General features: G+C 53.5%; 423 protein-coding genes, 3 tRNA genes, 4 rRNA genes and 2 pseudogenes (2 of these 432 only partly in view). 260 read left to right on the forward strand and 172 right to left on the reverse strand.

Annotated elements, in window-relative coordinates:
• Positions 1–517: the 5' portion of a hypothetical protein gene (locus LJN55_RS00495; protein ID WP_133844639.1), read on the reverse strand. It extends 95 nt beyond the left edge of the window; the window shows 517 of its 612 coding nt (coding positions 1–517); the start codon lies at positions 515–517; its stop codon lies off the left edge, out of view.
• 129 nt (positions 518–646) lie between these two features.
• Positions 647–1,231 (reverse strand): HD domain-containing protein, encoded by a 585-nt coding sequence (locus LJN55_RS00500; RefSeq protein ID WP_227535452.1) that lies wholly within the window; start codon positions 1,229–1,231, stop codon positions 647–649.
• A gap of 63 nt (positions 1,232–1,294) precedes the next feature.
• Between LJN55_RS00500 and LJN55_RS00505 the strand changes: the two genes are divergently transcribed.
• The 15 genes from LJN55_RS00505 to LJN55_RS00575 all read left to right on the forward strand — a co-directional run bounded on the left by LJN55_RS00505 (position 1,295) and on the right by LJN55_RS00575 (position 23,055).
• Positions 1,295–1,753 (forward strand): MarR family winged helix-turn-helix transcriptional regulator, encoded by a 459-nt coding sequence (locus tag LJN55_RS00505; RefSeq protein WP_133844634.1) that lies wholly within the window; start codon positions 1,295–1,297, stop codon positions 1,751–1,753.
• Between the two features lie 87 nt (positions 1,754–1,840).
• Positions 1,841–2,269, forward strand: coding sequence for an organic hydroperoxide resistance protein (locus LJN55_RS00510; RefSeq protein WP_227535453.1), 429 nt, complete (start codon positions 1,841–1,843; stop codon positions 2,267–2,269).
• 333 nt (positions 2,270–2,602) lie between these two features.
• Positions 2,603–4,270: a kdo(2)-lipid A phosphoethanolamine 7''-transferase gene (gene eptB / locus LJN55_RS00515; protein ID WP_227535455.1), complete on the forward strand. Its 1,668-nt coding sequence runs from the start codon at positions 2,603–2,605 to the stop codon at positions 4,268–4,270.
• A gap of 717 nt (positions 4,271–4,987) precedes the next feature.
• Positions 4,988–6,598, forward strand: coding sequence for a dipeptide ABC transporter periplasmic-binding protein DppA (gene dppA / locus LJN55_RS00520; RefSeq protein ID WP_133844628.1), 1,611 nt, complete (start codon positions 4,988–4,990; stop codon positions 6,596–6,598).
• A gap of 206 nt (positions 6,599–6,804) precedes the next feature.
• On the forward strand, positions 6,805–7,824 hold the full coding sequence (gene dppB / locus LJN55_RS00525) for a dipeptide ABC transporter permease DppB (protein WP_133844626.1): 1,020 nt from the start codon (positions 6,805–6,807) through the stop codon (positions 7,822–7,824).
• 9 nt (positions 7,825–7,833) lie between these two features.
• A complete protein-coding gene (dppC, locus tag LJN55_RS00530; protein WP_133844624.1) occupies positions 7,834–8,736 on the forward strand; it encodes a dipeptide ABC transporter permease DppC in 903 nt (300 codons plus the stop codon).
• Positions 8,737–8,744: 8 nt separating this feature from the next.
• Positions 8,745–9,731 carry a dipeptide ABC transporter ATP-binding protein gene (gene dppD, locus LJN55_RS00535; protein WP_133844622.1) on the forward strand — a complete coding sequence of 329 codons (987 nt, stop codon included), beginning with the start codon at positions 8,745–8,747 and terminating at the stop codon, positions 9,729–9,731.
• Entirely contained in the window at positions 9,721–10,722 is a 1,002-nt protein-coding gene (gene dppF / locus LJN55_RS00540; protein WP_159338348.1) for a dipeptide ABC transporter ATP-binding subunit DppF, read from the forward strand. The genes dppD and dppF overlap by 11 nt, the downstream gene beginning before the upstream one ends.
• 588 nt (positions 10,723–11,310) lie before the next feature.
• Positions 11,311–12,036, forward strand: a complete 726-nt coding sequence (gene bcsO / locus LJN55_RS00545; protein ID WP_227535456.1) for a cellulose biosynthesis protein BcsO — start codon at positions 11,311–11,313, stop codon at positions 12,034–12,036.
• A complete protein-coding gene (bcsQ, locus tag LJN55_RS00550) occupies positions 12,027–12,824 on the forward strand; it encodes a cellulose biosynthesis protein BcsQ (protein ID WP_133844616.1) in 798 nt (265 codons plus the stop codon). The genes bcsO and bcsQ (LJN55_RS00550) overlap by 10 nt, the downstream gene beginning before the upstream one ends.
• 95 nt (positions 12,825–12,919) lie before the next feature.
• Positions 12,920–15,019 carry a UDP-forming cellulose synthase catalytic subunit gene (gene bcsA, locus LJN55_RS00555; RefSeq protein ID WP_227535458.1) on the forward strand — a complete coding sequence of 700 codons (2,100 nt, stop codon included), beginning with the start codon at positions 12,920–12,922 and terminating at the stop codon, positions 15,017–15,019.
• Positions 15,016–17,511, forward strand: coding sequence for a cellulose biosynthesis cyclic di-GMP-binding regulatory protein BcsB (bcsB, locus tag LJN55_RS00560; protein ID WP_133844612.1), 2,496 nt, complete (start codon positions 15,016–15,018; stop codon positions 17,509–17,511). Before bcsA (LJN55_RS00555) ends, bcsB (LJN55_RS00560) begins: the two co-directional genes overlap by 4 nt.
• Positions 17,511–21,578, forward strand: coding sequence for a cellulose biosynthesis protein BcsC (locus LJN55_RS00565; protein WP_227536436.1), 4,068 nt, complete (start codon positions 17,511–17,513; stop codon positions 21,576–21,578). The genes bcsB (LJN55_RS00560) and LJN55_RS00565 overlap by 1 nt, the downstream gene beginning before the upstream one ends.
• Positions 21,579–21,580: 2 nt before the next feature.
• Positions 21,581–22,045: a cellulose biosynthesis protein BcsD gene (gene bcsD / locus LJN55_RS00570; protein WP_133844610.1), complete on the forward strand. Its 465-nt coding sequence runs from the start codon at positions 21,581–21,583 to the stop codon at positions 22,043–22,045.
• Positions 22,046–22,056: 11 nt separating this feature from the next.
• On the forward strand, positions 22,057–23,055 hold the full coding sequence (locus LJN55_RS00575) for a glycosyl hydrolase family 8 (RefSeq protein ID WP_227536437.1): 999 nt from the start codon (positions 22,057–22,059) through the stop codon (positions 23,053–23,055).
• A 417-nt stretch (positions 23,056–23,472) separates the two neighbouring features.
• Here the strand turns inward: LJN55_RS00575 and bcsG are convergent, their stop codons facing one another.
• Genes bcsG through bcsE form a run of 3 tightly spaced genes read right to left on the reverse strand, consistent with a single transcriptional unit; the run spans position 23,473 to position 26,860 of the window.
• Positions 23,473–25,128 (reverse strand): cellulose biosynthesis protein BcsG, encoded by a 1,656-nt coding sequence (gene bcsG / locus LJN55_RS00580; RefSeq protein WP_133844608.1) that lies wholly within the window; start codon positions 25,126–25,128, stop codon positions 23,473–23,475.
• A complete protein-coding gene (gene bcsF / locus LJN55_RS00585; protein WP_133844606.1) occupies positions 25,125–25,316 on the reverse strand; it encodes a cellulose biosynthesis protein BcsF in 192 nt (63 codons plus the stop codon). The genes bcsG and bcsF overlap by 4 nt, the downstream gene beginning before the upstream one ends.
• A complete protein-coding gene (bcsE, locus tag LJN55_RS00590; protein WP_133844604.1) occupies positions 25,313–26,860 on the reverse strand; it encodes a cellulose biosynthesis protein BcsE in 1,548 nt (515 codons plus the stop codon). Before bcsE ends, bcsF begins: the two co-directional genes overlap by 4 nt.
• Before the next feature lie 297 nt (positions 26,861–27,157).
• Here bcsE and bcsR point away from each other — a divergent pair, with 297 nt between their 5' ends.
• The 8 genes from bcsR (at position 27,158) to LJN55_RS00630 (ending at position 41,294) form a co-directional block, all read left to right on the forward strand.
• Complete coding sequence (bcsR, locus tag LJN55_RS00595) at positions 27,158–27,349, forward strand: cellulose biosynthesis protein BcsR (protein ID WP_133844602.1); 192 nt, start codon at positions 27,158–27,160, stop codon at positions 27,347–27,349.
• Positions 27,349–28,077 (forward strand): cellulose biosynthesis protein BcsQ, encoded by a 729-nt coding sequence (gene bcsQ / locus LJN55_RS00600; protein ID WP_227535460.1) that lies wholly within the window; start codon positions 27,349–27,351, stop codon positions 28,075–28,077. The genes bcsR and bcsQ (LJN55_RS00600) overlap by 1 nt, the downstream gene beginning before the upstream one ends.
• Positions 28,074–30,683, forward strand: coding sequence for a UDP-forming cellulose synthase catalytic subunit (gene bcsA / locus LJN55_RS00605; RefSeq protein WP_227535462.1), 2,610 nt, complete (start codon positions 28,074–28,076; stop codon positions 30,681–30,683). The genes bcsQ (LJN55_RS00600) and bcsA (LJN55_RS00605) overlap by 4 nt, the downstream gene beginning before the upstream one ends.
• A 10-nt stretch (positions 30,684–30,693) precedes the next feature.
• Complete coding sequence (bcsB, locus tag LJN55_RS00610) at positions 30,694–32,955, forward strand: cellulose biosynthesis cyclic di-GMP-binding regulatory protein BcsB (RefSeq protein ID WP_212814367.1); 2,262 nt, start codon at positions 30,694–30,696, stop codon at positions 32,953–32,955.
• Positions 32,955–35,933 carry a cellulose synthase subunit BcsC-related outer membrane protein gene (locus tag LJN55_RS00615; RefSeq protein ID WP_227536438.1) on the forward strand — a complete coding sequence of 993 codons (2,979 nt, stop codon included), beginning with the start codon at positions 32,955–32,957 and terminating at the stop codon, positions 35,931–35,933. Before bcsB (LJN55_RS00610) ends, LJN55_RS00615 begins: the two co-directional genes overlap by 1 nt.
• Positions 35,934–36,095: 162 nt before the next feature.
• The gene (gene hmsP, locus LJN55_RS00620; RefSeq protein ID WP_227535463.1) at positions 36,096–38,093 is read left to right on the forward strand and encodes a biofilm formation regulator HmsP; all 1,998 of its coding nucleotides are present in this window, start codon (positions 36,096–36,098) and stop codon (positions 38,091–38,093) included.
• 184 nt (positions 38,094–38,277) lie between these two features.
• On the forward strand, positions 38,278–39,552 hold the full coding sequence (locus LJN55_RS00625) for a dicarboxylate/amino acid:cation symporter (protein WP_133844594.1): 1,275 nt from the start codon (positions 38,278–38,280) through the stop codon (positions 39,550–39,552).
• A 260-nt stretch (positions 39,553–39,812) separates the two neighbouring features.
• Positions 39,813–41,294 (forward strand): M16 family metallopeptidase, encoded by a 1,482-nt coding sequence (locus tag LJN55_RS00630; protein ID WP_227535465.1) that lies wholly within the window; start codon positions 39,813–39,815, stop codon positions 41,292–41,294.
• Between the two features lie 47 nt (positions 41,295–41,341).
• On the opposite strand, the gene LJN55_RS00635 is transcribed toward LJN55_RS00630, so the two are convergent.
• The gene (locus tag LJN55_RS00635; protein ID WP_133844590.1) at positions 41,342–42,217 is read right to left on the reverse strand and encodes an alpha/beta hydrolase; all 876 of its coding nucleotides are present in this window, start codon (positions 42,215–42,217) and stop codon (positions 41,342–41,344) included.
• Positions 42,218–42,340: 123 nt separating this feature from the next.
• A complete protein-coding gene (locus tag LJN55_RS00640; RefSeq protein ID WP_159338354.1) occupies positions 42,341–42,499 on the reverse strand; it encodes a hypothetical protein in 159 nt (52 codons plus the stop codon).
• A gap of 127 nt (positions 42,500–42,626) precedes the next feature.
• Here LJN55_RS00640 and LJN55_RS00645 point away from each other — a divergent pair, with 127 nt between their 5' ends.
• Positions 42,627–43,907, forward strand: a complete 1,281-nt coding sequence (locus tag LJN55_RS00645) for an alginate lyase family protein (RefSeq protein ID WP_227535466.1) — start codon at positions 42,627–42,629, stop codon at positions 43,905–43,907.
• Here the strand turns inward: LJN55_RS00645 and kdgK are convergent.
• Complete coding sequence (kdgK, locus tag LJN55_RS00650; RefSeq protein WP_133844585.1) at positions 43,873–44,811, reverse strand: 2-dehydro-3-deoxygluconokinase; 939 nt, start codon at positions 44,809–44,811, stop codon at positions 43,873–43,875. The two genes, LJN55_RS00645 and kdgK, sit on opposite strands and share 35 nt — an antisense overlap.
• A 285-nt stretch (positions 44,812–45,096) precedes the next feature.
• On the opposite strand from kdgK, the gene pdeH reads away from it, so the two are divergent.
• On the forward strand, positions 45,097–45,870 hold the full coding sequence (gene pdeH / locus LJN55_RS00655; RefSeq protein ID WP_133844583.1) for a cyclic-guanylate-specific phosphodiesterase: 774 nt from the start codon (positions 45,097–45,099) through the stop codon (positions 45,868–45,870).
• A 63-nt stretch (positions 45,871–45,933) separates the two neighbouring features.
• Complete coding sequence (locus tag LJN55_RS00660) at positions 45,934–47,994, forward strand: AsmA family protein (RefSeq protein WP_227535467.1); 2,061 nt, start codon at positions 45,934–45,936, stop codon at positions 47,992–47,994.
• Between the two features lie 240 nt (positions 47,995–48,234).
• Here the strand turns inward: LJN55_RS00660 and LJN55_RS00665 are convergent, their stop codons facing one another.
• Positions 48,235–49,563 (reverse strand): MFS transporter, encoded by a 1,329-nt coding sequence (locus tag LJN55_RS00665; RefSeq protein ID WP_200642300.1) that lies wholly within the window; start codon positions 49,561–49,563, stop codon positions 48,235–48,237.
• A gap of 708 nt (positions 49,564–50,271) precedes the next feature.
• Here LJN55_RS00665 and LJN55_RS00670 point away from each other — a divergent pair.
• The 3 genes from LJN55_RS00670 (at position 50,272) to LJN55_RS00680 (ending at position 54,629) form a co-directional block, all read left to right on the forward strand.
• Positions 50,272–50,970 (forward strand): MgtC family protein, encoded by a 699-nt coding sequence (locus LJN55_RS00670; protein ID WP_133844575.1) that lies wholly within the window; start codon positions 50,272–50,274, stop codon positions 50,968–50,970.
• 197 nt (positions 50,971–51,167) lie between these two features.
• Positions 51,168–53,843 (forward strand): magnesium-translocating P-type ATPase, encoded by a 2,676-nt coding sequence (gene mgtA, locus LJN55_RS00675; RefSeq protein ID WP_265106045.1) that lies wholly within the window; start codon positions 51,168–51,170, stop codon positions 53,841–53,843.
• Positions 53,844–54,185: 342 nt separating this feature from the next.
• Positions 54,186–54,629 (forward strand): hypothetical protein, encoded by a 444-nt coding sequence (locus tag LJN55_RS00680; RefSeq protein ID WP_227535470.1) that lies wholly within the window; start codon positions 54,186–54,188, stop codon positions 54,627–54,629.
• A gap of 54 nt (positions 54,630–54,683) precedes the next feature.
• Here LJN55_RS00680 and LJN55_RS00685 read toward each other — a convergent pair whose 3' ends face one another.
• Both LJN55_RS00685 and LJN55_RS00690 read right to left on the reverse strand, forming a co-directional pair.
• Entirely contained in the window at positions 54,684–54,926 is a 243-nt protein-coding gene (locus LJN55_RS00685) for a DUF1158 family protein (protein ID WP_133844569.1), read from the reverse strand.
• Positions 54,927–54,979: 53 nt separating this feature from the next.
• Positions 54,980–55,873: a LysR family transcriptional regulator gene (locus tag LJN55_RS00690; RefSeq protein ID WP_227535471.1), complete on the reverse strand. Its 894-nt coding sequence runs from the start codon at positions 55,871–55,873 to the stop codon at positions 54,980–54,982.
• 104 nt (positions 55,874–55,977) lie between these two features.
• On the opposite strand from LJN55_RS00690, the gene LJN55_RS00695 reads away from it, so the two are divergent.
• The 3 genes from LJN55_RS00695 (at position 55,978) to LJN55_RS00705 (ending at position 58,381) form a co-directional block, all read left to right on the forward strand.
• The gene (locus tag LJN55_RS00695) at positions 55,978–56,574 is read left to right on the forward strand and encodes a short chain dehydrogenase (protein ID WP_167864199.1); all 597 of its coding nucleotides are present in this window, start codon (positions 55,978–55,980) and stop codon (positions 56,572–56,574) included.
• Positions 56,575–57,007: 433 nt separating this feature from the next.
• A complete protein-coding gene (gene mntP, locus LJN55_RS00700; RefSeq protein ID WP_133844564.1) occupies positions 57,008–57,574 on the forward strand; it encodes a manganese efflux pump MntP in 567 nt (188 codons plus the stop codon).
• A 36-nt stretch (positions 57,575–57,610) separates the two neighbouring features.
• A complete protein-coding gene (locus LJN55_RS00705) occupies positions 57,611–58,381 on the forward strand; it encodes a helix-turn-helix transcriptional regulator (protein WP_133844562.1) in 771 nt (256 codons plus the stop codon).
• Here the strand turns inward: LJN55_RS00705 and LJN55_RS00710 are convergent.
• Entirely contained in the window at positions 58,371–59,003 is a 633-nt protein-coding gene (locus tag LJN55_RS00710; RefSeq protein ID WP_133844922.1) for a LysE family translocator, read from the reverse strand. The two genes, LJN55_RS00705 and LJN55_RS00710, sit on opposite strands and share 11 nt — an antisense overlap.
• Before the next feature lie 624 nt (positions 59,004–59,627).
• Here LJN55_RS00710 and LJN55_RS00715 point away from each other — a divergent pair.
• A complete protein-coding gene (locus tag LJN55_RS00715) occupies positions 59,628–60,155 on the forward strand; it encodes a cysteine hydrolase family protein (RefSeq protein ID WP_133844559.1) in 528 nt (175 codons plus the stop codon).
• A 49-nt stretch (positions 60,156–60,204) separates the two neighbouring features.
• On the opposite strand, the gene pckA (LJN55_RS00720) is transcribed toward LJN55_RS00715, so the two are convergent.
• Entirely contained in the window at positions 60,205–61,821 is a 1,617-nt protein-coding gene (gene pckA, locus LJN55_RS00720; protein WP_227535472.1) for a phosphoenolpyruvate carboxykinase (ATP), read from the reverse strand.
• A 157-nt stretch (positions 61,822–61,978) separates the two neighbouring features.
• Here pckA (LJN55_RS00720) and LJN55_RS00725 point away from each other — a divergent pair, with 157 nt between their 5' ends.
• Both LJN55_RS00725 and LJN55_RS00730 read left to right on the forward strand, forming a co-directional pair.
• Positions 61,979–62,872 (forward strand): LysR substrate-binding domain-containing protein, encoded by an 894-nt coding sequence (locus LJN55_RS00725; RefSeq protein WP_133844556.1) that lies wholly within the window; start codon positions 61,979–61,981, stop codon positions 62,870–62,872.
• A gap of 51 nt (positions 62,873–62,923) precedes the next feature.
• A complete protein-coding gene (locus LJN55_RS00730) occupies positions 62,924–63,307 on the forward strand; it encodes a hypothetical protein (RefSeq protein ID WP_227535473.1) in 384 nt (127 codons plus the stop codon).
• 53 nt (positions 63,308–63,360) lie between these two features.
• Here LJN55_RS00730 and LJN55_RS00735 read toward each other — a convergent pair whose 3' ends face one another.
• The 4 genes from LJN55_RS00735 to LJN55_RS00750 form a co-directional block, all read right to left on the reverse strand.
• On the reverse strand, positions 63,361–64,533 hold the full coding sequence (locus tag LJN55_RS00735) for a Gfo/Idh/MocA family protein (protein ID WP_227535474.1): 1,173 nt from the start codon (positions 64,531–64,533) through the stop codon (positions 63,361–63,363).
• Positions 64,534–64,546: 13 nt separating this feature from the next.
• Positions 64,547–65,467 (reverse strand): TIM barrel protein, encoded by a 921-nt coding sequence (locus LJN55_RS00740; protein ID WP_227535475.1) that lies wholly within the window; start codon positions 65,465–65,467, stop codon positions 64,547–64,549.
• A 32-nt stretch (positions 65,468–65,499) separates the two neighbouring features.
• The gene (locus tag LJN55_RS00745; protein WP_227535478.1) at positions 65,500–66,930 is read right to left on the reverse strand and encodes a sugar porter family MFS transporter; all 1,431 of its coding nucleotides are present in this window, start codon (positions 66,928–66,930) and stop codon (positions 65,500–65,502) included.
• A 193-nt stretch (positions 66,931–67,123) separates the two neighbouring features.
• A complete protein-coding gene (locus LJN55_RS00750; protein ID WP_133844547.1) occupies positions 67,124–68,155 on the reverse strand; it encodes a LacI family DNA-binding transcriptional regulator in 1,032 nt (343 codons plus the stop codon).
• A gap of 246 nt (positions 68,156–68,401) precedes the next feature.
• Here LJN55_RS00750 and LJN55_RS00755 point away from each other — a divergent pair, with 246 nt between their 5' ends.
• Both LJN55_RS00755 and LJN55_RS00760 read left to right on the forward strand, forming a co-directional pair.
• Complete coding sequence (locus LJN55_RS00755) at positions 68,402–69,019, forward strand: TetR/AcrR family transcriptional regulator (RefSeq protein WP_171149464.1); 618 nt, start codon at positions 68,402–68,404, stop codon at positions 69,017–69,019.
• The gene (locus LJN55_RS00760; RefSeq protein ID WP_227535479.1) at positions 69,016–69,882 is read left to right on the forward strand and encodes a helix-turn-helix domain-containing protein; all 867 of its coding nucleotides are present in this window, start codon (positions 69,016–69,018) and stop codon (positions 69,880–69,882) included. The genes LJN55_RS00755 and LJN55_RS00760 overlap by 4 nt, the downstream gene beginning before the upstream one ends.
• A 71-nt stretch (positions 69,883–69,953) precedes the next feature.
• Here LJN55_RS00760 and LJN55_RS00765 read toward each other — a convergent pair whose 3' ends face one another.
• Entirely contained in the window at positions 69,954–70,166 is a 213-nt protein-coding gene (locus LJN55_RS00765) for a YdgH/BhsA/McbA-like domain containing protein (protein WP_227535481.1), read from the reverse strand.
• Between the two features lie 315 nt (positions 70,167–70,481).
• Here LJN55_RS00765 and LJN55_RS00770 point away from each other — a divergent pair, with 315 nt between their 5' ends.
• The 5 genes from LJN55_RS00770 (at position 70,482) to fhuB (ending at position 77,293) form a co-directional block, all read left to right on the forward strand.
• Entirely contained in the window at positions 70,482–70,982 is a 501-nt protein-coding gene (locus tag LJN55_RS00770; RefSeq protein ID WP_200642313.1) for an RNA polymerase sigma factor, read from the forward strand.
• Between the two features lie 4 nt (positions 70,983–70,986).
• Positions 70,987–72,039 (forward strand): FecR family protein, encoded by a 1,053-nt coding sequence (locus tag LJN55_RS00775; protein WP_227535482.1) that lies wholly within the window; start codon positions 70,987–70,989, stop codon positions 72,037–72,039.
• 90 nt (positions 72,040–72,129) lie between these two features.
• Complete coding sequence (locus LJN55_RS00780; protein ID WP_227535483.1) at positions 72,130–74,499, forward strand: TonB-dependent siderophore receptor; 2,370 nt, start codon at positions 72,130–72,132, stop codon at positions 74,497–74,499.
• Complete coding sequence (locus tag LJN55_RS00785; RefSeq protein ID WP_159338367.1) at positions 74,499–75,395, forward strand: ABC transporter substrate-binding protein; 897 nt, start codon at positions 74,499–74,501, stop codon at positions 75,393–75,395. Before LJN55_RS00780 ends, LJN55_RS00785 begins: the two co-directional genes overlap by 1 nt.
• Positions 75,395–77,293 carry a Fe(3+)-hydroxamate ABC transporter permease FhuB gene (fhuB, locus tag LJN55_RS00790; protein ID WP_227535484.1) on the forward strand — a complete coding sequence of 633 codons (1,899 nt, stop codon included), beginning with the start codon at positions 75,395–75,397 and terminating at the stop codon, positions 77,291–77,293. Before LJN55_RS00785 ends, fhuB begins: the two co-directional genes overlap by 1 nt.
• Positions 77,294–77,353: 60 nt before the next feature.
• On the opposite strand, the gene LJN55_RS00795 is transcribed toward fhuB, so the two are convergent.
• From LJN55_RS00795 to tssH, 20 genes and pseudogenes are all read right to left on the reverse strand, one after another.
• Entirely contained in the window at positions 77,354–77,749 is a 396-nt protein-coding gene (locus LJN55_RS00795; protein WP_227535485.1) for a polyketide cyclase, read from the reverse strand.
• A gap of 208 nt (positions 77,750–77,957) precedes the next feature.
• A complete protein-coding gene (locus tag LJN55_RS00800) occupies positions 77,958–78,449 on the reverse strand; it encodes a type VI secretion system baseplate subunit TssE (RefSeq protein ID WP_227535486.1) in 492 nt (163 codons plus the stop codon).
• A 10-nt stretch (positions 78,450–78,459) separates the two neighbouring features.
• Positions 78,460–79,257: a type VI secretion system accessory protein TagJ gene (locus LJN55_RS00805; protein WP_227535487.1), complete on the reverse strand. Its 798-nt coding sequence runs from the start codon at positions 79,255–79,257 to the stop codon at positions 78,460–78,462.
• Positions 79,258–79,281: 24 nt separating this feature from the next.
• A complete protein-coding gene (locus tag LJN55_RS00810) occupies positions 79,282–80,112 on the reverse strand; it encodes a TagK domain-containing protein (RefSeq protein WP_227535488.1) in 831 nt (276 codons plus the stop codon).
• A gap of 15 nt (positions 80,113–80,127) precedes the next feature.
• Entirely contained in the window at positions 80,128–80,391 is a 264-nt protein-coding gene (locus tag LJN55_RS00815) for a PAAR domain-containing protein (RefSeq protein WP_200642322.1), read from the reverse strand.
• Between the two features lie 107 nt (positions 80,392–80,498).
• Complete coding sequence (gene tssI / locus LJN55_RS00820; RefSeq protein ID WP_227535489.1) at positions 80,499–83,219, reverse strand: type VI secretion system tip protein TssI/VgrG; 2,721 nt, start codon at positions 83,217–83,219, stop codon at positions 80,499–80,501.
• 37 nt (positions 83,220–83,256) lie between these two features.
• Positions 83,257–83,940 carry a hypothetical protein gene (locus LJN55_RS00825; RefSeq protein WP_227535490.1) on the reverse strand — a complete coding sequence of 228 codons (684 nt, stop codon included), beginning with the start codon at positions 83,938–83,940 and terminating at the stop codon, positions 83,257–83,259.
• A 46-nt stretch (positions 83,941–83,986) separates the two neighbouring features.
• On the reverse strand, positions 83,987–85,156 hold the full coding sequence (locus LJN55_RS23890) for a type VI secretion IcmF C-terminal domain-containing protein (RefSeq protein WP_320443531.1): 1,170 nt from the start codon (positions 85,154–85,156) through the stop codon (positions 83,987–83,989).
• A pseudogene (gene tssM / locus LJN55_RS00835) lies at positions 85,157–87,864 on the reverse strand (type VI secretion system membrane subunit TssM); the annotation flags it as partial.
• Positions 87,864–89,228, reverse strand: a complete 1,365-nt coding sequence (tssL, locus tag LJN55_RS00840) for a type VI secretion system protein TssL, long form (RefSeq protein WP_227535491.1) — start codon at positions 89,226–89,228, stop codon at positions 87,864–87,866. The gene tssL and the pseudogene tssM, both read right to left, overlap by 1 nt.
• Entirely contained in the window at positions 89,228–90,574 is a 1,347-nt protein-coding gene (gene tssK, locus LJN55_RS00845; RefSeq protein ID WP_227535492.1) for a type VI secretion system baseplate subunit TssK, read from the reverse strand. Before tssK ends, tssL begins: the two co-directional genes overlap by 1 nt.
• On the reverse strand, positions 90,571–91,110 hold the full coding sequence (gene tssJ, locus LJN55_RS00850; protein ID WP_227535493.1) for a type VI secretion system lipoprotein TssJ: 540 nt from the start codon (positions 91,108–91,110) through the stop codon (positions 90,571–90,573). Before tssJ ends, tssK begins: the two co-directional genes overlap by 4 nt.
• Positions 91,111–91,320: 210 nt before the next feature.
• Positions 91,321–91,806, reverse strand: coding sequence for an Hcp family type VI secretion system effector (locus LJN55_RS00855; protein WP_227535494.1), 486 nt, complete (start codon positions 91,804–91,806; stop codon positions 91,321–91,323).
• Positions 91,807–91,942: 136 nt separating this feature from the next.
• On the reverse strand, positions 91,943–93,442 hold the full coding sequence (gene tssC / locus LJN55_RS00860) for a type VI secretion system contractile sheath large subunit (protein WP_227535495.1): 1,500 nt from the start codon (positions 93,440–93,442) through the stop codon (positions 91,943–91,945).
• Positions 93,443–93,459: 17 nt separating this feature from the next.
• A complete protein-coding gene (tssB, locus tag LJN55_RS00865; protein ID WP_133844503.1) occupies positions 93,460–93,993 on the reverse strand; it encodes a type VI secretion system contractile sheath small subunit in 534 nt (177 codons plus the stop codon).
• A 119-nt stretch (positions 93,994–94,112) separates the two neighbouring features.
• Complete coding sequence (locus tag LJN55_RS00870; protein ID WP_227535496.1) at positions 94,113–94,706, reverse strand: fimbrial protein; 594 nt, start codon at positions 94,704–94,706, stop codon at positions 94,113–94,115.
• On the reverse strand, positions 94,694–97,321 hold the full coding sequence (locus LJN55_RS00875) for a fimbria/pilus outer membrane usher protein (RefSeq protein WP_227535498.1): 2,628 nt from the start codon (positions 97,319–97,321) through the stop codon (positions 94,694–94,696). The genes LJN55_RS00870 and LJN55_RS00875 overlap by 13 nt, the downstream gene beginning before the upstream one ends.
• A 46-nt stretch (positions 97,322–97,367) precedes the next feature.
• Positions 97,368–98,117: a fimbria/pilus periplasmic chaperone gene (locus LJN55_RS00880; RefSeq protein WP_227535499.1), complete on the reverse strand. Its 750-nt coding sequence runs from the start codon at positions 98,115–98,117 to the stop codon at positions 97,368–97,370.
• A 149-nt stretch (positions 98,118–98,266) separates the two neighbouring features.
• Positions 98,267–98,827 carry a fimbrial protein gene (locus tag LJN55_RS00885; protein ID WP_133844499.1) on the reverse strand — a complete coding sequence of 187 codons (561 nt, stop codon included), beginning with the start codon at positions 98,825–98,827 and terminating at the stop codon, positions 98,267–98,269.
• 41 nt (positions 98,828–98,868) lie between these two features.
• Positions 98,869–101,574 (reverse strand): type VI secretion system ATPase TssH, encoded by a 2,706-nt coding sequence (gene tssH, locus LJN55_RS00890; protein ID WP_227536440.1) that lies wholly within the window; start codon positions 101,572–101,574, stop codon positions 98,869–98,871.
• 334 nt (positions 101,575–101,908) lie between these two features.
• On the opposite strand from tssH, the gene tssF reads away from it, so the two are divergent.
• The 6 genes from tssF to LJN55_RS00920 all read left to right on the forward strand — a co-directional run bounded on the left by tssF (position 101,909) and on the right by LJN55_RS00920 (position 108,901).
• Positions 101,909–103,798, forward strand: coding sequence for a type VI secretion system baseplate subunit TssF (gene tssF / locus LJN55_RS00895; RefSeq protein ID WP_227535500.1), 1,890 nt, complete (start codon positions 101,909–101,911; stop codon positions 103,796–103,798).
• 2 nt (positions 103,799–103,800) lie between these two features.
• Positions 103,801–104,826, forward strand: coding sequence for a type VI secretion system baseplate subunit TssG (gene tssG / locus LJN55_RS00900; RefSeq protein ID WP_227536441.1), 1,026 nt, complete (start codon positions 103,801–103,803; stop codon positions 104,824–104,826).
• A gap of 72 nt (positions 104,827–104,898) precedes the next feature.
• Complete coding sequence (locus tag LJN55_RS00905) at positions 104,899–105,966, forward strand: type VI secretion system protein TssA (protein ID WP_227535501.1); 1,068 nt, start codon at positions 104,899–104,901, stop codon at positions 105,964–105,966.
• Positions 105,967–106,968, forward strand: a complete 1,002-nt coding sequence (locus tag LJN55_RS00910; RefSeq protein ID WP_159337700.1) for a fimbrial protein — start codon at positions 105,967–105,969, stop codon at positions 106,966–106,968. It begins immediately after the preceding gene.
• Between the two features lie 32 nt (positions 106,969–107,000).
• Entirely contained in the window at positions 107,001–108,347 is a 1,347-nt protein-coding gene (locus LJN55_RS00915) for a GlcNAc-transferase family protein (protein ID WP_167864214.1), read from the forward strand.
• 77 nt (positions 108,348–108,424) lie between these two features.
• Complete coding sequence (locus LJN55_RS00920) at positions 108,425–108,901, forward strand: DcrB-related protein (RefSeq protein WP_159337704.1); 477 nt, start codon at positions 108,425–108,427, stop codon at positions 108,899–108,901.
• A 112-nt stretch (positions 108,902–109,013) separates the two neighbouring features.
• On the opposite strand, the gene LJN55_RS00925 is transcribed toward LJN55_RS00920, so the two are convergent.
• Positions 109,014–109,610, reverse strand: a complete 597-nt coding sequence (locus tag LJN55_RS00925; protein WP_159337706.1) for a LuxR C-terminal-related transcriptional regulator — start codon at positions 109,608–109,610, stop codon at positions 109,014–109,016.
• 321 nt (positions 109,611–109,931) lie between these two features.
• Here LJN55_RS00925 and LJN55_RS00930 point away from each other — a divergent pair, with 321 nt between their 5' ends.
• From LJN55_RS00930 to kdpD, 6 genes are all read left to right on the forward strand, one after another.
• Complete coding sequence (locus tag LJN55_RS00930) at positions 109,932–110,849, forward strand: DMT family transporter (RefSeq protein ID WP_227535502.1); 918 nt, start codon at positions 109,932–109,934, stop codon at positions 110,847–110,849.
• Between the two features lie 205 nt (positions 110,850–111,054).
• Complete coding sequence (gene kdpF, locus LJN55_RS24005; protein WP_133844480.1) at positions 111,055–111,144, forward strand: K(+)-transporting ATPase subunit F; 90 nt, start codon at positions 111,055–111,057, stop codon at positions 111,142–111,144.
• Positions 111,144–112,829 carry a potassium-transporting ATPase subunit KdpA gene (gene kdpA, locus LJN55_RS00940; RefSeq protein ID WP_227535504.1) on the forward strand — a complete coding sequence of 562 codons (1,686 nt, stop codon included), beginning with the start codon at positions 111,144–111,146 and terminating at the stop codon, positions 112,827–112,829. Before kdpF ends, kdpA begins: the two co-directional genes overlap by 1 nt.
• A gap of 16 nt (positions 112,830–112,845) precedes the next feature.
• Entirely contained in the window at positions 112,846–114,894 is a 2,049-nt protein-coding gene (gene kdpB, locus LJN55_RS00945) for a potassium-transporting ATPase subunit KdpB (protein WP_227535505.1), read from the forward strand.
• A gap of 10 nt (positions 114,895–114,904) precedes the next feature.
• Positions 114,905–115,477: a potassium-transporting ATPase subunit KdpC gene (gene kdpC, locus LJN55_RS00950; protein WP_227536442.1), complete on the forward strand. Its 573-nt coding sequence runs from the start codon at positions 114,905–114,907 to the stop codon at positions 115,475–115,477.
• A gap of 114 nt (positions 115,478–115,591) precedes the next feature.
• Positions 115,592–118,273, forward strand: a complete 2,682-nt coding sequence (kdpD, locus tag LJN55_RS00955; RefSeq protein ID WP_227535506.1) for a two-component system sensor histidine kinase KdpD — start codon at positions 115,592–115,594, stop codon at positions 118,271–118,273.
• 32 nt (positions 118,274–118,305) lie between these two features.
• Here the strand turns inward: kdpD and LJN55_RS00960 are convergent, their stop codons facing one another.
• The 5 genes from LJN55_RS00960 to LJN55_RS00980 all read right to left on the reverse strand — a co-directional run bounded on the left by LJN55_RS00960 (position 118,306) and on the right by LJN55_RS00980 (position 121,602).
• Positions 118,306–118,908, reverse strand: coding sequence for an alpha/beta hydrolase (locus LJN55_RS00960; protein WP_227535507.1), 603 nt, complete (start codon positions 118,906–118,908; stop codon positions 118,306–118,308).
• A 20-nt stretch (positions 118,909–118,928) separates the two neighbouring features.
• Positions 118,929–119,870 (reverse strand): glutathione S-transferase family protein, encoded by a 942-nt coding sequence (locus tag LJN55_RS00965; protein ID WP_227535508.1) that lies wholly within the window; start codon positions 119,868–119,870, stop codon positions 118,929–118,931.
• Between the two features lie 10 nt (positions 119,871–119,880).
• Entirely contained in the window at positions 119,881–120,297 is a 417-nt protein-coding gene (locus LJN55_RS00970) for a DoxX family protein (protein WP_133844464.1), read from the reverse strand.
• A 115-nt stretch (positions 120,298–120,412) separates the two neighbouring features.
• Positions 120,413–121,315: a LysR family transcriptional regulator gene (locus LJN55_RS00975; RefSeq protein WP_133844462.1), complete on the reverse strand. Its 903-nt coding sequence runs from the start codon at positions 121,313–121,315 to the stop codon at positions 120,413–120,415.
• A 95-nt stretch (positions 121,316–121,410) separates the two neighbouring features.
• The gene (locus LJN55_RS00980; RefSeq protein WP_227535509.1) at positions 121,411–121,602 is read right to left on the reverse strand and encodes a hypothetical protein; all 192 of its coding nucleotides are present in this window, start codon (positions 121,600–121,602) and stop codon (positions 121,411–121,413) included.
• Positions 121,603–121,684: 82 nt separating this feature from the next.
• On the opposite strand from LJN55_RS00980, the gene LJN55_RS00985 reads away from it, so the two are divergent.
• Positions 121,685–123,517 carry an ABC transporter ATP-binding protein gene (locus LJN55_RS00985; protein WP_320443512.1) on the forward strand — a complete coding sequence of 611 codons (1,833 nt, stop codon included), beginning with the start codon at positions 121,685–121,687 and terminating at the stop codon, positions 123,515–123,517.
• Between the two features lie 19 nt (positions 123,518–123,536).
• On the opposite strand, the gene LJN55_RS00990 is transcribed toward LJN55_RS00985, so the two are convergent.
• Positions 123,537–124,667 (reverse strand): GNAT family N-acetyltransferase, encoded by a 1,131-nt coding sequence (locus LJN55_RS00990; protein ID WP_159337723.1) that lies wholly within the window; start codon positions 124,665–124,667, stop codon positions 123,537–123,539.
• A gap of 192 nt (positions 124,668–124,859) precedes the next feature.
• On the opposite strand from LJN55_RS00990, the gene LJN55_RS00995 reads away from it, so the two are divergent.
• The gene (locus LJN55_RS00995) at positions 124,860–125,765 is read left to right on the forward strand and encodes a siderophore-interacting protein (protein ID WP_227535510.1); all 906 of its coding nucleotides are present in this window, start codon (positions 124,860–124,862) and stop codon (positions 125,763–125,765) included.
• A 7-nt stretch (positions 125,766–125,772) separates the two neighbouring features.
• Here the strand turns inward: LJN55_RS00995 and LJN55_RS01000 are convergent, their stop codons facing one another.
• Complete coding sequence (locus LJN55_RS01000; protein ID WP_133844438.1) at positions 125,773–126,684, reverse strand: LysR family transcriptional regulator; 912 nt, start codon at positions 126,682–126,684, stop codon at positions 125,773–125,775.
• Positions 126,685–126,888: 204 nt separating this feature from the next.
• Between LJN55_RS01000 and LJN55_RS01005 the strand changes: the two genes are divergently transcribed.
• The 5 genes from LJN55_RS01005 to LJN55_RS01025 all read left to right on the forward strand — a co-directional run bounded on the left by LJN55_RS01005 (position 126,889) and on the right by LJN55_RS01025 (position 128,724).
• Entirely contained in the window at positions 126,889–127,221 is a 333-nt protein-coding gene (locus LJN55_RS01005; protein WP_133844436.1) for a helix-turn-helix domain-containing protein, read from the forward strand.
• Between the two features lie 13 nt (positions 127,222–127,234).
• Positions 127,235–127,453 (forward strand): hypothetical protein, encoded by a 219-nt coding sequence (locus LJN55_RS01010; RefSeq protein WP_133844434.1) that lies wholly within the window; start codon positions 127,235–127,237, stop codon positions 127,451–127,453.
• Between the two features lie 93 nt (positions 127,454–127,546).
• On the forward strand, positions 127,547–127,813 hold the full coding sequence (locus tag LJN55_RS01015; protein WP_133844432.1) for a type II toxin-antitoxin system ParD family antitoxin: 267 nt from the start codon (positions 127,547–127,549) through the stop codon (positions 127,811–127,813).
• Complete coding sequence (locus LJN55_RS01020; RefSeq protein WP_227535511.1) at positions 127,791–128,096, forward strand: type II toxin-antitoxin system RelE/ParE family toxin; 306 nt, start codon at positions 127,791–127,793, stop codon at positions 128,094–128,096. The genes LJN55_RS01015 and LJN55_RS01020 overlap by 23 nt, the downstream gene beginning before the upstream one ends.
• A gap of 130 nt (positions 128,097–128,226) precedes the next feature.
• Positions 128,227–128,724 (forward strand): TIGR00645 family protein, encoded by a 498-nt coding sequence (locus tag LJN55_RS01025; protein WP_133844428.1) that lies wholly within the window; start codon positions 128,227–128,229, stop codon positions 128,722–128,724.
• Positions 128,725–128,816: 92 nt separating this feature from the next.
• Here the strand turns inward: LJN55_RS01025 and LJN55_RS01030 are convergent, their stop codons facing one another.
• Positions 128,817–129,488, reverse strand: a complete 672-nt coding sequence (locus LJN55_RS01030) for a TerC family protein (protein ID WP_407647769.1) — start codon at positions 129,486–129,488, stop codon at positions 128,817–128,819.
• Between the two features lie 42 nt (positions 129,489–129,530).
• On the reverse strand, positions 129,531–131,507 hold the full coding sequence (locus LJN55_RS01035; RefSeq protein WP_227535514.1) for a sigma-54-dependent Fis family transcriptional regulator: 1,977 nt from the start codon (positions 131,505–131,507) through the stop codon (positions 129,531–129,533).
• 193 nt (positions 131,508–131,700) lie between these two features.
• Between LJN55_RS01035 and LJN55_RS01040 the strand changes: the two genes are divergently transcribed.
• The 4 genes from LJN55_RS01040 to LJN55_RS01055 all read left to right on the forward strand — a co-directional run bounded on the left by LJN55_RS01040 (position 131,701) and on the right by LJN55_RS01055 (position 135,620).
• The gene (locus LJN55_RS01040) at positions 131,701–132,720 is read left to right on the forward strand and encodes a Gfo/Idh/MocA family oxidoreductase (RefSeq protein ID WP_227535516.1); all 1,020 of its coding nucleotides are present in this window, start codon (positions 131,701–131,703) and stop codon (positions 132,718–132,720) included.
• 5 nt (positions 132,721–132,725) lie between these two features.
• Positions 132,726–133,502 carry a TIM barrel protein gene (locus LJN55_RS01045; protein WP_159337732.1) on the forward strand — a complete coding sequence of 259 codons (777 nt, stop codon included), beginning with the start codon at positions 132,726–132,728 and terminating at the stop codon, positions 133,500–133,502.
• 109 nt (positions 133,503–133,611) lie between these two features.
• Entirely contained in the window at positions 133,612–134,535 is a 924-nt protein-coding gene (locus LJN55_RS01050) for a substrate-binding domain-containing protein (protein ID WP_159337734.1), read from the forward strand.
• A 230-nt stretch (positions 134,536–134,765) separates the two neighbouring features.
• A complete protein-coding gene (locus LJN55_RS01055; RefSeq protein WP_159337736.1) occupies positions 134,766–135,620 on the forward strand; it encodes an alpha/beta hydrolase in 855 nt (284 codons plus the stop codon).
• 288 nt (positions 135,621–135,908) lie between these two features.
• Here LJN55_RS01055 and LJN55_RS01060 read toward each other — a convergent pair whose 3' ends face one another.
• The gene (locus LJN55_RS01060; protein WP_133844415.1) at positions 135,909–136,727 is read right to left on the reverse strand and encodes an alpha/beta fold hydrolase; all 819 of its coding nucleotides are present in this window, start codon (positions 136,725–136,727) and stop codon (positions 135,909–135,911) included.
• 170 nt (positions 136,728–136,897) lie between these two features.
• Here LJN55_RS01060 and LJN55_RS23895 point away from each other — a divergent pair, with 170 nt between their 5' ends.
• The 4 genes from LJN55_RS23895 to LJN55_RS01075 all read left to right on the forward strand — a co-directional run bounded on the left by LJN55_RS23895 (position 136,898) and on the right by LJN55_RS01075 (position 139,396).
• On the forward strand, positions 136,898–137,023 hold the full coding sequence (locus LJN55_RS23895) for a hypothetical protein (RefSeq protein ID WP_259152251.1): 126 nt from the start codon (positions 136,898–136,900) through the stop codon (positions 137,021–137,023).
• A gap of 2 nt (positions 137,024–137,025) precedes the next feature.
• On the forward strand, positions 137,026–138,603 hold the full coding sequence (locus LJN55_RS01065; protein ID WP_227535518.1) for an MFS transporter: 1,578 nt from the start codon (positions 137,026–137,028) through the stop codon (positions 138,601–138,603).
• Positions 138,604–138,684: 81 nt separating this feature from the next.
• Positions 138,685–139,074, forward strand: a complete 390-nt coding sequence (locus LJN55_RS01070) for a type II toxin-antitoxin system RelE/ParE family toxin (RefSeq protein ID WP_227535519.1) — start codon at positions 138,685–138,687, stop codon at positions 139,072–139,074.
• Positions 139,067–139,396 carry a helix-turn-helix domain-containing protein gene (locus LJN55_RS01075; RefSeq protein WP_227535521.1) on the forward strand — a complete coding sequence of 110 codons (330 nt, stop codon included), beginning with the start codon at positions 139,067–139,069 and terminating at the stop codon, positions 139,394–139,396. Before LJN55_RS01070 ends, LJN55_RS01075 begins: the two co-directional genes overlap by 8 nt.
• Before the next feature lie 74 nt (positions 139,397–139,470).
• Here LJN55_RS01075 and LJN55_RS01080 read toward each other — a convergent pair whose 3' ends face one another.
• Positions 139,471–139,998 (reverse strand): MarR family winged helix-turn-helix transcriptional regulator, encoded by a 528-nt coding sequence (locus LJN55_RS01080; RefSeq protein WP_227535523.1) that lies wholly within the window; start codon positions 139,996–139,998, stop codon positions 139,471–139,473.
• A gap of 62 nt (positions 139,999–140,060) precedes the next feature.
• On the opposite strand from LJN55_RS01080, the gene LJN55_RS01085 reads away from it, so the two are divergent.
• A complete protein-coding gene (locus tag LJN55_RS01085; RefSeq protein WP_133844409.1) occupies positions 140,061–140,933 on the forward strand; it encodes an EamA family transporter in 873 nt (290 codons plus the stop codon).
• 42 nt (positions 140,934–140,975) lie between these two features.
• Here the strand turns inward: LJN55_RS01085 and LJN55_RS01090 are convergent, their stop codons facing one another.
• Positions 140,976–141,884: a LysR family transcriptional regulator gene (locus LJN55_RS01090; RefSeq protein WP_227535525.1), complete on the reverse strand. Its 909-nt coding sequence runs from the start codon at positions 141,882–141,884 to the stop codon at positions 140,976–140,978.
• Between the two features lie 130 nt (positions 141,885–142,014).
• Between LJN55_RS01090 and LJN55_RS01095 the strand changes: the two genes are divergently transcribed.
• Genes LJN55_RS01095 through LJN55_RS01105 form a run of 3 tightly spaced genes read left to right on the forward strand, consistent with a single transcriptional unit; the run spans position 142,015 to position 145,142 of the window.
• Entirely contained in the window at positions 142,015–142,656 is a 642-nt protein-coding gene (locus LJN55_RS01095) for a hydrolase (RefSeq protein WP_133844405.1), read from the forward strand.
• A 40-nt stretch (positions 142,657–142,696) separates the two neighbouring features.
• Positions 142,697–143,281, forward strand: a complete 585-nt coding sequence (locus LJN55_RS01100; protein WP_200642554.1) for an antibiotic biosynthesis monooxygenase — start codon at positions 142,697–142,699, stop codon at positions 143,279–143,281.
• Positions 143,271–145,142, forward strand: a complete 1,872-nt coding sequence (locus LJN55_RS01105) for an amidohydrolase (protein WP_208868843.1) — start codon at positions 143,271–143,273, stop codon at positions 145,140–145,142. Before LJN55_RS01100 ends, LJN55_RS01105 begins: the two co-directional genes overlap by 11 nt.
• Positions 145,143–145,207: 65 nt before the next feature.
• Here the strand turns inward: LJN55_RS01105 and LJN55_RS01110 are convergent, their stop codons facing one another.
• From LJN55_RS01110 to LJN55_RS01120, 3 genes are all read right to left on the reverse strand, one after another.
• Positions 145,208–146,068: a hypothetical protein gene (locus LJN55_RS01110; protein WP_227535526.1), complete on the reverse strand. Its 861-nt coding sequence runs from the start codon at positions 146,066–146,068 to the stop codon at positions 145,208–145,210.
• A 23-nt stretch (positions 146,069–146,091) separates the two neighbouring features.
• A complete protein-coding gene (locus tag LJN55_RS01115) occupies positions 146,092–147,069 on the reverse strand; it encodes a hypothetical protein (RefSeq protein ID WP_227535527.1) in 978 nt (325 codons plus the stop codon).
• A 179-nt stretch (positions 147,070–147,248) separates the two neighbouring features.
• Positions 147,249–149,621, reverse strand: a complete 2,373-nt coding sequence (locus tag LJN55_RS01120; RefSeq protein WP_227535528.1) for a membrane-bound PQQ-dependent dehydrogenase, glucose/quinate/shikimate family — start codon at positions 149,619–149,621, stop codon at positions 147,249–147,251.
• Positions 149,622–150,091: 470 nt separating this feature from the next.
• On the opposite strand from LJN55_RS01120, the gene LJN55_RS01125 reads away from it, so the two are divergent.
• Positions 150,092–151,156, forward strand: a complete 1,065-nt coding sequence (locus LJN55_RS01125; protein ID WP_227535529.1) for a LacI family DNA-binding transcriptional regulator — start codon at positions 150,092–150,094, stop codon at positions 151,154–151,156.
• Positions 151,157–151,179: 23 nt separating this feature from the next.
• Here LJN55_RS01125 and LJN55_RS01130 read toward each other — a convergent pair whose 3' ends face one another.
• The 9 genes and pseudogenes from LJN55_RS01130 to LJN55_RS01170 all read right to left on the reverse strand — a co-directional run bounded on the left by LJN55_RS01130 (position 151,180) and on the right by LJN55_RS01170 (position 163,154).
• Positions 151,180–151,560, reverse strand: a complete 381-nt coding sequence (locus tag LJN55_RS01130) for a hypothetical protein (protein ID WP_227535530.1) — start codon at positions 151,558–151,560, stop codon at positions 151,180–151,182.
• A 48-nt stretch (positions 151,561–151,608) separates the two neighbouring features.
• Positions 151,609–153,345 carry an AAA family ATPase gene (locus LJN55_RS01135; RefSeq protein ID WP_227535531.1) on the reverse strand — a complete coding sequence of 579 codons (1,737 nt, stop codon included), beginning with the start codon at positions 153,343–153,345 and terminating at the stop codon, positions 151,609–151,611.
• A 10-nt stretch (positions 153,346–153,355) separates the two neighbouring features.
• A complete protein-coding gene (locus LJN55_RS01140; protein WP_227535533.1) occupies positions 153,356–155,884 on the reverse strand; it encodes an Hsp70 family protein in 2,529 nt (842 codons plus the stop codon).
• A gap of 10 nt (positions 155,885–155,894) precedes the next feature.
• Positions 155,895–156,881, reverse strand: coding sequence for a hypothetical protein (locus tag LJN55_RS01145; protein WP_227535535.1), 987 nt, complete (start codon positions 156,879–156,881; stop codon positions 155,895–155,897).
• Between the two features lie 20 nt (positions 156,882–156,901).
• Positions 156,902–158,401, reverse strand: a complete 1,500-nt coding sequence (locus tag LJN55_RS01150) for a hypothetical protein (protein WP_227535537.1) — start codon at positions 158,399–158,401, stop codon at positions 156,902–156,904.
• Positions 158,402–158,648: 247 nt separating this feature from the next.
• Positions 158,649–160,001, reverse strand: coding sequence for a glutathione-disulfide reductase (gorA, locus tag LJN55_RS01155; RefSeq protein WP_133844393.1), 1,353 nt, complete (start codon positions 159,999–160,001; stop codon positions 158,649–158,651).
• Positions 160,002–160,402: 401 nt separating this feature from the next.
• Positions 160,403–161,326 carry an IS5-like element IS903B family transposase gene (locus tag LJN55_RS01160; protein ID WP_001118618.1) on the reverse strand — a complete coding sequence of 308 codons (924 nt, stop codon included), beginning with the start codon at positions 161,324–161,326 and terminating at the stop codon, positions 160,403–160,405.
• A 77-nt stretch (positions 161,327–161,403) separates the two neighbouring features.
• A pseudogene (locus LJN55_RS01165) lies at positions 161,404–161,514 on the reverse strand (TnsA endonuclease N-terminal domain-containing protein); the annotation flags it as partial.
• 455 nt (positions 161,515–161,969) lie between these two features.
• Positions 161,970–163,154 (reverse strand): BaiN/RdsA family NAD(P)/FAD-dependent oxidoreductase, encoded by a 1,185-nt coding sequence (locus LJN55_RS01170; protein WP_133844348.1) that lies wholly within the window; start codon positions 163,152–163,154, stop codon positions 161,970–161,972.
• Between the two features lie 242 nt (positions 163,155–163,396).
• Between LJN55_RS01170 and pitA the strand changes: the two genes are divergently transcribed.
• Complete coding sequence (pitA, locus tag LJN55_RS01175; RefSeq protein ID WP_133844350.1) at positions 163,397–164,896, forward strand: inorganic phosphate transporter PitA; 1,500 nt, start codon at positions 163,397–163,399, stop codon at positions 164,894–164,896.
• Positions 164,897–164,979: 83 nt separating this feature from the next.
• On the opposite strand, the gene uspB is transcribed toward pitA, so the two are convergent.
• Complete coding sequence (gene uspB / locus LJN55_RS01180) at positions 164,980–165,315, reverse strand: universal stress protein UspB (RefSeq protein ID WP_133844352.1); 336 nt, start codon at positions 165,313–165,315, stop codon at positions 164,980–164,982.
• 312 nt (positions 165,316–165,627) lie between these two features.
• Between uspB and uspA the strand changes: the two genes are divergently transcribed.
• Positions 165,628–166,065 carry a universal stress protein UspA gene (gene uspA, locus LJN55_RS01185; protein WP_133844354.1) on the forward strand — a complete coding sequence of 146 codons (438 nt, stop codon included), beginning with the start codon at positions 165,628–165,630 and terminating at the stop codon, positions 166,063–166,065.
• A 64-nt stretch (positions 166,066–166,129) separates the two neighbouring features.
• Here the strand turns inward: uspA and rsmJ are convergent, their stop codons facing one another.
• Both rsmJ and prlC read right to left on the reverse strand, forming a co-directional pair.
• Positions 166,130–166,918 carry a 16S rRNA (guanine(1516)-N(2))-methyltransferase RsmJ gene (gene rsmJ / locus LJN55_RS01190; RefSeq protein ID WP_212813584.1) on the reverse strand — a complete coding sequence of 263 codons (789 nt, stop codon included), beginning with the start codon at positions 166,916–166,918 and terminating at the stop codon, positions 166,130–166,132.
• 7 nt (positions 166,919–166,925) lie between these two features.
• Positions 166,926–168,968 carry an oligopeptidase A gene (gene prlC / locus LJN55_RS01195; RefSeq protein ID WP_133844358.1) on the reverse strand — a complete coding sequence of 681 codons (2,043 nt, stop codon included), beginning with the start codon at positions 168,966–168,968 and terminating at the stop codon, positions 166,926–166,928.
• A 226-nt stretch (positions 168,969–169,194) separates the two neighbouring features.
• Here prlC and LJN55_RS01200 point away from each other — a divergent pair, with 226 nt between their 5' ends.
• Both LJN55_RS01200 and LJN55_RS01205 read left to right on the forward strand, forming a co-directional pair.
• Positions 169,195–170,019, forward strand: coding sequence for a CPBP family intramembrane glutamic endopeptidase (locus LJN55_RS01200; protein WP_159337780.1), 825 nt, complete (start codon positions 169,195–169,197; stop codon positions 170,017–170,019).
• A gap of 94 nt (positions 170,020–170,113) precedes the next feature.
• Complete coding sequence (locus LJN55_RS01205) at positions 170,114–170,956, forward strand: 23S rRNA (adenine(2030)-N(6))-methyltransferase RlmJ (protein ID WP_133844363.1); 843 nt, start codon at positions 170,114–170,116, stop codon at positions 170,954–170,956.
• Between the two features lie 106 nt (positions 170,957–171,062).
• Here LJN55_RS01205 and rnz read toward each other — a convergent pair whose 3' ends face one another.
• Positions 171,063–171,977, reverse strand: coding sequence for a ribonuclease Z (gene rnz / locus LJN55_RS01210; protein ID WP_227535539.1), 915 nt, complete (start codon positions 171,975–171,977; stop codon positions 171,063–171,065).
• A 222-nt stretch (positions 171,978–172,199) separates the two neighbouring features.
• Between rnz and LJN55_RS01215 the strand changes: the two genes are divergently transcribed.
• The 4 genes from LJN55_RS01215 (at position 172,200) to LJN55_RS01230 (ending at position 174,745) form a co-directional block, all read left to right on the forward strand.
• Entirely contained in the window at positions 172,200–173,054 is an 855-nt protein-coding gene (locus LJN55_RS01215; protein WP_227535540.1) for a YPO3983 family protein, read from the forward strand.
• Complete coding sequence (locus tag LJN55_RS01220; RefSeq protein WP_227535541.1) at positions 173,038–173,517, forward strand: DUF943 family protein; 480 nt, start codon at positions 173,038–173,040, stop codon at positions 173,515–173,517. The genes LJN55_RS01215 and LJN55_RS01220 overlap by 17 nt, the downstream gene beginning before the upstream one ends.
• A 133-nt stretch (positions 173,518–173,650) precedes the next feature.
• Positions 173,651–174,130, forward strand: coding sequence for a DUF943 family protein (locus tag LJN55_RS01225; RefSeq protein ID WP_227535542.1), 480 nt, complete (start codon positions 173,651–173,653; stop codon positions 174,128–174,130).
• Between the two features lie 135 nt (positions 174,131–174,265).
• Positions 174,266–174,745, forward strand: coding sequence for a DUF943 family protein (locus LJN55_RS01230; RefSeq protein WP_227535543.1), 480 nt, complete (start codon positions 174,266–174,268; stop codon positions 174,743–174,745).
• Positions 174,746–174,840: 95 nt separating this feature from the next.
• Here the strand turns inward: LJN55_RS01230 and rtcR are convergent, their stop codons facing one another.
• Complete coding sequence (gene rtcR, locus LJN55_RS01235; RefSeq protein ID WP_227535544.1) at positions 174,841–176,424, reverse strand: RNA repair transcriptional activator RtcR; 1,584 nt, start codon at positions 176,422–176,424, stop codon at positions 174,841–174,843.
• A gap of 495 nt (positions 176,425–176,919) precedes the next feature.
• Here rtcR and LJN55_RS01240 point away from each other — a divergent pair, with 495 nt between their 5' ends.
• The 7 genes from LJN55_RS01240 to LJN55_RS01270 all read left to right on the forward strand — a co-directional run bounded on the left by LJN55_RS01240 (position 176,920) and on the right by LJN55_RS01270 (position 182,991).
• Entirely contained in the window at positions 176,920–178,053 is a 1,134-nt protein-coding gene (locus LJN55_RS01240) for a slipin family protein (protein WP_133844380.1), read from the forward strand.
• Between the two features lie 2 nt (positions 178,054–178,055).
• Positions 178,056–179,273, forward strand: coding sequence for an RtcB family protein (locus LJN55_RS01245; RefSeq protein WP_320443513.1), 1,218 nt, complete (start codon positions 178,056–178,058; stop codon positions 179,271–179,273).
• Between the two features lie 17 nt (positions 179,274–179,290).
• The gene (locus LJN55_RS01250) at positions 179,291–180,073 is read left to right on the forward strand and encodes a nucleotidyltransferase domain-containing protein (RefSeq protein WP_227536445.1); all 783 of its coding nucleotides are present in this window, start codon (positions 179,291–179,293) and stop codon (positions 180,071–180,073) included.
• A 174-nt stretch (positions 180,074–180,247) separates the two neighbouring features.
• Positions 180,248–181,096: a YPO3983 family protein gene (locus LJN55_RS01255; RefSeq protein WP_227535546.1), complete on the forward strand. Its 849-nt coding sequence runs from the start codon at positions 180,248–180,250 to the stop codon at positions 181,094–181,096.
• Positions 181,080–181,544 (forward strand): DUF943 family protein, encoded by a 465-nt coding sequence (locus LJN55_RS01260; RefSeq protein WP_227535547.1) that lies wholly within the window; start codon positions 181,080–181,082, stop codon positions 181,542–181,544. Before LJN55_RS01255 ends, LJN55_RS01260 begins: the two co-directional genes overlap by 17 nt.
• Before the next feature lie 153 nt (positions 181,545–181,697).
• Positions 181,698–182,549, forward strand: a complete 852-nt coding sequence (locus tag LJN55_RS01265; protein WP_227535548.1) for a YPO3983 family protein — start codon at positions 181,698–181,700, stop codon at positions 182,547–182,549.
• The gene (locus tag LJN55_RS01270) at positions 182,533–182,991 is read left to right on the forward strand and encodes a DUF943 family protein (RefSeq protein WP_227535549.1); all 459 of its coding nucleotides are present in this window, start codon (positions 182,533–182,535) and stop codon (positions 182,989–182,991) included. Before LJN55_RS01265 ends, LJN55_RS01270 begins: the two co-directional genes overlap by 17 nt.
• 201 nt (positions 182,992–183,192) lie before the next feature.
• Here LJN55_RS01270 and LJN55_RS01275 read toward each other — a convergent pair whose 3' ends face one another.
• A complete protein-coding gene (locus LJN55_RS01275) occupies positions 183,193–183,657 on the reverse strand; it encodes an OsmC family protein (RefSeq protein ID WP_227535550.1) in 465 nt (154 codons plus the stop codon).
• Positions 183,658–183,758: 101 nt separating this feature from the next.
• Here LJN55_RS01275 and LJN55_RS01280 point away from each other — a divergent pair, with 101 nt between their 5' ends.
• Positions 183,759–184,400 carry a GntR family transcriptional regulator gene (locus LJN55_RS01280; RefSeq protein WP_227535551.1) on the forward strand — a complete coding sequence of 214 codons (642 nt, stop codon included), beginning with the start codon at positions 183,759–183,761 and terminating at the stop codon, positions 184,398–184,400.
• Between the two features lie 61 nt (positions 184,401–184,461).
• On the opposite strand, the gene LJN55_RS01285 is transcribed toward LJN55_RS01280, so the two are convergent.
• A complete protein-coding gene (locus tag LJN55_RS01285) occupies positions 184,462–186,021 on the reverse strand; it encodes a BCCT family transporter (protein WP_227535552.1) in 1,560 nt (519 codons plus the stop codon).
• Positions 186,022–186,181: 160 nt separating this feature from the next.
• Between LJN55_RS01285 and betI the strand changes: the two genes are divergently transcribed.
• From betI to betA, 3 genes are read left to right on the forward strand one after another with little or no spacing between them, the layout of a single operon-like run.
• Positions 186,182–186,769, forward strand: coding sequence for a transcriptional regulator BetI (betI, locus tag LJN55_RS01290; RefSeq protein WP_227535553.1), 588 nt, complete (start codon positions 186,182–186,184; stop codon positions 186,767–186,769).
• A gap of 34 nt (positions 186,770–186,803) precedes the next feature.
• Positions 186,804–188,276, forward strand: coding sequence for a betaine-aldehyde dehydrogenase (gene betB / locus LJN55_RS01295; RefSeq protein WP_227536446.1), 1,473 nt, complete (start codon positions 186,804–186,806; stop codon positions 188,274–188,276).
• A gap of 20 nt (positions 188,277–188,296) precedes the next feature.
• Positions 188,297–189,976, forward strand: coding sequence for a choline dehydrogenase (gene betA, locus LJN55_RS01300; protein WP_227535554.1), 1,680 nt, complete (start codon positions 188,297–188,299; stop codon positions 189,974–189,976).
• Between the two features lie 96 nt (positions 189,977–190,072).
• Here betA and LJN55_RS01305 read toward each other — a convergent pair whose 3' ends face one another.
• Positions 190,073–191,467: an APC family permease gene (locus LJN55_RS01305; protein ID WP_200642579.1), complete on the reverse strand. Its 1,395-nt coding sequence runs from the start codon at positions 191,465–191,467 to the stop codon at positions 190,073–190,075.
• Positions 191,468–191,647: 180 nt separating this feature from the next.
• Positions 191,648–192,481 (reverse strand): AraC family transcriptional regulator, encoded by an 834-nt coding sequence (locus LJN55_RS01310; protein ID WP_227535556.1) that lies wholly within the window; start codon positions 192,479–192,481, stop codon positions 191,648–191,650.
• A 181-nt stretch (positions 192,482–192,662) separates the two neighbouring features.
• Between LJN55_RS01310 and LJN55_RS01315 the strand changes: the two genes are divergently transcribed.
• The 3 genes from LJN55_RS01315 to LJN55_RS01325 all read left to right on the forward strand — a co-directional run bounded on the left by LJN55_RS01315 (position 192,663) and on the right by LJN55_RS01325 (position 195,689).
• Positions 192,663–193,802, forward strand: a complete 1,140-nt coding sequence (locus LJN55_RS01315) for a tyramine oxidase subunit B (RefSeq protein WP_227535557.1) — start codon at positions 192,663–192,665, stop codon at positions 193,800–193,802.
• A gap of 151 nt (positions 193,803–193,953) precedes the next feature.
• A complete protein-coding gene (locus LJN55_RS01320; RefSeq protein WP_227535558.1) occupies positions 193,954–194,376 on the forward strand; it encodes a RidA family protein in 423 nt (140 codons plus the stop codon).
• 20 nt (positions 194,377–194,396) lie between these two features.
• The gene (locus LJN55_RS01325; RefSeq protein WP_227535559.1) at positions 194,397–195,689 is read left to right on the forward strand and encodes an NAD(P)/FAD-dependent oxidoreductase; all 1,293 of its coding nucleotides are present in this window, start codon (positions 194,397–194,399) and stop codon (positions 195,687–195,689) included.
• Here LJN55_RS01325 and LJN55_RS01330 read toward each other — a convergent pair.
• From LJN55_RS01330 to ahr, 4 genes are all read right to left on the reverse strand, one after another.
• Positions 195,668–196,750, reverse strand: coding sequence for a diguanylate cyclase (locus LJN55_RS01330; RefSeq protein ID WP_227535560.1), 1,083 nt, complete (start codon positions 196,748–196,750; stop codon positions 195,668–195,670). The two genes, LJN55_RS01325 and LJN55_RS01330, sit on opposite strands and share 22 nt — an antisense overlap.
• 135 nt (positions 196,751–196,885) lie before the next feature.
• A complete protein-coding gene (fhuE, locus tag LJN55_RS01335; RefSeq protein ID WP_320443532.1) occupies positions 196,886–198,910 on the reverse strand; it encodes a ferric-rhodotorulic acid/ferric-coprogen receptor FhuE in 2,025 nt (674 codons plus the stop codon).
• A complete protein-coding gene (locus LJN55_RS23965) occupies positions 198,907–199,059 on the reverse strand; it encodes a hypothetical protein (RefSeq protein WP_320443514.1) in 153 nt (50 codons plus the stop codon). Before LJN55_RS23965 ends, fhuE begins: the two co-directional genes overlap by 4 nt.
• A 527-nt stretch (positions 199,060–199,586) precedes the next feature.
• On the reverse strand, positions 199,587–200,603 hold the full coding sequence (gene ahr, locus LJN55_RS01340) for an NADPH-dependent aldehyde reductase Ahr (protein WP_133844318.1): 1,017 nt from the start codon (positions 200,601–200,603) through the stop codon (positions 199,587–199,589).
• Between the two features lie 464 nt (positions 200,604–201,067).
• Between ahr and LJN55_RS01345 the strand changes: the two genes are divergently transcribed.
• Complete coding sequence (locus LJN55_RS01345) at positions 201,068–204,091, forward strand: autotransporter family protein (protein ID WP_159337787.1); 3,024 nt, start codon at positions 201,068–201,070, stop codon at positions 204,089–204,091.
• Positions 204,092–204,162: 71 nt separating this feature from the next.
• Here the strand turns inward: LJN55_RS01345 and proP are convergent, their stop codons facing one another.
• Positions 204,163–205,668 (reverse strand): glycine betaine/L-proline transporter ProP, encoded by a 1,506-nt coding sequence (gene proP, locus LJN55_RS01350; protein WP_159337789.1) that lies wholly within the window; start codon positions 205,666–205,668, stop codon positions 204,163–204,165.
• Between the two features lie 429 nt (positions 205,669–206,097).
• Here proP and LJN55_RS01355 point away from each other — a divergent pair, with 429 nt between their 5' ends.
• A complete protein-coding gene (locus LJN55_RS01355; protein ID WP_133844312.1) occupies positions 206,098–206,622 on the forward strand; it encodes a hypothetical protein in 525 nt (174 codons plus the stop codon).
• A gap of 5 nt (positions 206,623–206,627) precedes the next feature.
• Here LJN55_RS01355 and LJN55_RS01360 read toward each other — a convergent pair whose 3' ends face one another.
• Positions 206,628–208,199 carry an EAL domain-containing protein gene (locus tag LJN55_RS01360; protein ID WP_133844310.1) on the reverse strand — a complete coding sequence of 524 codons (1,572 nt, stop codon included), beginning with the start codon at positions 208,197–208,199 and terminating at the stop codon, positions 206,628–206,630.
• A gap of 48 nt (positions 208,200–208,247) precedes the next feature.
• On the opposite strand from LJN55_RS01360, the gene LJN55_RS01365 reads away from it, so the two are divergent.
• Both LJN55_RS01365 and LJN55_RS01370 read left to right on the forward strand, forming a co-directional pair.
• The gene (locus tag LJN55_RS01365; protein WP_159337791.1) at positions 208,248–208,469 is read left to right on the forward strand and encodes a hypothetical protein; all 222 of its coding nucleotides are present in this window, start codon (positions 208,248–208,250) and stop codon (positions 208,467–208,469) included.
• 38 nt (positions 208,470–208,507) lie between these two features.
• On the forward strand, positions 208,508–208,837 hold the full coding sequence (locus LJN55_RS01370) for a DHCW motif cupin fold protein (protein ID WP_133844306.1): 330 nt from the start codon (positions 208,508–208,510) through the stop codon (positions 208,835–208,837).
• A gap of 52 nt (positions 208,838–208,889) precedes the next feature.
• On the opposite strand, the gene uxuA is transcribed toward LJN55_RS01370, so the two are convergent.
• Both uxuA and LJN55_RS01380 read right to left on the reverse strand, forming a co-directional pair.
• On the reverse strand, positions 208,890–210,077 hold the full coding sequence (gene uxuA, locus LJN55_RS01375; RefSeq protein ID WP_133844304.1) for a mannonate dehydratase: 1,188 nt from the start codon (positions 210,075–210,077) through the stop codon (positions 208,890–208,892).
• A 62-nt stretch (positions 210,078–210,139) separates the two neighbouring features.
• Complete coding sequence (locus tag LJN55_RS01380) at positions 210,140–211,429, reverse strand: MFS transporter (RefSeq protein ID WP_133844301.1); 1,290 nt, start codon at positions 211,427–211,429, stop codon at positions 210,140–210,142.
• A 261-nt stretch (positions 211,430–211,690) separates the two neighbouring features.
• Here LJN55_RS01380 and LJN55_RS01385 point away from each other — a divergent pair, with 261 nt between their 5' ends.
• Positions 211,691–212,377, forward strand: coding sequence for a FadR/GntR family transcriptional regulator (locus LJN55_RS01385; protein ID WP_212815782.1), 687 nt, complete (start codon positions 211,691–211,693; stop codon positions 212,375–212,377).
• A 63-nt stretch (positions 212,378–212,440) separates the two neighbouring features.
• On the opposite strand, the gene LJN55_RS01390 is transcribed toward LJN55_RS01385, so the two are convergent.
• The 4 genes from LJN55_RS01390 to LJN55_RS01405 all read right to left on the reverse strand — a co-directional run bounded on the left by LJN55_RS01390 (position 212,441) and on the right by LJN55_RS01405 (position 217,200).
• The gene (locus LJN55_RS01390) at positions 212,441–213,478 is read right to left on the reverse strand and encodes an AI-2E family transporter (RefSeq protein ID WP_133844297.1); all 1,038 of its coding nucleotides are present in this window, start codon (positions 213,476–213,478) and stop codon (positions 212,441–212,443) included.
• 346 nt (positions 213,479–213,824) lie between these two features.
• Complete coding sequence (locus LJN55_RS01395) at positions 213,825–215,480, reverse strand: ABC transporter permease (RefSeq protein WP_133844294.1); 1,656 nt, start codon at positions 215,478–215,480, stop codon at positions 213,825–213,827.
• Between the two features lie 44 nt (positions 215,481–215,524).
• Positions 215,525–216,499: an ABC transporter substrate-binding protein gene (locus LJN55_RS01400; protein WP_133844292.1), complete on the reverse strand. Its 975-nt coding sequence runs from the start codon at positions 216,497–216,499 to the stop codon at positions 215,525–215,527.
• Positions 216,496–217,200, reverse strand: coding sequence for an ABC transporter ATP-binding protein (locus LJN55_RS01405; RefSeq protein WP_227535561.1), 705 nt, complete (start codon positions 217,198–217,200; stop codon positions 216,496–216,498). Before LJN55_RS01405 ends, LJN55_RS01400 begins: the two co-directional genes overlap by 4 nt.
• 151 nt (positions 217,201–217,351) lie before the next feature.
• Between LJN55_RS01405 and LJN55_RS01410 the strand changes: the two genes are divergently transcribed.
• Positions 217,352–218,560: an MFS transporter gene (locus tag LJN55_RS01410; protein WP_227535562.1), complete on the forward strand. Its 1,209-nt coding sequence runs from the start codon at positions 217,352–217,354 to the stop codon at positions 218,558–218,560.
• Between the two features lie 119 nt (positions 218,561–218,679).
• Here LJN55_RS01410 and LJN55_RS01415 read toward each other — a convergent pair whose 3' ends face one another.
• Positions 218,680–219,495 (reverse strand): TIM barrel protein, encoded by an 816-nt coding sequence (locus tag LJN55_RS01415; protein WP_133844285.1) that lies wholly within the window; start codon positions 219,493–219,495, stop codon positions 218,680–218,682.
• Positions 219,496–220,068: 573 nt separating this feature from the next.
• On the opposite strand from LJN55_RS01415, the gene LJN55_RS01420 reads away from it, so the two are divergent.
• Together LJN55_RS01420 and iolB are read left to right on the forward strand one after the other, a co-directional pair.
• Positions 220,069–221,574 (forward strand): CoA-acylating methylmalonate-semialdehyde dehydrogenase, encoded by a 1,506-nt coding sequence (locus LJN55_RS01420; protein WP_133844282.1) that lies wholly within the window; start codon positions 220,069–220,071, stop codon positions 221,572–221,574.
• A gap of 47 nt (positions 221,575–221,621) precedes the next feature.
• Complete coding sequence (iolB, locus tag LJN55_RS01425) at positions 221,622–222,443, forward strand: 5-deoxy-glucuronate isomerase (protein ID WP_133844279.1); 822 nt, start codon at positions 221,622–221,624, stop codon at positions 222,441–222,443.
• 155 nt (positions 222,444–222,598) lie between these two features.
• On the opposite strand, the gene LJN55_RS01430 is transcribed toward iolB, so the two are convergent.
• A complete protein-coding gene (locus LJN55_RS01430; RefSeq protein ID WP_159337799.1) occupies positions 222,599–223,453 on the reverse strand; it encodes a MurR/RpiR family transcriptional regulator in 855 nt (284 codons plus the stop codon).
• Between the two features lie 243 nt (positions 223,454–223,696).
• On the reverse strand, positions 223,697–225,619 hold the full coding sequence (locus tag LJN55_RS01435) for a bifunctional 5-dehydro-2-deoxygluconokinase/5-dehydro-2-deoxyphosphogluconate aldolase (protein WP_227535563.1): 1,923 nt from the start codon (positions 225,617–225,619) through the stop codon (positions 223,697–223,699).
• 597 nt (positions 225,620–226,216) lie between these two features.
• Between LJN55_RS01435 and iolD the strand changes: the two genes are divergently transcribed.
• The 4 genes from iolD (at position 226,217) to iolE (ending at position 231,287) form a co-directional block, all read left to right on the forward strand.
• Positions 226,217–228,157, forward strand: coding sequence for a 3D-(3,5/4)-trihydroxycyclohexane-1,2-dione acylhydrolase (decyclizing) (gene iolD, locus LJN55_RS01440; protein WP_159337803.1), 1,941 nt, complete (start codon positions 226,217–226,219; stop codon positions 228,155–228,157).
• Positions 228,158–228,356: 199 nt separating this feature from the next.
• Entirely contained in the window at positions 228,357–229,370 is a 1,014-nt protein-coding gene (locus LJN55_RS01445; protein ID WP_167864248.1) for a Gfo/Idh/MocA family protein, read from the forward strand.
• Between the two features lie 91 nt (positions 229,371–229,461).
• On the forward strand, positions 229,462–230,346 hold the full coding sequence (locus tag LJN55_RS01450; protein WP_133844269.1) for a sugar phosphate isomerase/epimerase family protein: 885 nt from the start codon (positions 229,462–229,464) through the stop codon (positions 230,344–230,346).
• Positions 230,347–230,390: 44 nt separating this feature from the next.
• On the forward strand, positions 230,391–231,287 hold the full coding sequence (gene iolE, locus LJN55_RS01455; RefSeq protein ID WP_227535564.1) for a myo-inosose-2 dehydratase: 897 nt from the start codon (positions 230,391–230,393) through the stop codon (positions 231,285–231,287).
• A 58-nt stretch (positions 231,288–231,345) separates the two neighbouring features.
• On the opposite strand, the gene LJN55_RS01460 is transcribed toward iolE, so the two are convergent.
• Together LJN55_RS01460 and LJN55_RS01465 are read right to left on the reverse strand one after the other, a co-directional pair.
• Positions 231,346–231,906 carry a DcrB family lipoprotein gene (locus tag LJN55_RS01460; RefSeq protein ID WP_200642604.1) on the reverse strand — a complete coding sequence of 187 codons (561 nt, stop codon included), beginning with the start codon at positions 231,904–231,906 and terminating at the stop codon, positions 231,346–231,348.
• Between the two features lie 158 nt (positions 231,907–232,064).
• Positions 232,065–232,730, reverse strand: a complete 666-nt coding sequence (locus LJN55_RS01465) for a 7-cyano-7-deazaguanine/7-aminomethyl-7-deazaguanine transporter (RefSeq protein ID WP_133844263.1) — start codon at positions 232,728–232,730, stop codon at positions 232,065–232,067.
• A 205-nt stretch (positions 232,731–232,935) separates the two neighbouring features.
• Here LJN55_RS01465 and tusA point away from each other — a divergent pair, with 205 nt between their 5' ends.
• The gene (tusA, locus tag LJN55_RS01470) at positions 232,936–233,181 is read left to right on the forward strand and encodes a sulfurtransferase TusA (protein ID WP_133844261.1); all 246 of its coding nucleotides are present in this window, start codon (positions 232,936–232,938) and stop codon (positions 233,179–233,181) included.
• Between the two features lie 173 nt (positions 233,182–233,354).
• Here the strand turns inward: tusA and LJN55_RS01475 are convergent, their stop codons facing one another.
• Entirely contained in the window at positions 233,355–235,622 is a 2,268-nt protein-coding gene (locus LJN55_RS01475; protein WP_227535566.1) for a zinc/cadmium/mercury/lead-transporting ATPase, read from the reverse strand.
• 310 nt (positions 235,623–235,932) lie between these two features.
• A complete protein-coding gene (locus tag LJN55_RS01480; protein WP_133844257.1) occupies positions 235,933–236,559 on the reverse strand; it encodes a lysoplasmalogenase in 627 nt (208 codons plus the stop codon).
• A 152-nt stretch (positions 236,560–236,711) separates the two neighbouring features.
• Between LJN55_RS01480 and LJN55_RS01485 the strand changes: the two genes are divergently transcribed.
• The gene (locus tag LJN55_RS01485; protein WP_227535568.1) at positions 236,712–237,071 is read left to right on the forward strand and encodes a DUF2500 domain-containing protein; all 360 of its coding nucleotides are present in this window, start codon (positions 236,712–236,714) and stop codon (positions 237,069–237,071) included.
• A 64-nt stretch (positions 237,072–237,135) separates the two neighbouring features.
• On the opposite strand, the gene LJN55_RS01490 is transcribed toward LJN55_RS01485, so the two are convergent.
• Positions 237,136–237,405: a DUF1145 family protein gene (locus LJN55_RS01490; RefSeq protein ID WP_133844253.1), complete on the reverse strand. Its 270-nt coding sequence runs from the start codon at positions 237,403–237,405 to the stop codon at positions 237,136–237,138.
• Entirely contained in the window at positions 237,395–238,000 is a 606-nt protein-coding gene (rsmD, locus tag LJN55_RS01495; RefSeq protein WP_133844251.1) for a 16S rRNA (guanine(966)-N(2))-methyltransferase, read from the reverse strand. Before rsmD ends, LJN55_RS01490 begins: the two co-directional genes overlap by 11 nt.
• A 174-nt stretch (positions 238,001–238,174) precedes the next feature.
• Between rsmD and ftsY the strand changes: the two genes are divergently transcribed.
• The 4 genes from ftsY to rpoH all read left to right on the forward strand — a co-directional run bounded on the left by ftsY (position 238,175) and on the right by rpoH (position 242,436).
• Entirely contained in the window at positions 238,175–239,629 is a 1,455-nt protein-coding gene (gene ftsY / locus LJN55_RS01500) for a signal recognition particle-docking protein FtsY (RefSeq protein WP_227535570.1), read from the forward strand.
• 6 nt (positions 239,630–239,635) lie between these two features.
• Complete coding sequence (gene ftsE, locus LJN55_RS01505; protein ID WP_133846607.1) at positions 239,636–240,304, forward strand: cell division ATP-binding protein FtsE; 669 nt, start codon at positions 239,636–239,638, stop codon at positions 240,302–240,304.
• Positions 240,294–241,286 carry a permease-like cell division protein FtsX gene (ftsX, locus tag LJN55_RS01510; protein WP_133846608.1) on the forward strand — a complete coding sequence of 331 codons (993 nt, stop codon included), beginning with the start codon at positions 240,294–240,296 and terminating at the stop codon, positions 241,284–241,286. Before ftsE ends, ftsX begins: the two co-directional genes overlap by 11 nt.
• A 295-nt stretch (positions 241,287–241,581) precedes the next feature.
• A complete protein-coding gene (rpoH, locus tag LJN55_RS01515) occupies positions 241,582–242,436 on the forward strand; it encodes an RNA polymerase sigma factor RpoH (RefSeq protein WP_133846609.1) in 855 nt (284 codons plus the stop codon).
• A 73-nt stretch (positions 242,437–242,509) separates the two neighbouring features.
• Here rpoH and panM read toward each other — a convergent pair whose 3' ends face one another.
• Positions 242,510–242,896, reverse strand: a complete 387-nt coding sequence (gene panM / locus LJN55_RS01520) for an aspartate 1-decarboxylase autocleavage activator PanM (RefSeq protein WP_167864251.1) — start codon at positions 242,894–242,896, stop codon at positions 242,510–242,512.
• Between the two features lie 388 nt (positions 242,897–243,284).
• Between panM and LJN55_RS01525 the strand changes: the two genes are divergently transcribed.
• The 10 genes from LJN55_RS01525 to ugpQ all read left to right on the forward strand — a co-directional run bounded on the left by LJN55_RS01525 (position 243,285) and on the right by ugpQ (position 253,460).
• A complete protein-coding gene (locus LJN55_RS01525; RefSeq protein ID WP_133846614.1) occupies positions 243,285–244,400 on the forward strand; it encodes a branched-chain amino acid ABC transporter substrate-binding protein in 1,116 nt (371 codons plus the stop codon).
• A 194-nt stretch (positions 244,401–244,594) separates the two neighbouring features.
• Complete coding sequence (livH, locus tag LJN55_RS01530) at positions 244,595–245,521, forward strand: high-affinity branched-chain amino acid ABC transporter permease LivH (protein ID WP_133846615.1); 927 nt, start codon at positions 244,595–244,597, stop codon at positions 245,519–245,521.
• Complete coding sequence (locus tag LJN55_RS01535) at positions 245,518–246,792, forward strand: high-affinity branched-chain amino acid ABC transporter permease LivM (protein WP_133846616.1); 1,275 nt, start codon at positions 245,518–245,520, stop codon at positions 246,790–246,792. Before livH ends, LJN55_RS01535 begins: the two co-directional genes overlap by 4 nt.
• Positions 246,789–247,556 (forward strand): high-affinity branched-chain amino acid ABC transporter ATP-binding protein LivG, encoded by a 768-nt coding sequence (livG, locus tag LJN55_RS01540; protein ID WP_133846617.1) that lies wholly within the window; start codon positions 246,789–246,791, stop codon positions 247,554–247,556. The genes LJN55_RS01535 and livG overlap by 4 nt, the downstream gene beginning before the upstream one ends.
• A 1-nt stretch (position 247,557) precedes the next feature.
• Entirely contained in the window at positions 247,558–248,271 is a 714-nt protein-coding gene (livF, locus tag LJN55_RS01545; protein ID WP_062747708.1) for a high-affinity branched-chain amino acid ABC transporter ATP-binding protein LivF, read from the forward strand.
• 232 nt (positions 248,272–248,503) lie between these two features.
• On the forward strand, positions 248,504–249,820 hold the full coding sequence (gene ugpB / locus LJN55_RS01550; RefSeq protein WP_133846618.1) for a sn-glycerol-3-phosphate ABC transporter substrate-binding protein UgpB: 1,317 nt from the start codon (positions 248,504–248,506) through the stop codon (positions 249,818–249,820).
• A gap of 97 nt (positions 249,821–249,917) precedes the next feature.
• Positions 249,918–250,805: a sn-glycerol-3-phosphate ABC transporter permease UgpA gene (ugpA, locus tag LJN55_RS01555; RefSeq protein WP_227535572.1), complete on the forward strand. Its 888-nt coding sequence runs from the start codon at positions 249,918–249,920 to the stop codon at positions 250,803–250,805.
• Positions 250,802–251,647, forward strand: a complete 846-nt coding sequence (ugpE, locus tag LJN55_RS01560) for a sn-glycerol-3-phosphate ABC transporter permease UgpE (protein WP_133846620.1) — start codon at positions 250,802–250,804, stop codon at positions 251,645–251,647. Before ugpA ends, ugpE begins: the two co-directional genes overlap by 4 nt.
• 2 nt (positions 251,648–251,649) lie before the next feature.
• Positions 251,650–252,720, forward strand: a complete 1,071-nt coding sequence (locus LJN55_RS01565; RefSeq protein WP_171149714.1) for a sn-glycerol-3-phosphate import ATP-binding protein UgpC — start codon at positions 251,650–251,652, stop codon at positions 252,718–252,720.
• Positions 252,720–253,460 (forward strand): glycerophosphodiester phosphodiesterase, encoded by a 741-nt coding sequence (ugpQ, locus tag LJN55_RS01570; protein WP_212813606.1) that lies wholly within the window; start codon positions 252,720–252,722, stop codon positions 253,458–253,460. The genes LJN55_RS01565 and ugpQ overlap by 1 nt, the downstream gene beginning before the upstream one ends.
• A 363-nt stretch (positions 253,461–253,823) precedes the next feature.
• Here the strand turns inward: ugpQ and LJN55_RS01575 are convergent, their stop codons facing one another.
• A complete protein-coding gene (locus LJN55_RS01575; protein WP_133846623.1) occupies positions 253,824–254,111 on the reverse strand; it encodes a DUF2756 domain-containing protein in 288 nt (95 codons plus the stop codon).
• A 155-nt stretch (positions 254,112–254,266) separates the two neighbouring features.
• Between LJN55_RS01575 and ggt the strand changes: the two genes are divergently transcribed.
• Positions 254,267–256,015, forward strand: coding sequence for a gamma-glutamyltransferase (ggt, locus tag LJN55_RS01580; RefSeq protein WP_133846624.1), 1,749 nt, complete (start codon positions 254,267–254,269; stop codon positions 256,013–256,015).
• A gap of 45 nt (positions 256,016–256,060) precedes the next feature.
• Here the strand turns inward: ggt and LJN55_RS01585 are convergent, their stop codons facing one another.
• Both LJN55_RS01585 and LJN55_RS01590 read right to left on the reverse strand, forming a co-directional pair.
• Entirely contained in the window at positions 256,061–257,203 is a 1,143-nt protein-coding gene (locus tag LJN55_RS01585) for a phytanoyl-CoA dioxygenase family protein (RefSeq protein WP_227535573.1), read from the reverse strand.
• A gap of 13 nt (positions 257,204–257,216) precedes the next feature.
• Positions 257,217–258,047: an SDR family oxidoreductase gene (locus tag LJN55_RS01590; RefSeq protein WP_133846626.1), complete on the reverse strand. Its 831-nt coding sequence runs from the start codon at positions 258,045–258,047 to the stop codon at positions 257,217–257,219.
• A 308-nt stretch (positions 258,048–258,355) separates the two neighbouring features.
• Between LJN55_RS01590 and LJN55_RS01595 the strand changes: the two genes are divergently transcribed.
• Positions 258,356–259,537: an aspartyl protease family protein gene (locus tag LJN55_RS01595; protein ID WP_133846627.1), complete on the forward strand. Its 1,182-nt coding sequence runs from the start codon at positions 258,356–258,358 to the stop codon at positions 259,535–259,537.
• Positions 259,538–259,604: 67 nt separating this feature from the next.
• Here LJN55_RS01595 and LJN55_RS01600 read toward each other — a convergent pair whose 3' ends face one another.
• A complete protein-coding gene (locus LJN55_RS01600; RefSeq protein WP_133846628.1) occupies positions 259,605–260,099 on the reverse strand; it encodes a GNAT family N-acetyltransferase in 495 nt (164 codons plus the stop codon).
• 364 nt (positions 260,100–260,463) lie between these two features.
• Between LJN55_RS01600 and LJN55_RS01605 the strand changes: the two genes are divergently transcribed.
• The 4 genes from LJN55_RS01605 to gntU all read left to right on the forward strand — a co-directional run bounded on the left by LJN55_RS01605 (position 260,464) and on the right by gntU (position 264,353).
• A complete protein-coding gene (locus tag LJN55_RS01605; RefSeq protein WP_133846630.1) occupies positions 260,464–261,159 on the forward strand; it encodes a pirin family protein in 696 nt (231 codons plus the stop codon).
• A gap of 105 nt (positions 261,160–261,264) precedes the next feature.
• Positions 261,265–262,260: a gluconate operon transcriptional repressor GntR gene (gntR, locus tag LJN55_RS01610; protein WP_227535574.1), complete on the forward strand. Its 996-nt coding sequence runs from the start codon at positions 261,265–261,267 to the stop codon at positions 262,258–262,260.
• 206 nt (positions 262,261–262,466) lie between these two features.
• Positions 262,467–263,006 (forward strand): gluconokinase, encoded by a 540-nt coding sequence (gene gntK, locus LJN55_RS01615; protein WP_133846632.1) that lies wholly within the window; start codon positions 262,467–262,469, stop codon positions 263,004–263,006.
• Positions 263,007–263,012: 6 nt separating this feature from the next.
• Positions 263,013–264,353 carry a gluconate transporter gene (gene gntU, locus LJN55_RS01620; RefSeq protein WP_227535575.1) on the forward strand — a complete coding sequence of 447 codons (1,341 nt, stop codon included), beginning with the start codon at positions 263,013–263,015 and terminating at the stop codon, positions 264,351–264,353.
• Between the two features lie 134 nt (positions 264,354–264,487).
• Here gntU and LJN55_RS01625 read toward each other — a convergent pair whose 3' ends face one another.
• Complete coding sequence (locus tag LJN55_RS01625) at positions 264,488–265,081, reverse strand: YhgN family NAAT transporter (protein ID WP_133846634.1); 594 nt, start codon at positions 265,079–265,081, stop codon at positions 264,488–264,490.
• Positions 265,082–265,353: 272 nt separating this feature from the next.
• Between LJN55_RS01625 and asd the strand changes: the two genes are divergently transcribed.
• The 6 genes from asd to glgP all read left to right on the forward strand — a co-directional run bounded on the left by asd (position 265,354) and on the right by glgP (position 276,448).
• Positions 265,354–266,463, forward strand: a complete 1,110-nt coding sequence (gene asd / locus LJN55_RS01630) for an aspartate-semialdehyde dehydrogenase (RefSeq protein ID WP_227536447.1) — start codon at positions 265,354–265,356, stop codon at positions 266,461–266,463.
• A 468-nt stretch (positions 266,464–266,931) separates the two neighbouring features.
• Positions 266,932–269,118: a 1,4-alpha-glucan branching enzyme gene (glgB, locus tag LJN55_RS01635; protein ID WP_227535576.1), complete on the forward strand. Its 2,187-nt coding sequence runs from the start codon at positions 266,932–266,934 to the stop codon at positions 269,116–269,118.
• The gene (gene glgX, locus LJN55_RS01640; RefSeq protein ID WP_133846636.1) at positions 269,115–271,100 is read left to right on the forward strand and encodes a glycogen debranching protein GlgX; all 1,986 of its coding nucleotides are present in this window, start codon (positions 269,115–269,117) and stop codon (positions 271,098–271,100) included. Before glgB ends, glgX begins: the two co-directional genes overlap by 4 nt.
• A gap of 12 nt (positions 271,101–271,112) precedes the next feature.
• Positions 271,113–272,399, forward strand: a complete 1,287-nt coding sequence (gene glgC, locus LJN55_RS01645) for a glucose-1-phosphate adenylyltransferase (protein WP_133846637.1) — start codon at positions 271,113–271,115, stop codon at positions 272,397–272,399.
• Positions 272,400–272,545: 146 nt separating this feature from the next.
• Complete coding sequence (gene glgA, locus LJN55_RS01650; protein WP_133846638.1) at positions 272,546–273,979, forward strand: glycogen synthase GlgA; 1,434 nt, start codon at positions 272,546–272,548, stop codon at positions 273,977–273,979.
• Positions 273,980–274,000: 21 nt separating this feature from the next.
• Positions 274,001–276,448 carry a glycogen phosphorylase gene (gene glgP, locus LJN55_RS01655; RefSeq protein ID WP_133846639.1) on the forward strand — a complete coding sequence of 816 codons (2,448 nt, stop codon included), beginning with the start codon at positions 274,001–274,003 and terminating at the stop codon, positions 276,446–276,448.
• Between the two features lie 254 nt (positions 276,449–276,702).
• On the opposite strand, the gene glpD is transcribed toward glgP, so the two are convergent.
• Entirely contained in the window at positions 276,703–278,214 is a 1,512-nt protein-coding gene (glpD, locus tag LJN55_RS01660; protein ID WP_133846640.1) for a glycerol-3-phosphate dehydrogenase, read from the reverse strand.
• A 238-nt stretch (positions 278,215–278,452) separates the two neighbouring features.
• On the opposite strand from glpD, the gene glpE reads away from it, so the two are divergent.
• The 5 genes from glpE to malQ all read left to right on the forward strand — a co-directional run bounded on the left by glpE (position 278,453) and on the right by malQ (position 285,250).
• Positions 278,453–278,776 carry a thiosulfate sulfurtransferase GlpE gene (gene glpE / locus LJN55_RS01665; protein WP_227535577.1) on the forward strand — a complete coding sequence of 108 codons (324 nt, stop codon included), beginning with the start codon at positions 278,453–278,455 and terminating at the stop codon, positions 278,774–278,776.
• A 100-nt stretch (positions 278,777–278,876) separates the two neighbouring features.
• Positions 278,877–279,695: a rhomboid family intramembrane serine protease GlpG gene (glpG, locus tag LJN55_RS01670; protein WP_133846642.1), complete on the forward strand. Its 819-nt coding sequence runs from the start codon at positions 278,877–278,879 to the stop codon at positions 279,693–279,695.
• Between the two features lie 12 nt (positions 279,696–279,707).
• The gene (locus LJN55_RS01675; protein WP_133846643.1) at positions 279,708–280,466 is read left to right on the forward strand and encodes a DeoR/GlpR family transcriptional regulator; all 759 of its coding nucleotides are present in this window, start codon (positions 279,708–279,710) and stop codon (positions 280,464–280,466) included.
• 298 nt (positions 280,467–280,764) lie between these two features.
• Positions 280,765–283,197, forward strand: a complete 2,433-nt coding sequence (gene malP, locus LJN55_RS01680; RefSeq protein ID WP_133846644.1) for a maltodextrin phosphorylase — start codon at positions 280,765–280,767, stop codon at positions 283,195–283,197.
• Positions 283,178–285,250 carry a 4-alpha-glucanotransferase gene (malQ, locus tag LJN55_RS01685; RefSeq protein WP_133846645.1) on the forward strand — a complete coding sequence of 691 codons (2,073 nt, stop codon included), beginning with the start codon at positions 283,178–283,180 and terminating at the stop codon, positions 285,248–285,250. The genes malP and malQ overlap by 20 nt, the downstream gene beginning before the upstream one ends.
• 95 nt (positions 285,251–285,345) lie before the next feature.
• On the opposite strand, the gene fabF is transcribed toward malQ, so the two are convergent.
• From fabF to gntX, 3 genes are all read right to left on the reverse strand, one after another.
• Positions 285,346–286,629 carry a beta-ketoacyl-ACP synthase II gene (fabF, locus tag LJN55_RS01690; RefSeq protein ID WP_227535578.1) on the reverse strand — a complete coding sequence of 428 codons (1,284 nt, stop codon included), beginning with the start codon at positions 286,627–286,629 and terminating at the stop codon, positions 285,346–285,348.
• Between the two features lie 168 nt (positions 286,630–286,797).
• The gene (gene nfuA / locus LJN55_RS01695; RefSeq protein ID WP_133846647.1) at positions 286,798–287,373 is read right to left on the reverse strand and encodes a Fe-S biogenesis protein NfuA; all 576 of its coding nucleotides are present in this window, start codon (positions 287,371–287,373) and stop codon (positions 286,798–286,800) included.
• Positions 287,374–287,431: 58 nt separating this feature from the next.
• A complete protein-coding gene (gene gntX / locus LJN55_RS01700; RefSeq protein ID WP_227535579.1) occupies positions 287,432–288,115 on the reverse strand; it encodes a DNA utilization protein GntX in 684 nt (227 codons plus the stop codon).
• Positions 288,116–288,150: 35 nt separating this feature from the next.
• On the opposite strand from gntX, the gene bioH reads away from it, so the two are divergent.
• Both bioH and LJN55_RS01710 read left to right on the forward strand, forming a co-directional pair.
• Entirely contained in the window at positions 288,151–288,927 is a 777-nt protein-coding gene (gene bioH, locus LJN55_RS01705) for a pimeloyl-ACP methyl ester esterase BioH (RefSeq protein ID WP_227535581.1), read from the forward strand.
• A 161-nt stretch (positions 288,928–289,088) separates the two neighbouring features.
• Entirely contained in the window at positions 289,089–289,355 is a 267-nt protein-coding gene (locus tag LJN55_RS01710) for a YdgH/BhsA/McbA-like domain containing protein (protein ID WP_227535582.1), read from the forward strand.
• A 33-nt stretch (positions 289,356–289,388) separates the two neighbouring features.
• On the opposite strand, the gene LJN55_RS01715 is transcribed toward LJN55_RS01710, so the two are convergent.
• From LJN55_RS01715 to greB, 5 genes are all read right to left on the reverse strand, one after another.
• Complete coding sequence (locus tag LJN55_RS01715) at positions 289,389–291,077, reverse strand: alpha-amylase family glycosyl hydrolase (protein ID WP_200642639.1); 1,689 nt, start codon at positions 291,075–291,077, stop codon at positions 289,389–289,391.
• Positions 291,078–291,159: 82 nt separating this feature from the next.
• Positions 291,160–293,463: a Fe(2+) transporter permease subunit FeoB gene (feoB, locus tag LJN55_RS01720; protein ID WP_227535583.1), complete on the reverse strand. Its 2,304-nt coding sequence runs from the start codon at positions 293,461–293,463 to the stop codon at positions 291,160–291,162.
• Entirely contained in the window at positions 293,460–293,702 is a 243-nt protein-coding gene (gene feoA / locus LJN55_RS01725) for a ferrous iron transporter A (protein ID WP_200642641.1), read from the reverse strand. The genes feoB and feoA overlap by 4 nt, the downstream gene beginning before the upstream one ends.
• Before the next feature lie 137 nt (positions 293,703–293,839).
• On the reverse strand, positions 293,840–296,170 hold the full coding sequence (locus tag LJN55_RS01730; RefSeq protein ID WP_227535584.1) for a Tex family protein: 2,331 nt from the start codon (positions 296,168–296,170) through the stop codon (positions 293,840–293,842).
• A 100-nt stretch (positions 296,171–296,270) separates the two neighbouring features.
• Positions 296,271–296,750, reverse strand: coding sequence for a transcription elongation factor GreB (greB, locus tag LJN55_RS01735; protein ID WP_133846703.1), 480 nt, complete (start codon positions 296,748–296,750; stop codon positions 296,271–296,273).
• Between the two features lie 288 nt (positions 296,751–297,038).
• Between greB and ompR the strand changes: the two genes are divergently transcribed.
• A complete protein-coding gene (gene ompR / locus LJN55_RS01740) occupies positions 297,039–297,758 on the forward strand; it encodes an osmolarity response regulator transcription factor OmpR (protein ID WP_001157751.1) in 720 nt (239 codons plus the stop codon).
• Positions 297,755–299,104: a two-component system sensor histidine kinase EnvZ gene (envZ, locus tag LJN55_RS01745; protein ID WP_133846655.1), complete on the forward strand. Its 1,350-nt coding sequence runs from the start codon at positions 297,755–297,757 to the stop codon at positions 299,102–299,104. Before ompR ends, envZ begins: the two co-directional genes overlap by 4 nt.
• A gap of 60 nt (positions 299,105–299,164) precedes the next feature.
• Here envZ and pckA (LJN55_RS01750) read toward each other — a convergent pair whose 3' ends face one another.
• The 4 genes from pckA (LJN55_RS01750) to LJN55_RS01765 all read right to left on the reverse strand — a co-directional run bounded on the left by pckA (LJN55_RS01750) (position 299,165) and on the right by LJN55_RS01765 (position 304,752).
• Positions 299,165–300,784: a phosphoenolpyruvate carboxykinase (ATP) gene (pckA, locus tag LJN55_RS01750; RefSeq protein WP_227535585.1), complete on the reverse strand. Its 1,620-nt coding sequence runs from the start codon at positions 300,782–300,784 to the stop codon at positions 299,165–299,167.
• A gap of 396 nt (positions 300,785–301,180) precedes the next feature.
• Positions 301,181–302,059, reverse strand: coding sequence for an Hsp33 family molecular chaperone HslO (gene hslO / locus LJN55_RS01755; RefSeq protein WP_227535586.1), 879 nt, complete (start codon positions 302,057–302,059; stop codon positions 301,181–301,183).
• 22 nt (positions 302,060–302,081) lie between these two features.
• Positions 302,082–302,483 (reverse strand): ribosome-associated heat shock protein Hsp15, encoded by a 402-nt coding sequence (hslR, locus tag LJN55_RS01760; RefSeq protein WP_133846658.1) that lies wholly within the window; start codon positions 302,481–302,483, stop codon positions 302,082–302,084.
• A gap of 130 nt (positions 302,484–302,613) precedes the next feature.
• The gene (locus LJN55_RS01765) at positions 302,614–304,752 is read right to left on the reverse strand and encodes an intracellular growth attenuator family protein (protein WP_227535587.1); all 2,139 of its coding nucleotides are present in this window, start codon (positions 304,750–304,752) and stop codon (positions 302,614–302,616) included.
• A gap of 399 nt (positions 304,753–305,151) precedes the next feature.
• Here LJN55_RS01765 and nudE point away from each other — a divergent pair, with 399 nt between their 5' ends.
• Positions 305,152–305,718, forward strand: coding sequence for an ADP compounds hydrolase NudE (gene nudE, locus LJN55_RS01770; RefSeq protein WP_133846704.1), 567 nt, complete (start codon positions 305,152–305,154; stop codon positions 305,716–305,718).
• A gap of 78 nt (positions 305,719–305,796) precedes the next feature.
• Here the strand turns inward: nudE and mrcA are convergent, their stop codons facing one another.
• Positions 305,797–308,349 carry a peptidoglycan glycosyltransferase/peptidoglycan DD-transpeptidase MrcA gene (mrcA, locus tag LJN55_RS01775; protein ID WP_133846660.1) on the reverse strand — a complete coding sequence of 851 codons (2,553 nt, stop codon included), beginning with the start codon at positions 308,347–308,349 and terminating at the stop codon, positions 305,797–305,799.
• A gap of 115 nt (positions 308,350–308,464) precedes the next feature.
• Here mrcA and pilM point away from each other — a divergent pair, with 115 nt between their 5' ends.
• The 12 genes from pilM (at position 308,465) to trpS (ending at position 318,368) form a co-directional block, all read left to right on the forward strand.
• Entirely contained in the window at positions 308,465–309,292 is an 828-nt protein-coding gene (gene pilM, locus LJN55_RS01780; protein ID WP_133846661.1) for a pilus assembly protein PilM, read from the forward strand.
• On the forward strand, positions 309,292–309,837 hold the full coding sequence (locus tag LJN55_RS01785; protein WP_212813620.1) for a PilN domain-containing protein: 546 nt from the start codon (positions 309,292–309,294) through the stop codon (positions 309,835–309,837). Before pilM ends, LJN55_RS01785 begins: the two co-directional genes overlap by 1 nt.
• Complete coding sequence (locus LJN55_RS01790) at positions 309,834–310,331, forward strand: HofO family protein (protein ID WP_159337851.1); 498 nt, start codon at positions 309,834–309,836, stop codon at positions 310,329–310,331. The genes LJN55_RS01785 and LJN55_RS01790 overlap by 4 nt, the downstream gene beginning before the upstream one ends.
• Complete coding sequence (locus tag LJN55_RS01795) at positions 310,321–310,722, forward strand: HofP DNA utilization family protein (protein ID WP_159337853.1); 402 nt, start codon at positions 310,321–310,323, stop codon at positions 310,720–310,722. The genes LJN55_RS01790 and LJN55_RS01795 overlap by 11 nt, the downstream gene beginning before the upstream one ends.
• The gene (gene hofQ / locus LJN55_RS01800) at positions 310,643–311,887 is read left to right on the forward strand and encodes a DNA uptake porin HofQ (RefSeq protein ID WP_227535588.1); all 1,245 of its coding nucleotides are present in this window, start codon (positions 310,643–310,645) and stop codon (positions 311,885–311,887) included. Before LJN55_RS01795 ends, hofQ begins: the two co-directional genes overlap by 80 nt.
• 392 nt (positions 311,888–312,279) lie before the next feature.
• Entirely contained in the window at positions 312,280–312,801 is a 522-nt protein-coding gene (aroK, locus tag LJN55_RS01805) for a shikimate kinase AroK (protein ID WP_048917675.1), read from the forward strand.
• A 53-nt stretch (positions 312,802–312,854) separates the two neighbouring features.
• A complete protein-coding gene (gene aroB / locus LJN55_RS01810) occupies positions 312,855–313,943 on the forward strand; it encodes a 3-dehydroquinate synthase (protein WP_227535589.1) in 1,089 nt (362 codons plus the stop codon).
• A 92-nt stretch (positions 313,944–314,035) separates the two neighbouring features.
• Positions 314,036–315,016 (forward strand): SPOR domain-containing protein, encoded by a 981-nt coding sequence (locus LJN55_RS01815; protein WP_227535590.1) that lies wholly within the window; start codon positions 314,036–314,038, stop codon positions 315,014–315,016.
• A 126-nt stretch (positions 315,017–315,142) separates the two neighbouring features.
• Positions 315,143–315,961: an adenine-specific DNA-methyltransferase gene (gene dam, locus LJN55_RS01820; protein WP_133846668.1), complete on the forward strand. Its 819-nt coding sequence runs from the start codon at positions 315,143–315,145 to the stop codon at positions 315,959–315,961.
• A gap of 37 nt (positions 315,962–315,998) precedes the next feature.
• On the forward strand, positions 315,999–316,685 hold the full coding sequence (rpe, locus tag LJN55_RS01825) for a ribulose-phosphate 3-epimerase (protein WP_133846669.1): 687 nt from the start codon (positions 315,999–316,001) through the stop codon (positions 316,683–316,685).
• Positions 316,669–317,346 (forward strand): phosphoglycolate phosphatase, encoded by a 678-nt coding sequence (locus LJN55_RS01830; RefSeq protein WP_133846670.1) that lies wholly within the window; start codon positions 316,669–316,671, stop codon positions 317,344–317,346. Before rpe ends, LJN55_RS01830 begins: the two co-directional genes overlap by 17 nt.
• 17 nt (positions 317,347–317,363) lie before the next feature.
• A complete protein-coding gene (gene trpS, locus LJN55_RS01835; RefSeq protein ID WP_133846671.1) occupies positions 317,364–318,368 on the forward strand; it encodes a tryptophan--tRNA ligase in 1,005 nt (334 codons plus the stop codon).
• 55 nt (positions 318,369–318,423) lie between these two features.
• Here the strand turns inward: trpS and LJN55_RS01840 are convergent, their stop codons facing one another.
• Positions 318,424–318,867: a hypothetical protein gene (locus tag LJN55_RS01840; RefSeq protein WP_133846672.1), complete on the reverse strand. Its 444-nt coding sequence runs from the start codon at positions 318,865–318,867 to the stop codon at positions 318,424–318,426.
• 152 nt (positions 318,868–319,019) lie between these two features.
• Here LJN55_RS01840 and LJN55_RS01845 point away from each other — a divergent pair, with 152 nt between their 5' ends.
• Complete coding sequence (locus tag LJN55_RS01845) at positions 319,020–320,297, forward strand: cytosine deaminase (protein ID WP_227535591.1); 1,278 nt, start codon at positions 319,020–319,022, stop codon at positions 320,295–320,297.
• A 48-nt stretch (positions 320,298–320,345) separates the two neighbouring features.
• Here the strand turns inward: LJN55_RS01845 and tsgA are convergent, their stop codons facing one another.
• Complete coding sequence (gene tsgA / locus LJN55_RS01850; protein ID WP_200642660.1) at positions 320,346–321,530, reverse strand: MFS transporter TsgA; 1,185 nt, start codon at positions 321,528–321,530, stop codon at positions 320,346–320,348.
• 276 nt (positions 321,531–321,806) lie between these two features.
• Between tsgA and ppiA the strand changes: the two genes are divergently transcribed.
• From ppiA to argD, 3 genes are all read left to right on the forward strand, one after another.
• Positions 321,807–322,379, forward strand: coding sequence for a peptidylprolyl isomerase A (ppiA, locus tag LJN55_RS01855; protein WP_133846675.1), 573 nt, complete (start codon positions 321,807–321,809; stop codon positions 322,377–322,379).
• Between the two features lie 59 nt (positions 322,380–322,438).
• Positions 322,439–323,017 (forward strand): aminodeoxychorismate synthase component II, encoded by a 579-nt coding sequence (locus LJN55_RS01860; protein WP_227535592.1) that lies wholly within the window; start codon positions 322,439–322,441, stop codon positions 323,015–323,017.
• An 86-nt stretch (positions 323,018–323,103) separates the two neighbouring features.
• Positions 323,104–324,321: a bifunctional acetylornithine/succinyldiaminopimelate transaminase gene (gene argD, locus LJN55_RS01865; protein ID WP_133846677.1), complete on the forward strand. Its 1,218-nt coding sequence runs from the start codon at positions 323,104–323,106 to the stop codon at positions 324,319–324,321.
• A gap of 349 nt (positions 324,322–324,670) precedes the next feature.
• Here argD and LJN55_RS01870 read toward each other — a convergent pair whose 3' ends face one another.
• Both LJN55_RS01870 and crp read right to left on the reverse strand, forming a co-directional pair.
• Positions 324,671–326,746 carry a YccS/YhfK family putative transporter gene (locus LJN55_RS01870; RefSeq protein ID WP_133846678.1) on the reverse strand — a complete coding sequence of 692 codons (2,076 nt, stop codon included), beginning with the start codon at positions 326,744–326,746 and terminating at the stop codon, positions 324,671–324,673.
• A gap of 57 nt (positions 326,747–326,803) precedes the next feature.
• On the reverse strand, positions 326,804–327,436 hold the full coding sequence (crp, locus tag LJN55_RS01875) for a cAMP-activated global transcriptional regulator CRP (protein WP_000242758.1): 633 nt from the start codon (positions 327,434–327,436) through the stop codon (positions 326,804–326,806).
• Positions 327,437–327,805: 369 nt separating this feature from the next.
• Between crp and LJN55_RS01880 the strand changes: the two genes are divergently transcribed.
• Positions 327,806–328,213: an OsmC family protein gene (locus LJN55_RS01880; RefSeq protein ID WP_227535594.1), complete on the forward strand. Its 408-nt coding sequence runs from the start codon at positions 327,806–327,808 to the stop codon at positions 328,211–328,213.
• Positions 328,214–328,473: 260 nt separating this feature from the next.
• Positions 328,474–329,652: an amidohydrolase gene (locus LJN55_RS01885; RefSeq protein ID WP_159337863.1), complete on the forward strand. Its 1,179-nt coding sequence runs from the start codon at positions 328,474–328,476 to the stop codon at positions 329,650–329,652.
• 14 nt (positions 329,653–329,666) lie between these two features.
• Here the strand turns inward: LJN55_RS01885 and LJN55_RS01890 are convergent, their stop codons facing one another.
• The 3 genes from LJN55_RS01890 to LJN55_RS01900 form a co-directional block, all read right to left on the reverse strand.
• Positions 329,667–330,536, reverse strand: coding sequence for a phosphoribulokinase (locus LJN55_RS01890; RefSeq protein ID WP_133846681.1), 870 nt, complete (start codon positions 330,534–330,536; stop codon positions 329,667–329,669).
• A 100-nt stretch (positions 330,537–330,636) separates the two neighbouring features.
• Positions 330,637–330,855, reverse strand: coding sequence for a YheU family protein (locus LJN55_RS01895; protein WP_133846705.1), 219 nt, complete (start codon positions 330,853–330,855; stop codon positions 330,637–330,639).
• The gene (locus LJN55_RS01900; protein ID WP_167864264.1) at positions 330,855–331,871 is read right to left on the reverse strand and encodes a hydrolase; all 1,017 of its coding nucleotides are present in this window, start codon (positions 331,869–331,871) and stop codon (positions 330,855–330,857) included. The genes LJN55_RS01895 and LJN55_RS01900 overlap by 1 nt, the downstream gene beginning before the upstream one ends.
• A 60-nt stretch (positions 331,872–331,931) precedes the next feature.
• Here LJN55_RS01900 and LJN55_RS01905 point away from each other — a divergent pair, with 60 nt between their 5' ends.
• The gene (locus LJN55_RS01905; protein ID WP_133846683.1) at positions 331,932–332,534 is read left to right on the forward strand and encodes a LysE family translocator; all 603 of its coding nucleotides are present in this window, start codon (positions 331,932–331,934) and stop codon (positions 332,532–332,534) included.
• A gap of 291 nt (positions 332,535–332,825) precedes the next feature.
• On the opposite strand, the gene LJN55_RS01910 is transcribed toward LJN55_RS01905, so the two are convergent.
• Positions 332,826–333,083, reverse strand: a complete 258-nt coding sequence (locus tag LJN55_RS01910) for a hypothetical protein (protein WP_227535596.1) — start codon at positions 333,081–333,083, stop codon at positions 332,826–332,828.
• Between the two features lie 27 nt (positions 333,084–333,110).
• Here LJN55_RS01910 and tauA point away from each other — a divergent pair, with 27 nt between their 5' ends.
• From tauA to tauD, 4 genes are read left to right on the forward strand one after another with little or no spacing between them, the layout of a single operon-like run.
• Positions 333,111–334,088 carry a taurine ABC transporter substrate-binding protein gene (gene tauA / locus LJN55_RS01915; RefSeq protein ID WP_227535597.1) on the forward strand — a complete coding sequence of 326 codons (978 nt, stop codon included), beginning with the start codon at positions 333,111–333,113 and terminating at the stop codon, positions 334,086–334,088.
• A 14-nt stretch (positions 334,089–334,102) separates the two neighbouring features.
• Complete coding sequence (gene tauB / locus LJN55_RS01920) at positions 334,103–334,870, forward strand: taurine ABC transporter ATP-binding subunit (protein ID WP_227535598.1); 768 nt, start codon at positions 334,103–334,105, stop codon at positions 334,868–334,870.
• Entirely contained in the window at positions 334,867–335,694 is an 828-nt protein-coding gene (tauC, locus tag LJN55_RS01925) for a taurine ABC transporter permease TauC (protein WP_133846687.1), read from the forward strand. The genes tauB and tauC overlap by 4 nt, the downstream gene beginning before the upstream one ends.
• Positions 335,691–336,530, forward strand: coding sequence for a taurine dioxygenase (gene tauD, locus LJN55_RS01930; protein ID WP_227535599.1), 840 nt, complete (start codon positions 335,691–335,693; stop codon positions 336,528–336,530). Before tauC ends, tauD begins: the two co-directional genes overlap by 4 nt.
• A 76-nt stretch (positions 336,531–336,606) precedes the next feature.
• Here the strand turns inward: tauD and LJN55_RS01935 are convergent, their stop codons facing one another.
• Entirely contained in the window at positions 336,607–337,332 is a 726-nt protein-coding gene (locus tag LJN55_RS01935; RefSeq protein ID WP_159337889.1) for an NUDIX hydrolase, read from the reverse strand.
• 213 nt (positions 337,333–337,545) lie between these two features.
• Here LJN55_RS01935 and prs point away from each other — a divergent pair, with 213 nt between their 5' ends.
• Together prs and LJN55_RS01945 are read left to right on the forward strand one after the other, a co-directional pair.
• Positions 337,546–338,421 (forward strand): ribose-phosphate diphosphokinase, encoded by an 876-nt coding sequence (gene prs, locus LJN55_RS01940; protein WP_167864267.1) that lies wholly within the window; start codon positions 337,546–337,548, stop codon positions 338,419–338,421.
• Entirely contained in the window at positions 338,411–339,898 is a 1,488-nt protein-coding gene (locus LJN55_RS01945; protein ID WP_167864268.1) for a nicotinate phosphoribosyltransferase, read from the forward strand. Before prs ends, LJN55_RS01945 begins: the two co-directional genes overlap by 11 nt.
• A 415-nt stretch (positions 339,899–340,313) precedes the next feature.
• On the opposite strand, the gene LJN55_RS01950 is transcribed toward LJN55_RS01945, so the two are convergent.
• The gene (locus tag LJN55_RS01950) at positions 340,314–342,215 is read right to left on the reverse strand and encodes an ABC transporter ATP-binding protein (RefSeq protein ID WP_133846691.1); all 1,902 of its coding nucleotides are present in this window, start codon (positions 342,213–342,215) and stop codon (positions 340,314–340,316) included.
• A gap of 126 nt (positions 342,216–342,341) precedes the next feature.
• On the opposite strand from LJN55_RS01950, the gene kefG reads away from it, so the two are divergent.
• The 4 genes from kefG (at position 342,342) to slyD (ending at position 345,644) form a co-directional block, all read left to right on the forward strand.
• Positions 342,342–342,893 (forward strand): glutathione-regulated potassium-efflux system ancillary protein KefG, encoded by a 552-nt coding sequence (gene kefG, locus LJN55_RS01955; RefSeq protein ID WP_133846707.1) that lies wholly within the window; start codon positions 342,342–342,344, stop codon positions 342,891–342,893.
• Complete coding sequence (kefB, locus tag LJN55_RS01960; protein WP_133846692.1) at positions 342,894–344,699, forward strand: glutathione-regulated potassium-efflux system protein KefB; 1,806 nt, start codon at positions 342,894–342,896, stop codon at positions 344,697–344,699.
• A gap of 63 nt (positions 344,700–344,762) precedes the next feature.
• Positions 344,763–344,957, forward strand: a complete 195-nt coding sequence (locus LJN55_RS01965; RefSeq protein ID WP_133846693.1) for a YheV family putative zinc ribbon protein — start codon at positions 344,763–344,765, stop codon at positions 344,955–344,957.
• Between the two features lie 138 nt (positions 344,958–345,095).
• A complete protein-coding gene (slyD, locus tag LJN55_RS01970) occupies positions 345,096–345,644 on the forward strand; it encodes a peptidylprolyl isomerase (RefSeq protein ID WP_133846694.1) in 549 nt (182 codons plus the stop codon).
• A 237-nt stretch (positions 345,645–345,881) separates the two neighbouring features.
• Here slyD and LJN55_RS01975 read toward each other — a convergent pair whose 3' ends face one another.
• Positions 345,882–346,100 (reverse strand): SlyX family protein, encoded by a 219-nt coding sequence (locus LJN55_RS01975; RefSeq protein ID WP_133846695.1) that lies wholly within the window; start codon positions 346,098–346,100, stop codon positions 345,882–345,884.
• A 291-nt stretch (positions 346,101–346,391) separates the two neighbouring features.
• Here LJN55_RS01975 and fkpA point away from each other — a divergent pair, with 291 nt between their 5' ends.
• The 40 genes from fkpA to LJN55_RS02175 all read left to right on the forward strand — a co-directional run bounded on the left by fkpA (position 346,392) and on the right by LJN55_RS02175 (position 368,873).
• Positions 346,392–347,222 carry an FKBP-type peptidyl-prolyl cis-trans isomerase gene (gene fkpA / locus LJN55_RS01980; RefSeq protein WP_159337879.1) on the forward strand — a complete coding sequence of 277 codons (831 nt, stop codon included), beginning with the start codon at positions 346,392–346,394 and terminating at the stop codon, positions 347,220–347,222.
• Positions 347,223–347,423: 201 nt separating this feature from the next.
• Positions 347,424–348,146: a helix-turn-helix transcriptional regulator gene (locus LJN55_RS01985; RefSeq protein WP_133846697.1), complete on the forward strand. Its 723-nt coding sequence runs from the start codon at positions 347,424–347,426 to the stop codon at positions 348,144–348,146.
• On the forward strand, positions 348,146–348,532 hold the full coding sequence (gene tusD, locus LJN55_RS01990; RefSeq protein ID WP_133846698.1) for a sulfurtransferase complex subunit TusD: 387 nt from the start codon (positions 348,146–348,148) through the stop codon (positions 348,530–348,532). Before LJN55_RS01985 ends, tusD begins: the two co-directional genes overlap by 1 nt.
• Positions 348,532–348,891 carry a sulfurtransferase complex subunit TusC gene (tusC, locus tag LJN55_RS01995; RefSeq protein ID WP_227535600.1) on the forward strand — a complete coding sequence of 120 codons (360 nt, stop codon included), beginning with the start codon at positions 348,532–348,534 and terminating at the stop codon, positions 348,889–348,891. The genes tusD and tusC overlap by 1 nt, the downstream gene beginning before the upstream one ends.
• A gap of 8 nt (positions 348,892–348,899) precedes the next feature.
• The gene (gene tusB / locus LJN55_RS02000) at positions 348,900–349,187 is read left to right on the forward strand and encodes a sulfurtransferase complex subunit TusB (protein WP_227535601.1); all 288 of its coding nucleotides are present in this window, start codon (positions 348,900–348,902) and stop codon (positions 349,185–349,187) included.
• A 125-nt stretch (positions 349,188–349,312) separates the two neighbouring features.
• Positions 349,313–349,687, forward strand: coding sequence for a 30S ribosomal protein S12 (rpsL, locus tag LJN55_RS02005; protein WP_003852912.1), 375 nt, complete (start codon positions 349,313–349,315; stop codon positions 349,685–349,687).
• 96 nt (positions 349,688–349,783) lie between these two features.
• On the forward strand, positions 349,784–350,254 hold the full coding sequence (rpsG, locus tag LJN55_RS02010) for a 30S ribosomal protein S7 (protein ID WP_004160604.1): 471 nt from the start codon (positions 349,784–349,786) through the stop codon (positions 350,252–350,254).
• Between the two features lie 93 nt (positions 350,255–350,347).
• Positions 350,348–352,462 (forward strand): elongation factor G, encoded by a 2,115-nt coding sequence (gene fusA, locus LJN55_RS02015; protein ID WP_133846701.1) that lies wholly within the window; start codon positions 350,348–350,350, stop codon positions 352,460–352,462.
• 68 nt (positions 352,463–352,530) lie between these two features.
• On the forward strand, positions 352,531–353,715 hold the full coding sequence (tuf, locus tag LJN55_RS02020; RefSeq protein WP_118665375.1) for an elongation factor Tu: 1,185 nt from the start codon (positions 352,531–352,533) through the stop codon (positions 353,713–353,715).
• A gap of 312 nt (positions 353,716–354,027) precedes the next feature.
• Positions 354,028–354,339, forward strand: coding sequence for a 30S ribosomal protein S10 (rpsJ, locus tag LJN55_RS02025; protein ID WP_001181005.1), 312 nt, complete (start codon positions 354,028–354,030; stop codon positions 354,337–354,339).
• A gap of 32 nt (positions 354,340–354,371) precedes the next feature.
• A complete protein-coding gene (gene rplC / locus LJN55_RS02030) occupies positions 354,372–355,001 on the forward strand; it encodes a 50S ribosomal protein L3 (RefSeq protein WP_133847028.1) in 630 nt (209 codons plus the stop codon).
• Between the two features lie 10 nt (positions 355,002–355,011).
• The gene (rplD, locus tag LJN55_RS02035) at positions 355,012–355,617 is read left to right on the forward strand and encodes a 50S ribosomal protein L4 (RefSeq protein WP_133847027.1); all 606 of its coding nucleotides are present in this window, start codon (positions 355,012–355,014) and stop codon (positions 355,615–355,617) included.
• Positions 355,614–355,916 carry a 50S ribosomal protein L23 gene (gene rplW, locus LJN55_RS02040; protein WP_062749336.1) on the forward strand — a complete coding sequence of 101 codons (303 nt, stop codon included), beginning with the start codon at positions 355,614–355,616 and terminating at the stop codon, positions 355,914–355,916. The genes rplD and rplW overlap by 4 nt, the downstream gene beginning before the upstream one ends.
• Before the next feature lie 17 nt (positions 355,917–355,933).
• Complete coding sequence (gene rplB, locus LJN55_RS02045; RefSeq protein WP_133847026.1) at positions 355,934–356,755, forward strand: 50S ribosomal protein L2; 822 nt, start codon at positions 355,934–355,936, stop codon at positions 356,753–356,755.
• 16 nt (positions 356,756–356,771) lie between these two features.
• On the forward strand, positions 356,772–357,050 hold the full coding sequence (gene rpsS / locus LJN55_RS02050; RefSeq protein ID WP_004160590.1) for a 30S ribosomal protein S19: 279 nt from the start codon (positions 356,772–356,774) through the stop codon (positions 357,048–357,050).
• Positions 357,051–357,064: 14 nt separating this feature from the next.
• Positions 357,065–357,397 carry a 50S ribosomal protein L22 gene (gene rplV / locus LJN55_RS02055; protein ID WP_000447532.1) on the forward strand — a complete coding sequence of 111 codons (333 nt, stop codon included), beginning with the start codon at positions 357,065–357,067 and terminating at the stop codon, positions 357,395–357,397.
• A 17-nt stretch (positions 357,398–357,414) separates the two neighbouring features.
• Positions 357,415–358,113: a 30S ribosomal protein S3 gene (gene rpsC, locus LJN55_RS02060; RefSeq protein WP_002919766.1), complete on the forward strand. Its 699-nt coding sequence runs from the start codon at positions 357,415–357,417 to the stop codon at positions 358,111–358,113.
• A 12-nt stretch (positions 358,114–358,125) separates the two neighbouring features.
• Positions 358,126–358,536: a 50S ribosomal protein L16 gene (rplP, locus tag LJN55_RS02065; RefSeq protein WP_002438716.1), complete on the forward strand. Its 411-nt coding sequence runs from the start codon at positions 358,126–358,128 to the stop codon at positions 358,534–358,536.
• Positions 358,536–358,727 carry a 50S ribosomal protein L29 gene (rpmC, locus tag LJN55_RS02070; RefSeq protein WP_048917635.1) on the forward strand — a complete coding sequence of 64 codons (192 nt, stop codon included), beginning with the start codon at positions 358,536–358,538 and terminating at the stop codon, positions 358,725–358,727. The genes rplP and rpmC overlap by 1 nt, the downstream gene beginning before the upstream one ends.
• Positions 358,727–358,981 (forward strand): 30S ribosomal protein S17, encoded by a 255-nt coding sequence (gene rpsQ / locus LJN55_RS02075; RefSeq protein WP_133847025.1) that lies wholly within the window; start codon positions 358,727–358,729, stop codon positions 358,979–358,981. The genes rpmC and rpsQ overlap by 1 nt, the downstream gene beginning before the upstream one ends.
• 166 nt (positions 358,982–359,147) lie before the next feature.
• Positions 359,148–359,519, forward strand: a complete 372-nt coding sequence (rplN, locus tag LJN55_RS02080; RefSeq protein ID WP_015960712.1) for a 50S ribosomal protein L14 — start codon at positions 359,148–359,150, stop codon at positions 359,517–359,519.
• Positions 359,520–359,529: 10 nt separating this feature from the next.
• Entirely contained in the window at positions 359,530–359,844 is a 315-nt protein-coding gene (gene rplX, locus LJN55_RS02085; protein WP_048917632.1) for a 50S ribosomal protein L24, read from the forward strand.
• A 14-nt stretch (positions 359,845–359,858) separates the two neighbouring features.
• Entirely contained in the window at positions 359,859–360,398 is a 540-nt protein-coding gene (gene rplE / locus LJN55_RS02090) for a 50S ribosomal protein L5 (protein ID WP_013204126.1), read from the forward strand.
• 13 nt (positions 360,399–360,411) lie between these two features.
• Entirely contained in the window at positions 360,412–360,717 is a 306-nt protein-coding gene (gene rpsN / locus LJN55_RS02095) for a 30S ribosomal protein S14 (protein WP_133847024.1), read from the forward strand.
• A gap of 30 nt (positions 360,718–360,747) precedes the next feature.
• Complete coding sequence (gene rpsH / locus LJN55_RS02100; protein WP_133847023.1) at positions 360,748–361,140, forward strand: 30S ribosomal protein S8; 393 nt, start codon at positions 360,748–360,750, stop codon at positions 361,138–361,140.
• Between the two features lie 12 nt (positions 361,141–361,152).
• A complete protein-coding gene (gene rplF, locus LJN55_RS02105) occupies positions 361,153–361,686 on the forward strand; it encodes a 50S ribosomal protein L6 (RefSeq protein WP_133847022.1) in 534 nt (177 codons plus the stop codon).
• Between the two features lie 9 nt (positions 361,687–361,695).
• The gene (gene rplR, locus LJN55_RS02110; protein WP_004160572.1) at positions 361,696–362,049 is read left to right on the forward strand and encodes a 50S ribosomal protein L18; all 354 of its coding nucleotides are present in this window, start codon (positions 361,696–361,698) and stop codon (positions 362,047–362,049) included.
• Positions 362,050–362,063: 14 nt separating this feature from the next.
• Positions 362,064–362,564 carry a 30S ribosomal protein S5 gene (gene rpsE / locus LJN55_RS02115; protein ID WP_004160571.1) on the forward strand — a complete coding sequence of 167 codons (501 nt, stop codon included), beginning with the start codon at positions 362,064–362,066 and terminating at the stop codon, positions 362,562–362,564.
• A 5-nt stretch (positions 362,565–362,569) separates the two neighbouring features.
• Entirely contained in the window at positions 362,570–362,749 is a 180-nt protein-coding gene (gene rpmD, locus LJN55_RS02120) for a 50S ribosomal protein L30 (RefSeq protein ID WP_004160569.1), read from the forward strand.
• Between the two features lie 3 nt (positions 362,750–362,752).
• Positions 362,753–363,187 (forward strand): 50S ribosomal protein L15, encoded by a 435-nt coding sequence (gene rplO / locus LJN55_RS02125; RefSeq protein WP_133847021.1) that lies wholly within the window; start codon positions 362,753–362,755, stop codon positions 363,185–363,187.
• A 7-nt stretch (positions 363,188–363,194) separates the two neighbouring features.
• Entirely contained in the window at positions 363,195–364,526 is a 1,332-nt protein-coding gene (gene secY / locus LJN55_RS02130) for a preprotein translocase subunit SecY (RefSeq protein ID WP_004160567.1), read from the forward strand.
• Positions 364,527–364,558: 32 nt separating this feature from the next.
• Positions 364,559–364,675 (forward strand): 50S ribosomal protein L36, encoded by a 117-nt coding sequence (gene rpmJ / locus LJN55_RS02135; protein ID WP_004160566.1) that lies wholly within the window; start codon positions 364,559–364,561, stop codon positions 364,673–364,675.
• A gap of 146 nt (positions 364,676–364,821) precedes the next feature.
• Entirely contained in the window at positions 364,822–365,178 is a 357-nt protein-coding gene (gene rpsM, locus LJN55_RS02140) for a 30S ribosomal protein S13 (protein WP_048917626.1), read from the forward strand.
• A 16-nt stretch (positions 365,179–365,194) separates the two neighbouring features.
• Entirely contained in the window at positions 365,195–365,584 is a 390-nt protein-coding gene (rpsK, locus tag LJN55_RS02145; protein WP_004160563.1) for a 30S ribosomal protein S11, read from the forward strand.
• 33 nt (positions 365,585–365,617) lie between these two features.
• Positions 365,618–366,238: a 30S ribosomal protein S4 gene (gene rpsD / locus LJN55_RS02150; protein WP_133847020.1), complete on the forward strand. Its 621-nt coding sequence runs from the start codon at positions 365,618–365,620 to the stop codon at positions 366,236–366,238.
• 25 nt (positions 366,239–366,263) lie between these two features.
• Entirely contained in the window at positions 366,264–367,253 is a 990-nt protein-coding gene (locus LJN55_RS02155; protein WP_002919219.1) for a DNA-directed RNA polymerase subunit alpha, read from the forward strand.
• A gap of 40 nt (positions 367,254–367,293) precedes the next feature.
• Entirely contained in the window at positions 367,294–367,680 is a 387-nt protein-coding gene (gene rplQ, locus LJN55_RS02160; protein ID WP_003850180.1) for a 50S ribosomal protein L17, read from the forward strand.
• Positions 367,681–367,799: 119 nt separating this feature from the next.
• Positions 367,800–368,171, forward strand: a complete 372-nt coding sequence (locus LJN55_RS02165; RefSeq protein WP_133847019.1) for a DnaJ family domain-containing protein — start codon at positions 367,800–367,802, stop codon at positions 368,169–368,171.
• Positions 368,171–368,602 carry a Zn(2+)-responsive transcriptional regulator gene (zntR, locus tag LJN55_RS02170; protein ID WP_133847018.1) on the forward strand — a complete coding sequence of 144 codons (432 nt, stop codon included), beginning with the start codon at positions 368,171–368,173 and terminating at the stop codon, positions 368,600–368,602. The genes LJN55_RS02165 and zntR overlap by 1 nt, the downstream gene beginning before the upstream one ends.
• A 55-nt stretch (positions 368,603–368,657) precedes the next feature.
• Positions 368,658–368,873 (forward strand): alternative ribosome-rescue factor A, encoded by a 216-nt coding sequence (locus LJN55_RS02175; protein WP_133847017.1) that lies wholly within the window; start codon positions 368,658–368,660, stop codon positions 368,871–368,873.
• A 42-nt stretch (positions 368,874–368,915) separates the two neighbouring features.
• Here the strand turns inward: LJN55_RS02175 and mscL are convergent, their stop codons facing one another.
• The 5 genes from mscL to def form a co-directional block, all read right to left on the reverse strand.
• Complete coding sequence (gene mscL / locus LJN55_RS02180) at positions 368,916–369,329, reverse strand: large-conductance mechanosensitive channel protein MscL (RefSeq protein WP_062749324.1); 414 nt, start codon at positions 369,327–369,329, stop codon at positions 368,916–368,918.
• 121 nt (positions 369,330–369,450) lie between these two features.
• Positions 369,451–370,827 (reverse strand): Trk system potassium transporter TrkA, encoded by a 1,377-nt coding sequence (gene trkA / locus LJN55_RS02185; protein WP_133847016.1) that lies wholly within the window; start codon positions 370,825–370,827, stop codon positions 369,451–369,453.
• Positions 370,828–370,886: 59 nt separating this feature from the next.
• A complete protein-coding gene (gene rsmB, locus LJN55_RS02190; RefSeq protein WP_212813640.1) occupies positions 370,887–372,176 on the reverse strand; it encodes a 16S rRNA (cytosine(967)-C(5))-methyltransferase RsmB in 1,290 nt (429 codons plus the stop codon).
• 50 nt (positions 372,177–372,226) lie between these two features.
• Positions 372,227–373,174 carry a methionyl-tRNA formyltransferase gene (gene fmt, locus LJN55_RS02195; RefSeq protein ID WP_133847014.1) on the reverse strand — a complete coding sequence of 316 codons (948 nt, stop codon included), beginning with the start codon at positions 373,172–373,174 and terminating at the stop codon, positions 372,227–372,229.
• Between the two features lie 23 nt (positions 373,175–373,197).
• Entirely contained in the window at positions 373,198–373,707 is a 510-nt protein-coding gene (gene def, locus LJN55_RS02200; RefSeq protein ID WP_133847013.1) for a peptide deformylase, read from the reverse strand.
• Positions 373,708–373,833: 126 nt separating this feature from the next.
• On the opposite strand from def, the gene dprA reads away from it, so the two are divergent.
• From dprA to LJN55_RS02230, 6 genes are read left to right on the forward strand one after another with little or no spacing between them, the layout of a single operon-like run.
• Positions 373,834–374,958, forward strand: a complete 1,125-nt coding sequence (dprA, locus tag LJN55_RS02205) for a DNA-protecting protein DprA (RefSeq protein ID WP_133847012.1) — start codon at positions 373,834–373,836, stop codon at positions 374,956–374,958.
• Positions 374,930–375,403 carry a DUF494 family protein Smg gene (smg, locus tag LJN55_RS02210; protein ID WP_133847011.1) on the forward strand — a complete coding sequence of 158 codons (474 nt, stop codon included), beginning with the start codon at positions 374,930–374,932 and terminating at the stop codon, positions 375,401–375,403. The genes dprA and smg overlap by 29 nt, the downstream gene beginning before the upstream one ends.
• A gap of 25 nt (positions 375,404–375,428) precedes the next feature.
• A complete protein-coding gene (locus tag LJN55_RS02215) occupies positions 375,429–375,998 on the forward strand; it encodes a DNA topoisomerase family protein (RefSeq protein ID WP_227536448.1) in 570 nt (189 codons plus the stop codon).
• Positions 375,982–376,548: an L-threonylcarbamoyladenylate synthase type 1 TsaC gene (gene tsaC, locus LJN55_RS02220; RefSeq protein WP_227535602.1), complete on the forward strand. Its 567-nt coding sequence runs from the start codon at positions 375,982–375,984 to the stop codon at positions 376,546–376,548. Before LJN55_RS02215 ends, tsaC begins: the two co-directional genes overlap by 17 nt.
• An 11-nt stretch (positions 376,549–376,559) precedes the next feature.
• Entirely contained in the window at positions 376,560–377,378 is an 819-nt protein-coding gene (gene aroE / locus LJN55_RS02225; protein WP_227535603.1) for a shikimate dehydrogenase, read from the forward strand.
• Entirely contained in the window at positions 377,375–377,635 is a 261-nt protein-coding gene (locus LJN55_RS02230; protein ID WP_133847007.1) for a DUF1488 family protein, read from the forward strand. Before aroE ends, LJN55_RS02230 begins: the two co-directional genes overlap by 4 nt.
• Here LJN55_RS02230 and LJN55_RS02235 read toward each other — a convergent pair.
• Positions 377,602–378,156 (reverse strand): gamma carbonic anhydrase family protein, encoded by a 555-nt coding sequence (locus LJN55_RS02235; protein ID WP_133847006.1) that lies wholly within the window; start codon positions 378,154–378,156, stop codon positions 377,602–377,604. The two genes, LJN55_RS02230 and LJN55_RS02235, sit on opposite strands and share 34 nt — an antisense overlap.
• Positions 378,157–378,671: 515 nt before the next feature.
• Between LJN55_RS02235 and LJN55_RS02240 the strand changes: the two genes are divergently transcribed.
• The 7 genes from LJN55_RS02240 to rrf (LJN55_RS02270) all read left to right on the forward strand — a co-directional run bounded on the left by LJN55_RS02240 (position 378,672) and on the right by rrf (LJN55_RS02270) (position 384,284).
• Positions 378,672–380,214: ribosomal RNA gene (locus LJN55_RS02240) — 16S ribosomal RNA — on the forward strand.
• 73 nt (positions 380,215–380,287) lie between these two features.
• Positions 380,288–380,364: transfer RNA gene (locus LJN55_RS02245), tRNA-Ile, on the forward strand.
• A gap of 134 nt (positions 380,365–380,498) precedes the next feature.
• Positions 380,499–380,574 (forward strand) — tRNA-Ala (locus tag LJN55_RS02250).
• A 207-nt stretch (positions 380,575–380,781) separates the two neighbouring features.
• Positions 380,782–383,687, forward strand: a 23S ribosomal RNA gene (locus LJN55_RS02255).
• A gap of 206 nt (positions 383,688–383,893) precedes the next feature.
• Positions 383,894–384,009: ribosomal RNA gene (rrf, locus tag LJN55_RS02260) — 5S ribosomal RNA — on the forward strand.
• Positions 384,010–384,057: 48 nt separating this feature from the next.
• Positions 384,058–384,133, forward strand: a tRNA-Thr gene (locus LJN55_RS02265).
• Positions 384,134–384,168: 35 nt separating this feature from the next.
• Positions 384,169–384,284: ribosomal RNA gene (gene rrf / locus LJN55_RS02270) — 5S ribosomal RNA — on the forward strand.
• The 16S, 23S and 5S rRNA genes sit together here with 3 tRNA genes alongside, the layout of an rRNA operon.
• Positions 384,285–384,460: 176 nt before the next feature.
• Here rrf (LJN55_RS02270) and LJN55_RS02275 read toward each other — a convergent pair.
• The 16 genes from LJN55_RS02275 to acuI form a co-directional block, all read right to left on the reverse strand.
• Positions 384,461–385,222: an amino acid ABC transporter ATP-binding protein gene (locus LJN55_RS02275; protein WP_133844197.1), complete on the reverse strand. Its 762-nt coding sequence runs from the start codon at positions 385,220–385,222 to the stop codon at positions 384,461–384,463.
• An 8-nt stretch (positions 385,223–385,230) separates the two neighbouring features.
• Positions 385,231–386,334: an amino acid ABC transporter permease gene (locus tag LJN55_RS02280; protein ID WP_133844195.1), complete on the reverse strand. Its 1,104-nt coding sequence runs from the start codon at positions 386,332–386,334 to the stop codon at positions 385,231–385,233.
• A gap of 12 nt (positions 386,335–386,346) precedes the next feature.
• Positions 386,347–387,525, reverse strand: coding sequence for an amino acid ABC transporter permease (locus tag LJN55_RS02285; RefSeq protein WP_133844193.1), 1,179 nt, complete (start codon positions 387,523–387,525; stop codon positions 386,347–386,349).
• Positions 387,526–387,593: 68 nt separating this feature from the next.
• Positions 387,594–388,619, reverse strand: a complete 1,026-nt coding sequence (locus LJN55_RS02290) for an amino acid ABC transporter substrate-binding protein (protein WP_133844191.1) — start codon at positions 388,617–388,619, stop codon at positions 387,594–387,596.
• A 348-nt stretch (positions 388,620–388,967) separates the two neighbouring features.
• Positions 388,968–389,888 (reverse strand): kdo(2)-lipid IV(A) palmitoleoyltransferase, encoded by a 921-nt coding sequence (gene lpxP, locus LJN55_RS02295; RefSeq protein ID WP_133844189.1) that lies wholly within the window; start codon positions 389,886–389,888, stop codon positions 388,968–388,970.
• 395 nt (positions 389,889–390,283) lie between these two features.
• Positions 390,284–390,580: a DNA-binding transcriptional regulator Fis gene (fis, locus tag LJN55_RS02300; RefSeq protein WP_000462905.1), complete on the reverse strand. Its 297-nt coding sequence runs from the start codon at positions 390,578–390,580 to the stop codon at positions 390,284–390,286.
• Between the two features lie 25 nt (positions 390,581–390,605).
• Positions 390,606–391,571 carry a tRNA dihydrouridine synthase DusB gene (gene dusB, locus LJN55_RS02305; RefSeq protein WP_133844187.1) on the reverse strand — a complete coding sequence of 322 codons (966 nt, stop codon included), beginning with the start codon at positions 391,569–391,571 and terminating at the stop codon, positions 390,606–390,608.
• A 307-nt stretch (positions 391,572–391,878) separates the two neighbouring features.
• Complete coding sequence (gene prmA, locus LJN55_RS02310) at positions 391,879–392,760, reverse strand: 50S ribosomal protein L11 methyltransferase (RefSeq protein ID WP_133844185.1); 882 nt, start codon at positions 392,758–392,760, stop codon at positions 391,879–391,881.
• 10 nt (positions 392,761–392,770) lie between these two features.
• Entirely contained in the window at positions 392,771–394,225 is a 1,455-nt protein-coding gene (gene panF / locus LJN55_RS02315) for a sodium/pantothenate symporter (RefSeq protein WP_133844183.1), read from the reverse strand.
• Positions 394,215–394,457, reverse strand: a complete 243-nt coding sequence (locus LJN55_RS02320) for a YhdT family protein (RefSeq protein ID WP_227535604.1) — start codon at positions 394,455–394,457, stop codon at positions 394,215–394,217. The genes panF and LJN55_RS02320 overlap by 11 nt, the downstream gene beginning before the upstream one ends.
• A 197-nt stretch (positions 394,458–394,654) precedes the next feature.
• Positions 394,655–396,004, reverse strand: a complete 1,350-nt coding sequence (gene accC / locus LJN55_RS02325) for an acetyl-CoA carboxylase biotin carboxylase subunit (RefSeq protein WP_133844179.1) — start codon at positions 396,002–396,004, stop codon at positions 394,655–394,657.
• Between the two features lie 11 nt (positions 396,005–396,015).
• Entirely contained in the window at positions 396,016–396,486 is a 471-nt protein-coding gene (accB, locus tag LJN55_RS02330) for an acetyl-CoA carboxylase biotin carboxyl carrier protein (RefSeq protein WP_133844177.1), read from the reverse strand.
• Between the two features lie 20 nt (positions 396,487–396,506).
• The gene (gene aroQ / locus LJN55_RS02335) at positions 396,507–396,959 is read right to left on the reverse strand and encodes a type II 3-dehydroquinate dehydratase (RefSeq protein ID WP_133844175.1); all 453 of its coding nucleotides are present in this window, start codon (positions 396,957–396,959) and stop codon (positions 396,507–396,509) included.
• A gap of 228 nt (positions 396,960–397,187) precedes the next feature.
• Positions 397,188–397,796 carry a protein-methionine-sulfoxide reductase heme-binding subunit MsrQ gene (gene msrQ / locus LJN55_RS02340; protein ID WP_171148947.1) on the reverse strand — a complete coding sequence of 203 codons (609 nt, stop codon included), beginning with the start codon at positions 397,794–397,796 and terminating at the stop codon, positions 397,188–397,190.
• A 3-nt stretch (positions 397,797–397,799) separates the two neighbouring features.
• A complete protein-coding gene (gene msrP, locus LJN55_RS02345) occupies positions 397,800–398,804 on the reverse strand; it encodes a protein-methionine-sulfoxide reductase catalytic subunit MsrP (RefSeq protein ID WP_227535605.1) in 1,005 nt (334 codons plus the stop codon).
• Positions 398,805–398,938: 134 nt separating this feature from the next.
• A complete protein-coding gene (acuI, locus tag LJN55_RS02350) occupies positions 398,939–399,916 on the reverse strand; it encodes an acrylyl-CoA reductase (NADPH) (protein ID WP_227535606.1) in 978 nt (325 codons plus the stop codon).
• A gap of 226 nt (positions 399,917–400,142) precedes the next feature.
• On the opposite strand from acuI, the gene csrD reads away from it, so the two are divergent.
• The 8 genes from csrD to tldD all read left to right on the forward strand — a co-directional run bounded on the left by csrD (position 400,143) and on the right by tldD (position 412,628).
• Entirely contained in the window at positions 400,143–402,092 is a 1,950-nt protein-coding gene (gene csrD / locus LJN55_RS02355) for an RNase E specificity factor CsrD (RefSeq protein WP_227535607.1), read from the forward strand.
• Between the two features lie 313 nt (positions 402,093–402,405).
• Positions 402,406–403,449, forward strand: a complete 1,044-nt coding sequence (gene mreB / locus LJN55_RS02360; RefSeq protein ID WP_126485560.1) for a rod shape-determining protein MreB — start codon at positions 402,406–402,408, stop codon at positions 403,447–403,449.
• A gap of 69 nt (positions 403,450–403,518) precedes the next feature.
• Entirely contained in the window at positions 403,519–404,547 is a 1,029-nt protein-coding gene (gene mreC / locus LJN55_RS02365) for a rod shape-determining protein MreC (protein ID WP_133844165.1), read from the forward strand.
• Positions 404,544–405,032, forward strand: coding sequence for a rod shape-determining protein MreD (gene mreD / locus LJN55_RS02370; protein ID WP_133844163.1), 489 nt, complete (start codon positions 404,544–404,546; stop codon positions 405,030–405,032). Before mreC ends, mreD begins: the two co-directional genes overlap by 4 nt.
• 9 nt (positions 405,033–405,041) lie before the next feature.
• Entirely contained in the window at positions 405,042–405,635 is a 594-nt protein-coding gene (locus tag LJN55_RS02375) for a Maf family protein (protein WP_133844161.1), read from the forward strand.
• Positions 405,625–407,094 (forward strand): ribonuclease G, encoded by a 1,470-nt coding sequence (rng, locus tag LJN55_RS02380; protein ID WP_133844159.1) that lies wholly within the window; start codon positions 405,625–405,627, stop codon positions 407,092–407,094. The genes LJN55_RS02375 and rng overlap by 11 nt, the downstream gene beginning before the upstream one ends.
• Positions 407,095–407,251: 157 nt before the next feature.
• Positions 407,252–411,058: an AsmA2 domain-containing protein YhdP gene (gene yhdP, locus LJN55_RS02385; RefSeq protein WP_227535608.1), complete on the forward strand. Its 3,807-nt coding sequence runs from the start codon at positions 407,252–407,254 to the stop codon at positions 411,056–411,058.
• Positions 411,059–411,182: 124 nt separating this feature from the next.
• On the forward strand, positions 411,183–412,628 hold the full coding sequence (tldD, locus tag LJN55_RS02390) for a metalloprotease TldD (RefSeq protein ID WP_133844155.1): 1,446 nt from the start codon (positions 411,183–411,185) through the stop codon (positions 412,626–412,628).
• A gap of 61 nt (positions 412,629–412,689) precedes the next feature.
• Here tldD and aaeR read toward each other — a convergent pair whose 3' ends face one another.
• Complete coding sequence (aaeR, locus tag LJN55_RS02395) at positions 412,690–413,604, reverse strand: HTH-type transcriptional activator AaeR (protein WP_133844153.1); 915 nt, start codon at positions 413,602–413,604, stop codon at positions 412,690–412,692.
• 275 nt (positions 413,605–413,879) lie between these two features.
• On the opposite strand from aaeR, the gene aaeX reads away from it, so the two are divergent.
• The 5 genes from aaeX (at position 413,880) to LJN55_RS02420 (ending at position 418,895) form a co-directional block, all read left to right on the forward strand.
• Entirely contained in the window at positions 413,880–414,083 is a 204-nt protein-coding gene (gene aaeX / locus LJN55_RS02400) for a p-hydroxybenzoic acid efflux pump operon protein AaeX (RefSeq protein WP_133844248.1), read from the forward strand.
• Positions 414,084–414,090: 7 nt separating this feature from the next.
• On the forward strand, positions 414,091–415,023 hold the full coding sequence (gene aaeA, locus LJN55_RS02405; protein WP_133844151.1) for a p-hydroxybenzoic acid efflux pump subunit AaeA: 933 nt from the start codon (positions 414,091–414,093) through the stop codon (positions 415,021–415,023).
• A 13-nt stretch (positions 415,024–415,036) separates the two neighbouring features.
• Positions 415,037–416,995: a p-hydroxybenzoic acid efflux pump subunit AaeB gene (gene aaeB / locus LJN55_RS02410; protein ID WP_374760136.1), complete on the forward strand. Its 1,959-nt coding sequence runs from the start codon at positions 415,037–415,039 to the stop codon at positions 416,993–416,995.
• A gap of 138 nt (positions 416,996–417,133) precedes the next feature.
• Positions 417,134–418,588 carry an NAD-dependent succinate-semialdehyde dehydrogenase gene (locus tag LJN55_RS02415; RefSeq protein WP_227535610.1) on the forward strand — a complete coding sequence of 485 codons (1,455 nt, stop codon included), beginning with the start codon at positions 417,134–417,136 and terminating at the stop codon, positions 418,586–418,588.
• 37 nt (positions 418,589–418,625) lie between these two features.
• Positions 418,626–418,895 (forward strand): barstar family protein, encoded by a 270-nt coding sequence (locus LJN55_RS02420; protein ID WP_133844145.1) that lies wholly within the window; start codon positions 418,626–418,628, stop codon positions 418,893–418,895.
• Positions 418,896–418,977: 82 nt separating this feature from the next.
• On the opposite strand, the gene yhcN (LJN55_RS02425) is transcribed toward LJN55_RS02420, so the two are convergent.
• The 4 genes from yhcN (LJN55_RS02425) to argR all read right to left on the reverse strand — a co-directional run bounded on the left by yhcN (LJN55_RS02425) (position 418,978) and on the right by argR (position 420,890).
• Positions 418,978–419,241, reverse strand: a complete 264-nt coding sequence (gene yhcN / locus LJN55_RS02425) for a peroxide/acid stress response protein YhcN (protein ID WP_133844143.1) — start codon at positions 419,239–419,241, stop codon at positions 418,978–418,980.
• Between the two features lie 92 nt (positions 419,242–419,333).
• Positions 419,334–419,603: a peroxide/acid stress response protein YhcN gene (yhcN, locus tag LJN55_RS02430; RefSeq protein ID WP_133844141.1), complete on the reverse strand. Its 270-nt coding sequence runs from the start codon at positions 419,601–419,603 to the stop codon at positions 419,334–419,336.
• Between the two features lie 125 nt (positions 419,604–419,728).
• Complete coding sequence (yhcN, locus tag LJN55_RS02435) at positions 419,729–419,992, reverse strand: peroxide/acid stress response protein YhcN (RefSeq protein ID WP_133844139.1); 264 nt, start codon at positions 419,990–419,992, stop codon at positions 419,729–419,731.
• 427 nt (positions 419,993–420,419) lie between these two features.
• Positions 420,420–420,890: a transcriptional regulator ArgR gene (argR, locus tag LJN55_RS02440; protein WP_133844137.1), complete on the reverse strand. Its 471-nt coding sequence runs from the start codon at positions 420,888–420,890 to the stop codon at positions 420,420–420,422.
• A gap of 319 nt (positions 420,891–421,209) precedes the next feature.
• On the opposite strand from argR, the gene mdh reads away from it, so the two are divergent.
• Positions 421,210–422,145 carry a malate dehydrogenase gene (gene mdh / locus LJN55_RS02445; RefSeq protein ID WP_133844135.1) on the forward strand — a complete coding sequence of 312 codons (936 nt, stop codon included), beginning with the start codon at positions 421,210–421,212 and terminating at the stop codon, positions 422,143–422,145.
• Positions 422,146–422,218: 73 nt separating this feature from the next.
• Here the strand turns inward: mdh and degS are convergent, their stop codons facing one another.
• From degS to zapG, 3 genes are all read right to left on the reverse strand, one after another.
• Positions 422,219–423,289, reverse strand: coding sequence for an outer membrane-stress sensor serine endopeptidase DegS (gene degS / locus LJN55_RS02450; protein ID WP_133844133.1), 1,071 nt, complete (start codon positions 423,287–423,289; stop codon positions 422,219–422,221).
• Between the two features lie 82 nt (positions 423,290–423,371).
• Complete coding sequence (gene degQ / locus LJN55_RS02455) at positions 423,372–424,757, reverse strand: serine endoprotease DegQ (protein WP_227535612.1); 1,386 nt, start codon at positions 424,755–424,757, stop codon at positions 423,372–423,374.
• A gap of 123 nt (positions 424,758–424,880) precedes the next feature.
• Positions 424,881–425,279, reverse strand: coding sequence for a Z-ring associated protein ZapG (gene zapG, locus LJN55_RS02460; protein WP_133844129.1), 399 nt, complete (start codon positions 425,277–425,279; stop codon positions 424,881–424,883).
• A 176-nt stretch (positions 425,280–425,455) separates the two neighbouring features.
• Here zapG and zapE point away from each other — a divergent pair, with 176 nt between their 5' ends.
• From zapE to sspB, 5 genes are all read left to right on the forward strand, one after another.
• Complete coding sequence (gene zapE / locus LJN55_RS02465) at positions 425,456–426,583, forward strand: cell division protein ZapE (protein WP_133844127.1); 1,128 nt, start codon at positions 425,456–425,458, stop codon at positions 426,581–426,583.
• A gap of 244 nt (positions 426,584–426,827) precedes the next feature.
• Positions 426,828–427,256, forward strand: coding sequence for a 50S ribosomal protein L13 (rplM, locus tag LJN55_RS02470; RefSeq protein ID WP_056231094.1), 429 nt, complete (start codon positions 426,828–426,830; stop codon positions 427,254–427,256).
• A gap of 15 nt (positions 427,257–427,271) precedes the next feature.
• Positions 427,272–427,664: a 30S ribosomal protein S9 gene (rpsI, locus tag LJN55_RS02475; RefSeq protein ID WP_004168023.1), complete on the forward strand. Its 393-nt coding sequence runs from the start codon at positions 427,272–427,274 to the stop codon at positions 427,662–427,664.
• Between the two features lie 307 nt (positions 427,665–427,971).
• On the forward strand, positions 427,972–428,613 hold the full coding sequence (sspA, locus tag LJN55_RS02480; protein WP_133844125.1) for a stringent starvation protein SspA: 642 nt from the start codon (positions 427,972–427,974) through the stop codon (positions 428,611–428,613).
• Positions 428,614–428,618: 5 nt separating this feature from the next.
• The gene (sspB, locus tag LJN55_RS02485) at positions 428,619–429,116 is read left to right on the forward strand and encodes a ClpXP protease specificity-enhancing factor (protein WP_133844123.1); all 498 of its coding nucleotides are present in this window, start codon (positions 428,619–428,621) and stop codon (positions 429,114–429,116) included.
• A gap of 75 nt (positions 429,117–429,191) precedes the next feature.
• On the opposite strand, the gene LJN55_RS02490 is transcribed toward sspB, so the two are convergent.
• On the reverse strand, positions 429,192–430,949 hold the full coding sequence (locus LJN55_RS02490; RefSeq protein WP_133844121.1) for a sulfite reductase subunit alpha: 1,758 nt from the start codon (positions 430,947–430,949) through the stop codon (positions 429,192–429,194).
• A 67-nt stretch (positions 430,950–431,016) separates the two neighbouring features.
• A complete protein-coding gene (locus tag LJN55_RS02495; protein WP_159337315.1) occupies positions 431,017–436,548 on the reverse strand; it encodes a glutamate synthase-related protein in 5,532 nt (1,843 codons plus the stop codon).
• A gap of 1,015 nt (positions 436,549–437,563) precedes the next feature.
• Here LJN55_RS02495 and arcB point away from each other — a divergent pair.
• Positions 437,564–439,903 (forward strand): aerobic respiration two-component sensor histidine kinase ArcB, encoded by a 2,340-nt coding sequence (gene arcB, locus LJN55_RS02500; protein ID WP_227535613.1) that lies wholly within the window; start codon positions 437,564–437,566, stop codon positions 439,901–439,903.
• Between the two features lie 794 nt (positions 439,904–440,697).
• Positions 440,698–441,423, forward strand: coding sequence for a monofunctional biosynthetic peptidoglycan transglycosylase (gene mtgA / locus LJN55_RS02505; protein WP_227535614.1), 726 nt, complete (start codon positions 440,698–440,700; stop codon positions 441,421–441,423).
• Positions 441,424–441,480: 57 nt separating this feature from the next.
• On the opposite strand, the gene npr is transcribed toward mtgA, so the two are convergent.
• The 11 genes from npr to LJN55_RS02560 all read right to left on the reverse strand — a co-directional run bounded on the left by npr (position 441,481) and on the right by LJN55_RS02560 (position 449,559).
• Positions 441,481–441,753 (reverse strand): PTS phosphocarrier protein NPr, encoded by a 273-nt coding sequence (npr, locus tag LJN55_RS02510; protein ID WP_133844113.1) that lies wholly within the window; start codon positions 441,751–441,753, stop codon positions 441,481–441,483.
• Positions 441,750–442,604 carry an RNase adapter RapZ gene (gene rapZ / locus LJN55_RS02515; RefSeq protein WP_133844111.1) on the reverse strand — a complete coding sequence of 285 codons (855 nt, stop codon included), beginning with the start codon at positions 442,602–442,604 and terminating at the stop codon, positions 441,750–441,752. Before rapZ ends, npr begins: the two co-directional genes overlap by 4 nt.
• Before the next feature lie 111 nt (positions 442,605–442,715).
• Positions 442,716–443,198: a PTS IIA-like nitrogen regulatory protein PtsN gene (ptsN, locus tag LJN55_RS02520; protein ID WP_133844109.1), complete on the reverse strand. Its 483-nt coding sequence runs from the start codon at positions 443,196–443,198 to the stop codon at positions 442,716–442,718.
• A 178-nt stretch (positions 443,199–443,376) separates the two neighbouring features.
• Entirely contained in the window at positions 443,377–443,664 is a 288-nt protein-coding gene (gene hpf, locus LJN55_RS02525) for a ribosome hibernation promoting factor (protein ID WP_133844107.1), read from the reverse strand.
• A 22-nt stretch (positions 443,665–443,686) separates the two neighbouring features.
• The gene (rpoN, locus tag LJN55_RS02530) at positions 443,687–445,120 is read right to left on the reverse strand and encodes an RNA polymerase factor sigma-54 (RefSeq protein WP_133844105.1); all 1,434 of its coding nucleotides are present in this window, start codon (positions 445,118–445,120) and stop codon (positions 443,687–443,689) included.
• A 48-nt stretch (positions 445,121–445,168) separates the two neighbouring features.
• Positions 445,169–445,894, reverse strand: a complete 726-nt coding sequence (gene lptB, locus LJN55_RS02535; protein WP_133844102.1) for an LPS export ABC transporter ATP-binding protein — start codon at positions 445,892–445,894, stop codon at positions 445,169–445,171.
• 5 nt (positions 445,895–445,899) lie between these two features.
• Entirely contained in the window at positions 445,900–446,448 is a 549-nt protein-coding gene (gene lptA / locus LJN55_RS02540; RefSeq protein WP_133844100.1) for a lipopolysaccharide ABC transporter substrate-binding protein LptA, read from the reverse strand.
• Entirely contained in the window at positions 446,420–446,995 is a 576-nt protein-coding gene (gene lptC / locus LJN55_RS02545; protein WP_133844098.1) for an LPS export ABC transporter periplasmic protein LptC, read from the reverse strand. The genes lptA and lptC overlap by 29 nt, the downstream gene beginning before the upstream one ends.
• Positions 446,992–447,558, reverse strand: coding sequence for a 3-deoxy-manno-octulosonate-8-phosphatase KdsC (gene kdsC, locus LJN55_RS02550; protein WP_133844096.1), 567 nt, complete (start codon positions 447,556–447,558; stop codon positions 446,992–446,994). The genes lptC and kdsC overlap by 4 nt, the downstream gene beginning before the upstream one ends.
• Before the next feature lie 18 nt (positions 447,559–447,576).
• On the reverse strand, positions 447,577–448,563 hold the full coding sequence (gene kdsD, locus LJN55_RS02555) for an arabinose-5-phosphate isomerase KdsD (RefSeq protein WP_133844093.1): 987 nt from the start codon (positions 448,561–448,563) through the stop codon (positions 447,577–447,579).
• Between the two features lie 15 nt (positions 448,564–448,578).
• Entirely contained in the window at positions 448,579–449,559 is a 981-nt protein-coding gene (locus LJN55_RS02560) for a calcium/sodium antiporter (RefSeq protein WP_159337316.1), read from the reverse strand.
• A 228-nt stretch (positions 449,560–449,787) separates the two neighbouring features.
• Here LJN55_RS02560 and mlaF point away from each other — a divergent pair, with 228 nt between their 5' ends.
• The 7 genes from mlaF (at position 449,788) to murA (ending at position 454,709) form a co-directional block, all read left to right on the forward strand.
• Positions 449,788–450,609 carry a phospholipid ABC transporter ATP-binding protein MlaF gene (gene mlaF, locus LJN55_RS02565; RefSeq protein ID WP_133844089.1) on the forward strand — a complete coding sequence of 274 codons (822 nt, stop codon included), beginning with the start codon at positions 449,788–449,790 and terminating at the stop codon, positions 450,607–450,609.
• Complete coding sequence (mlaE, locus tag LJN55_RS02570; RefSeq protein ID WP_133844087.1) at positions 450,609–451,391, forward strand: lipid asymmetry maintenance ABC transporter permease subunit MlaE; 783 nt, start codon at positions 450,609–450,611, stop codon at positions 451,389–451,391. The genes mlaF and mlaE overlap by 1 nt, the downstream gene beginning before the upstream one ends.
• Before the next feature lie 4 nt (positions 451,392–451,395).
• On the forward strand, positions 451,396–451,956 hold the full coding sequence (mlaD, locus tag LJN55_RS02575) for an outer membrane lipid asymmetry maintenance protein MlaD (RefSeq protein WP_133844085.1): 561 nt from the start codon (positions 451,396–451,398) through the stop codon (positions 451,954–451,956).
• On the forward strand, positions 451,956–452,591 hold the full coding sequence (gene mlaC, locus LJN55_RS02580) for a phospholipid-binding protein MlaC (RefSeq protein WP_133844083.1): 636 nt from the start codon (positions 451,956–451,958) through the stop codon (positions 452,589–452,591). Before mlaD ends, mlaC begins: the two co-directional genes overlap by 1 nt.
• Positions 452,591–452,887 carry a lipid asymmetry maintenance protein MlaB gene (mlaB, locus tag LJN55_RS02585; RefSeq protein ID WP_133844081.1) on the forward strand — a complete coding sequence of 99 codons (297 nt, stop codon included), beginning with the start codon at positions 452,591–452,593 and terminating at the stop codon, positions 452,885–452,887. Before mlaC ends, mlaB begins: the two co-directional genes overlap by 1 nt.
• Before the next feature lie 225 nt (positions 452,888–453,112).
• The gene (gene ibaG, locus LJN55_RS02590) at positions 453,113–453,367 is read left to right on the forward strand and encodes a BolA family iron metabolism protein IbaG (RefSeq protein ID WP_133844079.1); all 255 of its coding nucleotides are present in this window, start codon (positions 453,113–453,115) and stop codon (positions 453,365–453,367) included.
• A gap of 79 nt (positions 453,368–453,446) precedes the next feature.
• Positions 453,447–454,709 carry a UDP-N-acetylglucosamine 1-carboxyvinyltransferase gene (gene murA, locus LJN55_RS02595; RefSeq protein ID WP_133844077.1) on the forward strand — a complete coding sequence of 421 codons (1,263 nt, stop codon included), beginning with the start codon at positions 453,447–453,449 and terminating at the stop codon, positions 454,707–454,709.
• A gap of 47 nt (positions 454,710–454,756) precedes the next feature.
• Here murA and LJN55_RS02600 read toward each other — a convergent pair whose 3' ends face one another.
• Together LJN55_RS02600 and ispB are read right to left on the reverse strand one after the other, a co-directional pair.
• Positions 454,757–455,017: a helix-turn-helix domain-containing protein gene (locus LJN55_RS02600; protein ID WP_133844075.1), complete on the reverse strand. Its 261-nt coding sequence runs from the start codon at positions 455,015–455,017 to the stop codon at positions 454,757–454,759.
• Positions 455,018–455,323: 306 nt separating this feature from the next.
• Complete coding sequence (gene ispB, locus LJN55_RS02605) at positions 455,324–456,298, reverse strand: octaprenyl diphosphate synthase (RefSeq protein ID WP_133844073.1); 975 nt, start codon at positions 456,296–456,298, stop codon at positions 455,324–455,326.
• Positions 456,299–456,552: 254 nt separating this feature from the next.
• On the opposite strand from ispB, the gene rplU reads away from it, so the two are divergent.
• The 4 genes from rplU to cgtA all read left to right on the forward strand — a co-directional run bounded on the left by rplU (position 456,553) and on the right by cgtA (position 459,415).
• Positions 456,553–456,864 (forward strand): 50S ribosomal protein L21, encoded by a 312-nt coding sequence (gene rplU, locus LJN55_RS02610; protein WP_133844071.1) that lies wholly within the window; start codon positions 456,553–456,555, stop codon positions 456,862–456,864.
• Positions 456,865–456,879: 15 nt separating this feature from the next.
• On the forward strand, positions 456,880–457,137 hold the full coding sequence (rpmA, locus tag LJN55_RS02615) for a 50S ribosomal protein L27 (RefSeq protein WP_013204035.1): 258 nt from the start codon (positions 456,880–456,882) through the stop codon (positions 457,135–457,137).
• 113 nt (positions 457,138–457,250) lie between these two features.
• Complete coding sequence (locus tag LJN55_RS02620) at positions 457,251–458,237, forward strand: DMT family transporter (RefSeq protein WP_133844246.1); 987 nt, start codon at positions 457,251–457,253, stop codon at positions 458,235–458,237.
• Complete coding sequence (gene cgtA / locus LJN55_RS02625) at positions 458,234–459,415, forward strand: Obg family GTPase CgtA (protein WP_133844069.1); 1,182 nt, start codon at positions 458,234–458,236, stop codon at positions 459,413–459,415. The genes LJN55_RS02620 and cgtA overlap by 4 nt, the downstream gene beginning before the upstream one ends.
• Positions 459,416–459,503: 88 nt before the next feature.
• Here the strand turns inward: cgtA and LJN55_RS02630 are convergent, their stop codons facing one another.
• The 3 genes in view from LJN55_RS02630 to LJN55_RS02640 are tightly spaced (at most 1 nt apart) and all read right to left on the reverse strand, a layout consistent with a single transcriptional unit that may run on beyond the window.
• Complete coding sequence (locus LJN55_RS02630; RefSeq protein ID WP_133844067.1) at positions 459,504–459,914, reverse strand: hotdog fold thioesterase; 411 nt, start codon at positions 459,912–459,914, stop codon at positions 459,504–459,506.
• A gap of 1 nt (position 459,915) precedes the next feature.
• A complete protein-coding gene (dhbA, locus tag LJN55_RS02635) occupies positions 459,916–460,674 on the reverse strand; it encodes a 2,3-dihydro-2,3-dihydroxybenzoate dehydrogenase (protein ID WP_133844065.1) in 759 nt (252 codons plus the stop codon).
• A protein-coding gene (locus tag LJN55_RS02640; RefSeq protein ID WP_133844063.1) for an isochorismatase family protein crosses the window boundary here: on the reverse strand, positions 460,674–461,373 show its 3' portion. Its footprint extends 155 nt past the window's final position; 700 of the gene's 855 nt are visible here — the last part of the coding sequence; its start codon lies beyond the right edge, outside the window; the stop codon is at positions 460,674–460,676. The genes dhbA and LJN55_RS02640 overlap by 1 nt, the downstream gene beginning before the upstream one ends.

The raw sequence follows: 461,373 nt of genomic DNA on the forward strand, positions 1-461,373 counted from the left end.
TCACCGTGCGGTTATAGCCATCCAGCATCAGATGTTCCCAGAGTTCGTGCATACCGAACAGGCGTGAGAAGACCAGGATCGTGAGCATCCCGGCAGACAACAGACCCCATGCCGGTTGGCTCACAAAGGCGGCAAGACCCGGGATGATGCTACGTGGGTTACGCAGCGCGACTGCCACGCAGGCCAGGGTCACCGCAAGGGCAAACCAGAGCCAACAGCCGTGTCTGATCGTATCAAACAAAAAATCCAGCTCACGAATGAGCATGCAACTGAAGAACCCGGCAACCAGAATCATCACCGGCCGCTGCGCCGGAGAACGCCAGGCGCGATGAAAAAACAGGCAGGCAATGACTGCCAGCATGATTTCCTGCGCCATTTCAGTCAATGAGGTTTCATGGACGGCATTATTCATCCAGACGACGTCAGCAAAGAGCAACCCCATCATCATGCCAAGAAACAAAGCAGCGCCTAAAAATGTGAATATCTTATTTTTTATAATCGATAAATCAGTCGACATGTTACCCCCCGGTCAATATTGGGGGGCAATGATAGGGATGTTCCATAACAGAACTGGTCATTTTATGCGGTTGTCTTATATAGAGCACATAATGACATGTAATTTGCATTTTTTTAATTCAACTAATTGTTATGGATGGTATTTTTTCTCCTGCTGTTCAAACCAGCTGGCGGGAACGTTATGGGGAGGTTGACCAAGCTGCGCAATCCCCTGTTCGATAACCTGATCGGCCATCTGGTGCAGGGTGGCATGCCCTGCGGTCAGCAGACGGATTTGCACCCGTTTTTCAATCAGATAGACGCGGGCAAAATGCGGATCAAAATGAATAATTGAGCGGGTATTATCGATAATATCCGCCAGCTTGATGGTCTGCGCGTCAGCCGAGGCCTGTTGAGTATGGCGAAAATGGGCCAGCTTACGTGCGGTGCGGTTTTGTCCGGCAACGGCACCCTGGTTGGTCAGCATTTCAACCAGCGATGTCACCCGCTCGCCGAAATGGGTGCGGATATCCTCCAGCGTACTGCTGGTGTCTTCAACGGTATCGTGCAGCCAGGCCGCAGCCAGTATCTCTTCATCGTCACTGACGCTACGCACCAGTTCGACCACTGCAGCGGGATGCACGATATAAGGCTCATCGGTGTATTTTCGGCGTTGATCTGCTGCGGCATGGGCTTTGCTGGCGTAGCGCTGCGCCCGTTCTTCCAGAGTTTGCATCGTTTTTCTCCCTGCCTGTAAAGTCGCTTGCAATTGTATAGTGCGCTATCTATATTATTTTTCATGACTACAGATAAAGATGACAAAAAAGCGGCGGATGCGCCACTGTTGCTCGACCGGCAGCTGTGCTTCGCGATCTACTCCGCTAACCTGGCGCTGCATAAGATCTACCGGCAGCTGCTGGCCCCGCTGGATATCACCTATCCCCAGTATCTGGTGATGATGGTGCTGTGGGAGCGGGATGACGTCACGGTGTCGGAGATCGGTGAGCGGCTGTTCCTTGACTCTGCAACCCTGACACCGCTGCTGAAACGTCTGGAAACTGCCGGGCTGCTGCACCGTCTGCGTTCGCGTAAAGATGAACGTCAGGTGGTGGTGACGTTGACGGATAAAGGACATGAACTACGCCAGCAGGCGCGGGCTATCCCTGAATCAGTGATCGGTGCTACGTCCTGTGAGATGGAAAAATTACAGTCGCTAAAAGGCGAACTGGAAATTCTGCGCAATAATCTGAACGGCTAATCTGCCCTTGTTCTTTGAGTCAAAAAGCTTTATTAATATAAATAGTGTGCGATTTAATCGCGTGAAAAATAAAAAAGGAAACACACCATGTCGTTAGAAAAAGTTGTATACCGTGCAAAAGCAAAAGCCACCGGTGGCCGTGAAGGCCGCGCTACTTCTTCCGATGGCGTGCTGGATATCCAGCTGGGCCTGCCGAAAGAGATGGGCGGCGCAGGTGGCAATGTCACTAACCCTGAGCAGCTGTTCGCGGCGGGTTACTCTGCCTGCTTCCTCGGAGCGATGAAGTTTGTGGCGGGGCGTGACAAGTTCGCTATACCAAAAGAGGCGTTTGTTGAAGGGGAAGTAGGTATTGGTCCATTGCCGACGGGCTTTGGCATTGAAGCGACCCTCAACATTCATCTGCCGGGCATGGACAGTGCTGAGGCGAAAAAGCTGGTCGATGCCGCCCATATCGTCTGCCCTTACTCCAATGCCACCCAGGGCAATATTGACGTGACGTTGAATATTATCAACTAAGCCGTCTGACCGGGGCTGTCGCCCCGGTTATCGTCATTCCTGCTGTATCTGATCCCACACTCTTGCATACCGTTCGCGGCACGATTCCGCACCTTCCTCTCAATGATACGTAAAATGCCGAAATTACATATCCTCACAGACTAACCCTGCTGAGTGTGTTTAACTACGCCCCCTGCGAAGGATTGTTACCCCTCATTTATCATCAGATTCCTCTGGTTATGGACGGCCTTAAGGTTTATCGGTATTGCGTCCGAACTCTGACGCCGTACCAGGGTCTGATTAGCGTTCAGATCGTGTTAGCAATTGTTTAGGTTACGCCAGGATTAAGGTCGAATGAATTCTATTAAATTGTTTACCCAGCAAAAGTTGTCGCTGTTGCTGGCTGTCTACATCGGGTTGTTTTTAAATCTTCCGGTATTTTATCGTCGATTTGATCCCTTCCTCGCTAAGTTTGAAATGATGCAATGGCTTTCAGCACTGGCAGAAGGGATGGCGGCGATCCTGCTGACCTTCTTCCTGTTACGTCTGCTATCGCTGGGTGGAAAAATGTTCTGGCGCGTTACCGCCAGCCTGCTGGTGCTGATCTCTGTCTCAGCCAGCTACTACATGGCTTTCTTTAATGTCGTTATTGGCTACGGCATTGTCGCTTCCGTGATGACCACCGATACCGACCTGTCTAAAGAAGTGGTGGGTTATCACTTTGTCCTGTGGATGGTACTGGTCAGTCTGATCCCGCTGGCGTTGATATGGTGGAGCAGCCTGCGCATGACGCTGCTGGAGCAGCTTAAAACGCCCGGCCAGCGCATCAAGCCATTACTGACGCTGCTGCTGGCGCTGCTGCTGACCTGGGGCCCTATTCGCTATTTCGATAAGGTGCAGAGTGCCAATGAGAAGCTGACCAACGTTGACCTGCCGAGCTATGGCGGGGTGGTGGCGCACTCTTACCTGCCGTCCAACTGGCTCACAGCGGTCGGGCTGTTTGCCTACACCAGCTATGACGAAAAAATGGACAGCGATGATCTGTTCGATCCGGCAAAAAACTTTACCTATAAGGCGCCTGAAGGGCTGGATGATACCTATGTCGTGTTCGTGATTGGTGAAACCACCCGCTGGGATCATATGGGGCTGCTGGGCTATGAGCGTGACAACACGCCAAAGCTGTCAAAAGAGAAGAACCTGGTGGCGTTCCGCGGTGAGTCCTGTGATACCTCCACGAAACTCTCCCTGCGCTGCATGTTTGTGCGTGAAGGGGGAACGATGGATAACCCGGGACGCACGCTGAAAGAGCAAAATGTCTTTTCGGTGTTGAAATCGCTGGGCTTCAGTTCGGATCTGTACGCCATGCAGAGTGAGGTGTGGTTCTACAACAACACCAATGCTGACAGCTATGCCTTCCGCGAACAGATTGGCTCAGAGAAGCGTAACCAGGGGAAATCCGTGGACGATATGCTGCTGATCCCGGAGCTGAAATCGTCGATTGACGACCACCCGAAAGGTAAGCACCTGGTGATCCTGCATACTAAAGGCTCTCACTATCTTTACTCTCAGCGCTATCCGCGTGAATTCGCTCGCTACCAGCCTGAGTGCATGGGCGTGGATGATACCTGCAGTAAAGCGATGCTGATTAACGCTTACGATAACTCCATTCTGTATGTTGATACGATGCTGGACAGCGTGTTTGACCAGCTGCGTGATAAGAAAGCGATTGTGTTTTACGCCGCCGATCATGGTGAGTCCATCAGCGAAAACATGCACCTGCACGGTACGCCACGCAATATGGCGCCGCCGGAGCAGTTCCGTGTGCCGATGATTGTCTGGGCGTCGGATAAATACCTGGCAGACCCGGCCAATAAGAGCGCGTTTGAGCGCCTGCAGGCTGAGCAGAAAGCGGGCAAGACGCACCGCCACGTGGAGCTGTTTGACACCATCATGGGATGCCTCGGCTATACTTCTCCCAATGGTGGAATAAATCCGGCCAACAACTGGTGTGCTAAACCATAAACAAACGTAGGGGTCAGGCATGCCTGACCCTGACCTGGGCGAGGCATGCCTCGCCCTACGTTTGCCATCATCCAACCGAATAATCTGCTGCCGCTCAACCTCTGAACAGCCCCCCTTTTTTGCAAATCAATTCCCATAAAACCGCATAAATCCTTATCCCGCCTGTATTGCCACTTAATTCGCAACGCGTTTTTCTTATGACTGAATGTGACTTGTTGCCTGTTTCTTATCTTAGCGTTGCAGCATTTTTATCTATAATTTAGCCATATAGCCCATTTTATCGGGTGAAAGTTGGTTGTTTGTGGATTATTTTGTGGGTTTTTTTTCGGCGCGATGTTCTGGAGCCCTGTCACTAACCCAGGGTTTAATGTGGCAGTCATCACACTTAATAACGGTTTATGCTGAAAATGTTATTAAATTGTTTTTTTTATATTTGCTTGCTGTTTCTCACACTCTGAGTAAATACCCTACGCTTGTATTGACGTTCCCTGAAACAATTGACAAATTGAAGCCTCAGTACAAAAGGTAAGGGGATTTTTCTGATAGTTTCTGCATCGTCAGAACGTCTCCACATCCCGTCAGATTGACTGATGCCGCAAGGCACCACGCACAGGCCACTCAAAAAAATTATCGGCCGGCGTAACTACTCCTCTTTCTGCCAAAAACAGTAAGTCGGGTATGCACACAACAACATCACATCACTATTGGAGCATAAGCATGAGTATTTCCCTGGCTAAATCCGGGATGCTGAAAGTCGGTCTCAGCGCGATCGCGTTGTTAATGGCTACAGGTGTTCAGGCGAAGACCCTGGTGTATTGTTCTGAAGGTTCGCCTGAAGGTTTTAACCCGCAGTTATTCACCTCTGGCACCACCTATGACGCCAGCTCGCGTCAGATCTATAACCGTTTGGTGGAATTCACCATTGGTACCACCGAATTACATCCTGCGCTGGCAGAAAAATGGGATGTGAGTGCTGACGGTAAAACCTACACCTTCCACCTGCGTAAAGGCGTGAAGTGGCAGACCACCAAAGACTTTAAACCGACGCGCGACTTTAATGCCGATGACGTGGTATTCACCTTTGAACGTCAGCTGGATAAAAATAACAAGTATCACGGCGTGTCTGGCGGCAGCTACGAATACTTCGAAGGCATGGACATGCCGAACCTGATCAGCAAAATCGTGAAAGTGGATGACTCTACTGTACGTTTCGAGCTGACCCGTCCTGAGTCGCCGTTCCTGGCCGACCTGGGCATGGATTTCGCCTCCATTCTGTCGGCTGAATACGCTGACAATATGATGAAAGCCGGTACGCCGGAAAAACTGGACCTTAACCCGGTCGGTACGGGCCCGTTCCAGTTACAGCAGTACCAGAAAGATTCGCGCATTCTGTACAAAGCCAACCCGGAATACTGGGGTACTAAACCGAAAATTGATCGCCTGGTGTTCTCCATCACTCCAGACGCTTCCGTACGTTACGCCAAAATGCAGAAAGGCGAATGTCAGGTGATGCCGTACCCGAACCCGGCTGATATTGCACGCATGAAGCAGGATAAAAACATCAACCTGCTGGAGCAGCCAGGTCTGAACGTCGGTTATCTGTCGTTTAACGTTGAGAAAAAGCCACTGGATAACCTGAAAGTTCGTCAGGCGCTGACCATGGCAGTGAACAAGAAAGCGATCATCGAAGCGGTCTACCAGGGGGCGGGCCAGGAAGCGAAAAACCTGATCCCACCGACCATGTGGGGCTACAACGATGCCGTTCAGGACTATCCGTACGATCCGGTCAAAGCTAAAGCCTTGCTGAAAGATGCCGGTATGGCAGACGGCTTCGCTATCGATCTGTGGGCGATGCCAGTACAGCGTCCGTACAACCCGAACGCACGTCGTATGGCTGAAATGATTCAGAGCGACTGGGCGAAAATTGGTGTGAAAGCCAAGATTGTCACCTACGAGTGGGGCGAGTATCTGAAGCGTGCTAAAGCCGGTGAACACCAGACCGTCATGATGGGCTGGACCGGCGACAATGGGGACCCGGATAACTTCTTCGCCACCCTGTTCAGCTGTGCAGCCGCGAAAGATGGCTCGAACTATTCACGCTGGTGCTACAAGCCGTTTGAAGATCAGATCCAGCCAGCACGTGCCACCGACGACCACAACAAACGTATCGAGCTGTACAAACAGGCTCAGGTTGTGATGCATGACCAGGCACCAGCGCTGATTGTCGCGCACTCTACGGTCTACGAGCCAGTGAGTAAGAAAGTGTCAGGCTATGTTGTTGATCCGTTAGGCGGGCATTACTTCGCTCAGGTTGATATCCAGGAATAGTGTTCAGGGACGGGACTGACCCGTCCCACATCATTATTTGTAGGGGTCAGGCATGCCTGACCCTTCTTGCCAGGAAGCAAAAAGGTCGTCAAGGCGCGGTTCGCTGCGTCGCGGGTGGATGTCCCCTGAGGATTTTCGCGCGCAAGATGTGAGCAATAATAATCCTGTTGGTTACGGCTGGCAGGAACTAATAGAGAATGCGGAATATGCTGCAGTTCATACTCCGACGCTTGGGGCTTGTCATCCCAACGTTTATCGGTATCACCCTGTTAACCTTCGCGTTTGTTCATATGATCCCCGGTGACCCGGTGATGATCATGGTGGGCGAGCGCGGTATCTCCCCTGAACGTCATGCACAGCTGATGGCCCAGCTCGGTCTGGATCAGCCACTCTGGCAGCAATATCTCTCCTATATCAAAGGCGTGATGCATGGTGACCTCGGCATCTCACTGAAAAGCCGTGTCCCGGTGTGGGAAGAGTTCGTCCCGCGCTTTAAGGCCACGCTTGAGCTGGGTATCTGCGCGATGCTGTTTGCCGTTGCCGTCGGTATCCCGGTGGGCGTGCTGGCTGCGGTTAAACGCGGTTCCATTTTTGACCACACGGCGGTGGGCATCTCCCTGACCGGTTACTCCATGCCGATCTTCTGGTGGGGCATGATGCTGATCATGCTGGTCTCGGTGCAGCTCAATCTGACCCCGGTGTCCGGGCGCATTGGCGATACGGTGTTTCTTGATGACACCATGCCGCTCACCGGCTTTATGCTGATTGATACCCTGATCTGGGGCGAACCCGGTGATTTCAAAGATGCTGTGATGCATATGATCCTGCCCGCCATTGTGCTGGGGACCATTCCGCTGGCCGTGATTGTGCGTATGACGCGCTCGGCGATGCTGGAAGTGCTCGGCGAAGACTATATCCGTACTGCACGTGCCAAAGGGCTGACGCCGATGCGGGTGATTGTGGTGCATGCGTTACGTAACGCCATGCTGCCGGTGGTCACGGTGATTGGTCTTCAGGTCGGTACGCTGCTTGCGGGTGCCATCCTGACGGAAACCATCTTCTCCTGGCCAGGCCTGGGGCGCTGGTTAATCGACGCACTTCAGCGCCGCGACTATCCGGTGGTTCAGGGTGGGGTGCTGATGGTGGCCACGCTGATTATCTTCGTCAACCTGCTGGTCGACGTGCTTTACGGTGTGGTTAACCCACGCATCCGTCACAAGAAATAAGGGGCCAACATGTCTGTTGTGGATCCAGGCAGCGTCAACGCTGCACCCAAGCCGATGACCCCGTTACAGGAATTCTGGCACTACTTTAAGCGTAATAAAGGTGCAGTGATTGGCCTGGTTTACGTGGTACTGATGATTATTATCGCGGTGTTTGCCAACGTGCTGGCGCCCCACGCGCCTGCTGAGCAGTTCCGCGATGCGTTACTGCGTCCGCCAGCCTGGCAAGAAGGGGGCAGCTGGCAGTATGTTTTCGGCACGGATGATGTTGGCCGTGACGTTCTGTCGCGCCTGATGTACGGCGCCCGTCTCTCGCTGCTGGTTGGCTGTCTGGTGGTGGTATTGTCCCTGATCTTCGGCGTCATTTTCGGCCTGATTGCTGGCTACGTTGGCGGTTCCGTGGATGCGGCGATTATGCGTCTGGTGGATATTATGCTAGCGCTGCCAAGCCTGCTGCTGGCGCTGGTGCTGGTGGCGATCTTTGGTCCATCGATTGTTAACGCCTCGATAGCGCTGACCTTCGTTGCTCTGCCGCACTATATCCGTCTGACCCGTGCGGCGGTGCTGGTGGAGGTGACGCGCGACTATGTGACCGCCTCCCGCGTGGCCGGGGCCGGAGCTGTACGTCAGATGTTCGTCAATATTTTACCAAACTGCCTGGCACCGCTGATCGTGCAGGCGTCTCTCGGTTTTTCCAACGCGATCCTCGATATGGCCGCGCTGGGTTTCCTGGGTATGGGTGCGCAGCCACCAACACCGGAGTGGGGCACCATGCTCTCCGACGTGTTGCAGTTTGCGCAAAGTGCCTGGTGGGTGGTCACCTTCCCGGGTGTTGCCATTCTGCTGACGGTACTGGCATTCAACCTGATGGGCGATGGTTTACGCGACGCTCTTGACCCGAAACTCAAACAGTAGGCAGCGAGATGGCACTTTTAACTGTAGATAAGCTTTCGGTGCATTTCGGTGACGAAAAAGCACCTTTCCGCGCCGTCGACCGCATCAGCTACCAGGTTGAGCAGGGGCAGGTAGTGGGTATTGTCGGTGAGTCCGGCTCCGGTAAGTCCGTCAGTTCGCTGGCGATCATGGGGCTGATTGATTACCCCGGCAAAGTCATGGCAGACAACCTGGTGTTTAACCAGCGCGACCTGAAACGCATTTCGGAAAAAGAGCGCCGTCAGCTGGTGGGCTCCGACGTTGCGATGATTTTCCAGGACCCGATGACCAGCCTCAATCCGTGCTACACCGTGGGTTTCCAGATTATGGAAGCCATCAAGGTGCATCAGGGCGGCAACAAACGTACCCGACGTCAGCGTGCTATCGACCTGCTCAACCAGGTTGGTATTCCTGACCCGTCGTCGCGCCTTGATGTGTATCCGCATCAGCTTTCGGGGGGGATGAGCCAGCGCGTGATGATCGCCATGGCGATTGCCTGCCGACCTAAGCTGCTGATTGCTGATGAGCCGACCACGGCGCTCGACGTGACCATTCAGGCGCAGATCATTGAGCTGCTGCTTGACCTGCAACGCCAGGAGAATATGGCGCTGATCCTGATTACACACGATCTGGCGCTGGTGGCGGAAGCCGCGCAGCACATTATCGTGATGTACGCAGGTCAGGTGGTGGAAACCGGCAAGGCGGTAGATATCTTTAAAGCCCCGCGCCATCCTTATACCCAGGCCTTGCTGCGTGCGCTGCCTGAGTTCGCGGCGGATAAAGCGCGCCTCGCCTCGTTACCGGGGGTGGTACCCGGCAAGTATGATCGCCCGAATGGCTGCCTGCTGAACCCGCGTTGCCCGTATGCCAAAGATCGCTGCCGCAGCGAGGAACCGCCACTGCGTGATATTGCCGGGCGTCAGTCCAAATGTCATTTCCCACTGGATGATGCCGGGAGGCCCACTTATGAAGCCTGAACACGATAAATCGACGCTGCTGATGCAGGCGATCGATCTGAAAAAGCACTATCCGGTTAAAAAAGGCTTGTTTGGTCAGGAGCGTCTGGTCAAAGCGCTGGATGGTGTCTCGTTCGATCTGGAACGGGGCAAAACGCTGGCCGTGGTGGGGGAGTCCGGTTGCGGAAAATCAACGCTCGGCCGTCTGCTGACCATGATTGAAACGCCAACGGAAGGTCAGCTGTTCTATCAGGGGCAGGATCTGCTGAAGCATGACCCGCAGGCGCAAAAGCTTCGTCGCCAGAAAATCCAGATCGTTTTCCAGAACCCGTACGGTTCTCTGAACCCGCGTAAGAAGGTCAGTCAGATCCTCGAAGAACCGTTATTGATTAATACGGACTTTACGCGCGCCGAGCGCCGGGAGAAAACCCTGGAGATGATGGCGAAGGTTGGCCTGAAAACCGAACATTATGATCGCTACCCACATATGTTCTCAGGCGGCCAGCGTCAGCGTATTGCTATCGCACGCGGGTTGATGCTGGACCCGGACGTGCTGATTGCCGATGAACCGGTATCAGCGCTCGACGTGTCGGTGCGTGCGCAGGTGCTGAACCTGATGATGGACCTGCAGCAGGACCTCGGCCTCTCTTACGTGTTTATCTCCCACGACCTGTCGGTGGTGGAACATATCGCGGATGAGGTGATGGTGATGTATCTGGGCCGCTGTGTGGAGAAGGGGAGTAAAGAAGAGATCTTCGCCAATCCGCGCCATCCTTACACTCAGGCGCTGCTGTCAGCGACGCCACGTCTCAACCCGGATGAGCGGCGTGAGCGTATTAAACTGACCGGTGAGCTGCCAAGCCCGCTGAATCCGCCGCCGGGATGTGCGTTTAACGCACGCTGCCGCCGCCAGTTTGGCACTTGCGTGCAGCTGCAACCGCAGTTGAAAACCTTCGGCGCACAACAGGTAGCCTGCTTTGCCGTGGAGCAGGACGAAAACAGTCAGGCCTGACCTATCTGGCTACCCTGAAAATGGCTCTTCTCCGGAAGGGCCATTTTGCATTTCCCGCCCGCTATCGACCGGGCGCCGCCGCCCCAACCAGTCTTTTCCCTTCTTATTTTTCAGATGCCTCTACTCATAAGCCGGATGAAATGCTTAAGAGAAATACGAGATTCATGAAGTACTGCTATGCTGTATGAAAAGCAGGCTAATGTATCGATTCTAAGTCCAGGTGCTCAGAAATGAGCAGAACACGCGCAACAGACGTATCTTTTCAGTAGGTTAGGTAGCCTGTACGCGAAAAGAGAAAAAACGATGTACTGGAAAGAATATTACAGAGGTAAATGAACCGCTATGAAAGAGTAAGAGTTAGCAGGGTATTTCATTTTCGCGAAATAGCTCACATCAAAATGTCATAAATAGACGATTAAGACAAATAATCACCCGGCTGATATATCACTTATGTAATTATATTTTTTTATTAAATTTCAGGTTATTAGCTCATTAAAAGTGTTTCTTCTATGATATGAGAATAGTCTGAACTATTTAAAAATGTATGTTATATTGCCGCGAAATCATCCACCTTGCGCGATCAGACATATGAACAGTTATGATGACCTGCAGCGTTTTAAGGAAAAAACGCAAACAAACCACATTGAATTCAAAGATATGTCTGAGCAAACGCTGAACTCGACAACCACCAATTGGGCCATCATCAAACAGTTGCTGAATGAGGGCGCAGGGTCGGTGCTGGATAACAGTCAGCGTATTGATCGGGCTGTTCCTCAACCGGTTGATTTTGCTGCTTTTACATCGTCATCGGTGGAAAACGCGCCGGCTATATCATCGCTGCCGGTTCAGTCCTTTGTGCCTGCCACGCCGGGCGCTTCAGATCGTGTTGGCGCCTCGCTGCTCGACAGTATTTCGGCCTCGTTGCAGCCTGCCGCTGCGCCTGCTGAAGCGGTTGAACCCACGACGGTTAAGGCACCGGCAGCCGAGCCTGCTCCGCTGCGCGCCATGCCGGTTGCACAGCAAACGGCGGTATCCGGTAGCTCACTATTAGCGCAGTTGGCCGTCAGTACCGCGCCTGCACCACAGCCAGCCGCTGTCGTTCCGGCACAGCCAGTGTTCCAGGCCGGCACTGCTCACGTACCGCAGGCTGTTGACGCTCAATCCGTTATGCCGGCACATTCGCCTGCTGTCGAAGCACCGGCGAATGTGAGCTACAAACAGTTGTTTAGCACGGCAGCCGCGCCGGGCTCCGCTGCACTTCCGAAAGATATGTTGTTACATCCCTTGCTGGAGAAAATTGCCTCATGCCGTTAGTTTGTGTTTGCTCCCCTAAAGGCGGTGTGGGTAAAACCACCATGGCAGCCAACCTTGCTCACGCCCTCGCTCGTGGCGGCAGTAAGGTGCTGGCGATCGATTTTGACGTGCAAAATGCGCTGCGCCTGCACTTTGGTGTTCCGCTGGCCGATAGCCGTGGTTTTGTGGCGAAGTCCGCCGAATCTTCTGACTGGAGTCAGTCCATTCTTACCACGGGTGGCAATATTTTTGTTCTGCCTTATGGCGAGGCGACAGAAGAGCAACGTGTTGAATTCGAAGAGAATTTAACCAAGGATTCTAACTTTCTTGCGCGTGGTCTGCATACGGTCCTGAACTATCCCGGGCTGGTGATCATCGCTGATTTCCCTCCGGGTCCGGGTCCGGCCCTTAAAGCTATGGCCGCACTGGCCGATATGCATTTAGTGGTTATGCTGGCAGACACGGCCTCACTGTCTCTGTTACCACAAATTGAAAATGAGAAAATGATTGGTGGCCCACTCAACCACCGTGATGGTCATTATTTCGTTCTTAATCAAAGCGATAGCCGCCGCAATATCAGCCGGGATGTTACCGCTTTCATGCAGCAACGCCTCGGCGACAAGCTGATGGGCGTCGTCAACCGCGATGAAAGCGTGGCGGAAGCCAATGCTTCCCAGCAGTCTATTTTTGATTTTAGCCCGGTCTCTGCCGCGGCATTTGACATTGAGCTGATCGGTAAACGCCTTGCCGCGTTGCTTGACATCAAAGTCGGTGACGGTGAAATGCACGCCCCGCTAAAGTCCCGCTAACCGCCGGAATATTGCCAGGCAGGGATGCCTGAAGACGCGCGGTCCGATTATTTGGGGCTGCCACGAACTATAACAATCCGTATTCAGGATGACTTATGAATAAAGTCATGTTTTATCTGCTGCTGCTGATATTCTCCCCCTTAGCCGCAGTGATCATCATCACGCCGATGGATAGTCAGAAACAATATATTTTCGGCTTAATCTCTATCGCGATCCTGTTCTTATTAGGGATCAGTAAGAGCAAAAAAATCTCGCTGGTGATGGTGATTCTCTCCGCAATGATGTCTACGCGTTATATTTACTGGCGCGCAACGGAAACGCTGCATTTTAATTCTGAAGTAGAAGCTATTCTCGGTATCGGGTTATTTATTGCCGAACTTTATGTCTGGCTGATATTAATCCTCGGTTATCTGCAAACCTCATGGCCGCTTAAACGTACTATTGAGTCAATGCCGGACGATGTCAGCCTGTGGCCAACCGTGGATGTTTACGTCCCCAGCTATAACGAAAGCCTGGATGTGGTGCGTGATACCGTGCTGGCCGCCCAGTGCATCGACTACCCGCGCGATAAGATTAAAATTTATCTGCTTGATGACGGTAAGCGCAGCGAGTTTGCCCGCTTTGCCGCCGATGTGGGCGTGGGTTACATCACCCGTGATGATAACCGCCATGCGAAAGCCGGTAACCTCAACCACGCGATGAAAATCACCAAAGGTGAACTGATCTGCGTGTTTGACTGTGACCACGTCGCGACCCGTACTTTCCTCCAGGCGACCGTGGGTGCCTTCCTGAAAGATGAAAAGCTGGCGCTGCTGCAAACGCCTCACTACTTCTATTCACCAGACCCGTTTGAACGCAACCTCAAAGCCGCGCGTGACATTCCTAACGAAGGCGCATTGTTCTACGGCCCGGTACAGCAGGGTAACGATAACTGGAACGCGACTTTCTTTTGCGGTTCCTGTGCGGTGATCCGCCGTTCAGCGCTGGAAGAGATTGGCGGCTTTGCGGTTGAAACCGTCACCGAAGATGCGCATACCGCGCTGAAAATGCAGCGTCTGGGCTGGGGCTCTGCCTTCCTGGCAATCCCGCTGGCGGCCGGTCTTGCGACCGAACGTCTGGGCCTGCATATTGTTCAGCGTACCCGCTGGGCGCGGGGCATGACGCAGATTTTCCGCGTCGATAACCCACTGCTGGGCCGGGGTCTGAAATGGCAGCAGCGTCTGTGCTATCTCAACGCCATGCTGCACTTCCAGTTTGGTCTGCCGCGCGTCATCTTCCTGACGGCACCGCTGGCCTACCTGCTGTTTAACCTGAACATTATTCACTCATCAGCCAGCCTGATCTTTGCTTATGTGCTGCCGCATCTGGTGATGTCGCTGTATGTTAACTCCCGAATGAATGGTCGCTTCCGTGCCACCTTCTGGGGGGAGATATACGAAACGGTGATGGCATTCCATCTGGTGATCCCGACCTTCCTGACCATGATTTCACCGAAGCACGGTAAGTTTAACGTGACGGATAAAGGCGGCCTGCTGGATGTCGGTTTCTTCGACTTTAACATCGTTCGTCCACATGTGATCTGCGCCCTGCTGCTGCTAGTGGGTGTGGTCAGCGGTATCATCCGCGCTACCGCCCATGATTACTTTGGCGTTGACCCTTACGTGATTGCGCTAAACGTCGGCTGGGCTTTCTTCAGCCTGATTATTCTGATGGCCGCCATCGCCGTTGCGCGTGAGACCAAGCAGGTGCGTAAAACCATCCGTATTGATGTCAGTCTGCCGGTCGTAGTGCATTACGCCAGCGGCATCTCTTCGCGGGCCACCACCATCAACCTGTCGATGGGGGGGGCGCAGATTCAGGCCCCGGACCAGCGTCATGAAAACGATGAGATTGAAGCGATTGATGTCATCCTGCAATCCGGTGTGATCTCCATCCCTGCGCAGTTTATCGGTGCTGAAGATGACGTCATCCGTCTGCAATTCCACGAAATGCCGCTGTCGCGCCGCCGTGAACTGGTGCGTGTGGTGCTGTCGCGTGCCGATGCATGGATTCAGCCGGAAGGACGTAAAGATAATCCGCTGCGTTCGTTGTTAACCATTATTCGTACGGTATTTGAACTGTTCTGGCTAACGTGGAAAGACCGTCGTGCCAAGAAAAAACGTCTGGCACAAGCGGAAGAGGATAGTGTGGCATGAAGCATTTATTACTGCGCGCACTGTGCCTGAGTACAGCGCTTACCCTGGGCAGTGTTCAGGCCGATCCGACCAGCGTGACCCAGGACAGCAGCGCGCTGTCTGATATTCCGCCGCCGGCCGATGTCGGTGCGGCGGCGGAACCTGTTGCACCGTCTGCTGAGTTACAAGAAAACGATCAGCCTGCCGCTGCTGCGGAAGGCGACTTACCTGCGGGCGAAGAAGCCGCACTGCCGCCGGGGACTAATGAGGGGCTGCCTGCGGGCCTGCCACCGTTACCGGCCCCGGTGATGGACGATGCGGCGCCAGCAGAAACGGTGATGCTCAACCAGCCGCTGACCAGTACGGTCAGCGTGGCGCAGATGGGCCAGACGCAGGGTATTACACTGACCGGCGGACAGTTGCAGTCAGGCATCGTCTTTACACTGCCGACGGATGAAGTCATCACCAATGCGCGTCTGAACCTGTCGCTGAAAGTGTCACAGGCACTGGCAGCGCGTAACACCTCGCTGCAACTGATGCTGAACGGTCAGCCACTGGGCACCTTGCCACTGAGTGCGTCCGACCGTGCCAGCGAAGATTATCAGCTGGATATTCCCGCTGCGATGGTGGTATCGAGCAATAACCTGAGCTTCAAAGTTAACGATGCAGACCAGTTAATCTGTGAGCGCGATAGCGATCAGCTGTATCAGGTGACAATCCTGCCGAAAACCACGCTGTCGCTGGAAGGCCAGCAGTTGAACATCGGCACCAGCCTGCGTAATTTCCCACGTCCGTTTATTGATCCCCTGCGGATGAGTCCGTCCAGCGTTGCCATGATCTTCGGCGAAAATGTGACGCCAGGTGAAGTCAGTGCAGCGGCGATCCTGTCATCCTGGATGGGGATTCAGGCAGACTATCGCGGCATCAACTTCCCGGTGATTCGTGGACAACTGCCCGAGAAAAACGGCGTGGTGTTTGGTCACCCCGGCGAGAAAATTGGCAGCCTGACGTTACCGGACAGCGAAGGTCCGTCACTGCAAATCGTGAATAACCCGGATAACCCGGTCTATAAACTGCTGCTGATTATCGGGAAAACCGACGACCAGCTGCGTCAGGCGACCTGGCGACTGATCCAACCCCTCAGCGTGGATGAGTCTACGCTGGCCGTGTCTCCGCAGAGTATGCCGCTTCGTCAGCCTTACGATGCGCCACGCTGGATTAATACCGACCGCCCGGTTCGCCTGAGCGAGTTGCTGCGTAAAGATCAGAACCTGACCACCACCGGCCTCTGGCACGATGCGCTGCGCGTTAACTTCCGCGCCGCGCCAGATCTGTTCCTGTGGGACGGTGACAGCATTCCGGTGCAGCTGAACTATCGCTTCCCGTCAGAAAGCTGGATTGATGAAGATCGTTCCCTGCTCAACGTCACGCTAAACGGCACCTTCCTGCGTAACCTGACGGTGAACAAAGTGGGCCTGCTGGAGAACATCTGGCATCGCCTTGGCGGCGATGCACGTCAGGAGAAATACAGTCTGAGACTGGACCCGTACCTGATTTACGGCGACAACCAGATGCAGCTCTATTTCAACATCAAACCCAAGGCCAGCGCCCCCTGTAGCGTGCTGACCAATAACAACATTAAGAGCCGGATTGAGGATGATTCGTTTATCGATCTGAGTCATACCCGTCACTTTACGCTGTTGCCGAACCTCTCTTACTTCGTGGGTGCCTCTTTCCCGTTCTCGCGTCTGGCTGACTATTCGCAGACGGTGCTGCTGCTGCCCTCAAACCCAACCGATGCTGAAATCAGCACGCTGCTGGATATGGCAGGGCGTTCGGGTAATGCAACGGGTGCGGCGCTGAGTCAGAACAGCGTGATGTTTGGTATTCCGACGACCGGCACACTGCGCGGTCGTCTGGAAAACAGCGATATTCTCTCGGTATCCACGCTGTCGCAGGCCAGCTTTAACCGCGAGATGCTGGAGAGTTCACCGTATGAGCTGAATAACCATACGCTGGGCGTTAAAGTCCCGAATATACTGGATAACCTGCGTGGCTGGCTGACGGGTGACTGGTATCGCCAGACGCTGGATGCTGACCGTTACTTCTCGTCAAATGAAGACTGGCGTGGCTTTATCAGCTATCGCTCACCGTGGAACAGCAGCCGCCTCGTGGTCATGACGGTGGCAACGGATGATAACCAACTGGCCCGTTTGCATACCGACATGACTTCATCGCGGATTAACGCCGGTATTCGTGGCGATACGGCGATCATTACGGATGAAAACGGTATTCGCAGCTTCCGCGTTGGCGCGCAGTTCCCGAGCGGGCAGATGCCGTGGTACATGATGGTCGTGTGGTATGCCAACCAGCATGCGGTATTGCTGTCGTTGCTGGCGCTGTTCTGTTCAACGGTGGTGGGCCTGAGTGTCTATGTCTTGCTGAAACGCCATGCACGGCGCCGTCTGCAACCGAATAATAATTCCAATAGCTCTGGCGAGACAAAAGAATGATGAAAACCAAACTCACTCCCTTAACCGCCAGAATTCGTCATTGCTGGATGATTGGCAGCGGGCTTGCGCTGTCGGTGATGGCATCCCCATTGTTTGCCGCAGAGAGTAACCCGGCGATTCAGGCGCTGTTTGACCAGGCGAACTACTGGCATCAGAAAGCCCATGATGAGCTGGCGCGTGATGCGTTAAACAAAGTGCTGATGGTGGACGGCAACAACACCCAGGCGCTGTATCTGATGGCGCTCTGGTCCCAGCAGAGCGGTGACGGGGCAGCGGCGGCTAAATGGCGTGCACGCCTGAGTCAGGTGTCTCCGCAGGATTCGCGTCTGTCTGAGCTGGATAACGCACGCCAGTTGCAAACGATTCCGGCGGCGCAGCTGTCGCTGGCACGTCAGCAGGCGCGCAGCGGCAACACCGCCGCCGCATTACAGACCTGGCGTAATACCTTTAAAGGCACCGAGCCTCCTGCCAGTGTGGCGGCGGAGTATTACCTGACAATGGCCGGTGACCGCGCCATGCTGCCGCAGGCGGTAGACAACCTGCGCCAGTTTGCAGCACAGCATCCACAGGATACGGGCGCGAAGCTGGCACTCGGTAAAGCGCTAACCTATCAGGAAGCGACCCGCCGTGAAGGTCTGCAAACGCTGGAAGGGCTGGCAGGCGGCAATGCCGATGCTGACCGCTCTCTGCGTCAGGCCCTGCTCTGGCTGGGTCCGCAAGCCGGGGATGCCCCGCTGTACCAAAATTACCAGCAACGTCATCCGCAGGATAAGACGGTGATGGACTACTTCCGTAAAAACGTGGGCGGCGCAGCGAAAGGCCAGGGCTTTAACGCACTGAACAGCGGCGACGTCACGGGTGCGCAAACCGCGTTCGACCAGGTCCTGCAAACCAACCCGGAAGATGCGGATGCGCTGGCCGGCCTCGGCTATGTGGCGCAGCGCAGCGGTAATTACGCCAAAGCGGCTGATTACCTGGATCGTGCCGCGAAGCTGGGTGGTACTAACAGCGAGCAGCGCCAGCAGCAGGCAACAGATGCCCGTTTCTACGGTCAGCTAGCCAGTGCGCAGCAGGCGATGAAATCCGGCGACAGCGCCCAGGCGCTGAGCCTGAGTGAACCGTTAACGCAGGCGGCGGGCGAGAAAGGCGTAGCGGCGAAGCTGTTCCGCGCTGACGTGCTGCGCCGTAATAATCAACTGGATCAGGCCGCACAGAGCTATCGTGATGTGCTGGCGAGTGATGCAGATAACCGCCCGGCGAAAGAAGGGCTGTTCTATGTGCTGCGTCAGCAGGGCAATACCGCCGAAGCCAACACGCTGCTGGCCTCGCTGCCTTCCAGCGTGCGCGAAGCGGTGACCCCACGTCCGGTGGCGACCAGCGAGCCGGTACGTCGTGAAGCGAAACAGGCGCTGGCTGCGGGTAATCCACAGCGCGCCATCAGCATCCTGCAACAGGGCATGCAGCGCTTCCCGGCTGACGGCTGGTTGCGCCTCGATCTGGCGCGTATTTATCAGCAGCAGGGCAATACCGCCGCCGCATCGGGTGTGATGCAGCCTGCCTTCCGTAACGGTGCCAGCAGCAATGAAGTGTATGCTGCTGCGCTGTTTGCCAGCGAAAGCGGTGCCTGGGCACAGGCGCAGAGCCTGCTGTCCCGCATTCCTGCTCGCAGCCAGAATGCTGATATGCGTGCGCTGGTGCAACGTGTGAACTTCAATCAACAGATGTCCGTCGCTCAACAGTATCTGGCGCAGGGCTCGAATGCGGCGGCAGCGAATACGCTGAAAGCGCTGGCGGCAAACCCGCCACAGAACCCGGCCGATGTGGGTAACTTGGCGAAAGGGCTGGCGCAGGCGGGCGATATGTCCACGGCGGTGGCTCTGGTGCGCGCGAATATGCAGCGCGGCGTGCAGGGTAATGCCGGTGACTACGCGGCACAGGTGGCGGTACTGAACCAGGCGGGCCTGGGCGCAGAAGGGCAGGCCTTCCTCAGTAACCCGGAATTGCAGTCACGCAGCACCAGCGAACAGCTGGCAGGTCTGCGTAACGGCGGGGTGATCAATGAAGTGGATAACCTGCGCGAACGCAAACAGTATGCTGCGGCCTACGACAAGCTGATTGGCGCCCTGCAGAAAGATCCACAGAACACCGATCTGATGTTCGCGATGGCGCGTCTGTACCAGTCCGGCAAAATGAACAAAGAAGCGGCGGTGGTTTACGACTACCTGATGACGCGCGACACCGAGACCCAGGACGCGCGCGAAGGGGCAATCAATACTGCCCTGGCGCTGAATGACGTGCCAAAAGCACGCGGTCTGGCCAGTGGCCTGCGCGGTGAACCTTCACCGGAACGTCTGCTGCTGCTGGCGCGAGTGTCCGAAGCGGAAGGCGACCACAATCAGGCGCTGAGCTACCTGCGCACGGCGAAAGGCAAGATGATTGGCCTGGATGGCAGCAGCGTGGGCAGCACGGCCGGTATTGGCGGGCTGACGTTATCTGATAACCCGTTTATCAACCGCACCACCATAACGGTACGCAAATCACCTTCGGTGTATGGCAATACCATGCCCTGGCAGCAGGCACCGGATGCACGTGACTACCGTGATATTGAGGGTGTTAGCGGCGGCCTGACGGTGGTTGGCGGTGGCTCAGAGGCCGCCCTCAAGCAGAACCAGACGCTGCACCAGATCGACACCATGATGGACGATCTGACGAAAGATACCGGAACCTGGATGCAGGGGGGGGTGCAGATCCGTGGACGTGACGGCGAAAACGGCTTAAGTAAGCTGACCGAAGCCAAAGCCCCGCTGGTGTGGTCAAGTTCTCCGCTGGGTGATGCGCGTTTTGAGTTTACCGTAACGCCAATGACGCTGAGTGCGGGTAGTGCTGATGGGGATGCTTATCGCCGTTCAGGAACAGGTGCGATCCAGCAGGGTATTTCTAACCTGCGTACCACAATTCTTGGCGAGCAGGGTGCCTTCGAAAAATTAACGGCGACTCAGTTGACAGAATTCCAGGCATCCAATCCTGAACTGTATGCGAATCGTGCTGAAATTATTAGCCGTCTTGAAGATGTTAAGTTTGATGATCTTAATCCGCTGACCTCAACCGGAGCAGATAATCTCGCTTATATTAATAATTTCTCACAGCTAAAAAAATATCTGGCAGCGTCTTCATATAAGCCTAATGTTGACAGCGACGGGAACGGTACGGGTGATTCGCAGACAGAAAGCGGTGTAGAACTGAACCTGGCGTTAACAGGGGATAGCTACAAGATCGATATCGGTAGTACGCCACTGGGCCAGGATCTCAGTACTTTGGTCGGTGGTGTGAAGTGGGCACCGAAGCTGACGGACTACCTGACACTGGTTCTGACCGGTGAACGCCGTGCCGTCACCGACAGCCTGCTCTCTTATGTGGGTGTGAAAGACAAGTTCACTGGTAAGAGCTGGGGTCGCGTGACCAAAAACGGCGGTAACGCGCTGTTAAGTTATGATGATGGCGATGCCGGATTCTATGTGGGCGCAGGCGGTTACAGCTATATCGGTGAAAACGTCGCCAGCAACACCTCGTTAGTGGGGAACGCCGGTGCCTATGTGCGTCCGTTCCACTTTAATGACCGCGAGCTGAAAACCGGTATTAGCTTGAGCTGGATGGACTTCTCTAAAAACCTCAGTTATTACAGCTACGGCCAGGGCGGCTACTTCAGCCCGCAGAACTATGTCAGCGTGTCGTTCCCGGTCGAGTTTACGCAGACCTATGATGACCTGAGCGTGAAGATCGGTGGCGCGGCGGGCTATCAGTCCTATACGCAGGATAAAAGCGATTATTTCCCGAATAACAGTGATTACCAGGCATTGCTGAAAGAGCTTGTTGACGACGGATATAGCAAAGAAGATCAATATTCCGGCGGCAGCAAAAGCGGCATCGGCTATAACCTGCATGCGGGTGCCGATTACAAGATCAACAAAGACGTTACCATTGGCGGTCAGTTGGGCTATGACACCTTTGGCGACTATAACGAAAGTACAGCGCAGCTCTACTTCCGCTACATGCTGGGAGGCAAATAAGCATGAGTCAGTTACAGGAACGCACCCTGCAATATTACCGTCAGCAGCAGTATCAGCCGGGCTGGTTTGATCTGCTGAGTGTGATGATTAACGGGATGCTGAATAACGCCGGTGAGCGCGAAAGTCAGGCTTTTTTACGTCAGATGGGCGATAACCTGGCCCACCGTTACCCGCTGGGCGCGATCGCTACCGTGGCGGATCTGGAAGCACAGATCAATCAGGTGCTGGCGCGCTTCAACTGGGGGTTTGTTGATCTTAAACCGTCGGAGACGGCGATTGTTATCGATCATCTGGCGCTGCCGCCGGGCGATGGGGTGATGCCAGACCGTCAGTGGCGTCTGGCGTTGGGTGCGGTTCTGCTGGGCCTGTATGCCCGCTGGCTGCGCGGTCAGGGAGGGAGCGATAACGTTGCCCTGACCTGTGAAGAAACCGGTGAAAGCTCACTACGTTTTCGTTACCAGGCGTGAGGAATATGATGATGGCAATGCTCAGGACAGGCATGATTCTGCTCGCACTGGTGCTGGGGATGTCCCAGGCCAGTGCCGCAGACGGTTGGAGCACGTTTAAAACGCGTTTTATGACATCCGAAGGACGTATCCAGGATACGGGCAATAAGAATGTCAGCCACACGGAAGGCCAGGGCTATGCGATGCTGATGGCGGTGTATTACAACGACCGCAGCAGTTTTGACAGCCTGTGGGGCTGGACGCAGAAGAACCTCAGCAATCCGAACAACGGTCTGTTCTACTGGAAGTACACCCCCGGTGCCAGCGACCCGGTCAGTGACCGCAACAACGCTTCTGATGGTGATGTGCTGATCGCCTGGGCCCTGCTGAAAGCGGGCAATAAGTGGAACGTACCGGCGTATTTACAAGCGTCCGATCGTCTGCAAAAAGCGATTATTGACCGCAATGTGATCACCTTTGCCGGGCGGACGATTATGTTGCCTGGCGCGCAGGGTTTTAACAAAACCAGCTATGTGATCCTCAACCCATCCTACTTTGTTTTCCCGGCATGGCGTGACTTTGCTGCCCGCAGCCATTTGAAGGTGTGGAACGCTCTGATTGACGATGGTACGCAGTTGCTGTCTGAGATGCGTTTTGGTGACAGTGGCCTGCCAATGGACTGGGTGGCAATGAACGCCGACGGTTCAATGGCTCCGGCTACCGCCTGGCCGCCGCGTTTCAGTTATGATGCAATCCGTGTTCCGCTTTATCTGCACTGGTATGATCCTGCCTCGCTGCAACTGGTGCCGTTCCAGCGTTTCTGGATGAACTTCCAGCGGCTGCAAACGCCGGCCTGGATTGATGTGCTGAGTAACGATAAAGCGCCGTACAATATGGCGGGCGGTCTGCTGGCGGTGCGTGATTTGACGCTGGATGATACCGGTTATATCAATGATGCGTTGAACAGCAGTGAGGATTATTATTCGGCCAGTCTGCGTCTGTTGACGTTCCTGGCGCTGAACAACCGCTAATGCCTGTGGGTCGGGCATGCCCGAACCTTACAACGGACAGGCTACCCACCCTCATTTTGCGTAGGGGCGAGGCACGCCTCGCCCTGAAACGGGTCGGGCATGCCCGACCCCTACAACGGACAGGTCACCTACCCTCATTTTGCATAGGGTCGGGCATGCCCGACCCCTACAACGGACAGGTCACCCACCCTCATTTTGCATAGGGCCGGGCACGCCCGACCCCTACAACGGACAGGTCACCCACCCTCATTTTACGTAGGGGCGAGGCACGCCCGATCCCTGCAACGGACAGGCTACTCACCCTCATTTGCGTAGGGGCGAGGCACGCCCGATCCCTGCAACGGACAGGCTACTCACCTTCATTTGCGTAGGGGCGAGGCACGCCTCGCCCTGATGCGGGTCGGGCATGCCCGACCCCTACTGTGGATACGCCACCCAATCCCCACCGTTCAGCCGAATCCACGGTTTACCCTGATACATCATCACCACCGCATTATCATTCTCGGAGATCACCGGGGTCTGGGGTAAATCAGCCGTCAATGTCGCCATATTCACATTGGCGGCATTAAACACCTGACCATCAACCACGCGGGAAACCAACTCGGAAATCGCCAGCAGGCTGGTCGGTGTACTGACATCCAGCGGCTGTGCCGCATGGGGTGCCTTCATACCAACAAACTTGATGCCCACCGGAACATGGGTAATCGACGGGCTGGGAATATCGCGCAGGCCGGACATCTGCATCCGGTCACCTTCCAGCGCCGCACCGTGCTCCGGCACCACCAGCACCATCACCCGGCGGCCGGACTTATCCAGATTGGTCAGGAAAGCATCCAGCTGATCGAACAGCTTTTGCGCCCGTGGCTCCCAGGGGGCGGTTTTGTTGCTGCCCAGTGCACGTGTGCCGTCGTGCAGCGGAATCAAGTTATAGAAAGTGGCGCTGCGGGCATCGCTGCTTTTCTGCCGGTCATCCAGCCAGCGCTGCATTACCTGGGCATCATCAAACACCGGTTCCCCGTCAAACGAGGTTAACTGAGGTTTCAGCCCGGCCTGTGACATCAGCGGGGCCTGTAAATTGCCGTCATCACGCAGCTCCTGCAAATAACCGCCAAATACGCCCGGATGGTCCAGCATCAGCTGCTGCTTAAAGCCGAGCTTCGCCAGGTTATCAAACAGATAGCAACGCTCATCAACCGGTTTGTACAGATCGCTGTGCGAACTCTGACCACAGCTGGCACGCAGCAGGCGGATCCCCGCCGGCCCGCTGTAGCCGGTCGCGGCATTGTAGTTATCCAGCACCACATCAAAGTGCTGCCACAGTGGGTGATTGCGCAGTTTCGCAAACTCGATGTCCGACCAGGCCAGCGAGCAAATATTGATCACCAGAATATCAAAGGGCGCGGAGTCCGCAGGCAGCGTCTCCGGGAACTGCGTAATACGCTGTTTTTCGCTGTTATAGAAGGCGTTGAGATGAGCCGTCAGGTTGGCGCTGGTGGGAGGAAGCGTCTCTTCCATACCGCTTGCCGCACTTTTTGTGGCCTCAGGTGCCGGGTTTGTTGCCACCGGCGGTGTGGCTTCCCCGGCTGGCAGCAGGGTAAATGCCGGTCCGGCGAGGTTCACCACGTTCACCCACACCAGCATCAGCGAAACCACTACCGTCACCCGTACCCATTGGGCAAGGAACAGGTACAGCACCAGAAGAATAAAGGCACCACCAACCATCTGCCAGTTAATGAAGCGGGTCGCTAAGTCCAGCAGATAGTCGGCGGAAAATCCGGCGAGCTGCCCGCCCTGGCTAAGCAGTGTTTGCAGGCCCGGTAGCCAGGTATCCTGCCAGAACAGGGCAATACCAATAGGAATGGAGACCCAGTGACGCAGCCGGTGCAGCTTCACCGATGGGATCGGCATCAGCAGCCACGCCAGGAAAATCAGATTGTTCAGCGCATGGAAATTAAGGTAGCCAAACCACAGCAACCCAAACTTGAGCAGAAAGTAAAAATTCCAGCCGCCCAGCCCGCGCCAGTAGCGCCAGACAGGGGGGGAAGAAGAAGTGACAGGTTGGCGATCGTTCATCGTTTCTTGGTTTCCGAATCAGGAGATTTTCGCCGCCAGGTCCCTTCATATTTCAGGGCGCGGGGGGGCAGAACACGGTGCAGGATCCCGCGCCATTTTTTGGGCAGCCAGCGGCTGTAAAAAGGCTTCAGTAATAACAGGATCAACAGCAGCAGAATGACGATCTGCACCCCATCCATCAGTGTCATTGCGGGCCCTCTTTATCTGAACGGGTGGCGAGCGTCACTTCTTCCGGCACCAGGCGGATCTCTGGCTGTTTGGTATCGGCCGCCAATTCGTGGGTCTCAGTCGGTGGGGCATCACGCCAGGCGCTGGGCAACATACTGGTTATCTGCCTGACTTCCGAGAGGATTTGTAAATCTTCAAACCACACCATCCGGTTGGTGAAAATCTCGTTGGGTGGCAGATGGAAAATGTACTGCAATGCCGTATCCAGGTCGTTGTAACGGCAGGAAGAGAGGAACAGATACACCCGGTCCTCTATACGCGTCACAAGGTCACCGTAGCGTCGCGGCTTGCACAGCGTCAGTGCCTGTTCCGGGCTGAGTTCCGGAACGGGACGCAGGGCCACCAGCAGACCTTTGCCATCCTCCGGCAGCATGGTGTTATCGATCAACCGTGCCACTGAGCGGCAAAAATGCTCCAGCGGCAGGTAGCCTTTCTCCTGCAGTGGCTGCATGGAGCGCAGTAAAACGCCAAGGTCAGCAGGCACATGGCGGTTATAGAACTGCCCCTGCAACCCTTCCAGAGTGGTCAGAAAACGCGACATAGTGGCATTGAAGGGCACGATGGCATTCACGCCGCAGGCCAGCAGCAGGCGTTCATCGCTGTAGCGCAGGGATGTTTGCATTTCACGCACCACAATTTTCAGGGCGCTGCCGCGCGTGCGGCGCAGGCCGTGAATATCACCCGCCAGAGTCGCGATCTGGTCGTTATGATGCAGATTAAAGATCACCGTGGCGGCACTGGCCTGCTGTGCCCGGCTGGCAAGCTGGCTGTTATCATCAAACAGCGTCCATGCGCTGGAAAGAGGGGGCGCACCTTCCAGTACCGTTTTTTCTGCCAGATAAAGATATTCATCATTTAATGTTAACGGTGTGTTTTGCTCTTCTTCATTAATTTGCTGGAAAGCATCCTGAATCAAAGTGAGGCGCAGCGCACGATCTGCCAGCATGCCACTTTTATTACACCACCAGTTAACCCGGTAATTCCAGCTGTCCTGTTGCCATTCAAGATGCGACAAACCATCCAGATGGCGATAGCGTGTCTGTAAATCATTGCGCAGAAGATTAACGCCGGGACCGGAGGTGATAATCAACAATGTTGATTTTCGCGCGGTTAACCATTTTTGAATCCCCTTCAGCCAGTTATTTAACTCAATGGACGATAACGTCTCCCACGTACTGAAGGCGGTATAAAAAATCAGGAATCGGGGTTTATTGGCTAATACCCGGGAAAAATCTTCCGCTAAATCCATCAGCGCTTCGGTCGTTTCAGGCAAAGAGAATAACGGGATCTTATTCGGGCCGCCTTGTGGGGCAGGTGTCAGCAGGCTGTGGGGAGGTTCAGTCGTGCTGATCAGGGTCAACGCTCGTTGAGCGGCTATCGTCTGGCGCACCAGCAGGCGTGCATCTTCCTGCCTGTTTACTGTGACCCAGTAGCAGCCTGGCGGTTGCATCAACACTAATTCATTTTGAACCTGTCCAAGCCCTAAGGTAAATGAAATCGTCATAAGATTTTTTTGCACCAGGAATAATCCAGCGTGATGGCAGCCTGGAAAAAATTTTTCATACCGCTTGTTATACTGTAAATATACATTACTACTTAACAGGTGCCAGTGAATCATTGATATCGCTTTCACATTTTTATGCATTAGATTGTCGGGATAGTCTGACCACTGACGGCGGTCAGTGTGGGGGCGTGCGCCATCGATGGCTTTTCTGGCATGGTAAAGCAATGAGCTTTAACTCATTAACGTGACAAATGTGTATTATTAAATCGACCTGTTCCTGCATAATGGCTGGCAAAGATGAATAAAAATCAGCGTCCTGCTTTACAAACCGAGAGTGAGCCACCTGATGATATTAGTGCATTGGGGGAGGCATTTTCACTCGGCGCATTTCGTTATATCGATATTGCCCGTCAGGAAAGACTGGCTGCCATTTATGCGCGATGGCCACTACTGACAGAATTGGGTGCACTTCAGAATAAGGAAAGTTAATGCCGATCGTTGCATTGTCGGGATTACGTGGCGGTGTGGGTACCACTTCTGTCACAGCAGGGCTGGCCTGGGCGCTGAACCGCCTCGGGGAAAGGACTATTGCCATTGATTTTTCACCACATAATCAGCTGAGTACTCATTTTAATTCTCCCGTAACACAGTCCCGTGGCTGGGCACACAGCATGCGACACCAGCAGCCGTGGCAGCAGAGCGCGATGCGTTATACCGCGCAACTCGACTTTATTCCCTTTGGGCAGCTTCCGCGTGAAGAAGGGCTGGATTATTTTCGTCAGCCTGAAGCGTTACTGACCCCGTGGTCCACGCGTCTTGAAGCCCTGCGTAGCGAGTATCGCTGGGTACTGCTGGATATCCCGGCGGAGTTATCCCATCTGAATCCTTCGCTGCTGCAGGCCGATCACCATTTACTGGTGCTCAACCCGGATGGCAACTGCCATCTGCGCCTGCATCAGGCGAGCTTTCCTGCCAACACCCTGTTCCTGATCAACCAGTTTACTTCCGTCAGCAAGGCGCAGCAGGATTTGCACCAGCTGTGGTTAAGCTCGCTCAGGGCGATGGTTCCGCTGGTGATCCATCGCGATGAGGCAGTGGCCGAAGCGCTGTTGAGCAAGCAACCGCTGGGCGAATATCGCCCCCTCAGCCTGGCGGCAGAGGAGATGGCGACACTGGCGACCTGGTGCCTGGTCAACCTTAAAGGTAAAGCGGCATGAACCCGCTGCGCTGGCTGTTGATTCCCCCGGTGTGGCAGGCATTACACCAGCGTTATCGCGACTATCGCCGTCATCGTACCCCGGTGCTGGCCGCCGCGCTCCAGTGCCTGCTGGTGATGTTGGGCTGGACGCTGCTGCGATTTGAATCCCCGGAGTGGCAGTCCGTGCGTGCCCGCCGTCGCCATCTTTACCCGCAGATTTCGCCGGAACGTCCACGCCCGGCGGATCTGTTGCGTTATCTGGTGCAGAGCCTGTGGCTGATGTTGTTTATGCCGCTTGATACCTCACCGCGCAGTGAGCGCGTGCGGCTGAATGCCTTCCGCCCGCTGGCACTCAGGCGCAAACTCTTTCATCGCTGGCTGCACCGCCTGTCGCAAAAAGCGCAACGCAGCAGGCTGGAGAGCCGGGGTGAGCGCTGGTTAAATCAGCTGCATCCGTGGCTGCGCAAAGCCTTGTTCAGCGTGGCGGTGCTGGTGGCTACGGCGCTGGCCCTGCTGTGCATCTCGCAGCCGTTTGATATCTGGACGCAGTTTATTTTTGTTATGGTGCTGTGGATGGTGGCGATGGTGGTGCGGCGCATTCCGGGCCGCCTGCCGGTCATGATGATGATTGTCCTGTCACTGACCATCTCCTGCCGTTATCTGTGGTGGCGCTATACCGTTACGCTGAACTGGGATGATCGGCTAAGCCTGTTTTTTGGTTTGCTGCTGATTGCCGCTGAAACTTACGCCTGGGTGGTGCTGGTGCTGGGGTATTTCCAGAGCCTGTGGCCACTGCACCGTCAGCCGGTGTCGATGCCGGAGGATATTCATAGCTGGCCGACGATTGATCTGCTGGTGCCAACCTACAATGAGCCGTTGAGCGTCGTTAAGCCTTCCATTTATGCGGCTCTGGGCCTCGACTGGCCGCGAGAGAAGCTGAAAATCTATCTGCTGGACGATGGGCAACGCCCGGAATTTCGTGAATTTGCCGATAGCGTTGGCATTCAGTATGTGGCGCGCGAGACCCACGAGCATGCGAAAGCCGGCAATATTAACCATGCCCTGCGCACGGTGTGCCGCAGTGAGTACGTCGCCATCTTTGACTGCGACCACGTACCGACGCGTTCGTTCCTGCAAATGACCCTGGGCTGGTTTATCAAAGACCCGAAGCTGGCTATGTTGCAGACGCCGCATCACTTCTTCTCGCCGGACCCCTTTGAGCGCAATCTCGGACGTTTCCGCCGCACACCCAACGAGGGCACGCTGTTCTACGGGCTGGTCCAGGATGGGAATGATGTCTGGGATGCCACTTTCTTTTGCGGTTCCTGCGCGGTGCTGCGCCGTAGCGCCCTGGAGGAAGTTGGCGGGATTGCCGTTGAGACCGTCACGGAGGATGCCCATACCTCGCTACGTCTGCACCGTAAAGGCTATACCTCGGCCTATATTCGCATTCCGCAGGCCGCCGGGCTGGCGACGGAGAGCCTGTCGGCGCATATCGGGCAGCGTATCCGCTGGGCGCGCGGTATGGTGCAGATTTTCCGCCTGGACAACCCTTTGCTCGGCAAAGGGCTGAAGCTGGTACAGCGCCTGTGCTACGCCAATGCCATGCTGCACTTCCTTTCGGGCATCCCCCGACTGATTTTCCTGCTGGCCCCGCTGGCCTTCCTGCTGTGCCACGCGTTTATTATCTTCGCCCCGGCGCTGGCGATCGCCATTTACGTGCTGCCACATATGCTGCATACCAGTCTGACCAACTCGCGTATCCAGGGACGCTGGCGGCACTCCTTCTGGAGTGAGGTCTATGAAACCGTGCTGGCCTGGTATATCGCGCGCCCGACCACCGTGGCGCTGCTGAATCCGCATAAGGGGAAATTCAACGTCACTGCGAAAGGTGGGCTGGTTGAAGAGGAGCATCTTGACTGGGTGATCACTCGCCCCTATATGTGCCTGGTGCTGATTAATATTGCCGGGGTTGTCGCCGCTGTCTGGCGACTCGCTTATGGCCCACCCAGTGAGATCCTGACCGTGCTGGTCAGCCTTATCTGGGTGTTTTATAACCTGATTATTTTGGGGGGCGCGGTGGCGGTGTCCGTTGAAGCCCGGCAGATCCGTGAAGCGCATCGCGTGGAGATTGCGATGCCTGCGGCGATTGCCCGCGCAGACGGACATCTGTTGCCCTGCACGCTGCGCGACTATTCAGACGGTGGCGTCGGCGTCGAGCTGCGAGAAGCCAATGCGCTGAACGACGATGAGGCGGTATTTTTACTGCTCAAACGGGGTCAGCAGGAGTTCAGCTTCCCGTGCATTGTGCAGCACACCTTTGGCCGCCGGGCGGGTATCCGGCTGGACAACCTGACCACTCAGCAGCACGTTGAATTTATTCAGTGCACCTTTGCCCGGGCCGATACCTGGGCACTCTGGCAGGACGGCTTCCCGGAAGATAAACCGGTACAAAGTCTGGTCGATATCGTGGTGCTGGGCTTTAAAGGCTATCTGCGTCTGGCGGAGTACGGGCCACCGCGCCTGCGCCAGTTATTTGTTGGTTTAACCGCGCTGGCAGCGTGGATAACCTCTTTCCTCCCTCATGGTGTGGGGCGCGTGCGCAGCCCCGTGACGCAACAGTGAAGATAAAATGATGATGATAAAAAAAAGCTGGTTTACTGCGCTGTTGATCGGGGTGATGCCACTGAGTCAGGCGGCCGATATCCCCACGCCACAGGCGCCTGTGATATCACCGCTGCCCGCTGCACCGCTGCGCGAGTCCGTGCTCAATTTTGCAAAAATCGCGCCGCCGCCCGGGGCTTTCTCCCTGCGCGGCACCCATCCCGAGGGGCAGATTGAATTTGGCGTGCGCAGCGATGAGGTGGCGACAAAGGCGCTGCTGATGCTGAGTTTCCGCCCGTCACCCGCGCTGCTCCCGACGCTGTCGCACCTGAAAATCTACCTGAATGACGAAATGGTCGGACTGGTGACGCTCACCGCCGAACAGCTGGGAAAAGAGAACCAGGTGGAAGTGCCGATTGACCCGCGTTTTATTGGTGATTTCAACCGCATTCGTTTTGAGCTGGTGGGACATTACACCAACGTCTGCGAAAATCCGGCGTACAGTTCGATCTGGCTGGATATCGGTAAAGAGAGCCGTCTGGAGTTGACGCTGCAAAAGCTGCCGCTGACCAACGATCTTTCACATTTCCCGGAACCGTTCTTCGACAGCCGCGATAACCGTCCGATGTCGCTGCCGGTGGTGTTTGCCTCAGCGCCGGACCTTGCCGAACAGCGTGCGGCGGGTATTCTGGCGTCCTGGTTTGGTACCAAAGCGCAGTGGCGCGGGCAGAACTTCCCGGTGATGTACAACCAGCTGCCGCAGGATCAGCATGCCGTGGTGTTTGCGACCAACGCTAAGCGCCCGGATTTCCTGAAGGATCTTCCGCCGGTGAATAAGCCGACCGTGTCGATCGTCAGCCAGCCAGACAATCCCTATCAGAAAATGCTGCTGGTCATGGGCCGTGACGATAACGATCTGATTATGGCGGTTCAGGGGATCGCGCAGGGGGAGTTGCTGTTACGCGGACAGACGTCCATCGTTGACTCACTGAAACCGCTGGCTGACCGTCAGCCTTACGATGCCCCCAACTGGGTGCGTACCGACCGCGCCACCACCTTCGCGGAATTGCAGCAGTATCAGGGGCAGTTGCAGTCTGATGGCCTGCAACCTTCGCCGCTCAATTTCACCCTCAATCTGCCGCCGGACCTGTTCCTGATCCGCGCGCGTGGGATTGATATGGATCTGCGCTATCGCTACACCTCGCCGATCCTGAACGACAGTTCACGACTGGCCGTTCACCTGAATAATCAGTTTGTTCAGGACTACCCGCTGGTGGTGAAGAAAGACCGCAGTCAGCAGCTGCTACACATTCCGCTGATCCAGGGACTGCAGGATGGCAGTACTAACCTGACGATCCCGGCACTGCGCCTGGATGTGGTCAATCAGCTGCGCTTCGATTTTGACTATGCCCTGACCTTTATTGGTGGAACCGCCGACGGGCGCTGTGAAACGGTGGTGCCGGTTAAAAATCACGTGGTGATCGACGGTAGCTCCACCGTCGACTTCTCGGGTTATCGCCACTTTATCGAAATGCCGTCCCTGCGTGCTTTTGCCTCCGCCGGGTTCCCGTTCAGCCGTCAGGCCGACCTGGCGAAGACCCTGGTACTGGTCAACGCGCAGCCGCAGCCTGAGCAGGTGACCGCAATGCTCGACGCACTGGCCACCATCAGCGCACAGAGCGGCTATCCGGCGATGAAGGTTCGCCTGACTGATAACTGGTCGCAGGCGAAAACAGAGGATGCTGACCTGCTGATGATTGGCAGCCTGCCCGCAGACTTAAAAGATGACAGCAAAATTAATCTGCTGGTGGATGCGGCAAAAAGCTGGGTTAACAAACCGCTGCGTCAGCCGGTACTCAGCAGCGTTGACGGCCCGGCGGTCGATCGGCAGCCGGAAAGCCAGACCACCATTGTTTCCGCCGGGCCGATGGCCGCCGTTGTGGGCTTCCAGTCGCCGTTCTTTGAGCAGCGTAGCGTGGTCGCTCTGCTGGCCGACAGTCCACAGGCCTGGCGACTGCTGGCCGATGCCATGAATGACAGCGGCAAACGAGACGCGATGTTTGGGTCGGTGTCGATTATTCGAGAGTCCGGCGTTAACAGTCTGCGTGTGGGTGAGACCTATTATGTCGGGCACCTGCCGTGGTGGGAGCGCCTGTGGAACCTGCTGGCGACGCACCCGCTGTGGCTGGCAACGCTGGCGGGTGTGGTGGTGATCCTGTTCGCGGTACTGGTCTGGCGCGTGATGCGCGGCATCAGCCGTCGTCGTCTGTACGACGAGGATGACGAAGAGTGATGCGCCCGCTGCATGGGCTGCTGCTGCCTGTTCTCCTGTTGCCGCTCAGTGCCGTTTTTGCGGCGGACAGTGTGGCGCCGGTAGCGTGGCTGTTACAACAGGTGCGTACCGGGGAGGCGACCAATAAGTACGACCTGGTCGCCCAGTCACTCTACCGACTGGACAAAATTGCCCCGGATAACCCGGATGTGCTGGCGGCAAAACTGCGTCTGGCGCTGCGCCAGGGCGATCAGGCCACCGCTGCCCGGCTGATGAGCCAGCTTAATCAGATTGCCCCGTCTTCGGCGGCAGCGCGGCAGGCAGCAGCCAGTATGCTGCTGATCACGCCGGAAGGGCGTCAGCAGTTCCAGCAGGCACGGCTACTGGCGGCGTCAGGTCGGCTGGAGGAAGCCCGGACCGCCTGGGACCAGCTGTTCCACGGCGCGTTTCCGTCAACTGATATTGCGCTGGAGTACTGGCGTCTGGTGGCGCGGCTGCCCGGCCAGCAGGCGCTGGCGCTGGCAGAAATGCAGGCACTGGACGGCCAGGCACCGGGCAATGCAGAGCTACAGCAGTCGATTACTCTGATAAAGCAGGATGTCGGCCGCACACAAGCGGATACCCGTGCCGCGGCGCTGGGCGCACGCGGCCAGGCGCTGACTCAGGCCGGTAACCGTGCGGCTGCCACGACCTGGTTTCGTCAGGCGATCGCTGCTGCCCCGGAGGGTGACGACGTGAGTAAATGGCAGAGCCTGCTGCGTTCGAATCAGTACTGGCTGGCCATTGAACAGGGCGATAAGGCGCTGGCGCAGGGGGATACTCGCGCGGCAGAGCGTTACTACCTGCAGGCACGGCCGCTTGACCCGCGTGACGGCTATGCGCGCATTGTCCTGGGTGATGTGGCGCTGGCCCGTAAGGACAATAGTCAGGCCGAACAGCATTACCGCGAAGCGCTGCGCGTTGAGCCGGGTAACACCACGGCGGTGCGTCGGCTGGCCGCTGTTTATCAGCAACAGTCCCCGCAGCGGGCGCTGGATTTCCTGAATACCCTGCCCGTTGCGCAGCAGCGTGCGCTGGGCGATACCCTTGCCAGTCTGCGTAGCAGTGCGCTCAGTGATGAGGCCGATCGGCTGGGGCAGCAGGGGAAATGGTCGCAGGCAGTAGCAAAATATCGCCAGGCGCAGCCGGATGCCCCGGATGATGTCTGGCTGAATTATCGCTACGCCGGAGCGCTGCGCGAAAACGGCCAGACGGCAGCGGCAGAGGCGGTGATGGCGGCGATGGCCCGGCGCCAGCCGCAGGACCCGGCACAGGTCTATACCTACGGGCTGTGGCTCTCCGGGCGTGATAACGATGATGCCGCGTTGAAGCAGCTAAATACTCTGCCAAAATCCCGGTGGACGCCCGATATTCAGGCGTTGTCAGACCGTCTGGAAAGCCAGCGTCTGCTCGACCAGATTGATGCTCAGATAGCGCAGCAGCAGCCTGCTGATGCGCAGCGTCTGTTACAGGCGTTGCCCCCTGTGGTCAGTGCAGCCAGCCTCAGCAACGGACGCCGGGTGGCGAATGCCTGGGCGAGCATCGGTGAAACCGATCGTGCGCGGACACAGTATGCCGGGCTGAAAGCGCAGGCAGAAAAAGAGAGCCCGTCGGAGCTGAGTGCGCTGGTCCTGCGTGATGCCGCCAGGCTGGAGGCCGCACAGGGCCAGTCCGCGGCCGCACTGAACGATTACCGGCAGGCGATGGTGTCCAGCGGTATTGCTGCACAGCCCCCGGTCGATAACGATACCTTTACCCGGCTGACGCGTAACGATGTGCGCGATGACTGGCTGAAACGGAGTATCCGCAGCGACAGTGCCGACCTGTATAAGCAGCAGGATACGGTGTTCACGCTCGAAGAAGATTACTCGCGTAATAAAGGCACCGGCGGTATTTCAGATTTCACCGCACGTACCACCATGTTGCAGGCGGAAACGCCCTGGGATGAGGGCCGTAGCTGGCTACGACTGGACAATGTCGATGTGTCGGCGGGGACCTTTTCACGCAATAGCAGCGGTAATATCACCGAAAATTTCGGCACCTGCGCCAATGGCGATGCGCAGTGCCGCCAGGACGTTAAACAGCACCAGAATGGCACCAGCATCGGCGCAGGATATCGCAGCGATCGCTGGTCAGCCGATCTCGGCACCACCCCACTCGGTTTCGAGGTCACGAACTGGGTAGGGGGCCTGACCTGGAATACCGATATTGATGAGGTGGGTGTTTCGCTGACCGCCTCACGGCGACCGATTTCCAGTTCGTTACTGGCTTTTGCCGGGGCGCGCGACCCGAACCCGGCCAGTGGAAAAACCTGGGGCGGGGTGGTGGCTACCGGGGGTGCCATTGGCCTGAGCTATGACCGGGGTGAGGCACATGGCATCTGGGCCGATATCAGCGCTCATCAGATCGGCGGCACTAACGTGGCGGATAACTCTCGCGAACGCCTGATGAGTGGCTACTACTATAAGTGGATTAACGAGGATAACCGCCGCGCAACGATTGGCCTGAATGGCATGCTGTGGCATTACGCGAAGGATCTCAGCGACTACTCTCTCGGCCAGGGCGGCTACTACAGTCCACAGCGTTATGCGTCAGTGTCAGTGCCTGTCACCTTCCGTCAGCGCACAGAAAACTGGTCATTTGACCTTGGCGGTTCGGTTTCGCTGTCCCACTCAAAAACGCGTGCTCAGCCGCGCTATCCTCTCAGTTTTGGCGACCTGACCCGCGATAATCCGCCGGGCAGTGACGGGGGCGGCAGCGGCGTTGGCTACACGTTACAGGCGCTGGTGGAACGGCGGTTATCGTCACACTGGACGCTGGGGCTCGGGGTGGATATTCAGCAGGCGAAGGATTACACCCCCAGCCACGGATTGATGTATCTGCGCTATTCGATGGCGGGCTGGCAGGGCGATCTGGATATGCCGCCGCAGCCGCTGATCCCCTATGCAGATTTTAAATAATGCGCAGGGAGCATGAAAAGGGGACAGGAAGACCAGGAAAACCCCTAAACGAACGATTGCGAGGCGTGATAGCTTAAAATACGCTTACCTTAGGATATACTCGGGACTGTTTTTTTGCCCTATATGCCCTGAATCAGAGATTCGGTGCTTCGGAGAACAGGCTTGCGCGTCAGTCGTTCGTTAACGATTAAGCAAATGGCGACGATTTCCAGCGTTGCAGTCGTGACCATTTGTATTTTTATCGTCATACAGCTTTTTCATTTTGTGCAGCAGCGCAGAATCGACTACGCCCAGCAAATGGAGAACGTGGCACATACCGTTCGCCAGCCGTTGTCACAGGCGGTACTCAAAGCGGATATTCCTCAGGCTGAATATATTCTTAACTCACTGCGTCCGGCCGGTATTCTGGCGCGCGCAGAAGTGGTGCTGCCCAATGGGCTCCAGGCGCTGCATACGGACTTTGAGCCCGAGAAACCGGTGCCACGTTTTATCATGGAGTTGTTTGAGCTGCCGGTGCAAATCACGGTCCCTCTCTATTCTGTCCAACCGGCCAACCCTAAGCCCCTGGCGATACTGGTGTTGCAGGCCGATTCCTGGCGCGTGTATCAGTTTATCCTTAGTGCTGTCTCGACGATGGTCACCGCCTATCTGCTGCTGGCGCTGATCCTCTCTGTCTCTATCAGCTGGTGTATTAATCGGTTGATGGTGCGCCCGCTGCGCAATATTGCCCACGAGCTGCGGGACCTGAGCCTGCAACAGGCGATCGGTCATCAGCTGTCGTTGCCGCGTCATCATCGTGATGATGAAATCGGCATGTTGATCCGCCACTACAACCGTAACCAGAAGATGCTGGCATCGTCCTTTGATGAGATGAGCCACATGAGCACCCATTTTTCTCTCACCGGCCTGCCTTATAAAACGCTGTTCCTGGCGCTGCTGGAGCAGCATCTGCGCGCTGTTGGCCCGGCGGGTATGTTTACTCTGATCGTGGTGCGTATTGAAACGCTGCTGGAGACCAACGGGCTGGTCACCGACGAACAACGTCATGCCATGCTGCTGACGCTGGTGGAGAAAATGCGCGAGTGTATTGATGAGCGTACGGTACTGGCGCAGCTGTCGATCTGCGATTTTGCCCTGCTGGTGAAACGCGCGAATAACCCGTTCCGTGGACTGCGGCTGGCGCGGACTCTGATGGTGCGCCTGAATCAGCCGATCGGTTTGCAGCATATGCAGCTGCGGCCGAATATCAGCGTGGGCATGGTACTGCGTGACGCCGACAGCCTGAGTGCCGCCGATCTGCTGGCCCGTGCGACCTCGGCCATGATGTCGGCACGCCATCAGGGGAAAAATCAGATCCTGTTCTTCGACCCGGCATTAACCGAGCGCGCGCAGAAACGTCTCACCCAGGAACATGATATTTTGCAGGGGCTGGAGCAGCAGCAGTTTGCGCTATGGTTGCAGCCACAAATTGATATGAACAACGGCAAGCTGGTGGGCGCTGAAGCGCTGCTGCGCCAGCGTCAGCCCGATGGCTCCTGGTGCCTGCCGGAAGATCTGATTACTAACGCGGAAGAGATTGGGGTGATTACCGCACTCGGCCGCTGGGTGTTTGAAGCCTCCTGTCGTCTCCTGGCCGACTGGCAGCAGCAGGGGATCGAATTGACGCTGAGTGTGAATCTCTCGGCAATCCAACTGCGCGAAGCCACAATGGTCAGTCATTTACAGGAGCTGATTCAGCGTTATGACATCCGTCCTGGTCGTCTGATGCTGGAGATCACTGAAACCGCCCAGATCGGTGAGCCAGAGCAGGCGCTGCACCTTTTGCAGGAATTACAGAAAACCGGCGTTTCCATCGCGCTGGACGATTTCGGTATGGGCTATGCCAATCTGAACTGGCTGAATCAGTTTAAAACGCTGCCGATTAGCAAACTAAAAATGGATCGCAGCTTTGTCGCCGCGTTGCCGAATAATGACAGTATGGTGAGAATTGTTTCTTTCATCGCTGAGATAATGCATCTGGACGTCGTGGCCGAGGGTGTGGAAACCGAAGAGCAGCGTGACTGGCTGCTGGCACGGGGTATCTCTATTGGTCAGGGTTATCTGTATTCAGAGGCGCTGCCGCTGCCGCAATTTGAGCAACGTTATCTGTCACAATCCTGAGACGCGGGTCTACCTTCTACTTTCTTTAGTTATACAACTTTCTGCTGACGTGATTCAGCTCTTATAAATGTCGATTAGGTGGCCCCACGCCGGGCCACCCCGTACCAATCCTGTTAACCGGATGTTACTTTCGCGCTGTCGTTGGACTAAAAAACAACAATTAACGCGGTTAACGGATACCTTTATGAAAACTTCCCTGTTCAAAAGTCTTTATTTCCAGGTACTGACAGCTATCGCCGTCGGTGTTCTGCTCGGGCATTTCTACCCGGAGCTGGGCGCGCAGATGAAGCCGCTGGGTGATGCCTTCGTCAAGCTGATCAAAATGATTATTGCCCCGGTGATCTTCTGTACCGTGGTGACCGGTATTGCCGGTATGGAAAGCATGAAAGCGGTCGGGCGCACCGGTGCCGTGGCGCTGCTCTATTTTGAAGTGGTCAGTACCATTGCGCTGATTATCGGCCTGGTGGTAGTGAACGTGTTGCAGCCTGGCGTGGGCATGAACGTTGACCCGGCTACGCTGGATGCTAAAGCGGTGGCGATGTACGCCCAGCAGGCTGAACAGCAGGGCGTGGTGGCATTCCTGCTGGATGTGATCCCGGGCAGCGTCATTGGTGCCTTTGCCAGCGGCAATATTTTGCAGGTGCTGTTGTTCGCGATCCTGTTTGGCTTTGCTCTGCACCGTATGGGCGATAAAGGCACGCTGGTGTTCAACTTTATCGACAGCTTCTCCAAGGTCATTTTCGGCATCATCAATATGATTATGCGCCTGGCACCGATCGGGGCTTTCGGTGCGATGGCCTTCACCATTGGCAAATACGGCGTGGGTTCACTGGTACAGCTCGGCCAACTGATCATCTGCTTCTACATCACCTGCCTGCTGTTTGTGGTGGTGGTGCTGGGGCTGATTGCTCGCGTGGTTGGTTTCAATATCTTCAAATTTATTGCCTATATCAAAGAGGAGCTGCTGATTGTCCTGGGGACGTCCTCTTCTGAGTCGGCGCTGCCACGTATGCTGGATAAAATGGAGAAGCTGGGGTGTAAGAAATCGGTCGTCGGCCTGGTGATACCCACCGGTTACTCCTTCAACCTCGACGGCACCTCGATTTACCTGACGATGGCGGCGGTCTTTATCGCTCAGGCCACCAATAGCCATATGGATATCTGGCATCAGATTACCCTGCTGGTGGTGTTGCTGCTCTCCTCGAAAGGTGCAGCAGGGGTGACCGGCAGTGGTTTTATCGTGCTGGCGGCAACGCTCTCGGCCGTTGGGCACCTGCCGGTGGCGGGCCTGGCACTGATTCTCGGCATTGACCGCTTTATGTCCGAAGCCCGCGCACTGACGAATCTCGTGGGTAACGGCGTGGCGACCGTGGTGGTGGCCAAATGGGTGGGTCAGCTGGACGAAAAGCAGTTAAAAGAGACGTTGAATGCGAGTAAAAAGCAGCAAAAAGTAGCCTGAAACATCGCGATAAGTACTTAATTCACAAAAAATCACCTCAAATGCCCGTCGTGACTTGCCCTCACGGCGGGCATTTGCATAATAACCCTCATATTATTTTATGATTTTTCATTCCGCTGTGTGACATCCTCGTCGATGCGTGGTCTAAGAGCTGTTCCTTTTAAAAACAGTGGCTTTCCGGAGCCATCTGTCACCGTGACAGAATCAGGCCGTAGACCGCCAGTGATAATTATTTGGTTTGTGATTGAGTAGGGGTTCACATGCAGGGCACCAGAATTCGTTTATTGATTGGTGGAATCTTACTGGCAGTGGCCAGTAGCACTGTACAGGCTGAAACACTCCAACCCGATCCTGCCTGGCAGCAGGGCAAACTGGAGAACGGTTTTAGCTGGCAGTTGCTCACCACCCCGCAGCGTCCAAGTGACCGCGTTGAAATTCGCCTGTTAGTTAACACGGGCTCGCTGGTAGAAAGCGCCCAGCAGGCTGGCTACAGTCATTTGTTACCCCGTCTGGCGCTGGTGCATAATGCCACGCTGGATCCGGCGCAGCAGCGCTCACTGTGGCAGCAAAGTATTGATCCGCAGCACCCCCAACCGCCAGCCATCACCTCATACGATTACACGCTTTACAATCTGAGCCTGCCGAATAACCGCCCGGAAATGCTGAAAGAAGCCCTGGCCTGGCTGGCGGCAACCGCAGGTAAAATGACGATTAACGATCAGGTGGTGAACACCGCCATCAATGCTGATGACCCGATTGCCACCTGGCCGGGTAATCCGCAGGATGTCTGGTGGCGTTACCGCCTGAAAGGCTCTTCGATGCTGGCGCATGACCCGGCCGCCGCGGTAAAAACCCCGGTCGATATGGCGCAGCTCTATGCATTCTATAAGCAGTGGTACACGCCCGATGCCATGACGCTGTTTGTGGTGGGTAACGTAGACAGCCGCAGTCTGGCCGAGCAAATCAATAAATTGTTCTCCCCGCTGGAGGGCAAGCGCGATCAGCCTTCCGCGATGCCAACGCTTTCGCCGTTGCCACAGCAGCCGGTGAATCTGGTGAACAACGGTATTAGCCAGGATCGTCTGTCGCTGGTGTGGGATACGCCGTGGCAGCCCATCCGCGAATCACAAAACCTGCTGCGCTACTGGCAGAGCGATCTGGCGCGTGAAGCGCTGTTCTGGCATGTGCAGAAAGTCCTGAGTGATAACAAAACCCAGGGAATGCAGGTTGGCTTCGATTGCCGGGTGCTGTATCAGCGCGCCCAGTGTGCCATCAATATGGATGCAGACAACGCGGCACTGAACAACAACCTGGAGCTGATCGCCAAAGAGATGGTCAACGTGCGTGATAAAGGGCTGACTCAGCAGGAGTTCGATGCGTTGATGACGCAGAAGAAAAGTGAACTGACCAAGCTGTTTGCCACCTATGCACGCACCGATACCGATGTTCTGATGAGCCAGCGCCTTCGCTCTCAACAGAACGCAGTGGTGGATATCGCTCCTGAGCAATATCAGAAACTGCGTCAGACTTTCCTGTCAGAGTTAACCCTCGACCAGCTCAACCAGGAGCTACGTCAGCAGTTAACCCAGGATATGACGATGGTGCTGATGCAGCCGCAGGGCGAACCTGAAACCAAGGTGAAGATGTTGCTCGAAAGCTGGCAGAAAATTATGACGCCGATAGCGCCAGTGGCTGCCCCAGCGGACGCGGCACAAACGGACGGCAGCGCACCGGCACAGTGACAGGTGTGATCACGGGGCGGACCCGCTGTTTTGGCCCGCCCGTGATATCACCATTTCCGCGCGCGTAGCCATTCGTTGACCAGCATCGGCCAGCTGGCGAGCGGCAGGTCGGCCACGTTGCGAATGCCAAAGCCGTGGCCGCCTTTTTCATAGAAGTGCAGCTCGCACGGCACCTGATGTTCACGCAAAGCGCTAAACATCACCATGCTGTTATTCACCGGCACTGACGCGTCATCAACGGCGTGGATCAGCAGCGTCTGCGGTGTGTTATCGCTCACGCGATTCTCCATTGAGTACGCGTCAATTTCCTTCTGGCCTGGGTTTTCACCCAGCAGTTGCAGACGCGACCCGCTATGAGCCAGCCCGTCACGCATACTGATGACCGGATAGATCAGTACCAGCGCATCGGGGCGCGGAGAGCGCGCATCAGCAGCATCCTGCACCGGATAGAGTTTTTCACCGAAACGCGTTCCCAGACTGGCGGCGACATGCCCTCCGGCTGAGAAACCCATCATGACAATTTTCTCACCATTGCGGCCACGCAGCGCACGTTCACGCAGCACTCTGACGGCGCGCTGGGCATCGGCCAGTGGCGCATCAGCACCTTCATGGTGACCATCTGCGGGCAGACGATAGGTCATGACCGCCAGCGTATAGCCCATAGAGGTAAAGAACATCGCCAGGGCGCTGCCCTCTTTATCGATCATGATGCGCTGGTAACCGCCGCCAGGGGCGACCAGCAGCGTGATGCCGTTCGACTGTTCCGGGTACCACACCGCCAGCTCCGGACAGCGGACGCCGCTGGCAGCACGGTCGAAGGGCTCATAAGGTTTGGCCAAATCAATAATCTGCGGCTGCGCCCGTGAATCGCTGGCGCCTGGCGCATCGCCGTGTGGCCAGAGGTTGAAAATTTCTGCGTTCATAGGCGCCTCAATATTATTGCTGCAACAATAATTAGAAATTATAGAAGCCGTAGAAAAAAGGAAGGTGATATTTATCACGGCGTATTGAACAGAAACTGTGCCGCTTTATTTTTCCGCCGTCTACTATTTCACCTCATCGGTAATCAATTTCGGAATATACTCAATTCTTTCTTTTTTCCGGCCTGATGCACTGTCATTGCTGCTCTGGGCAGCTTTTACATTAGATTTTTTTAAATATTGACCTAAACACAAACTATTTATGCGGCTGCTGTTTTTACTCATTAATAATGGTTCTTTGCTCAGGAACTTTCCCCGGTAATAATTTGACTTAATATTATTGATTCATCAGAACGGCATATTTTACTGTCAGAGACTATGCTGTCAGACGGAATCTGAACGGAGAGTGAAGATGAAACGCAGTGTGCGTTATATCCTGATTTTATGTCTGGGGATGTTCGTCAGTTTGCCCCTGTTTGCGCAGCAGTATGCGTTTCTCAACCAGGATGACCTGGTGCTGAATAAAACGCGGTTGCAGCAGCAGCAGGCACCCACGCTGACACTGAAAGCCTGGCATCAGCTACAGCACGAGGCCGATAAGGCGCTGGTTGCGCCACTGCTGAGCGTGACAGAGAAAGGGCTTACGCCTCCCAGCGGTTCAAAACACGATTACCTGAGCCTCAGTGCCTACTGGTGGCCAGATGACGCGTCTCCGGATGGGCTGCCGTGGGTACGCCGTGACGGTAAAATCAACCCTTCAACTAAGAACAATGACAGCGACGGTGTGCGGCTGGCGACGTTTACCGCCCGGGTACAGACCCTGACGCTGGCCTGGTATTTCTCCGGCGATGAACGCTATGCCGATCGCGCGATCGCCCTGATCCGCCACTGGTTTCTCGATCCTGCCACGCGGATGAACCCTAACCTGAACTGGGCCCAGAGCGTACCGGGCAAGGCGGAAGGGCGGCGCTCTGGCGTGCTCGATGGACGTTACTTTGCCACGCGGATTGTGGATTCCCTGCTGATGCTGCGCACCGCGCCTGGCTGGCGTGCGCAGGATGAACAGCAGATGCAGCAGTGGATGAGTGATTACCTGCACTGGCTACAGACCAGCAAACAGGGTAAGGGGGAAGCGCAGGCTGAGAATAATCACGGTAGCTGGTACAACGTGCAGGTGGCGGGTATTGCCTGGTATCTGCAACGGCCTGAGGTGATCCCACCCATGCTGGAGCAGGCAAAAAAACGCATGAGTCACCAGTTTGCTGCCGATGGCAGCCAGCCGAAGGAGCTGGCACGCACCCGATCTTTCCACTACAGCTGGTTTAATTTGCAGGCACTGACCGCGCTGGCCAAGGTGGCGCAGAACAGTCATACCGGTGATCTGTGGCATTACCGTACCCCGCAGCAGGCCAGCCTGCTGACAGCGCTGGATTTTATGGCACCGTACAGCGGCAACAACAAAACCTGGCCCTACCACAGCCTTGACCGTATTGGCGTGCGCCTGATCCCGTTGCTGTCGCAGGCCGATAATCAGCGTAATAGCGATCGCTATCAGGCGGCGATCCGTCAGGCTAACTGGGATCTGCCCAATGGCGGAGAAGGGCGCGGGGCAACGATCTCCGCGCTACGTGATACCTGGCTGCTGGCCGTGCCGCGCGTTAGCGAGGCGCAGGCATCCGCTCACGGGGAATAATCGCCCCGCGATGCTGGATCACCGTACTGGCGGTGAGGTGGCCGCGCTGTGCGGCTTCGGTTGCGCTCCCGCCAGTCAGACGTACGGCGAGGTAGCCAGCGCTGAAGGAGTCACCTGCTGCCGTGGTATCAACTATCGCTGATGCCGGCAGACGCACCGCGGGGATCTCCAGCAGCGGCTCGCTGCCATTCGCTACCAGGCAGGCATCGGCACCGCGTTTAATCACAATCTCACTGACGCCCGCCTGCTGCGTGCGTGCAATCACGTCTGCTACGCTGGCTTCGCCCCACAGCAGGGTTTCATCGTCCAGCGTCAGGAACGCGATATCGGTGCAGGCGAGGATTGCCTGATAGGCACTCTGCGCCTCTTGCGGGTTCTGCCACAGGCGTGGGCGGTAGTTATTATCGAAAATAATCTTGCCGCCGTTTTTGCGGCACGCGGCCAGCAGGGCGTAGAGGGTTTCCCGGCTCTCTGGGCTTAAGATCGCGAGGCTGATCCCGCTCAGATAGAGATAGTCATAATGGGCCAGCTGCTGACAGATCGCTTCTGCACGCTCGCCTTCCAGCCAGTAACGCGCGGCAGCATCGTTGCGCCAGTAGTAAAACGTACGTTCACCCTGCGGGTCGGTTTCAATCACATACAGGCCTGGCAGTTTGTTCTCCATGCGCTGGATCAGGCCGGTCTGTAGCGACTCGCTTTGCCAGGCGGCGATCATCTCACTGCTGAAGCTGTCCTGACCCAATGCGGTCACATAATCCACCCGCAGCGCCTGCTCTGGTACCTGGCGAGCTACGTACACCGCGGTATTCAGCGTATCGCCACCAAATCCCCGGCTCATATCGCGACCCTGCTGGGAGAGTTCAATCATACATTCGCCGATCACGGCCAGTTTCTGTTGCGTCATGGTCATTCGCTCAATGAAAAGTCTGCGTTCAGTCTCGCTGCGTGCGGGGCAACAGTCAATGATTTAAAACGATGTTTTAATTTTATTGTGACGTGGGTTTAGTCCGGGCCAACTGATGATAAAACGCCCTAAACAGCGCCTGTTTTAGCGATTGAAAGGGCAAAAGATGGGTAATCTTAGCAAGGCTAACGTGGCTGTATGTCGATAAAGTTCTCAGGGACAGTGCCGATACTTGCAACACGGGATGCCATACGAAGGCGGTCTCACAAATAAAGGATCATAATAATGGTGCTGAATAGCCTCAGTCACCGGTTACCGAACGCAATCGTCGAACAAGAGCAGCTTAAAGAACCTGTTTACTGGCAACAGTGTCAGCGTTCCTATAACTTCCAGCCGATTTACCGGGTAGACGGTAGCCTGATGGCAATTGAGTTGCTCACAGCGGTGTTTCACCCATCCGCGCCGAGCCAGAGAGTTTCGCCGGAGCTTTATTTTGCAACGCTTGAGATCCCTCAACGCCTGCATATTGTGGCCGAGCAGCTGACGCTGCTGGCTAAATGGGAAAGAAAATTTGCCAGTACTAACATCGTCGCCTCCGTCAATATCGACGGGCCAACGCTGTTGGAAATCCAGCATAACAGAACCGTTCGTCAGTTAATTGCACGCTGCCCGTGGGTGCGTTTTGAACTGGTCGAGCACCATGTGTTGCCACAGGAAGTGATTGTTGCGCAGATGCCTGAACTGGGGCCGCTGTGGCTGGATGACTTCGGCTCCGGCATGGCGAACTTCTCCGCGCTGACCGAACTGAAGTACGACTACATCAAGCTCGCACGCGAGCTGTTTATCCTGCTGCGTGAAAGCGAAGAGGGCCGAAATCTGTTTGGAATGCTGCTGGCCCTGATCAATCGCTACTGCAAAGGGGTGATTGTTGAAGGGGTAGAAACACCTGAAGAGTGGGAGCAGGTACGTAACTCTCCTGCCTATGCTGCACAGGGGTATTTCTTTGCCCGTCCTATGCCGTTTGAACAGCTTGAGGCATTGCCGCTGAACCTCGTCTGATCCCATGTGCTGTCGTCTCGACTATCTTTAACCAGAGACGGATAGCCATCAAGGAGACGACGAATGTCGCGTACGGGGAAAGTCATTAGCTGGATTGCCGGGATTTTTGTGCTGTTGGTGGGGGTGATGGTCATTGTGATCGCCACCTTCGACTGGAATCGCCTGAAGCCCACCATCAACCAGAAAGTTTCTGCCGAGATTAACCGCCCGTTTGCCATTCGTGGCGATCTGGGTGTGGCGTGGGAGCGCAACCGCAGCGAACCTGGCTGGCGTCGTTGGGTGCCCTGGCCGCACGTCCATGCCCAGGACATTATGCTGGGTAACCCTCCTGACATTCCTGATGTCACCATGCTGCATCTGGCGCGTATCGACGCCACTCTCTCACCCCTGGCGCTGCTGAGTAAGCAGGTGTATCTGCCGTGGATCAAACTGCAACAACCGACCGCAAAGCTGGTGCAAACGGCCGACCGCAAAAATAACTGGACGTTTAACCTCGCGGGCAGTGACTCAAAACAGGAAAATCAGCCGCCTTCCGCATGGTCGTTCCGTCTGGATAATATCGTTTTTGATCAGGGGAACATCGCTTATCGTGATGCGATCAATAAGGCGGATGTGCAGATCACCGTCGATCCGCTGGGTAAACCGGTGCCTTATGCCCAGTTGGCAGGAGGCAACGACCAGCAAAAAGGGGCGGCAGATTTTGTCTTCGGCTGGCGAGTCAGCGGGACGTACAACAACGAGAAACTGAACGGTGACGGCAAAATGGGCGGCATGCTGTCGTTACGCAGCCAGAATACGCCATTCCCGATTCAGGCTGATATCCGCAGTGGCACCACGCGCGTGCGGGTGGCGGGGACCGTGCAGGACCCGATGAACCTCGGCGGGGTAGATATTCGCCTGCGTTTCTCCGGTGATACCCTGGCCAACCTCTATGGGTTGACGGGCGTTCTGCTGCCGGATACGCCGCCGTATGAAACGGATGGCCATCTGACGGCGCGTTTCCAGCAGGCCGCCGGTGCGGTGTTTCGCTATCAGGGCTTTAACGGCCATATCGGCGACAGCGATATTCATGGTTCCCTGACCTACAGTCAGAGCAAACCCCGACCTAAGCTGGAAGGGACGCTGGAGTCGCGTCAGCTGCGTATGGCCGATCTCGGCCCGCTGATTGGCGTCAATTCCGGTAAAGGCAGTGAAAAGACCGAAAAGGCCAAGGCACAACGTGGAGAGGCCGCCACGCAGCCCGCCGATCGCGTGCTGCCGCATGATAAGTTCGACACGAAAAACTGGGATGTGATGGATGCGGATGTGACATTCAAAGGTCGGCGCATAGAGCACAGCAGCTCATTGCCGATCAGCGATCTTTCCACTCATCTGATCCTGAAAAACGGCGATCTGCGCCTCGACCCGCTGCGCTTCGGCATGGCGGGAGGAAACCTGAATGCCAGCGTCCGGCTGGAAGGCGACAAATCGCCAATGCAGGGACGCGTGGATCTCCATGCCCGCAATCTGAAGCTGCGGCAGCTGTTCCCGGGCGTGGAAGCGATGCAGAGTGCGCTTGGCCAGATGAACGGTGATGCGACGCTGAGCGGGCGCGGTAATTCAGTGGCCGATTTGCTGGCAACCAGCAACGGTGACCTGAAGCTGCTGATGAACGATGGCCTGATCAGCCGCAGTCTGATGGAAATTGTGGGTCTGAACGTGGGTAACTACGTGGTGGGTAAGCTGTTTGGTGATGATGAAGTGAAAATCAACTGCGCGGCCGCCAATCTTCAGGTGAACAATGGTCTGGCCTCGTCACGGTTGTTTGTCTTCGATACCGAAAACGCGATTATCAATATTACCGGCACCACCAATTTTGCTAACGAACGGCTGGATCTGTCGATTAACCCGGACAGCAAAGGCATCAGGATTATCACGCTGCGCTCGCCGCTGTACGTACGTGGCACCTTTAAAAATCCCGATGCCGGTGTGAAGCCCGGGCCATTGCTTGCTCGCGGTGCGGCAGCGGTGGCATTAGGTGCGGTGGTGGCCCCGGCAGCGGCGCTGCTGGCGCTGATCTCACCGAGTGACAACGACGATAATCAATGCAGCCGCGTATTGCAGCAGATGAAAAGCGGGAAATAACGTCGTGCGGGGCGGGTATTGATAAGGACGAGGCAGACCTCACCGCTACAATCATTGACACGGGCGAGGCATGCCTCGCCCCTACAGTCATCGATACGGGCGAGGCATGTGGTCGGTCTGTACCCATGCCTCGCCCCTACGGTCATCGATACGGGCGAGGAATGTGGTCGGTCTGTACCCATGCCTCGCCCCTGGATCCGCTGTAGGGGTCGGGCATGCCCGACCCGCCATCAGGCAATATCAATCAAACAACGATTCGTGACGGGTTTCTTTGCACAGGATCAGCGCAATCAGCGTCAGGCAGGCCATCGACGCCAGGTAAACGCCGACATAGAACAGCCCGTAAGTGTGCGCTAACCAGGTGGCGATATACGGCGCGATGGATGCCCCCAGAATCGACGACAGGTTATAGGAGAACGATGCTCCGGTATAACGGACTTCGGTCGGGAACAGCTCCGGTAACAGTGCGCCCATCGGTCCGAAAGTCAGCCCCATAATGCTCAGGCCACAGACCAGGAAAGCCATAATCAGCATCTGATTACCGGAACCCAGCATCGAGGGGAAGATCATCGAAAAGCCGATAATAATCAGGGTAATGACGATCATCGTCCTGCGGCGACCAAAGCGGTCGGCCAGCAGCCCGGCAATCGGCACCATGATGCCAAAACCAATCACCGCTAGCATCAGCATCCACAGGAAGGTATTACGTGGAATGCCCAGTCCGTTAGGCGCGGGCGTGGTGCCGTAGGTCATGGAGTAAACGGTCATGATATAGAACAGGGTGTAGGTCGCCAGCATGATGAATGTACCAATAATAGTGGTACCCAGATGCTTGCTGAACAGGGTGCCAATCGGCACTTTCACCTGTTTATTCTCTTTCTGTACTTTGGCGAAAACCGGCGACTCATGCAATGAGACACGGACATACAGGCCGATCAGCACTAATACCGCTGAGAGAATAAACGGCACGCGCCAGCCCCAGCTCATAAACTGTTCGTCAGTCAGCAGCCAGGAGAGCAGCAGGAAGGTGCCGTTGGCAAAGAAGAAGCCAATTGGCGCGCCAAGCTGCGGGAAGGATCCATACAGGGCGCGTTTTTTCGCCGGAGCGTTTTCCGTGGCCAGCAGTGCCGCACCACCCCATTCGCCGCCCAGTCCCAGACCCTGACCAAAACGTGCCAGCGCCAGCAGCAGGGGAGCGAACACGCCAATCGTTTCATAGCTCGGCAGCAGGCCGATCGCAACGGTTGAAATGCCCATGGTCAGCAGCGAGGCGACCAGCGTGACTTTACGTCCGACACGGTCACCAAAGTGGCCAAACACCGCTGAACCGATAGGGCGTGCGATAAAGGCAATGGCGAAGGTCGCCAGTGACTGTAGCGTGGCAACGGTGGCATCGCCCTGTGGGAAGAAGATATGCGGGAACACGATTACCGCGGCAGTAGCATAAATATAGAAATCGAAGAATTCGATAGCAGTGCCGACCAGTGAAGCAATAACGACTTTACCGCGAGAGTTGACGGGCGTGGCGTTGGGGTCGGTGTCGATGGATGGCGCGATGGAAGCTTGCATAAATTTTTCTTATTTGAATGTGAATGTAAACGGCGTAACAACGAATCTTACGCACAGGCAAAGCCGCATTCAATGGCGAAAAAGCACCGAACAGGCGGGTTAATCCAGCGAAAAGAGGATAATTTTCATTCCGCGATATTTGAGGGTGAATGGCAGGGCGAAATCGACGATTTCTGGCGTGAACCACTGCAAAACAGCCAAATTAAAGTTATGTCTCAGCAATAAATGCTGTCTTTTGGTTGAATTATCGCCACTTGTCCAGATTATCAACTGCTTTATGCCCGGTTGCCGTTGCACTACGGCTAAGGGGTTTCTTAATATCGTTGATAAAAGGTTTAGAAAGTAAACTATCAGCACGGTTTACAACCTGGTTTCGGCGGAATAGAATCTCGTCACTTTCTTCTCAGGAGCACACAATTGGACAGTCACCCTGTAACTCACGCGTTATAAAGGCAGGCCTACTCCGTTGTGCGCCTGCCGTTAATCGGCGGGCTATGTTTCCTCTCTTCTCAGAGCAGTAGCATCCCGTATAAAGAACTTTAAGATGTCCAGCCTGTGGCCGGACGGGGATTGCGTATGCGCTTTTTTGTTTTCACACCACAACGTCATCATCTTTTTCCTCCGGGCTGCCTGCGTTAATTCCTGTGCAACCGGTGCGCCTGTGCGCATCTCAATTCCCGTCGTGAGACGACAATGAGAACGACAAAGATGACATGGACTCCTTTTATCCTGCATTTGACCCTGGCGGTAGCGCTGGGGGCGATTATTGGTGCCGAGCGCCAGTGGCGACAGCGTATGGCTGGCCTGCGTACCAATGCGCTGGTAGCCACCGGTGCGGCTATTTTTATTCTCAGTTCGGTCAGCACCTCGCCGGACAGCCCTGGGCGTATCGCCGCACAGATTGTTTCCGGTATCGGTTTTTTAGGTGCCGGCGTCATTATGCGCCAGGGAATGAACATCTCCGGGCTGAACACGGCAGCAACGCTGTGGTGCTCTGCGGGAGTGGGCGTGCTGTGCGGGCTTGGGCAGTTTGCCAATGCCACCGCGGCAACCCTGGTGCTGCTATGCGCTAATATCCTGCTGCGTGAAGCGGCCCAGCGTATCAATACCCGGCCCAGCGCGACAGAGCATGAGCCGGAGCAGCGCTACCGCATTCAGATTGTGTGCGGCAGTGAAGATGAAATTTTGGTGCGCACGCTGATCCTGCAGGCGCTGAATGGAATGGCACTGCGCCTGCAGTCGCTGTACAGCGCGGATATCGCCCGCCCGGGTCATCTGGAAGTGAGCGCTGACGTGATGGCATTTCCCGCCGCGCAGCGGGAGATTGAAAGTATTGTCTGCCGCATCAGTCTGGAAAAAAGTGTCAGTGCGGTGCACTGGCGGATAGCGCCAGACCAGGCGATTTAACCCCACACAGGAGCACAATGATGAAAGAACCTCCGTCCCGGGAGAGGCAGTGGTGTGATAACAGGAGGCACATGCGGAAATAATTCCAGCCTGCTGTTCATCCTGCCCGTCGCCTCCCCCCTGAATCAATAAAAAAATCCTCGTGTGCAGGCGTGCTATGCCTGCGCGTGAAACACCTATGTTCAAGGAATGGCATGATGAAAATGCACCAGAGCAACCTGAAAATGGCACGTGACCTGGCGATCGCCAGCGCGGCTACTCAGAGCCAGGATCACACCCTCGCTCATCTTAATACCCAACGCCAGGGCCTCACCCGCGAAGAGGCGGCGGCACGGTTACAGCAGTACGGCGCCAACCAAATCGCCAGCGATACTGCCCCGGCGGCGCTGACCCAGCTGTTGCAGGCGTTTAATAATCCGTTTATCTGGATCCTGATGGTGCTGGCGGCCATCAGCGTGCTGACCGACTACATCCTCCCACTTCGCCGGGGAGAAGAGACCGATCTGACCGGTGCCATCATTATGCTGGTGATGATTAGTCTCAGTGGATTGCTGCGCTTCTGGCAGGAATATCGCACCAATAAAGCCACAGAAGCCCTTAAATCGCTGGTCAGCACCACTGCTACGGTGCAGCGCCGCAGCCATGCCGACAGTGAAGCGGTCAGCATTGAGGTGCCGCTTCAGGAGGTGGTTCCAGGCGACATCGTGCTGTTGTCGGCGGGCGATATGATCCCGGCAGACGTGCGGCTGCTCTCATCACGCGACCTGTTTGTCAGCCAGGCGGCGCTGAGCGGGGAAGCGCTGCCGATCGAGAAATACGACAGCCACAGTCACCTTCATCGCGCCAGCCCGCTGGCCGATGAGCAGGATTTGCTGAGCCAGCCCGGTATCTGCCTGATGGGTACCAATGTGGCCAGCGGCAGTGCGACGGCGGTAGTGGTCGCAACGGGCAATCAGACCTGGTTTGGTTCCCTGGCGAAGTCGCTGGTCGGTGAGCGCCCACAAACCTCCTTTGACCGTGGCGTCAACAGTGTCAGTTGGTTGCTTATCCGTTTTATGCTGGTGATGGTTCCGGTGGTCTTGCTGATTAATGGCTACACCAAAGGCGACTGGAGCGATGCGCTGCTGTTTGCGCTGGCCGTCGCCGTTGGCCTGACGCCGGAAATGCTGCCAATGATTGTCAGCTCTAATCTGGCGAAAGGGGCAATTGCCCTGTCGAAACGCAAAGTGGTCGTAAAACGTCTGAATGCTATCCAGAACCTGGGCGCGATGGATGTGTTATGCAGTGATAAAACCGGCACCTTAACCCAGGACAAAATCATTCTCGCCGGGCACCTCAATGTGCGGGGCAGCAGTGATGACCGCGTACTGCAACTGGCCTGGCTTAACAGCCGTCATCAGACCGGGGTAAAAAACCTGATGGACCGCGCAGTACTGGGGTTCAGCCAGGGTAACGCTGCCGTCAGTGGGCTGTGGCGCTTTCGTAAAATCGATGAACTGCCGTTTGATTTTGAACGCCGCCGCCTGTCGGTGCTGGTCGCAGACGATGGCCAGCAGACCCTGATTTGCAAAGGGGCGGTGGAGGAGATGCTGGCGGTCTCAGCCTGGTGGCAGGATGAAGGAGAAGTGCGTCCACTGGATGAAGCAACATGCCGTCAGATTCGGCAGTTAGCAGCGGACTATAACCAGCAGGGCTTCCGTGTGCTGGTGGTGGCAACTCGCCAGATAAGTGAGCACTCGCTAATCACTCAGCTCAGCGCCGCCGATGAACGTGAACTGGTCATCACTGGCCTGCTGACGTTCCTCGACCCGCCGAAAGAGAGTGCGGCTGCCGCGATAGCCGCACTGCATGAACAGGGTGTGACGGTCAAAGTGCTGACCGGGGATAACGCGGTGATCACCAGCAAAATCTGCCGGGATGTGGGGCTGGAGCCGGGGGAGCCGCTGTGCGGCAGTGAGCTTGCGCGCATCAGTGATGTTGAGCTGGCGCGCCTGGTGGAGCAGAGAACCCTGTTCTGCCGTCTCAGCCCGCAGCAGAAAACGCGCGTGTTGCAGGCGCTGCAAGGTAACGGGCACACCGTGGGTTTCCTCGGTGATGGGATTAACGATGCCCCGGCGCTGCGCGCGGCGGATGTCGGGATTTCCGTCGACAGTGCAACTGACATCGCCAAGGAGTCAGCAGACATCATTCTTCTGGAGAAAAGCCTGCTGGTGCTGGAACAGGGGGTGATCAAAGGCCGCGAGACGTTTGGCAACATCATCAAGTACCTGAATATGACCGCCAGCTCCAACTTCGGCAACGTGTTCTCCGTGCTGGTGGCCAGCGCCTTTATTCCGTTTCTGCCGATGATGGCGATTCATCTGCTCTTGCAGAACCTGATGTATGACCTGTCCCAGCTGGCGCTGCCGTGGGACAAGATGGACAAGGAGTTTCTGCGTAAACCGCGCCAGTGGGATGCGAAGAATATCGGTCGCTTTATGCTGTGGATGGGGCCCACTTCATCGATCTTCGATATCACCACCTTCTGGCTGATGTGGCATGTCTTTGCCGCGAACAGCGTTGAGGCGCAGGCGCTGTTCCAGTCTGGCTGGTTTGTTGAAGGGTTGCTGTCGCAGACGCTGGTGGTGCATATGCTGCGCACGCAGAAAATTCCGTTTATTCAGAGCCGCGCCGCGTTGCCGGTGATGCTGATGACCGGGCTGGTGATGGCGCTGGGTATTTTGATTCCCTTCTCACCGCTGGGCCATGCGGTGGGGCTGGTGCCATTGCCGTGGAATTACTTCCCGTGGCTGCTGGCGACACTGCTGGGCTACTGCCTGGTGACGCAGGGCATGAAACGTCTTTATATGCGCCGTTTCGGTCAGTGGTTCTGAGGAGGAGAGATCATGAAAAAGTCGAATGCCGTTACGGCTATCGTGCTGTTTTTCGTTGGATTGCTGATTTTTTCCAGCAGTATTGCGATGATATTTAGCGGATAAATAAAACGGGCGGACCGAAAGAGAAGGTCCGCCCCTACAGAATCCAGGTGGCCGCGAACCGATAGTTTGCACCCACCGTAATGAAGACCATTTTTCCGGTCGCCCCGTTCCGATGATTTGTACCGGCACCTCGGGTTTTATCCATTTTTCATTAATACAATGGACTGAACTTGACGACTGAATAAAAAGAAATCAACCTGAGTCCTCATATGGAAGATGAAAAACAAGAGGGATATAATGCCGATAAAATCATTTCGTTTTACTCACGGGTCAGGGAAAGTCATACCCTGGTGTACAGTAAAAAATAATGTTGTTCATAATAAATATATACTTGATACCAAAGGTAAATCATTTTCCCTCGGTTTAGATGAAATACTTATCGGTAGTTCGATTTTTATAATTCCATATAAGAAAAACCTCACGCGGACTAACTTACTCACTCAGTGTATGTTGCAGGAACGGCTAGAGAAAAGAGACGAGGGGTGCTATAAAAAAGTTATTGCTCTGTCTGAAGAAAACAATGCTATTGATTCAGACTATATCAGTGCCCTGTTTTTTATGGATGACAAAAGATTTGAAGCGTTAAGACACGAACTAATTAAAGAAAATAAGTTTAAAGAATCTGATTTCCTGGTCTTTACACTGGGAAAAGAGAAAATGTTACATGAGTTCTTTCCATAGTTCTTTTGTTGATTCCTTATGGGCCGACCGAAAAAGAAGATCGGCCCATTTTTTTTACGGGCGAATAAACCGCACGTAAATAAAGCGGATGATGTAAAACTCAATCACGCCCAGCAGCAGGAACCACAGGCAGAACACCAGCGTATACAGCTGGCCGATATCTGCCAGGTGGAACATCTCTACCAGCCTGCGTGCCAGCGTCAGACCGAATGAAGGCGCAGGCAGCAGCAGCGCCGAGAGAAAGCCGAGCAGCAGGGCGCTCATTGGCATCAGGAAAGTTTCAAACGGGTTTTTCATCACAATTCCGTGTTAGTCAGTTGCGGCTATTTTCTGTTAATCCCAGACCGTCTTCAATCATTAACCACCAGGGCTGCGGGCACTTGCTCACGCATCCAGCGCACAAAGCTGCTACGTTTTTCCGACGGGCTGAGGTCCTGGCGCCACAGCAGATTAATCGGGCGACTGGCCGGTTGCCACTGTTGCAGCAATGGCACCAGCCGACCCGCAGCAATATCCTGCGCCAGCAGAATACGCGGTTGCAGTATCAGCCCGGCACCGGCCAGCGCCGCCTGACGCAGCGCCTGACCATCGTTACAGGTAAGGCTGTTGTCGAAAGGCCAGGTGACATCGCCCCACTGCCAGGCGTTATTCTTATTCCATGCCATATTGGCGAGGCAGCGGTGCCGATGCAGATCCCCGGGCGTTTGTGGCGTGCCGTGTTGTGCCAGATAGTCCGGCGCTGCGCACACCACCATCTGATACTCTCCAAGAAACTGGGCAACCAGCGGTTCATTATGCTTCAGCCCCCCGATACGGATGGCAAAATCAAACCCTTCGGCAATCAGATCGACAAAGCGGTCGTTGAGATCCAGCGCGATCTTCACCTGTGGATAACGTAACTGATAGCCGGTGACGACGGTCGCGATAGCGCTGGCCCCCAGATTGAGCGGGGCGCTGATACGCAGCAAGCCGGACGGCGTCTGCTTCATATTTTCCACGCTTTCATCCGCTTCCCTGAGCAGGACCAGTGCCTGTTTGCACTGCTGGTAGTAACGTTCTCCGGCTTCTGTCAGATGCTGGCGTCGGGTGTTTCGCTGCAACAGGCGGGTATTCAGCGCGGTTTCCAACTGGCGAACATGTTTACCGACCATCACGGCGGTGATATCCAGCCGCCGCGCGGCTTCGCTGAAGTTGCCGCTCTCAACAGCGCAGATAAAGGCTTCAATGCTGCGTAATTTATCCATGATTGCAAACTCTGGGTTTGGAGTTCCCGAAAGTATCGCGCATTTATCCCGCAACTGCACTGCGTCACACTGACCGGACTCATTCATCAGGCAGGAGACACAACATGAAAATTTTAGTGATTGGCGCATCAGGTACGGTGGGTCAGGGCATTGTGCAGGAGTTGGGGCGCGACCATCAGGTCATTCGCGTGGGGAAAACCCGGGGCGATTTTCAAGTCGATCTTACACGTGAGGAGAGTGTCAAAGCGCTGTTTGCCCAAACGGGTAAGGTAGATGCGGTGATCTCAGCGGCAGGCGGTGTCCACTTTGGCCCGCTGGCTGACATGAGCAGTGAACAGTTTAACAGCGGGCTACAGGACAAGCTGATGGGGCAGGTGCGGCTGGTGCTGATCGGCCAGGCATTCGTCAATCCCGGCGGTTCCTTCACGCTGACAACGGGGATTCTGGCCCAGCAGCCGATCCGCACTGGGGTCAATGCCACCGCCGTCAATGCCGCGCTGGAAGGCTTTGTACTGGCGGCGGCCAATGAACTGAACGGGTTGCGCATTAACGCCGTCAGCCCAACGGTCTTAACCGAATCGCTGGAAAGCTACGGCCCGTTCTTCCCCGGTTTTGAAAGCGCAGCGGCAAGCCGTGTGGCACTGGCCTATCGCCGTAGTGTAGAGGGAATCGATACCGGACGTGTTTTCCGCGTCTGGTAATGTCCGTCATACTTGACGCTGGCTCTGCGTTGGTTGCATGCACTTACCCGAGTCACTGACTTAAGTCAGCTCATCGGGATGCATTTATTTACCGCCTTGATCCAGCGCCAATTATTCAGGACATATGAGGTGGGGATATTGATGCTGAAAAGTGGCGAAATATCCCCCAACCCCCGCAGGGATGTATATCCCTACACTTTTTGTAAGACGGTAATTCTTTTAGAGTTTTCGCCCACATTTTCCCCGCTAAAATAGCAATCGTTAAAAAGTATAGCCAAGGCTATACTCAAATCCCTGATTTTACTGTCTTTTTTTCTGGCGATTAGCGTGCTAGGATGCGCTTCACTTGAACGAGCTTGTGATTATTTTTCCAACATAAGCTGATGTTTTAACGAACTGGAACGCAACTGCGGTTTCAGACCGGATAAATACAATGAACCTATACGCCACTCTTATTCTGGCTTTTGCTATGTCGATGGATGCCTTTGCGGCCGCTATCGGCAAAGGGGCCAGTCTGCATCGCCCCAGCCTGAAAGAAGCACTGCGTACCGGTTTGATCTTCGGTGTGATTGAAGCACTGACACCGCTGATTGGTTGGGCGATTGGTCTGGCTGCCAGCCAGTACATCATGGCGTGGGACCACTGGGTGGCCTTCGGACTGCTGTTTATTCTTGGCAGCCGGATGATCGTTGAAGGTGTGCGTAAGAAAGAGTGCAAACCAGAAGAAGCGCCAACCAGCCACGGTTTCTGGCTGCTGGCCTGTACGGCTGTCGCCACCAGCCTGGATGCTATGGCAGTCGGCGTCGGCCTGGCCTTCTTGCAGGTGAATATCGTCACCACTGCGCTGGCGATTGGTTTTTCCACCATGGTCATGGCCTCTGCGGGTATTCTGCTGGGGCGCTTCCTTGGCCCGGTGATGGGAAAATGGGCAGAAATTTTCGGCGGCGTAGTGCTCATTGGTATCGGCTGTAGTATTTTGATTGAACATCTGGGCCGGTAAACAGAAATTCCGGCCTCTTTCTGGGGCGGAGTGGGTATGGCGTTATCGGTAGTCGACTGGAACAGCCGTAATCACATTGAATGTTCACATCTGACCGCCAGTCATGCGGCCTTCCCGCTGCACACCCACGAAGAATATGTCATCAGTGCGAATCTCAGCGGCATTGAAACCCTCAGCCTCCATCAGCAAACCCTGTCAGTTCATGCCGGGGATATCACCATTTATAACCCTGAAACGCTCCAGTCTTCGCAGTTTGGAGCCGAGCCGGTTGAGTTTTTTAGCATTCATTTACCGCAACAGGTTTTTGCCGATCTCACCGATCGATCACTGCCGATCCTGCGGGAAGGGGTGCTGCGCGATCCCGCATTGTTCGCGGCGATATGTGGTTATGTGTTGTCGCCGGATGAAGAGCAGGTTCAGCAGCAAAACCTGCTGTGGCTGACCAGCCAACTGCTGAAACACAGCCATGGGGAGGAGACCCCGCTGGCACCCGTCACCATCGGGCGGGCGCTGGAGTGCATGCGTGACAATCTGACGATGAAGATGACGCTGGATGAGTTGGCCGCCGCCGCCGGGCTGAGTAAATATCATTTTGTGCGTCAGTTTCGCCAGCAGATCGGCATTGCGCCGTTGCAATATCATATGCAGCTGCGCCTGCTGGCAGCGCGTAACCTGCTACGGCACCAGCACAGTGCGCTGGATGTGGCGCACCGGCTGGGTTTCTACGATCAGAGCCATTTTATTAACAGCTTTCGGAAGATGATGGGCATTACGCCGCATCACTATCTGCGTATCTTCAGCCGATAAATTCACGGTAACCGGAAAGGATAACGTAACCCGCGAAGTAGCAGAAAATCACCGCTGACGCGATGTACGACCAGCGTAGCATCTTTGCCCCCAGCATCCGTCCGCCCACGCTGCCCACCGTGCACAGCACGGCCGTCCAGACAACGCCTGCAAGGAAAAATCCGCTCAGGAACCAGCCTGAAGCCGCGGTGCCGTTGCTGCTCATCCGCGAAATCAACGCCCCGCCGACGGCGGCAAACCACAGGATTGCCGTGGGTGAGGACATGGCAAGGAAGATGCCACGGAAAAAATTCTGGCGCAGACTCAGTGCTTCACCGATATCCCCGGCGCTCAGTTCTGCGGTCGGGCGCAGGGCGCTTTGCACCATCTTCCAGGCAAACCACAGCAGGATCAGGGAGCCGCCGATCCACAATACCCAGCGTACCGGAGTGAACTGCAGCAGCACCGCCATTCCGGCCATCGCGAGGATCGCATAGATCAGATCGCCCACGCAGGTGCCGATCCCCAGCCAGAAGCCATGGAAAAAACCGCGCTGCATCGCCAGGGTGATCATCGCAATGTTGGCGATGCCGATATCCAGGCACAGGGAAAGACTGAGGAGAAAACCATTAGAGAAGGGCATTGGCGTCCGATCCAGGATGAGTGAGGCCGCCATTATCATCAGGCATCTTGCAGAAATATTGGAAAAAATTGCGCAGCAAGTCGGGATTTCATCCCGGGCCGGGTTTGCCGTTTAGCAACGGTTTACCTTTTTATCGGCATAATTAACTCAATTTTGTGATCTGGCTCATAAAATATTGCCTGAAAAACGCGCGGCATGTATAATTTTTTAGCGATTTTCAACAAAAGCTGCAAACAGGTCATCATGAAAAAATTCTTCAAATACGTGTTCCGGGTTTATGTCGACACCTTCAAACACGTACCGCCAGGCGCTGTTCTTTAAGCGCCGGCTGCACCGAACACCCTCGATAACGCGTCGGTCAGGGATTTGACCGATGGTTATCACCTCTTCTGATAATCACTTTATAAAAATATTGCATCATCGTGCGTCCTGCGCGAATCTGACTGCTATGCAAAATACTCAGCTGTTCCTCACCACCACGACCACCACTGCTTCTGGCGGAGAGTGGCGAGTTTGCGTGGCTGAGTAGTTAGCAAACCTTTCCCCTCCCGCCGGTTACCGACGGGGCTGCATTGTTCTCCGTTGTTGCCGGTTCAACTGAAGCCAGAATAAAGGAGAAATGCCATGTCTGACGCCTCCGCGTTGCTCGTGATCGATATGCAGGCAGGTTTACTGCACGGCCCGCAGGTGCCCCATAACAAAGCACAGTTGCTGGATCACGTTTCCTATTTGATCACATCGGCGCGCGCGCAGCAGATACCGCTGTTTTTTGCCCAGCACACCGGCGCGGCGGGTTCACCGATTGCCGCAGGCAGTGAACTCTGGCAAATCGCACCTGAACTGCCACTGCTGGATTCTGACCGCTGTTTTAACAAAACGCGTCCGAGCTGTTTTGCCGACACACCGTTACTGGCCTGGCTACAGAATGCCGGGATAAAACGGCTGGTGATCGTGGGGATGAAGACCGAATATTGCGTGGATACCACGTGTCGTGCGGCGGCAGATCGGGGATTTGAGGTGGTGCTGGTAAGCGATGCACACAGCACCACGGATAATGCGGTGTTAACGGCAGAGCAGATTATTGCCCATCATAATGCGACGTTGTCGGGGCCATTTGTGCAGCTGCTGACGACGCAAGAGATCCGTTTTTAGTCAGTTATCGGCATTGAGGCAGAAAAAGCCTCAATGCCGGCTTTGCCTGTTATGCGGTCGGGCCTGCCTGGGCGATGCGTGCACCCTCTTCCGTGCGGGTGTACTGCTCGAAATTCGCGACAAACAGCTGGGCTAATTTTTCGGCTGCCTGCTGCCACGCTTCTGCGCTTTCCCAGCCATTACGCGGGTCGAGCAGCGCATCGTCAACACCCGGCACCTGCGCCGGGATAGCCAGCCCGAAGATCGGCAACTGGCTATCATTTTGCTCAATGGTGCCGTTCAGGATCGCGTTGATGATAGTGCGCGTATCCCGCAGTGACAGGCGTTTGCCTGCGCCATTCCATCCGGTGTTAACCAGCCAGGCTTCCGCCTGAGTCTCATTCATTTTTTCTTCCAGCACGCTGGCATAGCACGTTGGCGGCAGCATTAAAAACGCCGCGCCATAGCAGGCCGAGAACGTCGGTGTCGGCTGGGTGATGCCGCGTTCTGTTCCGGCTAATTTTGAGGTAAACCCAGACAGGAAGTGATACTTCATCTGTTCGCGGGTCAGGCGTGAGACCGGAGGCAGTACGCCGAAGGCATCAGCGGCAAGGAAAATCACCTTCGACGGGTGACCTGCGGCGGACACCGGCCTGACAATATTCTCAATGTGCGAGATGGGGTAGGACACGCGGGTGTTCTCGGTTTTGCTGCCATCCGCGTAATCGACGGTTCCATCCTCTTTGAGCACCACGTTTTCCAACAACGCATCCTGACGAATAGCGCGGTAGATCTCCGGCTCTGCGGCTTCACTGAGGTTGATGGTTTTGGCATAGCAACCGCCTTCGAAGTTGAACACGCCCTCGGCATCCCAGCCGTGTTCATCATCACCAATCAACTCGCGCAGTGGATCGGTGGAAAGCGTGGTTTTCCCGGTGCCTGACAGGCCGAAGAACAGAGCGACATCACCCGCCGCGCCGCGGTTAGCAGAGCAGTGCATCGAGGCGATGCCACGCTGTGGCAGCAGGTAGTTCATCACCGAGAACAGACCTTTTTTCATTTCACCCGCGTACCAGGTGCCGCCGATAAGCTGGATTTTCTCGGTGAGATTGAAGGCCACAAAGTTTTCAGAGTTCATCCCCTGAGCCTGCCACTGGCTGTTGGTGCATTTGGAGCCGTTCATCACGGTGAAGTCAGGGGTAAAGTTCGCCAGCTCTTCTGCGGAAGGGACAATGAACATGTTTTTCACGAAATGTGCCTGCCAGGCGACCTCGGTCACCACCCTCACTGCCAGTCGCGAGTCTTTATTCGCACCACACCAGGCATCGACAACGTAGAGTTTTTTACCTGACAGCTGCGTGCAGACCAGTGCACGCAGCTCTGACCAGACGGCAGGTGAGAGAGGATGGTTATCGTTGCGGCCCTGACCGGCATCCGACCACCAGACGTTATCTTCGGTCAGTGCATCGCGCACGATGTATTTATCACGCGGTGAACGTCCGGTGAATTCCCCGGTATCCACGGCTACTGCACCGGAGGCGGTAATGGTTGCGCGTTCCCAGCCCACTAAGTCCGCCGCGGTTTCATGCGCCATCAGCAGTTCATAGCTGGGGTTGTAAATCACGTCCTGGAGGTCGGTGATTCCAAGGTCTGACAAGGCTGTGTTAAGGGATGCAGTGCTGGACATGAGATACCTGACTATTTAGGGGCTGAGGATGAGTTAATGGTTTGTTGCGAACTATTCCACGGATACTAGCATCGGATAACAGATGCTTTAATTGCATAATTTCTATTCTGGATGCAAAATTTGCATACTATTTTTGCGATGCGGGAGACGGACAGCGGTGATCGGTAACCTTGAAGTGAAATGGTTTTATGATGTGATTGCACTGGAAGAGAGCCGGAGCTTTACCCTGGCGGCGGAGAAAAGGAACATCTCACAGTCATCGTTTAGCCGACGCATACAGTCGCTGGAATCCGCGCTGGGTTTTATGATTTTTGATCGCAGCAAAAACCCGTTACAGCTGACGCAACAGGGTAAAAACTTCATCGGCTATGCGCGCAATATGCTGGACGATATGGATTTTCAGCTCAACCGCATCAAAGGGTTAGATAACCTCCGGCAGAGCATCAAGATCGATGCCGCGCCCTCTCTTTCCGTGCTGTGGCTGCCCGAAATGATTGCCGGATACAACGACAGTAATGAGCGCATCCACTATGTGGAATCGATTAATGTGAATGATGCGGTCTATAACCTGAAAGAGGGAAAATGTGATTTTATTCTGAGTTTTTATAACGAAGAGTTAATGAACTATCCCTTTGTTCATCACAAGATTTTTGATTCTCATCTCCATCTGGTCACCCCCTGCGATGATGGTGGTCAGCCGTTGTACTCCCTGAGCCACGATATTTTGCCGTTAATGAAATACGCTACCGACAGCTATATGGGACGGCAGGTTAACCAGGTGATCGACACATTGTCTGAGGACACTTTTACGCTGCGTTTTGTCTCGTCGATGAGTGAGCTGTTAAAGCGTATGATCGTTAACGGGCAGGGTGTGGGCTGGTTACCGCAGTACTCAATAAAAGAGGAACTCAGTCAGGGAAAACTGGCGATTATGGACCCTTCTGTTTCCCTCGGGATCAGCGCCTATGTTTACCGTTCCGGTTCCAGGCTGAACCTTTCCGCTGAACGGTTTTGGCAGTATATTCGCGCGCAACCGACACGGCGGGAATAAAATAATACTGTTAATCGATGATATTATAAAATTATTTTCAAGGAGGAAAACATGGCTGAAGCGACGGCTTTACTTTTTTTATGTATGGGTATTCTGGCGTTCACAAGGAAATTAAAACCTTTCAAAGTGTTATCAAGCATTGTGCTGTATTTTTCTTTTATAGCCGTAAAAGAAAATGTGCCTCTACAGTTTTTCTATGTTGTCATCATACTGATAGCGCTAATCACACTGATTTATATAAAGACCAGCAGGGAAAAGAAAGATGTTTTTTTCTTTTCCATTCCTTGCTGGCTTTATATTGTGTCAGTGTTGGAGAGCGTTAACGTCAAAACCCAGGTCAAAACCCAAATCAATCCGCAGAGAGCATCATGTTATGGCAGTTTTGACACTCACAGCGAGCACTATTGTACGGGGGATGGGGCCAGTTTGAGATAAGCCGGACGTCACGCGACAGGACGTCGCGTGCCGAGGCCCGCTCTACAGCGTCGTTATTCGAAATCGACCCAGGTCGCGCCGGCATCGGCCGACTCAACACAGCGTTCAACCCACTGCACACCGGCAACACCCGCATGAACATCCGGGTACCAGAAGTCTGCCAGCAGCGCTTTATCACCACGATCGGTGGCATCCATTGCTACGGCAAAGCGACGATAGAGGTTTGACCAGGCTTCGAACAACCCTTCCGGATGGCCGCCACCGATACGGTCTTCTTCCAGCGCACGCGGGGCCAGGTAGCCCATGCCGCGCTCCAGAATGCGTACCGGCTCGCCCTGAATTTCATAGCGTAACTGGTTCGGCTGCTCGTCCCACCACTCCAGGCTGGCTTTCGATCCGATCACGCGGATCTTCTGACCATGCATCGATCCGCAGTTCACCGCAGAGCACCACAGCGATCCCACGGCACCGTTGTCGTATTCCATCAGCACAAAGGCGTTATCTTCCAGCGGCGCACGGGTTTTCACAAAGCTCTGGCGGGAACACATCAGACGCGTGATTTTCAGGTCAGGCAGCATGGTTTCCGCGAGGAACAGCGGATGCGTGGCCAGATCGCCCAGTACGTAGCTTGGCCCGACAAATTTCGGGTCAACACGCCAGCGGGTGCTGGGGTTCGCCAGTTCCACCGCTTCATTGTGGAAGCCGTGGGAGAACGACATATTCACAATACGGATATCGCCCAGCAGGCCTTCCGCAATCATGCTGCGCGCCTGTTGGATCAGCTGATGGCCTGAATAACCGTAGGTGACACCGATGATTTTATTCTGTTTTTTGCTGAGTTCCGCCAGCTCTTTGGCTTCTGCGGTGGTGAAGCACAACGGTTTCTCACACACCACGTGCAGGCCCGATTCCAGCGCGGCTTTACAGATGGCGAAATGCGTGTTGTTCGGCGTGGCGATGGATACGGCTTCAATGCCTTCAGCGCGCCCAGCTTCCTGCTGGAATAACGTCTGATAATCGGGATAGCAGCGATCGCCCGTCACGCCCAGGCTTTCACCGAAGGCGCGGCCGCGTGCCGCATCAATATCAAATGCGCCCGCCACCAGGGTAAAGGTGTTGTCACGCAGTGCCGCTGAACGGTGGATATAGCCGATCTGGCTGGTGCCGCCGCCGCCAACCATGCCCCAGCGCAGGGAGCGATCGAGAGGTTTGATGCCGTTAATCATGGTAAGTCCTTAATCAGAATCCAACAGAGTTGAGGTAACGCAGGCTTTCGGTCACGTCGTGCAGGCTGCCATCGGCATTGCGCGGGTCACGTTCCTGTTCAATGGTGATCCAGCCCTGGTAGTGGCGTTCGGCCAGGAAGGCACGCACTGCCGGGTAGTCGATGGCCCCTTTGCCAATCGGGCACATCACCCCTTCGGCACAGGCGGTGAAGAAGTCCAGCTCACGGGCGATCACATCGCGGAATACCTTGTCGTTAACATCCTTAAAGTGCAGGTAGTCGATTCGGTCAAAGTACTGTGCGAGCGCAGGGATCGGGTCCATACCGGCGTAGTACAGATGCCCGGTATCCAGACACAGGCCAGCCACGCTGTGCGGGATGTCCTGCACCAGTTTTGCCAATTCATCGGCAAACTCAATGCTGCCGCCTGCATGCGGATGGATAACCGGGCGCACGCCGTACCCTTTGGCGATACGGCTGATCTCGGTGATGTGGCTCATCATGCGCTGCCAGTCGGTGTCGGACAGGCGCACGGCTTTATCGTACTGCCCGGCAAGACGTGCGCGTTCTGCATCGCCAAAGTCGATAATCACCAGGTAGGGCGCAGGAAGGTTGTCGCCGTGAGTCGGGGTTGCCGTCGGCACTTGCGAGACATTGCGGCACAGGTTATGCGTCAGCTCAATCATCGCCGGGAAGTTCGCTTCGCTCACCAGATCGTCAAAGAGGGTGCCCGCCACAATCGTCAGCCCGTACTGGTTCAGTTTTTCGGTCAGCAGTGCCGGGTCGGTTGGCAGATACGTCAAGGGACCCAGCTCTATGCTCTTGTAACCGGCCTGTGCGGCTTCTTTCAGCACTTTCTCATACGGCGGCAGGTGCGGGTTCTTTGGGTCATCGACGCCCCAGCTGCAGGGTGCGTTAGCAATATGAATAGTCATTTCGGTGTCCTTTCTTTATCAATAAATCGCACTCAGCGAGTGGCTGTTTTGCTTTCTTGTTGGGGGGTGTTGAAGCGTTCCAGAATCAGCGCTTCCATTTTTTCCAGTGAAACCCCTTTGGTTTCAGGCAGCAGAGCTTTCACAAACCACCAGGAAGCCAGTGAACACACCGCGAACAGCAGCAGTGGGAAGGCGCCGTGGAAGTTATCGTTGAGATAGGCGTTCTGGTTCATCATCGGGAAGGACTGGCTGACAAAGAAGTTACCGGCCCACATGGCGCAGATAGAGAAGCCCATGCCAGCACCGCGCAGGCGGGTGGGGAAGATTTCACCAATCACCGTCCACACCACCTGGCCCCAGGTGCCGCCGAACAGGAACATAAAGCCGAACAGGCCGATAACGGAGACCCAGCCGGTCATGCCGCTGTAGAAGGTATAGAAGGTGATCAGCAGGCAGACGGCAGAGCCGAGGGAACCGATCAGCAGCAGTGATTTGCGTCCCATTTTGTCGATCAGCATCATGCCGACCACCACGCCCACAAACTGCAGCACCGCCAGCCAGATGGTCATGTACATCGCTTCCTGCATGTTATGGGTCACGTTCATCAGCAAGGTCGGGCCAAAATACTGGATGACGTTGATGCCGGTGAGCTGGTTAAAGATGGCCAGGCCAACGCCAATCACCAGGAAGATCGAGGTCTTACGGTTGAAGCTGACGCGCTCGCGGTTCACCTGCTTATCGGCGTTATAACGCAGCGACTCCTGGATCTCGTTCATCACGCGTTGTGCATGCTCAGGAGTGGAGATGCGCGACAGGGTTTTCAGTGCCTGCTCGTTGCGGCCGACCATCGCGTTCCAGCGGGGTGACTCAGGAATAAAGCCGACAAACAGGAAGAACAGGATGCAGGGAACAAAGGCGGCACCCAGCATCCAGCGCCAGCCGTAGGCATTCAGCCACTCTGGATCGGCATTTTTGGCAATCAGGTAGTTGGTCAGCAGGACCAGCACCTGGCCGCCAACGCAGCAGATCATGTGCATGGTCATGGCCCGACCGCGATAATCTTTCGGCGCGACTTCGGCAATGTAGATAGGGGAGATCACCGAGGCAAGGCCGATGCCCAGTCCGCCGATAATGCGGAACACCACAAAGGTGGTGAAGTCCGGGGCCAGTGCAGTGCCGGCAACGGAGACCACAAACAGAATGGCGGTGACGATCAGCATTTTTTTACGGCCATAACGGTCAGCCAGTTTTCCTGCCACCAGACAGCCAATAACACAGCCGATGATGACGTTAGACACCGCCCAGCCCGTTTCGGCAGGTGAGAGTTGATAGTGGTGGCTGATAGGTTCGATAGCGCCGGAGATGACCGACGAATCATAGCCAAACAGCAGACCACCGAGGGCAGCAACGGCGCAAATCGCCATCACATAGGCCATGTTATGTTTTGGTGTTGATAGAGGCACGGAGGAGATCCTTCAATTATTATTTGAAGGGAGTATCAAACAAACATTCCATTACCTACAATGATGGAATGTTTGTTTTTTGATGGTGATCTCACTATTTTTGATAGCTTTGAATGATAATATTCTATCATTTCCGCTATTTCAGTGAGTTATTCGATAGTTCTGTCGGATTTCGCTGTTGACCCGCAGTGCGTCAGTAATTCTCTTTGGTTATCAATTCGAAACTGCTAGTCAGGGCGATAAAGCCACCACGTTCCTCGATGCTGGCTTGCTGCATCGCCTCAATGACGCGGGCGGCCAGCTCGTCCAGTCGATGGGCTATCATGATATCCAGCGTGCCGTCGATCAGTGCCAGCTGAGCATCCTGCAACGGGCCGTGGCAGATTAACGTAATGTCCTGCCGCCGGGCACTGTCACGCAGGGCATTGACGACACCTTCCACGCCGCCGCAGGGCGCATAGATCACGGACAATTCCGGGTGGCGATGAATCAGTTCGGCAGTGACCTGATAGCCCCGCTCAACGTTTTCAAAACTCTTAACCGGTTCCAGTACCGTATGGCCGGTGGCGTATTCCCGCAGGTACGAACGGAAGCTGATTTCGCACGTTTCCTGACATAAAAAGCGATTATCACCGACAATCACCCCGACTTTTCCCGGTGGGCCGCTCAGACGCTGAACAGCCCATGCGGCGGTTCGGCCCGCTTTTCGGTTATCCAGGCCGATATACCCGGCGTGGCCACAGGGCGAGAGATCGGAGAGAACGGTAAATACTTTTACGCCTTTTTGGGTGGCTTTCTCCACCGCCCGACGGATGAGCGCATTATCCAGCGCGATCAGTGCCAGCACGTTAACGTGATCGCTCAGTTCATCAATCGTTGCCGCCGTTTCTTCAATGGCATGGATATCATGAAAGGCGAATTCAATGCGGGTGCCCTCCTGTAAATACGGTGCGGCGTGCTGTTCCAGTGCCCGGGAAAACGTATCGTAGAACGAGTAGTCACGCGACAGCAGAATGACGCCAATCCGCAGCGAACCTGAACTCTGGCGTGGGGCGCTGACGTTAAGAAAATCAGGATCAAAACGATAGCCGAGCCGGGACGCGGCCTGAACCACGCGATGTTCGGTGTCCGGGCGAACGGGAGCTCGTCGGTTCAGTACCCTGTCGACCGTGGCAACACCCACGCCAGCTTCGCGGGCGATGTCCGTTAATGTGGTTTTTTTCATCCTGGATTCCCTGATATAAGCAATGACAAAAAACTATCACGTCTGCCCACAGGGCAACAGTACAGGCAGAGGACTAAATACTCAGGACATGACGCTCATCAGATTATTTTTTTTATTGTGCACAAAATAAGATTTAAAAATTTCATTTTTGGCCGGTGTCAGTAAAGGTAAAAAAAACCAGATATTTCCAAAATTATGCTATCTTTCTGCAAACATACCGCGTGGTATCTTTTAGCCGAAAACGTCATGATTAAACATCCCACATCATCTCATTCACTGCGCGAAGCGCTCTGCTGTGAACGGGGTTATAAGCGTAAAAAACAACCGGAACAGGTCAGGGCGGCGCTGATCCACTCCGCTGCCGAACTTGCCGCCCTCGAGGGGCTGACAGGCGTCACTGTTCAGGCCGTGTCTGCTGCTGCGGGCGTGACGAAAGGCGGGTTCTTTCATCATTTTCCCCATAAGCAGGCGCTGCTGGATGCGGTCTTCGAAAGTTTCCTCGCGGAGAATGAACAAGCTATTGACCGTGTCATGGCCGCTGATGAGCCATCATCCGGTTGCTTCACACGTGCGTATATTAGCGTGGCGTTTGATGACATTTTACAGGCGGAGAAAAGCCTGAGGATCCCGTTATCGCTGTCGATGATGGCATCACCCGAGCTGTGTGAACGCTGGTCGTTGTGGCTGGCGGGGCGACTGCAACGCCACCACGAGACGGACAGTCTTCCACAGCATGAGGTGGCACGACTGGCGGCCGATGGCGCATGGCTGGCCTATTCACTGGGTAATGCCCGCGGCATTCGTGACGCGTTATCCCTGAAAAACATTTTGCTGACACTCACCAGAGAGCGACCTTTATCGTGAAAACGACCTTCAAACAGGAAGTTGTTCATCAACTGCTGCACTGGCTGGAAGGGAATATCCATACGCCGCTGACCATTAACGACTTTGTTGAAAAGTCGGGCTATTCAAAATGGCATCTGCAACGTATTTTCAAAGAGGTGACCGGGCAGAAGCTGGCATCGTATTGTCGTCAGCGGCGGCTGACCTCCAGTGCGGTGATGCTGCGTCTGTTTGATAAACAGATCGACTCCGTTGGCAGTGAGCACGGTTTCTCCAGCCATAACGTCTACCACAAAACCTTCAAGCGCCATTTCAATGTGACGCCCGCACAGTATCGTGATGCGTTGCACTGGTCATGCAAAGGGTTGTGTCCGCCGATTAACCTCAGCGAAATGGCTGTTCCTGAAGGTCAACTGGTCGAGCTGGATGCGATGACCTTGCAGGGGCGCGTGACGGATTATGCTTTCACGCTGGATACCATTTGCCACTTTTGCTGGGATCAACGCGCCATTTTATGGCGGGAGCGACTGGCGTCAGCGGTGGCAAAACCCACCGCGCTGTACGGTCTGACCAATGTGATCAAAGGTGGCCCGCGTGCCGATGATTGCGCCACCCTGCAGTACCTGGCCTGCTTTGATCCTGATACGGCAAGTGGGGAAGAGCCTTTGGTGCAGGTGGATATCGAAAAGCAAACTTATCTGCATTTCACTTTCAGCGGCGATGTGCAGCAGTTCGCTGATTTCATCAAGCTGATTTATGAACATGCGCTGCCGACAGCGGGCGCGGTGCGCCGTGATGGCTACGACATTGAGCGCATCGATCCGCAGCGCATCAGAAGTTCCGGTACCGCTCGCATTGACTACTATGTGCCAGTGATTGTCTGATTGCAGGATCGGGTATGCCCGTTCCCTGTTATCCAGGGACCGGGCATATAACCGTAAACTGTCTGTCGGTGTTATTTCAGCAGTTCAGCTGTCATATGAACGCCGTTGTTGGTATTGGCTTCAGTAATTTTGTAAGACGATGCACCCGCCTGCTGTGCCTGAGCGGCGATGCTGGCTTCTGCGCTGTCCAGCGTTGAACCGGTTGCCGTCACGCTCTGTGCAAAGCTGGCGAAAGAGAGGGTAGAAAGTACGATAACTGCTGCAAAAGTTTTGATGGATTTCATGGGGTGATTCCTTTATTGAGTTTGTTTGATTAAGGCGTTTTGCCTCGTTGAAAGCAATACTACGCTTGCTAATGAAGTAGTGATAGCGGAGTGATTTGCTTATCTTTATCAAATAATTTGATTGAAAACTGACGGCGCTTTACATTGCTTGCACAACACTGACTGACAACGCTCTTTCACGCTGTAGATTGACGCTGCATGACATTCGCTGCCCGAAAATAGCCCTTCCTTTCGCGTAATAATAAAAATGATTATCATTCAACTTAATGCTACGCTCACGCGGCCGCTTTGCTCTGTCGCCAGTGAGAACCTATCGTGTCAGCGTTTGAACAGTATTATGTAGAAGTCCTGCGCTTTCTGACGCGTAAGCTGCGCGACCGCGACAGCGCCCAGGAGATGACGCAGGAAACGTTCAGCCGGGCGTTGACGTTGCCATCCGGTGGGCCGGTGCAATCACCGCGCGGCCTGCTCTATCACATCGCACGTAACCTGCTGGTCGACCGCTATCGCCATCAGCAGCGTCAATCCCATGAAAACCTTGATGACATCGATGAATCCTGTATTGTCGCACCCGGCGGCTGGCAGCCTGAGGCTCAGGCCGAAAGCCGGCAGTATGCGGCTCAACTGATGGCGACTATCGACAGTCTGCCACCGCGCTGCCGTCAGGCGTTCGTGCTGCACCGTTTTGACGGGCTCTCACAGAATGAGGTGGCGAAGCTGATGGGGATTTCCACCAATATGGTTGAAAAACATATTATTCGGGCGATGACGGCCTGCCGGGAATGCAGCGAACGCTGGCAGGACAGCAAGGGATAATGCGATGAATACTTCTGATTCCTCACGTACCAAACGGGCGGAGAAAGCCCAGCACTGGCTACTGCAACAGCAGGCGGGGTTAACGCCCCGGCAGCAGCGGGAGTTTGCGCGCTGGCAGGCTGATGACGACAATGCTGCTGAGTTTGCCCGGGCGCAGCGCCTGTGGCAGCAGCTGGGTGCGTTGCCTGCGGCTGATATTGCCCGCCTGCGCCAGCAAACCCGGCGCGAACTGTCCGCCCCGACACGGCGGACCCGACTGCTTTGGCCTGCACTGGCGATGCTGTTGCTGGCGGTGCTGGTCTGGCCTGCCTGGCAGAGCCTCGCCCCGGCTCAGTTCGAACAGAGCTACGCCACTGCACGCGGCGAACAGCGTCTGATTACCCTTCCTGACGGCAGTGAACTGAATCTGGATGCAGGCACCCGGCTGCGTGTTGCTTTTTATCCGCAGCGGCGCGAAGTGTGGCTGGAGCAGGGGCAGGCCTTTTTCCAGGTGGCGCATCAGGCAGAACGCCCTCTGACGGTGCGTAGTGGCCCGTCACGGGTGACGGTACTCGGCACCGCCTTCAGCGTTCGTTATATTCCGCACTCGATGAGTGGGGCAGGGGTGGATGTCGCAGTGCGTTCCGGTGCCGTGCGCGTTGGCCCGCTGTCAGGCTGGGAATACAGCTGGTGGCGACTGGTGAAAACCGTTGGACTGTCTCAGGCTGATGCTCATCTTCAGGTGCTGCGCGCCGGGCAACAGGGCCGCAGTGATGCCCGTGGTTTGCTGGTGGCAGAAAACGCCATTGCTCCGCAGGCGGTCGCCCCCTGGCAGCAGGCGCGAGTCAACTTTGATAACACCCCGCTACCGCTGGCGCTGGCCGAATTCGCCCGCTACGGTGCGGTGAACTATCAGGCAGATCCGCAGCTGGCGGATTTGCGCATCACAGGAAGTTTCGAATTGCAGCGGCTGGACAGTTTTGCCAGAGCGCTACCCGCCGTGCTGCCGGTGGTACTGAAGAAGCAGGGTGACAGCACACTGATCGTGCCGCGTAACAGCAAAGCAAAAAAGTCGTAAAAAAAATGGCGATGTGACGTCAGGGTTTTGTCGATCTATGCGTCTACTAAGGGAAATGATTCTTATTACATAACCTTTGGGAACTGACACATGGCTCTGTTTACCTTTGCTGCACTGCCGGGAAAATCTCTTAAATACAGCGCAGTATCGCTGGCTATCGCACTGAATACGCTGGCGCCTTATGCTGCTGCGGCAAGTACAACCGTGGCAGTTTCACTGCCGCAGCAGCCGTTGTCGTCGGCGCTGAACGCGCTGGCACAACAGGCTGGCGTTCAGCTTATCGTTGCGCCATCGGCGGTCGCCAATAAAACCGCCCCTGCCGTGAGCGGCACCATGACGCTGGAAAGCGCCCTCGACCGCCTGTTACAGGGCAGTGGCCTGCACTACAGTCGCCAGAACGATATGGTCACCGTCGAGCCGGGCGATACCCTGGATGGCAACACGCTGACAGTCACCGCCAACAGCGGCCAGCAGGGCGGCAGTGTTCCGCAGCAGACCAGCAGCGCCACCAAAACCAACAGCTCACTGCTGGACGTCCCGCAGTCAGTCTCCGTGATCAGTCGCCAGCAGATGGACCGCCAGAACGTACAAAGTGTGACGGAAGCACTGCGCTATGTGCCGGGGGTAAAAACCGAAACCTACGGCGTTGACCCAAAAGGCTATGACTGGATTTATATTCGTGGCTTCAATGCATTAACCACTAACGACTATCGTGACGGTCTGCGCCAGCTCAACAACAGCTACAGCTATTTCCGTACCGAGCCGTATGCACTGGAACGCATCGATGTGGTACGCGGCCCGTCATCCACCCTGTTTGGCCTGGGTGATGCCGGTGGCATTATCAACCGCGTCAGCAAACTGCCGACCGCCCAGGGCGTGCATGAAGTGGAAGTGCAGCTTGGCAACTTCGACCGCCGCCAGCTGCAGTTCGACCTTAGCGACAAGATTAATGATGACAGCCGTTATCTCTACCGTCTGGTGGGGGTAGCGCGCGACAGCAATACCCAGTTCCAGTACGCCAACGGCCCGAAAGTGAAAGATGATCGCGTGTATATCGCCCCCTCATTCACCTGGCTGCCGAATGCCGACACCAGCCTGACGCTGCGTGCCGACTACCTGCGCGACAGCTCCGGCGGCACCATCGCCGTATTGACGGAGCCTGATGGCAAAGTCACCGATACGCTGCTGGGCGATTACAGCTATAACCATTTCCGCAACGAGCAGTTCACCGTGGGTTATGAGTTTAGTCATCAACTGAATGATGCTATCCAGCTGCGCCAGAACCTGCGTTTTGGTCAGACCGATACCATCCTCAATAACCTGCTGCCGGGCGCGACGGATTACACCGCAGGCACCCAGGCACGTAATGCTGTGCGTTTTGATGAGCATATGCAGGCGTTCAACATCGACAACCAGTTACAGGCTGATTTTGCCACTGGTACGATCAATCACACTTTGCTGACCGGCATCGATTACAGCTGGTTGGACGGTAACGCAAAACGCTTTAACCAGGCTGCTCCGACGCTGAATATCTTCCAGCCACAGTACGGTGTGGATATTTCTGACCCGACCACGCTGGTGAATAATAACAATCAGACCACCTCCCAGCTTGGCGTCTATGCGCAGGACCAGATCTCCCTGACGCCGAACTGGCTGCTGACCGTGGGGGGGCGGCATGACGATATCAGTATGCGTACCCAGAACAACCTGACGGAGAACACCAGCTGGTTGGATAAAGATGCCTGGACCGGTCGCGCCGGGTTGACCTGGCTGGTGGGTAACGGCCTGGCGCCATATATCAGTTATGCTGAGTCCTTTACGCCGAACAGCGGGACAGACAGCAGCAATAATACGTTCACGCCGAGTAAGGCACACCAGGTTGAGGCCGGGATCAAATACCAGCCCGATGCTGACCTGTTGATGACGCTGGCAGCCTTTGAAATCACCAAAACCAATGTGCTGACCAACGAACTGGTCAATGGCCTGGCGACCGGTTACCAGACGGCCTCAGGCGAAGTGCGTTCACGCGGTATTGAGTGGGAAACCCAGGCGAAGCTGACGCAAAATCTGCATGCGCTGGCGTCTTACAGCTATACCGATACGGAAATCACCAAGAGCAATGACGGCGTGCAGGGCAATAAACAGGCTAACGTCCCGAAACATATGGCGTCAGTATGGTTGAGCTATGGCTTCACCCAAGGCGTGTTGAATGGCCTGACGCTGAACAGCGGCGCACGCTACGTCGGCAGCATGTATGGCGATAATGAAAATACGGTGGCGGTGAAGAACTTTGCTCTGGTTGATGCGGGCGCTGCGTATAAGGTTAACCAGCATCTGACCTTCGGGATGAATGTGCAGAATCTGCTGAACCATCAGTATGTTGGCACCTGTGACGGCACCACCAGCTGCTATCCGGGCCAGGAGCGTACGTTGATTGGTTCCGTGAAATATAACTTCTGATGTCACAGGGATTGTGGCGGCGGCGCGACTGCCTGAAAGCGCTGTTGCTGGCACCGCTGGCGTTCAGTCGCGATCTGTACGCGCAGCCGCTGGCGACAGATCGCATTGTGGCGATTAACTGGGCGGCAGCGGAGCTGATGCTGACGCTCGGGATCACGCCGCTGGCGATCTCCGACAGCGGCTATTTTCGCCGCCGCATCCCCGACCCGGTGCTGCCTGCCGTGGTCAGGGATATCGGCCCTTACTGGGAACCCAATCTGGAGTATCTTGCCCAACTGCGGCCATCACTGATCCTCAGTGATGCGCTGTCGCCGTCAATCCTGGCGGCGCTGGCGCGGATTGCTCCGGTGGAAGTGGTGAATATCTACCCGGCGGAGGGGGATGCCTGGCAGTCGCTGTGTGACTGGCTGCTGCCGCTGGCGGCCCGGCTTAATCGTTTGGCGCAGGCACAACAATTGCTGGATGCGGCCAGCCAGCATCTGGCTGATTTACGACAGCAACTGGCGACGCGTGCGCGTCCGAAAGTGTGTGTGGCGGTGCTCAATCAGGACGGTAAGCATGCCACGGTTTATGGCCAGCACAGTCTGGTGCAGTGCGTACTGGATCGGCTGGGGCTGGTAAATGCCTGGCAACAGCCGGGTAACCGCATTGGGTTGGCGAATGTCAGCATCGATCGTCTGGCGACTCTGGCTGATACCCGGCTATTTTATAGTGAATTGCCCACTACCGCTGACCGGCTGCGCAAGGCACGGCAGTCCAGCGCGTTGTGGCAGCATCTTCCTCTGGTGCAGCAGGGCGATGCCGTCCCGCTGCCCCCCTTTTTTCCGTTTGGTGGTGTACGCACCGCCCTGCGCCTTGCCGACAGCCTGGCGCTGCGGCTGCTGAGTGAACCCTGATGTCACGCTATGCGCCGCTGGCGCTGTTCTGCGGTTTGCTGCTGTTGGCGCTGACGCTGACGGCCCACCATCTGTTGCCGTTGTTGCACGACAAGGGCAACGGTCACCTGCTGCTGCACTACAGTTTTCTCCCCCGACTGACGATCAGCCTGCTGGCCGGAGGCGCCCTGGCGCTGGCCGGTCTGCTTTTCCAGCAGGTACTGCGTAATCCGCTGGCCGAACCTGCCACTCTTGGCGTAGCCGCTGGATCGAATCTGGCGATTGCGCTGGCGCTGGTGCTGGCACCCGGTCTGCTGGTGTGGGGGATGGCACCGGTGGCGCTAGTGGGCGCGGGCATCACCACTCTGTTACTGCTGTTGCTGGTGGCGAAGCAGCAGCTGGCGACGCTGAACATCCTCCTCGCGGGCATGGTACTGAGCCTGTATGCCAGCGCCATTTCTACGCTGCTGGTCATGTTTAACCACGACTATCTCAGCGATCTGTTCAGCTGGCAGGCGGGGGCGCTCAGTCAGAATGGCTGGGACAGTGTGCGTCTGCTGCTGTTGCCGTTGCTGCTGCTGAGTGGTGGAAGCCTGCTGCTGGCTCGACCGTTAACGCTGATCGGTCTGTCAGAGCAGAGTGCCGCCAGCCTCGGCGCTTCACCGTTGACCGTTCGCCTGCTGACGCTGTTGATCGCTGTGGCGCTCAGTGCGTTGGTCACCAGTCAGCTAGGCATTATCAGCTTTATTGGCCTGGCGGCTCCCGCACTGGTGCGGCTGCTGGGCGTACGTCGTTTCAGCCAGCAGTTACCCTGGACCCTGGCCTTTGGGGCAGTGCTGTTATGGCTGATTGACCAACTGGCACAGTCACTTTCTCCCGCGGCGGGCGATGTGCCAACGGGCGCGATTACCGCATTATTCAGTGCGCCGCTGATCCTGCTGCTGCTGTCCCGCCAGCGGACCATTCATTTTCCTCAGGCCGCAGCGGATGTACCTGCTTTTTCTCCACCATTGGGTGGGCGTAAGATCGCACTACTCCTTTGCCTGCTGTTGCTGACAATCGGCTTGTCGCTGGGATGGAATCGTCAGTTCAATGAAGGGATGCTGCTGGCGTGGCGCTGGCCGCGGCTGCTGGGATCGCTGGCTGCCGGAGCGATGCTGGCGGTGGCGGGTGTGTTAATTCAGCGCCTGACGCGCAACCCGCTGGCCAGCCCTGAGTTGCTGGGCATCAGCAGCGGTGCATCACTGGCGATACTGCTGCTGTTTATGCTGGCGGGACCGTTGTCGTGGATGTTTCCTGCCGCGCTGCTCGGCAGCCTGCTGGCGACCGGGGCGATGTTATGGCTGGGGGCCCGGCGGGGTTTTCAACCACAGCGTCTGGTGCTGGTGGGGTTATGCCTGACCAGTATCAGCGGAGCGCTGACCAGCCTGCTGATGCTAAGCGGTGACCCGCGTGCGTTGCAATTGCTGAACTGGAGAACGGGCTCGACCGCAGGTATCACGGCCAGCGTTGCGTTGTTCGGGGCAGGGCTGGCGGTCCTGTTGATCCCTCTGACGCTGCTGTTCCGGCGTGGTCTGCAACTGCTGGGATTGGGCACACAGCCCGCGCAGTCGTTGGGGCTGCATTTGCGTACCCATAGTCTGTTAATTCTGCTGCTGGCGGCGGCGCTAACGGCGGGTGGTACGTTGTTGATCGGGCCACTGAGTTTTGTTGGACTGATCGCTCCACAGCTTGCTCGCTACAGTGGTGCTCGCAGTGTGTCCGCTCAGATTGGGCTGGCAGCATTGCTAGGGGCAACGCTGATGGTGCTGGCCGACTGGCTCGGACGTAACATCGCCTGGCCGTGGCCTGTTTCGGCAGGGATCCTTTGCTCGCTGATCGGTGCGCCCTGGTTTTTATGGCAACTGCGTCGGCGCTGAATGAGTGCCGCCGCATCTGCCCGAGGCTAACATCTGCAAGTCCGTCTTTGCCCCCGGCTGTCAGGTAGTCAGCAACTTGTGTAGCGCCTGTAAATCACGTTTCACCCATTCCAGTTCCTGGGCGAATTTTTCATCCGACAGCAGTGGCTGGCGGAATACGGTGATCAACACCTGTGAACCCTCTTCGTTGGCGACAATACGCATAGGGACGAAGATTTCTTTGCTATAACCGCTGTCAATATAATGGTCCATAATGCAGAAAGGATTATGTTCGGTGAAGCGTACTTTGACCGGTCCCTGTGGGCCACGTCCTTTCCAGCCATTGCCATCCGGCTCAAGCGGCCCCTGACTTAGACCTGAAGCCCACTTAGGGAAAAACTCCGGTTTCCAGATCGTTTCATACAAATCTACCCAGTTACGATGGATAGCCAGGCTAAGAGTATGTGAGGACAGCATAATACCTCCGGTCAGTGGTCAATAACGGATTTAACCATCCCGGAAGGACGATGGGAAGGAGGAGCGTTCTATTGTGTTAACTGGGTAGCGAAGTGCGGCGGTATGTGGCGGTAGGCGAGGACTGAAACGACAAACGTTAACGTGGGTTGCCTGAATAAGGTTCCTCACCGTTAGCGCAGCTTTCCACTACGGTGAGGAATCTTGTTATTTACATGCTTTTTAATTCAGCATGCGAAGTCTCAACATCATAACGTCCGTGGAAACAGAGGTCGATTGGGTGAGGATGCCAGTCAATTAGCCCTCTTATTTCAAAAAGAATCATACCGTTTTTCGTAGGATGCTCTTCGCTCAGTAGCGAACGCACCATCAGTGATTCAGGAATAATTCTTGTTTCAAATCGCAGAATCGCTGTTCTGATATTTTTTTCAATCGAATGCCATCTATGCTGATGGGAAAAGCTGCCGACCAGGGCACTCACGCCATAGTTTACAACTGAGTCTGCCACCAGGTTGTGCTTGTATTCATCAAGACTGTCTTCGATGTTGGTATTATTCAGCATCGTAGCAATATCTTTCTGAACAATTGATCGCATCATTCTCGAATCAAAAAATAATTCATCAAAGCGTTCAATGCTTTTTTTCGGATCGTCATCTTGTAATCTTTCCAGTAATGTGGGCAAAAACTGCCTTTTCTTTTCCATCACTGAATCCTTATGTAAACGTTATTTTTCCGCTTTCCAGTAACGAGAAATCGCCTGCATCGGTAATGATGACCTTGCGTCCTGATCCTTTGGAACAGGTAGCAGAGACATCTTCCCATTCTGTTACTAAACCGAGCTTGGCATCCTTGCTGGCATTTTCTATTAGGGGGTAGCGTGAAGGGATGTATCCGTAATACATATCGCTACGGGTCTGAATATGGGCTTTAGACCAGATTAAGTCGATGAGTTCTTTCGGCTTTTCAATGCTTAACGACTGTATCTCGGAGAAGGGTACCCAACGATAACCACCGGCAGCGATAAATTCACAGGCAGGCCCAATACGCCCGTCACTGTCTGAAATCCATGAAAATGAACCGATTTGCGGACCTTTCCCAGCGCTTCCATTCACCAAAGAGAAAGCCTGGCTGCGCAGTTCGTCCTGTTCGTTCAGCGCTCCGTCAGACAGTAACTTGTTTGCCTGATTTAACAAGTTAATCCATTCGGGTAACTCAAGATTGAGCATGCCAGGTAAGCGTTCGCCACGCAGCACTTCTTCTCTGATTAATTCACTGAATATCAGGTTTTTTGCAATTTCCACTTCTTGTAATGAATCACTATTAATGACTTCGATGGTTTGCAGTTGCATCAATGCTTTTTGCCACGAACCTTCAATACAGTACAGTTTGTAGAGTGTTTCACGTAAGGAGATATCATCAGGTTTAGCCTTAACCTGAGACAAGCAATTCGCCAGAACCTCCTCAAGTGAGGCGGTCTTTAACGATCCATATAATGACTTTGTAGTATCCATCTACTCTTTCCTTCAGATTATATTTTAGTAATGGCTGTCCAGTCCAATCTTATAAAGATCCTGGAAAGCAAGTTCAGGTATAACTTTTTTCTCTTTTGCCGTGAATTTTTCCGGCGCCAGTAGCATTAATATTTCATATTTTTCTTCTTCATACAGAACATCATCTTGCAGGTTGGCAACTTCAAGTTCATCCCAGACTTTATCAATCAATGAAGGTGCATCCAGAATACATTCCATGATGGTTTTCGATTGCATCTCTGATCGGGTAGCATCAAAGAAACCGTCATCATTAATAACGTAATGAGATTTTTTTTCGTCCTTATTATAGAGGTTGTTGTTGATGTGTCCCCAAATCAGGAATTTCTTATATTCAGTTTCCAGCGGTTTAATTGCATCATTCTCAATGACTCTTTCCGAGATCATCTCATTTGAGTAATTGAGATCGGCAATATAATGTGCGCCGTTTGGTAAAATATCTTCTATTTCAGGAGTGTGAGTGTTACTTCTATCTGTTTCATAACCATTCAGTGTATAGAACATATCTTCAAGAGAAGTTGTGCTCTCACTGACCTCTGCCTGAATATTATAATGACCAATTTGTATTTCTGAACCTAAATTCAGGGTGCGAACTTCGTTCTTTTCAACAGGGATCCCATCAATAATACAGACATAATCGCTACAGGCATTGAAAACGGCTGCTCCCGCGAGTGTCCAGTAAAAATACACAATATTCTCTTCAGGCTGAGCAAGATGCTGGTCTGAAAACTCCCCCTTTATAACGTTGAAACCCACCCGCGCTTCTGATGTATGAGATTCATCAAGTTTGAAGCGATAGCGCTGATCAGGCCAAGTCATTGATAAGTACATTTTTTAGCCACCGATGTAAACATTACCAGAACCACTGGCTACTGCAGCACCGCATCCGCAGACGTCTCCCAGTCGGGCTGCGTTGCAACTATTGATAAACACAGATCCTGAACCGGACGCTACCGGGGCCGCACCATGAAAGGCACAGGTCGCAACGCTGCCGCCTGTGATAGCGGCGTTACAGCTGTTGATCGTTGTATCGCCGGAACCTGAAGCAATCACTCCACCGTGGCATACTGCATCGCTAACTCTGGCTGCATTTTGCATAAATCACCTCATGTTGATTAATTCATGATCAAGTAAAAAGGGCCCGAACTGTTTCGCCATGATTGGCTTGAGTCAGGTCCGGCCCTTTTAGTGTTTATCCCCGTTGCTTAGGGGCCCCACGTCGGGGTCACCGGCGGTTCGGTCACAGGCGGCTTGGTCACAGGCGGCTCGGTCACAGGCGGCTTGGTCACTGGCGGCTCGGTCACAGGCGGCTTGGTCACCGGCGGCTCGGTCACAGGCGGCTTGGTCACAGGCGGCTCGGTCACCGGCGGCTTGGTCACCGGCGGTTCGGTCACTGGCGGCTCGGTCACCGGCGGCTTGGTTACAGGCGGTTCGGTTACCGGCGGCTTGGTCACTGGCGGCTCGGTAACCGGCGGCCGGGTAACAGGCGGCTGAGTAACAGGCGGCTGAGTAACAGGCGGCCGGGTAACAGGCGGCTGAGTAACAGGCGGCTTAGTAATAACCGGTGGTCTAGTTACCGGCGGTTTAGTCACCGGCGGAATGATGATTGGTGGAACGACTAATGGTGGAAGTATTGGCAACGGTAATAATGGCAATGGGAGCGCTAAAGGAATGAATCCAAACGCTGCAAGCCCAGGCAAACCAGCTAACATCGCACCGCCACCGCCACCGCCACCGCCACCGCCGCCGCCGCCGCCACCACCACCGCCGCCGCCACCTTTACAATCGCAACAATCACCGGGATTAATATCGACCTCACCAGCTTGTATGACAATTTTTCCACCTGCGACAATTTTAATATTTGAAGCAGAGATGGTGAGCATGCCACCTGAACTGATTGCGAAAGCGCCCCCGGCAACGGCTGCAGCTGCACCACCCACCGCCAGTGAACTGGCACCGCCAACAGCTGTTGAAATGGCACCGCCAACAGCTGTTGACATGGCACCACCCACGTTAATAGCGTTCGCTCCCCCAACAGCGAGTGAGTTAGCTCCGCCCACGCAGGTTGACATTACGCCGCCTACGTTAATAGCGTTCGCTCCCCCAACAGCGAGTGAGTTAGCGGCGCCCACGGTGGTTGCCATAAGGCCACCTACGTTGACGAAGCTCGCTCCCCCCACAGTGTTTGACTGTACAGCGCCAACAACAGTGGTCATAGCGCCACCAACGAGCAGACTATTGAATCCCAAAATGTTTGCTGTCTGGAAACCACCGACAAATTTCGTTCTGGAAAGGCCAACCTTAAGATTTGAGTTCGCACCAATAACCTGTTTTTCGTTGGCTTTAGTCAGGCGGCTCATATCGCGCTCAGCTTGCTCCCAGTAGCGTTCAAGGCCAGGTTTATCTTCAAAACGTATGCCGTTGAAGTTGGTTCGTCCGCCACCGACAGTACGGCTGACCAGGCCACTTTGTGTGGCATTAGCCGGAAGATCCCAGGGAGGCATCGTAACGTTATTGTAAAGGCTACCTAAGATCAGAGGTCTGTCGGGATCGCCATTAAGAAAGTCGACAATGACTTCATGACCAATACGAGGAATGTTGATTCCACCAAAATTATTACCTGCCCAGGCCTGGCTCACACGTAGCCAGCATGAGTCTGATTCGATATTTTTCCCGTAGCGATCCCACAGAAAATGAACTTTGACTCTGCCATATTTATCGGTCCAGATTTCTTGCCCCCGAGGACCGACCACAATGGCTGTTTGTGGGCCACGTGTCTTAGGTTTTATCGCAGTACGTGGATGACGATAAATTTTGGTTGTCGGCTGTACGGTAAATTCGCATTGGTACTTAAAATTTTCCTGCCCCGAGACCTGACCAACTTCCTCAACGTCTAATTTGCTGGAAATGATGAGATACTCGCGATTAACTTTTTTAACCGGGAATCCTTTGAGATTAAAATTAGATCCACAGACAACGCCGCGCAGTTCACCAAATCCAGTTGCACGAGAACCCGTTGCACCTAACTCTTCAATACGCACTTTAGCTAATTGCTCACCAATGCCGGGTTGATCGTAATCGCCTGGCCAGTGATAAACTTCCATGTCATTAAAGCTGGTTTTACGTGGTTTGCTGTCCAATGCCATAATATCAGCACGTGACTTAGTGAAGTCGTAGTCGTTGGTCACCCAGGAACCCGTAGTGATACTTTCCTGATGATCGAATCGGGTAACATACTCTCCGCCTGCTTTTGGTAAGTCAGGTTCATATTTGAGAGTATGGTAAGCAGAACTTTTAAATTTTTTATGGGCGCCAACATGATCGACAATAACCATTTTATGCTTATGATCATGGTGCTCAAAAAACCAGTAAATTCCCCATTCTTCCATCAGACGCTGGATGAAGTTAAAGTCGGTTTCACCATATTGAACCTGGAAATCGAGCTGCGGGTAACTGCCACTGAGACGTTTATCTAATGGGAAATTATAGTCAGATAACACTTCATCAATAATATCTACCACATTTTTATTCTGGAAAATTTTATAATCTGCTGTGAGATCAGTCAGATAAAGCCAAGGTCTGATAACAAATTCATGCTTGGCCTGATTGGCATCACGGCCAAGAAATCGCGCCTGCTGCACCAGCCCTGATATTTCGCGTATCCCTTTCCCAACGCCAGTAACTGCATCAAGGCCGCTGCCATCCAGCTCTATCTCGATCGTCATTTCTTTTCCGATGAGATCTTTAATCTCAATGTTTGACGCAGATTGCCAGGGGATCAAGGGATTAGCGGCAGTTTTGGTCATGATGGTGTACGAGTACAGTGTTGATAATGACTCTTCACCTTTAAGCGTTGATGGGACCAAAGCTGGTTCGCCTAACAAGAGAGGCATTGCGGCGCTGTACAAGTTAATAGTTCGTGACATTAGAATCACCTTATACGAAATTGATTATCCATAACCACTAACGGCGCGCGTTAGTAATATCCATCGGTACTGGTATTTTCTTAGAGTCGATGATTCGACCATATCGACTTTGTCGCCAAAGCCAGACGAAATTTCCGGTCTGAATGCATTCAGGCCAGCTTTTCCATGGCATAAATTCTACTCCACCATTAATGGGAGTCTGATTGTCTAATGTGTGACAATTTGACAGTAATGGCTCGGATGTATTAATAAATCTAAATTTTTTACGAATTAAAACAGATTCTAAAAATGGCGAATAGTGTATCTGTAAAGCTTTAATCCACTCCAAAAAATGCGAGTGTTTTTTATTGGCATTCATTTCACCTTGTCGAGCTGCAAGGATTCTTGCCTGCCAAAAAGCGATATGAAATTTTTTTTTGAAATCCACTGATATTACATCATAGGGAAGTCGAGAAAAAATGACACAAAAACTATCTCTATTACAGTTATTTTTAGAAGTAGTCAATGCGCCGATATAATAGTGCTTTTGGTATAGTTCTTTCGCCGAAAAAACAAAGCACCATGGATAACTATCGGATATTTCATCATCCTGAGAGAGCGTTTTAATCTCAGGTTCAACGGTATCCTGTAAGAATTTAAGTATTCTCCGATGATGTTTTCTCCGCCAGTGATACCAACGATAGTGGCGACTATCATCAATAACAGATATCTGCAATGTCAAATTCACCTCCGCTAATAATCTTTATGAAAATTTAACAGACCAAAGATCACCCTGGACACCGGAAGTCCCGCAATAAACGCGTAATCAATCGATCATCATAGGTGATGCCTGACGCTTTAACATCCACACGCCGGTTACTCAATGAGAACACCAGAACAGGGTTAGCAGATGAAGAGTTTTCGATTTTTTTCACGTTGTCCATCCAGTGGAAAAGAGCCCAGGGGCCAGTGAAAACAAGCCCAGAGGATTTATCAGCCATTCTTGGTTGGGCGGTCATATTGACATTGGATCCCATTCGACTGCCCGGCCAGGTAAATGTTTCCGGAGCAACAGGTCCGTGCGAATAGTCCATCGCCGCTCCATCAAAATTCATACTAAGCTGCGTGATGGTGGGTGCCATGTAGGGCACAGAGATCGAGAAGTTAATCAACATTTGTTTACTTTCTCCGTTCTGGAAAAAGGTATTGCGGATGTCCTGGGCCTGTTCGAACGTCTTCAGTGTGGTGGAATCGTTTTCACCATTGTCACTGTTATAACGCCAGGGCTTAACGGACGTGTTCACTTTATCAGTCAGATTGTTTTTGAAGAACATCTCAGCTAATCCACCCGGTGCGAAGAAATGTTCAAAATCACGAACACGTACTTCTTCAGGACTCTTGGTAAAAGGATAGCGACCTTCAAGGGTGTTTCTACATACCTCACCCAGATCTGCTTCTATCTTTTTATTACTTTCAGAGATAACCAGATGGTTAACCTTTTTATAAGCACCATTCAGAAGTGGCTCAATAATATTCTTAAGTGGATCAGGCCAGGTTTGTGATTCTGCGCTGATCTTAAGGCCTGCATCTGAAAGCGTCGGCATACTGCCGTTTTTGAGTGCATTATCAGAAAGAACAAATATCGTGTACTGGTCGTGGAGAACCCCCATGATGTTCCTTAAACGGCTGCCAGTCATGGAGGTGCTACCTGCCTTTTCACTGGGACGTGTAGAACCTGTAACAAATTCTCGCAGGGTAGAGAAGTGGCTATCGACACCTTCCCATAAGCGCTTTTTTTGCAGTGATACCAGCAACTGATTTGCTTTGTTCACGTTTTGTAGCAGACGTGTACTTGAAGAGCGGCTATCGATCAACTCCTCGTTCTGTAAGGCCGAAAGAGTCGTTTCTTCAACAGCCCTCTGCGCAAGATTGACCAATGGTGAATCTGATGAAACCATGGTACGCAGCAAGTAAATATCAAAGGACAGCGCTAACTGTCCATTTCGGTTCTGTGAACGATTTGAGTTCAGGCTGATCTCACTGAGAAAGCGACTCCACCGTTGAGTGTATTCATCATAATAACGCTGCATAATCTTTTGCTTTATAGGATCGATGCGTTTAGCGTTTGCCAGCATTGCAGAGCCGAGCAACCCCAATTCTGCATGCATTCTGGTCGAGCTAAATTCTGCTAACGAGGTGTTATGTTTGCTTTCCATAACCCAACCATCTTCATCATTAAGTTTGGTCACAAGGGCGGTTATTTTTTTTTAAAAACCTGATGATAACCGACATAGGTAAACAACCCAGGAATGCTGGTTGCATGATGATCGGTTTCATCCAGGGTGAAAATTTGGTTGGCTTTGCCATCGGTCATTTTATCCAGTGTCAGATTTTCTGGGGCATCATCCTGCATAATCACCTTAATACGCTCATAAAGACGGTCACTGAGCGAAATACGGCCTAATACATCCCTTGCCTGTGCAACTAAATCAGCATCTAGCGGTTGTGAATAATGACGCCAATCCGGTAAATCAAACAGATTATCTAAATGAGCGATAAAAATTTCCTTATCAGCGTAGGGTATAATTTTACCAGAATCATCCCAAGCCTTGGTTATAGTATCAATAAGGAACTTCTTATCGAATTTTCCTTTCCCATTGAGCATCAGATACGCTTTTAACGCAGTATATATCTCACTATTATCATCACCGAGAACTGCATCCTGAAGCTTGTCTTGCGCTTCATGTAGCACATTTGGGAAGAGCAGTTTCTGTAAAAAATAGTGATATAATGAGGTTGAATCGGATGTTATATCCCAGCCCACATATTGACCAAACCTGAAGTTCAAAGGTGGGTGTTCAACGTCCAAATCACTATATTCAGGCATGTACTGAGCCATGGACAACAATGTAGGAATCAGTTCGGGGTTGTTTGCTTTCTCAAACTCTCCAATTTTCCCTTCTAGAGAAATTACTTTTTCACGAATAGTATTGAGATATCCATCATTATTATAATAACTATGATAGAAACCATTGATCAGCCATACAGTTAACAAAATACATGAGCAATGTATCACTATGTTCTGGAAGCGATATTTCGATTCAGCACTTAAGTTGTGGCGCACCAGATGGGCATCTTTAACGATGATCTCTGAAAATAGTGTTTTGAGAAAATAATGGCGACCATAAGCGTTGTCAGTGACTAAAAAATCACCTTCATTAATTTTTCTTGTGACGGAGTCAACCGCATTAACGGAACGTCTGTGCACAAAATTATCCCATTTATGCATTAACGTATTGTTATTTATGAGATAAACATCAGCCGGTTGGTGATTACTGACGAAATATAAGCCGCGTAAACTGGTGAAACCTTTGCTTTCATCATATCTTGATGTGAAAAATATGTTTTGCAGCATGTCAGATATTTCCTGTGACAAAACATGGAAATCCTGAGGGAAGCTATACATTCTTTTTCTATCGTTAAGATTCAGTTCTTCTTGCTGGCGTAATGTCATCTTCTCTTCAATACGATTTTCCAGCAATACCAGCTCGGTATCGACACGCTCACGCAGGTCTGAAGCTGGCATTTTCATTTCTTCGCCATAGGGGAATGTCACGCCCCAAATCTGTTCGCGTTCCTGTTCTGTCAGTATCCTGAAGTATTCAGAAAATCCAGAAAGTTGATCTATTTTTGACACCAGTACATAGACTGGGAAATGTATACCAAGAGTTTTGCGAGTATCATCGAGTCTTGCTCTGATTTTAGCAGAAAGATCGTACAATTCAGCCTTGCTGCGCCCCATAACATCTGAAACAGAAATATTGATAATCACGCCATTTATGGCTTTTATTGATCGGTATTTCCTGATGCCATTTAAAATATTTTTCCATTCGTTGTTATTTTCATCCGCCTGGCTAACATATTTACCAGCAGTATCTAAAAATAGAGCATCATTCGAAAACCAACATTCACAATTGGTTGTTGCCATTGTTTTTCTGGCAATTTTTTTTAATTGTTCTGGATCAGGAAAACTCTGCCCTGATGACAGTACTGATGATGTTTTCCCTGCATTTTCTGTCCCAATTACCATATACCATGGGAGATCGCTAAGAAACTTCTCTGGAAGGAAAAATTGCTTAAATTTCGAAGCGTTTTTGCTAAAATTTTTAATGTAATTGTTAGCATTACGAATTATTGCAAAAATTTCAGCCTGATTGTAATCCTCTTTAACTTCTTCATCTTTAATGAATCTATCTAGAAATTTAGGGTTTCTCTTTAATGCAATAATGAGCTTCCAGATACCATAAAAAAATGCAAGAGCGAGTATACAACCAATGGCGATAATTCTACGGTTTACGCTATTAAGAGGATAGGACTTGCCCATTAAAATGTACGGGCCCATTATCCAGACTGCACAGCTAAGTGCCAGTAACGCCATGATTAGCACTGGGAGTCTGAACCACAGTCCGATCGCACAGAACAGGGAAATAACGATCAAAATGATACGCGGTTCAACATCTTCTAATGGCCGCGTTTCTCCAAATCCAAAAAATGGCCCCAAATACCATATAAAGAGCACCAACAGAATGAAACATGCCACTGTTAGCATGATCTTTGTTACACGGATAGAAAATAATCTATTAATTAAAGACATTGCTAATCTCATCAATAAGTAACGAAGAATTCTACGCGCCTGTTCTGCGCACGACCTTCGGGGTTACTATTACTACTCACTGGCTGAGTATCGCCTACGCCTTGAGTATGTATTTTTTTCTCAGATAAACCAGTGTTAACAAAAAGTTTGGCCACGGCTTTAGCTCGTAATTCGGAAAGAATAGTGTTGTTTTCAATTCCAGGCTTGTGAATGGGCGTTGCATCGGTATGTCCAATAATAAGGACACTACCATTGACTCGTTGTACTTCTTTAGCGACACGATTCATAACATAATCCATCTCAGGCTTTACAGATGTTGCACCGCTTTCAAATATTGAATCACCTTTGAATATGACTTTACTTTGCTCTTTCGTCTCGTCAACACTGACCAGACCTTTCGCTATTTCATTTCTTAGTAAATATGCGAGCCTAAGTTTCTTTGCCTCAGGTTTTGTCACGTTCAGTTTTTGCATCGCAAGAATTTTATGCTCAATAACACTCTGGTTAACGGACAACCAGTACTTATACCAAAAAAAAGTTGAGGCAATTAAAATCCCGCATAACAATAATGTCACACGTACGGGAACGATTAACTTCTCACGCTTTGGCTTTCCGCGGCTAACCAGACCGTGTGGCGATAAAATCGTCGATGCTGTATCTTTTGTACTTTGAATAATGGTAAGTAATCGTTGTCTTATTTTCGTCAGTTGACGGTCACCATCTTCAATAATACTGTAACGACCTTCAAATCCAAGGCCAAGAATACGCAAGAGTACCTCAAGAACATCTGCATATTCATGGGGATTCATAGAGAGGCGGCCAACTAACAGGAAAAATTTGTTACCCCCGTCGTTATCGCCTTCGAAGTGGTTGAGCAGGTTGCTCTGTGACCAGCCAGCATTTTGCGCCCACGTTTTTTCATGCGCAGCTTCATCCAGTGCCGTACACAGACAGTAGCGAACAATGGCCATTTTCTTCCACGAGACATCTATCTCATCGCAAACAATAACGAAGAGATTAATTTCATTTTTTATACTTCTTTTGAGCACTTCGACATGTTCTGCCGAATCGACATGTTCAGGCATTTCACTTAACGCGCGAAGCAAATATTGGCTCGCTTCCAGTAGTGGGTTTTCAGCCTGCCTGATGTTGACCAGCCGCTGCTGGACACTCTCACTTCTTAACGATGTTTCGTTTAGATAGTTCTTCTCGCTTTGAAGAAATCGTTCAATTTCATCCTCCTCATTGCTTTGTTTAACACGATGATCAATGGAAATACTGTGCTCATCCGGCAGAAATCTGCCGAGCGCCTGAGGTGTAAGTTCTTCTGGCGGGACGTCTTCAGCCTCAAGACCACGGTCCTGTATTTCGCTCATTAGTTCCTGACTCCCCAAAGTTCCATTTTTATCCCAGGGAATTCACCGGCTACGTGTAGGGCTATTGCACCTGTAGCAGAGATTTTTTCCCAGAATGGTCCACTTTTGAGCAGATCGAAATAGACATAACCTGAACTGTAAGGAATCTGCCGTGGAGGAACCGGTAAGGCTTGCAGGACTAGCCCGGGTAAATGCGACCTGACCAGCTCATGCAATTGCTGCGGGGCGCTAATTTTTGTCTGTGAGGTAAATTGCTGCTGCAACACATCCATTGAGAGTTGTGCATGGACAGCAAGCACAAGGTTTGAGAATGAGTGTAATTCTGCAGGCAACATAGATGCAGACCAGACACCATTTCCTTTTGGTAGTAACGGGATCATTTGTCCTGCCCGTACCAATATCTGATTCAAAAGATAGTTCACTTCATCAACCAATGGCCGAATCGATTCATAAAGTCGAGCATGATCGTAACCTGGCGCAGCTATCGGGCGGCGTGTTGTTGTTCGTACAAAAGTGGATAATTCACCCGAAAACTTTGCTAGTTCTTGATATATGATGATCGGCGGCAGCTCAGGAATATGCCTGATATGATCAAGAAGTGGTTCATATTTATTGAAAATTTGTAGCAGCAAATAGTCAACAACCTCTGCACCGGCACTCGCTTTTCCATCACTGGCGGATAGACGAGTTGCTAGCATTTCTGCTCGCATTTTAACCAGGCCATTAAGGTGAGTTAACCATTCTGTCAGAAGTATATTGGCTGCGTAAGCGGTGACTGGTGGAATATGGTCCTCTGAGTGAAGTAATACACTACCATCCGGCTGCATTGCCTTAACTTTAGTTAATGGCAGACCGAGCCAGGATTCAGTCATTTCTGTTTCGGGTACCAGGCGCATACGTAGCCGACTTAATTGAACAGGTTTAGCGCCTTGTCTAATCGCGTTAGTATCGTTAAGACTCGTTTCATAGGCCAAAAATCGTGCGAGAGAACTCTGATTGTTGCTATCAAAGATCGTCTCATCACTGTTTTCCAGACGAAGTGGAACGGCAAGATAGATCATCTTTCCTAAATGGTCTGGGCTGATGGTCAGTGGCTCAGGAATTTCTGCATGCTCAGGGATATCGAATGGTGTTCCATCAGGTAGAACGCCGCCTCCTGATCTGAGAACCAGTTTCCCATATGCCAGCGCTTCTTTATCGATATCATATTGGGAAAAACCCCAAAAAAAAGGATTGAGGGTCGCTGTGCGCTTATGTACAAAATATTCTAAATAGCGTTCTTGTTGTTGGAATAGTTGGGGACGTAGAAACAGTCCTTCGCTCCAGACGACTTTATTCGTTCTCACATCTTAATCCATTTTATTGTTGAGATTGAAGTTTTACTAAAGTCAATACTCAGGGCTTTTGGTTCTTCTGAATGTATTAACTTCCACCAAGGAACAGGTTTAACATCTGGAAACATGATAGCTTTGTTCCAGTCCGCAATGTTTATATCCCGATATGCGGCGACGACGCCCAGAGCTACACTGGATTTTCCAGGTTTAATCTCAATGTTTCTTTTTTCACCTGGCATCAAAATAGCCTGATACAATTTGCTCGATTGTTGTGAAAATTCGATATTGGTGTTGTTTATTATTGAGTAATAATCACTGTTATCAAAGGTATCGGGTGTTTTTAACTCATAAATGTAAATGCCAAGAGGTGATGGCCTGTTATGAATGTTAAGATTTACATCACTCGATGCTAACAATGTAATTTTTATAACTTCCTGGTTTTTTTCTCCAGGAAACAAACTACATGATGTCAAAGCTGAGATGAAAAAAATTGCAAAAAATAGCAGTGTATAGCGTTCTGCGGACGTTTTTAACCATTTTGTCATCATAAAAATCTATTTTATAAAATGTAATAAAAGAAGACTACGCGGCATAAAACTTAAGCTGTACGATTGTTCTTAATGCTATAAATACCAACTGTGTTAATCAGTATGAAAATCGAATTTAGAATACCCAGGAAGCCAAGTGATTTCCTGGGCAATGTTTCTATTGGCAATGCTCACTATCACTAAGATCGTGAGTTATTTCCCAGATACATATTAACCGTGCTGGTTAGCTTTAACATCATAAGTCGCAGAAATAACACCAGACTTCTGACCTTCGGCGTTCTGCATAATGTAATCTTGTGTCATTTTCGAGAATGAGAATTTCACGGTTTCACGAGGGCGAGATTCATCTTCTACAGAACCTGTCATTTCAACTAAAGTGATAATGACATCTGTAAATTTAATCATCAAATACTCAAGAGGGTTACCACCCGCTTTACGTACGACGAATTGAATGTTTTTGATGTGCTTACCTGTCAGACAGTAATTCAACAGGTTAGGACTGGCTTTGTCAGTATAGTGCTCAAAGCAAAAATCATTAACGGATGATTTTCCTGAACCACCACCTGAACCACTGTGCATGTTCGAATGCTGACTCACGTCCCATTTCCACTTCAGAACCTGAATTTCGTTTTTATGAACAGCATCTGGAGATTCACCGTCGATACCATCAATTTTGATAAACATATCTTGTGACATGATAATTCCTTTTTTCTATGTGATAAAAGCCACAACAAGTGCGACAGCTGCATTTCCTACTTTAGGAAAATTTAATTTTTTTTATATTGTGGTTTATTTGATAAATCCGAATGCAATTTTATTATTTTAGGCTTTATCAGTTAGAGCCTTTAAGTGAAGGTAGTTTAGCAACCATACGTAAAGACACAGTCAGACCTTCAAGTTGGAAATGAGGGCGCAGGAAGAATTTTGCCTGATAAAACCCTGGATTTCCTTCAACATCTTCTACAACAACCTCAGCTGCTGCTAATGGACGACGCGCTTTGGTATCCATCGACGAGTTATTTGGATCGCCATCGACGTAGTTCATTATCCAGTCGTTCAACCAACTCTGCATATCATCACGTTCTTTAAATGTACCAATTTTGTCGCGGACAATACATTTGAGGTAATGCGCGAAGCGTGAACAGGCAAACATATAAGGAAGTCGTGCTGAAAGATTAGCGTTCGCGGTTGCATCTGGATCGTAATATTCAGCAGGTTTCTGCAGTGATTGGGCTCCAATGAAAGCCGCATAATCTGTATTTTTACGATGAATTAATGGAATGAAACCATTTTTAGCCAGTTCAGATTCCCTGCGATCGGAAATCGCAATCTCCGTAGGGCATTTCATGTCGATGCCGCCGTCATCTGTAGGGAAAGTATGACACGGAAGATCTTCCACTACACCGCCACTCTCAACGCCGCGAATCAAGGTGCACCATCCGTAGTGTTTAAATGAACGGTTAATATTGACTGCCATGGCGTAAGCTGCGTTCGACCACGTATATTTGCTATGATCAGCTCCGTCCGTTGTTTCCTCAAAGTCAAAAGCATCTACCGGATTTGTGCGAATTCCGTAAGGGAGACGTGACAGGAATCGAGGCATTGCGAGGCCGATGTAGCGTGAGTCTTCAGAATTACGTAGTGAATTCCATGCTGCGTATTCCAGGTTTTGCGTGAAAATTTTCGTCAAATCACGCGGGTTGGCGAGTTCTTGCCATGACTCCATTTGCAGCACCGATGGGGCAGCACCCGTGATGAATGGGGAGTGAGCTGAAGCAGAAATCTTAGCAATTGATGCCAGCAGATCAACATCGGGTGCCGTATGATCAAAATAGTAGTCCGCAACCAGACAACCATAAGGCTCACCACCCAGCTGACCGTATTCCTCTTCATAAACCTGTTTAAACAAAGGACTCTGATCCCAGGCAATTCCCTTATATCTTTTCAGGTTACGCCTCAGTTCGTTTTTAGATATATCCATAAAACGAAGTTTCAGCTTTTCATCTGTTTCAGTATTATTGACAAGATAATGCAGTCCACGCCACGCGCTTTCCAGCGACTGGAACTTTTCATGATGAAGAATCAGGTTGATCTGCTCTGAGAGCTTTCTGTCAATTTCAGCGATGTAGACAGCAATATTCTTATATGCGTCATCAGCAATTGTCAGAGAGTTCGCCAGCGCTTGTTCAGCCAATGTTTTGACTGCTGATGCAACAGCAGATTTCGCCTGTTCAGATTTAGGCTTAAATTCTTTTGTCAAAAGAGTATTGAAGTCGCTATAGGAGGTTGTCGCTACAGCCGGCTTTTCATTTTTTACAGTTTGAGTTGACATAGTTCCCTCTACAATAATCAGTCGTTCTCAGAAGCATTGGTATCTGGCGGGGTCGGTCTTGCTTCACTGGCCAGTGTATTGAGTAATGCTTTATCCTTCAGCACTTGAGTGACCAGGCTCTCAGCCCCTGCTTTACCATCCATGTAAGTTTGTAAGTTAGCCAGTTGTGTTCTTGCTTCAAGTAACTGAGATAAAGAATCAACTTTTGTTGCAATAGCATCGGGTGAAAAGTCGTGAATGCTTTCGAAGGTCATATCAATCATTAACATACCTTCTCCGGTTAACGTATTAGGTACAGCAAATGCAACCCGAGGCTTCATTGCTTTCATTCGTTCATCGAAGTTATCAATGTCAATACTAAGAAACTTTCGGTCAACAACCGCGGGAAGTGGTTCTAAAGGTGTTCCAGATAAATCAGCCAGCACGCCCATAACAAAAGGCAGCTCGATTTTTTTTTCACTTCCGTAAATTTCAACATCATATTCTATCTGGACTCTAGGTGCCCGGTTTCTGGCAATGAACTTCTGCGCACTGCTCTTATTGATCGCCATTACTACTCCTTTTTAATAAGTTCCATGAGCATATAGATTAATATCGAGAGTGATATTTATCTATAATTTATCTGGTTGTAAAGTTGTTTTTTGGACGCTGTTTGGTGTCATTAACGCTTTTATTTATAAAAAAGCTCTATTCCCGCCGTGGTTTTTACTAAACCGGGAGTTGCACCTGTTTTACCACTTGAGTAATAGTTTGCAATATAGTCATGCGTTACCATATCGCCTGATTCAGAAATATAGTAGTTCTGTGCGCTGACCTGGTCATCAATGCTAATTTGTGTTCCGTCTTCTTTTCGGAGTCTTATTTGTGTGTTTTTGCTATATCCATCACCTAATGTATTTAATAAATTTCCAGTTAATGGGTCTGCTTGTGATGTGTTACTGACAAATTTTAAAATTATATTTCTATTCGCCGGGCAGTTTTTTAGACCAATATCAAATGAGCCACTGCCGGCTTCACTTCCTGGTACTTTAAGGCTTTGAGTCGATATCACTGGTAATTCAACAATGTCTGTGTTTTCTTTGCCATTGATAACAATTTCGCATGTTTCATCATTGTATATTCCAGTAAATGAAACATCGACTGTGCAGTTCTTACAGTCTTGAGCAGCTACAATATTTTGGCTGACTGTTACTATAACCACTAACAGCATTCCTGAATATAGGATTTTACTCAAAAATGGGGGGCGGTTATTTAAATTATGCATTTTACCTCCATGGTAACTATCTGATTGTTACCTTTGTCGGATGGTGCAATCCATTTCTTGTTAGGAAGAATACGGCACACACTTCGGCCTTCATCCCATTTTGCATTAAGTGTATTTATCGTTGGATCCCAGCCGCGAATAAATGCCATTCCACTTTGACCAATAATTCCCTGGCTTACGCCATTCTCATTGAACAATTCGGTTCCTATTGGAAGGTAACTGTTATCAGAACGCTTCACTATAAGTATGTAAGGCGTGCCAACAATTGTCTTCATATTAACCAAAATGGCTGAGCCTGCTCTTGGTACAACCGTGCTTTCACTTTCTAGCACATCAACCGTAGCTGGAAGTCCTCTGGTATCTATAGAAACTGTGTTTTCCCGATATGCGGTTAATGAAGGCATGATGGCATATCCATTTGAGTCAACTTTAGAACCATAGCCGTTTAGTATTTTAGCCCCCCTTCCTCCTGGGGCGTTGATGATAGCAAAAGGAGAATCACCTATAGGCGGGCCAGCCGTAATGCCACCCTGATGACCGATCACACTACCGTTAGCAGAGAAAGAAACCTGATTGGTTGATTTATTATCAGCCGATGCTGTCAGGCCGAGGTTTCCTACAGGAGAACGATAGAAAGCATTACCAGAGACTGTTTCCTTAGTCCCTTCGTTATGATTTTTCGTCGTTGTTGTTCCAATCCCATAGTTCAGCTCATTCATTTCACCCTGGCTACCATTGGCATTGACCTGCAGAGAGGATCCTCCACCCTCATCATGCGTCAGAGTGGTATATATTGAGTTAAATACTGGCTGGCTGCTGATACTCTGGCCAAGTGGTATGTTGAAAGACAACATATACGTGTTCTCATTTCTACGGTTACTATTCATCGTTCTCATACCCGTAAGTGAGTAAGAAAAGTATCTTTCAGACTTATTATAGGTAAGAGAGTATTGTCTGGTTCCGGGCCTATTGTCCCAGTATTGATACATGCTGCCAGTGAAGTTTAGATAAGCATCATTCCATAAACGCTGGCCAATAGTCAGTGTCAGGCGTTGTTTAGCCCGATAATCTGATTCTTGGTTAGTGCTATGAGCGTAGCGCTCAAGGCTTGCTTCTCTAAACGTATAATATCCTGCCGTTGAGTACTTATAGGCAGCAAGGGTGAGATCTGTATTTGTTGTTTCTAAATATCGACTAAAACCCACTCTAAAACTATTACCAGTTTTATTTTTATTTTCAGATAATTGGCTTTTTGCGTGTGTGACATCCAGCGATAATCCACCAATCGGCGTGTTAAATGCGTTACCCAGAGCCATTGAATAGAAACGCTGCGCAAACTGTCCACCACCATAAAGTGTGTACATATTGCCCACACCGTACTGGTAGACACCCTGCATCACTTTCGGTTTCGTTCTTAATTTATCTTCTCTGAGCTCCCCTGCATTGACACTAAACAAAGATACACCCTGATGTAGTAGCATAGGTGGTGCCGAGAAGGGAATGCTTTGACTTCTGACCCGACCATCGGCTTCTGTTACCGTCATCTCGAGGTCGCCACCATATCCCATTGCCCCAACATCAGTAAGCTCAAACGGTCCAGGTGGAACGACAGTTTGATATACTGTCTGCCCACGCTGTGTAATGGTGACTTTAGCATTTGTTTCTGCCACGCCTCTCAATACAGGAACATAGTTTCTTAATCCTTCCGGCAACATACGTTCATCTGATTGTAAGATAATGCCTCGAATATTATAACTATCGAAGATATCTCCTCTGGTATTACTATCACCAATCGTGAGGCTGCTTTGTAACCTAATGATGTCCGTTTGAGCAAAACCAAATAAATTCTGTGTGTGCGAACTCCCACGACTGGACATACCCAAGTTCAGACGTTTTCTGAAGCGCCATCCTTTAGCATTAAATCCTGTCTGCATGCCAATATTACCCGTGTATACAATGTTATTACTCCTTGTTCCGTACTTTGAGCCAGTATAACTGCGATACATATTTGCATTGTAATCAAGGAAAATAGCAGGAACGCCAGCATCCCATGTACTGGGATCAATATAACCTCGTGGGCGATAAATAATATTTATCTGAGGTACGGTGATATTTAACTCATAATCTCCGGCATTATAATGCACCGAACTATCTTCAATGATACTTTTTAATGTGAAACTGGCATCTTGTTGTTTTTCATCAGTTTGTAGATGCAGCTTGTTTTCTGAGTTCAGTTTTATCCCAAGGTTTTTTAGATCCTGAAGTGTAAAGTACGGCTGAGAGTTGGGATTGTCTTTGGAATTTTTAAAGGTGACGTCATATTTTATACGATGAGTTTTGTTAACCACTATGAAAATACTATAAACACCAGGTTCAATTCTGTTACCTTCACTGAAACGTGAAACGTCCACCTCTGAACCGTGGATGAACATCGGGTTATAATCAACTTTTATTGGATCACTTTCGCCATTGGCTATTTTTGTCTCTCCGCCATCTTGTGCGACAGCAACTGAGCAAACCATGCCTGCGACTAGTTTACATGCACTGAAAATTCGAATGCTGATGTTGTTAATTTTTTTCTGTGCTATGCCTCTTTTCGATATTAAATTGCTCAATTGGTAAGCTCCTTTTTCCAATGAGAATCTTTAGATGAAATGCTTTCTACTTCATACTTTCGAGCGTTAATTCATCTCCTTTTGCCTTCAGTTTACCAATCACAGCTGCCCCGTAATCATTCAGTAAACTAAATTCGCCACCAGTAAGATTCGTAATTGCCGGTGAATTTTTTGAAAAAACAAACTCTGATGTTGAAAATGGCGCGACCATTTCTGCATTCACTTTCACTTTTTGTGCACCAGAAAAGAGCGTCATGGTGTCAAAAGAATAGTAATAAGGAGTAGGGTTGTTGACCTTCACCTTTTTTTCTTGTTTTACTACCGTCCACTTCAGGTCTTTCGCTCCCAGCTTACTCGTCGCTTTGTCCAAAGATTTAGGACGATAGAATATTTTTATTCTTGTTCTGAAAGCCAGTTCTAATCTGTCTTTCGCTGGACCTTTATAGACGGGGGGGATTTCCAGCATGTTTAACCAGAAAACAGATTCTCTGTCTGTTGGCAATACCATGTTGTTATAGATCAGTCGTAGGCTTTGTCCTTTACCTGGCTCTACGCGATACACCGGGGGAGTAATAATGAATGGTACCTTCATTGTGTTGACATCAGCATCAGAACGTCCATCATCAACCCAAACCTGAACTAAAGTAGGTTTATCTCCTTTATTCGTTGTTCTTACTGTGACTTCTTGTTCACTACCGGGGAAAATAACACGCGTCCCCGCGATGGTCATCGCTGCCATCGAGCTTGCTGACAATGTAATAGAAGTAACTGCCGCTATGAGTGTTTTATAGATCATTGCATTATCATCTTAATATGAAAAGGAGAGCATAAAGCAGCAGAGGAGCCAGATAACTGTTGCATTTCGTATTATCTGACTCACTCAATTCCTAATCCGTGATTAATGAATAATCACGGATTAATTACCCGCCCAAGTATTCAGGGGTTTTATGGGTAACTCAGGGTATACAGGGCTGTAGCGGTAACAAGACCTGGGGTTGTTGCAGCAGTCGCATAATAACCACCATAATAGCGCATTGTTGCTGTTCCTCCTTCCTGAACATCAAATGATGCACCCGTATCACCCAATAACAGCTGATTCTGCTCTGCATCAGAGTTATACAGACGGATTTGAACACCTGTTGCCGGTTTATCTTCGCCTACAGTCACTGCCTTATTTTCCAGGTTGCCTGTTTTTGAATCCACGCCAGTGCTGCCAATGGCTTCAAAGTGTGCTGCAACCTTTGTTATTTCAGTAGGGCAATCTTTCACCTTGATCTCAAAAACTTTACTACCTGCTGTGGCACCCGCAGTAGCGAGCGTTTTTATCGATAATGTTGGCAGGGGAACGATAATATCGTCCATGCCATCTACAAGCTGACAGGTTTCAGTAATCAGTTTTCCGTTGAATGTCACTTTACCTTGGCCGACCCCTAGATCTTCAGCATAAGAGTAAGAAGCTGTGAGGCTGAGTGCCAGAACGGTTGCATAAATCTTCATCTTTTCCATGATATATAATCTCTATAATCCTAGTGATAATGTTTTTGTACTTAAACTATTGTGCTGCTTGCCCTTTTGACTTTTCCTTTTTGTAAAATCTCCTTTTCTGGGAATAGTATGGTTATTTCCTTATCCGCATTTATGCTTAAGTTGATATTTTTCCCATCAACACCATTTTCACTGCTGAGTATTTTACGTGCCATCTCTGGCATGATGTTTTGCTCAATAAAACGAATTAACATACGTGCACCTGTTTCTGCGACAGGACACTGTTCTACAACGAACTTCACCAACTGATGATCATACTGAAGCGACGCATGATGTTGTTCATGTAAACGTTTTCCGATTCTATCCAAATGAACTCTTACAATATGCTCAAGTGTAGAATGTTGTAATGGTAAGTAGGGAACAACACTGACACGCCCTAAAAATGCCGCTGGGAATATTTTTAATAGCTCTGGTTGTAATAATTTTCTTAAGCCATTTATGTCTGGGGCCGTATCAATATCCGCATAGACACTGCTTATGACTTCACTACCCGCATTACTCGTTAACAGTAAAATAGTATTTTTGAAATTTATGTGGCGCCCTTCACCATCCTCCATCCAGCCTTTATCAAACACCTGGAAAAACAGCTCATGAACATCTGGATGCGCTTTCTCAATTTCATCCAGCAATATGACGCTGTAGGGTTTCCGGCGTACGGCTTCCGTTAAGACACCACCTTCACCGTATCCAACATAACCTGGGGGCGATCCCTTTAGCGAAGAAACGGTGTGGGCTTCTTGATATTCACTCATATTGATAGTGATGAGATTCTGCTCACCGCCATACAGTTGCTCAGCCAGTGCCAGTGCAGTTTCTGTCTTTCCTACACCAGATGGTCCCACAAGCATAAACACACCAATAGGTTTTCCGGGATCGGCTAAACCTGATCGGGAGGCCTGAATACTCTGACTTACCAAATCTAAAGCATGAGGCTGGCCTGTCACTCTTTCCTCAAGACGTGATGGCAACTCCAGTACAGTCCGAATATCATCCTTCATCATCTGGCCGACGGGTATACCTGTCCAGTTAGCAACAATACTGGCTATGACTTCGGCGTTAACCTCAGCCTGGACCAGCGGATGTTCCTGTCGGCTCTTTTTGAGCTTTGTTTCCAGTGCGCCAAGTTTCTTCTGGGCAAGGCTGATCTCTTCTGATGATGATTCTTGCTGGATCAGTGTATTGAGCTCTTCTCGGGTTGCGACGATGTCAGCAACCAGTGTTCTTTCCTGCTCCCAACGTGAAGAAAGAACCTGTGCCTGCTCTTCGTATTGCGTAATATCTTGCTGTAACTCATCAATGCGCTGACGTTGCTCTTTACCGAACGCAAGTGCTTTCTCTGCGAGTGATAGCTCAGTTTGGGCTGTTTCTGCCTGGAAGTTTCTGAGCAGAAGCTCAGCTGGCGGTGCATATTGCATGACTGCAACACGTGCGCACGCCGTATCCAGCAAACTGATCGCTTTATCAGGCAACTGACGGGCGGGAATGTAACGATGAGAAAGTCGCACTGCGGCCTGTAGTGCTTCGTCCATTATCCAGACTTTATGGTGCTTTTCGAGCATAGGAACCAGACCACGTAACATTGACGTAGCGGTATCTTCATCAGGCTCCTCGACTTGCAATACTTGAAAACGTCGCGTTAACGCAGGGTCTTTCTCAATGTGTCGTTTAAATTCACTCCAGGTGGTTGCACCAATCGTACGAAGCTGGCCACGGGCAAGAGCGGGCTTAAGCAAGTTAGCTGCATCGCCTGTTCCTGCATTGCCTCCTGCACCAATAAGCGTATGGACTTCATCAATAAAGAGAATAACGGGTTGGGGTGATCCAATGGCTTCATCTAGCACGGATTTCAGGCGTGCTTCAAACTCGCCTTTCATACTGGCACCCGCAGAGAGAGCAACGATATCCAGAGATAACAGGCGGACTTTAGAAAGTGAAGGTGGAACTTTACCAGCAACAATCGCCTGGGCTAATCCTTCCACTACTGCTGTCTTACCTACGCCAGCTTCACCGGTTAATAGCGGGTTATTTTGGCGTCTGCGCAGCAGTATATCGACCATGGTATTGATCTCATGGTCTCTACCCAGCACGGGATCAATTTTCCCCTCACGTGCTAATGCAGTAAGATCTGTAGAGTATTGCCTTAGAGACGCTGAGTTCTCATTTGTATTGATAGCATTGCTGGCTTGACCCGGCAGATCGCTATCATGTTGTACATCATCTTCTGACTCATTTGCTTCAGTAGATGAACGCGTAATGTAGTTAAAATCTTTAGTTAATACATCAAGTTGAACATTGTCGAATACTGGAGAGATCGCGGATAATACACGCCGCAATTCCATCGTCGTCAGCATCGCAATCAATAGGTGACCGCTTCTGATACGACTGGCGTAGCATTCCAGACTTGCATAAATCCATGCACGCTCAATGGCGAGCTCAATGTGATATGAAAAATCAGAAATAGTACTGGCACCTGTAGGTAATCTGATGATTGCTTCAGAAAGATTCCGCTCCAGGGTGGCAGCATCAAGTTCAAAATGCCTGAAAATACTTTTCAGATCACTGTCTTCTTGCTGCCATAACTGGTTGAGCCAATGGGTTATTTCGACATATGGATTGCCGCGAAGTTTACAATAAGTTGTCGCACTTTCAATGCTTTTAAACAACGAATTGTTAAGTTTTCCAAATAAGTTTTTTCTTGTGATAGCCACTAATTCATCCCTTAATCCTAATGAAGAAGAAGCTGATAAAATTAACTTCATCTGTTTCTCAAGAGTACTAAATTTCAATATGGCAACTGAAGATAAACTTCTTGTCTGAATTTGATTTAGGAATATGAATCGGTCAATATTCCTAAAGTCATTTTTTGGACAATTTTTGTAGTTTTGTTTTTCTTTTTTTATGTTATGTTCTTTCGTCTATATAGATGAATTAGAACCTTAAAAATATAAAAAGGGTCGATTTTCATCATTAGTGGAAAATAGCTAGCGAAAAATCATTATTCGCTAATAAGAGTGGCTGATACAAATCTAGTGAGAAATGTCAGTGGATCATAAATTTCTTGATTATTATAATCAGGAACTTACGTTTATGAAAGAAATGTCACGTGAGTTTGCTGAGAAACATCCTAAAATTGCTGGCCGCCTGGGAATGCATGGCATAGATGTTGCTGATCCTTATGTTGAAAGACTTATTGAGGCATTTTGTTTTCTTTCCGCCCGAACTCAAATAAAACTGGATGCTGAATTCCCTAAATTTACTCAAAGGTTATTGGATGTTGTCTATCCAAATTATAACTCTCCTACTCCTTCAATCGGTGTTGTGCAATTACAGCCTAATCTGAAGGAAGGTGATTTGATGCAGGGGTATTTAGTTCCCCAAAATAGCACTTTTCATACCAGGATTTTACCGGGCGAGGCTACCCGTTGTGAGTTTCGCAACGGACAGGATCTCACACTTTGGCCGGTTGAAATTATTGACGCACGCCTGACCTCTATTCCTCCTGATCTCCCCAATCTGGAGCGATATCGCATATCTAATTCCCGACTCAAAGGTGCGTTACGCATCAAGCTAAAATTACAGGGGGATATCGTATTCTCACAGCTAGAAGGTCTCGACCAGTTACCTTTTTATATTGATGGTGATGAAAGGATCGTCTCACATATTTTTGAACTATTACATACCAGCCATGTGGCTATGGTTGTGCGCGCAGGTGATGCATCAGGTGAGACTAAGGTAGAAGATGTCGTTGTCAGTGAAAAACCACTTACCTTCGAGGGGCTAAAACCGGAACAAAGCGTTTTGCCGCTTTCATGGAACATGTTCCACGGCCATAACCTCATCCAGGAGTATTTCTCCTGTCGTCAGCGATTTTATTTTTTCACGTTAAATCATCTGGCAAATAGTCTGAAAAAAAACAACTCCAATGAGGCTGAACTCATTATTTTACTTGACCGATTGCCACAAAATTTAATCGGCCATATTGACGCATCCCGGTTTCTTCTGCACTGCACCCCGGTTATCAATCTGTTTCCTAAGTTAGTTGATAGAATCGAAGTTAACAGGGCACTGAATAGTTTCCATGTTGTTCCTGACCGGAGCAGGCCTTTAGACTATGAAGTTTTCTCAGTAAATCGGCTATTGGGGCAGAAAGCTGAAAGCAGTGATGAGGTTGTTTTTAAACCCCTGTACCATACCCGACATTCTGATGATGGAAACTTTGGGCGCTATTTTTCTATTCGTAGAGAAGCCAGAGTCAAGGATAGAAATACCCGAAAATATGATACTCGGATCCCCTATGTGAGCACTGAAGTATTCGTTTCACTGGTCGATCAGAATGAGGCGCCTTTTAGCGATGATATCAGGTATCTGTCTATTGATGCGATGGTGACTAATCGGGATCTTCCTCGCCTTATCAAGGCAAGTGGTAGCTTCGATCTGACAATGCCAGGTTCAGTTCCTGTTCATGGTGCAACGTTTGTCTGCCAACCCAGTACTCCGCGTGCGGCATTTGCCTTGGGAGAAGCATCATGGCGGTTAATTCGTCAACTAAGTTTTAATTACCTTCCACTCTCGGATATGGACCATGGGTTAGGTGGGGAATCGCTGCGTAATATGCTTAGCCTCTTCCTCAATGGTGCGGATCAGGAGTCGATCGCTCAGGTTAACAGTCTTGTGGGATGCAAAAGTGAACCTGTCATTCGGCGTATTCCAGGAGATGGCCTGCTGGTTTACGGTCGGGGAGTTCGCTGTACCTTAACGGTAGATGAAGAGGGATTTTCGGGCATTAGTCCATACTTATTTGGCCTTATCATGGAAAACTATCTGGCTCGCCATGCTGCGATAAATATTTTTACTGAGACAGAATTACACTCAATGCAGAGAGGGCTTATTGCACGCTGGGGAGCGCGGCCTGGAAGGCGTGGAGCACTGTGAATATGAAAGACAATTCGCATATTCAACCAACAGCCTCCGAGCTAGACACGTGGTTCAAGCAGGATGAACCCTGGAATGCGGGCTACATTAGCTTAATGCGTGCAATAGCGGCAAAGACGACTGATATGCCACCGATTGGCAGGGCTAAACTTCCTGTGCAGGAGGCTTTCCGGGTCGGGCAGTGTGCTAATATGGCTTTTGCTCCGCGTGAAATATCGGCTATTTCAATGGAGAACGGCAAGGTTAACCTTGAGCTATTTGGTTTAGGAATATGGGGCCCTCAGGGGGCGATGCCGCTGCATTTTTCTGAGTTGGCCTATTCTCGATCAGAAGCTTACGATAATACGCTGATTGATTTTGTTAATATATTTCATCATCGCGCATTATCGTTGTTGTATCGTGCGTGGTTTTTATCGCAGGATACGGCCTCTCTTGACCGTAAATATGATGAGAGATTTTCATTTTATATCGGAAGCCTAATCGGTATTGATGCACAAGAACTTGAACATTCTCACTTACCGCCACACGCTCGATTAGCATCATCTTCTCACCTGATTCGTGAATCCCGTAATCCGGAAGGGATCATTGGCGCTTTACATTATTATTTTCAGGTACCTGTGCGAATGGAGGAGTTTGCAGAACAGTGGATACGTCTGGATAAGTGCGATCAAACTATTTTAGGCGATGATGCCTGTGCGATGCTGCTTGGCGACGGGGCTATTCTAGGCAATACCGTGAGAGATTGTCAGCACAAGTTCAAACTCATTTTAGGCCCTCTAACTCTTAAAGAATATATGCAGTTCAGTCCCTGGGGAGATGATCTTCCAGTCTTGCAGGAGTGGGTAAAAAACTTTGTTGGGTATGAGTATGCATGGGATATACAGCTGGTTTTGGCTGCAGAAGAGGTTCCTCATGCAACGCTAAATGGTACACATCAGCTTGGCTATGCGACCTGGCTCGAAAGACTGAATAACATAGAACCGGTTTCTGGCATGAGCTTTGAACCGGAAATTTATTGCCACAGCTAGATGGTCTGTGGTTTTTATCTCGTGTATGCCGGGGATGGGCATATATGCCAGAGGTTAATTAGGAGGGAGCCTGTGTCTGATACTATCATCACTGAACTAAGTCAATTTTATAGTGGATTTTTGCAGCCTGTTTCGGATGAATTTCCATGTGGCGATAGTCTTGAGTATGATTCAGCCTTTATTCTTCTGCTGTCTAAAATTCAACCGAAACAGGGTGCTGAATACGGTAATTTTGTTGAACAGGCAGAACCTGTAAATTGGTCAGAGGTTCAGCGCGAGTGTGCTGCCTTGATGCAGAAAAGCAAAGATGTACGTTTGTTTATTATTATGATCCGCTGTCGCTTAAGGCAAATCGGTTTACTGGCGGTAGAGGAAGGAATCACAGCCTTAAAAGCCCTCATCGAAATTTATCCTGAACAGTATTACCCCTTATTGCTTGATGAAGGTGACTTTGAGCCCGTCATGCGGGCCAATGCATTTTCAGAAATGGATGATGCTTCGGGGTTAATTACAGACTTAAGAAATCACAAATTGCCTAAAGCGGCGGGCCAGGTTATTTCCTTAAAGGATTTTGAGAAATCATTCGCCACTCCTCGTGAACCGGATGCGCTTCCCGAAGCGATGGTCTCTGCAATGTTAGAGGAGTGGCATCAACAGGCTGATAAAGAGATTATCTCTTTGAACTGTGCGATGAAATCTTTGCTGGCAATCCGGCACTCCTTGAGGGACAGCCTCGGTGAAGAGGCTCCCGAGTTGCCGGTTATCACCCATCTCCTCACTCTTTTTCCACAATCGTCATCTGTTGTTGAAGCGGATTTATCTGAACCTGAAAGCGATGAAACCCATCTTGAATCAGTGCAGGACGATGCCAGCACCACACCACGTGAAGTGCAAAAAGGTGCATTGCAGTCTGCAAAGTGCTCTGTTTCAACAGCGAAAATTAACCATAAGATAGAAAATCGCCAGGATGCTTTAGCACAGTTAATTGAGATTAGATCGTGGTTTACGCGTATGGAGCCAAGTAGTCCAGTGATCTTATTACTGGAACTAACAGAAAGCATGGTTGGAAAACGTTTCACTGAGCTAATGAAAATCCTTCCATCAGAACTCATTAATAAAATTGACAGCGAGAACACATAAATGAAATTTTTTGGAGTGAAAATTTTAATGGCATGTTGTGCGTTAGTCAGTACCGCTTTGCAGGCTGAATGTACCCTCGACACAACCGGGGAATCAGATAGGGGCCCCCCCGTTACGTTTATTCTCCCTGCGCAGGTTTTGAGTATCAGTGCCGATAAGCCCGTCGATACCGCCATGCCATTCGCTACGATCACTTCCCCCCTGGCGGGACACGCTGTGACCTATATCAACTGTACGCCTGGCATCTCTTATGGAGGAATGCCTTACGGTCTTCCTACTCCGGATGGAAATAATATGTACTCTACCAATATTCCTGGTGTGAGTATGAAAATTCGGTGGGATAATGGCACTGTTAAAAAAGACATCCCTTATGCCGGTAATCTCCCTATGCAGTTAAGTCGCATAGTCTATTTTGCTAATTCTTATTTCGTAGTTGAGTTTTTTAAAACGGCAGAAGTGATTCGTTTGATGCCTAATAAAGAAAATGTTGTCTTTGATGGCGGTGATTCCGCCTATAATTATGTTGGTGTCAATGCAATGTCGAATTATGCACAAAAACTTAATATAGGAAAAATTACACTCAATAGTACACCGGCCTGTACTTTTGAGAGCACAAAAAACATCGATTTTAATACTGTCACACCAGCCCTGGCGGATTCAGGGGTTGAACGTCCCCTCGACTTTGAAATGAACTGCAGGACTGACTATGGAAGCTATTCTGTCTTTGCTTCAATCATTGCGGACGCCCGTACCCCTGATGGTAAATATATTACTGTCACCGATGCCGGAGGATATACGGATCGTCTGAGAATTCAAATAAGAGATAATGAAGGAGCCAGTATTGCCGTGGATGGTTCAAGTTTGAGAAAAGTAACAAGCAACGATAAAGTCCCTGCGCAGTTTAAATGGACGGCGACATTAGCGTCACCTGGCAAGACAAGTAAAAGACCCACCGGTGGTAAATTTGATGCCAGAGCTGAGATTGTATTACAAGTAAATTAACACATATTTAATATTTAAGATGAGGGTATAAAATGGATAATGTACCTTGTGTTTTTGTTAGCATCGCGAGCTATCGCGATTCAGAACTTATTCCTACTTTAATGGATATGATTTCTCAGTCTGTCAGCCCACAGTCCCTACATATCAGTATTTGCTGGCAGTGTGATGAAGACATCTCTATTTTTCTCGATAAAGGAATGCAGCTTACCCAGCAGCGACTTCATCATGGCTTTCAACTCTATCTCTTCAGCTATCGAGGCGCGGTGATCCATGTGATAAGCGTTCATTATTACCAGAGCCAGGGTGCCTGTTGGGCCAGACATATTGCAGAAACACTTTATAATAAGGAAGAATACTTCCTGCAGATTGACTCCCACTGTCGTTTTATATCCGGCTGGGATAGCCAAATGGTTGAGGTATTGAATGATTTAACTGTTTTGAGTCCTAAACCCATTCTCACATGTTATCCACCGTCCTATCAACCGGATAATTTAGAGGATAGAAAAAACGATCTGACTCGATTAATGTTCAGAGGGTTTTCTCAGGAAAAAATTTTACAGCTGAGCCCTTATGTGATGACTGACGATGTTACGTACCCGGTCAGAGGAAGTTATCTTGCTGGAGGATTTATTTTTTCATTAGGGAGCTTCGTTACAGAAGTTCCTAATGATCCTCAGATATTTTTTGAGGGTGAAGAAATAGCCATGGCAGTCAGGGCATTTACTCATGGCTATGACATTTTTCATCCTCAAAAAGTATTGCTATGGCATTTTTACGGCAGAAAAGACCATGTGAAAATCTGGACAGATCATGGCAATGAGGCAAAAACTAAAGGCAGCATTGATCAAGCTTGGTGGGAAAGAGACGCTATATCTAAAAACAGAGTAAAAACCTTACTCGGCCATAAGACCACTGAGCAGTGTGATCATGGCATTTACTGTCTTGGTAAGCAACGTAGCCTGAGTGATTTCGAGAGAACGGCAGGAGTGGATTTTTCTCGCTGTCTGGTTCATCCGGATGTCATTGGAGATGAGCATAAAGCTTATTTCGCCAACGGGGAATTGATCGAAGGGCTTTGGCGTTCATTGCTTGTCGGTGTCAAAAAAAGAACGGTTAACTTTGACTCATCCAGAATAACCACGTTAGGAAGAGATGCTCTTTACTGGTATGTCGGTGTCTATACGGAAGATAACACGCTGCTCGAACAGCATACTCTCTATAACGCTGAAATAAATGAGAGAATTTCTAATTCGGAAGATGGCAGTTTTTCACTATCGCTTGATTTTACTTCGGAAGAAAGTTTAAACCCTCATTCTGTTCGTATTAGTCCATTCATCGACAGAGCAGGGTGGGGTGAAGTCATCGAGGAAAAATGGTAGCGGCTTTTTCTTTTTTAACAAAAAAAATCACAGCTTTATTAAGTTGTAATCTTTTCTATTTAACAAGCGAGTTATCAATGATTACTTATGAAGTGTTAGAGGGCGATTTCCTCACTGATATCCCTGTTGTCGATGTTACTGTTAATGTAATGCGTTTTCGCGATCCTGAAGATTACGAATATAATATCATTATTAACCGGGTTATGATGGCAGAAGGCCAAACGGTGGTGACTTTTTGCGAGAAGCAGATGAAAACAATGCAAAATACCCTTCCTGGCTTTAAGAGTGAAGGAAAACAACTCGAACATAAAATTGGGCCTGCAAAACTCCCCGTCGTTCAGGTCGCTCATCGTTATCTTGAAAATGGCAATTTTGTCCGTCAAGTCCAGTCTTATACGCAACTGCCTAAGCATCCAGACTACAATCCTGGAAATAATATGTTGATGATTTTTACTCTTGTCGCCGATCAGGATTTCACTGATTTTCAGCGTAAGCATTATGTTCAAATTATGAATTCATTTACACCTAAAACTAAACCACTAGGAAATAAATAATGTTTACCAAATGTTTTACTTCCATTTGAATCCTTGATTTTTCTTTACTGAGGAGGTCCGTGATAAAATCGACCTCCTCTTAATGATTCATTCGAATATTCAATGTTGTACGTTATATACATAACGTTTTTCTTTCATTTCGTCGACAGGTTACAATAAATTTTGCATAATTATAAAAGTCAGTTTTTTTATTGAATTTCATCTTCCTTGATGCGTTTCTAAAATGAACGTTAATCGTTCTCTCAGAACGATTTATCTGTCTTGATATATTCCTTATGTTATTCCCCCTGCCTAGTAATAGCATTATTTTAGTTTCGGTTAGAGACAGTTGCTCATGTTTTTTTAATCCTGTTATTCTGTAAAAATCATCATTTATGAAGTCATTGCTATCCATGCTTGCGATGAAAATTATTTTTTCAATTATCCTTTTTATATCAGTTATTTTTTTATTTTTACAAGCAAAAGGAATGTGCAAAGTTGATTTTTCTTTGCTGATGTGTGGTTCATCCAATTTTTTTGTGTTTTTGAATAAATTTATACTTATAGATGAATCTCTGAGTGTAATATTAGTTATCTCGCTCTTCTCTGTGCTATCATCATCAGTAATAAATCCAAAGTCGCTTAATGCACTTTCTAGTGCTGATTGTTGAAGCAACGACTCCAATCCTTTTTTATAGAAAAAATTTTCACTTTCAATTAAAATTTTCATAATATCTGACTGTCCATGTCATGAGTTGGTTATTTTCTTTATCATATCCTTAAAGATAAAATGCATTTTGTCATTCTATGTTAATTCCGTTTATTTGGAGTTTTCTTCTGTTTTTATTGTGTTGGCGATGTTTTTTATGGAAGCATACAATTTCCCTTTCTGATCTCTCTCTCTATTGAATCATGCTATGTCTTATCGGCCCTCGTGGGTTAATCATCAGTAGACAGGTTGCTTTTTTTTTCTGCTGCAGTCTATAAAGAGGATTAATCACAGTCGGCGTGTGACCAATTAGTGTCAATAATCAGTCTTCAGGAGCGTGTTGTGAAGCAAGGTGATATCGGTCGTTTAATGTTACTCGCGGCGATTTGGGGAGCCAGTTTTTTATTTATGCGCGTAGCCACTCCCTATTTTGGTTCGCTGAATACCGCGTTTTTACGCGTGGTGTTTGGCTGTGTTGGCTTGATAGCGCTGTTGCTGGTACTACGAACCCACATCGCCTTTCATGGTAAAGCGTTGCCGGCGATGTTACTGGGGGTGATCAACTCGGCTGTGCCTTTTGTTATGTATTGCCTGGCGGCAAAATGGCTGCCTGCGGGTTATTCGGCGATCCTGAATGCCACTACACCGCTGATGGGTGTGCTTATTGGGGGTCTTTGTTTCAGTGAAACCTTTACGCTGAGAAAAATCGTTGGGGTGGTACTGGGCCTGGTGGGAATTGTACTGCTGACCACTACTGGCAACCTGGCCCTGACACAGGAGGTGCTGCTGGGTATTGCCGCGTGTCTGGTGGCGACGGCTTGTTACGCCAGCGCCGGATTTCTGACTAAAAAGTGGATTGGCGATCGCGGTGGTCTGGATGCCCGGCTGGTCGCGCTGGGCAGCCAGGTTGGCGCCAGTATCTTTCTTCTTCCGGTGTTTATCGGTTCGCTGATCATCCAGCCTGTCGTGCAGTGGAACCATCCAGGCGTATGGCTTTGTGTGCTGGCGCTGGGGCTGATCTGTACTGCCTGGGCTTATATTTTGTTCTTTCGTCTGATTGCTGATATTGGCCCACTAAGAACGCTGACGGTGACTTTCCTCATCCCGCCGTTTGGCATTCTGTGGGGTTATCTGTTCCTTGGAGAAACCCTCTCAAAAGGATTTATCGCCGGAGGATGGGTGATCATCGTCGCGGTATGGCTGGTCGCGGGGGGTATCAAGCCAAAACCAAAGATTAAAGAGGTGGTGATAAAACCCTGACGGAGCATGACTTCAAAGATGAACAGCTACGTTATTTAGTCATTATCAGCGCGACAGGGCAATGCCCTGTCGCCACCATCATCGATTCCCCTGTTTTCACGCCCATTTTTATACTTTCTTTACACCCCCGCCCTGCATTTTTACATCAACTTTGCACGCCACTCGCAACAATAGCGTTACTGAAAAACGCCTTTGGAGGTGTGTTGTGAGCGTCGCTGTCACTACTGGCATTGTGCTGGTCTGTTTGCTGCTGGGCTACCTGGTGTATGCCCTAATCCATGCGGAGGAATTCTAATGGCCGCACCTGCTTTTTTACTGATTGCCAGTTACATGGTGTTGCTGATGCTGTTGGCCCGTCCGCTTGGGAAAGGGCTGGCACGTCTGGTGGATGACCGTCCGCTCCCCGGATTGGCTGGTGCGGAACGCATCCTGTGGCGTCTTAGTGGTGTGGCCTCGGAAGGCATGAGCTGGCAGCGTTACCTTTGGGCGATCCTGCTGTTCAACGCCTGCGGCTTACTGCTGCTGTTTGTCATGCTGGCGAACCAGGCCAGTCTGCCGTTGAACCCTCAGCAGCTACCGGACCTCAGCTGGCATCTGGCGCTCAACACCGCCGTTAGCTTTGTCACCAACACTAACTGGCAGGCGTATGCCGGGGAAAGCACCCTGAGCTATTTCAGCCAGATGGTCGGGCTGACTGTTCAGAACTTCCTCTCGGCTGCCACCGGGATCGCCGTGGCCTTCGCGCTGATGCGCGGATTTGCTCGGCGAGCATTGGGGGAGCTGGGTAATGCCTGGCGCGATATTACCCGCATTACGCTGTATGTCCTGCTGCCGCTGTCGCTATTGATGGCATTGTTCCTCGTCAGCCAGGGTGTGTTGCAAAATGTCGACAGCTATCTGAGCCTGACCACGCTGGAAGGTGTGAAGCAGACGCTGCCGATGGGGCCTGTCGCTTCGCAGGAAGCGATCAAAATGATTGGCACCAACGGCGGTGGTTTCTTCAACGCCAACTCTGCTCATCCGTTTGAAAACCCGACGGTATACAGCAATTTTGTCCAGATGCTGGCGATCTTCCTGATCCCGGCAGGGTTGTGCTTTGCCTTCGGTGAGGTGGTGCGCGATACCCGTCAGGGACATGTGCTGCTGTGGACGATGTCACTGATGTTTATCCTGGCGGTGGCGGTGGTGATGTGGGCCGAGCTCAATGGGAATCCACACTTCCTCACGCTCGGTGCTGACAGCGCTATCAATATGGAAGGCAAGGAGACGCGCTTTGGCATCCTCAATTCCAGCCTGTTTGCGGTGATTACCACCGCAGCTTCCTGCGGTGCCGTCAACGCCATGCACGATTCGTTTACCGCACTGGGCGGCATGGTGCCGATGTGGCTGATGCAAATCGGAGAAGTGGTCTTCGGCGGCGTGGGTGCCGGGCTGTACGGCATGCTGCTGTTTGTGATGCTGGCGGTCTTTATCGCCGGGCTGATGATCGGTCGTTCCCCGGAATATCTCGGCAAGAAAATTGACGTATGGGAAATGAAAATGACCGCACTGGCAATCCTGGTGACACCGAGCCTGGTGCTGCTGGGCACGGCGCTGGCAATGATGACTGAGGCCGGGCGCAGCGGCATGCTGAATCCCGGCATACATGGCTTCTCGGAAGTGCTGTATGCCGTCTCCTCGGCGGCCAATAACAACGGTAGCGCCTTTGCCGGGCTGAGTGCGAACACGCCGTTCTGGAACCTGCTGTTGGCGTTCTGCATGCTGGTGGGCCGCTTTGGCATCATTATTCCTGTACTGGCGATTGCCGGTTCTCTGGCGCTGAAAAATGTCCAGCCTGCTGGCCAGGGCACGCTGCCGACTCACGGGGCGCTGTTTATTGCCCTGCTGGCAGGCACCGTGCTGCTGGTCGGTGCGCTGACCTTTATCCCGGCACTGGCCTTAGGGCCAGTGGCGGAACATCTGCAAATGATCGGTCGTTAACGGGCGGAGAAGAGACATGAGTCGTAATCAACAGGCGCTGTTTGATGGGGCGCTGATGCGTGTCGCGCTGCTCGATGCGTTGAAAAAACTGGACCCGCGCATTCAGGTACGCAACCCGGTGATGTTTGTGGTGTGGTTGGGCAGCGTGCTGACCACGCTGCTGGCCATTGCAATGGCGGCCGGGAAAACCCCGGGTGAAACGGGCTTCACTGCCGCCATCGCCGTCTGGCTGTGGTTTACCGTGCTGTTTGCCAATATGGCGGAAGCGCTGGCAGAAGGGCGCAGTAAAGCACAGGCTAATAGCCTGAAGGGCATCGCCAAAACCAGTTTTGCCAAAAAGCTGGCCGCGCCGGAGTACACTGCCCGTCAGCAGTCTGTGTCCGCAGAATCCCTGCGCAAAGGCGACTGGGTACTGGTGGAAGCGGGCGATATGATCCCCTGCGACGGCGAAGTCTTGGTGGGTGGCGCATCGGTGGATGAAAGCGCCATCACCGGCGAATCGGCGCCCGTCATCCGCGAATCTGGCGGTGACTTCTCATCCGTCACCGGCGGTACACGGATTCTCTCCGACTGGCTGGTGGTGCAGTGCAGCGTCAACCCGGGGGAAACCTTCCTCGACCGGATGATCGCGATGGTGGAAGGGGCGAAACGGCGTAAAACGCCGAATGAGATCGCCCTGACTATTCTGCTGGTGGCGCTGACCATCGTGTTTGTGCTGGCCACCGCCACGCTCTGGCCGTTTACCGCCTGGGCAGGGACGCCAGTGAGCCTGACGGTGCTGGTGGCGCTGCTGGTATGTCTGATCCCCACCACAATCGGCGGTTTGCTGTCGGCGATTGGCGTGGCGGGCATGAGCCGTATGCTGGGGGCCAACGTGATCGCCACCAGCGGCCGTGCGGTAGAAGCGGCGGGGGATGTTGATGTATTGCTGCTGGATAAAACTGGCACCATTACGCTGGGTAATCGCCAGGCAACGCAATTCCTGCCAGCCGCGGGTATCAGTGAACAGCAGCTGGCCGATGCCGCACAGCTGGCCTCACTGGCCGATGAAACCCCGGAAGGGCGCAGTATTGTGGTGTTGGCGAAGCAGAAATTTAATCTGCGCGAACGCGACCTGAAAAGCCTGGATGCCACTTTTATTCCATTCTCGGCGCAGACGCGCATGAGCGGGGTGAACGTGCAGCAGCGCACGGTGCGTAAAGGTGCGGTTGATGCGGTGCGCCGCTATATCGACAGCAACGGCGGCCAGTTCCCGCCAGAGGTTAACGGCATGGTGGAACAGGTGGCGCGTGCGGGCGGCACACCGCTGGTCGTCTGTGATGGTGTAACGGTACTGGGCGTGGTGGAGCTGAAGGACATTGTGAAGGGCGGCATTAAAGAGCGCTTCGCCGAGTTGCGAAAAATGGGCATTAAAACAGTGATGATCACCGGGGATAACCCGCTGACCGCCGCCGCGATCGCCGCCGAGGCTGGCGTGGATGATTTCCTGTCAGAAGCGACCCCCGAAGCCAAGCTGGCACTCATCCGTCAGTATCAGGCCGAAGGACGGATGGTGGCGATGACCGGAGATGGCACCAACGATGCCCCGGCACTGGCGCAGGCTGATGTGGCGGTGGCCATGAACTCCGGTACCCAGGCGGCAAAAGAGGCGGGTAACATGGTCGATCTCGACTCCAACCCGACCAAACTGCTGGAAGTGGTGCATATCGGCAAACAGATGCTGATGACGCGCGGTTCCCTGACCACATTCAGTATCGCTAACGATGTGGCAAAGTATTTTGCCATTATCCCGGCCGCGTTTGCTGCCACGCTGCCGCAGCTCAATATGCTGAACGTGATGCAGTTGCACTCACCCAACTCCGCCATTCTGTCAGCGGTGATCTTCAACGCGCTGGTGATTGTGTTCCTGATCCCGCTGGCGTTGAAAGGGGTGAGCTATCGCCCGCTGAGTGCTGCCGCGCTACTGCGTCGTAATCTGTGGTTGTATGGTGTCGGCGGCCTGCTGGTGCCATTCGCTGGGATTAAACTGATTGATATGTTACTGACCCTTCTGGGCATGGCATAAGGAAAATATGATGAGCCAATTACGTCCTGCTCTGTTTTTACTGATATTACTGACGCTGGTCACCGGGCTGCTCTATCCTCTGTTAACCACCGGGCTGGCGCAGTGGTGGTTCCCGCAGCAGGCCAATGGTTCGCTGTTACGCCAGGAGGGTACCGTGCGCGGTTCGGCCCTGATCGGCCAGAATTTTACGCGTGCTGATTATTTCCAGGGGCGGCCATCGGCCACGGGTGATGCGGCGTATAATCCGCTGGCCTCTTCTGGCAGCAATCTGGCGGGCAGCAACCCTGCGCTGGACAAGGCGATTGTTGAACGCGTGGCGGCACGGCGTGCGGCGAACCCGCAGGCCAGCCATCAGGTGCCGGTGGATCTGGTCACTGCCAGCGGCAGCGGGCTGGACCCGCAGATTTCACCTGCGGCAGCGCACTGGCAGGCAGCACGCGTAGCGCAGGCACGCCAGCTTCCACTGGAAACGGTTGAACGGCTCATTGTCGATAATACGATGACGCCGCGCCCGGCGTTTATCGGGGAGCCGGGTGTGAATGTGCTGGCGCTGAACCTGGCACTGGATGCATTACAGCGTTAAACCCTGACGGGTCGGGTATGCCCACCACTACGGTGGTAAGGGCTCGCTCACCTGCGAAACTCGCGTAGGGGCGAGGCATGTCTCGCCCGTTGTTTTCCCTGTTTAAGGAATCGGATGAACGACGAACTCCAGCGCCCTGATCCGGATGCGCTGCTACGCCTGGCGGCAGAAAGCCATCGCGGTAAGCTGAAAATTTACTTTGGTGCCTGTGCTGGTGTGGGAAAAACGTGGGCGATGCTCCAGGAGGCCCGCCGTCTGCGTGCACAGGGGCTGGAGGTGCTGGTAGGCGTGGTGGAAACCCACAACCGCCCGGAAACGGCTGCGTTGCTGGCCGGGCTGACCCTGCTGCCGCGACGGGCCACCGGGCAGCATCGCCACCCCGAATTTGACCTTGATGCAGCGCTGGCCAGCCATCCGGCAGTGATTCTGATGGACGAACTGGCGCACAGTAACGCCCGTGGCTCACGTCACCCGAAACGCTGGCAGGACATTGAAGAGCTACTGGATGCCGGTATTGACGTGATCACCACGGTCAACGTTCAGCATCTGGAAAGCCTGAACGATGTGGTTGGCGGCGTGACCGGCATCCGCGTGCGCGAAACCGTGCCTGACCCGTTTTTCGATGCTGCTGACGATGTGGTGCTGGTGGACCTGCCGCCGGATGACCTGCGTCAGCGGTTGAAAGAGGGAAAAGTTTATATCGGTGAGGGCGCAGAACGCGCCATCGAAAACTTCTTCCGTAAAGGTAACTTGATCGCTCTGCGCGAGCTGGCGCTGCGGCGCACCGCCGATCGCGTCGATGACCAGATGCGTGCCTGGCGTGATACTCAGGGACGGGAAAAAGTCTGGCACACGCGTGATGCCATTCTGTTGTGCATTGGTGATAACAGTGGCAGTGAAAAGCTGGTGCGCAGTGCTGCCCGGTTAGCGGCCCGGCTCGACAGTGTCTGGCATGCTGTTTATGTCGAAACCCCACGTCTGCATCGCCTCTCTGAAGCGCGGCGGCGCGGCATTCTGCGGACGCTGCAACTGGCGCAGGAGCTCGGTGCGGAAACCGCCACGCTTTCAGACCCGAGCGAAGCCAGTGCGGTGCTGCGTTACGCTCGCGAGCACAACCTTGGCAAAATTATTATCGGCCGCCGTCCGACCCGCAGCTGGTGGCGCGAACGTTTTGCCGACCGTCTGGGTGAACTGGGGCCGGATCTCGATATTCTGATCGTCGCGCTGGATGACCCGCCGCCAGATGCCGTCAGTCCACTGGCTCCACGCGCAGGCGGAGGCGGCAATGAAGGAAAATGGCATGCACAACTGCGGGGTTGCGCCGCCGCGTTGTTACTCTGTGCGCTGGTGACCGTTGCCGGGCGCTGGCTGCTACCGGCGGTCGATTCGGTTAACCTGGTGATGGTTTACCTGCTGGCCGTGGTGATTGTCGCGCTGCGTTACGGGCGCTGGCCGTCGGTGGTGGCGACACTGCTGAACATTGTCGCCTTTGATTTAGTGTTTGTGGCACCCACTGGCACGATGGCGGTGTCGGACGTGCAGTACCTGGTCACCTTCGGCGTGATGCTGGCGGTCGGCGTGATCGTCGGTAATCTGACCGCCGGGGTGCGCTATCAGGCACGGGTGGCGCGCTATCGTGAACAGCGGGCGCACCATTTGTATGAAATGGCCAAAGCCCTTAGCCGGGCGCTCAGTCAGCGTGATATTGCCGCCACGCTCCAGCGCAGCGTAGAGAGCACCTTGCAGGCCCGCAGTGAGCTTTATCTGCCTGATGAACAGGGCGAGCTGGTCGCGGTGGGGGAAGCCCATCTCAGTGCCGTACCGGACCGGGCAATTGCCCGCTGGAGCTTTGATAAAGGCCAGCCCGCCGGGGCCGGAACCGATACGCTGCCCGGTGTTCCCTGGCAGATGCTGCCGCTGAAAAGCGGCAGTGAAACACTGGGCCTGTTGATCCTTGAACCTCTCAACCTGCGTCAGCTGATGATCCCCGAACAGCAGCGATTGGTCGAAACGTTCACCGTGCTGATCGCCAACGCCTTAGAACGTATGAATCTTAGCCAGCGTGAGGCGGTGTCCAGGCTGGCGGCCGAGCGCGAACAGCTGCGTAATGCGCTGTTATCTGCGCTCTCCCATGACCTGCGCACCCCGCTGACGGTGCTGTTTGGTCAGGCTGAAATTCTGACGCTCGACCTGGCTTCAGAGCACTCACCATATGCTCCGCAGGCCAGTGCCATGCGAGAGCAGACGTTGAACACCATCCGGCTGGTGAATAATCTGCTGGATATGGCGCGGTTGCAGTCCGGCGGCTTTCATCTGAAACGTGAGTGGATGGCACTGGATGAATTGGTCGGCAGCACGTTGCGCCAGCTCTCCGTACTGCTGGCCGGACGCAATATCGCGCTCGATCTGCCGCCGATGCTGCTGATGGATGTCGATGGTCCACTGATGGAGCGTGTGTTAAGCAATCTGCTGGAAAATGCACTGAAATATGCAGGTCCTGCGGCGAACATCGGCATACGTGCCACACAGTCGTCAGCGCAGCGGCTGATGCTCGAAGTGTGGGATGACGGCCCGGGCATTGCTGGTGGGCAGGAGCAGTTGATTTTCGAGAAGTTCTCCCGGGGCAACAAAGAGTCGGCCGTGCCGGGTGTCGGGCTGGGGCTGGCGATTTGTCAGGCGATAGTCACTTTGCATGATGGCACCATCCATGCGGAGAACCGGCCGCAGGGCGGTGCTCGTTTTATCATTACGCTGCCGCTTACTCCGCCGCCGGTGATTGAGGATTATGCGGAATAGATCGGGCCGGGCATGCCCGGCCCCTACGGAGATCACCCCAGGCGTGCGGCAATAAACTCAACGGCTCTTTGTGCGCCCTGGGCCGAAATGGTGTGCCCGATGCCCGGCTCAAACTGGCTGCTGACCTGCACACCCAGAGCGCGCAGACGCTGCTCTGCCGATTCGCTTTCCTGTACCGGGATCACCCCATCGGCCATGCCGTGCACCAGCAGTACCGGCGTATTCAGCGCCGGAGTGAACGGCTGTGGTGATGACAGTCGACCTGAGAATGCCACCATCCCGGCTACCGGCCAGCGGCCTGACACCAGCGTATCGAGCGCCATAATCGAGCCCTGCGAGAAGCCGACCAGCACCACCTTATCCAGATGCTCGCTCATCTGATGCCGATCGAGGATCGCCTGGAGAGTCTGGTCAAAGGCGGCACGCGCTTCTGCCACACGTGCAGGGCGGTTTTCCGGCGTAATACCCGCCAGGCTAAACCACTGCCAGCCTGCACCCTGTTCAAAGTGGTACGGTGCATTGGGGCTGGCAAAGCTTACGCCTGGCAGGGAGGGCGCCCAGTGGTCTCCCAGGCCTGCCAGATCATCGCCGCTGCTGCCAACGCCGTGCAGTAAAATAACTAATCCTTTCGACATTGTTCGCCTCGTAAATCAGATTAAAAACCGTAGCTGCTCATGTCTGGCCCGGCGGGCACAATCCCGTTAGGGTTCAGTGCCTTAATAGAGTAATAACCCTGCTTAATATGGTCGATGCTGACCGTTTCACGCACGCCGGGGATCGCCAGCAGACGTTGCAGGTAAGCATTCAGCGCCGGGAAGTCCCGTAACTGGCGCAGGTTGCACTTAAACAGACCGTGATAGGCAACGTCAAAGCGAATCAGCGTCACGAACAGGCGAATATCGGCTTCGGTCAGAACAGCATCAAACAGATAAGGACCACTGTTGCTCAGACGCGTTTCCAGCTCAGCCAGCATGCCGAACACATCATTAAAGGCTTCACGGTAGCTGATGGCGGTGGTGGCAAACCCGGCGCGATAAACACCGTTGTTCAGTCGGGGATAGATCTCCGCGTTCAGCGCGTCAATCTCTGCACGCAGGGATTCAGGGTACAGATCGACAGACTGTGTTGCCAGCGCACCAAAGCCACTGTTGAACATGCGTACGATATCCGCCGATTCATTACTGACGATGGTGCCGGTTTTTTTGTCCCACAACACCGGCACCGTTGCCCGCCCGGTGAAACTGTCGTCGGCGCGGGTATACAGCTGATGCAGATATTCCGCGTGGTTCAGGGTATCGCGGTCGGCACCCGGGAAGTCGCCAAAGTGCCAGCCTTCATCGGTCAGCTGTGGCTCAACGACGGAGACGCTGATGACCTCCTCCAGCCCTTTCAGCTTACGGGCGATTAATGTGCGTGACGCCCACGGGCAGATCAGCGCCACATACAAATGGTAGCGATCTGGCTCTGCGAGGAAGCCACTGCTGCCATCCGCCGTCACCCAATGACGGAAGCTTGAGGTCTGCCGGACAAAGCCGCCTTTTTCATCGGTGGCCTGTACCGGGTGCCACTCTGCCGTCCATTTACCGTTTACCAGCATCAGTCGTTCCTCAGTTCAGGCGTGAAGCAGGCAGGGAGGCTTTCAGCGCGTATTTTCCGTCACCGATCAACGCCAGTACCAGCAGGCTGATTGTCCAGAATACCGGGTATTCCCAGCCGCCGTTCGGGTTGGTGAACCAGAAACCCGCCGCACCGTGCACTGTAGCAATCGCACCCAGCAGTACCGGGATCAGCAGCAGCGCGGCAATGCGTGGGCGGTAGCCAACAATCAGTGCCACAGCGCCCAGCACTTCCCAGGCGATGGTGACGTAAGCCAGCCCACCGGGCAGGCCCAGTGACTCAAAGAATTTCGCGGTGCCAGCCGGGGTGAAAACAAAAAACTTCAGGCCAGCGTGCGCCAGGAACAGGATGCCAAGCGAAAGACGCAGGATCAGCGCGGCCCAGGGGGCGGTACGGGTATCAGTCATGATGAGATGCCTTATAACGTGTGAGTGTCAGGGTTGATAAAACACACTCTACACTCATTCCTCCGCACTGATTATCCTGCCATTCGCGCAATGATTACTTCCATATTGGAAGTAATCACCAGCCCTGATCCCACTCTGGCTTCCCGGCATAATGGCTGACAAGGAAGTCGATCAGCGCCCGTACCTTATGGGCCAGATGGCGTGCCGGGGGATAAACGGCGTACAGGCCGAGCGGAGGAATTTCACTCTCAATCAGCAGAGGCCGGATGGTTCCAGTTCGTAAGGCGGCACCGGCAATAAAGGTCGGCAGTCGGGCAATACCCAAGCCGCTCAGCGCCGCGGTCAGGCAGGCCTCGGCATTGGAAAAACGCAGACGGCCACTGACGGGCACAGTTTCGCCTTCATTGCCGAACGGCCAGTTATAAGGATCGCGGAAGTTGGTGTCGATAATGCAGTTATGATCGGCTAATTGCTGAGTATGCGTTGGCATACCGTGCCGCCGCAAATAGTCATCGCTGGCGGCGATCACCACGCGCATATCGCTGAGGCGGCGGGCAATCAGGCTGCTGTCGCTCAGTTTTCCGATGCGGATGGCAACGTCAAATCCCTCATCGACGATGTTCACGATACGGTCTGAGAAGCTGACATCCAGTTCAATTTCCGGAAACTCGCGGGCAAAGGCGATCAGCGCCGGGGCCAGTTGGCTGGCACCAAACGTGATGGGCGCGCTGAGTTTGATGCGTCCTGAGGGTTTCCCTGCAGCGTGGCGCACCGAGGCATCCAGCGCATCCCATTCATCCAGCAGATGTTTGACCTGAGAAAAATAGGCCTGCCCGACTTCGGTGGGGGACAGCGCACGCGTGCTGCGTTTCAGCAGTTGCACGCCCAGCTCTTTTTCCAGTTTTGATACCAGTTTAGAGGCCTGGCCACTGCTGGTACCCAGCCGGGCCGCCGCTGCGGCAAAGCTGCCCAGCTCGAGCACCGCCACAAACATTCGATCGCAATCCAGACGTTCCACGGTTTTCCCTTGTGTGCAGAAAAACGGGCCGGACCTGCCCGGCCCCTACGTGATCCCATCGTAGGTGCAAGGTATGCCTCGCCCTGATGACACCATTAAACCAGCCGCGCACCGCTTTGTGCATCAAACAGATGGATTTTTTCGGGATTGATATCCAGAGCAAGGGATTGCTGCGGTTCCAGCGCCACGCGCCCGGCGAGCTGAATATGCAGGGTTTTCCCCTGGCAGGTCAGGAAATGGTGGTGCTGATAGACAGCAGCAACATGGGCTATTGCGCTGATTATCATCGGGGAATCCCCGCCGCCGGTCGACCCTCACCCCGGTTATGCACTAAGCTGAACAATCCTGCCGTACACATGAGCCTGCTTTATGCTTTATCGCCGTTTTGAAAGGATGATCAACATCTTCAGGGATGCCCCGGCCGACACGCCACCCAACAACCTCTGGGCATTCTATCTGTTCTATCTGCGTCAGGTGTGGCCGTGCTTCGCGCTGTTACTGGTGATTGGACTGGTAGCCTCACTGATCGAAGTAGCGCTGTTCCGCTATCTCAGCCGTATCATCGACCTGGTGAATAGCAGCCCCACCGCCACCTTCTTTAGCGACCACGGCAGCGAACTGCTGTGGATGGTGGTGGTGGCGCTGATCTTCAGGCCACTGTTTATTGGCCTGCACGACCTGTTGGTGCACCAGACCATCAACCCCGGCATGACCAGCATGATCCGCTGGCAGCATCATAACTACGTGCTGCGTCAGAGCCTGAACTTCTTCCAGAATGATTTCGCCGGGCGTATCGCCCAGCGCATTATGCAGACGGGCAACGCGCTGCGCGACTCTGCGGTGCAGGCGGTCGATGCCCTGTGGCACGTGCTGATTTACGCCGTCACCACGCTGGTGCTCTTTGCCGAAGCAGACTGGCGGCTGACCATCCCGCTGTTGATCTGGATTGTCGGTTACGTGTTGTGCCTGCGCTACTTTGTGCCGCGCGTCAAAGCCCGTTCGGTGGCGTCGAGCGATTCCCGTTCCCGTCTGATGGGCTGCATTGTTGACGGTTACACCAATATCACCACCCTGAAGCTGTTTGCCCACAGCGATCTGGAGCGTCAGTACGCCCGCGAGGCGATTGGCGACCAGACGGTAAAAACCCGCAGCCAGGGACGTATGGTCACCGGCATGGATGTGGTGATCACTACGCTGAATGGTCTGCTGATTATCAGCACTACCGGGCTGGCGCTGTGGCTGTGGACGCAGTCACTGTTAAGCGTTGGGGCGATTGCGCTGGCTACCGGGCTGGTAATCCGCATCGTCAACATGTCCGGCTGGATTATGTGGGTGGTGAACGGCATCTTTGAAAATATCGGGATGGTGCAGGATGGCCTGCAAACCATTGCCCAGCCCGTCAAAGTCAGTGATAAAAACCAGGCTCCGGCGCTGCGGGTGCAGCAGGGCGAAATCCAGTTTGAGGCTATCCGCTTTAACTACGGCGGCGAACGCACGGTGATTAATGACCTGCAGCTGACCATCCGGCCCGGTGAAAAAATCGGCCTGATTGGCCCCTCCGGCGCGGGAAAATCCACGCTGGTGAATCTGCTGCTGCGGTTGTATGACCTGAACGGTGGCCGCATCCTGATAGATGGTCAGAACATTGCCGATGTCACTCAGGAGAGCCTGCGTGCACAGATTGGGATGATCACCCAGGATACCTCCCTGCTGCACCGTTCGATTCGCGAGAACCTGCTGTACGGTCGGCCGGATGCCAGCGAAGAGGCGTTAACGCGCGCTATTCATCAGGCGAGAGCCGATGAATTTATTCCCCTGCTGTCCGATCCGCAGGGCCGCACCGGGCTGGATGCCCAGGTGGGTGAACGCGGCGTGAAGTTGTCCGGTGGGCAGCGCCAGCGTATTGCGATTGCCCGCGTACTGCTGAAGGATGCGCCGATTCTGATTATGGACGAAGCCACTTCCGCGCTGGATTCCGAAGTGGAAGCGGCGATTCAGGAGAGCCTGGAGACGTTGATGGGAGAGAAAACCGTGATTGCGATTGCCCACCGGCTATCGACCATCGCCCGTATGGATAGGCTGGTGGTGCTGGAGCAGGGCCGGATTGCCGAAATTGGCAGCCACAGCGAACTGCTGGCAAAAGGCGGCCTGTATGCGCGCCTGTGGCGCCACCAGACCGGCGGATTTGTCGGCGAAGGATGATGGTCATGCCCGACGGGTATCACTGCCCGTCGGGCTGCCGCCACGGTAGCGAGGCTTTGGCTTCCTCTGCCCAGTTGCGCACGCCTTCACGCTCCTGATGCAGGAAATCGGCGACCGCATCGTGCAGCCCGGCGTGGCGCAGCAGGTGCCAGGATTCTGTCAGCACCGGTTCGAAACCACGAATCAGCTTATGTTCACCCTGAGCACCGGCATCAAAACGCTGCAGCCCGTGCTCAATGGCGTACTCCATCCCCTGATAGAAGCAGGTTTCAAAATGCAGGCGGTTGAACTCTTCCAGGCAACCCCAGTAGCGGCCGTAGAAGGTGTTGCCATCCACCAGACTGAACGCCATGGCCACCGGCTCTCCGTGCTGGCTGGCGATCACCACGCGAATCGCTTCCGGCATGCGCTCGGCCAACAGGCTGAAAAACAGGCGCGGCAGGTAAGGCTGACGGCCGCGCACGCGGTAGGTATTGGCGTAACAGGCGTAAACAAAATCCCACTGCGCCTCCGTCACCTCTGCGCCCTGATACCAGACAAACTCCACGCCCTGGCTGGCAACCAGCTCGCGCTCTTTGCGCAGCTGTTTGCGCTTGCGCGAGGTGAGGAGGTCGAGAAAATCCTGGAAATCGCGAAAACCCCGGTTGTGCCAGTGATACTGGCAGCCGAGGCGCGGCAGCCAGCGCGGATCCTGCTCCAGCCCCTGGTGAATACGCTCATCGCTGAAATTAATATGGCCGCTGAAGAGCTGCCGTTCGGCCAGAAACGCAGGTAAGGCCTGTAACAGCTGCGCGGCCTGGCGATCGCTCCCAAGCAGTCGTGCGCCGCTGACCGGACTGAATGGCACCGCCGACAGCCACTTCGGATAATAAGGAATCCCTGCCCGCTCGCTGGCCTCTGCCCAGGCGTGATCGAAAACGTATTCTCCCATCGAATGATTTTTCGCGTAGCCAGGCATGGCCGCACGCGGCGTTCCCTCTTCCATCCACAGCAAATGCTGCGGCAGCCAGCCCGAAGCGCGGCTGACCGCACCGCTCTCTTCCAGAGTGGAGAGAAAAGCATGACGTAAAAAAGGCTGAGAGTTGGGGGCCAGGGCATCCCACTGACTGGCCGGAATATCGGCCAGTTGCGTCAGGACAGTCAGGGACATCGGCGTGCTCCGCATTTACCACAGGGAAAGCGCTACGTTGACGGCTTTTTGCGCCGGGATCAATCCGTTATTCCACGAGGGTGATGTAAAGAAGCCTCGTTCTCATTCTCATTATCATCTGGCTTTGCTATTCTTGCCGACCTTATGTGCGTTATCACACGTGCGCGGCTTTCAGGTTTACAAGGCGGGTTTATGGCGAGTGTTCAGGGTTATCGCTTGTTTAATGTAGTGCTGGCGCGTAAGCAGGTACTTTCTCCTTCGATGCTGTGCTGCGTATTCAGCGGTGATGACGTGCGTCAGATGAAAATGGATGCACCGGATCAGCGGATAAAACTGCTGTTTCCTTCCCTCGACGGCACGCCCTCAACGTTGACCGATGAGGGTGATAAAACCTGGTGGGAAACAGCCCGCGCGATGCCGCAGGATATCCGTCCGATTGCCCGTACCTATACCCTTCGTCACGTCAATGCTGATGCCGGAGAAGTAGAAGTCGAGTTTGTGATGCACGGTACCGAAGGCCCGGCTTCGGCCTGGGCGCTGAATGCTGAGCCGGGTGCAGCGCTGCAAATGGTGGCACCAAATCGCGCCTGCCCGACCAGCAGCGGTGGCTACGAGTGGGACCCGCACCCTGACGTGGAGCGCGCGCTGGTCGTTGCAGATGAAACGGCACTCCCGGCGGCGAAAGCGATCCTTGAACAGCTGGCTGGCTGGAGCAACCCGCCGCAGTTACAGATGTTCCTGGAAATGCCGAAACGCGGCGACTGTGTTGATCTCAGCCACTATACTTTTGCCGACATCCACTGGCTGCCGCGTGAAGAAACCGGTGCCTCTCATGGTGAAGCGTTACTGCAGGCGGTGCAGCAGCGGGTGATGCTGCCGGAAAGTGCGTTGGTGCGCGGTGAGCTGCATGAAGAGAAGGATGGCGATATCCTCTGGGACCGTGCCGATAGCGGAGATAAACGCTTTCATGGCTGGGTTGCTGCCGAGTCCAGCGCCGTTAAACAACTGCGCCGCTATCTGATTGGTGAGCGCGGCCTGTCGCCGGAGTGCATCAGTTTTATGGCCTACTGGAGCCGTGGCCCGCGCCGCAACGACTAACCCTCTGTTACCGGCGGACCATCAGCAGTGGGCTGACGTTTTTCAGCAGGTTATAGAACCAGGTTTTGGCGGTGATATCCCCGATCTCGGTGTGCCCGTACAGGTACACCTCAAGATTCGGTAGCTCAAACGGCAGTTCGATGATGCGCCCGTTGCCTCGCGCGACATAGATTTTCGCCGCGCTGGAGGGCAGCGTCACCAGCAGTTCGCTGGAGGCAATCAGCTCGCCCAGCGCCGCAAAGTGCGGGACTTCCAGTGCAATGCGGCGCTCATAGCCATACTCTTTTATCCGCTCTTCCACCATATAATGCCCGCTGATGGTCGACACAATAATGTGTTGTTCCTCCAGGTAGGCATCCAGCGTCAGGGTGTCGCCAATGCGCGGGTGCTGGTCGTTCAACAGGCAGACATAACACTCGTCCATAATCCGGTCACGCTGCGCCAGCGAAATACTCTCGTTACGGCTACACAGCGCGGCATCGACCTTTCCGGTCAGCAACCATTCATCCAGTTTTCGCATCTCTACCGGGATCACCTCCAGCTGCACGTTAGGGGCAACGGCGCGCAGATGTTTCACCAGACCGGGTAGCAACAGCAGTTCGCCAAGGTCAGAGAGGGCGAGACGAAATTTGTGAAAGGATGTGTCCGGAGAGAAGCTGCGGGTGTCTGCCACCGCCTTCTCAATGCCACTGAGAGACTTTTTAAAAACCGTATAGAGCTGACTGGCGGTGGGAGTCGGTTGCATCCCTTTACGGCTGCGTTTAAACAGCTCGTTACCCGTCGCAACCCGCAGCCGGGCTAGGGCATAGCTGGCAGAGGGCTGAGTAATGAACAAACGTTCGGCAGCCCCGCTGACACTTTGGGTTTCATAAATGGCGATAAATACCCGCACCAGGTTGAGATCCATGTTAGCTGGCATATAGCCCTTATCTATTATCAAAGATTTATATTATCTATTTGAACTATTTTAAGCGGTCTAATACCATCCCTTCCACGTTTTTTTGATATGTTCTCCCTTTTTTTTCATATCGTAATTACTTCAATAAAATCAAAATAATAAATAACTTCCTTGTTCTTTTAAGGCAGGAGTGGGCGTCATGCGCCCGTCATCGCGGAGCTAAAAATGAAAAATGAAATCGTGGACGTTATCGTCGACTGGATCGACGATCACTTAGAAGAAGGCCTCAATATTGAAGCCGTGGCGGCAAAATCTGGCTATTCGAAGTGGCACCTGCAACGTGCGTTTAAAGAGCAAAGGGGCATCACCCTGGCGACGTTTATTCGCAGCCGCCGTCTTGATCAGGCTGCACGCTGCCTGGTCAGTTCGACCAAAAGCATTATGGCGATCTCGATGGACCTCGGTTTCTCTTCCCAGCAGTGCTTCCAGCGGGTGTTTAAAAAGCACTTCAATGTTACCCCGCGCGATTACCGCATTCAGTTCCGTCAATATCATTAAGTCCGGAGGACCCGTGCGCCAGTTGACTAAAATGGCCGCCGTGCTGGCGGTGCTGTCTCTTCATCCTTTCACCCAGGCCTTTGCGGCAAGTCAGCCACAGCTTACGATGCAGACCGACAGCGGTCAGGGCAGCCCGTTCGGCTATGAGCGCCAGATGAAAAAGATGATGCGCCCGATTAACGATTTGCTGCCACAGGGCAGTAATGAAGAGGCGCTGCCGGTCCGGGAATAATATAGGATCTGTGCGGATTTATCAGCACAGGGCTGGATGTCTGAAGAGTAGTCAGTTAGATTTGTAAGAACTAATCTTACAGAGCGGAATGCAATGGCCAGAACCATGACAGTGGATTTAGGTGACGAGCTGCGCGGGTATGTTGAATCTCTGATTGAATCGGGTGATTACAGAACGCAAAGTGAAGTGATTCGTGAGTCGTTACGATTGCTCAGAGAGCAACAGGCACAATCGAAACTTGCGCAATTAAGATTGCTCCTCGCCGAGGGATTAGAGAGTGGCGTTCCGCAGGAGTGGGATCGCAATGCCTTTATCAGGGAAGTGAAGGGAAAACGCCATGACTCAGGGAAAACGGATTAAGCTCACGCCCAAAGCGCGGGACGATCTCAAAGATATCTTTAGCTATGGCGTGAGTCACTATGGAGAGGTAGCCGCTGATGCTGATATTGATCGTATTTTCACTGCACTGGATATGCTAAAGCACCATGAAATTGGTCAGCGGCGTGCAGAAGTTGGCGAAAATATGTTCTCTTTAGTGGCGGCAGAACATCTTCTTTTTTTCAGACCAGAATACGAAGATATTCTGGTTGTCAGAGTGTTGCATCATTCACGGGATGTAAAGCGACAACAACATTGGTTCTGATTCTTGCCCCTTCATTGATGTTCTCAACGTAAAGTCGCTTAAATTCCGTTGTTTTAAGCGCACATGCCTTGAAAAAGTCTATCAGCCATCGGGTATACTGTTCGCCCTGTTGAATTGTGAACTGGATGCTATGGAACGTTTCGTCGAAAACCTGATTTACTCTGCGCGCTGGCTGCTGGCACCGATTTACCTCGGGCTGTCGCTGGGGTTAGTGGCGCTGGCCATTAAGTTTTTCCAGGAGCTGATCCATCTGCTGCCACACGTGCTTGAGATGTCGGAAAATGACATGGTGCTGGTGCTGCTTTCGATGATCGACATGACGCTGGTTGGTGGTCTGCTGGTGATGGTGATGCTCTCCGGCTACGAAAACTTTGTCTCTAAGCTGGATATTGATGAGAACAGAGAGAAGCTTAACTGGCTGGGCAAGATGGATTCGGGGTCGCTGAAAAATAAGGTTGCGGCATCGATTGTGGCCATCTCCTCTATCCATCTGCTGCGGGTGTTTATGGATGCGAAGAATATCCCGGATAACAAGCTACTGTGGTACGTGATTATTCATCTGACGTTTGTGCTGTCGGCGTTTGTGATGGGGTATCTGGATAGCATGTCGAAGAAAGAGAAGATTTAGCGTCAGGTTAAATGCCTCCGAAAACCATCGCATTTTTGTAGGGGTGAGGCATGCCTCACCCGGTATTGATGCGGGTCGGGCATGCCCGCCCCCTACGACGCCCGCCCGCGTCTTACCACACCGTACCCCACCACTAACAATGCCCCAATGGTCCCGGCAATCCAGTGCAGATGCGGGATCGCAGCGGTATAACGTAGCAGTGCCGGGTCAGTGACCAGCATACTGCCCGCAATCCAGCCAATCAGTGCTCCGCCGAGCGTGACGATAAACGGGAAGCGCGTCAGCAGCGTCAGTACCAGTTTGCTGCCCATGACAATAATCGGAATACTGATCAACACCCCGAACGACACCAGCCAGACGTTGCCTTTACCCGCTGCGGCCACGGCCAGCACGTTATCCAGCGACATCACCACATCGGCCAGCGTAATGGTCAGCACGGTTTTCCACAGACGGTTATCGCCATTGATGTTGGCTTCTTCCTCTTCACTGCCGACCAGCTTAAAGCCAATCCACAGCAACAGCAGGCCTCCGACGATCTTCAGCCACGGCAGCGCCAGCAGGTGAACGGCAATAATCAGCAGCACAACGCGGGCAACAATCGCCCCGAGCGTGCCGAGAATAATCGCTTTTTTCTGCATGTGCGGTGGCAGTTTACGGCAGGCGAGGGCGATAACGACGGCGTTATCGCCACCCAGTAACAGATCAATTAATACGATTTGTAGCAGGATAACGGCAAAATCAAGATGTTCGAACCACATAAGCACTCAGTCAACACAGCGAAAGGGTCACCGCAGTGACCGAAGCGATCAGCGGCGAAACTCGTCAGCACTGATCTGATATTTCTTCAGTTTATTATATAACCCGGCGCGTGACAGCCCCATTAACTGAGCTGCCTGGCGCAGATTGCCGTTCAGTGCATCCAGCGTGCTAATAATATGCGCGCGCTCATTCACATCAAGCCGAACGGCCTGCTGCGGCTCCGCGAGATGGGCCGCATGGGTGGAGGACGTGCGCCGGATGACTTCATCGGGCAGATCCGGCACATCAATAAACAGTCCGTCGTTCATATTGATCACCCGCTCAACAATGTTCTCCAGCTCACGGACGTTACCCGGCCAGTGGTAGTGGCTTAAAGCGTCCATTGCCCCGGCGGTAAACTGCACGTTGATCTTTTTCAGCTGGGTGCAGACTTTTTCGCGGAACCACTCGGTGAGCGCCGGAATATCGCTGCTGCGTTCGCGCAGGGCGGGAATGCGAATAGAAATCACGTTCAGGCGGTAGTAGAGGTCGCGGCGAAACGCGCCGGTTTCCACTGCCCGGATCAGATTGCAGTTGGTGGCAGCGATAATACGGACATTGACTTTCACCGGCTGCGACGCGCCAATGCGCACCACTTCACTCTCCTGCAATACGCGCAGCAGGCTGGTCTGCGCTTCCAGCGGCATATCGCCAATTTCATCAAGAAACAGCGTCCCGCCTTCTGCCAGTTCGAACTTACCTGCGGCACCGCCGCGCCGCGATCCGGTAAACGCACCGTCCATATAACCAAACAGCTCACTCTGTACCAGATCGCGCGGCAGCGCACCGCAGTTAACAGCAATAAAAGGCTCGCCGCAACGCAGGCTGCCGTTATGGATCGCCTGAGCAAACAGCTCCTTGCCGGTGCCGCTCTCTCCGGTGAGTAACACGGTGCTGTCGCTGCGACAGCAGCTACGGGCTTTATCCATCGCGACCTGCAAAGCCGGTGCGCTGCCGCATAGCATGTCAAAGGTATAGCTGGCGCTCGCCCCCATCACCCGGCGGGTAATGGCGCGGATACGCTGATTCTCTCGCAGGGCGATAATCTTACCGCCGCCTGGCGCGGGCATCACCGATACCAGGCAGCAGACGCGCTGATTCTCGGCAGGGCTGAAGACGATTTCTCGGTCGTTGCAGAAGGTCATGGTCGCCAGGCGCGTATGTTCCGGGTTCAGTACCGCATCCACTTGATGGCCGGCGCGTGCCAGTCCGTGGAAGATCTGTCGGGCATAGCGGTTGATGGTTTTGATCACCCCTGAGCGATCGAGCACGATCACCCCTTCGTTCAGCGTTTCGAGGATCGACTTCTGTTCCGCCAGCAACGCACGCAGGATCAGCTGCTGGCCGATCGCTTCGGCGGCCGCCTGCACGGTACCGAGAGTATGGTAGTGGAAATTGTCCTGGCTGGCGGTCAGCGTCAGTACGCCGATCATCCGTCCCTCAGCATCGCGGATGGGCGCGGCAGCACATTGCAGATGGCGCTCACGCAAGGCCGCTTTCCAGTTTTCACCGTTGAGCATATACACCAGCCGCTGCTGTTTCAGGCAGCGCGCGGTACAGTTGGTGCCCATCTCTGATTCGGTCAGGATGCTGCCTATCGGGGTCAGATCGCGACCGCAGCAGGAGAGCGTAACCCCCTGCGCATTGGTCAGATTAATGTGGCCGTCCGGGTTATAGGCCAGCAGATTTTCCATAATGCTGCCCGCCACCTCAATCAGCTCGGCATTGTCGGCCAGAATCTGTTTGACCCGTTCCTCGGGTGGGAAGGTGTAAGCAAAATACGCAGGATCGATCCCGGCAGCACGGCTGCTTTTCCATGAACTGAGGACATCCGGGCGGACAAACTCCGGCTCGCGCCCGGCATCAAAATCCCGCCTCGCCTGTTCCAGCAGGCTGTCCCAGCGGCTGGCTTCACTGCCCGCAGGCAGGCTTAGTTGTCCATCACACTCTGCGTTGATCGCACCGGCTAACGTCGGTTGATTCATTTTGCTTCCCTCCCACTAATGGAATGTCCATTTTATAGACATGTTAAGTTGACATGTTTTTTTTGTGTGCATTTTGTGATCGCGACAGGAAGAGAAAGGCACGCCCTGCAGTGTTCCGCACTCTGGCATAGGGTTTGCTTATGTCTGTTTAACGACAAAAAAACAGTCAGCCAGCCACCTGAAGGGGAACAAGATGTCAGTAACAAAACAGATCGTGCGTGTGGGGTTAATCGGAGCAGGGCGCATGGGGAGCTTCCATGCGACCTCGTTGGCGCAAAAGGTTCCGGGGGCGGTGCTGGCCGCGGTGGCCGATCCCGTGCCGGGAGCTGCACAGCGTCTGGCTGAGAAGCAGGGTGCGGGCAAATATTATAGCGAGCCCCAGTTGATGCTCGACGATCCTGACATTGATGCGGTGCTGATCGCGACACCCGCACGGACGCATGCGGAGCTGGTGGCCGCGGCTGCCCGGGCCGGGAAACATGTCTTCTGTGAAAAACCGATGGCCATCACGCTCGAAGAAGCTGACCACGCGATTGCTGCCGCGAAAACAGCGGGCGTGGTATTGCAGGTGGGCTTTAACCGCCGTTTTGCTAACGGCTTCGCCGCTGCGCTGGACGCCATCAAAAAGGGTGAGATCGGCACGCCGCAGCTGATCCGTTCCCTGACCCGCGACCCTTCTCCATTGCGCGATCCGAGCGGCATCCCGCCCTGGACTATCTATCTGGAAACGCTGATCCACGATTTTGACACGCTGCTGCACTGCAACCCCGGCGCGAAACCGGTGGAAGTGTATGCCATTGCTGACGCGCTGGTGCGCCCGGACTTCAAAGACAAAGGGCTGCTGGATACCTCGGTGGTGACCATTCGTTTCGATAACGGCGCGATTGCCGTCGCGGATGCCAGTTTTGAAGCTGTCTATGGTTATGACGTACGTGCGGAAGTCTTCGGCAGTAACGGCATGTTCCAGATGGGCAATATTAACGTCAATAACTGTGTGCGCTTCGGCGCTGCCGGAATTGCCATTGAGACCTCCCGTCAGGATACCGACCTGCTGGCCGATGCCTACATTGCCGAACTGACCGAGTTTGTCCGCTGTGCCGCCAGCGGTGAAATCCCACGCGCCACCGGCGAAGATGCGCGTAATGCGCTGGAAATCGCGCTGGCCTGTATTGCCTCTGTTCAGCAGGGCAAACCGATTCAATTACGAGGATAACAACTATGTCGGATTATCGTCTTTCGGTCTCAGCCGAAATGGTTTTTCTGGATTTACCCTTTATCGAACGTGTGAAGCGTATTCATCAACTGGGTTTTGGCGTTGAAATCTGGCATTGGAACAATAAAGACATCGATGCGCTGGTTGCAACGGGGGCGAGTTTTACCTCCATGACCGGCTACCTGACCGGCAATCTGACGGACGATGACGAGATCGCCAACCTGTTAAGCAGCGCCGAAGAGTCGCTGGCCGTGGCAGCACGTCTTAATTGCCCGAGCCTGAACCTGCACGGCACCGGCCTGGATAATCAGGGGCTGCCCGTCAAGCCCGTGGAGATTGTCACTGGCCCGATGTGGATAAAAGCCGTGCGTACGCTGGAAAAATTAGCCGCATTGGGTGAGAAAGCCGGGCGCGTATTTACTCTGGAAAATCTCAACCTTGCCGTTGACCATCCGGGCACGCCGTTTGCCAAAGCCGCCGATACGCTGGCGCTGGTGGAGGCGGTAAACAGTCCGTATCTGAAAATGAATCTTGACCTGTACCACGCGCAGATCGGCGAAGGCAATCTGATCGAACTGGTGCAGCGCAGTGGCGATGCGATTGGTGAAATCCAGGTCGCTGACGTACCGGGCCGCTGTGAGCCGGGGACAGGTGAGATTAACTACCGTGCAGTGGCGAAAGCCCTGCGGGCCATGAATTATCGGGGGGTCATTGCACTTGAAGGCTGGGCGTCAGGGGACAGCGAAGCGGCCCTGGCAAGCTTTAAAGCGCACTTTGATTAATTAAACATGATGCGGCCAGCCCTGGCCGCTTTTTTTCAGGAGGACCTGCACCGTTCATTCTTTTCACTACTCAAAATAATAACTTACCTACACCTACAGGAATCCATCCATGAACGTGAATAAAATCGCACTGTTGATTGGTGCTCTTGCACTGGCACCCGCTTCCCAGGCAAAAGATCTGCGTATCGGTGTTGCACTGGCGAACTTCGATCTTAACTTTGTCTCCATTCTGCGTACGCAGATGGCGAAAGAGATGGAAAAAGAGAAGATCCAGGGACAGTTTGAAGATGCTAAAGGTGATATCGCGGTACAGGTACAGCAGGTTGAGAACTTTATTAACCAGGGCGTGGACGCCATCATCCTCAATCCGGTGGATACCCAGGGAGTAAAACCGATGATGGAGGCGGCAAAACGCGCCAATATTCCGCTGATTTTTGTTAACCGTAAACCGGAAGTCGAACTGAGCGGAAAGATGGCTTATGTTGGCTCCGATTCGCTGCTGGGCGGGCGCATGGAGATGGAAGCGCTGGCGAAAAAAATGAACTACAAAGGGAATGTCGCCATTCTGATGGGCGCCCTGTCGGCAGAAGAAGCACGTCAGCGCACCAAAGCCACGGAAGATGTCATCGCCAAATATAAAGAGATGAAAGTGGTTGAGAAGCAGTCTGCCCAGTGGATGCGTAACGAAGCCGTGGATGTCACTTCCGGCTGGTTGCTGTCCGGCAATAAGATCGATGCGATTGCTGCCAACAACGATGAGATGGCGATTGGCGCGATTATGGCGCTGAATCAGAGCGGTAAGAAAGATATCCTGGTCGCCGGGATCGATGGCACCCCGGATGCGCTGCAATTTATTAAAAACGGCAAGCTGGCATTAACCGTTTTCCAGGATGCCGCAGGCCAGGGTAAAGGCGCGGTTACCATGGCAAAACAGGTCATTGACGGCAAAAATGGCGACAAGTTTATGTGGATCCCGTATCAGGTGATCACCAAAGATAACTACGAAGCCTTTGTCAGCAAAAACGTGAAATAATTCCCGCCGGGCCCTGGCCCCCAGGGCCCGCTAGACACCTTCCTGACTATTTTCCATTCCGTGATGAAAAAAGTGTGATCTCAGTGGCATTTTCTTTTCGATATGCATACTATTTCGCCACTGAGCCTATTCCTTAGTGGCTCAACAATACCTTCCCTGTTTTCTGCTGAGAATGTTGGACATGCATCTTGATTAGTCGCCGTCGGTTCATCCTGGGCACCGGCGCGTTTATGCTTGCCATGAGCACCGATAAGCTGTTCGCCCGTCAGGACTTTTTCCCGCTATGGCCGGACGAACCGCCAGGCGGCGGCGGCCCCACGGGAGCGCTGCGCATTTCTGCGAATGGATCGTGGTCAAACATTGTCAGCCCGGGTATTCAGCGCTTTGTGCCGGAGAATCCTAACGGTAAGGCGGTGCTGATCGCCGCTGGCGGTGGCTATCGCTGGATTGGCATGGGCCGGGAAGGGTGGCCGGTGGCACGCTGGCTGAACAGCAAAGGCTATACCGCCTATGTGCTCAGCTATCGTCTGCCGGGCGAACACTGGCAGGATGGCAACCGCGTGGCGTTTCAGGATGCACAGCGGGCGATCCGCCTGGTGCGTTCAATGGAAAACAATGTGCACCTGCTTGGCTTCTCGGCGGGCGGGCATATGCTGGGTCTGGCGGCTGCGCGCCCGGATTACGCATCCTATGCTCCGCAGGATGCGATTGACCAGATTGTCCCCAAAGCTGACAGCGTGGGGCTGATTTACCCGGTGATCACCCTCGAACCCCCTTACACGCACACCAATACACATCTGTCGCTGGTGGGCAATCATCCGTCCCCGGCGGAAGAGGCCAACTGGTCAGTACAGAACTATGTCACCCGTGCTTACCCGCCCTTGTTCCTCGCTCAGGCGGAAGATGACCGTACCTCAGACCCGGAAAACAGCGTGATCATGCACGATATCTGCCGCAAGGCCGGGGTTTCGGTGCAGATGATCCGTATTTCGCAGGGGGGGCATGGTTTTGGCCTTGGCAAGGCAGGAACGCCTGCCGCCATCTGGGATGAGGCCTATGCCGTGTGGCTGGCGGCGCGCAGCTGATGCGGGTCAGGCATGCCTGACCCCTACGTATTACCCTGCAAAGTAGGGGCGGGGCATGCTGACCCCTACGTATGACCCTGCAAAGTAGGGGCGGGGCATGCTGACCCCTACGTATTACCCTGCAAAGTAGGGGCGGGGCATGCTGACCCCTACGTATGACCCTGCAAAGTAGGGGCGGGGCATGCTGACCCCTACGTATGACCCTGCAAAGTAGGGGCGGGGCATGCCTGACCCCTACGTATTACCCTGCAAAGCGTAGGGGCGGGGCATGCCCCGCCTGCGATAATATCACCGCTGCAAAAACGCCAGCAGATCCTGATTTAACTGATCCTGATGGGTCACAGCAAAGCCGTGCGGCGCGTCGTCGTACACTTTCAGCTCCGATCCGGGGATCATCGCGGCAGCCAGTTTACCGGTGGCTTCAAACGGCACAATCTGGTCGTTACTGCCGTGGATCACCAGCGTTGGCACGGTCACTTTCGCGATATCGCCACGGAAATCAGTCTCTTCAAACGCCGTCACGCAGTCAATAGTGCCTTTCAGCGACGCCAGCAGCGCGATATTCAGCGTCTGGGCCAGCACGCCGTCGGAAATTGTTTGCCCGGCGTTAATGCCGTAGAACGGCGTGGCAAAGTCTTTGATAAACTGCGCACGATCCTTGCGTAATCCATCACGAATACCGTCAAATACCGCTTTTTCCACTCCTTCAGGATGGTCGTCCGTCTTACCGAAGATCGGCGTCACCGCCCCCAGCAGCACCAGCCCGCTGACGCGCTCACTGCCGTAGCGACCGATATAGCGCGACACATCGCCGCCGCCCATTGAAAAGCCCACCAGCGTAATGTCATGCAGATCAAGGTGCTGGATCAGGTCGTTGATGTCTGACGCAAAGGTATCGTAGTTGTACCCTTCCCACGGTTGGTCAGAGCGGCCAAAGCCACGGCGGTCAAAGGCGATAACGCGGTAGCCGCGTTCGGCAAGAAAATTCATCTGACTGTCCCACATATCGGCATCCAGCGGCCAGCCGTGGCTGAACAGGACCGGCTTACCCGTGCCCCAGTCTTTGAAATAAATTTGCGTGCCGTCCTGCGTAGTGAATGTGCTCATTTCTGTTTCCTCGAAGGTGGATGACGTGATGTTGTGACTAACAAAAAAATCTTAACGAGTTGCCCAGTTCTTTCCGCTATCAGCAAATTCTAGTCGCCATTAGTCTTGTTTCCAGCAGCGAAACACTCGCTCACTACATCGCTTACTGATAACGAAAAGAGGAATTGACCATGTCTACATTCGACCTACTGGACCCACAGAACACGTACGACGACGTGATGGATCGAGTGCGTGAGCACAGCGGTGCGTACGGCATGGGCGAACAGGCGGCTGCTGCACTTCGTCCTGGAGCCTGACCATGAAGACAACGTCATCCGGTGCTTTTGCGCCGCTTAAGCAAGGGCTGTTTGCGGTGATCTGGGCCGCGACCATCCTCGGCAATACCGGCAGTTTTATGCGCGATGTGGCCAGTTCATGGCTGGTGACCGGGCTGTCATCTAACCCGGCGGCTGTCGCACTGATGCAGACTGCCGCCACCTTACCGATTTTCCTGCTGGCAATCCCGGCCGGGGTGCTGTCCGATATTCTTGATCGCCGTCGCCTGCTGATTTTTGTCCAGCTGCTGCTGGCCAGCGTCAGCGGTACGCTGCTGATCCTCTCGCATAATAATCTGCTGACCGTCGAGTATCTGGTGGCACTGACCTTTATTGGCGGTATCGGCGCTGCGCTGATGGGCCCGGCCTGGCAGGCGATTGTGCCGGAGCTGGTGCCTCGTCCGCAGTTGAAGAATGCGGTGGCGCTTAACTCGCTGGGGATCAATATCGCCCGTGCAGTGGGCCCGGCAACCGGCGGTCTGCTGCTGGCAGCACTCGGTGCCTGGGCAGCCTACGGGGCGGATGTCCTGAGCTATGTGTTCGTTATCGCTGCGCTGATCTGGTGGAAGCGGCCGCATAAAGCGAAAAATGAGCTGTCTGAACATTTCTTCGGGGCGTTCCGTGCGGGCATTCGCTACGTCAAAGCCAGCCGTGAATTGCACCGGGTGCTGGTGCGCACCGCGATTTACTTCTTTTTTGCCAGCGCCATTTGGGCACTGCTGCCGTTGGTGGCGCGTCATTTGTTACAGGGCAGCGCCGGGTTTTACGGCACGCTGCTGGGCGCGGTTGGTATCGGGGCGATTACCGGGGCGCTGCTGCTGCCTGTCCTGCGTCAGCGGATGAACGTTGACGGGTTAATGCTGCTGTCGGCGGGGCTTTCCGCGCTGGTGATGGTGGTCATTGCCCTGCTGCCGATCAAAGCGCTGGCTCTGCCGCTAATGGTGCTGCTGGGCATCAGCTGGATTATTGCGCTGACCTCACTGAACGGTGTGGCGCAGGCGGTGCTGCCCGACTGGGTGCGGGGTCGCGGTCTGGCGGTCTATCTGATGATTTTCAACGGTGCTATGGCCGCAGGCAGCCTGTTCTGGGGGCTGGTGGCACAGGAAACCGGCCTGGTGGGAACCCTGCTGATTGCCGCTCTGGCGCTGACGCTTTCCGCGCTGTTGTGTCTGCGCCTTAAACTTCCGGCAGGCGAGGCTGACCTGCAACCGTCCGGTCACTGGGATCAGCCCGCGTTAGAAACACCCGTCACGGCAGATCGTGGCCCGGTGATGATTCAGATTGAGTACCAGGTCGCACCCGAAGATCGTCCGGCGTTTCTGGCAGAGATTAAAAACCTGTCGCTTACCCGCCGCCGTGATGGGGCTTACGCCTGGGGCATTGCCGAGCACAGCCACGATGCCACCACACTGATCGAGTGGTTCCTGGTGGAGTCCTGGCATGAGCATCTGCGTCAGCATCAGCGCGTCTCCCATGCCGATGCGGATTTACAAAGCAGCGTGACCCGTTTCCATCAGGGAGAGGAAAAACCTAAAGTGAATCACTTTATTTCTCTGCACTAACCCGCCGTCATCTTTCTGGTTGAGATAACCCGTAAGCAGGACTATAGTCCTGCTTACGGGTTTTTCATCGGGTAAAGGACTATGCCGACATATATGACTCCGGAGTTTGATCGAGACAGAAAGCGTTTTCGTATTAGTGACCAGAAACTCTGCAAGGCCGCAGATCTGGTCAGAAATGGTGCTCACGATGGGCATTTAGGCCGCAGCGTATATAAGAAACGTATTGGTGTTGCCGGTAGTGGCGCCAGTAATGGTGCTCGCTCCATCATCTTTTTTTCTCATGGTGATCACCTCTATTTTTTCGATATCTATGTGAAAAGTGAGCTATCTAAAAAGAAGGGAAAAGAGCTGGAAATGGACGAGATAGAGTCCTACTGCGATGTGGCTCAGGATTTTTTGAAAATGAACGATTATCTCAGGCAACAGCTGATTAAAGTGAAAGAACTCATTGAGGTAAATTGCGATGACTGAACGTTTGAAGCGCCTTCAGGGCATGGCCAATCGTTATAACAAACTGGGAGTGGTTTCTGATGAAACCGTCGCTCGAGTGGATGCACGAATTAAAGCGCGGCAGTTGCGGGAGCGATTGCCAAAAATTCGTTGTATGGATGGTATGCAAATCAAAAGCCTGCGCATCCGTTATGGGCTTTCTCAGGCAGACCTGGCGATGACCCTGGGCATGTCGATAGAAAGTGTGTCCAAATGGGAGCGTAATGAAAGTCAGCCCGGTAACGCCGCGCTACGTATTTTGAATACCATTGAAACTAAAGGGCCGGAAGTTTTTGCAGAATAGTCGCCCGATTTCATCTTGATAGGATGGGCTTTCTTTCCATATTACTCTCAGGGCCGTGAATGTGGCCCTGCTCGTTACGCTTTTCCCGCTTTTTCCTCTAATGCCTGCATCAGCTGAGAGAGAGACGCATCAAGACTCGCCAGCACCTCCGCGGGCAACACTGACAGCATCTGACGTTCGTTCTCAACATGCGGCCCCACGGCGCGTTCAATCAGTTTCAGCCCCTCGGGTGTGAGCTGCACCAGGGTGCTGCGTGCATCTTGCTGGCTGGCTGTGCGCAATATCAGCCCACGGGTTTCCAGCCGCTTCAGGCGATGAGTCATGGTGCCCGATGTCACCATCAATGTGGAGAATAGTGCGGTTGGGCTGAGGCAATAAGGTGCGCCAGAACGACGCAACGTGGCCAGCATATCGAACTCCCAGCTCACTAAATCAAAGCGGGCAAAACCCACTTCCAACTGCTGCTCAAGCAGGATGGCACAACGCTTTATCCGTCCGATCGGCCCCATCGGGCTGGCATCCAGATCGGGGCGTTCGCGCCGCCATTGTTCGAGAATGATATCGACCGCATCACGCGGCGTTGGAGGGGTCCGATTATTCATTTGTCTTGACTTCAAGATAGTTGATCAACAGAATCATAATATCTTGAATTGAAGGTAATGTCATGAACACTACACCCTCTTTGCGCTACTGGCGCGATGTCTTGCTGACCGCCCTGGCCCCTGCCATCTGGGGCTCCACCTATATTGTGACCTCTGAACTTCTGCCACCCGATCGGCCATTCACCGCGGCATTAATCCGCGTGTTGCCCGCAGGCCTGTTGCTGCTGCTTTTCACGCGACAGATGCCCGCCCGGCGTGACGTGTGGCGGTTGATCGTGCTCAGTGCCTTAAACATTGGTGTCTTCCAGGCTCTGCTGTTTGTCGCGGCCTATCGCCTGCCCGGTGGCCTGGCTGCGGTGCTGGGCGCTATCCAGCCGTTGCTGGTGATGGTGCTGGTCTGGGCGGTGGATCGCCGATCACCGGCACAAGCCACACTGTGGTCCGCGGTGGCGGGAGTGGTGGGAATGGCCGTGTTGCTGCTCTCGCCACAGACGGTGTTCGAACCCCTCGGCATGGCAGCGGCATTCCTGGGCGCCGCCTGCATGGCGACAGGTGTCTGGCTGACGCGCCGCTGGCGAGTGGATCTCCCCGTGCTGTCGCTCACCGGCTGGCAGTTAGTGATTGGTGGGTTGATGCTGGCGCCCGTGGCGTGGCAGGTCGATGCGCCACTGCCGGAACTGACTCTGACGCAGTGGGCCGCCTACAGCTATCTCAGCCTGGCCGGGGCACTGCTCGCCTATTCACTCTGGTTCCGCGGTGTGGCCCGTTTGCCGACGGTGGCCGTGGCTTCGTTAGGTTTACTTAGCCCGCTGGCTGCCGTGGTACTGGGCTGGGCGTTACTGGGGCAATCCATCACCGGTACGGCGTTACTGGGGCTGGTTGTCGTGCTGGCGAGCGTATTTGCCGTGCAGTGGACCACCACACGCGCCCGCTAAGAGCGGCAAAGGCTGATGCCCGGGTGACCCCGGGCGCAGTATTCACTCCGCGGCATACACGCTGCGAATACCCTCGAAGTTCTGGAGCCGCTCACGCCACCACATGGCCGCATTCCCGGTGGCGCTGTCGCTCCAGGCCAGAAATGCCTGGTCACGCCGGGTTTCACTGTCCAGCTGGCGTTCGACCAGCGCGCCGCTTTCCAGATGCGGGGCCGCCAGATAGCGCGGGAGATAGCCGCAGCCCAGCCCGTCCACCTGTGCCTGCAGTTTATCGCTGAAACTGTGCACGCTGAGAATCGGCTGCTCATCCAGTACGCGTAAATCGGTGCCTTCGGCATGGCGTGAGCTGTCGTGGACCACTACCGCGCGGTACTGGCGGATCTGCTCGCGCAATAATGGGGCAGGCAGCGCCGCCAGCGGGTGATGGGGCGCAATGGCGAAGGCATATTCCAGCCAGCCAACCGGCACACAGCTGACACCGCTGTGGCGCACCGGTTCCTGAACCGCGCCGAATACAATATCGGCCAGCCCATAACTCAGCGCCTCCCAGCAGCGCGCCAGCACATCCTGGCGGAACAGCAACTGAGTATGATGATGCTCCTGATAAAACGCATCAATCAGGCCAGAGAGCAGGGAAAACGGCACCGAAGCATCAAGGCTGATCGTGAGCTTACTTTCCCAGCCGCTTTCCACATACTGCGCCTGCTGCTCAAGCTCCCCCACGGCGCGCAAAAGAATGCGACCTTTTTCCAGCATTAAGCGCCCGGTGGGGGTAAATGTTGCACGATGACCGGAGCGATCCAGCAGCGTGATATTCAAATCGCTTTCCATCTTTTGCACCGTGTAACTCAGCGCAGAGGCGGTTTTAAACAGCCTGGCCGCCGCTGCGGCAAAGGTTCCGTGTCGGTCCAGTGCATCCAGAATCAGCAGCGCTTCAAGGTTTAATCGCATGGTTTTCCCCAAACCCAAAATTTGTTTAACAACAACCTCAATTCTTTCCGTTATCAACCCGGGCGGCCATTTCGTATTGTGTTAACACGCAAGACAAACCCGAAACCTGAAACGTAAAAGGAATAAAAAAATGTCTAAATTCGACCTGCTGGACCCACAGAACTCCACCCTGATTTTCATCGACCATCAGCCGCAGATGTCCTTCGGTGTTGCCAACATCGATCGTCAGCAGCTTAAAAATAACACCGTTGCTTTGGCAAAAGCAGGAAAGATTTTTAACGTGCCGACGATTTACACCTCGGTGGAAACCGAAAGCTTCAGCGGCTATATCTGGCCGGAGCTGCTGGCAGTGCACCCGGAGTCTACGCCGATTGAGCGTACCTCGATGAACTCCTGGGAAGATGAAGCATTCGTGAAGGCAGTGAAGGCCACCGGGCGTAAGAAGCTGATTATCTCGGCCCTGTGGACCGAAGTGTGCCTGACTTTCCCGGCGCTGATGGCGATGAAAGAGGGCTTCGAAGTTTACGTGGTGACCGATACGTCCGGCGGCACCAGCGTGGATGCGCACGAGCGCTCTATCGACCGTATGGTGCAGGCGGGCGCGATCCCGGTGACCTGGCAGCAGGTGTTGCTGGAGTACCAGCGCGACTGGTCACGTAAAGAGACGTACGACGACGTGATGGATCTGGTGCGCGAGCACAGCGGAGCGTACGGCATGGGCGTGGATTACGCCTACACGATGGTACACAACGCCCCGGCCCGCAAAGCCTGATGGCCTGGCCCCCCTGGCGGGGGGCATTAAGGAGAACGTCGTGGATTACCCCCATCAGCCTGAACACATTACCCTGGTGATTACGCATCGCCTGCTGCCCGCGAAGCAAGACGACTATCAACGCTGGCTGGAAACTATTTTACCGCAGGCGGCGCTGTTCCCCGGTCATCTTGGCGTGAATGTACTGCGCCCGGTACACGGTGAAATGACCTGGACGATACTGGTCAGATTCGACAACCTGGATAATCTTTATCAGTGGCTTAACTCGCCACAGCGGGCGGCGCGTGTGGGAGAACTGGCGGGGATGCTGGCGGGGCAGGAGCATATTGAGATGCGCCCCGGGGCGGCGTTCTGGTTTACCCCGGCCGAGCCGGGACGGGCAGCACCGAAACAGTGGAAACAGTTTCTGGTGACGCTGGCGGTGATTTTTCCCTCCACTAATCTGGTTCCCTGGTTTTGGGGGACGTTGCTGCCCGCCAGTAAAGGGACGCTGTGGGGACACTTTCTTAACGATGCCTGCGTGGTTGGCCTGGTGGTATATCTGTGGATGCCGGCGATAACGCGCTTATTAAACGACTGGTTGTCCCCGCGCGGGAAAACCAGCCTGGAGAGTAATGATGAATAATGCCTCATTGATTCTGACCAACGGTAAATTCCATACGGTTGACCGTGAAAACCCACTGGCGACGGCGGTAGCGATTAAAGACGGTAAGTTCCTGGCCGTAGGCAGCGAAGCAGAAGTGATGCAGTTTGCCGGGGATGACACAAAGCGGGTGGATTTGAAAGGCCACACCGGTATCCCGGGGCTGAACGACTCGCATCTGCATTTGATCCGCGGCGGGCTGAACTACAACCTTGAGCTGCGCTGGGAAGGCGTGCCGTCGCTGGCCGATGCTTTACGTATGCTGAAAGAGCAGGCGCTGCGTACGCCAAATCCACAGTGGGTGCGTGTGGTCGGTGGCTGGAACGAGTTCCAGTTTGCCGAGCGCCGTATGCCAACGCTGGATGAAATCAATGAAGCCGCACCGGACACGCCGGTCTTTATTCTGCACCTCTACGATCGTGCGCTGCTGAACCGTGCCGCCCTGCGTGTGGTGGGTTATACCAAAGATACGCCAAATCCACCGGGCGGCGAGATCCAGCGCGACGGTAACGGCAACCCGACCGGGATGCTGATTGCCCGTCCTAACGCGATGCTGCTGTACTCCACGCTGGCAAAAGGGCCGAAGCTGCCGCTGGAACAGCAGGTGAACTCCACCCGCCAGTTTATGCGCGAGCTGAACCGTCTGGGCCTGACCAGCGCCATTGATGCAGGCGGCGGTTTCCAGAACTACCCGGATGATTACGAGGTGATCAGCGAACTGCACGAGAAAAAGCAGCTGACGGTACGCATTGCCTACAACCTGTTTACTCAGCGACCGGGTCACGAGCTGGAAGATTTTGAACGCTGGACCGATATGCTGAAACCGGGGCAGGGCACAGACTTTTATCGCCATAACGGCGCGGGCGAGATGCTGGTGTTCTCGGCCGCTGACTTTGAAGACTTTCTGGAGCCGCGTCCGGACCTGGCACCCGGAATGGAAGATGAGCTGGAACGTGTGGTACGTCACCTGGTCGAACACCGCTGGCCGTTCCGTCTGCACGCCACCTATAACGAATCGATCAGCCGTATGCTGAATGTGTTCGAGAAGGTTAACCGGGAGATTCCGTTCAACGGTCTGCACTGGATTTTTGACCACGCAGAGACCATTACCGAAGCCAATATCGAGCGGGTTAAAGCGCTGGGCGGCGGGATTGCGGTCCAGCATCGCATGGCGTTCCAGGGCGAATATTTTGCCGAGCGCTACGGTCATGAAGCGGTGAAGCAAACGCCTCCTGTGGCGAAAATGCTGGAAGCGGGGGTACCGGTTGGTCTGGGCACGGATGCAACCCGGGTGGCCAGTTACAACCCGTGGACGGCGCTCTACTGGCTGGTGTCTGGCCGCACCGTGGGCGGTATGGCGATGTATGACGTCAATGCCCGTCTGGACCGTGAAACGGCGCTGATGCTGTGGACGCAGGGCAGCGCCTGGTTTTCCAGCGAGCAGGGGAAAAAAGGGCAGATCAAAGTGGGGCAACTGGCTGACCTGGCAATCCTGTCACAGGATTATTTCAGCGTGCACGAAGAGGCGATCAAAAGCATTGAGTCGGTGCTGACCGTGGTGAATGGCGACGTGGTGTATGCCGCAGGCAGTTTCAGCCCGTTGTCACCGCCGCTGATACCGGTCTTGCCGGAATGGTCTCCGGTCGTGACCACACCAGGCCATTACCGCAGTGCGCCACCGCTGGCGAATGGTCGCGTGGCCTTTGCCTCACAGCCGCACCAGTGCAGCGGACCTTGTGGTGTGCACAGTCATTCGCATGATGTCGCGCGCCGTTCCAGCGTGCCGGTATCCGATGACAATGCCTTCTGGGGGGCGCTGGGCTGTTCCTGCTTTGCGTTCTGATCGCAGGGGGTCAGGCATGCCTGACCCCTACATTGACCTGCTAATCACAGGTTCCTGTCACGGGCTTAGGGCACACTCAGTGCACGAATCACCGGGTCGCGATAGTTCTCATCAATCCTGATGCCTGCCGCGCGCAGTCGTGCTTCCTGCTGCGCACGCTGTGTGGCCATCTTTTTCAGTAATGCAGGCAGCAGGGTTTTCCAGTGGTGGCGATCCTCATACTTGAAGTAATCCTGGTACGTCTGTTCCTCACTACGGAACGCCAGGGTGAACAGATAAGTGCCGCGCTCGGCGGGCGCGGTTTTACTGTTCTCACGCTGTGCGCTGAGGGTCAGGTATTCGTTACCACGATAAAAATACCAGTCCGCTAAAAACGGCAGTGCCAGCCACTGGGCGTTATTGAGGTGGGATGACGGATCGTTAAACGGTGTCGAAAGGCTGGAAGCGGTCATCACCTGTTCAATCCGTATGGTATTAGCCACTTCAGACCCCGGAAGACGCGGTTCATTCTGGGTGATAAAACGCTGCCAACCGGCAGCCTGAAGGCGGCCGACCAGTTGATAGAACCACACCCTGCTATCCGCCAGCAGGCTGTCTTCCGGCAGGCTGAGAGGGTAAATATTGATTTCATCAAAACGATCGTGGTTCTCTTTGTAGACCGGGGCGGAAAAAGAGAACACACCATTGATGGTGAAAGAGCGATCGCCGCCGAGGATCAGATTGAGGGTATTGCCGCTTTTCGAGGGCTTGGTGAAATTATACCAGCACATCGTGTCATCGCAGTCGCGGGTGAGATCCTTGCCTAATGCCGCCTGCATCGGTTCGATACTGTCGCCCAGCCACACCTTTACGGTGCGGGTCACTGGCGTACTGGCGTTATCACACCCCGACAGTAGCACCAGCAGAAAAAGCAGTAACGATTTCACTGTCCAGCCTCCCTGTCTGATCATCAGCGCTGCTTTAGTTTCAGCAGTTTTAACAGCTCTTTGTCATTGAGATGAAACGCCAGTTTTTCAGGTAAGGGGCGTTCAAAGTCGCGTAGGTCACTCAATTCATAGAAAAAATTGTTGCTGTAGAATGCATTAATCGCGGCCAGCTCTGGCATGAGATCCAGCATCGGGGTGGCGGTGTTGTAGCCCGATCGCACCCGGGCCAGCGACTCGAGGGGAGAACTGCATGCGGCGCATCCCAGATTCACCCCTTTTGCCCACAGTCGGTAAGCGTCTAAACGATGTCCCTGCATCCATGCCAGCTTGCCAAGGCTGGCATACGCCGGGGCATAACCCTGTTTAACGGCACATTCCAGCATCGCTTTGCCGATCGGATGCAACTCTCTGGCCTGCGGAACAATGGTCCCACCGGCCAGGTCCATCGCCTGCGGGCTGCCGTGATCGACCGCCGCTGACAGCAGCGTATACATGGTGTTGTAATCACGGCCATAGAGTGAGGCGGCATAGTCAGACATGGCGATGGGGATACCCTGTTGAATCATCTTTTGCAGGGTGGCACTGGCCTGTGTTGCGGCTTCAGGACTGGCCGGATAACGCAGCGTCCAGAGAGTATCCAGGTAAATCGCCTTCCAGCTTCCGGTCTTCACCGCGGCTGCCAGCAGGTCTTCGCGTTTTTTACGATTCCCGGCATCCAGCCAGAAGTTATTCACCGGGTCGCCCTTTGCTGCATAGTCCACCAACTGGCGGAAGGCCGCGGCTGCCGCGGGGCTTTCCTTCGGCGTGGCGTCCTCCTCCGTGCGGCAGACAAATTTTTTATCTTTAAATTCTGCCAGCAAATGCGGTTCAGGGGAGAGTTGATCCGAACTGCCATAGACGGGGGGCAAGTGATTGAAGTCTTCTAATGATTTTGCCGATGCGCTGGCACAGAACGCAAACAGGCCGGAAAACACCAAAGCAGAAAGCGAAACGAGTTTCATTGAGTCCCTTTAAGCGGGCCTGGCGTATTGGCTGGCCCGTCAGAATTCGCGACACACCGCGCAAAATGGCAATAATCCATTAGAGCATTGTTCGACTCAGGGGGCTATCAGACCCATAAAAAAACAGGCCAGCATTCGCTGGCCTGTTTCGTTCTTACCGGGTTCAGAATGCGTCAGGCTTATGGCAGCGCGTAAGCAATCACATCATCACCACGGTTGTCGTTAGTGCCGGTGCGCGTAGCGCCGCCTGCGACTACGACCACGTACTGCTTACCGTCTTCCGCGATATAGGTCATCGGTGCGCCCTGTCCGCCAACGGGCAGACGGCCACGCCACAACTCTTTACCGGTGTTGTTATCCAGCGCACGAACGAAGTAGTCCAGCGAGCCGTGGAAGAAGGTCAGGCCACCTTTTGTCACCAGCGGGCCACCCATGGTTGGCATACCCAGTGGGATATCCAGACCCGGTGCCACGCCGTTGATTGGCGCATCTTTAATGCTGCCCATCGGCATCTGCCAGCGGGTTTTGCCGGTTGCCAGATCGATAGCGGTCATCGAACCAAACGGCGGTTTGAAGCAAGGAATACCCAGTGGCGACATAAACATCGAACGCTCCACGCCCCACGGTGTACCCAGCTGTTTGGAGTACTCGCCCTCGGTGCTGGCTTTCATCCCTTTCTTCTCGGCATCTTCACGTTTAATAAATTTGCCCCACTGCGCCATACGAATATCGTTGACGATCAGCGTACCGGTAGACGGGTCAATCGCCCCGCCGCCCCAGTTGAAGCCACCGTAGTAGCCCGGGTAAATCAGGGTGCGTTTTTTGTCAGAGAGCGGAGTGAACTCGCCTTCCCAACGCATCTCTTTAAACTGCACGCGGCAGTAAAGCTGGTCAAAGATGGAAGCGCCCCACATGTCAGATTCTTTCAACGCGGCGGTGCCCACGGAGATCGCCGAGTACGGCTGAGTTGCCGCCACTTTCATGCCCGGCATCGCGTCGGTAGAGACGTTACGTTCCTCAACCTGCACCACTGGCTTACCGGTACGACGGTCAAGCACGAAGATCTGGCCACGTTTGGTCAACTGGATCAGCACTGGCGTGGTGGTGCCATCTTTGCCCGGCATATCGTAGAGGATCGGCTGGGAAGAGACGTCATAGTCAAACTGGTCGTGATTGGCGGTACGGAAATGCCAGATCTCTTTACCGGTTTTCAGTTCAACGGCAACGATAGCGTCATTGTATTCATCAGAATAGTCATGACGGTTACCGGTCCAGAAGTCAGGCGTCTGGTTACCTGTAGGGAAGTAGGCAATGCCCAGCTTCGCATCATAGGCCGCCGTACCCCAGAAGTTCGGGGTTTCAATGGCGTAGGTCTGGCCTTCCGGCAGCGGAGAGCTGTCTTTCGCGCCACGGGATGCATCCCATGCCCAGAGGATTTTGCCGCTGCGGGCGTCAAAACCACGCACCACGCCGGAGGCTTCACCGGTGGTCAGGTTATCGTTCAGCTTACCGCCGACCATCACCACGCCATCAGCCACCAGCGGCGCAGACGTCAGATAGTAAGAGCCATGCGCCGTTGGGCCAAGGCCGTTCAGCAGGTTCACAAAGCCGTTGTCACCGAAGCGAGTGTCCAGCTTGCCGGTTTCGGCATCCAGCGAGAAGATGCGGCCATCAACGGTGGTGCTGATAATGCGTTTGTTACCGGCAATCGCAGGCGGAGTGCCATCCTGTTGTGCCGGGCTTAGCTCGGTATATGCCACGCCACGGCAGCGTTTCCACTGCTTGTTACCCTCGGTTTCTTCGATTTTTGGATCGAAGCGCCACTTCTCTTTCCCGGTGACCGGGTCAAGTGCAATGACTTTGTTCAGCGGGGTACACAGGTACATGGTGTTACCGACTTTCAGTGGCGTAACCTGATATTCGGAGCCGTTAATCGCCAGATCGCCCGTGTGATACGTCCAGGCAACCTTCAGATCTTTCACGTTAGTGGTATTGATCTGGTTGAACTGCGCGAAACGTTGACCACCGGTATTACGACCATAGGCCGCCCAGTCGTTGCCGCTGTCGTCAGCTGCTTTTTCATCCAGAACGGCGGCAGGCTCGCCGCTGGCTTCCACTTCCGGATGGATACGGAACATGTTGGCAAAAATCGCCACGATAGCGATAGCCAGTACCACGGAGAAACCGCCTGCCACTTTGCAGCCGATGACGCGGGTCTGGTCTTTTTTGCGCAACAGCGGGGCACACAGCGTGGCCAGCAATGCGACAACCAGGAAGGTGACGGTACGCGGCACTAACTGCCAGAAGTCAGTACCGACTTCACTGAATGCCCAGATCAGGCTGACAATCAGTAATGCCCAGGCGAGATACAGCGCCCAGCCATTTCTCCTGACCAGTCCCAGACCGGTGGCGGCCATCGCCAGGCCGGCAGGGAGGTAGAACCAGGACCCCTTCAGGGTGATCAGGTAGATACCGCCACCGGCAAGGGACAGGCCCAGAAGTACCAGGGCTATCCCGATGATAGTAACCAGAATATTGCGACTGTTTTTCATGATGAGATATTTTCCATACTGAACAATTCCTTTTCAGGACGATAGGTGAATCGACTCTTGCCCGACATCAATGAAGAAATATTTAAAGTTGTTATGCGCTTGCACCACTTTCCTTTTGCACCGCGTTGCACCTTTTTGCCACGCACTGATAACATTTTTTTCAAAAGGCGGTTTTTCGCCAAACATTAACCACAGCAAAAGATGGGGTAATGCGGTTTTTAGTCATTTAAAAACAGTGGGTTATGGCAATAGTGTGAGCGGGGTCGGATTTTACCTGACTTTGCTACCGTTGGCAAAGAATGTTGCCAACGGTAGCAATAATAAACATCGATGTAACATGTTGATGATAAAGGGGGACGTAAAGGCGGGGGAAATCACACATCCGCCACCCCATACTTTTGGGGGCGGCGAGATTACTCTATTCTGTTGGCAACAGGTTCAGCCACCGGAGTGCGGGCGTTTAACTCATCATGAAAAATACAGTGAAAGAAAAACAGACTCAGAAAGCGACGGCCAGTGATGTGGCAGAACTTGCCGGGGTTTCTAAATGGACCGTGCTGCGGGCGTTCAAAACGGATGCCTCAATCTCCCCGCTGGCACGGGAAGAAGTGCTGGCGGCGGCGAAAAAACTCGGCTTTCGGCCTAACCTGCTGGCACGCAGCCTGAAGCAGCGAAAAACCCATATTATTGGGGTGGTGGCCGATGAGTTTACCAATCCCCACACACTGAAAATGCTCAACGAGGTTACGCGTCAGTTGAATGAGCGCGGCTATATGGCGCTGCTGCTGAATGTGGATTCTGATGCAAACTATCAGTCAGTGCTGCAAATGGCCGGGCAGTTGCAGGTTGATGCATTGCTGTTCCTGGCCACCATCTTCAGCGATGAACTGATTGTTGCCGTGGACGAGTTGCACCAGATCCCCAGTATTCACGTGTGCCGCAGTACCGACAGTGCCGATGTGGAAGTGGTCAGTGTGGACGGGTATGCCGCCGGCGCTGAGATCGGGCGCCTGCTGCTGTCGCAGGGTTATCACCGTTTTGGCTATATGAAAGGCCAGGAGACATCGTCGACCCACCTGCTGCGTATGGAGGGCTACGCCGCCAGTCTGGATGCCGCGAATAAAACGCTGGATAAAGTGCTGGTGGCGGGTCACTACGATCGGGAAATGGCCTATCAGACGATGATGACCTACCTGAAAAACACCTGGGCCTCTGAGCGCGTGGATGCGCTGTTCTGCGAAAATGATGTGCTGGCCTTTGGTGCGATGCAGGCGATCCGCGACTTCGGTCAGGGTGCACATATCGGGGTGGTGGGTTTTGATGACGTAGGAGAAGCCCGCTCTTCCATGTGGAACCTGACCACCTGGGCGCAGCGCTGCGACTTGCAGATTACCGAAGCGCTGAACCGCCTGCTCGACAACCGCGCGGATGAAAAGGGGGCCTGGCGCAAAGGTGAACTGAAGATCCGTCATTCACACCTCAGCCGCGAAGTGCATGGCGAAATGGCCCAGTGCGGCTGCGCCTGCCGCAGCTGATTGCCAGGGTTCAGATAAATGTTTCACCTTCTTATAAAGTTAAACATTTTTTGCCGCCAGGAGAGTTTAGGTTTTGATTGTGCCGAGGGCGGATTAAGTAAATCGCCGGGCAATCGATATATGCGGTCTTCCTCATCCATGACGCTAGCATTGAGGATGACCGCGATATCAAGCATCTTGCAATAAAGGGCCTGCTCGGGTCTCTTTGCTGAGACTCTTCCCTCATTCAACTCCTGCCAGTGAGTCTCCTCCTGTTTCCAGAGTGCAAAATGATCACCATTGATGGGGTCAAATGAGAGTTCATCATCGTTGTTAACCAACTGAACCCACTCTTTATTGTCAATCGGATGATGTTGGCCATCCCACCAATGTTCTGCCCGAGTGATATGCAGTTCCCATCCCATAGTATGACCTCCCTCTTTGTTGTTCACGTATCACTGGTCTGGCAAGTATCAATCCCCGGCCTGCCGCGACTGGAAGCTCGCATAACGGTTAATCTGATCTTCTGAGACTGAAGGGCGAAAGCCCGCGCGTACGGTGGAAAAATGCCGGTCGGTAATGGGTTCACGTTTTTCCAGCGCCAGCTTGGCGGCTTCGTTAACCATAAAGCTGAGATCGCTGGTGACATAGCCCTCGGTCAGCATCGCCAGGCTATTGATATCCACCGCCTGCGTGGGGCGGTTTTTCAGTAGCAGGGTAAACAGCGCGTACCGGGCGGCAAAATCAGGCAGGCCGATATAGATTAATTTGTCCAACCGCCCGGTGCGTAATATCGCCGGGTCGATCATCTCCGGGCGATTGGTGGCGGCAACAATAAAGATGCCTCTTTCATTGCAGTTGGTCATCTGAGCAAGGAACTCATTCACTTCTGCTGCATAGCCATGATTACCCTGGTCTGATTCCCTGTCAGGCAGTACGGCGTCCACTTCATCAATGAAAATCAGTGTGGGCGCATTGGTTTTGGCCCGACGGAAAAGGTTGCCGATTTTTTCCTGCGTACCGTGAATATAGGTACTGGCAAGGTCGGAAGGTTTGATCTCCAGGTAGAAGAAGCCCAGCTCTTCAGCGAGTTTTTGCGCGATATAGGTTTTGCCGCAGCCGGGCGGGCCGTAAAACAGCATCCCGTTCAGCGGCTGGATGCCGTAGGTCTGATATAACGCCTTATCGTTTAACGGGGCGATAATATCTTTATCAAGCAGGGACTTTAGCGCATCCATTCCGGCAATCGAGGCAAAGCCCTGCGATGCAGCGATGCCGGACGGCACTCCAGGCGGCGGGCTTAACGCTTCCACCGGCGAGGGGACGGCCAAGGCGGGGAGCGTAAACATCTCATCGCGCAGGCTCAGGATGTCCCGTTTTAGCGCCTCTGCGTTCGGATAGCGCTGGTCAGGTGCCAGATTCAGCGCGCGCTGAACGATAGCCGTCAAATGTGCCGACGCATTTGGCAGGGCTCTCGGTAACCGGGCAGAGCGGGTCAGGGCGATAGTCTGCCTGATGTCGTCGGCCGGCATCTGCTGCCAGTCAATTGGATACTCCCAGGCGTGGTGACCGGTCAGGCAGCGATAAAGCACACAGATAATCGAGAACAGCGGGCTGCCGTGCGTGCTCCGCTCAAGCAGAGCTTCTGGAGCAAGACAGGCGAGGTCGATGGACGTTGCCGAGGCGGCATCGGTGCTTTTCAGATGTTCACTGACCCGGACCGGTAGCCAGAGCGCGCGCCTTAAATCGGCCGCATAGTCGATAAAAATATGGTTCGGTGTGACCGTAAAGGCGCCCGTTTCAGGCCGCTGGTCACCTGTTGATATCAGGGCGTCCAGCAGGTCCAGCGTCAGCTGATAGCTTTCATAAGACGCTAATTTTATCTCGCGGGAAAGCAGGGTGGATAAGCGCTCTCCCGAGACAAAATCCATCGTGAAGTAATGTATACCGCAGCGGGTCACACTCTGTTGCAGGGGGTAGCATTGAATGATGTTGTCCCCTTTGAGTGCACTTGCCCAGCGCAGTGACGCCGCCAGCGCAGGCAGATCGACCTCTTCTGCCCGCTCGGCGGAGATTAGTTTCAGAAACTTCACCTTTTGCTGTCGATCTTCCACACGGTACAGCTCGCAGAAATCGCTGGCACCCAGATAGGCCAGCACCTGAAACTGACCGTCAATTAACGTATTTTTGCGGAATGTACCCTGTTTCATTCAATGGCACCTAAGTACGCAGCAGGTTGGTATTAATTTTATTACCCAGATCGGCATAGCTGCTGTTCTGCATCAGCTGCAGTACCGCCTGTACCGCCGGGCGCAAACGATCAATATCCGGGTTCATCTCTAACAGCTGTTTCAACTGCTGTACACCCTGGCGGGCTGTTGCTTTATCCAGCCATGAGATCCTGTCAAAGTCCTCATCCAGGTAGTAGATAAAGCCCACCCAGAAGCGGATATCTTTCATTTTTAGCTGGAAGGCCGTGTCCTCGATTGCCTTTGTCAGCTTTTTGGCAGAGTTAACATCCTGGCCGTTGATGATGGTGCGGGCATCCTGCTGATGGCGGGCAATCTGCTCACTTTCTTCGCGTGACCCGGTCTGCTGTTGCAGTTCAAGCAATTCCTCTAGTGCCTCTTCCAGCCCTGCCTGCGCCTGCGGCCAGGCGTCCTGTTTGTTAAACTTGTCCAGGGTTAAAAAGGCGGTTTTGACCTGCTGCTGCACCTGTTCTTTGGTGTCGCGCTCCTGGCCACGGTGTTCCAGCTGCTGCTGCGCTTTTTCAAGAATGGTGAGCTGCGCTTCGGCATCGGCAATGCCTTCACTGGCCAGCGTGCGCGCTGACTGGCTGGCTTCCCGCAGCTGCTTGTGCAGATCCTCGCTGTCAATTTCCGGCTCAATACGGGATTCGATGGTGAAGTCGAAGCTTTCATCAAACGCAGGAATATAGACCGACACCAGGGTGCGGCGTGAGGCGTCAATGTGCAGCGTCAGTTGCACCTCGCTGCCCTCCGGTAACAGCGACGGGAAGTCGTCACCGGTTATGATCACTTTGCTGTGGAAGTTATTGAGGATGGCGCGGCTGACTTCCTTCTCAAACCCGCTGGATACCTCAAAAATCGGCAGTACAATCCGATCCTGGCGATTGCCGGGGCGGATGTTCTTCATGGTTTTTAATTTAGCGGTGCCCTTCGCTGGCAGGGAGGTGTTTTTCTCCAGCCCACTGATAGGGATCACGCCTTCTGAGGCGCTGTCAGTGTCATACAGCTCCAGGCCAATCGCATAAGGCAGGGTCGCGCTGGCGATTTTCAGCCCATTGATAATGGTAATGGAAGAGGGTTCGCAGGGGATGGGCGTGCCATCTGGCGCGCTGAGTTTTAGGGTAAATTGATTGGCCTTGCCTTCATTCAGCAACAGTTCGAGCAGTTCAGCATCGTCTTCAATCATCACTTTGCCTGATGACCAGGCGCTGTCACCACGAATGATCTCCAGCGCAAAGGTCTGTGGCAGGCTGGCGCTCGACTGGCTGCGATCAATACGGATGCCCAGATTAACGTACGGCTCCACGGTAGTGTCGCTGTATTTCAGGCTTAATTGTGCTTTGGTGCTATCGCGTTTCTGTAACACCAGCGGAATATCGCGGGTGGCGGCAAACAGGGCTGCGCCTTTTGCTACGGCGGTCATCGGGTCAATACTGCTGTCGATATTACCGCCGATTTGTTCTGCCAGCATACGACGCAGGGTCTGTGAGAAGGTCGGGCCGCCCACCAGAATCACGCTTTGCAGATCGCGCCCGGATAAGCCTTTGCGTACCAGCACGTTTTTAACAATGTCGATGGCTTTCTGAAAAATGGGTGCACAGGCGGATTCATACTGTGCCAGGGAGATAGTGATATCGGCCTGAATTTCTTCCCCGTCATCATCCTCCCCTATATCTTCAACAAAATACTCCCAACGTTCCTTTGAGGATAGGGTGATTTTGGCATCTTCGGCGTAGTTTTTGACGGCGGCTTGCAGCAACGTGACGTATTCCGGATTTGCGAGGAAATCGTCCAGTGCACACTGTTCTTTAAGTTGGGGAATAATCAGCTGGTCGATCAGGGCATTATCCAGGTCTTTCCCACCCAGGTGATTGTCCCCTTCGGTATCCACCACCTTCATAATGCCTTCTTCAACATGCATCAGCGCCGCATCGAAGGTGCCACCGCCGAAGTCAAACACCAGCCAGTAACCGCTGGCCTGCGCGGTTTTAATCCCGTAGGCAATCGATGCGGCAATTGGTTCTTGCAGCAGTTCACAGTAGCCAAAGCCCGCCAGTTCCGCCGCACGCTGAGTGGCATCCAGCTGACTCTGCTTAAACATTGCCGGTACGGTAATCACTGCCGCATTAATCACCTCGTCGCTGATGTAGCTTTTGAGTTTTTGTAATATTTCAGCGGAGAGATCTTCCGAGCTGTAAGCGTGCTCCATATTCGTGGAGCGATACTGATGATCGGTGCCCATGGTTCTTTTAAATTCCTGGTAACCATTAGGTGCCACTGTTTTTCGATTTTTTAGTGCGGATACCGCTTCGTTTTGAATGATATTTTTCGCTTTGCCACCCATGTAAACGGATTTTTTCTTATTATAGGCAACACAGGATGGCGTAGTGTCCATCTGGGTTTCATCGGATTTAATAATCACCGAATCGCCGGAATCCATGCGGGCAATCGCCGAGTTGGTGGTGCCCAGATCAATACCATAATCGATTTTCTGACGCATAAAATTTCCTTTATCCCACGCTGACTTCGACGTCGGCGATGCGGTTAATTAAGCCGTTGTGATTAATCTGTGGTGCCACCACCTTGGTGATCACACTCTTTCCGGGTTCCAGATCGTCTGAGGGAATGACTCTGGCATTGATGGTCATGCCTTCATCGAAATCCATCCCGGTATAATCAATAATCTCATAGCCCTGCTCATTAAGCTGATTTTCCAGCCGCTCAAGTGATTTCTTCAATGGGGTTAACCCCTTGGTTTCCGTTGGCAGCGAGGCCAGGCGCTTACGCATACGGAAAATTTCATCCGCTACTTTCAGCGGCAGCGTATGGTCAGGTTGTTCTACGGCGGCAGCCTTGCTGCTCTCCGCACCGGCCAGTAACGTCATCCGGCTCACTACTTCCGTCAGGCTGTCGGCCAACTGGTGGTCGGCTTTAACCATCTGTTGCTCGGCCAGACCAACGCGCTCAAGCGCCTGTTGCAGCCCGGCTGACGCCCCGTTCTGTACCGATTTCACTCTTCTAAGCAGCAGTAGATAGCCGCTGAGTGCTATCAGAATAAATGCGCCTAACACCAGTGTCAGGGTGAGGTTGCGCTGGCTGACTTCGCGGGCTAACAGCTGATGGCGGTTTTCCAGCGCGTCCAGCGTTGAGGTGGTATCACGGTTTGACTGCTGCTGTGCAGTGGCGACATTCTCCAGTTTTTTATCGATGTCGCTCAACGTGCGGTTTTGCTGCTGCGCGCTGGCGTCCTGCTGTTGTGCACGGCTTTCCAGCGTGGCATCCAGCTGCTTCACGCGCTGATTATTCTCCTGCTGCTGCCGCTTAAGCTGCGTATTCAGGCGATTGATTTCTGCACGTGAAGTACGAACCTGCTTTTTAAGCTGATTTAACTGGGACTGTTGCTGTGCCAGCGCCTCTTCAGGCAGGGTATTGTCCACTGCCTGTGCCACTGAAGCTGCACTGAGTAATGTGGCGATAAGAATATATTTTATTCTCATTATAATATCGTGGCCTTGTATTATGAAAATATGGCGAAAAGAATAAATAAAAGAATACTCCAGCCGATCAGACTGCGAATTTTGTCTTTTTTCTTATTTTCCTGCGCCGTTTTTACCGCTGTGTTAATTTCATTTAGCTGCTGATAAACATTGTTGACCGACTCCAGGTTTGTATTCAGGCGGTTCCTGGTGTGTTCATCCACCTTAAATTTACGCAACATTTGGGTTAAGGTGATGGTCTGGGACGTTAAATCAATAAGCTTATTTAACCGGGAAATATCACCATTAGCTGCTTTTTCGAACAGTGCCAGTTCCTGGTTAAACTGATCGACCAAATAATTAAGTACGTTATTGGCACAAATCGATGAAATCATCTGATGTGAACTGTTTTCAGTATCACATTTATCCAGTTCGCTGTTCAGCACATTGATGATGATTTTTGCATGTGCGAGCGATTTAATCGGCGTCTCTGAATACTGTATGGTGCTGGCAAACTGTTTATGTGCTTGCTTATCCGCCTGGATTTCGGCCAGCAACTGTTCGTTTTCAGCGATCCTGTCTGCGGTTTCATCCCATGATGGTAGCAGTAAAGCTTTATTGTTCAGCTCAATTGCCAGTTCCGTATCATCCAGCTCATTGTTAGCGTAGATCGAACAGTCCAGAACCTCGCAGGCGTAGTCATTGAGGACGCTTTTAACGCGATAGTTAGTACGATAAGGAAACAGAGCATCAACGCTGCCTTGATAGTGCAGTAACGCATTGCATTCGGCTATGTCGTCACTCTCTTTGTCTTGACGCTGCTTGCGGCTCCAGGCAATCGCTTCTTCAAGGATTTTGATATGTGGAGCCGTCATGCGGTTCAGCAGATATTGCTTTGTATCCTCCGGGAAGGTTGCAAACAAGGACTGAAGGTCGGAAGTGTTTTCTTTTTTTCTAGTGGCGGATTCAGCATGAATAAATTCAAGGATAATATCGGCTAACTTTCGACCAATGGTGTTCTTGTCGATATTAACAACGGTGCTCTGGAATATTTTATCAGCCAGCTCATCCAGTTTATGTGTGACCACGCTTCCCAGAATTTGTAACGCGCCATGCACATTTTTTTCAAATTCATTGCTCTGGTAGCATTGTAAAAAAAGAATAGTTGAATAATTAATCAGCCATGAAAAATGCGGCACATCGCTTTTCAGTATCTGCTTTCTCCAGATTTCACAGGCTTTTTCAAAACTGTGATTTTCCAGACACTCCAAGGCTAATTCATCAACGCTGTCATCTTTGATAAACCAGAAAAAGGCATGAAGTAATTTACGCTCGTCGTTATCGAGCTGTTTAGCCGCGTCATCGACCGTTTCAACGGTTCTGGTTAACGGAAACAGGCCGGGAAAATCCAGAGGATATTGGTTGGATTTACCAAATTCAATGCGCGTTTTTAAATCATCAACACGTTTAGTTAATTCTCTGCGTGTTGCGGTGGCTTGCAATCCTAACGTCCGCCAGGGATTGGTAATAACTGGACCCACTTGAGACTCCATCCTAAAACAAGAGTAATCTTAAAGACATCTTATCTTTTCAGGAATTTTTTTTCCAGAAATGCGTTCAGTAATAGCGCAAAATCAGACGGTTGAGCAGGTGGGGGCCGTTCTGTTAGGTCCAGTGTAAAATAGATATTAACAAACGTGGCTGTTGATTTCGGCAGGCGAAAGCAGAAAAAAAAGCCTCCACTGGAGGCTTCTGGTCTGAGTAGAGCGTGAATGTTGCACTGCGCCGTTAACGCATCGTCACAAACTCTTCCGAACCCGTTGGGTGGATCGCCACGGTATTGTCGAAGTCTTTCTTGGTCGCGCCCATTTTCAGTGCGACGGCAAAGCCCTGCAACATCTCGTCCATACCGTAACCGATGCCATGAATACCGACGATTTTCTCATCGGCGCCCACGCACACCAGCTTCATGCGGCACGGCTGGCGGTGCTGGGTCACAGCGGTGTACATGGCGGTGAATGATGATTTGTACACTTTCACCTGGTCATCACCAAACTTCTCGCGTGCTTCCGGCTCGCTCAGGCCGACTGTGCCGATTGGCGGGTGGCTGAACACCACGGTTGGCACATTGCTGTAGTCCAGATGCTCGTCCGGCTTGTTGTTAAACAGGCGCTCGGACAGGCGACGACCTGCGGCAACCGCGACCGGCGTCAGCTCAACCGCACCGGTGTTATCACCGACGGCGAAGATGCCCTTGACGTTGGTGTTCTGGTACTTATCAACGCTGATGTAACCTTTTTCATTCAGCTTCACGCCGGTCACTTCAAGGTTCAGGTTGTCGGTCATTGGCTCACGACCAATCGCCCACACCAGGCAGTCAACGGTCTGCTCTTTGCCGTTTTCCAGCTGTAAGGTCAGGCTACCGTCGGCGTTTTTCACTACCGCTTTAGGAACCGACTCGGTGTGCAGCGTCGGGCCTTCGGTGTTCATCACTTCCACCAGCGTGTCGACGATCAGCGGATCGAAGCTACGCAGCGGCGCATGTTTACGCACATACAGATGGGTTTCAGAACCCAGCGCGTTCAGCACACCAGCAATTTCGACGGCGATATAGCCTGCACCGACAACTGCAGTGCGTTTCGGCAGGGCCTGAAGCTCAAAGAATCCATCGGAGTTAATGCCGTATTCTGCGCCCGGGATGGTTGGCTGGCTTGGGCGGCCGCCGGTGGCGATCAGAATATGATCAGCAGTGATCTTCTCGCCGTTGACTTCCACTGTATGCGCATCAACGAAACGGGCATAACCTTTGATCACGTCAACGTTATTCTTGCCCAGCACGTTGTCGTAAGAGGTGTGAATACGGTCGATATAAGCGCTGCGATTTTTCAGCAGAACGTCCCAGTTGAACTGGTTAACGGTGGTATCGAAGCCGTAGTCTGGGCCGTAGTTATGGATAGCTTCGGCGATTTGTGCCGCATGCCACATCACTTTCTTTGGTACGCAGCCAACGTTCACGCAGGTGCCGCCGAGATCTTTCGCTTCGATTATCGCGCATTTCTGGCCATACATGGCCGCACGGTTGATGGAGGCGATACCGCCGCTGCCGCCGCCGATGGCAAGGTAGTCATAATGTCTGGTCATCGAGTCTTCCGGTTAAGTGAGAGTCTGTCCCACCAGGCTATTTTATTTGCCATTTTGAACCCGGGCAGTGCTCAGAATCCTCACGTACTCCGTGTACGCTCCGGTTCCTCCGCGCTGTCCGTGTCCAAACTGGCTGCAACAATGAGGCCTGGTGGGGCAGACTCTGAGTGAGTTAAATCAGCTGGCGTAGAGTGTAACGCCACAAGGGGAAAACCCCCAAAGATTGCGTCTATGATTGTGATAGGGAAGGCACAGAGCAAGCCCTGTGCCTGGGATGGCTTGGGGTAGCGCTGACTACATCAGCAGGTAGCTATTTTACGGGTGTTTTCTTTTTAATATTCATACGGCTTTGTTGAATAAATCAGATTTCGGGTAAGTCTCCCCCGTAGCGGGTTGTGTTTTCAGGCAATACGCACGCTTTCAGGTATACCTGCTTTCGTCATTTTGTTCAGCGCTCGTACCAGGGCCATAGCCTCCGCAACCTGACCATCGTAGTCACGCAGCGTCAGTGAACCCCCGAACAGCTGTTTTACCCGGTACATCGCCGTTTCCGCTATCGAGCGACGGTTGTAATCTGTTGTCCATTTCCACCGCGCATTACTCCCGGTCATTCGCTGATTAGCCACTGCACGGTTACGGTCTGCATATTCACCGGGCCAGTAACCCGCACCTTTTCGGGGAGGGATAAGCGCGCTGATTTTCTTACGCCGCAGTTCATCGTGACATAGCCGGGTATCGTAAGCGCCATCGGCGGCGGCTGACCTGATTTTCCGGTGGGTTTGCCGGATTAACCCGGGGAAGGCCTCTGAGTCCGTAACGTTGTTCAGCGACAGGTCAGCGCAGATGATTTCATGTGTTTTACTGTCAACGGCGAGATGCAGCTTACGCCAGATACGGCGGCGTTCCTGGCCATGCTTTTTGACTTTCCACTCGCCTTCACCGAAGACCTTCAGCCCGGTGGAATCAATTACCAGGTGTGCGATTTCACCCCGGGTGGGCGTTTTGAAACTGACATTAACCGACTTTGCCCGCCTGCTGACACAGCTGTAATCCGGGCAGCGTAGCGGAACGTTCATCAGAGAAAAAATGGAATCAATAAAGCCCTGCGCAGCCCGCAGGGTCAGCCTGAATACGCGTTTAATGACCAGCACAGTAGTGATGGCAAGGTCAGAATAGCGCTGAGGTCTGCCTCGTGAAGAAGGTGTTGCTGACTCATACCAGGCCTGAATAGCTTCATCATCCAGCCAGAAAGTTATGGAGCCACGGTTGATGAGGGCTTTATTGTAGGTGGGCCAGTTGGTGATTTTGAACTTTTGCTTTGCCACGGAACGGTCTGCGTTGTCGGGAAGATACGTGATCTGATCCTTCAACTCAGCAAAAGTTCGATTTATTCAACAAAGCCGTCCTGAGCTCTAAGCCAGGGCTGATAACTTTGGCCATAGCCCACTCCTATGCCGTCACCTAGCGCATTTTCATAATCCAAATAGGATTTGAGACGCCAACCCCTACCCATGATCGTACCCAAAAAACGACATTGATACGTACCTATATGTGCATTTTATAGTCTACAACCCTATAACCACACATTCAGTAATGTATACAACATTAGCGTCGTTTTTTGAGAATGGTTACAACTTTAGTGCTTTGTGTACAACTTTATTGTCCTCGGACAGTCGACTTCATTATACCATTTAAAAATATGTCTTTAATATCAAACAGATATGCAAATCACTTTGTGTCGACTTTATTTGTCCATTCAGTTGGTCCGGAATAACATAACGCATTGAATATAATTCATTTTTTATCACTAATAACTAAATTGAAACATTATCTAAGAAAATGACTAAAAAACCCATATGATAAGCTATTGTTTTGTAATGAAAAAATAAAATTATGTACAGAATGGTGAATTTACAGTTTGTGTCGACTAATTGTTTATTGTGTCGACTTTATTATTCCATTCCAACTTCACAGCGCCTGCGCACATGCCCAGGCGGAACTCCACGCCCACTGGAAGTTATAGCCTCCCAGCCAGCCGGTCACATCCACCACTTCACCGATAAAATAGAGCCCCGGTACATCACGCGCTTCCATCGTTTTCGATGACAGCTGAGTGGTATCGACGCCGCCCAGCGTGACTTCGGCGGTGCGGTAGCCTTCGGTGCCGTTAGGCTGCACGCGCCACTGGTGCAGCGCAGTCGCCAGATCGGCCTGCTGACGGCTGTTCAGCTGCTTCAGCGTGCACTCCGGTACGGTCCCCAGCAGTTGCAGGCACTCAACCAGACGTTTCGGCAGCAGTTTTGCCAGGGTGTTTTTCAGGCTCTGATTAGGATGACTGTTACGCTCATCATTAATAAACGCGTCAATATCCTGGCCTGGGGAAAGGTTAACGGTGACAAATTCACCCGGTAGCCAGTAGCTGGAGAGTTGCAGGACCGCCGGGCCAGACAGGCCACGATGGGTAAACAGCAGCGCTTCTTTAAATACCGTACCGTCTTCGGCGGTGAGTACCGATGGCACCGAGACGCCGGATAGTGTCTGAAGCTGTTCCAGCAGCGGTTTATGCAGGGTAAACGGCACCAGCCCGGCGCGGGTGGGAAACACCTTCAGGCCAAACTGTTCAGCCATTTTATAGCCGAACGGCGACGCACCCAGCCCCGGCATCGATAATCCACCGCTGGCGATCACCAGTTTCTCTGCCTGTACCTCTGTGCCGTTCAGTTGCAGCGTGTAGCCGCTGTCGTCACGCGTGACGGACACCACCTCACTGCGCAAGCGTAATGTGACCTGCCCGTTCTCACACTCTTTCAGCAGCAGGTCAACCACCTGCTGGGCAGAGTCGTCACAGAACAACTGCCCCAGGGTTTTCTCATGCCAGGCAATACCGTGACGGTTAATAAGATCGATAAAATCCCACTGGGTATAACGCGCCAGCGCAGATTTACAAAAATGCGGGTTATGCGACAGGTAAGCCGCAGGTTCGGTGTAAAGGTTGGTGAAATTACAGCGTCCGCCGCCCGACATCAGGATTTTACGCCCGGCTTTTTTGCCATTATCAATCAGCAGCACCCGCAGCCCTTTTTGCCCCGCCTGGGCTGCACAAAACAGACCCGCTGCGCCTGCGCCTACTACGATAACGTCAAACTTTTCCACCACACACTCCGCGCCGACTCTCAAAAACGCTGATTGTAGTGAGTTGGGGGCGGGGATACCAGCTTCAGGCCCCAATCGGGGTTGAAACATTTTGTAACTTTATGATTTTTTAGTCTTTTCACCCGTAACTGTCATCACATTGACACGTTACTGTCAAAAAAAGTCTATATTTCCCTTTCCCCGGGTGCGGTTTGTCGCTGATAATGCGCCGCGTTCATGTCCTCCAAAATGGCGTAACGCTTATGCTACATCTGTTTGCTGGTCTTGATTTTCATACCGGCCTGTTACTGGTACTCGCTCTGTTGTTTGTCTTGATCTACGAAGCAATCAATGGCTTCCATGACACGGCCAATGCAGTCGCTACCGTGATCTATACCCGTGCAATGCGCTCGCAGTTAGCGGTTGTCATGGCAGGGGTGTTCAACTTCTTTGGTGTACTGTTGGGCGGCTTAAGCGTGGCTTACGCTATCGTCCATCTGCTACCCACCGATCTGCTATTGAATGTGGGATCGGCTCACGGGCTGGCCATGGTCTTTTCCATGTTGCTTGCCGCTATTATATGGAATCTCGGCACCTGGTACTTCGGGTTACCGGCTTCCAGCTCTCATACTCTGATTGGTGCCATCATTGGTATCGGCCTGACCAACGCGTTGCTGACTGGCACCTCGGTGGTGGATGCGCTGAACATTCCCAAAATGATCGGTATCTTTATGTCGTTGATTATTTCACCGATTGTCGGCTTAGTGATTGCCGGTGGATTGGTGTTTATCCTGCGCCGCTTCTGGAGTGGGAATAAAAAACGTCAGCGGATTCATATGACTCCAGCCGAGCGTGAAAAGATCGATGGCAAGAAAAAGCCACCGTTCTGGACCCGTATCGCGTTGATTGTCTCGGCGATTGGCGTCAGCTATTCGCACGGCGCAAACGACGGCCAGAAAGGTATCGGCCTGATTATGCTGGTACTGATTGGCGTTGCACCGGCAGGCTTTGTGGTCAATATGAACTCCAGCGGTTATGACATCACTCGCACCCGCGATGCGGTCAACCATCTGGAACAGTATTACCAGCAGCATGCCACCTCGCTGAAGCATATCATCGAGATGTCACCGCCTGCGTTGCCAACGCCGGAAGAGGTGCCAACAGGTCCTCATGAGTTCCATTGTGATGCGGCGCGTGCTTTGCCTGCCATCCAGCGTGCTCAGGGTCTGCTGAACAACCTCTCCAGCTATGATGCGTTAAGCGTGGAACAGCGCGGCCAGCTGCGTCGCCTGCTGATGTGTATCTCAGACACCGCAGAGAAAGCCGCCAAGCTGCCGGAAACCAAGCCTGACGACAAACGCTTCCTCAACAAGCTGAAGGGCGACCTGCTCAACACCATTGAGTATGCTCCGGTGTGGATTATCCTGGCCGTCGCGTTGGCACTGTCACTGGGTACCATGGTTGGCTGGCGTCGTGTTGCCACCACTATCGGTGAGAAAATCGGTAAAAAAGGCATGACTTACGCACAGGGGATGTCTGCTCAGATGACGGCAGCCGTCTCAATCGGTGTGGCAAGTTATACCGGGATGCCGGTTTCAACCACCCACGTCCTCTCCTCTTCCGTTGCCGGTACGATGCTGGTTGACGGCGGCGGCGTGCAGGGGCGCACCATTAAGAACATCCTGCTGGCGTGGGTCTTCACCCTGCCGGTCTCGATTGTCCTTTCCGGTAGCCTGTACTGGCTGGCACTGAAGCTGATTTGATGTGCAGCGGGTGGACCGAAAAAGGTCCGCCCGAAGAATGCGCGATTCATCCAGAAGGCGCCCCCTTATCAGGGGCGCCTTTTTTAATGCCAGATGGCCAGCCCAATAAGACTGATAAACACCAACCCACAGAGTGAACTGGTTAATAAAAACTGCCCACGAACGCGCTCGCAGCGTCGGATAAATTCATCATCGTGATGATCAAGATAACGCTGTGCCCAGATATACCCGATCAGCCGCACCTGTTTACTCGGCTGCCCATGAGACGTAAAGAATCCAGCGCCATCTACATACTGATACAGCAACGGATCGCATCCACGCAGCACCACTAACAGCGCCCGCAGTGAAGAGAAATAGCGCGCCATATTCACCAAACAAACGACACAAAGAGCCCAGAAAAGCGCAATGGTGCTGATCATGATCCCCTCCCGGCCACTCATCACGGAAATGCATAACCCGGGCAAAGCCGGATACGCCCCACGATGGTTTCGCCAACCTTATTATTAAGATGATTGCTGCATGCCGATTGACGCCACATAACGCTTTTGCTGCCGTCAATTATCAGTGTAGGAGATATGTTTAAATTTTTTCCAGCGATGTTTACTGCGTCCACCAGCAAAGGGACAAAAATTCATGTTGATCGCCCTCGCAAACGCCGCCGCATGCCACAACACCCGGTAACATTTTTCGCTATACTCACTCTCAACACTTACGTGAAAAGGAGTATTCAAATGGCCTATAAACATATTCTGATTGCCGTCGATCTCTCGCCGGAAAGTAAACTGCTGGTCGACAAAGCCGTTTCGATGGCACGACCTTACGATGCGAAGGTGTCCCTGATCCACGTTGATGTGAACTATTCAGACCTCTACACCGGCCTGATTGACGTCAACCTTGGGGATATGCAAAAACGTATTTCTGAAGAGACGCACACTGCACTGACGGATTTGTCCAACAGCGCGGGCTATCCGATTGCGGAAACGTTAAGCGGTAGCGGTGACCTCGGCCAGGTGCTGGTCGATGCCATTAAGCAGTATCAGGTGGACTTAGTGGTTTGCGGGCACCACCAGGATTTCTGGAGCAAGCTGATGTCTTCCGCACGCCAGCTGATCAACACCGTGCATATCGATATGCTGATCGTACCGCTGCGCGACGAAGACGAAGATTAATGTGCCGGGCGGGCTGACCGAAAAAGAAGGTCAGCCGCTACGCCAAAAAAGAAGATCAGCCCCATTATGTCAGGGACGCCCCTTCTTCCCGGTCGTCCCGTGGGGCATTTACGGGTGAATAAATATCAAAACGGTGGCTCTTGGTGGTGACCGCATTCGGTGTGGCAACATCGGCGATGGGCGGCGCATAATCAGGCCGTTTCACCACAACGCGTTTTTTGGCCAGCTGGCGCGCGGGCAGCAGCAGCCCGTCGGCATCTTCATCCGGGCCCACCAGCGACTGGAAAACACGCATCTCTTTCTTCACCAGCGCGCTTTTTTGCTTATGCGGGTACATCGGATCGAGGTACACCACATCAGGCGGCGGGCTGATATCCGTCAGTGCATTGAGACTGGAAGCATGCAGCAGCGTCAGACGCTCACGCAGCCAGGAACCAATCTCCGTATCGGCATAGCCACGACGTAAACCGTCATCGAGCAGCGCGGCGACGACCGGGTTACGTTCCAGCATCCGCACCCGACAGCCAATCGATGCCAGTACAAAGGCATCCCGTCCCAGCCCGGCGGTCGCATCCACCACATCCGGCAGATAGCCACTTTTGATACCGACGGCTTTCGCCACAGCCTCACCGCGGCCACCGCCGAACTTACGCCGGTGCAGCATCGCCCCGGAGACGAAATCAACAAAGATGCCGCCCAGCTTCGGCTCATCGCGCTTACGCAGCTCCAGATGTTCCGGGGTCAGCACCAGCGCCATCAGCGCGTTTTCATCATGCACCAGCTGCCAGCGGGCAGCTAAAACAGATAAGGCGCCGTTTCCGGCGCCCGTTTCATCTAACAAACAGATGTTCACTAATGACTTACCCTTTGATACCGTAGTGTTTCAGCATCGCATCCAGCTGTGGCTCACGACCACGGAAGCGACGGAACAGCTCCATCGGCTCCTCCGATCCGCCCCGCGTCAGGATATTGTCGAGGAACGACTGCCCGGTTTCCCGGTTAAAAATCCCCTCTTCTTCAAAGCGGGAGTAGGCATCTGCCGCCAGCACATCGGCCCACAGGTAGCTGTAGTAACCTGCGGCATAGCCACCGGCAAAGATATGACTGAACGCATGCGGGAAGCGGCCCCACGATGGGCCAGGCACCACAGCGACCTGCGCTTTGATCTCTTTCAGAATATCAAGAATACGGGCACCTTTCGCCGGATCGAACTCGGCATGCAGGCGGAAATCGAACAGGCCGAACTCCAGCTGACGCAGGATAAACAGCGCTGCCTGATAGTTTTTGGCCGCCAGCATTTTCTCCAGCAGATCCTGAGGTAACGGTTCACCGGTTTCGAAATGACCGGAGATAAACGCCAGCGCTTCCGGCTCCCAGCACCAGTTTTCCATAAACTGGCTTGGCAGTTCGACGGCATCCCACGGCACACCGCTGATGCCGGACACGCCTGGGGTTTCAATGCGTGTCAGCATATGATGCAGGCCGTGACCGAACTCATGGAACAGCGTGGTGACTTCATTGTGGGTAAACAGTGCAGGTTTGCCGCTAACCGGACGATTGAAGTTACAGGTCAGATAGGCCACGGGTTTTTGCAGCGTGCCATCGGCTTTACGCATCTGTCCCACGCAGTCATCCATCCACGCCCCACCGCGTTTATGTTCACGCGCATACAGGTCAAGGTAGAAGCTGCCGCGCAGCTCACCGCTTTCATCGAACAGATCGAAGAAACGCACATCAGGGTGGTAAACATCCACATCGTGGCGTTCGCTGGCGGTGATGCCATAAATGCGTTTCACCACTTCAAACAGACCATCCAGCGCACGTTGGGCCGGGAAGTACGGACGCAGTTGCTCATCACTGATGGTGTACAGATGTTGTTTCTGCTTTTCGCCGTAGTACGTCAGATCCCAGGGCTCCAGATCCTCAACACCGTGCTCTTTCTTCGCGAAGGCACGCAGCTGAGCGACTTCCTGCTCAGCCTGCGGACGGGCGCGTGTTGCCAGCCCGTTCAGGAAATCAATTACCTGTGCCGGGTTTTCGGCCATTTTGGTCGCCAGCGACTTCTCAGCATAGGATGCAAAACCCAGCAGTTGAGCCAGTTCATGGCGCAGTGCCAGCTCTTCCGCCATCACATCGCTGTTGTCCCACTTCCCGGCATTTGGCCCCTGATCAGAGGCGCGAGTGGAGTAAGCACGGTAAATCTCTTCGCGCAGCGCCTGGTTGTCGCAGTAGGTCATGACGGGCAGATAACTTGGAATATCCAGCGTCAGCAACCAGCCGTCCTGCTCTTTGGCTTCCGCCTGTGCTTTCGCTGCGGCCAGGGCACTTTCCGGCATTCCGGAGAGCTCTTTTTCATCGGTAATCAGCTTGCTCCAGCCCATTGTGGCATCGAGCACGTTGTTGCTGTAGGTCGAACCCAGCTCTGACAGACGCGCGGCGATTTCACCGTAACGCTGCTGCTTCTCTTTCGACAGACCAATACCAGACAGCTCGAAATCACGCAGCGCGTTATCGATAGCTTTCTTCTGCGCAATATCCAGAGCCGCGAAGTTGTCGCCCTCTTTCAGGTCACGATAGGCCTGGTACAGACCTTCGTGCTGCCCCATCCAGGTGCTGTATTCTGACAACAGCGGCAGCGCCTGCTCATACGCCTGGCGCAGTTCAGGGCTGTTTTTTACCGAGTTCAGATGGCTGACCGGCGAGAACAGGCGGCTCAGGCGATCGCCCACTTCGGCCAGCGGCTGCTCAAGGTTATCCCAACTGTACGGCGCCCCCTGGGCCACCACGCGTTCTACCGCCGCACGGCAGTCATCCAGCGCCTGGGTCACAGCGGGGACCACATGTTCAGGTTTAATGGCGGAGAAAGGGGGAAGCGTAAAAGAAGAGAGTAACGGATTGGTCATAGCGCAGTCCTTTAATCGTTGTATGGGGCGCGTTTTCACGCACGATTTCTTTAACATGAGGGTAAGTGTAGTGAAAATCAATGGGTCAGCGTGTCGGCAACGGCTTTCCCCCCGTGCTACCCACCCTTTTCACCGCATTTTACGCATTGCCACACTCAGGTGAGCATTGCATACTCCCCCCGCTTTCATACATCGTATTACTCCGTTACAAACAGGGAGTTTATTTATGTGGTATACGCTGGCGGCCTCGTTACTTTTTTTACCCTTTTATCTGCGCAGTTCACTGATATTACTGACGATCGCCCTCGTCCTGGCTGTGCTGGATCAGACGCTGCTGCCGCCCGGCATTATCGCACTGACGGTGATGGGTGTTGTCGCGGTGTACTGCGCGGTTCAGAAACAACCTCACGCTTTCGCGCTACCCGGTGAAATTATCCTGGTTTTCAGCGCAGTGGCGCTGATGCTGCACATGATCCCTGGGGTGAATAATCTCATCATTGTTTCTGGTGAACAGGCCGGGCCACAGAGTGCGCCCTTTACCTTTTACTACAACCTTGATAAAGCGCTTATCCCGTTTCTGTTACTGGCCTGCCTGCCCACGCTGTTGAAGCGCCCGGCAAAGTCCCCGGCTAACGTGCTCTGGTGGCTGGTTCTGCTAATGTCGATGCCTTTGCTATTGCTGTTGGCGACCTTTGCTGGCGGCCTGAAGGTGGAACCCCATCTGCCTTCGTGGCTGGGATCGTTTATGCTGGCCAATCTGTTTTTTGTCTGTCTGGCAGAAGAAGCGCTATTTCGCGGCTATATCCAGCAGCGTTTAAGCCAGCTACTGGGTGACAAACGGGCGCTGCTGATTGCAGCACTGTTGTTTGGTCTGGCCCATTTTTCCGGCGGACTGCTGCTGGTGCTGTTTGCCACGATGGCCGGTGTGATCTACGGCCTTGCCTGGCTGTGGAGCGGACGTTTGTGGGTGGCGACACTGGTGCATTTCTCCTTTAATATGCTGCACCTGCTGCTGTTTACCTATCCGTTCTGGCAGCACATTCCGACCTGAACGCGCTTTTTTAAGCCGTTTTCGCTATAATGACCGCAACCTGTGCCGCCCACTGGCGGCACGCTTGTTTTTACCATCCGGATTATCCCAATACATGCTCAGTTATCGCCACAGCTTCCATGCCGGCAACCATGCCGACGTTCTCAAACACACCGTGCAGAGCCTGATTATCAGCTCGATGAATGAGAAGGAAAAACCCTACCTCTATCTCGATACCCATGCGGGTGCCGGGCGCTACCTGTTAAGCGGTGAGCATGCGGAACGTACCGGAGAGTATCTGGAAGGCATTGCACGTATCTGGCAGCAGGATGATCTGCCGGAAGAGCTGGCGCCTTATATCAGCGTGGTGAAGAACTACAATCCCGGTGGCAAGCTGCGTTACTACCCGGGCTCTCCGCTGATTGCCCGCCATCTGCTGCGTGAGTACGACCAGTTACAGCTGACAGAACTGCACTCCAGCGACTTCCCGATGCTGCGCAGTGAATTCCAGAAGGACGATCGTGCACGTCTCGCCCGCGCCGACGGCTACCAGCAGTTGAAGTCCAAGCTGCCACCGCCGTCACGCCGGGGTCTGATCCTCATCGACCCGCCGTACGAAATGAAAAGCGATTACCAGGCCGTGGTGCAGGGCATTCAGGAAGGGTACAAACGCTTCGGTACGGGCGTGTTTGCCCTGTGGTATCCGGTGGTGCTGCGTCAGCAAATCAAGCGTATGTTCAACGAGCTGCAGGCCACCGGCATTCGCCGTATTCTGCAAATTGAGCTGGGCGTTCGCCCGGACAGTGACCGCTTTGGCATGACCGCCTCCGGGATGATTGTGATTAACCCACCGTGGAAGCTGGAGCAGCAGATGAAAAATGTGCTGCCGTGGCTGGAAAAAGTGCTGGTGCCATCGGGCACCGGTTACTCCAAAGTCAGCTGGATTGTGCCGGAATAACGTTGTGGCCTGCGGGTCGGGCATGCCCGCCCCCGACAAAACCCGCGCGATCCCGTAGGGGCGAGGCATGCCTCGCCCAGGTTTATGAGGCACAACTCGCCCGGGTTTATAATGTAAACACCGCGAAATCGTGCGCCATCTCGGTGTGCGGAAATACCGCCCGACACTCCTCCAGCAGCCGTTCACAGTCAGCCCGCAGATAGCGAGAGCTGAGATGCGTCACAATCAGCCGTTTCGCCCCACTCTCCTGCGCCACTGCTGCTGCCTGCGCCGTGGTGGAATGCCCGCGACTGTTAGCTTTCTCTTCCATCGCCACTTCAAGCGTTGCCTCATGCACCATCAGGTCGACGCCCGCTGCCAGCACCGTGGCTGCCGCTGTCGGAGCGGTATCGCCAAAGATGGCCAGGCTGCGCCCTTTTATCTTCTCGCCGACATAATCCCAGCCATTAATCACTCTGCCATCAGCCAGCGTGACGCTGCGTCCGTGCTTCAGGTCGTAAAAATACGGCCCGGCAGGCACGCCGTCTGCCGCCAGCTTCGCCGCATCCAGCGCGCCGGGTTTATCATGTTCATCAATGCGGTAACCGTAGCACTCAACCGGGTGGGTCATCGGGTATGCCGTGACGAGGAAATGTTCATCACGGCACACTTCACCCGCCGTTATCTCGACAATCTCCAGCGGGAAAGTCAGCCACGAGCCACTGAGGCTGATCGCGGTGTCGACAAAGGTTTTGAGCCCTGCCGGGCCATAAATTGTCATCGGATCGGTGGAGCCGTTCATCGATCGGCTGGTCAGCAGCCCCGGCAGGCCAAAAATATGATCGCCGTGCAGATGGGTGATAAAGATCTTCTCGATCTTGCCCGGTTTGATCGGGGTGCGCAGGATCTGATGCTGCGTCCCTTCACCGCAGTCAAACAGCCAGGTGGCATTACGCACGCCCTGCAAATCCAGCGCGATGCTGGTGACATTACGTTCACGGCTTGGCGTTCCGGCGCCGGTGCCTAAAAACTGCAATTGCATAATCAACCCACTCCTTCCGTTATGATCCGATGACCCACCTCACTTCAACACGCCCAGTTTAACGCAAACTGTACCGAGACTGGTGTCGTCGCAAAATATCCATTTCCGCCAGCGGTGCTGACATCCGCTCCGCCACCGCTTATTATTTCAGCGAAAAAAATCATAACGGAAGATTTAACCCTTAATCATTGATGACGGGTTTAACACAAGGAGCGTTTTCATATGACCGCACTGCAATGGCCCTGCACTCTGTTCAAGACGCAAAAACGGATGGACGACTATAACGCCCCGGATATGCAGTATGGTGATTTAACCCAGGAGCAGTTAAAGAAAAATTTTCTTCTGACAACAGTATCTGAACGGGTCGACCCTTACGCGCTGAAGAAGATTACCGCCTTCAATCGGCCACAGTCGATGTTTGCTGGTTCCCGTCGTGAGACCGATGGCGAGACAATTTCCCGTAGTGAATGCGCCCGTATTATGTTTGATGAATTCCGCTCATTGTCCCATACGTTTTCAATTTACGGCCCTTACAGACACCTGATTGGCAACATGATCACCCATATGCAAAACGCCAACGGTGCAGCATTTACCAGTATGAGTCTGGATGCGGCGCTGAAGGATCATATATACCGAGACAAAACAGAAAATAGTACTCTATTGAGAATAAAAAATGTTATAGAAAAAAACATAAATTGGGATAAAAAAAGTTGTCCGGAACACATAAGAAAGGAACTAAAAGATACCATCATAGATGGAAAACTACCTAAATTTGACCGAACCCAGGATATTTTTAATGGCATGAGCATCACCGTTCATGATACCTGGGCAACGCAGATCACGCTCAAATCTCTGCAGATAGATAACGACCGCTACCATGCGGTGTTGCATTACAAAGTGCAGGACCACTTCGGCCTGGATACTCTGGATATTTCTAAATCTAGATTTAAACAGTTTCATTTTTTCCGCCTCTGGTTTGTACTCCAGCGCTACAATAAATTTGGTTTTAAACCCTTTATGACGAACATGGAAGCCACTGTTGACCTAGTAGGACGCCGCAATGAAATTAAAAAATAAGTTAACAATTTATGCTCTTTTAATTGTTATCTGTGCTCTGTTCAGTTACCTCACTTGGTTGTCTATGCAACCAGTTAAAATTATAACCATTCACGACAGAGGAAATAATTACATTTCTGTATTGGTAAGAAACTTTCCTTTGACTGACCGTGGTAAAATAAACTGGTGGTTGAAAAACAAAAAATTACTGAAGGAAAAATACAACCTCCCTAATTCGGAAAAGGATGAGTCATTTAGCGTTACTTTCTGGCTGTTCGGTGACGGTTACAAAGAGGAGGGGAAGTATGACCGACTCTGCTTTGATGATATGAAAACGAAAGTAAATTGCATCGAAAAGGATGCAGTTTTCTCAGTCGACAACAGCAAAAACATGGGCACTATGTTCAGAACATATGATGGAACTTATCGTGTGCAAAAAAATGGCGAAGTCGTGAAATATGTTGATCACTATGAAGTGTGGTGAATTTATCTGCCAGATTCAATAAAGAACGACATTAAACCATCCGCACAGGACAAGCCTGTGCGTTGATCAGAATCATCGTTAACGATTAAACAAGGATTGTTTATGAAGTCAACCCACATTACGGGAGCCCGTAATGAAAATAAATATTAAAAAAACCGCCTACACACTACTACTGGCGGGCGGTATTCTGCACGGTTGTTTCCTCTGGTATTCGCATCGCCCTGTAGAAATCGTTGCCGTACATCACAGAAGCAGTGGCTTCAGCGATGTTCTTGTCAAAAATTTTCCCTTTACTGATAAAGGTAAAATACACTGGTGGCTGAAAAATAAGGCCATGCTAAAAGAAAAATACAACGTGCCTAATCCAAATCCAGATGGTTCATTTTATCTTAATGTTTGGCTGTTCGGTGACGGTTATAAAGAGGTGGGTAAGTACGACAGACTTTGCTTTGAGGATATGAAAACGAAAAAAAACTGTATTGAAAAGGACATAGTATTCACGGTTAGTTACAGTAAAAACATGGGAACCATGTTCGAGGCCTACGATGGCACTTATCGTTTGAAAAACAATGGCGAGATCGTGAAATACATTTCTCATTCTGAGGCCTGGTGAATCCTCCCTCACACTCAGTAAAAAACAACATTAAACGGTCCGCACAGGCCGAGCCTGTGTGGTAATTTTCATCATCGTTAACGATTAAACAAGGAGCGTTTATGAAAAATACTCACAACATTACGGGAGCCCGTAATGAAAATAAATATTAAAAAAACCGCCTACACACTACTACTGGCGGGCGGTATTCTGCACGGTTGTTTCCTCTGGTATTCGCATCGCCCTGTAGAAATCGTTGCCGTTCATCATGGAAGAAGTGGTTACAGCGATGTTCTTGTCAAAAACTTCCCCTTTACTGATAAAGGTAAAATTCACTGGTGGCTGAAAAATAAGGCCATGCTAAAGGAAAAATACAACGTGCCTAATCCGGAACCAGACGGCTCATTTTCTCTTACCGTCTGGCTATTCGGAGACGGTTACAAAGAAGAGGGGAAATATGACCGACTCTGCTTTGAAGATATGAAAACGAAAGTGAATTGTATCGAAAAAGACATCGTTTTCTCCGTCGACAACAGCAAAAACATGGGAACCATGTTTGAGGCCTATGATGGCACTTATCGTTTGCAAAAAAATGGCGAAGTCGTGAAATATGTTGATCACTATGAAGTGTGGTGAATTTACCCGCCGAATTCACTGAAGCGCATCGTAAAACGATCGGCACAGCCCCGCAATATAACGCACCGGGGCTGCCATCCTTCACTCGCTTGCCGTTATCGCTCCAGCACTCCGCCGGACTTCACGCTCTCCCAGTCTAAGGCAAAGCGCGCCAGATACTTGCGAAGCCGGTCGGCGTCATTAGGCTGCTTCTTCTGCTGGCGCGAAACGGCAAACAGCGTGCGTCCGGCCTCGGACAGGGAAGATGACTCACGGCAAACCTTCAAAACCGTTTCCAGCTGGCTGTGGTCAAACAAATCCAGCGTTTCCGGTAAAACAACGGCAGGTTCGAGCTGCCAGCTGGCGCGTAAGCGGGCAATCTCCTCTTCCACCTGCGGCAGCTCAATGCGCCCATTGTCTGCCAGCGTTGCCATGCGCGTCACCGAGGCACTCAGTTCGCGGAAGTTCCCGCGCCACACGGCAGCAGGCGCGCAGGCAAATTGCAGATAACGCTGACGAGCCTGCGGCTCAAAACGCACCTGCGACTGCGCACTGCTGGCAAAACGCAACAGTTCAAATTCCAGGTTAGGTTCAATATCTTCCCGCCGCGCCGCCAGTCCTGGTAGGGTAAAGCTCCACATATTGATGCGGGCGTAGAGATCCTCACGAAAGCGCCCTTCCGCCACCCACTGGCGCATATCGCGATGCGTCCCGGCAATCAGCTGAAAATCACTGCTCACCTCTTTATCCGCGCCGAACGGCAGAAAGCGTTTCTCTTCGATGGCTTTCAGTAACATTGCCTGCTCATCCAGCCCCAGTTCGGCAATTTCATCGAGGAAAAGCATCCCGCCGTCCGCTTCACGCAGCAGCCCGTTACGTGCCTGCAATGCCCCGGTAAAGGCCCCTTTCACATGACCAAACAGCGTAGACATGGCGTTATCGCCGCGTAACGTTGCGCAGTTCACAGCGACCAGCCGTCCGCTGACCCGATGGCGCGACTGACGCAGCTGATAAATCCGTTCTGCCAGAAACGATTTTCCTGCTCCTGTCGGCCCGGTCAGCAACAGCGGCGCATCCGAGCGCAGCGCCACACGCTCAATCTGGTCGATCAGGTTGTTAAAGGTCGCATTACGCGTGGAGATCCCGCCTTTCAGCAACGACACCGACTCCTGACGTTCGCGCATAAAGCGGCTGGTCAGCGTGGCATAACGGCTGAGATCGAGGTCGATTAGCGTATAAACACCCTCGGTTTTTCCGCTCTCCTGTTCACGCGGGGCGGGCGCGGTCTGTAGCAGACTGGCTGGCAGGTAACGCGCCTCGGTCAGCAGGAACCAGCAGATCTGAACCACATGCGTTCCGGTGGTGATATGCACCAGATACTCTTCGTTCTCAGTATCAAAAGGATAATGGCGGGAAAAATCGAGCAGCGTGGTATACACCTCTTCGAAGTCCCAGGGGTCATTGAGGGTGATCTGATTCAGCCGCACTTCGGTGTCCGTTGAGACCAGCGCCACATCTTCAGCCATCTGCTGCGCCATCGTCTGACGGTCAGGCTGATGCAGCAGTTCAAGGCGATCGATGGGCAAATCGGGCTGCATACACAGCCCCAGCGTGGGCCGCCATTTGTTCCAGCGGTTTTCCCGTTTGCCACGCTTGTCCAGGGTGGTCCCCAGCATACCGATCACGACTCTGCGCTTCATACCCTATCCCTTTATCGCAATATTTATCCCACAGGATAAATTCAGTATTCCCCTGCCAGCAATACCTTTTGTTCCTGAAAATATAAATCCATTAATAATCAATATATTATAATTTTATTCGCGATTTTTCTTCACCTGGCACGCTTCTGGCAATAGTTACCCCGTCAACATGCTGGAATTGCACGGGTTACGAACCCCGCCAGCGCACCGGGAACGGATGACCGTTTTCCCGCAGGCGTTCTGCCAGCATGAAGACATTGAGCGAAGGGCACAGGGCCAGAACGGGTTCGACTCCCGATTTCGTACCTCTCTCCAAAGAGACTATTAGCAGTACCCAGGCTGTGCAGTCAGCAGCCCACCCGGAGCACCGGCAAACGCGTCGGGTCTGGGGCATCACCTCCGCGCCACCGCCAGTTTCGGGTGCCGCTCAGATGCTCCCCCTGACTTCACGCTGCTGCCCGTGCTCTGCGGTGCACCCTTAATGAAGGAGATAATATGTTTAACAACATCAAAATACGGAAAGGCCATATCGCGTTGCTGGTAAAGAACGACGAATACCAACAGATTCTGCCAGCCGGGGAGTATCGTTTCCGCGACTGGCGACGTCAGCTCAAGGTGGCCACCTTTGAGCTGAATCAACCGCTGGATAACACGCTGGCGGACTACCTGCAGCAGCACCATCCGCAGTGGGTAAGCGAGTTTTGCCAGACCGTCGCGGTGCCTGAAACCTGCGTTGGGTTGCACTATAAAAATGACCTGCTGGTAGAGCTCCTGCCGCCGGGTACACGCCGCCTGTGGTGGCTGAACGGCAGCGAGCAGCGCGTCGATCTGCTGCCCACCGATGACGTGGCGATCCCGACCTCCATTGTTGCCAGCCTGATGCAACCCCAACTGCGCCAGCACGTGGTGGCCGGTCACGCCGGGGTACTGCTGGCGCTGGTGCCCGCCTGGCATGTGGGGATCCTGAAAGTGGATGGTATGGCGCAGGCGCTGCTGCCACCGGGTACTCGCGGCTACTGGCGCTTTAATCATCAGGTTGAGGTCGACGTGGTGGATACCCGCGTGCAGGCGCTGGAAGTCAGCGGCCAGGAGATCCTGACGCGCGATAAAGTCAGCTTACGCATTAACCTTGCTGCCAACTGGCGTTACAGCGATGTGATGAGTGCCTGGGGGCAACTGACCAAACCGCTGGAATACCTCTACCGTGAGTTACAGTTTGCGCTGCGGGAAGCGGTGGGAACACGCAGCCTGGATGAGCTGCTGGAAAACAAGCAGGTGATTGACGAACTGGTCAGTACGCAGATCCGCCAGAATGTCGCCGCCTGGGGGATGGAAGTGATATCCGTGGGTGTCAAAGACATCATCCTGCCGGGAGAGATGAAGACTATCCTCTCCCGACTGGTGGAAGCGGAAAAATCTGCGCAGGCTAACGTGATCCGTCGGCGTGAAGAGACCGCCGCCACGCGCTCGCTGCTGAACACCGCCAAAGTGATGGAGAACAACCCGGTGGCACTGCGTCTGAAAGAGCTGGAAACCCTGGAAAGGGTGGCAGAGCGCATCGATAAAATCTCCGTATTCGGCGGCCTGGACCAGGTGCTGAATGGACTGGTACAGATCAAAGGAAACTGACAATGAGTATGCAACAGCTGACCGCGCCAGGCGCCGCAATGATAAAAATGTGGACCGAGGGCGTCCCCGTCGATCCCAAAGCGCAGCAACAGCTGCTGAATACGGCACGGATGCCATTTATCTACCGCCATCTGGCCGTAATGCCGGATGTGCACGTCGGTAAAGGCTCGACCATCGGCAGCGTGATCCCAACCAAAGGGGCGATTATCCCGGCGGCGGTTGGCGTGGATATTGGCTGCGGGATGATGGCAGTGCGTACGTCGCTAATGGCCAGCGATCTGCCGGATAATCTGTTCGGCATCCGCAGTGCCATTGAACGTGCGGTGCCGCATGGTCGCAGCAGTGGACGTTCACGTAATGACCGGGGGGCATGGAATACGCCACCGCATGCCGTGGATATCCACTGGCAGGTACTGGACGCGGGCTTTAAACGCATCACCGATAAATACCCGGCGCTGCTGAAAACCAACCATTACCACCACCTTGGTACGCTGGGCACCGGGAACCACTTTATTGAGCTGTGCCTGGATGAAGCACAGCGGGTCTGGGTGATGCTGCACAGCGGTTCACGCGGCGTCGGCAATGCCATCGGTAACCTGTTTATCACCCTCGCCAGGGAAGATATGCAGCAGCACATCGCGAATCTGCCGGACCGCGATCTGGCTTACTTCAGCGAAGGAAGCCAGCACTTTGCCGACTACATTGAGGCGGTGGAATGGGCGCAGGAGTTTGCGCGTCACAACCGCCAGGTGATGATGCAGCAGACGCTGACGGCACTGGCCCTGGCACTGTCGACGCCGTTTCTCGCCGAAGAACAGGCGGTGAATTGCCACCACAACTATGTGCAGCGTGAACAGCACTTTGGTGAAGACATCCTGGTGACCCGTAAAGGCGCGGTGTCAGCACGTAAAGGCGAGATGGGGATTATTCCCGGATCGATGGGAGCAAAAAGTTTTATCGTACGCGGGCTGGGCAATGAAGAGAGTTTCTGTTCATGCAGCCACGGCGCCGGGCGGGTCATGAGCCGCACCGAAGCGAAAAACCGCTTCACGGTGGCCGACCAGCAGCGCGCCACCGCCCACGTTGAGTGCCGCAAAGACAGCAACGTCATCGATGAGATCCCGATGGCGTATAAAGATATCGATGCCGTGATGGCCGCACAGTCATCACTGGTAGAAATTGTGCATACGCTGCGTCAGGTCGTGTGTGTTAAAGGATAAGGAGCAACCTGATGAAAATGGAAGAAACGATCAGCCCGGCTATGCGTGAGCGGGTGTTGACAGCATTAGAAGCGATCGAAGCCCGCCACCACGTGCGCGTGCTGTATGCCTGCGAGTCTGGCAGTCGGGGGTGGGGATTTTCCTCCCCCGACAGTGATTACGATGTGCGCTTTATTTACGTGCATCAGCCCGAGTGGTATCTGCGCATCGAGCCACCGCGGGATGTTATCGAACTGCCGATCGACAGCGAGCTGGATGTCTGCGGCTGGGAGCTGCGTAAAACACTGGGGTTGCTGAAAGCCGCCAACCCGACGCTGATGGAGTGGCTGGATTCACCCGTCATCTATCGCCAGCACCCTGAAACGGTACAGGCGTTACGTGGGCTGGTGCCGGATTTCTTCAGCGATCTGCGGGCGCGCTATCACTATCTGGCCATGGCGAAGAAGAACTTTCGCGGGTATCTGCAGGGCGAACAGGTGCGGCTGAAAAAGTACTTTTACGTGCTGCGCCCGCTGCTGGCCGTGCAGTGGATTGAGGCCGGAAAAGGCGTTCCGCCGATGCGTTTTGATCGGTTGATGGCGGGCACGGTCAGTGACCCGCTGCTGCGGGCGGAGATCGAGGCATTGCTGGAGCGTAAACGCCAGGCGGGCGAAGCTGAACACGGCCCGCGCCGTGAACGCATCCATGCCTTTATTGAGCAACAGCTGGCGCAGCAGGAACGCCCGCCGCTCTCCGATGCCGCCCGACGTGATGCCAGCGCACTAAACCATCTGCTGATGCAGACCGTGCTGACACCGTAATGCAAACAGGCACAGGGTTCGCTCTGTGCCCCCATCATGGTGCGACCTTTTATGGACGCCCGCTGTGTTTACAAAACACTCCACTACCGCTTACTATTTCACCGATGACAAGCATCAAGGACGACATACCCAACACCGTTTTGGAAACGGGTATCACACAAGGAGCGTTTTATTATGGTAGCACTGCCATTTCCCTGCACGCTGTTCACCACGCAAAACCGCATGGACGATCACCATGCCAAAGATATGCAATGCGGTGACCTGACGGCAGAACAGTTAAAGACACGGTTTCGCCTTGCTCATGTCTCCGGGCGAGTAAACCCTTTCACGCTGACAAAATTCACCACGTCTAACCGACCGCCATCAATGTACAGTAGCTCACACGGCGCGAGTGAAAAAATAAGCCGTCAGGAATGTGCCCGCATTTTGTTTGACGAGTTCCGCGATTTATCGCGGACATTCTCTATTTACGGCCCTTACAGACATCTGATCGGTCAGATGATCACGCATATGCAAAACGGCATCGGTGCGGCATTTACCAGTAGCTATCTGGATGCAGCATTGAAAGAGCACATTCTTAGAGATAATACGGAAAACAGTACCCGAAAATTGTTAGAGAAAGCATTTAATCTATTTATAGACTGGGAAAATAAATGTTATCCCGCAGATAAAAAAGATGAATTACGCAAAGCGATTCTTGAGGGAAAGCTCCCTAAGTTTGACAGATTTCAGGATAACTTCAACGGTATGGGGATTACCGTCCACGATACATGGGCAACGCATATCACACTAAAATTGTTGCAGATTGATTATGATCGCTATCGTGCGGTAGTGCATTACAAAGTGCAGGATCACTTTGGACTGGATAACGCTGATATTTTGAACACTAAATTCAAAGATTTTATTTTTTTCCGTATCTGGTTCGTTCTTCAGCGCTACGATAAATTCGGATTTAAACCTTTTATGACCAATATGGAAGCCACCGTTGAAATTACCGGAGGACGCAATGAGAAGAAAAATTAAGAAAACCCTTTATGCCTTATTGGTTTTAGCGCTTATATTGCATGCTGGCTTACTCTGGTGGTCAAAGCGGCCAGTGGATATTGTTGCCGTTCATAAAAGCGGTAGCCATAGCTATGTTTTAGTAAAAAACTTCCCGTTTCTGGATAAAGAAAAGATCAACTGGTGGGCGAAAAACAAAGCCATGTTGAAAGAAAAATATGACATTCCCAACCCAGAAAAAGAGGGTTTTTATTCTGTGATTTTTTGGGATTTTGGCGAGGGTTATAAAGAAACGGATGGCTATGACCGACTCTGTTTTGATGATATGAAAACAAACATCAACTGTATTGATAAAGAGAAGTACTTTACCGTCTGGAATGGCAGGAATAATGATATCTCATTTGGCGTTCATGATGGTGAGTATTTCATTAAAGAAAACGGTCAGATGGTAAAAAGAAAATACGAATAGATGAAATCTCAGCGTGCTGAATCGCCTGCGGATGCAGGCCGTTCTGTTTACAAAACACCCCACTACCGCTTACTATTTCACCGATGACAAGCATCAAGGACGACATACCCAAAACCATTTTGGAAACGGGTATCACACAAGGAGCGTTTTATTATGGCCGCACTACCCTTACCCTGCACGCTGTTCGAAACACAAAACCGCATGGACGATCACCATGCCAAAGATATGCAATGCGGTGACCTGACGGCAGAACAGTTAAAAACACGTTTTCGTCTTGATCATGTCTCCGGACGAGTGAACCCTTACACACTGACAAAATTCACTACGTCTAATCGACCACCATCAATGTACAGTAGCTCACACGGCGCGAGTGAAAAAATCAGCCGTCAGGAATGTGCCCGAATTTTGTTTGACGAGTTCCGCCAGTTATCGCGTACATTCTCTATTTACGGTCCTTACAGACATCTGATCAGTCAGATGATCACACATATGCAGAACGGAAACGGTGCGGCATTTACCAGTATGCATTTGGATTCGGCGTTGAAAGAGCAAATTTTGAATGATAATTCTCCGGAAAACAGTACACGTTTAATCTTGAAAAAAGCATTTAGTATAAATATAGATTGGAAAAATAAATGTTATCCAGTCAATAAAAAGGAAAAAATGATCAAATCTATCCTTGATGGAAAACTACCTAAATTTGACAGGTTTAAGGACAACTTCAATGGTATGGGAATTACCGTCCACGACACTTGGGCAACGCAGATTACGCTAAAGTCGCTACAGATTGATAACGACAGCTACCGTGCTGTAGTGCATTACAAAGTGCAGGATCACTTTGGTCTCGATAACGCTGATATTTTAAACACTAAATTCAAAGATTTTATTTTTTTCCGTATATGGTTCGTTCTTCAGCGCTACGATAAATTCGGATTTAAACCTTTTATGACCAATATGGAAGCAAACATTGAAATTACTGGAAACCGTAATGAAAGTAAAAAATAAGAAAGCATTCTATGCTTCCTCCTGTGTTTGTGCGGTTCTCCTCGGTCTCTGCACTTGGTTGTCCCTTCGTCCAGTAGAGATAGTCGCCATTCATAATGATGGTGAGTTCAGCTCAGTTTTGGTTAAAAACTTCCCATTAACTAATAGTGGAAAAATAAACTGGTGGTTGAAAAACAAAGAAGCACTGGATTCGAAATATAAAATACCCAATTCAGATAGTGATGGCAGTTTTACTATTGTTTTCTGGTTATTTGGTGATGGATATAAAGAGCAAGGTAAGTACGACCGACGATGCTTTATTGATATGAAAACTAAAGAAAACTGCATTGATAAAAAACGGGTTTTTTCCGTTGAGACGGGTAGAAATAATGACATATTATTCACTGTGCGCGATGGAATATATCGCATGAATAAAAAGGGTGAGATTGTGAAGTATGAATAGGCACTGTTTAGAAAAAAGAGAAGGGAATTTTGATTAAATGTATGCATCGTCAAGGTAGGGGAAATTTATCAAAAACGAGGGCATAAAATGGCAGGCCGCGCCGTGCATAGCCTGGAAGGGGAAGCGAATCTTTAATCGTTTTTTCCTTTCTGACTGATAGGGCACACAACGTTTCGGTGGCCCTGTTTTTTCAGCTCAATGCTAACACTGCACAATCGTTGGTTCGCACAGCACCGGGAAGTTCAGCGAGTTGGCAATATAGCAAAGGGAATGGGCTTGGTGATGCAGCGTGCGCGCCAGTTCAGGATCGCCTGAGGAAATGCTCACCTGCGGCTTTAACAGAATGCGGGTAAAGCAGCCCGTTTTACCTTCCACCATCGTTCCCTCCGCGTCATCCCGGTAAGCCTGGACGATAATTCCGGCTTCTGCGCACAGGTGCAGATACCATAATTTATGGCAGGCAGAAGCCGACGCAACCAGCAGATCCTCAGGGTTCCATCGTGTGGCATCACCCAGAAATGCCGGATCGGATGAACCCGCAATCGGCGCTTTCTCGCCCGCACTCATCTGGTAGTTGCGGTCGTATGCCTTGTAGGATGCGGTGCCTTGTCCTTTATTCCCTGTCCATTCCACCGAAACCTGATAGTGATGTTCACGTTGTGCCATGTTGCTTGCTCCTGAGGGAAATGCGGATAACCGCTCACGTTGATTGTGCAAGTAAAGCAGATGGTATACCATTATTCCAACTGTTTTTTGAGAACATACTGATGCTGACGAAACCAGGCTCCACGGCAGATGTTATTGCGGCCTCACTGCGTGACATGATCAATCAGGGCGAACTGCCTGAGGGCGCACGCTTGATCGAACGCGAGCTGGCCAGTCAGTTTGCCGTCAGCCGCATCCCGCTGCGTGAGGCAATCCAGCAGCTGGAACGCGAAGGAATTGTTGAAACGCAGCGTAACCGCGGTGCCGCTGTCAGAACCTTAACCGCCGATGATGTGAATGAGATCTACACGTTGCGCGCGCTGCTGGAGGGGGAGGCGATTTATCACAGCGTGATCAACCGGAACGAAGAGACGCTGGCGCGTGCCGGGCTGGTTCATCAGTTACTTGAGAATGCGGGGAGCGTGCAAAAGCAGGGAGAGTTGAACCGCGAGTTTCACACCCTTCTTTATCGTGGTTGTCATAACGGCAGGCTGTTAAAAATGATCGCAGAGTTATGTGCACAGATTGAGCGCTACGAATATCTGCAACGCCGACTGCTGGCGGATACGCCTGCGTTCCAGCATGAACATGCCGCCATTCTTGATGCGTATGCGCGCGGGGATGCGCAGCAGGCGCGGGACGAAACCGTCAGACATATTGAGTCTGCCCGGAAGGTAGTACTGACCCAAGTCTTCCTTCAATAACCCCCGACATTGATGGTCAGGGGCATTTATGCCTTCAACGATATTGCGCAGTACCGCCGGTCTAGCTCTGGCGGTCTGTCTGCATCATCGGCTTAGCGCCAAATTTCTGTAAATCGCGATACAGGCTGACCATATAGAGCAGAATTACCGCAGAGAAGGGTAAACCACATATCACAACAGCGGTCTGCATCGCACTGAAGCTGCCCGCATATAACAGGCCTGCACAGACTAACGTCGTGACGGAGGCCCAGAAAATACGCAGCCATGCCGGTGCATCATCGTCATTGGTTCCCCCCTGGCTGGAAAGATTAGCAATCATCAGCGTGCCTGAATCGACAGGTGTCAGGAACAGAACAAAGCTGATGACAATCGTGAAGCCGGCGGTGATTTTAGTGAACGGGAGGTATTCGAAAAGTTTGAAAACGGCCATAGGTGGGTCTTTCAACGCAACCTGACCCAGAATTTTATCCGCATGCTCAAGTACAAGGCTGATCGCGGTATTGCCGAAAATAGACAGCCAGGCGAGGGTGAAGCCTAACGGGATCAGCATGACACCCAGGATAAGCTCACGGATGGTTCTTCCCTTCGAAATCCGGGCAATAAACAAGCCGACAAACGGTGCCCAGGCAACCCACCACGCCCAGTAGAAAAGCGTCCATGCACCCTGCCAGCGACGCGCTTTGCCATAGAGATACACATCAAAGCTCTTCCCGACAATCGATGTCAGGTAATCGCCCGTGTTCTGTAGCATCCCGTTGATCAGGTTGAGCGTTGGGCCGGTGACGAAGACGAACAGCAACAGTAAGCACAGGAAGCCAACGTTGATGTTAGAGAGCATCGCGATGCCTTTCTCAACGCCGGTGACGGCAGCTAACGTTGCAACAATCATCATCACGACAATCAGTATCAACAGCACATGCGGCGTTTGTGGGATATCAAACAGATAGTGCAGGCCGGAGTTCACCAGCAATGCCCCGATACCGAGGTTAGTGACCATCGAAATCACGGTGACCAGAATGCCAACGCTGTCGACTAAATGCCCGGCCCAGCCGTGAATCCTCTCGCCAAAAATAGGATAAAGGGCCGAACGCAACGCCAGAGGCAATCCGCGACAGTAAGCAAAATAGGCCAGTGCTGTGGCGATGAGCGCATACAGCGCCCAGCCATGAAGGCCCCAGTGCAGGAATGTAATCGCCATTGCCTGGCGGGCGGCTTCAGGTGTTCCTCCCTGGCCTTCTGGCGGTTGCAGAAAGTGGTCAAGTGGTTCATAGGCACCGTAATACACCAGTGCGATTCCAATACCCGCCGAGAAAAGCATGGCAATCCACGAAGGGTAGCTAAACTGCGGCGCTTCTCCCTCCTCGCCCAGTCGGATGTGCCCAAACCGGGAAAGGGCAAGCCAGAATACAAAAATCATGCACGCGATCATCAGCAGCATGTAGTACCAGCCAAACACATCCGCCATCCAGATTTGGGCGCTGTTTAGCCATTGATTGCTTCCGGCAGGAAACATCACCACCAGCAGTCCTAACAACAGGATAACGACAGCAGAGCTAAAAAATACGGGGGCATTCAGTCTGATCGGTGCATGGCCGACCGGTTTTGGCGCGATCTCAGTCATATGAACAGTTCCATGGTGTAAAGAGTAAAATCCATCTTATGAAGACCCGATTATTAACATTTAATAACCGAGACTTTGACATTTTTGTAGCATAGGATAGATTGATTGAACGTTCAATCAGTGAATTTTAAATGCGTGGTTGCTGCCACCTGGAGTTGAAATGTCCCGTAAAGCCATACCTGAACAACGCAAAGAGCAGTTGATCACAGCGGCCTTCGAAACCATAGGTGACGTCGGTTTAGCGGGTGTGACGTTGTCCCAGGTCGCCAGCCAGGCAGGAATGTCTACGGGGATTGTCAGCCACTACTTTGGCGATAAAGACGGTTTGTTAAACGCCACGATGCGCCGCATCCTGCGAGACCTGCACGATGCGGTGGCTACCTGCCGGAGTACTGCTCAGGACACCCCTGAAGCGCAGCTGTTCGCTATTATCGAAGGCAACTTTCATCCCAGCCAGACCAGCGGAACCTCAATGCGTACCTGGCTTGATTTCTGGGCAGCAAGCCTGCATCAACCCACGCTGCGCCGTTTGCAGCGGGTCAATGACCACCGACTCTTTTCCAATATTTGCTGCCAGTTTCGCCGCCGTTTACCGCAGAATGAAGCACGCAGGGCTGCCCGAGGCCTGGCGGCAATGATCGACGGATTATGGCTACGCGGTAGCCTGGCTGGCATCGATTTTAATGCACGGAAGGCATGCGAAATTGCCTTCGATTATGTTGAAAATAAGCTCAACAACAGAACTTGAATTCCCAAGCCAACTGACAAAAGGAACCGTAATGATGGCGAAACTCCCCCTGCAACAACTTTATATTGATGGTCGTTTGACTGACGCCAGTGGCTCAGAGACGTTTGAAACGATCAACCCGGCAAACGGTGAGGTGCTGGCTGTGGTGCAGCGCGCAACCGAGGACGATATTGAACGAGCGGTCACGAGTGCAGAACGTGGCCAAAAAATCTGGGCCTCAATGACCGGCACGGAGCGTTCACGTATTTTGTTACGCGCCGTAGACATCCTGCGTGAACGCAATGATGAGCTGGCCCACCTGGAGACGCTGGATACCGGCAAGCCTTTCTCTGAAACCTCGGTTGTCGATATCGTCACGGGCGCGGATGTACTGGAGTATTACGCTGGCCTGGCAACGTCCATCGAAGGTGAGCAGTATCCGCTACGCGATAGCAGCTTCTTCTATACGCGACGTGAACCGCTGGGCGTGACGGCCGGGATCGGTGCCTGGAACTATCCGATCCAGATTGCGTTGTGGAAATCCGCCCCTGCGCTTGCCGCAGGTAACGCGATGATTTTTAAACCCAGCGAAGTGACCCCGCTGACCGCACTTAAACTGGCTGAAATCTATACGCAGGCGGGCCTGCCGGATGGCGTATTTAATGTGGTTCAGGGAGCAGGGCGTGTAGTGGGTGAATGGTTAACTCAGCATCCACGTATTGAAAAAATCTCCTTCACTGGCGGTATTGAAACCGGTAAGAAAGTCATGGCCAGCGCGGCGGCTTCATCGCTTAAAGACGTCACGATGGAGCTGGGCGGCAAGTCACCGCTGCTGATTCTGGCCGATGCCGATATTGAACTGGCCGCAGATATTGCAATGATGGCGAATTTCTACAGCTCCGGGCAGGTGTGTACCAACGGGACACGCGTGTTTGTGCATCGTTCACAGAAAGCCGCACTGGAAAAGGCGCTGGAAATTCGCGTTAAGCGTATTCGCATGGGGGAACCAATGGATCCCCGCACCAATTTCGGTCCGCTGACCAGTTTTTCCCATATGGAAAATGTCCTGCGCTATATCGAAAGCGGCAAAGCGGAAGGGGCACGTTTACTGTGCGGCGGTGCGCGCGAAACATCAGGCAATTTTGCACAAGGTGCTTACGTTCAGCCGACGATTTTCACCGATTGCGAAGATCATCACACCATCGTCAAAGAAGAGATTTTTGGGCCGGTCATGAGCATTCTGACCTGGGACGATGAGCAGGAAGCCATTGACCGTGCGAACAATACCCACTTTGGTCTGGCAGCAGGTGTCGTCACACGCGATCTTTCAAAAGCTCACCGCACCATTCATCAGTTAGAAGCGGGTATCTGCTGGATCAACAGTTGGGGAGAATCGCCTGCGCAAATGCCGGTCGGCGGCTACAAACAATCCGGTGTTGGACGTGAAAATGGGATAAGCACGCTCGCCCATTACACACGTATCAAGTCAATCCAGGTTGAGTTGGAACGTTATCAATCTGTATTTTAAATAAGGACATTGAGGTTTTTATGACGACTATCAGGGAATATGACTACATCATTATTGGTGCGGGTTCAGCGGGTAACGTACTGGCGACGCGCCTGACAGAAGACGCGGATGTCAGCGTGCTGTTACTGGAAGCCGGAGGCCCGGACTACCGCCAGGATTTCCGTACGCAGATGCCTGCGGCACTGGCCTATCCATTACAGGGACGGCGCTATAACTGGGCCTATCTGACCGATCCAGAACCGTTTATGGACAACCGACGCATGGAGTGCGGTCGTGGTAAAGGGCTGGGGGGATCGTCGCTGATCAACGGGATGTGTTACATCCGTGGTAATGCCATGGATTATGACGGCTGGGCGAAGCAGGAAGGCCTGGAAAACTGGAGCTATCTCGACTGCCTGCCGTACTTCAAAATAGCGGAACGCCGTGATATTGGTGGCAATGACTATCATGGCGATTGTGGTCCGGTCAGCGTGACAACGCCAAAACACGATAACAACGTGCTTTTCCACGCCATGGTTGAAGCGGGTGTGCAGGCGGGTTATCCGCGTACTGATGACTTAAATGGTTACCAGCAGGAAGGTTTTGGCCCGATGGATCGCACCGTAACGCCACAGGGTCGTCGTGCGAGCACCGCCCGGGGCTATCTGGACCAGGCGCGTCAACGTCCAAACCTGACGATTGAAGTTCATGCTGTCACCGATCGCATTCTGTTTGAGAACAAACGGGCGACCGGAGTGGCCTGGCTACAAAAAGAGATCCCACACTCGGCACGTGCGCGACGTGAAGTGTTGCTTTGTGCGGGGGCGATTGCCTCTCCGCAAATTCTGCAACGCTCAGGCGTTGGCCCGGCTGAGCTGTTAAAAAGCCTGGATATTCCGGTGGTTCACGATCTGCCCGGTGTTGGCGCGAACTTGCAGGATCATCTCGAAATGTATTTGCAGTATGAGTGCATGCAGCCCGTTTCGCTGGCACCTGCGCTGAAGCTGCATAATCAGCCGTTGATTGGTGCAGAGTGGCTGTTTATGGGGAGGGGGATTGGCGCCAGTAACCATTTTGAAGCGGGCGGATTTATTCGCAGCCACGAAGAGTTTGAATGGCCGAATATTCAATATCATTTCCTGCCGGTCGCGGTTAACTATAACGGCTCGAATCCGATTAAAGTCCATAGCTTCCAGGCACACGTGGGTTCGATGCGCTCAACGAGTCGAGGCCGGGTGCAGGTCACCTCGAAGAACCCGCATGACCACCCGAGTATCCTGTTTAACTATATGTCCCAGGAGCAGGACTGGCATGAGTTCCGTGCGGCTATCCGTCTGACGCGTGAGATTATCCAGCAGCGTGCGCTGGACCCCTATCGTGGCAAGGAAATTTCGCCGGGTGCGAGCTATCAAAGTGACGCCGATCTGGACCGTTTTGTCCGTGAGCATGCTGAAACGGCCTACCACCCCTCCTGTTCGAATGCGATGGGGTATCATGAAATGGCCGTGGTTGGAAATGATGGCAAAGTGCATGGCATGGAGAACCTGCGCATCGTGGATGCGTCCATTATGCCGCGCATCACCACCGGAAACCTTAACGCGCCAACGATCATGATTGCTGAGAAAATAGCCGATATGATCCGTGGGCGTCCGCCACTTGCCCGTAGTGACGTTCCGTACTATGTGGCTAATGGTGCACCTGTGCGGCGTGTGCGGGATTAAATAAGCGTATTCAACGTAACGTGTTCACAGAACGCTTCCGACCTGCAAAGGCGGGAGCGTTCTGCTTTTCGCGTCGTATTCCACGAGTCAGGCCTGTCAGGCCGGGAGTGTACGTCCTTTGCGCTTCACCGACATCACATAACCCGCCGCTGAACAGACCGCGATAAACCATGGGATCAGCTGTACCAGCTTCGAGTCGCTGCCGCTCAGAATTTGCAGATTGTTGATCACCAGGATAATGGTAATGGACATCGCCGTCATCGCCAGCAGCGGAGCCCAGAACACCTGCCAGGCACTATTGTTGTGGTGTTCTAAACGGCGGAAGAACAGGATCACCGCCGCCGAGACGCCCACCTGCAACACCAGAATCGACAGTGTGGCAATCGCCGATCCGAAGGCAAAAATCTGTGCCATCGGGTCAAGGTCGATGCTGCCCATGCCCACCAGCATCATCAGCAGGATCACGCTGTGCACATGGCTGGCTTTATGCGGGGTACCGTTGGTCGGATGGGTGGCGCACAGCTCTTTCCAGATCAGGCCATCACGGCTGATACTGAAAATGTAGCGTGAAATATTGTTATGAAATGCCATCGCTGCCGCGAACAGGCTGGTGATCAGCAGCACCGACATGGTGTCCACCGCCCACTGGCCAACATACTGGCGGGTGATATCAAAGACGAAGTTGCCAGGATCTTTACGCGCAATGTCTACCAGCTGGTCGATGTCATACGCCTGCACCAGCGCCCAGCTGGTAAAGCAGAAAAAGACGGTGATCAGCAGCAAAGCACAGATCGTGGCGCGCGGTACGGTTTTGTGCGGATCGCGGCACTCTTCGGCGTAAATGGCCGTGGATTCGAAGCCGATAAACGAGGCAATCGAGAACATAAAGGCAATGCCGAGATTACCCTGCATAAACACGGAAGGTTCAAACGAACTGAGATTGAGATCGCCGGATTTTTTGATCAGCAGCATCACATCGGTCAGCAGGACGATAGCCACTTCCGCCACCATCAGCACGCCCAGCAGCTTGCCACCCACCTCCACGCGCTTGATGCCGAGCACCCAGGCAATCACCACAAACAGCATACTCAGTGCCCACCAGGGAATATGCACGCCCAGATGCTGCTCAACAAACAGCTGGCTAAAGAAGCCGAGCATCGCCACCACCGCCGTCTGCACCGAAAAGTAAGCGATAAGTGCCAGCACTGAGGCCGACGCCCCCCAGTTTTCCCCCAGCCCTTTCGAAATATAGGTGTAGAACGCGCCCGCGTCGCTGACATGGCGGCTCATGGCGATATAGCCGACCGAGAAGATCATCAAAATGGCGCAGGCCATAATATAGATCACAGGAATACCGCCGCCGTTCCCGGTGAACATAGCCACCGGAAGTCCGCCGACCACGCCGGTCAGGGGAGAGGCTGCCGCCACAACAAAGAAGACCAGGGAAAATAAGCCCAGGGTATTTTTTCTTAAACCGGTAGAGTTGCTCATCGCCAGCGCCTTAGATGACAGTGAAATCGTACTCAGGAAGTGTTCTTCCGAGGCCAGGTACTGCTGGCATCATTTATCAGTGACGGCGGGTGCGGATAGAAAAAATCGGACAGCACCAGGGTGCAACAGTCGCACTGTTTTAGTGCTACTTCACGCTAACCTGGCGCTAACTTTTCGCCCTTAGTGATAACGAATACGCTCGCCCCACGCACCGAGCAGGGTCTGACGCTGATAGTCGAGTGGTGTGGTACTGATCAGCTTTTTAAACTCGCGCAGGAAGTGCGACTGGTCGCTGAAACCGAGGTCGAGCGCCAGGTCAGAAAACGACACCGGCCCTTGCTGGTGCAGGGAATGCAGTGCCGCCTGGCAGCGCATAATGCGGCCAAACGCCTTGGGTGACATGCCAGTATCCTGACGAAACTGGCGCTGAATGGTGCGGCAGGTATAGCCGGTTAACGCCTCCAGATGCTCCACGCGGATATTGCCTTTCTGTTGCAGGATGGTATGAATGATCGTTGCGGTGACCAATGACGTTTTGCGTACCAGGCGCGGAGTGAAATGGGTGTTAAACAGGGCGATCTGCTGTAAAAACAGTGGGGTACGCAGGATTTGTTCGCAGGCCTGGCGTGCATCCGGCACCACATCGAAGAAGTTAAACTCACGATCTGTCAGCTCCTCTGCCATCACATCGAGAAAATCCGGGGTCACTCCCGGCGCAAAGCGCACGCCAAAATAGCGGTGGTTGCGGTTCAGCGCAGCACTGCGTGCCGCAAGCGTAGTACCGCACACTCTCGCCACAGGATGCGCAGCATCACAGTCAAACACGATATCCACGCAGCCATCCGGCACTGCCAGCGTCAGGCTGGCCGACTCGGCGACTTCAAAGCTATAGAAATGGGAAATCGCCGGGTGGCTGCTGGCCTTCAGTGAGTAGTGTCTGGCAGCACTGAGGACAAACCAGGGTTGCTGCGGTTGAATATCGGCCGCCGAATGTGAAGCCAGAGTGTTTGACATAAGACGAGTCCTGCAACAGGGATGACAAACTCTCACTGCAATTCGGGTGCCACTTTCCGTTTGTCGATTCGCCCTCATGTCGCAAAAGTTCAATACAGGCCGGAAGATCCCTCGTTATTTTCATGGTGTAGCGCAACGTCGACCGCGCAACGTCATTCACTCATTTAACGGGGTAACCGGCATGTCTGACTCAACTAAAATCGATTTCATCTACCTTTCAGAACCGGACATGATCCGCGCCGGGGTCACCGATATGCCCGCCTGCGTGGATACGATGGAAGAGATGTTTGGCCTGCTGTATCAGGGCGACTATCGCATGGCAGGATCGAACAACGACTCGCACGGTGCGATGGTCACCTTCCCGGAGGACTCACCGTTCCCGACCATGCCGAAACCCACCGCCGATCGCCGTTTAATGGCGATGCCTGCCTACCTGGGCGGCAGTTTTTGTACCGCTGGCGTCAAATGGTACGGCTCGAATATTGCCAACCGCCAGAAAGGGCTGCCGCGTTCCATCCTGATGTTCACGCTGAACGATGCCGATACAGGCGCCCCGCTGGCGCATATGTCCGCCAACCTGCTTTCGGCCTACCGTACAGGCGCTGTCCCTGGCGTGGGCGCCCGCCATTTAGCGCGCAAAGATGCAAAAGTGATTGGTCTGCTGGGGCCTGGCGTGATGGGCAAAACCGCCGTCGCGGCGTTTATCGCCGTCTGCCCGCTGATCGACACCATTAAAATCAAAGGACGCGGGCAGAACAGTCTGGACACCTTTATCTCCTGGATCACCGTGACGTTCCCGCAGATCACCACCATTGAGGTGGTCGACAGCCTGGAAGCGGTGGTGCGCGGGTCGGATATCGTCACCTATTGCAGCTCTGGCGAAGTGGGCGACCCGTCTACCTACCCGCTGGTGAAACGTGAATGGGTAAAACCCGGTGCATTTCTGGCGATGCCTGCGTTGTGCAATATCGATGAAGGCATGGAACAGGCCGATGTCCGCAAAGTGCTGGATAACACGGGGCTCTATCACGCCTGGTATGAAGAAGTGCCCAAACCCGCGCATCACACCATCCCGGTGATTGGCGTGCGCTTTATGGACATGGTGGCGGAAGGCAAGCTGACCCACGCGCAGTTAGAAGACATTGGCAAGATTGTCGCCGGAGATGCACCCGGCCGTCAGAACAACGACGAGATCATCATTATGTCGGTGGGCGGGATGCCGGTAGAGGACGTGGCGTGGGGCACGGTGGTTTACCGCAATGCGCTGGAGAAAGGTATTGGCGTGAAGCTGAATCTGTGGGAAACCCCAGAATTACATTAATCCTCGTCATCCTTGACGCTGCAACGGCGTTGGCTGCGCACATTCACCCCGGTCACTTACCTGAGTAAGCTCCCGGGGATTCATGTCCTTGCCGCCTTGTCGCAACGCCAATGATTTAGAGGATGGTCTGCATATATCAAAAGGAAGAAAAATGACTCAGATAACCAAAGTAAAAACCGGATCGATTTTTGAAGAGAAGGCCAGCTACTCGCGCATTGTGGCAGTGGATAACTGGATTTTAGTGTCGAACACCGCCGGACGTAACCCGCAAAGCAAAGAAATTCCTGAGGATATCAGCGAACAGACGCATCAGGTGTTCGCCAATATCGAACAGGCACTGGCAGCCGTAGATGCCTCGCTGGCCGATGTGGTGATGTCGCGCGTCTTTATTCAGGACCCGCAGGACGTGCCGACGGTGATGGCGATTATTGGCGACAAGTTTCGCGGGATAAACCCGGCTTCGACGGTCACCTGCCCGCCGCTTGGCTCCACCGTGTATAAAGTGGAGCTGGAAGTGACCGCGTATCGTGGTGCCTCTGCGGCAAATGTTGTCGAACTCACCGTGGCGCTGTAACGCCCGCTAAGAAGGTATGTATGGCCCCTGTGATCACCCCGGTTCAGACCGCCACGACATTGCCCCTTGCCACCACCGTCGTGGTGATTGGCGGCGGTATCGTCGGGTTAACCGCCGCGCTGGCGCTGGCAGAACGTAATATTCCCGTTGTACTGTTGGAAAAAGGCCGCCTGGCGGGGGAGCAATCTTCACGTAACCTCGGCTGGGTGCGTAAAACCAGCCGCATGGCCGATGATATTCCCCTGGCACTGGCTGCCGACCGCCTGTGGGCCGCAATGCCGGAGCGCACCGGGCAGGATGTAGGTTATCGCCAGGCGGGCATTATGTTTGTCGGCCGAACTGATGTGCAGATGGCGATGCATGAGGGCTGGCTGAAATCGGTTGAGCATCTTGGCCTGGATTCACAGTTACTGACGGCGCAGCAGATTGCGGCGCGGGTGCCGGGCGGCCGGGGCAACTGGGCGGGAGGGATTTATACCCCGTCCGATGGCCGGGCCGAACCGACGCTGGCTTCCAGCGCCATCGCTCGCGCGGCCATTGCCAAAGGGGTGACGATCGTTGAGAACTGCGCGGTACGTACCCTGTCGCTGGCGGGGGGTAACGTCAGTGGCGTGGTGACGGAAAAGGGTGAGATCCGCTGCGAGCAGGTGCTGCTGGCGGGCGGGCTGTGGTCACGACGTTTTCTCGGTAACCTCGGTGTTTCGCTGCCAACGCTGCCGCTGATCTGCTCAGTATTGCGCACCACGCCGATGGAAGGGCCGACAGACATTGCCGTGGGTGCACCGGATTTCTCGTTTCGTAAGCATCATGACGGCGGCTTTATCATTACTCAACGCGGTGCGCTGGATGCCTCGCTGACGCTGGACCATCTGTTAATCGGTTCGCGCTACCTGCAACAGCTGCGCACGCAGCGCAGCTTCCTGCGTATCTCCGTCGGGAAAAATTTTGTCAGGGATCTGGCGTTGCCGCGTCGCTGGAAAGCCCATGGCCGTTCGCCGTTTGAACAGGTCCGCACGCTGGACCCGCAGGTGAACCCGGTGCTGAATCAGGAAGCGATGACCAACCTGATAGCCGCCTGGCCCGCGTTTGAAAAGGCAGTGATTGCGGATGCCTGGGCCGGGGCAATTGATGTCACCCCGGATTCGAACCCGGTGATTGGTCGGGTGGCGAAAATTCCGGGTCTGACGCTGGCAACAGGGTTTTCAGGGCATGGGTTCGGGACGTCACCGGCTGCGGGGCAGTTGGCTGCCGATCTGGTATCGGCTGCAGCGCCGATTATCGATCCGCGCCCTTATCGGTTTGAGAGGTTCTGAGGCTCTGGCTGCCAGAGCTGGATGCCATCGCGGCCCGTGCGTTTGACGTTGTACAGCGCCTGGTCAGCATGACGCAGCCACTGATGAATGGAGTCTGCTTTGGCCGCCGGGGCAATGCCGATGCTCACCGAACACTGGAAGTTCGGTGACGCCGGGAGCTGTATTTGAGCAATTTTCTCTTTCAGCGCTGCCGCCAGTATCACAATGCTGTTACTGTCGGCATCGCGCACAATCACCCCCAGTTCATCCCCCCCAAAACGGGCAGGAATATCCCGGATGCCCACTTCCGTGCGCAGCAGCATGGAGATTTCTGCCAGCAGATAATCCCCGGCTTCATGGCCGAAACGATCATTCACCTGTTTGAAATTATCCACATCCAGCAACAGAAGCCAGGCATGGCTGTCACCGCGCTGGGTACGCAGATATTCGCTTTCCAGGCGGCGGTCAAACAGGCGGCGGTTAGGGATTTTCAGGCTGGGATCCATCAGTGAAATGCGTTCCAGCTCGCGGTTTTTACGGCGCAGGCTCAGGGTTAACTGATAGGACACGGCGCTCAGCACCATCATATAGCAGGTAGCCAGCGGCAGCGACAGCCACACCGCGCGGGTGCTGAAGGTCAGCTGTAATGGCATACCGGCCACGCTCCAGGTGGGAATAAAGGCCAGCAGAAACGCGGCAAGCGCAGGTCTTAACTGCGCCCAGCCACCGGCGGCATAGCGATCAGACGCCAGCACCGCCATGATAATCAGTGACGGCAGCGGGCTGATGCCCATCAGGGCTACCCAGACACCCCCAAAGGCGGCATCAATGGTGAGGTTTCGCCGTTCGGTGGCGGTCGGATCGCTGGACGAGTGTGCCAGTATCCATGCAATGACCGGCCAGATAAAAGCGTTAATACTGAGCAAAATGGTCAGCCACATGCCCCGACCCAGCTCCAACAGCACCGACAGGATAGGGAAAAAACACAAAAAGGTGCCCAATTGCCGCATGGCGAACATGCGACGAATAAAGCGCTCAGAGCGCTGTTTTAATTGTCTGTCATCAGGTGAGTAATAGTGCATGAATAAGCGACATTGTGCCGATCGATGGTGCAGTGTAATCGGAAAAAAAGTCACGCGTTGGTATTTTTATCAGGGCGGGGTAACAATGCCAGCCGCGATAGCAGGCTGGCATTGTAGAGAAGGGAATTTATCTCATTAAAACGAGTAGTTAGCCGATACTGTGAAGTTACGCGGTGCGCCATAAACCACGTAAGTTCCCATATAATCGTAATACTCTTTATCGAACAGATTGTTAATGTTTGCCTGCACGGAAACCTGCTTCGTCACCTGGTAGCGGCTGAACAGATTTACCAGCGTCACAGGGGACTGATCGATGTAGTCACTCCCTGCCGGGCCGCCTGCAACAGTGGCCCAGGTTTTATTCTGCCAGTTCACGCCACCACCGACGGTGAGGTCCTGCAACATCGGCAGACGATAGCGGGTAAACAGCTTGGCGGTGGTGCGTGGCACTTCCGGCATCACGGCGGTGCCGTCACGCTGTTCTGCGATGTAGCGCGATGCACCGAAGGTCATCTGCCAGTTATCAGTCAACGCACCGTTTATTTCAAACTCAACGCCACGGCTGACGGCATCAACGGATTCATACGCATATTCCGTTGAGGTACCGATAGGGAGGTAAGTACTGATGCCCAGGTTGTTTTGCTCGGTACGGAACAGTGACAGCGTGGCGGTCAGACGGCTGTTATTCCAGTCGCCTTTCAGGCCCGTTTCGTAGTTTTTTCCGGTCACTGCGCCAAGGTATTGCGCATCCGCGTTGCGGTAGGTCTGTGGCTGGAAGATTGAGGTATAGCTGGCGTAAGCCGAGTACGTATCATTAATGTCATACGTCAGACCGGCATATGGCGCGACCTTGCTGGTGGTTTTGTTACCGCTGGTGCCATTGCCACGCCACTCGGTATAACGCGCACCGACCAGCAGTGACAGCGGATCGGTCAGCGAGAAGCGCGCTGCGGTGTAAGCCGATTTCTGGCGAATGGTGTCGTCTTTCTCTACGGTCCATGGCCCCCAGTTACCTTCGTCAACATTGCCGTCCCAGTTATTATAATTACCGAAATTGATGGCCGACATATCAGAGAAGGTATTGAAGAACAGGCTTTCCTGTTTGCTATAGCTACCGCCGACCATCAGCTGGTGGGTACGACCCAGTAATTCAAACGGGCCATTGGCATACAGGTCAACGCCATCAACTTTACGTGAACCTTTGTTCCAGCCATTCACGCCCGCCACACCCTGGCCCGTAATTTTATCCGGGTAGCCGTAGGGATACATCAGTCGCGTATCAAAGGTGGTTTTCGCATGCGAGCCATTCACCTGCGCCTGCCAGCCGTTATCAAATTTCTGCGTCAGCGTGGCGAAGACTTTATTGGACTCTTTATCGCTGTAAGTCCAGTCGGATGCGGTGTTAAAGCTACGATCAAAATCGGTGCGGCTACCATCACTATTGAAGGTTGGAAGACCGCCCCAGCTTGGATCATTGGTATGGCTCTGCTGATAATCCCAGCCGAAGGAGAGCGTGGTGGAATCAGTCAGGTCCGCATCCATCACCAGGGTGAGGAATTTTTTGCGCGCGTTATAGCGATCGATCCATTTGTCGTTATCCTGATAACCGCCGATAGCGCGGCCACGAACGGTGCCCGATTCATTCAGCGGCGTGCTGATATCACCGGTATAGCGCTGTTTGTCCCAGCTGCCGGTTTCTGCAGAGAAGTTACCGGTCAGCACGTTACTGTCGGCGTGTTTGCGCACCATATTCACTGAAGCAGACGGGTTGCCGGAGCCAGTGCTCAGGCTGTTAGCACCACGAATGACTTCGATGCGATCATAGATAGCGGTATCAGCGGCGGTATCACCCAGGTCCCATTGATTGTCGACAACGGTCGGGATGCCGTCAGTCAGGTAGTTATTAATCATGAAGCCGCGTGAATAATAATTTGAACGATCTGAGTCAATATTGGAGGCGGAAACGCCGACGGTATTGTTCAGTACCTCGCCAACGGTTTGTAACCCCTGATCCTGCATGCGCTGCTTACTGACGATAGAAACAGACTGCGGGATATCACGCAGTGTCAGCGGCATCTTAGTACCCGCTGACGTCACCGGAACGCTGTAGTCGGTGACGTCCTGCTGTGCAGTCGCATTAACATTCGCTTCAACGGTCAGTGTGTCAGTGTGTCAGTTTTGGCGTTGTCGGCGGCAAAGGCAGGCTGCAATGCCGACATTACCAACAGTGCGGCAACAGACGGGGTGAAAATACGTGATGCAGATAATGGCGCTGAGTGAGGCTGCTTACGGGATTCAGAGCGAGACATTGGCACGATCATTCCTGGAATAAGTTGCTGATGTTGAGTCAATACCTGCACCGGGCACGAAAATATCTACCGGTTATCCCTAGGCGGTATTGGCACGCTGACTTATCCATGATTTGACGGTGAGGTCCACTGGCACTGCAATCAGACAAGATTCTGCCTGTAATGGGAAAGCAAATGAGAACTATAATTATTTGAATATAGGATGTAAATAAATATTGCATGAAGGGTGAACTAAAACGGGAACAAGGAGTCTGCCGATGAAACGGGTCGGGCATGCCCGACCCCTACAATGGATGATGCCGGGGACCTCGCAGGGGGCATGCTGACCCCTGGAATGGATGATGCCGGGGATCTCGCAGGGGCATGCTGGCCCCTGGAATGGATGATGCCGGGGATCTCGTAGGGGGCATGCTGGCCCCTGGAATGGATGATGCCGGGGATCTCGCAGGGGCATGCTGGCCCCTGGAATGGATGATGCCGGGGATCTCGTAGGGGCGGGGCATGCCCCGCCCGTTACGATCAACGGCTTAAAAATCCGCTTTCAATACCACGCGGAAATTGGCTTTTCCGGCGCGCACATGGTCCAGCGCATCGTTAATTTTCGACATCGGGAAATACTCGACGTGCGGCGCGATATCGCGACGTGACGCCAGCTTCAGCAGCGAACGCAGCTGGCCCGGCGATCCGGTAGACGAACCGGTCACTGCTTTGTCGCCCATGATCAAATCAAATGCGCCCACCTGGAACGGCTTCATCACGGCACCCACGGTGTGGAATTTGCCTTTCGGTGCCAGGGCATCGAAGTACGGTTTCCAGTCAAGGTCAACGGCAACGGTGCTGAGGATCAGGTCGAAACGGCCCGCCTGTGACTTCAACGCTTCCGGGTCACGGCTGTTGATCACTTCATCGGCACCCAGATCCAGGATGGACTGCTTTTTATCCGGTGTGGAGCTGAATGCGACCACTTCAGCGCCCATCGCCCGCAGAATCTTAATCGCGATATGGCCAAGACCGCCAATGCCGATGACGCCGACGCGGCTGGTGGCGGTAATGTTGCTCATCAGCAGTGGTTTAAACACGGTGATCCCCCCACACAGCAGTGGGCCTGCGGTCGCCGCATCCAGGCTTTCTGGTAATGGGATCACCCACTGCCAGTCTGCACGCAGCTTCTCGGCGAAACCGCCGTTATTCAGAATTGTCGGGATGGTTCCCTGTTCGCAGTTCACCTGCTCACCGTTAATGCAGGCATCGCAGTGCTGACAGCTTTTCGCCGTCCAGCCAATGCCCACGCGCTGACCCACAGACAGTCCTTTGTTTTTTGCCGCATCCCCGAGCGCGGAGACACGTCCGATCACTTCATGACCGCCGATAGTCGGGTACTGAGAGATGCCCCATTCGTTATCGATCATCGACAAATCGGAATGGCAGACGCCACAGTATTCCACCTCGACTTCCACTTCCTCTGCACTCAGCGCGCCTGCGTCGAACTCATACAGCTCCAGAGCCTGTCCTGCTTTCATTGCTGCGTAGCTTTTAATTTTCACTTAATACCTCAGATTCAGTTTACGGTCAGGGCGAAGTGTAGCGCTATGAGGGCAGAAAGTTGGATTTTTGCCGCACAAACTGCCCATCTGCGCCGATGAATGGGGATAATTTAGCCATTCCCTCCTGATTGAAGGGTGAAAAGTGTACGCCAGTTTTGCCGCAAAAAGTGCGATATCCCTCTTACATGGTTCACTGTAATTCACTATTACCTTAGAGAAATCCTAATTCTGAAAAAATATCTTTCAGATAATCTGAGTGGCTACAGCCTGTTTTTATTTTATTGTTTTTTATTTTTATTAGTGAGGCTTAAGCGTTTTTTTTCATTTTTTATTTCGAAGAATAAAGTACTTTCCTATTGTTAATTTATGAGTTAAACCCAATGGGGAATATGATGTTGTGACGTTTAAATGGACTGTTTTGTATTTATTGATGAGTTAAGTAATAAAGGGATTTTATGCGAAAAATGAATAAGCGATTTACCTGCAATATCGTGACGCTACTATTGTTTCCTCTGAGTGCTGCGGCAACATCACCATGGGAAGTTAACGATGGTCAGAAACTTCAGGTCAGTCAGGGAAATATGACCACGGGCAATAATCAGCCTGCGCTATCTGCCAGTGGTGAAAACAGCCACCTGGTGACGGACCCGAACCTCAACTTTATCACTTCCGGCTCTGGCTCTTACGGTGTACGGGTCGTTCAGGGGGCGCAGGCTGACATCAATAAAGCCTCCATATCTACCCAGGGAAGCTATGGCAACGGTGCCAATGTTGTTCAGGGTACGCTCAACATGGATGGAACCAATATTCATGTTACCGGGATAAATGCTTATGGTATTTCGGCCACCGGAAATTCAACGCTGAATCTCAGTAATACCCATATTACACTGGGGAACAGAATGAATGAGGGCATCGATATTGCGGGCGGAACGCTTAATGGTAATGGCCTGATATTAACGGCAAATAGCCCCACCGTGTTGAATATGATAGAAATTTCTCAACAGGCTCAGGCAACGCTAAAAGATTCCCAAATTATTCTCAATGGCCTGAGCTCCAGTTTTGGTATTCATGTTAATAACGCAACGCTGAATGCATCCGGTCTGATTATTAATGCGAGTAATCTGGGCCAGGGGATTCTGGTAGAAAAGAGCAACCAGGCCGGTTCTGCATTGACCCTGAATGACAGCAGTATCAGCACGACGGGGAGAACGGCCACCGCGATATCGACGCTAGGACAAAGTGTTCTCAATAACGTGAATATCAACACCACCGGTGATTTTGCCCATGGTGTGAGCCTGGAATATGCCGGTTCGGCGCAGGTTAACGGAGGTCATATCGAGACATCGGGTTCTGATGCTTACGGCATCTGGACAACAACCAAAGATTCCTTGCTGCAGGTGAAGGATACGGTGTTCAGCATTTCAGGTGAGAACGGTATAGCGGTGGCAGCACAGGGCGGTAAAGCATCACTCGACAATATTCAGGCCACGATCACCGGTGAGAGAGGTCGCGGTATTGTCACGGAAAGTCAGTTGGATGCAAAAAATATCAATGTGCTCACAACGGGGAACAACAGTACCGGTGTGCAGTCCAGCGGCGCAAAAGGTGATATGACGATAAGCAACTCATCGATTACCGCCACCGGAACGGGGGGTTCGGGGATGGCCGCAGCGCTCGGTGCGAAAATCAACGCCGACGGTATCAACATGACCATGAAAGGCGAAAAGAACATTGGGCTATGGTTGAGAAAGGGAACGCTCAACGTGGCGAACAGTACTATCGTCACGGCGGATGGCCCCGGATTATATACAGATGGTAACGCCCTCAGCGAGGCTGCCCTCGACAATACTCAGCTAGAGAGTGGCGGCTTCAGTGCGTTTCAAATACTGGGCAGTGCGCTGAATCTGAATCTGAGCAACGGGACGGTCGCCACCGGAGGCAATGGCAATGTGCTTGAGGCTCTGACCCTGAAAGACGCTCAGGGTGCAGATGCCCGCAACAGCCAGGTGAATCTGATGGCAGATAACGCCACCCTGAATGGCAACGTGATATCAGATTCTGTGCGTAATCAGGTCAACCTCAATCTGCAAAACGGTTCGACTCTGACCGGCATGATGAAAAATGTCAGCAGTACCCTACTGGATTCGACCAGCACCTGGAATATGACCGGGGATTCCGATCTGAATACGCTCCAGCTGGATGGCAAGGTTCTGTTTGATGGTCAGGATTTCCATACGCTGACCGTGAACAATAACCTGAGCGGCAGCGGCTATATTGGTATTCATACCCGGCTGGATGGCGACGATTCACCGAGCGATCGATTGAATGTGAAGGGCGATGCTACAGGCCATTTTACGGTAGATATCACCAATCAGGGGGGGAAAGGGGCTGAGACACACATGGGTATTCCGGTCATTAACGTGGCGGGGGAAACGAAAGATGTCACCTTTACACAATCACAACCCTTACTGGCCGGGAACTATGAGTACTTCCTCAACCCGGTCAACAGCCATGAATGGTACTTACAGTCCAGCTATAAGCCCGTGGTCGACCCCAATGCACCCGCTCCCGAGGCACCCTATCGTCCAGAGACCAGTGGTTACCTGATTGGGCCTTATCTCAATGCGGCTTATGCTTACACGGCGGCCGGAACCTACCATCAGCGTCTTGGTGCCCGTCAGGAGGGCGAGGCCGCCTGGGGCCGCATCTATGGGCGGCATGATATCTACGGAGCAGGCCAGTTTGGGTATGACAGCACCACCGCCTTTATGCAGCTGGGGGGGGATCTGTGGCGGGGGAGTGTAACGCCTGACATTCAGGCGCGTTCAGGCGTGATGGTGACCCTCGGTGATATCCACAGCAGTGCACGTGACTATGCTCGTAGCCAGCGTAGTGGCTTGTCGGTCAATACCGGTAAAATTAATACCACGGCATACAGCCTTGGGGGGTATTTCACGGCTGATAATGAGGAGGGGGCGTATCTGGATACCGTGGGTCAGGTCACCTGGTATCGTAACCACTACAAAAGTATCAACAACACCGGGCAAGGCAGCTACAGTACTCTGCTGTCGGCTGAAACGGGCGTTCCTTTTACCGTCAGCGGCGAGTTTAAGCTGGAACCTCAGCTGCAACTGATGGGGCAGTATCTGCACAATGGTGAAATCCGTGCGGGTGGTGCCAAAGTCGATCGCAGCCATGACGTCATGGGGCAGGCGCGTGGTGGGGTGAGGCTGTTTTATGATGCGCAGGATGTCCAGCCCTGGGTGCAGGTTGATACGGTGCAGCGGATGGGGAAAATTCCCAGTATCGCGATGAATCAGGAGAGTCTCTCACCGGATATTCACTCCGGCTGGTGGCAACTGGGGACGGGGATTCGCGGTCAGGTTAATCCGGCTCTCAGCCTGTACGCCGATGTGACCTACCAGCACAGCTATGGGCAGGGTGTGGAAGGCTACGGCGGGAATATAGGGATGAAATACCAGTTCTGAGTGCGTCAGGCTTGCCCGATAAAAAAGGGCCGACCGGACAGACCGGTCAGCCCTCATCATCAGAATCAGAACTACTCGTTAATACGCGGATGCTGATCAATCAGGCGGGAGCGTTTGGCTTCCAGCTCGCTAATCTGCTCACTAATATCTTCGATTTTCTGCTCAATGTTATCGTGATGCTCCTGCAGGATCTCTTTCGCTTCAGCCATATCTGAAGCGGCAGGGGTGGCGCCACGCAGCGGCATATTGGCGGTTTCCTTCATCATAATCCCGGTCACCAGGCCAATCACTGCCACGACCATCAGGTAGTAAGCTGGCATGTAAAGATTATTGGTGGTTTCTACCAGCCAGGCCACGGCGGTTGGCGTCAGACCCGCTACCAGTACGGAGATGTTAAAGGCACTGGCCAGCGCACTGTAACGGATATGGGTCGGGAACATGGCCGGCAGGGAAGAGGCCATCACGCCAGTGAAGCTGTTCAGGATCACCGCGAGGATCAGCAGGCCGGCAAAAATCAGCCCCATCACGCCGCTGTTAATCAGCATAAAGCACGGCACCGCCATCACCAGCAGCGCGATGCTACCAATAATCACAAACGGACGACGGCCAAACTTGTCGCTCATCAGACCCATAACGGGCTGCACAAACAGCATACCCAGCATAATGGCGATGATAATCATCACGCCATGATCCTCCGAGTAGTGCAGGTTATGCGACAGGTAGCTCGGCATGTAAGTCAGCAGCATGTAGTACGTGACGTTGGTAGCAATCACCAGGCCAATACAGGCCAGCAGGCTTTTCCAGTGCTTAGTGGCGATCTCTTTAAACGAGACTTTCGGGCCATCGGCCAGGCCTTCACGGTCGCCCTGTTCCAGCTTATCTACGTGCTGCTGGAACGCTGGCGTCTCTTCCAGCGCGTGGCGCAGGTAAAGCCCGATGATGCCTAACGGCAGAGCAACGAAGAACGGAATACGCCAGCCCCACTCAAGGAAGTTTGCTTCGCCGATAATGGCTGAAATCAGCACCACCAGTCCCGCACCCAGAACGAACCCGGCGATAGAACCGAAGTCCAGCCAGCTACCCATAAAGCCGCGCTTACGGTCAGGAGAGTACTCAGCAACGAAGATCGATGCGCCGGTATACTCACCCCCGACCGAGAAGCCCTGTGCCATTTTACACAGCAGCAGCAGGATCGGCGCCCAGATACCAATTGAGGCATAGGAGGGAATTAAGCCGATACAGAAGGTACTGATCGACATAATGATGATGGTGATAGACAGGATTTTCTGGCGTCCGTACTTATCCCCCAGAGCGCCAAAGAACAAGCCACCTAATGGACGGATTAAGAAAGGAACGGAGAAGGTTGCTAAAGCGGCAATCATTTGTGTGCCGGGATCGGCGCCTGGGAAGAAAACTTGCCCCAGTGCATAGGCAACAAAGCCATAAACACCGAAATCGAACCACTCCATGGCATTGCCTAATGAGGCGGCGGTGATCGCCTTGCGTAATCTGGTATCGTCAATGATGGTAACGTCTTTTAACCCAATCGGCTTGACACGCTTCCTACGTAGCTTCATATAGAGCACCCTGTAATTTTCTGTTTTTCCTGGATAAATATCTCGCCGCTGTGGTCAGACCCGTGGTGTGATTGACCGCTCACGGGAGAAAACCAACTGCAAAATGCGCCATCGTCAGGCATTGGTATGAGCCAATACGGTACGGCAGCGCACTCTGCCAGCTATACAGTATATAGGCTCTTCGCAAGCTGACATAATTTCAGTAAGAAACCTCTTATCTGAGATGGCAAAAATCGGCGTTTCCACAGCGGTTCATTCTGCGAATTAGCACTGTGCTGGAGAATTAAATGTGAGGTGTCAGTCATCTGTAGATTAATAAGTTAAGCTTATCATTGGCTTGGTGGGAATAATCTTAAAAAATTCCTCTTTCTGCTCTTGATCGGCTGTCATCTATCAGTAATACTCGTCGCCGCCTTTTAGGGGGACGATGTGAGTCAGACCAAAAACAATAATTTCCAAAACCACTGGCTGATTATGTTGGACAGTGTTGAAGAAAATCTAAAGTATTATTGCCGTACTCACGTCTTATCCGATGGCGTTGCCAGCGTGAACGGTGGCAAAACAGCGCAGACTAATGAGTGGCTTCACTGCGCCTCAAGCGTGGAAAATGTGCTGCAAACGCTGTCGCTGAACAGTGAAAATCTGGGTGAACAGGTCAAGGCACTGCGGGGAGAAGGGCTGGTATCCGGCCGGGCGTATCGTCTGATCCTGCGTTTCCAGTCTTTAAGCGCGTTACTGGCTGAACGGACGGCCTCGGTGCAGGCCCGCGAACGGCATGCGGAATACCGCCAGCTGGCTGACCAGATTATGCCAACGCTGGCGCGCATTAATAAACGTGTGGCTGCCCGCCGCCAGATGCTGGATGCCTGCGGCGAGGGGGGGCAATTCGTGGCGTGCCCGGCGGACGATACCATAGACGTCGCGCTGCGCGCGGCGCAAAAGCGTCGTATTTAATCGACTCAGGGCTTGCTGCCATTGATATCGCGCTGCGCAATCCACTGCATCAGTTCCTCATTGCCCATCGGACGGGCATAGTAATAACCCTGAATGTACTCAACGCCGCGATTTTTCAGATATTCCAGCTGCATGTTACTTTCCACACCTTCTGCCACCACCTTCATCGCCAGCTTCTGCGCCAGCAGGATAATGGCATCCAGCACCGGCGTTTCGCCCTCAATCGATTCAATGGCGTTGACGAACCCCTTATCGATTTTCAGATAGTCGATCGGGAACGTTTGCAGATAGGTCAGTGAACAGTGCCCGGTACCGAAATCGTCGATAGCCACCTTCATCCCCTCACGACGCAGCTCCGACAGTTTTTTCCCGACCTCAATACCATCACGGATCAGGCTGCGTTCCGTCAGTTCCAGCGTAATGCAGGCGTTCAGATGGGCAATTTCGCGAGAGAAATGGCGCATATCGCTCACAAAGTCGGGGTGTTGCAGGTGTTCGGCAGCGAGGTTGATGCCCAGATTAAAACCGGGTGGAACCTGCCAGTCGGCACAGTCTTTGGCTACCAGCGTCAGCAGATGGCGGGTCAGCGGGATGATCATTCCTTCGTCTTCCGCGGCCGCGATAAAGATATCCGGGCGCACCCAGCTTCCGTCGGGGCGCTGCCAGCGCAGCAGCGATTCAGCCCCGGATAACTGCCCGGTCAGTTGGTTATAAACTGGCTGGTAATTCACCGTGAACTCATCATGGACAATGCCCCGGTGGATTTCGTCACGGAAGGAAGCCTTACGATTCAACCATTTATTGGTGATGACGACAAACAGCAGTGAAAGAATGATCGCCATCGGCAAGAAGGTGAACATTATCTGCCGCCAGCTTTGCAGTGCTTCAGCACGGGGGGCGGTGATGTTGATGGTAATCGGGTAACGGCTGGACTGGCTGGTATAGCTACTGGTGCCCAGAACACCCTGATAGATATACAAGGGTTTACCGCTGGAAATGCGGTAGCCACCGCCAAACTGCATGGTGATATGGTAGCCACGCTTAAGGCCGACGGCAGTCATAAAGTCGATCAGGTACTGACCATCAATGACAGCATAGGTGCCAAAGGTGGGGTCGGTTTCACGTATAAACACCACCGCAGGCCGATCTTTCACACCAAAGGTTCCCGCAACGGACCATGACCATGACGGCGCGCTTCCGACCGGGAGCGCGCCTCGTACCATTGTTTCCAGGGTTCCCCGGGTGGTGCCAAAAGCGGAGGAGCAATAGATTTCGTTACCGCGGGTGAGACCTACGGAACGGAAGTAGGGGTAGAGCGTGCCGAACTGCTGGAGCTGCAGACGAATATCCGAGCACTCACGGGGACGGAACTGCTGCAAGAGGTCGGTCATCTTCCACGCAAGATCGCTGACATTATCGGCCTGAGCAAGTAGCATAGAGGCCGTGAGTGTTTGCTGGTGGATCACCGTTTTACGGGCTTCAATAAAGGCAAAAATAAGACAGAGTACCAGTGGCAACAGCCCGGTAAGAGTCAGCCAGATATACTTTTTCTTCTTCGGCTTTGCGAGAGCTTGCAAGCGGTTCCCCTGTTAGCTGCCTGAATGGATCGCAGCGGCGGTAGATGATTGAAAAATGCCTTTTACTACCCGGTGGTTATCGGCGCACCGGGGCAATCACTAAATAAGTCCTTTTTGCTTGCGCTTATGCCTGATGTGACAGGCACACTGTGCATCAGCGTTATTATTATGCAAAAAGCGGTTGAATTCACCATCACTCATACTGAAATCTTTACCACTTCTCTTTCTTTTCCACCCGAACGGCTGGGCTTGCGGCGCGTATCCTTCTGACGTAGTTTATTTTTTTCACTACTCACGGAAGCCTGATAATGAAGATGAACGATATCCCTTTTGGCACCACGGACTGGTCAACGCTGACAGCAACGGAACATCCGGGAGAAACCGGTACGGCCTGGTGGCGGACTCAGCAGTTTGGTGAGGTTCGGGTGAGAAGGGTGGATTATACCGCCGGGTATCTGGCGGATCACTGGTGCAGCAAGGGGCATATTCTGCTGTGTCTGTCCGGTGAGCTACACACTGAGCTGGATGATGGCCGCGTGTTTACCCTGACGGCGGGGATGAGCTATCAGGTGGCGGATAACGCGGAAGCGCACCGTTCGTGGACCGACAGCGGTGCGCAGCTGTTTATTGTTGACTGATTTGTCTGCTTCACACGGCAGGTGCCTTGTTTGCACCTGCCTGAGATCGATATTATTCCGCGTTGAAGAAAATCTGTTTTAACGCTAACTCTACGCCGCGGATCTCCGCCAGCCCCTTCAGACGACCAATCGCGGAATAACCCGGATTGGTTTTTTTATGCAGATCATCCAGCATCTGGTGTCCGTGGTCCGGGCGCAGCGGAATGGCGCGCTGGTTGCCCGCATGGCGGCGCTTCTGCTCCTCGGCCAGAATCACCTTAATCACGCCGACCATATCAACATCTCCCGCCAGGTGGGCGGCTTCGTGGAAGCTGTTCGGGTTCGCTTCGCGCTTCGTAGAACGCAGATGGGCAAAGTGAATTCGGTCGGCAAAGGTTTCCGCCATTTTTACCAGGTCGTTGTCGGCGCGTACGCCGTAAGAGCCGGTACAGAAGGTGAAACCGTTATGTACGCTGTCGACGGTCTCTTTCAGCCACTGCATATCGTCGATAGTGGACACAATGCGCGGCAGGCCGAGTATCGGACGCGGTGGATCGTCCGGGTGTACCGCCAGCACAATTCCGGCTTCTTTCGCCACCGGCACGATGGCACGCAAAAATTCGGCCATATGTTCACGCAACTGCGCTTTGTCGATGCCATCGTATTGGGATAACTGCGCCTGGAACTGTTCCAGCGTGTAACCCTCTTCTGCGCCCGGCAGCCCGGCGATAATGTTGCGCGTCAGGGTATCGATCGCTTCCTGGCTCATGGCGGCAAAACAGGCGGCGGCTTCGCGCTGTTCTTGCGCGTCATAATCCTGCTGCGCACCGGGGCGTTGCAGGATATGCAGCTCAAAGGCGGCAAAGGCAATATGGTCAAAGCGCAACGCTTTTGCCCCGTCCGGTAACGTCCAGCCGAGATCGGTACGCGTCCAGTCCAGCACCGGCATAAAGTTGTAGCACACGGTGTCGATGCCGCAGGCACCGAGATTGCGCAGTGATTGCTGATAGTTGGCGATGTACTTTTTGTAGTCGCCGCGCTGGGTTTTAATCGACTCGTGGATCGGCACACTTTCCACCACCGACCAGACTAACCCTTTCTCTGCCAGCAGAGCCTGACGAGCTTTGATCTCTTCCACCGGCCACACCTCGCCGTTAGCGATATGGTGCAGAGCGGTCACGATGCCCGTCGCACCCGCCTGGCGAGCATCATCCAGCGAAACCGGATCGTTAGGGCCGTACCAGCGCCATGTATGTTCCATACGTTCTCCTTTCGGGGCTATCTGCCTGCGATAACGCCCCTGATGTTGAATGATTTAGCTAATTAATCCGCAATCGGATCTTTCACGATAAAGAAATAAGCCAGTGCGCCTGCGAAGGTCACGCAGGAGCAGATCACCAGCGCCATATTGAACGAACCGGTGGTATCGACTACCCAGCCGGTGACAATCGGGGCGAATGAGGCACAGATAAAGCTACCGAAGTTTTGAATACTGCTGACCGAGGCCACCATGCGTGACGGTGCCATGACCTGTACCAGCCCCCAGGCGGACGTCCCGGCAAAATGCACAAAGAACAGCGCCAGACTGATAAAACCGACGGCCATGGCGGTTGAGGTGGATTGCACCACTAACAGGGTACAGGCAGCGGAACAGACCAGGCCCAGGCAGATGAGCGCCTTGCGGGTTTTCGCCAGCGCATAGCCACGGCGTGCCAGACGGTCAGCAACGGTGCCATTCACCAGCATCCCTATCGAACCAAACAGAAAGGGAATGGCGGCGACCCAGCCAGTGCTGGTCAGGCTCAGACCGCGCTCGGCCTGTAAATAACCCGGCAGCCACGAGAGATACAGCCAGCCGGTGTAGTTCACGCCGCTGAAGCCGAGGATCATTCCCCATACGGTGCGCTTCTTAAACAACGCGCCCCACTCTTTCAGCGATACGCGGGTTTTCTGTGACGGCATGGAGCCTTGATCGAGGTACTGCTGCTCCTCCGGCGTCAGGGCAAAACGGTCGCGGTTGCGATACCAGGCATACCAGCAGAGAGCAATCGCCACCCCGGCCACACCGATAATCACAAACATCATGCGCCAGCCGAAGGCCAGCATCAGCGCCACGAGGATCGGCGGGGCGAACGCCTGACCAAAGGTAGTGGAGGAGTTAAAGATCCCCATCGGCAGGCCACGTTCACGAGCATTAAACCAGTCGTTGACGACTTTAACGCCGCTCGGCATAAACGGCGCTTCGCCTATCCCCAGACCAATACGCAGCATAATGAAGTGGCTGAAACTGTTGACTGCACCAGCCATCGCCTGCATCACCGACCAGAACAGCAGGCCGCCGCCCAGCACGATACGCGGGCCGAAGCGGTCCAGCAGCAGGCCGCTGGGCAACTGGGAAATACCGTAAGAGAGAGAAAATGCCGAGAGCAGCACGCCAAACTCGGTGGCCGACAGGCCAAGATCGTTGCGGATCGCGGCATTAGCGATCGATAACGATCCGCGATCGAGGAAGTTAATGATCCCGGCGAGGAACAGCAGCGTCAGCGAAACGGTCTGTATCCGTTTGAGGCGGCTGGATTTTTGTAAGGGTGATTCAAAGGCTGAAACCGTCATCGGTGTTCCTTGTACGGCTCAACGGCCGTTTTCTTATCAGAAAGTCACAGGTTACATTGTCTGGCCCAGTGGTCAGGCCGCTGGACCAGAGCATAAATGCGAAGGGCCTGTGGGTTCCGTGATCGCGATCGCAGCATGAGCATTTTTCCCAATACGGGATCAGGTGGTGATGCCGGATACACCGTAGGGGCGAGGCATGCCTCGCCCGGCTGTGGGGCCTTGTGATAAGCTCTGCCATCATCTTTGCCGCCTGGAACGGGTATGGAATTACCAACACTGAAAGTCGAACGCCTTTACCGGCAGATTTCTAACCTGCTGATTGGCTGCATTAAAAAGGGACAGTTTCCCGCCGGTGCCATTTTGCCGCCGGAGCGTGAGTTAGCGAAGCAGCTGGGCGTCAGTCGTTCGTCGATTCGTGAGGCCCTGATTGCTCTGGAGATTACCGGCTGGGTGGAAATTCGCACCGGCAATGGCGTTTACGTGATGAATCCGCTGCCGCAAAGCGAAGATACACTGGTTGAAGAGGAGTTCAGCCTGAAGGCGCTGATCCAGGCTCGTCAAGTCTATGAAGCGATGACGGCTGAACTGGCGGCGCGCAACGGCAGTGACGATCAGCGTGCCGAATTGCAGGAGATCACCCAGGACCTCATCCAGTTACACGTTAATGATGAGAAATTCCTGCGGGAAGATAAGCGTTTCCATTTGCTGATCGCCGAGATGACCGGGAATGAAGTGCTGCGCGATATGATGGAATATCTGTGGAACAAACGTAAAAGCTCGCGCTTTGTGCGTCTGGAGAGCCACTACGCGGAGAGCGATTTCCCGCGTGAGATGAACCAGGATCATGAAGACATTGCCCGGGCCATCATCGCCCGGGATGCCGTTCAGGCACGGGCCTGCATGGAACGCCATTTACAGCATGTGTATGACCGATTGTTTATCGAATAACACGGATTGGCATATCGGCCAGTAGGGTTTTTGTAGGGGTCGGGCATGCCCGACCCGTGAGGATTAAATTGATTTGCGCCCATTCCCCAACAGGATCGCCAGCTTGCCGCCGCCGGGGGTGGTTTCCATCAGAATTTTACAGACGCTGGTCAGTGGGACAGAGAGTAGCATTCCCACCGGGCCGAGCAGCCAGCCCCAGAATATCAGCGACAAGAACACCACCAGACTCGACAGCCCCAGCCCGCGTCCCATCACTCTGGGTTCCAGCAGATTGCCCAGCAGCATATGAATGGCGATAAACAGTGCCGCGACCAGCCCGGCTTCCAGCGGCGTGTTCAGCAACAGCGCCTGCAACACGGGGGGAATACCGGCAATCACGGGCCCGATATTCGGCACAAAGTTCAGCACGAAAGCGACCACACCCCACAGCAGCGCGAACTTCACCCCCAGGGCCAGCAGCGCCAGCCAGACCAGCACACCCGTTGCCAGACTGATCAGCGTTTTCAGTGCCAGATAGTGGGTGACCCCCTTCAGCGCCTTATGCATGCCGGCAATACGGATCTGCGGATTGACCAGCGCGTAACGTAGCTTGTACGGCAGATGATGAACCTCAAACAGCATAAAAATCACCGTCATCATCACCAGAACGATCTGCGCCATTGCCCCGGAAAACTGCCCCAGCATGGTGGTGGCGACATCCATCACTGCATTCGGGTCCAGCCGCTGTGCCAGCGACTCAGGGGAAATCATGATATGAAAACGGGCGGCAACGTGTTGCACCAGGGCCAGTTTTTGCTCCGCCTGCGCCTGAAGCTGTGGGTAGACTTCGCCAAACTCCTGCAATGACCCGGCAATCATGGCGATCAGCAGCGCCAGCCCAATCAGCACCACCACCACGACCAGGCTGATAGCAACACCACGGCGCATTTTTCGCCGCATCAGCCAGCTCACCAGCGGGTTCAGCACGATGGCGAAAAACAGCGCCATCAGGAACGGCACCACGATCTCTGCCGACAGCTTGATGCCGCCCAGAATTACCACCAGCGTAGCCAGTTTTAGCAAAATATTTTGCCCGATCTTCTCCTGCGGCAATGACTTCATTGCGTCTCCGTTTTGACAATATGCGCAGCAAGTGTAGCGGCTCTGGCGCGACAGCCATTCACTTTAGGAATGGTCGTGTTTTTCCGTTGGCAACGGGCGAGGCATGCCTCGCCCCTACGGCAATGAAGTTTTGTCGGGGTCGGGCACGCGGGTGTTTTGTAGGGGGCGGGCACGCCCGACCCGGTGACAATGGAAAGGTATGCAGGTGTTGGGTCGGGGTCGGGCACGCGGGTGTTTTGTAGGGGTCGGGCACGCCCGACCCGGTGACAATGGAAAGGTATGCAGGTGTTGGGTCGGGGTCGGGCACGTGGATGTTTCGTAGGGGTCGGGCACGCCCGACCCGGATTTATCCGCGCTCGCGTCGTTGCAGGATCGCCAACGCAGTGAGCATCAACGCCAGCCCGGTGCCCATCGCAATGCTGGCCATCGCCATTCCCTGACCCACGGAACCCTGCTCGAACTGACGCCAGATAAAGACCGATACCGTTTGGGTGCCCGCCGGGGCCAGCAGCAGCGACGTCACCAGCTCGCGCGAGGCGATGGCAAACACCATCAGCATTGCGGCCAGCAGGCTGGGGAACACCAGCGGCAGCACGATATGGCGCAATGCTGCCCAGGCGCTGGCGCCGTGCACACGCGCTGCCGGCTCCAGGTTGCTGCCCAGTTGTTTGAGCGCGCTGCTGACATAGCGCACCGGCCAGGGCAGCAGCAGGCAACAGTAGGAGAGCAACAGGATCGGCCAGCTGTTATAGGGTGTCAGCGGCCAGAACGGCTGATTCCATAGCAGGATCAGCCCAACGCCGACCACCACGCCCGGCAGCGCGGCCGGGAGCAGAGACAACGCATCGATCAGCGCAGCACCGCGAATACGCCGTACCACCACCAGCCAGGCCGCCAGAAACCCTAACAACCCGGTGATCACTGCCGCGCCGAGCGCCAGGCCGAGGCTGGTGGAGAGCGCCGTCAGGGCATCACCCTGTAGCGCAAACAGCGCCGCGAAATGGCGTAGCGTCAGATTGCTGAGATGCATCCCGCCGGATAGCGTGGAAAGCAGTGACGTCAGCAGCATGGAGCTCATCGGGAGCACCACCATCAGTAACGCCATCAGGCAAAACAGCAGCAGCACCGGTGCGCGCCAGGCACCGAGCGAAATGCCGCTGTTCTGCGCGGGCTTGCCGTTAATACTGGTGACATCTTTGTTGCCGACCAGCTTCTTCTGCAAAGCGAACGCCGCCAGCGCCACCATCACCAGCAGCATGGAGAGCAGCGACGATCCCGGCAGGTCGATCGGCCAGTCTGCCAGGCGCTCCTCAATACCAACGGTCAACATCACAACCCCCGCACGTGAACCGAGCGCGGCGGGAACGCCATACTCCTCAATCGCCAGAGTAAAGGCCAGCAGGATGCCGGCGGCCAGCGCAGGCAGCAGCATGGGTAGGGTAATGTGCCAGAAAGCCCGCCATGCGCTGGCGCCATGTACCCGTGCCACGATGGCCAGCTGCTGTCCGCTCGCCAGCAGACTGCGCGATACGGCAAAGTAGACCACCGGGAAAATATTCAGCGTCATCACCAGCGTAATGCCGCCCTGACTGAACAGTAGATCGTTGAGATCGAGACCGATCGCCTGATACAGATAGCCGTTATGTTGCAGCGCCAGCATCCAGCTGAGGGCAGAAATATAGGGTGGAGTCAGGAACGGGATCAGCAGCAGCAGATCCCAGATACGCGCCAGCGGCAAATGAAACAGCCCGCGCAGCGTGCCGAGAGGAATGCCGACCAGCGCACTGAGCAACGCTACGCTCAGGCCGGTTTTCAGCGTACCGCTGAGTAGCGCGGGCAACTGCGGATCGGCCAGCAGCGTCGGGATCGGGGTAAAGGCACCGGCCAGCGATCCCTGTGCCAGCGCGGGAAACAGCGCCTGTAGCAGAATAAACAACAGCGGCAGGGCGACCAGAATAAGCAGCAGCGCCACGGTCAGCAGCGGAAGTAAACGAGAGGTCATTGTGGGTTCCTGCGGGGCGACGCAGAGGCGCCGCCCGGGGAGAATTAAGGATGGCTGAACAGTGTGCCAAAGCGTTGCAGAACGGAGCCACGGTCGGCGTTACCGCCGCTTTGGGCTGGCAGAATGTTCAGGTCACTGAGCAGTGGGCGTTTTGCGCCGACGTCAGAACGTGCGGGCATTAACCAGGCATCGGCCACTTTCTGTTGCCCCTCTTCCGACAGCACATAGTCGATAAAGGCTTTGGCATCCGCCGCGTGCTGCGTACTTTTCAGGATCATCATCGGACGTGGTGCCACCACCGTACCGCTGGCCGGGAAGATCACTTTGATCGCTTCACCCTCCTGAATGCTGTTATAGGAAACGTAATCCACTGCGCCAAAGACGGCGGCTTTTGCGCCCTGTAACACCGGGGTCAGCGCCTGAGCGTTAGGCCCGGCAATCACCATCCCGTTCATCTTCAACTGACTGAACAGCTGCCAGGCCCGGTCGCCCATGCTGTTTTGCAGGCCGATAAGCAGGTCAAGCGAGGCACCGGAGAGCGAGGGATCGGGGGTGGTTACGCGGTCTTTAAAGGCTGCACTGGTCAGGTCGTTCCACTCTTTCGGCTCCGGGGTGCCGCTTTTGGTATTCCAGACAATCCCCAGCGCTGAAATGCCCTGTGCCACATACGCATCGGTTTTGAACGCGGCGGGCACCTTTTCGGCATTCGGGCTTTGATAGGGCAGCAGCCATTCACGCTTCTCAAGCTCTTCGGCCGTATCCCAGGAGGCGGAGATCAGGATGTCGGCCTGAGGATTCGCCTGTTCGGCCTCCAGTCGTGCCATGACCTTGCCGGTGGTGGCCTGGAAAATATTGACCTTCACGCCGCTCTGTTTCTCAAAGCCCGCCGCGAGGCTTTTCGCCAGCGATCCCGGCCCGGCGGTGTAAACCGTCAGCGCCTGTGCGTCATTCATTATCATGCCGGAAGATAACAGCATCGCGAAAAGTGCTCCTTTTTTCATCGAGTTTAACAAGGTCATGCGAGTTCCCCAGAGAGTGACGTAACGGTTTGAAGTGCAGAAACGGACCCGGCAGACAGCCAGACGATACGGTCAGCCAGCATTTCGGCTTCGCTGCGATCGTGGGTGACATACACGGCGGTCGTACCGAGCTGGCGCAACAGACTGGCCATCTCGCGACACAGAGATTCACGTAAATCGCGATCAAGATTGGAGAGCGGTTCATCGAACAGCAGAATCTTCGGTTCCGCGATAATCGCCCGCGCCAGCGCTACGCGCTGCTGCTGCCCCCCGGAGAGATCGGCGGGTTTACGCCCGACGAAATCCGCCAGACCAACGCGTTGCAGGGCGGCCATCACCCGCTCGTCGCGTTCGCGCGCAGCCACCCGGCGCATCAGCAGGGGAAAGGCAACGTTCTGCGCCACGCTCATATGCGGCCACAGGGCGTAATCCTGAAAAACCATACCGATATCGCGTTGTTCAGGGGGCAGGCAGTGGCCCGGGCTGGCAATCAGGCGTTCGCCAAATTGCAGCGTGCCCTGCTGCGGTTGCAGCAATCCAGCCAGCAGTTTCAGAAGGGTACTTTTGCCGCAGCCGGAGGGGCCAAGCAGGGCGACAATGCTACCCGCCTCGATATGAAGATCGAGATGGTTGAGCACCGTCTGCGTGCCGAAGGCATAGTGGATGCCTTCCAGCGTGACGGAAGTGGGGGAACAGGTCATCTTGTTATCCTCTTTGGGACTTTGTGCGGGGAAGTATAGGGAGGCTGTATGACGGATTTATGGCGGAAGAAAGACGCCAGCGCTAGCTACCGGTTCTGCTATTTCGCGTATAGTGGCATTTCATCCATTTTTCCCTGCGAGCAGGATTTTCATGTCTGAGCAGCCCGTCGGAGCCATATCGCTAAGTGGCTTTCGCTTAAATCTGCGTATTTTCTCCGTAGTGATGTTCAATTTCGCCAGCTATATGACCATCGGTTTACCTCTGGCTGTGCTGCCTGGCTATGTCCACGATGTGATGGGCTACAGCGCCTTCTGGGCGGGGCTGGTGATCAGCCTGCAATACTTCACCACGCTGTTGAGTCGTCCCCATGCCGGGCGCTATGCCGACCTGTGGGGCCCGAAAAAAGTGGTGATTGTTGGCCTGTGCGGCTGCTTTATCAGCGGGATTTGCTACCTGCTGGCGGCGTTGAACAGTGGGCTGCCGTTGCTGAGCCTGCTGCTGCTGTGTGCAGGCCGGCTGATACTTGGCGTTGGACAGAGCTTTGCCGGGACCGGCTCAACCTTGTGGGGGGTTGGGGTGGTGGGATCGCTGCATATTGGCCGGGTGATCTCCTGGAACGGGATTTTCACCTACGGGGCGATGGCGATTGGCGCACCGCTTGGTGTGGCTATTTATCACTGGGGCGGCCTGATGCTGCTGGCAGGGATTATCACGGCGATTGCGCTGGTGGGTATTCTTCTGGCGTTACCACGAGCCCCGGTGAAAAGCAGTAAAGGCAAGCCACTGCCATTCCGCGCGGTGCTCGGCCGCATCTGGAGTTTTGGCCTGCTGCTGGCAATGGGATCGGTGGGTTTTGGCGTTATTGCGACCTTTATCACGCTGTTTTATCAGGATAAAGGCTGGGATGGCGCGGCCTTTGCGCTGACGCTGTTCAGCGTGGCCTTTGTGTGTACCCGGCTGCTGTTTCCCAATGCCATTGCCCGCCACGGCGGTTTGAATGTGGCGCTGGTCTGTTTTGCGGTGGAAGCCATCGGCCTGTTTATGGTCTGGGGGGCGTGGGACCCGTGGCTGGCTCGTGTCGGTGCGTTGCTGACCGGAGCCGGGTTCTCACTGGTGTTCCCGGCGATTGGCGTGGTGGCGGTAAAAGTGGTGCCGCCACAAAATCAGGGCAGTGCGCTGGCAACCTATACGGCGTTTATGGATCTGGCGCTGGGCATTACCGGACCGCTGGCAGGCCTGGTGATGAGCTACGCGGGTGTGCCGATTATCTATCTGCTGAGTGGGCTGCTGGTTTGTCTGGCGATGGTGGCCACGTTGCGGCTGAAAAAAGCGACCCCCGAAGGGGTCGTTGTCAAATGACACAGATAAGATGAAGATATTTGCCGCCTGTCGGGTCGGGCATGCCCGACCCCTACGACAGCGTGGGATCCCGTAGGGCCGAGGCATGCCTCGCCCGCTGTCAATGCGGCTCCCGTTGATTAATTCTGCAACAATGCAATGCTCTGGCGGATCTCACGTTCGATATCCGCCGCACTCCAGTTATCCATTACTGAAGCAAATGGCTCGAAGGCGTAAACACCTGTGTAGCCCCGTTCTTCAAGGCGCTGCACCTGCCAGACGCTTTTCAGCAGGTCATCCTCACTCAGCATCAGACGCTCTTCATCAGTCAGCTCGTTCACCGGGCGGCCATCGATGACACCAGACAGATGCACCAGGCCAATCTGGTTCACATCAATGCCGTTGGCAAAGTCCTGCTCAGCGCCTTCATACAGATGGTGGTGGAAGGTATCCAGCACCATTTTGAACGGCACCCCCGCCTGTTGAATCAACTGCTGTGCCTGGCCTGCGGAGCGCAGTGAACTCACCGGGAAGCCCAGTGGCTCAACCAGGCCTTCCACGCCGTAGCGCGCAAACAACGGGGCCAGCGTGCTCAGTGCCTTCTGCGTGTCTTCGGCTGAAATTTTTGTGCCGTCATTAAGTGGGCACATGACCAGCGCTTTCGCCCCAATGCCCTGTGCGTCTTTCAGCAGACTTTCGGCACGGGCCAGCAGGTCATCACTGATCTGGTTAAACGGATACAGTGCGTTGATGGTGACAATGTCCAGGCCATACTTTTCTGCCAGATCGCGAACCTGCTGGTGGCTCAGGTTGTCTGTGACGCTGCCGCCTTTCATATCGTTACGCAGTTCAACTTTATGCAGGCCCAGCTTTTGCACTAGTTGGAAAAATGCCTCGATGCTGAGGGCAGGTGCAATTTTACGGTTAATACAAAAACGGGTTGGATCGATAGCCATCGTGTGGCTCCTGTTGAGTAGGGTAGGAAGGTAAAAAGTTCATCCCTGTCATGCGTTCAAGCGGCATGGCAAGGGTTGCCTTTCTGCCACCCGACACGTCAGGGCGTACCGCCAGCCATTTTTGTTAACGCCGAGGCTGGTCGGTGGTCATGCACAGGCCATAAGAGAACATTTATTTCATATATAGTGAATAATGAAATTTAAATTTTTAGATCCGTCTCGCAAAATTTCACTCAACACCGGATAAAACCAGCATAAATACAGAGTAATCCTGGCGTTTTAGTGGGGCCAAACGTGGCGTTATGTGACCGTTGTCCTGAAACGACTGCTCCGCGCACCGCCTGAGCTGAGGGCTTTTTTTACCCGTGTCCATTCCCGGGGTGAAATGGCCGGGGCTCTACCCCTGAAAAATGCGATCCAGGCCGCTAAAAACGAATTTTCTAAAGTGAAATATTTGAAAAATTTATTTCAATATTATACTGTCTCAACACGAATCAAAGTTTTGCCCGGCAAGGCAGCGGTATGACGTCAGACTGCCTGCGAGGGAAACTCATACTTCAAAGAGGCCAGCACATGACTATCGTAGGAAACTTTATTGGCGGTAAAACGTCTTTCAGCGCCAGCAACGAAACCATTCCGATTTACGATCCGGCAACCGGTAAGCCGGTGCGCGAACTGACGCAGAGCACCAGTGATGAAGTCGCCAATGCGATTGCCGTTGCACACGAAGCATTCGATAGCTGGTCACGTACTTCTCCACTGCGCCGCGCCCGTATTCTGTTTAACTTTAAAGCACTGATGGAAGAGCATCGTGATGAGCTGGCCGAGTTGATCGTCAGTGAGCACGGTAAAGTCTGGTCAGATGCGCTGGGTGAACTGACCCGTGGTCTGGAAGTGGTGGAGTTTGCCTGCGGTATCCCGCACCTGATCAAAGGTGAGAACTCTGCTGATGTTGGTACTGGCGTTGACAGTTACTCGCTGATGCAGCCACTGGGCGTTGTGGCCGGTATCACCCCGTTCAACTTCCCGGCGATGGTGCCACTGTGGATGTTCCCGATTGCGCTGGCTTGCGGTAATACCTTCGTGCTGAAGCCACCGGCACTTGACCCGTCAGCGTCCGTACGTATGGCTGAACTGCTGACCGAAGCCGGCCTGCCGGATGGCGTGTTCAACGTGATCCACAGCTCGAACGAAAATGCTGAGCAGTTGTACAAAGATCCACGCGTTCAGGCGGTGAGCTTCGTCGGTTCATCCGGTGTGGCCGAGCACATCTACACCACCGCCAGCGCCCACGGTAAACGTGTGCAGGCCTTCGGCGCAGCGAAAAACCACGCTATCGTGATGCCGGATGCCGATCTGGATGCGACGGTCAATGCCATCATGGGCGGCGCGTTCGGCTCCGCCGGTGAACGTTGCATGGCACTGCCGGTTGTGGTTGCTGTGGGCGACGACACCGCAGACAAACTGATTGCTGCACTGACTCCGCTGGTGAAAGCCCTGCGCGTTGGCCCTGGCATTCACAAAGGCAAAGACGAAAACGAAATGGGGCCGGTTGTTTCTGCTGCGCACCAGAAGAAAGTGCTGGGCTACATCGACAAAGGTGAAGCAGAAGGCGCGAAACTGGTGGTTGATGGTCGTGGTATTCAGGTGGAAGGCAATCCTGATGGCTACTACGTTGGCGGTACGCTGTTCGATAACGTCACCACGGATATGGTGATCTGGCGTGAAGAGATCTTCGGACCCGTACTGAGCATCGTGCGTGCGCCTGACTACAAAACGGCACTTGACCTGGTGAACAGCCACGAATTCGGTAACGGCAGCGCCATCTTCACCAGCAATGGTCATACCGGTCGCGACTTCGTACGTGAAGTGCAGGCGGGCATGGTTGGCGTTAACGTACCGGTTCCGGTACCCATGGCCTTCCACAGCTTCGGCGGCTGGAAACGCTCCGTGTTTGGGGCACTGAATGTGCACGGGCCGGACGGTGTGCGCTTCTACACCCGCATGAAAACGGCCACCGTACGCTGGCCGAGCGGTCAGAAAACCGTATCTGAGTTCAGCATGCCTACGCTGGGATAATTAAATATGGGCGAGGTGCGCCTCGCCCCTGTGAACAGAGAGGCTGTATGTCATTGCTATCCAAAGTAAAACAGCCGGATGCGCAGGGCCGTATCCAGCACGTCACCCCGGAAAGCGCTGGCTGGCGCTATGTTGGTTTTGATGCATATCAGTTGAAGAAGGGCCAGACGCTGACGCTTGAGAGCGGCAGCAAAGAGCTGTGCCTGGTGCTGGTTGCAGGGCTTGCCTCCGTGAAAACCCGTCAGGCTGAGTTCCCGAACATCGGCAAACGTATGTCACCGTTTGAACGCACTCCCCCTTACTCTGTGTATGTTCCGCACAACGAACAGGTTGTCGTGGTGGCAGAGTCTGACCTTGAGCTGGCGGTGTGCAGTGCACCGGCGACGGAAGGCAAACTGCCTGCACGTCTGATCGCGCCTGAAGATGTCGGTGTTGAGCAGCGTGGTAAAGGGAATAACAAACGCCTGGTACACAACATTCTGCCTGACGATAAGCCAGCGGACAGCTTGCTGGTGGTGGAAGTGTATACCGACGAAGGGAATACCAGTTCGTACCCAAGCCATAAACACGATCAGGAAGATTCACCTGATGAAACCTACCTGGAAGAAACGTATTACCATCGTTTCAACCCGGATCGCGGTTTCGCGATGCAGCGTGTTTATACCGACGACCGTTCGCTGGATGTCTGTATGGCGCCTTACAATCAGGATGTGGTTACCGTTCCGCGTGGTTATCATCCGATGTCGACCGTTGCAGGTTATGACAACTATTACCTGAACGTGATGGCCGGGCCGGTGCGTCTGTGGAAATTTACCTGGGAGAAAGATCATGCCTGGGTGAACAGCGATGAGTATCCCCGCAAAGGATAATCCCGCATGGACGATCGTTGCGGGGTCAGGCATGCCTGCCCCCTACGAAACCGTCATTGACGTAGGGGCGGGGCATGGCTCGCCCGATGGCGCAATAAAAGGTTGATGTTAAAACGAGCGATAAAACGGGTGGCCCTCACAGGCTACCCGTTTTTTTATGGGCGGGGTTTATTCGGGTCGACGTTGGTCAGTGCCAGCGACACGGCCAGCGTCTGGGCCAGGCACAGCGAGGCGACCTGGGAACGGAAACCATCCACCTGCGCTTCACGCACCACAAAACAGACATCACTGAAGGCGGCGAGTGGGCTGACCTGGCTGTCAGTAATCGCGATCTGATGTGCGCCACGTTTTGCACCCAGCTCCACCAGCTCAACGGCTTCGCGTGCATACGGTGAGTAACTGATGGCAATCACCACGTCTTTCGGGTTCACCATGCTCAGCTGCTCAGCAAACATACCGCCCAGGCCGTCGATCAGAAACGCGCGGCGCTCCAGATGACGCAGAGCGTAAGTCAGATAGGACGCCACGCTGAATGAACGGCGTAAACCGATAACGTAAATGTTGTCAGCCTCATCCAGCATCTTCACCGCTTTTTCCAGCTGCTCAGGATTGACCTGCATCGCCAACTGTTGCAGCGCCTGCGAGTTGACCATGGTGAACACATTGAGGATTTCAGCCGGGCTTTCCGGGGCGCTGGCCGTTTCATCGGTGGCGGTCTGGCGGAACAAACGTGCGCGTTCGGTGTAGTTGACCGTCTCTTCCATCAGATGCTGGCGGAACACCTGCTTCATTTCATTGAAACCACTAAACCCAAAGGCATTTGAGAAGCGGATAAGCGTAGAGGGCGGGACATCAGCCTGCTGAGCGATAGAGGCAACGGTATCAAAGGCGATGCTGTTGCTGTTATCAAGAATATAGCGAGCCACCTGCTTCAGGCGTTTACTGAGAGTGTCGTAGCGGCGACGGATATCGTCCTGCAACAGAGAAAGTTGGGTCGGATTATTAGTCATTAACGGCTCGCAAAAAGTAAAATAGTGTTCTTCTGTGCGTTATTCTACCAGATGAACAAAAAATTTCACTTGATGACGAAAGCAGCGGCTTCTATTTCATCAGGGTTGGGAATCAGTTCACAAAATCGTAACCTTCTGCGTGCGCCGCGCAAAATAATAAATTCGTTTCAAAAAAAAAGGGTGACCCTGTACCAGGTCACCCTTATGGCCGTACCGTACATATACGGACGGCTGTACGGCGTTTTATTTCGCCGGACGCGCCTCACGCCAGTAGCCGATCAGCGTCAGGTAGTTACTTTTTACCTTATCAATCAGTGCGGCATCATCCAGCTCACCCTGCAACCACTGACGTGATGGCTGGCCGAAGATGGTGCGACCCACGGCAAAGCCTTTCACCCACGGTGATTTCGCGGCGGCAGCAAAGCCTGCTTTCAGTTCAGCTTCCGGTGCATCCAGGCCCAGCAGCAGAATGCCACGGCAGTGTGGATCGTGCTTTTCAATCAGCGCGCTGATGGCTTCCCAGCTGGCGTGTGACAGCGGAGGCAGCTTCCACCAGTCAGGCTGAATGCCCAGGCTGTAGAAATGGGTGAGGATCTCCAGATAATATTTCTCATCTTTATCCGGGTTGCTCTCCGGCAGGATCACTTCCAGCAGCAGCTCATGACCAGACTTGTTACAGCCGTTCCACACATCGAGGATCAGCGCATCCTGTTCCTGACGCATCTCTGCGCTGTCTTTCGGATGATAGAAGGTCAGACATTTGACCACGTGCTCCTGCGGCCAGTCGATCAGCTGGGAACCGATGTTGCCGTGTTCCAGACGCAGCGGACGTGAGCTGGGTAATTCGATAGGGCGACCAATCCACCAGCCTTTACCGGTGATGGCATTTAGCGCGGGCTGACCATAAGTGGTGTCTGCCAGGATACCGCAGCGGCCATCGTCCAGACCGGCTTCTTTCGCCGCAGCCTGCGCGCCCTGTAACAGCAGCAGCTTCAGGTCGGGAATACGTGCATCACTGACGCCCGCTTCTGCTGCCATATCGGCAAGCTGTTTACGGTGGTCAAAGGCAAAAATGTTCAGTTCGTTCCACTGCTGCTTACGGGTGGTCACGCGGTGCAGGTGGTTGAGGCGGCTGTCGAGATCCGGACGTTTCACGTCTTTGTCACGGCTCAGGAAGTCGTCCAGCTCTTCTTTAGTCGGCATGGCCGGGGCGCAGCCGTGGCGGGAAACAACCAGCGCGCCGCAGGCATTCGCGTAACGGCAGGCCTGCTCCCAGCTTTCATCGTTGAGCCAGCCGCGCAGCAGGCCAGACATAAAGGCATCGCCTGCACCGAGTACGTTCAGCACGTCAACGCGCACGCCGGTTTGCAGTTTGGTCTGTTCCCAGCTGTCCGGGATTTCGCCTTCAAAGACCACACAACCCAGCGGGCCACGTTTGCACACCAGCGTGGCTTTTGTTGCTTTACGCACATTTTTTAGCGCAGTCAGGCTGTCGGTGCTGCCACCCGCAATGTGGAACTCTTCTTCTGTTCCCACCACCAGATCGAAATAGTGCAGCACTTCCTGCAATTGCTGCGTGACACGCTCGGATTCCACAAAGCGGGTTTCGCCATCGCCCAGTGAGGTCAGGCCCCACAGAACCGGACGGTAGTCGATGTCCAGTGCGGTACGCAGACCATGACGACGTGCAATATCCAGCGCTTTCAGCACGGCGGCGCGGGTATCAGGATGTGACAGGTGCGTACCGGTTACGGCAACGGCACGCGATGAGGCGATGTAATCTTCCTGGATATCATCCGGGACCAGGCCCATATCGGCGCAGTTATCGCGGTAGAACACCAGCGGGAAGGTTTCCTGATCTTTGATCCCGAGGATCACCAGGCCGGTCAGGCGGGTTTTATCCGTAATCAGGCTCTGGGTATCACAGCCCACGCGTTGTAACTCTTCGCGCAGGAAGCGGCCCATGTGTTCATCACCGACACGTGCCAGCATGGCAGATTTCAGACCCTGAATCGCTGTGCCATAGGCAACATTGCCAGAGGAGCCACCAAGATACTTTGCAAAGGAGGTCTCATCTTCAAGGCGCGCACCGATTTGCTGGCCATAAAGGTCGACAGCGATGCGCCCGATACAAATCACATCGAGCGGCTTCTGTTGTGTACTCATACCTGTTGTTTCCTCTGTTTTTTACCCTGCCTCCTTGCCGTTTAACTGCCACGTCAATGATTGTGGGTAGTGCCGATGCTGTTGAGCGTTTCCAGCAGATCGGAGCCATCAGCCCGATCACATCCGGATCTAACATGTAGCGAAGTATGAGGAATAAAAATTCCAAATTCAATATGAAATGAAATTATTGCCCCAAAAGTGTGAGGAGGTTAAAACTCTTGCATCGTGGATTTCGCTACCCGGTGGGGCAGTGGCGTTTCACGGCATTACAGAGATGTGAGCGGCCTCTCAACTTTCTTAACGCGCATCAGGGAACATATTGAAGTGAAACGATTTTTCTCTTTTGGAAGTAAAGGTATTGTTATCGTTTCATTTACCCGATGTAAATCACCCCATTTACCCCCGTTGCACCGCAGAATTTGATCTCACTCGCAAAATGAAATGTTTCTTCTGTAATTGTGTTTAGTGAAAAAAATATTTGTTTATAATCGGCTCACGTTTCACTTATAGCTGTCGCCGTTTTGATCCCAAGGCGACCACAAATGCGAACCTCGGTGGACCTTATGATGTGGCCACCGATACTGAAAGGAAGAGCAAATGGGCAAGATCAGATTAACCACAGCACAGGCTCTGGTCAGATTCCTGGACAACCAGTATCTGTCGGTAGACGGCGTTGAAACCAAATTTGTTAAAGGTATTTTCGCTATCTTCGGCCACGGTAACGTACTGGGCTTAGGCCAGGCGCTGGAACAGGATAGCGGCGATCTGGTGGTCTACCAGGGTCGTAATGAGCAGGGCATGGCGCATGCGGCCATCGGTTTTGCCAAACAGAAACTGCGCCGCGAAATTATCGCCTGTACCTCATCCGTCGGTCCGGGTGCCGCGAACATGGTGACAGCCGCCGCGACCGCGACCGCCAACCGTATTCCTTTGCTGCTGCTGCCTGGTGATGTGTTTGCCACCCGCCAGCCGGACCCGGTTCTGCAACAGATTGAGCAAAGTCACGATCTGAGCATCAGCACCAATGATGCTTTCCGCGCTGTCAGCAAATACTGGGACCGCGTCAGCCGTCCGGAGCAGCTGATGACCGCCTGTATTAATGCCATGCGTGTGTTGACCGATCCGGCCGACACGGGTGCGGTTACGATCTCACTGCCGCAGGATGTGCAGGGTGAAGCCTATGACTTCCCTGACTACTTCTTCCAGAAACGCGTCCACCGTCTGGAGCGTCGCCTGCCCACCGAAGGCCAGCTGGCTGATGCAATCGCACTGATTGCCGGTAAGAAAAAACCGATGATCATCTGTGGCGGCGGGGTGAAATACTCCGGCGCGGGTGATGCATTGCGCGCCTTTGCTGAACGCTACAACATTCCCTTCGCTGAAACCCAGGCGGGCAAAGGCACCATCGTTTCTGACCATCCGCTGAACGTTGGCGGTGTGGGCGAAACAGGCTGCCTGGCGGCTAACCTGCTGGCAAAAGAAGCGGACCTGGTGATTGGTATCGGTACACGTTACACCGACTTCACTACCGCCTCGAAATGGATTTTCCAGAATCCGGACGTCAGCTACGTCAACATTAACGTCAGCAACTTTGATGCCTACAAGCTGGATGCTGTTCAGGTGGTGGCTGATGCGCAGGAAGCCCTGACCGCACTCGACAGCCGTCTGGCGGCAACCGGCTTCAGCAATGGCTGGGGCGAAAAAGTCTCACAGGCGCAGAGCAAACTGCTGAAAGAAACCCAGCGTGTTTATTCTTCCGTCTACAGCGGCACCGATTATGTGCCGGAAATTGATGATCATATGGATCGCGAAGCGGTATGGGCTGAGTTTAACCGTCTGACTGGCTCCTTCCTGACTCAGAGCAGCGTACTGGGTACGCTCAATGAGCGCCTCCCAAAGGATTCAGTGATTGTCGCGGCAGCGGGCAGTCTGCCGGGCGACCTGCAACGTATGTGGCGCACCAAAGATTACAACAGCTATCACGTCGAGTATGGCTATTCCTGTATGGGCTACGAGGTCAGCGCTTCACTGGGCGTTAAGCTGGCCGAACCGCACCGTGAGGTCTTCACGATGGTGGGTGATGGCTCCTTTATGATGCTGCACTCCGAGCTGGTGACCTCGATCCAGGAAGGCGCGAAGATCAACGTGATCCTGCTGGATAACATGACTAACGGTTGTATTAACAACCTGCAGATGGAGCACGGTATGGATAGCTTCACTACCGAGTTCCGTTTCCGTAATGCCGACGGCGGCAAACTGAACGGCGGATTTGTGCCGGTCGACTTCGCCGCTATCGCCGGTGGCTACGGCTGTAAAACCTATCGCGTCACCACCCTGGAGCAGTTGCAGGCGGCGCTGATTGATGCGCAGAAACAGACGGTATCAACGCTGATTGATATTAAAGTTCTGCCAAAAACCATGATCCACAAATACTTCAGCTGGTGGCGCGTAGGCGGTGCCCAGGTGTCCACATCAGAGCGCGTAGACGCCGTGGCCCAGATGCTGAACGAACATATCGACCAGGCGCGTGAATATTAATTATACCCTTCATTCTTCACGCTGCAGGTGCGTTGGCTGCGCCTGTTCACCCCAGTCACATAGTTATCTATGCTCCTGGGGATTCGCAGGCTTGCCGCCTTCCTGCAGCGAGAATTATTTTGGGTATAAACATTTGTTGTTTATTTAACGGGCATTTTTATTTCGCCCGCTCTTATCCCCCTACATGTAAGGACCTGTCATGACATTAAAATTAGGTGTAATCGGAACGGGCGCTATCGGCCAGGAACATATCCGTCGTTGCAGTAAAGTACTGCAGGGCGCGCAGGTGGTGGCGGTTTCGGATATCAACGTAGAGGGTGCCAAAGCGGCCCTGGCACGCATTGGTATTGAAGCTGAAGTGTTTGCCAACGGCCATGACGTGGTGAAATCACCGAATGTTGATGCGCTACTGGTGACCTCCTGGGACCCGACTCACGAAGAGTTCACCCTGGCGGCGATTGAAGCCGGTAAGCCGGTATTCTGCGAAAAGCCACTGGCGATGAGCGCGGAAGGTTGCCGTCGCATCGTTGATGCCGAAATCAAATTTGGTAAACGTCTGGTGCAGGTTGGCTTTATGCGCCCCTACGATAGCGGCTATCGTGCGCTGAAAGAGGTGATCACTAAAGGCGAAATCGGTGAGCCGCTGATGCTGCACTGCGCGCACCGTAACCCCACCGTGCCGGAAAGCTATACCACCGATATGGCGATCACCAATACGCTGATCCACGAGCTGGATGTGCTGCGCTGGCTGACCGAAGATGATTACAAATCGGTACAGGTGGTGTTCCCGCGTTCCACGTCGAAAACCCACGCTAAACTGCGTGATCCTCAGGTGGTGCTGTTTGAAACCCGTAAGGGCATTCGCATCGACGTGGAGATCTTCGTGAACTGTGCTTACGGTTATGACATTCAGTGTGAAGTGGTGGGTGAAGAAGGTATCGCCAAACTGCCAGAGCCGTCCGCCGTACAAATGCGTAAAGACGCCAAACTGTCTACGTCTATCCTGACCGACTGGAAAGACCGTTTCATTGATGCCTATGATGTTGAATTACAGGCATTTATTAACGACGCCACCGCAGGCAAGCTGACCGGGCCATCCGCCTGGGACGGCTATGCTGCTTCTGTCGCTGCCGATGCCTGCCTGAAAGCGCAGGAAAGCGGTGCGATTGAGCCGGTGGAACTGCCGCAGCGCCCGGCTTTCTACAATAACTGATCGCCAGGTTATAAGCCGGACGCGCTTAACCCCCGTCGACATGGCGGGGGATCACCGTAAAACAGCGTACTGATTTATCACGGAGAGTCTGATGAAAATTGCCTTTGATGTTGATGTCATTCGAGATTTAGGCATCACAAAAATGGTTCACCAGGTGGCTGACTGGGGCTACAAATATATTGAGCAGTCCCCGCATCCGCAGATCAACCCGTTCTATAAACATCCAAAAGCCAGCCGTGAAATCATCACCGAGTACAAAAACGCGCTGCGTGAGACCGGGCTGGAAATCTCCTCTTATATCGTTGTGTACCGCTGGTCCGGTCCGGACGAAGCGCGCCGTCAGGCCGCCGTCAGAAACTGGAAACGCATGATTGAGATCGCGGTTGAAACCGGTGTGCAGGTGATTAATACCGAGCTTTCTGGTAACCCGAACGAACCTGAAATCTGTGAAGAGATGTTCTATCGTTCGATGGAAGAGCTGTTGCCTATCGTCGAACGTGAAGGCATCCGCATCGAAATCCAGTCTCATCCGTGGGATTTCTGCGAAGAGAGCAATGAAACCGCCGACATGGTGAAATCGTTCCGCAGTGAGAACGTCAAGTATCTCTACAGCGTGCCGCACACCTTCTTCTACGACAAAGGGAAAGGGGATGTGAAAAGCATGCTGGAATATTCCGGTGTCGACTTGTCGCACGTGCTGATCGCGGACACCATGAACCACACCAAACACTGCCGCTATATTGTGAACCCGCCTGGCGTTGATGCCACGATTCACCAGCACGTGGGTGTGGGCGAAGGGGAAGTCGATTTCCAGACGCTGTTCCAGACGCTGCGTGATATGGACTTTGCTAACCGCACGTTCAAAGTCGGTGGTGAGTCAATTATTGCCTCTTCACTGTTCGGTTACCCGGAAAAAATGAATCGTCAGGCAGTGGAAACACGCGAACTGATCGAGCGTGAGCTGCTGAGAAAATAAAGCGGGGCGGCAATGGCCGCCCGGTGAACCTTTGAGGTAACACCATGAATAAAGATAACGTCAAACTGGCTATTGCACCGATCGGCTGGACCAACGATGACATGCCTGAGTTGGGTAGTGAGAATACCTTCCAGCAGATCGTCAGTGAAATGGCGCTGGCAGGTTTTACCGGCAGTGAAGTGGGCAGTAAGTACCCGCGCGATCCGGCCGTGCTGAAGCCGATGCTGGACATCCGTGGTATCGAGATCGTCAATGCCTGGTTCAGCACCTTCTTTGCTAACGGCGATAAAGCGAAAACTATTGATGAATTCATCAACCATCGTGATTTCCTGCATGCGATGGGGGCAAAAGTGATTGGCTGTTCAGAGCAGAGTCTGAGCATCCAGGGCACCACTAAAGCCGTGCTGGAAGAGAAACCTCACTTTACCGATGAACAGTGGCGTCTGACGGTGGAAGGCTATAACGAGCTGGCGAAACTGGCGGCTGAGAAGGGCATGACCGTGGGTCTGCATCATCATATGGGCACCGGTATTCAGACCACTGCCGAGGTGGATCGCTTTATGACCGAGACTAACGATGATGTTTATCTGCTGTTCGATACCGGCCACGCTTACTACTCTGAGGGATCCCAGGAAGCCATGCTGGCCATCCTGACGAAATACCTGCCGCGCATTAATCACGTGCACTTAAAAGACGTGCGTGATGAGGTTGTGGCGCAGGTGAAAAGCCAGAAGTTGTCATTCCTTGATGGCGTGAAGAAAGGCACCTTCACCGTTCCGGGTGATGGCGTGATTGATTTCGATCCGGTGTTTAAAATTCTCGACGATTTCGGCTACAAAGGCTGGATGGTGGTGGAAGCGGAGCAGGATCCTGCTCTGGCTAACCCATTTGAGTATGCGGTAAAAGCGCGTAAGTATATTCGCGAACACGCGGGGCTGTAAGAGCCAATAAAAAGCCCCCCGCACCAGAGGTGTGGGGGGCTTTTTTTACGCCATCAGATTATTTCAGCTGAATGGTGCTGATAATGCTTTCGGCTTCGGTTTGTGCCTGCTGCTGGTTTTCCGCAGGCAGCGTGATCTGCAGTGTCAGCAACTTGCCATCGACTTTACCCAGAACCACAGAAGACCATGAAGACTGGTTATTGGCAGAGATCACGGTGTCCAGCTGCTGTAACTGCTGGCCTTTCACGGTAATCGCTTTGTTGGTCACGACCTGAAGCTGTGCATCACGGTTACGCTGCTGCGCTTCAAGACGACCTGCCAGCACATCAAGCCCTTCGTTCGTGCTCTCACCATCAATCACGATGATCGCTTTCTGCCCTGACTCATCCGCATAGACGTGCATATTGTTTGCCTGAGTGCCGAGCTTACCGCTCTTGTCAGACATGCCTGCCGGCAGGGTGAAACTCAGTTTGCCATCCATCAGAGTGACATTCTGATTGGACTGACTGCTGCTGACGCCATTGTCATCGGCGGCAGCTTTCTCATCTTTCTTGCCATCACAGGCAGCCAGTCCAGCTACCAGCAGCGCGATTCCGGCATATTTCAGTAAGTTACGCATCAGGGTTCCTTTCACATTGGTCGCGTAGAGATCAGGTGCTTATACAATCGTATTCAGCCTTCAAAAGCAACTTATACCCGTCGTACTTCACGCTGCAGCGGTGTTGGCTGCGGCTCGAATGACTTGGGGTATATAACGGCCTGAGTTCAAACCTCAGATTAACCGAAGTTGACGCGGGTGCTATTGGATTTCTCTGCTAATCGTTTCAGCGCGGCATTCAGCAGCACGCCGTAAGCCGGCAGGAAGAACACCATACAGATAAGCACTTTGAAACTGTAATCCACCAGGGCGATCTCCACCCAGTGGGTGGCCATAAACAGGTCAGGACTTTTATAGAAGGCAATAAAGAAGAAAGCGAGGGTATCGCTGATATTGCCGAGGAACATCGCCGCCGCCGGGGCCATCCACCAGGCGGCTTTCTGGCGCAGGCGATTGAACACGTGGATATCGAGGATCTGGCCGAGCGCATAGGCCATAAAGCTGGCGCAGGCGATGCGGGCAACAAACAGATTCATCTCTTCCAGCGCTGCGAAGCCCTGCCATTCGCCCTGATAAAACAGTGCGGAGATGGTGTAGGAGATAAACAGCGCCGGGATCATCACGGCAAGGATAATGCGTCGTGCCAGTGGGGCACCGAAAATCCGTACCGTCAGGTCAGTCGCCAGGAAGATAAATGGGAAGCTGAACGCGCCCCAGGTGGTGTGCAAACCAAAAATTGCCACCGGCAGCTGCACCAGATAGTTACTGGAGGTGATCACCAGCAAATGGAAAAGGGACAGCCAGACCAGCGCGTGGGTGCGCTGGCGCGTAGAAAAAGCGATCATTGTTGTCAGCCTTTTTAGATTGGGGTGAGGGAACCCATGAAAATTTGTCTGTGTTTCGCTCAGGCGAATTCGCGGCATATTACCGCTTTGACCTGCTAATGCAATGGTTAATTTTAACGCAAACGTTATCGTTGCAGGCAATCCTTGCACACGCACCGACTGGCGCTAAAATAGACGCGTCCGTAACATAATGACTGAGAATATCATGAGCGACCTTTTCGCCAATCCCGACCAGACCCTTGATGCGCTGGGCCTGCGCTGCCCGGAACCGGTGATGATGGTGCGCAAGACTGTGCGCCATATGCAAGACGGTGAAACCCTGTTGATTATCGCTGATGACCCGGCCACCACGCGCGATATCCCTGGTTTCTGCCGTTTTATGGAGCATACGCTGGTGGCTCAGAACACCGATGTTCTGCCGTATCAGTTTTTGCTAAAGAAAGGATTGTAAGGTGCGGGTCGGGCATGCCCGACCCCTACGATATCCGGCGCTATCCCGGTGTGGCGATGCATGCCCGACCCACAACCTTGTACGTTGCACTATCCTGCCGTGGCGACGTATGCCTGGTCTCTGGTTGCGCTATCCCGTAGGGGCGAGGCATGCCTCGCCCAACGTTTACCCCGTTATTTCTTTCGTAACAACCGCAGTGCGTTAGCGGTTACTAACGCTGTCGCCCCCGAGTCTGCCAATACCGCGAGCCACAGTCCCGTTATCCCCAGTAACGTCGTCACCAGGAACAGCCCTTTCAGCCCCAGCGCCAACGCCACATTCTGGCGGATATTGGTATGGGTTGCGCGCGACAGGCGGATCATCGTGGCCAGGCCATTAAGCCGGTTATGGGTCAGTGCGGCATCGGCGGTTTCCAGTGCGACATCACTGCCGCTGCCCATTGCAATACCGATGGTAGCGGCCTTCATCGCCGGAGCATCATTAATGCCGTCACCGACCATTGCTACCGGCTGCTGCTGATTAAGCTGGCTGATTGCCGCGACTTTATCTTCCGGCAACAGGCCTGCGCGGTAGTCAATATTCAGCTCAGTGGCGATGGCCGCGGCCGCGCGTGGATTATCGCCCGTCAGCATCACGGCCTGGATGCCCAGTGATTTCAGCTCGTCCAGTGCAGCTTTGGCATCGGCACGCAGCGTATCGCGCAGCGCAATGATCCCCAGCAACTGCTGGCCATCATGCATCAGCACTACGGTATTGCCCGCGTTTTCCAGGGTTTCCACGTTCTCTCGCTGCGGTGCCAGCAACTCTTCAGGCAGTTTTGATGGTGCGCATATGGAAAGTAAGCGACCACTCACAATTGCTTCCACACCGCTGCCCGCCAGGGCGCGTTGCGCTTCGGCTTCAGGGATGGTCAGCTGTCGGTCTGTTGCCGCAGCCACAATCGCCAGCGCCAGCGGGTGGGAGGAACCCTGTTCAATGGCGGCAGCCGTTGCCAGTAACTGATCCTCATCCAGTGCGGCCAGCGGCAGAATAGCAGTGACCTGCGGTTTGCCTTCGGTCAGGGTGCCGGTTTTATCAAAGGCGATGGTACGTACGCTGCCCAGGTTTTCCAGCGCCGCACCGCCTTTAATTAATGCACCCCGGCGTGCCGCAGCGGCCAGCCCGGAAGTAATCGCCGCCGGCGTGGAAATCACCAGCGCGCACGGGCAACCGATCAGCAGCAGTGTTAATCCTTTATAGATCCACGGTTGCCATTCAGCGCCCATGAGCAGCGGCGGTACCAGCACCACCGCCAGCGACAGTGCAATAATGGCTGGGGTGTAGATACGACTGAAGCGATCAAGGAAACGTTCAATCGGCGCGCGCCGCTCTTCGGCTTCTTCAATCAGATGCAGAATGCGGTCAATGGCACTTTTACCGGGTTCGGACACCACTTCCAGCTGCACCAGTCGATCCACGCTCAGGCAACCAGCGGCGATGGTTTCATTTTTCTGGCGTTCAACCGGCACTGACTCCCCGGTGAGGGCACTTTCATCAAAGCTGGCAAAAGTACTGAGCAGTTTCGCATCGGTGGGCAGCCGCGCACCGGCGGCCACTTCAATGACATCTCCGGGGCGTAACGCGTTCACCGCCACGTTTTCACGCAGACCTGAACGCAGGCGTAGCGCCGTATCCGGCTTCAGTGCCATCAGCGCAGTCACACCTTTGCGTGCACGCCCGGCGGCAAAGGACTCCAGCCTCTCTCCCAGCATAAACAACAGCAGCACCATCGCCGCTTCTGCGGTAGCGCCGATAAACAGTGCGCCGAGAGCCGCAACGGTCATCAGGGTTTCAATGCTGAATGGCGACCCGCTGCGCATCAGACGCAGGGCGCTGCGGCCAATCGGCCAGACGCCAACCAGTGTGGTCAGGGTAAAGGCCAGCGTGCCTGCCGGATGATTCAGGCTACTCAGCAGTGCACTTATCGCCATCAGTACAGCCAGCAGAATCAGGTTCACATTCTCCTGCCAGAAACTCTGTTCAACTTTAGGTGCGGTGGGGGCATCGCTGCGCTGTAATTGAAAACCGGCGCGAGCCACTGCCCGTTCAACGTCATCACGGATATCGCTGCTGGCATCGACCCGCAGTTTTTCGCTGGAAAATACCACGCGCGCCATGGCTACCTGAGGGAGTTGTTTTACCGCGGTTTCTACCTTGCGTGCGCAGGCCGGGCAGTCCATCCCTGTCACCTGCCAGCTGAAGCTTAATGCGCCAGCGGGCCTGTCACCCTCATCATCGGGGTCGTTCCCCGAACTGCAGGCTGTATCTTCACAACAGGGTGCATCAACGCCTGCTGCGCTGACAGCGGTGATTTTTTGAATAACGGGACGCGGGCGGGTGCTGCATCCGTGCTGTTTGCTGGTGTGCTGGTGACCACAACCACATGAAGAGTGCTGGTGCATAACGCCTCCTGACAGGTATCGGCGGGCACCAATGCCCGTCGAAGCCTATCTTACACTCTGGAGTGGACTCCAGAGTCAAGCGCTATACCCGTCATACTTCGAGCCTCAGGTGCGTTGGCTGCACCCGCTCACTCCAGTCACATAGTTATCTATGCTGCTGGAGACTATGAGCCTCATCCGTGAGGCTCACCCTGCGGGCTTGCCGCGTTACTCGGCCTGGCCTCGCCCCAGGGGGGCAGCGCGTTGCGCGGTTCAAAAAGGCTAAAGCCTTTTAGTCCTGAAACTCGAATTATTTAGGGTATGGTACAAATTACAACCACAGGGCGCGCACAATCATAAAGTGACCGCCGAAATAGCAGGCGGCGATAATCGCACTGTCAGCGCTAAAGCGGCGGCGATAATGGCTGACTAACCAGACGATGTTACCCAGCAGTAGCAATATTGCTCCGGCCATCAGGGTAAAGGCATCTTCGGACGGCAGAACAAAATAACGTTCCGTCGCCAGCCAGACCATCAGCAGTGCCATACCGAAAAAGGTGCAGATCGGCCAGCGCAGTTCTTCCAGACGGCTCCAGATCGTGGCGATTACCACGCCACCGACGATCAACAGCACTAACGGGATGGGCCAGAACACACTGAGCGTCATCTGGCTGGCGAAGTAGAGGGTATAAAGCAGGTGCGACAGGAAGAAAGCACCGATGGCATACAGCATACGTTTGGTGGGCAGTAACGTGAGCGCATCACCCACCAGTGTTGCCAGTACGCCCAGCAGAATCAGGTAATCAGTGGTTGCCAGCACCGGAGCCTGCCACGCCCAGGCCAGCAGCAGCAACATGGTGACGGGTTTAAATACCCAGCGTTGCCACTGTGGGCCACGATAGGAGGCATCAACATACAGCCAGCCGGAAAAAAGAACCGCAAGGAATGACCAAATCATAAATTGTCCCTGTTGTTATAGATGAAAGTGATGCAACTTCACTCAGTCTAGGTGAAGGGGGGGGGATGTGACAATGAGAGGTCTCCGGTTGTATCCTGTTGCGCACGCGATGCACATACTCACCTTTTTACCTTCAGGAGGATGAAGAAAACATGAAGCCCCCTCTGATCTTTTTTATCGTACTGGCCGTGATCGCCATCTTAGCAACCCGTCAATTTATTAAGCAGCGGCGTGAAGTGGCGGTTAATGATGCTTCGCCGGTACGGTCTCTGGTGGTGGAAGTGAAATCCAAGCGAGAATACCCGGCTCCGAACCGCCGTTCACGCCAGCGCGAACATATTCCGGTAGAGGATATGCGTTATGAAGCCTGGTTCCACCCGTTAAACGGGGCAGGCGATTTTAAGCTGGGGTTAACTGCCGGGGATTATCATCAGATGGATAAGGGCAGTAAAGGTGAGCTGAAGGTCAAAGGTTCACGCTTTATCAGTTTTGTGCCTGAGACAGCACCCTGATGCGATGCCGGAAAATGATCTTTCCGGCACGCAGACCCCGAACCTGATGAGGGAACGCGGCGGGTTACTGCTTAGGAAAATTCTTCTTTTGCCAGGCCAGCAGTTCAAAAACCCCGAAGAAAAACACTTTAATCTGCATCAGACCGCTCAGTTTTTCTGCGCCTTTCGGTTGAGTGGTGCGCATCAGCACCAGTTGCAGACCATGCATAATCACCATGAAAAACAGCGCGACGTTAACAAAGTACGTGAGCGGTTTCGGGAACGGGTGTACCACGTTAAGCAGTAAAAAGGCCCAGACGAACAGCATCAGCACGCGGCCAGCATTAATCAGCATTGGAAATCTCCTTGTCAACACGGTGACGAATATACAGGCGGTAGGCCACCTGTCCGGCAATTTTCTCGCGGTGAAGCTGCCAGTTTACCGGGACGGGCGGGATGCCGTGCTCCACTTCACTTTCAACATACACCAGCGCGCCATCGCTCAGCCAGCCGTTGCTCTCCAGTAACTGGGTGGTTTTCTCCAGCAGTCCCTGACGAAACGGTGGATCGATAAAGACCAGCTGATGTTCATCCCCTTTTTGCGCCAGAAATTGCAGGGTGTTGGTATTGACCACGCGTCCGCTCTTCGCTCCAAGGGTCGCGAGGTTTTTTTCCAGCTGCTGTGCCACCGGGCGCTCCAGCTCCAGCAATGTGGCGCTGGCGGCATGGCGTGACAGTGCTTCCAGACCGAGTGCACCGCTCCCCGCATAGCAGTCGAGGCATTTTGCCTGCTGAATATCAGCGGCCAGCCAGTTGAACAGGGTTTCGCGTACCCGGTCAGTGGTCGGGCGCAGGCCCGCGCTGTCGGGAACCGGCAGCTTACGACCGCGCCACTGCCCACCAATAATACGTATTTGTCCTGCTGCGCCGCTGCGGGGTTTCTTATTCATCTTGCTGAACTCTTAATAATTTGTTGCATAGTTTAACGGGCTAACCGGGCGGAGGAAACGTAAAAAGGGTGCTGTGATGCGCTTGGCAGAAAGTGTTAGACTAAGAGATTAATTAACAGATTAATTTTCGTACCGGAACCGGAACGGTTTTCCCGCGAGGAGTGTGGTTGCACCATGGCAAAGAATAAAAAACGTGGCTTTTTTTCCTGGCTTGGTCTGGGGCGCGAAGAACAGACGCCACAGGAAGAAGTAAAAGAAACGTTATCACCGCAGCCCTCTGCCGATACGCCAGCGGAAGTGCCCCCTGCCGCTGACTCTGCCCCTGAAAACGCTCACAACGCCGAAGCCGAAGCGACTGCCCGCGCTGAAGCCGAAGCGGCAGCCCGCGCTGAAGCCGAAGCGGCAGCCCGTGCTGAAGCCGAAGCGGCTGCCCGCGCTGAAGCCGAAGCAGCTGCCCGCGCTGAAGCCGAAGCAGCTGCGCGTGCTGAAGCCGAAGCGGCTGCCCGTGCCGAAGCCGAAGCGGCTGCCCGCGCTGAAGCCGAAGCGGCTGCCCGTGCCGAAGCCGAAGCGGCTGCCCGTGCCGAAACCGAAGCGGCTGCCCGTGCCGAAGCCGAAGCGGCAGCCCGTGCCGAAGCCGAAGCGGCTGCGCTGGCCGCTGAGGTTGTGGAAGAAGAGCCACAGCAGGTCGTGGAGCAGGTTCGCCCGACCAAAGAAGGTTTCTTTGCCCGTCTTAAGCGAAGCCTGGTCAAAACCCGTGAAAACCTGGGTTCTGGTTTCATCGGCCTGTTCCGTGGCAAAAAAATTGATGACGATTTATTTGAAGAGCTGGAAGAGCAGCTGTTGATTGCGGACGTTGGCGTAGATACCACGCGTCGCATTATTGCCAGCCTGACGGCGCAGGCGAGCCGTAAGCAGTTACGCGATGCCGAAGCGTTGTACGGCCTGCTGAAAAGCGAAATGGCTGAGATTCTTGCTAAGGTTGAAGCGCCGCTGGATGTCACGGGAAAAACGCCGTTTGTTATCCTGATGGTCGGGGTCAATGGTGTGGGTAAAACCACCACGATCGGCAAGCTGGCGCGTCAGTTCCAGGCAGAAGGTAAATCCGTGATGCTGGCCGCAGGTGATACTTTCCGTGCCGCTGCCGTTGAGCAGTTGCAGGTGTGGGGCGAACGCAACAACATTCCTGTGGTGGCGCAGCATACCGGCGCAGATTCCGCCTCAGTGATCTTCGATGCCATCCAGGCTGCGAAGGCGCGTCATGTTGACGTGTTGATCGCCGATACGGCCGGGCGTTTACAGAATAAATCGCACCTGATGGAAGAGCTGAAAAAAATCACCCGCGTGATGAAGAAGCTCGACGAGCAGGCTCCGCATGAGGTAATGCTGACAATCGATGCCAGCACCGGCCAGAATGCCATCAGCCAGACTAAACTGTTCCACGAGGCCGTCGGCCTGACCGGGATTACCCTGACCAAGCTTGACGGTACAGCGAAAGGTGGGGTGATCTTCTCGGTGGCAGATCAGTTCAACATTCCGATTCGCTACATTGGCGTTGGTGAAGGGATTGAAGATTTACGATCGTTTAAGGCTGACGATTTTATAGAGGCACTTTTTGCCCGAGAGGATTAAATTAGGATGATTCGCTTTGAAGAAGTCAGTAAGGCTTATCTCGGCGGTCGGCAAGCGCTGCAGGGGGTAGATTTTCATCTGCGTCCCGGCGAAATGGCGTTTCTGACCGGACATTCCGGGGCGGGGAAAAGTACCTTGCTGAAGCTGATCTGTGGCATTGAGCGCCCGAGCGCCGGGCATATCTGGTTTGGCGGCCACGACATCAGCCGTCTGAAAAGCCGTGAAGTCCCGTTTCTGCGCCGTCAGATCGGTATGATCTTCCAGGATCACCATCTGCTGATGGATCGCTCGGTGTATGACAACGTGGCGATCCCGCTGATTATCAGCGGGGCCAGCGGTGAAGATATTCGCCGTCGCGTTTCAGCCGCACTGGATAAAGTTGGCCTGCTCGATAAAGCAAAAAGCTTCCCGATTCAGCTGTCTGGCGGTGAACAACAGCGTGTGGGCATCGCCCGTGCGGTCGTCAACAAGCCCGCCGTTCTGCTGGCGGATGAACCAACCGGTAACCTCGATGAGGCATTATCAGAAGATATTCTGCGTCTGTTTGAAGAGTTCAACCGTGTGGGCGTCACCGTTCTGATGGCGACGCATGATATGGGACTGATTGGCAGCCGTCAGTATCGACTGATGACGCTAAACCAGGGACGTTTGCACGGAGGTCATCGTGGCGAATAAGCGCAATCCCCGCCCGGCAGCAGCCAAAGCGGTGAAGCAGAAGGTGCCATCTAAAAGCAAAGCGCTAAAAGGCGGATGGCAAGAGCAGTGGCGTTATGCAATGCATGGCTCACTCTCTGACATGTGGCGCCAGCCGCTGGCCACGTTGCTGACAGTAATGGTCATCGCCATTTCTCTGACGCTGCCCAGTGTCTGCTATATGGTCTGGAAAAATGTGAGTCAGGCGGCAGATCAGTGGTATCCCGCCCCGCAACTGACCGTTTATCTGAGCAAAACACTGGATAACGACGCCGCTGAAAATGTCGTGGCGCAGTTGAAAAAAGAAGAGGGCGTCGACAAGGTTAACTACCTGTCACGCGAAGAGGCGCTGGGCGAATTCCGTAACTGGTCTGGTTTTGGCGGTGCGATGGACATGCTGGAGCAGAACCCGCTGCCAGCGGTTGCGATCATTACGCCGAAGCTGAATTTCCAGAACTCATCCACCATGGATAGCCTGCGTGACCGCGTGTCAAAAGTGCAGGGTATTGATGAAGTGAAGATGGATGACAGCTGGTTTGCCCGCCTGGCGGCGCTGACCGGGCTGGTGGGACAGGTTGCATCAATGATTGGTATTCTGATGATTGTGGCTGTGTTCCTGGTGATTGGTAACAGCGTACGTCTCAGTATTTTTGCCCGGCGTGACACCATTAATGTGCAAAAGCTGATCGGTGCCACCGATGGTTTTATTCTGCGACCTTTCCTATACGGCGGCGCACTGTTGGGCTTCTGTGGTGCACTGTTGTCACTGGTGCTGTCTGAAGTGCTGGTGCTGCGGCTTGAGTCGGTGGTGGCTCAGGTGGCTTCTGTGTTTGGCACCACCTTCGGGTTGCACGGTCTGGCGTGGGATGAAAGCCTGCTGCTGCTGCTGATTGCCGCAATGATTGGCTGGGTGGCCGCGTGGCTGGCAACGGTACAACATTTACGCCGATTTACGCCTCAGTAACCCCTTTACACGTTTTTTTGATATAATCTTCCTCTGCTGCGTGAGAGTTTACCGCAGAGGAAGTTCATCAACTTGTCACTTCCCCCTGCGATTCTGCTCCTTTCATGCGCCGCATATTATGTGTAAAACCTCCACTAATCTGATTGAACTTTTGGGTGGTTTTAGCATCATAGTAGGCAGATTTAGACCCAAAGCTTCGCACAGATTGCTTTCGATTTTTGTCGGCAATTCGCGTAGTGTAGTCAGCGCGTCAGGGACTGGCGCTGTCACCACGCTTAACACAGAGAGGATTTGAATGACCAAAGAAATGCAAACTTTAGCTATTGCTCCCTTAGGCAACCTGGATGCGTACATCCGGGCAGCTAATGCCTGGCCTATGCTGACGGCAGAAGAGGAAAAAGCGTTGGCTGAACAGCTGCATTACCAGGGCGATCTGGAAGCAGCTAAAACGCTGATCCTGTCTCACCTGCGCTTTGTCGTTCATGTTGCTCGTAACTATTCTGGTTATGGCCTGCCGCAGGCAGACTTGATCCAGGAAGGTAACATCGGCCTGATGAAAGCTGTGCGCCGTTTTAACCCGGAAGTAGGGGTGCGCCTGGTGTCCTTTGCTGTGCATTGGATCAAAGCCGAAATTCATGAATACGTTCTGCGTAACTGGCGTATTGTGAAAGTTGCCACCACCAAAGCACAACGTAAGCTGTTCTTTAACCTGCGTAAAGCTAAGCAGCGTTTGGGCTGGTTCAACCAGGAAGAAGTCGAAATGGTGGCGCGTGAACTGGGCGTCAGCAGCAAAGACGTGCTGGAAATGGAATCGCGCATGGCCGCGCAGGACATGACCTTTGACCCAACGCCGGACGACGAAGGCGAAGGGCGTTCAATGGCGCCGATGCTCTACCTGCAGGATAAGTCTTCCGACTTTGCGAATGGTATTGAGGAAGATAACTGGGACGATCACGCGGCGGATAAGCTGAGTGATGCGATGCTGGGGCTGGACGAACGCAGCCAGCACATTATCCGTGCCCGCTGGCTTGACGATGACAACAAAACCACCCTGCAGGAGCTGGCCGATCAGTACGGCGTTTCCGCAGAGCGTGTGCGTCAGCTTGAAAAGAACGCGATGAAGAAACTGCGTCTGGCGATTGAAGCATAGTCAATACCATGACAGCAGAGCGACCGGCATGTGGTCGCTATAAGGGCTGACCTTCTTTGAGGTCAGCCCTTTTTTATTTCAACCATTCACCGTTCTGCTGCTTAAATCCGCCCGCCTGCATAAAGGCGGCTATCACTTCAGGTGCCGACGTTCCGTCGATGCAGACCGACCAGTGGGCCACCTCTGGGTTTTGTGCCACTACCTCTTCCAGCAGATACAGCCCGACACCGCGCCTGCGTGTTACCTCCCGCACCTCCAACTGCGACAGCTTCCCCTGACCTGTGCGCACTTCCACTCTGACCGCCGCCAGCAGCCGATCGTTAAAGCGCGCAGCATAGAGTCGGAATTGATCATCCAACTGCGCTTCCAGAGCGTCGATATCAGCCTGTGGCCAGATTTTTTTTAAATCACTGCGATCCTGCTCTGAGCACTGTTGCAGGCGGATGATAGTCAGTTTCATCGGAATAACCCGTACGTGAGAAAGGCATATTGTAGCGAAGTTGACCATACTATAACGTGTTAGTTTTTGCGTACAAAAACGAGGCGATGTGTTGAGTCTCTATCCTATATGCCGAGTAAATCATTGTTGATGATTTATCAGCCAGCATAAACTCCTGGGTATTCGGCTAAAATGCCACCGTTCGTGTTAGTGAATTGTCCTGCGGGACCCGCTATTTACTGAATATGTCAGTTGATTTACAGCAGAATATTCCTGTTTAATAACCTGAAATTTAAAGCCTTATTCATAAAAAATGCCGGTAGTCACTCTAACTCGTTCTTAGTTAAGCGTTTATCGCTGATTACACGGCACATAATAAATAGTAACCACAACAGATGGGGTAGTTCGGATGAAAATGAGTAAAGGTAGTGCGTTCCTGGCGGGCTGTGTTGCTCTGGCAATGAGCCATGCAGCAATGGCAAAAGACATCAAAGTGGCCATCGTGGGTGCGATGTCCGGCCCGGTGGCCCAGTATGGCGACATGCAGTGGACAGGTGCGCAGCAGGCCATTGCCGATATCAACGCTAAAGGCGGTGTTAACGGCGACAAACTGGTCGCAGTGAAGTATGACGACGTTTGCGATCCTAAGCAGGCGGTTGCAGTCGCCAACAAAGTGATTAACGACGGTATCCGTTACGTCATCGGCCACCTGTGCTCTTCTTCTACCCAGCCTGCTTCTGATATCTATGAAGATGAAGGCGTGCTGATGATTACCCCGGCAGCAACCGCACCAGACCTGACCAGCCGTGGCTATAAGCTGATTATGCGTACGACCGGTCTTGACTCTGACCAGGGTCCGACCGCCGCAAAATACATCCTGAGCGAGATTAAACCGCAGCGTATTGCCGTGGTTCACGATAAGCAGCAGTACGGTGAAGGCCTGGCGCGTTCCGTACAGGACAGCCTGAAAAAAGCGGGCGGCAACGTGGTGCTGTTTGAAGGTGTGACCGCAGGCGACAAAGATTTCTCTACGCTGGTGGCGCGTTTGAAGAAAGACAACGTCGACTTCGTCTATTTCGGCGGTTATCACCCGGAAATGGGTCAGATCCTGCGCCAGGCACGTGCGGCCGGTTTGAAAACCCAGTTTATGGGCCCGGAAGGTGTGGGTAACGCTTCCCTCTCTAACATTGCGGGTGCGGCTTCCGAAGGGATGCTGGTGACGCTGCCAAAACGTTATGACCAGGTGCCTGCCAACAAACCTATCGTTGATGCGCTGAAAGCGAAAAAAGAAGACTCTACAGGTCCATTCGTCTGGACAACCTACGCTGCCTTGCAGTCACTGGCCGCCGGTATGGAGCGCAGCAAGAGCGCAGAGCCGGAAGCTATCGTGAAAAACCTGAAAGAAGGCGCAGCAGTGCCAACGGTGATGGGTGACCTCAACTGGGATGAGAAGGGCGATCTGAAAGGCTTCGAGTTTGGTGTATTCAAGTGGCATGCGGACGGCTCCTCCACTGCCGTGAAATAAACCAGGCTGCGGGTCAGGCGTGCCTGGCCCCTACGGAATAATGCAGATCCGTGGGGTAACCCGGTGAATCCCCGGAATAACGGAGATCCTTGGGGTAGCTCAGCGCATCCCCGTAGGGGCCGGGCATGCCCGGCCCTTTGTCGTTTTCATCCACCTGCACCCGCTGTGCAGGTGGATTCGTAAGGTATTAAGGTATGTCCGAGCAGTTTCTCTATTTCTTGCAGCAAATGTTCAACGGTGTGACGTTGGGCAGCACCTATGCGCTGATCGCCATTGGTTACACCATGGTGTACGGCATCATCGGCATGATTAACTTTGCCCACGGCGAAGTGTATATGATCGGTAGCTACGTCTCGTTCATCGTCATCGCCGCATTGATGATGATGGGGATTGATGCCAGCTGGTTGCTGATTGGCAGCGGCTTCGTTGTCGCCGTGGTGATCGCCTCCTGTTATGGCTGGAGTATTGAGCGCGTGGCGTATAAGCCTGTGCGATCGTCCAAGCGCCTGATTGCCCTGATCTCCGCCATCGGGATGTCAATCTTCTTACAAAACTACGTCAGCCTGACCCAGGGCTCGCGCGATCTCGCGCTGCCAAGTCTGGTGACCGGGCAGTGGACGATTGGCGAAAGCAATGGCTTTGCCGCGACCATTTCCACTATGCAGATCGTGATCTGGAGCGTGACGTTCCTCGCCATGCTGGCGCTGACGATATTTATCCGCTACTCACGTATGGGCCGTGCCTGTCGTGCCTGTGCTGAAGATCTGAAAATGGCCAGCCTGCTGGGCATTAACACCGACCGGGTGATCTCACTGACCTTCGTGATTGGTGCGGCAATGGCAGCGGTGGCTGGCGTGCTGTTGGGCCAGTTCTACGGCGTAATCAGCCCTTATATCGGCTTTATGGCCGGGATGAAAGCCTTCACAGCTGCCGTGCTGGGTGGCATCGGGAGCATTCCCGGTGCAATGATCGGTGGCCTGATTCTGGGGATTGCAGAAGCCCTGACCTCCGCCTACCTCAGCACGGAATATAAAGATGTGGTGTCGTTCGCGCTGCTGATTGTGGTGCTGCTGGTGATGCCTACCGGTATTCTGGGTCGTCCGGAGGTTGAGAAAGTATGAAAAAGCTCAACCTGCTTAACGCCCTTGTCTCATCGCTGATGCTGTTGGTGTTGGCGGCATTCTTTATGGGCATGCGGCTGGATCTTGATGGCACCAAACTGGTGGTTAATAACGCGGGCAACGTGCGCTGGAACTGGATTGCGCTGGGTTGTGGTGTGGTGTTTCTGTTCCAGCTGCTGCGCCCGCTGGTGCAGAGCAGCCTGAAAAAAGTCTCCGGCCCGTCGCTGGTCCTGCCGGGGATTGATGGTTCAACCCCGAAGCAAAAACTGTTCCTGCTGGCTTTAATTGTTGCCGCCGCCGTGTGGCCGTTCCTGGTGTCACGCGGCACGGTGGATATCGCCACACTGACGCTGATTTACGTCATGTTGGGCCTTGGCCTGAACGTGGTGGTGGGGCTGTCGGGGTTGCTGGTGCTGGGTTATGGCGGTTTTTATGCCATCGGTGCCTACACCTTTGCGCTGCTCAACCACTACTATGGCCTGGGGTTCTGGGAAAGCCTGCCGCTGGCAGGTCTGGTCGCTGCGGCGTTTGGTCTGCTGCTGGGCTTCCCGGTACTGCGTCTGCGCGGTGACTATCTGGCGATTGTTACCCTCGGTTTCGGTGAAATCGTGCGTATTCTGCTGCTGAACAATACAGAGATTACCGGTGGCCCGAACGGCATCAGCCAGATCCCGAAACCTTCTCTTTTTGGGCTGGAGTTTAACCGCAGCGCACGTGACGGCGGTTGGGATACGTTCCATAACTTCTTCGGCCTGAAGTATGACCCGAGCGACCGTATTATCTTCCTGTATATGGTGGCGCTGCTGCTGGTGGTGATCACGCTGTTTGTGATCAACCGTCTGCTGCGTATGCCACTGGGGCGCGCGTGGGAAGCCCTGCGTGAAGATGAGATTGCCTGCCGCTCGCTGGGCCTCAGCCCAACGCGCATCAAGCTGACCGCCTTCACCATCAGTGCGGCCTTTGCCGGTTTCGCTGGCTGCCTGTTTGCCGCCCGTCAGGGCTTTGTCAGCCCGGAATCCTTCACCTTTGCCGAGTCGGCGTTTGTGCTGGCGATCGTGGTACTGGGCGGCATGGGATCGCAGTTTGCCGTGATTCTTGCCGCGATCCTGCTGGTGGTGTCACGTGAACTGATGCGCGATCTTAACGAGTACAGCATGCTGGTGCTCGGTGGCTTAATGGTATTGATGATGATCTGGCGTCCACAGGGACTGTTGCCGATGAAGCGCCCGCATCTGAAGTTGAAAACGGCAGAAAAAGGAGACCAGGCATGACTCAGCCTCTGTTAGCCGTTAATGGCCTGATGATGCGTTTTGGTGGTTTGCTGGCCGTCAATAATGTGGAACTGGAGCTGCGCCCGCAGGAAATCGTCTCGCTTATCGGCCCGAATGGCGCTGGTAAAACCACGGTGTTTAACTGCCTGACGGGGTTCTATCGCCCGACGGGTGGCTCCATCACGCTGGGGGACAAGCAGCTTGCGGGTCTGCCCGGGCAGAAAATCGCACGCATGGGGATTGTCCGTACCTTCCAGCATGTGCGCCTGTTCCGCGAGATGACGGTGATTGAAAACCTGCTGGTTGCCCAGCATCAGCACCTGAAAAGCGGCGTGTTCTCGGGTCTGTTGAAAACGCCAGCCTTCCGCAAAGCGGAAAGCGAAGCGCTTGATCGCGCAGCCACCTGGCTGGACCGTGTCGGGTTGCTGGCGCTGGCTAACCGCCAGGCGGGTAACCTCGCTTACGGGCAGCAACGCCGTCTTGAGATCGCCCGCTGCATGGTGACGCGTCCGGAAATCCTGATGCTGGATGAACCGGCAGCCGGCCTGAACCCGAAAGAAACTCACGAACTGGATGAGCTGATTGCGGAACTGCGCAACCAGCACAACGTTTCGGTACTGTTGATTGAACATGATATGAAACTGGTAATGGGTATTTCTGATCGTATTTACGTGGTCAACCAGGGAACGCCGCTGGCTAACGGTACGCCGGATGAGATCCGTAATAACCCGGACGTGATCCGTGCTTATCTGGGAGAAGCATAATATGAGTCAGGCTATGCTTTCCCTGAATAATATCAGTGCGCATTACGGCAAAATCCAGGCGTTGCACAATGTCAGTCTGCATATTAATCAGGGCGAAATTGTCACCCTGATTGGTGCGAACGGTGCGGGTAAAACCACCATTCTCGGGACGCTGTGCGGGGAACCGCGTGCCACCGAGGGGTCAATTACCTTCGACGGTAAAGACATTACCGACTGGCAGACGGCGCGTATTATGCGTGAGGCGATTGCCATTGTGCCGGAAGGGCGTCGCGTCTTCTCGCGTATGACGGTGGATGAGAATCTGGCAATGGGCGGTTTCTTTGCCGAGCGTCAGCAGTATCAGCAGCGCATCAAACGTGTGTATGAGCTGTTCCCCCGTCTTTATGAGCGCCGTGTACAGCGTGCCGGCACCATGTCTGGCGGTGAACAGCAGATGCTGGCCATTGGCCGTGCGCTGATGAGCCAGCCGCGTCTGTTGCTGCTGGACGAGCCATCGCTGGGCCTGGCCCCGATCATTATCCAGCAGATTTTCGACACCATCGAACAGCTGCGTCAGGAAGGCATGACGATTTTCCTCGTTGAACAGAATGCCAACCAGGCGCTGAAGCTGGCCGACCGGGGCTACGTGCTCGAAAACGGTCATGTGGTGCTGGAAGATACCGGGGCTGCGTTGTTGGCCAATGAAGCGGTACGTAGTGCGTATTTAGGCGGTTAATGTCCGGGGCGGGCATGCCAGTAAAACAGGGCGGGCATGCCCGACCCCTACGTTATCCGTTGGGGCGAGGCATGCCTCGCCCGATATCAATAATGCATCCCCGACCGTCACCTCGCTGTCACCTCACTGTCATAACTTCGTTATTTTTCTGTCATTTTCGCATGTCATGTTACCTCCCGACTCAAAGAATGCGCGATAACGCGCCTTACAACACCGGGTACAGGAAACCGACATGTCATCAATCGCCTTTCGTCATACCGCACTTAGCGTGGTACTGGGACTGACTCTTAGCGCCAATGCGCTGGCCGCCACTGAGATCCCATTCTGGCACTCAATGGAAGGTGCGCTGGGTGAAGAAGTTAACTCGCTGGCCACCCGCTTTAACGCAGAAAACCCTGACTATAAAATCGTGCCAACCTACAAAGGTAACTACGAGCAGAGCATGTCAGCGGGTATTGCTGCCATTCGTTCTGGCAAAGCCCCAGCGATTTTGCAGGTGTACGAAGTCGGTACGGCCACGATGATGGCATCGAAAGCGATTGTTCCGGTCAATGAAGTGTTTAAAAACGCGGGCATTGCGATGGATCCGAAGCAGTTTGTGCCCGCCGTGGCGGGCTATTACAGCGATTCCAAAGGCCAGCTGATCTCCCAGCCTTTTAACAGCTCTACCCCGGTGCTGTACTACAACAAAGACGCCTTTAAAAAAGCCGGCCTTGACCCAGAGCAGCCGCCAAAAACCTGGCAGGATCTGGCGAAATATACGGAAGCACTGCGTAAAGCGGGCATGACCTGTGGTTACGCCAGCGGCTGGCAGGGCTGGATCCAGATTGAGAACTTCAGCGCCTGGCATGGTCTGCCCGTTGCCACCAAAAACAACGGTTTTGACGGCACTGACGCGGTACTGGAATTCAACAAACCGACGCAGGTTCGCCACATTGCCCTGTTGGAAGAGATGAATAAGAAGGGTGATTTCACCTACTTCGGCCGTAAAGATGAATCCACCGCCAAGTTCTATAACGGCGACTGTGCCATCACCACCGCCTCTTCCGGCTCGCTGGCGGATATCCGTAGCCACGCCAAGTTCAACTACGGCGTAGGCATGATGCCGTACGATGCAACCGTGCCGAACGCGCCACAGAACGCCATCATCGGTGGGGCCAGCCTGTGGGTCATGAAAAACAAAGATGCAGAAACCTACAAAGGCGTCGCCAAGTTCATGCAGTTCCTGGCGAAACCAGAAATTGCTGCTGAATGGCACCAGAAAACCGGTTACCTGCCGATCACCACGGCCGCGTATGAGCTGACCAAACAGCAGGGTTTCTATGACAAGAATCCGGGTGCAGACATTGCGACGCGTCAGATGCTGAACAAAGATCCACTGCCGTTCACCAAAGGGATGCGTCTGGGCAATATGCCGCAGATCCGTACCGTGGTGGATGAGGAGCTGGAAAGCGTCTGGACGGGCAAGAAAACCCCGCAGGCGGCACTGGATAGCGCCGTTGAACGTGGTAATCAACTGCTGCGTCGTTTCGAACAACAGACCAAATAACGTAGACGCATGTAGGGGTGGATCCCCGATCCTCCCATCAGGGCCGACCAGAACAGCGGTCGGCCCCTGTGACGTTTTTCGCACGAGATAAACCTTTATGTCCCAACCTCGTCCCGTATTTCGCGCCAAAGCACTGCCCTACCTGCTGGTGCTGCCACAGCTGTTAATCACGATCATTTTCTTCCTCTGGCCCGCGGGCGAAGCCCTGTGGTACTCGGTCCAAAACGTCGATCCTTTCGGCATCTCCAGCACGTTTGTCGGACTGGAAAACTTTATTCGCCTGTTTAGCGACAGCTACTACCTTGATTCCTTCTGGACCACGCTGGTGTTCAGCGGTCTGGTCACCGTAATTGGTCTGGTGGTGTCACTGTTATTTGCTGCGCTGGTCGACTACGTGCTGCGCCTTAAACGCTTTTATCAGACGCTGATGCTGCTGCCTTATGCGGTGGCCCCTGCGGTGGCGGCGGTGCTGTGGATGTTTCTGTTCAGCCCGGGCCTCGGTCTGATTACCCATTTCTTAGGGCTGCTGGGTTACAGCTGGAACCATGCGCAAAATAGCGGCCAGGCGATGTTCCTGGTCGTTTTGGCCTCGATCTGGCAGCAAATGAGCTACAACTTCCTGTTCTTCTTTGCCGCGTTGCAGTCTATTCCTAAATCCCTGGTAGAGGCGGCCGCGATTGACGGCGCAGGCCCGGTGCGGCGTTTCTTCAGCCTGTCGTTGCCGCTGATCGCCCCGGTGGGTTTCTTCCTGGTGGTCGTCAATCTGGTGTACGCCTTCTTTGATACCTTCCCGGTGATTGATGCCGCCACGGGCGGTGGCCCGGTACAGGCGACGACGACGCTGATTTATAAAATTTACCGTGAAGGCTTTGCCGGTCTGGATCTCTCCTCGTCCTCTGCGCAGTCCGTGGTGCTGATGGTGCTGGTGATTATTCTGACGGTGATTCAGTTCCGCTATGTCGAGAAGAAGGTGCGCTACCAATGATCGAAAACCGACGCGGGCTGGATATTTTCAGCCATACCCTGCTGGGCCTCGGTATCCTCACCGTGCTGTTCCCGCTGTATGTGGCGTTTATTGCCGCCACTCTCAGTACGGAACAGGTGTTTCAGGTGCCGATGCCGCTCATCCCCGGTACGCACCTGTGGGATAACATTTCCAGTATCTGGACCCACGGCGTGGGGCAAAACAGCGCGCCCTTCAGCACCATGCTGTTTAACAGCCTGATCATGGCGTTGGCGATCACCACCGGAAAAATTACCGTCTCTATGCTGTCGGCTTTTGCGCTGGTGTGGTTCCGCTTCCCGCTGCGTAACCTGTTTTTCTGGATGATTTTTATCACCCTGATGCTGCCGGTTGAGGTGCGTATTTTCCCGACGGTGGATGTGATCGCCGACCTCAATATGCTCGATAGCTACAGCGGGTTAACTCTGCCGCTGATGGCGTCGGCCACCGCCACGTTCCTGTTCCGTCAGTTCTTTATGACGCTGCCTGATGAACTGATGGAGGCTGCACGTATTGATGGTGCCAGCCCGATGCGCTTCTTCTGGGACATCGTACTGCCGCTGTCGAAAACCAATCTGGCAGCGCTGTTTGTCATCACCTTTATCTACGGCTGGAACCAGTACATGTGGCCGTTGCTGATTGTCAGCGACAGCAAACTGGGGACGGCAGTCGCGGGTATCCGCAGCATGATTGCCACCGGTGATGCGGCAACCCAATGGAACCTGGTGATGGCGGCGATGATCCTCACGCTGATCCCACCGGTAGTGATTGTTTTAGTGATGCAGCGCGCCTTTGTTCGCGGTCTGGTTGAGAGTGAGAAATAACGATGGCAGGTGTAAGACTTCAGGCAGTAACGAAATCCTACGATGGGATAAACCCGATTATTCAGCCGCTGGATGTCTCAATCCGCGACGGTGAGTTTATGGTGATGGTCGGGCCAAGCGGCTGTGGAAAATCGACGCTTCTGCGCATGGTGGCCGGGCTGGAACGGGTGACCAGCGGAGATATCTATATTGATACCCGCCGTGTGACCGAAGAGGAGCCAAAAGATCGCGGTATCGCGATGGTATTCCAAAACTATGCACTCTACCCGCATATGAGCGTGGAAGAGAATATGGCCTGGGGCCTGAAAATTCGCGGTATGGGCAAAGAACAGATCCGCCAGCGCGTGCTGGAGGCGGCACGCAGCCTGGAGCTGGAGGCACTGCTGAAACGCCGCCCGCGTGAGCTGTCCGGTGGGCAGCGCCAGCGTGTGGCGATGGGGCGCGCCATTGTGCGGGAACCAGCGGTATTTCTGTTTGATGAACCGTTGTCTAACCTGGATGCCCGGCTGCGTGTGCAGATGCGTCTGGAGCTGCAGCAGCTGCATCGTCGTCTGAACACCACCAGTCTGTACGTGACCCATGACCAGGTAGAAGCGATGACGCTGGCGCAGCGGGTGATGGTGATGAATAAAGGCGTGCTGGAACAGCTCGGTACGCCGGTGGAAATTTATGAGCGTCCGGCCACGCGTTTTGTCGCCAGCTTTATTGGTTCCCCGGCGATGAACCTGTTGGAAGGGCAGGTGAATGCTGACGGTTCACGTTTTAATCTCAGCGACAGTATGGCGCTTCCCCTGAGCGTACCGATGGCAAAATGGGCCGATCGCGCATTGACGATGGGCGTTCGTCCGGAGCATATTGAACTCTCCTCCCGGCAGGACGGCGGCATTCCACTGGTGGTGGATACGCTGGAAATGCTGGGAGCGGATAACCTGGCACACGGTCGCTGGGGCAATAATAAACTGGTGGTGCGCCTGCCGCATTCGGTGCGACCGGAGATGGGCAGTACGCTGTGGCTGCATCTGCCGCCGCAGTCATTGCACTTCTTTGACCCTAATGGACAACGGATCGACTAATGAATAAGACCTGGCCATACCCGCCCATTGTTGCCCATCGCGGCGGCGGGAAACTGGCGCCGGAAAATACCCTGGCCGCTATCGATATCGGTGCGCAACTGGGACACCGGATGATTGAGTTTGATGCCAAACTGTCGCAGGACGGTGAAATTTTCCTGCTGCATGATGACACCCTTGACCGCACCAGCAACGGCTGGGGTGTGGCAGGGCAGTTGCCGTGGGACAAGCTGGTCCAGTTGGATGCCGGTAGCTGGTTTGGTAGTGCATTCACCGATGAGCGCCTGCCGCTGCTGGCTGATGTCGCGGCACGCTGCCGCCAGCATCGTCTGATGGCGAATATCGAAATTAAACCTACCACTGGTCTGGATGCAGAAACCGGGCGGGTTCTGGCGCTGGCGGCAAGGGTGATGTGGCAAGGGCAGGTGATGCCGCTGCTGTCATCGTTCTCGTATCAGGCGCTGGAAGCGGCACAACAGGCGGCGCCGGAGTTGCCACGCGGGCTGCTGCTGGATGAGTGGGATGACAACTGGCAGACACTGACCACCACGTTGGACTGCGTGTCGATTCACCTGAATCATAAGCTGCTGGATAAGGCGCGCGTTGCACTGCTGAAACAGGCCGGGCTGCGTATTCTGGTGTATACGGTCAATAACCCGGATCGGGCGCGTGAGCTGTTGCAGTGGGGCGTGGATGCGATCTGCACCGACCGCATTGATGTGATTGGACCGGATTTCCGCTGAATAGCGGGTCGGGCATGCCCGACCCCTACGAATCGTGTGACTGATGGGGCATCGCGCTGTACGGTTTTATGTTGGTGCGAGGCATATCTGACCCCTACGAATCGTGTGATTGATTGGGCATCGCGCTGTACGGTTTTATGTAGGTGCGAGGCATGCCCGCCCCCTACAAATCGTGTGACCGATGGGGCATCGCGCTGTACGGTTTTATGTTGGTGCGAGGCATATCTGACCCCTACGAATCGTGTGACTGATGGGGCATCGCGCTGTACGGTTTTATGTTGGTGCGAGGCATATCTGACCCCCCTACGAATCGTGTGAACTGATGGGATTTATGTAGGGGCGAGGCATGCCTCGCCCTGAGCGTCAATTCTGTGGCAGCTGTTTCACCTGACCCTCTTTGGTGCGCTGGGCCGCACTGTCACGCTGCTCCTGCATTTTCCGCTGCAAATCCTGCTGCTGACGCTGTTGATCCTGCTGGAGTTTCAGCTTCTGCTGCGACTGCTGGTTCTGCATATTTTGCTGCAAACGCTGCGTGCTGGGATTGTAGCCCGGCTGTTGTGGGTTGCTGTTATTGCTGTTGTTGCTCAGCATGTTCGCCATACCGGTTAACGGCAAAATGGCGGCAAAGATAACTAACCATTTCATTTTCATTTTTATTCCTCCGTGTTACTGCCTTAAGTCTACTTCAGCAACAAGCCCTGCACGCCAGGAGTGTTCCTGATTTGCGTTAAAATTCGCCTTTCATCCATTTTTGTGCATATTTATCAAAGGCAAACATAACGTAAATATAATTAAAGGATGTAACAATGATGACACAAGCTACTCTGAAGCGCCTGTCGTGGTCGCTGTTAGCCGGGTTACTGGTGTGGCAGGGGGCAGGTGCTGCTCCCACTGCGCCGCCTGTTTCTTACGGGGTTGGGGCGGACACCTTCCATCCGGTGAAAGCGCAGCACGGTATGGTCGCTTCGGTGGATGCAACGGCGACAGAGGTTGGGGTGAAAATCCTCGAACAGGGCGGAAATGCGGTGGATGCGGCTATCGCCGTGGGTTATGCGCTGGCGGTGACGCATCCACAGGCAGGGAATCTCGGCGGCGGGGGTTTTATGCTGTTGCGCACCGCGTCCGGTAATACCACCTCGATTGATTTTCGCGAGATGGCTCCGGTACACGCCAGCCGCGATATGTTCCTGGATGCGGCGGGCAACGCCGACAGCAAAAAATCACTGACTTCCCATCTTGCCTCCGGCGTGCCGGGAACGGTGGCAGGATTTTCACTGGCCAGTCAGAAATATGGCACGCTGCCGCTGAGTACCTTAATCAAACCGGCACTTGAGCTGGCACGTAAAGGTATCGTGGTGAACGACTCGCTGGCGGATGACCTGAACGTTTACGGTAAAGAGGTGCTGGTAGGGCATGCGAACAGTAAAGCCATCTTCTTTAAAGCCGACGGTACGCCTTATCTCAAAGGCGAAAAGCTGGTGCAACGCAATCTGGCACGCAGCCTCGAACTGATTGCACAGCAGGGACCGGATGCCTTCTATAAAGGCAAAATTGCCGATGAGATCGCAGGCGAGATGCAGCAGCACGGTGGGCTTATCAGCAAAACGGACCTGGCGAACTACCGTGCGATCGAGCGCAAGCCGATCAGCGGCACCTACCGTGGCTATGAAGTTTTCTCGATGCCGCCACCCTCATCAGGCGGCATTCATATTGTGCAGATCCTCAATATTTTGGAAAACTTTGACCTGGCGAAGATGGGATTTGGCAGCGCAGATGCCATTCAGGTGATGGCGGAAGCAGAAAAATATGCCTATGCCGATCGCTCGGAATATCTGGGCGATCCGGATTTCGTCAAGGTGCCGTGGCAGGCGCTGACCAGCAAAGCGTATGCTAAATCGCTGGCGCAGCAGATTGATGTCGCCAAAGCGCGCCCTTCCGCGGAGATTAAACCCGGTAAGCTGGCCCCGTATGAAAGCAATCAGACCACGCACTTCTCGGTGGTGGATAAAGACGGCAATGCGGTAGCTGTTACCTACACGTTGAACACCAATTTCGGCAGCGGAATTGTCGCCGGTAACAGCGGCATTCTGCTGAATAATGAGATGGACGACTTCTCCGCGAAACCGGGAACGCCAAACGTTTACGGGCTGGTGGGCGGTGAAGCCAATGCGGTACAGCCTTACAAGCGCCCGCTCTCTTCCATGTCGCCGACCATTATCGCTAAAGACGGGAAAACCTGGCTGGTAACGGGCAGTCCGGGCGGGAGCCGCATCATCACTACTGTGCTGCAAATGGTCGTGAACAGCATTGATTTCGGAATGAACGTCGCCGAAGCCACCAACGCGCCGCGCTTCCATCATCAATGGTTACCGGATCAGCTACGTGTAGAGAAAGGCTTCAGCCCGGATACACTGAAACTGTTGAGCCAGAAGGGGCAGAATGTGAAGGTGATGTCTGCCATGGGCAGCACGCAGAGCATTATGCTGGGGCCGGACGGGATGCGTTACGGTGCGTCAGATCCGCGCACCATTGATGATTTAACCGCGGGGTATTGATGTGATGCGGGCCGACCAGGAAACAACAGGTCGGCCCGCGGAAAATCACGCCTGACGTTTCTGCACGTGCTCGCTTAACTGCTGATCAAAGTGCACTTCCGACCATCCCTCCTGTAATGCCTGCAACAGCAGCGCCTGCTGCGTCTGTGGCACCAGTCCGCCCAGCGGTGGATCGGTATCCAGATTGGTCGGGAACGAATAGCCCTCTGCCGCTGCGGCAATCACCGCATGACGCTGTTCTGTCTCCAGCTGGCGCTGACGCAGAGTGGGATAGAGGCTCAGCAGTACTTTGACGTGGTTGACCTTCTCCATGGTTTTGCCAAAGCTGGAAGAGACCTGAAGCAGGTTGGCCGTGCGGATATGATCTGCCGTGGTGTTATTACCTGCCGCATGGAACAGCGCCGGGTTGAAGAACAGCCCGTCGCCTTTTTGCAGCGGTAGCTGAATCGCATGCTGCTGGAAGTATTCAATAAATTTGGGCTGGCGCCAGGCCAGATACCCGCCCTCATACTGATGGGAAAAGGGCAGCAACTGGGTTGGGCCAGATTCCAGCGGCATATCCGTATGCGCTACCGCGCCTTGCAGGGTGAGATACTGCGACAGGATCTGTAAAGGCAGCGGGAAGCGGGCCACAACCTCATTACTCTGGAAACCCAGATGATAATCGCGGTGTGGCTGCTGTGCTTTACCGCCCGGCCGTACCTGATTCACCTGTGCGGTGATCTCATAGCCCGGCCCGACCCAGCTTTCGCAGATCAGCGCCAGCAGGGGATTTCCGTAGTAATCGATAAAGGCATCGGCATCGCGTTCTGCCACTTTTTGCAGGGCATTCCAGATGCGTCCATTGCTGCCCGCCCTGGCAAAATGATCGCCGCCGCCGCCGGAGGCCGCCTCATCACGCAGGATCTCCTCAAACAACTGACTGCTGTGGTCGACGGCCGCCAGATCGCGGTACAGCCCTTTAACAACAAATACGCCAGGCCCGGATGAGAGCGCCCGATGCAGTTCACTGAGCACCGACTGGCGATCGTCACGGGCGGCATTGATCAGCGACTCAGCCTGATAAATCAAAACATTCCGTTGTGCGCCGTGCGCCAGCGGGTAATCCTGTTGATGCAGGGTCTGCTGTGATACGGTGGCGAAATCATCCAGCGAAAGCTGTGCTTCATTGAGATAGATTGCGTTCATAACCGGTCGCTCCTTACAGGGCCAGTATCTGCTGAGGCTGTGGTGCACCATCATCACCGCAGCCCACCACGTTCTGATCAAAATCGATGACGGCACCGGTCATCATCCCGGACTCTTCAGAGAGTAAAAATGCCACGCCACGGGCCACTTCCCGGGGCTTCAACAGTCGGCCAAAGGGCTGCTCGCGTTCGGCTTTTTCCAGCCAGTCGTCGCTCGCCTGGTGATACTGCTTCTGGATGTCATCTTCGTGTGGTGTATCCATCCAGCCAATATTCAGGCCGTTAACGCGAATGCGGTTGCGCATGGCGCTGAAAGCAACGTTTTTCGTCAGCGTAACCAGTGCGCCTTTTGAGGCGGCATAGGTGGTGAGGAAGCTCTGGCCGCCGTGAGAGGTCATGGTGATAATATTGACGATGCTGCCTTCCACCTTATTGGCAATCATCAGTTTGATCGCCGCCTGCATCAGAAAGAATGGCGCACGGACGTTGACGGCAAAGATGGCGTCAAAAAGTTCGGGGGTCGTATTGAGGATGGTGCCACGATCGGACATTCCGGCACAGTTCACCAGACCATGCAGCGTACCGAAGCGCGTTGCCGCTTCGGCAATCACCTGTTCGCAGGCTTGTGGGTCACTGATATCGGCGGCGACAAACCAGGCTTCACAACCGAGTGCCCGTAACGCCTCTTCTTGAGCCGCCCCGGCCTTGCGGTTTCGGCCACAAAGGATCAGCCCGCGCGCGCCGCGTTCTGCCAGTAATCTTGCAACGGCAGCGCCCAGTCCCTGAGTGCTGCCCGTGACCACATAGACGTTACCGTGAAACTGCTGATTAATATTTAAGCTCATGATTAAACTGCCTTTATTGTTGATTTATGTAGGGTTGGTCGTCAGAGAAAATGGCTCCAGACCACCTTATCACTTACATTTCATTAACAATACGCACGAATCACCTCAAAAAAACCTCAAAAAAAGGTGTCAAATGTGAATGTGACAGGGGGATGAGTGAGTTGGGTTCAATCCAGTGTTTTTTGCTTTTTCTCGACAATTAGCACGCTTAAATCTCGTTTTGTCCTCTTTTTAACGTAGATTGAAGAAACGTAAACGTCACAGGGCCCCCAATACTGGAACATGGGGCATCCACTACAAGGAAGGTTATGAAGTACTCTGCACTGACCATCATTTTTTCCGCTGCGCTGCTGTCGGGATCATTATCGGCTCTGGCCGACCGCATTCCTGTCTCCGCCCCACAGGCCGTGTTAACGAGCCCCGTGCGGCCCGATGTTCTGATTGTGCCGGTGGCCATCAGCGGCAAGCAGTACCATTTCCTGCTGGATACGGGCATCAGTACGCTGGTGATTGATAATGCGCTGGCGAGTGAGCTGACGCATCGGCTCCCCGTTGACCAGGTGTCGGCGTTGCAACGGGCTATCCTGGCGGCAGGTCTTCAGACGCCGGGTGGGCCGCTGCCTGCAGATGCACTCCTGCTTTGGCAGCCGATGGCATTGGCTATTGGCGATCGCGTGTTGCCCGCCAGTGCCCCGTGGCTGGGGATGGATCTCAGTGCCTTTACTCAGGTGACCGGTGTGAAAATTGACGGGATTTTAGGCCAGGATATTTTTCGCCAGTTTGCGTGGCAGGTTGATAATCAACAGGGGCAGCTCAGCGTCTGGCAGCAAGCGCCCGGTACGCTGGATTACCCGGTGTGTGTTCCCTACCGCGATGCTTATGATTCCGGGCCTGAATTGTTGCTGGACTATCACAATCGCCCGGTCCATATGCGGGTTGATACCGGCGTTTATTACAGTTACATCGGTGATGAGCTGATTAAAGCAAGCCGCGAACGTCCTGAAAGCGCGGTGCTGACAGGCATCAATCAGCCCGTTCTGGGGCTAACTGGCCAGGCGGTAAGTGTTGGGTATTCACTGACAGGCTTAAGTTTTAATCAGATGCCGCTGGGTAAGCTGCTGGTACGTGAGAACAAACAGGGAGCATATGGTCTGGGGATGAACTTTCTGGCCCGCTTTGATAGCTATCTTTTCATGCCGAAAAAAATGCTGTTTTGTTATCGGGAGCAACACTTTACTCGCGACGAGCCTGAACCGCAGCGCATCCTTTCCGTTCGTTATTACGCACATCGGGTTGAGTTCTTTTCTCATTCCCCGACCGCACTGGCCCGCTTTGGTCTGCAAAATGGGGATGTGCTGGTGGAAGTTAACGGCAGTAAAGTCCTGCCTGAAGGCCTTCATCAACTCCGTATTGCCCTGGCGGACACTCCGGCAGGGCAATTAGTGCTCAAGATTGAGCGTCGCGGTAAAATGAAAACGATCAGGATTTGATGATGCAGGGGAGGGCTCATACTGGGCTCATCCCCGCAAGATAGTGCTCGCTTTGGCACCACGCCAGTTATGACCGGAAGCGCGCCATGTAGAGGGCATCAACCTGCTGGCCATTGCGTAATGCATAACGCCGGGCGCAGCCTTCAGTTTCAAAACCAAATTGTTCATACAACGCGATAGCGGCATGGTTGTCGGCAAAGACCGTGAGTTCGATACGCTCAACGTTCAGCCAGTTATCACAGAGATCGATGATCGTACGCATCATCGCTTTCGCCACACCCTGGCCGCGATAACGGACATCGACCCCGAGGCCAAACGTGGCGGTATGACGGCGGCGGGCGCGATTGTTGACCTCCAGCGTGACCTGGCCAGCCACTTCATCACCCCTGCAGGCCACCAGCATTTGCATGCCATCCGGCACAGAGGCGATGCGTTCCTGCCACTTTTTTAGGGAGGGATGGGGGAGCTGTAGTGTATCGGCATAGGTTTCCGGCTGGCTGTACAACTGATAAATGGCAGTGGCATCTTCCGCAAGCACATGTCGAACAATAATCTCACTCATTTTCCCTCTCCGTAGATTGTATAATCCTCTTTAAAATCAGGGTTTTTTATCGCCATATCAAGCAAAAAATAATCAGAAAATGGCTTTACAAGTGCGAATGATAATGATTATTATTGTCATGCGTTTTCAGGAAGGCCTCTGGCACAGACTGAGAAGGCACGACATTGCTCACATTGCTTCAGTATTTCTTAGCCAGCTCGGGTGCTGGCTTTTTTTTTGCCTGTCTTCCGCCGCACATCTGCAATTCTCCTGTTTCTTTCTGCGCATTTATATCGAATATTTTGAACAGAGAAGACAATTTTATCCGCTATCATCCACAGCGCTACAGGTCCAGACTGTGTCAAAACGTTGAGGAGAATTGAATATGATTTACTTACGCAAAGCACAAGATCGTGGTCATGCAAATCATGGCTGGCTGGACAGTTACCACACCTTCTCTTTTGCCGATTACTACGATGCCAATTTTATGGGCTTCTCGGCACTGCGAGTGATTAACGAAGATGTGATTGATGGTGGTCAGGGATTTGGTACGCATCCTCATAAAGATATGGAAATCCTGACTTACGTGCTGTCCGGTACGGTTGAACACAAAGACAGCATGGGTAACAAAGAGCAGATCCCGGCGGGTGAATTCCAGATTATGAGCGCCGGTACCGGGGTCCGTCACTCTGAGTACAACGCCAGCAAAGATGTACCGCTGCATCTGTACCAGATCTGGATCATCCCGGAAAAAACCGGTCTTGAGCCACGTTACGCGCAGCGCCGCTTCGACGATGTGCAGGGACGCCAGCTGGTGCTGTCACCGGATGCCCGTGAGGGTTCGCTGAAGGTGTTCCAGGATATGACGCTGTCCCGTTGGGCGCTGAAATCCGCTGAGCAGGGTAGCGTAGAGGTGGAAGAGGGTCGTCGTATCTGGATCCAGGTGGTGAAAGGGGCGGTTACCGTCAACGGTGAAGCGGCAACAACGTCTGACGCGTTTGCCATCTGGGATGAAAAATCCCTGGCGATTGTTGCCAGCAGCGATGCCGAAATCCTGTTGTTCGACCTGCCGCCGGTCTAAGTGTTCTCCCTGTCACATTTTGGGTGCGGTTTACCGCACCCTTCCTCTTTTTTATCCCTATCTTTGTTACACTCAGCTCAACTCGTTCCTATTCGTTGAAGCCAGATGAAGAAAAAAAGACCGGTACTACAGGATGTTGCCGATCGCGTAGGCATCACTAAAATGACCGTTAGCCGCTATCTGCGTCATCCCGATCAGGTTTCTGCCGCGTTGCAGGGCAAGATCGCTGCCGCGCTGGATGAGCTGGGTTATATCCCTAATCGCGCCCCCGATATGCTCTCTAATGCCACCAGTCGGGCGATTGGCGTATTACTTCCCTCATTGACTAACCAGGTCTTTGCCGATGTATTGCGCGGCATTGAAGCGGTGACCGATGCAGCGGGTTACCAGACGCTGCTGGGTCATTTTGGCTACAGCGCTGAAAAAGAAGAGCTACAGCTGCGCTCGCTGCTGGGCTGGAACATTGATGGCCTGATCCTCACCGAACGCACCCATACTGCTGCCAGCCTGCGCATGATTGAAACCGCCGGCATCCCGGTGATTGAGATGATGGACTGCATCTCGCCGTGCCTCGATATGGCGGTCGGGTTTGATAATGTCGAAGCGGCCCGCCAGATGACCCATGCCATTTTGCAAAAAGGCCATCGTCATACGGTGTATCTCGGCGCACGCCTGGATGAACGCACCCTGCAAAAAGAGCAGGGCTATCGCCTGGCGATGCAGGAAGCCGGGCTGGAGCCTCGCTGCGTGATGATGGAAGCGGCATCGTCGTTTTCCGCCGGGGCGATGCTGATGTGCGAAGCGCAGAAGCGCTATCCGCAGACTGACAGCCTGTTTTGTACCAATGACGACCTGGCGGTCGGTGCAATGTTTGAGTGCCAGCGTCAGGGGCTGCAAGTGCCGCAACAGATGGCGATTGCCGGTTTCCACGGCCACGATATTGCTCATGTGGTTAACCCGTCGCTGGCGACGGTGCAGACGCCGCGTGAGTGTATGGGGCATGAATCTGCAGCGCTGTTGCTGGCGCGTATTCGCGGTGAAAACGTGGATACGGCACCAGTGGATGTCGGCTTTACGATTCTGGCGGGCGGGAGTATTTAATACAGGTCGGGCCTGCCCGACCCCTACGCCTCCATCGACTTACCCCTTTGTGCCTCTCTCCGTCTGAATCTGTCATTTTTTTGAACCACCTCACATTTACCAGCTTTTTCCGCCGTGGCTGTTGCCATACTCACTGCACATCCAGACAATGTTACCGATAACAAATAACCGAACACATCTGCTACCTCTCTGCCGGAGCCAAAACAATGACCACTCATTCATCGCCTAATCACGTCTTCGTACTGATGGGTGTATCCGGAAGCGGCAAATCTGCCGTTGCCAATGCCGTTGCGCATCAACTGAAGGCGGCCTTCCTCGATGGTGATTTTCTGCACCCACGCGCCAACATTGAAAAAATGTCTGAAGGTCATCCACTGAATGATGACGATCGTCGTCCGTGGCTGGAGTCGATCAACGATGCGGCATTCGCTATGCAGCGCACCAACGATGTGTCGCTGATTGTCTGTTCGGCGCTGAAAAAAAGTTATCGCGATATTTTGCGCAAAGGTAACAGCAACCTCTCATTCGTCTATCTGAAGGGTGACTTCGATACCATTGAGTCGCGTCTGCGCGCACGCAAAGGGCACTTCTTCAAACCGCAGATGCTGGTGACACAATTTGCCACGCTGGAAGAGCCGGGCAGCGATGAAGATGATGTGCTGGTCGTCGATATTAATCAGTCACTTGATGACGTTGTTGCGGCAACACTCAAAACCATTGACGGTGCGACAGAAAAAAATAAGTAGGGTGTAATGAGTACTGCAACACTGGTGTTAACGGCGGCGGGCTCGGTTTTGCTGCTGCTGTTTTTAGTGATGAAGGCAAGGATGCACGCCTTTGTGGCGCTGATGTTAGTGTCTATTGGCGCAGGTCTGTTCTCCGGGATGCCGCTGGATAAAATTGCCACCACGATGGAAAAGGGCATGGGCGGTACACTCGGCTTCCTCGCCATAGTGGTTGCGCTGGGCGCGATGTTTGGCAAAATTCTGCATGAAACGGGCGCGGTCGATCAGATCGCCATCCGTATGTTGAAAACCTTTGGTGAAAGCCGTGCCCATTATGCGATGGGGATTGCCGGGCTGATTTGTGCCCTGCCGCTGTTCTTTGAGGTGGCCGTGGTGCTGTTAATCAGCATTGCCTTTGCGGTTGCGCGCCGTACCGGCGATAACCTGGTGAAGCTGGTTATCCCGCTGTTTGCCGGGGTGGCCGCGGCGGCGGCGTTTCTGCTGCCCGGGCCAGCGCCGATGCTGCTGGCTTCGCAGATGCATGCTGATTTCGGTTGGATGATTCTGCTGGGCCTGTGTGCCGCGATTCCGGGAATGCTGATTGCCGGACCGCTGTTTGGCCGTTTCATCAGCCAGCATGTGACTTTTGGTGTCCCCGCGGAAGGCGATCATCCAGAATTTGATGAGAGCAAACTGCCCTCGTTTGGCTTTAGTCTGTCATTGATCCTGTTTCCCCTGCTGCTGGTCGGGCTGAAAACCGTTGGTGCTCGCTTTACCCCCCCGGGCTCTACGCTGTACGAGTGGCTGGAGTTTATCGGCCATCCGTTTACCGCCATCCTGCTGGCTTGTCTGGTGGCGATTTATGGTCTGGCGTACCGTCAGGGCATGGATAAAGAGCGCGTGATGGAGATTTGCGGCGCGGCGTTACAGCCTGCGGGGATTATTCTGCTGGTGATTGGTGCCGGGGGCGTGTTCAAACAGGTGCTGGTGGATTCCGGAGTGGGTCCGGCGCTGGGTAACGCGCTAACCGGGGCCGGGTTACCGGTGGCGTTGGCCTGCTTCGTGCTGGCCGGTGCTGTGCGCATTATTCAGGGATCGGCAACGGTGGCCTGTTTAACGGCGGTGGGCCTGATTATGCCTGTGATTGAGCCGCTGCATTATTCCGGTGCACAGATGGCGGCGCTGTCGATCTGTATTGCCGGCGGTTCGATTATCTGTAGTCACGTCAACGATGCCGGTTTCTGGTTGTTTGGCCGTTTTACGGGGGCAACCGAAGGGCAGACGCTGAAGACCTGGACGCTGATGGAAACCATCCTCGGCACCGTTGGGGCAATTATCGGTATGATTGCGTTCGAATTGTTGTCGTAGTCAGCAAGGGCGAGGCGTGCCTCGCCCCTACGTATTAACACGATGTTGGCAGGATTGAAGCGTGCCTCGCTCCTGCGTATTAACACCTGTGTCGTAGGGTCGAGGCATGCCTCGACCTTAACGCCATGTAAGGATTACAGTTTCAGATAAACGCGTATCCCATCCAGAAACATCTGCGTTGCCAGCATAATCAGAATCAACCCCATCAGACGCTCCAGCGCATTGACCCCTTTATCTCCCAGCAGTCGTAAAAACAGCCCCGATAGCAGTAAAATCACCACCGTCAGCCCCCACGCAATCAGCAGTGCACCGACAAGATGGCCCATATTCTGTGGATACTGGTGTGACAGCAGCATCAGGGTTGCCAGCAGAGAGGGCCCTGCCACCAGGGGGATTGCCAGTGGCACCAGGAACGGCTCTTCACCTGCTGACAACCCGCTACTGCTGCTTTCCTGCGAAGGGAAAATCATCTTGATGGCGATCAGAAACAGAATAATACCGCCGGAGATCGATACCGTTTCGGTACGCAGATTCAGGAACGCGAGAATTTTTTCGCCCGCAAACAGAAACAGCAGCATGATCAGTAGCGCGATCAGCATTTCGCGAATGAGCACCATCCGTCGACGTTTCGGCTCCAGATGCTTCAAAACCGACATAAAAATCGGCAAATTGCCCAATGGATCCATTATCAGCAACAATAATATCGTGGCCGAGATCATTTCAGTCATCGTTGTTGTTCTCTTTATTAATCAATGTTTGCCTCTTATAAGCAGAGCTGCTAAAAAAAACCGTCTAATCGATTTAATTCACTTGCCACTTTTCCTGCAACTTGTAAGGTTTAGCAATCTAATATTTTAACTCTAACAGGTCAGGCGCCACTGTCGCAGCCAGTTTGCTTACCGCCAGCGTACAGCAACCGTAGCGTACTGAAGTACGTGAGGATTGCGAGCACTGCCGGGGGCGAAAATGGCAAGTAAAGTAGCCCGGGATAAAGGTAATGATGAAATCTGTAGGATTGGTAGGTTGGCGTGGGATGGTGGGCTCGGTACTCATGCAGCGCATGAGCGAAGAGCGCGATTTTGATGTGATTCGCCCGGTATTCTTCTCGACGTCTCAGCACGGCCAGGCGGCGCCAGCGTTCGGCGGCCAGTCTGCGGGCACGTTGCAGGATGCCTTTGATATTGAAGCGCTGAAAGCGCTGGATATTATCATCACCTGCCAGGGCGGCGACTACACCAGCGATATTTATCCTAAGCTGCGCGCAGCCGGCTGGAACGGCTACTGGATTGATGCGGCATCCACGCTGCGTATGAAAGATGACGCGATTATTATTCTCGACCCGGTCAACCACAAGGTGATCCACGACGGCCTGAACAACGGAATAAAAACCTTCGTTGGCGGTAACTGCACCGTGAGCCTGATGCTGATGTCACTGGGCGGTCTGTTTGAAAATAACCTGGTGGAGTGGGCATCCGTGGCGACCTACCAGGCGGCTTCCGGCGGCGGTGCGCGCCACATGCGTGAACTGCTGACCCAGATGGGCATGCTGCACAACCACGTGGCGAAAGAGTTGCAGGACCCGGTTTCTGCCATCCTCGACATTGAGCGTAAAGTCACCGAGTTGAGCCGCACTGGCGTGTTACCAACTGATAATTTCGGCGTACCGCTGGCAGGCAGCTTGATCCCGTGGATCGACAAACAGCTGGATAACGGTCAGACGCGCGAGGAATGGAAAGGCCAGGCGGAAACCAACAAAATCCTGCGTACCAGCAGCGTCATCCCGGTTGACGGTCTGTGCGTGCGCGTTGGTGCGCTGCGCTGCCACAGTCAGGCGTTTACTCTGAAGTTGAAAAAAGATGTGCCGTTGGCTGAAATCGAACAGATGCTGGCCGCACATAACGAGTGGGTGAAAGTGGTCCCTAACGACCGTGATATCTCCATGCGTGAATTGACGCCAGCCGCCGTTACCGGCACGTTGAACACCCCGGTAGGTCGCCTGCGTAAGCTGAACATGGGGCCGGATTATCTTTCCGCCTTTACCGTTGGCGACCAGCTGCTGTGGGGCGCGGCAGAACCGCTACGTCGTATGTTGCGTCTGCTGGTGGGTTAATTCGGGTCATTTCCCCTCTGCCGCTGGCAGGGGGGATGTCACCCTGTTTCGATTTGCATCATCATTTTTCACTGTTATTACGTGCACCTTCCTTTGTGTTAACTGGCGATTCTCCGCGCCAGAATTCAGTCACTTCCCCTTGCCCGGGGCTTGAACCCTGGCAGGTCGAAGAAGGGTCTGACGTTCCTGTCTCACGCCTTTAAAGCAATAAACTTTGATCTGAAAGAAATATTTTTACGCTTTCATCCATGGCTATTGTTTTCCCCTGGCTATGCTTAAAAAGCCACAGTTCCTAAAACATTATTTTTTTTCACTTCGTTATTTTATTGCACGCTGCGGCGGTTTTTACCCAGTGGAAGGTTACCTCTGCCGGTCAGTGTGTTTTGGGCTCAATGAAGAGCAGTGCATTGGCGATACCCGAATCGGGGATTCCGCCAGTCGACTGCCGATCATCACGGGAAGAAAGTCATGTCAGAGCTTATGGATCGTCGTGTGATTAACGCTTTAGTCTCTGGTCATTTTGCTGACCCCTTTTCTTTACTGGGCATGCACAAGACCGACAAGGGTCTTGAAGTGCGTGCTCTGTTACCGGACGCCAGCGAAGTCTGGGTGATTGAAACCAGTACGGGCAATAAATGTGTGCAGCTGGTGTGCCTCGATTCTCGCGGTTTTTTTCAGGGGGTGATCCCCAAACGTAAAACTCCGTTTCGCTATCAACTGGCCGTCACCTGGCACGGCCAGCAAAATTTAATCGACGATGCTTACCGCTTTGGTCCACTGCTGCCGGAAATGGACAGCTGGCTGCTGGCGGAAGGGACCCATCTGCGGCCTTATGAAACCCTGGGTGCGCATGGCGATGTGATTGACGGTGTGATTGGCACCCGCTTTGCCGTCTGGGCGCCGAATGCTCAGCGCATCTCTGTGGTCGGTGAATTTAACTTTTGGGATGGACGTCGGCATCCGATGCGCCTGCGGCGTGAAATTGGTATCTGGGAGTTGTTTATCCCGGGCGCCACGCAGGGGCAGCTTTATAAGTTCGAGATTATCGACCATCAGGGACAGCTGCGCCTGAAAGCCGACCCTTACGCGTTTGAGGCGCAGATGCGTCCGCAAACGGCCTCTATGATTTGCGGTATTCCAGAGAAAACCACTCTGTCACCGGAGCGCCAGCGTGCGAACGGTTTTGACGCACCGATCTCGATTTATGAAGTGCACCTCGGCTCCTGGCGCCGCCACACGGATAACCACTTCTGGTTGAGTTACAAAGAGCTGGCAGAACAACTGGTGCCTTATGCCAAAGAGATGGGCTTTACCCATCTGGAGCTATTGCCCATCAATGAGCATCCATTCGACGGGAGCTGGGGTTATCAGCCACTGGGAATGTATGCCCCAACGCGCCGTTTCGGCACTCGCGATGATTTCCGTGCCTTTATTACGGCGGCCCACAATGCCGGGCTGAACGTGCTGCTGGACTGGGTTCCCGGCCACTTTCCATCGGATGATTTTGGTCTGGTGAAGTTTGATGGCACGGAGCTGTATGAACATGGCGACCCGCGCGAAGGCTTTCACCAGGACTGGAACACGCTGATCTATAACTTTGGTCGCCGTGAGGTGAGTAATTATCTGGCGGGGAATGCACTCTACTGGATCGAGCGTTTCGGCATTGATGGCCTGCGGGTGGATGCGGTGGCATCCATGATTTACCGCGACTACAGCCGCGCCGAAGGCGAATGGGTGCCGAATCATGTTGGCGGGCGTGAGAATTTCGAGGCGATCTCTTTCCTGCGCTACACCAACCGAACGCTGGGCCATGCTGCCCCCGGTTCGATTACCGTGGCGGAGGAGTCAACGGACTTTGATGGCGTGTCACGACCGCCGGAAATGGGCGGCCTGGGCTTTTGGTTTAAATGGAACCTCGGCTGGATGCACGACACCCTCGACTACATGAAGCTCGATCCGATCTACCGCCGCCATCATCACAATCTGATGACGTTCGGTATGCTTTACAACTACACCGAAAACTTCGTGCTGCCGCTGTCCCACGATGAAGTGGTTCACGGCAAGAAGTCGATTCTGGACCGCATGCCGGGTGACACCTGGCAGAAGTTCGCCAACCTGCGTGCCTATTACGGCTGGATGTTTGGCTTCCCGGGTAAAAAGCTGTTGTTTATGGGTAATGAGTTCGCTCAGGGCAAAGAGTGGAACCACGATACCAGCCTGGACTGGCATCTGCTGGAAGGGGAAGACAACTGGCATAACGGCGTGCAGCGTCTGGTGCGCGACCTGAATCATACCTACCAGGCACAGACGCCGCTGCATCAACTCGATTTCGACCCGGCCGGGTTTGAATGGCTGGTGGTGGATGACTTTGATAACTCGGTGTTTGTCTTTGTGCGCCGCGATCGCGATGGCAATGAACTAATCGTCGCCAGTAACTTTACCCCGGTGCAGCGTGAAAGCTATCGCTTTGGCGTGTCGGGTGCCGGGTGCTGGCGCGAAGTGCTAAACACCGACTCCGGCCATTATCACGGCGGTAACAACGGCAACCTGGGAACGGTCAGCACCGATGACTGGGGCAGCCATAACCGCAGTCACTCTCTCAGTCTGACGCTGCCTGCGCTCTCGACGCTGTGGCTGGTACGGGAGGCAGAATGACATCACTCCGTGAGGGACTTCCAGCACCGCGCGGTGCCCACTATGACGGCAAAGGGGTGAACTTTACCCTGTTCTCGCAGCATGCTGAACGCGTGGAGCTTTGTCTGTTTGATGCCAGTGGCACGGAGACGCGTGTGGATCTTCCTTCACGGAGTGGCGACATCTGGCACGGCTACCTCCCCGGCGGTAAACCGGGCCAGCGTTATGGTTATCGCGTGCATGGTCCGTGGCAGCCGCAGCAGGGGCAACGTTTTAATCCGGCGAAGCTGTTGCTCGACCCCTGCGCACACGAAGTGCTGGGTGAAGTCACGGACGACCCTTGTTTCCAGTGTGGGGTGCAGCAGCCGGATCCCCTTGATAGCGGGCCGCTGGCACCGAAAAGTGTGGTGCTGGCCGATGATTTTGACTGGGACGAGGATGCGCCACCGCGCGTGCCCTGGGGCAGTACCGTGATTTATGAGGCCCACGTACGTGGTCTGACAAAGCTGCATCCGGATATCCCGGAAGCGATACGCGGCACTTACGCGGCGCTGGGGCATCCGGTGATGATCGACTACTTTCAGCGACTGGGGATCACCAGTCTGGAGCTGTTGCCAGTGGCCTGCTTCGCCAGTGAACCGCGCTTACTGCGGATGGGATTGAGTAATTACTGGGGCTACAACCCGCTGGCCTGCTACGCGCTGGAAGCGCGCTACGCCTCCGGCCAGCACCAGCTGCATCCGCGTCAGGAGTTCCAGCAGGCTGTGAAGGCGCTGCATCAGGCTGGCATAGAAGTGATTCTTGATGTGGTGTTTAACCACAGCGCAGAGCTGGAGGAGACTGGCCCCACGCTGTCGATGCGCGGCGTCGATAATCAGAGCTACTACTGGCTGGACGGGCAGGGGGAATATCAGAACTGGACCGGCTGTGGCAACACGCAGAATCTCAGCCACCCGCAGGTGATGGCGTGGATGCTCGACTGCCTGCGCTACTGGGTAGAAGAGTGCCATGTCGATGGCTTCCGCTTTGACCTGGCCACCGTACTGGGGCGCACGCCGGACTATCATCAGGATGCGCCATTGTTTCAGGCGATTGCAGCCGATCCTGTGCTGTCAGGCTGCAAGCTGATTGCCGAACCCTGGGATATCGGCATCGGGGGTTATCAGGTCGGCAATTTTCCTCCACCATTCGCCGAATGGAATGACCATTTTCGCGATGCTACGCGGCGTTACTGGCTGCATGGCGAGTTGTCCAACGGCGACTTTGCACGGCGTTTTGCCGGGTCGAGCGATATCTTCGATCGTGGCGGCCGACGGCCCTCCAGCAGTATCAACCTTATCACTGCCCACGACGGTTTTACCCTGCGAGATGTGGTCAGTTATGAACATAAACATAACGAAGCGAACGGCGAAGATAACCGTGATGGCAGCAACAATAACTTCAGCCATAACCACGGCGTGGAAGGATTACAGGCGCCGTTACTGATTATGGAACACCGCCGTCGTAGCGTGCATGCCCTGTTGGCCACGCTGCTGCTGGCGCAGGGGACGCCGATGTTACTGGCCGGGGACGAACACGGGCACAGCCAGCACGGCAACAATAATGCTTACTGCCAGGACAATCCGCTGACATGGTTCAACTGGCAGCAGCACGATCGCGGACTGTTTGCTTTCACTGCCGCACTGATCCATCTGCGCCGCCGTATTCCGGCGTTGCAGCAGGATCGCTGGTGGCAGGACGGTGATGGCAATGTGGAGTGGCTGAACGACCAGGGACAGCCGTTGACCACTGAGCAGTGGGAGCAGGGGGCGCATCGTTTGCAGATCAGGCTTTCACAGCACTGGTTACTGACGATCAACGCCACCGAAGAAGTGTATGACCTGGTGTTACCTGAAGGGAAATGGCATGCCATTCCTCCCTTTGCCGGGGATGATAACCCGATTCTGTCAACGGTCTGGCATGGAGCCGCCCACGGTGTGTGCGTGTTCCAGGAACAATCATAATAGGAATCAGACATGGTCAAATTAGATAAGAACGACCCTGTAATGCTGGCAAGGCAACTCCCTACACAAACTGTTGCGCTGATCCTTGCGGGTGGACGCGGTACGCGTCTGAAAGACCTGACCGCCAAGCGTGCCAAACCTGCCGTTCACTTCGGCGGCAAGTTTCGCATTATCGATTTTGCGCTTTCCAACTGTCTGAACTCCGGCATACGACGTATTGCGGTGATCACCCAGTATCAGTCGCACACGTTGGTACAGCATATCCAGCGCGGCTGGTCCTTCCTCAATGAAGAGATGAACGAGTTCGTCGATCTGCTGCCTGCGCAGCAACGCCTTTCCACCGACCACTGGTATCGCGGCACCGCCGATGCGGTAACGCAGAACCTCGATATCATTCGTCGCTACCGTGCGCAGTACATCGTGATCCTGGCCGGGGACCACATCTACAAGATGGACTACTCGCGCATGCTGATCGATCACGTAGAAAACGGTGCGCGCTGCACCATTGCCTGTCTGCCGGTGCCGCTGGAGGAAGCCAGTTCCTTCGGCGTGATGAAGGTGGATGATGATAACAAGGTGGTTGAGTTCCTTGAGAAACCGGAGAACCCACCCTCAATGCCTGGCGACAGCAGCCGGGCGTTAGCCAGCATGGGTATCTATGTTTTTGATGCCGAATATCTTTTCGGCCTGCTGGAAGTCGATCAGGCGTTACCGGAGTCGAGCCATGATTTCGGTAAAGATTTGCTGCCAAAAATTGTCGCCAGTGGTGAAGCTCTGGCGCACTCGTTCAGTCTCTCCTGCGTTCAGCATGATGAGACGGCAGAACCTTACTGGCGCGATGTCGGCACGCTGGAAGCCTACTGGAAAGCCAATCTTGACCTCGCTTCTGTGATGCCAGAACTGGATATGTATGACAGTACCTGGCCGATCCGCACCCATATGGAACCGTTGCCGCCGGCGAAGTTTGTGCAGGATCGCTCCGGTAGTCACGGGATGACAATGAATTCGCTGGTGTCAGGGGGCTGCATTATCTCTGGTTCAGTGGTAGTGAACTCGGTGCTGTTCTCCCGGGTTCGAATTAACTCCTTCTGCAATATTGAGTCATCGGTATTACTGCCGGATGTAGAGGTGGGACGTTCCTGCCGTCTGCGACGTTGTGTGATAGACCGTGCCTGCGTACTGCCAGAAGGAACGGTGATTGGCGAAAATCCGGATGATGATGCCCGGCGTTTCCACCGATCGGAAGAAGGGATCGTTCTTGTCACCAGGACCATGCTGGCGAAGCTTGGCTGGCGATAGCACACACGTAATCCAAAATAATTGAAGTTGCATCCAGGCGGCAAGAGAACGAGTCCCGATGAGCTTACTCAGGTAAGTGATTCGGGTGAGTGAACGCAGCCAACACAGAGGCAGCTTCAAGTATGAAGGATAAAAAGGAGCCGATAATGCAGGTGCTACACGTCTGTTCAGAAATTTTCCCGCTGCTGAAAACCGGCGGACTTGCTGATGTTATTGGGGCATTACCGGCGGCGCAAATCGCAGAAGGCACGGATACAAGGGTGTTGTTGCCGGCCTTTCCGGCGCTGAAGAAAGCCATTACACCGACTCAGGTGGTGGCGAAGCTGCAAACATTTGCCGGTGATGTGGAGTTACACTTTGGTCATTTTGATGGCGTCGGCATTTATCTGATCGATGCTCCCGGCCTGTATGATCGGCCCGGCAGTCCGTATCACGATGAGTCGCAGTACGCCTACGCCGATAACCATCTGCGCTTTGCGCTGCTGGGATGGATTGGCTGTGAGCTGGCGTGTGGGCTGGATAACTGGTGGCGACCGGATGTGGTGCATGCCCATGACTGGCACGCGGGGCTGGCCTGTGCCTATCTTGCGGCGCGTGGTCGCCCGGCAAAATCGGTGTTTACGGTCCACAATCTGGCGTATCAGGGGTTGTTTGAAGCGCGGCATCTGGATCTGCTTCAGCTTCCGCCTTCCTTCTTCAATATGCACGGGCTGGAGTTCTACGGGCAGATCTCATTCCTTAAGGCCGGGCTGTTCTATGCCGATCATATCACGGCCGTCAGCCCGACTTACGCACGTGAAATCACGCTGCCTGAGTTTGGTTACGGTATGGAAGACTTGCTGAAACAGCGCCAGCTGGAAGGGCGGCTGACCGGGATACTCAACGGTGTTGATCCGGCTATCTGGGATCCGGAGCAGGATCTGCTACTGAATGCGCGCTATAACCGTGATGTGCTGGATGCCAAGCTGGAGAACAAACGGCAGTTGCAGATCACCATGGGATTAAAGATCGACGACAAAGCGCCGGTCTTTGCTGTGGTCAGCCGTTTAACGAAGCAGAAAGGGCTGGATCTGGTGCTGGAAGCTCTGCCGGGGCTGCTGGAGCAGGGCGGTCAGCTGGTGTTACTGGGTGCAGGGGATGCAGAACTGCAACAGGGGTTCCTTGCTGCGGCTGCCGAGTATCCAGGCCAGGTGGGCGTGCAAATCGGCTATCACGAAGCCTTCTCGCACCGCATTATTGGTGGCGCTGATGTGATTATGGTGCCGAGCCGTTTTGAGCCCTGTGGTCTGACACAGCTCTACGGATTGAAATACGGCACGCTGCCGCTGGTGCGGCGTACCGGAGGGCTGGCAGATACGGTGAATGACAGCTCACTGGAAAATCTGGCTGACGGTATCGCCAGCGGTTTTAGTTTTGAAGACAGTAATGCCTGGTCGTTATTACGTGCAATTCGACGTGCTTTTGTTCTCTGGTCCCGTCCTTCGTTGTGGCGCTATGTTCAGCGTCAGGCAATGGGGATGGATTTTAGCTGGCAGGTGGCTGCAGTGGCCTACCGCGATCTCTATCAACGTTTGTTGTAACCAGAAAATGGGAAATTTGATATGAACGCACCGTTCTCCTATGCCTCACCGACGCTCAGTGTCGATGCACTCAAGCACTCAATTGCCTATAAGCTGATGTTCACCATTGGCAAAGACCCGTCTATTGCTAATAAGCACGAGTGGCTGAACGCCACCTTGCTGGCCGTGCGCGATCGTATGGTCGAGCGCTGGCTGCGATCGAACCGTGCCCAATTGTCTCAGGATGTGCGTCAGGTGTATTACCTGTCGATGGAGTTTCTGGTGGGGCGCACGCTGTCCAATGCGCTGCTGGCGATGGGCATCTACGACGATGCAAAATCGGCGCTGGAAGAGATGGGCTTCGACCTTGAGGAGCTGATTGAAGAAGAGAGCGATCCGGGGTTGGGTAACGGCGGCCTCGGTCGTCTTGCTGCCTGTTTTCTGGATTCCCTTGCCACGCTCGGTCTGCCGGGACGCGGCTACGGCATCCGCTACGAGTACGGCATGTTCAAACAGAATATCGTTGATGGTCGCCAGGCGGAGTCACCGGATTACTGGCTGGAATATGGGAATCCCTGGGAATTCCAGCGTTTTAACACCCGCTACAAGGTGCGTTTCGGTGGCCGTATTCAGCAGGAAGGCAGCCGCGCACGCTGGGTAGAGACCGAAGAGGTGCTGGCCACCGCCTACGATCAAATTATCCCGGGTTACGATACGGATGCCACCAATACCCTGCGGCTATGGGGCGCGCAGGCCAGTAATGAAATCAATCTCGGGAAGTTTAACCAGGGCGATTACTTTGCGGCGGTGGAAGATAAAAACCATTCGGAAAATGTGTCGCGCGTGCTCTATCCCGATGACTCGACCTATTCCGGGCGTGAATTGCGTCTGCGGCAGGAGTACTTCCTGGTGTCAGCCACGGTTCAGGATATCCTTCATCGTCACTGGGCGATGCACCAGACCTTTGATAACCTGGCCGATAAAATTGCCCTGCATCTTAATGATACCCACCCGGTGCTGGCGATCCCGGAACTGATGCGCGTGCTGATCGATGAGAACAAATTTACCTGGGATGACGCCTTTGAAGTCACCTGCCAGGTGTTCTCCTACACCAACCACACGCTGATGCAGGAAGCGCTGGAGACCTGGCCGGTGGATATGATCGGTAAAATTTTGCCGCGTCATCTGCAAATTATCTTCGACATCAATGACTACTTCCTGAAAACCATCCAGGAATATTACCCGGATGACTGGGAGCTGCTGTCGCGTATTTCCATTATTGATGAGAACAACGGTCGCCGTATTCGTATGGCCTGGCTGGCGGTGGTGGTCAGTCATAAAGTGAATGGCGTCTCTGAGCTGCACTCGAATCTGATGGTTCAGTCGTTGTTTGCTGACTTTGCCAAACTGTTCCCTGGCCGTTTTTGCAACAAAACTAACGGCGTGACGCCGCGTCGCTGGCTGGCACTGGCGAACCCGGCGCTCTCCGATGTGCTGGATGAGACGATTGGTCGTACCTGGCGTACCGAACTGAGCCAGTTGGATGAGCTGAAACAGCATATTGACTATCCGAACTTTATTGAGCAGGTGGCGAATGCCAAACTGAAAAATAAAAAACGTCTGGCGGCTTACATCAGCCAAAAAATGGATGTGGTGATCGATCCGCGTGCGATGTTTGATGTGCAGATTAAGCGTATCCACGAGTACAAACGCCAGTTGCTGAATGTTTTGCACGTCATCACCCGCTATAACCGCATCAAAGCCGATCCGACGGCCGATTGGGTGCCCAGGGTCAATATCTTCGCCGGGAAAGCCGCCTCAGCGTATTACACCGCAAAACACATCATTCATTTGATCAACGATGTGGCGAAGGTGATCAACAACGATCCGCAGGTGAAAAATAAACTGAAGGTGGTGTTTATTCCTAACTACGGCGTGAGTCTGGCGCAGATCATTATTCCGGCGGCCGATCTCTCCGAGCAGATTTCACTGGCGGGCACCGAAGCGTCCGGCACCAGTAATATGAAATTTGCACTCAACGGCGCACTGACGATTGGTACGCTGGACGGAGCAAACGTCGAGATGTTGGATCACGTGGGTGAAGAGAATATCTTTATCTTCGGTAACACCACACCGCAGGTCGAAGCGCTGCGCAACAGTGGCTATAACTCCCACACTTTCTATGAGGAGGATGCCGAACTGCATCAGGTCCTGATACAGATCGCCACCGGAGTATTCAGCCCTCAGGAGCCTGGGCGTTATCGCAATATCTTTGATTCACTGGTTAATCTTGGGGACCACTACCAGCTGCTGGCCGATTATCGCAGCTACGTGGATACTCAGGATAAGGTCGATAAGCTGTATCGTAATCAGGAAGAGTGGACGCGCTGTGCGGTACACAACATTGCCAATATGGGATATTTCTCGTCGGACAGGACCATTCAGGAGTATGCGGATGAGATCTGGGGGATTAAACCGATAAGATTGTAATCAGAGCCGGAAAGGGCGAGGCATGCCTCGCCCCTACGAATCATGTACGGGCCGGGCATGCCAACCCGCTGGGCCCCGCCATAACATAACGCAGGGGCCGGGCATGCCAACCCGCTGGGCCCCGCCATAACTTAACGCAGGGGCCGGGCATGCCAACCCGCTTCGCCCCGCCATAACTTAACGCAGGGGCCGGGCATGCCAACCCGCTGCGCCCCGCCATAACGTAGGGGTCGGGCATGCCCGACCCGCTGATATTACGATGCCAGCGACAGCGCGGCCGGTTTCTTACCGTGTTCGGTCAGCCACGCGGTCACTCGCGCCTGCTGCTCATCGTTCAACCACATCCCTTCTTTGGTACGACGCCAGATAGCATCGTCGGTCACGCGTACCCATTCGTGCTCAACCAGGTAACGCAGTTCCGCTTCATAGAAGTGGTGACCAAACAGCTCACCCAGATCCTCAAGAGAGGTCGCGTCTTTCAGCAGCAGTTCTGTATTACTGCCGTAAGTTCGCGCGTAGTGGCGTGCCATCGCCTCGGTAATAAACGGGAAGCGGCGACGCAGGGTCGCGGCATAATCTTCACGTGTTCCGGCAAAGTTGCCACCCGGTAGTACACAGCTTTTGGTCCATGCCGCACCGATACTTGGGTAGTACTTGCTCAGTTTCTCCATCGCGTGCTCTGCCAGCTTACGATAGGTGGTCAGCTTACCGCCGAACACGGAAAGCAGCGGTGCCTGGCCGGCATCATCATGCACATCGAGCGTGTAATCGCGGGTAATCGCCTGCGGAGAATCTGACTCGTCGTCACACAGCGGACGCACGCCGGAGTAAGTCCAGACGATATCGTCACGGCCCAGATCTTTCTTGAAGTGGGCATTAAACACTTTCAGCAGGTAGTCGACTTCGTTATCGTCGATTTTCACATTCTGCGGATCGCCTTTGTACTCAACGTCGGTGGTGCCGATAATTGAGAATTCATCCATCCACGGAATGACGAAGACAATACGGTTATCTTCGTTTTGCAGAATATAAGCCTGCTTCTGGGTGTGTACACGTGGTACCACGATATGGCTGCCTTTGATCAGGCGGATGCCATACGGCGACTTCAGCTTCAGGCTGTCATCAAACAGCTGTTTAACCCACGGACCGGCAGCATTCACCAGGCCTTTGGCGCGCCAGGTAAAGGTTTTGCCACTGTCGATATCTTCAGCTTCCACGATCCACAGGCCGTTTTCACGCCAGGCGCGCGTCACGCGAGTACGGGTGCGAACTTCACCGCCACGCTTCTCAATTTCCTGCGCGTTAAGCACCACCAGGCGGGCATCATCCACCCAGCAGTCAGAATATTCGAAACCGCGCACGATTTCCGGCTTCAGCACCGAGTCTGAGCCAAAACGCAAACCCTTACTGCCCGGCAGGCTGGTACGTTTACCCAGGTGGTCGTACATAAACAGACCCACGCGGATCATCCAGGCTGGACGCAGGTGCGGGCGGTGCGGCAGACGGAAACGCATAGGGAAAGCGATGTGTGGTGCCATTTTCAGCAGCACTTCACGTTCGGCAAGCGCTTCACTTACCAGGCGGAATTCATAGTGCTCCAGGTAACGCAGGCCACCGTGGATAAGTTTTGAACTGGCAGAAGAGGTGGCGCAGGCGAGATCTTGCGCCTCCAGCATCAATACTGACAGGCCGCGCCCGGCAGCATCAGCCGCAATGCCAGCACCGTTAATACCGCCGCCGATTACGATCAGGTCTTTGGTTTCCACGTCATCTCCTCCGATGTTCGGAATCTTTCACTAATGTTCGTTTTCGAGCATTATACTAATCGGAAACCAACATTGATGCTAGCGTTAACCTAATAAAAACAATTATGCGTGATGCAGGTAACATATTTGCTGCAAGAAAAAGTTTATCTCCCTGCTAACTCCCGGGTTATTGTGCGCCGCCTTCAGGCTACAATGGGGGTAATTTGGTCACTTTTTTAGCTTTTGACGAGAACCCACCATGGAACAATTTGAGTGCATCAACGTACAGCAGGCGCAGCAGAAACTCTCTGAAGAGAATGCGTTGCTGGTTGATATTCGCGACCCTCAGAGTTTTGCTGCTGCCCATGCCAGCGGCGCTTTTCATCTGACTAACGATTCACTGCCTGCTTTTATCTCCCAGGCGGCGTTAACGACCCCGGTGCTGGTGATGTGCTACCACGGCAACAGCAGTAAAGGTGCAGCGCAATTCCTGCTCAGTCAGGGGTTCACGGCGGCTTACAGTATTGATGGCGGATTTGACGCCTGGCGTGCCGCTTTCCCGCAGCAGGTCGACGTACTCTGACGCCTCTCTTGTCACCGCTCGCGCTTTCCCCTGCAACCGGTAAGGGGAAATCGTTATACTCTCGGTTTGTCTGGTCTGACTGAAAGGAAGTCGCTTCTCTATGCGCATCACCCATTTTACTCATCTGCGCCCGGCGCAGGCGTTTGTCGATTACATGGCGACGCGCGGCGTGACGTTGCGCGTTGAGCACGATAATGGTTACACCCTGTGGCTGGATGATGAATCGCAGCTGACAGTGGTCGAAAACGAACTCAACCAGTTTATTCGTGACCCTAACCACGCGCGCTATCAGGCGGCCAGCTGGACCTCGGGCACGACAGACAGCGGCATTCACTATCAGCATGTTTCACTGCTGGATAATCTGCGTGAACGTGCTGGCGTCCTCACGCTGACGGTGATGGCAGCCTGCGTGCTGGTCTTTATCCTGATGCAGGTGCTCGGTGATGGCGCCGTGATGCGCCTGCTCTCCTGGCCTGATGCAGACCAGCACTTTGAACTGTGGCGCTGGTTCTCACATGCCTTACTGCATTTCTCGCTGCTGCATATTCTGTTTAACCTGATGTGGTTTTGGTATCTTGGCGGCACGCTGGAAAAGCGGCTCGGCAGCGGCAAGCTGTTCGTGATTATGCTGATATCCGCGCTGCTCAGCGGCTGGATGCAGGCGAAGTTCAGCGGTGTGCTGTTTGGTGGGCTTTCCGGTGTGGTCTACGCCCTGATGGGCTATTCCTGGCTGAGCGGTGAGCGCAGCCCTGAGCGCGGGATCTTTCTGCAACGCGGATTGATGGCCTTTGCGGTTTTGTGGCTGCTGGTGGGGTATTTCGGTTGGTTTGGTTTGTCGATTGCCAATGCAGCGCACGTTACCGGGCTGCTGGTTGGGCTGGCGATGGCCTTTGTCGATACGCGTCATAAAAAAAGCTAAAAGGAGAACAGCGTGAAGCAGACACAACGACATGACGCCATCATTGAGCTGGTGCGCCGTCAGGGATATGTCAGTACCGAAGAGCTGGTAGAGCACTTTGATGTCAGCCCGCAGACCATTCGTCGCGACTTAAACGATCTGGCCGAGCAAAACAAAATTCAGCGCCATCACGGCGGTGCCGCGTTACCCTCCAGTTCGGAAAACACCGCCTGGCAAGACCGTAAGATGATGTGGTCGGCAGAGAAAGCGCGTATTGCTCAGCGTGTTGCCAGCCAGATCCCCGATGGCGCCTCGCTGTTTATTGATATCGGCACCACTCCGGAAGCGGTGGCGCATGCGCTCATGAACCACAGTAATCTGCGTATCGTCACTAATAACCTGAACGTTGCGGTGTTGCTGATGGCGAAACCCGATTTTCGCCTGATCCTGGCCGGGGGCGAAGTGCGTACCCGTGATGGCGGCATTATGGGCGAAGCGACGCTCGATTATATTTCTCAGTTCCGCCTCGATTACGGCATTCTGGGGATTAGCGGTATCGATATGGACGGCTCCCTGCTGGACTTCGACTACCATGAAGTGCGCACCAAGCGCGCGATAATCGAGAATTCCCGCTGTGTGATGCTGGTGGCAGACCACTCTAAATTTGGCCGCAACGCGATGGTTAACCTGGGCAATATGGGGTTGATCGATTACCTGTTTACCGACCAGGCACCGCCACCGAGTGTCATGAAAACGATCGAACAGCACGAAGTTCATCTGGAACTCTGCTAGCCCGGCCGGGGCGATCTAAAAAAAGGTCGCCCGCTACTGGCACGTTTAACGAATTCACTCATACTCAGATCAGTCTCTTTTTTTCACCTCTTATTCCCATTCTGGGCGTGCAGCCTGTTCTGCACCCTATTGCCGCGCGCTTTATCCGGGCAGCCCAGCCCGGTTAGTTGTCTCCCTCTAGTTGTTTACTTGCTTTTTTTTCGCTCATCGCATTCTGCGGTGAGCTTTTTTTCGTTTTGCCGTCTTAACTGTAAGGTGCCTTCAGTCACATTTTGCCCACCTGTTTAAGAGGGATTATATGTCGCAACAGAAATTCAATAAGGCGCGCTTTGATGCGGCGTTGACGCGTCAGTGGCAGCATCTTGGTTATACACGTGCCGCAGACATGACTGCCCACCAGTGGTGGCAGGCGATCAGCGGTGCGCTGGCAGAACTGCTGGCGGCAAAGCCGGTGACGAAATCCGTGAAAAAGCAGCGCCACGTTAACTATATTTCCATGGAGTTTCTGATTGGCCGCCTGACCGGGAATAATCTGCTGAATCTGGGCTGGTATGACGAGGTTAAAGCGGCACTGGCAGAGCATCAGCGCGATCTCAGTGAACTGCTGGAAGAAGAAGTTGATCCTGCTCTGGGTAATGGTGGGCTGGGGCGGCTGGCCGCCTGCTATCTGGATTCGATGGCCACGGTGGGGCAGCCGGCTACGGGTTATGGGCTAAATTATCAATACGGTTTATTCCGCCAGTCGTTTGACGACGGTCAGCAGATTGAAGCACCGGATGACTGGCAGCGTGAGCGTTATCCATGGTTTCGCCACAATGCGGCGCTGGATGTGAATGTCGGCATCGGCGGGACGGTAATCAAAAATGCCGATGGCCAGCTGGCGTGGCATCCGGCGTTTACTCTGCGCGGCGAAGCCTGGGATCTGCCGGTGACCGGCTACCGTAACGGCGTTGTACAGCCACTGCGTCTGTGGCAGGCCTCCCATGCTCATCCGTTCGACCTCACGCTGTTTAATGACGGTAAGTTTCTCGCGGCCGAGCAGCAGGGTATTGATGCGGCGAAGCTGACCAAAGTGCTGTACCCCAACGATAACCATCAGGAAGGAAAGCGCCTGCGCCTGATGCAGCAATACTTCCAGTGTGCCTGTTCGGTGGCCGACATTCTGCGTCGCCATCACCTTGCCGGGCGCAGCGTGCATACGTTGCCGGACTATGAGGTGATTCAGCTTAATGATACCCACCCGACCATCGCCATTCCCGAGATGCTGCGTGTGCTGCTGGATGAGCACCAGTTAAGCTGGGACGATGCCTGGGCCATCACCCGTCAGACCTTCGCCTACACTAACCACACCCTGATGCCGGAAGCGCTGGAGCGCTGGGATGAACGGCTGGTACGCAGCCTGCTGCCACGCCATTTCACGTTGATTAAAGAGATCAACCGACGCTTTAAAAAGGTGGTCGAGAAACAGTGGCCAGGGGATGAAGCCGTTTGGGCGAAACTGGCGGTGGTGCACGATAAACAGGTTCGCATGGCCAATCTTTGCGTGGTCAGCGGTTTTGCTGTGAATGGTGTGGCTGCGCTGCACTCTGAACTGGTGGTGAAAGACCTGTTCCCGGAATATCACCTGCTGTGGCCGGAGAAATTCCATAACGTTACCAATGGCATCACGCCGCGTCGCTGGCTGAAGCAGTGTAATCCGGCGCTGGCGGCGTTGATCGATGACACGCTTAACGTTGAGTGGGCGAACAATCTGGAGGCGCTGAAAGGGCTGGAAGCCTTTGCCGACAATAAAGCATTCCGCAAACAGTATCGACAGATTAAACGCGCCAACAAGCTGCGCCTGGCTGAGTACATTGTGCAGCGCACTGGCATTGTGGTGAACCCGGATGCCTTGTTCGATGTACAGATCAAACGCCTGCATGAGTACAAACGCCAGCATCTTGGCCTGATGCATATCCTCTCTCTCTATAAACGGCTGCGCGACGACCCGAAACTGGATGTGGTGCCGCGTGTGTTCCTGTTTGGCGCCAAAGCCGCACCGGGTTACTACCTGGCGAAGAATATTATTTATGCCATTAATAAGGTGGCGGAGAAGATCAACAACGATCCGCTGGTGGGCGACAAGCTGAAGGTGGTGTTCATTCCGGATTATCGCATTACGGCGGCTGAGTTGATGATCCCGGCAGCCGATCTGTCAGAACAGATCTCCACTGCCGGATATGAAGCCTCCGGTACAGGCAATATGAAGCTGGCGCTGAATGGTGCGCTGACCGTAGGTACGCTCGACGGGGCCAACGTTGAAATCGCTGAACAGGTGGGTGAAGAGAATATCTTTATCTTTGGCAATACGGTGGACCAGGTCAAGGCGCTGAAAGCCAGTGGCTATCAGCCGCTGAAGTTACGCAAAAAAGATAAACATCTTGATAGCCTGTTGAAAGAGCTGGAGAAAGGATTTTTCAGTGATGGCGATAAACACGCGTTCGACATGATGCTGCACAGCCTGGGCAAAGGGGGCGATCCGTGGCTGGTGCTGGCCGACTTCGCCAGTTACTGCGAAGCACAGCTGAAGGTGGAAGCGCTGTACCGTGACCAGGAGGCCTGGACAAAAGCGGCTATTCTGAATACGGCCCGCACCGGGATGTTCAGCTCCGATCGTTCGATTCGGGATTACCAGCAGCGTATCTGGCAGGCAAAACGGCCCGGGAGAGGCGATGGACTTAAAAAAGCGTGAGCAGGCCGCTACGGCGGCGGGTATTGCTTCGAAATATATTAATGCACGCGGGCAGCCGGAAGCGGTGAGCGCCGGGACGCGCGAAAAGCTGCTTGAGGCAATGGCCGCCGTTCCTGATAGGGGAAATGCACCATTGCCACCCTGTCGTGTGCTGCTGAAAAAACGGACTCAACAGCTTCAGGTGGGGGGAAAAGGGAATTATCAGTGGCAATTTGACAGTGAGCAGGGGAAAACCCACCAGGGGTCTGTGTCTGGTGGAGAGGTGCTGACGCTGCCGGCGAATCTGCCAGAAGGTTATCATCATCTGTTGCTCACGCAGGGGAAAAAACAGTGGCCGTGCCGGATTATTGTGGCACCAAAACGCTGCTATGAGCCTGCAGAGTTAAAGCGCGGCGACAAACTGTGGGGCGCCTGCGTGCAGCTCTATACGCTGCGATCGGCCCAGAACTGGGGCATCGGTGACTTCGGCGATTTGAAGCACATGGTCAGCGAAATCGCCACACGCGGCGGTGCATTTATTGGTCTCAATCCGATTCACGCGCTTTATCCTTCCCTGCCTGAAAATGCCAGTCCGTACAGCCCGTCGTCACGGCGCTGGCTCAACGTGATGTATATCGATGTGGCTGCCGTGCCGGATTTCCAGCACAGCAAGGCCGCTCAGCGCTGGTGGCAGAAAAAGAGCACCCAGACGGCGTTACACACTGCACGCGATGCTGACTGGGTGGATTATGCGCGGGTGGGGGCATTAAAAATTCAGGGGCTACGTCATGCCTGGTCGCAGTTCACCGCACGTGATGCGCAGGACGCCAGCGTGCAGCACTTTGAGGCCTTTATCAACGCCGGGGGAGAAAGCCTGTTAAACCAGGCCGCCTTTGATGCCCTGCACTGCGCTATGCTGAAGGACGATCCTGCTCGCTGGGGCTGGCCGGTATGGCCTGAAAATGTACAGCAGGGCGATAGCGAGGCGGTGCAGCAGTTTTGCCGTGAGCAGCAGGATGAAGTGCGTTTCTGGTCATGGCTGCAATGGCTGGCGAATCGTCAGTTTGATGCGTGCTGGCAGTGTTGCCAGCAGCACCAGATGCCAGTGGGGCTTTACCGGGATTTAGCCGTGGGCGTGGCGGAAGGCGGCGCCGAAACCTGGTGCGATCGTGAACTCTACCGGTTGAAAGCTTCCGTTGGCGCGCCGCCGGATATCCTCGGCCCGCTGGGGCAAAACTGGGGATTGCCGCCGATGGACCCGCACGTGATGGCGGCGCGTGGCTACCAACCGTTTATCGACCTGCTGCGGGCGAATATGGCGAGCTGCGGCGCACTGCGCATCGATCATGTGATGTCGCTGTTGCGCCTGTGGTGGATCCCTTACGGTGAAACGGCCAACTTCGGTGCCTATGTCCACTATCCGGTGGATGACTTAATGGCAATCCTCGCGTTGGAAAGTCAGCGCCATCAGTGCATGGTGATCGGTGAGGATCTTGGTACTGTACCGACGGAAATTGTCAGTAAACTGCGCGACAGTGGTATCTATTCGTGGAAGGTTCTCTACTTCGAGCAGGAGAGTGGGGATCGTTACCGGGCACCCTCCGTTTGGCCACGCCAGTCTATGGCGAGTGCGACGACCCATGACCTGCCGACGCTGCGTGGCTTCTGGAGTGCCGGGGATCTGACTCTGGGTGAAACGCTGGGTATTTATCCTGACAAGCTGGTCCTCAAAGGGTTGTTTGAGCATCGCGTCCGCCAGAAACAGGCATTGCTGGAGGCATTGCATCGTCATCACTGTGTGCCAAAAAGCTGTGGTAAACGGGCGGACAGGCTGGCGATGACAACGGTGCTCAATCGTGGATTACAGCGTTTTATTGCCGACAGCAACAGCGCACTGCTGGGGCTGCAACCAGAGGACTGGCTGAATATGGCCGATCCGGTGAATGTACCGGGCACCACCGATCAGTATCCCAACTGGCGGCGTAAACTGAGCGTCACGCTGGAGGCCATGTTTGCCGATGATCGCGTTAATCGCTTAATTAAGGATATCGATAAACGACGTAAAGCCCCGTAATAATCGTGCGAGGCATGCCTCGCCGTATCAACTATTGCCGCATCACGTAGGGGTCGGGCATGCCCGACCCGTTTCTCTTGCGGTCCGCCCGGCGCTTACGGCGTAAAGGCTTTAAAAATCACCGAACCGTTTACACCACCAAAACCGAAACCGTTAACCAGCACGCTGCGGATGGTCATCTGCTGCGCACTGTTTTTAACGATGTTCAGCCCTTCAGCAGCACTGTCCAGCTGTGTGATATTCAGCGAAAGTGGCGCAATCTGCTGACGCATTGCCATCAGTGAGAAGATCGCCCCCACAGCCCCGGCGGCGCCCAGCAGATGCCCGGTGGCGGATTTGGTTGAGGAGATCGCCGTGTGAGCGCCTTCACCCAGTACCCGACGCAGCGCATTGATTTCGGCAAGATCGCCGACCGGCGTCGAGGTAGAGTGCGCGTTGATATAATCGATATCGCGCCCTGTTATCCCTGCCTGCTGGAGCGCAATGGTCATCGCACGCGCAGCGCCTTCGCCATCTTCCGGCCCGGAAGTGATGTGGTAAGCATCCGAGGTGGTGCCATAACCGACCACTTCACCAAGGATTGTGGCGCCACGCGCCTGAGCACGGGTCAATTCCTCCAGTACCAGCATCCCGGCACCTTCTCCCATCACAAAACCATCACGTGCCTGGTCGAACGGGCGCGAAGCCTGCTCAGGATGGTCGTTAAAGGCTGTTGAGAGCGCGCGGGCGGCCTGGAAGCCCCCGAGTGAAACCGGATTGATGCAAGATTCACAGCCACCCACCACGGCGATATCCGCATCATCAAAACGGATGGCGCGGAAACCGTCACCGATACTTTGAATGCTGGCCGCGCAAGCGGAAACGGGTGTTCCCAGCATGCCCTTGAAGCCATATTTGATCGCCACGTGTGACGCCGCGAGATTGGCGATAAACGACGGAATGGTAAACGGGGACAGTTTACGGCTGCCTTTTTCTGCCACGGTTTTGACCGCATTGCTGATGGCATGAAAACCGCCAATGCCGGTGGCAATAATGGTGGCGGTGCGCAGACGTGCGGTTTCCGATAGATTATGTAAGCCGGCCTGCGTGATGGCTTCTTCGGCCGCTGCCAGCGCCAGATGAATAAAGCGGTCCGCTTTACGCTGCTCTTTCACCGGAATAAGCGCAGCAATATCAAAACCGTGCTGCGGGTCTTGTTCGATGGAGGGAACCTGCCCACCCACGCGGATGGCCGTATCGCCATAGGCCTCTTCAGGAAGATGACGAATCCCGGACTGACCGGCGATCAGCCGTTGCCAGCTACCGTCTACGCCATTACCGAGCGGGCTGATTAAGCCCATACCTGTGATCACGACTCTTCTGCCAATATTGTTCAACATGATGACCTGTAGGTTGCGAAAACAGGTTTCAGTGTACACGTGTAAGCTGAAAAATCCAGCGTCAATCACGCCAGTGAAAATTAAACAGGCAGTCGGGGAAAAATTAAACCGGGGGCGTGAAATCGCGGGGAAGAAAAGAGAAGGGGCCGGATATCCGGCCCCAGGTCATCAGTAGAACGAATGCTCACCGCGTTCGTGTTCTGTCAGGTCGCGTACGCCTTTCAGTTCAGGGAACGCTGCCAGCATCTCTTTCTCGATGCCTTCTTTCAGGGTCACATCGACCATGGAACAGCCGTTACAGCCGCCGCCAAATTGCAGAATAGCGAAACCTTCGTCAGTGATTTCCATCAGGGAAACTTTACCGCCGTGGCTGGCCAGCTGCGGGTTGATCTGGGCCTGCAACAGGTACTCAACACGCTCAATTAACGGGGCATCTTCGTTAACTTTACGCATTTTGGCGTTCGGTGCTTTCAGCGTCAGCTGTGAACCCAGGTTATCGGTCACAAAGTCGATTTCAGCGTCTTCCAGATACGGTGCGCTCAGGGCATCAACATAGGCTGACAGCAGGGGAAACTTCAGTTCAGTATCCGTTGCTTCTACTGCATCGGGTGGGCAGTAGGAAACACCGCACTCGGCAGTCGGTGTACCCGGATTAATCACGAATACACGAATTTGGGTGCCATCTTCCTGCTTTGACAGCAGTTTTGCGAAGTGCTCTTGTGCAGAGTCGGTAATTAGGATCATGGCGATTGCTCAATAGTTAACTAATTTCATTGGTTATAATACGCCCATCACCGACGCTCTACAAGGTTCGGCACAGGCACCAGATCTGTACGCTGGCAGCACCCCTGGCCAGCAGAATGCGGCTTATCTCTGCGGCGGTACTGCCCGTGGTGACCACATCATCTAATAAGGTGATATGCAGTCCGCGCACATCAATTTCAAGTGTAAACGCGCCGCGTAAGTTTTTACGCCGTGCCAGAGCGCCCAGTCGGTGCTGAATACGCCCCGCACGCACACGTGTAATGGCTCGGGGTAAATAACGACATTGCGTCCAGCGTGCCAGGCAGTGAGCTATATCCTCTAATTGATTATAGCCGCGTTGCCACGCCCGGCGATGATGCAGTGGCACTGTCAGCAATACATCCGGACGAAGCAGGCCGCTGTTACGCCGTTGCATTAACCAGCATAGCAGTATCAACCGGGCCAGCATTACCGCAAGTGCGGTGGTGTGATAAAACTTTAGCCGGTTCACCAACTGGCTCAGCGGTGGTTGCCAGGGCGTGACTGACACCAGCCACTGCCAGGGAGGCGGATTGTGCAGGCAGCGGCCGCATTCACGGGTTGTTTCGCCGCTGGGCAGTCCACAGCGCGGGCAGCCACCGCGCATCGCCAGAAGGCGACGTAAACAAACGGTGCACAAGCCGTGCTGTGCAAGATTGAGCGGCATCAGACATAGCCAACAGCCTGCTGGCATTGGTAGCATGGCGACCTCGTAATTTAAATACAGGACGATAACCCATGACGGTGCTTCACTGGGAGACTATTGGACAGGGCGATTGCCATCTTGTGCTGCTGCACGGATGGGGGCTGAACGCCGGGGTGTGGCATTGCATTAGCGAGCGGCTCAGTGCACATTTTTGCCTGCATCTGGTGGATTTGCCCGGCTATGGCCACAGTCAGGGATTCCCGGCAATGACTCTTGACGAGATGGCGGCAGCCGTGCTGGCGCAGGCCCCTGAGCAGGCCATCTGGCTGGGCTGGTCGCTGGGGGGCCTGGTTGCCAGCCAGGTGGCGCTGAATGCGCCGCAGCGGGTGCGTGGTTTGGTCAGCGTGGCATCCTCACCGCGTTTCAGTGCGGAAACCGATTGGCCCGGCATAAAACCGGAAACGCTGACCTCATTTCAGCACCAGTTGAGTGAGGATTTCCAGCGCACCGTGGAGCGGTTTCTCGCGTTACAAACCCTGGGGACGGACAGCGCTCGCCAGGATGCCCGGGCATTGAAAAGCGTGGTGTTTGAGCGGCCGGTACCTGCGGTTGAGGTCCTGAACGGCGGACTGGAAATTCTCAAGACGGCAGACGTACGCCAGGCGCTCGCCGCGCTGTCCATGCCATTTTTGCGCCTGTATGGGGCGCTGGATGGCTTAGTCCCGCGCAAAATTGTCCCGCTGCTTGATGATGCCTGGCCAGCCAGCACCAGCCATATTATGGAGAAAGCGGCCCATGCGCCGTTTATCTCGCATCCGGCGGATTTCTCACAGCAGATTATCGATTTCAGTGAAACTCTCTGGACCTGAATTCTGAATTAAAAACAGCCTGCTCCGTTGATTATTTCTGGTCATTTTTTGCAACAATTCACCTCGTTGCTGCTTTTATCTGTTGGGGCAATAATAAAAGCGGCAGCTTAGATTTGCTGCCATAATTTACTGGAAATATTGACCTAAGGAGAGGAAATTATATGAAAAAGCTGATCACTATCTCTGCCCTGATGTTGACGACCCTGGCGGCATTTAATGCCAGTGCAGCCGAGCAGATCACCCGCGAAAAAGCGCAGGAGATGAAGCTGGAAAAGATCGATACGGTGACGACAAACTCCACCACCGACCCGATGGATGCCAACGCGCGCCTATCGAAAAAAGCGGATGAGAAAGGCGGAAAATACTATGTGATCATCGCGGCCCAGCAGGGGAATCGCGATCACGCATTGGCCGACGTCTATAAGTAAGTGATAGTCTCTGCCCGCCATCGGTGGGCAGTTTCAGGCTTTCAGCCAGCGGTATTCCCACGCTTCCAGCAGCATCGCCTGCGCACCATCAATACGATCGCCACTGGCAATATCCCGATACCAGCGCGCCTCTGGCAACATCAAACTCACTGCTTTGTTGCTAAGGTTAAACACACACCAGAGGGATTCCTGTTCTTCTCTTGCCTGGCGTTTCATCACCAGCAGTGAATTGTCACTGTCGATGATGCTCATGGGATTATCCGGATGGAAGGCCGACTGCTGGATACGCACCTGAATAAGCTGGCTGAGAGCATAGTAGACCCGTTGTCGCAGTGAATCCTTTTCCATTAACGCCTGTTCGATATCGCTGACGGCATATTTCTGGCGGTTGATTGCCCGGTTGTACCCGGCAGTTTTTACGCCTTCTACATCGTTACGTGAGCCGAGAATACTTTGTACGTAGATGGCCGGTACGCCGGGAAAGGCCAGCAGCAGCGCATGAGCAAGCAGGAAACGGCGCAGGCGGGTATCGTCGTCGTCCGTTTTCTGATTCAGCGCATCCATGTAGGTGACGTTAATTTCATACGGGCTGGTGCTGCCGTCAGGGTTATTCTTATAGGAGATCAGTGCCCCTTCCATCGCCAGATCGCGCACCAGCGAGACGATCTCGGTTTCCGGCAGAATGCCGCGTAAGGGGTTCAGGCCAATGCCGTCATGTGAGGCGAGGAAATTGAAGAAGGTGGTGCTGCCGCTGCCGCCATCGAGGGAGGCGGCCCACTGCCGCAGGGCGCGTGACGATCCGTAATGGATCGCGTGCAGCACCAGCGGCGGCAGTGAAAATTGATACACCATCTGCGCCTCATCACGACCATTACCAAAATAGCTGATGTTATCTTTGTGCGGTACGTTGGTTTCCGTCAGCACCACCGTGCCTGGTGCCACCTCGTTGGCGATGGCGCGAAACAGTTTGACCAGTTGGTGAGTTTTTTCCAGATGAATGCAGGACGTCCCCGGGGTTTTCCACATGTAGCCCACGGCATCCAGCCGCAGGTAATCGGCGCCTTTTTCCAGATAATCCAGTACCACGTTCACCATCGCGATCAACACTTCCGGGTTAGCGAAATTCAGGTCGATCTGATCGGCGCTGAAGGTGGTCCAGATAAAACGGGTTTCACCATCGGCCATCGCAAAAGGCGTGAGAAGGGGTGAGGTACGTGGGCGGGTGACAGCGCTTAAATCGGTGGTAGGCGGCATGCTGATAAAGAAATCGTTCCAGCCCGGGTCCTGCGCCAGATAGTGGCGAAACCAGGCGCTTTCAGATGACATATGGTTGCAGACAAAATCAAACATCAGTCGGGTATGCTGGCGCAGGGCGGCAACGTCCTGCCAGTCACCACATTTTGGGTCCACCCGGTGATAGTCAATGACTGAGAAACCATCGTCGGAGGACCAGGGGAAAAAAGGCAGCAGATGAACCAGATTAAAGCTGGATTGCAGGTGCTGTTGCCAGAAACGAGAGAAGGTCGTCAGGGTGGGCGTGTTCTCTTCATGAAACTGATCGGCGTAGGTGATCAGCACCACGTCTTTTTCATCCCAGTGTGGCTTACGCGACTGTTGAATACGCTCCCGCGCATCAGCAATCAGCGTATGCAGCCGCTGTAAGCAGGATGGCGGGAAAGTGTAATCGTAGATCTTATCTATTAAGTTATTGATAATATCCATTATTATTCGAATTGCCACCGCGGGTGAAAAATTCAGACGTTATTTTTCACTGTAGACGCTGGTCACAAAATCGCAACCTGCATCAGTGGCAACGACCGTTTTTGGCGCAGTTCTGGCAGCCGGTGCTGACCTGTTTGACCGGGATCTGCGCCGGGGTGATGCGCACCCGGCGTAGCGCGCCCAGCAGCAGGGCATTGAACAGCAGGACAGTGGTAATAATCAGACTGCTGCTGCCCGGATGCTGGTGGAAACTGGCAACCTGATAGAACAGAGCGGCCAGCGAGTAAGCCAGATCCAGCCCCCACAGGATCGAGAACAGCATCCAGCGGTGGCTGCTTTCACGGGCAATGGCACCCATCACTGAAACGCACGGCACGTACAGCAGCACAAAAATCAGGTAGCTGTAGGCGGCGGCATCGCTGGCGAACTTGCTGTGCATCGTACCCATTGCGCCGCTGGCCATTTCCGTATCGCCTTTACTGGCCTCAATAGGGTTGGCGAGAACGCTGAGGCTGAAGGTGGCTTTGATGCCTTGCCATGTCTGAGTCAGCGCGTCACTCAGTTGCGCGCGAAGACTGAACTGCTCAGGGTCGAATGCCTGCTGTTGCAGCGCTTCGGCGGTGTAGAGGGTATTCAGCGTGCCGACCACCACTTCTTTTGCCATCGCCCCGGTCAGCAGACCGACGGTAGCCTGCCAGTTATCATCGTGAACACCGATCGGTGCCAGCAGCGGTGTCAATGTCTGGCTGACGCTGGCCAGCGCGGAGTCGTTCAGATGACTCACCGGCTTGCCGCTAAACGAAAAACTGTTTAGCGCTCCGATAAGCATACTGACCAGCACAATCACTTTTCCGGCCCGCAGGACAAACCCCCGCAGACGCTGCCAGGTTTGCAACAGCAGACTTTTGGCGTGAGGAACATGCCACAGTGGCAGCTCCATTACAAAGGGACTGGCGGTACCGCGCATCAGCGTATGCTTCAGCAGCAGACCAGTGGCGATGGCCGCGCAAATCCCCAACAGATAGAGGCTGAAAACGACCAGGGCACCGCGCTGACCGAAAAAGGCCGCCGCAAAGACGGCGAAAATCGCCAGCCGCGCTCCGCAGGAGATAAACGGCGCCATCAGCACGGTGATCAGCCGCTCCCGTGGCGCGTCCAGCGTGCGTGCACCCATCACCGAGGGCACATTGCAGCCAAAGCCAACAATCAGCGGTACAAAGGATTTACCGGGCAGACCCAGCGCCTGCATCAACCGATCCATCACAAAGGCGGCACGCGCCATATAACCGGAATCTTCCAGCAGAGAGAGGAACAGATACATCATGCCGATCTGCGGCACCAGCGGCATCACGGTATTGATCCCGCCGCCAACGCCCTGCGCCAGGAAAAGTGTCAGCCATAACGGCAGGTGCAGCGTAGCCCCCAGCCATTGCGTACCCTGAATAAAGATCGCCGCTGATCCAAGGTCGAACAGGGGTTGCAGCGCGCCACCAAGGTTGATGGCGAGGAAGAACATCATATACATCACCAGCAGAAACACCGGCAGACCCAGCCAGCGGTTCATGGTCAGCCGATCCAGCCGCTGGCTGAACAGGCTACGGCTTCCGGCCACACGGATGACCTTGTGACAGAGGGATTCGAGAGTCTGATAGCGGCTACTGGCAATGGACTGGGCAGCATCCTCGCCCAGATGTTCATGGATGCCAGGCAGTAACGCCTGGGCAGCGGGCATCTGCTGCTGGCTCCAGATGTCCCCTTCCAGCATATGCAGGGCCAGCCAGCGTTTCTGCCCTTCGGGCGTGGCGGCAGGCATGGACGCGACCAGTTCACGTAACGCCTGTTGCAGCGGCTGCGAATAGGGGACATCAAGCAGGGTAGGCTGGCGTGAATAGCGGTCGATGGTCTCTTTCAGTGGTTTGATGCCGCGCCCGCGTGTCGAAACCAGCGGTATCACCGGGCAGCCCAGGGCCTGTTCCAGCGCCGCGAGGTCTAACTCTGTTTGCTGGCTTTCAACAATATCCAGCATGTTTAACGCCACGATGCAGGGCTGCCCCATTTCCAGCAGCTGCAAGGTCAGATAAAGATTACGTTCAAGGTTACTGGCATCCACCACGTTAATCACCAGGTCAGCATCACCGCTCAGCAGATACTGGCAGGCAATCTGTTCGTCCAGCGATGCCTGCGCCGAGAGGGTGGTGAGCGAGTAACAGCCCGGCAGATCAACCAACTGCACCTGATGCTCTTCTGTGGTGAACTGCCCTTCTTTGCGCTCGACGGTCACACCGGCCCAGTTACCGACCCGCTGGCGCGATCCGGTGAGCTGGTTAAACAGGGTGGTTTTGCCTACGTTTGGGTTCCCGGTCAGCGCGATAGTGATGGTTTTCATGCTGTCTCTCCGGCTGACTGCATGGCTTCCAGCTGGAGCAAATCAAGGTCCCTTTTGCGCAACATCAGGCTCACGTGGCGGGTTTCAATATGCAGCGGATCGCCCAGTGGCGCGATGCGGATCAGCCGAAAGGTGGCGCCGGGCAACAGCCCCAGCGCCATCAGTTTCTGGCGAAATACCGGATTGATGGATGACGAAAAACCGACGATTCGGTAGGTATGCTGTGGGATCATGTGCATTGGCGGTGCCTGCTTAAATAGACACTGAGAATTTTAATGAGAGTGATTCTTGCTCACATTGATATGGAGCAACTTAATCGCAGGGCAAGTGGGGAGGTTAGGAAAAAAGAGCGGGCCGTGAGACCCGCCGGGGAGGATTAGCTTTTTTTACCAAACGCGGCGGCCAGCGCATCGCCCATCGCGCTGTTGCCCGCAGACTGAGCAGCAGGGCGTTTGTTGTTGGCTTTTGCCGGGCGTGCATTGTCACGGTCCGGCGATTTGTTGCCGCCACCGCGTCGCGCATTGGTTTCGCCTGGCTGCTCGTCAAGACGCATGGTCAGTGCAATACGCTTACGCTGTAAATCCACTTCCATCACCTTCACTTTGACCACATCACCGGCTTTCACCACTTTGTGTGGGTCATCGACAAATTTATCGGCCAGTGAGGAGATATGCACCAGACCATCCTGATGGACGCCGATATCGACGAAGGCGCCGAAGTTGGTGACGTTAGTCACCGAGCCTTCCAGCACCATCCCCGGGAGCAGGTCATTCATGGTGTCGACACCGTCAGCGAACTGTGCGGTTTTAAACTCAGGACGGGGATCTCGGCCCGGTTTTTCCAGCTCTTTGATGATGTCACTCACGGTCGGCACGCCGAAACGCTCATCGGTAAAATCAACGGCTTTCAGATTACGCAGCTCAGTCGGGTTACCCATCAGGTCGTTCAGTGCCTGCTCGGTGGCGGCGAGAATGCGCTCCACGACAGGATACGCTTCCGGGTGCACGGTAGAGGCATCCAGTGGGTTATCGCCCTGAGTGATGCGAAGGAATCCGGCGCACTGTTCAAAGGCCTTTGGCCCCAGACGACCGACTTTCAGTAACTGCTGACGGTTCTGGAAACGGCCGTTCTCGTCACGCCAGGTGACAATATTCTGGGCGATCATCTTGCTCAGCCCTGCCACGCGCGTTAGCAGCGGCACAGAGGCGGTATTCAGATCGACACCCACGCCGTTCACGCAGTCTTCCACCACCGCATCCAGTTTTCTCGCTAACTGGCTCTGGCTGACGTCATGCTGGTACTGGCCGACACCAATGGATTTCGGGTCGATTTTTACCAGTTCGGAGAGCGGATCCTGTAAGCGACGGGCGATGGAAACCGCGCCACGCAGCGAGACATCCAGGCCAGGGAACTCCAGTGCCGCCAGTTCGGAAGCGGAATAGACCGAGGCTCCCGCTTCGCTGACGATGACTTTCTCGCCCTGGACCTGCGGGAACTGCTTTTGCACCTCAAGATAGAAACGCTCGGTTTCACGAGATGCCGTACCGTTGCCGATGGCGACCAGTTCAACCTGATGTTTGGTACAGAGTGCTGCGACGGCCGCTGCGGCTTTCGCAGTCTGCCCGGTGTGAGGATAGATGGTGTCTGTCGCGACCAGCTTCCCGGTCGCATCCACCACGGCGACTTTGACCCCGGTACGTAGGCCAGGATCGAGACCCATCGTGGCGCGCATCCCCGCCGGCGCCGCCATCAACAGATCGTGCAGATTGCGGGCGAAGACATTAATCGCTTCGTCTTCCGCGCGTTCACGCACGGTGCCCATCAGTTCGGTTTCGAGGTGCAGCAGCACCTTGATGCGCCAGGTCCAGCTGACTACGGCTTTACGCCAGGTATCCGCTGGCGCATTGTTCAGGCGCAGATTCAGATGGTCTGTGATGATCTGCTCACCGTGGCTTTCGCGCGGTGGTTCATCAAACTGCGGATCAGCATTCAGCGCCAGCTGTAAGATACCTTCGTTACGCCCACGGAACATGGCCAGCGCACGGTGGGAAGGTACGGTGGATAACGCTTCATGATGATCGAAGTAGTCACGGAATTTTGCGCCTTCCTCTTCTTTGCCATCGATCACACGTGCGACCAGGTGTGCATTTTTCCAGAGGTAGTCACGCACTTTTGCCAGCAGTCCGGCATCTTCTGCGAAACGTTCCATCAGGATGTAGCGTGCACCATCCAGCGCCGCTTTGGTGTCAGCAACACCTTTGTCGGCATCAATGTAGCCAGCGGCCAGTTGTTCAGGATCGTGAGACGGCTCCTGCCATAACGTGTCTGCCAGGGGTTGCAGACCGGCTTCTATCGCGATCTGACCGCGCGTGCGGCGCTTCTGTTTGTAAGGCAGATAGAGGTCTTCGAGCTCGGTTTTACTCAGGGTGGCGTTGATTGCCGCTGCCAGCTCATCGGTCAGTTTTCCCTGGTCGGCAATGGATTTCAGAATGGACTGGCGGCGGTCGGCAAGCTCGCGCAGGTAACCCAGTCGGGTCTCCAGCTGACGCAGTTGGGTATCATCTAACCCGCCGGTCACTTCCTTACGATAACGTGCGATAAACGGCACGGTATTTCCTTCGTCCAGCAGGCGAACAGCGGCTTCAACCTGTTCTGGTCTGGCCTTTAGCTCACTTGCAATCAGGCGGCTTAGTGAATTATTCATCATTGTTGGGACACTTTTTAGCTTAAGAAATTGGCAACAGTTATACGGATTGCAGCAGCATAATGCCAGTCATCAGACTGTCAGCATGGCTGCAACGGCGAGTTTAGGATTCTTTGACGTAGCTGATCGCATTGACGTACCACAGTGCTTCACCCACTGGGGTGTGGACGATGGCGGCATCCCCGATCTCTTTTTTCAGCAATGCACGCGCCATCGGCGAGTCGATAGAGATATAGTCATTGCGACCGAAGATCTCGTCATAGCCGACAATGCGGAAATGCTTCAGATCGCCATCATCGTTTTCCACCTCAACCCAGGCACCGAAAAACACTTTGCCATCCTGCTGTGGGGAATAGTCGACAATACGCAACTGTTCCAGGCACTTGGTCAGATAGCGTATCCGGCGGTCAATTTCACGCAGGCGTTTTTTGTTGTACTGATAGTCGGCATTTTCACTGCGATCGCCAAGGCTGGCCGCCCAGGTGACCTTCTTCGTCACTTCCGGGCGCTCTTCACGCCACAGGAAGTCCAGCTCCTGCTTCAGCAGGTTGTAGCCTTCGCGGGTAATCAGTTTGGTTTTCATCATTCAGCCATCGTCATCGTGATATGCAGACTATTTTGTTGTGCTGTGTGACGGGATGCAAATTCATTGTTCCGAATTATGCCGCAACGTTACTGCTTGTTTGTCATGATAAATACGCTGGAAAAAACCGTTCATCCCCTGGTTTTTTTGACCCAGATTACAGATAAGCTGCTGTTTAATATGCTTTGTAACAATTTCGGCTACAATATAAACCATTATTGACTGTTACATTCAGGCATCTTTTTTAAAAATACAGGCTCAGGCAATAGCGCCTTTGGGAGTAACGAAATGCAAGAAAATTACAAAATCCTGGTGGTAGATGATGACATGCGTTTGCGTGCACTGCTGGAGCGTTATCTGACCGAGCAGGGCTTCCAGGTGCGTAGTGTGGCCAATGCTGAGCAGATGGATCGCCTGCTGACGCGTGAATCATTCCACCTGATGGTGCTGGACCTGATGTTACCTGGCGAAGATGGCTTGTCGATTTGCCGCCGTCTGCGCAGCCAGAGCAACCCGATGCCGATTATTATGGTCACCGCCAAAGGCGAGGAAGTGGATCGTATCGTGGGCCTCGAAATCGGTGCGGATGACTATATTCCAAAACCGTTCAACCCACGTGAACTGCTGGCCCGTATCCGTGCGGTGCTGCGTCGTCAGGCGAATGAACTACCGGGTGCGCCTTCTCAGGAAGAAGCGGTGATTGCTTTCGGTAAATTCAAGCTGAACCTCGGTACCCGCGAGATGTTCCGTGAAGATGAGCCGATGCCACTGACCAGCGGCGAGTTCGCCGTGCTGAAAGCGCTGGTGAGCCACCCGCGTGAGCCGCTGTCGCGCGATAAACTGATGAACCTGGCCCGTGGTCGTGAGTACAGTGCGATGGAGCGTTCTATCGACGTACAGATCTCCCGTTTGCGCCGTATGGTGGAAGAAGATCCGGCTCATCCACGCTACATCCAGACCGTTTGGGGCCTGGGCTATGTCTTCGTGCCGGACGGCAGTAAAGCATGAGGCGATTCCGCTTCTCTCCCCGTAGTTCATTTGCCCGCACACTGTTATTGATCGTTACCCTGCTGTTCGTCAGCCTGGTAACGACTTATCTGGTGGTGCTGAACTTTGCAATTTTGCCCAGTCTGCAACAGTTCAACAAAGTGCTGGCCTATGAAGTTCGTATGTTGATGACCGACCGTTTGCAGTTGGAAGATGGCACGCAGCTGGAAGTGCCTCCGGCATTTCGCCGTGAAATCTACCGTGAACTCGGCATCTCGCTGTATACCAATGCAGCGGCGGAAGAGAGCGGATTACGCTGGGCGCAGCACTATCAGTTTCTCAGCCAACAGATGGCGCAGCAGTTGGGTGGCCCGACCGATGTCCGTGTGGAGGTCAATAAGAACTCCCCGGTGGTGTGGCTGAAAACCTGGTTGTCGCCGGATATCTGGGTGCGCGTCCCCCTGACCGAGATCCATCAGGGCGATTTCTCTCCATTGTTCCGCTACACGCTGGCGATTATGTTGCTGGCGATCGGTGGAGCCTGGCTGTTTATACGTATCCAGAACCGCCCGCTGGTGGAGCTGGAGCACGCAGCGTTACAGGTGGGTAAAGGCATTATCCCCCCGCCACTGCGCGAGTATGGTGCCTCTGAGGTCCGTTCCGTGACGCGGGCATTTAATCAGATGGCATCTGGCGTGAAGCAGTTAGCCGATGACCGAACCCTGCTGATGGCCGGGGTGAGTCATGACCTGAGAACGCCATTGACGCGTATTCGTCTGGCAACGGAAATGATGTCAGAGCAGGATGGCTATCTGGCTGAGTCGATCAATAAAGATATCGAAGAATGTAATGCGATTATCGAACAGTTTATTGATTACCTGCGTACCGGGCAGGAGATGCAGTTTGAACGCGCGGACCTCAACAGTGTGCTGGGAGAAGTGGTGGCGGCAGAAAGCGGTTACGAGCGTGAAATTGAGAATGCCGTGATGTCCGCTGAGCTGATGCTGGATATCAATCCCCTTGCGATTAAGCGTGCGATTGCCAACATGGTCGTCAATGCTGCCCGCTATGGTAATGGCTGGATTAAGGTCAGTTCCGGGCGTGAGCTGCATCGAGCCTGGTTCCAGGTAGACGATGATGGTCCCGGTATTGAACCCGACCAGCTTAAGCACCTGCTTCAGCCGTTTGTGCGTGGTGACAGCGCACGCAGTACCAGCGGAACGGGCCTGGGACTGGCGATTGTGCAGCGTATTATTGATGCTCACCAGGGGGCGCTGGAGATTGGTAAGAGTGAAAAAGGGGGCTTACGCATTCGTGCCTGGCTGCCATTGCCACCTGCCAGCCTTCCGCCAGGGCCTACCCAGTGACAGGCAAGGGTGCGACATGAAGTTGTAGGGGTGAGGCATGCCTCACCCGATTCCACTGGCTTACAGTGTCGGCCCGGCTTTCACCAGTGCTTCACCCGCTTTAGTGTCGGTGAACTTATCGAAGTTGTTGATAAACCTCTGCGCCAAATCCCGAGCCTTTGTTTCCCATTCGGCTTCACTCGACCAGGTTTGACGCGGGTCGAGCAGTTTGCTGTCTACGCCTTGCAGGGTCAGCGGTATCTCCAGGTTGAAAACAGGCAACGTGGTGGTTTCTGCATGGGCGATGTCGCCACTGAGGATAGCGTTGATAATCGCCCGTGTATCGGCGAGCGAAATACGTTTCCCACTGCCGTTCCAGCCGGTATTCACCAGCCAGGCTTCTGCGCCTGCGTCCTTCATCCGTTTCACCAAAACCTCTGCGTACTGTGTGGGGTGCAGGGTCAGGAACGCGGCACCAAAGCAGGCTGAGAAGGTGGGAGTAGGTTCGGTGACTCCACGCTCAGTACCGGCCAGTTTGGCGGTAAAACCGGAAAGGAAATGGTACTGGGTCTGCTCGGCGGTCAGGCGTGATACGGGGGGCAGCACACCGAAAGCGTCAGCGGTCAGGAAAATCACTTTCTTCGCGTGGCCGGCTTTCGACACCGGTTTAACGATATTGTCGATATGATCAATCGGGTAGGAGACGCGGGTGTTCTCGGTCTTGCTGCTGTCGTCATAATCCACCGAACCATCGCTGCGAACGACAACGTTCTCCAGCAGGGCATCCGGGCGGATCGCATGGTAGATCTCCGGTTCTGCTTTTTCTGACAGTTTGATAGTTTTAGCGTAACAGCCCCCTTCAAAGTTAAACACGCCGTCATCATCCCAGCCATGTTCATCATCGCCAATCAGCTTGCGCTCTGGGTCGGTAGACAGTGTGGTTTTGCCCGTGCCCGACAGGCCGAAGAATATGGCAACATCCCCTTTTTCACCGACGTTGGCCGAGCAGTGCATCGACGCGATCCCTTTTAGCGGCAGCAGGTAGTTCATAATAGTGAACAACCCTTTCTTCATCTCGCCGCCGTACCAGGTTCCCCCGATAAGCTGTATGTTTTCCGTTAGGTTAAAGGCGACAAAGTTCTCGGAGTTCAGTCCCTGCGCCTGCCAGTCCGGGTTGGTGCACTTGGCGCCGTTCATCACCACGAAGTCAGGTGTGAAATTCGCCAGGCCCGCTTCATCCGGGCGTATAAACATGTTCTTCACAAAGTGCGCCTGCCAGGCGACTTCCGTGATAAAGCGTACGCTGAGGCGTGAGTCCGGGTTAGCGCCGCACCAGGCATCGACCACAAACAGGCGTTTGCCGGAGAGCTGCTGCGTGACAAGGTTTTTCAGCGACTGCCAGGTTTCCTGCGAGAGGGGATGGTTATCATTTTTACCTTTGCCCTGGTCACTCCACCACAGCGTGTCGCGGGTGGTTTCGTCACGTACCAGATATTTGTCTTTCGGAGAACGTCCGGTAAAAATGCCGGTATCCACGGCGACAGCGCCAGACTGCGTGATGATACCGCGCTCAAAACCGTTTAATGTGGGTAGGGTTTCTTCCTTAAACAGGGTGTCATAATCAGGATTATGAATCACCTTCACCGTATCAGTGATGCCATAAGCGACGAGGTCCTGCAAGGTCAGGTCGTTAGTGTGCATGTTACTGCTCCTTTGTCGGTTTTTTGTACTGCGTCAAATTGTAGGGGTATTTCAACTTTATTATCGCGAGTGACTTCCGACTTCTGCATCAGTGCCGGGTGATACCACGATCGCGCGCAGTTTACACCCGCCAGAAAACAGCGAAAGCGGCAAAGAAGGAAAATGAGAAGCCACGCTGGGTTCAATGAAAAGAATCGCATTTGTTGCATCAATAGTGCTAAGTCGGTGTCTTTTTTTAGTGATAAATACCAGGGAGGGGAGGATTGTCAGGTGGAAAGTTCGACTTTTTGTGACGGGAGTATCGTATTGTTTTTCGATGAGAAATAAAGGCAGGCAGCGTAAAAACGGGGGCATCGTTGAAAAGAAAAAGGCCGGATAATATCCGGCCCCTGGCGATTAGTGAACCTGTTGGTCACCTGTCGCAGAATGATTACGGATCGCGGCAATATCGACCGCATCATAGACGTAGTGATTACCGCAGTAGTCACAGTGCATATCAATGTTGCCATCTTCCTGCAGGATCTGGTCCACTTCTTCATCCGGCAGTGTTCGCAGCACATCGCCGCAACGTTCGCGTGAACAGGTGCACTTGAAGCTCACGTTCTGGGGTTCAAACAGGGTGACTTCTTCCTGATGATAGAGACGCCACAGCACGTCATTTGCTGGCAGGCCCAGCAGCTCTTCTGTTTTGATCGTTTCTGTCAACGTCGCCAGATGGTTGAACTCATCCAGGCTGGCATCCTGAGCCGGCAGAACCTGCAACAGAATACCGGCTGCACCCACCTGCGATTCTGTTTCGCCGGTGCGGATAAACAGACGAGTAGGGAGCTGCTCTGAACGCATAAAGTAATCTTCCAGGCAGGCGGCAAGGGTGTCACCTTCCAGCCCGACTACGCCCTGGTAGCGCTCACCTTCTTTCGGAGAAATGGTGATCACCAGATAGCCATTGCCGACCATCTCTTTTAGGCTGCTCCCATCGGCAATCTCACCCTGCATACGTGCAACACCGCGCATTTCCTGAAGATTGTTACCGTTGATTACGGCCATATTAAGCGGGCCATCACCCTGTAACTGCACCGTGATGTCACCGTCAAATTTCAGGGTAGCTGTCAGCAGACTGGTGGCGACCAGCAGTTCGCCAAGGACCTGTTGCACTGGCTGAGGGTAGTCATGACCCTCAATGATTTCCTGCCATGTCTGGGATACGGTAACCAGTTCGCCGCGCACAGCATGGTTTTCGAACAGGTAACGGTGCATTTGGTCTTGCTGGGACATAGTGTTTCTCTCGAGTGTGGCGTTATTCGTCGCCAGAATGTTTAAATTTCATCAGGTCACGACGTTCCTTTTTATCAGGGCGCCGGTCAGGGTGCGGCATAGTGAGGGCATTCATTTTACGCGCCAGCGCCACTTTTTCCCGCTTCTCAATACTCTCTACCGTTTCGCGGTACAATTGTTGCGCAACAGTCGCCGGGCCACGTTTGTCAGTGATCGCTTCAATCACCACGGTGCGCTGATCGTTACCCTGGCGCAGCGTCAGCTCGGCAGCCACTTCCACCAGTTTACTGGGTTTGCTGCGTTGACCGTTGTAATGGACTTTGCCGCCTTCAATCATTTCGCGTGCATCTGCCCGGGTTTTATAAAACCGGGCGGCCCAAAGCCATTTATCGAGCCGGACCCCGTCTGAGGGTTTCTCTTTCATCGCTGCTCCTTTTGGGAATACCCCTATATAGGGTGTCCCCCGTCGTCTTTCAAGTTAACGGGTGGGGCGTCCTGGATTATTTTGGGTATGGAGGGCACTAGCTATTAAAAATAGCACAGATGCGATGGGGTCAGAACATCGGCCGCACGGTCTGTATATCGTTGAGCGAATGGTTAAGGCATTTGTCGTAATACTGATGAATTTCCATCATCCGAAGACGATTACGGTGGATGCGACGCAGCGCCAGTAGTGTGTTAATGACCAGAATCAGAGTGAGCAACAGCAACAACAAGCTGCTGCCGAGGTAGTGCCATAATGTGATGGTGTCTGGCTCGCTGTGCAGTGCGATATGGCGGGTGCCGTTGGCATCGGTGGTGATGCTTGTAATGATCCCGTTAGCCTTAAACGGCGTGTGCAGCAGCATACCTGCCAGACGTTGCAGTTCTGGCCATTGGTCAGGCGCGTTGTAATCAAACAGTGATGCCGCCGGGGAGGGTTGATTCACCAACTGGCGGCCTTCGTCGCTGAGGATCAGGAAACCACCCGGAGGAGGGCTGTTCAGCGCGTCCGAGGCACGGCGTGTTTCACGGTAGAAGAAAGAGGACGTCGCGGTGTTCACCAGGTTTTCCAGCGCTTCGGCGCTCACCGGGCGCAGTAGCACGTTCATGCCGTTGAGTGCACCAGAATTGGCACGATGCACCAGCGTCTGCCAGTCTTTGGCATTGCCGAGGTTGACCAGCGCATTTTTCAGACGCACACAGTCCTGCTCCTGGCTGCACAAATCCTGGGTTTTTTGCACGATATCGGAGAAGTCATCCAGCAGGATCATGCCTGACTTTTGAATGGCGGTGGCCAGCTGCGGATTGAGTTTTGGATCGGTGCTGGTCTGCGGATGAAGCTGCATTCGGGTGGTATCCAGCAGTGCGGTGGCTTTATCAATAATATCGGACTGCGGCAGGGGCAGGGGGTCAGCGTTATTCCAGTATACCGCAGAGCAGTCGAACGGCATAAAGTCATAGTTGCGGTTGCCCTGATAGGTGGCTGGGATCGAACACATCCCCGTGCCTTTGACTTTCAGGCTGTCGCCCACATGGAGGGCAACGTTTTCTAAGTCACTCACCTGCGTGACTTGCAGACTTTCCGTGCCTTTAATCCATGCCAGGCTCAACTTCAGTGGCATGCTCAGGGGGATCCAGGAAATCAGCAGTACCAGCACTAACAACGCACCCGCAGCCAGCACAACATTTTTACGCCAGCGTTGGATTGGGAAATTACGCACCTCATCCTGCAGGGAGAGGAAACGTCCCTGGCGAACGACCTGGCGGTTAAGATAGATATCAACGTCGGTAGTTTGACCCAGGTCCTGGGCTACGTAGCTTTGCCAGTGTGGCGGATAGATCAAATCGATAATACCCAACGAGATGTTACTGACCTGACCCTGGTTGGATTCGCCAAATAAGCCCCAGCGTTTCGGTGCGCCGCGCAGGCAGTGGATGTCACGCAGGTCTTTCTCTGTGGGGCGGCGGTACAGCATCCAGATGCTGAATAAAATCATGCAGATACCCGCCAGTATCAGCCAGGGCATCAGAACAACCGGCCCCACGAGGCTGATGAAAAACAGCAGTAATCCCGTGCTGATAAGCAGGGCTTCCCGGGTGCCATCCGGTTTGCTCAATGCATACTCTTCCAGACTCTCCTTGCGAACGCTGAGAAGCTCAACGTTCTCGCCCTCTTCTTTGCGGATAGAGGCATTTTGCCCGGTCGCGCGTACCATCGGCACCAGTGCAGGCGATTCCCAACGATATTGAGTCAGTGAGTGCCCATTGAGTGAAATGACCAGCGGGATCGTTTGCGTTTTAATGAGCTCAACGTAGTTCTCTTCCGCAATGTACTGCTCCCACAGTGGGGGCAGATGCACTTCAACCGCATCCAGGTAGTAGCGCCATTTATTTTGGTCGTCGGTGGAGAGTCCGTAGCGGGTGATGGAGCGAGTGACGGGATAAACATTGTTGCTTTGAGATGTCAGAACCAGTTGTTCGGGTGAGCTGCTGGCACCGGTTGGCTGGGTATCGTGCCGATTATTAGCCAGCATGGAGACGTAGCGTTCTACCGCTGTGCGTTCTTCGTCGCTCAGTTTGCGATAAGGGGGACTAATGAATGGCAGTGGTTTCGCCAACGGCGGGCGATGCCGCATAGCGTACCAAAAAAAACAACCTGCCGTCACCGAGCAGGCCAGCATTACAGCCAATATGATGACTATTGTGCTCATGCTCCCCTCATTCCTGCCACGATGCTCCTGTCATTTCTCTCGCATAAGATGGTGGGTCAATACCAGCCAAAAATGGCGAGTGAAGACAGAATAGGCAATTCACTGTGTGATTAAAAATAGCGCTAAAAATCATAAAATTAGAATAATTGTATAGCATGGCCGGGGGTGATGTTACCAGGCATTTGCCATAACAGATATCGGCATAATCCTATTTTTTAGTCGTTCAATTGACATTCTTTAAAAGATTTTCCTCATATTAACAAGGATTTGTTATAAAAAAGTAAAATGATTCATGCGATGATTGGATTCCTGCGGCACCTGCCGCACAATGGACAATAGCACACCCGTGTTTGCACCGGGCATGACGTTAACCTTATTCGGCTTTTCGCTGGGGCCATGATGACCAGACAATTACAAAAACCTACTATCCACAAAGTTGAAGCTGTTGCGCGCTCCAGGTTGTTCACGGTAGAAGCCGTTGATCTGGAGTTCAGCAATGGTGCGCGCCGTGTGTACGAACGTATGCGTTCCTCTGGCCGTGAAGCGGTTATGATCGTACCGATTGTCGACGATCATCTGATTCTGATTCAGGAATATGCTGTCGGGCTGGAAAGCTATGAGCTGGGGTTCCCGAAGGGATTGATTGATGCTGGCGAAACGCCGTTTGAAGCCGCCAATCGTGAACTAAAAGAAGAGGCCGGGTTTGGCGCTCATCAGTTGGAGACACTGGGAAAACTGACGATGGCGCCGTCCTATTTTTCCAGTCAGATGAACATTGTGGTGGCAGAGGGACTTTATCCTGAGCAACTGGAAGGGGATGAACCTGAGCCATTACCGCAACTGCGCTGGCCGCTAAATAATTTGCTGGCGCTCCTGGATGAACCTGATTTTCGCGAATCGCGTAACGTCAGTGCGCTGTTTCTGGTCCGTGAATGGCTGGTGAAGCAAGGCCGGCTGAGTTACTGATGTGAGCCATCGTAACGGGTGAGTGTGGTTGACTGACCTGAAATAAAAAATGCCGGGCAATTGCCCGGCATTTTTGTATCAGAACAACTCGTGGCTTTCGCCGTTGTCCATCAGTGTGGTTCCGACGTCATGTACGGAATATTCAGTCGGCTGGGTGCCGTTGATGAAGTATTCCGCGCGGCTATTGCCGCCACCGTTCGCCAGTTTGCCGGTGCTGCGGTCGATATTGACCGTCACTACGCCTTCTGGCGGCGTCAATGGTTGTAACGGCACACCATCCAGCGCGGATTTCATATAGTCATCCCATGCTGGCTGTGCGCTCTTGGCACCGCCTTCGTAGCCTGATATCTGATCTTTAATCGCCCCGGAAGCCGTGGTGCGTCCGAGGTCACGGCGGTGATCGTCAAAACCGATCCACACCGAGGTGACAACCCCCGGCCCGTAGCCGGAGAACCAGGCATCTTTTGAGCTGTTAGTGGTACCGGTTTTGCCACCGATATCGTTACGTTTAAGGTCGCGGCCAGCCCGCCAGCCAGTGCCCATCCAGCCTGGCTCACCAAACACATTCGAATTCAGCGCACTTTTAATCAGGAATGACAGCGGGGTGTTGATCACGTGTGGCGCATATTGCTGCTGGCCATCCTGCTGACCCTGCTGTGGAACCTGCTCCAGCTGCGGTTGTGGTACGGCAACATTGTTACCTTCCGACGATACCGCCACGTTTTCTACGCTGTCTTCACTCAGTGCGACGGCCTTCTGAGTGTTGCCATAGATCACCGGCAGATTGCACTCTGCACAGGCGACTTTCGGTTTCGCTTCGAAGACGTGGTTGCCTTGCTCATCATCGATGCGCGTGATGAAGTACGGGTCAACCAGGAAGCCGCCGTTCGCCATCACAGAGTAGCCACGTACCATCTGCAATGGGGTGAAGGAGGCCGAGCCCAGCGCCAGTGATTCCGTATGGACGATGTTCTGTGCCGGGAAACCAAAACGCTGCAAATATTCGGCCGCATAGTCGACGCCCATGGCGCGCATGGCGCGCACCATCACAACGTTCTTCGACTCACCCAACCCCTGGCGCAGACGAATGGGACCCGCGTAGGTATTGGGTGAGTTTTTCGGACGCCAGTCAGCACCGGCACCTGCATCCCAACGAGAAATCGGCACGTCGTTAAGAATAGATGCCAGCGTCAAACCACGGTCCATTGCTGCGGTATACAGGAACGGTTTGATATTCGAACCGACCTGGCGTAACGCCTGGGTTGCACGGTTAAACTTGCTCAGATTGAAGTCAAAACCGCCCACAAGTGCGCGCACGGCACCATCGTGTGGGTCGAGCGATACCAGTGAGGAGTTCACATCCGGCACCTGGCCCAGTTGCCAGTCGTTATCCACTTTGCGTACCCAAATCTGCTGACCAGGCTGCAATACCTGGCTCACCGAACGCGGTGTGGCACCTTGTAAGGTGTCTGACTTGAACGGGCGGGCCCAGCGAACACTGGCGAGGTTTAGCGCAACGCTGCTGCCATCACGCATAATGGCCGTGGCTTCCTCGCTATTACTGGTGGTAACCACTGCCGGGAACAGCGGACCGTACACCGGTAAAGACTTCAGCGTTTTCATGATTTCGCTGTGGCCCCACGCCTGCTCACCCACTTTCCACAGCACACTGGCCGGACCGCGATAACCATGACGCATATCATAGGCAATAACGTTGTCCTGAACCGATGTCTGTGCCGCCAACTGGAGCTTACGGGTGACGGTGGTATAGACCTTATAACCGTCGTTGTAGGCGTTCTCACCGAAGCGCTTGATCATCTCCTGACGCACCATCTCAGTCAGATACGGCGCTGAGAAAGCAATTTCCGGCACATGATAGTTCGCCACCAGTGGTGTGCTGCGCGCTTCGTTATACTGCATCTGCGTGATGTAGTGCTGGTCAAGCATACGTGCCAGAACGGTATTGCGACGCTGCACGGCACGATCATGAGAATAGAGTGGGTTAAATGTCGACGGTGCTTTTGGCAGGCCGGCGATCATGGCGATCTCACTCAGTGACAGCTGATCAACGCTTTTACCAAAATAGACCTGTGCCGCAGCGCCAACACCATAGGCGCGGTAGCCGAGGTAAATCTTGTTCAGATACAGCTCAAGGATCTCGTCCTTGCTCATCATCTGTTCAATGCGAATGGCGAGGAACACCTCCTTGACCTTACGTATCAGTGTACGTTCCGGGCTGAGGAAGAAGTTACGTGCCAGCTGCTGGGTAATGGTACTGGCCCCCTGCGACGCATGACCGGAAACCAGCGCAATGCTGGCTGCACGGAAAATACCAATCGGGTCGACGCCATGATGTTCATAGAAGCGGCTGTCTTCCGTCGCGATAAAGGCCTTCACCATTTGCGGTGGGATTTGTTGCAGCGTCAGTGGAATACGGCGTTTCTCGCCGTACTGTGCGATAAGCTCGTTATCGGCACTGTAGACCTGCATTGGCGTCTGCAGACGCACATCTTTCAGCGTGGCGACATCCGGGAGCTGTGGCTCTATGTATTTGTACAAACCATAGATCGAGCCAGCTCCCAGCAAGATGCAACACACTGCAAGGATCAATAAATACTTTACGAACTTCACCTGATATTTCCCACTTAAAGTCGGTTGGGCAGTTTATAAACAATCGCGCGGTAGTATAAAGGCAAGCCTGTACCTTGGATACGTCCTTTTCAACAGACGATAAGGAGATCGCGCAATGGCTTTTAAGACATGGCAAGTCGGGCTGGATATTCAAAACGGGCAGCTCTGCGCCCTGGGCATCCAGCGCCGTCGAAACGGCTGGCAGCTACGTCATTGGTGGCAGCATACGTTGCCGCAAGATACGTTAAGAAATGGCCTGGTGCAACGCCCGGACGATGTTGTGGCATTACTGCAACGCTGGCGTAAACACCTTCCTGCTCGCATTTCACTGCGGGTCGGCTTCCCCCCGCAGCTCGTCATGCAGCGCCAACTGGCGAAGCCTGCCTTACGATTACGTGAACCCGATCGTAACAGTTACATCATGGCGGCGGCGAGACGATTTTTCCCTATCGCACCCGAAGCGCTGGCGCTGGATTACCGTGGTAGTGATGACGTTGACGGGGCGATGTATCTGACGGCGGCACGCCAGGATGCACTACAAAATTGGGTAGACTGCCTGCAACAGGCCTCGCTGGCTCCCGATGTTCTGGAACTGACTCCGGCGGCACTGTATGCGCTGGCTCGTGGACTGTCACTGGAGGCGTCCGCCGCACTGGTGCACCGCCTGAACGATCACTGGCTGTGGTATGCCCCGCAGTCGGGTGTTCATGCCTGGGGCTGGTGTTCACTGGAAGATGCAGCCGATTTTAGCGCACTACAGCAGCGATATTTACAAGGCAGCCACTCAGTCTGGTACAGCTCTGTGCTGGCAGAAGAGCGGCCGGAAGGCACCTTCGCCTTGTCGCCGCTGGCCGCAGTGCAATGTTATCAGCCGCCGTTGCCCGTGTATGACGGTGCTTTTGCATTGGCAACCGGTCTGGCATTACGCCCGGAGGATTGCTGATGGTATGGGTGAACTTATTGCCCTGGCGGCAGGTGAAATTGCAGAAGCGCTGGCGCGTCTGGCGTCTGGCAGGGGGCGTTTTAGTTCTGGTGTTTTCCATGCTGATGCTGGAGGGATACTGGCAGCGCAGTCTCAATCACCAGCAGAGTCGCACGCAGGGTCTGTGGAGCGCCGCGCTAAACGATGTGCAGGCCCTGAGTGCACGCACGCAGGCCGCACGACAGCAGCTCAGCGCCTTGCAACGTCAGCAGCATCACCTCATGCACCGTCAACAGCAGATGACCCAGTGGCGTGATTTCGCGCGGGGTCTTGGCCTGCACTTTCCACCGGATACCTGGCTGAGCGTGTTGCATAAAACCCGCAAGGAACTGGTGTTACGCGGAGTGGCGGCCAGCATTCAGGAACTGCACCAGTTGCGTGACAGATTACGCGAGGTCACGTTGTTTAAACAGGTCAATTTGGGGGCAGTCCAGCGTGTTCGCACGGGCGAAATGACGTTTGATATGCAGGCACTACCGTTTTTGTCTCCTGGTGCCGACGAATGATGCACCGCTGGCTGATCGGTTGGTTGCAAATGCCGGCATGGATACGCTTGGGCAGTTTTTGTGGCGCTGCGCTGTTGCTGGCGATGCTGTTATGGGGCGCCTGGTGGCATCCGATAAAACAAAAGCAGCAGCAGGGCGAACAGCAGTGGCAGCAGCTGGCACACCGTTATCGTCAGCAGCTGCAATTACTCCGCGCCATGCCCGCACTTGCCACCGTGCAGCAGCAGACAGAACAGATCGAGGCACGGCTTACCTCTGACGTCATCCGGCCTTTTTTACTGCCTGACCTGCTCAAAGCCAGCGGTGCGGTACTGGAATACTGGCACCCTGCCGGGCAGGGCGGTGAGCTGTCTCTGATGCTGAACTGGCCACAATTTATTGCGCTGCTGGATTATCTTTCTGCGCTTCAGCCCACGTTACTGTTTTCCCAGTTCAAACTGCAACGTGAGGAACAGCAATTGCGCCTGGTCATGGAGTTAACGGATGAAAATTAAGCTGGCCTGGGGATTGCTGTTGTTGATGTGTAACGTGTGGGCGCGCGATCCCTTTTTTCCTCTGAACGTCCAGCGTTGCGCGTCCGTTGCAGAGACGGAACTCACCTGGCGTTTACTGGGACTGATTGGCCGAGAGGGCCGCTATGACGCGTGGCTGGTCTCGTCTCAACATAAATTGCTCTGGCGGCAGACTGGCGACCCATTACCCGGCACGGAGTGGCGTATCGCGGAGATTGATGCTCAGACTGTCACGATCACGACTTTACAGGACTGCCCGCCGTCACGGCGGCTGGGTTTAAAAGGAGGACATCATGCTCAGGATAATTTACCTCTGGCTGGCGCTGATAAGCCCGTTATCAGCCAGCCAGATTCCCCTCTCTCTCGCTTTTGACGCCGCTCCCGTCGGGCAGGTATTGCAGGCGCTGGCCGATTACCAGCAGCTCAACCTGGTGGTAGCACCGGGGGTTGAAGGCACGCTTTCTCTTCGGCTGAAAGACGTGCCCTGGCAGCAGGCTTTACAGTTGGTGTTAAAAATGGGGCGCCTGATAATGGAAAAACAGGGCAACGTGATGCTGATTTATCCGGAGAGCTGGCAGCAAGAGGAGGAGCGAAAAACGGCCGCACGCCGTGAAGCTCAGGAACAGACGCTCCCTCTGCATAATCGTACGCTCACTCTCCAGCATGCCGATGCCGCAGCGGTCAACGGCAGCCTGCAAAATGAGCGCGCCCGATTAATGACCGCGCGTGGCAGCATTACGCTGGATAGCCGGACTAACAGTTTGTTATTACGTGATACTGAAAGTGCCCTCGATCAGGCAGAACGTTGGGTGCGCCAGCTGGATGTGCCGTTGGCTCAGATTGAGCTGGCAGCACATATCGTCACCATCAGTGAAGAGAATCTGCGTGAATTAGGGGTTAACTGGGGGCTAAGTGGATCTGAACAGGTGGCAGAGGCGCTGCGTAGCAGCCAGCTGAGAGTGGATCTTGGCGTCAGTCGCCCGGCAGGTATGGTGGGTTTGACGCTGGCAAAACTGGATGGTCAGTTGCTGGATCTTGAGCTGAGCGCGCTGGAAAGAGAGCAGCAGGCCGAGATTATTGCCAGCCCACGCTTGTTCACATCGCATCAGCAGACGGCCAGTATCAAACAAGGTACGGAAATTCCCTACGAAGTTGCCAGTGGAAATAGGGGGTCGACCACCATGGAGTTCAAAGAGGCGATGCTGGCGATGGAAGTCACGCCAGAGGTACAGGCTAACGGTCGGATTTTACTGAAACTGCATATTTCTCAAAATGTACCCGGAAAAAATATGCGAAGCGGTGAAAACGAGGTCCTGACCATCGATAAACAGGAGATTGATACCCAGGTGATGTTGAAGGATGGGCAGACGCTGGCGCTGGGAGGGATTTTTCAGCAACAGAGCGCCACAGGGCGCACTAAGGTGCCTTTTCTGGGCGATATTCCGCTACTGGGTGGCCTGTTTCGTCACGATGTACGTGAACAAAAAAGGCGTGAATTGGTGATCTTCATCACACCGAGACTGATTCGTAGCGATTAATGCGATTTTTGAGGCAAACTGTAACACCTGCATGTTTTTTCCGGAATTGCTGACAGTTGGGTTTGACGCAAGGACGGAATTAGCTTACAAGGTTTAGCGATTTTGAATTACGGGCCAGGTGCCCTTAGCAGCGAATGCTTTTTAACCGTTTTTTATCGTGCGCAACCGGCGTAGCCGATGCAACCACATCCGGCTGATAAATGAAGCGGACTGAAACGCGCCAAAATATTGCGTGCAATGGGCAAGGTAAATTTAATCGGTTGCCAAAACACCTTCAGTGTTGAGATAATTTTCGTCTGACTCTCGCACTATCGCTCATGAGGTTTCAGTTCATGTCCTGCCTGGTTTAAGGCGGGGTATCATCAACGAATTGTCTTAGTAATACCGAAAAAATGGCAGAGAAACGCAATATCTTTCTGGTTGGGCCTATGGGTGCCGGCAAAAGCACTATTGGGCGTCAGTTAGCTCAACAACTCAATATGGAATTTTTCGATTCCGATCAAGAAATTGAGCGACGTACCGGAGCGGATGTGGGCTGGGTTTTTGACGTCGAAGGCGAAGAAGGCTTCCGCGATCGCGAAGAAAAAATCATCAATGAACTCACTGAAAAGCAGGGCATTGTGCTGGCGACAGGTGGCGGTTCCGTCAAGTCGCGCGAAACGCGCAATCGTCTCTCCGCCCGTGGCGTAGTGGTTTATCTTGAAACGACTATCGAAAAGCAACTGGCACGTACTCAGCGCGACAAAAAACGTCCGCTGTTGCAGGTGGATTCTCCACCGCGTGAAGTGCTGGAAGCATTAGCCGATGAACGCAATCCGATGTATGAAGAGATTGCCGACGTAACCATTCGTACTGACGATCAAAGTGCGAAAGTGGTGGCTAATCAAATTATCAATATGTTGGAAAAGAGCTGATTCAGGCTCTGACGGCCCACTTGTGGGCACAGCAAAAAAGGTGATACAGCGTCATGGAGAGGATTACCGTAACTCTTGGGGATCGCAGTTACCCCATTACCATCGCCGCCGGGTTGTTCGCAGATCCGGCTTCTTTTTGGCCGCTTAAAGCGGGCGATCAGGTCATGCTGGTAACCAACCAGACGCTGGCTCCTCTCTATCTGGAACCATTGCGTTCACGCCTTGAGGGCGCGGGCGTGGTGGTCGATCAGGTGATTCTGCCGGACGGTGAGCAGTTTAAATCGCTGGCCGTGATGGATCAGGTATTTACCGCATTACTGTCCAGGCCTCATGGCCGGGATACCACTTTGGTGGCACTGGGTGGCGGTGTGATTGGTGATCTAACCGGATTTGCAGCCGCCAGCTACCAGCGTGGCGTACGTTTTATCCAGGTCCCAACCACGCTGTTGTCGCAGGTTGACTCCTCTGTGGGGGGGAAAACTGCCGTCAATCATCCGTTGGGTAAAAACATGATCGGGGCATTTTATCAACCTGCCTCGGTGGTGGTAGATCTTGACTGTCTGAATACCCTACCAGCGCGTGAGTTCTCTTCCGGTCTGGCGGAAGTGATCAAATACGGCATCATCCTTGACGGTGAATTCTTCACCTGGCTTGAAGACAATCTGGATGCCTTGCTGGCGCTGGATGGCACGGCGCTGGCGTACTGTATTCGCCGCTGCTGTGAGTTGAAAGCGGAAGTGGTGGCAGCAGATGAACATGAGCACGGCCAGCGTGCGTTGCTGAACCTTGGGCATACCTATGGTCACGCCATTGAAGCCCATATGGGTTACGGCAACTGGCTGCACGGCGAAGCGGTGGCAGCCGGGATGGTAATGGCTGCACGCAACGCTGAACGTCTTGGTCAGTTCAGTTCGCAAGATACAGGCCGTATTATCACGTTGTTACAGCGTGCCGGGTTACCGGTACATGGGCCAGAAAGTATGGCGGCGGCTGACTACCTGCCACATATGATGCGTGATAAAAAAGTCCTGGCTGGCAAGCTGCGTCTGATTCTTCCCCTGGCCATCGGCAAAGCCGAAGTGCGCAGCGGAGTACCACATGATATGGTTCTTGCATCCATTCAGGATTGTCTGAAGCCATAGCGATTATCTGTAACCAGGTCTCCTGGCTACTATTCTGATGTATCGCCGTTCAAGGGTTCGAACGGCATTGCCGCTCTATGGGAGGAGGTTAAATGGACGAGTTTAAACCGGAAGACGAGTTAAAACCTGACACCAGCGACCGCCGACCAACGCGGTCCCGCAAAACGTCGTCTGCACCAAAAATCCCTGTATCCCGACAGCATATGATGATGGGAATTGGTATCCTGGTTCTGCTGCTGCTTGTGTTAGGTATTGGGTCTGCATTGAAATCACCTGATAACAGCAGTGCGAAACAGCCTGCAACGCCTGCGGGTAACGCCGGTGGTGAAAAGAATATCGATCTCTCCGGGTCCTCTTCAATGAGCGGCCAGTCAGGCCAGCCAGCTACGTCTGAAACCGGTACAACCCCGAATAATACTCAGTCGGCTTCGTCACAGAATGTGGGTGTTCCACCGATTTCCCCAACGCCGACAGAAGCACAGCCAGTGCAGACACCGCCGAATCAACAGCGTGTTGAGCTGCCAGGCGATCTGAATACAGCTTTGAATGACCAGCAAGGGCAGGTTGATGCTGCAGCACAGGCAGGTCAGGGAGAGTCTTCATTGCCAACGGCGGCTGCTACAGTAGCACCAGGGGCAGAAACTCCGCGCCAGGCAAGCAACAAACCTGTTACGGCTCCACGTCCGACGGCAACGCATCAGAATAAACCGGCGGCGGCCCATACGCCTGCTGCCAGTAAGCCTGCGGCGAAAGAAAGTAAACCAGCGACTACAGCCAGTCAGAGTACGCCAGCCGCGCGTAGCGGTAGCACCCCCGGCGGTAACTTTACGCTGCAGCTAAGCAGTGCATCGCGTTCAGACACGTTGAATGCCTGGGCGAAAAAACAAAATCTGAGTGGCTATCATGTCTATCAGACCACGCGTAACGGACAGCCTTGGTATGTACTGGTGAGTGGCTCTTATGCGACTTCAGGTGATGCTAAACGCGCTGTTGCCTCTCTACCGGCGGAAGTTCGTGCTCAGAACCCTTGGGTAAAACCGGTGAGCCAGGTAAAAAAAGAAGCGGGTAAATAACACCCCGCCGGAGAAACCCGGCGTATCCTTAGTGTGTGTGCGTGCCGCTGGCACGCAGAGCATTCAAAGCGCAGATATGCTGTCGGTGTAACCACAGCCTGATGAGTAAAAGTAATTAACGACAGCATGAAAAAAAATCGCGCTTTCTTGAAGTGGGCAGGTGGCAAGTACCCGTTGCTCGATGATATCCGACGCCATCTCCCTGAAGGGGACTGTTTGATCGAACCCTTCGTAGGGGCGGGCTCGGTATTTCTTAACACCCAGTACTCAAAGTACATTCTCGCAGACATTAACAGCGATCTGATTAACCTCTATAACATCGTTAAAGAACGCACGGATGAATTCGTGGCAGATGTGCGCATGCTCTTCGTTCCTGAAACGAATGATTCGGCGGTGTACTACGCCTATCGCAAAGAGTTTAATCTGTGCCGCGATGATTACCGACGAGCGGTGTTGTTTTTATACCTCAACCGCCATTGTTACAACGGCTTGTGCCGTTATAACCTGAGCGGTGAGTTCAACGTGCCGTTTGGTCGTTATCGCAGACCCTACTTTCCGCAAGATGAAATTTACTGGTTTGCCGAACGGGCCCAGCAGGCGACTTTTGTCTGTGAATCTTACGATGTTACGCTGGGGAAAGTGCAAAAGGGGGCAGTGGTCTATTGCGATCCACCCTATGCACCGCTCTCCACGACCGCTAACTTTACGGCGTACCACACAAACAGCTTTAGCATGCGTGAGCAACAACATTTGGTCGAACTGGCTACGATGCTGGCCAACGAGCAGAGCATTACCGTGCTGATATCGAACCACGATACGCCGCTAACACGTCAGTGGTACGAGGGCGCTATCCTGCATGAAATCAAAGTGCGTCGTTCGATCAGCCGCAGTGGCAACACGCGAAGTAAGGTCAATGAATTACTGGCGTTGTATACTGGCCGGTGATGACGCCTGAAACTCAGGCACAACCAGGGAGAAACGGATGAAACAGTTTTTAATTGCCCCATCAATTCTTTCCGCAGATTTTGCCCGCCTGGGCGAAGACACTGCTAAAGCACTGGCTGCTGGCGGTGATGTGGTTCACTTTGATGTGATGGATAACCATTACGTTCCCAATCTCACGATGGGGCCGATGGTGTTAAAAGCCCTGCGCGATTATGGCGTGACTGCGCCGATCGATGTCCATCTGATGGCCAAACCGGTTGATCGTTTGATACCTGATTTTGCCAAGGCCGGTGCCAGCTATATCACCTTCCATCCAGAAGCCTCCGAGCATGTTGATCGCACACTGCAATTAATTAAAGAGCAGGGCTGCAAGGCGGGCCTGGTGCTGAACCCGGCAACCCCTCTCAGCGTGCTTGATTATGTGATGGATAAGCTGGATGTGATCCTTCTGATGTCCGTGAACCCGGGCTTCGGTGGTCAGTCATTTATTCCGGGTACCCTGAATAAACTGCGTCAGGTACGTAAGCTAATCGATCAGAGCGGCTATGATATTCGCCTGGAAGTGGATGGCGGCGTCAAAGCGGACAACATTGGTGAGATTGCCGCAGCGGGTGCCGATATGTTTGTTGCCGGTTCAGCCATTTTTGGTCATCCCGATTACAAAAAAGTGATCGATGATATGCGCACCGAACTGGAGAAGTCTCGTCATGGGTCATTTCACTAACGTCCGTGCCCTCGCGTTTGATCTTGATGGCACGCTGACCGATAGCGCCCCAGGATTGACGAGTGCCGTTGATAGCGCACTCAATGAGCTGAACCTACCCATAGCGGGTGTTGAGCGGGTATCAACCTGGATTGGCAACGGGGCGGATATTCTGATCGAGCGCGCTCTGACCTGGGCGCTGGGCCATGCCCCACAGAGCGCCCTGCTGTCTGATGCGCGGGTGCTGCTGGATAAACACTATGCACAGAGCGTAGATGGTGGCAGCCTGCTGTATCCTGGCGTCAAAGAGACGCTGGCCGCGCTGGCCGCACATAACCTGCCGATGGCGCTGGTCACCAATAAGCCCACTCCGTTTGTTGCTCCACTGCTGCAATCGCTCGGTATTGCCGACTACTTTTCGCTGATTATTGGTGGCGATGATGTGGTGGCAAAGAAACCGCATCCGGCCCCGCTGTTTCTGGTTTTGGGCAAGTTTGGTTTGCTACCGGGAGAGTTGGTATTTGTTGGCGATTCACGCAATGATATTCAAGCCGCGCAGGCGGCAGGATGTCCCTGCATTGGCCTGACTTACGGCTATAACTACGGTGAGCCTATTGCCACCAGTCAGCCCGACGTCACGCTTGATCATTTTAACGATTTGTTGCCCGCACTCGGGCTGTAATTATTCAGGACGGAAACATGAGCAAACCCATCGTATTTAGCGGCGCACAGCCTTCAGGTGAACTGACCATCGGTAACTATATGGGTGCGCTGCGTCAGTGGGTACAGATGCAGGATGATTACCACTGCATCTACTGCATCGTTGACCTGCACGCCATCACGGTTCGTCAGGACCCGGTTGCACTGCGTAAGGCTACGCTGGATACGCTGGCACTCTATCTTGCCTGCGGCATCGATCCACAGAAAAGCACCATTTTTGTTCAGTCGCACGTGCCTGAGCATACGCAGCTTGGCTGGATCCTTAACTGTTACACCTATTTCGGTGAACTGAGCCGTATGACTCAGTTTAAAGACAAATCCGCACGTTACGAAGAAAATATCAATGCGGGGCTGTTTGACTACCCGGTGCTGATGGCGGCAGATATCCTGTTGTATCAGACCACTCAGGTGCCGGTAGGTGAAGACCAGAAACAGCATCTGGAGCTGAGCCGTGATGTGGCTTCGCGCTTTAACGCACTGTACGGCGACATCTTTACCGTGCCAGAGCCGTTTATTCCTAAATCCGGGGCGCGCGTGATGTCGCTGCTGGAGCCGACCAAGAAAATGTCCAAGTCTGATGATAACCGCAATAACGTTATCGGCCTGCTGGAAGATCCGAAGTCGGTAGTGAAGAAAATTAAACGTGCGATGACCGACGGCGATGAACCACCGGTGGTGCGTTATGATGTGAAAGAGAAGCCTGGTGTATCGAATCTGCTGGATATTTTGTCCGGTGTGACCGGTAAGACGATGGCCGAGCTGGAAGCCGAGTTTGCTGGCCAGATGTATGGCCACCTGAAAGGAGCGGTTGCGGATGCGGTATCAGCCATGCTGGGTGAGCTGCAGGAGCGTTATCATCGTTACCGCGATGATGAAGCCTTCCTTGAGCAGGTGATGCGTGATGGTGCAGCAAAAGCGCGTGCGCAGGCGCAGGGCACCCTGAAAAAAGTGTATGAGGCCATCGGCTTCGTTGCTCAGCCGTAAATCGTTACCGGTGGCAATCTGCTAAGGGTTGCCACCCGTTAAGAAAGCAAGAGCATCATGACTGGCGGTGCTCTTTTTTCAATACCAGAATTGCCCCGTCAAACCAGTAGAGTGTTAGCGTATCGTTGACCGGTGCGGTAACGACGGCCCCCGGCCCCCACGGCTCATCGCCACATATCACATTGTACCCACCCGCGACCTGATAGCTGTCTTCGGGATCGTTCTCATCGGCAGACGTCAACGTCGGTCTCTTCAGACAGTTATCCGTTGCCGGATCGATCGTCCGCTGCGCACTGCCTTGACTCCACATAATCTTATTTGACGAAAACGTCACCACTGCGCCCATATATTGCGGATCGTTCTCCACCACAGCCTGGATGCCTGTGCTATCCACATGTACGGCATCAACGTGCCAGATACCTTCCAGCGTGGCATAGTCAGGTGCAGCCGCCATCAGTGGCTGGCTTACCAGCATGCAGGCGATGATCAGGTGCTTCATGGTCCTTTCCTCGCAGTCAATCAGAATGCTGAGTATAGAGGGGAAATTAGCATTCAGGCTGCTGATTTTCATCGGTTCATTCAGAGATTTCCGGCAGCAGTATTAATCCGTGATAGGGTTAACAGCGTGTCTTATTGATGACGGAGGGATTTATGCGTCCAGAATTACAGTGGATTAATCACGTTCGCCTGCCGGAGCGTGAAGGGCTTTGGCAGATTGAGATCCAACAGGGCAAGATTGTGCATATCATGCCACAGCCACCAACGCGTGCCAGCGGTGAAGCACTGGATGCCGAAGGTGGGTTGGCCTTCCCTCCGTTTATTGAACCGCATATTCATCTGGACACCACGCAGACAGCGGGTGAGCCTGCCTGGAATCAGTCTGGTACGCTGTTCGAAGGCATTGAGCGCTGGGCTGAGCGTAAGGCCACGCTGACGCATGAAGATGTAAAGCAGCGGGCGCGTCAGACTTTGAAGTGGCAAATTGCCAACGGTATTCAACATGTGCGTACGCATATTGATGTCTCCGACCCGACGCTGACCGCGCTGAAAGCGATGCTGGAAGTGAAGCAGGCGATGGCGCCGTGGGTGGATATCCAGCTGGTGGCCTTCCCGCAGGAGGGCATTTTGTCTTACCCCGATGGTGAAGCGCTGCTGGAGCAGGCATTGCAACTGGGGGCCGATGTGGTGGGGGCAATACCGCATTTTGAGTTCACCCGAGAATACGGCGTCGAATCATTGCACCGCGCTTTTGCGCTGGCGCAAAAGTATCAGCGCATGGTGGATGTGCACTGTGATGAGATCGATGATGAGCAGTCGCGTTTTGTTGAAACCGTCGCGGCGCTGGCGCACCGCGAACAGATGGGATCACGCGTGACGGCCAGTCATACCACCGCAATGCACTCCTATAATGGCGCTTATACCTCCCGCCTGTTCCGCCTGCTGAAGCTCTCCGGGATTAACTTTGTGGCTAACCCGCTGGTGAATATTCACCTACAGGGTCGCTTCGATACTTATCCCAAGCGCCGGGGTATTACGCGGGTGAAAGAGATGCTGGAGGCGGATATTAATGTCTGCTTTGGTCACGATGATGTCTTCGACCCTTGGTATCCTCTGGGGACTGCCAGCATGTTGCAGGTCTTGCACATGGGGATGCACGTGTGTCAGTTGATGGGATACGAGCAGTTGGATGCTGGCATTAACCTGATTACCACTCATAGCGCCAGAACGCTGCAACTGAAGGATTACGGTATCCAATGTGGTAACAGTGCTAACCTGGTGATCCTGCCTGCGGAGAGCGGTTTTGATGCCTTGCGTCGTCAGGTGCCGGTGCGTTACTCCATCCGTCACGGGCGTGTGATTGCCGAAACCGTGCCTGCGGCCAGCGTCATTCATCTGGATGAAAGTGAGAAGGTGGATTTCAGGCGATGACGCCGCATAAAAAAGGCCGGATTCACCGGCCTTTTTGACATCTTAAGGTTAGTGGGAACCCATATGTCCATGCAACTTGTGCTTGCTGACGAAGCCGAGCAGCAGACACATGACAAAGACCACCGCGTACAGGCCGTTAGCGGTCGCCAGCGCCGCGTGTGCACCGCCTTTTTCTACGATCGGGCCCGTTACCACGAAGGTCAACATGGTGCCAACGGTGCCGCAGGTCAGGATGAAGTTCACCAGTTTCGGCGAAGCGACCTTAGTCTGCAACGAACCCAGCGTGATGATGGTGGTGTAGATAGCGCTGGAGAAGAAGCCCAGGCTCATCATGATCCACTTCAGCATGGAGGCATCCGTCGCGCTGATAAACCAGTACATCAGCGCAGTGGCTGCCAGGGCCAGTACGGTGAGAATGCGCTGCGGATCGAAGAAACGCAGAATGGCACTGAACGCCCACATACCGATCATATACGCGGTCCAGAAGTTACCGACCAGGCCCCCGGCTTGTTCGATACTCTGCCCCATATTTTTGGTCGCATACAGCGGCACCCAGCCAATAAAGCCAAGCTGGCCAAGGATGTAGCACAGCGCTGCGACAGCCAACAGGCCCACGCCCACGCCCCACTTCTCTTTCACTACAGGCTCGCCGCTGGTGGCTTTCTTGCCCAGTACCGGGAATTCAAAGCACAGTGCCAGAACAAAGATGGCGACATAGATAACGCCGATGCAGGCGTATACCCAGTACCACGGCAGAGAACGCGCGAGAATAGCGGCAGCAATAATCGGGAAAATGGTCCCCGCCATGCTGAAGAAGGAGTCAGTAAACAGCAGGCGAGAGCCACGCTGACGTCCTTCGTACAGATGAGTGATCAGGAACGTACCGATAGACATAGTAATACCACTCACCACGCCGAGCACAAACATGCACAGCGAGAAGACGGTGAGGCTGTGGCTGTTCATCAAGCCCAGCACGGCCAGTACCATCAGCACAAAGCCAAAGATAAGCTGACGCTTCAGTGGCACAATTTCCATCAGCCAGGCGTTAAGGAATACCGCCAGCAGGATACCGGCGTTCAGGAAGGTAAAGGTATTACTCATCTGTGCCACGGGCAGCTGGAAGTAAGCAGCAATATTCTCCAGTACCATACCGGTAACGATAACCACTGCACCGGTCAGCGCATAAGAGAAGAAGCTGATCCAGGTAAGCCCAATTCGATCGCGATTTGTCATAGTGGAAACCTGTTTGAAAGAGAAGTCGTCGGGCGGAATGCCCGTGGTAAACGGGAGAAGTTTAACGATATTCGTGATCTGCTTAAATCTTTAATGAAATGAATATCTTCATATTTCATTCATAACGTGATCATTATCACCATTCGGACTTCTCTTAGCCCGTTTGCTTCAGGATGTTTACAGCGTAAATAAAGGTAAAACGCTGGCGCGTTGGTAAGCGCCTCTTTACAATCAGCGTTGTTTTTATGGTTTGTTGCACTCAGTAAGGAATCTTTCATGTTGAAACGTACTTTGACCGCAGTGGCGACCGTGCTCGCCCTGTCGACGATCTCTGCCTCCGCTATTGCCGCGAAGGGGGACACGCATGTGCTGCTGACCACTTCCGCCGGTACTATTGAACTGGAACTGAACAACCAGAAAGCACCGGTATCGGTGACTAATTTTGTGGATTACGTCAACAATGGTTTTTATAACAACACCATTTTTCACCGCGTGATCCCGGGCTTTATGCTGCAGGGCGGGGGGTTCACCGCTGACATGCAGCAGAAGCAGCCTAAACCGCCGATCAAAAATGAGGCAGATAATGGCCTGCTCAATAAGCGTGGCACCATTTCAATGGCGCGCACGGCTGAGAAGGACAGTGCAACCAGCCAGTTCTTTATCAACGTGGCGGATAACGCCTTCCTCGATCATGGTCAGCGTGATTTCGGCTATGCCGTCTTCGGTAAAGTGGTGAAGGGAATGGACGTGGCCGATAAGATCGCTCAGGTGCAGACGAAAACCTTTGGTCCTTACCAGAATGTTCCGGTGACCCCGGTGGTGATCCTGTCTGCTAAAGTGTTGCCATAATTTCCTGATGGCATTCTGTCAGGGCCGCCTGGTGGCGGCCCTGCTGTATCGAGCCCACCATGCTGCTTCTGATCGACAACTACGACTCCTTCACCTGGAACCTCTACCAGTATTTTTCTGAGCTGGGCGCCGAGGTATGCGTGTACCGCAATGATGAGATTACGCTGGCTGAGATTGACGCGCTGGCGCCGGGACATCTGGTAATCTCTCCGGGCCCCTGTACACCGAATGAAGCCGGGATCTCTCTTGAGGCTATCCGTTACTTTTCTGGAAAGTTGCCTATCCTTGGCGTTTGTCTGGGACACCAGGCGATCGCACAGGCCTTTGGCGCCCGCGTGGTGCGCGCACGCAAGGTTATGCACGGCAAAACATCAGCGATTGAACATCGTGATGGCGGCGTGTTTGAAGGGCTGAATCATCCCCTCACGGTGACCCGCTATCATTCATTGATTGTTGAAAGCGGCAGTCTGCCTGCTGAGTTTGAAGTGACCGCCTGGACCGTGGATGAGAATGGTCAGCCTGATGAGATCATGGGCTTCCGCCACCGCACGTTATCGCTGGAAGGGGTGCAGTTTCATCCGGAAAGCATCCTCAGCGAGCAGGGGCATCAACTGCTGGATAATTTCCTCAAACGCTGATTAACGTTTGCCTTTTAGTGACTTTTTATGCATATTTTATGACTATATTTTCACATCCCTGAAAAGACTAAATGGTGAGGTAGTGAATGGCGGCGGAAAAATTAGCGGTAACACGTGCAACGTTCGATGAGGTGATTTTGCCTGTTTATGCACCAGCACAGTTTGTGCCGGTGAAAGGGAAAGGCAGCCGCGTTTGGGATCAGCAGGGTAAAGAGTACATTGATTTCTCTGGCGGCATTGCGGTCACCGCGCTTGGGCATTGCCATCCGGCGCTGGTAGAGGCATTAAAAACTCAGGGCGAAACCCTGTGGCACACCAGCAACGTCTTTACTAACGAACCTGCCCTGCGTCTGGCGACCAAACTGATCAACGCGACCTTTGCCGAGCGAGTGTTCTTTGCTAACTCCGGTGCTGAAGCAAACGAAGCGGCGTTTAAGCTGGCGCGTTACTACGCCACCAAACGTCACAGTCCGTTCAAAAGTAAAATCATTGCCTTCCATAACGCCTTCCACGGTCGCACGCTGTTTACGGTGTCCGTTGGCGGCCAGCCGAAGTATTCCGATGGCTTCGGGCCAAAACCTGCCGATATCGTCCACGTCCCGTTTAACGACCTGGCCGCAGTAAAAGCGGTGATTGACGATCATACCTGCGCCATTGTGGTCGAGCCGATTCAGGGAGAAGGGGGTGTGATGCCCGCGACGCCAGAGTTTATGCAGGGGCTGCGCCAGCTCTGTGATGAACATAATGCGCTGCTGGTTCTGGATGAAGTACAAAGCGGCATGGGCCGCAGCGGTAAACTGTTTGCGTATGAGCATTATGGTGTGCAGCCGGATATTCTCACCACAGCCAAAGCGCTGGGCGGTGGTTTCCCGGTCAGTGCCATGTTAACGACTAACGACATTGCATCGGTTATGGCGCCTGGCGTGCATGGCACCACCTATGGCGGTAATCCGCTGGCCTGTGCGGTGGCTGAAGCTGCACTGGATATCATCAATACGCCAGAGGTGCTGGAAGGTGTGGAAGAGCGCCGTCAGCTGTTTGTTGATGCGCTTCAGGCGCTGGATGCCCGTTTCGATCTGTTCAGCGATATCCGTGGCAAAGGCCTGCTGATTGGCGCGGAGCTGAAATCACAGCATGCTGGACGTGCGCGCGATATTCTTAACGCCGCAGCAGAAGCCGGTGTGATGGTGTTGGTTGCCGGAACTGACGTGATGCGTTTTGCGCCTTCGCTGGTCATTGAGCCAACGGATATCGCCGAAGGCATGGCGCGTTTCGCCACGGCTGTTGAGAAAGTCCTGGGCTGATTGCCGTGGGCGGGGCATGCCCCGCCCCTACGTTGTTTCGTCGATGTCAGGCATATCCCAGACCAACGTCGGCATGCCGCTAATTCGTCGATGTCAGGCATATCCCAGACCAACGTCGGCATGCCGCTAATTCGTCGATGTCAGGCATATCCCAGACCAACGTCGGCATGCCGCTAATTCGTCGATGTCAGGCATATCCCAGACCAACGTCGGCATGCCGCTAATTCGTCGATGTCAGGCATATCCCAGACCAGCGTCGGCATGCCGCTAATTCGTAGGGGTCAGGCATATCCTAGGCCAACGTCGGCATGCCGCTAATTCGTAGGGGTCAGGCATGCCTGACCCGCGATCATGACGATTTCCTCAAGCGCCGGGACAGCCAGCGGCCATGATGTGGGCGCTGGCTCCAGGTCAGCGACGAAATGGTGTGCATTACGCTGAGGTGGCCAAGAATACGCTTCACGTGTCGCTCCATAATGGTCACCGGCCCCTGATGGAAGTCCTCGGGAGCATCCAGTACATTGCTGCCTGAATCCGGTCCGTCATACTCCAGACGCTGCTGACAGCGTTGCAGGGCAATTTCGCAGGATTGCAAATAGCGCTCTGCCAGCGTCGGCGTTAGCATCGTATGCTCCCGCGCCAGAATGGTCATGGCGTTGATATGCTCAACAATAAACTGGCTGTGCGTGACCCACAGCTGCATATCGGCCAGGTAGCGTGAATTAAAGCCCGGTTCCTGCATCGCCTGATGCAGTGAGTTAAACAGCGCATTATGCGCCTGATTCACCCGCATACGCTGGTATGCCAGTTTCTCCGCATCCTGTTCGCTGCCCAGCAGCTTCTGCAATGCCTCCTGATAGGTCTCCAGCGCATCGTGCGCATTCTGACGCATCAATCCACTCTGCCACTGTGGCCATAGCCAAATCATGCCGCCGAAGGCAATCAGACAGCCCATTAGTGTATCCATTAAGCGCGGCAGCAGGAACTGCGCTCCGTTCAGCGACAGCAGTTGCAATGTATACACCGCGGTGACCGTGAATCCTACGGTTGCCCAGCCGTAAAACTTGCGGATAAACAGATAGCTCACCAGGGTAATCAGTAGCATCACCAGCAGCACCCAGGATTCCGGGGCATGTAAACCGAGCGTGGCAGCGGCAATGGCCAACCCGGCCAGCGTTCCCAGCGCCCTGTGCTGGATACGTACCCGAGTAGCGCTGTAACCGTTGAGGCTGACAAACATCACCGTCATCAGTATCCAGTAAGGCTTCGGCAGATTGAAGAACAGGGCCAGTGAACTGGCGAAGGTCAGCATGACTGCATAGCGTGCGGCGGTGCGCAGGGCAGAGGATTTCAGCGACAGATAACTCTTCAACGCAGGAAACAGCGGCAGGCGGCGCTGGCGGTCCGCCATCAGGTCGCGACGGTACAACGGGTGCTGGGTGCGTAGCACGCGGGCGATACGGCTGAAGTGATAATAGCAAAAGTTGCCAACCGGATTATCGGGGTGCTGACGGGATATTTTTTCCAGTGCCTGAAGCGGTTTTTCCATCGTGAAACGTTCAGGGAAGCGGTGATAGAGGATATCGTCAGCCAGTACCCGCAGGCGTGTGGCAATGGTCTGCGCATTCCAGCGGATCACCGCCTCGGCGTGGCTCTGCTCTACCAGCTTCTGTACTTCCTCGGGCTGATGCAGGCTGACGGCGATATGTTCCTGTAGATCGAGGGCGACCTGAAATGCGCGCGTCAGTCGCTGATAATGGTCGCGATTGGCGGCCAGCATATGCATTTGCTGGTAACAGGTGTTAATCAGATCGACGGCTTTCTGTTGGCGGACCAACAGGGGAGGCAGGGCGGTTTGGGGATCGGTCAACTGGGTTAGCAGACTGTATTTCGCTTCGCAGTAATCAGCCAGTTCATGATAGAGCAGACTGAGGGTTTCGCGCATCGGCTGCTCTTTCCACAGCCAGAACCAGAACCAGTTAAACGCGCCATACCAGACGGTACCGAGAATGAACAATAGCGGCGGCTGCCACATGGGCATGCGTCCGGCCAGACTGAGGGTGAAAATGGCGGCAATCAGCGATGCCGGTAGCAGACGACCGTGCAGCGGACTGATTTCACCGGTGACACCAAGCAGCAGTGACATGACCAGCAGGATCACGGGCAGTGGCACCTCTTCTGCCCCGGCGTACTGAATCAAAAAGCTACTGAAAGCAAACAGGCAACCGCCTACGATCAGACGTTTGAAGAAGCGTTTGTGTGGAGTATCAAGACCGGCATTGTTACAACAGGCGGGGACTAATGAGAACAGCAGGCCGTTTTGCAGGTTGCCGAGCATCCAGCCGATCGCCACGGGTAAACACAGCACCAGTGTTTGCCTGAGTGCGTAGTTAACTTCGGGGTGATAGATAATTCTCCGCCACATGAGCCACACCAAATAAAAACGGCGCGACTGGGCGTCGCGCCGTGGGTTCAGAGCCGGTTAACGTGTTCCGTAAACAACAATGGTTTTACCATGTGCTGAGATCAGGTTTTGATCTTCCAGCATTTTTAGAATACGACCCACCGTTTCGCGGGAGCAGCCGACGATCTGGCCGATCTCCTGACGGGTGATTTTGATCTGCATCCCATCCGGGTGCGTCATGGCATCCGGTTGTTTCGCCAGATTCAACAACGTTTGGGCAATGCGTCCGGTCACATCAAGGAAAGCTAAATTACCCACTTTCTCTGATGTGACTTGCAGGCGACGCGCCATCTGTGAAGACAGGCGCATCAGGATGTCAGGATTCACCTGAATCAACTGACGGAATTTTTTGTAGGAAATTTCAGCCACTTCACAGGCTGTTTTCGCACGTACCCATGCACTGCGCTCCTGACCTTCTTCAAAGAGGCCCAGCTCGCCAATGAAGTCGCCCTGATTGAGGTAGGAGAGGATCATCTCTTTGCCTTCTTCATCCTTGATTAACACCGCTACTGATCCTTTAACGATGTAATAGAGGGTTTCCGCCTTCTCACCCTGATGAATCAGAGTGCTTTTGGATGGATATTTGTGAATATGGCAATGTGACAGGAACCATTCGAGTGTAGGGTCTGTTTGCGGTTTGCCGAGAACCATTCGCTGTTATCCTCTGTTGTAATCGTGCCTAAATATACCCTGTATTCGGCGTGCTGCAGATGCGTTGCCGCTGGCCTGAAGCGCGAAATATTTTTGGGTATCAGGGGATGTATCCCTGCCAGGCGTTGAAATATTCAAGCGTTCCCATAGGGAAATTATACGGGCCTCTGTTAAGAGCATGGCTCGTGCTGTCGTCCCGTTTTTACCGTGCATTGTTATGCCAGTAAAATATTGCAGCTTCGTTTGTAGCACAGCTTTACAAGACTGTCTTCTGTTGTCTCGCTTCAGCATAGTTCGAAAAAGGCAACGTTGCCGTTTTTGTGAGTGCAGCGTACTCTGCGGTAACTGAATCAATGAGAGGATTTTGTGATGCAAGCACGAGTTAAGTGGGTTGAAGGGATGACGTTTTTGGGAGAATCCTCATCCGGCCATCAGATTTTGATGGATGGCACCGCGGGGGATAAAGCACCCAGCCCGATGGAGATGGTGCTGATGGCTGCCGGGGGATGCAGTGCGATTGATGTGGTGTCTATACTGCAGAAAGGCCGTCACGATGTCGCCGACTGTGAAGTTAAATTGACCTCGGAACGTCGTGAAGAGGCACCGCGTATTTTCACCCATATTAACCTGCACTTTATTGTCAGCGGCAAGGCGTTAACGGATAAAGCCGTTTCACGTGCGGTCGACCTCTCTGCGGAGAAATACTGCTCGGTGGCGATTATGCTGGGGAGCGCGGTGAAAATGACGCACAGCTATGAAGTGACAGATCTGACCTGAAGCTGGTTTCTTATGGGTAACGATGTTCGTTGTCGTTACCCACAGCTGACAGAACGTAGCGTACACATCCTGCTATTCCTCTCTCTACCCGCATTTCACGCCACGGCAGGCGAATAACATCAGCGGTATATTTCCCTCGTTCTACATTCCTTTCTTAATTTGCTGCAGGCTGGCGAAACAACAGCTGAATGTCCGGCGTTTGCCCATGATTCTCTGTTGCTGCCTGGTCTGCCGTTGTCAGATTTAATTAACCAGGAGTCATGATGACTATCGAGACGCTGATTCAGGATGTCACACCAAAGGTGCTGCAATGGCGGCGGCATATTCACGCGAATGCCGAACTCTCTTTCCACGAGCATGGCACCGCAGACTATGTTGCCGCTGAACTGGCAAAGTTTGGCCCATTAACACTTAGTCGCCCGACGCCAAATAGCGTACTGGCTGAACTTGAGGGGCCGCGTAGTGGTGACTGCATTGCCCTGAGGGCCGATATGGATGCGCTGCCTATTGAGGAGTTGAACAGTGAACCTTTCACTTCGCGCAATCGCGGTGTGATGCATGCCTGCGGGCATGATGCGCATACGGCAATGCTGATGGGGGCGGCATGGGTGTTGTGCCAGCAGCAGAGTAAGCTTGCCGGCAAAGTGCGCTTTATTTTCCAGCATGCGGAAGAAGTGCCGCCAGGCGGGGCCAGCGAGCTGATTAAGCTGGGCGTATTGAATGGTGTATCAATGATCTTCGGTCTGCATGTTTTCCCGGGACTGTCTACCGGCCAGGTGGCTGTGAAAGAGGGCGTCTTCAGCGCTGCCAGCGATAACTTCGACCTGACCCTGCAGGGAAAAGGCGCCCACGCAGCGATGCCGCAGGAGAGTATCGACCCGGTGACGCTGGGCGCAGGAGTGGTGCAGGCACTTCAGCAGATTGTCTCACGTCGTCTTGACCCTAACGAAGGTGCCGTACTGACGGTCGCGAGTTTTCAGGCTGACGGCGGCTATAACGTTATCCCTGACACGGCGCATCTGCGCGGCACGCTGCGCACGCTCAGCCAGAGTGCGCGTAACACTATCCCGCAGATGATGTCACAGCAGCTGGACGGAATGACGCAGGGAGCAGGGGCCAGCTACGTGCTGAAATGGACGCCGGGTTACACCACCGGGGTTAATCACCCGGACGCCTGCCGTATTGCAGTGGATAATGTGATTGCCACGCTGGGGGATGATGCCTTGCAGGTTATGCTGCATCCAATGTTTGGCTGCGAGGACTTCTCAGCCTATCAGCAGGTAGTGCCGGGCTGTTTCCTGTGGGTCGGGTCGGGCAACCCGGAAAAAGGGACCTGCCGGGGGCTGCATAACCCCCATTTTCGCCTTGACGAAGATGCGCTAAAAATCGGGGTGAGGCTGCATACCGGCTTTATCCACCGCCTGCTGATGAAGCGATAACAGGATAAATGGGGTCAGCCGATTTTTTTGCCTTCGATAAGGCGTTTGACCAGTGGCCCCATAATCAACTCCATTGCCAGTCCCATTTTTCCACCTGGTACCACCAGGGTTTTGATATGCGAGATAAACGAACCTTGCAACATGGAGAGAAGATAGGGGAAGTCGATATCTTCCAGCCCCTGAAAGTGGATGACGACAAAACTTTCATCCAGAGAGGGGATGCCGCGAGCAGCAAAGGGGTTAGAGGTATCCACCGTGGGGACGCGCTGGAAGTTAATATGAGTGCGTGAGAACTGCGGCGTAATAAAGTTAATGTAGTCCTCCATGGAACGCACCACTGAATCCATGACCGCTTCACGCGAGTGACCGCGTTCACCCGTGTCGCGCACCAGTTTTTGTATCCACTCCAGGTTAACGATAGGCACCACGCCGACCAGCAGGTCCACCTTGTCTGCCACGTTGTGCAGCGGAGTCATTACGCCGCCATGCAAACCCTCATAAAACAGGACATCGGTGGGTTCAGGCAGCGGCTGCCACGGGGTAAATGTACCCGGCACCTGGTTCCAGGGTACGGCTTCATCATAGGTGTGCAGATATTTGCGCGACTGCCCTTTACCGCTGCGACCATATTCACTGAACGTTTGCTCCAGCAGGCCAAAGTCATTGGCTTCAGGGCCAAAATAGCTGACGTGCTTTCCCATATCGCGCGCTTTACGGATTGCCATATCCATTTCCGGGCGGGTAAAACGGTGGAAACTGTCCCCTTCGACCTCGGCTGCCCGCAGATTAAGTTGCTGAAAAATCTTCCTGAAAGCCAGGCTGGTGGTGGTGGTTCCTGCCCCACTGGAGCCGGTGACGGCGATGACCGGATGTTTGGCTGACATGGCGTGCAACTCCCTGATAAAGGTCGGACGGACGGATCATTGGTAACATGTTTTACCCGTCCAAGTCATTATGGCTTCACGTTTACTTATTCACGACTATTTATTCACGAAACTGGCCGCGCGGCATGATGTTGACGGATTCATGCAATTCCGACCACACCAGCACCACCTCGCCGCTGTTGAGCTGGCGACGGACATCGTCGACTTTCTGTTTTAGCGAGCGCTCCTGTTCACCATAGTCGGTGCCTTCACGCAGCACGAAGGATTCAATCAAATTGTCGAGCGTTTCGGTATCAAGGTCTTTCCAGGGGATAATCATCATTTCTCCAGCCAGGTGTTAAGCCACTGAGGGATGCGCTGTTCCAGCCACATCGCAGGTTTACGCAGCGTGCCGCCGACGAAACCGACGTGTCCACCGTGCTGCGTCAGCTGATACTCAACACAGGCGGGCAGTAATGCCGGATCAGGGATGACCTCAGGGGTCATAAAAGGGTCGTCTTTCGCGTGTATCACCAATAACGGTTTACGCACGCCGGGGAGCAACGGCATGGCGCTGCAACGATGATAGTAGTCGCTGGCATCCGCAAAGCCGTGCGCGCGCGCGGTGATCGCATCGTCAAAGTCGCGTAGCAGGCGCAGCGATTTAAGCTGAGCCAGGTCGACAGGGAGTGTTCCCGGCCACGCGCGGAGTTTGCGTTCGGCATTCTGCTTCAGCAATCCCAGCAAATAACGCTGATAGATGCGTGAAAATCCCTGCTCCAGCCGCAGACTACAGGGTTCCAGCATCAGCGGGGCGGAAACCACCACGCCCGCGTCCAGCAGGCAGCCCTCGCCCTGCTTGCCCATCATACAGGCCAGCATATTCCCGCCCAGGGAAATCCCCACCGCGGCGGTAGGAACCTGTCCCCATTCATCGCGCAACCACTGCAAAAAGTAGCTGGCGTCTTCTGTCTCACCGGAGTGATAGATACGGTTGAGCCGATTCGGTACACCACTGCAACCGCGAAAATGCATCACCACGCCAAGCCAGCCGCGATCTTTCCACGCCTGAAGCAGGCCGTGCGCATAAGGGCTGTGAAAACTGCCCTCCAGCCCGTGGAACAGGACCACTCGGGGTTTGTGGCGTGCGGCCGCCGGATCTTCACTCCATGCCAGATCGACAAAATCGCTATCCGGTAACGTCAGGCGCTGCCAGTGGGGTTGCAGGGTAATGCGGCGACGGATCAGGCGCGGCAGAATGGTTTGCAGATGCGGATTGCTGGTGCCCATTAGTGGACGAAAAGCGTTATCCGTCAGGGGGCTAAAATTTATCGGGTTAGAGCTTGTAGGATCCATAGCACGCTGTTAGCTTCGTCAGGTTGTTAATTTTTCAGAGGGGTGGGGAGCACCCGTTCTATGGAACTGAGTCTGTTTTTATCAATGCTGGGCTTTCTGTGGGTCGCGGCGATTACGCCAGGCCCTAATAATATGTTACTCACCGCCTCAGGTGCTAACTTTGGTTTTCTGCGCTCTCTGATGTTACTGATCGGCATTATGATCGGGATGCAGGTGATGCTGCTGATGGTGGCCTTTGGCGTGGGTGGTTTGATTCTGCTTTATCCTTCCCTCCATCTGTTCCTGAAAATAGCGGGCAGTGCCTATTTGCTCTGGCTGGCGTGGAAAATCGGCAGCGCGGAATACGAAAAACTGGAAACGGGTAACGCACCCGCAGCGCCGATGCCGTTCTGGCAGGGCGGTCTGTTGCAACTGATTAACCCGAAAGCCTGGCTAATGGCACTGGGTGCCGTGGCCAGCTTCAGTCTGGCCGGTGAAGCCTACAAAAACTCGGTGATTGCCATCAGTATTGGCATGGCGCTGGTCAATGTGGTTTCCGGGGTGATCTGGTTAGGCTTCGGCACGCTGATAGGCCGCATTCTGCGCAGTCGCCGGGCCTGGACCCTTTTCAATGTTTTTATGGGGTTGTTAACAGCGGCCTGCGTATTGCTGATCTGGCACTAAAACCGCGGGCGAGGCGTGCCTTGCCCCTACGGTATTTGCTTCGGACCTACGATCTTCCCCGCCTCTACGTCGTGCTTCGGACCTACGATATTCTTCATTTTCCGTAGGGGCCGGGCATACCCGGCCCGATTACGGCTTAAACCCATCGGTTTTCAGCAGGCTGTTCAGCACGGTGAGGTCGGTCTCGAACGCCAGCGTATCGTTTTCCAGCAGGCGCAAATGCTGCTGGGCGAAGGCGGAGTTCAGTGCTTGTAACGCATATGTCGGTAGTTTTTCCGCTATTGATGGCCGTCAGGCTTTGCGTTTCAGCATTTGATTGATGGTATCGGCCATCTCTTTTTGCAGGGCAGTCGCCTGGCGTTGAGACTGTGGTGCAAGGGAAATGCGCAGTGCGTAAACCCTGCTTATTCTGAAAATACGCTTAACTAAGGCTTTTACCATTTTTTGGCAAATCAATTCACAATTCTCCCTAAGCAATTTTTGATATAAAAAAGAATTTTTAATTACTTTATTACGATAGCCGCGCCCGGTTACAAAGGAGGTGTTCACCAATAACAATAATCTCTGGAGCGGGCTATGGCGGGTAAATTCACACTTTCAATATTGGCAGCGGCATTGTCACTGACAGCACTCAGCGTTCAGGCAGTCGATGTCACCATCGCGTATCAGACATCAGCAGAACCGGCAAAAGTCGCTCAGGCTGACGGCACCTTTGCCAAAGAGAGCGGGGCGAAAGTCGACTGGCGTAAATTCGACAGCGGCTCCAGCGTGATCCGCGCACTGGCTTCCGGCGACGTACAGATCGGCAATATCGGTTCCAGCCCACTGGCGGTCGCCGCCAGTCAAAAACTGCCTATCGAGGTGTTCCTGCTGGCTTCCCAACTGGGCAACTCCGAAGCGCTGGTGGTGAAAAAAGACATCAAGAGTCCGAAAGACCTGATTGGCAAGCGCATCGCCGTGCCCTTTATTTCAACCACGCATTACAGTCTGCTGGCGTCGTTGAAGCACTGGGGCATTAAGCCGGGCCAGGTAAAGATCATCAACCTGCAACCCCCGGCCATTCTTGCAGCCTGGCAGCGTGGTGACATCGATGGTGCTTACGTCTGGGCTCCGGCAGTGAATCAGCTGGAGAAAGACGGCAAGGTGCTGACCGATTCCGCCCAGGTCGGGAAATGGGGTTCGCCAACGCTGGATGTGTGGGTAGTGCGTAAAGACTTTGCCCAGCAGCATCCGGAAGTGGTGACTGCCTTTGCCCGCAGCGCACTGGACGCGCAGAAAGCCTATCTTGATAACCCGCAGCAGTGGCTGAAGCAGGACGATAACCTGACCAAACTGTCGCGCTTCAGCGGTGTGCCGAATGCCGACGTTCCGGTTCTGGTGGAAGGAAATACCTATCTGACAGCGAAACAGCAGGTGGAGCAGCTTAACGGCACGGTTAACAAGGCGATTGTGGATACGGCCCAGTTCCTGAAGGAGCAGGGCAAAGTGCCGGACATCGCAACGGATTACAGCAGCTATGTCACCGACCGCTTTGTGAAACCCCTCGCACAATAACAGGAGCCAGAATCATGCTGTCAGTCTCTCATCTTCGCGCCAGCTATGCAGGACAACTGGCATTACAGGATATCAACCTGTCGATCGGCAATGGAGAGCTGGTAGTGGTTCTGGGCCCATCGGGCTGTGGTAAGACGACGCTGCTTAACCTGATTGCCGGATTTATTCCGGCAGACAGTGGCAGCATTACGCTGGACGGCCAGCCGGTGAGTGGACCGGGCGCCGACCGGGGCGTGGTCTTTCAGCATGAAGGGCTGCTGCCATGGCGCAATGTACTGGATAACGTTGCATTCGGGCTGCAGCTGGCAGGAGTGGAAAAAAATGCCCGCCGGGCAGTGGCACGCCAGATGCTGAAAAAAGTCGGGCTGGAGGGTGCTGAAAAACGCTTTATCTGGCAGCTTTCGGGCGGTATGCGTCAACGCGTTGGCATTGCCCGCGCACTGGCGGCTGACCCGCGTCTGCTGCTGCTCGATGAACCCTTCGGCGCACTTGACGCCTTTACCCGCGAGCAGATGCAGGAACTGTTGCTGACGTTATGGCGCGACACTGGCAAACAGATTCTGTTGATTACGCACGATATTGAGGAAGCCGTGTTCCTCGCCAGCGAACTGATTCTACTGTCTCCGGGGCCGGGCCGTATTGTCGAACGCCTGTCACTCGACTTTGGCCGCCGCTATGCAGCGGGGGAAGCCTGCCGCGCGATTAAATCCGATCCTGCCTTTATTGAACGCCGTGAATACGTACTCGGCCGGGTGTTCCAGCAGCGTGAGGTATTTGCATGAGCTCCCTGATTAACGAAAAAAGCACGGTGCGCCGTGTGAAATGGCGCTGGCCGCTGTCGCGTCAGCTGACACTCAGCGTGGGTACACTTCTGGTGTTGCTGGCCGTGTGGTGGGCCGTGACCGCCTTACAGCTGATTGAGCCACTGTTTCTGCCACCGCCGCAGAAGGTCTTACACCAGTTACTGACCATCGCCAGCCCGGCCGGATTTATGGATGCCACGCTGTGGCAGCATTTGGGTGCGAGCCTGACGCGCATTGTGATTGCGCTGTTGGCCGCGACGTTGATTGGCGTTCCGGTGGGCATTTTTATGGGGCTGAATGACACCGTGCGCGGCATTCTCGACCCGCTGATTGAGCTGTACCGTCCTGTGCCGCCGCTGGCTTATTTGCCACTGATGGTGATCTGGTTTGGTATTGGCGAGACCTCAAAAATTTTACTGATCTACCTGGCGATTTTTGCGCCGATCGCGATGTCGGCGGTGGCCGGGGTAAAAAGTGCTCAGCAGGTCCGTCTGCGTGCCGCCCGCTCACTTGGTGCCAGCCGCTGGCAGGTGCTGTGGCATGTGGTTCTGCCCGGTGCGCTGCCGGAAATCCTGACAGGCATTCGTATTGGTCTTGGCGTCGGCTGGTCGACGCTGGTGGCCGCTGAACTGATCGCCGCCACCCGCGGACTGGGCTTTATGGTGCAGTCAGCTGGCGAGTTTCTCGCCACCGATGTGGTGCTGGCCGGTATCTCAGTGATCGCCCTGATAGCTTTTGCGCTGGAGCTGGGGCTACGCGCCTTGCAGCGCCGCCTTACCCCCTGGCATGGAGTACAACAATGAACGAACGTATTAAAATTCAGGCGCTTGGCCCCTATATTGGTGCCCAGGTCAGCGATGTAGATTTGACCCGCCCGTTAAGCGATGCGCAGTTTGAGCAGCTCTATCATGCGCTGATCCGCCATCAGGTACTGTTCCTGCGTGACCAGCCGTTAACCCCGCAGCAGCATCGCCAGCTGGCGGCACGGTTTGGCGACCTGCATATTCACCCGGTTTATCCGCATGCGCCGGATGTGGAGGAGATTATCGTGCTGGATACCCATGACGATAACCCGCCGGATAACGACAACTGGCATACCGATGTGACGTTTATTGAAACCCCTCCAGCCGGGGCGATCCTCGCGGCGAAGCAGTTACCCGAAACCGGGGGCGATACGCTGTGGACCAGTGGGATCGCTGCGTATAACGCGCTGTCTGAACCGTTACAGGTGCTGCTGGGTGGGTTACAGGCCGAGCATGATTTCCGCAAAGCCTTCCAGGAATACAAATATCGCGGCAGTGAGGAAGAACATCAGCGCTGGCAGCAGGCGGTGGCGAAGAATCCGCCCGTGTTACATCCAGTGATCCGCACCCATCCGGTCAGCGGTAAAAAGGCGTTATTTGTTAATGAAGGCTTTACCACGCGTATTGTCGATCTGACAGAGAAGGAGAGTGATGCGCTGCTGCATTTCTTGTTTGCCCATGTCACCAAACCTGACTTCCAGGTGCGCTGGCGCTGGCAGGTGGGTGATGTGGCCATCTGGGATAACCGTGTGACGCAGCATTATGCCAATGCGGATTATTTACCGGCACGCCGCATCATGCACAGAGCAACGATATTAGGGGACAAGCCCTTTTAACAAAACGGATTGTACCGGAGCGAGACAAGGCGCGAGGAGACGCAGCAACACAGTCGCAGCCCGGTACAAGGCCGTTTTAATTGTCGATCATCAGGTTGCGGGAGAAGGTATGAACATCCGCACCCGGCTTAAGGCGATACAGTTTGGCCTTTCGCGCGCCCGTCGCCACGCTTTCCCCGGTTTCCTCAAACATCGCTGAGGCCTCAAAACGACGGATCAGGCTTTTACGCTGCACCGGGCGGTCGAGGATCGTTTCGGTTACGTCCTGCAACTGCGTGAGGGTAAAGGCGGCAGGCAGGCAGTAGACGGGCAGCAGGGAGTAGAGCGTTTTTTGCCGCAGCCGTTGCAGGGCTTCGGCAATAATCAGCTGGTGGTCAAAGGCGATATCGCTGCGCTGTGCCAGCCCGGCCAGCGGTTGCCACTGCACATCGCTCACGTCCTCACTTTCTGCGCGGCAATTTTCCGCGGCGATCAGCGCATACCAGGCAGTGGTCAGGCTCCAGCCGCGGGGATCTCGATCTGGCCCTGACCAGGTTGCCAGCTGTTCAAGCCACGGAGGATTGACCGTGGTTTTCTCACGCAGTTTACGCAGCGCCGTGGCACGCGTGGATTCATCCTGTTGCATATCAATAAACCCTCCCGGTAGCCCCCACCATCCCCGTTGCGGATGATTAGCACGTTGTACCAGTAACACGCACAGCTGTTCCTGCCATAGGGTAAACAGCACGCTGTCGACGGTGACAAGCGGTGCGGCATAGCGTGAGGCATCGTACTGCGCCAGATACTCTTCTTCTGATGACATCATAGGGTTCCTGCAGGAAGTGTCGCTGGGACACACTACCAGCCCCGGCGTAATGATTCAATCATGCCGCTTTTTTGATGAGATTTATTTGATTTAAAATCATGGTGTTAACCAGTTTTTCTCTCCGCGAGTTATTTTTTACTTGTTAATTAGTGTCTCTTGGACAATTATATAAATGTCCTTGAGACATTAATTGGTAAATAGGAGTCTGCGATGATGAAACTGCAATTAACACTCGATGGTCAGGAGGCCGCGCTGGAAAGCGGCCGCTTTCCTGACGGTGCGGTCTGGGGACGTGTGCTGTCGTCGCTTGATCCGCAGGCCACCATTCTGACGCTGCGTGCCAGTGCGATGCAGACTCTGGATGACCTGATGCTGGTCGCGCAGGTACTGGATGCGGTACGCCAGCGCTGCCTGCTGCGCCAGACGACTCTTGAGCTGCCGTGGCTGCCCTATGCCCGCCAGGACCGCACCATGCGTGACGGTGACAGTTTTGCGTTGAAAGTGTTTGCCGGTTTTCTTAATCAACTGCGCTTTGACCGCGTAGTGGTGCTTGATCCGCATAGCGATGTGGCCGCAGGCGTTGTTGACCGTCTGGTGGCGATCCCACAGCATCGCGCTCTGATCCACAGCCCTACGCTGCGCGCTGAACTGGCGCAAGGCATGATGCTGGTTGCGCCCGATGCAGGTGCGTTGAAGAAGGTGCATGCGCTGGCGCAGCAGGTCAACGCCACGGAATACGGCATTCTGGGCAAACACCGTGATATTGCCAGCGGTGCACTGAGCGGATTCGAGCTGTTGAAAGGCGATGTGATGAACCGGGACGTGCTGATTGCTGACGACCTCTGCGATGCCGGAGGCACTTTTATCGGTTCAGCTGCGGTGTTGCGTGCTGCCGGGGCGCGTTCGGTCAGCCTGTATGTCACGCACGGCCTGTTCAGCAAAGGAGTGGATCACCTGCTGAGCCAGGGGATCGACCGCATCTGGACCACCACATCACTGGCGGGACATGAACTGGCGCAGGAACGTGTAGAACTGATTGATATCGACACCATTTACCGCAGTGAAGGAGCATCCCATGCAAATTAATCCGATTATGGCTATCGACGGCTACAAAACCACACATCGCGAACAGTACCCGGCGGGAACGAACCGCGTGTACTCCAACTTTACCCCGCGTGGAAATCGTTATTTCCACTCACCGCTGGCGGATGATGCGCTGGTGTTTTTCGGCCTGCAGGGTTTTTTACAGTGGTTTATGGTCGATTTGTTTAACGACAAATTCTTTGCCCAGCCGGAAGAGCAGGTGGTGGGCGAGTATCAGCAACTGATGGACAGCTACCTGGGAAAAAATAGCGTCAGCGTGGAGCATATCCGCGCACTGCATCGCCTGGGCTATTTGCCGCTGGCGATCAAAAGCCTGGATGAAGGCAGCAAAGTGTCAATGAAAATTCCGGTGCTGACCATCACCAATACCGTGGATGAGTTTTTCTGGCTGGTTAACTACCTTGAGAGCGTGATGTCGGCAGAGCTGTGGAAGTCTTCCACCAATGCTACCGTGGCGCACCACTATCGCCAGATTTGTCAGCAGTGGGCGGAACGGACCTGTGACGATATGACACATGTCGATTTTCAGTGTCATGACTTCTCGTTCCGCGGCATGTCAGGCCTGCATGATGCTGCACAATCGGGGGTGGGCCACCTGCTGAGTTTTACCGGTACTGACAGTCTGCCTTCTATTCTCTATGCGCAGCAGTACTACCGCCCGGCAGAAGGGACGTTTATTGCCGGGAGTATTCCTGCCACCGAGCACAGCGTGATGTGCATGGGTGAGGAGCAGGGTGAGATCGCCACCTTCCGTCGTCTGCTGACGGAGCTTTATCCGGCCGGGTTTGTTTCGGTGGTGTCCGATACCTGGGATTACTGGAAAGTACTGACCGAATACAGCCGCGAGCTCAAACCCGAGATCATGGCGCGTGAAGGCCGTCTGGTGTTCCGCCCTGACAGCGGTGACCCGGTGGAGATACTGTGCGGCAGCGGCGACGATGCCGACCGCGATCCGGCACGCAGTGCACAACAGAAAGGCTCCGTCGAAGTGCTGTGGGAGATCTTCGGCGGCACGATCAATGCGAAGGGCTACAAGGTGCTGGACCCGCATGTTGGCCTGATTTACGGCGACTCGATTACGCTTGAGCGTGCCAATCTGATCCTGAGCCGTCTGGAGGCCAAAGGTTTTGCCAGCAGCAATGTGGTGTTCGGCGTCGGGTCTTATACTTATCAGTACAACACGCGTGACACCTTTGGTTTCGCGATGAAAGCGACCTATGGCGAAGTGAACGGTGAGGGGCGTGAGATCTTCAAACAGCCGAAAACGGACAATGGCATGAAAAACTCTGCGCGGGGCCTGTTACGGGTGGAAAAAGATGATGAAGGGAAATATCGTCTGCTGGACGGTCAGAGCTGGCAGCAGGAGCAGGGTGGGGAGCTGAAAATCCGTTTCCTGGATGGAAAGCTGCATAACGTTGAAGATCTGACCGCGCTTCGCCAGCGTCTGGCGGCGCAGTAACGAGATGCGGGTCGGGCATGCCCGACCCCTACGAATGTGTTATCCCGATAAATCAGTGTCGTAGGGGCGTGGCATGCCGCGTCGGGTTGTGTCCCAGAGTGCGTTATCCCGTTAAATCAGTGTCGTAGTGGCGCGGTATGCCGCGTCGGGTTGTGTCCCAGAGTGCGTTATCCCGTTAAATCAGTGTCGTAGGGGCGTGGCATGCCACGCCCGGTTGTGTCGCCGAGTGCGTTATCCCGATAAATCAGTATCGTAGGGGCGTGGCATGCCGCGCCCGGTTGTGTCCCAGAGTGCGTTATCCCGTTAAATCAGTGTCGTAGTGGCGCGGTATGCCGCGTCGGGTTGTGTCCCAGAGTGCGTTATCCCGATAAATCAGTGTCGTTGGGGCGTGGCATGCCGCGCCCGGACTGCTGCATCAGGCGTTCATGATCGACTCTAATTCTTCCTGCGCTTCCAGCCATTCCATTTCGCACTCTTCCAATGCTGATTTCGCCGTTGCCTGCTGTTGCAGTGCAGCGGTCAGATCGGCTTTGCGGCTCTGATCGTAAATGGCGCTTTCAGACAGTTTACTCTCCGCGTCAGCCAGCTGGGCGTTGTGCTTTTCCATCTGCTTCTCCAGTTTCTCAATCTGCTTACGCAGTGGCTGAGTCTGGGTGCGCAGTTCGGCATCGCGGCGTTTCTGGTCTTTACGGGCCTGAGCGCTGTTGGCGCTGTCGGCTTTCGGGGCGGCCTCTGCGCTGGTCTGACGTTGGAGGTCACTCAACCACTGCTGATAATCTTCCAGGTCTCCTTCGAAGGCTTCGACTTTGCCATCGTGCACCAGGTAGAGATCGTCGGTGGTGGAGCGCAGCAGATGGCGGTCATGCGACACAACAACCAGAGCGCCTTCGAAATCGATCAGTGCCTCGGTCAGTGCCTGACGCATATCGAGGTCAAGATGGTTTGTCGGTTCATCCAGCAGCAGCAGGTTGGGACGTTGCCAGACCACTAAGGCCAGGACCAGGCGCGCTTTCTCGCCACCGGAGAAACGGCGTGTTTCTTCCGTGACTTTATCGCCCTGGAAACCAAAGCCGCCAAGATAGTCGCGCAGCTGTTGTTCCAGCACTTTCGGTGCCAGGCGCACCAGGTGCTGAATGGGGGACTCATCGGCGCGCAAAAACTCCAGCTGATGCTGGGCGAAGTAGCCAAGCTTAATGCCTTTCGACAGCCCGATATCCCCTTCCAGCGGGGCCAGTTCACCGGCCAACAGCTTAATCAGCGTTGATTTACCTGCGCCGTTACGCCCCAGCAGACCAATACGTGAGCCGGGTACAAGGTTGAGTTTGATCGAGTTAAGGATTTTTCTGTCGCCATAACCCGCGCTGACTTTTTCCATTTTCAACAGGGGATTCGGCAGGCTTTCAGGCTCGCGGAAGCTGAAGGTAAACGGGTTATCAACGTGAGCCGGGGCGATAAGCTCCATACGTTCCAGCATTTTGATGCGGCTCTGTGCCTGTTTCGCCTTGCTGGCTTTCGCTTTAAACCGATCGATAAAGCTTTGCAGGTGCGCCACTTTTTGCTGCTGATGTTCGAACATCGACTGCTGTTGTGAAAGCTTGGTCGCACGCTGAATTTCGAACGAGCTGTAGTTGCCGGTGTACTCGAAGATGGACTGCTGCTCTATGTGCAGGATCTTGTCGACCACCGGGTCAAGGAAGTCCCGATCGTGCGAAATCAGGATCAGCGTACCACTGTAGCTTTTCAGCCAGCGTTCCAGCCAGATCACGGCATCAAGATCAAGGTGGTTGGTCGGTTCATCCAGCAGCAGAAGGTCTGAGCGGCAGATCAGTGCCTGCGCAAGGTTAAGGCGCATACGCCAGCCGCCAGAGAAATCACTCACCGGTCGCTGTAATTGTTCCTGGCTGAAACCGAGGCCGTCCAGCAGGCTGGCGGCGCGTGACTGAATGGTCCAGGCCTGAACCGCATCCAGCTTGCCATGCAGCGTGGCGATGGCATGGCCGTCGTTAATTTCATTTGCATGGGCTAATTCAGATTCAAGCTGACGAAATTCGCGGTCACCATCAATAACATACTCAATGGCCGGAACGTCCAGCGCTGGCGTTTCCTGATTGACCCACGCCAGCGACCAGTTACCCGGGTAACTGAAGCTACCGGCATCGGCGCTTATCTCGTTTTTCAGCAGGGCCAGCAGCGTCGATTTGCCACAGCCGTTTTTGCCGACCAGGCCGACTTTCTGACCGGGGTTGATCGTGGCTGTTGCGTTGTCCAGCAGTACGCGGACACCGCGACGAATTTGTAACGAGGAGAATACAATCATAAGCGCCGTAAGTTCAGAGTATGTTAAATTACACCATCATAATCAGTTTTGCGGAATCAAGTAGTTCCGTTGCGTCGAGCATGGTAGCGGAAATATCCCGCCATGACGACGATTTGGAGGGGAATGATGTCGCAGCTGCCTAAAGTCCTGCTGTTGTACGCCCATCCGGAGTCTCAGGATTCGATTGCTAATCGCGTTTTGTTGCAGCCGGCGCGTCATTTTGAGCATGTGACGGTGCATGACCTGTACGCACACTATCCGGATTTTTTTATTGATATTCACCGTGAGCAGCAACTGCTGCGTGAACACGATATCATCGTTTTTCAACATCCTCTTTACACCTACAGTTGCCCTGCGTTGCTGAAAGAGTGGCTGGACCGCGTGCTGTCACGTGGCTTTGCCAGCGGGGTGGGCGGTAATGTGCTGGAAGGCAAATACTGGCGCAGCGTGATCACTACTGGAGAACCGGAAGCGGCTTACCATCAGGAAGGGCTGAACCGTTATCCGATGTCGGACATTATGCGTCCTTTCGAGTTGACCGCACAGATGTGCAATATGCACTGGATGACGCCTATGATCATTTACTGGGCGCGTCGCCAGTCCGCTGATGTCATGCAAAATTATGCCCGTGCCTATGGCGACTGGTTGTCCAACCCGTTGCCACACGGAGGAGTGTAGATGGAAGGTCAAAGTCTTCTGACCGCAGGCGTGGTGTATCTGTTTGCGGCGGTGATTGCAGTGCCTATCGCCGCTCGCCTGGGGATTGGCGCGGTGCTGGGGTATTTGCTGGCGGGGATCGCTATCGGGCCCTGGGGATTGGGTTTCATCAGCGACGTCGATGAGATCCTGCACTTCTCCGAGCTGGGCGTGGTGTTCCTGATGTTTATCATCGGGCTGGAGTTGAAACCCTCCAAACTATGGGAGCTGCGGCGTTCGATATTTGGTGTCGGTGCTGCTCAGGTGATCCTCAGTGCGCTGGTGCTGGGCGGGCTGCTGTGGCTGACCGATTTCTCCTGGCAGGCGGCGACCATTGGCGGGATCGGCCTGGCGATGTCCTCAACGGCAATGGCGTTGCAGCTCATGCGCGATAAAGCGATGAACCGCAATGAGTCAGGCCAGCTCGGTTTTTCCGTGTTGCTGTTCCAGGACCTTGCGGTGATCCCGGCGCTGGCGCTGGTGCCGCTGCTGGCAGGCGGCGACAGTGGTCATACCGACTGGATGAAGGTCGGCATGAAAGTACTGGCGTTTGGCGGAATGCTGGTCGGCGGACGCTATCTGCTGCGGCCCATTTTCCGTTTTATTGCGGCCTCCGGTGTGCGCGAAGTCTTCACTGCGGCGGCATTGCTACTGGTGCTTGGGTCGGCGCTGTTTATGGATGCGCTCGGTCTGTCGATGGCGTTGGGCACCTTTATTGCCGGTATCCTGCTGGCGGAGAGTGAGTATCGCCACGAGCTGGAAATTGCCATCGATCCCTTTAAAGGACTACTGCTCGGATTGTTCTTTATTTCGGTAGGCATGGCGTTAAACCTCGGTGTGCTCTATACCCATATTGTTGAGATTCTGATAGGCGTTGTGACCCTGGTGGCGGTGAAAACGGCGGTGCTCTATCTGCTGTCACGCATCTATGGCCTGCGCAGCTCTGAGCGGTTGCAGTTTGCCGGGGTGCTCAGCCAGGGCGGGGAATTTGCTTTTGTGTTGTTCTCTGCGGCAGCGTCAGCAAAGCTGTTCAGTGGCGATCAGATGCCATTGCTGCTGGTCACGGTTACGTTGTCGATGATGACCACACCGCTGTTGATGCAGGGCGTGGATAAAATTCTTGAGCGTCGCTTTAATGAAGTGGATGACAGCCAGGAAAAACCCTTTGTTGAAGATGATAAGCCTCAGGTAATTGTGGTGGGCTTTGGTCGCTTCGGTCAGGTTGTGGCGCGTTTGTTGATGGCCAATGAAAAGCGCATTACGGTACTGGAACGTGATATCAGTGCAGTCAGCCTGATGCGTAAATATGGTTACAAAGTGTATTACGGTGATGCCACCGAGCTGGAGTTATTACGTGCCGCGGGAGCAGAAACGGCGCAGTCTATCGTGATAACCTGCAACGGCCCGGAAGATGCGATGGAGATCGTTCATCTGTGTCAGCATCATTTCCCGCACTTGCAGATCCTGGCGCGTGCACGTGGCCGTGTTGAAGCACATGAACTGTTGCAGGCGGGGGTGACGCAGTTCTCCCGTGAAACGTTCAGCAGTGCGCTGGAACTGGGGCGTAAGACTCTGATGACGCTGGGTATGCATCCGCATCAGGCGTTCCGTGCCCAGCAACATTTCCGCCGTCTGGATATGAGAATGTTGCGTGAGCTGATGCCAAATCATACCGACAGCCAGCAGATTTCAAGAGTGAAAGAGGCTAGACGCGAGCTGGAAGATATCTTCCAGGCTGAGATGCAGCATGAGAAGCGGCAATATGATGGCTGGGATGAGGCGGATTAATTTTTGGCTATCGTAATCGAACGCTCATCGCCGATAACGCCAAATTTCATAGGGAATAATACTATGCGTAAACGTTTTATCGCTGGTGCGACTTGTCCAAAGTGCCAGGCAAAAGACACCCTCGCCCTGTGGCGGGAAAATAATATTGATGTGGTGGAGTGCGTAAAGTGCGGCCATCAGATGCGTGAAGCGGATAAACAGGCTCGTGAGCAGGTGCGCGAAAATGAGCAAGTTATCGGTATTTTCCACCCGGAGTAACGCGCTGATTCAGCTTTTTTTACGTTGTTCCTTACAGCCGCATTGAAATTCGATACAATCGTCGCCACTTAGAGCCACTAAGGCTGACAATGGCAGTCAATGAATCAGGGCTCAAGCTCTCAACGGTTAGGAGTAATCATGAAAGTAGCAAAAGACCTCGTGGTCAGCCTGGCATACCAGGTGCGTACAGAAGACGGTGTGTTGGTTGATGAATCCCCGGTGAGTGCACCGCTGGACTACCTGCACGGTCATGGTTCTCTGATCTCCGGGCTGGAAAAAGCACTGGAAGATCATGTGGTCGGCGATAAGTTTGATGTGAATATCGAGTCAAACGATGCATACGGTGCCTACGATGACAATCTGGTACAACGCGTCCCAAAAGACGTATTTATGGGTGTTGATGAACTGCAGGTTGGCATGCGCTTCCTGGCAGAAACCGACCAGGGTCCAGTGCCGGTAGAAATTACCGAAGTGGAAGACGAGCACGTAGTGGTTGATGGTAACCACATGCTGGCAGGTCAGAACCTGAACTTTAACGTTGAAGTTATCGCTATTCGCGAAGCAACGGAAGAAGAGCTGGCCCACGGCCACGTTCACGGCGAAGACGGCCATCACCACGACCACGACCATGATCACGACCATGGTCAGGGCGGTTGCGGGACTGGCGGTTGCGGCTGCAGCCACTAATATTCCGTCGTCTTTCGTGCTGTAGCTGCGTTGGCTATTGCACGACATACTGAGGAATATCAGCGATAAAAGGTCACCTTCGGGTGGCCTTTTTGCTTTGCCTGGGGGGATTGGGGCGGGCATGCCCGCCCCCTACGAAGCACCCATGCCGAGCCTTGCGAAGAATCAACATAGGGGCGAGGCATACCTGGCCTTCCGAAGAACCATCGTAGTGCTGAGGCACGCCTCGACCCGGTGTCAATAGTGAGGGGGTGGGGTTTCTTCGGAGGGATCCGCCAGCATCGATGGCGCGGCGGCTTTGAGCTTGTCGGTCAGCAGGCGCATCAATTCACGCAGTCGGGCCATTTCCAGCTCGTGTTGCACCACCGTCAGGTTAAGTTCCTCAATGGTGTGCTCCTGGAACGCCAGCTTACTCTCCATTATCTCCAGCCGTTGCTCCAGCAGTGATTGTTGCATTCTGTTTCCTCTTGTTACTACCGGCCCGTCTTCCGGGCTCGCGAATTGTCCGATTCTAACGGTAAAATGCAGGCAGAAGTAAGAGTATTGGCTTAAATTGGCCACCAGAGGTTGAAAAGGCGCGAACGAATCACCATTCCTTGTGTTGAAACTTTCGGATAATCACGCGGTCGGAAGTTAACTTCGAGTTTTTATGGCGAGATTGTTTTGTGATCCCGCCCCCGGTTATATTACAGACCGCAGGTCTGCAAACGATTTCCGAGGTGAGATGCTTCGGTTTTGGAGAAATGGATGAAATCACTGTTTAAAGTCACAATGTTAGCTACCACTATGGCTGTTGCACTGAATGCTCCTCTGGTTATGGCTGCTGATGCTGTTCCGGTTAAGCCAACTGCGCAGCAGCAGGCACCAAAAAATGCCGCATTCAAAAATGACGACCAGCAGTCAGCTTATGCACTGGGCGCGTCTTTGGGTCGCTACATGGAGAACTCCCTGAAGGAGCAGGAAAAACTGGGCATCGCACTGGATAAAGACCAGCTTATCGCGGGTGTACAGGATGCGTTTGCCGGTAAGAGCAAGCTCTCTGACCAGGAAATTGAACAAACACTGCAATCTTTCGAAGGTCGTGTGAAAGGTGCAGCGCAGGCGAAGATGGAAAAAGACGCAAAAGAGAACACCACGAAAGGTGATGCTTATGCGGCGAAATTCGCGAAAGAAAAAGGCGTGAAGAAAACCGAAACCGGTCTTCTCTACCAGGTAGAGAAAGAAGGGACGGGTGATGCGCCAAAAGACAGCGACACGGTTGTTGTGAATTACAAAGGTACGCTGATTGATGGTACTGAGTTCGACAACTCTTACACTCGTGGTGAGCCACTGTCATTCCGTCTGGATGGTGTTATCCCGGGTTGGACCGAAGGTCTGAAGCACGTTAAAAAAGGTGGCAAGATCAAGCTGGTGATCCCACCGAATCTGGCTTACGGCAAAAATGGCGTTCCAGGCATCCCGGCTAACTCCACCCTGGTCTTCGATGTTGAACTGCTCGACATCAAGCCAGCAGCGAAAGCGGATGATAATGCAGAGCAGGCAGCTCCTGCCGCCGCTGATGCGAAAGCCAAGAAATAATTTGATAATCGCCACCTTCGGGTGGCGTTTTTTTTTGCTTTACCCCCTGTTTCCACTCCTTCTTTGCGCCAGGTTGTATTTAACGACAAAGGGCGGGACACGCCTTTCCCATATTTGCTAGACTAACCCGCGCGCAATTAATAAGAATGAGTCTGCCCCTGGCGCCGTGTGACAGGCTCTTGTCAAAGGGTGGTGTCGTTCATGTCTAATTCACTTTTCTCCGGTGATGTTGCGGATTCGGAGCTGCTGGAGCAGCACCCCTTTACGCCCGGTGATTTCGAAATTTTAAAATCTTACGAGTCCGTCGTTGATGGCCTCGCGATGCTGATTGGCTCGCACTGTGAGATCGTTCTGCACTCGCTGGAGGATCTAAAATGTTCTGCGGTGCGCATTGCTAACGGTGAACATACCGGGCGTAAAATTGGCTCTCCGATTACCGATCTTGCCCTGCGTATGCTGCACGATATGACCGGGGCGGACAGTAACGTTTCCAAAGCCTATTTTACTCGGGCGAAAAGCGGTGTGCTGATGAAGTCGGTGACGATTGCCATCCGCAATCGCCAACAGCGTGTGATTGGTCTGCTGTGCATCAACATGAACCTTGATGTGCCTTTCTCACAGATCATGGCGACGTTTATGCCGCCGGAAACCCAGGAAGTTGCCTCCTCAGTGAACTTTGCCTCTTCGGTGGAAGATCTGGTGATGCAGACGCTGGAGTTTACGATTGAAGAAGTTAGTGCCGACCGTAATGTGTCGAACAATGCCAAAAATCGCCAGATTGTTCTCAATATGTATGAGAAGGGTATCTTTGATATCAAAGATGCCATCAATCAGGTGGCGGATCGTCTCAATATCTCCAAGCACACTGTCTATCTCTACATCCGTCAGTTTAAAAATGGCGATTTCCACGGGCAGGATAAGTAATGCGTTTCTCCCTGCTGGTCACCGGGCCAGCCTATGGCACGCAGCAGGCAAGCAGTGCCTGGCTGTTTGCTAATGCCCTGTTGGAACAGGGGCATACGCTTGACAGTGTTTTCTTCTATCGTGAAGGGGTCCTGAATGCCAGCGTGCTCAATGCCCCCGCCAGCGATGAGTTCGACCTCACCCGTCATTGGCAATCATTGCAGCAGAAACAGGGCGTGACGCTGAATATCTGCGTGGCTGCTGCCCTGCGCCGTGGCATTACTGACCAGCAGGAAGCCAGCAATCTGGGGCTGCCTGTCGCCAATCTGGCAGACGGGTTTCAGCTTTCGGGGTTAGGGGCGCTGGCTGAAGCCGCGCTGACCTGTGATCGTCTGGTGCAGTTCTGATGGCACGCGTTGCATTTGTATTCACTCAGGGACCGCATGGCTCCAGTGCCGGCCGTGAAGGGCTGGATGCGGTTCTCGCCACGTCAGCGCTTAGCGATGAAATTGCACTTTTTTTTGTCAGCGATGGTGTGCTGCAACTCACTCAAGGCCAGCAGCCGCAGCAGATTTTAGCGCGCGACTACATCGCGACATTTGGTGTGCTGCCGCTGTATGACGTTGATCGTTGTTATCTGTGCGCAGCAGCACTGGCAGAACGCGGTATGGCTTCTGATGCTGTGCGGGTGCTGCCGGCTGAAGTCCTGGCCCCGGATGCCCTTCGTACCATGCTGAATGATTATGACCGGGTCATGACCTTCTAGAGGAAACCATGCTGCATACCTTGATGACCTCGCCTTTCCACTGTGACCTGCCGGCCATGCTACGCTTGCTGGCAGAGGGTGATGATGTTCTGCTGCTGCAGGATGGGGTTATCGCTGCCCTTGAGGGCAGTTCCGCCCTTGAAGCGCTGCTGAATGCCCCCATCTCTGTGTACGTTCTGCAGGAAGATCTTGATGCCCGCGGCCTGGTCGCTCAAATTTCGACCAGGGTAACAACAGTAAGCTATACTGGTTTTGTTACGCTGGCGGTCAGGCATTCGCAACAAATGACCTGGTAAGTGCGGTAATCCTGGTTATTTCTTGACTCTTTTTCAGACCAGCTCTAAAATTCTGCGGCCTCGTGATTCCGCGAGGCGATTTATTACGTGTTTACGAAGCAAAGCTAAATCCCAGGAGCTATTTAATGGCAACAGTTAACCAGCTGGTTCGCAAACCACGCGTACGCAAAGTTGCAAAGAGCAACGTGCCTGCGCTGGAAGCCTGCCCGCAGAAACGTGGTGTATGTACTCGTGTATACACTACTACCCCTAAAAAACCGAACTCCGCACTGCGTAAAGTATGTCGTGTTCGTTTGACCAACGGTTTTGAAGTTACCTCCTACATCGGCGGTGAAGGTCATAACCTGCAGGAACACTCCGTGATCCTGATCCGTGGCGGTCGTGTAAAAGACTTGCCAGGTGTGCGTTACCACACCGTTCGTGGCGCGCTGGACTGCTCAGGTGTTAAAGACCGTAAGCAGGCTCGCTCCAAGTACGGCGTGAAGAAGCCAAAGGCTTAATGGTTCTCCGTTAAGTAAGGCCAAACGTTTTATCTTAAATGTCATAATAAACTCGTAGAGTTTTGGACAATCCTGAATTAACAACGGAGTATTTCCATGCCACGTCGTCGCGTCATTGGTCAGCGTAAAATCCTGCCAGATCCTAAGTTCGGATCAGAATTGCTGGCCAAATTTGTCAATATCCTGATGGTAGATGGTAAAAAATCTACTGCTGAAACTATCGTTTATAACGCGCTGGAGACCCTGGCTCAGCGTTCTGGTAAAAACGAGCTGGAAGCATTCGAAGTAGCCTTGGACAATGTCCGCCCAACCGTGGAAGTTAAATCCCGTCGCGTTGGTGGTTCTACTTATCAGGTACCAGTTGAAGTCCGTCCGGTTCGTCGTAATGCTCTGGCAATGCGTTGGATCGTTGAAGCTGCTCGTAAACGCGGTGATAAATCAATGGCTCTGCGCCTGGCGAACGAACTTTCTGATGCTGCAGAAAACAAAGGCACTGCAGTGAAGAAACGTGAAGACGTTCACCGTATGGCCGAAGCCAACAAGGCGTTCGCTCACTACCGCTGGTAACAGCACTGTAGTTGTTATAAACCCAGCGGGCGTCCCAGTGACTCACCTGCTGGGCTTTTTTAACTTAGAACGTCTAAGAATCAGAGGAATCAAATGGCTCGTAAAACACCCATTGAGCGTTACCGTAACATTGGTATCAGCGCACACATCGACGCCGGTAAGACGACCACTACCGAACGTGTTCTGTTCTACACCGGTGTAAACCACAAAATCGGTGAAGTACATGACGGCGCAGCCACCATGGACTGGATGGAGCAGGAACAGGAACGTGGTATTACCATCACTTCCGCTGCGACCACCTGTTTCTGGTCTGGTATGGCTAAGCAGTTTGAGCCGCACCACGTAAACATCATCGACACCCCGGGACACGTTGACTTCACTATCGAAGTTGAGCGTTCTATGCGTGTGCTTGATGGCGCAGTAATGGTTTACTGTGCAGTTGGTGGCGTTCAGCCACAGTCTGAGACCGTATGGCGTCAGGCTAACAAATATAAAGTTCCACGCATTGCGTTCGTTAACAAAATGGACCGCATGGGTGCTAACTTCCTGAAAGTTGTTGAGCAGATGAAAGCGCGTCTGGGTGCAAACCCGGTGCCATTGCAGCTGGCCATCGGCGCAGAAGAGAAATTCACCGGTGTTGTTGACCTGGTGAAAATGAAAGCGATCAACTGGAACGATGCCGATCAGGGCGTTACCTTCGTTTACGAAGAGATTCCAGCTGATATGCAGGAACTGGCTGAAGAATGGCGTGCGAAGCTTGTTGAAGCTGCAGCTGAAGGTTCTGATGAGCTGATGGAGAAATTCTTTGGTGGCGAAGAGCTGACCGAAGAAGAGATCAAAACTTCTCTGCGTAAGCGCGTACTGAACAGCGAAATCATTCTGGTCACCTGTGGTTCTGCATTTAAGAACAAAGGTGTTCAGGCGATGCTGGATGCGGTTGTTGAATACCTGCCAGCACCGACTGACGTTACCGCTATTAACGGTATGTTAGACGACGGTAAAGACACTCCGGCTGTTCGTCACTCAGACGACAAAGAACCGTTTGCTGCTCTGGCGTTCAAAATCGCTACCGACCCATTCGTGGGTAACCTGACCTTCTTCCGCGTCTACTCTGGCGTTGTGAACTCAGGCGATACCGTGTTCAACCCGGTTAAATCTGCTCGTGAGCGTCTGGGCCGTATCGTACAGATGCACGCCAACAAGCGTGAAGAGATTAAAGAAGTTCGCGCAGGCGACATCGCTGCAGCTATCGGTCTGAAAGACGTGACCACTGGTGACACCCTGTGTGACCCGGACAACGTGATCATTCTGGAGCGCATGGAGTTCCCTGAGCCAGTAATCTCGATCGCTGTTGAACCAAAAACCAAAGCTGACCAGGAAAAAATGGGTCTGGCTCTGGGTCGTCTGGCGAAAGAGGATCCATCATTCCGCGTATGGACTGATGAAGAAACTAACCAGACCATCATCGCTGGTATGGGTGAGCTGCACCTCGACATCATCGTTGACCGCATGAAGCGTGAATTCAACGTTGAAGCGAACGTGGGTAAACCTCAGGTTGCTTACCGTGAAGCAATTCGCGCGAAAGTTACCGATATCGAAGGTAAACACGCCAAGCAGTCTGGTGGTCGTGGTCAGTACGGTCATGTTGTTATCGACATGTACCCACTGGAGCCGGGCGTTAACCCTAAAGGTTACGAGTTCGTCAACGATATCAAAGGCGGCGTGATTCCTGGTGAATACATCCCTGCTGTTGATAAAGGTATCCAGGAGCAGCTGAAATCAGGCCCGCTGGCTGGTTATCCGGTTGTTGATCTGGGTGTTCGTCTGCACTTTGGTTCATACCATGACGTTGACTCCTCAGAACTGGCGTTTAAACTGGCAGCTTCTATCGCGTTCAAAGACGGCTTTAAGAAAGCGAAGCCGGTACTGCTTGAACCAATCATGAAGGTTGAAGTTGAATCTCCAGAAGAGAACACCGGTGATGTTATCGGTGACTTGAGCAGACGTCGTGGCCAGCTGAAAGGTCAGGAATCAAACGCTACTGGCGTTCAGATTCATGCTGAAGTTCCGCTGTCTGAAATGTTTGGTTACGCGACCCAGTTGCGTTCTCTGACTAAAGGCCGTGCTTCGTACTCCATGGAGTTCCTGAAGTATGATGATGCGCCGAACAACGTCGCTCAGGCCGTAATTGAAGCTCGTAGCAAATAAGCTACAGTTTAAATATTGATCCTATGCTCTCACCAAAGGGTGAGAGCATTAAAGTAAGGAATATCGTCGTGGCTAAAGAGAAATTTGAACGTTCCAAACCGCACGTCAACGTAGGTACTATCGGCCACGTTGACCACGGTAAAACTACCCTGACTGCAGCTATCACCACCGTTCTGGCTAAAACCTACGGCGGTTCTGCTCGTGCATTCGACCAGATCGATAACGCACCAGAAGAAAAAGCACGTGGTATCACCATCAACACTTCTCACGTTGAATATGACACCCCAACTCGCCACTACGCGCACGTTGACTGCCCAGGCCACGCCGACTATGTGAAAAACATGATCACCGGTGCTGCTCAGATGGACGGCGCGATTCTGGTTGTTGCTGCAACTGACGGCCCAATGCCTCAGACCCGTGAGCACATCCTGCTGGGTCGCCAGGTTGGCGTTCCATTCATGATCGTATTCATGAACAAATGCGACATGGTTGACGACGAAGAGCTGCTGGAGCTGGTTGAAATGGAAGTGCGTGAGCTGCTGTCTGCTTACGATTTCCCTGGCGACGACATCCCGGTTGTTCGTGGTTCTGCACTGAAAGCACTGCAGGGCGACGCTGAGTGGGAAGCTAAGATCATCGAACTGGCTGGTCACCTGGATAACTACATCCCAGAACCAGAGCGTGCGATTGATAAGCCATTCCTGCTGCCAATCGAAGACGTATTCTCCATCTCCGGCCGTGGTACTGTTGTTACCGGTCGTGTAGAGCGCGGTATCGTTAAAGTGGGTGAAGAAGTTGAGATCGTTGGTATCAAAGATACCGTGAAATCAACTTGTACCGGCGTTGAAATGTTCCGTAAGCTGCTGGACGAAGGCCGTGCGGGTGAGAACTGTGGTATCCTGCTGCGCGGTGTTAAGCGTGAAGATATCCAGCGTGGCCAGGTTCTGGCTAAGCCAGGTTCAATCAAGCCACACACCAAGTTCGAGTCAGAAGTTTATATTCTGTCTAAAGATGAAGGCGGCCGTCATACTCCGTTCTTCAAAGGCTACCGTCCACAGTTCTACTTCCGTACAACTGACGTGACCGGTACCATCGAACTGCCAGAAGGCGTTGAGATGGTTATGCCAGGCGACAACATTCAGATGGTTGTTACCCTGATCCACCCAATCGCAATGGACGACGGTCTGCGTTTCGCAATTCGCGAAGGCGGCCGTACTGTTGGTGCGGGTGTTGTTGCTAAAGTTATCGCTTAATTGTCGAAACTTGTCTGGCAGAGCGTGCTCTGCCAGAGCACGAAAAGAGAGCGCTTCGGCGCTCTTTTTTTATGCCCGTCCTTGGTGATAAACGAACATAGTGTTTGCTTTACCTCCGGATGTACGTATAATACGCGGGCCTGCCAATATGGTAAGGCGCGATTCGATATGAATCGCAGACAAGTACGAAAGTACCTGTCAACAATACTCGCGATATGCGGGTTATGTGCTCAACGATTACACTCCTCCATCAATCGTAATGGATGCGAGTAGTAATTCTTTTCGTTTATAAATAATTGGAGCTCTGGTCTCATGCAGAACCAAAGAATCCGTATCCGTCTTAAAGCGTTTGATCATCGTCTGATCGATCAATCAACTGCGGAAATCGTAGAGACTGCCAAGCGCACTGGTGCGCAGGTACGTGGTCCTATCCCGCTGCCGACCCGCAAAGAGCGCTTTACCGTTCTGATCTCTCCGCACGTCAACAAAGATGCGCGCGATCAGTATGAGATTCGCACTCACAAGCGTCTGGTTGACATCGTTGAGCCAACCGAAAAAACGGTTGATGCTCTGATGCGTCTGGATCTGGCTGCAGGTGTTGACGTGCAGATCAGCCTGGGTTAATCAGGTCATTGAGCGATTGAGAGGTTGAAACAATGATTGGTTTAGTCGGTAAAAAAGTGGGTATGACCCGTATCTTCACAGAAGATGGCGTTTCTATCCCTGTAACCGTGATCGAAATTGAAGCAAACCGCGTTACTCAGGTCAAAGGCCTGGAAAACGACGGTTACACTGCTATCCAGGTAACTACCGGTGCTAAAAAAGCTAACCGCGTAACTAAGCCTGAAGCAGGTCATTTTGCTAAAGCTGGCGTTGAAGCTGGCCGTGGTCTGTGGGAATTCCGCACCGTTGATGGCGCAGAGTTCACTGTAGGTCAGAGCATTAATGTTGACATTTTCGCTGACGTGAAAAAAGTTGACGTGACTGGAACATCTAAAGGTAAAGGTTTTGCCGGTACTGTAAAGCGCTGGAACTTCCGTACTCAGGATGCTACGCACGGTAACTCCTTGTCACACCGCGTACCGGGTTCTATCGGTCAGAACCAGACTCCGGGCAAAGTGTTCAAAGGCAAGAAAATGGCAGGCCAGATGGGCAACGAGCGTGTAACTGTTCAGAGTCTGGACGTTGTACGTGTTGACGCTGAGCGCAACCTGCTGCTGGTTAAAGGTGCAGTACCCGGTGCTACCGGTTGCGACCTTATCGTTAAACCAGCTGTGAAGGCGTAAGGGGATAGCAATGGAATTAGTATTGAAAGACGCGCAAAGCGCGCTGACTGTTTCCGAAACTACCTTCGGTCGTGATTTCAACGAAGCGCTGGTACACCAGGTTGTTGTTGCTTATGCAGCAGGTGCTCGTCAGGGTACTCGTGCTCAGAAGACTCGTGCTGAAGTAACTGGTTCAGGCAAAAAGCCATGGCGCCAGAAAGGTACCGGCCGCGCTCGTGCAGGTTCTGTAAAGAGCCCAATCTGGCGTTCAGGTGGTGTTACCTTCGCTGCGAAGCCACAGGACCACAGTCAAAAAGTTAACAAAAAGATGTACCGCGGCGCGCTGAAAAGCATCCTGTCCGAACTGGTACGTCAAGATCGTCTGATCGTTGTCGAGCAGTTCTCTCTGGAAGCACCTAAAACTAAGCTGCTGGTAGAGAAACTGAAAGACATGGCTCTGGAAGACGTGCTGATCATCACTGGCGAACTGGAAGAGAACCTGTTCCTGGCCGCGCGTAACCTGTACAAGGTTGACGTACGTGATGCAGCGGGTATCGACCCAGTTAGCCTGATCGCCTTCGACAAAGTCGTTATGACTGCTGCCGCAGTTAAGCAAGTTGAGGAGATGCTGGCATGATCCGTGAAGAACGTCTGCTGAAAGTACTGCGCGCGCCGCACGTATCTGAAAAAGCATCTGCTGCGATGGAAAAAACTAACACCATCGTTCTCAAAGTTGCGAAAGACGCGACCAAAGCAGAAATCAAAGCCGCTGTACAGAAACTTTTCGAAGTAGAAGTTGAAGTCGTGAACACTTTGCTGGTTAAAGGCAAAACTAAGCGTTCTGGACAGCGTATTGGTCGTCGTAGCGACTGGAAAAAAGCTTACGTCACCCTGAAAGAAGGCCAGAATCTGGACTTCGCAGGCGGCGCTGAGTAAGTCGGAGGAGAAGAACAATGGCAATTGTTAAATGTAAACCGACATCTCCGGGTCGTCGCCATGTAGTTAAAGTGGTAAACGCGGAGCTGCACAAGGGCAAACCATTCGCCCCGCTGGTAGAAAAAAACAGCAAATCCGGTGGCCGTAACAACAATGGTCGCATCACTACCCGTCATATCGGTGGTGGTCACAAGCAGGCTTACCGTATTGTTGACTTCAAACGCAACAAAGATGGTATCCCAGCGACCGTTGAACGTCTTGAGTACGATCCGAACCGCTCTGCGAACATCGCACTGGTTCTGTACAAAGACGGCGAACGCCGTTATATCCTGGCCCCTAAAGGCCTGAAAGCTGGCGACCAGATTCAGTCTGGCGTTGATGCTGCGATTAAAGCAGGTAACACTCTGCCGATGCGTAACATCCCAGTGGGTTCTACCGTGCATAACGTAGAAATGAAACCAGGCAAAGGCGGTCAGATTGCTCGCTCTGCTGGTACTTACGTGCAGATCGTTGCGCGTGATGGTTCTTACGTTACCCTGCGTCTGCGTTCTGGTGAAATGCGTAAAGTCGAAATTGACTGCCGCGCAACCCTGGGCGAAGTCGGTAACGCTGAGCACATGCTTCGCGTTCTGGGTAAAGCCGGTGCAGCTCGTTGGCGTGGTATTCGCCCTACCGTTCGCGGTACTGCGATGAACCCAGTTGATCACCCGCACGGTGGTGGTGAGGGTAAAAACTTTGGTAAGCACCCGGTAACTCCGTGGGGCGTTCAGACCAAAGGTAAGAAAACCCGCAGCAACAAGCGTACCGATAAGTTCATCGTACGTCGCCGTAGCAAATAATTTTAGAGGATAAGCCATGCCACGTTCTCTCAAGAAAGGTCCTTTTATTGACCTGCACTTGCTGAAGAAGGTAGAGAAAGCTTTGGAAAGCGGAGACAAGAAGCCACTGCGCACCTGGTCCCGTCGTTCAACGATCTTCCCTAACATGATCGGTTTGACCATCGCTGTCCATAATGGTCGTCAGCACGTTCCTGTCTTTGTTTCCGACGAAATGGTCGGTCACAAACTGGGTGAATTTGCACCGACCCGTACTTATCGCGGCCACGCGGCTGATAAAAAAGCCAAGAAACGCTAAGGCAGGAGGAAGAGATGGAAACTATCGCTAAACATCGCCACGCTCGTTCTTCTGCACAGAAGGTTCGCCTGGTAGCGGATCTTGTACGCGGTAAGAAAGTGTCGCAGGCTCTGGACATTTTGACCTACACCAATAAGAAAGCGGCTGTACTGGTCAAGAAAGTTCTGGAATCTGCCATTGCTAACGCCGAACACAACGATGGCGCTGACATTGATGATCTGAAAGTCACGAAGATCTTCGTAGACGAAGGCCCAAGCATGAAGCGCATTATGCCTCGTGCAAAAGGTCGTGCAGATCGCATCCTGAAGCGCACCAGCCACATTACTGTGGTTGTGTCCGATCGCTGAGACTCTGGAGACTAGCAATGGGTCAGAAAGTACATCCTAATGGTATTCGCCTGGGTATTGTTAAACCCTGGAACTCTACCTGGTTCGCAAATACCAAAGAATTCGCTGACAACCTGGACAGCGACTTTAAAGTGCGTCAGTTCCTGACTAAAGAACTGGCTAAAGCATCCGTTTCTCGTATCGTTATCGAGCGTCCGGCTAAGAGCATCCGTGTGACCATTCACACTGCTCGCCCAGGCATCGTTATCGGTAAGAAAGGCGAAGATGTAGAAAAACTGCGCAAGGTCGTAGCGGATATCGCTGGCGTTCCTGCACAGATTAATATCGCCGAAGTCCGTAAACCGGAACTGGACGCTAAATTGGTTGCTGACAGCATCACTTCACAGCTGGAGCGTCGTGTGATGTTCCGCCGTGCGATGAAGCGTGCTGTACAGAACGCAATGCGTCTGGGCGCTAAAGGGATCAAAGTTGAAGTTAGTGGCCGTCTTGGCGGTGCAGAAATCGCGCGTACTGAATGGTACCGTGAAGGCCGCGTGCCACTGCACACTCTGCGTGCAGACATTGACTACAACACCTCTGAAGCCCACACCACTTATGGTGTAATCGGCGTTAAGGTATGGATCTTCAAAGGTGAGATCCTGGGTGGTATGGCTGCTGTTGAACAACCGGAACCGGCTGCTCAACCTAAAAAGCAGCAGCGTAAAGGCCGTAAGTAAGGAGAGTCGCTGATGTTACAACCAAAGCGTACAAAATTCCGTAAAGTGCACAAAGGCCGCAACCGTGGTCTGGCGCAGGGTACGGATGTTAGCTTCGGTACTTTCGGTCTGAAAGCTGTTGGCCGTGGTCGTCTGACTGCACGTCAGATCGAAGCAGCACGTCGTGCTATGACCCGTGCAGTTAAGCGTCAAGGTAAAATTTGGATCCGAGTATTCCCGGACAAACCAATTACCGAGAAGCCGCTGGAAGTGCGTATGGGTAAAGGTAAAGGTAACGTAGAGTATTGGGTTGCCTTGATCCAGCCTGGCAAAGTCCTGTATGAAATGGACGGCGTTCCAGAAGAGCTGGCCCGTGAAGCCTTCAAGCTGGCAGCAGCAAAACTGCCTATCAAAACCACCTTTGTAACTAAGACGGTGATGTAATGAAAGCTACAGAGCTGCGTGAAAAAAGCGTTGAAGAGCTCAACACTGAGCTTCTTAACCTGCTGCGTGAACAGTTTAATCTGCGCATGCAGGCAGCATCCGGCCAACTTCAACAGACTCACGTCTTGAAGAATGTGCGCCGTGATGTTGCACGTGTTAAGACTTTACTGACTGAGAAGGCGGGTGCGTAATGACCGATAAAATCCGTACTCTGCAAGGTCGTGTGACTAGTGACAAAATGGAGAAATCTATTGTTGTTGCTATCGAACGTGTTGTGAAGCACCCAATCTACGGGAAATTCATCAAGCGTACGACCAAACTGCACGTACACGACGAGAACAATGAATGTGGTATCGGCGACGTGGTTGAAGTCCGCGAATGCCGTCCACTGTCCAAGACTAAGTCCTGGACGCTGGTTCGCGTTGTAGAGAAAGCAATTCTGTAATAGAATCTGCCGTCTCTAAAAAATAAGATAAACGGCTCGCAAGAGCCGTTTATTTTTTCTACCCATATGCAGGAAGCAGTGTTATAATGCTGCGCCCTCAATATGGGGCTTTTATACGACCTGAATCAGGTCCCGAAGTAGTAGTTGACATTAGCGGAGCACTAAAATGATCCAAGAACAGACTATGCTGACCGTCGCCGACAACTCCGGTGCACGTCGCGTAATGTGTATCAAGGTTCTGGGTGGCTCGCACCGTCGCTACGCAGGCGTAGGCGACATCATCAAAATTACCATCAAGGAAGCAATTCCTCGCGGTAAGGTTAAGAAGGGTGATGTGCTGAAAGCGGTAGTGGTGCGCACCAGGAAGGGTGTTCGTCGCCCGGACGGTTCTGTCATTCGCTTCGATGGTAATGCATGCGTTATTTTAAATAATAACAGTGAGCAGCCTATCGGAACGCGTATTTTTGGGCCGGTAACTCGTGAACTTCGTACTGAAAAGTTCATGAAAATTATCTCTCTGGCACCAGAAGTACTCTAAGGAGCGAAAAATGGCAGCTAAAATCCGTCGCGATGACGAAGTTATCGTGCTGACCGGCAAAGATAAAGGTAAGCGCGGTAAAGTAAAAAATGTTCTGTCTTCAGGCAAACTGATTGTTGAAGGTATTAACCTGGTTAAGAAACACTCAAAGCCGGTTCCGGCTCTGAACCAACCAGGTGGCATCGTTGAAAAAGAAGCTGCTATTCAGGTTTCTAACGTTGCACTCTTCAACTCGGCAACCGGCAAGGCTGACCGTGTAGGCTTTAGATTCGAAGACGGCAAAAAAGTCCGTTTCTTCAAGTCGAACAGCGAAACTATCAAGTAATTTGGAGTAGTACGATGGCGAAACTGCATGATTACTACAAAGACGAAGTAGTTAAACAACTCATGACTGAGTTTAGCTACAATTCTGTCATGCAAGTCCCTCGGGTCGAGAAGATCACCCTGAATATGGGTGTAGGTGAAGCGATCGCTGATAAGAAACTGCTGGATAATGCAGCAGCTGACTTAGCAGCAATCTCCGGTCAAAAGCCGTTTATCACCAAAGCACGCAAATCAGTTGCAGGCTTCAAAATCCGTCAGGGCTATCCGATCGGCTGTAAAGTAACTCTGCGTGGCGAACGCATGTGGGAGTTCTTTGAGCGTCTGATTTCTATTGCTGTTCCACGTATCCGTGACTTCCGTGGCTTGTCCGCTAAGTCATTCGATGGCCGTGGAAACTACAGCATGGGCGTTCGTGAGCAGATCATCTTCCCAGAGATCGACTATGACAAAGTCGACCGCGTTCGTGGTTTGGATATCACCATTACCACTACTGCGAAATCTGATGATGAAGGCCGCGCACTTTTGGCTGCTTTTAACTTCCCGTTCCGCAAGTAAGGCAGGGTTACTGATGGCTAAGCAATCGATGAAAGCACGTGAAGTCGTTCGCGTGAAACTGGCTGACAAGTACCGCGCTAAACGCGAGGAACTGAAGGCTATCATTTCAAATGTGAACTCATCCGACGAAGATCGTTGGAATGCTGTTCTCAAGCTGCAAACTCTGCCGCGTGATTCCAGCCCGTCTCGTCAGCGTAACCGCTGCCGTCAAACTGGCCGTCCACATGGTTATGTGGGCAAATTCGGTCTGAGCCGTATCAAGTTGCGTGAAGCCGCCATGCGCGGCGAAGTACCTGGCTTGAGAAAGGCTAGCTGGTAATTACCAATTGAATCACGGGAGTAAAGACAGATGAGCATGCAAGATCCGATCGCGGATATGCTGACCCGTATCCGTAACGGTCAAGCCGCGAACAAAGTTGCGGTCACCATGCCTTCCTCCAAGCTGAAATTGGCTATTGCCAACGTGCTGAAGGAAGAAGGCTATATTGAAGAATTTAAAATCGAAGGCGACACCAAGCCTGAACTGGAACTGACTCTTAAGTATTTCCAGGGCAAGGCAGTGGTTGAGAGCATTCAGCGTGTAAGCCGTCCAGGTCTGCGTATCTACAAACGCAAAGACGAACTGCCAAAAGTTATGGCTGGACTGGGTATCGCTGTTATCTCTACCTCTAAAGGTGTTATGACCGATCGTGCAGCACGCCAGGCAGGTCTTGGCGGCGAAATTATCTGCTACGTAGCTTAATCGGAGGAATAAATGTCTCGTGTTGCTAAAGCACCAGTCGCGATTCCTGCCGGCGTAGAGGTAAAACTCGACGGTCAGGTTATTTCGATTAAAGGTAAAAACGGCGAGCTGACTCGTACGCTCAACAAAGCTGTAGAAGTTAAGCATGCTGACAACACCCTGACTTTCGCTCCGCGCGAAGGTTTTGTGGATGGTTGGGCGCAGGCGGGTACCTCTCGTGCGCTGTTGAACGCTATGGTTATCGGTGTTACCGAAGGCTTCACTAAGAAGCTGCAGCTGGTTGGTGTAGGTTATCGTGCAGCCGTAAAAGGCAACTCTGTGAGCTTAGCCCTGGGCTTCTCTCACCCTGTTGACCATGAGCTGCCAGCGGGAATCACTGCTGAATGTCCAACTCAGACTGAGATCGTGCTGAAAGGCGCTGATAAACAGCTGATTGGTCAGGTTGCTGCGGATCTGCGCGCCTACCGTCGTCCTGAGCCTTATAAAGGCAAGGGTGTTCGTTACGCCGACGAAGTCGTGCGTACCAAAGAGGCTAAGAAGAAGTAAGGTAACACTATGGATAAGAAATCTGCTCGTATCCGTCGTGCGACCCGCGCACGTCGCAAGCTCAAAGAGCTGGGTGCTACTCGCCTGGTGGTACATCGTACCCCGCGTCATATTTACGCACAGGTAATCGCACCCAACGGTTCTGAAGTCCTGGTCGCTGCTTCTACAGTAGAAAAAGCTATCAGTGAGCAACTGAAGTACACTGGAAACAAAGACGCTGCTGCTGCTGTTGGTAAAGCAGTTGCTGAACGCGCAATCGAAAAAGGCATCACTGGTGTTTCTTTCGACCGTTCTGGTTTCCAATATCATGGTCGTGTCCAGGCACTGGCAGATGCTGCCCGTGAAGCTGGCCTACAGTTCTAAGGTAGAGGTGTAAGATGGCACACATCGAAAAACAAGCTGGCGAACTGCAGGAAAAGCTGATCGCGGTAAATCGCGTATCTAAAACCGTTAAAGGTGGCCGTATTTTCTCCTTCACAGCTCTGACTGTTGTTGGTGATGGTAATGGTCGCATTGGTTTTGGTTACGGAAAAGCGCGTGAAGTTCCAGCAGCGATCCAGAAAGCGATGGAAAAAGCTCGTCGCAATATGATCAATGTCGCGCTGAACAACGGCACCCTGCAGCACCCTGTTAAAGGTGTGCACACAGGTTCTCGTGTGTTCATGCAACCAGCTTCAGAAGGTACCGGTATTATTGCCGGTGGTGCAATGCGCGCCGTTCTGGAAGTTGCTGGGGTTCATAACGTTTTGGCTAAAGCCTACGGTTCCACCAACCCGATCAACGTGGTTCGTGCAACTCTGGATGGCCTGGCCAACATGAATTCCCCAGAAATGGTCGCTGCCAAGCGTGGCAAATCCGTTGAAGACATTCTGGGGTAATGACCATGGCTAAGACTATTAAAATTACTCAAACCCGTAGTTCGATCGGTCGTTTGCCTAAACATAAGGCAACACTGCTTGGCCTGGGTCTGCGTCGTATTAACCACACCGTAGAGCGTGAAGACACGCCAGCTGTACGCGGTATGGTTAACGCGATTTCCTACATGGTTAAAGTGGAGGAGTAACAGATGCGTTTAAATACTCTGTCTCCGGCCGACGGCTCCAAGCACGCTCCTAGACGTCTGGGTCGTGGTATTGGTTCTGGTCTCGGCAAAACCGGCGGTCGCGGTCACAAAGGTCAGAACTCACGTTCTGGCGGTGGCGTACGTCGTGGTTTTGAAGGCGGCCAGATGCCTCTGTACCGTCGTCTGCCGAAATTCGGTTTCACCTCTCGCAAAGCAATGGTCACTGCAGAAGTTCGTCTGTCTGACCTGGCGAAAGTTGAAGGCGGTATCGTCGACCTGAACACGCTGAAAGCAGCAAACATTATCGGTATTCAGATGGAGTTCGCGAAAGTGATCTTGTCTGGCGAAGTTTCTGCACCGGTAACGATTCGCGGTCTGCGTGTAACTAAAGGCGCTCGTGTTGCAATCGAAGCTGCTGGCGGTAAAATTGAGGAATAAGTAGCAGATGGCTAAGCAACCGGGATTAGATTTTCAAAGTGCCAAAGGTGGTTTTGGCGAACTAAAACGCAGACTTCTGTTTGTAATTGGTGCGCTAATTGTCTTCCGCATTGGTTCTTTTATTCCGATCCCTGGTATCGATGCCACTGTACTTGCCAAACTGCTTGAGCAACAGCGTGGCACCATCATTGAAATGTTCAACATGTTCTCTGGTGGTGCTCTGAGCCGTGCTTCTATCTTTGCCCTGGGTATTATGCCGTATATTTCGGCCTCTATTATTATCCAGCTGCTGACGGTGGTTCATCCAGCGTTAGCAGAAATCAAGAAAGAAGGGGAGGCTGGCCGTCGTAAGATTAGCCAGTACACCCGTTACGGTACTCTGGTATTAGGTATATTCCAGGCGGTCGGTATTGCTACCGGCCTGCCGAATATGCCAGGAATGCAAGGTCTGGTACTAAATCCAGGTTTTGCTTTCTACTTTACCGCTGTTGTCAGTCTGGTCACGGGGACAATGTTCCTGATGTGGCTGGGCGAGCAGATAACTGAGCGAGGTATCGGTAATGGTATCTCGATCATTATCTTCGCTGGTATTGTTGCGGGTCTGCCGCCGGCCATTGGCCATACCATCGAGCAAGCGCGGCAAGGCGACCTGCACTTCCTCCTGTTGCTGTTGGTTGCAGTTCTCGTATTTGCAGTGACCTTCTTCGTTGTTTTCGTTGAGCGTGGTCAACGCCGCATTGTGGTGAACTATGCGAAACGTCAGCAAGGCCGTCGTGTCTATGCTGCGCAGAGCACACATTTACCGTTGAAAGTTAATATGGCCGGTGTAATACCTGCTATCTTTGCTTCCAGCATTATCTTGTTCCCAGCAACCATCGCGTCATGGTTCGGGGGCGGAACTGGCTGGAACTGGCTGACGACTATTTCGATGTCATTACAGCCAGGTCAACCGCTTTATGTGCTACTCTATGCGACTGCAATCATCTTCTTCTGTTTCTTCTACACAGCGTTGGTTTTCAACCCGCGTGAAACAGCAGATAACCTGAAGAAGTCTGGTGCATTTGTACCAGGTATTCGTCCGGGAGAACAGACGGCGAAGTATATCGATAAAGTAATGACACGCCTGACATTAATCGGTGCGTTGTACATTACCTTTATCTGCCTGATCCCGGAGTTCATGCGTGATGCGATGAAAGTTCCATTCTACTTCGGCGGTACATCACTGCTGATCGTAGTCGTTGTCATCATGGACTTTATGGCTCAAGTGCAAACTCTGATGATGTCAAGTCAGTATGAGTCTGCATTGAAGAAAGCAAACCTGAAGGGCTACGGCCGTTAATTCAGGCGCTTGAGAAGTTACGGAGAGTAAAAATGAAAGTTCGTGCTTCCGTCAAGAAATTATGTCGTAACTGCAAAATCATTCGTCGCGACGGCGTCGTTCGTGTGATTTGTAGTGCCGAGCCTAAGCATAAACAGCGCCAAGGCTGATTTAATCGCATATTTTTCTTGCAAAGTCGGGTTGAGCTGGCTAGATTAGCCAGCCAATCTTTTGTATGTCTATGCGTTTCCATTTGAGTATCCTGAAAACGGGCTTTTCGGCATGGGACGCATAAGTAATTAAATAGGAGTGCATAGTGGCCCGTATAGCAGGCATTAACATTCCTGATCATAAACATACCGTTATCGCATTAACTGCAATCTTCGGTATCGGTAAAACCCGCTCACAGGCTATCTGTGCGTCAACGGGTATTGCTGAAAATGTTAAGATCAGTGAGCTGTCTGAAGAACAAATCGACATTCTGCGTGATGCAGTAGCTAAATTTGTTGTTGAAGGCGATCTGCGTCGTGAAGTCACCCTGAGCATCAAGCGTCTTATGGACCTTGGCTGCTATCGTGGTTTGCGTCATCGTCGTGGTCTTCCAGTGCGCGGTCAGCGTACCAAGACTAACGCACGTACCCGTAAGGGTCCGCGTAAACCGATCAAGAAATAATCGGGGTGATTGAATAATGGCAAAGGCACCAGTTCGTGCACGTAAGCGTGTAAGAAAGCAAGTCTCTGATGGCGTGGCTCATGTCCATGCATCTTTCAACAACACCATCGTAACTATTACCGATCGTCAAGGTAATGCGCTGGGTTGGGCAACAGCCGGTGGTTCCGGTTTCCGTGGTTCTCGTAAGTCTACGCCGTTCGCTGCGCAGGTTGCTGCAGAGCGTTGCGCAGAGGCCGTGAAAGATTACGGTATTAAGAACCTGGAAGTTATGGTTAAGGGTCCTGGTCCAGGCCGCGAATCAACAATTCGTGCTCTGAACGCTGCTGGTTTCCGCATCACTAATATTACTGATGTGACTCCGATCCCTCACAACGGTTGTCGTCCGCCGAAAAAACGTCGCGTATAACGCCCCGTTTTTTAGGAATGTTGGAGAAAGAAAATGGCAAGATATTTGGGTCCTAAGCTCAAGCTGAGCCGTCGTGAAGGCACAGACCTGTTCCTCAAGTCTGGCGTTCGCGCGATTGATACCAAGTGTAAGATTGAACAAGCTCCTGGTCAGCACGGTGCGCGCAAGCCACGTCTGTCTGACTATGGCGTGCAGTTACGTGAAAAGCAGAAAGTTCGTCGTACCTACGGCGTGCTGGAGCGTCAGTTCCGTAACTATTATAAAGAAGCAGCTCGTCTGAAAGGCAACACAGGTGAAAATCTGTTAGCTCTGCTGGAAGGTCGTCTGGATAACGTTGTTTACCGTATGGGCTTTGGTGCCACTCGTGCAGAAGCACGTCAGTTGGTTAGCCACAAATCTATTATGGTAAACGGTCGCGTTGTTAGCATCGCTTCTTATCAGGTAACTCCGAATGACGTTGTTAGCATCCGTGAGAAAGCCAAAAAGCAGTCTCGCGTGAAAGCCGCTCTGGAGCTGGCTGAACAGCGTGAAAAGCCAACCTGGCTGGAAGTTGATGCAACTAAGATGGAAGGTGTGTTCAAGCGTATTCCTGAACGTACTGATCTGTCTGCGGACATTAACGAACACCTGATCGTCGAGCTTTACTCCAAGTAAGGCTTAGTACCAAAGAGAGGACACAATGCAGGGTTCTGTGACAGAGTTTCTAAAACCGCGCCTGGTAGATATCGAGCAAGTGAGTTCGACGCACGCCAAGGTGACCCTTGAGCCTTTAGAGCGTGGCTTTGGCCATACTCTTGGTAACGCACTGCGCCGTATTCTGCTTTCATCAATGCCGGGTTGCGCGGTGACCGAGGTTGAAATTGATGGTGTACTGCACGAGTACAGCACCAAAGAGGGCGTACAGGAAGATATCCTGGAAATCCTGCTCAACCTAAAAGGTTTGGCGGTAAGAGTTCAGGGCAAAGATGAAGTTATTCTTACTCTGAATAAATCTGGCATTGGCCCTGTGACTGCAGCCGATATCACCCATGATGGGGATGTCGAAATCGTCAAGCCGCAGCACGTGATCTGTCACCTGACCGATGAAAACGCCGCTATCAGCATGCGTATCAAAGTTCAGCGTGGTCGTGGTTATGTGCCGGCTTCTGCCCGAATTCATTCGGAAGAAGATGAGCGCCCAATTGGTCGTCTGTTGGTCGATGCCTGCTACAGCCCTGTAGAGCGAATTGCCTACAATGTTGAAGCAGCGCGTGTAGAACAGCGTACCGATTTGGACAAGCTGGTCATCGAAATGGAAACTAACGGTACTATCGATCCTGAAGAGGCGATCCGCCGTGCAGCGACCATTCTGGCTGAACAACTGGAAGCTTTCGTCGACTTACGTGATGTACGTCAGCCGGAAGTGAAAGAAGAGAAACCAGAATTCGATCCGATCTTGCTGCGCCCTGTTGACGATCTGGAATTGACTGTCCGCTCTGCTAACTGCCTTAAGGCAGAAGCTATCCACTACATCGGTGATCTGGTACAGCGTACCGAGGTTGAGCTGCTTAAAACGCCTAACCTTGGTAAAAAATCTCTTACTGAGATTAAAGATGTGCTGGCTTCTCGTGGTTTGTCTCTGGGCATGCGCCTGGAAAACTGGCCACCCGCTAGCATCGCTGATGAATAACCCGATCACAGGTTAAGGTTTCACTGAGAAGGATAAGGTCATGCGCCATCGTAAGAGTGGTCGTCAACTGAACCGCAACAGCAGCCATCGTCAGGCTATGTTCCGCAACATGGCTGGCTCTTTGGTTCGTCACGAGATTATCAAGACGACCCTGCCAAAAGCGAAAGAGCTGCGTCGCGTAGTTGAGCCGCTGATTACTCTTGCCAAGACCGACAGCGTAGCTAATCGTCGTCTGGCATTCGCCCGTACTCGTGATAACGAGATCGTGGCAAAACTGTTTAATGAGCTCGGTCCGCGTTTCGCGAGCCGTGCAGGTGGTTACACTCGCATTCTGAAGTGTGGCTTCCGCGCTGGTGACAACGCTCCGATGGCTTACATCGAGCTGGTTGATCGTCCAGAAGCTCAAGCAGAAGCTGCAGCAGAGTAATTTGCCGCAGTATTGAAAAAGCCCCGCTTGCGGGGTTTTTTTATATCCAAAATTCCTGCCCCCTTTATCTCTCTCTCAAATGCGTTATGCTGACCTCAATCTGGTAAACGGAGGCCATCATGTCTTTACTTGATCAACTCGCAGAAAAGCATATCCTCGCGGCCCTTCGTCAGGGTGAGCTCGATAATCTCCCCGGAGCAGGTCATCCCCTACAGCTGGATGATGATAGCCATGTGCCTTCTGAGCTGCGTGCGGGCTATCGTATTCTGAAGAATTCTGGCTTCTTGCCACCAGAGCTGGAGATGAAACGCGAAGCTCTAGAGCTGGATGAATTAATGCGAACGGTCGATCCAAATGAAGAGCGCTACTATCAACAGGCAAAACGTCTGAGCTTACTTGAGGTGAAGTTGAAACAGGCGGGAATCAGTACTGATTTTTTGCAGGGCGGCTATGGCCGCAGAATACAGCAGCACTTTCGGGAGGAAGAGTAATGTACCGTATTGGACAGCTGGCGAAACTGGCTGATGTGACGCCGGATACTATCCGGTTTTATGAAAAACAGCAGATGATGGATCATAAGGTGCGTACCGAAGGCGGGTTCAGACTTTACAGTGACAGCGATCTGCAGCGCCTTAAGTTTATTCGCTATGGTCGACAGTTGGGTTTCACTCTTGAGGCGATTCGTGAATTGCTGTCAATTCGCGTCGACCCTGAGCATCATACCTGCCAGGAATCAAAGACCATCGTACAGAAGCGGCTGAATGAAGTTGAAGCGATGCTTACGGAATTACATCATATGCAACGCTCGCTTACTCGCCTTAATGATGCCTGCTGTGGCACGTCTCACAGCAGTGTATATTGTTCGATTCTTGAAGCCTTAGAAAAAGGCGCGACTACTACGGTGGCGAAAAGCACCGATTGAATTTCCGTTGCCAGAGGTCTATATTCTCCAACGTCATCCATCAACAGGAAAAACTATGACTGTCTATCAGCATAAAAAGGGCACTATCCGCGATAATGCTCTGGAAGCATTGTTACATGACCCATTATTCAAAACGCGTATCGAAGTCAATCAGAAAGGAAAAGGCAGCTTCCGACGTAAAGATAAACACGCGAAGAAAGGTAACTGGGAGGCCAGTGGTCAGTGCGCAAATCGCGTATTTACCACTGGCCTCCTGGTTTTTCAGGCATAAAAAAACCGCCAGTTATGGCGGTTTTCAGAAGTCCAGGCTCGCTTACAGCGGCTTGTTATTCTGCTCTTTCAACAGGTCACGGATCTCACTCAGAAGAGTTTCTTCTGCAGAAGGTTTTGCCACCGGTTTTTCCACTTCTTTCTTTTTGTACATTTTGTTCATCACTTTGATGGCCATGAAGATGGCAAAGGCAACGATGACAAAATCAAAAATGGTTTGCAGGAAAATACCGTATTGCATTACGACTGCTGCGGTTTCCCCTTCTGCAGGCTTCAATACCCAGGCAAACTGTTTAAAATCAACTCCCCCAATCAATAATCCCAGCGGTGGCATAATGATGTTTGCCACCAGTGAGGACACGATTTTGCCAAACGCCGCACCAATGATGACACCGACAGCCAGGTCCACCACGTTGCCACGCATCGCGAAATCGCGAAACTCTTTGAATAAACTCATTGTTATCTCCCGTATTTGCCAATTTTTTAAGTCTAACAAACGATCGGGCTTTTTCCACGGAGATTGCAGATAAAAAGCTAAACACCCGGTCAGAACCGGGTGAGAAGTGAGATTAGATCGATTAGAGGAAGAACGGGCTGGGCTGGAATAAACGTTCGACGTCAGAAACAAACTTCTTGTCGGTGAGAAACATAATGACATGGTCGCCCTGCTCAATACGCAGATTGTCATTAGCGATGATCACATCACTACCACGCACAACGGCGCCAATGATTGTGCCGGGCGGTAGCTTGATGTCATCAATCTGACGTCCTACAACTTTCGATGTAGATTCTTCGCCATGAGCTATAGCTTCAATGGCTTCGGCAACACCACGGCGCAGAGAAGAAACACCCACGATATCCGCTTTACGTACATGTCCTAGCAGCGCTGATATTGTTGCCTGCTGAGGTGAAATCGCGATGTCGATCACGCTGCCCTGGACCAGGTCAACATAGGCGCGACGCTGGATAAGTACCATCGCTTTCTTGGCACCCATACGTTTTGCCAGCATGGCTGACATAATATTAGCTTCATCATCGTTAGTGATGGCGATAAACAGATCAATCTGATCAACATGTTCTTCAGCCAGCAGTTCCTGATCCGATGCATCGCCATAAAAGACGATGGTGTTTTGCAGGTTCTGGGCCAGCTCAGCAGCTCGCTGCTGATCACGTTCGATCAGTTTTACGCTGTAATGTTTCTCAAGACGCTGTGCCAGACCAAAACCAATATTCCCACCACCGACGATCATAATGCGCTTGTAGGGTTTTTCCAGCCTTTGATATTCACTCATTACCGCGCGGATATGCTGGCTGGCAGCGATGAAGAACACTTCATCTCCCGCTTCAATGATGGTGGAACCCTGGGGGCGGATCGGGCGATCCTGACGGAAGATCGCTGCTACGCGGGTATCAATGTGCGGCATATGCTCGCGCATCACTGATAAGGCATTACCGACCAGCGGCCCACCATAATAGGCTTTCACCACGGCCAGACTCACCTTGCCTTCGGCAAAATTAACTACCTGCAGAGCACCCGGGTACTCAATGAGTCGGTAGATATTGTCGATCACCAATTGCTCGGGTGAGATCAGATGGTCGATAGGAACGGCTTCAGGAATGAATAGCTTATCAGCATCACGGATATAGTCCGGGGCGCGGATACGGGCGATGCGGTTTGGCGTGTTAAAAAGAGAGTAGGCAACCTGACAGGCGACCATATTGGTTTCATCTGAATTGGTTACCGCAACCAGCATATCAGCATCTTCAGCGCCGGCCTCGCGTAATACACGGGGATGTGAACCATGCCCCTGTACCACGCGTAAGTCGAACTTGTCCTGCAGCTGACGCAAACGCAGGGCATCGGTATCGACCACGGTAATATCGTTGTTTTCACCGACCAGGTTCTCAGCGAGTGTTCCGCCGACCTGTCCTGCACCAAGAATGATGATTTTCATTATGCTTCAGTCTGTTGGTTATCGTTCAGATTGTGGCGCAGTGTAACGCGCCACGCTGGTCATTGTTTTATCAATTTTGCGTAATAGAAGCCATCACCGCCATCGGTCTGCGGAAATACCTGAATACCCGGTTGTGAGAGGTCACCTGTATCACTTAAACGCGCATCAGTATGACGCTGCAGGAACTGGCTTACTTGCTGATGATTTTCTTCCGGTAATATTGAACAGGTCGCGTATAACAACGTCCCGCCTGACTTCAGATGTGGCCAGACTGCATCCAGAATCTGCTGCTGTAATAAGGCAAGTTCTGGGATATCACGATCGCGGCGCAGCCACTTGATATCAGGATGGCGCCGTATGACACCGGTTGCTGAACATGGCGCATCCAGCAGAATACGATCGAATTGCGTATTCCCACACCAGGCTTCTGGGGTACGGCCGTCACCCAGCTTAACTTCCGCTGTCATGTTCAGGCGTTGCAAATTTTCACTAATTCTTGCCAGGCGCTGGGCATCAACATCTACGGCCATGACGTCAGCCTGAGGGGCCGCTTCCAGAATATGTGTCGTCTTACCGCCTGGTGCAGCACAGAGGTCGAGGATCTTCTCGCCATTCTGTGGATCAAGCAGTGCCACACAGCCCTGGGCTGAGGCATCCTGAACAGTGACCCACCCCTGATCGAACCCCGGAAGCTGGCCCACTGCGCACGGGGTTTCCAGTCTTAATGCATCACTGTGTTGCGGATGAACAAATGCCGTTTTACCGCTTTCCTCAAGCAGTGCCAGCCACGCATCGCGGCTGTGATGGTTTCGGTTAACACGCAGCCACATCGGTGGCCGCTGGTTATTAGCCTCGACAATCTGTTGCCACTGATCTGGCCAGGCACGTTTCAGGCGTTCCAGTAACCACTTTGGATGCAGGTACTGCTGATCGCCATCATTCATCTGCAGCATCAACTCTTCCTGTTGACGCTGGAACTGCCGCAGTACTCCGTTGATCAGGCCTTTTAGCTGCTGACGTTTCAGCGCAATGGCACCCTCTACCGTTTCCGCTAGTGCAGCATGAGCCGGGATTCGTGTATGCATCAACTGATACAGGCCGACCATAATCAGGAAGTGAATAGTGCGTTGCTTGCCTGTCATCGGACGTGACATCAGTTTGCTGATAATCCACTCCAGTTGCGGAAGCGTACGCAGTACGCCGTAGCAAAGCTCCTGTAGCAGGGCTGCGTCTTTCTCACCGACAGATTTCTGTGCAGCGGGCAGCACGTTACTGAGCGATTGCCCTTGCTCAACGACTTTCTCGATAGTCTGAGCAGCAACACTGCGTAAGTTAGTATTTTTTTTCATAGTGGATTCGCAATTCTTACGATTGCCCGGCATGAGTGCCGGGCAACGCATCAGGCAATAATATTGCCCGGAGTAAACCATTCACGGCGGGAGTTGAGCAGGTCCTGGGCTTTCATCGGCTTTTTGCCGGCAGGCTGCAGTTCTTCGATATTCAGCACGCCATCGGTAGTCACTACCTGAATGCCATGCTTATCAGCTTGCAGGACTTCGCCTGGCTGATGTCCGCTAACGGCGGCCAGCACCGATGCCTTCCATACTTTCACCGGTTGCTCATCAATGACGAAGTAGCTGACTGGCCATGGATTAAACGCACGGATACAGCGTTCAAGCTGTGACGCAGAAAGTGACCAGTCAAGACGGGCCTCTTCCTTGCTTAGTTTTTCGGCATAACTGACCAGCGATTCATCCTGCACTTCAGGTTGTGCGCTGCCTTCTGCCAATTGTGTCAGAGTGCTCAGCATTCCGGCAGGCCCGAGGTTCGCCAGCTTGTCGTACAGCGTGGCACTGGTATCACTGGCTTCGATCGGGCAGGCCAACTTGAAGAGCATATCGCCGGTATCAAGCCCAACATCCATCTGCATGATGGTCACACCTGTCTCTGCATCACCTGCCCACAGCGAGCGCTGAATGGGTGCGGCACCACGCCAGCGCGGTAACAGGGAACCATGAACGTTAATGCAACCAAGACGTGGCATATCCAGCACGGCTTTCGGTAGAATCAACCCGTAGGCAACGACCACCATGACATCAGCATTAAGCGCATCGACCAGTTGTTGGTTCTCTTCGGGACGTAGTGATTTAGGCTGGAAAACCGGAATGTTGTGTTGTTCGGCCAGCTGTTTTACGGGGCTGGCGGTGAGTTTGTTGCCACGGCCCGCGGGTCGATCTGGCTGAGTAAATACACCGACAACCTGATGGCCGGATGACAACAGCGCGTCAAGATGACGCGCTGCAAAGTCAGGGGTGCCGGCAAAAATGATTTTTAATGATTCGGACACATTATTCCCTTCAGTCAGCGAACTCAGTCGCGGGCGCTTTGACGATACAGTTTTTCCAGCTTCTGACGGATACGCTGACGTTTCATTGGCGACAGGTAATCTATAAACAGCTTACCAACCAAATGATCCATCTCGTGTTGAATACAGATTGCCAGCAGGCCATCCGCTTCCAATTCAAAGCTGTTGCCGTCACGGTCCAGTGCCCGAATTTTGACTCTTTCAGAGCGAGGCACGAGTGCGCGTTGTTCAGGAATAGACAAACAACCTTCTTCAATACCGGTTTCGCCACTTTCTTCCAGCAATTCCGGATTGATGAGTACCAGCCGCTCGTCCCGATTCTCAGAAACATCAATCACGATAATACGCTGATGAATATCCACCTGTGTTGCTGCCAGGCCAATACCTTCCTCTGCGTACATTGTTTCAAACATATCATCGACGATACGCTGAATATTAGCATTCACTTCTTTTACCGGTTCCGCAACGATGCGCAGGCGATCGTCAGGAAAATGTAATACCTGCAAAACTGACATAACTTTCCAGATCTGTGTTCAAGGGATTAGATATTTATCTCTCTTATTGTAGACATTTCGCGCTGCGATTGACAGCATTCGTGGCGGTAACCTTCAGGGGGAAGGGGCAATATCAGGGAGAGATTCATGTTACCAGTGGAGTGCGCCTTGCGGCTTTCAACTCTGTCCGGGCTATCAAGTTCACAGCGCCTGACTTTAATGACTGAATTACAGACGATCGCGTTGCCTGACGCCTGCGATCTGGCATCGCTAGGTCTGTCGGTTTTACAGCAGCAGGCGTTCCTTGATTATGATAAACAGATTATTGCTCAGAGTATTGAATGGCTGGAGGCACCACAGCACCATTTTATTACACCTCTTAGCCCTTATTACCCAGAGCAGTTGAAGGCGATCACACGTTTTCCGTTGATGCTATTTGTTGCGGGTGATCCGGCCATACTTTCCTCTCCTCAGCTGGCGGTGGTTGGCAGTCGGCATTGCTCCCATTATGGTAGTGAATGGGGCAACTGGTTCAGCCAGGCGCTGGCTCTCAGTGGCTTGACGATTACCAGTGGGTTGGCGTTAGGCATTGATGGTGTCGCTCATCGTGCTGCGCTGGAGGTGCAAGGTAAGACGATAGCCGTGCTGGGTAGTGGACTTGATGTTCTTTACCCACGGCGCCATCAGGCACTGGCAGAGCAGATCATTGCCGGTGGCGGTGCGCTGGTCTCTGAGTTTCCTCTGTCGGTGCAGCCATTACGCGCGCATTTCCCCCGGCGCAACCGGATCATTAGCGGCCTGAGCCTCGGTGTTCTGGTCGTGGAGGCGACGTTACGCAGTGGCTCACTGGTTACAGCTAAACTGGCATTGGAGCAGAACCGAGACGTGTATGCGCTACCGGGGTCCCTGGCCAGCCCCGGCAGCGAGGGAACACACTGGCTGATTCAGCAGGGGGCATTACTTGTGGCTCATCCCAATAATATTATCGAACAAATACAGAGCGACCTCTCCTGGCTATCAGATTTGCCCCAACGGGAAAACAATTCAGCGCAGAGTAGTAATCCTCCATTGCCATTTCCCGATGTGTTGGCTAACGTAGGAGATGAGGTTACACCTGTTGACGTCGTCGCTGAACGTGCCGGCCAACCTGTGCCAACCATCGTAGCGAAGTTGCTTGAGTTGGAGTTAGCAGGGTGGATCGCAGCTGTACCCGGCGGCTATGTCCGATTGAGGAGGGCAAGCCATGTTCGACGTACTAATGTACTTATTTGAAACGTATATCCACAACGAAGCAGAAATGCGTGTTGATCAGGATAAATTGACTGATGATTTAACCGATGCAGGTTTTCATCGTGAAGATATTTATAATGCGTTGAACTGGTTGGAGAAGCTGGCGGATTATCAGGAAGGTCTGGTCGCCCCGATTCAGCTGACTACCGATCCGCTGTCTATGCGTATCTACACCGAGGAAGAGAGTCAGCGTTTAGATGCCAACTGTCGTGGCTTTATTTTGTTCCTGGAGCAAATTCAGGTGCTGAATCTGGACACGCGCGAAATGGTTATCGAACGTATTATGGCACTTGATACTCTCGAGTTTGATCTGGACGATCTCAAATGGGTGGTGCTGATGGTGTTGTTTAATATCCCAGGATGTGAAAACGCCTATCAGCAAATGGAAGAGCTACTTTTCGACGTCAATGAAGGAATGCTGCACTGAAGATTGCCTTCGTGTACACAATGTTATGAATAAAACAGCGCTTTTCGCTGTGCGAAAAAATGAACCCTGCCCCCAGTGTGGGGCAGAACTGGTTATTCGCTCCGGGAAACATGGCGCTTTCCTTGGTTGCTCACTCTATCCTGAATGCGACTTTATTCGTCCGCTAAAAGGCCAGGCTGACGGGCACATCATTAAAGTGCTTGAAGGTCAGCTATGCCCAAAATGCGGTGCTGACCTCGTACTGCGCCAGGGGCGCTATGGCATGTTTATCGCCTGTAGCGATTATCCCGAATGCGAACATACCGAAACCATCGATAAGCCAGATGAAACCACACTTGCCTGTCCGCAGTGCCAGGGGGGAAAGCTGGTTCAACGTCGCTCGCGCTTCGGTAAAACCTTCCATGCTTGTGACCGTTATCCGGATTGTCAGTTCGCGGTTAATTTCACACCGTTGGAAGGGATCTGCGAGTTCTGCCAGTTTCCGCTGCTTATTGAAAAGAAAACGGCCAGAGGTGTCAGGCGTTTTTGCGCCAGTAAAGCCTGTGGCAAATCTGTAACATTAGATAATGGTAGTGAAGATGAAATCCGTGGATGAGTCACTAACGCACTGCGTTAACGTGCTGCGTCAGTCTGCAGTGATTGCTTATCCGACCGAGGCCGTATTCGGTTTGGGTTGTGATCCTGATAGCGAAGCAGCAGTGATGAAACTGCTGAAGTTAAAACATCGTCCGATAGAGAAGGGGCTCATTCTTATTGCGGCTGACTATCAGCAACTGATTCCTTATATTGCCGATGAGCAGCTCTCTGCGGAGCAAAAAGAGCGGATGTTTTCCCTCTGGCCAGGACCGGTCACTTGGGTGTTACCCGCGCGTGCATCGACCCCGGGCTGGTTGACGGGGCAATTTTCCTCGCTGGCCGTTCGCGTCAGCGATCATCCCGGTGTTGTGGCATTGTGCAAAACCTTTGGTAAACCCCTGGTTTCTACCAGTGCCAATCTGACGAGTTTACCGCCTTGTCGCGATGTCGCTGAAGTACTGGCACAGTTTGGCGAGACGTTCCCGGTATTCCTCGGCGAAACCGGTGGTCGTCAGAATCCATCAGAAATCCGCGATGTATTAACCGGCGATCTCATTCGCCAGGGATAAAGAGAACACTTATGCCGTCTTTCGTCGTCTTCGGTAACCCGATTAGCCACAGCAAATCGCCGCGTATTCACCAGCTATTTGCTGAACAAACCGGTATTCCGCATCCTTACGGCCGGCTATGTGCACCGCTTGATGGATTTGAGCAGTCCGCTCGCGAGTTTTTTGCTCAGGATGGCAGGGGGGCAAATATTACTCTGCCGTTCAAACAGCAGGCTTTTGCCCTCTCCAGTGAACTGACGGAACGCGCAGCGCTGGCAGGCGCGGTCAATACGCTAAAGAAGTTGGATGATGGTCGTCTATTGGGGGACAACACCGATGGGATCGGCCTGTTAAGCGATCTTCTGCGTTTGCAGTTGATTCATCCCGACGATCGAATCCTGTTGATCGGTGCCGGTGGGGCCGCACGGGGCGTGATCCTGCCGCTCCTCGCGTTTAATTGCAGTGTAACAGTGACGAATCGCACTCACGCGCGGGCTGAAGAGTTGGTGGCACTTTTCCAGCACCACGGTGGTATCCGTTCGCTTGCGCAGAATGAATTGCGCGATGCGCAGTTCGATCTGGTCATCAATGCAACGTCAAGCGGTGTCGAAGGGGGGATTCCTGATCTGCCTGTTGGACTGCTGAATGAGCGTAGCCGTTGCTATGACATGTTCTATCAGGTGGGTGATACACCTTTCCTGCAATGGTGTCGCCAGCAAGGATCGACTCAGATGGCTGATGGCCTGGGAATGCTGGTGGGGCAGGCGGCGCACTCCTTTATGCTGTGGCATGGGGTGATGCCAGAAATCACGCCAATTATTGATGTGTTGAAACAAGAGATGAGTGCGTGAATCAGGCGATTCAGTTTCCTGAGCGTGAATGGTGGGATGAAACGATACAGGCCGTTTGCTTCAGTGCGCTGGTCAATGGTTTTCAACTGGTTTGTGCGATTGACGGCGAAGTGTTGCTTCGCCGTTTTCCTACAACAAGTGATCCTCTGGCCTGTTTCTGCCTGAATCGCTGGGAGCTGGAAGAGGATGCCGAGCTGGCGATCAAACAACAGAAAGAAGATACTCAGGGCTGGGTATGGCTCTCTTCTGATAAATAGTCATTTTTCCAGCCAACATAGTTATTAGCTGAATAAAGCAATCCGCCAATCTCTTCTTCTGTCAGTGGGCGTATTTTTTTTGCTGGGCTTCCTAAATAGAGGTAACCACTTTCGAGGCGTTTACCCGGGGAGACCAGGCTACCTGCTCCTATCATCACATCGTCTTCTACTATTACACCATCTAGCAGAATCGATCCCATCCCAACCAGAACACGATCACCAATCGTGCAACCGTGTAGCATCGCTTTATGCCCGATGGTGACATCTTCTCCAACAACCAGTGGATGACCTTCAGGGTTAGCGGCTGATTTATGAGTTAAATGCAGAACGCTCCCATCCTGGATGTTGCTGCGTTTTCCAATGGTGACCTTGTTAACATCTCCCCGGATGACTACCAGAGGCCAGATACCGACATCATCAGCCAGCACGACGTCACCAATCACAACGCTGGTGGGATCAATCATCACGCGTCCGCCTAACTGAGGGCGTACTCCTTTATATGCACGTATATTGTCGCTCATCACTCTCTCCTTTACCGATACGATCCCAGTAGCCTAGTTCCGGAAGTGATCTTTGATCAATGATTGGCTGAAAAGACGCGGTAATTTTGTGCGGATCGCCTGAGATCTCAGCGAAAAGAGTGAAAACTCAGCAACCAAAAAGAAAGATCTAAAAAAGGCTTGTGCAATAAATTCGGATCCCTATAATGCGCAACCACTGAGACGGCACAACGGCTTACGGCCAGCGGCTCAGGAGGTTCAGGAAGCATCTGAACCGCCGGAAAAAACTTCTCAAAAAGAAGTTGACTCCGAAGGAGGAAAGCGTAATATACGCCACCTCGCAACAGGAAGCTTCGGCACTGATTGCACCGCTCTTTAACAATTTATCAGACAATCTGTGTGGGCACTCGCAGGATTGATATCAGTCACCTTAGGGTGACAAAAAATATCAAGTCTTAAGAGTGAACACATAATGAAATTCATTATGACGTTTTACACTTGAGCATCGCTGCACTTGTTGCAGCAAATCGAACTTTTAATTGAAGAGTTTGATCATGGCTCAGATTGAACGCTGGCGGCAGGCCTAACACATGCAAGTCGAACGGTAGCACAGGGGAGCTTGCTCCCCGGGTGACGAGTGGCGGACGGGTGAGTAATGCCTGGGAAACTGCCCGATGGAGGGGGATAACTACTGGAAACGGTAGCTAATACCGCATAACGTCTTCGGACCAAAGTGGGGGACCTTCGGGCCTCACACCATCGGATGTGCCCAGGTGGGATTAGCTAGTAGGTGGGGTAATGGCTCACCTAGGCGACGATCCCTAGCTGGTCTGAGAGGATGACCAGCCACACTGGAACTGAGACACGGTCCAGACTCCTACGGGAGGCAGCAGTGGGGAATATTGCACAATGGGCGCAAGCCTGATGCAGCCATGCCGCGTGTATGAAGAAGGCCTTCGGGTTGTAAAGTACTTTCAGTGGGGAGGAAGGCGATGAGGTTAATAGCTTCGTCGATTGACGTTACCCGCAGAAGAAGCACCGGCTAACTCCGTGCCAGCAGCCGCGGTAATACGGAGGGTGCAAGCGTTAATCGGAATTACTGGGCGTAAAGCGCACGCAGGCGGTCTGTCAAGTCGGATGTGAAATCCCCGGGCTCAACCTGGGAACTGCATTCGAAACTGGCAGACTAGAGTCTTGTAGAGGGGGGTAGAATTCCAGGTGTAGCGGTGAAATGCGTAGAGATCTGGAGGAATACCGGTGGCGAAGGCGGCCCCCTGGACAAAGACTGACGCTCAGGTGCGAAAGCGTGGGGAGCAAACAGGATTAGATACCCTGGTAGTCCACGCCGTAAACGATGTCGACTTGGAGGTTGTGCCCTTGAGGCGTGGCTTCCGGAGCTAACGCGTTAAGTCGACCGCCTGGGGAGTACGGCCGCAAGGTTAAAACTCAAATGAATTGACGGGGGCCCGCACAAGCGGTGGAGCATGTGGTTTAATTCGATGCAACGCGAAGAACCTTACCTGGCCTTGACATCCACGGAATTCGGCAGAGATGCCTTAGTGCCTTCGGGAACCGTGAGACAGGTGCTGCATGGCTGTCGTCAGCTCGTGTTGTGAAATGTTGGGTTAAGTCCCGCAACGAGCGCAACCCTTATCCTTTGTTGCCAGCGAGTAATGTCGGGAACTCAAAGGAGACTGCCGGTGATAAACCGGAGGAAGGTGGGGATGACGTCAAGTCATCATGGCCCTTACGGCCAGGGCTACACACGTGCTACAATGGCGCATACAAAGAGAAGCGACCTCGCGAGAGCAAGCGGACCTCATAAAGTGCGTCGTAGTCCGGATCGGAGTCTGCAACTCGACTCCGTGAAGTCGGAATCGCTAGTAATCGTAGATCAGAATGCTACGGTGAATACGTTCCCGGGCCTTGTACACACCGCCCGTCACACCATGGGAGTGGGTTGCAAAAGAAGTAGGTAGCTTAACCTTCGGGAGGGCGCTTACCACTTTGTGATTCATGACTGGGGTGAAGTCGTAACAAGGTAACCGTAGGGGAACCTGCGGTTGGATCACCTCCTTACCTGAAGATACCTTCCCGCGTAGTGTCCACACAGATTGTCTGATGAAAAAGTAACGAGCAGAAAAACCTCTACAGGCTTGTAGCTCAGGTGGTTAGAGCGCACCCCTGATAAGGGTGAGGTCGGTGGTTCAAGTCCACTCAGGCCTACCAAATTTGCACTCATGCGGCGTTATGCATTCGGTCGTTTACCAAAGTAAACTTCCCTCCTGCATGCCTTGCCTGAGCACAAATTACATTTCTTCGCTGGAATGTAATGGTAGTAAAAGGTTTCTGTAAGACTGTATGGGGCTATAGCTCAGCTGGGAGAGCGCCTGCCTTGCACGCAGGAGGTCAGCGGTTCGATCCCGCTTAGCTCCACCATACTGTTTTTCTAAATAAAATACTTCAGAGTGTGCTGGATAACAGTATGCTGCGAAGTATTATGCTCTTTAACAATCCGGAACAAGCTGAAAATTGAAACGACATGTCGTTTTCATTCTCCGTAATAAGAATGAAATTAACGATATGTTCGAGTCTCTCAAATGCTTACAACAGCAATGTGTTCTTCGGGACGCTTGTGGGTTGTGAGGTTAAGCGACTAAGCGTACACGGTGGATGCCTAGGCAGTCAGAGGCGATGAAGGGCGTGCTAATCTGCGATAAGCGTCGGTAAGGTGATATGAACCGCAACAACCGACGATACCCGAATGGGGAAACCCAGTGTGTTTCGACACACTATCATGTCATGAATACATAGTGGCATGAGGCGAACCGGGGGAACTGAAACATCTAAGTACCCCGAGGAAAAGAAATCAACCGAGATTCCCCCAGTAGCGGCGAGCGAACGGGGAACAGCCCAGAACCTGAATCAGTTTGTGCATTAGTGGAAGCGTCTGGAAAGTCGCAGGGTACAGGGTGATACTCCCGTACACAAAAATGCACCTACTGTGAGTTCGATGAGTAGGGCGGGACACGTGACATCCTGTCTGAATATGGGGGGACCATCCTCCAAGGCTAAATACTCCTGACTGACCGATAGTGAACCAGTACCGTGAGGGAAAGGCGAAAAGAACCCCGGCGAGGGGAGTGAAACAGAACCTGAAACCGTGTACGTACAAGCAGTGGGAGCCTACTTGTTAGGTGACTGCGTACCTTTTGTATAATGGGTCAGCGACTTATATTCTGTAGCAAGGTTAACCGTATAGGGGAGCCGCAGGGAAACCGAGTCTTAACTGGGCGTTAAGTTGCAGGGTATAGACCCGAAACCCGGTGATCTAGCCATGGGCAGGTTGAAGGTTGGGTAACACTAACTGGAGGACCGAACCGACTAATGTTGAAAAATTAGCGGATGACTTGTGGCTGGGGGTGAAAGGCCAATCAAACCGGGAGATAGCTGGTTCTCCCCGAAAGCTATTTAGGTAGCGCCTCGTGAACTCATCTTCGGGGGTAGAGCACTGTTTCGGCTAGGGGGCCATCCCGGCTTACCAACCCGATGCAAACTGCGAATACCGAAGAATGTTATCACGGGAGACACACGGCGGGTGCTAACGTCCGTCGTGAAGAGGGAAACAACCCAGACCGCCAGCTAAGGTCCCAAAGTCATGGTTAAGTGGGAAACGATGTGGGAAGGCACAGACAGCCAGGATGTTGGCTTAGAAGCAGCCATCATTTAAAGAAAGCGTAATAGCTCACTGGTCGAGTCGGCCTGCGCGGAAGATGTAACGGGGCTAAACCATGCACCGAAGCTGCGGCAGCGATACGCAAGTATTGTTGGGTAGGGGAGCGTTCTGTAAGCCGTCGAAGGTGAACTGTGAGGTTTGCTGGAGGTATCAGAAGTGCGAATGCTGACATAAGTAACGATAAAGCGGGTGAAAAGCCCGCTCGCCGGAAGACCAAGGGTTCCTGTCCAACGTTAATCGGGGCAGGGTGAGTCGACCCCTAAGGCGAGGCCGAAAGGCGTAGTCGATGGGAAACAGGTTAATATTCCTGTACTCGGTGTTACTGCGAAGGGGGGACGGAGAAGGCTATGTTAGCCGGGCGACGGTTGTCCCGGTTTAAGCGTGTAGGCTTGAGTTCCAGGCAAATCCGGAACTCTTTAAGGCTGAGGCGTGATGACGAGGCACTACGGTGCTGAAGTAACAAATGCCCTGCTTCCAGGAAAAGCCTCTAAGCATCAGGTAACATTGAATCGTACCCCAAACCGACACAGGTGGTCAGGTAGAGAATACCAAGGCGCTTGAGAGAACTCGGGTGAAGGAACTAGGCAAAATGGTGCCGTAACTTCGGGAGAAGGCACGCTGTCGGTAGGTGAAGGGACTTGCTCCTGGAGCTGAAGGCAGTCGAAGATACCAGCTGGCTGCAACTGTTTATTAAAAACACAGCACTGTGCAAACACGAAAGTGGACGTATACGGTGTGACGCCTGCCCGGTGCCGGAAGGTTAATTGATGGGGTTATCCGCAAGGAGAAGCTCTTGATCGAAGCCCCGGTAAACGGCGGCCGTAACTATAACGGTCCTAAGGTAGCGAAATTCCTTGTCGGGTAAGTTCCGACCTGCACGAATGGCGTAATGATGGCCAGGCTGTCTCCACCCGAGACTCAGTGAAATTGAACTCGCTGTGAAGATGCAGTGTACCCGCGGCAAGACGGAAAGACCCCGTGAACCTTTACTACAGCTTGACACTGAACATTGAGCCTTGATGTGTAGGATAGGTGGGAGGCTTTGAAGCGTGGACGCCAGTCTGCGTGGAGCCAACCTTGAAATACCACCCTTTAACGTTTGATGTTCTAACCTGGCGCCGTGATCCGGCGTGGGGACAGTGTCTGGTGGGTAGTTTGACTGGGGCGGTCTCCTCCTAAAGAGTAACGGAGGAGCACGAAGGTTAGCTAATCACGGTCGGACATCGTGAGGTTAGTGCAATGGCATAAGCTAGCTTGACTGCGAGAGTGACGGCTCGAGCAGGTGCGAAAGCAGGTCATAGTGATCCGGTGGTTCTGAATGGAAGGGCCATCGCTCAACGGATAAAAGGTACTCCGGGGATAACAGGCTGATACCGCCCAAGAGTTCATATCGACGGCGGTGTTTGGCACCTCGATGTCGGCTCATCACATCCTGGGGCTGAAGTAGGTCCCAAGGGTACGGCTGTTCGCCGTTTAAAGTGGTACGCGAGCTGGGTTTAGAACGTCGTGAGACAGTTCGGTCCCTATCTGCCGTGGGCGCTGGAGAATTGAGAGGGGTTGCTCCTAGTACGAGAGGACCGGAGTGAACGCACCACTGGTGTTCGGGTTGTCATGCCAATGGCATTGCCCGGTAGCTAAGTGCGGAAAAGATAAGCGCTGAAAGCATCTAAGCGCGAAACTTGCCTCGAGATGAATTCTCCCTGGGTCCTTGAGACCCCTGAAGGGACGTTGAAGACTACGACGTTGATAGGCCGGGTGTGTAAGCGCAGCGATGCGTTGAGCTAACCGGTACTAATGACCCGTGAGGCTTAACCTTACAACGCCAGAAGCGTTCTGGTGGCGTTAGAGAGACGCAAAAGAGATTTTCAGCTTGTTACCGGAATTAAGTCCGAAGGATTTTGCGCTGTGACAAGGCGGCCAGTGAAGTGAGGGAAGGAGCATACATAAGTATGTGACTGAGCTTACGAGCGCAGGCAACGCAGTCAGAGCACAAAAGACACAGGACAGAGCACAAAGAATTTGCCTGGCGGCTTTAGCGCGGTGGTCCCACCTGACCCCATGCCGAACTCAGAAGTGAAACGCCGTAGCGCCGATGGTAGTGTGGGGTCTCCCCATGCGAGAGTAGGGAACTGCCAGGCATCAAACAACAAAGGGCGACATACGTGTCGCCCTTTAAAATTAAGTGTGCTGATATGGCTCAGTTGGTAGAGCGCACCCTTGGTAAGGGTGAGGTCCCCAGTTCGACTCTGGGTATCAGCACCAGTAATAAAGCGTGAGTTCGGTAAATCAAGAATTTGCCTGGCGGCTTTAGCGCGGTGGTCCCACCTGACCCCATGCCGAACTCAGAAGTGAAACGCCGTAGCGCCGATGGTAGTGTGGGGTCTCCCCATGCGAGAGTAGGGAACTGCCAGGCATCAAACAAAGAAAGAACCCCGACCGAAAGGCCGGGGTTTTTTTTCGTCTGCTGTTTGTCGGTGAGCGACTCTTCACTGGATAAACCTTATGCTTTCGCATAGGGCTTTTGTTGGGGCATAAAAAAGCCCCACCGATAAGCTGGCAGGGCATGATGACATTATTTATACCTATAAATCAGTGTATTACCTGAGACAGGAAGGCTCGGGTACGTTCAGACTTAGGATTAGCGAAGAACTCTTGCGGAGGGGCTTCCTCCACTATCTCACCACGATCCATAAAGATCACCCGGTCTGCCACGGTACGGGCGAAGCCCATTTCGTGAGTCACACACAGCATTGTCATGCCGTCTTCTGCCAGGCCAATCATGGTATCCAGCACTTCCTTCACCATTTCCGGATCGAGCGCGGACGTGGGTTCATCGAACAGCATAATTTTCGGCTTCATACATAATGAACGTGCAATCGCAACGCGCTGCTGCTGACCACCGGAAAGCTGCCCCGGAAATTTATGCGCATGCTCGGCAATACGTACACGCTCAAGATAATGCATCGCCAGTTCTTCGGCCTCTTTCTTCGGGGTTTTACGAACCCAGATAGGCGCGAGAGTACAGTTTTGTAAAACACTCAGATGCGGGAACAGATTGAAATGTTGAAACACCATCCCGACTTCGGTACGGACACGTTCAATATTGCGAAGATCGTCGTTAAGTAACGTACCATCGACGACGATACGCCCCTTTTGATGCTCTTCCAGATGATTAATGCAGCGGATCGTTGTCGATTTCCCGGAGCCGGAAGGACCGCAAAGAACGATGCGTTCACGGGGTTTAACCTTCAGGTTAATGTCTTTCAGTACGTGAAACTGTCCGTACCATTTGTTCACATTTTCGAGCGTAATCATCATCGCGTCGTCAGATGGGGTAATAATTTGAGTCATTTTAAACCTCAGTGCGGTGTACGCCCGGTGTGGAAGCGCTTTTCCAGATACTGGCTATAGCGCGACATGCTGAAACAAAAAATCCAGTAGACCAAAGCAGCAAAGACATAACCCTCGGTGGACATCCCCAGCCAGGCTGGGTCGACGGTGGCCTGCTGCACGCTGCTGAAGAGATCAAACAGACCGATGATGATCACCAGGCTGGTATCTTTAAACAGAGCAATGATGGTGTTAACGAGTCCAGGAATAACCAGCTTTAATGCCTGAGGCAGAATCACCAGCCCCTGGGTTTTCCAATAGCCTAAAGCCAGTGATTCGGCAGCTTCATATTGCCCTTTAGGCAATGCCTGCAGGCCACCACGCACCACTTCTGCCACATAAGCCGACTGGAACAGAATCACCCCGACCAGCGCACGAATGAGCTTATCGATAGAGCTGCCCTCAGCCATAAACAGCGGCAACATCACCGAAGACATAAACAGCACGGTGATCAGCGGCACACCCCGCCAGAACTCAATGAAAAGGACGCATAGCGTGCGCACCACCGGCATCTGCGAACGGCGACCGAGTGCCAGCAGGATGCCTAAAGGTAAGGCGCCTGCGATCCCCACAGACGCAATAATCAGCGTCAGGGTCAGCCCGCCCCACTGACGGGTTTCGACACGTTCCAGCCCCAGATAGCCGCCATACAGCAAGAACCAGACAACAATGGGGTAAATGACAGCCCAGGCGGCGATATAAGTGCCCCGACGCGGCAGCCTTTTAAGGAACATCGGTACAATCGACAGCAGACCGATCACCAGCGCAAGGTTGATACGCCAGCGCAATTCGTGGGGATACAATCCATACATAAACTGGCCAAAACGCGCATGGATAAACACCCAACATGCACCTTCTTTAGTACAGTCAGCACGCGTTTCACCCATCCAGTTAGCCTGGAACACCAGCCAGTTCAGCGCTGGAGGGATAACGGCCCAGATGACCCAGAGGCAGAACAGCGTCAGCAGTGAGTTACCCAGGCTTGAGAACAGATTTCTTCGTGCCCACAACACGGCACGTGACAATGTGCTGGTTGGTACGGTGGGCGTGTCATGAGTGGTAACAGTCGTCATAATCCCGTTCTCTTAGCGCTCAATGAGGGCGATTTTGCGGTTGTAGATATTCATTAACAGCGAAATCGACAGGCTGATGATGAGATACACACCCATGGTGATAGCGATCGTCTCGATGGCTTGACCCGTCTGATTCAATACCGTACCGGCAAACAGCGACACCATATCGGGATAGCCAATCGCTGCTGCCAGCGAAGAGTTTTTCACAATATTGAGATACTGGCTGGTAAGCGGAGGAATAATCACGCGCATTGCCTGTGGGATAATGACCTGACGCAGTGTGACCGGATTGGGTAAGCCGAGAGAACGCGCAGCTTCATGCTGACCGTACGGAACAGATTGAATTCCTGAGCGGATGACTTCAGCAATAAACGAAGAGGTATAGATCGACAGAGCCAGCGTTAGCGCCGCCAGCTCAGGGATCAGAACGAAACCACCACGATAGTTGAAGCCACTAAGTTCCGGGATATCCCAGTGCATTGGGCGGCCTGCTAGCAGCGAGGTGAACAGTGGGAACATAATCAGCATCACGATAGCCGCAGGCCATGTACGGCGCAGTTGTCCTGTTTTCAACTGATGCTGTTTGTTATAACGAAACAGACCGAACGAGATGACCAGTGCCAGTAGCACTGCAATCAGGAAAGGGCCGGTTCCCGCTGCATATTCAGGCCACGGGATATACAACCCACGGTTGCTGACAAACGCGAGATCAAAGGCATTCAGTGCCTGACGAGGTCCTGGCAAATTGCGTAACACAGCAAAATACCAGAAGAATATCTGCAACAGCGGCGGGATATTACGGAACGTCTCAATATAAATATTAGATATTTTCCGCAGCAGCCAGTTGTCAGACAAACGGGCCAAACCAATAAAGAAGCCGAGGAAAGAAGCAAAGACGATACACAGCGCAGAAACCAGTAGGGTATTGGTGAGACCCACCAGGAACACGCGAGCGTAGGTATCCCCTTCAGTATAATCAATCAGATGCTGGACGATACCAAAGCCAGCGCTACGTTCAAGGAAACCAAAACCGGAAGTAATGCCACGGCTTGCCAGGTTAATGATGGTGTTATGAATCAGATAACCCGCAACGGCCAGAACCGCGACGATCGCAATGATCTGGTAAAGCCAGGCGCGCACCGCAGGATTGCTGAATGAAAAATCCCTTTTTACGGTTGGGCGTTGAGACATGTTGAGACCTCAGTAACGAACATTCTGGCGTGGGCACCAGTAAGCCTGGTGCCCTGTAATCGTGGGAATTAACGTACTGGTGGTGCGTACTGAATGCCGCCATTGTTCCACAGGGCATTCTGACCACGAGCAATTTTCAGCTGGCTATCTTTACCGACGTTACGGTCAAAGACTTCCTGATAGTTGCCCACTTGCTTGATGATGTTATAAGCCCATTTGTTATCGAGCTTCAGGTCTTTACCGAAGTCACCTTCCGCGCCCAGCAGGTGAGCCATATCTGGCGTCGATGGTTTCGCCGTCAACTGATCAACATTCTTAGAGGTAATTCCCATCTCTTCGGCATTCAGCATTGCGTACAGAGACCATTTAACGATGGTGTACCAATCGTCATCACCGCGGCGTACAACCGGACCCAGAGGCTCTTTGGAGATCACTTCAGGAAGAACGATGAATTCATTAGGTTTGCCCAACTTGATACGCAATGCGTAAAGCTGAGACTGGTCAGAGGCGAGCGTGTCGCAACGGCCGGTATCGAGAGCTTTAGCTGATTCATCAGAACGGTCAAAGGTCACCGGGGTGTACTGCATTTTGTTAGCTTTGAAGTAGTCGGCCACGTTCAGCTCGGTATCCGTACCTGCCTGGATACATACTGTGGCACCGTCCAGTTCTTTAGCGCTTTTCAGACCGGCTTTTTGATGGGTCAGGAAGCCGATACCGTCGTAATAGTTTACGCCTGCGAAGATGAAGCCCATACCGCCATCACGGGAGGAGGTCCAGGTGGTATTACGAGAAAGGATATCGACTTCACCCGACTGCAACGCAGTGAAACGCTCTTTTGCAGTCAGCGGGGTATATTTTACTTTTCCAGCATCACCAAACACGGCTGCAGCGGCAGCACGGCAAACGTCCACATCAATACCCGTAAATTTACCGTTGGAATCCGCATAGGAGAAGCCTGGCAGGCCATCGCTGATACCACACTGTACAAAGCCTTTCTTCTTAATGGCATCCAGTGTCGTGCCAGCATGGGCCTGATTTGCAACCGCAAACAGCGTAGCTGCAGCAACCATCGTCGTGAGCATCATCTTTTTCATAAAGCATCCTGTGTGGCGAATTCGTTTTGTTATGTTTAGCGCACGCTTTGGTGCACTTTGCCTGTCTGTGGCCGAAGCCATTCACTGCTTTGCAAAGGTAATGCCAGATTTGCATAGCCCTGAATTTGTTGAAAAGCGTTGCTAATAAAGGGGAGTTTCTTACAAGTAGTATTAATATCGCGCACCAGGAAGGGGCAAAAATAGCCGTGATGGTCACAAATAGTGCAATTAGTTTCACTATATGGAAGCAGTGTGAGGGCGGCGTCAGTTTTTGTTACTTAAATGTAAATAGTCTTGCGCAAACCAGCGCCCTGAGGCGCTGGTGAGAGAGAAAGAGGATAAGGAGGATTAATAGAGAGAACTGGCACCGGCAGGACGGGTTTTAAAGCGGCGATGCAGCCACATATACTGATTCGGCGCACGCATAATCTCGCGTTCAATTACCCGGTTCATATACTCGGCTGCCAGCTGTTCATTCTCGATCGGGTAATCCTGGAGTTCAGGCTGGATGACCAGTTCATAGCCGCTGCCGTCTTCTTTGCGGATCAGTACCACCGTGATCAATGCAGGTTTCGCCATACGCGCCAGCATCCAGGTGCCACTGGTAGTCGCTGCCTCTGGCACGGCGAACAGCGGGGCAAACACGCTCCCCTTCGGACCGTAATCCTGGTCAGGGGCAAACCACACCGCTTCACCCTGTTTTAGCGCCTGTACCATGCCGCGCAGGTCACGGCGATTAATCATCGCCTTGTTAGAACGCATACGCCCTTTGGTCTGTATCCATTCCATCAGCTTGTTATTGTGCGGGCGATACATTGCCATCATTGGCTGACAGATACCCATCGCGCGTCCGCCCAGCTCCAGCGACATAAAGTGCACGCCAATAATCAGCGCCCCGCGCTTTTCACGCTGCGCAGCCTGAAGGTTTTCCAGGCCGGTAACGCTGAACCAACGTTTCACTCGACGATCGGACCAGAACCAGGCCATGCCGGTTTCCAGTAATCCCATTCCCAGAGATTCAAAATTTCCGACGATACGGCGTTCAAGCTGCTCAGGGTCGATATCCGGGAAACAGAGCTCCAGGTTACGGCGGGCAATCGAGACGCGGCGTTTCATAAAACGCATGGAGGTACGGCCCATCCAGAGGCCCAGTTTGTTCAATACAGGATAAGGGAGCTGTACCAGCAGGAATAATACACTGACACCAAACCAGGTCAGCCAATAGCGCGGGCGCAGAAAGCCCCTGTGGAATTTTTGTGACGGCTTCATATTTACTCATTTAAGCATTAAGGGCAGAGAACCTGTAACGCATAATGAAGGCAATCAGTAGCGGTACAATCATTCAGACACCCATTCAGTACGTAGGTTTAGCCACGGCTCATTTTTGGCAGTAATTTACATTCAGGAGATGTTGCATACTGCGTTCAGAAGGTGAGGGCGGCGGGCCTGCGAAGGAATTTCAAGTACACGTGAGTTTACACAGGTTATCCTGCATACAGGAAGAGGTGAGCGGGATTTTTCTTGTGCGAAAAGGCCTGTCAATCTTCACCCATTCTCCACATCACCTACATAGTATGCGTCAGGGATGATGCGACTATCAATAAAAAAGCGCTTAGCCCTAAAGAGGGATAAGCGCTTTCGAAACAACATGATAGCCAGGGCTATTAGTTCATGCCGTATTTTTTCAGTTTCTTACGTAGTGTACCGCGGTTGATGCCCATCATCAGGGCTGCACGGGTCTGGTTGCCACGGGTGTATTGCATCACCATGTCCAACAGAGGCTGTTCTACTTCAGCCAGTACCAGCTCATACAGATCATTTACATCCTGACCATTCAGTTGAGCAAAATAGTTCTTCAGTGCCTGTTTGACCGAATCACGAAGTGGCTTTTGGGTCACCTGATCCTGTGAATTCACGGTAGATACGGTCAGTACGTCAGAATTTACGCGTTGTTCGAACATAGTTCTGTCAGCTCTTTATTTCTAATTACGCAAGATTTTCGAAGTATGCCTCCAACGCCTCCAGCTGTTCGCTGGCATCCTCTATGGCGTTGAATGTGCGCCGAAACTGGTCGTTTGGGGCGTGCTCCTGCAGATACCAGGAGACGTGCTTCCGGGCAATACGGTATCCTTTGCGGTGACCATAAAAGTCGTGCAGTTCCCGTAAGTGCCCGATGAGCAAGCGCTTTACTTCAGCCAGTGGCATCGGTGCCAGCAGCTCCCCAGTGTCCAGATAGTGCTGGATTTCCCGGAAGATCCACGGTCTTCCCTGAGCCGCCCGTCCTATCATCAGGGCATCAGCCCCCGTATAGTCAAGTACGGCTCTGGCTTTATGCGGGTCAGTAATGTCTCCATTCGCGATAACCGGAATGGATACGTTCTGCTTAACTGTCCGAATGCTGTCGTACTCAGCTTCGCCGTTGAACAAACACGCGCGTGTGCGTCCGTGAATTGTCAGGGCCTGAATACCGCAGCGTTCAGCCAATTGGGCAATCTCTACACAGTTGCGGTTGTCGCTATCCCAGCCAGTGCGAATCTTTAAGGTAACCGGTACGTCAACTGCATTCACCACCGCTAAGAGGATAGACTTCACCAGCTCAGGATGTTGCAGCAGTGCCGAACCTGCCATCTTGCGATTCACTTTTTTGGCCGGACAACCCATATTAATGTCGATCACCTGCGCACCTGACACTGCATTGATGCGCGCGGCTGCCGCCATTTCTTCCGGGTCACAACCGGCAATTTGCACGGTACGAATACCAGGTTCGTCACTGTGTACCATACGCAACCGCGACTTATCGCTACCCCAGACTTCAGGGTTTGACGACATCATCTCGGAGACGGTCATACCAGCGCCCATTGCATAGCAAAGGGTCCTGAATGGCCTGTCTGTTATCCCGGCCATCGGGGCTGCAATCAAACGATTACGAAGCTGGTGATTTCCTATGCGCATGAAAAAAAAGTGACCATAGTGTGTCCGCAAGGCGGCGTATATTACGCATTTTTTCAGGAAGATGAAAGGCCAAACTTTGAACAATCCACTGTTGCGGATCAAGGAATCATCGTACCTGGCAGCGGAATTAATAATATAATGATATAAAACAATGAATTAAAAAAATACGACGAAATTGTGTACAAAGATTTTTCTTTTTTTGTGACCCGGATAACAACATAAATCACGCCAGTTGAGCCGTTATTCGAGACATATGACGTGATGAACGTGCTGACACAGCTTATCCGGGCTGCGCCAGCCGGTTATTTTATCGGCGAATACCCGTAATGCGACACCACTCTTCTTTCTCTGCCACGGGATCCAGCGTGAAGGTTTCCGCGTAAGCTTCACATACGCTGTCAGCCTGACTGGCCAGCACGCCTGAAAGGCCAAGATGACCGCCTGTTTTAGGCAGGACGCTAATCAGCGGTGCCAGCTCGCGCAGTGGGCCTGCCAGGATATTCGCCACCACCACATCAGCAATAAGGTTGTCTGGTTGCTGGTGTGGCAGATATAGCGAGAGACGCTCTGATACGCCGTTACGTTGTGCATTGTCACGGCTGGCCTGAATTGCCTGCGGATCGATGTCAATACCGATAGCGGCAGCAGCACCCAGCTTCAAAGCAGCAATCGCCAGAATGCCGGAACCACAGCCGAAATCGATCACGGTTTTACCTTCCAGGTCCAGACCATCCAGCCAGGCCAGACAAAGTGCGGTGGTCGGGTGGGTGCCGGTACCAAACGCCAGGCCCGGGTCGAGCATCACGTTTACCGCAGTAGGATCGGGCACATCGCGCCAGCTTGGGCAGATCCACAGGCGCTGTCCGAAGCGCATCGGGTGGAAGTTATCCATCCACTCACGTTCCCAGTCTTTGTCCTCGATCTGCTCAATCTTATGGTGAAAACCAGCGCCCAGCAGCGGATGCTGTTCCAGCCCGGCAATCACATCGGGCATCTCAGTTTCAGCATCGAACAGGCCAATCACATCGGTATCACCCCACAGACGCGTTTCGCCCGGTAAGGGTTCAAACACCGGATTGTCGTGGGTATCCTGGAAGGTCACCGACACGGCGCCATTTTCAATCAGTGCATCACCCAGCTCTTCAGCCTGAGCGCCGGTGGTATTAAGCTTCATTTGGATCCAAGGCATAATAATCTCTTCATTCAATCGGAGTGTGGGCAGTCGTCGCCAGGGTGTCAGAGTGACCAAAACGGTTGCCAATAATAAAGGCCAGCAAGCTGAGTAACAGTGCCGGAACAATCGGGTGGAACCCCCAGGGTTGCAGCGACAGGCTGGCCAGCAGGGTGTAACAGGCCGCACCCGATACCATACTGCTCAGTGCGCCAGCCGCGTTGGCTCTTTCCCAGTACAACCCCAGCACCAGCGGCCAGAGGAATACGGCTTCCAGCCCGCCAAAGGCCAGCAGATTCAGCCAGATAATCATATCGGGTGGATTCCAGGCCGCCACCAGCAACAGGAGCCCCAGTATCAGCGTCACCAGCGAGGATAAGCGCTTCAACAGCGGTTCATTATCCAGCTGATGCGGTCGCATCCGCAGATAGAGATCTTTGACGATCGTTGCCGACGATTGTAGCAGCTGTGCGTTAATGGTGGACATGATCGCCGCCATCGGCGCCGCAAGAAAGATCCCGGCAGCCAGTGGTGGCAGTACCTGGATCATTAACGTTGGGATCACCTGGTCCGGGATCTGTAAATCCGGAATCACCGCGCGTCCTAAAGCCCCTGCGAGATGCATACCAAACATCAGAACGGCAACGACCACGGTGCCAAGCAGGATCGCCAGATGTACGGCTTTACTGTCTTTATAGGAGATGCAACGTACCGCCGTGTGTGGCAGACCAATAACGCCAAAGCACACCAGCACAGAGAAAGAGGCAAGGAATGTCGGGGTCAGAATGTTATCAACACCTGTCGATGACACCAGTTTTGGATCAATATGCTGTAGGGTTTCTACGGCCTTATGCATCCCGCCAGCGGCATGGATCACGGCGAACAGCAGCAGGAAGGTGCCTGCCAGCATCACCAGGCCTTGCATAGCATCATTAAGGACGCTGGCACGGAAGCCACCAAACGCCGTATACAAAGCGATGGAAATGCCAAAAATCAGCAGTCCGGTATCGTAAGGGATCCCCGCAGCAGTTTCCAACAGACGCGCACCGCCGATGAACTGCACGGTCATGGCACCAATAAATGCGACCAGCAGGCTGATACTTGCCAGCCAGACCAGCATTGGGCTGCGGTAGCGTGCATACAGCATATCGTTAAGCGTCACGGCATTATAACGCCGCGCCAGAATGGCAAACTTCTTACCCAAAATCCCCAGTGACAGCCATACGGCAGGCACCTGTACCATCGACAGTAGCACCCATCCTAGTCCGTATTTATAGGCGGCTCCTGGGCCACCAATAAACGAGCTGGCGCTGATATAAGTGGTGGTCAGTGTCATGGCCAGCACGAAGCCACCCATTGAACGGCTGCCGAGGAAGTATTCACTCAGGAAGCTGCCCTCACGGCGCTGACGCATGGCGTACACAGAGAGTCCGGCAACCAGTAACAGGTAGCCAATTAGAGGCAAAATAATGTCAAGCTTCACCGTCATCCTCCAGAGGAATATCGCGGAAGATGACGCGAACCATCAGCCAGCAGAGAAAAATAAACAAACCGGGCACCAGCAGGCAGGCGATTTCAAACCAGTGCGGCAGTCCGGTGACACCTTGCACATCGTCCGGTAGCCAGGCTGACAGCGCCCAACAGGCAAGATAAGCCACTGCCAGCCAGAATGACCAGCGCGCTTCACGGTGGGACTGAATAAAACGTTTTTCCATGCGTTTCTTCCCCAAAATAAGAAGGGGCCGAATAATCGGCCCCTCTGCATACAGCGAACTCTGCTGGCGGGTCGGGCATGCCCGACCCCTACGATAGGGCGGGAATGCCCCCGTAGAGGTCAGACATGCCCGACCCCCCTACGCTATGGTGGGTATGCACCCTCCTGTAGAGGGCAGGCACGCCTGACCCGGGCCAATTATTTCTCTTGCAGGCCGAGTTTTTTCTCCAGATAGTGGATATTCGTTCCACCGTGCTGGAAGTTCTCGTCCGACATGATTTTCATCTGCAGTTCGATGTTGGTCTTAATTCCGTCGATGATCAGCTCCGCCAGCGCATTTTTCATGCGTGAAATAGCCACATCGCGGTTTTCACCGAAGGTAATCAGCTTACCAATCATTGAGTCATAGTACGGCGGCACGCTATAACCGGCGTAGATATGAGATTCCCAACGCACACCAAATCCACCTGGTGCATGGAAGCGGGTGATTTTGCCTGGGCTTGGCAGGAAGGTGTTGGCATCTTCAGCGTTAATACGGCATTCCACCGCATGACCGCGAATGATCACTTCTTCCTGTTTGATCGACAGCGGCTGACCGGCAGCAATACGCAGCTGCTCTTTAATCAGGTCAACGCCTGTGATCATCTCCGTCACCGGATGCTCTACCTGAATACGGGTGTTCATCTCAATGAAGTAGAACTCACCGTTTTCATACAGGAACTCGAAGGTGCCGGCGCCACGATAGCCGATATCAACACAGGCTTTCGAGCAGCGCTCGCCGATGTAACGGCGCATCTCTTCAGTGATACCTGGTGCTGGCGCTTCTTCCACGACTTTCTGGTGACGACGCTGCATTGAGCAGTCACGTTCAGCCAGATAGATAGCGTTGCCCTGACCGTCAGCCAAAATCTGAATTTCGATATGGCGTGGGTTTTCCAGGTATTTTTCCATATAAACCATGTCGTTGTTGAAAGCCGCTTTGGCTTCCGCTTTCGTCATGTTGATGGATTGTTCCAGGTCTTTGTCGCCGCGCACAACGCGCATGCCACGACCGCCGCCGCCGCCGGAGGCTTTAATAATGACCGGATAGCCGATGCGTTTTGCGAAGGCACGGTTTTTATCCATATCTTCGGTTAACGGGCCATCGGAGCCAGGCACCGTCGGAACACCTGCTTTCTTCATCGCGGTGATTGCCGACACTTTATCGCCCATCAGGCGGATAGTTTCTGCTTTCGGCCCGATAAAGATAAAGCCAGAGCGTTCAACCTGCTCGGCAAAGTCAGCATTCTCAGACAAGAAACCGTAGCCTGGGTGGATAGCAACAGACCCGGTGATCTCAGCGGCTGAAATCAGTGCCGGGATGTTCAGATAGCTTTTCACCGACGGTGGCGGGCCAATACAGACCGTTTCATCTGCCAGCAGTACGTGCTTCAGATCGCGGTCCGCAGTGGAGTGCACTGCCACAGTCTTGATGCCCAGTTCTTTACAGGCGCGGAGAATTCGCAGCGCGATTTCACCACGGTTAGCAATTACAATTTTATCCAGCATGGCTCGCCTCGTTATTCGATGACTACCAGCGGCTCGTCAAACTCAACAGGCTGACCGCTTTCGACCAGAATCGCTTTCACAATGCCGGATTTATCGGCTTCGATCTGGTTCATCATTTTCATCGCTTCAACGATGCACAGGGTGTCACCGGCGTTAACTTTCTGACCGATTTCCACAAAGGCTTTCGCATCCGGGCTTGGGGTACGATAGAAAGTACCGACCATAGGAGAACGCACGATATGGCCACTGATCTCAGCAGCTGCAGGCGCTTCCATTACCGGAGCGGTAGCCGGAGCGACAGCGTTAGCCAGTGCAGGCTGCTGCATCATTGGTGCAGCATAGGCCTGCTGCATCATCGGGTAACCAACGTTAACCGGTGCACGGCTAATGCGAACAGACTCTTCGCCTTCAGAGATTTCCAGTTCAGCGATGCCTGATTCTTCAACCAGTTCGATCAGTTTTTTAATCTTACGAATATCCATGATGTGGTTCCGTACTCTGTTTAATGAGATGGTGACAGGCGTTTGACTGCCGTCTGTAAAGCCCAGGAATAACCGTCGACGCCAAGTCCACAGATCACGCCGGCAGAAATATCAGAAAGATACGAATGATGACGAAAGGGCTCACGGGCATGCACGTTTGACAGATGAACCTCGATAAACGGGATGCTGACTGCCAGCAGTGCGTCACGCAATGCCACGCTGGTGTGTGTGAATGCCGCCGGGTTTATGACGATATAATCGACATTGCCTTTCGCCTCATGTATGCGATCGATCAGCGCATATTCCGCATTAGACTGGAGATGACTCAGTGTGACGTTAAGCGCGTTAGCCTGCGAGGTCAGATCGCTGACAATCTCGGCCAGCGTGGTATGACCATACTTTTCAGGCTCACGGGTTCCCAACATATTCAGATTGGGGCCGTTCAAAAGCAGTACGTGCAACTTATCCGTCATCTTGCTGCTATCTCCTGCGATAATAATGGCATCGCACAAAATACATCGCCGAAGCCAGTTTGTCACCTTTTCAGATGAAATTTGGCAAAGGCCACGAATGAAGTCGGGCATTATAACGATATCAACGCAATTAGCAGCTAAATACTGGTCGTATCAGCGAAGATGATCAACCACACCCGGTTAAAAAGGCAGGGTTGATCGCTGAAGATGTGGGGTGGAACACAGTAATCAGGATTTACCTGGCAACCACTTACGTAGCTTTTTGTAACGCCATGCCAGCAAGATCGCGGCAATTAACGCATAAATCCACGGCTGAGGGGAAAGGATTTTTACCGACCACAGATAATGAACCGGTGCCAGGATAGCCACCAGATAGACGGCATTGTGCAGTGTTTGCCAGCGCTTACCCAATGTGCGCTGTGCCCGCTGGAACGATGTGACAGCCAGCAGTAGCAGCACGATCCAGCAAATAATACCGAGTGTCAGGTAAGGGCGTGAGATCAGCTCTGATCCCAGCAGACCGAGATTACTGATCCCCAGTTCGAGTAATGAGTAGCTCACCAGATGCAGCGTGGCCCAGGCAAAGCACCATAATCCCAGCAGGCGGCGTACACGAATCAGCAGCGGTTGCTTACCGTAGCGTGCCAGCGGCGTTACCGCGAGGGAGGCCAGCAAAAATTTTAATGCCATTCTGCCGGTAAAATGCTGGATATCTTTGGCCGGGTCGGCACTGAACCAGCCCTGATCAATCGAGAGCAGCAGCCACAATAGCGGCAAAAAGCCCGCCAGATGCAGCAACACCTTCAGGCCTGTAATCTGTTTTAACGACAGGCGCACCATTTAGAAATTCTCCCGCAGATCCAGCCCGCGGTAGAGGGAAGCAACCTGTTCAGCATAACCGTTAAACAGCAGCGTTGGCTGGCGTTTGACATCAAGAATACCGCCGGAGCCGATAAAACGTTCGGTTGCCTGTGACCAGCGTGGGTGATCGACGTGAGGATTCACATTGGCGAAGAAACCATATTCATTGCCTGCCAGCTGATTCCAGGTTGTTGGGGGCATATCTTTCACCAGGGTGATTTTTACTATCGACTTGATACCTTTAAAACCGTATTTCCACGGCACTGTCAGGCGAATGGGCGCACCGTTTTGTGGGGGCAGCGCTTTGCCATATACGCCGGTGGTTAACAGCGTGAGTGGGTGCATGGCTTCATCCAACCGCAGGCCTTCTACGTAAGGATAATCCAGCCCCCCGCCGATAAAGCGGTCCTGCTGGCCTGGCATCTGATCGGGCGCGTAGAGCGTCTGGAAAGCAACATAGCGTGCATTGCTGGTGGGTTCGGCAGCCTTCAGCAGTTTACCCAGCTCGAAACCGATCCACGGCACTACCATGGACCAGGCTTCGACACAGCGCATACGGTAAATGCGCTGCTCCAGTGGAAAGCGCTTAAAGATATCATCCATATCAAGCGTGAGCGGCTTGCCAACTTCACCGCCGATCTGGATCTTCCAGTCGGTGGTTTTTAATGTGCCGGCATTGGCGGCAGGATCCGCTTTATCCAACCCAAACTCGTAAAAGTTATTATAGCCAGTGACCTTGTCTTCTGGCGTCAGCGCAAGGTCTGCCTGATAAGGTGCGGGTTTGCTAAATTCTAATGCTTTACCGGATGCCGCCTTCGGGCGGTCATTACCTTTAAACCATGACAGCACATCAGCGCGAGCGGCGGTGGGCAGGGAAAGTGCAGCCGCACTCAACCCGAGGGTTTTGAGCAGCGTACGACGGCGCGTATTAAAGACGCTCTCCGGCGTGACATCATTTTCAGTCAGTTTGTTGATGGTTTTCATCTGTGACCCTTGCTCAGGTATGGGTAATAACCCTGAGCATGGCGCAGTGCCACGATTTAAGCGAATACTGGCGAAAAAATATGAAATTTCCTGGGAGAAAGGCATCCCTCGCCATCATAGCGAGGGACATAGCATTAGCGGATACGCACCAGGGTACGGCCAGTAATCTCGTTATTCAGCAGTTTTTCAGCGGCGCTGGCGGCTTCTGACAGGGGAACCTCAGTAGTGGCCTGTTGATAAAACGATGCTGGCAGCACTTTCAGCAGACGTTTCCAGGCTTCACGACGACGTGGTGCTGGCGTCATCACGGAATCCACCCCTTGCAGACGGACATTACGCAGGATAAACGGCATGACGCTGGTGGGCAGGGCAAAGCCACCTGCCAGGCCGCACGCAGCGACCACACCGTTGTAGTTCATCTGCGCCAGCACACTGGCCAGCACCTGATCGCCTGCGGTATCGACCGCCCCTGCCCAGCGTTGTTTCTCCAGCGGCCGCGCCACCGAACTGAATGCACTGCGCGGCAGCACCTCGCGTGCCCCCAACTGATTGAGGTAGTCATGCGTTGATTCGCGTCCGCTGACGGCCACAACGTGATAACCGAGTGCACTGAGCAGTGCGATGGCGGTGCTTCCCACGCCACCGCTGGCACCCGTGACCAATATTTCACCGCTTTCTGGCGTCACGCCGCCTTCTTCCAGCGCCATAACACACAGCATGGCGGTAAACCCGGCCGTACCAATGATCATCGCCTGGCGGCCATCCATGCCTTCTGGCATCGGGACCAGCCAGTCTGCTTTAACACGTGCCTGTTCGGCCAGGCCGCCCCAGTGGTTTTCACCTACGCCCCAGCCCGTTAGCAGCACCGGCTGACCGCTGTGGAAACGGGGATCGCTACTGGTATGCACTTTCCCGGCAAAATCGATACCGGGCACCATCGGAAACTGGCGGATAATCTTGCCGTTGCCGGTAATCGCCAGCGCATCTTTATAGTTAATACCCGACCAGTCCACATCGACCTTGACCTCGCCTTCCGGCAGGCTGTCAGCACTAATGAACTTCACGGCAGCAACGGTTTTGCCTTCTGACTGTTCGAGAACCAGAGCCTGCATGAGAATCTCCTGAAAATAGTGGTTTCATTAATAAAAAGCGCCCTGTCAGGACTATACTCCTGGAAATGGACAATTATCTGACCCCGGGCAAGCAATCGGTGTGTGTGGTGTGTTATTTTTCACCGCGTCAGCTGTCAGATATGCACATTTCCCTGGTCATTTACATTTTGGTTGCGGTTCAGTGTTAATGACGTCTTCTTCACCCGCAACACAAATGGGCACAAGGATGCGACTAACCACCAAACTTTCTGCGATTATCACCCTGCTTTGCTCACTGGCCATGTTACTGATGCTGGTGGGCTGCGTACTGAGCTTCTTTTATCTTAGTAACCAGCGGGCAGAACATCGGATCCAGCGGATGGCGGACGATGTTGATAGCGCGTTATTCACACAATCCCCCCAACAGATAGAAGCATGGCTACGTCAGGTCATGAATCCGTTACAAATCGAACGCGTTAAACTGAACAACGGTAATGCGCAACTGTTTCAGGTCACCCTTCATCAGCCGTCCCTCCTGGAAGACGAACCTAATCGCTATCGCCAGATACAGCTTCCGCTGACGCAACATCCCGGCATGACACTGCATATTCAGTGGGTCGACTCCACCCGTACCTGGTTTGCTTCCTTAATGGGGGTTACCAGTTTGTCGCTAATTATCGGCGTGGTCGCGATCATGACTTTATTGCTATGGCAGGCCAGGCGCTGGCTCCAGCAGCAATTACAAGGAATGGAACGGCTGGAGGAGCGCGCTGAAGCCGTGATCAAAGGAGAACGCGCTACGGTCAAATCGGGTTCAGTACATGAGTGGCCGCCTAAAGCCAGCAGCGCAATTGACCTGTTGCTGGCCGATCTGAAAGAGGCAGGAGAGCAGCATAACCGCATTGATACGCTGATCCGCGCATTTGCGGCACAGGATGCCCGCACCGGCCTGAACAACCGCCTGTTCTTTGATAATCAGCTCACCACACTGTTGGAGGATCCGGAGTCCGTTGGAACGCATGGCATGGTGATGATGATCCGCTTGCCAGATTTCGACAGCCTGCGTGAGCGCTGGGGCCATGTGCAGGTGCAGGATTATCTGTTTGCGCTGGTCAATATGCTGTCGACTTTTGTGCTGCGCTATCCCGGTGCGCTGCTGGCTCGCTATTTTCGCAGTGACTTCGCCGTATTGCTCCCACATCGCAGCGTAAAGGATGCCGACGGTATTGCTTCTCAGTTGATTAAAGCGGTCGATACTCTGCCATCAACGCGAATGTTGGATCGTGATGACATGATTCATATTGGTATCAGCGGCTGGCACAGCGGGCAGAGCACTCTTCAGGTGATGGAGAATGCCGAGCGGGCAACGCGTAACGCCACACTACAGGGCGGGAATAACTGGTCGGTGGGCGAGGGGGCACAGCAGGATTTCGCGCGCGGAAGCGTGAAATGGCGCACATTGCTGGAAAACACACTGAATCGTGGTGGTCCACGGCTTTATCAAAAACCGGCCGTTAACGCGAAGGGTGAAGTGCATCATCGCGAAATGATGCCACGCATCTTTGACGGTGAAAAAGAGCTGTTATCCGCAGAGTATCTGCCTGTGATTCAGCAACTGGGTCTGGCAGAACGCTACGATCGACAGATGGTGAAACGTATTGTGACGTTGATCGAACTGTGGCCAGAAGAAACTCTTGCCATTCCGCTCACCCTCGACTCATTATTGCAGCGCTCATTCCTGAACTGGCTGCGTGATAACCTGCTGCAATGTACTAAATCGCAAAGAAAACGTATTTTATTTGAACTTGCAGAAGCAGATGTGTGTCAACACATCAGCCGTTTAACGCCAGTGTTCCGATTGCTCTACGGTTTTGGCTGTGGTGTGGCAGTGAATCAGGCCGGTTTAACGGTAGTGAGCACCGCGTATATCAAGCAGTTCCAGGTCAGGCTGATCAAGCTTCATCCCGGCCTGGTGCGCAATATTGATCGGCGTACTGAAAATCAGCTGTTTGTACAAAGCCTGCTGGAGAGTAGCAAGCAAACTTCCACTCAGGTTTTTGCTGCCGGGGTACGTTCCCGGGAAGAGTGGCAAACGCTGTTGGAGCTGGGAGTCACCGGTGGGCAGGGCGACTTTTTCGCTGCCTCAGAGCCGGTTAATAGTAGCGTGAAAAAATATTCGCAAAGATATCGAGTTTAGTCTCACGTCTGGCAGGTTTTCACGTAGAATACCTGGGAGATTGTGGTTCGACGCGGCTTTCTCGCAGGCCGAGGCGAAACTGAAACTGTTAATTTTTATGTATGTTATGTCCGCTGACGTGTCCAAAAACCACAGCGAAAGGCCGTTATATCGGCTTCCGTTACGCACGATGTCGTAAGGTTGTGACTTCAGCGAGAGATAGCATGATTTTTCACCGAAGCAGAACGTTTTTGCGCCTTGTCGCTGCTTCGTGTGGTTGGTAAAGTAAGCGGATTTTATTTTCCGCCCCCAGCTTGCAGGATTATCCTTTAGTATGTTTAAAAAATTCCGTGGCATGTTTTCCAACGACTTGTCCATCGACCTGGGTACAGCCAATACCCTGATTTACGTGAAAGGGCAGGGCATTGTTCTTAATGAGCCTTCCGTCGTTGCTATCCGTCAGGATCGTGCCGGTTCCCCAAAGAGCGTAGCGGCAGTCGGTCATGACGCAAAACAGATGCTGGGTCGTACACCCGGTAATATCGCAGCTATTCGCCCAATGAAAGATGGCGTTATCGCCGACTTCTTTGTGACTGAGAAAATGTTGCAGCACTTCATCAAACAGGTTCACAGCAACAGCTTTATGCGCCCAAGTCCGCGCGTGCTGGTCTGTGTGCCCGTTGGTGCAACCCAGGTTGAACGTCGTGCCATCCGTGAGTCTGCTCAGGGTGCTGGTGCGCGTGAAGTCTTCCTGATTGAAGAACCCATGGCTGCTGCTATCGGTGCAGGCCTCCCTGTTTCCGAAGCGACCGGTTCGATGGTGGTGGATATCGGTGGCGGTACAACAGAAGTTGCGGTGATCTCGCTGAATGGCGTGGTTTACTCTTCTTCTGTCCGCATCGGTGGTGACCGTTTCGACGAAGCCATCATTAATTATGTGCGCCGTAATTACGGCTCTCTGATTGGTGAAGCCACCGCAGAGCGTATTAAGCATGAGATCGGTTCAGCCTACCCGGGTGACGAAGTGCTCGAGATTGAAGTCCGCGGCCGTAACCTGGCTGAAGGGGTTCCGCGTGGTTTCACCCTGAACTCCAACGAGATCCTGGAAGCGCTGCAGGAGCCGTTAACTGGTATCGTTAGCGCGGTTATGGTTGCACTGGAACAGTGTCCGCCAGAACTGGCATCTGACATCTCCGAACGTGGCATGGTACTGACTGGCGGTGGTGCGCTGTTGCGCAATCTGGATCGCCTGCTTATGGAAGAGACTGGAATTCCAGTGGTCGTTGCAGAAGATCCATTGACCTGCGTTGCACGCGGTGGTGGTAAAGCGTTGGAAATGATTGACATGCACGGCGGCGATTTGTTCAGCGAAGAATAATTTGCCTGAAGGAGTAGCGGGACGCTGCCCGCACTCCTTTTTCATGTTGTCGAGGAAAACGCCGAGTTTATGAAGCCGATGTTCAGCAGGGGGCCTTCCCTGCAGTTACGCTTATTTTTAGCGGTTATTGTGGCAATAGGCGTGATTGTTGCCGACAGTCGCATGGGAGCTTTCTCCCAAATCCGCACCTATATGGACACTGCCGTCAGTCCATTCTATTTCCTGGCCAATGGGCCTCGTCAGATTTTGGACAATGTTTCAGAAACATTGGCCTCCCGCCAGCAACTCGAGCTGGAAAATAAAGCCTTACACCGCGAACTGATGCTGAAGAACAGCGAACTGCTGATGCTGGGTCAGTTTAAGCAGGAAAATGCCCGTTTACGCGAACTGCTGGGTTCACCGCTGCGTCAGGACGAGCATAAAATGGTCACGCAGGTGATCTCCACCGGCACCGATCCCTATACCGATCAGGTGGTGATCGACAAAGGCAGCGTAAACGGTGTTTACGAAGGTCAGCCGGTGATCAGTGATAAAGGCGTGGTCGGCCAGGTGGTTGCTGTGGGTAAAATCACCAGCCGCGTGCTGCTGATTTGCGATGCCTCACACGCACTGCCGATTCAGGTTCTGCGCAATGACATCCGCGTGATTGCGGCGGGTAATGGCTGCACGGAAGATTTGCAGCTTGAACATCTGCCAGGTAATACCGATATCCGCGTGGGCGATGTGCTGGTGACGTCCGGCCTCGGTGGGCGCTTCCCTGAAGGTTACCCTGTTGGGGTGGTTTCTTCCGTGAAAGTGGATACCCAACGCGCTTATACGGTGATCCAGGCGCGTCCAACGGCGGGTCTCCAGCGTCTGCGTTATCTGCTGCTGCTGTGGGGCGCGGATCGCAATGGCTCGATGCCAATGGCACCGGACGAAGTCCATCGCGTGGCCAATGAACGCCTGATGCAGATGATGCCGCAGGTACTGCCGCAGGCGAGCGAAATGGTGGGGCCGCCTGCCCCTCCTGCCGCGGCACCCGCCAGCATCCCGGCAACGGCCCCTGCCGCTGCACCGGTTCGCCGTCCGCAGTCCGAACGCGGAGGCCAGCCTTGAGTAGTTACCGCAGCCACGGACGCTGGGTTATCTGGCTCTCTTTTCTGGTGGCGCTGGTGCTACAAATCATGCCCTGGCCCGAGGAGCTGTTTGTTTATCGCCCGTCATGGCTGTTGTTGATCCTGATCTACTGGGTGCTGGCGTTGCCGCACCGTGTCAACGTTGGCACCGGATTTGTGATGGGATCTATAATGGATCTTATCTCTGGTTCGACGCTCGGCGTACGCGCACTGGCATTCAGTATCGTTGCCTACCTGGTGGCCTTCAAATTCCAGTTATTCCGCAATCTGGCGCTTTGGCAGCAGGCACTGATGGTGATGGTGCTGTCACTGGCGATGGATGTCATCGTATTCTGGTCTGAGTTCCTGGTGATTAACGTTTCCTTCCGCCCAGAAATTTTCTGGAGTAGCGTCGTCGACGGTATCCTCTGGCCCTGGCTGTTCTTACTGATGAGAAAAATTCGCCGCCAGTTTGCCGTACAATAAAGGACAATTATGGTATCCCTGTATCTGGCTTCAGGCTCCCCACGCCGCCGCGAACTGCTGACTCAGCTAGGCCTGTCATTTGAACGCCTTTCTACTGACGTGGAAGAACGCCGTCATCCGGATGAAACCGCAGAGCAGTATGTCCGTCGTCTGGCGCGGGATAAAGCGCTGGCGGGGGTTGCCGTGGCTGCTCGCGATCTCCCGGTGCTGGGTGCTGATACTATTGTTGTGCTGAATAATCATGTGCTGGAGAAACCCGCGGATGCTGAAGCTGCCGCCGCCATGCTGACGATGCTCTCCGGCCAGACTCATGAAGTCATGACCGCGGTAGCGTTGGCCGATCGCCAGCGGACCCTTGAATGTCTTGTTGTCACTGAGGTGACATTTCGCATGTTAACACCTGAAGATATTGCTGGTTATATTGCCAGCGGCGAGCCAATGGATAAGGCAGGCGCTTATGGAATTCAGGGACTGGGTGGCAACTTTGTCAGAAAAATTAACGGAAGTTATCACGCGGTAGTGGGGCTGCCTCTGGTGGAAACCGCCGAGCTTTTCAGCCATTTTCAATCGCTGCGTGATGTGAGAGGTCAAGATGACAGCTGAACTGCTGGTCAATATTACGCCGTCGGAAACCCGTGTTGCCTACATCGACGGTGGCATTCTGCAGGAAATTCATATCGAGCGCGAAGCGCGCCGTGGCATCGTTGGCAACATCTACAAAGGGCGTGTCAGCCGGGTGTTACCAGGAATGCAGGCGGCCTTTGTCGATATTGGGCTGGAAAAAGCGGCGTTTTTGCACGCTTCTGACATCATGCCGCACACCGAATGTGTTGCGGGTGACGAAAAGAAAAATTTCATTGTGCGTGATATCTCCGAACTGGTACGCCAGGGACAAGATCTGATGGTGCAGGTGGTGAAAGATCCGCTTGGGACCAAAGGTGCACGCCTGACGACCGATATTACCTTGCCGTCACGCTATCTGGTGTTTATGCCGGGTGCTTCGCACGTGGGGGTATCGCAACGTATCGAGAGCGAAGCAGAGCGCGACCGCCTGAAATCCGTCGTTGCCAGCTATTGTGATGAGCTGGGCGGATACATCATCCGCACTGCAGCAGAAGGCGTGGGCGAAGATGAGCTGGCATCTGATGCTGCGTTTCTTAAACGTCTGTGGACCAAGGTGATCGAACGTAAGAAACGCAATCAGACGCGCTGCCGCCTTTATGGTGAAGTCGCGCTATCGCAGCGTATCCTGCGTGACTTTGCCGGTGCAGCCCTTGACCGTATCCGCATCGATTCCCGTCTGACGTTTGAACATCTGGTGGAGTTCACCAGCGAATATATCCCGGAGATGACGGCAAAGCTGGAGCTGTATGTCGGCAAGCAGCCTATTTTCGATCTGTTCGATGTGGAAAACGAAATTCAGCGTTCTCTCGATCGTAAAGTTGAGCTCAAGTCAGGTGGCTATCTGATTATCGATCAGACGGAAGCCATGACCACAATTGATATCAATACCGGTGCTTTTGTTGGACACCGTAACCTTGAAGAAACCATCTTCAATACCAACATCGAGGCGACTCAGGCGATTGCGCGTCAGCTCAGGCTGCGTAATCTTGGTGGCATTATCATCATCGATTTTATTGATATGAATAATGACGATCACCGCAGACGAGTTCTGCATTCACTAGACCAGGCCCTAAGTAAAGATCGGGTGAAAACAGGCGTGAATGGTTTCTCACAGCTGGGGCTGGTGGAAATGACGCGTAAGCGCACGCGCGAAAGTATTGAGCATGTACTGTGCCAGGATTGTCCGGTGTGTAAAGGGCGTGGAACGCTGAAAACGGTGGAAACGGTCTGTTATGAAATCATGCGTGAGATTGTGCGTGTGCATCATGCTTATGATTCTGACCGTTTCCTGGTTTATGCCTCGCCATCGGTGGGTGAAGCGCTGAAAAGCGATGAGTCTCATGCTTTAGCGGAAGTAGAAATCTTTGTGGGCAAGCAGGTTAAAGTTCAAATAGAACCGCTCTATACTCAGGAGCAGTTTGACGTGGTGATGATGTAATATCCGCACGGTTCTCCCCGATTTTGCGCTAAAAATCGCAACGGTTGGGGGGAAACTGGACGTTACGGCTTGAACCGCCTTGTCGTATCTCCCTCGTGAGATACCAACAGATTTTAGTGACTGGCTATCCGTTTTCGCGGAAGACAAGGAGAGGTGTGTGAGGCAATTGCCGAAGGTTTTGCTATTCACTGGCGCAACATTGGTGGTGGTTACTGCGCTATTAGTGAGTGGCTTACGTCTGCTGATGCCGCATATGAACAGTTGGCGTGCGCCAATCCTTAACGCTGTGTCTGCTGCCGCGGGCGTCGAGATCAAGGCCAGCGCAATTGAAGGCAGCTGGGAGAACTTTGGTCCCCGCCTGGAAATCAAAGATATCCAGACCGGCTTCTCCGATGGCGGCGCACTGAAAATCCAGCGCGTCACGCTGGCGTTGGATGTCTGGCAATCATTGCTGCACCTGCGCTGGCAGTTTCGCGATCTGACTTTCTGGCAGCTCAACCTGCTCACCAATACCCCGCTGAATGGTGGCAATAATCGTCAGTCAGATTTTCAGACTGAGCGGTTAAACGATCTCTTCCTGCGCCAGTTTGACCACTTCGATCTGCGCGACAGTCACATCAGTTTTGTTACCCCATCCGGACAGCGTGCAACGCTGGCCATTCCGCAGCTGACCTGGCTTAATGAAAAAAATCGCCATCGTGCCGAGGGACTGGTCAGTCTTTCCAGTTTTACAGGGCAGCATGGTGTGGTGCAGTTGCGGCTGGATCTCAGCGACAGTAATGGTTACCTCAGTACCGGGCGTGTGTGGATGCAGGCCGATGACGTTGATATGAAACCCTGGCTGGGACAGTGGATGCGCGACAACACCAGTCTGGAAAGCGCGCGTTTCAGCCTCGCCGCCTGGATGAGTGTGGAAAATGGTGAAGTCCATGGTGGTGATGTCTGGTTGAAACAGGGGGGAGCTAACTGGCAGGGCGACAAACAGGCGCACCATCTCAGCGTAGACAATCTTACTGCACATATCAGTCGTTTTAACGGTGGCTGGAATGTGAATATCCCGCAAACGCGCTTTATTACGGATGGGCAGCCCTGGCCACACGGCCAGTTATCGCTGTTATGGCAGCCCGAAAATACGCAGCTACCCGGTCCTGATCATCATCAGGAACTGCGCGTGCGCGTCACCGATCTGGACCTTGAGCGTCTTGATCCACTCATTCCGCTTTTTGCCAAACTGTCTCCGCAACTGCTGGAAAATTGGCGTGCGCTGCAACCGCGCGGCCAGCTCAACGCGCTGGCGCTGGATATACCGCTTCAGCAGCCGGAACGGACTCGTTTCCAGGCCAAATGGCAGAATCTGAGCTGGCAGCAGTGGGAACTATTGCCAGGTATGGAGCATCTTAACGGGACGCTGGCAGGCGGCGTGGCTGACGGGCGGCTCACCTTCGATATTCAGAAGGCTACGCTCCCTTATGGTGATATGTTCCGCGCTCCGCTGGAGATTGCCCAGGCCAGTGGGTCACTCAACTGGGAATATGGAAAACAGGGGCTGACGCTGTCCGGCCAGCAGGTTGATGTTCAGGCGCGCTCACTGTGGGCGCGGGGTGACTTCCGCTATCAGCAACAGAACGAGCAGCCACCTCGTCTTGATATCCTCGCGGGTATTAACCTCACCAATGCGGGTGATGCCTGGCGCTATTTCCCTGAACCGCTGATGGGGAAATCGCTGGCAGACTATCTGAGCGGCGCGATCAAAGGCGGGCAGGTGAAAGATGCAACGCTGGTCTTTGCCGGTGACCCGCACCATTTCCCGTTCAGAAAGAATGACGGCATGTTTGAAGTGGCGGTACCGTTGCGTCAGGCGACCTACGAGTTTGAACCGGGCTGGCCGTTGCTGGAAAATCTGGATATTGACCTCGACTTCGCCAACAACGGTCTGTGGATGAAAGCGCCTGATATCAAACTGGGCGAGGTTAACGGCCATAACATCTCGGCGGTGATCCCCGATTATTTGCAAGAAAAGCTGATTATTGATGGTGAGATCAAGGGGGAAGGGCCGCAGATACGTGAGTACTTTAATCAGTCACCGTTAAAACCCTCGCTGGGAGCGGCGCTGGACGAACTGCAAATCGGCGGTGATGTTAGTGGGCGCTTACATCTTGATATCCCGCTGGATGGCAAAGAGGTGCGTGCCACGGGTGACGTGAATCTTGCAGGCAACTCGCTCTTGATCAAACCGCTGGAGACGCGTTTCGACCAGCTGAGCGGTCACTTTACCTATGATAACGGCGACCTGAAAAGTGATGCGATGACCGCCCGCTGGTTTGGTCAGCCCATCGGCGTGAGCTTCAACACCCAGGACGGGGAAAAAGAGTATCAAATCGGTGTGGATCTGAACGGTGACTGGCAGCCAGGGGCGATAAGTCAGCTGCCTGAGGCGGTGAGTAAACAGCTGGGGGGACATCTGCCGTGGCAGGGCAATGTACTGGTGACCTTGCCGCACAAAGGTGGGGCCAGTTACTTGGTTAACCTTGACGGTGATCTTAAAAATGTGAGCAGTCGCTTACCTGCACCGCTTGATAAAACAGGCACCAGTGCGCTTCCTGTGAAAGTGTTGGCAAAAGGTAACCTCAATAGTCTTGATCTCAGTGGCTCAGTGGGTGACCGTCATCGATTTAACAGTCGCTGGCTGCTGGGTAAGCAGCTTAAAGTCGACCGTGGTATCTGGGAAAACGACACAAAACACCTGCCTGCGCTGCCGGAGAGCAGTGGAATGGTATTAAATCTGCCTGCGCTGGACGGTGAAGCCTGGCTTGGCTTGCTGGGAGCGGGTTCGGGTAGCGGTGGTAACGGCAAAACGGGAATCACGATGCTGCCAGGTGATATTCGCCTGCACACACCTGCACTCACTCTGGCGGGCCAGCAGTGGCAGGATCTTACCGCCACTCTCAGCCAAAGTATGGCGGGCGAGATGACGGTCAACGCTCAGGGCAAGGATATCATTGGTTCTCTGGTCACTAAGCAGAATGAACCCTGGGTGGCTAACCTCAAATACCTTTATTACAACCCGCAATGGGACAGCAAAGGCACCTCGTCATCTCCCTTGCCTGACGATGCGGCCCGGGTGAATTTCAGCGGCTGGCCTGCACTCCGCCTGAACTGCGATCAATGCTGGCTACGTGGACAGAAATTCGGCCATATGAAGGCCGACCTGACGCCATCCGGCGATACGCTGACGTTGGAGAATGGACTGATTGATAGTGGTAATACTCACCTGACCGTGAAGGGCGAGTGGGTGAACCAGCCAGGCCAGCAGCGCACGTCGTTGAAGGGCGTACTAAGCGGTAAAAAAATCAATGATGCCACTAACTGGTTTGGTGTCAGCTCACCGCTGCGTGATTCGCCGTTTAAGCTGGAATATGATCTGCACTGGCAGTCGGCACCGTGGCAACCGTCGGAGCAGACGTTAAGCGGTGTGCTGAAGTCGCATCTGGGCGCGGGGCAGATCGCCGATGTTTCAACCGGCCGTGCCGGGCAACTGCTGCGTCTGGTCAGCATCGACTCGCTGTTGCGTAAATTACGCCTCGATTTTAGCGACACTTTCAGCCAGGGCTTCTATTTCGACTCCATCAACGGCACGGCCTGGATTGAAAACGGCGTGATGCACACCGATAACCTGCTGGTGGATGGGCTGGAAGCCGACATTGCCATGAAAGGAAAGATGGATCTGGTCAAACGCCAGATTGATATGGAAGCCGTTGTTGCTCCGGAAATTTCTACGACCGTGGGTGTCGCGACTGCCTTTGCAGTGAACCCGGTGATTGGTGCGGCGGTATTTGCCGCCAGTAAAGTGCTGGGGCCGCTTTGGAGCAAGATTTCCGTGCTTCGCTACCACATCAGTGGGCCGATAGATAAACCGCAAATTGATGAAGTGCTGCGTAAACCACGTGAGATCAGTGAGAAGTGAGTTTGACGTGGCCCTCATATTGCCTCACCCTTCATATATGATACGGGGTATCACCATCGTACCTCGTCACAATTGACAATTGAAAGCCAGCAGCCACTGGCTCATCCACACAGAGCGAGAATTCATGAGTCTGAATCTGGTAAGTGAGCAGTTACTAACTGCTAACAACATTCGTCAAAGCGACCTTTTTTCTATTCTCAGCCAGCTTTCAGAGCGCAAGCTGGATTATGCGGACCTCTATTTTCAGTCCAGCTACCATGAGTCCTGGGTGTTGGAAGACCGCATCATTAAAGACGGCTCTTACAATATCGATCAGGGCGTTGGTGTGCGCGCGGTTAGCGGAGAGAAAACCGGCTTCGCCTATGCTGACCAGATTACGCTAAATGCGCTGAATCAAAGTGCCACAGCGGCACGCAGCATTGTACGCGAGCAGGGCAACGGCCAGTCACGCACGCTGGGGGCGGTGATGAACCGTGCGCTGTATCCGGCACTCGATCCGCTGCAAAGCCTGACCCGCGAAGAGAAAATTGCTCTGCTGCACCGCGTTGACAGCGCTGCACGCGCAGCCGACAAACGCGTACAGGAAGTATCTGCCAGCCTGAGCGGTGTCTATGAACTGGTGCTGGTCGCGGCAACCGATGGCACGCTGGCGGCCGATGTGCGTCCACTGGTACGTCTCTCGGTGAGCGTCCAGGTGGAAGATAACGGCAAGCGCGAGCGCGGTGCCAGCGGCGGCGGCGGGCGCTTCGGCTACGAGTTTTTCCTGGCAAATGAAAACGGGGAAGTGCGTGCCGAAGCCTGGGCACGTGAAGCCGTGCGCATGGCGCTGGTGAATCTGAATGCGGTCGCGGCACCGGCAGGCACCATTCCTGTAGTGCTGGGTGCTGGCTGGCCGGGCGTGCTGCTGCACGAGGCGGTGGGTCACGGTCTGGAAGGCGATTTCAACCGCCGTGGAACGTCGGTGTTCAGTGGCCAAATGGGGCAGTTGGTGGCCTCTGAGCTGTGTACCGTCGTGGATGATGGCACCATCGAAGGGTTGCGCGGCTCGCTGGCCGTTGATGATGAAGGTGTACCGGGGCAGTACAATGTATTGATTGAAAACGGTATTTTGAAAGGCTACATGCAGGATAAACTCAATGCGCGTCTGATGGGCGTGGCGCCTACCGGGAATGGTCGTCGTGAGTCTTATGCACATCTGCCGATGCCGCGTATGACCAATACCTATATGCTGGCAGGCAAGTCGACCCCGCAGGATATTATCGAAAGCGTGGAGTACGGTCTGTATGCGCCGAACTTCGGCGGTGGCCAGGTGGATATTACCTCGGGTAAATTTGTTTTCTCCACCTCTGAAGCTTATCTGATTGAAAACGGTAAGGTGACGAAGCCGGTGAAAGGCGCAACGCTGATCGGTTCCGGTATTGAAGCGATGCAACAGATTTCAATGGTAGGTAATGACCTGGCGCTGGATAAAGGCGTTGGCGTCTGCGGTAAAGAGGGCCAGAGCCTGCCTGTTGGCGTGGGTCAGCCTACGCTGAAGCTGGATAAACTGACCGTCGGTGGTACCGCCTGACGCTGACCCAGGGCGAGGCGTGCCTCGCCCCTACCGTTTACTGCTTTCTGCATAGTGTGCGTTATGTGCGAAACTCCTGATAAATCTCCGCCACCTTATCGAAATACGCGATCAGATAGTTAATGCACACCTGCACCTTTAGGGGCAATTTGTCTTTCTGGGTGTATACCGCATAGACCGGGCGCGGCACCGATTGATAATGCGCGAACAGGATTTCCACTTTCCCGGCATTAATCTCATCAATAATCCACATCAGCGGCACATAGGCGATACCGGTGCCGGATTTCAGCCAGCGGATCAGTGTCTGTGAGTCATTGGTGGCAAAGCGGCCCTGAGGCGAGAGACGAATCGATGTGCCTTCCGGTGAGGTCAGCTCAAAGTCGTTATCCACGCGTACGCTGTATTCGAGCCACGAAAAGTTGCTGATGTCTGACGGTTTTTCCGGCGTCCCATTCTGCGCGAGATAGCTTTTCGCGGCACATACCACCATCGGCATGGAACCCAGCCGCGTTGAAAACAGACTGGAATCCTGCAATGCACCAACACGGATCACCAGGTCCAGCCCGTCCGCGATAAGATCCGGTGCCGGAATTCCCGTCACCAGGTTAACGGTCAGTCCCGGATACTCCTTCAGCATCTCTTCGGTCATCGGGGCCAGTAAATTCTGCGACATGGTAGAAGAACTGCCGATGCGCAGTGTGCCAACCGGCGTATTATTAAATGCCCACAGTTGTTCATGCACCTGCTGCGCCTCCGACATCATGCGACGGCAGCCCTGAAAGTAGATCTTACCGGCCTCGGTCAGCCCCAGGCTGCGCGTACTACGATTAAGCAGCTTCACCTGGAGTTCATTTTCCAGCCTGGCGACAATCTGGCTAACGGCCGATACACTTAACTGCATCTGTTGTGCTGCTGCGGTAAATGAACCCAGTTCAACGACTTTGGCGAAAACGGTCATGCCCTTCAGTCTTTCCATTATTAACCCTGGCTTAAAAGTGATTTAGATCACATTTGGTAGATAACTTATAGTCAGGCGCGTTACTATAGTCATGTCAGGTTATCGACCTGTCGCCCCGCGTGTGACAAATGCTGCCCCTGAATAGACTATTATTCAATTGGCTTTGGTGCTGATTAGCGTCTGACTGTCTCCCTGTCAGCTGATCACCTTTTGCATACATATCTCTCAGTAAACCCTGAGAGGAGCGGGTTGTGGCAGCGAATTACCTGGTACAGTATCAACAAGGATAAATGATGAGTGTACTTCCGGTTGTCGTGGTGTTCGGGATGTCATTCCCACCCATTTTTTTTGAAATAATTGTGTCGCTGATCGTGTTCTGGCTGGTCCGCCGTCTGATCACGCCGACCGGGATCTATGATCTGGTCTGGCATCCGGCACTGTTTAATACTGCATTGTACTGCTGCCTGTTCTATCTGGTATCCCGATTGTTCGTCTGAGGTCATAGTGAAAGCTCTAACAAGAAAAATTGCCCGTTTCGCCATTACCCTGCTGCTGGTGATCATCGCGATTGTCCTGATTTTCCGCGTCTGGGTGTTTTATACCGAATCCCCGTGGACGCGTGACGCCAAATTCACCGCTGATGTTGTGGCGATTGCGCCCGATGTCAGCGGCCTGATCACCGACGTCCGCGTCCGTGATAACCAGCTGGTGCAGAAAGACCAGGTGTTGTTCACCATCGACCAGCCGCGTTACCAGAAAGCGCTGGAAGAGGCGGAAGCGGATGTTGCCTACTACCAGGCGGTACTGAGTGAAAAGCGCCGTGAAGCCGCGCGTCGTAATCAGCTGGGCATCTCGGCCATGTCGCGTGAAGCGATTGATCAAGCCAACAGTGATTATCAAACCACGGAACACCAGCTGGCGAAAGCCGTCGCCACCCGCGACCTGTCGAAGCTGGACCTGGAACGTACCACGGTAAAAGCACCCGCAGCGGGCTGGATCACCAACCTGAATGTTTACACGGGTGAGTTTATTACCCGCGGTTCAACGTCGGTGGCGCTGGTGAAGCAGAACTCCTTCTATGTGCTAGCCTACCTGGAAGAGACCAAACTGGATGGCATCCGTCCGGGTTATCGTGTCGAAATTACACCGCTGGGCAGCAACCATGTCCTGCATGGCTCGGTCGACAGTGTGGCCGCTGGTGTAACCAACAGCAGCAGTACGGTTGATGGTAAAGGGATGGCGACGATTGACTCCAACCTTGAGTGGGTACGTCTGGCACAGCGTGTGCCGGTGCGAATTCACCTTGACCAGCAGCCGGGTAACCTCTATCCGTCGGGTACCACGGCGACCGTAGTGGTCACAGGCGCGCAAGACCGTCAGGATAAAGATATGTCACCGCTGATGAAGCTGATGCATCGCCTGCGCGAGTTTGGTTGAGGCGGGGCGAATGATGCAGTGGTATCGTCTGCGCTTTCCCATCAAACTGACTTTTGCCATTTTACTGGCGCTGTTTGTCGGCTTTGAATTTAACCTGGAAACTCCGCGCTGGGCGGTGATGACGGCAGCTATCGTTGCCGGGGGCACCGCTTTTGCCGCCGGAGGCGACCCCTTCTCCGGTGCGTTGCGCCATCGCGGCATGTTGCGCATTATCGGCACCTTTATTGGCTGCATTGCTGCCGTGGTGATCATGGTGGCCACCATTCGTGCGCCCGTAGTGATGTTGTTGCTGTGCTGCATCTGGGCGGGTGTCTGCGTGTGGGTTTCTTCACTGATGAAGGTGGAAAACTCTTATGCACTGGGCCTGGCGGGCTACACCGCGCTGATTATCGTGGTCAGCGTGGATGCTAACGGCTCGCTGCTGCTGGCCCCGCAGTTTGCCGTTGAGCGCTGTAGTGAAATCATTATCGGTATTGTCTGCGCTATTCTGGCTGACATGCTGTTCTCACCGCGTTCGATTAAACAGGATATTGATCGGGAAATTGATGCTCTTCTGGTTGAGCAGTACCGGTTGATGCAGCTCTGCGTGTCACATGCGGACAAAGATGAGGTTGATAAATGCTGGGCGGGGCTGGTACGCCGCACCACCGCGCTGAACGGTATGCGCACCCATCTGATGATGGAGTCAGGGCGCTGGCAGAAAGTGGATCGCCGTCTGCGCGTATTGAATACCCTGTCGCTGACGTTGATTACCCAGGCCTGTGAAACCTTCCTTATCCAGAACACCCGGCAAGAATATGTTCCTTCCCAGTTTCATCTGTTCTTCGAAAAGCCGGTTAATAATATTGCGGATATCCATAAGCGGATGAAAGTGATGCGCAGGGTGATTACCGCCAGCGGCAGTAAAAATACGCCGACGACCATTCGCACCTGGGTGGGGGCGGCCAGTCGCTATCTGCTGCTGCTGAAAGGGATCCACACCAATAGCCGTATCAGCCGCATAGAAGAAGATCTCCTGAATGCGGAACCCGTAGTCAAAATGCGTTCGGCTGAAAACCGTCATGCGTTGGTTAACGGCTTACGTACGTTTGTCGCGATTGCCGTTGGTTCACTCTTCTGGCTGTGGACCGGTTGGACCTCCGGCAGCGGTGCGATGGTGATGCTGGCAGTGATTACCTCACTGGCGATGCGCACGCCCAACCCGCTCATGGTCGCCAAAGACTTTCTCTACGGCATGATTGTCGCTATTCCTCTGGGGTCACTGTATTACATGGTGGTGATGCCAAATACCCAGCAAAGTATGCTGCTGTTATGCATCGCTCTGGGTATCATCGCGTTTATCTGCGGCATTCTGATCCAGCGGCGGCAGATCGGTACGCTGGGGGCGCTGGTGGGGACCATTAATATCCTGACGCTTGATAATCCGATGAAGTTTGAAGTCAGCTTGTTTCTCGACAGTGCGCTCGGCCAGGCGATCGGCTGCTTTGTTGCCTTGCTGGTGATCCTGCTGATACGCGATACCTCGAAAGCACGCGTCGGACGGACGCTACTTAATCGCCTGATGTATGCTGCGGTCTCTGCGCTGACGACTAACCCGGCACGGCGTAAAGAGAACCACTTGCCTGCGCTCTATCAGCAACTCTTTATGCTGCTGAATATCTTCCCCGGTGACATCGACAAATACCGGCTGGCGCTGACGCTGATCATTGGTCATCAACGTATGCGTGATGCCGATGTGCCCGTAAATGCCGATCTCTCTGCGTTCCACAAGCAGATGCGCCATACCGCTGACCGGGTTATCTCCTCCAGCAGTGAAATTAAAAAACGCCATTACTTTGAACGCTTGCTGGCAGAGTTTGAGATCTATCAGCAAAAGCTGGAACAGTATGACGCCCCGATCGGTGTGACCGAGCCGGTTGCACGACTGGCTGCGATGCTGAAAAAATATCAGAATACCCTGATCGAGATTTGATCACCTCGCTGACAGCATCCGCTGTCAGCGCTTTTCCTTGCCTGATTCCTTTCTCTGATGCCACTCCGTCATAAAACGACCGTCATTTGCCATCTATACTTATTGCCAGGCAAATGAAAACCGTATCAGGAGACAACGATGGCCCTCTCAACGCTTAAGGATAACGAACTGTTTCAGACTGGCTTTCTGGTCAATGGCCGCTGGCAGCAGGCGACGAACACCTTTGACGTGCTCAACCCCGCGACCGGGGAAGTGATTGCTCAGGTGGCAAAAGCGGGCAAAACAGAAACTGAGCAGGCCATTGCGGCAGCGGCAGCGGCTTTCCCGGGCTGGCGTGCCCAGACCGCCAAACAACGCGCGGAAATTCTGCAACGCTGGTATCAGCTTATCCTTGAAAACAAAGCCTGGCTGGGGCGTCTGATGACCGCCGAACAGGGTAAACCATTAAAAGAGGCAGAGGGCGAGGTGGAGTATGCTGCCAGCTTCATTCAGTGGTTTGCTGAACAGGCGAAGCGTGCGAATGGTGAAATCATTCCTCCGGCAAAGCCGGGCAGCCGCATTCTTGCCACGCGTGAACCTGTTGGGGTGGTTGCCGCCATTACACCGTGGAATTTCCCCATGGCCATGCTGACTCGCAAACTGGGTCCGGCGCTGGCTGCTGGCTGTACCGGCGTGATCAAACCCGCTAATAACACGCCGCTTTCTGCCTTCGCCTTGCTGGCGCTGGCGAAAAAAGCGGGCGTGCCCGATGGCGTTCTGAATGCAGTCGCCGGCGATACGCAGGCGATCAGTGATGCCATTATGGCGAGCAATCAGGTGCGGAAAATCTCCTTTACCGGTTCCACACAAGTTGGCAAGTTGCTGATGCGCAATGCGGCCGAGACGCTGAAAAAGGTTTCAATGGAGCTGGGGGGCAACGCACCCTATATCGTCTTTGACGATGCGGATATTGATGCGGCGGTGAAAGGGGCGATTGCTAATAAATTCCGTAATGCCGGGCAGGTCTGCGTCAGCGTGAATCGCTTCTTTATCCATAACCGTGTTTACGATCGCTTCGTTAGTCAACTGGCGGAGGAAGTGAAAAAGCTGAAGGTGGGTAACGGAATGGAAGAGGGCGTGGTGATCGGGCCGCTAATAGACGCCTCCGCGCTTAAAAAAGTCGAAGAACATGTCAACGATGCCGTGGCACAAGGCGGCAGGCTGGTGACCGGTGGTGCGCGTCATGCGCTGGGGGGGAATTTCTGGCAACCCACCGTGATTGCGGAAGCGAATGAAACCATGAAACTGGCCCATGAAGAGACCTTCGGTCCGGTGGCCGCGTGCTTCCGTTTTGATACGGAAGAAGAGGTCGTCCGCCGGGCGAATGATACCGAGTTTGGTCTGGCCGCCTACTTCTATACACAAAATCTGCAGCGGGTATTCCGCGTCTCTGCCGCGCTGGAAAGTGGCATGGTGGGAGTGAATGAGTGTGCGGTCTCTACTGAGTTGGCGCCGTTCGGTGGCATCAAAGCCTCCGGACTGGGGCGGGAAGGTTCGGTTCTGGGGCTTGAAGAGTTTATGGAAGTCAAAGCCCTGCATATTGGTGGGCTGTAGCCCCACGCCCGGTTGTGTGTCCTGCGGAGCAGCCAGCATGAGAAAAGAGAGTTTCGATTTTAATGTGATTGTCGACCAGGCGCATTTCTACCGCCAGTTCAGTGAACGGTTTGCATTAACGGCGAGTGTGATAAGCGATTTGGATAGCCTGTGGGATGCCATCATTCAGCCGCAGGTGCCGCTACCGCTGGAGATTGAGTTTATCCATCTGGGAAGTGGTCAGAAACGACGATATGGCGCACTGATTTTGCTCTTTGATGAAGCGGAAGAGGAACTTGAGGGCCAGCTCCGCTTTAACGTCAGGTAAAAAGGGCAAAAAAAGGGCCCCGGCGAACGGGGCCAAAAAGGTCGTCTGGCCTGCCCATCATGGGCAGTGCATTGACGAGGAATTACTTATAGAGCTCGGCGGTGGCGTGCCAGCTGTCCTGATTACGTGCTTCAATAATGCGATAAGCACTGGCACCTTCACGATCGGCTTTTTGTGACAGCTGCTGACGAATATCCGACGGTGTACCCGCCACGCCACTCAACGTAATTGTCCCCGCAGATTGCAGATTTTCAGCCTGTTGGCTGTTGACCAGCTGTGCAGCAGATGCGCCAAAGCTGACGACAGAAAACAGACCCAATGCAGCGATGGTTGTTTTAATTTTCATGATTAATCTCCTCATTGTGACCAACAACCTGCGGATTCAACATCATGACCGCAGTCATGTCACGGATGGGTGCAGCAGCACCCGATACGATGTTATTTATACAGTTCAGCGGTGGCGTGATAGTTACCGTCGTTACGTGCTTCGATGACACGGTAAGAGGTTGCGCCCTGCTGGTCCGCTTTCTCTGACAGCGCATGACGGATATCCATTGGCGTTCCGTCGATACCGCTGACGCTTACGGTGCCGACAGATTGCAGGTTCTGGCTGGCGACCTGCTCATTGGTCACCAGATTCGCGGCGCTGGCGCCGAATGACAGAACAGAAGCAAGACTCAATGCAGCGATGGTAAAAGTGGTTTTCATGATGATGACTCCAGAATTAGGGTTTCGCGGTAACCGAAAGGGCTTAAAAGCGTTTTTTATACTTGGGGTTACCGTATTTCATTAATTAATTAACTAATAAATAGACGTCCAGGTGACTGACTGAATTATTTGTACAATTCCGCTGTCGCGTGCCAGTTACCGTTCTCATAGTCTTCGATAACGCGGTAAGCGCTGGCGCCTTTCTCAGTTGCTTTATTATTCAGAGCCTGATGGATATCCATCGGCGATCCGGCGACACCGCTGACGCTAATGACGCCGATAGATTGCAGATTCTTAGCCTGATCGGCGTTAACAGATTCAGCGGCAAAAGAACCAAATGACAGCGCAGATAACACGCTCAATGCAGCAATAGTAGTTTTAACGTTCATGATATTTTCCTCGTCAACTGTTTTTATCTTTTTACGTACTGTGATTTGCATCACGAAAACAAGTATAGATCTAATAACGTAAAAAATTAATAGCATGCTAATAATTTTTTGTTGGGATTCTTCTGGCGTTATGGCATTTTTAATAACCAGCCGTTATAAAAAACGCTTATATTTTACCCAGCCCCTGTTAAATACGTGTAAAAACATCGCACTGCGTGATATTAGCGATTTGTGCGCTTATTAGGGGTTGATCACATTGCTGAAATAATTTTTGGCAGTGGTAGCCGCAAGGAACCGGGTGAGAAGGGAGTGGGATATGCTGCTGTTGGTTGTTTTATCAGGGAAATAAAAAAGGGCCGATCAGTATCAGCCCTAAGTAAAATGCATGGACAGCGGGTGTTGCCGCCAGGTTAACGCCAGTGGTGCCTTATAACTCTTGCTCGAAGAGTACCAGCACCGCATCGTAGAGTTGCTTCACCGAGAAGGCGCGTGCAGGCGTAATAAAGATGGTGTCATCTCCGGCGATGGTTCCAAGAATACCTTCTGCTTTACCCAGTGAATCCAGCAGGCGTGCAATCAACTGTGCGGCACCCGGGCTGGTGTGAATCACAACCAGTGCATCGTTAAAGTCGATATCCAGTACCAGGTTTTTTAGCGGACTGGTGGTGGTCGGCACGCCCAGTTCTGCTGGCAGGCAGTAAACCATCTCCATTTTTGCATTGCGCGTGCGCACTGCGCCGAACTTCGTCAGCATACGTGACACTTTCGACTGATTGATATTCTCGAAGCCTTCTTCTTGCAGTGCGCTGACAATCTCGCCCTGCGAGCTGAATTTTTCTTCCTTGAGTAAGGCTTTGAATGCCTTGATCAGGTCTTCTTGTTTTGATGGGTTACGCATAGGTTACCGATAAAAGGGGGGTTATCAAGGGATACCCTCAGCGGGATATTACATTAATATGCAATAAAATGAATGTTTATGCAAATGAGAAATCGGGCGCGGAGCCATTCAAGGCCGTCTCCGCAACAGTTTACCAAATTTTATCGGCGAAAAAAAACGTGCTGACGCCGTGCTGAAATGCGCACTTTGTGAACACTTTGTTATAATGTTGAGGTTGTTCCACAACGCGCTAAAGGTGTAATGTAACGCCCAATCACGATGTATTTGTATACTGATTTCCCGGCACATGTAATGTTCAAAAAATAATAAGGAGTTTAGGATGAAAGTTGCGGTCCTCGGTGCAGCAGGTGGTATTGGTCAGGCTTTGGCCCTCCTGCTTAAAACTCAGCTTCCGGCAGGCTCAGAACTCTCCCTCTATGATATCGCTCCGGTTACCCCCGGTGTCGCGGTTGATTTAAGCCATATCCCTACAGCAGTCAAAATTGAAGGTTTCAGCGGTGAAGATGCGACTCCTGCGCTTAAGGGTGCTGACGTAGTGCTGATTTCTGCTGGTGTTGCACGTAAACCTGGTATGGATCGTTCAGATCTTTTCAACGTAAATGCCGGCATTGTGCGTAATCTGATTGAGCAGGTCGCCTCAACCAGCCCAAAAGCACTGATTGGTATCATCACAAACCCGGTCAATACCACGGTAGCGATTGCTGCTGAAGTGCTGAAGAAAGCAGGTGTTTACGACAAAAATAAACTTTTTGGTATCACGACCCTCGATATCATTCGTTCGAACACATTTGTTGCTGCCTTGAAAGGCAAGCAGCCTGAAGAACTCAATGTGCCGGTGGTTGGTGGACACTCCGGCGTGACGATCCTGCCATTGCTGTCGCAGATCCCTGGCGTGACATTTACCGAGCAGGAAGCCGCTGAACTGACGAAACGTATTCAGAATGCGGGTACTGAAGTGGTCGAGGCAAAAGCGGGTGGCGGCTCTGCAACTTTGTCGATGGGCCACGCGGCTGCGGTCTTTGGTTTGTCTCTGGTGCGTGCTCTGAAAGGCGAAAGCAACATTGTTGAATGTGCTTATGTTGAAGGAGATGGCGAGTATGCGCGTTTCTTCTCACAGCCGTTGCTGCTGGGCAAAAACGGTATTGTCGAACGTCGTCCGATCGGTGCACTGAGTGCGTTTGAACAGCAGTCGCTGGATGGCATGTTGGACACGCTGAAGAAGGATATTACTCTCGGCGAAGAGTTCGTTAAGTAACTTACCCCTTCATATATGGCACCCGTAGCGGTGCTGTTCACCCCGGCTCTGTCCGGGGTGGATGTCTGTCAAACTACTGCGTCTGATTCTCTTCCGGGTATTCCTGAACCGTGACTGGCAGCGTCATCTTTTTACCCTCACGGCTGATTTCTACGTTAATCACCGTTCCCGGGCGTATTTCCGCCACCTGATCCATCGTTTCCAGCGGTGAAGCCGCCTGAACGTTGTTGACCCGGGTAATCGTGTCATTGACATGAATACCGGCAATATCGGCGGGCCCACCAGCTTTAACATAGGTAACGACGATACCCTGAAGCTGAGGGTGCTCTATTCCTGTCTCCAGCCCACTGGAGCGTCGGAATTCCTGGCCCGTGATACCGATATAGCCACGGATCACCCGACCATCGCGGATCAGCTTTTCCATCACCTTAGTCGCCAGTTTGGTGGGGATAGCAAACCCCAGCCCTTCCGGTGTTTCACCGTTGCTACTTTTATCAAACGATAGCGTATTAATCCCCATCAGTTCACCCAGAGAATTAATCAGCGCACCGCCAGAGTTGCCACGGTTAATCGAGGCATCTGTTTGCAGGAAATCCTGATGACGGGAAGGGCTGAGGCCAACGCGCCCCGTGGCACCGATAATGCCCTGGGTGACGGTTTGTCCGATGTTGTAGGGGTTACCAATCGCCATTACCAGGTCGCCAACGTGTGCGACTCGTTGCGGGTTGATGGGGATCACCGGCAAACTGGAGGCATTGATTTTCAGCACGGCCAGGTCGGTCAGCGTATCTGACCCGACCAGCATGGCTTCAAAGGAGCGTCCATCCTGCAGATTAACGATAATCTGACTGGCATCATTAATCACATGTTTATTGGTCAGGATATAGCCACGAGGATCCATTATTACGCCTGAGCCCAGGACATCTGTTGAGCCGCTGGCGCTGTGGTTATAGACATAGACCACGGCAGGTGCCGCGCGGCGGACCCCGGCATTGTAACTGACAGGTTCTTCACTGGTGGTGCTGGTACTGGAGCTGGAGCGCGGCAACAGGTCGCCCCCAAGCCTGAGGCTCGGTACGGCTACCAGAAGAATACCGGCCACAATCAGGCCAAAGATCACTGAACGCAAAATTTTAAGAAACATGGTCTTAAGCGGTGAATGAAAGAACGACTGGCAGAATAGCATGAGTTACGCAGACACAGTAGCCCGTGTCTGCGCAAGAGGGTTAAGGCAGGAGCAGGTAGATATTCTCTTCACCGCGCATCACGCTCAGTGCCAGTAGCGGTGGTTTTGCTTCCAGCAGTTTACGCAGTTCGGCCAGGTTCTGAACTGGCGTACGGTTGACGCCAACAATCACATCGTCTTTCTGCAGACCAAACTGGGCGGCGGGAGTCGATTTCTCAACCTCATCGACTTTCACCCCTTTGGTGCCGTCTTTGGCCGCTCCATCACTGAGTGTCGCGCCCTGTAAAGCTGGCGTTGTCAGCTCTGCGCCAGCGCTACTCTGGGTGCTGTTATCCAGCTTCACCGTTACGGTGAGTGGCTTAGCATCACGTAACAGGCCGATCTTCACATCCTGGCCCGGCGGGGTGGTGCCGATTTTCACCCGCAGTTCCGCAAAGTTGGCGATGGCTTTACCGTCGACGCTGGTAATGATGTCACCGGCTTTGATGCCTGCTTTGGCCGCGGCGGACTGGGGTAATACTTCGTTGACGAAAGCGCCACGTTGAACGTCTACATTAAAGGCTTTCGCCATCTCAGCGGTCATCTCGGTGCCTTTGATTCCCAACTGGCCACGCTTAACTTCGCCAAACTGGATCAACTGCTGTGCAAGGCCCATCGCCATATTACTGGGGATAGCAAAGCCAATGCCGATATTGCCGCCGCTGGAGGCCAGAATAGCCGTGTTCAGGCCGATCAGTTCACCATTGAGATTCACCAGCGCTCCACCGGAGTTACCCCGGTTGATGGCCGCATCGGTCTGGATAAAGTTTTCCAACCCTTCCAGGTTCAGCCCACTGCGCCCCAGGGCAGAGACAATTCCTGAGGTGGCGGTCTGACCCAGTCCAAACGGATTACCGATCGCAACGGCAAAATCCCCGACTTTAAGCTGGTCAGAGTCGGCAATTTTAACTTGCGTTAGCTTCGTGGCGCCATTGAGCTGGATGAGCGCAATATCGGTCTGCTCATCGTGGCCAACCAGTTTGGCATCGAACTCGCGGCCGTCGCTCAGCTGCACGCTGATTTTGTCTGCGCCGTTAACCACGTGGTTATTGGTCAGCACGTAACCTTTTGCCGCATCAATGATCACACCTGACGCCAGTCCTTCAAACTCTTGTGATTTTTCGTCACCTTGTGCACTATCCTGGCCGTTCTGTTCGAAGAAGCGCTTTAACTGCTCGGGGATCTGTTGCTGTTTGCTGTCGCTCGCGGTTCCCTCAACGTGAACGCTGACCACGGCAGGCAGAACTTTTTCCAACATCGGTGCCAGGCTCGGCAACGGTTGTCCCTGAATCTGGGAAGGCAGCGATGCCTGGGTCGCAGGGACCACGGCCAGATTGACGCCAATACTTAATGCCAGTGCGCTTAACAGAAATGATTTCTTCTTCATCGGGACTCAGCTCTCGCTACCAGGGGAATAAATAAAGGTGTACCCGGAATTGCAGGCTATATGTTGAGTGATACAGGTATGACCGTTCAGAAACGAGAGGGTGCCAGGCACCCCCAATAAAAATTATTTGGCAGCGCGATCGCCACGCAGCAGGCCAGAAGCGCTGTCCGGGTAATCACGCGGCATTTGCACTGGCACCTGATCGTTATCCGCTTCGGATTCGGTCAGCTGATAGGCAAACGGGTTTTTTTCACCCGGCAGGTTTGGCAGCAAGTCGTTCGACCCTTTCGCCATATGCTGATACAGCTGGCGATAGTCGCGAGCCATATTGTCCAGCAGCTCTGCGCTGTGGGCAAAATGATTCGTCAGCTCTTCACGATAGTCAGCCAGCTCGGCTTTACTCTTTTCCAGTTCATACTGCAGGCTGCGTTGCTCACGTAGTTTCTTATTGCCGAAACGCATGGCGACCGCACCAATAATAATCCCAACCACTAACCCAATAAGCGCATATTCCCAGGTCATAATAACTCCCATATTGTCTTCGTTGTTCCGTAGGGCCTTTCCAACTCATACCCGCCACTATAACCGCTAATCTCACGGAAGTGGAATCCTGCGGCAGCTTCGCTTAGTGTAGAACGACTTTTTTTTCGACAATCAACCACCCGGCAAGACCATTTTTCAGGGAATGTGACAACATTATGCAAACGATGTCTCCTCTGGCGCTGTATCAGCAGGCGCTGGAAAACGGCGAGTATCAGGCCGATGACGTACAACGTGCCGCGATGACCCGCTTAGACGGTATCTATCAGGCATTAACCCGTATCAGCCCGCCCGCATCCGCTGCCAGCGGTGGGTTATTCGGTAAGCTTAATAAGCTGCTGGGAAAAAGTAAAAATGATGTTCAGACACCTGCGCGTGGTCTGTATATGTGGGGCGGCGTTGGGCGTGGCAAGACCTGGCTAATGGATATGTTTTTTCGGGCTATTCCTGGCGAGCGCAAGCAGCGACTGCACTTCCACCGCTTTATGCTGCGGGTGCATCAGGAGTTGACCGAGTTGCAGGGCCAAAGTGATCCGTTACAAATCGTTGCCGATCGCTTTAAAGCCGAAACGGACCTGCTGTGTTTTGATGAGTTTTTTGTCTCAGATATCACCGATGCCATGCTGCTTGGCACACTGATGGAAGCGCTATTCAGTCGGGGTATTACGCTGGTTGCGACATCAAACATTCCCCCGGACGATCTCTATCGTAACGGTTTGCAACGGGCACGTTTTATGCCCGCCATTGAGATGATTAAACAGCATTGTGAAATCATGAATGTGGATGCGGGGATTGATTATCGCCTGCGCACGCTGACGTCTGCACACCTGTGGATGACGCCGTTGGGTGAAGAGACGTCAAAAGAGATGGAACGGATGTTTGTCGCGCTGGCGGGTAAGCCGCGGGAACATCATGAGCCGCTCGAGATTAACCATCGTCAGCTGCCCACGCTGGGAATGGCAGAAGGCGTGCTGGCGATGAGTTTTCTTACGTTGTGTGGGGAAGGACGTAGCCAGCATGACTATATTGAACTGTCGCGCCGCTTCCACAGCGTATTGCTGTATGATGTGCCGGTGATGATTTACAAGACTGAAGACCAGGCTCGACGTTTCCTGGCGTTGGTGGATGAATTCTACGAGCGTCATGTGAAGCTGGTGGTCTCGGCAGAAACATCACTTTATGAGATTTACCAGGGTACGAGGCTGAAGTTCGAGTACCAGCGCTGTGTCTCCCGCTTACAAGAGATGCAGAGCGAAGAGTACCTGCGGCTGCCGCATTTACCCTGAGCCTCTCATTACAGTGACGTGATGGTAATTTTATCGTAGAAAACGTTCGCTCTTTGCGTGCGAGTTCTCTATAATCTTGCGACCCCACGTTACAGCAAAGGTTTTTTTCCCAAAACTCTTTGTGTTCCAGTAACTCTATCCGAAGGGGTGGGCTTGCTGGTCAAGATGGTCGTGTGAGCTCCAACCGTTTATTCAAGCGTTTGGGATTTCACCAACGTGTAACTTAATTTGGGTAAGCTTTTAGATGAAAACTTTTACAGCTAAGCCAGAAACCGTCCAACGTGACTGGTATGTTGTTGACGCAACAGGCAAAACCTTAGGTCGTTTAGCGACCGAACTGGCTCGTCGTCTGCGCGGTAAGCACAAAGCGGAATACACTCCGCACGTCGATACTGGTGATTACATCATCGTTCTGAACGCTGAGAAAGTTGCCGTAACCGGTAACAAGCGTACTGACAAGATTTATTACCATCACACCGGCTTCGTCGGTGGTATCAAGCAAGCGACCTTCGAAGAGATGATTGCTCGCCGTCCTGAGCGTGTGATTGAAATCGCGGTTAAAGGCATGCTGCCAAAGGGCCCGCTGGGCCGTGCTATGTACCGTAAACTGAAAGTTTACGCGGGCAACGAGCACAACCATGCGGCACAGCAACCGCAAGTTCTTGACATTTAATCGGGATTACAGGCAATGGCTGAGAATCAAAACTACGGCACTGGTCGCCGCAAAAGCTCTTCCGCACGCGTCTTCATTAAGCCGGGTAGCGGTAACATCGTTATCAACCAGCGTTCTTTAGAACAGTACTTCGGTCGCGAAACTGCCCGCATGGTAGTTCGCCAGCCGCTGGAACTTCTGGACATGGTAGGTAAATTTGATCTGTACATCACTGTTAAAGGTGGTGGTATCTCTGGTCAGGCTGGTGCGATCCGTCATGGTATCACACGCGCTCTGATGGAGTACGACGAGTCACTGCGTGGCGAACTGCGTAAAGCAGGCTTCGTTACTCGTGATGCTCGTCAGGTTGAACGTAAGAAAGTCGGTCTGCGTAAAGCACGTCGTCGTCCTCAGTTCTCCAAACGTTAATTTTTTCTGCTCAGGCAGAATCGATTATCGGAAAACCCGGTGCCTGGCGCCGGGTTTTTTATTTTCTTCTAGTGCAAAAAGCGCGAAACACACACCGCTTTACCATTTTCCCCTGCAATTCCGTCTGCGACCCCCCACAAGCTGACTAAAATCTGGTAGACTATGTGTCACTTTGTGCCCATTGGCCGGGCAATGACGCGTGTATCCTGTGTACAAGGAATCGGTCAATCTTCGGGCTGGTGGCAATGATGAGTCGCCACGTGGATGGCTATTCGCAGTAATTTTCTCGATAAACTTGGAGGTTTACATGGCTGTCGCTGCCAACAAACGTTCGGTAATGACGCTGTTTTCTGGTCCGACTGACATTTTCAGCCACCAGGTACGCATTGTACTGGCTGAGAAGGGTGTTAGTGTCGAGATCGAGCAGGTTGAAACGGATAACCTGCCGCAGGATCTGATCGACCTCAACCCGTACCGTACCGTACCCACCCTCGTTGATCGCGAGCTGACGCTGTATGAATCGCGCATCATCATGGAATATCTGGACGAGCGTTTCCCGCATCCACCATTGATGCCGGTGTACCCGGTAGCGCGTGGTGAAAGCCGCCTGATGATGCACCGCGTCGAGCAGGACTGGTACAGCCTGATGCGTAAAGTTGAAAACGGTACCGCGCAGGAAGCTGAAGCGGCACGTAAGCAACTGCGTGAAGAGCTGCTGGCAATCGCTCCGCTGTTCGCACGTACGCCGTTCTTTATGAGCGAAGAGTTCAGCCTGGTTGACTGCTATCTGGCTCCGCTGTTGTGGCGTTTACCGCAGATGGGTATTGAGCTGATTGGTGCGGGTTCAAAAGAGCTGAAAGGCTATATGACGCGTGTCTTCGAGCGTGATTCCTTCCTGGCTTCCCTGACTGAAGCAGAACGTGAAATGCGCCTGCATACGCGGGGCTGATTACGATGGAAATGTCCCAACTTACCGCACGTCGTCCTTATTTGCTGCGCGCTTTTTATGAGTGGTTGCTCGACAACAATCTCACGCCGCATCTGGTCGTCGACATTAATTTGCCCGGCGTGATGGTGCCCCTGGAATACGCCCGCGATGGTCAGATCGTTCTGAACATTGCGCCGCGTGCTGTGGGCAATCTTGAGTTGGGCAATGATGAAGTTCGCTTCAGCGCCCGTTTTGGCGGTGTTCCTCGTCAGGTTTCCGTGCCATTAGCGGCGGTACTGGCGGTTTACGCCCGTGAAAACGGCGCGGGTACCATGTTCGAACCTGAACCGGCGTATGACGAAGCGGGTGAATTCGAGGCATCTGGCGGGCAGGATGTTGCCCCGGAAACGGTGATGTCGGTGATCGATGGTGATCGTCCCGATGACAGCGTATCTGACGATGAGGGCCCTGATGATGAGCCGCCTCCGCGCGGTGGTCGTCCGGCGCTTCGCGTTGTGAAATAAAAAACGGGCCTGATGGCCCGTTTTTTTTATCCCTGTCTCTGGAGCGAACCGATGTTACGGTTCGCCTCACTTCTCTTAATAGACATCGCGCAGGTAGCGTTTTTCTTTCTTCAGCTGATCGACGTAATCTGCTGCACGTTCCGCAGACATCCCACCAAACTGAGTAATCACCTGATAAAGCGCCTTATCGACGTCTTTAGCCATGCGTGAAGCATCGCCACAGACATAGAAGTAAGCCCCTTCTTCTAACCAGGCAAACAGCTCTGCACCCTGTTCCAGCATGCGGGTCTGCACATAGATTTTCTCAGCCTGATCGCGTGAGAAGGCTAAGTCCAGGCGCGTCAGTAAACCACTTTCCTGCCAGGTATTCAGTTCATCCTGATAGATATAGTCGTGTTCCTGATGCTGATCGCCGAAGAACAACCAGTTTTTGCCTTTAGCGTTTAACGCTTCACGCTCTTCAAGGAAAGCACGGAACGGGGCAATACCGGTACCTGGGCCAATCATGATCAGCGGAGCATCATTATTGGACGGCACGCGGAACGCTTTATTCGGTGAAATGAAGATCGCAGGTTTTTCACCTCGTTTAACGCGCTCAGCCAGGTAAGTTGAGCAGACGCCGTTACGTGCACGGCCTGCGCTGTGATAACGAACGGAAGCGATGGTCAGATGCACCTGATTAGGGTGTGCTTTCTGACTGGACGAAATGGAGTAAGCGCGGTGCTGCAACGGACGCAACAGGGCAACAAACTCAGGAATACTCAGTGAACGAGTCACATCCAGCTGCAGCAGGTCGAGGGTATCTTTACCCCACAGCCACACACCCAGCGCATCTTTATCGTCATGCTGTAAGACATGACGCAGCTCCTGGTTGGTGGTGTTCTGGCCAACCCATTCGATCAGCTTGCGTGAAGGTTCAGAGATCTCAAACTGGTAGGTCAGCAGGTCGCCCAGACTTCTTTCAAAGCCAGGAACGGGTGTATCGTAGTCTGATTTCAGCTGCGTCAGCAGCAGAGTGACGAGTGCCGGTTCGTTGACCGGGATAACACCCAACGCATCACCCGCTTCGTACTTCAGACCACTGTCGGTCAGATCAAACTCGAAGTGACGAATATCTTTGCCTGAGTTCTCACCGGACAGACGCTTGTTCGTCGCCAGTGCAGCAGCGTAAGGGTTGTTTTTATTGCTGCCAGGGATGACTGGCGCTTCGGGTGCGCTCTCCAGGGCATTACCGCTGCTGCCTGCGCTGGCAGCAAACTGTGGCATGGAGCTGGCGATCCATTCGTTAGACGGCTCTTCATAGTCGATATCGCAGTCGATGCGGTCATAGACACGTTTTGCGCCCAGCTGCTCAAGACGCATATCGATAAATTTACCTGCCTGACAGAAACCGTCGTAGCCTGTATCGCCAATCGCCAGTACCGCAAAGTGCATCTGTTCCAGACGTGGAGCTGTGCTGGCAGAGATAGCCTGCCAAAACAGCTGCGCGTTATCTGGCATTTCACCTTCACCGTAGGTCGAGGTGATCACCAGCACGTGACGCATGGTCGCGAACACGTCGATATCGACTTCGCCCAGACCCTGAACGACAGGCACCAGGCCTTTCGCACGCGCTGCTTTCGCGGCGCTCTGTGCTAATGCTTCCGCATTACCCGTCTGGGAACCAAACAGGATGTGAAGCTGGGTCGTTGCTGCGGAGGCGGCAGAGCCTGCCGCCTGCGGCTGATTTTCCAGCACCAGCAGGCGTGAATGTAAACCAGCAAGGAAGCCTGCCAGCCAAAATTTCTGCTCACCATTAAACGGTGCATCTTCAGGAATATAAGGAATCTTCATCGCTTTTATCTACTCAATCCCGTTTGAATACTCGTTATAGAATATTAGTTTCTGTTCTTATCAATAATCAGGCTAATTTGCCGACTGCGGCAGCCAGTTCAGGCAGTGCAGCACGAGCAAACAGCTCTTCAAAGTCAGGCAGTCGTCCCAGTACTTCTCTGTTGCATGCATCCTGATACATGATCCAACCGTACGTCGCCAGACTGTCCATTGAACGGATGTTACGTTGCGTCAGCGCGGCTTTATAATCGGTCATGCGCTTCGCACCAATCAGGCAGGAAAGCTCTTCATCACTGTAGCTTTCAATGGCCGCGCGACCGTGGCGCTGTAACTTGCTGATCAGCGTGAAATCCTCGGTCATCAGCAGGTTACGCACCGCTTTCTCAACCGCCGGGTCTTCCACTGAAGTACCTTTCGGCAGACGCGAAAGTGCCAGCTGTTGCGCAGAGCTGAGGACGGTGTAGTTGTTTAACAACACCAGCATCTCGGGGGTATCCGTTGCGCCGTAGCCCGGAACCGCACCATTGGCGATGGCTTTACCTTCACGCCATGCCGCTTTAAATTTCGCGACCTGATGACCGGCAAGTGCGGTAGAGAGTTCTTCAAGCAAATCCTTACGGGTTTTAGCTTTCAGAATTTCAGCACCATCCTGATACAGCAACAGGGAACGCGGCATCACGTAAACGAAATGCTGGCTCTCTGTTTCCCAGTGATCAAGCAACCACTGAGCACGCGGAGAAGAGGTCGCTTCCAGATGCCAGTTCAGCATGGTCAGTACCGCTTCTTTATGAACGCGTGCCATCTCGTTGTCATCGGTGATGGAACCCAGCATCACGGAATCACCGGCAGCAGAACCCGCCAGCGTGCCGTACGGGTCGTACTGGTAGGCGAAACCGCCGCTCATGCCATTACCAAACCCAGTACCGTACGTACCAAGGTTAAGCACCGCACCGTTCGTCATATATTCGCAGCAGAAATCACCGACGCCTTCAACAACCGCAGTCGCACCGGAGTTACGCACGGCAAAACGGTCACCCGCCTGGCCTTGTGCGTACAGACGCCCGCCGGTGGCACCGAACAGGGCAAAGTTACCGATCAACACGTTGCCTTCCGCGTCCTGTGAGCCGCCGCCAGGCGACATCACCACAATCTCCCCGCCGCACTGGCCCTTACCCACACCGTCGTTACAGGTGCCGTAATGTTCCAGGCGCATGCCATCGTTACAGAACACGCCGTAGGACTGGCCAGCAGAACCGGAGGTAGAGATAGTGATCGTCGCCGGTGCCAGATAGCGGCGCCCGCGATCGTCCAACAGCGCGGCCGGAATACGGCTCAAATGCTCAGCGTTCAGTGTATGGTTCAGCAGGCGCTCAATGTCGATAGCCAACTGACCGCCCACGCTCTTGTTACGGTTGTTCAGTGTGATCCCTGCGCCGAGCTTGATCTCAGTGGATCCCTGGCTGACCAGTTGATCGTTCAGCAGATCAATCCAGCCGTTATCCAGCTCAAAATCTTTTTCCAGATAGACTGGACGGGCGATTTTCAGCTCGGGCACTACGGTCAACATGGCACGCAGGTCCAGTTTGCCGACTTCCAGTGGGTGATCCATCAGGTGCAGCAGATCGGAGCGGCCACGGGCTTCGCGCAGTGAACGCAGGCCGAGACGCGCCAGCATTTCACGCACTTCATGCGCAACGTTGATAAAATACTGCGCCAGCTGGCGCGGATCGCCATCAAAGGCTTCGGCATTGGTGGTCAGGCCTGCCGGGCATTTCACATTACAGTTTTTCGCCATCACACATTTCAGCATCATCAGTGCAGTGGTACCGAACTCGAAACTGTCGCCGCCCAGCAGCGCGGATTTCACTACGTCGCTACCTGTCTGCTGTGCGCCAGAGCAGCGCAGCAGCACTTTTTCACGCAGGCCGTTGGCACACAGCGCCTGATGCACTTCGGCGATGCCGATTTCTGCCACGCGCCCGGTGTATTTCAGGCTGGTGACCGAGGCTGCCCCGGTTCCCCCGGTGTTACCGGCAACGTTGATGACATCGGCACCGGCTTTCGCCACGCCAACGGCAATGGTGCCGATACCTTCAGAGGAAACCAGTTTGACGATGACACGCACACGCGCCGCTTTACAGTCGTGGATCAGCTGCGCCAGATCTTCAATCGAATAGGTGTCATGGTGCGGAGGAGGTGAAACCAGCTCCACGCCCGGTGTACCACCACGTGCCGCCGCGATTTCTACCGTCACTTTGGCTGCCGGTAACTGGCCGCCTTCACCCGGTTTTGCGCCCTGGCCAATCTTGATTTCCAGCTCTTCGAGCATAGGGTCAGCCAGATAGGCGGCCCAGACGCCGAAACGACCGGATGCCAGCTGCTTGATACGTGAAGCACGAATGGTCCCATGGCGTGAGTAGTGTTCACCGCCTTCACCGCAGTTACTCATGCCGCCCACCATGTTGGTGCCGTGAGCAACGGCTTCGTGTGCCGGGGCGACCAGCGCACCGTGGCTCATCGCGCCAGAGGCAAAGGTACGGGTAATTTCGTGAGCGGGCTGCACTTCACTCAATGGCAGTGCCGGAGAGATCGTGAAGATGCGTGACAGATAATCTGCTGCTTTTCCGGTTGCCGTCAGGTGCAGAGCATCCGCCGCCACTTCGACATGCTGAATCGCGTCACCAAAGCGTTTTTTCAGGACGACGGAGAGCGTGGTCAAACGGTCATACTCGCTTTTCAGGCCGACGATGGCATCAGTCAGGCGCAGCGTAAACCGATCGTCGCTGCCTTCTGTCGCTTCACACTCCAGCCCACGCACGGCAAAGCCGTTGTTGACCAGCGAGTAGCGTCCCAGCTTACGGGTGAATTCTGCTTCACTGTCCACGTGCGTTAAGTCTGCCGGCAGGGCGAGAATATCACGCAGGGCCGCCGGGCGACGTTTACGCTCTTCCAGCATCAGGCTGGAGAACTGGCGGTAATCAGCGGTGATGGTGAAGTTATCGATCACCTCATTCGGGATGCGTTCGAAGCTGCTGTCAGTAAAGGACTTCGCTTTGATATTGAAGGCATTATCCAGCTTGGCCAACGTCATCAGGCGGATAAAATTATCCTCCTCACGGGCTTTGTCGGTAAAGCGGATAGGCTGCTCAGTCATATCGATAAAGGTACGTACGGCAATGGTTCCGTAAGAGTGGCCTGCACCTTCTGCACGCTCTTTAAACAGCCCCAGCAACGGTACGTCAGACTCGCCCTGAATGCGCAGCGCACTCTGGTGCCAGTCAACGGCCATCTGCGCGATGGTGGCAAAGCCAGCGCCGCCCACCGGGGTTTTGATATTCGGGAAATACTTCTTCAGCACGCGATCTTCGGTATCCAGGAAGTTCGGTTCAAAGAATTCGCCACAGCTGTAGCTTTCAACGGTACACAGACCCACTTTACCCATGGTTTTCATCAGGGCTTTTTCAGCGGCTTTGGCATAGCGTTTAAAGGCTTTATTACCTTCTTCGCCTTCACCGTACTTCTCTTCAGCACGCATCTGAACGCCGAGCGGATAAACCGCCGAAGCACCGAAACCGAGGGTAGCGGCAATGTGATGTGAAGAGATGCTCTGACCGCTTTCCACCACCAGTGAGACATCAAGACGAAGGCCTTCCTGCACCAGGCGTTGGTTGATCGCCGACACCATCAGCAGCATCGGGATAGCCGCACGCGTCGAGGAAATATGGCGGTCAGTAATAACGGCGATGCCGCCCTGTTCACGGGCAAAATCAACCACATCCTGCGCCAGGGCATCAATGGCTTTTTCCAGCGCATCAGCATTGGCCGCACGGCTTTCAGGATCGGTTCCGATAACTGGCTCGTAGAGCATTTCAAAACGGGCATAAGGTGCCACGGTCTGCTCGCGCAGCTGCAGCATATCCAGATGCGTCAGAATCGGTGTTGGAACCACAATCTGGTGGCCTTTACTGCGCCCGAGATGCGGTTTAGCGCCTAATGCTACGCGCAGCGTCATGCCGTCCACTTCACGGATAGAATCCAGCGGTGGGTTAGTGACCTGGGCAAAGCGCTGGGAGAAGTAGTGCGCCATGCCGCCTTCGTGATCGGACAGGGCGTTAATCGCGTTGCCGTAACCCATCGCTGAAATTTTCTCAGCGCCGGTGGTCAGCATCGGATCCATCATGAATTTGAAGCTTTCCTGGTTGTAGTAGTAAGCCACAAAACGCTGATAGGTTTTGAGGTCACCGCTGTAACGCAGAGGCGAGCCTTGTTGCTCTGCCGGAATAACCGGGAGTTCCTGTAATGTGACGCGCGACTCTGCCAGCATAGCCGGATAGTCAGCCACCGCAGCCAGTTTCTCCAGCGCTTCGATGGTGGTGTAGCTGCGTTTTTCACTGTGATCGTAATAGAGCATCCCGCCCGCTTCGATACGGCCACGGCGCAGTACGCTTTCCGGTGGGAAGGCGATCTGGCCCGCTTCCGACATCGCACCAATATATTCAGCGGTTTCGACAGAACGCAGGGGACGCAGCCCCAGACGGTCAAGACGCGCACCAATCACTTCGCCGTTACCGAAGATCAGAGCGGCCGGGCCGTCATTCTTCTCTTCGTACAGTGAGAAATATTCCAGCATCGCACGTACTTCAGCAGACAATGATGGATCGTTTTCCCATGCTGGCGGCATCATCGATACCACGGCGGTGATCAGGTCCAGGTTATCTTCCATCAGGCGGCTGTGGATGCTCTGGTCAAGACGGGAGCTGTCTGACTGGCCTTTTGGACGCACGATCTTCTTACCGCGTGCCAGCGCAAGTGCAGATTCTGCAATGCGGTTTTTACGGTCAGTGTTCAGTTCACCGTTGTGCGCCATCAGGCGGAACGGCTGTGCCATGGTGGTGTGCGGGTCGGTATTGGTGGAAAAACGGGTATGGAAGAACAGACCGCGCACCTGGTGGTCAGCATCGGTCAGATCCTGGAAATAAGGAATCACTTCATTGGAGTTCAGACGTGCTTTAAATACCTGCGTGCGCGAGGAAAGCGACAGCGGATAGAGTCCGCCAAATTCACTTTCAGTAAAGGCGCGGGCTTCGATGTCCAGCAGGGCACGGTAAATGCGTTTTTCAAAATCAATCTGGTTAGTCACATCGGCCGGGGCAGTAAACACCCATTGCGCGATAGGCAACTGGAACTGAATCGCCGCCGGGCGCAGCACGCTGTTATCCAGCGGCATATCGCGCTTAACGATGATCGTCAAATCATAGGCGGCCAGCGTTTCTTCGACCAGGCGCTCGGCGTTGGCTCGTAGCGCACTGTCTTTCGGCACAAAGAAGTTACCGACGCCATAACGGCCCGCTTCCAGCGGCAATCCGGTAATTTTGCGGAAAAAGTGCAAAGAGAGGTCAACGTTGACGCCAGCGCCATCACCCACGCCTTCGGCTGACATACCCCCGCGATGAGGAACGGTGCACAGGGCATTGTGTGCCATCTGCAGAACCTCATGAGTTTGCTCGCCGTCCTTACGAGTAATGAAACCTACGCCACAGCTATCACTGTCTTTTGATGGATCATACAAGCCATAGGGATAAGGTTTTGAGTTGGACATTGAGGGCCTCCTTAAACTGCTTTTGACATTACCACTGTTCTTCAGGCACAGAGCGCTACGGGCAGTCTTCTCTGGCTCTGTATCATTTTATGCCGCTAAAACGCAGACACCGTGACTCCGAACATTCCATTGATGGACATTTGTTTAAACGTCCTTGAATGAGTTGCTCACGAAATTCCGGGTCTCAAATTGGAGATAACTTGCATCACGAGGGAGTCTACTTGCTGCATAGATATGCCGAGACACTGGCCCGTTAGGAAAGCTTCCAGCGGATTTCCAACTTATCGGGAAAGCGTACTCAGGTCAAATAGCGATCTTACTTATACCTTTTAGCGTGTTTTGTGAATTATCTTCATGATAAATAACAAAATAATGCCATATTTTAACCCTATCGACCCATGCATGAAGGCACAGGAAGTGTGAGCTGACTCACTATAGGGCAGCGGGCAAATCTCTGCACCATGCTGGTGCCGGGGTTATTGGCAGCAGAATGTGCTGTTAGGCGCTTGATAACCGCAGGAACACACTGTTTTTGGCGAGTGGGGTTATTTGAATTAAACAGAGGGGTGTCATTAGTAAAATTAATCATGCCAGGTGTGATTAATATTTCATTAATTGTGAATGATTATTCGTTAGGTGTGACGAGAGACTGCGAGTAAGGCTGACCATCGCTATGAAAAGTATCAACAAGAGAAAGGCGCGCTGAATCCAGAGCGGCCCTACAGATTATGCAGTTATAAAATTTAGTCAATATCTTAAAGGGTAACTTTTTGCTGAGAGGGAAAAAAAGTTTTTATTGTCGGCCACCCTGGTGAGAGCATTGCCAGGCCTGGTTTTGCCGCCAGTACCAGTCTCAGGCCGCAGGGCGCGGAAAATCCCGTCATAACCCGCTGCGGGCTGTGGGTGCTGCTGCACTATTAGTGTGCAGGTTTCTGACCCAGCGTGGGGAGATAGCGCGTTGGTCTTTTGTTCAATTCCGGTATGATTGCCGCTATCCGACTGGAAGGAATCCTTTATGAAACAAATTCGGTTATTAGCGCAGTACTACGTTGATTTGATGGTCAAACTGGGGCTGGTGCGCTTCTCGTTGCTGTTGGCATCGGCGCTGGTGGTACTGGCCATGATTGTGCAGATGGCCGTCACCATGGTGCTGCGTGGTCATGTCGAAAGTATCGATATGGTACGTTCGGTATTTTTCGGTCTGCTGATTACGCCCTGGGCGGTTTACTTCCTCTCGGTGGTGGTGGAGCAACTGGAAGAATCGCGTCAGCGTCTTGCCCGGCTTGTCGATAAGCTTGAAGAGATGCGTAACCGTGATTTGGAACTTAATCAGCAGATGCAGGGTAATATTGTCCAGTTAAATCAGGAGATTACTGACCGTATTAAAGCCGAAGATGCACGCCTGCAGGTGGTGGCGAAACTGAAAGAGGAGATGGTGCGGCGTGAAGAAGCGCAAATCGAACTCGAACAACAATCCTCTTTCCTGCGTTCATTCCTTGATGCCTCCCCTGATCTCGTGTTCTACCGCAATGTTGACCAGCAGTTCTCAGGCTGTAACCGCGCGATGGAATTGCTCACGGGCAAAAGCGAAAAACAGCTTATCGGCCTGTCTCCAAAAGATGTCTACGACGACGACGCAGCGACCAAAGTGCTGGAAACTGATGAGAAAGTCTTCCGTCATAATGTCTCCCTGACTTATGAGCAGTGGCTGCAATATCCTGATGGGCGCAAGGCCTGTTTTGAAATTCGGAAGGTGCCTTATTACGACCGCGTAGGGAAACGTAGTGGGCTGATGGGCTTTGGACGCGATATAACCGAGCGTAAGCGTTACCAGGACGCGTTAGAGAATGCCAGTAGGGATAAGACGACCTTTATCTCTACTATCAGCCACGAGCTTCGTACGCCGCTTAATGGCATTGTGGGTTTGAGCCGTATCCTATTGGATACCCGCCTCAACCAGGAACAGCTGAAGTATCTTAAAACCATCCATGTTTCCGCTATTACACTGGGTAACATTTTCAACGATGTGATTGAGATGGACAAAATCGAGCGCCGCAAAGTGCAGCTGGATAATCAGCCTATTGATTTCACAGGGTTCCTGGCCGATCTGGAAAACCTCTCCGGTTTGCTGGCTGAGCCAAAAGGGCTGAAGTTTGTGCTGGCGCCCTCGCTCCCGCTTCCCCACAAAATTATTGCTGATGGCACACGCCTTCGTCAGATCCTGTGGAACCTGATTGGTAATGCGGTGAAATTTACCCAGCAAGGGGAAATTGTGGTGCGGGTTGGCTATCAGCAGGATGACTGCCTGTGCTTCGAAGTCGAAGATTCTGGCATGGGTATCCCGCAGGATGAGCAGGACAAAATTTTTGCCATGTATTACCAGGTGAAGGATCAGCGTGGCGGCAAGCCTGCGACGGGCACGGGGATTGGACTGGCGGTATCCCGCCGCCTGGCTCAAAGCATGGGAGGCGACATCAGCGTGCATAGCGCGCCTGGTCAGGGTTCCTGCTTCACCCTGACGCTCAACGCACCGCGTGTGATCGAAGACCTCGAGGATGAACAGCAGGAAGAAGATTTGCCACTGCCCGCGCTGCACGTGCTGCTGGTGGAGGATATTGAGTTGAACGTTGTGGTTGCTCGTTCGGTGCTTGAGAAGCTGGGTAACAGCGTAGACGTGGCGATGACAGGGCAAGCTGCACTGGATATGTTTGACCCTGACGAGTTTGATCTGGTGTTGCTGGATATCCAGCTACCCGACATGACCGGACTGGATGTGGCGCGCATCATCCACCAGCGTCATGCCGGAGAGCATCTGCCACCGCTGGTGGCACTGACGGCGAACGTCCTGAAGGATAAACGTGAATACCTTGATGCGGGTATGGATGATGTTCTGAGCAAGCCATTGGCCGTTCCTGCACTCACGGCGATGATCAAAAGATACTGGGATTTCCAGGCAATCGATCTACCTGATGCACCGGAGTTCAATATGGATGAGAAAGAACTGGCGTTACTGGATGTGCCCATGCTTGAACAGTATATCGAGTTGGTCGGGCCGAAACTGATCCATCAGAGCCTCGCGATGTTCGAACAGATGATGCCGGGTTACCTGGCGGTACTGGATTCCAACATGATGGCGCGCGATCAAAAAGGCATTGCGGAAGAGGGCCACAAAATTAAAGGTGCTGCGGGTTCCGTAGGGCTGACACATTTGCAGCAGGTTGCAAAACAGATTCAAAGCCCTGAGCTGCCTGCATGGTGGGATAACGTTCAGGAATGGGTTGATGAGCTTAAGCACGAGTGGCGCAATGACGTGGAAGTGTTACGGCAATGGGTTACGGACGCTGAAAAAAAATGACCCCGACCGAAGCCGGGGTGCGCGAATACTGCGCCAACACCAGGGAAAAAGGTCCTCCTGAGCTATTCTGATAAGAATCGTCGAGAGCTCAGGTTTAGGTATTGGGTGAACATAACAATGCTCAGTCACTACTTTAGCAAATCTTGCGTCACATGTTACGGGATTCATTAAAATGTGTGATGTTGAGCAGCGTTCGTAAACAGAAGAACCGATTTTTACAATCCAGTCAAGCGGCGAATTACATTTTACGATAATACGTATATTTATTGAACGATTGTGGCTTTTCCCCAGGTCCTGGGATTGACGTAAACTTTTTGCTCTGATGACTTTTTACTTAGGTACGGGAGTCTCGCTGCTGTAATCGATTTTATTGTTTGTAAGTTGATGTTTTATTTAGTTATTGTTGGGTTTTTGGTCTGGCTTTCCGAAACGTTTTGGTTTCTGCTAGCACAAATTACCGAATCGCCCTCCAGCGGTCGGTAAATGCTGACTCCGTTCAGCAAGATAAACAGCTCTTTCCAGTAACGTGAAACGATGTGGAATCGACTCTAAGGCCAAATCGACACGGGATTTACTTTCTATGAGGCTGAATAATCGAAAGCGTCCAGATGAAATTTATAAGCAGGATGAACCAATCAATTTCGAGTGCTTTCTGCTTCCGACAGATCCATCGTAGAGTGAAGGTAAAGTGCGTGATTTAATGGAACCGATTCCGGTTATGTCGGAGTAACTGACAATCATGGAGAAATCCTGGTGTATTTTCATACTGATAAATTTTGGGCGGATCCTCGGGTATGAGTCGCAATAAAGTGCGCGTGATGGCGCGGATCAAATCGGGGCTATTTCGCCTGGTCCTGGTCGTAATGGGTTTATGGGTGGGTGGTATTGTCCTCTTTGCTTTTTTACCGGTGCCATTTTCTGCCGTGATGGCCGAACGGCAATTGAGCGCCTGGTTCAGTGGTGATTTTCGCTATGTGGCTCATTCTGACTGGGTGTCGATGGATAAGATTTCACCGTGGATGGCGTTGGCGGTTATTGCCTCTGAAGATCAGAAGTTCCCTACGCACTGGGGGTTTGATGTGGCCGCTATTCAGTCAGTACTGGACAGCAGTAATGAGAAAGCGGGTATGCGCGGCGCATCGACACTCTCGCAGCAAACGGCCAAAAACGTATTTCTCTGGGATGGACGGAGCTGGGTGCGTAAAGGCCTGGAGGCCGGTCTGACGGTGGGAATTGAAACAGTATGGACCAAACGCCGGATCCTCACTATTTATCTTAACGTGGCGGAGATGGGGAAAGGGGTCTTTGGCGTAGAGGAGGCCTCTCAACGCTATTTCCATAAACCGGCCAGTCGCCTGTCTATGTCTGAAGCCGCGCTACTGGCTGCAGTGCTACCCAACCCCATTCGCTTCAGGGCTGATGCTCCGTCTGGCTATGTGCATCAGCGCCAACAGTGGATTATGCGCCAGATGCGCCAGCTCGGGGGGGAGAGTTTCCTGCGGGAACATAAGTTGCATTGATTCGGGCGGGAAATAGCCAACAGACCGGCTGAAACGCCGGTCTGTTCAGGGGGATGATTAGTCTTCGTCGAATCCGGCATTAAACAGATCGATCACCGCGGCCAGCGCTTCTTCTTCTTGCGCACCACTGGCTTCTACTTCGATATGACCGCCTTTAGCTGAGTCAAGCATCAGTAGCGCAATCACGCTGCTCGCTTCCGCTTCAGTACCGCTTTCATTGCGCAGCAGCACTTCAGCATCAAAACTCTGTACCAGTTCGAACAGCTTCATCGCCGGACGTGCGTGCATACCCAGCTTATTTTTAATCTCAACAGTCTGTTTTACGGTCATGATTTGCGTTTTTCCAGCGTACGGTGACGAGACTGAACGTTTTTACCGCGCGAGCGGAAATAATCTGCCAGTTGCTCGGCAATATACACGGAACGATGTTTACCGCCGGTACAGCCGATCGCCACTGTCAGATAGCTACGGTTATTGGTTTCCAGCATCGGTAACCATAACTCGAGGTAGCTGCGCGTCTGATAAATAAAATTATGCACTTCAGTATGACGATCAAGGAAGGCGGCAACGGGGCGATCAAGACCGGTCATCGGACGCAGCTTCGGATCCCAGTGTGGATTCGGCAGAAAACGGACATCAAACACATAGTCGGCATCAATGGGAATACCGTGTTTGAAACCGAAAGATTCGAATACCATGGTCAGTTCACGTTCGCGTTTCCCCAGCAGGCGGGTACGTAGCATCTCTGCCAGCTCGTGCACTGACATTTCTGAGGTGTCGATAATCAAATCGGCACGGGAACGTAGCGGTTCCAGCAGATCGCTTTCTTCATCGATGGCACTTTCCAGCGACAGATTTTTACTGGAGAGCGGATGCAGGCGACGGGTATCGCTATAGCGACGGATTAAGGTATTACGGTCAGCATCCAGGAACAGAAGCTGCGGCGAAAAACAGTCTGGCAAATTGGTGAGCGCGGTTTCAAATACCTCCGGAGATTCCGGCATGTTACGTACATCGATACTCACAGCAGCAGATATATTGCGCTCAGCCAGCGAATGAGCCAGATCAGGTAGCAAGACTACAGGCAGGTTATCCACGCAGTAAAAACCCATGTCTTCCAGCGCGCGTAATGCCACTGATTTCCCTGAGCCTGAGCGACCGCTGACGATCATCAGCACCATTTCACTTTTCCCCCAATTTAACCCGCTTTCCCTTAGACCAGAAGCTGCACCAGCGCTGCGTTTCGCTGCGTTGCTGCAACTTCATTATGTCGGGGACTGTGGCAAGAATGACTAACTCTCTTCGTGATCTTCCGTGATGATCTCGTAAAGATCTTCATCGGATTGTGCGGCGCGCAGGCGACGCAGAACGGTTTTATCTGCCAGGCGCTTGGCAACCAGAGAGAGAGTATGAAGATGTGTTTTACACTGATCTGCTGGCACCAGCAGGGCAAACAACAGGTCCACGGGCTGATTATCAATTGCATCAAACGCGATGGGCTGGTCAAGGCGAATGAAGACACCGACTGCGCGTAGCGTATCTTCTTCCAGCTTGCCGTGCGGGATGGCAATGCCATTACCGATACCGGTGCTGCCCATTCTTTCACGCGTCAGAATCGCTTCAAAAATTGTCTGATGCGGGAGGTTAAGCTGTTTCGCCGCAAGCTCGCTGATAATTTCCAGCGCCCGTTTTTTGCTCTGGCAATGTACGCCATTACGGGTACACGAGATGCTCAAGACGGAGCCCAGTTCCAGTTTCAAATCATTGTTCATCATAGTTTCACTTAACTTTTCACTTCCGCAGGCAGGACACTCTTTACCAGCGTTCAGATCAAGAGATTAACATGCCGTATTGATTAACGGCTCGTATTCCCGGAAGAATACGAGCCGATACCGCTTTCAGCATATGCCAGTAGAAGCGGGTTGCTGAAACACCATCAATGCATTGTGAGATTTAGTGTTGTTTTAGCTTATCTTTGTGTTTATTCAACTGGCGAGTCAGCTTGTCGATCAGGCCGTCAATCGCCGCGTACATATCTTTATCTTCCGAGGTGGCATGCAGCTCACCGCCATTCACATGCAATGTTGCATCGGCAATTTGCGTCACTTTCTCCACTTTTAAAACAATATAGACCTGGTTAATCCGGTCAAAGTATTGCTCCAGTTTGGCAAACTTCGCTGTCACAAACTCGCGCAGTGGCTCGGTGATTTCAACGTGCTGTCCAGTGATATTGAGCTGCATAGTGTCTTCCTTCTCTGTTCGTTCAGACCAGCTGTTTGCGCTGATTTGATGGCGGGATGGATAAAGACTCTCGGTATTTTGCCACAGTGCGCCGTGCCACCATAATTCCCTGTTCGGAAAGCATGGAGGTGAGCTTGCTGTCGCTGAGTGGTTTGACGGGATTCTCCGCCGAGATTAATTTTTTCACCAGTGCACGGATCGCCGTTGAGGACGCTTCGCCCCCTCCTTCGGTATTGACGTGACTGGAGAAAAAATACTTAAGTTCAAAAATACCACGTGGACTGTGCAGGTATTTCTGGGTGGTAACACGGGAAATGGTCGATTCATGCATTTCGACGGCACTGGCAATATCAGCCAGCACCATTGGGCGCATATACTCTTCGCCCTGTTCGAAAAAGGCCTGCTGCTGATCCACGATACAGCGTGTCACTTTCAGCAGCGTATCATTTCGGCTTTCCAGGCTTTTAATCAGCCACTTGGCTTCCTGCAAATTACTGCGGATAAACTGCGAATCACTGTCGCTGCGTGAACTTGAGCCTAGTGAAGCGTAATGCTGATTAATCTTCAGACGCGGCACACTGTCTGCATTCAACTCGACCATCCAGCGATTACTGACTTTACGCACCAGCACATCTGGAATGACATACTCGGGTTCCTGAGTATTGATCGATTGGCCTGGGCGCGGGTCAAGCGTTTGAATGACCTGCATCGCTCCCTTCAGCACGTCTTCTTTAAGGCGTGTGACGCGCATCAGGCTGCGGAAATCATGGTTGGCGAGCAGGTCGAGATGCTCACTGACAATCAGCCGTGCTTCTTTCAGCAGCGGCACATCTGCCGCAAACTGGGAGAGCTGTACCAGTAAACAGTCGCGCAGATCGCGGGCGCAGACGCCTACTGGATCAAAACGCTGTACACGTTTCAGCACTGCTTCCACTTCGTCAAGGGTCAGCTCGTCGTTACCCATACTTTCAAGCACTTCCTCGAGCGACACGGTCAGATAGCCCGTATCGTCGACAGCATCGACAATGGAGGTCGCAATCGCGCGATCGGTATCGGTAAAAGGCGTTAGCTCCACCTGCCACATCAGATAGTCCTGTAGTGTCTGGGTCGTTTCACCCTGATAAACAGGTAACTCATCGTCATGGTAATCGGTACCCGTGCCTGACGGCGTACCAGCGGTGTAGATTTCATCCCAGGTCGCATCCAGTGGAAGCTCCTCGGGCATGTCTTTCTGTTCCAGCGCTTCCCGGGTATCCAGCGCTTCTGTTTCCTGATATTCGCGGGTATCAACTTCTTCGTGAATGTCGGTCTGTTCAAGCAACGGGTTACTTTCCAGCGCCAGCTGAATTTCCTGCTGTAGTTCAAGCGTAGAGAGTTGCAGCAGGCGAATGGCCTGCTGCAGTTGTGGCGTCATGGCAAGCTGTTGACTCAGCCTGAGTTGTAAACCTTGCTTCATATTCAGAGTATTAATTCCCCAGAAAACTTACCGAATGTGAACACCTTATCAGAGTCTGAACTCTTCACCCAAATAGACACGCTTAACTTGCTCATCGGCCAGGATCGCTTCCGGGGTGCCGTGGGCGATAAGATGCCCCTGGCTGACGATATAGGCTCTCTCACACACTGCCAGCGTTTCACGTACGTTATGGTCGGTGATCAGCACGCCGAGGCCGCTGTCACGCAGGTGTTCAATAATCTTTTTAATATCAATAACGGAAATCGGGTCAACACCGGCAAACGGTTCATCCAGCAGGATGAATTTTGGATTGGCGGCCAGCGCACGGGCAATTTCTACGCGGCGGCGTTCACCGCCTGATAGCGCCTGACCGAGGCTGTCACGTAAATGTTCGATGTGAAACTCTTCCAGCAGTTCATTAGCACGATCTTCACGCTGCTCACTGGTCAGATCATCACGAATTTGCAGCACCGCCATCAGATTATCGTAAACACTCAGACGGCGGAAAATAGAGGCTTCCTGTGGCAGATAGCCAATGCCCCGACGCGCACGCGCATGCAGCGGTAAAATGCTGATGTCTTCATCGTCGATCACGATACGACCTGCATCACGCGGCACGATGCCAACCACCATGTAAAACGTGGTGGTCTTGCCTGCGCCGTTCGGGCCAAGCAGGCCCACGATTTCGCCAGACTTCACTTGCAGGCTGACATCTTCAACCACGCGGCGGCCTTTGTAAGCCTTCGCGAGGTTTTCCGCAATTAAGGTTGCCATGTTCGTTAGTTACTCTTTTTCTGACCGTTTGACGGTGTGCCTTTGTCCTGCAACTGCGATGGCACCAGTACGGTAGTGACACGTTTGCCGCTGCTGCCGAAGGCCTGCATTTTTTGCTCTTTCACCAGATAGGTGATGCGATCGCCTTTGACGTTGCTGTCGAGCTGCTCCAGATAGGCGTTGCCGGTTAACTCCACCAGGTCTTTCGCCAGTTCGTAATGCATTTTCTGGGCGTGACCCTGCACGGGTTTGCCACTGTCCTGCATCTGGTAGAAGGTCGCAGGATTGCCGTAGGCATCAACAATGGTTTTATTGCTGTCGCCACCCGGACGGGTCACCACCACTTTATCGGCCGTGATTTTAATCGTACCCTGCGTCACGATGACTTTTCCGGTAAACGTGGCAACGTTGCCTTGCATATCCAGCGCCTGATTTTCCGAGTCGACATTCACCGGTTTATCCGAATCGCCCGTTAACGCTAAAGCAGGAACGCTCACGGCGAACAGCAGGGTTGCAGTCAGTAACTTAAGGCTTTTGTTCATTTTGAATTTCATAAGATGTTTTGACCTTTTCAATCAACTCGGCAGTTTTCTTCCGTAAATTCCCACGCATCTTCATACCTGTAGAGTTAAAGCTGCTGCCATAAAGTGTTACCTGATCGTCCGAGGTCACATCCTGAGTCGTCAGGTTAATTTGCGCATTATCTGTTTTGATGCGCTCAAGCTGTGCGTCTTTCGTCAGGCTGTTAACTTCCACATGCCCGTATAGGTACAGCATGCGATCGTTAGTGAGCTTGGCTTTGTCTCCACGCACTGACCACGTTGGAACCTTGTTCTCATCGTAGGTGGTCATCACCGGGTTATCGAACCAGGTTACAGCATCCGCCGAAAAATAGGTCACCTTGTCAGAAACCAGCTTGTAGCTCAGTGCTCCGGTTGGGTTATAAACTACCGTATGTGAGTTATCACTCATATAGGTGGGTTCATTATTGTCCTGCGTTGCTGCACCGTCGTTATCATCGGTGGCAGTCAGATTCCAGCCAATCAGCACAATGGCGATCAGTGCCAGTATCAGCGTCATCCAGCGTCTTGTTTTACTCATACCGACTGCCCTTTGGCCTCATCAAACTTGCCCTGTGCAATCAGGATTAGATCGCAAATTTCCCGAACTGCACCACGACCACCCGCAATACGGGTCACGTAGTGAGCGCGGGGAAGCAAAATGGGATGAGCATCAGCAACGGTCACACTCAGGCCCACTTCAGCCATGACCGGCCAGTCAATCAGATCATCACCAATATAGGCAACCTGCTCCGCACTGAGTGACAGTGTATCCAGAAGTTCACGGAAGGCCAAAAGCTTATCCGTTTGTCCCTGGTAAAGATGCGTAATCCCCAGTGTGGCACAGCGATCTTCCAGCAGTTTGGCTTTACGGCCGGTAATAATAGCCACTTCAATCCCGGAGGTGAGCAGGCAGCGAATACCATAACCATCACGCACATTGAAGGCTTTGAGTTCTTCACCATTATTACCCTGGTAGATCACGCCGTCTGACATGACACCATCGACATCGCAGATCAACAGTTTTATGTTCTGCGCTTGTGCCATCACCTGTTGGCTGACCGGGCCGTAACAGGTCTCAACGGTGGCTGCTGAATGACTCATTTCTGTTCACTTCCTTTGTTAAACCACACCAGCACGAAGCATGTCATGCATATGCACCACGCCCAGCAGTGTGTCGCCGTCGGCGACCATCACGGAGGTAATATTCTTATTTTGCATCAGATTCAGCGCATCCACTGCCAGGGTATTAGGCCGAACGCGGATCCCGCCCGGGGTCATCACGCTTTCGATGCCGGCATGCTGGATATCAACGCCCATATCGAAGACACGGCGCAAATCGCCATCGGTAAAGATGCCTTCGATTTTCATCAAATCGTTGCAGATTACCGTCATTCCCATATTTTTACGCGTTATTTCCAGCAGCGCATCGCGGAGTGAAGCATCACGGCTCACGTGCGGCATGTCGCTGCCCGAGTGCATGATATCATCAACACGCAGTAGCAGCTTACGCCCCAGCGCACCACCGGGATGGGAGAGCGCAAAATCTTCCGGTGTGAAGCCACGTGCTTTCAACAGGGCAACGGCCAGGGCATCTCCCATGACCAGTGTTGCCGTCGTGCTGGTCGTTGGTGCCAGGCCCAGTGGACAAGCTTCCTGTGGCACTTTAACACACAGATGCACATCCGCTGCGCGGCCCATTGCACTTTCCGGGCGGCTGGTGAGGCAGATTAATGTGACGCGTAAGCGTTTTAGCACCGGAATCAGTGCCAGAACTTCGGAAGATTCACCGGAGTTAGAGATGGCTAATACTACGTCATTGGGGCTGACCATGCCCAGATCGCCGTGACTGGCCTCAGCGGGGTGGACAAAAAACGATGGCGTACCGGTACTGGCAAAGGTAGCGGCTATTTTCTTACCGATATGCCCCGATTTCCCCATTCCCATCACCACAACTTTACCGCCACAGCGATAGATCAGGTTGCAGGCATGGGTAAAATCGTCGTTGATGTACTGATCGAGCTGCTCTAACCCTTCACGTTCAATCCGCAATACTTCTTTCCCGGCCTGTTGAAAGTCAAAGTCGGGATCGGCAGTGATATGCGCCATAGTAGTCCAGTCCTTTTACCAGAAAGTCACAGAGGGGAAGCCATAGAGCATTCCCACCCAGACGATAAATCCGCACAGCAACAATGCACCAGCCAGCCGACCAATGCGACGACTGCGTTGCAAACAGATTAATGTAAACAGCGCACTGACACCCAGCATCACCCAATAATCACGGGCGAAGATAGCGGTGTCGAGCGTGCCGGGATGAATCAGTGCCGGGATGCCCAGCACAATCGCGATATTATAGATGTTTGAACCAATCAGGTTTCCGACGGCGATATCATCTTCGCCTTTTAGTGCTCCGGCAATAACCGTAGCCAGTTCCGGCAGGCTGGTGCCTACTGAAATGATGGTCAGGCCAATCACCAGTTCACTCACGCCAAAATAATCAGCAATGACCGTCGCATTATCGATCACCATACGCGTAGACATGGGTAGCAGGATCAGCGCAACGGCCAGCCACAGGAAAGCAACGGTATTGCCCGCCTCATCGCGTGGCAGTTCGGCCAGCTGTTCCCGGGTCAGAGAGTCATTACCGTCGCGTTCAGCACGACGTGCGATTTTAATGATGAACAACAGATAGATGGCTGCGATAGCGATCAGCGCCAGACCATCATTCCGGCTCAGTTCGTTATCGAACAACGTCACACCGCACAGCAGGGTGACCAGCAGCATCAGTGGGAGCTCACGCCGGATCAGGTTTGAATGAACGGTGAGCGGGTGTAGCAGCGCTGCGCCTCCCAATATCAGCAAAATATTGGTAATATTCGAGCCCATCGCTGTTCCTACGGCAATATCCATCTGCCCATGTGTAGCAGCAGAGAACGAGACAATCAGCTCGGGCAGTGAGGTGCCGATGCCCACCACGGTCATTCCGATAATTAACGGGGGAATACCAAAGGATCTGCACAAGATAGCGGCGCTAAACACCAGACGATCGGCTCCATAAACCAGTAAGACTAAACCGATAATCAGTAGTGCTGTAGCGACGAGCATGAAGTGTCCTTGTGGTCAGGTCTTATCGTCGAGGGCAGGTGGCGACAACGAAGTAAGGCATGGAAAATTTAATGGCAGTGATTTTGACGGTCTCAAAGCAAAAAGTAAAACTTATGCCAACTTTAGCTACGTCACAGAGGTAAGATTCTGTAAAAATGCCCGGCCCGGAGGGTAATACGTTACTATCGGGGGTAAATTAATCGCCTAAAAATAAAGATAGAGGTAACTATGAGCCAGGCGGAGACGAATCTGGTGGATGTCCGGGGTGTGAGTTTCTCCCGTGGCAACCGTCCGATTTTCGATAACATCTCGCTTACGGTGCCCAAAGGGAAAGTCACCGCCATTATGGGGCCATCCGGGATCGGTAAAACTACGTTGTTACGACTGATAGGTGGGCAGATCCCGCCTGACAGCGGTGAAATCTGGTTCAATGGTGAGAACATTCCCGCGCTGTCGCGTTCGCGTCTTTACGAAGCGCGTAAGAAGATGAGTATGCTGTTTCAGTCAGGTGCGCTGTTTACCGATCTCAGCGTCTTTGACAACGTTGCATGGCCGCTGCGTGAACATTCCCGTCTCCCAGAGCCCTTGCTGAACAGTACGGTGATGATGAAACTGGAAGCCGTGGGATTACGCGGTGCCGCCAATCTGAAACCCTCTGAACTGTCTGGCGGAATGGCGCGGCGTGCCGCTCTGGCCCGTGCGATTGCACTTGAACCCGATTTGATTATGTTCGACGAACCGTTTGTCGGGCAGGATCCGATTACCATGGGCGTGCTGGTGAAGTTAATCGATGAGCTTAATCACGCTTTGGGTGTTACCTGTATCGTGGTTTCTCACGATGTCCCGGAAGTGCTGAGCATTGCCGATTATGCGTATATTATCGCCGATCAAAAAGTGATTGCACAGGGGACAGCCCCACAGTTACGTGAAAATGATGATGCCCGCGTGCGTCAGTTTATTGATGGTATTGCTGACGGGCCCGTGCCGTTCCGTTTCCCGGCAGGGGATTATCTGCAAGATTTAGTCGGCTCAGGGAGGGTGACAGACTGATGTTTCTAAGAGCACTGGCGTCACTCGGGCGAACGGGCATTAATACCTGCGCCTCTTTTGGCCGTGCAGGGTTGATGTTATTCCATGCATTGTTTGGCATTCCTCGCTTTCGTAAACATGCGCCACTGTTGATAAAACAGTTGTATAGCGTTGGCGTGATGTCGTTATTAATTATCGTGGTTTCCGGGCTGTTTATCGGCATGGTATTGGGCCTGCAGGGTTATCTGGTGCTGAAGACATACAGTGCCGAAACGGGCCTGGGCATGATGGTCGCACTGTCGCTGCTACGCGAACTGGGCCCGGTTGTCACCGCGTTACTGTTCGCCGGGCGTGCCGGTTCAGCTCTGACGGCAGAAATTGGCCTGATGAAAGCCACTGAGCAGCTTTCCAGTATGGAAATGATGGCGGTTGATCCCCTACGACGCATTATCTCTCCGCGTTTCTGGGCGGGTGTGATCAGTATGCCGTTGCTGACCCTGATTTTCGTCGCGGTGGGTATTCTTGGCGGCGGGCTGGTGGGTGTCAGCTGGAAAGGTATCGATCCTGGATTCTTCTGGTCAGCCATGCAGAATGCGGTCGACCTGCGCACGGATCTTATCAACTGCGTAATCAAGAGCGCCGTTTTTGCGGTGACGGTCACCTGGATTGCGCTGTTTAACGGCTATGACGCCATCCCGACTTCTGAAGGGATCAGTCGGGCAACGACGCGTACCGTAGTACATGCTTCACTGGCAGTGCTCGGTCTGGATTTTGTGCTTACAGCACTGATGTTTGGGAACTGATTCAATGCAAACGAAAAAAAGCGAGATTTGGGTAGGTGCCTTTTTACTGCTGGCGCTGTGCGCGATTATTTTTCTCTGTCTGCGCGTTGCCGACCTGAAGTCACTGGGCAATGAACCGACCTGGAAGCTGTATGCTACTTTTGACAATATTGGCGGTCTGAAAGCAGGGTCGCCGGTGAAAGTCGGTGGCGTCGTCATTGGCCGGGTTGAAGACATTACCCTTGACCCGAAAAATTACTCACCGAAGGTCACGATGGATATTGAAGATAAATATAACAATATCCCTGACACCAGTTCTCTGGCTGTGCGCACCTCCGGTCTGCTGGGTGAGCAATATCTGGCCCTGAATATTGGGTTTGATGACCCGGAAATGGGAACTGCTACGCTTAAAGACGGCAGCACGTTGCAGGACACCAAATCTGCAATGGTGCTGGAAGATCTGATTGGACAGTTCCTGTACAAAAGCGGCAACGGTGACGATAAAAACCAAAATTCATCTGCGTCGGGTGACGAGCCGGCCTCAGTGCCCGCCCCGGCGACGACAACTCCAGAAGAGGGCAAATAATGTTTAAACGTTTACTGATGGTGGCGATGCTGGTGATCGCACCAGTGGCAGCCAATGCCGCAGCGGATCAGACCGATCCTTATAAATTAATGAACGAAGCAGCCGCGAAAACGTTTACCCGGTTGAAGAGTGAACAACCGAAAATTAAGCAGGATCCTAACTACCTGCGTCAGATCGTGCGTGAAGAACTGTTGCCGTATGTGCAGATCAAATACGCCGGGGCGCTGGTACTCGGTCGTTACTACAAAGAGGCTACGCCAGCACAGCGTGATGCCTATTTCAAAGCCTTTGGTGATTATCTTGCGCAGGCCTATGGCCAGGCGCTGGCGATGTACAACGGGCAAACATACCAGATTGCTCCGCCTCAGCCGTTGGGGGATGCCAATATTATTGCTATCCGTGTCACCATCATTGACCCGAATGGCCGCCCGCCGGTACGACTGGACTTCCAGTGGCGTAAAAACAGCGTCACGAATCACTGGCAGGCTTATGACATGATTGCGGAAGGTGTCAGCATGATCACGACCAAGCAGAACGAATGGAGTGACACCCTACGTACGAAAGGTATCGACGGCCTGACGGCGCTGTTGAAGTCCTACTCGCAGCAGCCGATTTCATTGAATAAGCAGTCGTAATGAGCGAACAACTGCGTTGGGAGGTAGAGACGGACCATCTGCGTCTCTTCGGGGAGTTGGAACGTGAAACGCTGTTGCCGCTTTGGCAGCAGCGGGAAGCGGTGATGCAGTGGGTCGAAACGATCGATGTTTCCGGGCTGGATCGCGTCGATTCCGGTGGGCTGGCATTGCTGGTCCATCTCCGACAGATCGCGATACAGCGTGGAAGAGTACCGCAGTTTATCGGCATCACCGATAAACTCAGTTCGCTGATCACGCTCTATAACCTGCAGAAAATTATTGTCGGCAGCGACTAAGCCGCCAGAATCGATGCGCCGCGTAACGACAGCGGAACACCTTGAGTTTGCTCATTTTTACTTCAGGAACTGGTGCGCCGGTTCCTCTTTCATCCTGCCTCCGTATTGTTATCCATTCTCATTTAGTCTTTTACTGCTGCTCCTGGCATTTTTTGCTTGTTTAAGAGTGGGGCGGATTCCACTAAGATGTGTGCCTGTTTATTATCAAGTGAATTTGAAAGCATCATGGAAAATAATGAAATTCAGTCCGTGCTGATGGGCGCGTTACCGCTGCAGGAAGTCCACGTTACTGGTGATGGCAGCCATTTCCAGGTGATTGCCGTTGGTGAACTGTTTGGCGAGCTGAGCCGTGTGAAGAAGCAACAGACGGTCTATGCACCCCTGATGGCTTACATCGCGGATAACCGTATTCATGCGGTTTCCATCAAGACTTATACCCCTGAAGAGTGGGCGCGTGACCGTAAACTAAACGGTTTTTAAGCTGTGCAGCGTTCGCCACGTTTGGCGTGGTGAGAGTCTGAACAGCAGATTTTTTGACTGACAACAGAGAGCAGTTGCAATGGATAAATTTCGTGTACAGGGTCCGACCCGCCTGAGTGGTGAAGTCACAATTTCCGGGGCTAAAAATGCCGCATTACCGATCCTGTTCGCAGCTTTGCTGGCTGAAGAGCCGGTAGAGATTCAGAATGTCCCGAAACTGAAGGACATCGATACCACCATGAAACTGCTCAGTCAGTTGGGTGTAAAGGCTGAACGTAATGGTTCCGTGCATCTTGATGCCAGTGACGTCAATATTTTCTGTGCGCCTTACGACCTGGTGAAGACCATGCGTGCTTCTATCTGGGCGTTGGGGCCGCTGGTAGCGCGTTTTGGCCAGGGTCAGGTATCCCTGCCTGGCGGTTGCGCCATCGGTGCCCGTCCTGTTGACCTGCATATCACGGGTCTGGAGCAACTTGGCGCAGAGATTAAGCTGGAAGAAGGTTATGTGAAGGCCTCGGTTAATGGTCGCCTGAAGGGCGCACACATTGTGATGGATAAGGTCAGCGTAGGCGCTACCGTCACCATCATGAGTGCTGCAACGCTGGCAACCGGAACAACGGTTATTGAAAATGCTGCGCGTGAGCCAGAAATTGTGGATACCGCAAACTTCCTGAATACGCTGGGTGCGAAAATCACTGGCGCTGGCAGCGACCGTATTACTATCGAAGGCGTAGAACGTCTGGGTGGTGGGGTCTATCGCGTGTTGCCTGACCGTATCGAGACCGGAACATTCCTGGTGGCGGCGGCGATCTCTGGCGGTAAAGTGGTCTGTCGTGCGGCTCAGCCCGATACTCTGGATGCTGTGCTGGCTAAACTGCGTGAAGCCGGTGCGGATATTGAAGTGGGCAGCGACTGGATCAGCCTGGATATGCACGGTAAGCGGCCAAAAGCGGTAAACCTGCGCACGGCACCACACCCAGGTTTCCCGACTGATATGCAGGCCCAGTTCAGCCTGTTGAATCTGGTGGCAGAAGGTACGGGCGTGATCACCGAGACCATTTTTGAGAACCGATTCATGCATGTGCCGGAGCTGGTCCGTATGGGCGCACACGGTGAAATTGAGAGCAATACGCTGATTTGCCATGGCGTGGAGAAGCTGTCGGGTGCTCAGGTGATGGCGACCGATCTGCGTGCTTCAGCCAGTCTGGTTCTGGCAGGCTGTATTGCGGAAGGTACGACTCTGGTGGATCGTATCTACCACATCGACCGCGGTTATGAGCACATTGAAGATAAGCTGATGGCGCTTGGCGCAAATATTCAGCGCATCAGCGGCGAAGAGTGATTTTCCCGCAATAAAAAAGGGTCGGTATTCAATACCGGCCCTTTTTTTTAACTGCGGATCAGTTTCTTACGGTCGATAAGTTGATGTGTTTTAGGATCGTAGTAGCGGCTGGGCCAGATTTCTGCCGGATGCACATTCAGGGCATCGGCGATCAGCCACTCTCCTTTAGGCCAGGGTCGACTCAACGTATTGGCTAACGTCGATGAACTTAAGCCTGCCAGTCTGGATTGGGCGGCGAGGGTGGTTCCTTTTTTGCGCAGTCCGGCAATGATGTCTGCTGGGTGCCAGTCTTGCTGAGAGTGTTTCATGTGCTTATCCTCCATGGGCACTTTTGGAAAACAGGGCGCGGCTTGTTGTCATCAATTGCACTCTGCTGTAGGTATTATTCCGATAAAGCAACTTGTTATATTTCACAATAACAGGCTGTTTATAGCAAATAACTTCCATTAAATTCCAATAAATTTCAGGCATAACTGTTTTTTTGCGTAACGTTACGCAAAATTAGAAGTGACGTGCCGGGGGCATGGGGGAGTGCGCGTGAAAAAAGTGTATCTGAAGGGCGGACAAAAAAACAGAAAGCACGAAGTGGTGTGCTTTCTGTTTAATTTATGGCATTAGAATTCGCGCTGAACTGACATGTGCGCAAGGGCTTCCAGCGCACTCCGCCATGGCGACTCAGGCAGGGCTTTCAGAGCCGTAATGGCTTTATCGGCTTCTTGTTCCGCAGCATTGCGCGTCCATTCCAGTGAGCCACACTGGTGCATTGCTTCCAGAACAGGTTCCAGTAAATGGCGTCCGTTACCTTCTTCAATCGCAGTACGAATCATGCTGGCTTGCTGCGGTGTTCCGTTACGCATGGCATGCAATAACGGCAGTGTCGGTTTACCTTCACTCAGGTCATCACCCACGTTTTTACCCAGCGTTTTGCCATCGGCACTGTAATCCAGCAGATCATCAATGAGCTGGAATGCGGTGCCGATGTAGCGGCCGTAATCCTGCAAAGCCTGCTCTTGTACCGCGTTGGCACCTGCCAGAATGGCCGAGGACTGTGCTGCTGCTTCGAACAGGCGTGCGGTTTTGCTGTAAATGACGCGCATGTAGCTTTCTTCGGTGATGTCCGGGTCATTACAGTTCATCAACTGTAAGACTTCGCCTTCCGCAATCACATTGACCGCTTCAGACATCAGGGCCAGAACCCTCAGCGAGCCGAGGCTGGTCATCATCTGGAACGAGCGAGTGTAGATAAAATCACCGACTAGCACGCTGGCAGCATTGCCAAACGCGGCGTTCGCGGTGGCTTTACCTCTGCGCATATCTGATTCATCCACGACGTCATCGTGTAGCAGCGTGGCGGTATGAATGAATTCGATCAACGCCGCGACGGTAATGTGTTGTTTACCTTCGTAATTATTGATGGCGCGTGCTGCAAGCACAGCGATCATCGGACGGATACGCTTACCTCCGCCACTGATAATGTAATAGCCCAGCTGATTGATGAGGGATACATCCGAGTTCAGCTGGTCGAGTATTGTCGCATTGACGTCCGCCATATCTTGCGCGGTGAGTTCATTTATCTGTTCTAAGTTCATCAGTCTGTTCAGCTATCGCTCAGTTCGCTGCTATGATAAGCGCCTTTACCGTGCCAGTGGCATGAAATGTATGACAGATTGTACTTGAAAAACGCGGCGGTGAAACGTCCCCATTCACGTTGCGTTTTTTTTCTGCAATAGAGCGAAACAGGCTATTGTCTTTACCTGCGAAGTTGCGTAGAATTCGCGCCCTATTGTGAATATTTATAGCGCAGCCTGAAATCAAAGAAGGCAAGCGCGAAAGCGGAGTTTATATGTACGCGGTTTTCCAAAGTGGTGGTAAACAACACCGAGTAAGCGAAGGTCAAACCATTCGCCTGGAAAAGCTGGACATCGCAACCGGCGAAGTCGTTGAATTCGACCAGGTTCTGATGATTGCTAACGGCGAAGACGTTAAAATCGGCGCACCTTTAGTTTCAGGTGGCGTGATCAAGGCTGAAATCGTAGCTCACGGTCGTGGCGACAAGATCAAGATTGTTAAGTTCCGTCGTCGTAAGCATTACCGTAAGCAGCAGGGTCACCGTCAGTGGTTCACTGATGTGAAGATCACTGGCATCAGCGCATAACAGGAGACCTGACAAATGGCACATAAGAAAGCTGGTGGTTCGACCCGTAACGGTCGTGACTCCAATGCAAAACGTCTGGGCGTAAAACGTTTCGGCGGCGAATCTGTACTGGCTGGTAGCATCATCGTTCGTCAGCGCGGCACCAAATTCCACGCGGGCACCAACGTAGGCTGCGGTCGTGACCACACCCTGTTTGCTACTGCAAACGGCAAGGTCCAATTCGAAGTTAAAGGCCCGAACAACCGTAAATACATCAGCATTGTTGCTGAGTAATTAGGTTTTCGTGCCGCGGAACGGCTGTTAAGCCGTTCACTGCTGCGAAAATAAAAGCCCCGCACTAGACTGCGGGGCTTTTTACATTCTGCCAGGGAACACTGATGTCAGTCATCAAACAACAGGCTGGAATGGGTATTGCGCTTGCGCTGGTTACCGCTATGAGCTGGGGCTCGTTACCCATTGCGATGAAAGTGGTGCTGCAGGTGATGGATCCGTTCACTGTGGTGTTCTATCGTTTTTTTCTCGCAGCGTTAGGCCTGGGCACGATTCTGGCCTTGAAACGTCAGCTGCCGCCGCGTGATTTCTTCCGGCACCCGCGTTGGCTGGTGTGGGTGATGATCGCTACCGCCGGACTGGTGGGCAATTTCATCTTGTTTGGCTCTTCGTTGCAGTATCTCAGCCCGACGGCGTCCCAGGTGATTGCCCAGTTGGCTCCTCCTGGTATGATGCTTGCCAGCGTCTTTATCCTGAAAGAAAAGATGCGCGGCAGCCAGATTATCGGTGTCTGTATGCTGCTGTGCGGGTTGGTGATGTTTTTTAATACCAGCCTGGTGGAAATCTTTACCCGTCTGACCAATTACACCTGGGGTGTGATTCTGGGCGTCAGTGCAGCACTGGTGTGGGTGGTCTATGGCGTGACGCAAAAAATTTTGTTGCGTCGACTCGGCTCGCAGCAGATCCTGTTTTTGCTGTACACTTTATGTGCAGTGACGTTATTGCCTTTTGCGCACACCGATCTGGTGTGGCAACTGGACAGATGGCAGCTTGGGTGCCTGATTTTTTGTGTGCTGAATACCCTTGTGGGTTACGGCGCACTGGCGGAAGCCTACGCACGCTGGCAGGCGGCTCAGGTCAGCGCAATTGTGACGCTAACGCCACTTTTTACCCTGCTGTTTTCAGAATTTTTATCGCTTGGCTGGCCCGACTTTTTTGCCATTCCGCAACTCAATACCTTAGGGTTTGTCGGAGCAATCGTTGTGGTGTCAGGCGCCATGTTTTCCGCAATTGGTCATCGCTTATGGCCACGGCGGAGCAATCCCGTTCCGGTGCCACCTGCATCGGGCCACGGGCGTATGAGTGACGGAGAAGTAAAATGAAGTTTGTTGATGAAGCGACGATCCTGGTAGTGGCTGGCGATGGCGGTAATGGCTGCGTGAGCTTCCGTCGTGAGAAATATATCCCTCGTGGCGGTCCGGACGGTGGTGATGGTGGCGATGGCGGCGATGTGTATATGCAGGCCGACGAAAACCTGAATACCCTGATCGACTACCGCTTTGAAAAGTCCTTCCGTGCAGAACGTGGGCAGAACGGCCAGAGCCGTGACTGTACCGGTAAACGCGGTGTGGACATCGTTGTTAAAGTACCGGTTGGAACGCGCATTATTGACCAGGGAACCGGTGAAACCCTCGGTGATATGACGCATCATCAGCAGAAGATGATGGTCGCTAAAGGCGGTTGGCACGGTCTGGGCAACACCCGTTTCAAGTCATCCGTGAACCGTACCCCACGCCAGAAAACCATGGGTACGCCGGGTGAAAAGCGTGATTTACAGCTGGAGCTGATGCTGCTGGCTGACGTGGGTATGCTCGGCCTGCCTAACGCAGGTAAATCGACCTTTATTCGCGCTGTTTCTGCTGCGAAACCTAAAGTGGCGGATTATCCGTTTACCACTCTGGTGCCAAGCCTCGGTGTTGTTCGTATGGACAGCGAGCAGAGCTTTGTTATTGCCGATATCCCGGGTCTGATCGAAGGGGCTTCGGATGGTGCAGGTCTGGGTATTCGCTTCCTTAAACACCTTGAGCGTTGCCGTGTACTGTTACACACCATCGATCTGGCACCGATTGACGAAAGCGATCCGATTGAAAACGCTCGCATCATCCTGGCTGAGCTGGAGAAATACAGCGATAAGCTGTTCCAGAAGCCACGCTGGCTGGTGTTCAACAAAGTGGACCTGCTGGATGAAGAAGAAGCCGCATCGCGTGCTAAAGCCATTGCAGACGCTCTGGGATGGACAGAGAAATACTATCTGATCTCTGCGGCAAACCGCTCAGGCGTTAACGCACTGTGCTGGGACCTGATGTCCTTCATCATCGCTAACCCGAAAGAAGCTGAACTGGAAGCTAAACAGCCAGAGAAAGTGGAATTCATGTGGGATGACTATCATCGTCAGCAGCTGGAAGAAACCCAGCCAGAAGTTGAAGAAGAAGACGATGACTGGGATGACGATTGGGACGAAGACGACGAAGAAGGTGTCGAAACCGTCTATCAGCGTTAATCTTCGCTAAAAAAATAGGGTGCCACTGGCGCCCTATTTTTTTGTGCTTAATCGCGGCGGTTCTGATGTGGTACCGCGCCTCTGCGCTTTAGCCGATAATGGCGGTTGTCAGTCGTGCAATACAGCACAGCTGATCCTGTGCATTCACAATCTCAATCTGCCAGACCTGGTTCATACTGCCGCTGTGAAGCGCCCTGCAGATGCCGCGTACGGTTCCGCTATAGACCGCACGCAGATGGCTGGCGCTGACTTCAATACCTACCACATTCTGACCTGGCTGCGAACAGAGCCAACCTGCCATTGACCCCAGCGATTCCGCCAACGCCACTGATGCGCCACCGTGCAGCAGCCCAAACGGCTGCTGTGTGCGAGCATCCATGGGCATAGTGGCTTCCAGCCAGTCAGGCTCCAGTCGGGTAAAGACCATACCCAGCCCGGCAATTAGCGTACCTTCTGCCATCTGATTTAGCTCAGTCAGGCTACTTTGTCGTTTCCACATATCAGGCACCCAGAGTGGCTCCGCCATCGACAACAATATCCTGCATCACGATATGGCTGGCGCTGTCGGAGGCGAGGAACAATACCGTGTTGGCGATTTCCTGAGGTTGGGCAATTTTCTGCAACGGAATACCCAGTTTGTACTGATCGGGGTAGCCGGCGATCATCTGCTGTTCGTCTTCCGGTTTATGCCACAGGCTCCGTTGCATCGCGGTGTCTGTGGAACCGGGTGAAACGATATTGCAGCGGACACCAAAGGGAGCCATTTCCAGCCCGACAGTGAGGCACAGGCTACGCAGGGCTGCTTTAGAAGCACCATAAGCTGACATACCGATACGCGGCGCGTGTGCCGCATTGGAGGCAACAGTGACAATCGCGCCGGCACGTTGCTGACGGAACAGTGGCAGTGTTTGCTGGAACAGATTGAATGCCCCCCCGGCGTTGACGGCCATGCAGGCCTGCCAGTCCTCCACCGCGAGTTCTTCGGTGCTGCCAGTACGTAAAATACCGGCAGCATTCACCAGCACATCAAGGCGGGGTGTATCTGACAGCAGGCGCTGACAGACACGTTTCACCTGATCGGCATCGGAAATATCGACAATGGCGCGCTGGAAGGGGTAATCGTTTTGCGAAAACTGTTTATCAAACCCCACCACAGAGGCACCCGCAGCAACAAATGCCAGTGCAGTATGATAACCAATCCCCTGGCCCGCCCCGGTGATCCACACCTGTTTATTGCTGAAGTCAAAACGGCATGACATTACGCAGGCTCCCTCGACAGCAGTGCCCACCAGCCATCAATACTGGGATTTTTTGCCAGGGCGATGAAGTCGATATCGCTATGCACCTGGCGCCAGCGGGCTGCCAGCGCCATCATGCGCACCGAATCCAGTCCGTAATCCACCAGATTTTCGCTATCAAGGAGATCATCGCTGTCTTCATCCAGCAGGGGCAGGACCACGGCACGTAGCTGCTCTTTGCTTTGTGGCAGTGGCAGCAGGGTTTCCGTCATCACAACGCGGCCGCTGCGACCGGCTGTATAGGTCAGCGACATCATATGTTCTTCGCGGCTGAAGTCAGCCAGGGCGTCAGCCACCATAAATGGCTTGATGTTACGCATAAAGGCGTCGGTCGCGGTGGTCAGACAGCCAATGTGGGCATATACGCCACAGATAATCAGCTGGTCGCGTCCGGTTTCATTCAGGATCGATTCCAGCGGTGAGCGATGAAATGCGCTGTAACGCCATTTCACCAGCACCTGGTCATGTTCATCCGGTGCCAGTGCAGCCACGACTTTCTGCTGATCAGGGTGTTTGTTGAGGCCAGGTCCCCACATGTCGTTTAGCAGAGCACGATCTTCAGCACTTTGCTCATTGGGCTGTGCGGTGTAGAACACCGGGATCCCCTGGGATTTGCAGTACTCGCGTAACCGGGCAATATTGGCGACGACTTGTTCAATC

It is taken from the genome of Erwinia rhapontici (assembly GCF_020683125.1).
Classification (GTDB): domain Bacteria; phylum Pseudomonadota; class Gammaproteobacteria; order Enterobacterales; family Enterobacteriaceae; genus Erwinia; species Erwinia rhapontici.

Bases quoted from the DNA above. Each gene is read 5' to 3' on its own strand.
- LJN55_RS00500 (WP_227535452.1), bottom strand. From the start codon at position 1,231: ATGCAAACTCTGGAAGAACGGGCGCAGCGCTACGCCAGCAAAGCCCAT.
- LJN55_RS00505 (WP_133844634.1), top strand. From the start codon at position 1,295: ATGACTACAGATAAAGATGACAAAAAAGCGGCGGATGCGCCACTGTTG.
- LJN55_RS00510 (WP_227535453.1), top strand. From the start codon at position 1,841: ATGTCGTTAGAAAAAGTTGTATACCGTGCAAAAGCAAAAGCCACCGGT.
- eptB (WP_227535455.1), top strand. From the start codon at position 2,603: ATGAATTCTATTAAATTGTTTACCCAGCAAAAGTTGTCGCTGTTGCTG.
- dppA (WP_133844628.1), top strand. From the start codon at position 4,988: ATGAGTATTTCCCTGGCTAAATCCGGGATGCTGAAAGTCGGTCTCAGC.
- dppB (WP_133844626.1), top strand. From the start codon at position 6,805: ATGCTGCAGTTCATACTCCGACGCTTGGGGCTTGTCATCCCAACGTTT.
- dppC (WP_133844624.1), top strand. From the start codon at position 7,834: ATGTCTGTTGTGGATCCAGGCAGCGTCAACGCTGCACCCAAGCCGATG.
- dppD (WP_133844622.1), top strand. From the start codon at position 8,745: ATGGCACTTTTAACTGTAGATAAGCTTTCGGTGCATTTCGGTGACGAA.
- dppF (WP_159338348.1), top strand. From the start codon at position 9,721: ATGAAGCCTGAACACGATAAATCGACGCTGCTGATGCAGGCGATCGAT.
- bcsO (WP_227535456.1), top strand. From the start codon at position 11,311: ATGAACAGTTATGATGACCTGCAGCGTTTTAAGGAAAAAACGCAAACA.
- bcsQ (WP_133844616.1), top strand. From the start codon at position 12,027: ATGCCGTTAGTTTGTGTTTGCTCCCCTAAAGGCGGTGTGGGTAAAACC.
- bcsA (WP_227535458.1), top strand. From the start codon at position 12,920: ATGAATAAAGTCATGTTTTATCTGCTGCTGCTGATATTCTCCCCCTTA.
- bcsB (WP_133844612.1), top strand. From the start codon at position 15,016: ATGAAGCATTTATTACTGCGCGCACTGTGCCTGAGTACAGCGCTTACC.
- LJN55_RS00565 (WP_227536436.1), top strand. From the start codon at position 17,511: ATGAAAACCAAACTCACTCCCTTAACCGCCAGAATTCGTCATTGCTGG.
- bcsD (WP_133844610.1), top strand. From the start codon at position 21,581: ATGAGTCAGTTACAGGAACGCACCCTGCAATATTACCGTCAGCAGCAG.
- LJN55_RS00575 (WP_227536437.1), top strand. From the start codon at position 22,057: ATGGCAATGCTCAGGACAGGCATGATTCTGCTCGCACTGGTGCTGGGG.
- bcsG (WP_133844608.1), bottom strand. From the start codon at position 25,128: ATGAACGATCGCCAACCTGTCACTTCTTCTTCCCCCCCTGTCTGGCGC.
- bcsF (WP_133844606.1), bottom strand. From the start codon at position 25,316: ATGACACTGATGGATGGGGTGCAGATCGTCATTCTGCTGCTGTTGATC.
- bcsE (WP_133844604.1), bottom strand. From the start codon at position 26,860: ATGACGATTTCATTTACCTTAGGGCTTGGACAGGTTCAAAATGAATTA.
- bcsR (WP_133844602.1), top strand. From the start codon at position 27,158: ATGAATAAAAATCAGCGTCCTGCTTTACAAACCGAGAGTGAGCCACCT.
- bcsQ (WP_227535460.1), top strand. From the start codon at position 27,349: ATGCCGATCGTTGCATTGTCGGGATTACGTGGCGGTGTGGGTACCACT.
- bcsA (WP_227535462.1), top strand. From the start codon at position 28,074: ATGAACCCGCTGCGCTGGCTGTTGATTCCCCCGGTGTGGCAGGCATTA.
- bcsB (WP_212814367.1), top strand. From the start codon at position 30,694: ATGATGATAAAAAAAAGCTGGTTTACTGCGCTGTTGATCGGGGTGATG.
- LJN55_RS00615 (WP_227536438.1), top strand. From the start codon at position 32,955: ATGCGCCCGCTGCATGGGCTGCTGCTGCCTGTTCTCCTGTTGCCGCTC.
- LJN55_RS00625 (WP_133844594.1), top strand. From the start codon at position 38,278: ATGAAAACTTCCCTGTTCAAAAGTCTTTATTTCCAGGTACTGACAGCT.
- LJN55_RS00630 (WP_227535465.1), top strand. From the start codon at position 39,813: ATGCAGGGCACCAGAATTCGTTTATTGATTGGTGGAATCTTACTGGCA.
- LJN55_RS00635 (WP_133844590.1), bottom strand. From the start codon at position 42,217: ATGAACGCAGAAATTTTCAACCTCTGGCCACACGGCGATGCGCCAGGC.
- LJN55_RS00640 (WP_159338354.1), bottom strand. From the start codon at position 42,499: ATGAGTAAAAACAGCAGCCGCATAAATAGTTTGTGTTTAGGTCAATAT.
- LJN55_RS00645 (WP_227535466.1), top strand. From the start codon at position 42,627: ATGAAACGCAGTGTGCGTTATATCCTGATTTTATGTCTGGGGATGTTC.
- kdgK (WP_133844585.1), bottom strand. From the start codon at position 44,811: ATGACGCAACAGAAACTGGCCGTGATCGGCGAATGTATGATTGAACTC.
- pdeH (WP_133844583.1), top strand. From the start codon at position 45,097: ATGGTGCTGAATAGCCTCAGTCACCGGTTACCGAACGCAATCGTCGAA.
- LJN55_RS00660 (WP_227535467.1), top strand. From the start codon at position 45,934: ATGTCGCGTACGGGGAAAGTCATTAGCTGGATTGCCGGGATTTTTGTG.
- LJN55_RS00665 (WP_200642300.1), bottom strand. From the start codon at position 49,563: ATGCAAGCTTCCATCGCGCCATCCATCGACACCGACCCCAACGCCACG.
- LJN55_RS00670 (WP_133844575.1), top strand. From the start codon at position 50,272: ATGACATGGACTCCTTTTATCCTGCATTTGACCCTGGCGGTAGCGCTG.
- mgtA (WP_265106045.1), top strand. From the start codon at position 51,168: ATGAAAATGCACCAGAGCAACCTGAAAATGGCACGTGACCTGGCGATC.
- LJN55_RS00680 (WP_227535470.1), top strand. From the start codon at position 54,186: ATGCCGATAAAATCATTTCGTTTTACTCACGGGTCAGGGAAAGTCATA.
- LJN55_RS00685 (WP_133844569.1), bottom strand. From the start codon at position 54,926: ATGAAAAACCCGTTTGAAACTTTCCTGATGCCAATGAGCGCCCTGCTG.
- LJN55_RS00690 (WP_227535471.1), bottom strand. From the start codon at position 55,873: ATGGATAAATTACGCAGCATTGAAGCCTTTATCTGCGCTGTTGAGAGC.
- LJN55_RS00695 (WP_167864199.1), top strand. From the start codon at position 55,978: ATGAAAATTTTAGTGATTGGCGCATCAGGTACGGTGGGTCAGGGCATT.
- mntP (WP_133844564.1), top strand. From the start codon at position 57,008: ATGAACCTATACGCCACTCTTATTCTGGCTTTTGCTATGTCGATGGAT.
- LJN55_RS00705 (WP_133844562.1), top strand. From the start codon at position 57,611: ATGGCGTTATCGGTAGTCGACTGGAACAGCCGTAATCACATTGAATGT.
- LJN55_RS00710 (WP_133844922.1), bottom strand. From the start codon at position 59,003: ATGCCCTTCTCTAATGGTTTTCTCCTCAGTCTTTCCCTGTGCCTGGAT.
- LJN55_RS00715 (WP_133844559.1), top strand. From the start codon at position 59,628: ATGTCTGACGCCTCCGCGTTGCTCGTGATCGATATGCAGGCAGGTTTA.
- pckA (WP_227535472.1), bottom strand. From the start codon at position 61,821: ATGTCCAGCACTGCATCCCTTAACACAGCCTTGTCAGACCTTGGAATC.
- LJN55_RS00730 (WP_227535473.1), top strand. From the start codon at position 62,924: ATGGCTGAAGCGACGGCTTTACTTTTTTTATGTATGGGTATTCTGGCG.
- LJN55_RS00735 (WP_227535474.1), bottom strand. From the start codon at position 64,533: ATGATTAACGGCATCAAACCTCTCGATCGCTCCCTGCGCTGGGGCATG.
- LJN55_RS00740 (WP_227535475.1), bottom strand. From the start codon at position 65,467: ATGACTATTCATATTGCTAACGCACCCTGCAGCTGGGGCGTCGATGAC.
- LJN55_RS00750 (WP_133844547.1), bottom strand. From the start codon at position 68,155: ATGAAAAAAACCACATTAACGGACATCGCCCGCGAAGCTGGCGTGGGT.
- LJN55_RS00755 (WP_171149464.1), top strand. From the start codon at position 68,402: ATGATTAAACATCCCACATCATCTCATTCACTGCGCGAAGCGCTCTGC.
- LJN55_RS00765 (WP_227535481.1), bottom strand. From the start codon at position 70,166: ATGAAATCCATCAAAACTTTTGCAGCAGTTATCGTACTTTCTACCCTC.
- LJN55_RS00775 (WP_227535482.1), top strand. From the start codon at position 70,987: ATGAATACTTCTGATTCCTCACGTACCAAACGGGCGGAGAAAGCCCAG.
- LJN55_RS00780 (WP_227535483.1), top strand. From the start codon at position 72,130: ATGGCTCTGTTTACCTTTGCTGCACTGCCGGGAAAATCTCTTAAATAC.
- LJN55_RS00785 (WP_159338367.1), top strand. From the start codon at position 74,499: ATGTCACAGGGATTGTGGCGGCGGCGCGACTGCCTGAAAGCGCTGTTG.
- fhuB (WP_227535484.1), top strand. From the start codon at position 75,395: ATGTCACGCTATGCGCCGCTGGCGCTGTTCTGCGGTTTGCTGCTGTTG.
- LJN55_RS00795 (WP_227535485.1), bottom strand. From the start codon at position 77,749: ATGCTGTCCTCACATACTCTTAGCCTGGCTATCCATCGTAACTGGGTA.
- LJN55_RS00800 (WP_227535486.1), bottom strand. From the start codon at position 78,449: ATGGAAAAGAAAAGGCAGTTTTTGCCCACATTACTGGAAAGATTACAA.
- LJN55_RS00805 (WP_227535487.1), bottom strand. From the start codon at position 79,257: ATGGATACTACAAAGTCATTATATGGATCGTTAAAGACCGCCTCACTT.
- LJN55_RS00810 (WP_227535488.1), bottom strand. From the start codon at position 80,112: ATGACTTGGCCTGATCAGCGCTATCGCTTCAAACTTGATGAATCTCAT.
- LJN55_RS00815 (WP_200642322.1), bottom strand. From the start codon at position 80,391: ATGCAAAATGCAGCCAGAGTTAGCGATGCAGTATGCCACGGTGGAGTG.
- tssI (WP_227535489.1), bottom strand. From the start codon at position 83,219: ATGTCACGAACTATTAACTTGTACAGCGCCGCAATGCCTCTCTTGTTA.
- LJN55_RS23890 (WP_320443531.1), bottom strand. From the start codon at position 85,156: ATGGTTTCATCAGATTCACCATTGGTCAATCTTGCGCAGAGGGCTGTT.
- tssL (WP_227535491.1), bottom strand. From the start codon at position 89,228: ATGAGCGAAATACAGGACCGTGGTCTTGAGGCTGAAGACGTCCCGCCA.
- tssJ (WP_227535493.1), bottom strand. From the start codon at position 91,110: ATGATGACAAAATGGTTAAAAACGTCCGCAGAACGCTATACACTGCTA.
- LJN55_RS00855 (WP_227535494.1), bottom strand. From the start codon at position 91,806: ATGTCACAAGATATGTTTATCAAAATTGATGGTATCGACGGTGAATCT.
- tssC (WP_227535495.1), bottom strand. From the start codon at position 93,442: ATGTCAACTCAAACTGTAAAAAATGAAAAGCCGGCTGTAGCGACAACC.
- tssB (WP_133844503.1), bottom strand. From the start codon at position 93,993: ATGGCGATCAATAAGAGCAGTGCGCAGAAGTTCATTGCCAGAAACCGG.
- LJN55_RS00870 (WP_227535496.1), bottom strand. From the start codon at position 94,706: ATGCATAATTTAAATAACCGCCCCCCATTTTTGAGTAAAATCCTATAT.
- LJN55_RS00880 (WP_227535499.1), bottom strand. From the start codon at position 98,117: ATGATCTATAAAACACTCATAGCGGCAGTTACTTCTATTACATTGTCA.
- LJN55_RS00885 (WP_133844499.1), bottom strand. From the start codon at position 98,827: ATGGAAAAGATGAAGATTTATGCAACCGTTCTGGCACTCAGCCTCACA.
- tssG (WP_227536441.1), top strand. From the start codon at position 103,801: ATGAAAGACAATTCGCATATTCAACCAACAGCCTCCGAGCTAGACACG.
- LJN55_RS00910 (WP_159337700.1), top strand. From the start codon at position 105,967: ATGAAATTTTTTGGAGTGAAAATTTTAATGGCATGTTGTGCGTTAGTC.
- LJN55_RS00915 (WP_167864214.1), top strand. From the start codon at position 107,001: ATGGATAATGTACCTTGTGTTTTTGTTAGCATCGCGAGCTATCGCGAT.
- LJN55_RS00920 (WP_159337704.1), top strand. From the start codon at position 108,425: ATGATTACTTATGAAGTGTTAGAGGGCGATTTCCTCACTGATATCCCT.
- LJN55_RS00925 (WP_159337706.1), bottom strand. From the start codon at position 109,610: ATGAAAATTTTAATTGAAAGTGAAAATTTTTTCTATAAAAAAGGATTG.
- kdpA (WP_227535504.1), top strand. From the start codon at position 111,144: ATGGCCGCACCTGCTTTTTTACTGATTGCCAGTTACATGGTGTTGCTG.
- kdpB (WP_227535505.1), top strand. From the start codon at position 112,846: ATGAGTCGTAATCAACAGGCGCTGTTTGATGGGGCGCTGATGCGTGTC.
- kdpC (WP_227536442.1), top strand. From the start codon at position 114,905: ATGAGCCAATTACGTCCTGCTCTGTTTTTACTGATATTACTGACGCTG.
- kdpD (WP_227535506.1), top strand. From the start codon at position 115,592: ATGAACGACGAACTCCAGCGCCCTGATCCGGATGCGCTGCTACGCCTG.
- LJN55_RS00960 (WP_227535507.1), bottom strand. From the start codon at position 118,908: ATGTCGAAAGGATTAGTTATTTTACTGCACGGCGTTGGCAGCAGCGGC.
- LJN55_RS00965 (WP_227535508.1), bottom strand. From the start codon at position 119,870: ATGCTGGTAAACGGTAAATGGACGGCAGAGTGGCACCCGGTACAGGCC.
- LJN55_RS00970 (WP_133844464.1), bottom strand. From the start codon at position 120,297: ATGACTGATACCCGTACCGCCCCCTGGGCCGCGCTGATCCTGCGTCTT.
- LJN55_RS00980 (WP_227535509.1), bottom strand. From the start codon at position 121,602: ATGATAATCAGCGCAATAGCCCATGTTGCTGCTGTCTATCAGCACCAC.
- LJN55_RS00985 (WP_320443512.1), top strand. From the start codon at position 121,685: ATGCTTTATCGCCGTTTTGAAAGGATGATCAACATCTTCAGGGATGCC.
- LJN55_RS00990 (WP_159337723.1), bottom strand. From the start codon at position 124,667: ATGTCCCTGACTGTCCTGACGCAACTGGCCGATATTCCGGCCAGTCAG.
- LJN55_RS00995 (WP_227535510.1), top strand. From the start codon at position 124,860: ATGGCGAGTGTTCAGGGTTATCGCTTGTTTAATGTAGTGCTGGCGCGT.
- LJN55_RS01000 (WP_133844438.1), bottom strand. From the start codon at position 126,684: ATGCCAGCTAACATGGATCTCAACCTGGTGCGGGTATTTATCGCCATT.
- LJN55_RS01005 (WP_133844436.1), top strand. From the start codon at position 126,889: ATGAAAAATGAAATCGTGGACGTTATCGTCGACTGGATCGACGATCAC.
- LJN55_RS01015 (WP_133844432.1), top strand. From the start codon at position 127,547: ATGGCCAGAACCATGACAGTGGATTTAGGTGACGAGCTGCGCGGGTAT.
- LJN55_RS01020 (WP_227535511.1), top strand. From the start codon at position 127,791: ATGACTCAGGGAAAACGGATTAAGCTCACGCCCAAAGCGCGGGACGAT.
- LJN55_RS01025 (WP_133844428.1), top strand. From the start codon at position 128,227: ATGGAACGTTTCGTCGAAAACCTGATTTACTCTGCGCGCTGGCTGCTG.
- LJN55_RS01035 (WP_227535514.1), bottom strand. From the start codon at position 131,507: ATGAATCAACCGACGTTAGCCGGTGCGATCAACGCAGAGTGTGATGGA.
- LJN55_RS01040 (WP_227535516.1), top strand. From the start codon at position 131,701: ATGTCAGTAACAAAACAGATCGTGCGTGTGGGGTTAATCGGAGCAGGG.
- LJN55_RS01045 (WP_159337732.1), top strand. From the start codon at position 132,726: ATGTCGGATTATCGTCTTTCGGTCTCAGCCGAAATGGTTTTTCTGGAT.
- LJN55_RS01050 (WP_159337734.1), top strand. From the start codon at position 133,612: ATGAACGTGAATAAAATCGCACTGTTGATTGGTGCTCTTGCACTGGCA.
- LJN55_RS01055 (WP_159337736.1), top strand. From the start codon at position 134,766: ATGCTTGCCATGAGCACCGATAAGCTGTTCGCCCGTCAGGACTTTTTC.
- LJN55_RS01060 (WP_133844415.1), bottom strand. From the start codon at position 136,727: ATGAGCACATTCACTACGCAGGACGGCACGCAAATTTATTTCAAAGAC.
- LJN55_RS23895 (WP_259152251.1), top strand. From the start codon at position 136,898: ATGTCTACATTCGACCTACTGGACCCACAGAACACGTACGACGACGTG.
- LJN55_RS01065 (WP_227535518.1), top strand. From the start codon at position 137,026: ATGAAGACAACGTCATCCGGTGCTTTTGCGCCGCTTAAGCAAGGGCTG.
- LJN55_RS01070 (WP_227535519.1), top strand. From the start codon at position 138,685: ATGCCGACATATATGACTCCGGAGTTTGATCGAGACAGAAAGCGTTTT.
- LJN55_RS01075 (WP_227535521.1), top strand. From the start codon at position 139,067: ATGACTGAACGTTTGAAGCGCCTTCAGGGCATGGCCAATCGTTATAAC.
- LJN55_RS01080 (WP_227535523.1), bottom strand. From the start codon at position 139,998: ATGAATAATCGGACCCCTCCAACGCCGCGTGATGCGGTCGATATCATT.
- LJN55_RS01085 (WP_133844409.1), top strand. From the start codon at position 140,061: ATGAACACTACACCCTCTTTGCGCTACTGGCGCGATGTCTTGCTGACC.
- LJN55_RS01090 (WP_227535525.1), bottom strand. From the start codon at position 141,884: ATGCGATTAAACCTTGAAGCGCTGCTGATTCTGGATGCACTGGACCGA.
- LJN55_RS01095 (WP_133844405.1), top strand. From the start codon at position 142,015: ATGTCTAAATTCGACCTGCTGGACCCACAGAACTCCACCCTGATTTTC.
- LJN55_RS01105 (WP_208868843.1), top strand. From the start codon at position 143,271: ATGATGAATAATGCCTCATTGATTCTGACCAACGGTAAATTCCATACG.
- LJN55_RS01115 (WP_227535527.1), bottom strand. From the start codon at position 147,069: ATGAAACTCGTTTCGCTTTCTGCTTTGGTGTTTTCCGGCCTGTTTGCG.
- LJN55_RS01120 (WP_227535528.1), bottom strand. From the start codon at position 149,621: ATGAAAAACAGTCGCAATATTCTGGTTACTATCATCGGGATAGCCCTG.
- LJN55_RS01125 (WP_227535529.1), top strand. From the start codon at position 150,092: ATGAAAAATACAGTGAAAGAAAAACAGACTCAGAAAGCGACGGCCAGT.
- LJN55_RS01130 (WP_227535530.1), bottom strand. From the start codon at position 151,560: ATGGGATGGGAACTGCATATCACTCGGGCAGAACATTGGTGGGATGGC.
- LJN55_RS01135 (WP_227535531.1), bottom strand. From the start codon at position 153,345: ATGAAACAGGGTACATTCCGCAAAAATACGTTAATTGACGGTCAGTTT.
- LJN55_RS01140 (WP_227535533.1), bottom strand. From the start codon at position 155,884: ATGCGTCAGAAAATCGATTATGGTATTGATCTGGGCACCACCAACTCG.
- LJN55_RS01145 (WP_227535535.1), bottom strand. From the start codon at position 156,881: ATGAGAATAAAATATATTCTTATCGCCACATTACTCAGTGCAGCTTCA.
- gorA (WP_133844393.1), bottom strand. From the start codon at position 160,001: ATGACCAGACATTATGACTACCTTGCCATCGGCGGCGGCAGCGGCGGT.
- pitA (WP_133844350.1), top strand. From the start codon at position 163,397: ATGCTACATCTGTTTGCTGGTCTTGATTTTCATACCGGCCTGTTACTG.
- uspB (WP_133844352.1), bottom strand. From the start codon at position 165,315: ATGATCAGCACCATTGCGCTTTTCTGGGCTCTTTGTGTCGTTTGTTTG.
- uspA (WP_133844354.1), top strand. From the start codon at position 165,628: ATGGCCTATAAACATATTCTGATTGCCGTCGATCTCTCGCCGGAAAGT.
- prlC (WP_133844358.1), bottom strand. From the start codon at position 168,968: ATGACCAATCCGTTACTCTCTTCTTTTACGCTTCCCCCTTTCTCCGCC.
- LJN55_RS01200 (WP_159337780.1), top strand. From the start codon at position 169,195: ATGTGGTATACGCTGGCGGCCTCGTTACTTTTTTTACCCTTTTATCTG.
- LJN55_RS01205 (WP_133844363.1), top strand. From the start codon at position 170,114: ATGCTCAGTTATCGCCACAGCTTCCATGCCGGCAACCATGCCGACGTT.
- rnz (WP_227535539.1), bottom strand. From the start codon at position 171,977: ATGCAATTGCAGTTTTTAGGCACCGGCGCCGGAACGCCAAGCCGTGAA.
- LJN55_RS01215 (WP_227535540.1), top strand. From the start codon at position 172,200: ATGACCGCACTGCAATGGCCCTGCACTCTGTTCAAGACGCAAAAACGG.
- LJN55_RS01220 (WP_227535541.1), top strand. From the start codon at position 173,038: ATGAAATTAAAAAATAAGTTAACAATTTATGCTCTTTTAATTGTTATC.
- LJN55_RS01225 (WP_227535542.1), top strand. From the start codon at position 173,651: ATGAAAATAAATATTAAAAAAACCGCCTACACACTACTACTGGCGGGC.
- LJN55_RS01230 (WP_227535543.1), top strand. From the start codon at position 174,266: ATGAAAATAAATATTAAAAAAACCGCCTACACACTACTACTGGCGGGC.
- rtcR (WP_227535544.1), bottom strand. From the start codon at position 176,424: ATGAAGCGCAGAGTCGTGATCGGTATGCTGGGGACCACCCTGGACAAG.
- LJN55_RS01240 (WP_133844380.1), top strand. From the start codon at position 176,920: ATGTTTAACAACATCAAAATACGGAAAGGCCATATCGCGTTGCTGGTA.
- LJN55_RS01245 (WP_320443513.1), top strand. From the start codon at position 178,056: ATGAGTATGCAACAGCTGACCGCGCCAGGCGCCGCAATGATAAAAATG.
- LJN55_RS01250 (WP_227536445.1), top strand. From the start codon at position 179,291: ATGGAAGAAACGATCAGCCCGGCTATGCGTGAGCGGGTGTTGACAGCA.
- LJN55_RS01255 (WP_227535546.1), top strand. From the start codon at position 180,248: ATGGTAGCACTGCCATTTCCCTGCACGCTGTTCACCACGCAAAACCGC.
- LJN55_RS01260 (WP_227535547.1), top strand. From the start codon at position 181,080: ATGAGAAGAAAAATTAAGAAAACCCTTTATGCCTTATTGGTTTTAGCG.
- LJN55_RS01265 (WP_227535548.1), top strand. From the start codon at position 181,698: ATGGCCGCACTACCCTTACCCTGCACGCTGTTCGAAACACAAAACCGC.
- LJN55_RS01270 (WP_227535549.1), top strand. From the start codon at position 182,533: ATGAAAGTAAAAAATAAGAAAGCATTCTATGCTTCCTCCTGTGTTTGT.
- LJN55_RS01275 (WP_227535550.1), bottom strand. From the start codon at position 183,657: ATGGCACAACGTGAACATCACTATCAGGTTTCGGTGGAATGGACAGGG.
- LJN55_RS01280 (WP_227535551.1), top strand. From the start codon at position 183,759: ATGCTGACGAAACCAGGCTCCACGGCAGATGTTATTGCGGCCTCACTG.
- LJN55_RS01285 (WP_227535552.1), bottom strand. From the start codon at position 186,021: ATGACTGAGATCGCGCCAAAACCGGTCGGCCATGCACCGATCAGACTG.
- betI (WP_227535553.1), top strand. From the start codon at position 186,182: ATGTCCCGTAAAGCCATACCTGAACAACGCAAAGAGCAGTTGATCACA.
- betB (WP_227536446.1), top strand. From the start codon at position 186,804: ATGGCGAAACTCCCCCTGCAACAACTTTATATTGATGGTCGTTTGACT.
- betA (WP_227535554.1), top strand. From the start codon at position 188,297: ATGACGACTATCAGGGAATATGACTACATCATTATTGGTGCGGGTTCA.
- LJN55_RS01305 (WP_200642579.1), bottom strand. From the start codon at position 191,467: ATGAGCAACTCTACCGGTTTAAGAAAAAATACCCTGGGCTTATTTTCC.
- LJN55_RS01310 (WP_227535556.1), bottom strand. From the start codon at position 192,481: ATGTCAAACACTCTGGCTTCACATTCGGCGGCCGATATTCAACCGCAG.
- LJN55_RS01315 (WP_227535557.1), top strand. From the start codon at position 192,663: ATGTCTGACTCAACTAAAATCGATTTCATCTACCTTTCAGAACCGGAC.
- LJN55_RS01320 (WP_227535558.1), top strand. From the start codon at position 193,954: ATGACTCAGATAACCAAAGTAAAAACCGGATCGATTTTTGAAGAGAAG.
- LJN55_RS01325 (WP_227535559.1), top strand. From the start codon at position 194,397: ATGGCCCCTGTGATCACCCCGGTTCAGACCGCCACGACATTGCCCCTT.
- LJN55_RS01330 (WP_227535560.1), bottom strand. From the start codon at position 196,750: ATGCACTATTACTCACCTGATGACAGACAATTAAAACAGCGCTCTGAG.
- LJN55_RS23965 (WP_320443514.1), bottom strand. From the start codon at position 199,059: ATGTCTCGCTCTGAATCCCGTAAGCAGCCTCACTCAGCGCCATTATCT.
- LJN55_RS01345 (WP_159337787.1), top strand. From the start codon at position 201,068: ATGAATAAGCGATTTACCTGCAATATCGTGACGCTACTATTGTTTCCT.
- proP (WP_159337789.1), bottom strand. From the start codon at position 205,668: ATGAAGCTACGTAGGAAGCGTGTCAAGCCGATTGGGTTAAAAGACGTT.
- LJN55_RS01370 (WP_133844306.1), top strand. From the start codon at position 208,508: ATGAAGATGAACGATATCCCTTTTGGCACCACGGACTGGTCAACGCTG.
- uxuA (WP_133844304.1), bottom strand. From the start codon at position 210,077: ATGGAACATACATGGCGCTGGTACGGCCCTAACGATCCGGTTTCGCTG.
- LJN55_RS01380 (WP_133844301.1), bottom strand. From the start codon at position 211,429: ATGACGGTTTCAGCCTTTGAATCACCCTTACAAAAATCCAGCCGCCTC.
- LJN55_RS01385 (WP_212815782.1), top strand. From the start codon at position 211,691: ATGGAATTACCAACACTGAAAGTCGAACGCCTTTACCGGCAGATTTCT.
- LJN55_RS01390 (WP_133844297.1), bottom strand. From the start codon at position 213,478: ATGAAGTCATTGCCGCAGGAGAAGATCGGGCAAAATATTTTGCTAAAA.
- LJN55_RS01395 (WP_133844294.1), bottom strand. From the start codon at position 215,480: ATGACCTCTCGTTTACTTCCGCTGCTGACCGTGGCGCTGCTGCTTATT.
- LJN55_RS01400 (WP_133844292.1), bottom strand. From the start codon at position 216,499: ATGACCTTGTTAAACTCGATGAAAAAAGGAGCACTTTTCGCGATGCTG.
- LJN55_RS01405 (WP_227535561.1), bottom strand. From the start codon at position 217,200: ATGACCTGTTCCCCCACTTCCGTCACGCTGGAAGGCATCCACTATGCC.
- LJN55_RS01410 (WP_227535562.1), top strand. From the start codon at position 217,352: ATGTCTGAGCAGCCCGTCGGAGCCATATCGCTAAGTGGCTTTCGCTTA.
- LJN55_RS01415 (WP_133844285.1), bottom strand. From the start codon at position 219,495: ATGGCTATCGATCCAACCCGTTTTTGTATTAACCGTAAAATTGCACCT.
- LJN55_RS01420 (WP_133844282.1), top strand. From the start codon at position 220,069: ATGACTATCGTAGGAAACTTTATTGGCGGTAAAACGTCTTTCAGCGCC.
- iolB (WP_133844279.1), top strand. From the start codon at position 221,622: ATGTCATTGCTATCCAAAGTAAAACAGCCGGATGCGCAGGGCCGTATC.
- LJN55_RS01430 (WP_159337799.1), bottom strand. From the start codon at position 223,453: ATGACTAATAATCCGACCCAACTTTCTCTGTTGCAGGACGATATCCGT.
- LJN55_RS01435 (WP_227535563.1), bottom strand. From the start codon at position 225,619: ATGAGTACACAACAGAAGCCGCTCGATGTGATTTGTATCGGGCGCATC.
- iolD (WP_159337803.1), top strand. From the start codon at position 226,217: ATGGGCAAGATCAGATTAACCACAGCACAGGCTCTGGTCAGATTCCTG.
- LJN55_RS01445 (WP_167864248.1), top strand. From the start codon at position 228,357: ATGACATTAAAATTAGGTGTAATCGGAACGGGCGCTATCGGCCAGGAA.
- LJN55_RS01450 (WP_133844269.1), top strand. From the start codon at position 229,462: ATGAAAATTGCCTTTGATGTTGATGTCATTCGAGATTTAGGCATCACA.
- iolE (WP_227535564.1), top strand. From the start codon at position 230,391: ATGAATAAAGATAACGTCAAACTGGCTATTGCACCGATCGGCTGGACC.
- LJN55_RS01460 (WP_200642604.1), bottom strand. From the start codon at position 231,906: ATGCGTAACTTACTGAAATATGCCGGAATCGCGCTGCTGGTAGCTGGA.
- LJN55_RS01465 (WP_133844263.1), bottom strand. From the start codon at position 232,730: ATGATCGCTTTTTCTACGCGCCAGCGCACCCACGCGCTGGTCTGGCTG.
- tusA (WP_133844261.1), top strand. From the start codon at position 232,936: ATGAGCGACCTTTTCGCCAATCCCGACCAGACCCTTGATGCGCTGGGC.
- LJN55_RS01475 (WP_227535566.1), bottom strand. From the start codon at position 235,622: ATGCACCAGCACTCTTCATGTGGTTGTGGTCACCAGCACACCAGCAAA.
- LJN55_RS01480 (WP_133844257.1), bottom strand. From the start codon at position 236,559: ATGATTTGGTCATTCCTTGCGGTTCTTTTTTCCGGCTGGCTGTATGTT.
- LJN55_RS01485 (WP_227535568.1), top strand. From the start codon at position 236,712: ATGAAGCCCCCTCTGATCTTTTTTATCGTACTGGCCGTGATCGCCATC.
- LJN55_RS01490 (WP_133844253.1), bottom strand. From the start codon at position 237,405: ATGCTGATTAATGCTGGCCGCGTGCTGATGCTGTTCGTCTGGGCCTTT.
- rsmD (WP_133844251.1), bottom strand. From the start codon at position 238,000: ATGAATAAGAAACCCCGCAGCGGCGCAGCAGGACAAATACGTATTATT.
- ftsY (WP_227535570.1), top strand. From the start codon at position 238,175: ATGGCAAAGAATAAAAAACGTGGCTTTTTTTCCTGGCTTGGTCTGGGG.
- ftsE (WP_133846607.1), top strand. From the start codon at position 239,636: ATGATTCGCTTTGAAGAAGTCAGTAAGGCTTATCTCGGCGGTCGGCAA.
- rpoH (WP_133846609.1), top strand. From the start codon at position 241,582: ATGACCAAAGAAATGCAAACTTTAGCTATTGCTCCCTTAGGCAACCTG.
- panM (WP_167864251.1), bottom strand. From the start codon at position 242,896: ATGAAACTGACTATCATCCGCCTGCAACAGTGCTCAGAGCAGGATCGC.
- LJN55_RS01525 (WP_133846614.1), top strand. From the start codon at position 243,285: ATGAAAATGAGTAAAGGTAGTGCGTTCCTGGCGGGCTGTGTTGCTCTG.
- livH (WP_133846615.1), top strand. From the start codon at position 244,595: ATGTCCGAGCAGTTTCTCTATTTCTTGCAGCAAATGTTCAACGGTGTG.
- LJN55_RS01535 (WP_133846616.1), top strand. From the start codon at position 245,518: ATGAAAAAGCTCAACCTGCTTAACGCCCTTGTCTCATCGCTGATGCTG.
- livG (WP_133846617.1), top strand. From the start codon at position 246,789: ATGACTCAGCCTCTGTTAGCCGTTAATGGCCTGATGATGCGTTTTGGT.
- livF (WP_062747708.1), top strand. From the start codon at position 247,558: ATGAGTCAGGCTATGCTTTCCCTGAATAATATCAGTGCGCATTACGGC.
- ugpB (WP_133846618.1), top strand. From the start codon at position 248,504: ATGTCATCAATCGCCTTTCGTCATACCGCACTTAGCGTGGTACTGGGA.
- ugpA (WP_227535572.1), top strand. From the start codon at position 249,918: ATGTCCCAACCTCGTCCCGTATTTCGCGCCAAAGCACTGCCCTACCTG.
- ugpE (WP_133846620.1), top strand. From the start codon at position 250,802: ATGATCGAAAACCGACGCGGGCTGGATATTTTCAGCCATACCCTGCTG.
- LJN55_RS01565 (WP_171149714.1), top strand. From the start codon at position 251,650: ATGGCAGGTGTAAGACTTCAGGCAGTAACGAAATCCTACGATGGGATA.
- ugpQ (WP_212813606.1), top strand. From the start codon at position 252,720: ATGAATAAGACCTGGCCATACCCGCCCATTGTTGCCCATCGCGGCGGC.
- LJN55_RS01575 (WP_133846623.1), bottom strand. From the start codon at position 254,111: ATGAAAATGAAATGGTTAGTTATCTTTGCCGCCATTTTGCCGTTAACC.
- ggt (WP_133846624.1), top strand. From the start codon at position 254,267: ATGATGACACAAGCTACTCTGAAGCGCCTGTCGTGGTCGCTGTTAGCC.
- LJN55_RS01585 (WP_227535573.1), bottom strand. From the start codon at position 257,203: ATGAACGCAATCTATCTCAATGAAGCACAGCTTTCGCTGGATGATTTC.
- LJN55_RS01590 (WP_133846626.1), bottom strand. From the start codon at position 258,047: ATGAGCTTAAATATTAATCAGCAGTTTCACGGTAACGTCTATGTGGTC.
- LJN55_RS01595 (WP_133846627.1), top strand. From the start codon at position 258,356: ATGAAGTACTCTGCACTGACCATCATTTTTTCCGCTGCGCTGCTGTCG.
- LJN55_RS01600 (WP_133846628.1), bottom strand. From the start codon at position 260,099: ATGAGTGAGATTATTGTTCGACATGTGCTTGCGGAAGATGCCACTGCC.
- LJN55_RS01605 (WP_133846630.1), top strand. From the start codon at position 260,464: ATGATTTACTTACGCAAAGCACAAGATCGTGGTCATGCAAATCATGGC.
- gntR (WP_227535574.1), top strand. From the start codon at position 261,265: ATGAAGAAAAAAAGACCGGTACTACAGGATGTTGCCGATCGCGTAGGC.
- gntK (WP_133846632.1), top strand. From the start codon at position 262,467: ATGACCACTCATTCATCGCCTAATCACGTCTTCGTACTGATGGGTGTA.
- gntU (WP_227535575.1), top strand. From the start codon at position 263,013: ATGAGTACTGCAACACTGGTGTTAACGGCGGCGGGCTCGGTTTTGCTG.
- LJN55_RS01625 (WP_133846634.1), bottom strand. From the start codon at position 265,081: ATGACTGAAATGATCTCGGCCACGATATTATTGTTGCTGATAATGGAT.
- asd (WP_227536447.1), top strand. From the start codon at position 265,354: ATGAAATCTGTAGGATTGGTAGGTTGGCGTGGGATGGTGGGCTCGGTA.
- glgB (WP_227535576.1), top strand. From the start codon at position 266,932: ATGTCAGAGCTTATGGATCGTCGTGTGATTAACGCTTTAGTCTCTGGT.
- glgX (WP_133846636.1), top strand. From the start codon at position 269,115: ATGACATCACTCCGTGAGGGACTTCCAGCACCGCGCGGTGCCCACTAT.
- glgC (WP_133846637.1), top strand. From the start codon at position 271,113: ATGGTCAAATTAGATAAGAACGACCCTGTAATGCTGGCAAGGCAACTC.
- glgA (WP_133846638.1), top strand. From the start codon at position 272,546: ATGCAGGTGCTACACGTCTGTTCAGAAATTTTCCCGCTGCTGAAAACC.
- glgP (WP_133846639.1), top strand. From the start codon at position 274,001: ATGAACGCACCGTTCTCCTATGCCTCACCGACGCTCAGTGTCGATGCA.
- glpE (WP_227535577.1), top strand. From the start codon at position 278,453: ATGGAACAATTTGAGTGCATCAACGTACAGCAGGCGCAGCAGAAACTC.
- glpG (WP_133846642.1), top strand. From the start codon at position 278,877: ATGCGCATCACCCATTTTACTCATCTGCGCCCGGCGCAGGCGTTTGTC.
- malP (WP_133846644.1), top strand. From the start codon at position 280,765: ATGTCGCAACAGAAATTCAATAAGGCGCGCTTTGATGCGGCGTTGACG.
- malQ (WP_133846645.1), top strand. From the start codon at position 283,178: ATGGACTTAAAAAAGCGTGAGCAGGCCGCTACGGCGGCGGGTATTGCT.
- fabF (WP_227535578.1), bottom strand. From the start codon at position 286,629: ATGTTGAACAATATTGGCAGAAGAGTCGTGATCACAGGTATGGGCTTA.
- nfuA (WP_133846647.1), bottom strand. From the start codon at position 287,373: ATGATCCTAATTACCGACTCTGCACAAGAGCACTTCGCAAAACTGCTG.
- gntX (WP_227535579.1), bottom strand. From the start codon at position 288,115: ATGCTACCAATGCCAGCAGGCTGTTGGCTATGTCTGATGCCGCTCAAT.
- bioH (WP_227535581.1), top strand. From the start codon at position 288,151: ATGACGGTGCTTCACTGGGAGACTATTGGACAGGGCGATTGCCATCTT.
- LJN55_RS01710 (WP_227535582.1), top strand. From the start codon at position 289,089: ATGAAAAAGCTGATCACTATCTCTGCCCTGATGTTGACGACCCTGGCG.
- LJN55_RS01715 (WP_200642639.1), bottom strand. From the start codon at position 291,077: ATGGATATTATCAATAACTTAATAGATAAGATCTACGATTACACTTTC.
- feoB (WP_227535583.1), bottom strand. From the start codon at position 293,463: ATGAAAACCATCACTATCGCGCTGACCGGGAACCCAAACGTAGGCAAA.
- feoA (WP_200642641.1), bottom strand. From the start codon at position 293,702: ATGCACATGATCCCACAGCATACCTACCGAATCGTCGGTTTTTCGTCA.
- LJN55_RS01730 (WP_227535584.1), bottom strand. From the start codon at position 296,170: ATGATGAATAATTCACTAAGCCGCCTGATTGCAAGTGAGCTAAAGGCC.
- greB (WP_133846703.1), bottom strand. From the start codon at position 296,750: ATGAAAACCAAACTGATTACCCGCGAAGGCTACAACCTGCTGAAGCAG.
- ompR (WP_001157751.1), top strand. From the start codon at position 297,039: ATGCAAGAAAATTACAAAATCCTGGTGGTAGATGATGACATGCGTTTG.
- envZ (WP_133846655.1), top strand. From the start codon at position 297,755: ATGAGGCGATTCCGCTTCTCTCCCCGTAGTTCATTTGCCCGCACACTG.
- pckA (WP_227535585.1), bottom strand. From the start codon at position 300,784: ATGCACACTAACGACCTGACCTTGCAGGACCTCGTCGCTTATGGCATC.
- hslO (WP_227535586.1), bottom strand. From the start codon at position 302,059: ATGTCCCAGCAAGACCAAATGCACCGTTACCTGTTCGAAAACCATGCT.
- hslR (WP_133846658.1), bottom strand. From the start codon at position 302,483: ATGAAAGAGAAACCCTCAGACGGGGTCCGGCTCGATAAATGGCTTTGG.
- LJN55_RS01765 (WP_227535587.1), bottom strand. From the start codon at position 304,752: ATGAGCACAATAGTCATCATATTGGCTGTAATGCTGGCCTGCTCGGTG.
- nudE (WP_133846704.1), top strand. From the start codon at position 305,152: ATGACCAGACAATTACAAAAACCTACTATCCACAAAGTTGAAGCTGTT.
- pilM (WP_133846661.1), top strand. From the start codon at position 308,465: ATGGCTTTTAAGACATGGCAAGTCGGGCTGGATATTCAAAACGGGCAG.
- LJN55_RS01785 (WP_212813620.1), top strand. From the start codon at position 309,292: ATGGTATGGGTGAACTTATTGCCCTGGCGGCAGGTGAAATTGCAGAAG.
- LJN55_RS01790 (WP_159337851.1), top strand. From the start codon at position 309,834: ATGATGCACCGCTGGCTGATCGGTTGGTTGCAAATGCCGGCATGGATA.
- LJN55_RS01795 (WP_159337853.1), top strand. From the start codon at position 310,321: ATGAAAATTAAGCTGGCCTGGGGATTGCTGTTGTTGATGTGTAACGTG.
- hofQ (WP_227535588.1), top strand. From the start codon at position 310,643: ATGCTCAGGATAATTTACCTCTGGCTGGCGCTGATAAGCCCGTTATCA.
- aroK (WP_048917675.1), top strand. From the start codon at position 312,280: ATGGCAGAGAAACGCAATATCTTTCTGGTTGGGCCTATGGGTGCCGGC.
- aroB (WP_227535589.1), top strand. From the start codon at position 312,855: ATGGAGAGGATTACCGTAACTCTTGGGGATCGCAGTTACCCCATTACC.
- LJN55_RS01815 (WP_227535590.1), top strand. From the start codon at position 314,036: ATGGACGAGTTTAAACCGGAAGACGAGTTAAAACCTGACACCAGCGAC.
- dam (WP_133846668.1), top strand. From the start codon at position 315,143: ATGAAAAAAAATCGCGCTTTCTTGAAGTGGGCAGGTGGCAAGTACCCG.
- rpe (WP_133846669.1), top strand. From the start codon at position 315,999: ATGAAACAGTTTTTAATTGCCCCATCAATTCTTTCCGCAGATTTTGCC.
- LJN55_RS01830 (WP_133846670.1), top strand. From the start codon at position 316,669: ATGGGTCATTTCACTAACGTCCGTGCCCTCGCGTTTGATCTTGATGGC.
- trpS (WP_133846671.1), top strand. From the start codon at position 317,364: ATGAGCAAACCCATCGTATTTAGCGGCGCACAGCCTTCAGGTGAACTG.
- LJN55_RS01840 (WP_133846672.1), bottom strand. From the start codon at position 318,867: ATGAAGCACCTGATCATCGCCTGCATGCTGGTAAGCCAGCCACTGATG.
- LJN55_RS01845 (WP_227535591.1), top strand. From the start codon at position 319,020: ATGCGTCCAGAATTACAGTGGATTAATCACGTTCGCCTGCCGGAGCGT.
- tsgA (WP_200642660.1), bottom strand. From the start codon at position 321,530: ATGACAAATCGCGATCGAATTGGGCTTACCTGGATCAGCTTCTTCTCT.
- ppiA (WP_133846675.1), top strand. From the start codon at position 321,807: ATGTTGAAACGTACTTTGACCGCAGTGGCGACCGTGCTCGCCCTGTCG.
- LJN55_RS01860 (WP_227535592.1), top strand. From the start codon at position 322,439: ATGCTGCTTCTGATCGACAACTACGACTCCTTCACCTGGAACCTCTAC.
- argD (WP_133846677.1), top strand. From the start codon at position 323,104: ATGGCGGCGGAAAAATTAGCGGTAACACGTGCAACGTTCGATGAGGTG.
- LJN55_RS01870 (WP_133846678.1), bottom strand. From the start codon at position 326,746: ATGTGGCGGAGAATTATCTATCACCCCGAAGTTAACTACGCACTCAGG.
- crp (WP_000242758.1), bottom strand. From the start codon at position 327,436: ATGGTTCTCGGCAAACCGCAAACAGACCCTACACTCGAATGGTTCCTG.
- LJN55_RS01880 (WP_227535594.1), top strand. From the start codon at position 327,806: ATGCAAGCACGAGTTAAGTGGGTTGAAGGGATGACGTTTTTGGGAGAA.
- LJN55_RS01885 (WP_159337863.1), top strand. From the start codon at position 328,474: ATGATGACTATCGAGACGCTGATTCAGGATGTCACACCAAAGGTGCTG.
- LJN55_RS01890 (WP_133846681.1), bottom strand. From the start codon at position 330,536: ATGTCAGCCAAACATCCGGTCATCGCCGTCACCGGCTCCAGTGGGGCA.
- LJN55_RS01895 (WP_133846705.1), bottom strand. From the start codon at position 330,855: ATGATTATCCCCTGGAAAGACCTTGATACCGAAACGCTCGACAATTTG.
- LJN55_RS01900 (WP_167864264.1), bottom strand. From the start codon at position 331,871: ATGGATCCTACAAGCTCTAACCCGATAAATTTTAGCCCCCTGACGGAT.
- LJN55_RS01905 (WP_133846683.1), top strand. From the start codon at position 331,932: ATGGAACTGAGTCTGTTTTTATCAATGCTGGGCTTTCTGTGGGTCGCG.
- tauA (WP_227535597.1), top strand. From the start codon at position 333,111: ATGGCGGGTAAATTCACACTTTCAATATTGGCAGCGGCATTGTCACTG.
- tauB (WP_227535598.1), top strand. From the start codon at position 334,103: ATGCTGTCAGTCTCTCATCTTCGCGCCAGCTATGCAGGACAACTGGCA.
- tauC (WP_133846687.1), top strand. From the start codon at position 334,867: ATGAGCTCCCTGATTAACGAAAAAAGCACGGTGCGCCGTGTGAAATGG.
- tauD (WP_227535599.1), top strand. From the start codon at position 335,691: ATGAACGAACGTATTAAAATTCAGGCGCTTGGCCCCTATATTGGTGCC.
- LJN55_RS01935 (WP_159337889.1), bottom strand. From the start codon at position 337,332: ATGTCATCAGAAGAAGAGTATCTGGCGCAGTACGATGCCTCACGCTAT.
- prs (WP_167864267.1), top strand. From the start codon at position 337,546: ATGATGAAACTGCAATTAACACTCGATGGTCAGGAGGCCGCGCTGGAA.
- LJN55_RS01945 (WP_167864268.1), top strand. From the start codon at position 338,411: ATGCAAATTAATCCGATTATGGCTATCGACGGCTACAAAACCACACAT.
- LJN55_RS01950 (WP_133846691.1), bottom strand. From the start codon at position 342,215: ATGATTGTATTCTCCTCGTTACAAATTCGTCGCGGTGTCCGCGTACTG.
- kefG (WP_133846707.1), top strand. From the start codon at position 342,342: ATGTCGCAGCTGCCTAAAGTCCTGCTGTTGTACGCCCATCCGGAGTCT.
- kefB (WP_133846692.1), top strand. From the start codon at position 342,894: ATGGAAGGTCAAAGTCTTCTGACCGCAGGCGTGGTGTATCTGTTTGCG.
- LJN55_RS01965 (WP_133846693.1), top strand. From the start codon at position 344,763: ATGCGTAAACGTTTTATCGCTGGTGCGACTTGTCCAAAGTGCCAGGCA.
- slyD (WP_133846694.1), top strand. From the start codon at position 345,096: ATGAAAGTAGCAAAAGACCTCGTGGTCAGCCTGGCATACCAGGTGCGT.
- LJN55_RS01975 (WP_133846695.1), bottom strand. From the start codon at position 346,100: ATGCAACAATCACTGCTGGAGCAACGGCTGGAGATAATGGAGAGTAAG.
- fkpA (WP_159337879.1), top strand. From the start codon at position 346,392: ATGAAATCACTGTTTAAAGTCACAATGTTAGCTACCACTATGGCTGTT.
- LJN55_RS01985 (WP_133846697.1), top strand. From the start codon at position 347,424: ATGTCTAATTCACTTTTCTCCGGTGATGTTGCGGATTCGGAGCTGCTG.
- tusD (WP_133846698.1), top strand. From the start codon at position 348,146: ATGCGTTTCTCCCTGCTGGTCACCGGGCCAGCCTATGGCACGCAGCAG.
- tusC (WP_227535600.1), top strand. From the start codon at position 348,532: ATGGCACGCGTTGCATTTGTATTCACTCAGGGACCGCATGGCTCCAGT.
- tusB (WP_227535601.1), top strand. From the start codon at position 348,900: ATGCTGCATACCTTGATGACCTCGCCTTTCCACTGTGACCTGCCGGCC.
- rpsL (WP_003852912.1), top strand. From the start codon at position 349,313: ATGGCAACAGTTAACCAGCTGGTTCGCAAACCACGCGTACGCAAAGTT.
- rpsG (WP_004160604.1), top strand. From the start codon at position 349,784: ATGCCACGTCGTCGCGTCATTGGTCAGCGTAAAATCCTGCCAGATCCT.
- fusA (WP_133846701.1), top strand. From the start codon at position 350,348: ATGGCTCGTAAAACACCCATTGAGCGTTACCGTAACATTGGTATCAGC.
- rpsJ (WP_001181005.1), top strand. From the start codon at position 354,028: ATGCAGAACCAAAGAATCCGTATCCGTCTTAAAGCGTTTGATCATCGT.
- rplC (WP_133847028.1), top strand. From the start codon at position 354,372: ATGATTGGTTTAGTCGGTAAAAAAGTGGGTATGACCCGTATCTTCACA.
- rplD (WP_133847027.1), top strand. From the start codon at position 355,012: ATGGAATTAGTATTGAAAGACGCGCAAAGCGCGCTGACTGTTTCCGAA.
- rplW (WP_062749336.1), top strand. From the start codon at position 355,614: ATGATCCGTGAAGAACGTCTGCTGAAAGTACTGCGCGCGCCGCACGTA.
- rplB (WP_133847026.1), top strand. From the start codon at position 355,934: ATGGCAATTGTTAAATGTAAACCGACATCTCCGGGTCGTCGCCATGTA.
- rpsS (WP_004160590.1), top strand. From the start codon at position 356,772: ATGCCACGTTCTCTCAAGAAAGGTCCTTTTATTGACCTGCACTTGCTG.
- rplV (WP_000447532.1), top strand. From the start codon at position 357,065: ATGGAAACTATCGCTAAACATCGCCACGCTCGTTCTTCTGCACAGAAG.
- rpsC (WP_002919766.1), top strand. From the start codon at position 357,415: ATGGGTCAGAAAGTACATCCTAATGGTATTCGCCTGGGTATTGTTAAA.
- rplP (WP_002438716.1), top strand. From the start codon at position 358,126: ATGTTACAACCAAAGCGTACAAAATTCCGTAAAGTGCACAAAGGCCGC.
- rpmC (WP_048917635.1), top strand. From the start codon at position 358,536: ATGAAAGCTACAGAGCTGCGTGAAAAAAGCGTTGAAGAGCTCAACACT.
- rpsQ (WP_133847025.1), top strand. From the start codon at position 358,727: ATGACCGATAAAATCCGTACTCTGCAAGGTCGTGTGACTAGTGACAAA.
- rplN (WP_015960712.1), top strand. From the start codon at position 359,148: ATGATCCAAGAACAGACTATGCTGACCGTCGCCGACAACTCCGGTGCA.
- rplX (WP_048917632.1), top strand. From the start codon at position 359,530: ATGGCAGCTAAAATCCGTCGCGATGACGAAGTTATCGTGCTGACCGGC.
- rplE (WP_013204126.1), top strand. From the start codon at position 359,859: ATGGCGAAACTGCATGATTACTACAAAGACGAAGTAGTTAAACAACTC.
- rpsN (WP_133847024.1), top strand. From the start codon at position 360,412: ATGGCTAAGCAATCGATGAAAGCACGTGAAGTCGTTCGCGTGAAACTG.
- rpsH (WP_133847023.1), top strand. From the start codon at position 360,748: ATGAGCATGCAAGATCCGATCGCGGATATGCTGACCCGTATCCGTAAC.
- rplF (WP_133847022.1), top strand. From the start codon at position 361,153: ATGTCTCGTGTTGCTAAAGCACCAGTCGCGATTCCTGCCGGCGTAGAG.
- rplR (WP_004160572.1), top strand. From the start codon at position 361,696: ATGGATAAGAAATCTGCTCGTATCCGTCGTGCGACCCGCGCACGTCGC.
- rpsE (WP_004160571.1), top strand. From the start codon at position 362,064: ATGGCACACATCGAAAAACAAGCTGGCGAACTGCAGGAAAAGCTGATC.
- rpmD (WP_004160569.1), top strand. From the start codon at position 362,570: ATGGCTAAGACTATTAAAATTACTCAAACCCGTAGTTCGATCGGTCGT.
- rplO (WP_133847021.1), top strand. From the start codon at position 362,753: ATGCGTTTAAATACTCTGTCTCCGGCCGACGGCTCCAAGCACGCTCCT.
- secY (WP_004160567.1), top strand. From the start codon at position 363,195: ATGGCTAAGCAACCGGGATTAGATTTTCAAAGTGCCAAAGGTGGTTTT.
- rpmJ (WP_004160566.1), top strand. From the start codon at position 364,559: ATGAAAGTTCGTGCTTCCGTCAAGAAATTATGTCGTAACTGCAAAATC.
- rpsK (WP_004160563.1), top strand. From the start codon at position 365,195: ATGGCAAAGGCACCAGTTCGTGCACGTAAGCGTGTAAGAAAGCAAGTC.
- rpsD (WP_133847020.1), top strand. From the start codon at position 365,618: ATGGCAAGATATTTGGGTCCTAAGCTCAAGCTGAGCCGTCGTGAAGGC.
- LJN55_RS02155 (WP_002919219.1), top strand. From the start codon at position 366,264: ATGCAGGGTTCTGTGACAGAGTTTCTAAAACCGCGCCTGGTAGATATC.
- rplQ (WP_003850180.1), top strand. From the start codon at position 367,294: ATGCGCCATCGTAAGAGTGGTCGTCAACTGAACCGCAACAGCAGCCAT.
- LJN55_RS02165 (WP_133847019.1), top strand. From the start codon at position 367,800: ATGTCTTTACTTGATCAACTCGCAGAAAAGCATATCCTCGCGGCCCTT.
- zntR (WP_133847018.1), top strand. From the start codon at position 368,171: ATGTACCGTATTGGACAGCTGGCGAAACTGGCTGATGTGACGCCGGAT.
- LJN55_RS02175 (WP_133847017.1), top strand. From the start codon at position 368,658: ATGACTGTCTATCAGCATAAAAAGGGCACTATCCGCGATAATGCTCTG.
- mscL (WP_062749324.1), bottom strand. From the start codon at position 369,329: ATGAGTTTATTCAAAGAGTTTCGCGATTTCGCGATGCGTGGCAACGTG.
- trkA (WP_133847016.1), bottom strand. From the start codon at position 370,827: ATGAAAATCATCATTCTTGGTGCAGGACAGGTCGGCGGAACACTCGCT.
- rsmB (WP_212813640.1), bottom strand. From the start codon at position 372,176: ATGAAAAAAAATACTAACTTACGCAGTGTTGCTGCTCAGACTATCGAG.
- def (WP_133847013.1), bottom strand. From the start codon at position 373,707: ATGTCAGTTTTGCAGGTATTACATTTTCCTGACGATCGCCTGCGCATC.
- dprA (WP_133847012.1), top strand. From the start codon at position 373,834: ATGTTACCAGTGGAGTGCGCCTTGCGGCTTTCAACTCTGTCCGGGCTA.
- smg (WP_133847011.1), top strand. From the start codon at position 374,930: ATGTTCGACGTACTAATGTACTTATTTGAAACGTATATCCACAACGAA.
- LJN55_RS02215 (WP_227536448.1), top strand. From the start codon at position 375,429: ATGAATAAAACAGCGCTTTTCGCTGTGCGAAAAAATGAACCCTGCCCC.
- tsaC (WP_227535602.1), top strand. From the start codon at position 375,982: ATGAAATCCGTGGATGAGTCACTAACGCACTGCGTTAACGTGCTGCGT.
- aroE (WP_227535603.1), top strand. From the start codon at position 376,560: ATGCCGTCTTTCGTCGTCTTCGGTAACCCGATTAGCCACAGCAAATCG.
- LJN55_RS02235 (WP_133847006.1), bottom strand. From the start codon at position 378,156: ATGAGCGACAATATACGTGCATATAAAGGAGTACGCCCTCAGTTAGGC.
- LJN55_RS02275 (WP_133844197.1), bottom strand. From the start codon at position 385,222: ATGACTCAAATTATTACCCCATCTGACGACGCGATGATGATTACGCTC.
- LJN55_RS02280 (WP_133844195.1), bottom strand. From the start codon at position 386,334: ATGACGACTGTTACCACTCATGACACGCCCACCGTACCAACCAGCACA.
- LJN55_RS02285 (WP_133844193.1), bottom strand. From the start codon at position 387,525: ATGTCTCAACGCCCAACCGTAAAAAGGGATTTTTCATTCAGCAATCCT.
- LJN55_RS02290 (WP_133844191.1), bottom strand. From the start codon at position 388,619: ATGAAAAAGATGATGCTCACGACGATGGTTGCTGCAGCTACGCTGTTT.
- lpxP (WP_133844189.1), bottom strand. From the start codon at position 389,888: ATGAAGCCGTCACAAAAATTCCACAGGGGCTTTCTGCGCCCGCGCTAT.
- fis (WP_000462905.1), bottom strand. From the start codon at position 390,580: ATGTTCGAACAACGCGTAAATTCTGACGTACTGACCGTATCTACCGTG.
- dusB (WP_133844187.1), bottom strand. From the start codon at position 391,571: ATGCGCATAGGAAATCACCAGCTTCGTAATCGTTTGATTGCAGCCCCG.
- prmA (WP_133844185.1), bottom strand. From the start codon at position 392,760: ATGCCTTGGATCCAAATGAAGCTTAATACCACCGGCGCTCAGGCTGAA.
- LJN55_RS02320 (WP_227535604.1), bottom strand. From the start codon at position 394,457: ATGGAAAAACGTTTTATTCAGTCCCACCGTGAAGCGCGCTGGTCATTC.
- accC (WP_133844179.1), bottom strand. From the start codon at position 396,004: ATGCTGGATAAAATTGTAATTGCTAACCGTGGTGAAATCGCGCTGCGA.
- accB (WP_133844177.1), bottom strand. From the start codon at position 396,486: ATGGATATTCGTAAGATTAAAAAACTGATCGAACTGGTTGAAGAATCA.
- aroQ (WP_133844175.1), bottom strand. From the start codon at position 396,959: ATGACGGATAAGTTGCACGTACTGCTTTTGAACGGCCCCAATCTGAAT.
- msrP (WP_227535605.1), bottom strand. From the start codon at position 398,804: ATGAAAACCATCAACAAACTGACTGAAAATGATGTCACGCCGGAGAGC.
- acuI (WP_227535606.1), bottom strand. From the start codon at position 399,916: ATGCAGGCTCTGGTTCTCGAACAGTCAGAAGGCAAAACCGTTGCTGCC.
- csrD (WP_227535607.1), top strand. From the start codon at position 400,143: ATGCGACTAACCACCAAACTTTCTGCGATTATCACCCTGCTTTGCTCA.
- mreB (WP_126485560.1), top strand. From the start codon at position 402,406: ATGTTTAAAAAATTCCGTGGCATGTTTTCCAACGACTTGTCCATCGAC.
- mreC (WP_133844165.1), top strand. From the start codon at position 403,519: ATGAAGCCGATGTTCAGCAGGGGGCCTTCCCTGCAGTTACGCTTATTT.
- LJN55_RS02375 (WP_133844161.1), top strand. From the start codon at position 405,042: ATGGTATCCCTGTATCTGGCTTCAGGCTCCCCACGCCGCCGCGAACTG.
- rng (WP_133844159.1), top strand. From the start codon at position 405,625: ATGACAGCTGAACTGCTGGTCAATATTACGCCGTCGGAAACCCGTGTT.
- tldD (WP_133844155.1), top strand. From the start codon at position 411,183: ATGAGTCTGAATCTGGTAAGTGAGCAGTTACTAACTGCTAACAACATT.
- aaeR (WP_133844153.1), bottom strand. From the start codon at position 413,604: ATGGAAAGACTGAAGGGCATGACCGTTTTCGCCAAAGTCGTTGAACTG.
- aaeX (WP_133844248.1), top strand. From the start codon at position 413,880: ATGAGTGTACTTCCGGTTGTCGTGGTGTTCGGGATGTCATTCCCACCC.
- aaeB (WP_374760136.1), top strand. From the start codon at position 415,037: ATGCAGTGGTATCGTCTGCGCTTTCCCATCAAACTGACTTTTGCCATT.
- LJN55_RS02415 (WP_227535610.1), top strand. From the start codon at position 417,134: ATGGCCCTCTCAACGCTTAAGGATAACGAACTGTTTCAGACTGGCTTT.
- LJN55_RS02420 (WP_133844145.1), top strand. From the start codon at position 418,626: ATGAGAAAAGAGAGTTTCGATTTTAATGTGATTGTCGACCAGGCGCAT.
- yhcN (WP_133844143.1), bottom strand. From the start codon at position 419,241: ATGAAAATTAAAACAACCATCGCTGCATTGGGTCTGTTTTCTGTCGTC.
- yhcN (WP_133844141.1), bottom strand. From the start codon at position 419,603: ATGAAAACCACTTTTACCATCGCTGCATTGAGTCTTGCTTCTGTTCTG.
- yhcN (WP_133844139.1), bottom strand. From the start codon at position 419,992: ATGAACGTTAAAACTACTATTGCTGCATTGAGCGTGTTATCTGCGCTG.
- argR (WP_133844137.1), bottom strand. From the start codon at position 420,890: ATGCGTAACCCATCAAAACAAGAAGACCTGATCAAGGCATTCAAAGCC.
- mdh (WP_133844135.1), top strand. From the start codon at position 421,210: ATGAAAGTTGCGGTCCTCGGTGCAGCAGGTGGTATTGGTCAGGCTTTG.
- degS (WP_133844133.1), bottom strand. From the start codon at position 423,289: ATGTTTCTTAAAATTTTGCGTTCAGTGATCTTTGGCCTGATTGTGGCC.
- degQ (WP_227535612.1), bottom strand. From the start codon at position 424,757: ATGAAGAAGAAATCATTTCTGTTAAGCGCACTGGCATTAAGTATTGGC.
- zapG (WP_133844129.1), bottom strand. From the start codon at position 425,279: ATGACCTGGGAATATGCGCTTATTGGGTTAGTGGTTGGGATTATTATT.
- zapE (WP_133844127.1), top strand. From the start codon at position 425,456: ATGCAAACGATGTCTCCTCTGGCGCTGTATCAGCAGGCGCTGGAAAAC.
- rplM (WP_056231094.1), top strand. From the start codon at position 426,828: ATGAAAACTTTTACAGCTAAGCCAGAAACCGTCCAACGTGACTGGTAT.
- rpsI (WP_004168023.1), top strand. From the start codon at position 427,272: ATGGCTGAGAATCAAAACTACGGCACTGGTCGCCGCAAAAGCTCTTCC.
- sspA (WP_133844125.1), top strand. From the start codon at position 427,972: ATGGCTGTCGCTGCCAACAAACGTTCGGTAATGACGCTGTTTTCTGGT.
- sspB (WP_133844123.1), top strand. From the start codon at position 428,619: ATGGAAATGTCCCAACTTACCGCACGTCGTCCTTATTTGCTGCGCGCT.
- LJN55_RS02490 (WP_133844121.1), bottom strand. From the start codon at position 430,949: ATGAAGATTCCTTATATTCCTGAAGATGCACCGTTTAATGGTGAGCAG.
- LJN55_RS02495 (WP_159337315.1), bottom strand. From the start codon at position 436,548: ATGTCCAACTCAAAACCTTATCCCTATGGCTTGTATGATCCATCAAAA.
- arcB (WP_227535613.1), top strand. From the start codon at position 437,564: ATGAAACAAATTCGGTTATTAGCGCAGTACTACGTTGATTTGATGGTC.
- mtgA (WP_227535614.1), top strand. From the start codon at position 440,698: ATGAGTCGCAATAAAGTGCGCGTGATGGCGCGGATCAAATCGGGGCTA.
- npr (WP_133844113.1), bottom strand. From the start codon at position 441,753: ATGACCGTAAAACAGACTGTTGAGATTAAAAATAAGCTGGGTATGCAC.
- rapZ (WP_133844111.1), bottom strand. From the start codon at position 442,604: ATGGTGCTGATGATCGTCAGCGGTCGCTCAGGCTCAGGGAAATCAGTG.
- ptsN (WP_133844109.1), bottom strand. From the start codon at position 443,198: ATGATGAACAATGATTTGAAACTGGAACTGGGCTCCGTCTTGAGCATC.
- hpf (WP_133844107.1), bottom strand. From the start codon at position 443,664: ATGCAGCTCAATATCACTGGACAGCACGTTGAAATCACCGAGCCACTG.
- rpoN (WP_133844105.1), bottom strand. From the start codon at position 445,120: ATGAAGCAAGGTTTACAACTCAGGCTGAGTCAACAGCTTGCCATGACG.
- lptB (WP_133844102.1), bottom strand. From the start codon at position 445,894: ATGGCAACCTTAATTGCGGAAAACCTCGCGAAGGCTTACAAAGGCCGC.
- lptA (WP_133844100.1), bottom strand. From the start codon at position 446,448: ATGAAATTCAAAATGAACAAAAGCCTTAAGTTACTGACTGCAACCCTG.
- lptC (WP_133844098.1), bottom strand. From the start codon at position 446,995: ATGAGTAAAACAAGACGCTGGATGACGCTGATACTGGCACTGATCGCC.
- kdsC (WP_133844096.1), bottom strand. From the start codon at position 447,558: ATGAGTCATTCAGCAGCCACCGTTGAGACCTGTTACGGCCCGGTCAGC.
- kdsD (WP_133844093.1), bottom strand. From the start codon at position 448,563: ATGGCGCATATCACTGCCGATCCCGACTTTGACTTTCAACAGGCCGGG.
- LJN55_RS02560 (WP_159337316.1), bottom strand. From the start codon at position 449,559: ATGCTCGTCGCTACAGCACTACTGATTATCGGTTTAGTCTTACTGGTT.
- mlaF (WP_133844089.1), top strand. From the start codon at position 449,788: ATGAGCCAGGCGGAGACGAATCTGGTGGATGTCCGGGGTGTGAGTTTC.
- mlaE (WP_133844087.1), top strand. From the start codon at position 450,609: ATGTTTCTAAGAGCACTGGCGTCACTCGGGCGAACGGGCATTAATACC.
- mlaD (WP_133844085.1), top strand. From the start codon at position 451,396: ATGCAAACGAAAAAAAGCGAGATTTGGGTAGGTGCCTTTTTACTGCTG.
- mlaC (WP_133844083.1), top strand. From the start codon at position 451,956: ATGTTTAAACGTTTACTGATGGTGGCGATGCTGGTGATCGCACCAGTG.
- mlaB (WP_133844081.1), top strand. From the start codon at position 452,591: ATGAGCGAACAACTGCGTTGGGAGGTAGAGACGGACCATCTGCGTCTC.
- ibaG (WP_133844079.1), top strand. From the start codon at position 453,113: ATGGAAAATAATGAAATTCAGTCCGTGCTGATGGGCGCGTTACCGCTG.
- murA (WP_133844077.1), top strand. From the start codon at position 453,447: ATGGATAAATTTCGTGTACAGGGTCCGACCCGCCTGAGTGGTGAAGTC.
- LJN55_RS02600 (WP_133844075.1), bottom strand. From the start codon at position 455,017: ATGAAACACTCTCAGCAAGACTGGCACCCAGCAGACATCATTGCCGGA.
- ispB (WP_133844073.1), bottom strand. From the start codon at position 456,298: ATGAACTTAGAACAGATAAATGAACTCACCGCGCAAGATATGGCGGAC.
- rplU (WP_133844071.1), top strand. From the start codon at position 456,553: ATGTACGCGGTTTTCCAAAGTGGTGGTAAACAACACCGAGTAAGCGAA.
- rpmA (WP_013204035.1), top strand. From the start codon at position 456,880: ATGGCACATAAGAAAGCTGGTGGTTCGACCCGTAACGGTCGTGACTCC.
- cgtA (WP_133844069.1), top strand. From the start codon at position 458,234: ATGAAGTTTGTTGATGAAGCGACGATCCTGGTAGTGGCTGGCGATGGC.
- LJN55_RS02630 (WP_133844067.1), bottom strand. From the start codon at position 459,914: ATGTGGAAACGACAAAGTAGCCTGACTGAGCTAAATCAGATGGCAGAA.
- dhbA (WP_133844065.1), bottom strand. From the start codon at position 460,674: ATGTCATGCCGTTTTGACTTCAGCAATAAACAGGTGTGGATCACCGGG.